The organism is Lysobacter sp. HA18 (assembly GCF_054057595.1).
In genome coordinates this window covers 1-407,500 of the sequence record NZ_JBSRZL010000001.1, presented here as the reverse complement: position 1 = coordinate 407,500, position 407,500 = coordinate 1, and the positions used below count along the sequence as shown (strand labels likewise).

The window sequence follows — 407,500 nt, the reverse complement described above, 5'->3', positions numbered from 1 at the left end:
CTGCCGCCGCTCCGCTTGGTGCAGCAGCAGGGCGACAGCTGGCAGATCGTGCAGGTCAAGCGCGGCCAGACGCTCGCGTCGATCATGAAGGACCTCGAGATTCCGCAGGCGCAGCGCGACCAGCTGCTCGCGCAGTCGTCGGTGAAGAGCCAGCTGCTGCGTTCGATGAAGCCGGGCACGCAGCTCGCGTTCGACCTGCCCGTCGGCGGCGGGCTGCGTGCGTTCCGTTTCGACCAGGACGAGAGCCATCGCGTCGAGCTGACGTTCGCCAACGGCGACGTCAAGCAGAACGTGCTGGTGAGCCCGACCGAGACGCGCACCGTGGTGCTCAGCGGCAAGGTCGGCAATTCGCTGTATGCGTCGGCGCGCAAGGTCGGACTGACCAGCGCGCACGTCAACACGCTGACCGACGACATGTTCAAGTACGACATCGACTTCAATGACGATGTCGGCGCCGACGACCGCTTCAGCGTGGTCGTCGAGCAGACCTGGCGCGACGGCCAGCTCGTGGCCACCGGCCCGGTGCTCGCCGCGACGTTCACCACCGGCGACACGCTGCACTCGGCGTTCCGCTTCGACCGCGACGGCAAGCCGGAGTACTTCACCGCCGATGGCCGTTCGCTCAAGCGCAGCTTCATCCGCATGCCGATTCCGTATGCGCGACTGAGCTCGGGCTTCGGCAACCGCTTCCACCCGGTGCTGGGCCGCTGGCGCATGCACAAGGGCGTCGACTACGCCGCGGGCACCGGCACGCCGATCATGGCGGCGGGCGATGCGCGCGTGGCGTTCGTCGGCTGGAAGGGCGGTTACGGCCGCGTCGTCGAACTCGACCACGGCCGCGGTTATTCGACGCTGTACGGCCATATGTCGGCATTCGGCAAGGAACACGTCGGCCAGCGCATTTCGCAGGGCACGGTGATCGGCTATGTCGGTGCGTCCGGCCTGGCGACCGGCCCGCACCTGCACTACGAATTCAAGGTCAACGGCGCGCAGCGCAATCCGCTGTCGATCACGATGCCGCCGCCGGAACCGCTGTCGGGTCCCGCCTACGCCGCGTTCCGCACGCAGACGCGCACCTCGCTGGCGCGCATCCGCGAGGTCGAGAACATCATCTACGCGGGCGACGACGAACCGCAGGTCGCCAAGGCCGCCGCCAAGCCGGACACCAAGTCGCGCCGCCGCTCCTGACATGACGACACCGATGCCGGCCGACGGGCTTTACGTTGGCCTCATCTCCGGAACGAGCGCCGACGGCATTGACGCGGCGCTCGTTCGTTTTGGGGCGGGCGTATCCGACACCGGATGCCGGCTCGAGCACGGCGTCGTGGTGCCGTGGGACGAGGCGCTGCGATCGCGACTGGTCGCGCTCGGACAGGGCGGCGATGCACGCGGGCTGGACGAGATCGGCACGCTGGACGTGCAGGTCGGCGAAGCGTTCGCGAATGCGGTGCACGAGTTGCTGACGATCGCGGGCGTCGATGCACGCGATGTGGTCGCGATCGGCTCGCACGGGCAGACGATTCGTCATCGCCCCGCAGGCGCCGCCTACGACGGCAAACATTCTTTCACGTGGCAGATCGGCGACGGCAACGTCATCGCCGAACGCTGCGGCATCGCGACCGTCACGGACTTTCGGCGTCGCGACGTGGCCGCCGGTGGGCAAGGCGCGCCGCTGGTGCCCGCGTTCCATGCGGCGATGCTGCATTCGGATGCGGAAGATCGCGCGGTGCTCAATCTCGGCGGCATCGCCAACTTCACGTTGCTTCCGCGCATGGGCGACGTACGTGGTTTCGACACCGGGCCGGCGAATGCATTGCTGGATGCGTGGTGCCTGCGTCATCGCGGCGAAGCGTTCGATCGCGACGGTGCATTTGCGGCGAGCGGTCGCGTCGACGATGCATTGCTCACGCGCCTGCTCGAGGAGCCGTGGTTCGCGTTGCCGCCGCCGAAGAGCAGCGGTCGCGAGCAGTTCCATCTCGACTGGGTCGACGCGAAGCTCTCTGGTACCGAATCAGCGGCGGATGTGCAGGCGACGCTGCTTGAACTCAGCGCGGCGACGGTTGCGAAGGCTCTGCTTGCGCATCAGTCGTCGACGCGTCGCGTGCTGGTCTGCGGTGGCGGCGTGCGCAATCCCGCACTGATCGCGCGCATCGCGGCGCATCTTCCGAACTGCACGATCGAAGCGACGGATGGGCATGGCCTCGACGCGGATTTCGTCGAGGCGATGGCGTTCGCGTGGCTCGCGCGGCAGACGTTGGCCGGGCTGCCGGGCAACGTCGCGGCGGTGACCGGCGCGAAAGGCCCGCGCGTGCTCGGGACGGTTTACCCGGCCTGAGCGCCCGGCGCCGTGCCGCTATCGGCAGGCGCAAAGCGCGGCCACAGATAGACGAAGAGCAGCGTGGCCGGCAGCACGGCGATGGTCGCGATGACGAAGTACTGCGAGTAGCTCGTCGCTTCGACGATCGTGCCGGCGAACACGCCGAGCACCTTGCCCGGCAGGTTCACCATCGAACTCAGCAGCGCGTACTGCGTCGCTGTGTGCTGTCGGTTGACCAGCGACGACAGGAACGCGACGGCCGCGGTGCCGAGGAAGCCCAGCGAGAAGTTCTCGGCGGAGATCACCAGCGTGAGCGCGCCGAGGTCGCCGTGGTGACGTGTCAGCCATACGTAGAGCAGGTTGCAGCTCGCACACACCACGATCGAAACGATCAGCGGCCAGCGCACGCCGAAGCGCGCAATCGCGACACCGGCGGCGAACACGCCCGCGATGCCGACCCAGATGCCGTAGAACTTGGTGATGGCGCCGATCTGCGTCTTCGCGAAGCCCATGTCCAGATAGAACGGGCTCATGATCCCGCCGACCAGCGCCTGTTCCGGGATCTTGAACAGCAGGATGAAGAGCAGCGTCAGCAGCGCCGTCTGCACGCCGTAGCGGCGGAAGAAATCGGTGAACGGCTCGACCACCGCGATCTGCATCGCCTCGCCCCATGAACTGGGCGACGGCCGATACGCCTCGGGTTCGCGCGACAGCAGGTTCGCTGCGATCGGCAGCAGCATGAGCCCGGCCATCGCGAGGTAGACCGTGCTCCACGGCACGTGGTCGGCCATCGCGAGTGCGAGCGCACCGGTGACAATGAGCGCGATGCGGTAACCGAGCGAATACGTCGCAACTAGCGCGCCCTGCGCGGCCATCGGCGCGATCTCGATGCGATAGGCGTCGACCGCGATGTCCTGCGTCGCGCCCGCGAAGGCGACGAACACGGTCGCGACGATGAAAGGCGCGAGCTGCGCCGGCGTCAGCATCGCCATCACCACCAACCCCGCGGTCACCGCGACCTGCGCCAGCAGCAGCCAGCCGCGTCGCAGGCCCAAGCGTGCGAAACCGGGCACGCGGCTGTGGTCGAGCAATGGTGCCCACAGGAACTTCAGCGCATAGGTCATGCCGGCGCTGGCGATGATCGTGATCTCCTTCAGCACGATCCCGTTTTCCTTCAGCCAGTACGCGAGCGTGCCGGCGACAAGAAGGAACGGCAGCCCGGAGCTGAAACCGAAGAAGAACATCGTCCACGCGGACGGCTGGGTAAACGCCTTCCAGACCGACATCTTCTTCGCGGGCGGTGGCGGCAGCCCCGCGGTCGCCGGGTCTTTCGGAAGGCGGACGTTGTCAGAGGTCATAGTCGACGATGTAGGGCGCGTGGTCGGAGAAACGCGGCTCGCGGTGCGTTTCGCAGTGGCGGATGGCGCCGCGCAGGTTCGGCGTCACCAGCTGGTAGTCGATGCGCCAGCCTACGTTGTTGGCGCGGGCCTGTCCGCGGTTGCTCCACCAGGTGTACTCGGCGGATTCATCGGGCTTGTGCACGCGGAAACTGTCGAGCCAGCCGAGGTCGCCGGCGCAGGGCGAGCCGTCGCCGTGCTGGTCGGCGATCAAAGCATTGAGCCATGCGCGTTCGTGCGGCAGGCAGCCGGTCTGCTTCTGGTTGCCGCGCCAGTTGGTGATGTCGCGTTGCGAACGCACGATGTTCCAGTCGCCGCAGACGATGTACTGGCGGCCGCTGTCCAGCCACTCGCGCAGGATCGGCGCGAACCAGTCCATCACCGAGACTTTGAAGCCCTGGCGCAGGTCGCCGGTGGTGCCCGACGGCACGTACAGCGACACCACCGACAGGTCGCCGAAGCGTGCTTCGATGTAGCGGCCTTCCTCGTCGAACGCGTCCCAGCCGAGGCCGGTTCGCACTTCGTCGGGCTCGCGCTTGCTGTAGATCGCGACGCCGCTGTAGCCCTTCTTCGTCGTCGCGTCGCGGAAGTTCGCGTGGTAACCCGGCGGGATCAGTTCGGGCAGCCGCAGCTGGTGTTCCTGCGCCTTGGTTTCCTGCACGCAGAGGATGTCGGCATCTTTCTGCTGCATCCAGTCGATGAAGCCCTTCTTCGTGGCCGACCGCCAGCCGTTGGCGTTGAAGCTGATGACGCGCATGCGTGATCCGGATGGGATACCGGCGCCAAGCGTAGCCGCTCGCTGCTTTACGATGCCGGTTCTTCATCGCGCGAATTCGCCATGGCCGACCACCGCACCCGCTTCCTCGAACTCGCCCTGCGCGTCGACGCGTTGCGCTTCGGCGAGTTCACGCTGAAATCCGGCCGCACCAGCCCGTATTTCTTCAACGCGGGCCGCTTCGATTCGGGCGCGGCGCTGGCGGAACTGGCCGGTTGCTATGCGGATGCGGTGGACGCCGCGGGCGTGCAGTTCGAAGTGCTGTTCGGCCCGGCGTACAAGGGCATCCCGCTCGCGACCGCGCTGGCCTGCGAGTTCGCGCGTCGCGGCCGCGACCTGCCCGTCGCGTTCAATCGCAAGGAGGCCAAGGATCACGGCGAAGGTGGCCTGCTGATCGGCGCGCCGCTCGAGAGCCGCCGCGTGCTGATCGTCGATGACGTGATCACCGCCGGCACCGCAATCCGCGAGGCGCTGGCGCAGATCCGCACCGCGGGCGGCGTGCCGGCCGGCATCGTGATCGCGCTCGATCGGCAGGAAGCCGTCGACCCGACCGTCTCCCGACGCTCCGCGGCACAAACGGTCGCGGACGAGCAGGGCCTGCCCGTGGTCGCCGTCGCCCGCCTGGCCGACCTGCTCGACTTCACCGCCGGCGATGCCGACCACGCCCGCCGCGAGCGGCTGTTGGCGTATCGCGCGGCCTACGGTTGCGACTGAGCGCCGGTGGCGCGAAAGTTGCTTGCAATCGTGTGACACGACCGCCCAACCGGCCCGCCATGACCCGCACTCCGCTGCTCGCCCTCGCCCTCCTTGCTGTCGTGCCCGCGCTGCACGCGCAGTCGGCGCCGGCCAAGAAGCTCTATTGCTGGAACGAGGGCGGCCGCAAGGTCTGCGGCGATGCACTGCCGTCCAGCGCTGTCGATGCCGCGCGCACAGAGTTCAACGCCAAGAGCGGCATGGCGACGACCACGCTCGATCGCGCGCTGACGCCGGACGAGCAGGCCGCTGCGGCCGCGCAGGCGAAGGCGCAGGCCGATGCCGCCGCTGCGGCCGAAGCCGAGCACCGCCGGCTGATGGCGATGATCGAAACCTTTCCGACCGAAGCCGACCTGCGCAAGGCGTTCGGCGAGCGCGTCTCGCTCAATGCCGACGCGATGAAGACCGCGCGCATGGGCATTGACGGCCTGCGCCAGGGCTTGGTGTCGCGACTGCAGCGCGCCGGCGAGCTGGAGCTCAACAAGAAGCCGGTGCCGAAGATGCTGCGCGACGAGATCCACACGCAGCACGGCCAGCTCATGGCGCAGCAGTCGGCACTGACGACGCTGCAGTCGCAGGCGACGACGCTGCAGGCGCAGCTCGACGAAGCCGTGGCGCGTTATCGCGAGCTCAAGCCGCAGCAGCAGGCCGGCGCGACGTCGACCGCGGCAACGCCCCCAGGCTGAGTCACCGCGACGCTGCCCGCGTCAGGGCAGCAGTTCGATCCCGAACGGCCGCACCAGCCAGGCCGTCAATGCGAAGCAGGCGATCGTGATCGCGGCCGATGCGGCCAGTGTCGGCCAGAAGCCGATGCGCGCGAGCATCGCGGGAAACAGCAGGAACATCGGCAGCGTCGGCAGCACGTACCAGAACGTGTAGTACGCGTGGTTGGTGAGCTTGGCCTGGGGTTGTTTCTCGACGTGCAGCCAGACCAGCGCGAGCACGGTCACCAGCGGCAACGCCGCGATGAAGCCGCCGAGACGGTCGCTGCGCTTGGCGGCCTCGGACACCGCGACGACGATCGCCGCGGTGACCAGGTATTTCACTGCGAGCCAGGCCATCGTCAGAACGGCAGGACGAGGTCCGGCTGGATCGCGGCGATCTGCTCACGGAACGCGTTCTGGATGCGCAGCAGCGCCTCCGACGAATCCGCGTCGAAACGCATGACCAGCACCGGCGTGGTGTTCGATGCACGCACCAGACCCCAGCCGTCGGCGTAGTCGACACGCAAGCCGTCGATGGTCGACAGGCGCGCGCCTTCGAACTTGGCCTCGCTCTGGAAGCGGTCCACGAACGCGTGCGGATTGCCGTTCGGTGCGTCGACCTTGATCTCCGGCGTCGACACGCCGTTGGGCAGCGCGTTGAGCGTTTCAGTTGGCGTGCGCGGGCTGGCCGCGAGGATTTCCATCAGGCGCGCGGCGGCGTAGACGCCGTCGTCGAAGCCGTACCAGCGCTCCTTGAAGAAGAAGTGGCCGCTCATTTCGCCGGCCAGTTCCGCGTCGGTCTCGCGCATCTTCGCCTTGATCAACGAATGCCCGGTCTTCCACATCAGCGGGCTGCCGCCGTGGCGCAGGATGTGGCCCGGCAGGCGACCCGTGCACTTCACGTCGAACAGGATCACCGCGCCCGGATTGCGTTCCAGCACGTCGGCCGCGAACAGCATCAGCAGGCGGTCCGGGAAGATGTTGTCGCCGGTGCGCGTGACCACGCCGAGGCGGTCGCCGTCGCCGTCGAAGGCGATGCCGAGGTCCGCGTCCAGACGCTCGACCATCTGGATCAGGTCGACGAGGTTGTGCGGTTCGCTCGGGTCCGGATGGTGGTTCGGGAACGTGCCGTCGATATCGCAATGCAGTGGGATGACTTCCGCGCCGATCGCCTCGAGCACGCGCGGGCCGATGTCGCCGGCCACGCCGTTGCCGGCATCGACCACCACCTTGAGCGGACGGTCGATCTGGATGTCGGCGGCGATGCGCTGGACGTAGTCCTCGGCGATGTCGCGCTCGTCGAGGTTGCCCGGCGTCGGCGCGGTATGCAGGCGGTCGTCGGCGATGCGCGAGTACAGATCCATGATCGCGTCGCCCGACAGCGTTTCGCCGCCGACCACGACCTTGAAGCCGTTGTAGTCCGGCGGGTTGTGCGAGCCGGTGACCGATACGCAGGAGCCCGCGCGCAGGTGGTAGGCGCCGAAGTAGACGACGGGCGTCGGCACCATGCCGACGTCGAGCACGTTGCGGCCCGCGCGGCGCAGGCCGGTGATCAGGCCTTCGACCATGGTCGGGCCGGACAGGCGGCCGTCGCGGCCGACCACGATGTCGCGCAGGCCCTGCTCCTGCATCACCGTGCCGATGGCCTGGCCGACGAGTTCGGCGATGCCGGCATCGAGACTCTGGCCGACGATGCCGCGGATGTCGTACGCGCGGAAGATGCCGCGATCCAGCGCGAGCGTCTGCTTCACCGCTTCGGGCTTTTCACCGGCCGGGAGCGGCGGCGGCGTGGTCGGGCGGACCACGTCGGCCAGCGTCGGCGCGTCGTCGGCGTCTTCGACCACCGCGGTGCCGCGGCGTGCGAGCAGCTTCGGCAGCGAGGCGATCACCGCGGCGAGCAGCAGGCACAGCAGCGTGGCGACGGCACAGCCGATCGAGCCCAATCCAAACGGGCCGCCGGCGACGTCGGGTACCGCGGCCGAGACGCGCAGGTCGGTGTTCGGCACCTTCGCCGCGAGCGCTTCGGCGCTGGTCGCGAGGCTGGCGTCGCCCTTCTCGGCGAGGCTGGCATTGCCCTGGCGCAGCGCGAGGTAGTTGGCGTCGCCGATGTCGGCGTTGTTGACCGCGTCGGCGAGCGTCGCCATCGGCAGGCGCACCATCGCAACGGCGGGCGTATTCCCTGCGGCGACCGGTGCAGCCAGCGCGATGTATGCGGTGCCGGCGTCGCGGATCGCGGATGCGACCGGCTTGCCGGCGGCGATCGCCGACTCCAGCACGGCGACATGGCCGTAGCCCGGACCCTTGTTGCCCGGCGCGCCGAGCGCGTCGTACACGCCGTCGAGTGCGGCCGGGCGCACTTCGCCGCCGGTCGCGCCCTTCCAGCCGGCCGTGAGCTGCTCGGCCGCGCGGTCCATCAGTCCGTTCTTCAGCGCGTCCTGCACGCCGGGGCTGGCGAGCTGCTCGGCGAAGCGCTTCTGCGCGGTGCCGATCATCGACTGCGCGGCCTGCACGACGGTGTCGCGCGCGGCTTGCACGTCGGTGCGCCGCACCTCGTCGCGCCACTGCGCCCAGGCATTCCATCCGAACCAGCCGGCAAGCAGCAGCGCGACGCCCGCACCGAGCGGGATCAGCGGCTTCAGACGGTCGACCTGGGCATTCGGCATCGCGATTACTCCCTGCAACTCACTGCAATGTTGTTCAACGCACGCCGGTGTGGCCGAAGCCACCTTCGCCGCGCGCACTGGTTTCGAATTCGTCGACCACCCGGAACGTCGCGCGCACGATCGGCAGCACGACCAGCTGGGCGATGCGATCCCCCGGCTCGATCGTAAAAGCCGCGTCGCCGCGGTTCCAGATGCTCACCATCAGCGGACCCTGGTAATCCGCGTCGATCAGGCCCGTGCCGTTGCCGAGCACGATGCCGTGTTTATGCCCCAGCCCCGATCTCGGCAGGATGACGGCGCACAGCGTGGGATCGGCGATGTGGATCGACAGCCCGGTCGGCACGAGGTGCGTTTCGCGCGGCGCGATCGTCAGCGGCACGTCGAGCGCGGCACGCAGGTCGACGCCGGCGCTCGCGGCGGTCGCGTACTCGGGCAGCGGCCACGCATCGCCGTAGCGCGCGTCGAGCAGGCGGACTTCGATGGTGCGTTCGGTCATGCGAGGCGCGCCTCGATCAGGTCGAGCAGGCCGCCGGCGATGTCGGACTTCGCGCCCGGGCCCAGCGTGGTCGATGCATCGGTGTCGTAAACCACGAGCGTGTTCTCGTCGCTCTCGAATCCGCTGCCTTCCACGCCGACGCGATTGGCGGCGATCAGGTCGACCTTCTTCGCGACGAGCTTGCCGCGTGCATAGGTTTCGACGTCGTGCGTTTCCGCGGCGAAGCCGACGACGAGCTGCGGACGTTTCGGATGCGCAGCGACCTCGGCAAGGATGTCGCGCGTGCGCACCAGCGTGAGCGTCAGGCCGTCCTGCCCGGGCTGCTTCTTGAGCTTGTTCGGCGAGATCGACACCGGCGTGTAGTCGGCGACAGCGGCGGCGCCGATATAGACGTCGCACGGCAGTGCGGCCATCACCGCGGCATGCATCTGCGCGGCGCTGCGCACGTCGATGCGCTTGATGTCGGGCGGCGTCGGCAGCGTGACCGGGCCGGCAATCAGCAGCACGTCCGCACCGCGCGCGGCGGCCGCGCTGGCGACGGCGAAACCCATTTTTCCACTGCTGCGATTGCCGAGGAACCGCACGGGATCGAGGTCCTCGAACGTCGGCCCGGCGGTGACTACGACGCGACGCCCGGACAGCGCGCTCATGCGGCTTCGCCTGACAGCACGCGCACAATCGCCATCGGCTCGACCATGCGGCCCTCGCCGATCTCGCCGCAGGCCTGGTCGCCGGCGGCGGGGCCGATCACCAGCACGCCGCGATCGCGCAGCGTCGCTACGTTCGCCTGCGTTGCCGCGTTCGCCCACATCACCCGGTTCATTGCCGGCGCGATGGCAATGGGCGCTTCGGTCGCCAAGCACAACGTGCTGACGAGATCGTCGGCGAATCCGTGCGCGATCTTGGCAATGGTGTTGGCCGTGGCAGGCGCGATCACCACCACGCTGGCCCAGCGCGCGAGTTCGATGTGGCCCATCGCGGCTTCGGCGTGCTCGTCCCACAGCGACGTGCGCACCGGCTGGCCGGACAGCGCCTGGAAGGTCGCGGCGCCGACGAAATGCTGCGCGTTCTCGGTCATGGCCACGCGCACCTCCGCGCCGGCGTCGCGCAGGCGACGCACCAAGTCGGCGGACTTGTAGGCGGCGATGCCGCCGGTCACGCAGAGCAGGATGCGATGGCCGGAAAGCGCGGTCACGGGGCGGAAAAGTCCGACGGAGAAAGCGGCCGACAGCTTACCCGAACGCCCGGAATCGCCCGATGCGCGACGTGCCGTGCATCACGTTGCAATGACCGCCCACGAATCACGTCCACGGAGGGACGCATGCGCATCCACGATTGGCCCGCCGCCGAGCGGCCGCGCGAGAAGCTGCTCGCGCGCGGCGCCGGCGCGTTGTCCGACGCCGAGCTCGTCGCGCTGTTCCTCGGCTCGGGCGTGCGCGGGCAGGACGCGGTGACGACCGCGCGCGGCCTGCTCGCCGAGCATGGCCCGTTGCGACGGTTGCTCGAACGCCCGCCGGTCGACCTCGCCAAGCTGCGCGGCGTCGGCCCGGCGCGCGCCTGCACGCTGGCCGCGGCGCTGGAGATCGGCCAGCGCGTGCTGGCGTCGGACCTTGAGCGTGGCGACGCGCTGACGGACCCGCCGTCGGCCGGCCGCCTGTTCGCGCAGCGGCTGCGACCGATGGACCACGAGGTGTTCGCGGTGATGTTCCTCGACACCCGCCACCGCATGCTCGCGTTCGAAGAGATGTTCCACGGCACGCTCGACGGCGCCGAGGTGCATCCGCGCGACGTCGCCCGCCGCGCGCTGGCGCACAACGCCGCGGCGCTGATCGTCGGCCACAACCACCCGAGCGGAAATCCGGAGCCGAGCGCGGCCGATCGCGCGGTCACCATGCGCCTGAAGCAGGCGCTGGCGCTGGTGGACGTGCGGCTGCTGGATCATTTCGTGGTCGGCGATGGGCCGCCGGTGTCGATGGCGTCGCGGGGTTGGGTGTAGCGCGGGTAAGCGCAGCGCACCCGGGACCGAGGTCGCGGCGAACCCCGGGTGCGCTGCGCTTACCCGGGCTACGCCGGTCCGCGGCAACACGGCTGCGCGTGGTTCGCCGCGGCGCAAGCCAGTAAACCCACGCGCATGGGCGCGTTCCAGGCCGGAACTCCCGACGTCGACCGCGGCGCAACCGTACAATGCCGCCCCGCCCCGCAGTCCCGGATCGTCCGTGAAATCGACCCTCCGCGCCCTCGTCGAGCAGGCCGTCGACGCCCTGCGCGGCGCCGGCACGCTCCCCGCCGATGCGCCCACGCCCGACTTCGTGATCGAGCGGCCGAAGAACCGCGCGCAGGGCGACTTCTCGACCAATGCCGCGATGCTGCTGGCCAAGCCGGCGAAGTCGAACCCGCGCGCGATCGCGCAGGCGCTGGTCGACGCGCTGCCGGCGAACGAGCAGATCGCATCGGTCGAGATCGCCGGCCCGGGCTTCATCAACTTCCGCATCGCCGAAGGCGCGTGGCGTTCGACGCTGCGCGACGTCGCGTCGCAGGGTGAAACCTTCGGCCGCAACAGCAGCGGTGACGGCCGCCGCGCCGGCGTTGAATACGTGTCGGCGAATCCGACCGGCCCGCTGCATGTCGGTCACGGCCGCGCAGCCGTGATCGGCGACTGCATCGCGCGCGTGCTCGAAGCCAACGGCTGGGCCGTGGCGCGCGAGTTCTACTACAACGACGCCGGCGCACAGATCAACAACCTCGCGATCTCGGTGCAGGCGCGCGCGCAGGGCCGCGGCCCCGACGACGCGGGCTGGCCGGAAGACGGCTACCGCGGCGACTACATCAAGGACGTCGCCGACGCCTACGTGCGCGGCGACACCGTCGAAGTCGACGGCCATACCGTGGTCGGCGCGAAGGATGCGAACGATCTCGACGCGATCCGCGCGTTCGCCGTCGCCTACCTGCGACGCGAGCAGAACCTCGACCTCGCGGCGTACGGCGTGTCGTTCGACGTCTATTTCCTCGAGTCGTCGCTGTACACCGATGGCAAGGTCGAGGAGACCGTGCGCGAACTGATCGCGCACGGGCATACGTACGAGGAAGGTGGCGCGCTGTGGCTGCGCACCACCGACTTCGGCGACGACAAGGACCGCGTGATGCGCAAGTCCGACGGCACGTACACCTACTTCGTGCCGGACGTCGCGTATCACCTGTCCAAGTGGCAGCGCGGCTACGTGCGCGCGATCACCGAACTCGGCGCCGATCACCACGGCTCGCTCGCGCGCGTCAAAGCCGGCCTACAGGCGCTCGATACGGGCATTCCGCAGGGTTGGCCGGAATACGTGCTGCACCAGATGGTCACAGTCATGCGCGGCGGCGAGGAAGTGAAGCTCTCCAAGCGCGCTGGCAGCTACCTCACGCTGCGCGACCTGATCGATGAAGTCGGCAGCGATGCGGTGCGCTGGTTCCTGATCGCGCGCAAGCCCGATTCGCAGCTCACGTTCGACATCGACCTTGCGCGCAGCCAGTCGCTCGACAACCCGGTGTACTACGTGCAGGTCAGCCATGCGCGCATGTGCGGGCTGATGCGCCAGCTGAAGGAACGCGGGCTGTCGTTCGACCACGACAACGGCGTCGCGCAACCGCTCGATCTCGACGACGCGACCACGCACGAACTCGTGACCACGCTGTCGCGCTATGCGGAAGTGGTCGAGACGGCCGGTCGCGACCTCGAGCCACATCAGGTCGCGGGCTACCTGCTCGAACTCGCGCAGGCGTTCCAGTCGTACTACAACGAACACCAGATCCTGGTCGACGACGCGAACGTGCGTGATGCGCGCCTCGCGCTCGCTTCAGCAACGCGTCAGGTGATTTCCAATGGACTTGCGCTGCTGGGCGTGTCCGCCCCCGAGGTGATGTGATGGCGCAGAAGCGCGGCAAGACCCAGGCGCGCCGCTCCGGTGGCGGTGGTGGTGGTGGCGGAATGCCGGGTTGGGCATGGCTGGTGATCGGCGTGGCGATCACGCTGCTGGTCGTGATGGCGGCGCCGAAACTCATGCATCGCGACAAGGACGGCTTCTTCCGTCCCACGCCGAACCCCGATGCGCTGCCGAAGGCGGCGAACGAGGAAACCGTCGTCGACGATGAAACCGCGGCAGACAAGGGCGCGACGCCGAAGCCGGCAGCCGCGACGACCGACGATGCGAAGAAGAAGCAGGCGTTCGATTTCTACACGCTGCTGCCGGGCAAGGAAGTGCCGATGAGCGACGCTGAACTCGCCGCGAGCGAAGAGGCGGAGAAGGCGCATCAGGCGGCGCAGGCGGCACACCCGAATGCGTCGGCGCAGACGCCTTCGACGACGACAGCTGCCATCACTCCGGCGGCGGGCGCCGATACGAAGCCGTTGCCCGCGCCGGTCGATCAATCGATGCCGAAGCCGGTGTCGACGGAAACGCATGCGTCGACCACGGCTGCGGCGTCGAACAGCGCTCCGAGCACTACGGCTGCAACGACAACCGCGACCGCGACTGCTGCCGCCGATACGCATTACATCCTGCAGGCCGGCGCGTTCCAGGCCTCCGGACAGGCCGAAGAGCTGAAGGCGAAGATCGCCCTGCTCGGCGTCGGCGCACGCGTGGAATCCGCGAAGATCAACGGCAAGACGGTCTATCGCGTGCGCATGGGGCCTTACGGCAGCGCGAGCGAACTCGCCGATGCGAAGCGCAAGCTGGCGAGCGGCGGGTTGTCGGCGATGGCGGTAAGGACGAACTGATCGGACGCATCGCGCATCGCCGAGGTCGCGGTGCGCGTTATCGAGTTGGTCGTTGCGTGACTGGGGTTGGTTATCGCCCTGTCGTGGTACGGCAGACCAGCAACGGACATGCGCACATGGAGTCGTCGTCTGCGCGGCCATCGTCCTCGTGCGTGCTCGACGCGTCGCGCTGTGCACCATCAGCGCACATCGCTGACCGCGAAAAACCGCCGCCCACGCCGTTGAATGCCCCGCCCGTGCGATACGTCTCGCATCGCGGGCGGCGCACTGCCTAGACTCAGCGCACCCCTGCCTTGAAGCCAACGCCGATGCCGACGCCTCCGTCCCGCCGACTCGTCGCCTGCGCGGTCGCGCTGCTGGTCATGCTCGCGCTGACCGGCCTGCTGTTCCTGACGCGACGTTCGTTCGCCGGATGGATGACGCCGATCGGGCTGGTCGCACCGCTCGATCTTCTTGCAGTCGCAGTCGCGATGGCAGCCGGCGGATTCATCGCGCGACGCGGCTTTGGTATCCCGGCGGTCGCGCTGGTGGTGCTGATCGGCATCGGCAGCGCGATCGCCGCGTTCGCCTACGCGCCGGCCGAGCAGACCGGCGCGGCACGATGGCTGATGCGCAACACCGCACTGCAACTCGTGCTGTCGGCGATCGTCGCGTGGGCAGCGGCAATGGTCGGCGAACGCGTCGCCGCGATTCGCCGCTAGACCTCAGCGCGCGCGCTTGAGCGCGATGAGCGCCGACGTGTCGGAATCGCCCATGCCGCGCTCGGTCACCAGCTCGGAGTAATCCGCGATCGCCTGGTCGATGACCGTGGTGCGGATGCCGGTGGACTGCGCCATGCCCTGCACGATGCGCAGGTCCTTGAGCATGTGCGCGCTCTTGAAACCGGGCGCGAACTCGTCGCGCAGCATCGTCGCGCCGCGCTTGTCGAGGAACCAGTTCGACGCCGCACCGGCCATCAGCGTCGGCAGCAGCCGTTCGGCGTCGAGGCCGAGCTTTTCGCCCAGCGCGAGGCCTTCGCACACCGCTTCGTTGATGCCAGCGACCAGCACCTGATTCACCGCTTTCGTTGCCTGGCCCGCGCCCGTTTCGCCCATGTGCGCGAGTCGCGCGGCGTAGCACTCGAGCATCGCGCGTGCCTTTTCGAGCACCGCTTCGTCGCCGCCCGCCATCACCGACAGCTTGCCGTTGCGTGCACCTTCGACACCGCCGGACACCGGCGCGTCAACGAAGCCGATGTCGTGCGTCGCCAGCATCGCGGCTGCGCGCTTAGCGGTATCGACCGACACCGTCGAATGGTCGATGACGACGGAGCCTGGACGCAGTACGTCAGCGAGGCCTGCAACGTTTTCCAGCACGTCCGCATCGAGCGGCACGCACAGCGCGACGACGTCGCAGTCGGCGAAGTTCTGCGCCGAACGCGCGGCACGAACGCCGAGTTCCGCGGCCAGCGCGTCGGCTTTGTCCTGCGTGCGCGTGCCGACCACGGTGAGCAGACCGCGTGCATGCACATGTCGCGCCATCGGTGCGCCCATCGCGCCGAGGCCGATGAATCCCGTCTTCATTTGTTGGTTCCCCGCGCGCCGTCAGTCGAACGGCGCGTCGTCCAGATAGGTGTAGCCGGTGAGGCCTGCTTCGAGTGCCTCGTTGAGCCGCAGTGTTTCGTCGGCGGCGAGCCCGGCGGCCGCGACCTTGTCGCGATACGTCTGCCGGAGCTGGGCGATATCGTACCCGACGTAGTCGAGCATCACGTCGATCGTGTCGCCGCGGCGCTGCTGGACGAACTCGAACCCGGACTCGCTAACCTGAACAGCCACGGCGTCGGTGTCACCGAACAGGTTGTGGATGTCGCCGAGGATTTCCTGGTACGCGCCGACCAGGAAGAAGCCGAGGCGGTACACCTCGCCCGAGCGCGGCGGATGCACCGGCATCGACGTCGACAGCGTTTCGTTCTCGACATAGGTATCGATGCGGCCGTCGGAATCGCAGGTGAGGTCGGCGATGACGCCGCGACGCATCGGCGCTTCGTCGAGGCGCTCGATCGGCACGATCGGGAACACCTGCTGGATTGCCCACACGTCAGGCATCGACTCGAACACGCTGAAGTTGACGAAGTACTTGTCGACCAGGCGTTCGTTGAGTTCGTCGAGCACCGTGCGCTGCGTCTTCTCGGCCGGGTTCAACCGGGTGCGCACGTCGTTGAGGATCGCGTAGTAGAGATCGTCGATGCGCGCGCGATGCACGAGGTCGATCTGGCCGACCGCATACGCGTCCAGACCTTCCGCGTGGTAGTGCGTGGCTTCGTGGAACAGCTCCACCGCGGGGCGCGTCGCAAGTTCGGCGTGGATGCTGCGAAGGTGACGGATCACCAGCGGTTCGTCGTCGTGCGCGTCCGGCACGCGACCTTCCGGCGCGCGTTCGACTTCGGAAACATTCGTAACGAGCACGGCGTGGTGCGCAGTCATCGCGCGGCCGCATTCGGTGACGATGCGCGGCGGCGTCAGGCCGTTCGCTTCGCAGGCGTCGGCCAGCGGCTGCACGATGTTGAGTGCGTACTGACGCACGCCGTAGTTGATCGAGTAGTAGCTGCGCGAGCGCGTGCCTTCGTAGTCGACGCCGAGTCCGCCGCCGACATCCATGAAGCGCACGTTCGCGCCGAGGCGCGACAGTTCGATGAAGTAACGCACCGCCTCGCGCATGCCGTTGGCGATGTCGCGCACGTTGCTGATCTGCGAGCCCATGTGGAAATGCAGCAGGCCGAGGCAGTCGCCCATGCCGGCGTCGCGCAGGCGCTTCCACAGATCCAGCACCTGACGCGGCGAGAGGCCGAACTTCGCCTTGTCGCCACCGCTGTTCTGCCACTTGCCCGCACCGAGCGATGCCAGGCGCATGCGCACGCCGAGGCCCGGCTTCACGCCGAGCGCTTCGGCTTCCTCGATCACGAGCTGCAGCTCGGACGGCTTCTCGACGACGATGTACGTCTCCAGCCCGAGCTTGCGACCGATCAGCGCGAGGCGGATGTATTCGCGGTCCTTGTAACCGTTGCAGACGATCAGCCCGCCCGGGCGCGACAGCGCCATCACCGCCATCAGTTCCGGCTTGCTGCCGGCCTCGAGGCCGAAGCCCTCGCCCACGTTCGACGCCAGCGTGCCGGCGACCGACTGGTGCTGGTTCACCTTGATCGGATACACCGCCGTGTAGCCGCCGCCGTAACCGGTCTCGTTGATCGCCCACGCGAACGCGTCCTGCAATTTGTGCAGGCGGTCGGACAGAATCTGCGGGAAGCGCACCAGCAGGGGCAGCTGCGCGCCGCCTTCGAGCGCGCGATCCACTGCTTCGGCGAGCGCGATCGTCGGCCCGCCCGCGCCCTGCGGATGCACGCTGACGCGGCCAGCGCCGTCGACGTCGTAATAGCCTTCCGACCAGTACGGAATCGAATAGGTCTTGCGGGCCAGGTCGGTCGACCAGTCGGACATCGGGCGCACCCCAGCGAGGAAGGCGCGCATTCTAGGGCCAGTGGCGTGACCGATCGCCGATTGCGGCAGGGCGTCCGTCCAGCGGCTGCGATCGCCGGCTCAAGAAGGCTGAAGGCCGGCCGATCTGGGTGAATCCCCCAGCGGCCGTGCGGCGCTGCCGTCCGTTACGCTCGCGACCTTGCCCGTGCTCCGACGCCTCCTCGTCACGCTGTCCGCCGCCGCGACGCTCGCCGTCGCGACGGCGCATGCCGCGCCGTCGTCCGAGACCTTCGATCGGCTGTTCCTGCAGATCGACGATGGCGAAGTCGCCGTCGATGACGACCGCCAGACCGCCGACGCGCTCGCCCGCCTGCGCGCCGCCCTGCCGCCCGGCGACCAGCGCCGCGAACGCCGCTACCGCACCGCGGTCTGCGACCTGACCTTCGTCAAAGACACCCGCGCCGGGCTGATCTACGCACGCCGCGAACTCGAGGCCGCCCGCCGTGCGGGCGACGTCGATGCGCAGGCGCGCTTCACCTACTGCCAGGGCTTCGCGCTCGAAACCAGCGACCCCAACGGTGCCTGGAACGCCTACGACGCCGGCCTGCAGCTCGCCCGTCGCGCCGAGGACGCGCGGCTGATCGGCGACGGCTACACCTATCGCGGCGGCATCGCCTCGCTGCAGGGCGACCACGCCCGCGCGCTGCAGGATTTCCTCGCCGCGCAGGCCGTGTTCGACCGGGCGCATCTCGCACGTCGATCCGAGACCAACCTGCTCAACATCGGCATGGCCTACCGGCGCATGGGCCTGTACGCCGAGGCGATGGGCTACCTGCGCGAGACCGAGGCCTACGCGCGCCGCATCGACAGCGTGCCGGACCTCTACGCCGCGCTGATGCAGCAGGGGTACGCGTTCGAGGAACAGCATCGTGGCGCCGCGGCCGTCGAGCGATTCCGCGCCGCGCTCGCGGTCGCGCAGCGCTCGGACCCGATCGATCGCGGCTACGCCCAGCTCGGCCTCGCTAACGCCTGGCTCGCCGCGGGCCAGCCGACCCGCGCGCTGGACGCGGTCGCGCAGGCGCGTCGCGAACTCGCATACGACCGCATCGCCGTCAGCGAACCGATGCTCGATCAGGCCGAAGGCCTCGCCGACGCCGCGCTCGGTCGCCATCGCGCCGCGATCGCGACCTTCAACCACGCCGAACCGCTGATGCGCGCCCAGCACAGCACGCGCTATCTCGCGCTGCTGCACCAGGCGCGGGCGCGCAGCGAAGAAGCCATCGGCAACCCGGCCGCCGCCCTGGCGGACCTGCGCCAGTACGTCGCGCTCAACGAACGCCTGCAGGCGTCGGCCGACGGTCGCGACGTCGCGCTGGCCCGCATGCAGTTCGACGCCGGCCGTCGCGCGCTCGAGCACGCCCGCCTCGATCTCGACCGCCGCGGCCGCGAACAGGAAATCCGCGCACTGGAACGCCGGCGCCCATGGCGGTGGACGGCGATCGGCCTGGGTGCCGCGCTGGCCGCCGCGCTCGCCGCACTCGGCCTGCTGCAGGCGCGCGAGTCGCGGCGCCTGCGCGTGCTCGCCCTCACCGACCCGCTCACCGGGCTGGCCAACCGTCGCGGCCTGCGTCGCCTGGCCGAGGACGCCTTCGCCAGCGCCCAGGCCGACGGCCGGCCGGTCAGCGTGGTCCTACTCGACCTCGACCACTTCAAGCGCGTGAACGACCAGCACGGCCATGCCACCGGCGACGTCGTGCTGGTCGAGGCGACCCGCGCGCTGGCCAAGGTGCTGCGCCCGCAGGACCGCATCGGCCGGACCGGGGGCGAGGAGTTCGTGGTGGTGCTGCCCGCCACGCGCCGCGAGGACGCCATCGTCATCGCTGAACGCCTGCGCCTGGCGGTGGCCGCACTCGACATCCAGCCGCAGGTGCCGGGGCTGGTGGTGAGCACCAGCGCGGGCGTGGCGACCTCCGCGCCCAGCGACGACCGCATCGACGACCTGCTCGGCCGCGCCGACGCCGCGCTCTACCGCGCCAAATCCGCGGGCCGCGACCGCGTGGTCACCGCCGACTGAGCATCGAGGCCCGGTCCGCTACACTCGGGTGTTTGCCGATATCCGGCCCGAGATGCAGAGCGACATGAGCGAACCCACCTGGCAGTACGAGAACTTCGAGCACACCGGCTCGGCGATTGGCTTCCGCATCAATCGCAAGCTCGATGAAGTGCAGTCGCCGTTCCAGAAGATCGAGATCTTCGAGACGACCGACTGGGGCAACCTCATGCTGATCGACGGCGCCGTGATGCTCACCACGCGCGACAACTTCCTCTATCACGAGATGATGTCGCACCCGGCGCTGTTCACCCATGCGAATCCGAAGCGCGTCGTGATCATCGGCGGCGGCGACTGCGGCACGCTGCGCGAAGTGCTCAAGCATCGCGGCGTCGAGAAGGCCGTGCAGTGCGATATCGACGAGCAGGTCACGCGCATGGCCGAGAAGTGGTTCCCGGAGCTGTGCGATTCCAACGGTGATTCGCGCGCCGAGCTGCTGTTCGACGACGGCGTCGCCTACATGAAGAACTGCGAAGCCGGCAGCGTCGACATCGTGATCGTGGATTCCACCGATCCGGTTGGCCCGGCGGAAGGCCTGTTCAACAAGGCCTTCTACGAATCCTGTTTCCGCGCGCTGAAGGACGACGGCATCCTCGTGCAGCAGTCGGAATCGCCGCTCGCGCTGCTCAACCTGATCCGCTCCATGCGCGCCGAGATGCGCAAGGCCGGGTTCACGTCGTTCAAGACGCTGCCATTCCCGCAGCCCTGCTACCCGACGGGCTGGTGGAGCTGCACGCTCGCGCGCAAGTCCGGCGGCTTCGACTTCCGCGAGCAGGACGCGCGCAGCTCCGGTCTCAAGACGAAGTACTACAGCGCCGATATCCATCGTGGGGCACTGGCAACGCCGCCCTTCGTCGCCGAAGCCCTGGACGACTGAGCCCGCGTCGCCCGGTCGTCGAAAGACGTACCGGGCGCGCACGACGGATCCCGATGCCTCGAACCCGCGCGTCGCTACTGGCTCTGACGCTCGCCGTCCTTACGGCGACGTCGGCGCACGCGCAAGTCGATCGCGCGGCCGCGTTCGACAAGCTGTTCGACCAGCTCGACAGCGAGCGCCTCAACCCCGCCACACCCGAAGCCGCGCAGGCCGAGATCGCACGCCTGCGCGCGCTGGTGCCGCCCGGCGATCGTCGCCGCGAACTGCTCTACGAATCCACCGAATGCTTCCAGCCGCCGGAAGACGTGCATGCCTCGCTCGCCTACGCGCAGCAGGGCACCGCGGCCGCGAAGGCGCTGGGTGATGTCGAGGTCGAAGCGCGCTTCCAGCTGTGCGAGGCGTCCGTCCAGGAAATGCTCGGTGCGGTGCAGACGTCGCTCGAGCTGTACACGCGCGGCATCGAACTCGCGCGGCGCTCCGAGCATCCCGCGCTGGTCGCCGACGGCATGGTGCTGCGCGGCAATACGTATTCCTACCTCGGTCGCCACGCCGAGGCGCTGATCGACTTCACCAACGCGCAGCACCTCTACGACAGCTCGCACCAGGCCGAACGTTCGGAAGGCAACCTGCAGAACATCGCGGTCGCCTACCGGCGCATGGGCGAAACCGAGAAGGCGCGCGAATACCTCGAACGCAGCCGCGAGATCGCCAAGCGCCACGACGACTGGGCGAGCATCGCGGTCGTCGAAGTGCAGATGGGCTTTCTTTACCAGGACACCGGTCGCCCCGATCTCGCGTTGCCGCGTTTCGAAGAAGGCCTGCGCATCGCGCGCCGGCGTCTCGATCCCTCGCTCGTCGCCGGCACGCAGCTCGCGCTGTCCGCCGCGCAGGTCGACCTCGGCCGCTATGCGCAGGCGCTCGCGTCGGTGCAGGCGTCGAAGGCCGGCTTCGCGAGCGTCGGCGACCAGGGCGATGCCGGCATGCTCGCGGTGATGGAAGCGCGCGCACGTGCCGGGCTCGGCCAGACCGACCAGGCGCTCGCGTTGTATGCGACGGCCGAGAAGATCCTGCAGGCCGACGAGAACGATCGCTACCTGGAAATGATGTATCCGCACCGCGCCGCGCTGTACGAGCGCACCGGCAATGCGACCGCTGCGCTCGCCGACTACAAGCGTTTCCTCGCGCTGCGCGAGAAACGCGTCGCCGCGCGCAGCGAGCAACGCACGCTGATGCTGCGCCAGCAGACGGACGCCGCGCAGCGCGACTTCGAGAACCAGCGCCTGCGCGCCGAGAAGTCGATGCGCGAGAAGGATGTCGAAGCATTGCTGAAGGCGCGACGCTGGCAGCGCATCGCAATTGGATTAGGCGTCGCGCTGATCGCGGTGCTCGGGCTGCTCGTCGGGCGACAGATCGTGCGCACGCGGCGCCTGCGCGTGCTCGCCGCCACCGACGAACTCACCGGCGTCGCGAATCGTCGTCGGATCGAATTGATCGGTGCCGACGCGGTCGCGCAGGCGCGCGCGGACGAACGCCCGCTGTGCGTGATCACCTTCGACATCGACGGCTTCAAGGCGATCAACGACGCGCACGGGCATCTGGTCGGCGACCAGGTGATCGCGCGCGTGGCCGAAACCAGCCAGCACACGCTGCGCCAGTTCGACGAGATCGGCCGCATGGGCGGCGAGGAATTCGTCGTGCTGCTGCCGGATACGGCGATCGACGCCGCGAGTCAGGTCGCCGAGCGCCTGCGCGCCAACGTCGAAGCACTCGACTTCCGCGACGCCGCGCCTGACCTGCGCGTCACGATCAGCGTCGGCGTCACCCCGCTGGCGCCGCGCGATGCCGGCCTGTCCGACCTGCTCGCACGCGCCGACCAGGCGCTCTACCAGGCCAAGGCGGCCGGCCGGAACTGCGTTCGCACGACCTAGGTCGCGTGGCTTCGACGCTTACAGCGCGTCGGCGTCCAGTTCACCCGTGCGGATGCGCACGACGCGCTCCAGGTCCCAGACGAAGATCTTGCCGTCGCCGATCTTGCCGGTGCCCGCAGCCTTCATGATCGCCTCGACCACCGCATCGAGCTGGTCGTCGGCCACCGCAACCTCGAGCTTGATCTTGGGCAGGAAGTCGACGACGTATTCGGCGCCGCGATAGAGCTCCGTATGGCCCTTCTGGCGCCCGAAACCCTTCACCTCGGTCGCGGTGATGCCGGCGACGCCCACTTCGGCCAGCGCCTCGCGCACGTCGTCGAGCTTGAACGGCTTGACCACCGCCATGACCATCTTCATCGGTATTCCTCCTGTGCCGCGCAGCATAGCGTCACGCGCCGACGCCGCGTTCGCGCATGCCGACGCAGGCTGGACATCCCGGCCCGAGGCGTCCGCATGATCCGCAAGCTCAAGTCCGGCGAGTACCGGCTGTACTCGCGCAAGGTCGATCCGAAAACCGGCAAGCGCCGCAACCTCGGCACGTTCGGCACTCGCGCCGCGGCCGAGAAGCACGAGCGCGACGTGCAGTACTTCAAGCGCCACTGACGACGCAGGCGTCGGGCGGTAAAGTGGCGTCCGTCGGATTTCCCCGACATGCCGCAGCGAGGCGCTCCGACGGCGCCGACCGGCCGTAGTGGGCACAGTGCGCGCAACGCCGGAGACACGACCATGATCGACCTCGACCAACTCGACGAACTCGCCCGCCGACTCAGCGCCCTGGTGCCGCCCGGACTCCGTGGCGAATCCGCGAGCGAGCTGCGCACCGAACTGCAGCAGAACTTCCGCGCCGTGTTGCAGGCGGGGTTGACGCGCCTCGACCTCGTGACCCGCGAGGAATTCGAAGTGCAGCGCGCGGTGCTGCTGCGAACGCGCGAAAAGCTCGAACACCTCGAGCGCGCCGTTGCCGGCATGGAAGCGCAGCAGTCCAGCGCGACCGCGTCCCAGCGCCACTGAGTCCCCACCATGAACCTCGCGATCGTGCACAGCCGTGCACGAACGGGCATCCGTGCGCCCGAAGTCCGTGTCGAAGTGCATCTCGGCGGTGGCCTGCCGGCGATGAACATCGTCGGCCTGCCCGAAGCCGCGGTGCGCGAAGCGAAGGATCGCGTGCGTGCGGCGATCGCCTGTGCGCAGTTCGAATTTCCTCAGCGGCGGATCACGGTGAATCTCGCACCGGCTGATTTGCCCAAGGACGGCGGGCGTTTCGATCTTCCTATCGCGCTCGGGATTCTCGCGGCTAGCGGACAGATTCCGCTGGATGCATTGCGTGACGTGGAGTTTCTCGGCGAGCTGGCACTGACGGGTGAACTGCGCGCAGTGGATGGCGTGCTGCCCGCAGCGTTGGCGGTCGGTGACGCGCAACGGCGACTTGTCGTGCCGGAAGCGAACGGGCCGGAAGCCGCGCTTGCCGCACGCGTCGAAACACGTACGGCACGCACGTTGTTGCAGGTCTGCGCGATGCTCGCAGGTCGCGAATCGTTGCCGGCCGCGGTGGCGTCGCCTGTCGTGCGTGTTGCGGGACCGGATCTCGCCGACGTGCGCGGGCAGTTGCATGCGCGGCGTGCGTTGGAGATCGCGGCCGCTGGCGGTCACCATCTCCTGCTGATTGGTCCGCCGGGTTGCGGTAAGACCTTGCTTGCATCACGGCTGCCGGGCTTGCTGCCGGAAGCGAGCGAAGCCGAAGCGCTGGAATCCGCGGCGATCGCATCCATCAGCGGGCGCGGACTCGATCCGTCGCGCTGGCTGGAACGCCCATTCCGTTCGCCACATCACACGGCAAGTGCTGTCGCGTTGATCGGTGGTGGAGCACAACCGCGGCCGGGCGAAGTTTCGCTCGCACACAACGGCGTGCTGTTTCTCGACGAATTTCCCGAGTGGGAACGACGTGCGCTCGAAGTACTGCGTGAGCCGTTGGAATCCGGAGTCGTCACTGTTTCGCGCGCCGCGCGCAGTTCCGAGTTTCCGGCACGGTTCCAGCTCGTCGCCGCGATGAATCCGTGTCCCTGCGGCTGGGCGGGCGACCCCAGCGGTCGTTGCCGCTGCAGTGGCGACATGGTTCAACGCTATCGGTCGAAGGTATCGGGGCCGCTGCTCGATCGCATCGACCTGCATGTGGGGTTGACGCGACTGCCAGCCAGCGAACTCCGTTCGGCGGGGCCGGCGGGTGAATCAAGCGCCAATGTCCGTCAGCGCGTCGAACGCGCGCGAGCTGTGCAGATCGCACGCTGCGGGCAACCGAACGCGCGCATGACGCCGGGCGAGACGCTGGCGATGTGCCGATTGCAGCCGCGCGATCAAGTCTTGCTCGAAAACGCGGTGGAACGCCTGCAACTGTCGGCGCGGTCGATGGTGCGAATCCTGCGCACCGCGCGAACGATCGCGGATCTTGCTGGCGAGAGCGACATCGGCACGTCGCATCTCGCGGAAGCGATTGGTTATCGAACGCTGGACCGTTCAACGATGCCTGCGGCTGCCTGATCCGGTCGGCGCGACGATGATTCGTCGCGCCGACCCTGATGGTCAGGCCGCCTTCTCGAACTGCTCCTCCTCCGTCGACCCCTTCAGCGCGACGGTGGACGACTGTGCGCCCTGGATCGTCTGCGTAACCGCGTCGAAGTAGCCCGTGCCGACTTCACGCTGGTGCTTGACCGCGGTGAAGCCGCGATCGGCCGCGGCGAACTCGCGCTCCTGCAGTTCGACGAACGCGCTCATCTGCCGGCGCGCGTAGCCGTAGGCGAGATCGAACATGCCGTAGTTCAGCGCGTGGAAGCCGGCCAGTGTGATGAACTGGAACTTGTAGCCGTAGGTCGCGATTTCCTTCTGGAACTTCGCGATGGTCGCGTCGTCGAGGTTCTTCTTCCAGTTGAAGCTCGGCGAGCAATTGTAGGCGAGCATCTTGCCCGGGTACTTCGCATGGATCGCTTCGGCGAACTTGCGCGCGAATTCGAGATCGGGCTTGCCGGTTTCGCACCAGACGAGGTCGGCGTACGGCGCATATGCGAGCCCGCGGCTGATCGCCTGGTCCAGGCCCTTGTTCGTCTTGTAGAAGCCTTCGACCGTGCGCTCGCCAGTGCAGAACGGCTTGTCGTTGTCGTCGACGTCGGAGGTGATGAGGTCGGCGGCTTCGGCATCGGTGCGCGCGACGATCAGCGTCGGCACGCCCATCACGTCGGCGGCGAGACGTGCGGCGACGAGCTTCTCGACTGCTTCGCGGGTCGGCACCAGTACCTTGCCGCCCATGTGGCCGCACTTCTTGACGCTGGCGAGCTGGTCTTCGAAATGCACGCCGGCGGCCCCGGCTTCGATCATCGCCTTCATCAACTCGAACGCGTTGAGCACGCCGCCGAAGCCGGCTTCGGCATCGGCCACGATCGGCTGCAGGAAGTCGATGTCACCCTGGCCTTCGGCGCACTGGATCTGGTCGGCGCGCAGCAGCGTGTTGTTGATGCGCTTGACCACCTGCGGCACCGAGTTCGCGGGATACAGCGACTGGTCGGGATACATCTCGCCGGCGATGTTCGCGTCCGCCGCGACCTGCCAACCGGACAGGTAGATCGCCTTCAAGCCCGCTTTCACCTGCTGCATCGCCTGGTTGCCGGTCATCGCGCCGAGCGCGTTGACGAAGTCCTCGGTCTGCAGGGAATTCCACAGCTTCTCCGCGCCCAGCTTCGCGATGGAATGTTCGACCGGAATGCGGCCGCGCAGTCGCACGACGTCCTCGGCGGAATACGGGCGCGTGATGCCGCTCCAGCGCGCATCGGTGGCCCATTGCTGGCGGAGCTGGTCGGCGTTCGGAAGCGTGGTCATGGCGGATCTCCTGTTCTCGTTCGTTGTCGTCGGGCAAAGCAGGGCCGTTCCGGCTGCGACGCAGACGGTTCGGGACATCGCGGTTGTTCGGAAAACTCAGTCGAGGCGCTTGTACGCAGGCAGCGTCAGGAAGTCCTCGAGTTCATCGCAGTGCGTGAGCCGGTCGAGCATGCCGATCGCCTCGTTGATGCGGCTGGCGCCGGGAATGTCAGTCGTCGCCAGGCTCGGCAGCTTCGTCAGCGCGCGCTCGAACAGCGTTTCGTCGAGCGGCGTGCCGTCGTCCAGATGCAGGTCGCCCGCGTGCAGCCACTGCCACAGCTGCGCACGCGCAATCTCCGCAGTGGCGGCGTCTTCCATCAGCCAGTGGATGGGCACGCAGCCATTGCCGTCGAGCCACGCAGCGAGATAGCGCACGCAGACTTCGACGTTGTTCTCGAAGCCGGCGCGGGTGATCGAACCGCGTGGCGGGGTGACGAGGTCATCGCGGGTGACCAGCACGTCCTCGCGCGCGAGATGCTTCTGGTGCGCGCCGGGCATGCGTTCGTCGAACACGGCCTGCGCGAGCGGGATCAGCGCCGGATGCGCGACCCAGGTGCCGTCATGGCCGGCGGTGACTTCGCGCAGCTTGTCGGCGCGCACCTTGGCGAGCGCGGCGTCGTTGGCCTCGCTATCGCCGGAGATCGGAATCTGCGCCGCCATGCCACCCATCGCATGCGCGCCGCGGCGGTGGCAGGTCTGTATCAGCAGTTCGGAGTAGGCGCGCAGGAACGGCTGCGTCATCGTCACCTGGCTGCGCTCGGGCAGCACCTTGTCGCGATGGCGGCGGAACGTCTTGATGTAGGAGAAGACGTAGTCCCAGCGGCCGCAGTTGAGGCCGGCGATGCGGTCGCGCAGCGCGTAGAGGATCTCGTCCATCTCGAACGCGGCCGGCAGCGTCTCAATGAGAACGGTGACGCGGATCTGGCCGCGCGGCAGCTTGAGCTCGCGTTCGATGTGCTCGAGCGCGTCGTTCCAGAGCTGCGCCTCCTCCATCGACTCGAGCTTGGGCAGGTAGAGGAAGGGGCCGCGGTCCTTCGCAGCCAAAGCGTGGGCGTTATGGAAGGCGAACAGCGCGGCGTCGAACAGGCCGCCGGAGATCGGCTGGCCGTCGACGACGACGTGCTTCTCGTCCAGGTGCCAGCCGCGCGGTCGGACCATCAGCACCGCCTGTTGCTCGAACGGCTTGAGCGCGTAGTGCTTGCCGTTCGGCGCGGTGAACTCGAGCGTGCCGGCGACGGCGTCGCGCAGCGCCAGCTGGCCGGTGATCAGATTGGCCCAGGTCGGCGAGGTGCTGTCCTCGAAGTCGGCCATGTAGACCTTCGCGCCCGAGTTCAGCGCGTTGATCACCATCTTTGGGTCGACCGGCCCGGTGATCTCGACCCGGCGGTCCTGCAGCGCAGCCGGCAACGGGGCGACGCGCCAGTCGGCGGCGCGGATCGCGGCGGTGTCGGGGCGGAAGTCGGGCAGCGCGCCTTTGTCGAAGGTCGACTGACGAACCCGGCGGGCGGCGAGGCGGCGCTGGCGCTCGGATTCGGAGCGGCGGTGCAGGCCCGCGAGCAGGGCCAGCGCGGCCGGCGTCAGCACGGTGTCCTGACCTTCGATGTGGCGCAGAACTTCGACGCCGCCTACCGCCTCGCCCGACTCCATCAGCACTGCCGACATCGCTCCACCTCGCCACGGTTCTGTCTGGAGGTCGACCATGCGCCGGCGTCTGGTATTTGACAAACAAGTTTTGGCAATGCGATGTATTTGTAAATCGAATACACGAGGCCTTCATGCCCAAGTCGACCCCGGCCCGCTTCGCCTACAAGGCCGACCGCCTCAAGCCGCTGCGTGCGTTCTGCCAGACCGCCCGGCTGGGTTCGGTGTCCCGCGCGGCGGAGGCGCTGTTCCTCAGCCAGCCGGCGGTGACCCTGCAGCTGCAGGCGCTGGAGCGCGACCTCGGCGTCGCCCTGCTCGAGCGCAACGGGCGGCGGCTCACGCTGACTCGTGAGGGCGAGGCGCTGTACGACCTCGCGCGTCCGCTCGTGGAGGGCCTGGACAACCTCGACGCCATGTTCCGCGACCGCATCCGTGGGCTCGACGCCGGCGAACTGCACGTCGCCGCCGGCAGCTCGACCATCGTCTACCTGCTGCCGAAGATCGTCGAAGCCTTCCGCGCGGCCTACCCGGACATCCGCCTGATCCTGCACAACGTCACCGGCGCGCGCGGGCTGAACCTGCTGCGCGACGACGGCGCGGACCTGGCGGTCGGCTCGATGCTCGACGTCCCCGGCGACCTCGCCTACCAGCCCGTCGTCTCGTACGAGCCGATGCTGATCACCCCGCGCGAGCATGCGCTGGCGACGAAGCCGGAAATCTCGCTGGCCGACCTCTCGCCCTACGGCCTGATCCTTCCGCCGCAACGGCAGACGACCTACCGCATGGTCGACATGGTCTTCCAGCGCGCGCACGTGCCGTACACCGTGGCCTTGGAGGTCGGCGGCTGGGAGGTGATCAAGCAGTACGTGGCGATGGGCCTGGGCATCAGCATCGTCACCTCGATCTGCCTGACCGAGGCCGACGCCACGCGGCTGGCCGCGCGTTCGCTGTCGGAGTTCTTTCCGTCGCGCAGCTACGGCGTGGTCACGCGGCGCGGACGGTCGCTGAGCCCGCAGGCACGCGCCTTCATCGAGCTGGTGAAGCAGGCCGGCTGAGGCGCCGTCAGACGCCGTGATTCTTGCCCTGCCACGGCGCGTACCAGGCGCGGATGCGCGCCATGTCGGCGGGGAAGTCGTCGCTCAGCGTCCATAGCGGGCCGACGCCGATCACCTTGTCGGGATAGTGGAAGTACACGGGCAGCACCGGCACGTCGGCGGCGCGCGCGATCTTCCAGAAGCCGGTCTTCCACTTCTCGACGCGCTTGCGTGTGCCTTCCGGCGCGAGCCCGTACCAGACCTTGTCGCCGGCGCGGATCACCGCCGCGGCCTGCTCGACCACGCCATGCGCGGCGCTGCGGTCGACCGGAATCACGCCGAGCCTTCGCAGCAGCGCGCCCACCAGCGGCACGCGGAACAGCGTGTCCTTGCCAAGGATGCGGATGTCCAGCCCCAGCGCGAGCTTCGCAGCAAAGCCCCAAACGCCGTCCCAGTTGGACGAATGCGGCGCGCCGATCAGCACCAGCTTGCGCACATCGGGAAACTCGCCGACGACGCGCCAGCCGCCGAGCTTCAACACCGTGCGACCGACCCATCGTCCGAACCCGGCCCGCGTCACGCGCGGCGCGTTCGGCGGCAGCTCGGGCACGCGGCCGGGCGCGCCGACGTGTGCGGGATAGCCTTCGCTCATCGATCAGTCCCAGTCGCGCGACGCGCGGCCCTTCTTGATCGTACTGCGGCCGCGCTTGGCATCCAGACGGCGTTCTTTCGACGCCCGTGTCGGTCGCGTCGCCACGCGCTTCTTCGGCACGTGCAGCCCGGCGTCGACGAACGCCTGCAGGCGTTCGCGTGCGTCCTGACGATTGCGGTCCTGCGTGCGGAAGCGTTGCGCGCTGATCACCAGCACGCCCTCCAAGGTGACGCGACGATCGCGCCTGGCGAGCAGTCGTGCGCGCACCTCGTCCGGCAACGACGGCGAGTTCGCGATGTCGAAGCGCAGCTCGACCGCCGTTGCCACCTTGTTGACGTTCTGCCCGCCCGGCCCGCTCGAACGCACGAAACGTTCGACGATCTCGTCGTCGGGAATCTCGATGGAGGCAGGCGTCGTCATCGCGCCTATCGTAACGGCCGCTGGTGCATCGCTCTTGAAGGTGCTGTCACACGCCGAACAACGCGAGCGCTTTCGCGAACTCGCCGCTGACCGGTGCCTCGACTCGCAGCATCTCGCCAGTCGCGGGATGCGGAAACGCCAACGCCTGCGCGTGCAGCAGCATGCGGTGGATGCCCATCATCCGGAACGCGCGGTTGTGGCGGCCGTCGCCGTGGCTGGTATCGCCGATCATGTGATGCGAGACGTGCTTGAGGTGACGCCGGATCTGCCGGAAGCGCCCGGTGCGCGGCCGCGCTTCGAGCCACGCATAGCGCGACGTCGGGTGGTTGGCCGATGGCACGTCGAGTTCCGCGGTCGCCAGCGTTCGGAACGCGGTCACCGCCGGCTTCTTCTCCGGCTTGCCGGGGCCGCCGTCCAGCGGATAGTCGATGACGAATTCCGCTTCCGGCCAGCCGCGGCAGATCAGCCAGTAGACTTTCTCGAACTCCTGCGACATCAGCGTGCGCCCGAGCGCGCCGGCGCTGTCGCGATCGAACGCGAGCAGCAGGCAGCCCGATGTCGCGCGGTCGAGCCGATGCACGAGGAACACCTGTCGCCCGAACTGCTCGCGCAGCCGGTCGGCGGCGAAGTCGGTTTCCCCGCGTGCCAGCGCGCTGTCGTGGACCATCAGGCCGGCGGGCTTGTCGACCACCGCGAGCCGGTCGTCGCGATACAGCACGGGCAGGGCGAGCTCGGTCATGTCGGTTCCGCGGCGGGCGACTATTGTCGCAGGCGCGCGCCCAGCGTTCCGGTAGCGCACGCTCAAACCGTTCGTCCGCGGTCATGATGTCTGCGCGTGCTGTGGATATGCCGAACGTCGCGTTGAATGTTGCGCGTCGATCGACGACGGTTGCGGGCGCGATGTGCTCCGTCGGCGCAACTCGCATTGCTGGACACCAACGGCACACACATGCGCAAAGGACCGCGATGAGCAGCGACGTATCGATCCGCCCCGCGCAACCCGGCGACGAGCACGCGCTCGCGCTGGTCGGCCAGGCGACCTTCCTCGAAACGTTCGCCGGCGTGCTCGACGGCACGGCGATCGTCGAACACTGCGCGCGGGCGCATTCGGCGACGCAGTACCGCAGCTGGCTCGACGACGGTGATGTCGCGATCTGGCTCGCCGAGGTCGCACCGGGCAATGCACCGGCCGGCTACGCGGTGGTCGCGAAGGCCGAACTGCCGGGTGCAGATGCCGCGCGCGATCTCGAGCTCAAGCGCATCTACCTGCTCGGCCGCTACCACGGCGGCGGCGTCGGACGTTCGCTGCTGCAGCACGCGATCATGCATGCACGCGAGGCCGGCGCGTCGCGACTCCTGCTCGGCGTGTACGCCGGAAACGCATCGGCGATTGCGTTCTATCGCCGCGCCGGTTTCGTGCATGTCGCCGATCGCCGCTTCAACGTCGGCGGCCGTGATTACGACGACCACGTGATGGCATTGCCGCTCGACGCATAGCGCACGCGTTCGTTTCCATCCGCAACGGAGATCGCCATGTCGCTCGCCACGCTCGGGTCGCTGTTTTCGTTCAAGGCATGGGCCGATGCCGAGTCGCTCGCGGCGCTCGCCGCGCTTCCGCCCATGCATGCCGAACAGCTGCACGCGAGCCTGCGCACGTTGAACCACGTCCACGTAGTCGATCGCCTGTTCCGCGCCCGGCTCAGCGGTGAAATGCCGCCATTCGACGCGACCAACACCACGAGCACGCCGTGGCTCGACGAACTGCGGCGCGACATCGAGGCGACCGACACCTGGTTCGTCGCGTACGTGTCACAGCTGTCCGATGAGGACGCTGCCGCCGTTCTGGCCTTCGAATTCACCGACGGCGACACGGGCCGGATGACGCGCGAGGAAATCCTGCTGCACCTCATCACCCACGGCGGCTACCACCGCGGCAACGTCGGGCAGATCCTCAAGTCCATTGGCGTTGCACCGCCGCGCGACGTCTACACGGGTTTCCTGCACGCGAGCGAGCCCGAACGCAGGACGCACGCAGGGTGATGCGCGGATGCACCAACCCTTCGCTTCCGGAACGCTAACGCCATGTCGCAAGTGAAGATCTACGCCCATCGCGATGCACTGACGCAGCGGCGCCGCGAGCTTTCGGATGCGATACACGCAGCCGTGGTCGATGCACTCGGCATGCCGCAGGACAAGCGGTTCCACCGGTTCATCGCGCTCGACGCCGACGACTTCATCCATCCGGCCGATCGCTCGCGGGACTACACCATCGTCGAGATCTCGATGTTCGAAGGGCGCTCGCCCGAGGCGAAACGTCAGCTCATCACCAAGCTGTTCGCCGGCATCGAGCAGCGCTGCGCGATCGCACCTCAGGACGTCGAGATCACACTGTTCGAAACGCCGAAGGCGAACTGGGGTATTCGCGGTGTGCCGGGCGACGAGCTGACGCTTGGGTACCGGGTGGACGTCTAGCGGAGGCAGGCCGCACCCTCGCCTGCGCGCCTAACGCCGCTGCAGCCGTCGCAACGCACGCAACTGAAGAACCACGAACGCGCGCGTCGATAGAATCGGCCGTATGACCACGCCCCTACCCGCCCTCGATACCGTCCGCGACTACCTCACCGGCCTGCAGGACCGCATCTGTGCGGCGATCGAGCAGGCGGACGGGAGCGCTCGGTTCTTCGAGGACCCGTGGACCAAGGATCCCGACACGTCGCTGATCCAGGGCGGCGGGCGCACGCGGATCCTGCGCGACGGCGCGGTATTCGAGCAGGCGGGTATCGGATTCTCCGACGTGTCGGGCACCAAGCTGCCGCCGTCGGCGACGGCGACGCGTCCGGAACTCGCCGGCGCATCGTGGCGCGCGGTCGGTGTGTCGCTCGTATTCCATCCGCGCAATCCGCACATGCCGACCACGCACGCGAACGTGCGCCACTTCCGCGCGGAGCGCGATGGCGAAACCGTGGCGTGGTGGTTCGGCGGAGGATTCGATCTGACGCCGTTCTATCCGGTCGACGAGGACGTGCTGCAGTGGCACCGCGTCGCGCGCAACCTGTGCGAACCGTTCGGCGGCGACGCGCGCTACGACGCACACAAGCGCTGGTGCGACGAGTACTTCTTCCTCAGGCATCGCGACGAGACCCGCGGCATCGGCGGGCTGTTCTTCGACGACCTGCACGGCGACTTCGACGCCGACTTCGCCTACATGCGTGCGGTCGGCGACGGCTTCCTCGATGCCTACCTGCCGATCGTCGAGCGTCGTCGCGACACGCCGTACGGCGAGCGCGAGCGCGCATTCCAGTTGTATCGCCGCGGGCGCTACGTCGAGTTCAACCTCGTGTTCGACCGCGGCACGCTGTTCGGCCTGCAATCGGGCGGCCGTACCGAATCGATCCTGATGAGCCTGCCGCCGCTGGTGCGCTGGGAATACGGCTACGTGCCCGAGGCGGGCTCGCCGGAGTCACGCCTGTCGGACTACCTGCGCCCGCGCGACTGGGTATCCGAACTCGGCTGACGCGTCGGCACCGCGCGCACGCGACTGGGCATCCGAACTCGGCTGACGCGTCGGCACCGCGCGCACGATGCACGCGGCCGCGAGCGCGGCAACCACATGCTTGAGCGCGTGACCGCTCATGTCGCCGAGCGTGGAATACACCTGCGCGTCGAACTGCTCGAGCGCCTTCGCGAGCGCATAGCCGACCAGCGCTGCGACGAGCCATCGCGTATCCAGCCAGCGCGACGGACGCAGCAGCAGGATCAGCGGGACGAGCAGCATCGGCAGGAACTGCACGAGCACGTAAGGGCGCAGGTCACCCGCGCCGAAGCGTTCGGTGACGTTCCAGTACGCGACCGATGCAACGCCGAGTACGAGCAATGCCGCGAGGCCGCGATGACGCACGTCGTCGACCACGCGTTCGTCGAGCAGCAACGCGAAGAACGCCATGAAGGCGATCGTCATCGGCAGGCGGTCGCCGACCAGCGTGGTGTTCGACGGCGCCCAGTGATACGCGCCGGAACCGAACGCGACCGCAGCGACGCCGATGCAAAGCGCGATGTAGCCGGCGCGTGTGCGATCGACCGCGAGACGCGGCACGCGCATCAGCCCGTATGCACCGACCAGCAGGAATGGCAGGTTGGACACCACGTTCCAGAAGTTCGGGACGCCCGCGATCGTGCGGGTGTCGGCGAAGTGGTGGTAGCCGGAGTCCTGCGGGATTGGGCCGTGCAGTGCGAGTGCGACGACGGCCGCGAGCGTGATCAGCAGCAGGAGCGCGCGGGTGACGTCGAGTCGGGACATGCGGTCGGGGCCATGGACGGTCCGGCATCCTAACGGCCGCTTGCGCATCACGCGGCGTCGCCGAATCGCGGGCAATAAAAAGCCCCGCAGGCAGGGGGGGCCGGCGGGGCTGGGGAACGGGGTCTGGGGAGGGACCTTACGTTCCGAGATCGCTCCAGGGGAGGGGAGGATCAGCGTCGGACGTTGCATCCGGCGCAGGTGTATGAAAACACCGGGAACATGCACGAAAAGTGAAGACTTCCGTTAGCTGCCCGTAAAAGTTCAGGGTCGATTCATTGCTTCGGCGCCGTTCGTCGGTAAAGCGTGACAGTCGCCGAAGAATGCATGTTGCAGCGTCCGCAGGCGACCTCTGCAGCGTCGCTTTCACGTTGCCACCGATGCGCCAGCTTGGTGCATTACCGGCGCATGGCAACGTGAAAAAGCGGCGGCTAGTGGGCCTGGTCCCAGTTGAGCCCGATGCCGGCATCGACCTCGAGCGGCACCTTCAGTTCGGCGGCCGCCGACATGCGGCGCTTCACCTCGTCGACCAGCGTCGGCACGAAGCCCTCGTCGACCTCGAACACGAGTTCGTCGTGCACCTGCAGCACCATCAACGCCTGCTCGGCATGGCCCGCCAACCAGCCGTGGATGTCGATCATCGCGCGCTTGATGATGTCGGCCGCGGTGCCCTGCATCGGCGCATTGATCGCGGCACGTTCGGCGCCGGCCCGCAGCGACTGGTTCCGCGCGGCGATGTTCTCCAGGTACAGGCGACGGCCGAACACGGTTTCGACGTAGCCCTGGTCGCGCGCCTGCTGCCGCGTGCGGTCCATGTACTCGCGCACGCCGGGATAGCGCGCGAAGTACAGCGCGATGTAGTCCTGCGCTTCGCCACGCGAGATGCCGAGCCGCGTCGCCAGCCCGAACGCGCTCATGCCGTACATCAGGCCGAAGTTGATCGCCTTGGCCGCGCGACGTTCGCCGGGCTCCACCGTGTCGACAGTCTTGCCAAACACTTCCGCGGCGGTCGCGGTGTGCACGTCGACGTTTGACGTGAACGCGCGCAGCAGCGCCGGATCTTCGGACAGGTGCGCCATGATGCGCAGCTCGATCTGCGAGTAATCGCAGGCGACGATGCGGCGGCCCTGTGGCGCAATGAACGCGGTGCGGATGCGACGCCCGTCCTCGGTGCGGATCGGGATGTTCTGCAGGTTGGGATCGCTCGATGCAAGCCGACCCGTCGCCGCGCCGGCCTGGTGATAACTCGTATGCAGACGATGCGTGCGCGGGTTGAGCATCTCCGGCAGCTTGTCGGTATACGTGCCGCGCAGTTTCGCGAGGCCGCGATAGTCGAGGATCAGCCGCGGCAGTTCGTGCTGGTCGGCGATCGCTTCGAGCGCGGCTTCGTTGACCGACGGCGCGCCGGTCGGCGTGCGCTCGGTCGCAGGCAAGCCGAGCTCGTCGAACAGCAACGCACCGATCTGCTTGGGCGAATCCATGTTGAACGTGCGACCGGCGACTTCCGTCGCACGCTGCTGGATTTCCAGCATGCGTCGGCCCATGTCGGCCGACTGGCGACGCAGTTCATCGGGATCGATCATCACGCCGTTGGCTTCGATGCGTTCGAGCACCGGGATCAGCGGAATCTCGATATCGCGATACACGCCGTCCAATGCAGGCACATCGCGCAACTTCGGCGCGAGCACGCGATGCAGGCGAAGCGTCACGTCGGCATCTTCAGCGGCATAACGCGTGGCGTCGTTGAGCGCGACCTGCGAGAACGGAATCTGCTTGGCGCCCTTGCCGGCGACATCGGCGTATTTCACCGTGTCGTAGCCGAGGTACTTCTTCGCCAGCGAATCCATGTCGTGGCGCGTGGCGGTCGCATTGAGCACGAAGCTCTCGAGCATGGTGTCGTCGTGATAGCCGCGCACGTCGACGCCATGACAGCGCAGCACGTGGATGTCGTACTTGCCGTGCTGGCCGAGCTTCTTCTTCGATGCGTCCGACAGGATCGGGCCGAGCGTGCGCAGCACCGTCGCCTTGTCGAGCTGCGCGGGCGCGCCGGGATAATCGTGGCCAACGGGGATGTAGCAGGCCTTGCCGGGCTCGACCGACAGACTCAAACCGACGAGGTTCGCGCACAACGCATCGAGCGAATCGGTTTCGGTGTCGAACGCGAATTCGTCGGCATCGCGCAGGCGCTGCGCCCAGACGTCGAGCTGTTCCTGCGTCATCACCGCTTCGTATTCGCCCTTCGCCGCGAGCGCGGGATCGAGCGCTTCGATCGGCGCGACCTGCGCGGCGACACCGCGACTGCCCGGCGACGACGGCGCGGCCGCCGCACCACCTTCGAGCTCACGCAGCGATTGGCGCATGCCGTAACGCGTGAACAGTTCGCGCAGCTTCTCGTGGTCGCGCTCGCGCAGCGCGAGCTCCTGCGGCGCGAGCGGAAGTTCGCAGTCGGTCTTGATCGTGGTGAGCGTGCGATTGAGCGGCAGTCGGTCGAGCACGCGCGCAAGGTTCTCGCCGATCTTGCCCTTGATCGCCGATGCGTTCGCGATGACGCCGTCGAGCGTGCCGTATTCGGCAAGCCATTTCGCAGCGGTTTTCGGGCCGCATTTCTCTACGCCCGGAATGTTGTCGACCGTGTCGCCCATCAGCGCTAGGTAGTCGATGATCTGGTCCGGCCGCACGCCGAACTTCTCGATCACGCGCTGCGTCGAGTCCATGCGGCTGCCGCTCATGGTGTTGACCAGCGCGATGCCGCGGCCGTCGACCGGGTCGCGCACCAGCTGCGCGAAATCCTTGTCGGACGTCGATACGGTGACGTCCAGGCCTTCGTCGAAACCGCGCAATGCGAGCGTGCCGATCACGTCGTCGGCCTCGACGCCGTCCTCGCGCAGGATGGTGATGCCCAGCGCCTGCACGATGTGGCACAGCGGCTCGACCTGCGCACGCAGGTCGTCGGGCATCGGCGGTCGCTGCGCCTTGTATTGCGGGTCCAGTGCGTCGCGGAAGGTCGGGCCCGAGGCATCGACCACGTAGGCAACGTAGTCGGGCTTCTCCGCCAGCACGGCCTTCAGCATGTTGACCACGCCGAACAGCGCGCCGGTGGGCTCGCCGTGCTCGTTGGTGAGCGGCGGCAATGCGTGGAATGCGCGGTAGAGGTAACTGGAACCGTCGATCAGCACGAGCTTCTTCATGCGGCGATTGTAGGCCGCGCCCGTCGCGTGCCCTGAGCCGCGCGTTCACGCGCAGGCGGCCGTATGCTGGGCGCCCGTCCGGAGGTCCGCCATGCGCCGTTTCGTCCCGCTCGTCCTGGGTTTTTCGATGCTCGCGGGCTGCGCGTCCATGTCGGCGCCGGCCGATGACCCGACCGCCGCACTGCACGATGCCGACGTCACCACGCACACGCTCGACAATGGCGACACGGTGTCGGAATACCGCGTGGCCGGCCTGCTGCGCGTGGTCAAGATCGTGCCGAAGACCGGCGTGACCTATTACCTGACGGACGACGACAACGACGGCCGGCTGGATCACCGCCGTGGCGATGGCCCGATCAATCCGGTGCAATACACGATCTTCAAATGGTGAACGCGGCGCCGGAGCGCGCCGCCTTGTCGAAAGGAGCATGCCGATGAATGCAGTTGCCGCACCCGCATCGAAGTCGCTGACCGTCGCCCCGTGGGCGCTTCTGGTGCTCGCCTGGATCGCCTTCTTCGTGCCGGTGCCACGGCTCGCGCTGTATGTCGGCGTGCCGCTGGCGGTGATCGCGGCAGTGCTCTCGTTAATGGCGATGCGCCGGCGCGGCCTGCGTGCGGGTATCGCGCCGCTGCTGGCGGCTGTCGTTGTGTCGCCGGCGCTTTACGTCGCCGCCGGTTCGATGCGCGCCAAAGCCGCCCCCGACGTCCCGCCGCGCCTGCCGTTCGTGCGCACCGCCGCAGCATTCCGCCCGACGTTCACCGCTGTCGAGATCGCCGGCGAATACACGGGCGACCACGCGCAGGCCGACTCGCAGTTCAAGGACCCGCTGCTGGTCACCGGCGTGCTGAGCGACGTTCGCATCGACGGCCCCGGCGCGCCGGTCGCGCACTTCGCGGCGGGCTCGTTCGCACCGGTCGAACTGCGCGGCATGCCGCGGGATTTCGCCGCGACGATGTCGCCCGGCCAGCAGGTCATCCTCGCCTGCGACCGCGTGCATATCGACGGCACGACCGTTGCCGCCGAACACTGCGCCAAGGCGCCGCAGTAAGTCGACTTAGATCTTCTGCAGGTTGGCGAAGGCGGCCACCAGCCACTTGCTGCCGACGTCGTCGAAGTTCACCTGCACGCGCGCATGCGCGCCGCTGCCCTCGACGTCGGTCACCGTGCCGGTGCCGAACGTGGGATGTCGCACCGAGGCGCCGAGCGGCATGGCCGGTGTCTCGGTGAGGCTGTTGTCGGTGCGCCGGTTGCCGGCGCCGTAGACGGGTCGCGACACCTGCACCTTCGGCCGCACTTCGTTGACCAGTGACGATGGGATCTCGCGCAGGAAGCGCGACGGCATGCCGTACATATCCATGCCGTGGATGCGGCGCGCTTCGGCATAGCTGAGCACGAGCTTCTCGCGCGCACGGGTGATGCCGACGTAGGCGAGGCGGCGTTCTTCTTCCATGCGCCCAGCCTCTTCGGCCGAACGGTTGTTCGGGAACAGGCCTTCTTCGAGGCCGACCAGGAACACCAGCGGGAACTCCAGGCCCTTCGCGCTGTGCAGCGTCATCAGCTGCACGCCGTCCTGGTCGGCACGTGCCTGGCCTTCGCCGGCTTCGAGCGACGCGTACGACAGGAACGCGACGAGCTCCGGCAGTTCCGGCTCCTCGTCGTCCTCCTCGCGATAGTTGAAGCGCGAGGCGACCGACACGAGTTCGTCGAGGTTGTCGACGCGCGAATCGAGCTGGCCCTTCTGCTCGCGCGCGTAGAACTCGCGCAGGCCGGAGCGCAGCAGTACGTGGTCGATCTTCTCGGGCAGCGTGCGTTCGGCGCATTCGACCTGCAGGTCGTCGATGAGCTTGAGGAACGTGGCCAGCGCATTGCGCGCGCGTGCCGCGAGCCCGGTGCCAGACGCGAGCTTCACCGCGGCGACCGCGAGCGGGAAGCCCTCGGTGCGCGCGACGCGACGCACTTCGTCCAGCGTGCGCTCGCCGATGCCGCGTGCAGGCGTGTTGACCGCACGCTCGAACGCGGCGTCGTCCGCGCGGTTCGCGATCAGGCGCAGGTAGGCGAGCGAATCCTTGATTTCCGCACGCTCGAAGAAGCGAAGGCCGCCATACACGCGGTACGGCACCTGTTCGCCGATCAGCACTTCTTCGAATGCACGCGACTGCGCATTGCTGCGATAGAGGATCGCGGTGTCGCGATAGCTGCCGCCCGACTGCACCCATTGCTTGGCGCGTTCGACGACGAAGCGTGCTTCGTCGATCTCGTTGTACGCCGCGTAGAGATCGATGGGATCGCCGCCACCAACATCGGTCCACAGCTTCTTGCCGAGGCGGCCGGGGTTGTGCGCGATGACCGCATTCGCGGCGTCGAGGATGGTCGAAGTCGAGCGGTAGTTCTGTTCGAGGCGGATCGTCTTGGCGTCGTTGAAGTCGCGCAGGAACTTCTGCACGTTCTCCACCTTCGCGCCGCGCCAGCCGTAGATGGCCTGGTCGTCGTCGCCGACCACGAACACCTGCCCGGTGTCGCCGGCGAGCACGCGGATGAAGGCGTACTGGATGTCGTTGGTGTCCTGGAACTCGTCCACCAGGATCTGCTTGAAGCGATTGCGGTAATGCGACAGCAGTTGCGGCGAGTCGCGCAGCAGTTCGTGCGCGCGCAGCAGGAGTTCGGCGAAGTCGACGAGCCCGGCGCGGTCGCAACGCTCCTGGTACGCGGCGTAGATGCGACGCATGGTGTCGGTCCATTCGTCTTCGCCGCCCTGGATGTTCTGCGGCCGGCGGCCTTCGTCCTTGCGCGCATTGATCCACCACGCGGCCTGGCGTGGCGGGAACTTGGTGTCGTCGAGCTCCAGCGCCTGCAGCACGCGCTTGACCAGCCGCAGCTGGTCGTCCGAATCCAGCACCTGGAAGCTTTCCGGCAGGTTCGCCTGCTGGAAGTGCAGGCGCAGCAGACGATGCGCGAGGCCATGGAACGTGCCGAGCCACATGCCGCGCACGCCGCCGGCAAGCTGCATGTCGACGCGGTGGCGCATCTCGGCCGCCGCCTTGTTGGTGAAGGTGACGGCGAGGATGCCGTGCACCGGCACGCGTTCGACCTCGTTGAGCCAGGCGATGCGATGGGTGAGCACGCGCGTCTTGCCGGAACCGGCACCGGCGAGGACGAGGTAGTGACCGAGAGGCGCGCAGACGGCCTCGCGCTGCGCGGGATTCAGCGCGTCGAGAAGGTGGGAGACATCCATGACGACAGTTTACGGGCCGCGCGTCGCACGGCCTGTTCGCGATCGAGGCTTCGAGGCGTGAAGGATTCCTCGTCGAAGCGGCCGTGGCGCGCCCTACACTCGCCCGACTCTCCGAACGCGCCCGCCATGAACCGACTCCGGCTTCGTGCTGTCCTCCCCGCCCTCCTCGTGACCTTCGCCTTGAGCCTGCCGACCGCTTCCGCCGAGACCCCGCCTTCGAAACTCACGCTCGAAGCGCTCGCCGGCGATGCACCGCTGTCCGGCCCGAGCCTGGTCAAGCCCAAGATCTCGCCGGACGGCACGCGCGTGACCTTCCTGCGCGGCAAGGATCGCGACCGCAACCGCCTCGACCTCTGGGCCTACGACATCGCCAGCGGCACCAACAAACGCCTGGTCGACGCCGACGACGTGCTGCCTGGCACCGAAGTGTTGAGCGACGAGGAAAAGGCGCGGCGCGAACGCCAGCGCATCTCGGCGTTGAGCGGCATCGTCGACTACCAGTGGTCGCCCGACGGCCGATCGCTGCTGTTCCCGCTCGGCGGCGACCTTTATCTGTACGACCTGTCGAAGTCCGGCAAGGGCGCCGTGCGCCAGCTCACCCACAAGGAAGGCTTCGCGACCGATCCGAAGATCTCGCCCGCCGGCAAGTTCGTCAGCTTCGTGCGCGTCCGCAACCTGTGGGTGATCGACCTCGCCTCGGGCCAGCAGCGCCAGCTCACGTTCGACGGCGGCGGCGCGATCGCCAATGGCGAAGCCGAGTTCGTCGCCGACGAGGAAATGGATCGCCACACCGGTTACTGGTGGGCGCCGGACGACAGCTCGATCGCGTTCGCACGCATCGACGAATCCAAGGTGCCGGTGCAAAAGCGCTACGAGGTCTATCCGGACCGCACCGAAGTCGTCGAACAGCGCTATCCGGCCGCCGGCGATACCAACGCATCGATCCAGCTCGGCGTGATCGACCCGACCGGTGCAAAGAAGGAACCGCGCTGGATCGACCTCGGCAACAACCCGGACATCTATCTCGCGCGCGTGAACTGGCGTGACCCGCAGCACCTCACCTTCCAGCGCCAGTCGCGTGACCAGCGCACGCTGGAGCTGATCGAAACCGACCTCGCCGCCGGCAAGCAGCGCACGCTCGCCACGGAGCATTCGAAAACGTGGGTGCCGCTGCACGACGCACTGCGTTTCCTCAAGGACGGCAGCTTCCTGTGGAGCAGCGAGCGCACCGGTTTCGAACACCTGTACGTCGTCGACAACGCCGGCAAGGCGCGCGCGCTGACCTCGGGCGACTGGCCGGTCGACGACGTGCTCGCGGTCGACCAGTCCAACGGCTGGGTGTACTTCAGCGCCGGCCGCGAATCGCCGACGCAGTCGCAGGTCTACCGCGTGCCGCTCAAGGGCGGCGCGATCGAGAAGCTGTCGAAGGAAGCCGGCTGGCATTCGGCGACGTTCGCCGCCAACGCCAGCGTCTACGTCGACAACTGGTCCAACCCGACCACGCCGCCGCAGCTGGTGTTGCATCGCGCCGACGGCAGCGAAGTCGCCACGCTGGTGAAGAACGATCTCGCCGACCCGTCGCATCCCTACGCGCCGTTCCGCGCCGCGCAGCGCCCGATGGAGTTCGGCACGCTCACCGCCGCCGACGGCAAGACGCCGCTGCACTACTTCGTCATCAAGCCCGAAGGTTTCGATGCGTCGAAGAAGTATCCGGTGGTGGTGAACGTGTACGGCGGCCCGGCGTCGCAAACGGTCAAGGAGACGTGGCAGCCCGACCTCAACCAGTACTTCGCGCAGCACGGCTATGTGGTGTTCTCGGTCGACAACCGCGGCACGCCGCGTCGTGGCGCCGCCTTCGGTGGCGCGCTGTACGGCAAGCAGGGCACGGTGGAAGTCGACGACCAGCGTAAGGCGCTGCACTGGCTGACGTCGCAGCCGGGCGTCGACAAGGATCGCGTCGGCGTCTACGGCTGGAGTAACGGCGGCTACATGACGCTGATGCTGCTGGCGCGCGGCGAAGGCGACTACACCTGCGGCGTCGCAGGTGCGCCGGTCACCGACTGGGGCCTGTACGACACGCACTACACCGAGCAGTACATGGACCTACCGAAGAACAACCCGGCTGGCTACAAGAACGCTCGTGTGCTGGAACACATCGACGGCCTGGTCGGCCCGAACGCGCCGAAGCTGCTGCTGATCCACGGCATGGCGGACGACAACGTCATGTTCACCAACTCCACCGCGCTGATGAGCGCGCTGCAGCAGCGTGGCCAACCGTTCGAGCTGATGACCTACCCGGGCGCCAAGCACGGCCTCAAGGGCAAGGACCTGCTGCATCGGCTGCGCATCACCGACGAATTCCTCGGCCGCTGCCTCAAGCCCTGACGTGACCTTCGGCGCATGGCCGCCTGCCGGCGGCGCGCCATGCTCGGCTGTCTTCCGGAGATCGACCATGCACAAGCCGCTCGTCCTCGCCCTCACCCTCGCGCTGTCGGCGCCGGGCCTCGCACTCGCCGCACCCGCGGCGCCCGCGCCCGCGGCGAAAGCCGCGCCGAAGCCGGCGCCCGCCTGGGTCGCGCGCAGCAATGAATACGCGCAGATCCTGCTCAAGGCGCAGGGCCCGTTCCAGCCCGAGCAGCTCTCGTTCTTCGGCGTGCCGGGCTTCGACGACAAGGTCTTCGACTACGGCCCGAACTTCCCGGCGCGCTATCGCGACGCGATCGCCAAGGCACGCGACGAGCTGAAGGCGAAGCTCGCGGTCGAGAAGGATCCGAACGTCCGCCAGGATCTCGAGATCCTGGTGCAGGCCGCCGACGATTCGATCGAAGCCAGCAGCATTGGCGAGAAGATGACGCGCCCGTGGCTCGACGTCGGCCAGACGGTGTTCGGCGGCCTGCAGGGGCTGCTGTCGGACCAGACCCCGGCCGCGCGCCGCGCGATGGCGGTCAAGCGCCTGCAGGCGTACGCCGGCATGACGCCCGGCAGCACGCCGCTGACCACGCTCGCGCGCCAGCGCTACGAGGAGCGCGCGCAGGCCGGGCTGGTGCAGCCGACGCAGGTCGAAGTGCAGCAGTCGCTCGACAACCTCGAGACCTACCGCAGCGGCATCAAGCAACTCTTCGACAAGTACAAGCTCGATGCGGGCCCCGCGCTTGCGCAGTTCGACAAGCAGCTCACCGATTACGCCGCGTGGACCAAGTCCACCGTGCTGCCGACCGCGCGCACCACGTATTCGCTGCCACCCGAGCTGTACGCGTTGTCGCTCAAGGGCGTGGGCATCGACATCGATCCGCGCACGCTGATCGAACGTGCGGAAATGGAATTCGCCGAGACCCGCAACGCGATGCAGCAGATCGCGCCGCTGGTGGCGAAGGCGCACGGCTGGACCGACACCGACTACATCGCGGTGATCCGCCAGCTCAAGAAGACGCCGATCGCCGACGACAAGATCGAATCGCATTACCGCACGGTGGTGATGCCGGAGCTGGATCGCCTGATCGCCGCGAACCGCGTCGTCACCCTGCCCGACCGCCCGATGCAGATGCGCGTCGGCACGCCGGCGGAAAACGCGTCGCAGCCCGCGCCGCACTTCCTGCCCGCGCCGCTGGTGGGCAACACCGGCCAGCAGGGCGTGTTCGTGCTGCCGCTGTCGAACCCGAATGCCGGCGCCGACGGCCCGTACGACGACTTCAACTACCCGGCCGGCGCGTGGACGCTGAGCGCGCACGAAGGTCGCCCGGGCCATGAGCTGCAGTTCACCGCGATGGTCGAGCGCGGCATCTCGCTCGCGCGCACGCTGTATGCGTTCAACTCGGTCAACGTCGAAGGCTGGGCGCTGTATGCCGAAGCCGAGATGGTTCCGTACGAGCCGCTCGACGGCCAGCTCATCGCGCAGCAGCTGCGCCTGCTGCGTGCGAGCCGCGCCATCCTCGACCCGATGATCAACCTCGGCCTGACCGATCGCGACACGGCCTTCGCGTGGCTGGTCAACAAGGTCGGCCTGTCGAAGGCGATGGCGCGCCAGGAGATCGATCGCTATTCGGTGAACTCGCCGGGCCAGGCCGGCAGCTACTTCTACGGCTACTCGCAGCTGATGCAGCTGCGCACGGAAACCGAGATCGCGCTGGGCGACAGGTTCGACCGCAAGAGCTTCAACGACTTCCTGCTCGACCAGGGCCTGCTGCCGCCGAAGCTGCTGGCCAAGGCCGTGCGCGAGCAGTTCGTGCCGCAGCAGAAGGCGAAGAAGTAAGACGGATCGCGTTACCCGTCGAAACGAAAACGCCCGCAGAAATGCGGGCGTTTTTTATTGCGTGTTCGATGTTGCAGCGTAGCGCTTAAGTCACCCGCGCCAGCATCCGCTCACTGCGGATGAAGCGCGCCCAGCGCGTGCCGATGTCGGCCCAGCAGACGTAGGCCGCTTCACCGGCGAGGCGCACCAGCATGCGCGGGCCGAGGCGCAGCCGCGGTTCGGCCGCGCAGAGTTCGGCGTCGAAGCCGAGCTGGCGCGCGAACAATGCGCAGCGTGCAAGGTGGTAACGGTTGGACAGCAGCGTCACCCGCTCGCGCACGGTGCCGCCGAGCATCTGCCGCGCGTTGCGCAGGTTCTGCAGCGTGTCGCGCGAGCTGGATTCGAGTTGCAGCGACGCATCCGGGGCAAGGCCGCGCGCGAACAGTTCGCGGCGCGCGATCTCCGCTTCGGTCGGCTCACCCTGCGCGCCACCGCCGAGCAGCACGAGCCGCATCGGATGCTCGCGCCACAGCAGCGCGGCGCGATCCAGGCGTGCCGCGAAATCGCCGTCCACCCGTCCATGCGGCGCGTGCTTGCCGAACAGCAGAAGTTGCGCGCCCTGCTGCGGCGAACACGGGGCACGGCGCGCGGTGCGAACGACGTACGCGAGGTAGGCGAGATACACGATGCCGGCGGACAACACGCACGCAGCCAACGCGACGATGCCGGTCTGCAGCACGTCGAGATCTTTGAAGAGCGTGAACTGGTGGCGGGTGCGCGAGGACATCGAAGCGGCTGTTCAGCCTGCAGGACGACGCGCGGAGAATACGCCATGAGGACGGCGTGAAAGCGGACGGCTGGCATACTTCCCGGCCTCGTTCATGGAAGCAGCCGTGTCGCCATCCGCTCCGCCCCCGATGCCGCCGCTGGCGATCCGTGCCTTCACCGCCACCAGCGCGCTCGGCCGTGGTCTCGACGCGCATCGCCGCGCGTTGCGTGAGCAGCGCAGCGGCCTGCGTCGCAACGACTTCGGCGAGCACCGGCTCGACTGCTGGATCGGCCGCGTCGACGGCGTTGAAGACTCGCCGCTGCCGCCGGAATGGGCGCAGTGGGAATGCCGCAACAACCGGCTGGCGTGGATCGCGTTGCAGCAGGACGGCGTGCTCGACGCGGTGCGCGATGCGATCGGGCGTTTCGGCGCCGAACGCGTCGCTGTCGTCATCGGTACGTCGACCTCCAGCATCGGCGCGACCGAAGAGGCCTACACGCGCCTGACCAACGACGCCGACGGCACGCCGAACTTCCCCGAAGACCTGCGTCGCCCGATCATCCACACCGTGCATTCGCCCGGCGACTTCGTGCAGCACGCCACCGGCGCGCGCGGCCCGGCGGTGACCGTCGCGACCGCGTGTTCGTCGAGCGCCAAGGTGTTCGCGCAGGCGGCTCGGCTGATCGAAGCGGGCGTTGCCGACGCCGCGATCGTCGGCGGTGTCGACACGCTGTGCGGTAGCGTGATCTACGGCTTCAACTCGCTGCAGCTCGTTTCCAAGAATCCGTGCAAGCCGTTCGACGCGACGCGCGACGGGCTCTCGCTCGGTGAAGCCGGCGGTTTCGCCGTCGTCGAACGCGCGGTCGAGGGCGACACTGGCCTGCAGCTGCGCGGCTACGGCGAGTCCTCCGACGCGCACCACATGTCGGCGCCGCATCCGGAAGGCCTCGGCGCGCAGAACGCGATGCGCGATGCGCTGGCGCGTGGTGGCGTCGATGCCGCGGACATCGGTTACCTCAACCTGCACGGCACGGCGACCCCCGCGAACGATCGCGCCGAATCGCTCGCGATCAAGGCGGTGTTTCCCGACACGCTGCACGCCAGCTCGACCAAGGCCTACACCGGCCACACGCTCGGCGCGGCGGGCATCGTCGAATCGGTGATCGCCCTGCTCGCGCTTGAAAGCGGCGAGCTGCCAGGCACGCTCGGTTCCTCCACGCCGGACGAGATCTGCGGCCCGCAGATCCGCTTCGACAGCGCGCATCGCGACATCCGCTACGCGATGAACAATTCCTTCGGTTTCGGTGGCAACAACTGTTCGCTGCTGTTCGGGCGCGTGGCATGACGCTCACCGCGACCATCGAAGGCATCGGCTTCTGGGCGCCGGGCGTGCCGGACTGGAACGCCGCGCTCGCACTCGTGCGCGACGGCACGCTCGCCGACAACGCCCCGTCGCGACCGTCGCCGCAATTGCTGCCACCGAACGAGCGCCGCCGCGCGCCGGACAGCGTCGCCGTCGCGCTGGACGTCGCGCTGGCCGCCTGCACAGCCGCGGGGCGCGATCCGAAGACGCTGCCCTCGGTGTTCGCCTCGATGCACGGCGACCTCGCGATCACCGACTACATGTGTGCGGCGCTGGTCGAGCAACCGGAATCGGTGTCGCCGATCCGCTTCCACAACTCGGTGCACAACGCCGCCGCCGGCTACTGGACGATCGGCGCCGGCGCGATGGCGCCCGCGACGTCCATCAGTTCCTACGACGCAACGTTCGCCCAGGCGCTGATCGAGTCCTGCGTGCAGCTCGCGACGGGCGCCGACGCCGTGCTGCTGGCCGCGTTCGACGCGGCCTCGGCCGGCCCGCTGGCGAAGGTGCAGCGCAGCGAAGGCCTGCTCGGCGGCGCGCTGGTGCTCTCACGCGGCGACGGCGGCCCGCGCCTTAACCTTTCCCTGCGCGACGGAACGGCGGACGAGCCCGACGGTGCGCTGGCCGGTCGCGCGCCGCACAATGCGATGCGGCCGATGCTGCCGTTGTTCGAAGCCCTCGCGGCCGCAAGGTCGCACTGCACGCTCCGGGCCGGCCCGGGACGCGTGCTCGACGTGGAGATCCTGCATGGCTGAGCCGATCAGCGCCCGCGACATCGCGATCGTCATTCCCGCACTCAACGAGGAGCTGCGGATCCGCGAGGTCGTGGAAGGCGCGCTCGCGCACTGCCCGAACGTGATCCTGATCGACGACGGTTCGGACGACGGCACCGTCGAACGCGTGTCCGACCTGCCGATCACCGTGATCCGCCACGCCACCCGCATGGGCAAGGGCGCGGGCCTGCGCGACGGTTTCGACGAAGCGATGCGTCACGGCATGCGCGGCGTCATCAGCATGGACGGCGACGGTCAGCACGCGGCGGACGACATCCCGCGCCTGCTAGCCGCGGCGAATGCGTATCCCGAGCACATCGTCATCGGCGCGCGCCTTCGCAAGCGCTCGCGCCAGCCGACGTATCGCCGGCTCGCGAACGAATTCGGCGACTGGGGCATCGCGATCGGTTGCGGCTTCCGCATCGCCGACACGCAGAGCGGCCAGCGTTTCTATCCGGCGTCGGTGTGTTCGCTGGGCGACATTCCGGGCGAGGATTTCGTCTACGAAGCGCAGCTGCTCATCTCCGCATCGCGCAAGCTCGGCGTGCGCTGCGTGTCGGTGCCGATCGAATCGCGCTACCAGGCCGCGACCGGCCCGGTGAAGTTCCGCAAGAGCCATTTCCGCCCGTTGCGCGACCTGTGGCGCATCACCTCGCACGTGGTGGGGCAGGTCCTCGCCTACGGCAACCTGGTGACCGAATACCGCCGCACGCGCGGCAACCCGGTGATCATCCACGACCCCAGCGGCGAGTTCGCGCCGAACGCCGTGGCCGCGCCCGCGCACAGCGGCTGAGTCATGACGACCGCCGCACCCGATACCGATGTCGTCATCCTGGGCGGCGGCCTCGCCGGCCTGACACTCGCGTTGCAATTGCGCCAGCGCGATCCCGACGTGCGCATCACCGTGCTGGAACGCCATCGCCACCCGGTGCGCGAAGGCGCGTTCAAGGTCGGCGAATCCACCGTCGAAATCGGTGCGCACTACTTCGGCACGGTGCTCGGGCTGCGTGAGCATCTCGATACCGCGCAGATCCGCAAGTTCGGCTTCCGCTTCTTCTTCAGCGATGGCCAAGACGAAATCGATCGCTGCACGGAGCTCGGCGTCAGTCGCCTGCTGCCGACCACGTCGTGGCAGATCGATCGTGGTCGGTTCGAGAACTTCCTGACCGAGCATGTGCGCGAGCACGGCGTCGAGCTGCTGGACGGCGCGGTGGTGCGCTCGCTCGATCTCGGCAGCAGCGGCGCGCTGCATCGCGTGCGCTTCGAGGCCGACGGCGATACGCGCGAGATCAGTGCGCGCTGGGTCGTCGATGCGTCGGGTCGCGCCGCGCTGATCAAGCGCAAGCTCGATCTCGCGCAGACGAACGAACACAACGCGCATTCGTCGTGGTGGCGCGTGTCGGGCCTGCTCGATCCGCGCGACTGGTCGACCGATGCCGAATGGCTGGCTCGCACGACGCCGCCTGATCGTTGGCGCTCGACCAACCACATGTGCGGTGAGGGCTACTGGTTCTGGCTGATCCCGCTGTCGTCGGGCCAGCACTCGCTGGGCATCGTCTGCGACGGCGACCTGCATCCGCTGGACACGATCAACACGCACGAGAAGGCGATGGCCTGGTTGCATCGCCACCAGCCGCGCGTGGCGTCGATGCTGGAGACCGGCGGGCATGAGCTGCAGGACTTCATGTTCATGCGCCACTTCTCGCATAGCGCGAAGCAGGTGTTCTCGGGCGATCGCTGGGCGCTGACCGGCGAGGCCGGGGTGTTCCTCGACCCGTTCTATTCGCCGGGCAGCGATTTCATCGCAATCTCGAACACGTACATCACCGAGATGATCGCGTCGGATCGCGCTGGCCGCCCGATCACTGCGATGGCGCAGCTCTACCAGCAGCTCTACTTCTCGTTCTACGAGAACACGCTGACGCTCTACCAGGACCAGTACCGCCTGTTCGGCGATGCGCAGGTCATGCCGCTGAAGGTGATCTGGGACTACACGTACTACTGGTCGCTGCTGGCGCCGCTGTTCTTCTCGGGCTACATGACCTCGCCGCAGGTGCTGGGCCAGCTGCGTTCGCTGTTCGGCGAAGCGCGCACGCTCAACCTCGGCGTGCAGTCGCTGCTGCGCAAGTGGGGCGAGCGCAATACCGCGCGCGGCGAAGCGTCGCTGCTCGACGATCGCCTGCTCGACCAATACCTGATCCCTTGGTTCCACGAGCTCAATCGGCAGCTCAACGATCAGCTCGATGCGGACGCGTTCGTCGCACGCATGCGCATTGACGTCGAACGCATGCGCGACCTCGCCGCCGAACTGCTGATGCACGCGCGGCGCGAACACGCGGGGCTGGGCGATGCAGGCCTTGAACTCATCCTCGACGGACATCGTCCGCCGAGCGAGCCGCTGTTGCCGGCGGTCTGGTACGCGGAAACCGCGACGGCCGACGCGCTGGCGTAATCGAGCGGGCGTCAGCCGCCCGGTGCGTCCGGGATGTAGATCGCGATCGCGTGGGCGAGCTCTTTCGGCGGGCTGATGCCGAAGCTCACGCCGCCGCTCGAGAAGCCGCCACCGCCGTGGTAGCTGCCACCGCCGACGCCGACACCCACGCCGCTGTTCGACGGGATCTGGCCGCGGTCCTGCAGCAGCACGCCATTCGCGCCGAGCTTCGCCGCTTCGGTGCGCAGCTTGAGCATCAGGCTGTCGCTGCGTGCCTGCGCCCCGTAGCTGAACTCGCCGCTGCTCGCATCGAGCAACGCGATTTCGACGTAGTGCGAGGCGGGCGGCTGAACGTAGACGCGCACCTGCTCCACCGCGATCGGCGGCCGCGGGTCGGAAATCATCACGTGCGAGGCGCTCGCGCAGGCGGTCAGCGCCAGGGCGAGCAGTGCGGGGATCAGCGGGCGCAGGGTCATGGCAGCCTCCGTCGGTTCAAGCCATCTTGCCCCGGATCGATGAACCGTACGTGCATCGTCAGTCCATCGCCGGCGCGGAGGTGGCGACCGCGCTGCCGACCGGCGCATCGAAGTTGGTCTTGATGTAGGACGCGACCATGTCGGCGAGCCGCGCCAGCATCAGCTTGTCGGCCGCGCCCAGGCTGTAGCCGGCGAAGATCGAATTGGCGTGCTGCAGGAACTGCGGCTCGGCGATGACTTCACCGGTGGTCTTGTCGATCAGGTGCAGCGTGACCAGCGCCCAGGACTTGCCGGCAAATCCGCCGAACAGCACGCGCTTGCCGCCGGTGATGAAGCGGATGTCGCTCACCTCGGGATGGATCACCAGCGTGCGCACGTCGGCGTCCGGCGGTAGCGCATTGCGTGCGTCGATCAGCTTGGGCACGCGCTCGCCGAGGTCGACCTGCAGGTACTGCGCCGCGATCACGTTGCCGCGGTGCGCTTCGAGTCCCGGTGCCAGCGTCACGGGCTGCAGCTCGAAGTGATCGAAGGTCGACAGCGCGACCGTCGGCGGCGGATTGCGCGCCGCGGGGTCGATCGCCGGCTCGCCGGCAACCACAGGGCCGGCAAGGCAGAGCGCGAGCAGCGCGGTGGACGCGAGTCGACGAAGCATCGGGAAGCTCCGGCCGTCGAGATGCGGCCCGGGCAGTCCATGTATCAGCGGCGGTGACACGGGCGCGTCGACGCAGGCGCGCGGCGCGGGCGATCGCTCAGCTTCGTCGTCGACGCGTGAGGCGTTACGCCATGCCGCCGTTGACGCCGATCACCTGCCCGGTCACGTAGCCCGCGTCCTCGCCACACAGAAACCCGACGACCGCCGCGACTTCCTCCGGGCGGCCCGCGCGCGCCGCCGGCACGATCTGCTTGATCGTCTCGACCGGGAACGCGTCCTTCGCCATCGAGCCTTCGATCACGCCCGGCGCGACCACGTTCACCGTGATGCCGCGGCTGGCCATCTCGCGCGCCAGCGATTTCGACGCGCCGTGCAGCGCCGCCTTCGCCGCGGCGTAGTTGGTCTGCCCGCGATTGCCGGTCACCGCGGCCACGGACGAGATGCTGACGATGCGACCCCAACGGCCGCGCGCCATCGGCAGCAGCAGAGGCTGCGTCACGTTGTAGAAGCCGTGCAGCGACACGTCGATGACGCGCGTCCACTGCTCGCGGCCCATGCCCGCCAGCGGCGCGTCGTCGTGAATGCCGGCGTTGTTGACGACGATCTGCACCGCGCCGGCTTCGAGGATGCGTGCGATCGCATCGCTGCTGGCGTCGCCATCGGCAACGTCGAACGCGATCGCCTCGGCCGAGCCACCGCTCGCATGGATCGCCTCGACCACCGACTGCGCGCGCTCCAACCCGCGGTTCGCATGCACGATCACGTGCGCGCCCTGCGACGCGAGCCGCATCGCGATTGCACCGCCGAGATCGCCGCTGCCGCCGGTGACGAGTGCGCGTCGAAGGGTCATCTGCGAAATCCCTGTGAATTCCGCGGCATTGTGGCGCAGGGCGTGGCGCCCGTCGCGGTTCGCGAATCCGGTGCGCCATCTGGGGGTTTTCGCCCATTGCGCCTGCACGCGGGTTTTCCACAATGGGCTACGCGCCGCGGAGACCTGCAATGCCCGAACGCCAGCGCCAGCGCGATCTCGACACCTACCGCATCGTCGACTCGTTGCCGGAAGCCGCGTACGACGACATCGTGCGCCTCGCCGCGCACCTGTGCGATGCGCCGGTGGCAACGATGTCGCTGATCGATCGCGACCGCCAGTGGTTCAAGTCGCGCATCGGCATCGAATCCAGCGAAACCTCGCGCGATGTCGCGTTCTGCGACCAGGCGATCCGTGAGCCGCAGGTGCTTCTCGAAGTCCCCGATGCGAGCACGGACCTGCGGTTCTCCGACCACCCCGACGTCACCGGCGGGCTTGGCATCCGCTTCTACGCAGGCATGCCGCTGGTGACGCCGAACGGCACCGCGGTCGGCACGGTGTGCGTGATCGACCACAAGCCGCGTCATCTCGATTCGTCGCAGCGCGAAGCGCTCGCCGCGCTGGCGCGTATCACCATGAACCTGCTGGAATCGCGCCGGCAGCTGCTCGATGCGCAGCGCGCGTCGGCGTTGGAGGCTGCGGTCGAAACGGCGCCGTCGAAGTCGGGTTATTCCGTCGCAATCGTCGAACTGCAGGGTTATGCACGCACGGTCGCACAGCGCGGGCATCGCGCGGTCGAGCAGGCGCTGCAGCAGTGCGGCGCGGCGCTAGAACGACTGTTGGAACCGGGCGAAGCGCTCAATCGCGTGAGCGGTGCGCCGGAGCTGGTGCTGACACTGAACGGCGAGATCGCACCCGAACGATTGCAGGCCATCGAGCGCGTCGGCAATTCATCGGCCGCGATCCTCGGCACCGAAGCGATCGCCGCCGCGGCGGCCAGTACATCGCCGACCGAAAATGCGTTGTCCGTGTTCCAGCGCGCGGACGAGGAACTGAGTCGCCGCAAGTCCCAGCGCGTCGACATGCAGAACGCCGCGTCGCGTCTTGCAGCGCGCATGTGGCACTGACCGCCGCAGGTCGTTTACATCGACGGGTGAATCACCGCCGCGCGACCTTCGGCGATGACGTCGCCGGCATTGCGGATCACGAACGCGTACTGCGCGCCGGTGTCGCTTTCCATCAGCACTTGGGCTTCGCCTTCGAGCGAACCGTCGAGATCGTCGATGCGGTCGCGATGCAGCACGACGCCGCGCAACGCGACGAGTAGCCCTGGGCGCGGAGCACCGCCCATCGCATGCACGCGCAGGCCGCCATGCACCGCCATCGCCTGCGCGCCGTACTCGCAGAGATGCACCGCGCCAAGGCGGCCGCGATGGCGCAGCGGATGCGCGGCGTCGACATGATCGAAGGCCTGCACGCGGATGCTGCGTTCGTCCGCGGCGACCACGCGCTGCCAGAGGCACATGCGGCCCTGATGCGGGACGAGTCGCGCGATCGCGTCGCGGCTGTCGGGCAATGCGGTCATGCGATGCGTTCGGTCGGCACGCTGTCGTGGCGCACGATCAATAGCGCGAACACGAAGTTCGCGGCGACACCAATCGCGACCGGCAGGCCGATCGCGCGCAACACGGGAATCGTCGACAGGCCGAGCAGCAGGAACACCAGCAGCGTCGTCAGCGAGCAGACGATGATCGCGTGCAGTGCGCGCACCTGTTCCTCGTAGTCGTCGCCGGCGTGATCGAAGAACAGTGCGTAGTCCAGGCCCAGACCTGCCGCGAGGATCAGCGCGACCAGATGAAACAGGTTGAGCTCGACGCCGGTGAGGCGCAGCACCGCGAGGATCAGCAGCGTGGTCAGCGCCATCGGTGCGAGCACGCGCAGCACGCGACGCGGCGAGCGCAGTGCGATGAAGACGGTGACGATCAGCAGCACGCCGGCCAGCGCGAGCGCCCACAGCACGCGGCCGCGATACGCGGCGACCAGCGATTCCGACGCGTCCTTGAGATCCATCAGCTGCGCGCCGGTGCCGCGCAGTGCGGTGGCGACGACGGCTGGATCGGTAAGCCCGGTGAGCGTGACCAATGCGGTCGCACGATCCGCGCGTTGCAGCAGCAGGCCTTCGACGCCACTCGCCAGCGGCGTGCCGGCGAGATCACGCGGCGTCAGCGGTGCCGCGGTGCGTGCGGTGTCGACGTCGGCGACGAAGCCTTCGAACGCGTCGGGCAGGAACGGCGTCGCCTGGACCGCGGTGCCGAGATCGCGACGCAATGTCGCGTCGTCCGGCAAACGCTGCTGGCGCTGGCGTTGCGTCGCCGCGCTGGGCATGTAGCGCGCCACGAGGTCGTAGCCGGCGATCGTGTGCTCGGCGCGCAGTCGATCGAGCACCGGCATCAGGCGCTCGCTCTGCTGCAGCACGGATTCGACGTCGCGACCCTGCAGCGTGACCAGGTAACGCACGTCGGGCGCGCCAAGTTCCTCGCGCAGTTGCTCGTCCTGCTTCAGCGACGCGGCCGGCACCGGCGTCAGGCGCGACAGGTCGTTTTCCCAGAACGGGCCGGGCGCGAATGCCATGCCGGCGAGCGCGAGCGCGGCGATCACCAGCCCCGACACGACACCGAGCCGCGGCCAGCGCGCGATGTGCGCCCACCACGAACGCAGGCGACGCGACTGCGCGACGTCGCGCGGCGCGGGATCGATGAGGCCCGGCAACAGGAAGCGCGCGGCGAGCGCGGCGCTGCCGAGGCCGACGACGGTGAACACCGCCAGCTGGCGCAGGCCGTCGACGCCTGACACCAGGAACGTCATGTACGCGATGCAGGTGGACGCGACGCCGGTGCCCAGCGTGGGCCACAACGCCTTCGCGCTCGCCCACGGCGACAGCCCGGGCCGCTGGTGGCTGAAGAGATGGATCGGATAGTCCTGCGCGACGCCGATCAGCGTGAACCCGAACGCGACCGTGATGCCGTGCACGCCGTCGAAGCAGAACGCGACTGCGGCCAGGCCGGTCAGGCCCGCCGTCGCAAGCGGCAACCCGCCAAGCAGCGGCGCCTTCCACGAGCGGTACGCGATCCAGAGGAGCAGCACGAAGCAGATCGAATCGACGGTGCCGATCAGGCTGGCCTCGCGTTGCGTGCGCCCGGCGACTTCCACCGCGAACGCGCCCGGCCCGGTGAGCACGAGTTGCGTCGGCGACTTCGCATGCACCGCATCGAACGCCGCACGGATGTCACCGACCGCGGCTTGCTGTCCCTTCGGATCGAAACCCGCGGCGGTGGTCTGCACGGCCAACAATGCGCGCGAGCCGTCGCGGCTCATCCACACGCCATCGACCTTCTGCGGCGATGCGGCGGGCTGCCAGCGTTCGGCAAGCTTGAGCATTTCCAGTGTCGGGTCGCGCTCGATGATCGGTTCGATCATGGACGCCATCGGCGAACCGAGATCGGCGACGCGCTGCTGCAGTTCGTCGGTGAGTGCCGCCGCGCCGAGCCCGCCGGTCGACGGCTCGTCCGACAGCAGGTATCGATATGGACGCAGGCGTTCGGGAATCGCCGAAAGATCGGCATCACCATTGGCGATGAGCGCGATGCCCTTGGTCGCGCGCAGCTTCGCGGCCAGTGCGCGCGACTGTGCGACGCGTTGTTCGGGCGTGCCACCGTCGATCGCGAGCAGCAGCAGTCGCGAGCCCGGGCCTTCGCCGAGCTCGTCGATCAAGAGGTGCTGCGCCGGCGTTTGCGGCGCCGGCATGAACTTGCGCAGGTCGCCGCCCAGATCGAGCGTGCGGCTTGCGGCCCAGCCCAGCAGGCCGAGCAGCGCGAGCCAGACGAAGGCGAGTACGAGACGAAGTGCGGGCGTGAGCGTGCGCGGTTCGTGGCTCATCGCACGGGCGTGCCGCGGCACAGCATCGCCAGCGATGCGGCATCGGCCACGTTCGATGCCGACTGCGCAGCGCCGGCCAGCAGCGTGCGCTGCAGGTCGCCCTTGCTCGGCTGCGTCTCGATGCAGCGCAGTTCGGAGCCGCGACCGTACAACGCGATGTCGCGCACGTAGGCGGCCATGCGCGCGTCCTTCGGCGACAGGTGCAGCGTCCACTGCTCGCGCGTGCCGTTGCTCGTGAGATTGAACGCGCGCTCGAGCTGCGCGCGGTCACCGCTGAGCAGCGCGCCGAAGCTCGACTGCAGGCCCGCGAGCTGCGGCGCGCGATCCAGCGAATAGGTATGCGAGGACGTGCCGCGCTTGATCGTCACGCTGCCGGCGCGAATGGTCGACGTCTCCGCATACGGCCTGCGCACGTCGCGCACCAGCGTGTCATCGGTCGGTCGTGCGTATTCGCCTTCGATGCGCAGCGGCGCCTTCAGAAGTCGCGAGCCGCGCAGTTCGAGGAACTGCGTGCGCATCGGCGCCGGTCGCGCCAGCTTCGACAGGATCCAGCCGGTATCGATCTCAGGCGAGGCGGCGTGGAGCGTCGGCGTCGCCAGGGCCAGCAGCAGGAGCGGAAGCAGGGAGCGTCGCGGCATGGTCGGTCTCGCGCCAGAAGTCGAAGAAGTTGAACCAGTTGTACGGCGACTGCTTGGCGGTCGCCTCGAGCGTGGTGGCATAGCGGCGCACGCAGTCGTCGATGACCGCGCGGCGGTTATGCCGGTCGGCGACCAGACCGTCGCTGAACATGGTGAAGTCGAGGTCGTAGCGGTTGCCGCCGCGGTACAGGCCGAAGGCGACGCAGACCGGTAGGCGCAGCATGGCCGCGATCATCCACGGTGCGGTCGGCATTGGCGCGATGCCGTCGAGGAAGGGCACGTCGACGGTGGCTTCGCCCGGGCGCGCACGGTCCACGAGCATCGCGACGATCGCACCCGCATCCGTGGCTTCCTTGATCGCGAGCACGATCGACGGGCCGTCCATGCCGGCGTCGATGATGTTGGCCGCGAGCTCCGGATTCAGCGCATCGAGCAGCGCCTGCATCGCGGCGTTGTGCTGCTTGTGCAGCACGACGCGGATCTTGGTCTGCGGGCGGCGCATGCCGAGCACGCGCATCGCATCGAAACTGCCGAGGTGCGAGCCGACCAGCAACACGCCCTGCCCGCGATCGAGAGGTGCATGCAGTTCGTCAAGACCGGTCGTGCGGATGTCGAAGCGATCGAGTTCGCCGCTGAGCAGGAACACGCGGTCGAGGATGGTTGCGGCGAAGGTATGGATGTGGCGCGCGCTGTCGATCAGTGTCGCCGGCCGGCCGAGTGCGCGCGTCAGGAAGCGCCTGGACTGTTCGCGCTCGTAGCCGCGACGCAACAGGAAGTACGCGGTGATCGGATACAGCATCGCGCGCGCCAGGCCGCGACCGCCGTAACGACCCACGTTGCGGATGAACCACAGGCCCAGCCAGTTGCCGCCGGGGGGACGTTTCGCCCAAGCGTCGTTCACGGTGCGTCTCCGTCGACGACGTCGCCGCTGGCGAGCAGCGTTGCATCGCGCATCACGCGGAACTTCCAGCGCGGCGCGGCACCGTCGAGTTCGACGCGCGCGTGTTCACCCGGACGCAGAGGCTCGAGGAACTTCACCTGCGGCAGGCGCAGTCGCGACAACGGGCCGTGCGCGGCTTCGATCGCTTCGACGACGTGATCGAGCAGAACCACGCCGGGCACGATCGGATTGCCCGGAAAATGCCCGGGCAGGCTCGGATGCGTGGCGTCGACGACGAAGTCCATCGCTCAATCCTGCGCCATCAGCGCGAGGATCGCCTGGCGCGCGCTGTCGGCGAGATGCTGGCGCGCGTCGCCGCCCTTGCCTTCGGGCAGCAGCGGCGTGCCGATGCGCAGGCGGATCGTGCCGGGCCGCACGCGAAAACCATTGGGCGGCAGGATCGCGCCGCTGCCGGTCATCGCGACCGGAATCACCGGTACGCCGGTCGCCAGCGCGACCTGGAACGCGCCCGCTTTGAACTCGCCGACGCGACCGTTCTTGGTGCGCGTGCCTTCCGGGAAGATGCACAGCACGTGGCCGGCCTTCACGATGTCGGACGCCGCGCGCAGGCTCTTGACCATGGACGCGCGGTTGCCGTCGCGTTCGATGAAGCACATGCCCATCGACTTCGCATAGCGGCCTACGAACGGCACGCGTGTCATTTCCTGCTTGAGCATGAAGCGCAGCGGCACCGGCACCGCTCGGAACAATGCACAGATGTCGATCACCGATTCGTGCGTCGCCACCAGCACGCAGGGTTTCGACCAGTCGACGTTCTCCACGCCGCGTACATCCACCCGCGCGCCCGCGCCGCGGATCAGCACCGGCGCCCACATCCATGCGGCCATGCGCAGCGGAATGCGCGTGCTGCGCGTGATCGCGCGCACGGTCAGCGCGACCGTGATGCCCGCCGCCGTCCACGCAAGCGTGAAAGCGAACTGCAATGCATTGAACGCGAGCCACGCCGCGCGCAGCGGCAGGGGTTCATTGAAAGAAATGGATTCGGTCGAGGCGGACATGAGTCGGTCAGCGCATCACGTCGCGCCAGAAGGCGGGACCGAGTGCAGTCAGGCGGCGGATGAATTCGGAAAGGGATTTGTACGGACGATCGGGAAACAGGCGCATGCGCACGACGTATTCCACGGCCATCAGCAGGCCGGCGACGCCGTAGTCGAGCAGGTTGGCGAACCACGACCACACGATCTGCGGCACCGTCACGATGGGCGCATAACCGAGCCGCACGAGCAGCCCATCGGGCACTGCGATGATGCCGAGCACGCAGTTCGCCAGACCAATGCACACCAGCACGATCGCCCACAGCCGCGTGAGGTTGCGGGTGTAGCGCTTGAGCGGCGGTGCGAGGTCGGCGGGCGTGCAGTCTTCCAGGCCAGCCACGATCCGGCTGATCAGCGGCGTGCGACCGGCGCGAAGCGTGCGCGCGAAGAACCAGGCCACCAGCCACGGGAACACCACGGGCGGCAGCAGCAGCGCGACCGGCAGCGGCACCGATTTCTGCGCGAACCACAGCAGCACTGCCGACACCGCGACCGTCGCCCACGCCCATGCGCGACGCTGGCCGAGCGGGACGACCAGAACGATCAGGACGATGTCGAGGAGCGCGAGGGCGGCGAGGCGCGGATCGTGCGCCGCGCTCGCGGCGTGCGCGAGCAGCGGGTACGCCGCGCTGAGCAGCAGGCGCGCGAGCGCCATGTTCATTGTCAGGCCGTGCGATTGGCCTGGACGTGCTCGCTGAGCGCGTGCAGCGAGCCGAAGATGCGGCGGTTCTCGTCGCTGTCGCTGCGCAGCTGGAAGCCGTAGCGCTTGCTGATCGCCAGCGCGAGTTCCAGCGCGTCGATCGAATCGAGGCCGAGGCCGTCGCCGAACAGCGGCGCTGCCGGATCGATGTCGGCGGCGTTCACGCCTTCGAGGTTGAGGCTCTGGACGAGAAGCTCGGCCAGTTCGGTTTCGGCGGCGGTCTGGGACATCGGGTCTTCCGTCAATTCAGGGATGCCACCATCCGCCGGCCGCTACGGGACCGCAAGCCGTGAACGGTTCAGGCCCGTCCGGCGCGGCGCGCCCGGTATCATCGGCAGGATGAGTGAAGTGCGAAATTCTGCCACCGATGCCCCGGAGGCGTGTGATGTGCTGGTAGTCGGCGGTGGTCCGGCGGGCAGCACGGTAGCCACGATGCTGGCGCGGGCCGGGTGGTCCGTGGTGATGCTGGAAAAGGCGGCGCATCCGCGTTTCCACATCGGCGAGTCGTTGCTGCCGATGAACATGCCCATCTTGGATCGCCTCGGCGTGCTGGAAAAAGTGCGCGAAATCGGTGTGCTCAAGCGCGGCGCCGACTTCCCCACCGACGGCGGCCGCTACAACGTCTTCCATTTCGACCACGCGCTTCGCGGCAGCAGCGATTTCGCCTTCCAGGTCAAGCGCGAGGAGTTCGACCACCTGCTGTTCGAGCATGCGCGCGACGCGGGCGTCGATGCGCGCGAGAACACCAAGGTCGGCAAGGTCGAGTTCGATGCCGACGGCCGCCCGTCGCGCGTGAATGCGATCGGCCCGGACGGCGCGTATGCGCTGCGTCCGCGCATGCTGATCGACGCGACCGGCCGCGACACGCTGATCGGCGGCGCGCTCAAGCTCAAGAAGCGCAACGACCGCCACCAGTCCGCCGCGGTGTTCAGCCACTACCGCGGCGTCGCGCGTCGCGAAGGCGAGGACGCCGGCAACATCACCGTCTACCGCCATGCGCACGGCTGGATGTGGTTCATCCCGCTGCGTGACGACGTCATGAGCATCGGCGCGGTGTGCTCGCCCGATTATCTGAAGGAACGAGGCGGCGACAGCGAGGCGTTCCTGATGCGCACCATCATGTCGGTGCCCGAAGCGGCCGAACGTATGGTCGGCGTCGAACGCTGCGCGCCGGTGCATGCCACCGGCAACTACGCCTACGAATGCACGCGCATGCACGGGCCCGGCTGGCTGATGGTCGGCGACGCGTATGCCTTCGTCGACCCGATGTTCTCGTCCGGCGTGTACCTCGCCATGCACAGCGCCGAACAGGGCGCGAAAGCCGTCGACGCCGCGCTGCGCGAGCCTGCGCGCGAAGCGTCGGTCCTGCGCGCGCTGCAGAAGGAATTCGACGGCGGCATCGACGAGTTCAAGTGGTTCATCTACCGCTTCACCTCGCCGACGATGAAGCACCTGTTCGCCAATCCGCGCGACGTCTGGGGCGTGGAGCGCGCAGTGGTGTCGATGCTCGCAGGCGACGTGTTCCAGGCGCGCGCCGTGATCTGGCGCCTGCGCGTGTTCCGCATCATCTATGCATTGAATGCGCTTGGCATGCTGCGCACCGCGGTACGCGACTGGTTCGCGCGCCGCCGGCATGCGCGCATCGGTTTCGACGGCGATACGCTGCAGGACGCGCCATGACCCTGCCGTTGTCGACCTGCGCGCCGGCGCTGTCGGTCGCGTATTCGAACGAATCGCTGGACGTTCTGCTCGCTTCGCCGGACGTGCTTGCGGTCGTTGCGTTCGGCGATGACGCGCCGAAATCCGACGACCCGCGCCTGATCCGCGTCGCACTGGAGCCGCGCGAAGCCGCGCCGTTCGAAGTCTGGCGCAGCGGCGGCCGCGTCGCGCACGGTCGCATCCACGACCTGGCGTACGCGCACGACGGCGCGCTGCTGGTTGCCGCGATGGACGTGCCGGAAGTCGACGGCGACATCCGCGCTGCGGCCGAGCATGCGTACGCCGCACTGCGCACGCATACCGCGGCGCTCGGTTATCCGCATCTACTGCGCATCTGGAACTACCTCGACGACATCACCGTCGGCGAAGGAGACGAGGAGCGCTACAAGCACTTCTGCGTCGGACGTGCCGAAGGTCTGGGCGAAGCGTTGTCGACCACCACATTGCCCGCCGCCACCGCCATCGGCCGGGTGAATCCGAACGGCCGACTGCAGGTGTACTGGCTCGCGTCTCGCGCGGCCGGCGTACCGCTGGAAAACCCGCGGCAGGTCAGCGCGTATCGCTACCCGCGCCAGTACGGCCCGCAGCCGCCGAGCTTCGCGCGCGCCATGCTGCCCCCCGCGCCGATGCCGTTGCTGCTGTCGGGCACCGCGTCGATCCGTGGACACGAATCGCTGCATCCGGACTGCCCGAACGCGCAGCTCGACGAGACGCTGGAAAACATCCGCGCGCTGATCGGCGTGGCGCGCACGCGTCGCCCGGATCTGGCTGCGCAGCTCGGTGCATCGACGGTGCTGAAGGCCTATGTGCGCGAAGCCGACGAGATCGATGCGGTCGACGCCGCGCTCGCCGCTAGTGCGCCTGATGCGCCGCGCGTGGTGCTGCATGCGCGCGTCTGCCGACGCGAACTGCGCCTTGAAATCGACGGTTGCCACGGTTGAGGTGAAACGATGGGCCTGATCAGCCTTCTGTGGGGCATCGGCATGCTGCTGTGGATGCTGCTCGCGCTCATTCCGCTGCTCGGCGCGATGAACTGGCTGGTGATTCCGTTCGCCGCGTTCGGCGCGATCCTGGGTGCGATCGCGTTCGCACTGACCCGGCGCGAGCATCGCGGGCGCGCGAAGGCCGGGCTGGTGATCAACCTCGTCGTGATCGTGGTGGCGGTGATCCGCCTGCACCTCGGTTGGGGCGTGCTCTGATCTAGTGCGCCGTCGCGGGGCGCGCGTCGAGCAGCGCCCGTGTGTGTGCATGTTGCGGCGACGCGAGTACATCGCGCGTCGCACCGATCTCGACGATGCGCCCGTTCTCCATCACCGCGATGCGTTCGGCCACGCGCGCGGCACCGGCGAGATCGTGGGTGATGAACAGCAACGACAGTCGACGCTCGCGCTTCAGGCGATCGAGCAGATTGAGGATGGACAGCCGGTGATGCGCATCAAGCGCGGACACCGCTTCATCGCAAAGCAGCAGCGCGGGATCGTTCGCAAGCGCGCGTGCGATCGCGATGCGCTGGCGCTGTCCGCCGGAGAACTGGTGCGGATGGCGGTCGAGCATCGAGACATCGAGCCCGACGTCGTGCAGCAGTGCCGCGGCGCGTTCGCGCAAGGTCGACGCATCGCGTTCCCCGAACAACCGCAACGGCTCGGTGACGAGATCGACCACGCGCATGCGCGGGTCCAGCGACGCATACGGATCCTGGAACACGACGCCGATCGCGCGGCGGACCTCGCGCAACTCGCGCGGCGACAGGCGCAACAGGTCGTGCGCGACGCCATCATGGTGCAGCCGAACCTCACCGTGCGCATTGCGCACCAGCCGCAGCAGCGCGCGACCCAATGAACTCTTGCCGCTGCCGCTCTCGCCGACCAGCGCCAGTGCTTCGCCTCGATGCAGGACGATATCGACACCATCCAGCGCATCGCGCGGCGCGCCGGGATAGCGCAGGCGCAGGTCGCGCGCCTCGAGCACGATGTCGGACGACATTGATTCGTTTATCGCATCGATATCACCCGCTGTCTCGCTCGCGACCAGCTCGCGCGTGTACGGATGCGTCGGCCGCTCGAGCACGTTGCGTGCGGCACCGCTTTCGACGAGCTCGCCGCGCTGCAGAACGAGAACGTGCTGCGCATGCGCGGCGACCAGTGGCAGGTCATGGCTGACCAGCAATACCGCAAGGCCATCGTCGCGACGCAGGCTGTCGAGCAACCGCAGCACATCGCGAGCGATGCGCGCATCGAGCGCCGACGTCGGTTCATCGGCGACCAGAACGCGCGGACGCGTGGCGAGCGCCAACGCGATCGCGATGCGCTGGCGCTGCCCGCCGGAGAACTCGTGCGGATAGCGACGCAATGCGGCGTCGGGCTCCGGCACCTGCACGCGATCGAGCAAGGCGCGGGCTTCGGTCGACGCATCGCGTGACGACAATCCGCGCACCGCACGCAACGTCTCGACCAGCTGCGCACCGACGCGCTTGAGCGGGTGCAGCGACGCCAATGGATCCTGCGGCACCCAGGCGAGGCCGTGCCCTGCGAGCGCGCGATGTACCGTGGAGTCGAGGGCGATGTCGCGACCATCGAACATCAACGCGCCGCGCGCCTGCAGCCCGTGCGGCAACAGCGCGAGCAGCGACTGCACGGTCAGGCTCTTGCCGCTACCGCTCTCGCCGACCAGCGCGGTGCATTCGCCGGCGCGCAACTCCAATTGCGGCAACGCAAGCAGGCGACGGTCGCCCGCACGCACATCGAGATCGCGCAAAGTGAGCAGCGCCCTCACGCCGCCGCCTGCGGACGCGTGCGCACGTCGAGCCAGTCGCGCAGGCCGTCGCCGAGCATCTGGAACGCGGCGAGCGTGGTGACGAGGAACGCGGCGGGAAACAGCAGCGTCCATGGTGCGCTGTCGAGTTCCTGCACGCCGTCGCTCAATAGCGAACCCCAGCTCGCGCCGGGTTCGTCGATCGACAGGCCGAGAAAGCCGAGGAAGCTTTCGACCAGGATCGCCTGCGGCAGGATCAGGCCGAGGTACACCATCGCCAACGGCAACAGGTTCGGCACCACGTGCAGGCGCAGGCGCTGGCCGAAGGTCGCGCCCATCGCTTCGGAGGCAAGCACGAACGGTGCGCTGCGAAGACGCGCGGCTTCGCTGCGCATCACGCGCGCGAAGTCGATCCAGACATAGCCGCCGATCGCGGCGAGCAGCAGCGTCAGCGAGCGGTCGAACAAGGTGAGCAGCAGGATCACGACGAGCAGGAACGGAATCGCGCTCAGCACGTCGAGCGCGCGCACCATCAGACGCTCGACGCGTCCGCCGGCAAGCCCCGCGACCGCGCCGTAGGTCAGGCCAATGAACAGCGCGAGCACGCTCGACAGCACGCCGATGCCGAGCGAGAGCCGGCCGCCCATCAAGGTGCGCGCGAGCACGTCGCGGCCGATCGCATCGGTGCCGAAGCCATGCCCGGCGACGCCCGGCGCGACCGATAGCGCGTTCCAGTCGGGCGACTGCCCGTCGAACGGCAGCAGCCACGGACCGACGGTGCAGACGAGGGCCAGCACGCCGAGGACGGCGAGGCTCGTCCGGGCGAGGGTCGGGAGCGGCGACTGCATGCGGTCATCGTAGCCGCGTGACGCCGACATGCCGACCCGGCATGAGGTGATGAGCAGGCGCCGTTTCCGCCTCGGGCGGCGCGCCGGCAGATTTCCCACATGGTGAATGGGAAATGCTGACGATGAAGGCCAAGTACGCACTGCGCGCCCTGAGCGCGCTGGCGCAGGCCGACGGTGCGCGGCTGCAGGCGCGCACGCTGGCCGAGCGCAGCGGCACGCCGGAGAAGTTCCTCGAGGCCATCCTCGTGGAGTTGCGCGACGCCGGCCTGGTCGACAGCCGTCGCGGACCCACTGGCGGCCATGCGCTCGCCAAGCCCGCCGCGCGAATCATGCTCGGCGACGTCATCCGCGTGATCGATGGCCCGCTCGCACCGGTGCGCTGCGCCAGCGTCACCGCCTACAAGGCCTGCCCCGAGTGCCCGGACCCGGACGCCTGCGGCCTGCGCGCGGTGATGCGCGAGGCCCGCGACGCGCTGTCGCAGGTGCTCGACGGCGTCAGCGTGCAGGCGCTCGCCAGCGGCGAACTGCTCGACGTGGAGACCCCCGCATGACCGCCACGCCCTTTCCGACGACGCCCCGCCGCGATCCACCGCGGCTCGCCATCCCCGTCACCGAAGCCGAGGAAGCCGTGCTCGCCGCGCTGCGCGAGCTGCATTACGGCTCGGTCGAGGTCGTCGTCCACAGCGACCGCATCGTCCAGATCACGCGCAGCCAGAAAGTGCGCGTCGACGGACGCTGACCCGATACGCGCCGACCCGACCACGGGACGCGCGACCACTCATTCCCTGGAGAACCCGATGTCGCCACGTCCCACCCTGCTCGCGCTCGCCTTGCTCGCCGCCACCGGCGCCGCGCATGCGCAGGCCGCACCGCCCACCGTCGAACAGTTGTCCGAACGCCTGCGCGTGCTCGAACAACGGCTCGGCGTGCCGGCCGACGCCGATGCGTCCGGCCCGTCGGTCGCCGATCTCGACCAGCGCCTGAAAGTCATCGAACGCCAGCTCGAGCTGCAGGCCGAGGACAGCGCGAACAAGGTGGCCACCGCGTCGACGCTGACGGTCAGCGCGGCCAAGGGCGTTTCGTTCAAGTCGCCCGCCAGCGAAGGCGTCGAAGCGAAACTGCGCGGGCTGGTGCAGGCCGACGGCCGCGCGTGGATCGACGACCGCGCGCTGCCGCAGAACGACACCTTCCTGCTGCGCCGCGTGCAGCCCATCCTCGAAGGCAGCTTCGGCAAGCTGGTCGGCTTCCGCCTGATGCCCGAGTTCGCCGGCGACAGCGCGACCATCGCCGATGCCTACATCGACCTGAAGTTCGACCCGCGCGCCACGGTGCGCGCGGGCAAGTTCAAGACGCCGCTCGGGCTGGAGCGCCTGCAGTCGTCGGGCGCGACGACGTTCATGGAGCTCGGCCTGCCGTCGGAACTGGCGCCCAACCGCGACTACGGCGTGCAGCTGCACGGCGAGTTCGGCAACGGGCTGACCTACGCAGCCGGTGCGTTCAACGGTGCGCCCGATGGCCGCGACGCGCCGACGTCGAGCAATCCGGACACGCACCTCGAATATGCCGCGCGCGTGTTCTGGGAACCGTTCCGCGACGACGCCAGCGCCGCATCGGGCCTGGGCTTCGGCGTCGCCGCGAGCACCGGTGACGTGACGGGCACCGGCGCGAATGCATTGCCGCGCTATCGCACGCCGGGTCAGGTGCAGTTCTTCGGCTATCGCGCCGCGGTTCTGGCCAACGGCGAGCGCCGTCGCTGGTCGCCGCAGGCGTACTGGTACGTCGGCCCGTTCGGCGTGCTCGGCGAGTACATCGAGTCGAAGCAGGACGTGCGCGTCGGCGCGGCCTCGGCATCGCTGGACAACCGCGCCTGGCAGCTCGCCGCGAGCTGGGTGCTGACCGGCGAGGACGCGTCCTATCGCGGCGTAACGCGCCCTAACCATCCTTTTAACGTCGGCGGCGCAGGCTTCGGTGCAGTGGAACTCGCGGCGCGCATCGGCGCCCTGGAGATCGACGACGACGCCTTCCCGCTGTTCGCCGACCCCGCCGCATCGGCACGCCGCACGCGCGCGTGGACGGTCGGCGTCAACTGGTACCTGACGCAGAACCTCAAGCTCGTCGCCAACTACTCGCAGGCCGACTTCGACGGCGGTGCGATCGCCGGTGCCGACCGCGAGAGCGAGAAGACCTTCTTCACCCGCGCCCAAGTCTCCTTCTGATCCCCCGAGGCCTTTCCCCATGAAGACCGTGATCCGCTCCCTCGTGCTCGCCGCGGCCGTGTTCGCCGGCCAGGCCGCGGCGAAGGACCTGCAACTGCTCAACGTCTCCTACGACCCGACGCGCGAGTTCTACGCCGACGTCAACACGCGCTTCGCCGCGCAGTGGAAACAACAGACCGGCGAGACGCTGGACATCCGCGCATCGCATGGCGGCTCCGGCAAGCAGGCGCGTTCCGTCATCGACGGCCTCGAAGCCGATGTGGTGACGCTGGCGCTCGCGGGCGACATCGATGCCATCGCGCAGAACGGCAAGTTACTGCCGGCGAACTGGCAGACGCGACTGCCGCACAACAGCGCGCCGTACACGTCGACGATTGTCCTGCTGGTACGCAAGGGCAACCCGAAAGGCATCAAGGACTGGGGCGACCTGGTGAAGCCCGGCGTCGCGGTGATCACGCCGAACCCGAAGACCTCGGGCGGCGCGCGCTGGAATTACCTCGCCGCATGGACGTATGCGTCGCAGCAGTTGCGCGACGGCGACAAGGTCGTCGACTGGATGGGCAAGCTGTTCAAGAACGTGCCGGTGCTCGATTCCGGGGCGCGTGGTGCGACGACGACTTTCGTCGAGCGCGGCATCGGCGACGTGCTGATCGCGTGGGAGAACGAAGCACTGCTGACGCTCGCGCAGCCGGGCAATGCGGGCAAGTACGAGATCGTGGTGCCGTCGGTGTCGATCCTCGCCGAGCCACCGGTGGCGTGGGTCGACAAGAACGTCGCCAAGCACGGCACGCGCAAGCAGGCCGAGGCGTATCTGCGCTTCCTGTATTCGCCGGAAGGCCAGCAGCTGGCGGCCAAGCACTTCTTCCGCCCGATCGACAACACAGGCGTTGCAGCCGCGGATCTCGCGCGCTTTCCGAAGGTGAAGCTCGTCACCATCGACGGCGCGTTCGGCGGATGGAAGAAGGCGCAGGCGCAGCACTTCGCCGACGGCGGCTTCTTCGATCGCATCTATCACCCGTGACCTCAGCGGCCGCCGCGATCGAAGGCCGAGCGCCGCGCACGCTTCGACGTGCGCGGCGCTCCCCGTTGCCCGGCTTCGGGCTGAGCCTGGGGCTCGGCATGGCGTGGCTGGGGGCGGTCGTGTTGCTGCCCTTGCTCGCGCTCGCCGTGCGCGCGGCCGGTCTCGGAGCGGATGGCTGGCTGCGTGCGATCCGCGACGAACGCGTGCAGCACGCGCTGACGCTCAGCTTCGGCGCGTCGTTCGTCGCCGCGGTGATCGCATCACTCGCCGGCGTGCTGATCGCGTGGGTGCTGGTGCGTTATCGCTTTCCCGCGCGACGCCTGCTCGATGCATTAGTCGATCTGCCGTTCGCATTGCCGACCGCCGTCGCCGGCATCGCGCTCACCGCGATCTATTCGCCGAAAGGCTGGGTCGGGCAATACGCCGAATCGCTGGGCTGGAAGATCGCGTACACGCCGATCGGCATCGTCATCGCGCTGGTCTTCATCGGTTTGCCGTTCGCGGTGCGCACGGTGCAGCCGGTACTCGAAACGTTGGGGCGCGAGCAGGAGGAAGCGGCGGCATCGCTGGGTGCATCGCGCTTCACGACATGGCGTCGCGTTGTACTGCCGGAAGTGTTGCCCGCCGCGCTCACCGGTTTCTCGCTCGCATTCGCGCGCGCGCTCGGCGAGTACGGCTCGGTGATCTTCATCGCCGGAAATCTTCCGTACAGGACCGAGATCGCGCCGTTGCTGATCACCATCCGCCTAGAGGAATACGACTACAACGGCGCCATCGCGATCGCCGCGCTGTTGCTGGTCGCGTCGTTCGTCTGCCTGCTGGCGATCAACGCGATCCCGTCGCTGTTCGCGCATTCGAAGGAGCGGCGTCGTGGCTGAGCGCCATCCGCTCGATGCGCCGGCATGGATGCGCTGGCCGCTGATCGTGCTCGCGTTCGTGCTGATGGCCGCGCTGGTGGTGTTGCCGCTGGCGATGGTGGTCGGCGCGGCGTTCGGCGAAGGTTTTCGTGCGTGGTGGGATGCGCTGGCTACGGACGACGCGATCGCCGCGCTGAAGCTCACGCTGTTCACCGCGGGCATCGCGGTGCCGCTCAATGCTTTTTTCGGCCTGCTGCTCGCCTGGGCGGTGACGCGCTTCGAGTTCCGCGGCAAACGCCTGCTGCTCGCATTGATCGACCTGCCGTTCGCGGTGTCGCCGGTGGTCGCCGGCCTGTGCCTGGTGCTGCTGTTCGGCTCGCACGGATGGTTCGCATCGTTTCTCGAAGCGCACGATCTGAAGATCCTGTTCGCGCGACCCGGCATCGTGCTGGCGACGACCTTCATCACCTTTCCCTTCGTCGCGCGCGAACTCATTCCGCTGATGCAGCAGCAAGGTGCCGACGAGGAACTCGCCGCGCGTTCCCTCGGTGCCGGTGCGTGGACGATGTTCCGTCGCGTGACGCTGCCCAACATCAAGTGGGGCCTGCTGTACGGCGTGCTGCTGTGCGCGGCGCGGGCGATGGGCGAGTTCGGCGCGGTGTCGGTGGTGTCCGGCCATATCCGCGGACTTACCAACACGCTGCCGCTGCACATCGAAATTCTCTACAACGAGTTCGACAGCACCGCCGCGTTCGCTGCGGCCTCGCTGCTCGCGGGCCTCGCCCTCGTCACGCTCATCCTGAAATTCTGGCTGGAGTCCCGCCATGGCGACGCCCTCGCTCGCCCTTCCATTCGCCACTGAGTTCGCGCCCGTCGTGACCACCGCCCGCGCCACCGGAACGCGCCTGACCGTGCGCGGCCTCACCAAGCACTACGAAGGGTTGGCTGCGCTCGATGCGGTGGACCTCGACGTCGGTGCGGGCGAACTCGTCGCATTGCTCGGGCCGTCGGGTTCCGGCAAGACGACGCTGCTTCGCGTGATCGCCGGTCTGCTCGCGCCGGACGCCGGCCGCGTGCAGTTCGACGACAGCGACGCCACGCAACTCTCGCTGCGCGAACGCGGCGTCGGCTTCGTGTTCCAGCACTACGCGCTGTTCCGCCACATGACCGTCGCCGAAAACATCGCTTTCGGCCTGCGCAGCCGGCCGCGTTCGCGTCGCCCTGCGAAAGCGGAGATCACGCGACGCGTGCAGGAACTGCTCGCACTGGTGCAGCTGCCCGAACACGGCGGCCGGTATCCGGAGCAACTCTCGGGTGGACAGAAGCAACGCATCGCACTGGCGCGTGCGCTCGCGATCGAACCGCGCGTGCTGCTGCTCGACGAGCCGTTCGGTGCGCTGGATGCGAAGGTGCGCATCGAACTGCGTCGCTGGCTGCGCCGCCTGCATGAGCAGACCGGGCAGACGACGCTGTTCGTCACCCACGACCAGGAAGAAGCGCTGGAACTCGCCGATCGCGTGGTGCTGCTGCGCGACGGCCGCATCGAGCAGATCGGTACGCCGGCGGAGATCTACGAATCGCCGGCGTCGGCATTCGCGTTCGACTTCATCGGCCGCGCGTCGTCGATCGACGGCGAGGTGCGCGACGGCCGCTTCGTCGGCGAGGACGGCTTCGCGGTCGCGACCGACAGCGTTTCCGGTCCATCACGGCTGTACATGCGGCCGCACGACATCGCGCTGGCGGATACCGGCCTTGCCGGTCGCGTCGTCGACGTGCGGCGTTTGGCCGGCACCACGACGCTGGAGATCGAAGTCGCGCGCGGCGGCCTCGTGGAAGTCGATGTGGATCGCACGGCCGCTACGCCTTCGCGCGGCGATGCCGTGCATCTGCAGCCGCGGCGCTATCGCGTGTTTCCGCGCGCTTAGCCGGATCCGTCGCGACGGCAGCACGGGCACTGCGTTCGTCCCGTGCAGTCGGCGTGCGCGCGGCGCTCATCCCGCGACCGCATCGCCCAACGACCACCGACTCGCCCCTGACCCGGCGGCCGTGGCGTCGAGGCGCCAGCGGCCGGCGGGAGTAAACTTTTCGCCATGAGCTATCCCTACGTGCGCCCGCGGCGGATGCGCCGCGACGAGTTCTCGCGTCGCCTGATGCGCGAGACGGTCCTCACCGCGAATGACCTGATCTATCCCGTCTTCGTGCACGAACTTGCCGGCCGCGCGCCGATCGCGTCGATGCCGGGCATCGAGCGGCTGTCGGTCGACGAGCTGCTACGCGTCGCCGAGCAAGCCGCCGAGCTGCGCGTTCCAGCGCTCGCGCTGTTCCCGGTGACCGCGCTGGAGGCGAAGTCTCTCGACGCCGCCGCCGCGTGGGACGACGAAGGCCTCGTGCAGCGCGCGGTGTTCGCGCTCAAGTCGCGCTTCCCCGAACTCGGCGTGATCACCGACGTCGCGCTCGATCCGTACACCTCGCACGGGCAGGACGGGCTGATCGACGAGAACGGCTACGTGCTCAACGACGAAACCGTTGACGCACTGGTCAAGCAGGCACTGAGCCACGCACGCGCCGGCGCCGACATCGTCGCACCCAGCGACATGATGGACGGCCGCATCGGCGAGATCCGCGCCGCGCTGGAGATGGACGACCACATCCACACGCGCATCCTCGCCTACAGCGCGAAGTATGCGAGCGCGTTCTACGGCCCGTTCCGCGATGCGGTGGGCAGCGCGACCGCGCTCGGCAAGGCCGACAAGAAGACGTACCAGATGGACCCGGGCAATTCCGACGAAGCGCTGCGCGAAGTGTCGCTGGACCTCGCCGAAGGCGCCGACATGATCATGATCAAGCCGGGCCTGCCCTATCTCGACATCGTGCGCCGGGTGAAGGACGAATTCGGCGCGCCGACGTTCGTCTACCAGGTCAGCGGCGAGTTCGCGATGCTCAAGGCCGCGTCGATCAATGGCTGGCTCGACGAGCGCAAGGTCGCGCTCGAAGCGTTGACGTCCATCAAGCGCGCGGGCGCCGACGGCGTGCTGACGTATTACGCCTTGGACGCCGCGCGCTGGTTGCGCGAAGAAGGCTGATCGCCGCAGGTGCCGTCGCCCTTCAGCGCCGGCACCAGGATGCGGTAGATGTCGAGTTTGCCGGCCTTGGGTGACGGCGCGGCGCCGCTCACCAGCATCTCGTTCGGCTTGTTCCAGTCGATGGACGGGCCGAGCGTCCACGCCGCTTCGGTATTGAACGCGAGCGCGAGCGGCGCGATGTCGCCGTAGCTCTTCGCGTGGCAGGTCGCGGTGTACAGGCGGATGGGTTTCGATTCCACGTCGTCCGACCGTGCGAACACCAGCGCATCGCCATCGCCGATCCACATCGCGTCGAACTCGTCGACGTCGGTATTGATGCCTGGCACGGGTTTGGCGTCGACGAATGCGGTGCCGTTCCAGGTCGCGACGAACAGGTCGTGGCGACGCGCGCCTTTGACGCCGTCGCTGGCGAACAACAGTCGCGTGCCGTCGCGGTTCGGTGTCGGCGCCCATTCATCGCCGCGCGTGTTCACGCCCGGGCCGAGGTTCTGCGCGGTACCGATCGTGCCGTCGGCGGCGACCGGCGCGCGATAGAGGTCATCGCCGCCCTGCCCACCGTCGCGATTCGAGAAGAAGTACAGCCAGCGGCCGTCGCCACTGAACATCGGGTCGAATTCTTTCGCGGGCGCATCGAGTTCAAGCGGCCGCGGCTGCTGCCAGCGGCCGTCGATTCGCGTCGCCCGCCAGAGATCCCAGCCGCCGGGTCCGCCCGCGCGGTCGGGGCTGCCCCAGACGATGGTGCTGCCGTCGGGGCTGATCGTCGCGCGGACCTCGCTGTCGCGCGTGGAGACCACGCCGACGCCTTCCATGCCCCACGGCGCGAACGCGGTGCACGGCATCGCGACGAGCAGCGCGGCGAAAACGGCGAGGACGCCGCGGGAACGGTGGTGTACGGTGCGCACGCGTGGAATCCGGCAGCGAGGACCGATGCACCGTAACCGATTCGCCGTGTTCGGCCACCCTGTCGCGCATTCGCGTTCGCCCTACATCCATGCGGCGTTCGCGGCGCAGTGCGGGATCGAACTCGACTACGTGCGCATCGATGCGGCGCCGGATGATTTCGTTTCCGCGTTGCAGCGATTTGCGGATGACGGCGGCCGCGGTGCGAACGTGACGCTGCCGCACAAGGTCGCGGCATTCGACGTGTGCGCGACGCGCAGCGATCGTGCGGAGCGCGCGGGTGCAGTGAATACGCTGGTTCGCATTGACGATGCCGACGGCGACGCGCGCTGGCATGGCGACAACACCGACGGCATCGGGCTGGTGCGTGATCTGCGCGATCGTCATGGTGTCGCGCTCGATGGCGCTCGCGTTCTGCTCATCGGCGCGGGTGGCGCGGCGGCGGGTGTTGCGCCGGCATTGCTGGATGCTGGGGTTGCTGCGCTCGTCGTGACGAACCGCTCGGCCGATCGACTTGCGGCATTCGGCACGCGGCTGGACGACCCGCGCGTGCAGCTGCGCTCATGGAACGATGTGCGCGACGAAGCCGGCGTCGACATCGTCATCAACACCACCTCGGCGGCACGCAGCGACGCATCGATCGACTGGCCGCTTCCGCACCACCCCGCAAACAACTGGACCGCCGTCGACCTCGGCTACGGCGAAGCGGCCCGCGCATTCCTCGACGCCGCCGCGCAACGGAACGCAACGACATGCATTGACGGCCTCGGAATGCTCGTCGAACAGGCCGCCGAAAGCTTCCGCCTGTGGCACGGCGTGCTGCCCGACACCGCGCCGGTCTACGCCACCCTGCGCGAAGGCCTCGACCTGAGATGAACGCGGTCGCGTGTCGCTCGGGTTGCGCGGCCTGCTGCATCGCGCCGTCGATCAGCTCGCCGATCCCCGGCATGCCGAACGGCAAGCCCGCCGGCGTGCCCTGCGTGCAACTCGACGATCAACTGCGATGCCGCCTGTTCGGCGATCCGCGACGCCCCGCCGTCTGCGCATCGCTGCGTCCGTCGCCCTCGATGTGCGGCGTCGACCGTGACGCCGCGCTGCATGCGCTGAGTCAGCTCGAAGCCGCGACCGCGCCTCAGTCGTAGGTGCGGCCGCGCCAGCGCAGCCAGCCGCCGGGATGCGTGCCGTGCGGATCGCGATGCGTCCAGTGCAGCGTGCCGCCCTTCGGGTTCCAGATGTATTCGCCGCGGAAGCTGATGTCGTCGCCCGCGGCGATGCCGTCCAGTCGCGGCGACAGGTCGATGTTGTGCGCGACCAGCACCGTGGTGCCGTCATCGAGCGCGATCAGGAAGCGCTGGTGCGGGCTGCCTTCGCGGTCGTCCGCCAGCACGCGGACCACGCGGCCATGGCCGTCGACCTCGGCCGCCTGCGACTGGGCACGCACTGCGGCCACGATGGATCCGTTCTCAGGATGTGCCGCGCCTGCATCGGGCGCGTTCGACGGCGTCGATGCTTCACGTGCCTCGGGCTCGCACCCGGCGAGCCCGGCGGTGACGCCAGCGAGCAGCAGCGTGACGACGGTCGCAGGTCGGCGCATCGTAATCTCCGCGGGGATGCTGGAATGCGCCGGACGAGCCCGGCATGCGACGCATCGTGCCATTGTCCGCGGCATACCGTTCACACAACGGGGGCGACAATGCGCGCCCGTCGCTCCATGCGGGCGACGCGCTCACAGGGGACCCGGCCTTCATCGGCCGCCATCGCCTTTGCCCCGAGGAAATGCATGTCCGTCCGACCCGATCATCTGCACGCCGTAAACCCGCTGGACCGCGTGATCGACATCGATCCGTCCTGGCTCGACTTCGGCTCGGACGATCCGCTCGAGGCGGCACGCTGGATCAACCCTTGTGCGGTCTGCAGCGAGGAGCCGCCGCTGGAGTTCAACGGCGAGCGCTGGCAGGTGCTGTGCAGCTGCGGCCAGTGCGGCACGCCGGGCCAGCTCGCCGCGATCGCCGCCGTGAACTGGAACAAGTCGCCGCTGTCGCGCCATCCCCATTACGAGACGCTGCCGTTCTTCGCGCTCGAGGGCCTGTCGGTGCCGCGTGCGCGCGAAAAACTCATCCGCATCCGCGAATACCTCGAAGAGCAGAAGCGCCGTTGCGAGCGTCGCGTTCGTGCGCGCGAGCCGTTCGGCCATCGCTACTTCCAGCGCATCCGCGCGTATCTCGCCTGGGCGATCTATGCACAGGGCCTGGTACGCGAAGCGGAGAACGCGCTGTTCGACGACGTTGCCGAGAACGCACCGCGCGTCGCCTGATCCGACGCTGCGTCGACATGCACGCCTGACCTTCGGCGTGTAACCGCGCGTTACAGCAAGCCGTCGCGTTTCACCGAAAGATATTTCTCGACCAGCGCCGCCGGCAGCTGCGCGCAGGTGACATCGAGCACGAGCACGCCATGACTGCGCAGCGCGTCATGCGCTTCGGCGCGGCGTGCGAGGTATTGCGCGGTCGCGCCGGCGGTGAGCGCGCCCTGCAGGTCGGTGACCTCGGCGTTCAGTGCGGTATCGAGCGCAGCCTCGCGCAGGCTTGCGATGCACACCAAATGGCGACGACGCAGCAGCTGCACTGCGGCGAGCACGTCATCCATGTCCTCATCGCGCAGGTTGGTGACCATCATCACCAGCGAGCGCCGACGCTGGCGCAGCGCGATCTCGGTCGCGGCGGCGAGGAAGTCGGTGGCGACGGGGCGCGGCTGCAACGCATAGGTGGCGCGCAACAGGCGATCGATCGCGGTCGCGCCGCGCTGCGGCGGCACCCACGCGGCATCGCCACCGCTGGCGAGCAGGCCGACCGCATCGCCCTGTCGCAATGCGAGCCAGGCGACCACCAGCGACGCATCCAGCACGTGGTCGAAATGGCTCATCGCATCGTCGCGCGCCATCAGGCGGCGACCGGTGTCGAGCATCAGCACGACCTGCTGGTTGCGTTCGTCCTGGTACTCGCGCGAGATTAGGCGGCGCGTGCGCGCAGTCGCCTTCCAGTCGATCTGCCGCATCGAGTCGCCGACGCGGTATTCGCGCATCTGGTGGAAGTCCGTGCCTTCGCCGCGACGTCGCTTGAGATGCGCGCCCACCAGCCGCGACGCCTGGTCCGCGCTGAACATCGCGAAGCGCGCGAGCGGCGCGAAGTTCGGGAACACGCGCACCTTCTGCGGCGCACCCGCGATGACATCGCGACGCAGCAGCCGCCACGGCGAATGCAGGCGCAGCTGCACGCCGTCGAACGCGAAGTCGCCGCGCACCTGCGGCGTCAGGTGATACGCGATTTCCGTTTCGACGCCGCGCTTGAGATCGACGCGGCGCGGCAGGTCGCGCACGTTCCAGTCGCCCGGATGCAGGTCGAACACGTCGGCGCGCAGATGGCGCGGCGCGACCTCGTCGAACTGCAAGGTCACCTGCGTTTCGCTACCGACCGGCCACGTCTCCGGCATCTGCCGGCGCGCGCGCGGCGCGCGCAGCAGCATCAGGCGCAGGCCATCGACCAGCACGAGCGCGAGGATCGCAGCGCCCGTCCACATCCACGCCGCGCGGTCGACGAACGACAGCACGAACGCGACGCCGACTGCCGCCCACATCGCGAGCAGCACGAGCAGCGGCGCGGCCGGACGCGGCCAGTGGGCGCGCGGTTCGCTCACTGGCGCGGCGCTTCCACGCGTGCGAGCAGGGCACGCAGCACGGTGTCGGTCGACTGGCCTTCCAGCTGCAGTTCGGGCGACAGGCCAATGCGATGGCGCAGCGCCGGCAGTGCGATCTCGCGCACGTCATCGGGCGTCACGAAGTCGCGTCCCGCGAGCACCGCATGCGCACGCGCGCAACGCACCAGCGCGATCGAACCGCGCGGGCCGGCGCCGAGCGCGATGCCCGCCCAGTCACGCGTGCTCGCGGCGATGCGCACCGCGTAGTCGATGATCGCGTCGTCGACGTGCAGCTGTGCGGTCGCGTTCTGCATGGCGACGATGTCGTCCGGCCCGAGCACGCGCGGCACGCTGGACAGATCGAACGTGCTCGCGGCGCCGCGGCTGACGTCGGCCACCATGCGCACTTCGTCCGCGCGCGACGGATAGCCGATCAACACCTTCAGCAGGAAGCGGTCTAGCTGCGCTTCGGGCAGCGGATACGTGCCTTCGTGTTCGAGCGGGTTCTGCGTCGCCAGCGCCATGAACGGCGGCGGCAATTCGAAGCTCTGGCCTTCGATGGTGACCTGGCGCTCGGCCATCGCTTCGAGCAGCGCGGCCTGCGTTTTCGCCGGTGCGCGGTTGATCTCGTCGGCCAGCAGAAGGTTGGTGAACACTGGGCCGCGGCGGATCGAGAACGTTTCCGTCTTCGGGTCCCACACCGCGTGGCCGCTGATGTCGCTGGGCATCAGGTCGGGGGTGAACTGCACGCGCGCGTGCTGGCAGTCGAGCGCCTGTGCGAGCGCGCGCACCAGCAGCGTCTTGCCGAGGCCGGGCACGCCCTCGATCAGCACGTGGCCGCCGGCGAGCAGCGCGACGAGGATCTGTTCGAGGACCTCGGGCTGGCCGATGAAGGCGCCGGACACCGCATCGCGCAGACGCGTGGCGGCCCCGGCGAGCGCGTCGCCGGTGAGCGGTGTGGAAGCGGTGTCGGTCATAGCCGGTTTCTCATGCGGACGAGGGTGGCGATGCGCGCGACGAGTGCTTTCGCATCGCGCGGATCGGGAGGTGTGAGTGCGTCGACGATCTGTGCTTCGGGCACGCCTGTGCGCTCGACGAGGCGGACGGCCTGCACGTGGCCCTGCAGCGCGGCGGCCTGCGGATCGCGACGTCGCAGGCGCGACTGGAAGGCGTCGAGCAACGCGGCGTACAGCACATCGGCCTTGCCATAGCGCCAGTGATGCTCGCCGCTTGCGGCCACGTGTTCGAGCAGCGAGCGACGCTCGAGCGCGGGCGACGGAATCAACGGGCCGAAGCGACGCATGCGCGCCCACAGCCAGCCTGCGAGCAGCAGCGTCAGCGGCAACCACACGGGCCAGCCGCGGCGCAGCAGCGTCATCCACAGCGACGGAATGTCGGTGCTGTGCACGAGATGCACGACGCCACGTGGATCGCCGCCGGCGATGAGCTGGTCGGCGAACGCGGCGTTGGCGCGAGACTTCAGGTGATCGGTAGTGAGGAATTCCAGCGACCCGATGACGTCGACGCTGCCCGCGCCGACGCGAACGCGCGCGAGCACGTCGCCGTCCGCATCGCCCAGATGCTGCGACGTGCCAGCGGGCGCATCGAAACGACGCGTGCGGCAGAGGTCGAACGGCACCGCCCCTTCGGTGTCGACGCAGCCGCCGACACCGCGACGAACGCGCACGCCGATGTCGTCGAGCAACGGAACGTCGACATGTTTCGCATCGCCACCGAGATGCGCGTCGCGGCGGGTGAATGCATCGAACGCAGCGTCAGGTTCGGGCAGCGCGACGATCAGATGGCCGCCACGACGAACCCAGTCGAGCACCGCGGTACGTGCCGGTGTCGACAGGCTGCGCACGTCCCCGTCGTACAGCACGGTGTCGTTCGCTGCGAGATGCATCGCGTCCGGCGCGAGGCGTCGCCATGCGTGTACGCGTCGCCCGTCTTTTTCCAGTGCGACACGCAGCCCGAACAGCGGGTTGCTCGAGGCTTCGCCGGTGCGCGGCATGTCGATCCATTCGTCGACGCGCTCGTAGGTGTGCAGCCACCACGCGACGACCGCGGCGATGAGCCCGGCGCCGAGCAGGATGAGCAGGATATGGAGGCGCTTCATGCGCGCCACCCGAACTGCAGCGCGGCCTCACCGAGCGCGGCGTCGAAGTCGTCCTGCGACGGCAGTCGCTCGGCCCATGCGGCGTACTGCCACAGGCGCACCACGCGCGCGAATGCGCGTCGCGGTGACTCCGGCAACGCCTGCGATGCGCGCAGGCATTGCGCTTCGGTCGCGCCCGGCGGCAGCACGCGGTCGGTTGACGCGAGCATCGCTTCGACCGCGGCGCGATACAGCAGCGCGAGTGCGTCGCGCGAATGGCCGTCATTCCACAGACGACGCACGCTGGTGACGATGTCGCTGGGCAAGGGCAGCGGTTCTGGCGCGGCGGCCTTCTCGACCGGCGCGGCCGTGACGCGCGGATCCGATGCGAGCGTCCTGAGCGTCGGCCACCAGCGATAGAGCAACCAGCCGATCACGAGCACCAGTGCAGCAGCCAGCGCCCACATCAGGCCTTCGCCCGCGGCGGCGATGAGCTTGCCGATACCGATCAGCCATTCCGGAAGACGGCGCGGGCGTTGGTCCGGTTTATCGGGATGCTTGGGCTTCCATGTCGAGATCTTGCGCTGCGGATGCAGGCGTGGATCCTTGAACGCGCGGTCGACGGCCGACTCGAAATGCGAGGGGTCGCGATACTGCGCACCGAATGCGCGCTTGAGCGCGCCGGTGTCGTGCACGGGCAGCGGGCACTTCGCCATGCCGCCTTCGGCGGCGAACGACGGGCGCGGTGCGAGCAGCGCGCACATCACGACCAGCATCGCGCTGCTCGCGGCGAGCAGGCGCGCACGCAGGCGACGGAAGGCGATCTCGATGTCCCAGCCTTCGATCTCGGTGCGACGGTTGAGGTATTGCCCGAAGCCGCTGCCGACGTAGAACGGCTCGATGACGCAGGTCGCCGCCCACACCAGCGCGTTCTCGATCAGCAGCAACCACGCCGGCGATTCGCGCAGGTGTTCCCAGACGTGCACGAATGCGGTCTGCACGTATTCGTTCGGCACGAACAGGAAGGCGAGCAGCGCGAAGCCGAACACCAGCGCGGCTTCGAAGTTCGCGAACACCAGCAGGCATAGCGACGCGACGCCGTACGCGGGCCCCGCCAGCACGCGACGCCGCGCACCCGCCTGCGATGCCGGCCCGCCTTCGAGCACGTCGACCGGCATCAGCAATGCACGCGCCGGGCTCAGGCGTCGCCACGTGAGGTAACCGAACATCGCGCGCGCACCGCCACGAAATGCGCCGCGCAACGTCGCACGAGTCGTCGGCACTTCGCCGAACACGGCGCGCGACAGCACGAACAATGGAATGCGGTCGAACAGCGGTTTGAGCCACCACATCACGAACATCGCCAGCGCCGGCCGCCCGATCGCCCATGCACCGGCATTGACGATTCCGAACGCGAGCAACGTGCAGAGCAGCCACGGACGCCAGATGGCGCGCGCATGGCGGCGTACCAGCGCTGTGCCGAGTTCGACGGCTTCCCATGACGAGCGCGGACGCAGCGCGACGGTGAGGTCGTCGATCCTCATGCCGACGGGCCTTCGAGTTCGCCCGGCAGGTAGCGTCGACCGCCGCGCCACAGCCACAGCCCGACCAGCGACCACAGCACCGCGGCGACCGAATACTTCACCGCCGCCGGCATCCAGCCGATCGACGACCAGAACGCTTCGAGGAACGCCGCGATCACCAGCATCGCGAGCACGCCCGCGCTGAGCAGCGCACCGCGCTTGCCGGCATCGACGAGTGCATCGATGCGACGCCGCTGCCCCGGCGCGAGAAGACGCAGGCCGATCTGCAGACCCGCGCCACCGGCGATCACCACCGCGGTGAGTTCGAACGCGGAATGGCCGCAGACGAAGCGCCAGAACGGATCGCCGCGACCGACCGCCTGCAGATGCCCGGCGACGCCGCCGATCAGCAGGCCGTTGGAGATCAGCACGAAGATCGAACCCACCGCCGCCAGCGCACCACTGGCGAACGTGCGGAACGCGATGGTGACGTTGTTGAAGATGTAGAAGCCGAACATCGCGACGTCGGTGCCGCTGTCGCGACCGAGCTTGCGTGCCGCGTCGGCCGGGTCGTACATGGCCTCGAACTGCGCGAGCTGCTCCGGGGAAAACAGCGCGGACGACAGATCGGGGTCGAGCTGGATCGCGGCGAATACCAGCACCATCGGCACGTACAGCAGCGCGGCGGCGGCGAGCATGCACGCGAGCTCCTCGCGCACCAGGCGCGGGAAACCGGCCAGGAAGAACGCGGCGACGCGGTGCCAGCGCGGCGGCGGCGTGCGGTAAAGCACCGCATGGCCGCGCTGCATCAACTGCTGCAGGCGACTGGTGACCTGCGCGCTGTAGCCACGTCGCGAGGCCAGCGCCAGCTGCTGGGTGATGCGCCGGTAGCGCGCGGGAATCTCGCTGTCGTCGATGGCGTTCGCATCGCGCGTAGAACGTGCGCGTCGCGCGTTCTCGCCGCGCGTGTCGAGCCAGTGCTCGAACGCGTCCCATTCGACGAAGTGGCGTGCGACGAAGGCGTCCTGCTTCATGCGCGACGTCCCAGCAGCCATGCCGCGATCGCATACAGCGCTTCCGCGGCGCGACCACCGCGCGCATTCACCAGCGGCGCAGCGATGTCGGCGAGTTCGTCGCGACGCGCGACGGTAAGCAACGGCGCGCGTTCGGCGAAGTCGACGATCGCCGCCTGCTCGACCGGCTGCAGCGACACACGCGGCGGATGCGGCGCGATCGCGGGTGCGGCATCGCCGCTGGCTTCGGGCAACAGGTGCACGACCAGCGTGCCGGCCACCATGTCACCCAGGCGACGCGCAGCGGGATCGGCCAAACACGTGACCAGACCGAACGCGTAGCCGAACGGCAGCATGTCGACCACGCGCAGCAGGTTGCGTGCGAAGGACGCACGCCAGCCGACCGGCGCACCGTCGGCGGCGATCACGCGCAGGCCGAGCGCACGTTTTCCCGGCGAGCGTCCGTCGAACAGCACCTCGCAAAACACCGGGTAGAACCAGTAGAGGATGAATGCGATCACCGCCATCACGCCGGCGCCCGCGCCGCCGAGCAGCCCGAGCACCATCGACAGCGCGAACAGCACCGCCATGCGGATCGCGACGTCGATCGCCCAGGCCAGGGCGCGCGGCACCGGGCCGGCGACCGGCAGGTGCAGCGCAACGCCTTCCGGCGTCACCACGTCGTGGTGGGTGTCGAGCAGCGCGTTCGCGCCGCGGGCCGGTGATGTCATTGCGCGGGGACGACGATCGTGTCGGCGAGCAGGTCGTGCAGGCAGCGATGCTCGTTGCCGAAGATCCACAACACGTCGATCAGCCCGAACGGGCCGAAGAAAAACGAGATCACGAACGGCACCACCGCGCGCAGCCCGAAGCTGCGGCCCAGCGTCGGATGCGAGCCGTCGCTGCGCAGGATGCGGATGCCGACGAGCCGCTTGCCGAGCGTCTGCCCGCTACGGTCGAGGCCGATCACGTTGGCGACCACGAGCCCGATGAGCAGCAGTGCCGTCGTTGCCAGGAACGCGACCATCAGGACGATGTGCTCGCTGCCCACGATCATTCCGATCACGAATGGCACGCACGCAAAGAACCCCATCAGCTGATCGAGCAGGCGCGCACCGAGCCGCGACCAGCGACTCGCCGGCACGTACGTCGACATCGTCCCGACCGGCGACGGCAGGGCGATGGCCGCATGCGGCGTCGCGTACGGATTGCGCGCGTCCCCGGCCGATCCCACGGCCCATGACTCGTCCATCGTCTGCATCCCCGAATCCCCGGGTGAACTCTACCGTCCGCGCGCGGGCTCAGCCAGCGCCGAGATATCGATCCTTGAGCCGCACGTAGTGCTGCGCCGAGTAGTACAGCGCCTCGACTTCCGCATCGCTGAGCACGCGCACCATCTTCGCGGGGTTGCCGAGCCACAACTCGCGCTCGCCGACCACCTTGCCCGGCGGCACCACCGCGCCGGCGCCGACGAAGCCGTGCTTTTTGATCACCGCACCGTCGAGCACGATCGCGCCCATGCCGATCAGCACCGCGTCCTCGATCGTGCAGGCATGCACGATCGCCTTGTGGCCGATGGTGACGTCGCTGCCGATGCGCGTGGCGAATCCGCCGAGCTTGGCGTGCGGGCCGTCGTGGCTGACGTGGATCACCGTGCCGTCCTGCACGTTGGTGCGGTCGCCGATGCGGATGAAGTTGACGTCGCCGCGGATGACCGTGCCAGGCCACACCGATACGTCGTCTCCCAGCACGACGTCGCCGATCACGGTGGCGGCCTCGTCGACGAACGCGCGCGCGCCGAGGGTCGGAAGATGGTCGAGATAGGGTCGGATCGCCATGCCGCAATTGTAGGCTGTCGACTTCCGATGCCGGACGGTGCGCATGAACACGCTGAATCCCGAACTCGCGGCCACGCATGCACGCCTGCTCGCGGCGTGGCGCGCGAACAAGCCGGGCATCACGCAGCGTCGCGACGACCTGCATCGCCTGCGTGCCGCGTTCCGTGCGCGGCAGTCGACGATGGATGCCGCGATCCAGGCCGACTTCGGCCATCGCTCGACGCACGAGAACCTGATCGCCGAAACGCTGGTCGTGCTCGCCGAGATCGACCACGCGCTCGCGCACCTGTCGCGCTGGACGCGGCCGCGTCGGGCGGCGGTCGGCTGGCGGCTGTGGCCGGCGCGCGCGAAGGTGCGGCCGATGGGCGTCGGCGTGGTCGGTGTCATCGCGCCATGGAACTACCCGGTGAACCTTGCGTTGGTGCCGCTGGTGAGCGCCATCGCCGCGGGCAACCACGTCTATCTGAAGCCGTCCGAACACACGCCGCGCACGAGCGAGTGGTTGCGCGATCTTCTGGCTGCGGTGTTTCCTGAAGATCGTGTTGCAGTCGCCCTCGGCGGTGCGGATGTCGGCGCCGCGTTCGCATCGCTGCCGTTCGACCATCTGCTGTTCACCGGTTCCACAGCGGTGGGTCGCAAGGTCATGGCGGCGGCCGCGCCGAACCTGACGCCGGTGACGCTCGAACTCGGCGGGAAGGCGCCGGCGATCGTCGCGCCCGATTTCGACGCGCAGCTTGCGGCATCGCGCATCGCAACGGGCAAATGGTTCAACGCCGGACAGACCTGCATCGGCGTGGACTACGCACTGATCGACCGCGCGCGTCGCGATGCGTTCGTCGAAGCCGTCGTCGCGCAGTTGAAAGCGCGCTACGGCGACATGGGCACGCCCGACTACACGCGCATCATCAGCGACGCGCAGTTCGCACGCTTGAGCGGCTACATCGACGAAGCGCGCGAGGCCGGCGCGACGGTGATCGCGCCATTCGGCGACGGCGATGCCTCGACGCGGCTTCTGCCACCGATGCTCGTGCTCGATCCGCCACCGTCGCTGCGCGTCATGCAGGACGAAATCTTCGGGCCGATACTTCCGGTGCTCGCTTACGACACGCTCGACGACGCCATCGCACGTGTCGCATCGCTGGAGCGACCGCTCGCGATGTATCCCTTCAGCCGATCGCGCGACACCGTGCAGCGCCTGGTCGACAGCACGCTCGCCGGTGGCGTCACCGCCAACGACACGCTGCTGCACTTCGGCGCGCAGGGCCTGCCGTTCGGTGGCATCGGCCCGAGCGGCATGGGCGCGATCCACGGCAAGGCCGGCTTCGACACCTTCAGCAAGCTGCTGCCGGTGTTCGAGCAGCGGCGTTTCGCGGTGACCGACCTGCTGCGGCCGCCTTATGCGCGGATCGATCGCGTGGTGCGGTGGCTTGCGCGCTGAGCCTTACTTGAAGCCGCGGAAGGCGTCGATGGTGCGCGCGATGCCGTCGTCATCGACATCGAGATGCATGACGAGGCGGATCGTCGGCAGATAGCCGGTCGAGATCACCACGCCGCGCTCGCCGAGGTGCGCCTTCAGCGCGGTCTGCCGGTCGACCGGGATGTCGACGAACACCATGTTGGTATGCGCCTGCACCGGCAGGCCGAGCGCGGCGAGTTCCTGCGCGAGCGTGGCCGCGCGACGGTGGTCGACGGCCAGGCGCGCGACGTGATGATCGAGCGCATGCAATGCACCGGCCGCGAGGATGCCGGCCTGGCGCATGCCGCCGCCGCAGACCTTGCGCCAGCGCTTGGCGCGCTCGATGAGCTCGTGCGTGCCGGCCAACACCGAACCGACTGGAGCACCGAGCCCCTTCGAGAGGCAGACCGACACACTGTCGAAGTGCCGCGTGATTTCACCGGGCGCGACATTCGACGCGACCGCTGCGTTGTACAGCCGCGCGCCGTCGAGGTGCAGCTTGAGCCCGCGCCGATCGCAGAGCGAGCGCGCGTCGGCGAGGTAGCCAAGTGGCATGACGCGCCCATGCCAGGTGTTCTCCAGCGCGAGGATCTTCGTGCGCGCGAAGTGCGGGTCGATCGGCTTGATCGCGCGCTCGACGGCATCCAGCGGCAGCGTGCCGTCGGCCGCATGCGGGATCGGCTGCGGCTGGATCGAACCGAGCACCGCCGCACCGCCGCCTTCGAACTTGTAGGTGTGCGCGTCCATGCCGACGATGTATTCGTCGCCGCGCTCGCAGTGCGACATCAGCGCGATGAGGTTGGCCTGGGTGCCGCTGGGCGTGAACAGTGCGGACTCGAAGCCGAGGTCGGCGGCGACGCGGTTCTGCAGCGCGTCCACGGTCGGATCCTCGCCGTAGACGTCGTCGCCCACCTCCGCGTTGAGCATTGCGCTGCGCATGGCAGGCGTGGGGCGGGTGACGGTGTCGCTGCGCAGATCGATGGGCGTCATGGTGGTCGGGCGAACGTGGCGAATGGCGATGATGCCAGCCTGCGTGGCGGCTGCGGCTAGACTCGCGTCATGAAGATCGCCAGCTGGAACGTCAATTCACTGAACGTGCGCCTGCCGCACCTCGGGCAGTGGCTCGCCGATGCGCGACCCGACGTGGTCGCGCTGCAGGAGACCAAGCTCGAGGACGTGCGCTTCCCCGACACCGAGATCGCCACGTTCGGCTACCGCAGCGTGTTCTCCGGGCAGAAGACCTACAACGGCGTTGCGATCGTCGCGCGCATGGACGCGCCGGGCGGCGGCGTCATCAGCGACGTGCAGATGGGCATTCCCGGTTTCGAGGACGAACAGAAGCGCGTGCTCGCGGCGACGGTCAACGGCGTGCGCATCGTCGACGTGTATGTGGTCAACGGTCAGTCCGTGGGCAGCGACAAGTACGCCTACAAGCTGCGCTGGCTCGATGCGTTGCATGCGTGGCTGCAGGACGAACTGCAACGTCATCCGCGACTGGTGCTTCTCGGTGACTTCAACATCGCGCCCGACGAACGCGACGTGCACGATCCCGTGCAATGGAACGAGGAGCACATCCTGACCTCGCGCGCGGAACGCGATGCACTGGATCGACTGCATGCACTCGGGCTGCACGATGCATTCCGCGCGTTGAATCCCGACGATCGCAGTTTCAGCTGGTGGGACTACCGCCAGTTCGCATTCCGACGCAACCTCGGCCTGCGCATCGACCTGACGCTGGTGTCGGACGCGCTGCGCAGCGAATGCGTCGCCGCGGGCATCGACAAGGAACCGCGCAAATGGGAACGCCCGAGCGATCACGCGCCGGCGTGGGTGGAGCTCGCGACGCGCGCGTAAGCAACCCGCGCATACGAAAAAAGGCCCGGAAATCCGGGCCTTTTTTCATTTCGAAGCGTTGTGCGTATTAGCGCACGCGGCCACGACGGAACAGGTTGACGATGGCGAGCAGGACGACCGCGCCCAGCAGCGACATCAGCAGGCCCGACAGCGAGAAGTCGCCGTTGTTGATGCTGCCTGCATTGCCCAGCAGCATGCCGCCGAGCCAGCCGCCGAGGAACGCACCGACGATGCCGACGATGATGTTCAGGAGCGCGCCCTGCTGGGCATCCGTCTTCATGATCATGCTCGCGACCCAACCGATGATGCCGCCAACGATCAGCCAAATGATGAAGCCCATGATTTATCTCCTTTCCAGTCAGAGGGTGAATTCAGCACCCCTTCGATTGGGGGCGCCGCCAGTCTGGGAAGGCGGCTGTGACGGCCGCGTATTAAATTCTCGCGCTAAACCGCTGTTTTTTGCGGTCGGCGTGGGCGTCGCGTGAAACTTAGAGCAATGTTCAGGTGTGCAGCAGTGCGAGCACCGTCGCACGCGGCAACTTGCCGGTTTCGTTGCGCGGCAATGACGCGATGCAACGAAGACGACGCGGCAGGAACACCGCATCCATCTGCTGACGCAATGCACGCAGGATGTCGTCGGAGCTAAGTGTCGGTGCGACTGCGAGTGCGGCGATGCGACATACGCCATGCGCATCGGCGTCGAGTTGCACGACGATGCCATCGACCACGCCGGGTACTGCGAGCAGCTTGCGCGTGAGGTCGCCGAGCGACGCGCGCTTGCCGGCGATCTCGAGAAGATCGGCATTGCGACCGCACAGGCGGAACCGCCCGTCGGCAAGCAGCTCGACGAGATCGGCGAGCGCGACCGGCGTTGCCAGGTGCGGCGCGGCCACGAGCGTGCCGTCGGGTTGTGGCGCGAGCGTGACACCGGGCAGCAGCGTCCATGCGTCGTCGCGTGCGGTACGGCGGCGCGCGAGGATGCAGGTCTCGGTCGAACCGAACATCTCGCGCACTTCGCAGCCGAACGCGTTTTCCGCGGCGAGCGCGAGATCCTGCGGCAGCGGCGCGGTGGCGGAAACAATCGCGGCGATCGGCGGCATCGCGAACGATGCATCGTCGTTGCAGGCCTGCACGAGTGCGCGCAGGTGCACCGGCGTGGTGACCAGCAGCGGCGCGCGCGGGCAGTCGGCGACGGCGCGCGCGACGTCCTGCGGGAAGAACGGGCGGTCGGCATGCACCGCGATCTCGCCGAGCAGCGGCAACATCACCGACGTCTCCATGCCGTACATGTGTTGCGGCGGCACGGTGGCAACGACCGGCGTGACGTCATCCGGCGCGAGCAGGTCGTCGAGCGCGGCGAAGTTCTGCGCGGTGCTGGTGACGAAGCTTGCGAGCGTCTTGGGGTTCGGTTTCGGCTGGCCGGTGCTGCCGGAGGTGAAGCCGATCAGCAGCGTCGCGTCCGGATCGATTTCGAGCGGCGCGCCGTCGAGTTCGTCGAACTCGTCCGGCAGGCGCCAGTAGCCCGGCGGCGCGGGATCGAGCGCTGAGTCGCCGATGCAGATGGAATCGGGATGGTCGGCGCGCACCGCATCGACGACGGCCGGCGCGCGCGAGGGCGGCAGCAGCGTCACCTGCCCGCGCAACGCGGCTGCGCACAGCGCGACGATGAAGCGGTAGCGGTCTTCGCAAAGGTTCACCGCATACGCGGCGGGCGGCAGCGTGGCAGCGACGGCACGGACATGGCGCTCCAGGCGCTCGCGGCTGACCGGCATGCCGCGATCGAACGCGACGATGCGCGACGGCGCGCCGGTGACCAGCGTCCGCAGGCGCCGCGCCTGCTCCGTACCTGTTTCGATGACCGCCGACATGTGCCCGACCTGACGCTTCCCCCGCCGTACTTTACGCTGCGGGGCCCGCCCGGTCAGCCGAGAAGCCGCTTGTACGACCTCCGCCGCTTCGGCCCGGTCCGCGTGGTCGCGCTGCCGCATCCCGCCGGCGTGCCCGCCGAGTCGCTGGTGCGCGGCTGGTTGGGCGACGAGCTCGGCATGGCGGAAGACGCCATCGGCTTCGATCGCGGCGAGCACGGCCGGCCGCTGCTGCGGCTGCCGGGTCTGGACTGCAACTGGAGCCATAGCGGGTCGACGCTGGCGGTCGCGCTGGGCGAGGGCGTGCGGGTCGGCATTGATATCGAGACGCCCAAGCCGCGGCCGCGGGCGCTCGAGCTGGCGCGGCGGTATTTCCATGCGGACGAGGCGGCGGCGCTGGAGGCGTTGGCCGGCGCGGACCGTGAGGCGGCCTTCCTGCGGCTGTGGTGCGCGAAGGAAGCGGTGCTCAAGGCGCAGGGGCGCGGGCTGGCGTTCGGTCTCGATCGGCTGCGGTTCGAAGGGCTTGAACGCGCGCCGCGGCTGGTCGTCGCAGACCCCGAACTCGGCCCGGTCTCGAGCTGGTCGATCGAGCCGTTGGAGATGCCCGGCCTTGTCGGGACGCTGGCGTGGCGGCCTTTGCTGGCGAGCGAGATGGTCGACAAATCTGCCTGATCGACGCCGACTGCACTGCAATCACCGCATTTAGCGCCGTGATCGTCGGAGATCCGGCCGACCTGGATTCCGTTTAGCTGCGCCCGACAACCACCAGATGCCGCTCCGCATCCAGCCCCGGCACGCGCAGTGGCTCGCTCGCCTTGAGCACCCAGCCCGCCCGCAGCTGCGCGAGCTCATCGGCCGGGTGCACGCCCTTCATGGCCAGCAGCACACCGTCCGGTGCGAGAAGGTCTCCACCGAGTTCGAGGATCAGCGGGATGGTCGCGAGAGCGCGAGCGGTGATCGCCGCATACGCACCGGGTTCGTCCACCGCTTCGATGCGGGCTTCGGCGACCCGGGCATCGGTAAGCCCCAGCTCGCGGATCGCCTGCCGCATGAAGCGCGCCTTCTTGCCGGCGCTTTCGACCAGCGTGACCTTCAGGCCCGGCTTCACGATCGCCAGCGGGATACCCGGCAGGCCGGCACCGGTGCCGAGGTCGGCCAGCGCGCCGTTCGAGGCGACCAGCGGATCGACGAACCGGTGCATCGCCAGCGAGTCGAGCAGGTGCTTGGTCACCATCTCGCGCGGGTCGCGAATGGCCGTGAGGTTGTAGGTGGCGTTCCAGCGCAGCAACAGCGCGAGGTAGGCCAGCAGCGGCGTGGCGTGGGCGCGATCGAGGCCGAGCGCGTCAAGCCCGGACTCGAGCATCGGACGAAGGTCGGAGGGCAGGTCGGCAGACATCGGAACAGTATGACGGGCGGCGCAGGACGGCGATCCGGAGCCCGTCGGCAGCGACCTTCACGGGCATACTATGCGGTTCCGGATTGGCCCCGACCCGGCGTTGCGCAAGCCGCGTCGATCCGCCGACTCCGTGTCTTTCAGCCCAGCAGGGGAACGAGCCGCATGGCCCGCATCATCGCGATCGCCAACCAGAAGGGCGGCGTCGGCAAGACGACGACGGCCGTCAACCTGGCCGCCGGCCTCGCCCGTGCGCCGCAGCGCGTGCTGCTCGTTGACCTCGACCCGCAGGGCAACGCGACGATGGGTTCGGGCGTCAACAAGCGCGAGATCGAAGCGTCGATCACCGAAGTGCTGCTCGGCGAATCCGATGCCAAGGGCGCGATCCTGCGCACCGCGGAAGACTTCGACCTGCTGCCCGGCAACATCGACCTCACCGCTGCCGAGATCCAGCTGATGGATCGCGGCGAGCGCGAGCAGCAACTCAAGCGCGTGCTCGAACCGCTGCGCGCCGACTACGACTTCATCCTCATCGATTGCCCGCCCGCGCTGTCGCTGCTCACGCTAAATGCGCTGACCGCGGCGGATTCGGTGATCGTTCCGATGCAGTGCGAGTACTACGCGCTCGAAGGCATCAGCGCGCTGGTCGACACGATTGAAGCGATCCGCCAGCGGCTCAATCCGAGCCTCGAGATCGAAGGCGTGCTGCGCACCATGTTCGACGTGCGCAACAACCTCGCGAACGCGGTGTCGGCCGAGCTCATCAATCATTTCGGCGACAAGGTGTTCCGCACCATCGTGCCGCGCAACGTGCGCCTGGCCGAAGCGCCGAGCCATGGCCAGTCGATCGTCGGCTACGACCGGGCCAGCCGCGGCGGCGTCGCCTACCTCGGCCTGGCGGGTGAAGTCGTGCGCCGCGCACGCGAGCGCGACCTTGCGGCGAAGAAGGCGTTGAAGGAGGCCGCGGCATGAGTTCGGCGAAGAAGCGCGGCCTCGGTCGCGGACTCGAAGCGCTGCTCGGCCCGAAGGCCGCCGCGGAAGCGCCGCAGATCGTTGAAGCGCAGCCGGGTGACACGCTGCGGCAGTTGCCGGTCGATGCATTGGTCGCGGGCAAGTACCAGCCGCGCCGGCATTGGGACGAAGGCAAGCTCAACGAACTGGCCGAGTCGATCCGCGCGCAGGGCGTGATCCAGCCGATCGTGGTGCGCGAGATCCGCGACCACGGCGGCAAGACGTTCGAGATCATCGCCGGCGAACGTCGCTGGCGCGCGTCGAAGATCGCCGGCCTCGCCGAAATTCCGGTGGTGGTGCGCGAGGTCGACGACCGCACCGTCGTCGCAATGGCGCTGATCGAGAACATCCAGCGCGAAGACCTCAATCCGCTGGAAGAGGCGCAGGCCTTGCAGCGCCTCATCGACGAATTCGATCTCACGCACGCGCAGGCCGCGGAAGCGGTCGGCCGTTCGCGCGCGGCGGTGTCGAACCTGCTGCGCCTGCTCGAGCTGCCGCCGGAAATCCGCGTGCTGGTCGAGACGCGCGCGATCGAGATGGGCCATGCGCGCGCACTGCTTCCGCTCGCGCCGCAGGCCGCGGTCGCGCTCGCGCGCCAAGCCGCCGAGGCGGGCTGGTCGGTGCGCGAGGTCGAGCATCGCGTGCAGCAGCTGATGGCCGGACAGGTGCCGGGCGGTTCGGCCAAGCCGCGCGCGGCCAAGGCCAAGCCGGCGGCCGACATCGTGTCGCTGGAACGCGAACTGGCCGAGACGCTGGGCACCAAGGTGTCGGTGCTCAACGGCCGCGGCAACAAGGGCCGGCTGGTCATCCACTACAGCGATCTCGAGTCGCTGGAAGGCGTGCTCGAGCGCCTGCGCGCGCGTCGCGCCGACTGAGCCGGCGCATCGCGCGACGCCATTCGCGTCGCGCTGCCGATCGTCGGAACGCTGCGTCCGCGGCGCGCATTGAACGATCGGCGACAATGCCGCTCCAACAGACGGCCGCCTTCCGCCCCGCCGACGTGGCTGTCCCGCTTCCATCGAGAGTTCCATGACCGCATCCCTGCCGCTGTCCGTCGTCGTGCCGGTCTTCAACGAGGAAGGCAACGTCGCGTCGCTGGTGCGCGAGATCGTCGCCGCGCTGCGTGGCGTCACCGAGTTCGAGATCGTCTATGTCGACGATTGCTCGAAGGACGGCACCGTCGCCGCGTTGCAGGCGCTGAAGGCGGAAGCGCCGGAACTACGCGTGGTGAGGCATATCAGGAACAGCGGGCAGAGCACGGCGACGCGCAACGGCGTGCGTGCCGCGCGCGGGGCGTGGATCGCGACGCTCGACGGCGACGGCCAGAACGATCCGGCCGACATCCCCAAGCTGCTTGAAAAGCGCGAAGCCTCACCGTCGAACGTAAAGCTATTCGCCGGCTGGCGCGTCAACCGCCAGGACACGGGCAGCAAGCGCTGGGCGTCGAAGGCGGCCAATGCGATCCGCTCGCGCATGCTGCGCGACTCCACGCCCGACACCGGCTGCGGCATCAAGCTGTTCGAGCGCGACGCCTTCCTCGACCTGCCCTACTTCGACCACATGCATCGCTACCTGCCTGCGCTGATGCAGCGCGCCGGCTGGCAGACGGTGAGCGTGCCGGTCAACCATCGCCATCGCGCGAGCGGCGTGTCCAAGTACAACAACCTCAATCGCGCGCTGGTCGGCATCAGCGACCTGCGCGGCGTGTCGTGGCTGATCAAGCGTTCGCGCGTCACCGGCGTCGAGGAGATCTGACATGGTCGGCGACGTGATGAACAGCCCGATCCCGTGGCTGGCCTGGACCGGCCTGCACGCCTCGCCGTGGAAGGTGATCGGCCTGGTCGGCGCGGCGATGTTCGGCGGACGCTGGCTGGTGCAGTTCGTCGCCAGCAAGCGCGCCGGCAAGCCGGTGATCCCGCGCGTGTTCTGGTACATGAGCGTGATCGGCAGCCTGATGACGCTCAGCTACTTCCTGTTCTCGCAGAAGCAGGATTCGGTCGGCGTCATCCAGAACCTGTTCCCGGCGTTCACCGCCGTCTACAGCCTGATGCTCGACATCCGCCATCGCGGCTGGAACCGGGATCGCGCATCGCACTGAGCGATCGCGCATCGGCGATCGTCCTCGCTGAGCTAGGCGAAGTGTTCGATGTCCGCCAGCGCCGGCATCGCGGTCCATGCGTGCTGGCGTCCGGTGTAGACCTCGACGATCGGCGGCGGAAGCGTCTGGTCCGCGAACGCGCCGGCGGCCACCACGACGAGGTCGGGATCGCGCTCCATGGTCCACCACACCGTGCTGCCACAGCGCGGGCAGAAGCGGAAGTCCGCGAAACGCCCGCTGTCGCCGGCGTGCCGGTAGCGCGTGGCTTCGCCTGTAGCGCTGACCGCATCGTGCGGATATCGCACCTGCCAGCCAAACGGCGCGCCGGTGCGGCGCTGGCAGGCATGGCAGTGGCAGATCGACACGCGCGGCAGGGGCTCGCCGCGGCAGGTCAGTACGAGCTGGCCGCAGCTGCAGCTGGCGCGGCGGGTGATTTCGGGGTCCATGACTGGCGTCCTCGGCGGGTCGGCCCAGCGTAGTCGTCAGCCGGGTGCATGAGGGCACTTGGACCGCGCTGGCTTTGGCAAGCGCCGGGTCGGACCAGCCCTCCGATCGCCGCCCGGTCATCGCGGCGGCGCACCGCGTTCCGTGATCGATTCACGCCTAAGTGCTTGCCCGCAAAGGGCTCGGCGGCCATAATGCGCGGCTCGCTGCGTCCGCCGGCCTCGCCGGAACCCGGACGTTCACCGGAAAGCGCGTTTTCCGGCACCTGCGAATCGCCCGCCCAGCGGGTCCCGCCCGTATCGCGCGATGCCCGGATCATCCGGCGCGTCGGGGCCGCCGCCTCCCTGGCCAAGGGAAGCCCAATACCTTTCGAGGTGCGTATGTCCAAGGTATGCCAGGTCACCGGCAAGCGTACGGTGTCGGGAAACAACGTTTCCCACGCCAACAACAAGACCAAGCGCCGCTTCATGCCGAATCTCCACGAGCGCCGCTTCTGGGTCGCTTCGGAGAATCGCTGGATCAAGCTGCGTATTTCCGCCAACGCCCTGCGCACCATCGACAAGAACGGCATCGACGCCGTGCTCGCCGATCTTCGCGCCCGCGGCGAAAAGATCTGAGGAGTAGACGACGATGGCTTCCAAGCGCGACAAGATCCGCCTGATCTCCTCCGCCGGCACCGGTCATTTCTACACGACCGACAAGAACAAGAAGAACACGCCCGGCAAGATGGAAATCAAGAAGTTCGACCCGGTAGTGCGCAAGCACGTGCCGTACAAGGAAGGCAAGATCAAGTGATGCGACGGTCGCTTCGGCGGCCCGCTCCACGATCGGACTTCACGAGAAACCCGCCGATTGGCGGGTTTTTTGTTGGATGGGCTGCGACGATTCGGTGCCGATACGTGTCGTCGCTACGTCTTTTGCTTCGCGCGCGTCTGGCGATTCGGCCGACTGTCAGTGCTTGCGCGGCCCCTTCCGGCGCTCGCTGTATTCCGGCAGCACGCGATCGGCCGGGCCCATCGGCGCGACGCCCAGGCGCAGCCCGGCCGCGCCCAGCGCGCTCTTCACCTCGTGGAAGGTCGCCCACTCCGGCATGTCACGCAACGCGCTCTCGACCAGCGTCATGTCGCCGGTCTGCTTGCAAGTGCGGAAGTACTCGGTCAGGTCGGCAGTCGAACGAAGGTAATCCGCGATGCGGCGGTTCTCGTCCATGGCGGGGTTCGCGGGTCGGCGGACGATCCACGCTACGCCGGCAATGTCGCGGCCGTGTCGAGGCCGCGCGCGAACCGTATGGACGCCCGACTCAGTACTGCTTCAGCATCGCCTCGGCGTTGCGACGATCGACCATCGGCGTCACGCCTGGCTGCGGAACGGCCGGCGGCTCGTACAGGGTCACCCGGTTGCGACCCCCGACCTTCGACCGGTACATCGCCGCATCGGCATGCGCGATCAGCGCCTCGTAGTCGTAGCCTGACACCGAGGTGCTGACCACGCCGATGCTGGCCGCGACTGGCAGGCCACATCCGGCCGCGGTCGAATCGATGGACGCGATCGCGCGACGGCAGGCCTCGGCCGTGCGCATCGCCGCCTCGACGTCGCAGTCGATCAGCGTCATCGCGAACTCTTCGCCACCGATGCGCCCGAACAGATCCTGCTCACGGCAATGCAGGCGCCCGACCCGCGCGACCTCACGCAACACCCAGTCGCCCGACGAATGCCCGCACTGATCGTTGATCTGCTTGAAGTGGTCGAGGTCGAACAACAGCACGCAGGCGGGGCGACGACGCTGGTCGCAGGCGGCGAGCGCTTCCTCGGAACGCGAACGGAAGTGGCGACGGTTCGACAACCCCGTCAAACCATCCGTGTCCGCGAGATGTCGCAAGGAGCCGTGCATGCGGCGTGCGCGCCAGCCCCAATAGCCGACCGATGCGACAAGGACCAGGAGCAGCGCGATCGCGAGCCGCGTGTTCCAGGCGGAAGCGCGTGTCGCCTTCTGCTGCAAAAGCAGAAGCTGGTTCTGGCTCTTCAGCAGTGCGATCGACTGGTTCTTCTGATTTAGTTCGTGCCGGCTCAACTGGAACGCGTATTCGCGTGCCTTGATGTCGTCGAGGCGCGCCTTGTCGGCTTCGGCGTACTTGCGGTACTCATCCAACGCTTTCGAGATGTTTCCGTTGCGGAGCGCAAGCTCGTACAAGACGTGATGTGCTGTCACGCTCGGCAGCCAGCGCGGATCTTCGCCTTCGATGGAGGTCACGTAGAGCGCATGGGACTCGGCGGATGCGGAATCGCCAAGCTTCCACCGGTATTCGGCGAGCAGGCTACGGATCTCGCCGATCAGGCGCGTATACCCAGTTGCCTTCACTTCCGGAAGGCTCGCTTGCAGGAGCGCCGCCGCTTCGCGCACACTGCCTGCGGCAGCCCAGCGCTGAGCCAACGTGCGACGGATGAGGTTGGCGAAAATAGCTTCCTTCTGACTCGTGCAGTCGTCGATGGCTGCTTGAATTTCGGAGTCGGAATCCGTCAGTCGGCCGAGCCCGAACAATGCTTCGATTCGGAACTGCTTGGCGGCGCACCGATTCCTACCGGTCGCGCGCTCCTCAAGCATCTTCTCGGCGTACTTTTCGCCAAGTTCGAACTGTCCGAACTGGTTGTACAGCGCGGCGGCAACGCCGTAACCATGCTGCCGCAACTGTGGCTCGACGATTCGAGGCTCGAGGGCCAAAGAACGTTCGAGGTAGCGCAAACCAAGCGTGAAGTCGCGAGTGACGGCGGCCACGTTTGCGACAAGAAGCCCGGAGCGGAACTTGAGTTCAATTTCCGGCGAATTCTCGTAGAGGCTCAACGCGGTCCTGATCGCGCCGTCGTAATCGCCTGCGAGCGAAGCCTTGTAAGCCCCCAGCAGCTGAAAGCGACGGCGCTCGGTGTCCGTCAGGTCAGGGCGCATCCTGTCGAGTTGACCGAGCAGGCGGTTGAAGGTCGCTGGGTCCGAGCTACGGACCTCGTCCGCGCGGCGCAACAGCTCCTCCGCGTCGGTCGCAGGCGCCATGCGAGGCACGACGGCAGCGATCGCGATGAGCGATGCGAGACAGAGCCTGAGAGCTTTCATGAGTGACACATGCCGGCGATACCGCTCGGATGTCCGGACCGATCCGGACACCCGAGGATAACCGCTTAGGCCGCCATGGAAATGCCGTCAGCCGGCAGGTCAGGTTCGTCCGGCTGATCATGCGGCTCGTAGGGCGCATCGGCCGGTTCTTCGTTGTCGGGCAGCATGATTGCGCAAGCCATCGTCATCCGGCCGCCAAGCAAGGCGGTCAAGCGCGAAGTATCCCGTTGCAGCACGGCACGGCGCACCGCGATGGGCAACGCGCGCAGCGCCTCGAAATCGGCCACGTCGGCACGCGGGTTACACGCAAGCGTTTCTAAGAACCTGATGGCTTCAGACATGGAGCTGGCCTCTTTTCTGGGTAGCGGTGGGAACATCTTTGCGTTTGCGCGCGGCAGGAGCTGACCGCTCGTCTGCGTCCAATGCCGCAATGCGGGCGAGCATGTCGCCGTCGGGCTCCATCGAACGAGCAGGGGGGACGACGAGCGTGGAATGCATATACAGATCGGCCCTCGGCAGCTCGTCCAGGGCAAGGCGCTCGCATCGCGCCGGCGCAAGCGGGGAAGTGGATGCCTCGTAGATGAGCACCTCGTGATCCGACGGATACCAAGCCAGCAGGCGATCCACCAGCAGCTGGCGGTGCGCCGGTGACGTGCCGAAGCGGCGATGACTGCGATCTCCGACCAGCCCGACCTGCCAGAGCACCAGATACGCGGACGGATCAACGGTGCGCCGGTAGAACAGCAACTGGCTGGCTTCGAAATGCTGGCACCCGACGCTACCGGGATCGATACCGAGATCCGAGTAAAGACAGTCGGCGGCGGAGATGCCCGGCTCCATGGACGCGTCGAAGCCTTCGGCTCGCGCTTGCGTGATTGCATCGTGCGGTACTTTCGCGAACACGCCCGGGTGGCCATAGAACGCGCCGCAGACCCGTCGCCCGGCGCGGACCTCGGTGAGCATCGCCTCGGTCATTTCGCGGTATGTGAGATGCCTGGGCTTACCTTCCGCATAGAACGGCTGAAGGCTGCGCACATCGGGTCGCATCTCCTGCAGCCACAATTCGACAAGTGCATCCGAGGCCGCGACGAAGACAACGTCGGCCTGCTCGATATGACTTCGTGCGCGTGGTCCGAGATGTGCCCCCAGCATCATCCCGAGCCCGACGCAGACCAGGCTGCCTGGTCGCGCGGCGGTGGACATCGGTCGCTCCCTCAAACGACCCAGCCACCCTAACCCGGCCAGCCCTCTACGCCAATCGCCGGCTATCTGCGGAGGCGCGCCAACGCTCGGAGTGCAACGCCCAACGTCGGAGCCCGGCCGCCGTCGGCGGGCTGTCAGAGAAACCGAACGGATGCAACAAACGGTCGATCAGTACGGCATGCGCGTCGTCGCGGCGTTCGGCGTCGACCACTGCGAGCTGCATCGCGGCGAAGGCGTACTCGAGCAGTGGGCCGAAGACTTCCTTGGCGACGCCCCGATTCCATGCATCGGGGCGAAGCATGATTCCGAGTTCCGCGCGTTCGCCGTCCCGACGCAAGGCCGTAATGCCGACGAAGGCGTCGCTGAGACGATCGCTAATCGTCCAGCAGCGATGCCCCGGAAGCCGCGCACGATTGTGGCGACAGACCAGGTCGAAGGCCCCCTGCAGGCGCGCCTCGTCCTGCACGTCACCGATATGCCGCATGACCTCGGGATCGCGATAGAGGTCGATGTAGTGCTGGCGGTCCGACGGGGCCGTCAAATGCAGTCGGTAGCGCGCGGTATCCGGGTCGGAAGCCATTTTCCGCATGCTAACGGCACGCGCCTCAGGCAGAGTCCACCAAAGTCTCCCCCTCCCGCGCCTCCACCACCAGCACCCGTGCTTCCCCACGCGGAATCGCGCGGTGCACCACGCCGTCGCGGCCGGACCAAACGTCGCCGGTGTGCAGTTCGGCTTCCTCGAGCGGGGCGCCGTCGCGGGCGCGCCATTGCATCAGCACCTCGCCGTCGAGGACGACGAACAGCTCGGCGCCGTCGTTGACGTGCCAAGGGTAGGCGGCGTCGGTCCAGTGGATGCGGGCGGCGAGGTCGCCGAAGTCGGCGGCGGGAACGGCGCCCCAGGGTCGGGACGCCATGACTTCGGCACCGCGCAGGACGCGGACGCTCACGGGCAGGCGGCCGGACGCAGGGCGGGACGCGCGGCTTCGGCGCAGACGACGGTCTTCCGCGGCGCGCGACGACGTTCGGCATCGGGCCAGCCGGCAGCGGAAACCGGGCCGGCGGTGTGGGCGCCGGCGAGCAGGGTGGCGAGGGTCTTGAGGAACGTGGGACGGCTCATGGCGGTACCTCCTCGGATGGGCGGCCAGTGTTGCGCGGGTTCCTGCGGTTGATAATCCGTCGGATCGTGGCTTCTTTGTTTCCACATGCACACCAATAGCGACCTTCGGCTGACCGAACGCCTCGCCGACATGGCGGTGTTCGCCGCGGTGCTCGACGCCGGTGGGTTCACGGCCGCGGGTGGCCGGCTCGGGCTGACCAAGGGCGCGGTGAGCAAGGCGGTCGGGCGGCTCGAGCGCCATCTCGGCACGCGACTGCTCAACCGCACGACGCGCCGGGTCGCCGCGACCGAGGCCGGCGACGCGCTGCTCGCGTATTGCCGCAGCGTGGTGCAGCAGGCCGACGCCGCCGAACAACACCTCGGCCGCCTGCGCGACATTCCGCGCGGGCTGCTGCGCATCACCGCGACGATCAGCTTCGGCGTCGCGCGCGTGGCGCCGGTGCTGGCGGGATTGGTCGAACGCTATCCGGACCTGCAGGTCGCATTGCGGCTGGACGACACCGTCGCGGACCTGGTCGGTGATCGCTACGACATCGCCATTCGCATCGGTCGACTGCCGGATTCCGGCCTTGTCGCGAGGCGCTTGGGTGCGATTCGCGGTTCCGTGGTCGCGTCGCCCGGCTACTTCGCACGGCGCGGCATTCCCACGTCCACCGCCGACCTGATGACGCACGACTGCCTGCGCTATGACGAACACGCGCGCACGTGGTCGGTGCCGGGGCTGGAGTTGCCGATCGGGCGCGGCATCGCAGTGGACAGCACGCTCGGCCAGTTGCAGGTCGCGCTCGCGGGCGGCGGCATCGCGTTGCTCGCCGATTACCTCGCCGATCCGCATGTGCAGAGCGGCGAGCTGGTGCGCGTGCTGGCCGACGAAGTGCGATCGAGCATCGACGTGCATGCGATCCATCCGTATGCACGCACGCCGCCGCCGAAGGTGACGGCGGCGATCGCGTATTTCAGCGAGCGCCTTGCGACGTAGCGACGCGCGTCCTGTGCGACGTCGAGATGTCGCGCTACTTCAATTCTTTCGCGCCATCGACCAGTTGCTCGACGACCGCGGGATCCGCCAGCGTCGACGTATCGCCAAGTTGCTCCGGCGCACCTTCCGCAATCTTGCGCAGGATGCGTCGCATGATCTTGCCCGAGCGCGTTTTCGGCAGGCCGGGCGCCCACTGGATGCGGTCGGGTGTCGCGATCGGGCCGATCTCGGTGCGCACGCTTTTCACGAGTTCGGCGCTCAATGCATCGGTCGCGTCGACGCCGGCTTTCAACGTCACGTAGGCATGGATGCCTTGGCCCTTGATGTCGTGCGGATAACCGACAACCGCGGCTTCGGCCACGTCGTGATGCGCGACGAGCGCACTTTCGACTTCCGCGGTGCCGATGCGATGGCCGCTGACGTTGATGACATCGTCGACGCGACCGGTGATCCAGTAGTACCCGTCTTCATCTCGACGACAGCCGTCGCCGGTGAAGTACATGCCGGGATACGCCTTGAAGTACGTCTCGATGAAACGCGCGTGGTCGCCGTAGACGCTGCGCATCTGGCCGGGCCAGGAATCCAGCAACACCAGATTGCCTTCGGCGGCGCCGTCGAGCATCGCGCCGTTCGCATCGACAAGCGCGGGACGGATGCCCGGCAACGGCCGCGTCGCCGAACCGGGCTTCAATGCGGTCGCACCGGGCAGCGGCGAGATGAGAATTCCGCCGGTTTCGGTCTGCCACCACGTATCGACAACGGGACACCGCGCGTCGCCAACCACCTCGTGATACCAGCGCCACGCTTCGGGATTGATCGGTTCGCCGACACTGCCGAGCAGACGCAACGACGCGCGCGACGTGCGCTTCACCGGCGCCTCGCCTTCGCGCATCAGCGCGCGGATCGCGGTCGGCGCGGTGTAGAAAATCGTGACCTTGTGGCGGTCGATCACTTCCCAGAAGCGCGACGTGGTCGGATAGTTCGGCACGCCTTCGAACACCACCGCGGTCGCGCCGTTGGCGAGCGGGCCGTAGACGATGTAGCTGTGACCCGTGATCCAGCCGACGTCGGCGGTGCACCAGTACACGTCGTCATCGCGAAGATCGAACACCGCTTCGTGCGTCCAGCTTGCCCACACGAGATAGCCGCCCGTGGTGTGCAGCACGCCCTTGGGTTTGCCGGTGCTGCCCGACGTGTAGAGGATGAACAGCGGATCCTCCGCGTTCATGCGTTCCGGTTCGCAGGTGTCGCTCTGACCTTCGACCACCGCATGCATCCAGCGGTCGCGCGGCATCTGCATGTCGATACCGGCGCCGGTGTGGCGTACCACCAGCACCGTCTCCACCGAGTTGGTGCCCTGCATCTTGAGCGCCGCATCGACATTCGCTTTCAGCGGAATGCGCTTGCCGCCGCGCAGGCCTTCGTCGGCGGTGATGACCAGCTTGCTGGCGCAGTCGGCGATGCGGTCGGCGATGGAGTGCGGCGCGAAGCCGCCGAACACCACCGAATGGATCGCGCCGATGCGCGCGCAGGCGAGCATCGCGACGATCGCGTCGACGGTCATCGGCATGTAGATGGTGACGACATCGCCCTTGCGCACGCCGAGGTTGCGCAGCGCATTGCCGAGCCGGCAGACGCGCGCGTGCAACTCGCGATAGCTGACGTGCTGCGGCGCGTGCGACGGATCGTCGGCTTCGAAGATCAACGCGGTGCGGTCGCCGCGCGTGGCGAGGTGGCGATCGAGGCAGTTGACGCTGGCGTTGAGCTCGCCGTCGTCGTACCAGCGGATGCGGAAGTCGTCGTGGTCGAAGCTGACGTCGCGGACGCGCGTAGGTGCACGAAACCAGTCGAGACGCTGCGACATGTGGCCCCAGTAGGCGTCCGGATCGCGCTCGGCTTCGTCGCGCATGCGTTGCGCGGCATTCGCGTCGATGCGGGCGCTGGCGGCGAACTCGGGCGGCACGGGGATCGTCTCGGACGACATGGGCGGCTCCTCGGAAGACCTGCGCAGTGTGCCGCAGCGACGTAACGGGTTACAGCGCGCGGCTACGCCGATACGCGCGCAGCAGTTCGAGCAGCGATGGCAGCAGGCCGAGCAGCACGGAGCTCGCGAGCATTACCGTCAGCAGCCCGGGCGACAGTGGCGGATCGCGCCATCGCCAGCTCCAGTCGGCCGCTGCACCCGGCGTCACCAGACCGTGCAATGTCGGCGCGTGCAGCAGCGCCACGAGTGCGAGGCCGATCCACGGCACGGCATCGAGCGCCACATGGATCTTCTGCTCGAGCGGGCCGATGTGCCGCACGCTGTCTGCAAAGCGCGAGTCGCGCCAGGACGTCCAGCCGTGCAGCACCACCGCGGCCGTCGCGACGAGAAACACCGGCGCGGTGAACTCGAGGAACAGCAGCATCAGCACCGGGATGCCCATCTGGATGCACATCGCCACGTGCATCAGCGATTCGCGCACACCGGTGCGGCGCTCGATGCGGTCGCGCCAGTGCACCAGCACGTCGGCGACGCCGGCGGCCAGCCATAGCGGGTAGATCACTGCGCCGAGCAGCATCCAGAGCCACGACGCGGGGACAGCGCCGATGACGGCGGGATCGGCGCTCATGCGGCGCGGCGCCGCGATGCGTACGTCGTCATACGGCGAACGGATAGGTGTCGGGCACGCCGGATGCGTGCGGGCCGTCGAGTGCGTCGATCGCGCGCGTTTCCTCGAACCAGACGTAGGCGTCGAACTGCCGCGCCAGCGACACTTCCGCGTAGTGGCTCCAACGTTCGGTTTCCGGCCGGTAGATCACGCCGATGAAACGCTCGAGGCGTTCGCTGTCGAGCTCGGTGCGCAACGGCTTTTCGACATCACGCAGATGCAGGACGCCGCGCGGCTCGCCCGCATCGACGAACTGCTTTTCGACACTTCCGGTCATCGCCGGCTTGACCTGCATGACGCGCATCGGCGAATCCCAATCGCTGGCCGCGGCGACGGTGCCGGTGCTGGTACCGAAGCCGATCAGCGCCGCATCCTGGCCGAACTGTTCGCGACACAACTGGCCGAGGTTGAGCTCGCCACGCTCGCGGCCCATCTCGGTGAAGCGCGCGTCGCCGATGTGCGAGTTATGCGCCCACACGACCGCGCGCGAGGTCTCGCCGCGTGCGCGCAGCACCTGCATCAGCGTCTCGGCCATATGGGCGTCGCGGACATTCCAGGATTCGGCGGCGCCGCGATACATCGCGCGGTAGTAGTTCTCGGCATTCGCGACAAGACGTGCGTTCTGTTCGGCCTCGAATGCGTCGGCGCCGTCCTGTCGCGCGAACTCCAGTCGCTTTTCGAGCATCTCCCGCAGCATGTCGAGCACCGCGTCCTCGCACCTCGCGTGCTCGTGCGTGAGCGCGGCGAGCCCGTAGTGCGCGGGTTCCTTCGCCCACGGCGTCAGGCAGGCGTAGCGCTCGCGGGCGACCGCGGCGGTGTCGGGGTCGACGTCGTCGAGGTAGTCGATCACGGCTCGCATCGACGTGTTGAGGCTGTACAGATCGAGGCCGTAGAAGCCCGCGCGATCGCGTGCGTCGCGCGGCTCGTTGAAGTGACGCATCCAGCGGAACAGCGCCGCGATCTCGGCGTTGCGCCACATCCACGTCGGGAATCGGGTGAAGGGTGGCGCTGCATCTTCATTCGGCGTGCGATGGCGCACGTGGCGATCGATGACCGCCGCATCCGGCCAGTCGGCCTCGACGGCGACGATGCGGAAGCCGTGGCGCTCGACCAGCCGCCGCGTGATCGCCGCACGCGCGCGATAGAACTCCGATGTTCCGTGGCTCGCTTCGCCCAGCAGCACGACGCGGCAGTCGGCATAGCGGTCGAACGCTTCGGCGAACGCGGGATCGTCGATATCGGGCAGTGGTTCGATGGCTCCGCGCAGGCGCGCCGGCAGGCCGGGCGCCGGGGGGCGTCGCTGAGGCGCGTGCGGCGGCGTGCGCGTAGCGGGCGTGCTGCGGTCGGTGTGTCGGTGCATGGCCGTCGCTCCGATGAAGGCCCCGACGCTAGCGCGCGGCTCGTCGCCGTCGGGTCAATCGGCCGGCGCAACGCTGCGTGCGCAGGGCGACGACATCGACGTAGCGCACGAGGCCTAGCATCGCCGCTTCCCCCGCATGGAGCCGGACATGATCGACCTGCATTACTGGGCCACGCCCAATGGCTACAAGATCCGCCTGTTCCTCGAGGAAACCGGCCTCGAACACCGCATCCTGCCGGTCGATATCCGCGCCGGCGAACAGTTCAAGCCCGAGTTCCTCGCGATCGCGCCGAACAATCGCATCCCCGCGATCGTCGACCATGCACCGGCCGATGGCGGCGGTCCACTGTCGCTATTCGAATCCGGCGCGATCCTTTTGTACCTCGCCGAAAAGACCGGCCGCTTCATTCCCGCCGACCTGCGCGGCCGCGCCGAAACGCTGCAGTGGCTGTTCTGGCAGATGGGCGGCCTCGGGCCGATGGCGGGCCAGAACGGACACTTCAACGTGTACGCGCCGGAGAAGGTGCCGTATGCGATCGATCGGTACACACGCGAGACGGCGCGGCTTTATGGCGTGCTGGACAAGCGGTTGGCGGATCGCGATTTCGTCGCTGGTGACGAGTACACCATTGCGGACATGGCGATCTATCCGTGGATCGTTCCGCATGAGGCACACAAGCAGAACCTTGATGACACGCCGAATCTGAAGCGGTGGTTTGCGCGGGTCGGAGAGCGTGAGGCGACGCAGCGGGTTTATGCGGATGCGCAGGCGTCGTATGTAAAGCCTATGACGGATGAGGAGCGGAAGGTTTTGTTTGGGGCGCCGGCTAAATAAGGCCCGTCGTGCGGCGCGTTGTGCGGCTGACAATAAAGGCGTTTCGTGCGCTGACGCGCCCGAGTCACTTTCTTTGCTGGTGCAAAGAAAGTAACCAAAGAAAGCACCTTTCCCGACGGATCTACAGCTTGCGATCGGGTTCGTATATCGCGATCGCCACACTCGGCATCCTGCCTCGGGTGGCGACGGCCGACGTCCTGTCGGCCGCCCCTTCGGGGTCTTCACGATTAGTGCGGCTGTTGAGGTGAAAGGGCAAAGCGTCGGATGGCCTCGGCGCTCCGCGCATTGGTGCGAGCTGTCGCTTAAGCGCATTTTTTTGCCGAGAGCAGCGAACTGATGACGTCACGCATTAAGCAGTCGGCCTTCGGCCAAGTCGCTTCCCGAGGCCGAGTGAAAATCGGGGCGGCACCGCGGCCCTAGCTACGACGGGCCGACGCTGCGGCCGCGGTCGCAACGCATCGCATCGCATCGAGCAAGCGAGCGCAAAAATGACTTCACCGCACTCCCAATCGTGGGACCCGAAGGGCGGCGCACATGGATGTGCGCCGTCCGCACCCGAGCCAGGATGGCGAGTGTGCGGATCGTGGTGGAGTCACACGATCGCGCGCTGTAGATCTGATCGGGGAAGGTGCTTTCTTTGGTTACTTTCTTTGCACCAGCAAAGAAAGTGACTCGGGCGCGTCAGCGGACGAAACGCTGTTGCTCCCAAGCGGTCGGACGCGAGCGGCGCGACGACACCGATCGACTACAAGCGAAACCCGCTCTCAAACCAGCGCCTTCTTCCGTCGACCGGATCATCAAACTCGATCGACCGCGCAAACAGCTTCAACGCCGCATCGCCAGCATCAGGCACGCCGATCGGTGCAGGCCCATAGATGGTATCCCCAACAATAGGTGCGCCCAACGCCGCCATATGCACCCGCAACTGATGCTTCCGCCCGGTCACCGGCTCGAGCGCATAGCGCCACATCACCTCGCCACGCTCGATCACATCGATACGACTGCAGCTGTTCGGTACACCCTCCACCTCGCGCATCGCAAAGAACGGTTCCCCCCGTTCGATCCGACTCTCGCGCACAAGCGGAAACACGAGCGACGGCAACGCAGGCGCGATCGCCTCGTAGCGCTTCCGAATCCGCCGCTCACGAAACAACGCCGAATACGGATCGCGCGTAGAGGCCCGCAGCGAAAACATCACCAACCCCGCGGTATCGCGATCGATCCGATGCAGCGGCACGACATCCGCGACGCCAAGCCTGCGCACCACCCGCGCCAGCAACGTATCGCTCGCGAACCGCCCCGCCGGCATCACCGCGAGCCCATGCGGCTTGTCGACCACCGCGATGTCGTCATCGACATGCAGCAGCGTTTCGACGCCGGCACACACCGGCTCGCCTGCCACTTCGCGGTAGTAATAGACGTCGCCACCAACCGTCAGTTCGCGCGACGCCTCGAGCACGCAACCCGCGGAATCCAGCACGCGCCCACGCGCGAACCGCGACATCCACGTCGCGCGATCGATCGAAGGAAACCGCGCGACCAGCGCATCGAGCACCGTCACACCATCACCCGGTCGCAGCTGCACACGACTCGGCCCGACGCCATCGATCGGCGGCGGCGCAGTACGCGCCATCAACGCTGCGGCGGTGCCGCGAGCTCGCGCGCGTCGAGGAAACCGTCGTGGTTGCGGTCCTGCTTGGCGAAGGTCGCGGCGAGCGCGTTGCGATGCTCGGCCAGCGAGATCGCCTTGCCGCGTCCGCCCGGCAGTTCGGCCGGCGACACGATGCCGTCGTGGTCGGCGTCCATGCGTTCGAACGCATAGCCCATCCACGACTGGAATTCGGCGAGCGATACGCGGCGGTCACCGTCGGTGTCCATGCGCGAGAGGTAGTCGCCGCTGGACGACACCGGCCCGGACGCGATCGCGAAGCCTGCAAACGACGAGGCCGCGCAGATCAGCGCGGCCCCGAGGTGGCGAATGCCGGTGTGCATGTCAGTGCGCGGACGCGAGCGCATAACCCTTCATGCGCGCGGAGAACTGCTGCAGCGACGCGATGCCGCTGGCCTCGGCTTCCTGGCACCAGGCGTGCAGGCGGGCGAGCGTGGCCTTGGCGTCGTGCGAGCGGTCGTCGAGCACCGCCGCGAGGCGCGCGCGGTATTCGGCGACGGTCGCGAGCTTCGGACGCTCGGCGAGAAACGCCTGCAGGCGCGCCTTCTTCTCGTCGTCGAGCCAGCGGCCGCCGTCGGCGAGGCCCTTGCGCAGCGGACGCGGCAGCATGCTGCGCGCCTTCGCGCCGGCGGCCGCCGCTTCCTCGCGCAGTGCGGGAAGCGTGACGCCGCGGTAGTAGTCGGTCATCGCCTGGAAGCGGATCGCGAGCAGCGCCTTCAGCGTTTCGCCGTCAGGCATCGCGACGTTCGGACGCACATCCAGCGACGGCGCGACGCGCAGCACCTTCGCCAGGCCGATCGCCTGCAGGCCGCGCAGCGTCACCCAGCCGATGTCGAACTCCCACTTGCGCAGCGAGAACTTCGCGCTCGACGGGAACGCGTGGTGGTTGTTGTGCAGCTCCTCGCCGCCGATCCACACCGCCCACGGGGTGAGGTTGGTCGCGGTGTCGGTGGTCTCGAAGTTGCGGTAGCCCCACCAGTGGCCGAGGCCATTGACGACGCCCGCGGCCCAAAACGGGATCCACGCCATCTGGATCGCCCACACGGCGACGCCCTTGAAACCGAACAGCGCAAAGCTCAGGAACAGCAGGATGGTCGGGCCCATCGTCGCGAACGGCGTGTAGAGCTTGCGCTCGATCCAGTCGTCCGGGCAGCCCTTGCCGTACTTCTCGATGTCCTCGCGCTGCGCACGCGCTTCGCGATAGAGCTCGACACCGCGCCAGAACACGGTCTTGATGCCCTTGATCTGCGGGCTGTGCGGATCCTCTTCGGTCTCGCACTTGGCGTGGTGCTTGCGATGGATCGCCGCCCACTCCTTGGTGATCATCGAGGTGGTGAGCCAGCACCAGAAACGGAAGAAATGCGCGAGCAGCGGGTGGAAATCCACCGCGCGGTGCGCCTGCGAACGGTGCAGGTAAAGGGTGACGGTGAAGATGGTGATCTGCGTGGCGACCAGCAGGTACACCAGCATCGATCCCCAGCCCAGCTGCAGTGCGCCGCCGACCAGGAAATCGCTGATAGAAGAGGACATCGAACACTCCAGGGGGAAGCGGCCGCAGGGCCGTGTCGCTCGGGCGACGCTCGAATGATGCCATCGCGCCGTGTACCCCGGCCCACCGGAAAGTGGGTCGATGTCGGCGGTTCACGCATACGGCCGCGCACCTTCACGTGAAAGCGGCCGCGGCCTTGCGCAATGCACGCCGCGCCGCCACGTTGCGGGTAGTCACCGACGGCCACCCGCATGCCCGAACTGCCCGAAGTTGAGACCACGCGACGCGGCCTTGCGCCGCACGTCGAAGGTCATCGCATCACCGGCGTGACGCTGCGTCGGCCGGACCTGCGCTGGCCGATTCCGCCGGAGGTGTCGAACCTCTTGCCGGGTCAGCGCGTCGATACGGTGCGTCGTCGCGCGAAGTACCTGCTGCTCGACACCGCGGCGGGCAGCGCGTTGCTGCATCTCGGCATGTCGGGTTCGCTGCGCGTGCTGCCGGCCGACACGCCGCTGCGCACGCACGACCATGTCGACATGACGCTCGACTCCGGCCGCGTGCTGCGCTTCAACGACCCGCGACGCTTCGGCTGCCTGCTGTGGCAGCCGCTCGGCGAAACACATGAGTTGCTTGCCAGCCTCGGCCCGGAGCCGCTGTCGGACGTGTTCGACGGCGACTACCTGTTCGCGCGTTCGCGCGGCCGCAGCGCGCCGGTCAAAACCTTCCTCATGGACCAGGCGGTGGTGGTCGGCGTCGGCAACATCTACGCCGCCGAGGCCTTGTTCCGCGCCGGCATCTCGCCGCTGCGCGAGGCGGGCAAGGTCTCGCGCGAACGCTATGCGCGGCTGGCCGACGCGGTGAAGGCGATCCTGACCTACGCGATCGGCCGCGGCGGCACCACGCTGCGCGATTTCATCAGCCCCGACGGCGCGCCGGGCTACTTCGAGCAGGAACTCGCGGTGTACGGCCGTGGTGGCGAACCCTGCCCGGCCTGCGGGCGCGCGCTGAAGCAGGCGTCGATCGGACAACGTGCAAGCGTCTGGTGTCCGGCCTGCCAACGCTGACCGCCGGTCCAACAAGACCCGCCTCCCATGCCTTCCGGCCCACAGTCGGCCCCATCGGCCGGCGTATAGTCCGGGCTGGAGGACGCGCCGATGACCGACGCAGCGGACATCACGAACTGGCTGGACGCCGCGCGCGATGGCAACCGCGAGGCGCTCGATCGCGTGCTCGGCACCCTCTACGACGAGCTGCACGCCATGGCGCGCCGCCAGCTCGCCGGCCAGCAGGAACAGACGCTCGACGCGACCGCGCTGGTCCACGAGGCCTACCTCAAGCTCATCGGCAGCCACGGCGCGCAGTTCGGCGACCGCGCGCATTTCTTCGCCTACGCCGCCACTGCGATGCGCAGCGTCGTGGTCGACCACGTGCGCCAGCGCCTCGCACAGAAGCGCGGCGGCGGCCTGGAGCGCGTCACTTCGATTCCGGAAGACGGCGAAGGCGCGATTCGCCTCGACGAAGACCTGCTCGCGCTCGATGGCGCGCTCGACAAGCTGGCCGCGGTCGACCCGCGCCTGGCGCAGGTGGTCGAGCTGCGCTATTTCGGTGGCCTGTCGGAACTCGAAATCGCCGCGCTGCAGGACCGCTCGGAGCGTTCGATCCGTCGCGACTGGCAGAAGGCGCGCCTGTTCCTGCTCGCGAGCCTGGAAGGCGACGAGCAGGCGGCCTGAGCGTCGCGTGCGCGGTCGTTGACTCATGGACGCCGCAACCTGGCTGCGCCTGTCGCCGCATCTCGATGAGCTGCTCGAGCTCGATCCGCCCGAGCGCGACATCCGTCTGACGCAGATCGCGGGCGACGACGCCGCGCTCGCCGCCGACCTCACCAAGATGCTTGCGCTGGAAGACGGGCGCGACGACTTCCTCGCCGAACCGATCATCGTGCCCAAGGCGCTGCTGCGCGAAGGCAGCGAGGTCGGCCCGTATCGCCTCGAAGAACTGCTCGGCGAAGGGGGCATGGGGCAGGTCTGGCGTGCGTCGCGCGCCGACGGTCTCTACCAGCGACGCGTCGCGCTCAAGCTCCTACGTCCCGGCCTCACCGACCAGAACCTGCGGCTGCGTTTCGCACGCGAACGGCAGATCCTCGCGCGCCTCGCGCATCCGCACATCGCCGGCTTGCTCGACGCCGGCGTCAGCACGGAAGGCATTCCCTACCTCGCGCTCGAATACGTCGAGGGCGAACCGATCACGCGGTACTGGCAGCGGCTCGACGTGCCGCTGGACGCGCGCCTGCGCATGTTCCGACAGGTGTGCGCGGCGGTCAGCCATGCCCACGCCAACCTCGTCGTGCATTGCGATCTCAAGCCGTCGAACATCCTGGTGACGCAGGACGGGCAGGTGCGCCTGCTGGATTTCGGCATCGCCAAGCTGCTCGACGGCGGCGCGCCGCGCGGCGAAAACACCCGCACCGGCGCACGCGCGTTCACCCTGCACTACGCCGCGCCCGAGCAGATCCGCGGTGCGCCGGTCACTACCATGACCGACGTGTATTCGCTCGGCGTCGTGCTGTACGAACTGCTCACCGGCACCAAGCCGTATCGCCTCAAGCGCCAGAGCGATGCCGAGTGGGAAGAGGCCATCCTGACCCTCGATCCCGTGCGCCCTTCGCAGATGCTGCAGCGGCTCGCGGAACCCAAGCAGGGCCTCGAACGCCAGCAGTTGCGACGTCGCGCGCGGCGCCTTGTCGGCGACCTCGACAACATCGTGATGCGCACGCTGTGCAAGCCGCCGGAGCAGCGTTATCCGTCGGTCGAAGCACTCAGCGAAGACCTCGCGCGCCATCTCGACGGCCGGCCGGTGCAGGCGCGACCGCAGGGCCTGCTCTACATCGCGCGCAAATACATGCGTCGCCACCGCTGGGCGCTGGCGGGCACGGTCGCGGCGGTCGTGTTCGTCGGCGTCGCGGTCGGCGTGACCTGGCGACAGAGCCGCGAAGCGGTCGACGAAGCGCAACGCGCGCAGGCCATGCGCGATTTCATCGCGGGCGTGTTCGAGAAGGCGGCGGAAACGCGCGACGCCGGCGCGGTCGACCTGCGCACGCTGCTCGACGCGGCTGTGGAACGCGGTGATCGCGAACTCGCGCGCGAGCCCGCATCGCAGGCCGAACTGTTCGGGCTCGTCGCGCGCCTGCGCATGGGCCTGGGCGACTACCCGCAGGCGCTCGCACTGCTCGAACGCCAGCGCGCGCTGATCGAGCACGACGCCGACATGCCCGAAAGCCTGCGCATCGAAGCGAGTGCTCTGCGCGGTGACGTGCTGCGACGCACGGGCGATCCGCGCGCGTGCGTGGCCGGCATGCGTCCGCTGGAAACGCTGGCGGAAAGCCGCCAGGCCGCATTGCCGACGCCTGCCGCCGAATTCTTCTCGCAGCTCGGCCGCTGCGAACGCGCGCTCGGCGACGTGCCGCGCGCACGCTCGCTGTTCACCCGTGCACTCACGCTGCGACAGTCGATCAATGCGCCGGGTTCGGCGGTCGCGGAAATCGAAAGCCGCCTCGACCTTGCGACGCTGCAGGTCGACCAGGGCGAGTTCGACGACGCGCTGCGCACGTATCGCGTCGCGCGCGATCGCCTCGATGCGGAAGTCGGCATGCGCCATCCGCTGCAGGTCGACATCGGCCGGCAGATCGCGACGGTGGAGCGTCGCCTCGGTCATCCGGGACGCGCCGAACGCGAACTCGTCGACACGCTGACCATCGCGCAGGACGTGCACGGCGCGCAGCATCCGATCACGCTCGCCGTGCGCCGCGAACTCGCCGACGTGCTGATCGACCAGTCGCGTTATCGCGACGCCGCGCTGCCGCTGCGCACGCGCCACGCCGAACTCAGCGCGCGCCTGCCGGCCAACAGCCCCGAACTGCGCGACAGCCACCTGATGCTGGCGCGCGTGGAATGGCAACTCGGGCGCCTGCCCGCCGCGATGTCCTCGCTGCAGGCCGCACTCGCGATCGACCGACATCGCGGCGACGTCGATGCGATCGCCGACAGCTTGGCGCTGCAGGCGCAGGTGCTGCACGAAGCCGGGCAGAACGACGAAGCGCGCGCCCTGCTCGACGAAGCGCGGACCATGCGCATCGAGCGCCATGGCGCGGCCGATGCATCGGTGGCGGACATCGACCGTCGGCTCGGCGATGTCGATGCGGCGACGGACGATCCACGTGCGATTCCCGAACTCACCCGCGCGCTGCACTTCCTGCGCCTCGGTTACGGCGGACGCGATCCGCGCACGCGCCTCGCGCAGTTGTCGCTCGCGCATGCGCAGGCCGTGCAGGGCGATGCGGTGGCATTGCAATTGCTCGACGTCATCGCCGCATCCGGTCGCGAATCGGTGCGTCCGCAGCCGCTCGCATGGCGCGCTGCGGGTTATGCGGATGCGGTGCGCTGTGCGGGTCGTCCGCGCTCGGCGGGTGCGCGACATCTCGATCGGCTGGTCGATGCAGTGCGCGTCGCCCAGCCCGACGGCAGCGTAGTGCTGCGCGAGCTGGAACAGCTGCGTCGCGAATGCCAGCGTCCGAGCGTGCAGGTCACCATGCGTGACGACATGGAATGACGCCTCGCGCGGTTACGTACGCTCGAACGGAAACGGCACCTGCATCGATTCGATCGCACCTTCGCCGCGCGTGATCGTCTTGAACTGCGCGCGCGACACCGACACGTAGCGCTCGTTGCCGCCGATCTCGACCTGCGGCCCGTCCTGCACGGCGCGGCCCTGATCGTCGACGCGCACGGTCATCGTCGCCTTCTTGCCGGTGTGGCAGATCGTCTTGATCTCGTCGATCTCGTCGGCCCATGCGAGCAGGTACTGCGAGCCTTCGAACAGTTCACCGCGGAAATCCGTGCGCAGGCCGTAGCACAGCACCGGGATGCGCAGTTCGTCGACGACCTCAGTGAGTTGCCAGACCTGCGCTTTCGTCAGGAACTGCGCCTCGTCGACCAGGATGCAGTGCAGCGGCCCATGCGCTTCGATGTCGCGCTGGATGCAGTGCTGCAGGTCGTCGTCGCGCGAGAACGCCACCGCCTGCGCCGACAGCCCGATGCGCGAGGCCACCACGCCGCGCCCGGCGCGATCGTCCAGCGCGGGCGTCAGGATGAACGTGCGCATCCCGCGCTCGGCGTAGTTGTGCGCGGACTGCAGCAGCGTGGTGGTCTTACCCGCGTTCATCGCGGAGTAGTAGAAATACAGCTTCGCCATGGCGTCAGTTTAGGCGGTCCGCGCGCCGCCCCGCACGCCTGACCGCGTTCAGGCCGCCGCCCGGCCGTCGGGCACAATACGCGGCCCGCAGGTGGACCCGATGCACGGCCTCAATCCCCAGCAACGCGCCGCCGTCGAGCACTGCGACGGCCCCCTTCTCGTGCTCGCCGGCGCAGGCTCGGGCAAGACGCGCGTCATCGTCGAGAAGATCGCGCACCTGATCGCGACCGGCCGCATGCCGGCCAAGCGCATCGCCGCGATCACGTTCACCAACAAGGCCGCGAAGGAAATGCGCGAGCGCGTCGCCAAGCGCATCAAGGGTGACGCGGCGGAAGGCCTGACGATCTGCACGTTCCACGCGCTCGGCCTGAAGTTCCTGCAGATCGAACACGCGAAGGCCGGCCTGCGACGCGGATTCTCGATCTTCGATTCCGACGACTCCACCGCGCAGATCAAGGATCTGCTGCCGACCGGCAGCAAGCCCGACGTGATCGACGCCGTGCGCAACCTCATCTCACGCGCGAAGAACGCGGGACTCTCGCCGGACGAGGCAATGCGCGAAGCGCGCAGCCCGCGGGAGGTCGAAGCCGCAACGGTGTACGAGCTCTACCAGGCGCGTCTGTCGAGCTTCAACGCGGTCGACTTCGACGACCTGATCCGCCTGCCCGTGCAACTGCTCGAGGCGGACGAGGAGATGTGCCTTGCCTGGCGCGAGCGCATCGGCTACCTGCTCGTCGACGAATGCCAGGACACCAACGACGCGCAGTACCGCCTGCTCAAATGCCTGGCGGGCCCGCGCGGCCTGTTCACCTGCGTGGGCGACGACGACCAGTCGATCTACGCCTGGCGCGGCGCGAATCCAGACAACCTTTTGCAGCTCGGCAAGGATTACCCGACGCTGCGCATCGTCAAGCTCGAACAGAACTACCGCTGCAGCAATCGCGTGCTGCGCACCGCGAACGCGCTGATCGCGAACAATCCGCACGAGCATCCGAAGACGCTGTGGTCGGATCAGGCCGACGGCGAGCGCATCCGCATCTGGGAATGCCGCGAAGCCGGACACGAAGCCGAGCGCATCGCCGCGGAAATCCAGTTCATCAATGCGTCGAAGCAGGCGCCGTGGAGCGACTTCTGCATCCTGTTCCGCGGCAACTTCCAGAGCCGCCCGCTGGAGAAGGCGCTGCAGCTGATGCGCGTGCCGTACCACGTGTCGGGCGGCACCGCGTTCCTCGACCGCGGCGAAGTGAAGGACGTGCTGAGCTGGCTGCGCCTGCTCGCCAATCCCGATGACGACGCTGCCTTCCTGCGCGCCGTGCAGGCGCCCAAGCGCGAAGTCGGCGCGGGCACGCTGGCCAAGCTCGCCGAACTCGCCGGGCATGCGCACATGCCGATGGCGCGCGCGATCGAGAACGTCGGCGCGTTGAAGCAGTTGCCGCCGCGTGCGGCGAACGCGCTCGACGCGTTCTCCAACCTCGTGCGCCAGCTGCGCGCGAAGTCGCAACATGCGACGCCGTCGGAGCTGGTCGGCGAGGTCGCCGAACGCAGCGGCCTGCTCGCCTCGGTGCGCGCGCAGTGCAAGGACGAGGCCTCGTTCCAGCGTCGCAAGGCCAACATCGACGAACTCGCCGGCTGGTTCCAGGGCGCGCGCAACGCCGGGCCGGGGGAACTCGCCGCGCAGCTCGCGCTGCTCTCGCACGCCGACAAGGGCGACGCCGGCAACCAGGTGCGCATGATGAGCCTGCACGCCGCGAAGGGACTGGAGTTCCGCTACGTCTTCATCGTCGGCATGGAGGACGGCACGCTGCCTCACGAGGCCAGCATCGACGAAGGCCGGCTCGACGAGGAGCGCCGCCTGCTCTACGTCGGCATTACCCGCGCAAAGGAACGGCTGTGGCTGTCGTATTCGAAGATGGCCCAGCGCTGGGGCGAGGTACTGCGCCTGAAACCCAGCCGCTTCCTCGAGGAACTGCCGGTGACGGAGCTGCAGCGTGACGGCGCGGACCCGGTTGCGGACGCCGAAAACAAGAAGGCGCGGGCCGATGCCGGCTTCGCCGCGATTCGTGCCCTGCTCGAAGGGTGACGAACAATCAATAGCTTATCGTCATTTCTGCAGGTATTGCATTCGGAATAACGCTTTATTAAGCTGGTCGCGTCCGGTTCGACCGGCACTGTCCAGAATCGTTGTTGTCCCGCCGGCTTCGGCCGGATTTGGGGGAGGCCTTAGGGCCTCCTTTTTTATTGGGCGTTTCCGGGCACTGCTTCACGAACCCGGCCGTTCGCCCACGCCTGCGACGCCGCCAGCCCGGGCACGTGAACGCGCTTCGGCATAATGCCGGCGATGGCCCAGCAGACGCCCCTTCCGTTTCCCGACGCACCCAAGCCGCCCGCCGGCGACGATCCGATCGTCGACACGGCATCGCTGCCGGAGGCGTCCGACCTGGACGGCGCGTCGGACCAGCCCGTCGATGTCACGCCCGTCGTGGATCCCGACCAGCGCGACCTGCCGATGCCGGGCGTCGCACCCGCCGATTCGCTGCTCGACCGGAAGCCCCCGCGTCCCTCGCGGCCGGACGGTCCGCGCTCGCGTCCGTTGTGGGCGCGCGTGCTCGAACGCGTCATGGCGCCGTGGGTCGGGCTGAAGATCGAACCGTCGTCGCCGGCCGAGCACGTGCCCGACTGGAACGGCGGCCCGGTCTGCTACGTGCTCGAGGACTACGGCCTGTCGAACGCGCTGATCCTCGACAGCGCCTGCCGCGAGGCTGGCCTGCCGTCGCCGCTGATGCCGCTGCCGGGCGATCCGACCGGTCGCGGTCGCGCGTATGTCGCGTTGTCGCGTCGCAACGTCGGCCCGCTCGCGCCGCTCCCGAACATCCCCGGCGTGCTCGAACGCCCGCAGATGCCGAACGGCAAGTCGCATTCGGAATCGCTGGCGCGGCTGATCGAAGCGCACCGCACCGATCCGTCGCTGGACGTGCAGCTGGTGCCCGTGTCGATCTTCGTCGGCCGCGCGCCGGAGAAGACGACCGGTTGGTTCTCGGTGCTGTTCTCCGAGAACTGGCAGCTGGTCGGCCGCTTCCGTCGCCTGCTGTCGATCGCCTTGAACGGCCGCGAGACGTACGTGCGCTTCGCGCCGCCGGTGTCGCTGCGCACCATCGTCGACGAAGGCCTGCCGCCGGAACGCACGGTGCGCAAACTTTCGCGCGTGCTGCGTGCTCACTTCCGCCGCATCCGCACCGCGGTGATCGGCCCGGATCTGTCGACGCGCCGTCTGCTTGTCGACCGCGTGCTCACCACGCCGAACGTGATGGAGGCGATCGCGGACCAGGCGCGTCGCGACAACACGGGCCTCGCCGACGCGTGGAAGAAGGCGCACGCGCTGGCGTATGAAATCGCCGCCGACTATTCGCATCCGGTCGTGCGCTCGGCGAGCTTCCTGCTGCAGCCGGTGTGGAACCGCATCTATCGCGGCGTGCTGGTGCATCACCTCGACCGGGTGAAGGAAGACGCGCCCGGCCACGAAGTCATCTATGTGCCCTGCCATCGCAGCCACATGGATTACCTGCTGATCAGCTACCTGCTGTATTCGCGCGGCATCGTGCCGCCGCACATCGCCGCGGGCGTCAACCTCAACCTGCCGGTGGTGGGCACGCTGCTGCGCAAGGGCGGCGCGTTCTTCCTGCGACGCTCGATCCGCGGCAGCGCACTGTATTCGGCGGTGTTCTCCGAATACCTCGCGCAACTCGTCGCCGGCGGTTACTCGATCGAATACTTCATCGAAGGCGGCCGTTCGCGCACCGGGCGTTTGCTGCAGCCCAAGGGCGGCATGATCGCGATGACGCTGCGCGCCTACCTGCGCGCACCGACGCGCCCCGTCATGTTCCAGCCGGTCTACATCGGCTACGAAAAGCTGATGGAAGGCCGCAGCTATCTCGACGAGCTGTCGGGCAAGCCGAAGGAAAAGGAATCGATCTGGTCGCTGATGATGGGCATCCCCAAGGTGCTCAGCAGCAACTACGGCCAGGTGGTGGTGAACTTCGGTGAGCCGATCCGCCTCAACGACGTGCTCGCCGAGCAGGCGCCGGACTGGGACGGCTCGCCGCTGCCGGAGGACGCGAAGCCCGCGTGGCTCGCGACCACCGTCGACGTGCTGGCCGAGCGCATCCAGGTCAACGTCAACCGCGCGGCCGACGTGAACCCGATCAACCTGCTCGCGCTCGCGCTGCTGTCGACGCCGAAGCACGCGATGAGCGAGGCCGACCTGCTCGAGCAGATCACGCTGAGCAAGAAGCTGCTCGCACAGCTGCCTTATTCCGACCGCGTCACGGTCACCCCGCATACGCCCGAGGAAATCATCGCGCACGGCGAGGAGATCAACGTGCTGGTGCGGGTCAAGCATCCGCTCGGCGACGTGCTCGAAGTCGACGAAGAAAAGGCGGTGCTGCTCAGCTATTTCCGCAACAACGTGCTGCACCTGTTCACCGCGGCGGCGTGGGTCGCGTGCTGCTTCCAGCACAACCGGCGCATGAACCTGTCGTCGGTGCTGCGCCTGGGTCGCAGCGTGTATCCCTTCCTGCAGGCCGAGCTGTTCCTGCCGTGGACGGAGGACGAATTCGTCGAGCGCCTGCGCGTCACCGTCGACCTGTTCGACGCGGAAGGCCTGCTGCGCAAGCGCGAAGGCGACGAGGATGGCGATCAACTCTCGCGCAATGCCAGCCAGTCCGACGAGGTGTTCCGTCTTCGCGCGATTGGTCACTCGCTGCAGCAGGCGTTCGAGCGTTATTACATCGCCATCAGCGTGCTGGTGAAGAACGGCCCGGGCACGCTCAGCGCCGGCGAGCTGGAAACGCTCTGCCATCTCGCCGCGCAGCGCCTGTCGCTGCTGTACGCACCGGCGGCGCCAGAGTTCTTCGACAAGTCGCTGTTCCGCGGCTTCATCGCCAAGCTGCGGGAACTGCGCATGGTGTGGGCCGACGAGAACGGCAAGCTCACCTTCGACGAGCGCCTGGACTCGTGGGCGAAGGATGCGAAGTTCATCCTGGGCCGCGAACTGCGGCATTCGATCGAGAAGGTCAGCCCCGAAGCGGTGGCGAAGCCGGCCTGACGCCGCTTCGCTAGGCCGGCTCGTCCGGGATCAGCGACGACTCGAGCCTGGCGATGCAGTCCTTGAGCTGCAGCTTGCGTTTCTTCAGCCGCGTGATCGCCAGCTCGTCGCGCACCGGCGCATGCCACAGGCCGTCGATCGCGAGGTCGAGGTCCCGATGCTGCTCGCGCAGGTCGGCGAGCTGGCGGGCGATATCGGCGGGACTGCGACCGTCATTCATACGTCCAGCTTAGCCTGCGGGCATGTGACCAGCGAGCACGGCCGACGCTGAATGCCGTCAGGTGCTGCGACGGTCGCCCCGTAGAATGAGGGCATGAGCACCGTCGCACCATCGCCCATCATCCCGCTGCCCGAACCGCTGCCGCCGCGCGCGCGGCGCGCGCAGCACGAGGCCAACAAACTCGCCAAGCGCCTGCGTCACCAGGTCGGCCGCGCGATCGCCGATTTCGGCATGATCGAGGACGGCGACAAGGTGATGGTCTGCCTGTCCGGCGGCAAGGACAGCTACACGATGCTGGACATTCTTCTGCAGCTGCAGAAGAAGGCGCCGGTGAAGTTCGAACTGGTCGCGGTGAACCTCGACCAGAAGCAGCCCGACTTCCCCGAACACGTGCTGCCCGCGTATCTCGAATCGGTCGGCGTGCCGTACAAGATCCTCGAGCAGGACACGTATTCGGTGGTGACGCGCGTCGTGCCGGAAGGCAAGACGATGTGCTCGCTGTGCTCGCGCCTGCGTCGCGGCGCGCTGTACACATATGCCGAGCAGCAGGGCTTCACCAAGATCGCGCTCGGCCATCATCGCGATGACCTGGTCGCGACCTTCTTCCTCAACCTGTTCTTCCACGCGAAGCTCTCGGGCATGCCGCCGAAGCTGCTGAGCGACGACGGCAAGCACGTCGTGATCCGCCCGCTCGCCTATGTCCGCGAAGACGACATCAGCGCGTATGCCGAAGCGAAACAGTTCCCCATCATTCCCTGCAACCTCTGCGGCTCGCAGGAAAACCTGCAGCGCAAACAGGTCAAGAAGATGATGGACGCCTGGGAGCGCGAATCGCCGGGCCGCATCGAAACCATTTCGCGTGCGCTGGGCGACATCCGTCCCTCGCAACTGAGCGACGCCAACCTCTTCGACTTCCTCTCACTCGGCGCGCGCGGCGATGCGCCGCTGCCCGACGCGCACGCATGGCTCGCCGGCACGCCCGAAGACGAAGACCAACCCGCCTAACGCGTCGGCTTTTTTTGTCGCAACAGCCGAACCAACCATAAGACCCGGAGGGCGGCGCGCAGGACGCGCGCCGTCGCCACCCGAGCCAGGATGGCGAGTGTGGCGATCGCGAAATAAGGCGCCGATCGCGAGCTGTAGACCTGATCGGGGAAGGCGCTTTCTTTTGGTTACTTTTCTTTGCGCCCGCAAAGAAAAGTGACTCGGTCGCGTAAGCGAACGAAACGCCTTTGCTTCACTAAGAATCGTCGTCGAAATACCCCGCGCGAAACCCCGCGCCGAACAAACAACAAGAAGCCCAACACCGAATGTTCTTCCGCAACCTCACCCTGTTCCGCTTCCCCACCTCCCTACAACTCGAAGCCTTCGACGCCGGCCTCGCGGAAGCCGCGCTTCGTCCCGTCGGCCCGATGGAACTGTCCACGCGCGGTTTCGTCTCCCCGTTCGGTCGCGACACCGAAGGCTTCAAGCACATGCTCGACGAGGCTTACTGGCTCGCCGTCGGCAGCGAAGACCGCCTGCTGCCGGGCTCGGTCGTCAACGACATGCTGCAGAAGAAGCTCGACGACATCGAGCAGAAGGAAGGCCGCCGCCCCGGCGGCCGCACGCGCAAGCGCCTCAAGGACGAGCTGATCACCGAACTGCTGCCGCGCGCATTCGTGCGGCCGTCGCGCACCGACGCGATTCTCGACATGAAGCAGGGCATCGTCGCGATCGACACGTCGAGCAAGAAGTCCGCCGAAAGCGTGGTCAGCGAGATCCGCCGCGCGCTCGGCAGTTTTCCCGCGCTGCCGCTCAACGCTGAAGTCGCGCCGCGTTCGGTGCTGACCGGCTGGGTCGCGGGCGAAGCGCTGCCGGACGGCCTCAGCCTTGGCGACGAATGCGAGCTGCGCGACGCGCTGGACCAGGGCGCCATCGTGAAGTGCCAGCGCATGGAGCTCGAGAAGAACCCGGAGATCGACAAGCACCTGCAGTCGGGCAAGCAGGTCACGCGGCTCGCGCTCAACCTCGACGACCATGTCACCTTCGTGCTCGGCGAGGATCTGGTCATCCGCAAGTTCAAGCTGCTCGATGGTGCGGTCGACACGCTGGAGAACACCGAGCGCGAGGACCTGCGCGCCGAGCTCGAAGCGCGGTTCGCGCTGATGAGCCACGAACTGCGCCGGCTGTTCACCGTGCTCGAGCCCGCCCTCAAGCTGTCGAAGGTGGAGTAACCGCGGCATGTTCTTCCGCGCCCGCCCGCCGCGCGTCGCGCCGCCGCCGGTGCGCGTGCCGCTGCAGGTGACATTGCCCGACGGCCGCGTCGTCGACGTCAAGCGTGTCGACAACCGCAGCGTGCGCGGCCTGCGGTTGACGGTGACCGAACGCGGCGTGCGACTGACCGTGCCGCCGCGCACCAGCGACCGTCGCGCGCTCGCCTTCGTGCAGGACAACGCGGCCTGGCTCGCCGGCCAGCTCGCGCATACGTTCGGCGACGTGCAGCCGCTGCGCATCGGCGAAAGCGCGACCTTGCCGCTGCGTGGCGCCGACGCGCCGCTGCACTGGCGCGAAGGCCGTTTCCTGCGCGTCGAGGTCGAGGACGCTGGCATCGTCGCGACGTTGCCGGCCGCGATTTCCGAAGTCGCGGTGCGCAAGGCGTTTTCGAATTTCTACCTGGCTCAAGCGCGCGCCGATGTCGGCCGCTGGATGCCGAAGTACCTGCCGACACTGCCGCGCGGTCCACGCACGATCACCATCCGGCCGCTGACCTCGCTATGGGGTTCGCTTGCACCGAACGACCGCATGCGCCTCGATCTCGCGCTCGTGCTCGCTCCCCCCGCCGCGTTCGAATACGTGCTGGTGCACGAGCTCTGCCACCTCATCCAGACGAATCATTCGCCCGCGTTCTGGAGCGAGGTCGAGCAGCGTTATCCGGACTGGCAACCGCAGCGCGATCTGTTGCGTTCGCGTGGACGTCCCATCAAAGCCGCGTTGCGCGCGGTCTGCGAAGCACGCGTACTTCCACACGATTGAGTGTCGTCGGCACGCTTTTGCATGCTCGCGTTCGGCTATATGCGCGCATCACGCAATCACGACCGATATCGATGCAAAACGTGCACTGCTCGCGAAACGGCCATCGTTTTTTCGTGGATATCCCGTTAAAGCGAGCCCGTCCGTAACGACGCGAGCCACGCAAAATTTTCCGGCGCGACGCAGGCTTTTCTGTGAAAACGTGCAAACCACATTAAGCGCGAAAGCCGCTTGCGTTGGGAAAGCATTCACGGTCGTGCTTTGTTTGCGAATACGTGACGTGCGTCACGAGTTGGCACGAGATGTGCGATGTGGGCGATGCGTCCGAAAGGGGCGCTTCCTCCCCTAGCAATTCGACATCTCCAGGAGACTCTCATGCGCAAGACACTCATCGCCGCTTCCGTCGCGCTGGCGTTCGGCCTCGTCGCCGCCCCCGCGTTCGCCCAGAGCATCACCGATGCCGCGAACGACAACTCCCGCAGCACGACCGGCCTGCTGGCCCTCGATAGCTCGACCAACGACTCCTTCAACGACAACTCGACGAACGATTCGAATAACGACAGCCGCTCGGGCTTCAACAACAACTCGACCAACGATTCCTACAACGACAACTCGACCGACCTGTCGATCGCCGACTCGGGCAACGACAACTCGACCAACGACTCGCACGACGACAACTCGACCGACAACTCGACCGACAACAGCGTCGCTCTGGCCGCGCTCGGTAGCGCCGCGGCGAATAACGGCGGCACGGCGAGCTCGAACATCTCCGACTCGTTCAACACCAACACGGCAGTCGCGGCGACCACGCTTCTCGGCTCGGTCAGCGGCAACGGCTTCGGCTCGGTCGGTAACGGTGCGACCAACTCCGGTGGCGCGCGTGGCGGCAGCGGCGGCGACGGCGGCGCGGGCCTCGGCCTGGGTCTCGGCCTCGGCGTGAGCGGCAGCGGTGACGGCGCAGACGGCCGCGGCGGCCGTTCGCGTAGCGGTCGCGGTGGCGACGGCGGCGGCGCGGGCGCGGCGGGCGGCACCAGCGCGCTCATCCCGATTCTGAGCAGCGTGGGCGGCGGCGACACGACAGACGCGACGGCCGGCGACGGCGGCGACAGCGCGGCGTCGACCGGCGGCGACGGCACGGGCGGCTCGATTGCGACCGGCGACGGCTCGGGCACGGGCACCGGCACCGGCACGGGCGGCGCGGGCGCGTCCGGCGGCGCGGGCGGCTCGGCGTATGCCGATGCAGGCGCGTTCGACATGTCGAACCAGGCGAACGGCTCGGCCAATGCGGCGGCCGGCATCATGATCATCGGCCAGAACAGCGGCGCGATGTCCATGGTCCAGCAGGCTGTGACGGTGCAGTCCAACCTCAACGTGGGCGGTCACTGAGTCCGGATCCGGTGCGCCGCTCCGGCGGCGCATCCCGGTACTTCGACGCCGGCGGGGTTCGCCCCGCCGGTTCCGTCCCAGGTCTGCGGACCTCCTGACAGGAGACTGCCCATGCGACTGCCTCTCTACGCGGCTCTCGTGATCGTCGGCGCCTCAGCGCTCGTGGCGCCCACCGCGCGTGCCACCGAAACGATCGATCCGCTGCTGGTTTCCGTCGTCGTCCACGCGGCGGCCGAACTGCCGGCCCTTCCGTCCGATGCGACGACCTCGCCCGAAACGCTGCTCGCTCCGCCCGTCGCCACCGACGCGCTCGACGATCTGCGCGGCGGTACCGACAACAAGACCATCATCACCAACACCTCCGACATCGACGGCAACGTCGACAGCAATACCGCGGTCAACACCGTCAGCGGCGCTAACCTGGTCGCGGGGGGTTCGTTCGGCAACGCCGCCGGCCTCAATACCGTCATCCAGAACAGCGGCAACAACGTGCTGATCCAGAACAGCACCATCGTCAGCATCCAGTTCTCGCCCACGCCATGAGGCAGGGCGCGACCTGGTCGCTGGTGGTCGGGCTTGCGCTCGCGACGGGCGCTGGCGCGACCACGCTCGACGTACGACCGCCCGGCCAGCGGTACTCGGTACCGGTCACCAGCCTGAAGGAAGCGCGCTTTCGCACGACCGTGCGCCAGCAGTACGACTTCAGCTGCGGCTCGGCGGCGGCGGCGACGCTGCTGACCTTCCAGTACGGCCATCCGGTCAGCGAGGCCGAGGTCTTCCAGCAGATGTTCTCCACCGGCGATCCGCGCCGGATCCGCAAGGAAGGCTTTTCGATGCTCGACATGCGGCGCTATCTCGCGTCGCAGGGCTTCGAGGCCGACGGGTTCCAGCTCCCGCTCGACAAGCTGGCCGAAGAAGGCCTGCCCGCGATCGTGCTGCTCAACGACCGCGGCTACCGGCATTTCGTCGTGGTGAAAGGCATTCGTGGCGAACGCGTGTTGCTGGGCGATCCGTCGCGTGGCACCCGCGCCATGCCGCGAAGCCAGTTCGAACGCTTATGGGACAACCGCGTGCTTTTCGTGGTGCATAACCGCCGCGAACTGGCCCAATTCAACCGACCGGCCGACTGGCGCATCGCGCCCGGCGCGCCGATCGACACCGTCATCCAACGCGAGGGCCTGCAGAACTTCGCAACGCCCAAGCACGGACCGGGAGACTTCTGATGCGCTTTCCTGCCCTGCTCGCTCCGTTCCTCTTCGCCGTGCTGACCTTCGCGACGCCCGCGCGCGCCGACGAGGTCGACCTCGGCCCGCCTGTCCCGCAAGACCGCCTCGACGAACTGCGTGGCGGCTTCGACATCAACCCCGGCCTGTCGGTCGCGTTCGGCTTCGAACGCCTGGTCACCGTCAACGGCCAGCTGCTGGTCACCCAGCAGATCGAGATCCCCGATATTTCCAAGATGACGCTCGACCAGGCCACGCAGCTCGCGTCGATCACCCAGGGCCAGACCGTGCAGGTCGGCGGCGGCACCTCGATTACGCCGGGCATGGGGACGCTGGTGATCCAGAACGCGCTCGACGGCCAGACGATCGAGTCGTTGACGTCTCTTCACGCCACCGTCAATACCCTGAGTCTGTTGCACGACATTCATTTCACCCAGTCGCTGGGCGATTCACTGCGCCTGGGCGGGCCGTAATGCCGCGATGCCACCTGTGAGAATGCCCATGTCAAGGATGCCGATCCGCCTGTCCCTCGCCGCCGCGATTTCCCTCGCCCTGGCCGCCAACGCGCAGGCGCAGGAGGCCGACCGCGTCACCCAGCTCGAGGCGCTCGTGCACGAGCAGGCCGCCGCGCTGGCCGCGATGAAACAGACCGTCGATGCGCAGTCGCACGACATCGCCGACCTGCGGCAACAGCTGCACGATCGCGATCTCGATGCCCTGCGCGGCGAAGGCGCACCCGCCGCGTCGCTCGCGGGCGCCGCTGCGGCGGCGACCAGCGTGGTGTCCGCGGCGGCGACATTGGATGCGATGTCGCCGCTTCCGCAGTCGACGAGTGGTGGCGGCGCACCGGTGGCGCCGCAGCAGGGCACGCCGCCGGGCCAGCAGCCGGTCGGCCGCGCGCCGACGGAAGAAGCCACGCGGCCGCAGGTCGCGCAGATCTTCGACCAGCCGGGCGTGCTCACGCCGCACGGCAAGTTCGTGGTCGAACCGTCGCTGCAGCTCGGTTACTCGGCGTCCGACCGCGTCGCGCTGATCGGCTACACGATCATCCCCGCGATCCTCATCGGCCTGATCGACGTGCGCCAGGTCAAGGCGACCGTCGCCACCGCGACGCTCACCGGCCGCTGGGGCGTGACCAACCGCTTCGAGCTGGAAGGCCGCGTTCCGTATCTCTACGCGAACACCGACACGATCAGCCGCGAGATCTTCACCGGCTCAGCCACCGATCGCGTGTTCAACACGCACGGCAGCGGCATCGGCGACGTCGAGATGACCGCGCGTTACCAGTTCAACCAGGGCGGCCCGGACAAGGCGTACTGGGTCGGCTGGCTGCGCTACAAGTCGCGCACCGGCAAGGACGTGTTCGAAGTCCCGACCGACTGCGTGACCCGCTGCGTCGACAACGCCACCGGCACCGGCCTGCCACTCGAACTGCCGACCGGCACGGGCTTCCAGTCGCTGCAGCCGGGCGTGACGTGGTTGTACGCGTCCGATCCCGTCGTGTTCTTCGGCGGTTTCAGCTATCTGCACAACTTCGAGCGCCACAACGTCTCGCGCACGGTCCTCACCGGCGCGCCGGACGGCTTCCCGCAGACCACCACCGACCCGATCGGCGACATCAAGGCCGGCGACGTGCTCGGCTTCAACGTAGGCCTGGGCCTCGCGCTCAACGAGAAGGCGGCGCTGTCGTTCGGCTATGACCATTCCTGGGTCGACAACATCAAGCAGAACGGCGAAACGCTTCCCGGCTCCGCGCGCCTGATGCTCGGCACGCTGCTGGTCGGCGCTTCGTACACGTTCAACCAGCACGCCAGCCTCAACATCTCGCTGGGCGTCGGCGTCACCCGCGATACGCCCGACACGACGTTCACCGTGCGCCTGCCGATCACGTTCTGAGTCCCCACGCACGAACGTGACGGCCCGCGACCCCGCGCTTCGGCGCGGGGTTTTTCATGCGCGATCGATCAGCCGCCGCGCAGGAACGGCGCGATCACTTCGGCGACCTGCCCGGGAATTTCCATGTGCAGGTGATGCCCGCCATCGATGCCGACCACGTCGACATCGCGCAGCCGCGCCGCGCGTTCGTCGCGCGCATCGGCCGGGAAGAAGCGGAACGCCGGCACCGCATGCACGAGCTTGACCGGGCATTCGATCGCCGCGATCACGTCGCGCATCTGGCCTTCGGTCATGCGCACCGCGGTGGGTTTCGTCAGCCGCGCATCACTGCGCCAGGTGAAACCGCCTTCACCCGCGGGCGCGAGGCCGCGTTCGACGATCAACCGCGCCGCGGGTTCCGTCAGACCACCGGCTTGGAGTCGCGCACGCACCGCGGTAGCGATGTCAGGGAAGACGCGGCGTCGCGAACCGGCGGCTTCGCCGTGCGACGCGAACGCATCGCGCAGTCGAACCGCGGTGCGGTCCTCGGCTTCGGTGAGGCCACCGAGTGCTTCGATCAATGCGAGCTTTTCGATGCGCTCGGGCGCGGCGGCAGCCACCAGCGTCGACGTCGCGCCGCCCATCGAATGCCCCAGCAACGAGAAGCGCGACCAGCCGAGTGCGTCCGCCGCCGACAGCACGGCGCGTGCAGCAGCGACCAGCGTGTACTCGCCCGACGAAGGCAAATGCGCACTCGCGCCGTGGCCCGGCAGATCGAGCGCAACGAGATCGAGGCCGTGCAGGTGCGCCGACATCGGCAGGAAGCTCGCCGCGTTGTCGAGCCAGCCGTGCAATGCGAGCACCGGCGCGCCGCCGTGACCGAAGCGCAGCGCGGCCAGGCGCCCGAACGGCGTATCGAGCGTGATCTCGCGCATCAGCCGGCGAACGCGCGACGCGAGATGTCGGCGAGCACGCGCGCATGCGACGGCGTGTCGTTGAGGCAGGGGATGTAGTTCATGCGGCCGCCCGCGGCCGCGAATTCGTGCGCGAGCATGTCCGAGATTTCCTCGAGCGTTTCCAGGCAGTCGACCGCGAAACCCGGGCAGGCGACATCGACATCCAGCACGCCGCGCGACGCGAAGTCCTGCAGCGTCGCCTGCGTCGACGGCCCGATCCATTTTTCCTTGCCGAACTGCGACTGGTACGACAGCGACCACTGCGAACGCTCGAGTCCGAGCGCCTGCGCGATCGCGGCCGACGACGCTTCGCACTGCGCCTGGTACGGGTCGCCGCGGCGGATGAAGCGCTCGGGCAGGCCGTGGAACGAGAACAGCAGATGGCGATCGCCGCTGGTGTTCGGACGTGCGCTGCGGATGCTGTCCGCAACGGCGGCGACCCAGCCGGCGTCGAGGTGGTACTCGTCGACGAAGCGCGTGGGCAGCGACGGAATGCGATCGACGACATCGGCGACCGATGCAGTCGTCGACGTCGAGTACTGCGGGTACAGCGGCAACACGACGACACGTTCGATGCTGTCGTCCTTCAATCGCGCCAGCGCCTCCTTCAGCGACGGCCGCCCGTAACGCATCGCGTCGACCACGCGCACGTCGGGCATTTCTACCTGCACCGCACGCGCAAGGCGCCGCGTGTACACCGCGAGCGGCGAGCCGCCGTCCTCGCCTTCGATCCAGATCGACGCGTACTTCTTCGCCACCGGCTTGCCACGCACCGGCAGGATCACAAAGTGCAGCAGCGGGCACCACAACCACCGCGTGAGGTCGACGACGCGGTGGTCGTGCAGGAATTCGGCAAGATACCTGCGCACATCGCGCGGCGTCGGCGCATCGGGTGTGCCGAGGTTGACGAGGACGAGCGCGGTGCGCGGAGCGGCGGAAGTCATCCCGATAGCATGACAGCGCGACCGGCCGCTTCGTCGCCGCAGAGTGCAACGACGCGTCGCCCGGACGGCCTCGCAAGCGACCGTCGCTCCGGTTGCTTGATATTCATCGCGACATCACTAGCCTGAACCACCCGTTTAGCCCGGTATCCGTCATGGCCCGTCGTCCCCGCCTGTCCGGCCTCGTCCTCGCCCTGAGCCTCGCCGTCGCCGCACCGACCGTGTTCGCCGGCCCCGCCGAAGACGCCCGCGCCCAGAACGCGTTGCGCGTGCTTCGCGAGATCCGCGAGATCCCCGAGTCGTCGATCCCCGACCGGCTGCTCGACGAGGCACGCGCAATCGTGGTGGTGCCCGACGCGCTGAAGATCGGCCTGGTGGTTGGCGGCCGTCGCGGGCATGGCGTCATGGCGGTGAAGAACCCGGACGGCACCTGGTCGCAGCCGGCGTTCGTCAAGCTCACCGGCGGCTCGATCGGCCTGCAGGCGGGCCTGCAGTCGGCGGACATCGTGCTGGTGTTCCGCGGCGAGCGCGGCATCGATTCCATCGTCAACGGCAAGGTGACGCTGGGTGCGGACGCGGCGGTCGCCGCCGGCCCGGTCGGTCGCAGCGCGGCCACCGCCACCGACGGCCAGCTCAAGGCCGAGATCTGGTCGTGGTCGCGCGCACGCGGGCTGTTCGCCGGCGTCGCACTGGACGGCGCAGTGCTGCAGGTCGACGACGTGGCCGACCAGCTCGCGTACGGCGAAGGCACCACGCCGCGCATGATCTTCGAGGGCCGCGCCAAGGGTGCGCCGTCGAACGCGCTGGTCGACTTCCGCGACGCGCTCGAGGAAGCCACCGCCGCCGCACGCGCCGAACGCAACGGCACGCCGCCTGCGACCGCAACCATCCCCGCATCCGCCAACGTCGTGCCGGTCACCACGGTGACGCCGACGAGCAGCAGCACGCCGGTCGCGGCGTCGGCGTCGGCGTCGGCGAGCGCCGATCCCAAGCCGCAGCCGTTCCAGAACGCGGATCCGTCGGTGAAAACCGAACCGCTGCCGTAAACGCGCGGATAGGCGCTGCGTTATCCTGATCGTCTCCATTTTTTCGCAGCGAGCAGCGCCATGGGCAGCCTGAGCATCACCCACTGGTTGATCGTGCTGGTCATCGTCGTGGTGATCTTCGGTACCAGCCGCCTGAAGAACGCCGGCAAGGACATCGGCGACGCGGTGCGCGAGTTCAAGAAGGGCGTTCGCGGCGACGACGAGCCTGATCGCCTGCGCGACGAGCGCCGCAAGGACGACGTCGACACGCGCACCCGCGACACCAGCGATACCGACCGCGACCGCCGCTGAGCGCCCGCGCGGCGCCATGTTCGACATCGGCTTCTCCGAGCTGCTGCTCACCGCGCTGGTCGCGCTGATCGTGCTCGGGCCGGAGAAGCTGCCCAAGGCCGCGCGCATGGCCGGCATGTGGATCCGCCGCGCCCGCACGCAGTGGCAGGCGGTCAAGAACGAACTCGAGAACGAACTCGCCGACGAGGACATGCGGCGCAGCATCCTGCGTGCGCGCGACGAACTGCGCGAGGCGCAGGAATCGCTGCGTGCGCAGCTGGCCGACGTCGAAGCGCGGATGACGCGTGCCGGCGATGCGCCTGAACTCGGCGCGCCATTGCCGTCGACCGATGCGACCCCGCTGCAGGCGCAACTCGCCGATGTCGAAGCCTCGATGACGCGACCCGCACCCGTCGACGATTCCATCCCGCCGTCGAACGCACCGCATGAGCGGCGCTGACGCGCAGCTTCCACCCGACGCCCCGCGCCTGCTCGATCACCTGATCGAACTGCGCGCGCGGCTGCTGCGTGGCGCCGTCGGCGTGATCCTCGCGTTCGTGGTGCTGATGCCGTTCGCCGGCAAGCTCTACACGCTGCTCGCGCAACCGCTGGTCAAGACGCTGACCGGCACGGGCCGCCTGATCGCGACGGAACCCGCCGGCGGCTTCTTCGTGCCGATGAAACTCGCCTTCATGACGGCGATCTTCATCACCGCGCCGTGGCTGCTCTACCAAGCGTGGGCGTTCGTCGCGCCAGGCCTGTACAAGCGCGAGAAGCGCATCGCGCTGCCGTTGCTGGTGTCGGCGGTGACGCTGTTCTACGCCGGCTGCTCGTTCGCGTATTTCGTGGTGCTGCCCGCCGCGTTCGCGTTCCTCGCGCGGTTCACGCCCGACGTCGTCGCGCAGACGCCCGACATCGGCAAGTACCTGGACTTCGTGTCGGTGATCTTCCTCGCGTTCGGCGTCAGCTTCGAGCTGCCCGTCGCGCTGGTGATCCTGTCGCTGCTGGGCTGGGTGACGCCGGCGCAGCTGCGCGAATGGCGCGGCTACGCGGTGGTCGGCATCTTCGTCGTGGCGGCGGTGATCACGCCGCCCGACGTCGTATCGCAGCTGATGCTCGCGATCCCGATGTGCCTGCTGTACGAGGCCGGCATCGTCGCCTCGGCGCTCGTCGCGAAACGCTGACTCAGGCTTCGATCTGCATGCGCGTGTCGACGCTGCCGGCGTCTGCCGGCGGGTCGAACATGTCGCGCCAGGCGTAGTAGCTCACCGCGACCAGCACGACCAGCACGCCGACCGCGAACGCCGCCCACACCGCGAGCGCGATCATCGCGCCGAGCACCGGGTGGATGACCGCGGCGATGCCGCCGACGACCGCGGTGATCAGCGTCACCACGATGGCGGCGATCACGAAGCCGACCAAGAACACCAGCGAGGCGAGCAGGTTCGCGCCGAGGTTCACCACCGACGCGCGGAAACCCAGCCGCAGGCTTTCCATGATGCCGACGTTCGACAGCGCGATCAGCGGCACGCACAGCAGCATCAGCGCCGCGCTGAAGTAGTTGAAGACGAACTGCAGGATCTGCACGAAGAACAGCAGCACCGGATGCTCGGGCTCCGGCGGCACGATGTAGTGGCCACTCAACGCGCCCTGCAGCGCCTTCATGCTGTCGGCCCAGTACTGCGGGCCGGTAAGCAGCACGATCAGCGCGACGCAGCCGAGGTTGAACACGATCTGCACCAGGCCCAGCGTCATCAGCGGACGCGCGCGTCCATGGCCGAAGGCCGCGAACAGGTCGCGCGCACGCGTCGGCCGGCCGTTCTCGGCCTCGTGCATCACGTGGATCAGGCCCGCGAGCAGCACCGGCATCACCAGCGTCAGCACGACGAACAGCGGGATCGCGACGGCGATCGATTCGCCGAACGACAGATCGTTGCGGCCCTGCAGTCGCGACGCCACCGGCAACACGGCGAGCACGGATGCGAAGTACAGCGTGCACAGGAACAGCACCGCCGCGCCGAACACCGCGCGCGGGTTGCGACGGCCGATATTGACCGCCTCCTTCATCCACTCCACGCCGCGCGCGACGGGCACCTTGCGCACGTTCATGCGCGGCCCTCCGCGCGGTCGAAGGCGAACTTCACGAACCGCTGCAGCACACGGCGCGCATGCGGCGTCGCGCTGACGCCGCGCTCGGTCGACTCCGCGCACAGGCCTTCGCCGTGCAACGCATCGCGGCGCGCGCGCACGTAACCGCGCATGTGCGTGGTGCTGAACTCCGGATGGAACTGCACGCCCCACACGGAATCGCGCCAGCGGTAGGCGTGCACGGGGTCGTGGTCGGACTTGGCGAGCAAGGTGGCGCCCTCGGGCAGCTTGAGCACGGACTGCAGGTGCGTGGCCTGCGCCGCGAAATGATGCGGAACGCGCGCGAACAACGGGTCGTCGTTCGACGGCGGCAGGCGTTCGATCTCCACCGTGCCCATCTCGCGGCCTTCCGGATGCCAGCCCACCTCGCCGCCGAGCGCATGCGCGATCAGCTGGTGGCCGTAGCAGATGCCGAACAGCGGCAGCCCGGCCTGGGCGGCATCGCCCAGCCACGCGGCGGTGCGTTCGCTCCAGTCAAGGCGCTCGGTGACCATCGCGCCCGAGCCGGTGATCACCACGGCGGCGAAGTCGTCGCGTGCGGGTAACGGCTCGCCATGCTCGACGTCGACCACCACCACCGCGTCGCGCGGCAGGCCGGCGGCGGTGCGGATCCAATGCGGAAAACCGCCGTAGCGGCGCATCGAGGCGACCGGCTGGCCGGTTTCGAGGATGAGGACGGGAGGCATCACGGCCGGGGGACCATGGAAACGGGTGGGAGCGGGCACGCGTGCGCGTCGCGATCGGGCCGCTGAAGGCCCGTAAAAAGGGGGCGAAAATGCCGTCGCTATACTAGCCCGCTTTCCGCGCAGCCACACGGAACGACGCATGCCGGCCCCTACGTTCCAGGAACTCATCCAGCGCCTCAACGCCTTCTGGGGCGACAAGGGCTGCACGCTCATCCAGCCGCTCGACCTCGAGGTCGGCGCCGGCACGTTCCATCCCGCGACGTTCCTTCGCGCGCTCGGCCCCGAGCCGTGGAACGCAGCCTACGTCCAGCCGTGTCGCCGCCCCACCGACGGCCGCTACGGCGAGAACCCGAACCGCCTGCAGCGTTACTACCAGTACCAGGTGGTGATGAAGCCGTCGCCGCCGAACATCGTCGAGTTGTACTTCGACTCGCTCAAGGCGCTCGGCGTCGACCCGCAGGTGCACGACCTGCGCCTGGTCGAAGACAACTGGGAATCTCCGACGCTCGGCGCCTGGGGCCTGGGCTGGGAGGTCTGGCTCAACGGCATGGAAGTCACGCAGTTCACCTACTTCCAGCAGGCCGGCGGCATCGAATGCCGCCCGGTGCTCGGCGAGATCACCTACGGTCTCGAGCGCCTGTGCATGTACCTGCAGAACGTCGACAACGTGTTCGACCTGGTGTGGACGATCGGCCCGGACGGCACGCCCGTCACCTATCGCGACGTCTATCACCAGAACGAAGTCGAGCAGAGCGCGTACAACTTCGAGCATGCGGACGTCGCCGAACTGTTCCATCGTTTCGACGCCTGCGAGGCCGAAGCCAACAAGCTGATCGAACTCGGCCTGCCGCTGCCGGCCTACGACCAGGTCTGCAAGGCGTCGCATTCGTTCAACCTGCTCGACGCGCGTCGCGCGATCAGCGTGACCGAGCGCCAGCGCTACATCCTGCGCGTGCGCAAGCTGGCGCAGGGCGTGGCGCAGGCCTACTTCGCGCAGCGCGAGAAGCTCGGCTTCCCGGGGCTGAAGAAGCCGGCGGTGACGGCATGATCCTGATCGGCATGTACGACTCGCCGTTCACGCGTCGCGTCGCGATCGCACTGGCGCTGCGCGGCATCGCGTTCGAGCATCGCCCGTGGTCGGTCGGTGCGGACTTCGACCGCATCCGCGAGTACAGCCCGCTCGGTCGCGTGCCGGTGCTGGTGCTCGACGACGGCGACGTGCTGATGGAGTCGTCGTCGATCCTCGACTGGATCGAACACGAAACGCCGGGCGCGCCGTTGCTGCCCGCGAGCGGCACGGAACGTCGCGAAGCCATGCGCCTGATCGGACTCGCCAGCGGTGCGGCCGATCGCGCCGTCGCCATCGTGCTCGAGCGCATTTTCCATTCGCCGGACAAGCGCTCGCAGCCGCTGCTCGATCGCAGCCTCGCGCAGATCGAAGGCACGTATGCCGCGCTCGATGCCGCCTGCGCCGCGCGTGCGGGCCAATGGCTCGTCGGCGACACCATGACGCTCGCCGACATCACCGTCGCCTGCTACGTCACGCACGGCAGCAACGCCGCGCCGGTCGAACTGTCGCGCTGGCCTGCGCTCGCCGCGCATGTCGAACGCTGCGAAGCACTCGATGTCTTCGCGTCGCACTACGTTCCATTCTTCGTTCCGCAGCCGAAGGGTCGCGCGGCATGACCAACCCTGTCGTCGTCTCCACGGGGTGGGGCGCGTTTATGGCCGGCGTGTTCTGCGCGTACTGGGCGCAGACGACGAACCGCAATCCTTGGGTGTGGTTCGCGTTCGGCTTTTTTCTCGCGCCGATTGCGGGCCTGGTACTGCTGTGGAAAAACGCGCAAGCCCACCCGATTCCTCCGAATCTCCATGAGCGTGGCCGCGACGATCTGATCGCGATGCGCAAGGACGTCATATGAGCGCGATGAAGCCGCTGCTGATCGAACTCGGCACCGAGGAACTGCCCGTCAAGGCATTGCCGGCGCTCGCGCAGGCGTTCTTCGACGGTATCGTCGCCGGGCTGGAAAAACGCGGCGTGGAAATCGACCGCACGGGTGCGAAGCCGCTGTACACGCCGCGTCGCCTCGCGGTCGCGCTCCCGAAGGTGGCGCTGCAGCAGCCGGAACAGAAGTCGGAAGTGCTGGGGCCGTATCTCAACGTCGCGCTCGACGCGAACGGTGCGCCGACGCGCGCGCTGGAAGGCTTCGCGCAGAAGGCCGGTGTCGACTGGACGCAGCTGGAGCGCGTCACCGACAACAAGGGCGAGCGCTTCGTGCATCGCGCGGTGAAGCCGGGTGCGTCGACCGCGTCGCTGCTGGGCGAGATCCTCGCCGAGGCCGTCGCCGGCATGCCGATTCCCAAGCCGATGCGCTGGGGCGCAAACGAGTTCGGTTTCGCGCGTCCGGTGCATTGGCTGGTGGTGCTGCTCGGTGGCGACATCGTCGACGTCGAACTGCTGGGCGTGAAAGGCGACCGCATGAGCCGCGGCCATCGCTTCATGCACGACAAGCCGGTGTGGTTCACCGATCCCACCGACTACGTGGAATCGCTGCGCATGGCCAAGGTGCTGGTCGATCCGGACGAGCGCCGCGGGCAGATCCGGGGCGAGGTGGAGCGCGCCGCGCGCTCGGTCGAAGGCGTCGCGCGCATCGAGCCCGGCATCCTCGAAGAGGTCAATGGCCTGGTCGAATGGCCGAAGGCCGTGCTGTGCAGCTTCGAGCGCGAGTTCCTCGCCGTGCCGCAGGAAGCGCTGATCGCCACCATGGAGGCGAACCAGAAGTTCTTCCCGGTGCTCGATTCCAGCGATCGCCTCTCCGAGCATTTCGTCGGCATCGCCAACATCGAGTCGAAGGACGAGTCAGAAGTGCGCAAGGGCTACGAGCGCGTGATCCGTCCGCGCTTCGCCGATGCGAAATTCTTCTTCGACGAAGACCTCAAGCAGGGCCTGGTCGCGATGGGCGACGGGCTGTCGACCGTCACCTACCAGGCCAAGCTCGGCACCGTCGCCGACAAGGCCGCGCGCGTCGCATCGCTCGCCGAGGGCATCGCGGCGGAGGTCGGTGTCGAGCCCTCGCTCGCGCGCCGCGCAGCGGAAGTGTCGAAAAACGACCTGCAGTCGCGCATGGTCGGCGAGTTCCCGGAACTGCAGGGCATAGCCGGTCGTTATTACGCGTTGCACGACGAAGCGCTGGCCGACGTCGGCGACACCGGTCGCTACGAACTCGCGCAGGCGCTGGACGAAGGCTACATGCCGCGTTTCGCCGGCGATGCGATCGCAGGCTCGACGTTGGGCCAGGTCGTCGCGATTGCCGAACGCCTCGACACGCTTGCCGGTGGTTTCGCCGCGGGTCTGCGCCCGACCGGCAACAAGGATCCGTTCGCGCTGCGCCGCAATGCATTGGGTCTTGCGCGTACGTTGCTCGAAGGCCGGCATGATCTGGTGCTACACGACCTCGTCGAACGTGCGGTCGCGCTGCAGCCGGTGCAGGCGAAGGACGCCAGCGCCTACGACGTCACCAACTTCATCTACGAGCGCCTGCGCGGCTACTACGCCGATCGCGGCATCACGCCGCAGCAGTTCGACGCCGTGTTCAACGTCGTGCACGAATCGCTGCCGGACTTCGATGCGCGCCTCGCCGCGATCCGCGAATTCGCGCAGCTGCCGGAAGCCGAAGCGCTGGCCGCGGCGAACAAGCGCATCCGCAACATCCTGCGCAAGGCTGACGGTGAAGTCGCGACGACGCTCGACCCGTCGCTTTATGCCGAGGATGCGGAACGCGAACTCGCGAGCGCGGTCGACAAGGCGATCGCCGACACCGATCCGCTGCTCGATGCGCGCGACTACGTCGGCACGCTTGCACGCTTGGCCGCGCTGCGCCCGGTGGTCGACACGTTCTTCGACAAGGTGATGGTCAACGTCGACGACGAGGCCGTGCGCCGCAATCGCCTCGCGCTCCTGCAGCGGCTGGCGGACCGCCTCGGCAGCGTCGCCGCGATCGAGTACCTGTCGACCTGACATCCGGCCGTCACGGCCGGTTTAACGCGGCCGTCGCTATCCTGAGCCGATGCCGACCCGTCCGCGCGGCCGACGCGCCGTAATCGTCCTACTCCTCGCGTTCGGCGCGTGTTTCCCGGCATGGGCGGCACGCGTCGCGCGCGTCGAAGTGCATGGGCTAGACGAGGTGATGACGACGAACGTCGTCGAGTCGCTCACCCTCAACGACGAAACCGGCACCGATCTCGGTGATCGCCGGCTCGCGTATCTCATCGAACAGGTCGAACCCGAGACGCGCGCCGCGCTGGAACCGTTCGGCTATTACTCGCCGACGGTGAAGGTGAGTCGCGACGGTGAGGTAGTGCGCGTCGACGTGACGCTGGGCTCGCCGGTCAAGATCGGCCGCGAGTCGGTGCGCGTGGAAGGCGAAGCATCGAAGGACGATGCCGTGCGCACGCAACTCGAAGCATTCCGCCCGGTCGTGGGCGAAGTGCTCGATCACACCGCGTACGAGGCGAGCAAGTCGCGCGTGTCGCGCACGCTGGCCGAGCGTGGTTATTTCGATGCCGACCTCACCACGCATCGCGTCGAAGTCGCGCGCGCGACCGGTGACGCGAACATCGACCTGCTGTGGGCGAGCGGCGAGCGCTACCGCATGGGCGCGGTGACGTTCACGCAGACGCCGAAGACCATCGTCAACGACTCGCTGCTGCACAAGATGGTGCGCTGGGAACCGGGCGCGCCCTATCAACAGGCGCGCATCGAGCGCCTGCGCGAATCGCTGCAGCGCCTCGACTATTTCTCCGGCATCGACGTCGCGGCGCGCCCGGAAAAAGCAGTCGATCGCGAAGTGCCGATCGACGTCACGCTGACGCCGGCCAAGCGCAGCGTGTACACGGTGGGCCTGAGCTATGGCTCCGACAGCGGCGCGGGCGTGCACCTGGGCATGGATCGTCGCTGGCTCAACAGTCGCGGGCACAAGGCGATGGTCGACCTCGACTACGCGCAGCGCCGCAAGACGGTGACGCTGCAGTACCGCATTCCCGCATTCGCCTGGGTCGACGGCTGGTACACCGTCGCGCTGCAGGGCGCGGACGAGCAGACCGACTTCATCGACGATCGCCGCCTGGAATTCATCGCGAGCCGCAGCGGGCGCATCAATCGTCATTTCGATGCGGTGGTCGGTGCGCATGTGTTGCGCGAGCGCTGGGCCTACGAGGCGGAAGACGATGGCGACCCGTCGACACCGCCGGACTATCGCTACGCCTCGTTCGTGTATCCGCAGATCGACGCGAGCTATGTCGATGTCGACGACCGCCTGATGCCGCGTCGCGGTTACGGCGCCAGCGCGTTCCTGCGCGGCGGCCGCGGCACGGCGGAAGGCGTGAGCGGCGTGCTGTTCGTGCAGGCGCATGCGGCGCTCAGCTTGTATCACGGCCTCGGCCCGCGCAATCGCCTGATCACACGCGGCGAACTCGGGCAGACGTGGAGCGACACGCCCACCGACCTGCTGCCGCCGAGCCTGCGTTTCCATGCGGGCGGCGAGCGCAGCATCCGCGGTTACGGCTGGCGCGAAGTCGGCCCGCGCATCGGTCCGCCCGGTCGGCGCTTCGCCGTCGGCGCTGAAAAAGTAGTGACGGCGAGCGCGGAGTTCGAGCACTACCTCAACGACAGCTGGGGCGTCGCCGGTTTCGTCGACACCGGTAGCGCGTTCAACGACAAGCCCGACCTGCACACCGGCGTCGGTGTCGGCGTGCGCTGGAAGTCGCCGGTTGGCCCGGTGCGCGTCGACATCGCGCACGGCCTCAACTCACCGGACTCGCCGATACAGATCTATCTCTCGCTGGGAGCGGAACTATGAGCCCGCTGCCCGACGCACCGCCGCGCGACCCGCGCGAACCGACGCCCGAGGAACGCGAGGCGCGCATCCGCGAGCTGCGTGCGAAGCGCCATGCGCGCCTGCGCAAGCTCGGCATCCGCAGCGCGATCTCCACCGGCGTGCTGCTGGTCGCGGTGGTCGCGTTCGCATACTGGTTGCTGACGACGATCGCCGGTCGCGACCTGTTGCTCGCGCAGATCAAGTCGCGGCTTCCCGCCGATGCATCGCTGGAATGGAAGGATGCGGAGGGCCCGGCATCCGGCCCGATGACCTTGCACGACGTGCGCTTTCGCTGGAAGAAGCTCGCGTTCGCCGCGCAGAGCGTCACCATCGATCCGGCGTTGCGTCCGCTACTCGGCCGACGCCTGCGCCTGGACGCGATGCGAATCGAAAGTGCGACGCTCGATCTTCCGCCCAGCGACAAACCGTTCGAACTGCCGCGCTGGCCCGATTCGCTGCCGCAGATCGCGCCGCCGTTGTCGTTGCAGGCGGACGACATCCGCATCGACGGGCTGCGCGTCACGCGCCAGGCCACGCCGCTGATCGACATCCGTCGCGTGCGGGGTGGGCTCGACGCAGCGACCGGCAAGCTCACCGTGTCGCACGTCGACATCGACAGCGATCGCGGGCACTTCGCGTTGAACGGCACGTATGCGCCGGTCGAGCGCTACCGCACCGACCTGATCGCGACCGCGCTGGTGCCGGTCAAGAATTCGCGCACGCCGTTGCGCCTGGGCTTCGTCGCACGTGGGGATCTCGACGCGATGGATGTCGCACTCGCCGGCGCGGCGCCGGGCCCGGTGCGCGCGACACTGACTTTGCGCGGCGCCGATCGTCCACGCTGGCTGCTGCGGGCGAACGCACATGGCATCGACACCGCCGCGCTGTCCGGAACGCCCGCCGATCCGCCGAAGACCACCGACATCGATTTCGACGCGCACGGCGTCGGTGGCGACGGCACGCTGCAGGGCGCCGTCGTCAGCGGCGACACGCGCATCGTCGTGCATCCGTCGACGCTGCATCTGGAACAGCAGGTGCTCGCATTCGCGCCACTGGATGTCGAGCTGCTCGGCGGACGTGTGGTGGTGCGCGGGCGTGGTGATTTCGGCGAGCGTCGCAATGCGCGTGTCGACTACACCGTCGCCGCACGCGGACTGCGTTGGGGCGAAGGCACGTCGCAGGTCGCCGCCGATGCGGATCTCGCGATCGTCGGCACGCAGTCCGCGTGGACGGTCAACGGACGCAGCACGCTGTCGCGCGACGGTCGCAATGCGCAGCTCACGCTCGCGGGAACAGGGCGCCAGACCGAACTTACGTTGCAGCGACTGCAGGCGCGCATGCCAACCGGCGTGCTCGATGCGAACGGCCGCATCACCGCACGGCCGCTGCTCGACTGGAACCTGCACGCGCAGCTGGCGGGTTTCGACCCCGGCTATTTCGCACCCGCGTGGAGCGGTGCGCTGCATGGCGCGATCGCAACGACAGGCCATCGCGACGACGCCGGCGCGCTGCACGCGGTGATCGATGTCCCGCAACTTGGCGGCACGCTGCGCGCGCGTCGCATGGGTGGCAGCGCGCATGTCGCACTCGACGACGGGCTGTATCGCGGCGTCGCGGCATTGAATGTCGGCGGCGGCCGCCTGCTCGCACAGGGCAGCGCAGGTTTCGCGCCGCTCGCGCGCTGGGACGCGAACGTGCAGCTGCAGCGCTTCGATCCGTCGTTCCTCGTCGCGGGGTGGCCGGGCGCCGTGGATGCATCGCTGCACACGCGCGGGTCGCGCTCGGCCGGAACACCGGGGCATGCCGGCGTTCTCGATGCGACCTTCGACGTGCCGCGCATCGGCGGCACGCTGCGCGGTCGCGCGCTGGCTGGTCACGGCAAGGCGCACCTGCGCGGCAGCGATGTCGACGGCGAGGTGCAGCTCACCGCCGGCACGAGTCGTCTCGATGCACGCGGCCGCATCGGCGATCGACTCGATATCGACGCCAGGCTTTCGCCGGTGCAACTCGCCGATCTGCTGCCCGACGCGCGCGGCGTGGTACGCGGCACCTTGCGCGTCACCGGCCCGCGCACTGCGCCCGACGTGGCGGCCGATCTCGACGGTCGCGACGTCGCGTTCGCGGGTTATCGCGCGACGACGCTCGTCGCGAAGGGCCGACTGCCCTGGCACGCGGGCGGTGCCCCGGGTGCGCTCACCGTGCACGGCAGCGGGCTGCAGCTCGGCATGCCGCTGGACGCGCTCGATGCCGATGCACGCGGCGCGGTCGAAGCGCTGCAGCTGCGCGCGAATGCGCATGGCGATTTCGGTGGCGCGACCGTCGCGGGCGCGCTGCGTCACGTCGGCGCGCAGTGGCAGGCGAACATCGCGACGCTGCAACTCTCGCCGACACGCGGTGCCGCATGGCAGTTGTCGCGTGCGACACAGGTGCGCTTCGGCAGCGGTGCGATCGCGGTGGATGCCACGTGCCTGAGGTCGTCCGCCGGCGGCGAGCTCTGCGGCAATGCGGACTGGCCGCGTCGCGGCGCCGACATCACCGCGCGCGGCCTGCCGCTGACGCTGATCACGGGCTACCTGCCGGCGCGCGCGGGCGGCACGCCGTGGCTGGTCAGTGGCAGCGTCGACGCGCAGGCGCAGGTGCGTCGTGCCGGTGCCTCATGGCGCGGCACTGCGCACGTGACGTCGCCGCAGGGCGGTTTCCGGCTCGATGCCACGCAAGCGTACGAAGTGCTGCGTTGGCGTGCACTGGATGCGCGCGTTGTGTTCGATCCGCAGCGGCTGCAGGTCGACCTCAACTCCGGCCTGTTCGATCGCGGCCGCATACAGGGCCACGTCAGCAGCGGCTGGGCGGCATACGCGCCGCTGTCGGGCGATGTCAGCGTCGACACCGACGAGCTCACCTGGATGGAGCTGTTCTCGCCCGACATCGTCGACCCGCGCGGACACGTGACAGGTCGCATCACGCTGGGCGGCACACGACTCGCGCCGGCACTGGGCGGGCATGCGCAACTCACCGGCTTCACCACCGAGATGCCGGCGCTTGGGCTCAACCTGACGCAGGGCGTGGCCACGCTCGACGCCGGGCCCGACGGCAATGCGCGCATCAATGGTCATGTGCGCTCCGGCGATGGCGTGCTGAACATCGACGGCCGCCTCGGCTGGCGCGACACCGGCGCGCCGCTGCAGCTCAACCTGCGCGGCACGAACGTGCAGGTCGCGAACACCCGCGAACTGCGCGCGGTCGCCAATCCCGACGTGCAGGTGCGCACGTCGGCGGGCCAGCCGATCACCGTCACCGGCACCGTGGTCGTGCCGTCCGCGCTGCTGATGCTCGAGCGTCTCGACGGCCCCGTGAGCGCGTCGCCCGATGTCGTCGTGCTCGATCCGGTCGATGCGAAGGCCGAGGTCAAGACGCCGCTCGCGCTCGATCTCGCACTGGTCGCCGGCAACGACGTTCGCCTGCAGGGCTTCGGCCTGGACGGCAAGCTGACCGGGCGCGTGCAGGTGCGGCAGTCGCCGGGCAGCGGCACGTCGGCACGCGGGCAGATGGATGTGAGCGGTCGCTACGTCGCGTACGGGCAGAAGCTCGACGTCACCCGCGGGCATCTGGTCTGGCAGGGCGGCGACATCGGCGATCCGATCCTCGACGTGCGCGCCGAGCGCGATGTCGGCGGCGTCACCGCAGGCATCGATGTCACCGGTCGTGCGTCGCGGCCGCGCGCGAACGTGTGGTCGAGCGACGGCGGTACGCAGTCCGAGGCGTTGTCGTATCTCGCGCTCGGCCGTGCGTTGCCGACGGTGGGCGGCGAACAGGGCGACCAGATCAGTGCGGCGAGCGCGGCGTTGTCGGCGGGTGGCAGCCTGCTCGCTTCGCAGCTTGGCGCGCGGCTCGGCCTCGACGATGCGGGCGTGAGCCAGAGCCGCACGCTCGGCGGCAGCGTGATCGGCATCGGCAAGTACCTGTCGCCGCGCCTGTATGTCGGCTACGGCGTATCGCTGTTCGGTTCCGGGCAGGTGCTGACGCTGAAGTACCTGATCCGTCGCGGCGTCGACTTCACCTTCGAATCGAGCACGGTGGAAAACCGCGCGTCGCTGAACTACCGCAAGGAAAAGTGATGCTCACGCGCCGGCAGCGGCAGGCGCGCTAGCGTCGCGCTGTCCTGTTCGCGGAGTACGGCGATGACCAAGTTGCATGGCGACGATCCGAACGACGAGGAAGTGCGCTTCGAGCGCGGCGAGCTGCGTAAACCTGATGATCGCCACGACCAGCCCGGCCAGGGCGCGGTGCTGACGCCGCCGAACGACGGCCACGAGCGCGACTTGCGCCGGGATCCGCTCGCCGAGCCACGCACCGAAACCGCACCCGAAGGCACGCCGCGCGCGGACGGCGGAAACGGCTAGACGTTTTTACGGCGACTGACGCGTATCGTCGGATGCGCGTCCGCTGTTGCGTCCACTTTCGACGTCGCGGTCGGCCGCGTCGTGCAGGCGCTCGCCGCGATCCTTCTCGTTCGATGTGCGTTCGTCGTCGCCGGCGTTCGATGCGGGCGACGCGTGATCGGATGATGGTGAACGCGTCATGGCGGAGTCCTCTGCGAGCCGTGTCAGCGTCGCCGGTGCGCCGTAAACCTGCGTGATGCCTGAGCGCATTCAGCAACGAAATTCATGTGACCTAACGAAAAAGACCCGCGCCGAAGCGCGGGTCCTGTTGATTGCCGTGCGATGGATCAGGCGCCGGCGGGCGTGGTCGAACCACCCTGCTTGGCCTGCAGGGCCTTGGCCTTGTCCAGATGCTGCTGCACGTGATCGCGCGTCATCTGCAGGTGCTTCTTGACGGCGTCGTCGGTGGCGGCCGGGATCAGCATCGTGTCGAGCTTGTTCAACGCGTCCTGGTGGTCGGTGACCATCGCGTCGATGTAGGCCTTCGCGTATGCATCGCCGTCGAGCGCGGCGAGCTGCTGCGTCTCGGCGTCACCCTTGCTCTTCATGTCGGTGATCGCCGGCGTGTCGGCAGGTGCGCCACCGTTCTTGTCGAGCAGCTTCTTGGTGTCCGACATGTTCTTGCCGTGCTCGGTCTGCATCTGGTTCGCATACGCGAGCACGTCGCCGGTGACCTTCTTGCTCTTCGCCTGCTCGGCCGTCTTGATCTCGTGATCGTTGACGACGTTGAGCAGGGCGAGCGCTTCGCCCTGGCTCGGCGGCGTGGCCGGCGGCGTAGCAGCGGTATCGGCGGGCGGCGTTGCGGTCGGCGTGCCGGCAGCGGTGGTGCCGCTGTTGGTGGCGTCGTTCGCTGCCGTGTCGGTCGTCGGCGCCGGCGTGTTGTTGGTGCCACCGGCGGTATCGGCGTTGCGATTGCACGCGGTGGTCGCGAGCATCACCAGCGCGGCGGCTGCGAGTGCGAGAGGGGTTTTGGCGTTCATGCGGACGTCTCCATTCGTGGGGATGCTGCGACGTAGCGGTTCGGAGCATGGACCCGTGTGTGGGCCGGACGGCGACGCTACCCCCGTTCAGGGCGACGGCTCGTGAAGGCATGGCCGCTGCGCACCACCGCACGAATTGCACGCCGACGGGCGGTCGCTTCGAAGGCGTTCGCACGACATGCATGCGATTCGCACGCTGGCACGCTCATTGCGATGGATGCGGCACCACCATCCATCAGGAGTGCGTTGCGATGGCATTGAGCCTCAACGACATCAAGGGCTGTCCGATCGACCGGCAGCGATTCACCTGGCGCGAGCTTGTGCAGACGCCGATCAGCAAACTCGACGACGACGCATTTACGCGCGTGCGCATCATCCTCATGAACGGGCTTGAGCTGGAAGCCAATCGCTTCTCGCACATGTGCGCGCGCATGAATCGCGATCTGCGACTGCCGCTCGCGAAGATCCGTCGCGTCGAGCAGCACCAGGCGACCATGATCAACTGGCTGATCGGTGCGGATCATTCGCCACTGGAAACCACCATCGCGTACGAGCAGGTAGCGATCGAAGTCACTGCGGCGGTCGCGCAGCGCGAGCCGGACGAGTATCTCGCGCAGACCTATCGCTTCGGTCTACTCGAAGACTTCGACCATATGTATCGCTACAGCGCGATGCTCGACCGGCTGGAAGGCAAGGACGCGAACAACATCCTGCAGTGCTACACCGACATCCTTCCCGGCCGCCCGACCATCGTCGAACACCGCGACCCGGAAGATGACCTGCGCACGCCGATAGATGCGAAGACCGCGCATCCGCTGTCGAAGCTGCATGCGCTGACGATCATGGCCAGCGAGCAGCAGACCCACAACTACTACATGAATGTCGGGCCGCTGTTCACCGACCCGGTCGCCCGCTTGCTCTACGCGGAGATCGCATCGATCGAGGAACAGCACGTCACCCAGTACGAATCGATCATCGACCCCGACCAGACGTGGATGGAGCAGTGGCTCATGCACGAGCTGATGGAGGTCTACAACTACTACGGCTGCGTACAGCAGGAAACCAACCCGCGCATCAAGGCGATCTGGGAACGCTTCCTCGACTACGAGATGGGCCAGCTGCAGGCGGTGATGGAACTGTTCAAGCAGGTGGCGCGTCGTGATCCGGCCGAATTGCTCGGCGAATCGCTGCCGGATCCGATTCCATTCGCCAGCCAGCGCGACTACGTGCGCGACGTGCTGACCCGCGAGGTCGACTACCGCGTCATCGGCGCCGAATACCAGCAGGACGGAACGGAGAGCGAAGCGTCCATCGCCTATCGCGAGCACATGAATTCGCAGGGCTCGCCGACCGAAGCCGTGGCCGAAGGCTACGTCTACCGCCCGGGCACCGAACTCGCCGCGCCGTTGTCGCGCGCCGCCTGACGATCGAGGACTCCACATGCAACCCGATATCACGCTTGGAAAGAACCGCACCGGCATCAAGGCTTCGCCCATCGACGCGGGCGAACTGCGCGAGATGCAGAACTATCAGCTGGACGTCGGCCGCCCGCCGATCAGCGCCGATGAACTTCGCGCCGAGTACGTGACCGACGGTGAAAGCGTCGGCTCGGTGCCGCCGCCGACGTCGGTGAAAGGTGTCGTCGGCGCTGCGGCGCAAGCGCTCACCGGCCATCGCATGCACGTGCTGCTCGACAAGCTCGGCGAGCGCGCTGCGTTCGAGCGCAGCGGCGTGCGCCTGTACGACGCGGCGCTGCGCAAGGCGGCACTGGTCGATCGCCTGCCGGGCGACATGAGCATCAACGCGCTACAGGAAATCCGCGACGACGAGGCCTCGCACTTCGCACTGCTCGCGCAGTCGATCGAGCGGCTCGGTGGCGACAGCACGGTGCAGACGCCGTGCGCCGATATCACCGGCGTACAGGGCATGGGCCTGCTGCAGGCGATCAACGATCCGCGCACGACATTCGCGCAGGCGCTCGAGGTGCTGCTGGCGGCCGAACTCATCGACAACGCATCGTGGGAACTGCTGATCGAACTGCTCGACGGCTTCGGCCAGGACGAACTCGTCACCGAGTTCCGCAATGCACTCGCCAACGAACAGCGGCATGAAGCGCGCGTGCGCAGCTGGCTTGCGGAGGAGCTCGAAGTCATTGCGCATGTGCGGCACTGACGCAGTATCCACATCGTTTAACGCTTCAGCACTGCTGCTCGTCGTGACGCGGCGACGACCTGAATTGCACGCGACGCTAACCGTGATTCCGGTCAACTGTACGCAACAAACGACGAACGCAACGACGCGAGGACGCCGAGGGCGGCGCCACTGAAATGCTAAAGGGCCGGCACCGACCGGCCCATCTAATCCCCCACAGGAGCAGACCAATGAGCCAGAACAACCAGAACAACGAACAGCGCCGCGAAGGCCAGAACAACCAGAACAACAACAACGAGCAGCGCCGCGAAGGCAGCTCGCAGCAGAACAACGAGCAGCGCCGCGAAGGTGGCTCGCAGCAGAACAACAACGAGCAGAACCGCGACCAGCGCCGCTAAGCATGACCACGACGGCCGCTTCCCGCGGCCGTCAGCGTCTACCCGCGCCCTGGCTATCGCCGGGGCGTTCTTTTTTATCCATCCCGAGATTTGCCACTGCGTATGCGACCCGTTACGCCCGACGACATCTATCGCCATCGCCATCTGCAGGACCTGAGCGGAACCCCGAACTCGACGCGCGCCGTCGTCGTCATGTCGCGTGCCAAACGCAGCGGCGGTTATCGATCGACGGCGTGGCTGCTCGATACCCAACACGATGGCGGCCGCAGTACGAAGCGGCTGACCGCGCCCGAGTTCGACGCGCGGTCCATTGTTGTGTCGCACGATGGCACGCGCGCGGCGTTCGTCAGCCAGCGCGATCCGAAGAAGGGTTCGCAGATCTACGTCATCGAATTTGAAGGCGGCGAAGCCAGCGCGCTTACCGATACCAAGGATTCGATATCGAGCGTTCTCGCGTGGTCTAAGGATCAGAAACGGCTGCTCGCACTGCAGAGCGTGCAGTGGAAAGAAGACGAGCGCGACGACCCGAAGGCGAAGGACCGTCCGATCGTCGTGCGCTACCTGCCCTACAAGCTTGATGGATCCGGCACCAAGGTTGGTTCGCGTACGCGGCTGGTGTCCGTCGATGCGGAAAGCGGCGAGATCACGCCGCTGGTCGAGGGTGACTTCGACGTGTCGGATGCCGCGTGGTCACCGGACGGCAAGCATCTCGCCTACTCGCGCAAGCGCGAGGGCATGCAGCGTCACCAGAGCGATCTGTGGCTGGCCGATGGCGAAGGAGCCGATGCGCATCGCATCGTCACCGATCTCTATTCGATCAGCGGCCTGAAGTTCTCCCCCGACGGCCGCCGCATCGCGTTCGGTGCCGGCCGCATCGAAGGCGAGTCGCTGGTGCAGCTCTACATCCACGACATCGAAAGCGGTCGTCGCGACTGTCCTAAGGGCGATGAGTTGCAGCTCGAAGGCGCGTCCATCGTCTGGCATCCCGATGGCGATCGCATCGCGACCATCGCATCGCGCCGCGGCATGTTCGAGATCGCGGTGCTGCATGTCGACAGCGGTGAGCTCACCTCCGTCGCGCGACGCCTGCGGCATGTCACCGCGCTGTCCGACAGCGGCGACGGTCTGGTGTTCGTGGCGGCGTCGATACGACAGCTCGACGAGACCTACCGCGTCGACTGGGACGGTGGCAACGAACGTCGCCTGACCTCGTTCAACCGCGGCTGGTTCTCCAAGCGGCTGCGTCCGCGCGTGCGCAAGCGCTGGTTCGACGTGCCGGATGCGAAGGGCGGCACCGAGCGTGTCGAAGCGTGGGTCATGCTGCCGCCGAAGGGCGACGGCCCGTTCCCTGCGTTGCTCGAGTTCCACGGCGGGCCGGAGAGCGTGACGCTGCTCGACTTCGCGAGCCACGTGTACTGGTACCCGCTGCTGGCGAAGGGTTACGCGGTGATCGCGCCGAACCCCGTGGGCTCGGGCAGTTACAGCCCGGAGTTCGCACGCAGGCTGTGCGGCCACTGGGGCGAGTACGACATGCCGCAGGTCGAAGCCATCATCGACACCTTGCGCAACGAAGGCACGATCAACGACGCGCTCGGCTGTTACGGCAAGTCGTACGGCGGTTACCTGAGTGCGTGGGCGGCAACGACGACGGAACGCTTCAAGGCCGCGGTCGTGAGTGCACCGGTTGCGAACCTGCAATCGCACGGCGGCAACTCGGACACCGGGTATTACGTCACGCCGTATGCGATGAACGCCAATCTCTTCGAAGCCCACGATCGTTATGCGCGGCTGTCGCCGATCGACCATGTCACCGATACGAGCGCGGCGATGCTGATGCTCAACGGGCAGGACGACCAGCGTTGTCCGGTCGGACAATCGGAGGAGATGTTCGCGAACCTGATACGCGCGGGACACGAGAACTGCATGATGGTCGTGTACCCCGGCGGCACGCATTCGCTGGCCGGCAGCGGCAAACCATCACACCGCGTCGACTATCACGAACGCGTGGTGGAGTGGATCGTCAAGCACGTCTGACGCTGGCCTCACAGGGCCGCTGGCATCGTCGCAGGCCTACCTCTCCTCCACCGACCGGGTGACCGCATGAATGCCATCGAACTCCTCAAGGCCGACCACGAGAAGGTGCGTGGCCTTCTGTCCCAGTTGACCGACACCACCAAGCGCGCCGAGAAGACCCGCACGCAGCTCCTGGAGCAGATCCGCCTCGAGCTGGACGTGCACACGCAGATCGAAGAAGAAATCTTCTACCCGGCGTTCAAGGAAGCGGTCGGCGAAGGCGACGACGAAGCCACCGTGTTCGAGGCGCTCGAGGAACATCGCGCCGCCGGTGAACTCGTGCTGCCCGACCTGCTCGCCACCGACGTCACCAGCGATCGTTTCAGCGGTCGCGCGAAGGTGCTGAAGGAGCTCATCGAGCACCACGCCAAGGAAGAAGAGACCGACATGTTCAAGACGGCGCGCCAGGTGCTGAGCCGCGAGCAGCTCGACGAACTCGGCACGCAGATGGCCGCGCGCAAGAAGGAACTGATGCAGATGGGCGCCGAGCAGATTGAACTGATCAAGAAGCAGCAGGGTCAGGTCGGTTCCGAGCAGTCGCCGCCGCGCGCTTCGCTGCAGTAACTGTTTCGCGATATCGATGTACAGCGCCCGCCTTATGGCGGGCGTTTTCGTTTGTGCCGATTGCGATCAGCCGCGCCCGAGAAAACGCAGGCCGACGCCGGGTTCGGTCGCGATCCAGCGCGGATGCGTGGCGTCGTCGCCGAGCTTCTGTCGCAGCTTGCCGACAAGAATGCGCAGGTAGTGCGTGTCGTCCTGATGCGTCGGGCCCCACACCTCGCGCAGCAATTGCGGCTGGGTCACCACGCGGCCGGCATGGCGCACCAGCAGTGAGAGCAGCACGTATTCCTTGCGGGTCAGTGCGAGCGCGCGGCCCTGCATGGTCACTTCGCGTCGCAGTGGATCGACGCGCAGTTCGCCGTCGTCGTACACCGCGGGCTCCCCATCGACCGTCGCCTGCGTGCGACGCAATGCACGCAGCCGCGCCATCAGTTCGCGAATGCCGAACGGCTTGGTGACGTAGTCATTGGCGCCGGCGTCGAGCACCGCGACTTTCTCGTCCTCGTCGCTGCGCGCGGTCAGCACCATCACCGGCACGCTCGACCACTGCCGCAGTTCGCGCAGTGCATCGATGCCATCGCGATCGGGCAGGCCGAGATCGAGGATGACGAGGTCGGCGCCTTCGGTGGCGAGTTGCGCGAGGCCTTCGTCCGCGGTCGCCGCCGCCATCACGACGTAACCCTGCGTGCGCAGCGAGATGTCGAGGAAGCGACGGATCTGCGGCTCGTCGTCGATCACGAGTACGCGCGCGGGCGGGGTGTCGATCATGCGGCGTCGCCCGCTGGCAGCGTGATGCGTACGCAGGCGCCGCCGTCCGCGGCGGGTTCGATCGCGATCGTGCCTTCGTGCGCGAGCACGATCGCGCGCGCGATCGCGAGGCCGAGCCCCGTGCCAGACGGCCCGCGATCGCCGCGTTCGATGCGATGGAACATCTCGAACACGCGCTCGCGTTCGGCTTCGGGAATGCCGGGGCCGTGGTCGCGGATGGCGATGTCGAATGAGTTGTCGTTGCGACGTAGGTCGACCTCGACGGTGTTGCGGTCGCCACCGAACTTCAGCGCATTGTCGATCACGTTGTAGAGCGCCTGCTCGATCAACACGCCCTGCACGAACACGGGCGGCAACGACGGCTCGGTGTCAACGTCCACGCGCGCATGCGGACGGTGCCGCTGCACGCGTGCGATCGCGGCGCCGATGAGTTCGTCGAGTCCGAACCAGTCGCGCACTGGCTCGACGCCGTGCCCGAGCCGCGTCATGTCGAGTAGGTTCTGGATGTAGCGATCCAGCCGCAGGCCTTCCTCGCGCACGGTGGCCAGCAGTGCGCCGCGGTCGTCGTCGGCCATGTCGTCGCCCCAGGCTTCGAGCGTTTCGGCGGCGCCGATGATGGACGCCAGCGGCGTGCGCAAGTCGTGCGATACGGACGCGAGCAGCCCGCTGCGCAGACGCTCGGTTTCCGCGGCGACACGTTGCGCTTCGAGTTCGGCGACGAGCCGGGTGCGCAGCAATGCCTGCGTGATGTCGTCGGCCATCGCGCGGGCGACGTCGCGTTCGCCCGGCTCCAGTCGCGGCAGGCCGTCGGGCAGTTTCAGGCCAAGCGTACCGAGCACGCGGTCGGGCGTGCGCAGCGGCAGCATCCACCAGCCCTGGTCTTCGACGGACTCGTGACGCGCATGACCATCGAGACGCAGCCATGCTTCGGCATCGAGCGCGTGCCGGAAACCATCATGCGCGGCGCGCACCACGTCCGATTCGTCGGCCGCGACGGCGAGCTGGTGTCCGAGTGCCTGTCGCGCCGCACCATGGCGTTGCGCTTCGGCCATCGCCTCGATCTGTTCCGATAGTCGCGTCGCCAGGCGTGCGGCGAGCAGCGCCGCGGCGAGGAACGCCAGCACCGTGGCCACGCTGTGCGAAGCGCCGATGTAGAGCGTGTAGCGCGGCTCGATGAAGAAGAAGTTGTAGGCGAGGAAACACAGCACCGCGGTGAGCGCCGCGGGACCGGTGCGCGTACGCGAGGCGACCACCAGAACCGCGAGCATGAAGACCAGCGAGAGATCGTTGACGCCGAGCCAGCGCTGCAGCAGCTGCGCAGTCAACACCGCGGCCACGCTGCCGGCCACCGCAAGCAGGTAGGCGGTGATGGGGCGTTGCGGGCGTGCGAGGGCGGGCGGGCTCACGTCGGTCGGTCTCGGGCTTGCGTCATTGTCGCTGCGCCGCCGCACTGCGCGCAGTGATACGGCCGAATTTATGCGGAATTTACGCGCCGGTGCGGGCATCGGCCTTTCGGCTTTACGCGGCCCGGGCAGACACTGCGCGCCCCGCTCATCGTGGAGCGCCTCGTGCGCATCGATACCCCGTCTGCTCCGGCCCATGCACCGCAGGGACGCTTCGGCACGCTCGCGCTCGGCGCGCTCGGCGTCGTGTTCGGCGACATCGGCACCAGCCCGCTGTACACGATCAAGGAAGCGTTCCTGCCGCACTACGGCCTGACGCCTGACGCGCCGACCATGCTCGGCCTGCTCTCGCTGGTGTTCTGGTCGCTGATGATCGTGATCACCGCGAAGTACGTCGGCGTGATCATGCGCGCCGACAACGACGGCGAGGGCGGCATCATGGCGCTGTCGGCGCTGGCCGAGCGCACGCTCACGGGCACGCGCGGCATCTACGTGGTCGGCCTGCTCGGCGTGTTCGGCGCGGCGCTGTTCTTCGGCGATGGCGTGCTGACGCCGGCGATCTCGGTGCTGTCGGCGATCGAAGGGCTGGAAGTCGCGGCGCCCGCGCTGTCGCACTGGGTGCTGCCGATCACCATCGCGGTGCTCGTCGTGCTGTTCGCGTCGCAGCGGTTCGGCACCGATGCGGTCGGCAAGGCATTCGGCCCGGTGATCCTCGTGTGGTTCGCCGCGCTCGGTGTCATCGGCATACGCGGCATCGCGCTGCATCCGCAGGTGCTGTCCGCGCTGAATCCGATATGGGCGGTGCGCTTTTTCGGGACGCACGGCGCGCACGGCTTCTTCATCCTCGGCGCGGTGGTGCTGGCCGTCACCGGTGGCGAGGCGTTGTATGCCGACATGGGCCACTTCGGCCGCCGGCCCATCCAGTGGGCATGGACGCTGGTGGTACTGCCGGCGTTGACGCTCAACTACCTCGGCCAGGGCGCGCTGGTGCTTGCGCATCCCAAGGCGATCGATAACCCGTTCTATCTCGGCGTGCCGTCTTGGGCGCTGTATCCGATGATCGCGCTGTCGACGCTCGCGACGGTGATCGCGTCGCAGGCGGTGATCAGTGGCGCGTACTCGGCGGCGCGACAGGCCGTGCAGCTCGGCTACCTTCCGCGACTCAGCATCCGCCATACCTCGCGCGACGCGTACGGCCAGATCTACGTGCCGGCAATCAACTGGATGCTGATGATCGGCACGATCGCGACCGTCATCGGCTTCGGCAGTTCGACCGCGCTCGCGACCGCATACGGCGTGTCGGTGACCGGCACGATGCTGATCACCAGCGTGCTGCTCATCGTCACCACACGCCATCGCACGCCGATATCGCCGCTGCTGTACTGGCCGATGGTGGCGGTATTCGTCGGCGTCGACCTCGCCTTCCTCGGCGCCAACCTCGCCAAGTTCTTCGACGGCGCATGGTTCCCGCTGCTGCTCGGTGTGCTGGTGTTCGCGGTGCTGCGTACGTGGCGTCGTGGTCGCAAGCTGCTGCAGGCCGAAGTGCTAAAGGACGGAATCGCGGTCGAGCAGTTCGTCGATGCGCTGATGCTCGCGCCGCCGTTGCGCGTGCCGGGCACCGCGGTGTTCCTGACGTCGCAGCCGGCGGTGGTGCCGAAGGCGCTGCTGCACAACCTCAAGCACAACCGCGTGCTGCACGAGCACAACGTGCTGCTCACCGTGGAAACCAAGCCGGTGCCGTTCGTTCCTGTGGCGCAACGGCTCGCGATCAAGCCGCTCGGCGACAGCTTCCATCGCGCGACGCTGCGCTTCGGTTTCATGGAAACGCCGGACGTGCCGCTCGCGCTGATGCGCGCAGTGGACTGCAGCACCATCTGCTTCGACCCGATGGACACGACCTACTTCGCCAGTCGCGAAACCGTGGTCGCGACGCCGCGTCGCGGCATGCCGATCTGGCGCGATGCACTGTTCGCCTTCATGCACCGCAACGCCGCGGCGGCGAGCAACTTCTTCCGCATCCCCGGCAATCGCCTGGTCGAGATGGGTGCGCCGGTCGAGATCTGATGCGTCAGGCGACGCGCTCGCGACGTGCGCGCACCAGGTGCACGAGCAGCAACGAAATCGCCGCCGGCGTCATGCCCGGAATGCGCTGCGCCTGCCCGATCGTCTGCGGTCGCACGCGTTCGAGCTTCTGCCGCACTTCGGCCGACAGGCCGCGCACCTGCGCGTAGTCGAAGTCCTGCGCGATCGCGGTGTCCTCATGACGACGCGCGCGTTCGATCTCCTCGCGTTGACGATCGAGGTAGCCCGAATACTTCGCGTCGATCTCCACCTGCTCGGCCACCGCGGCATCGCCCACCGACGGCGCGAGCGACGGCACGCGCATCAGCTTCGCGTAGTCGAGTTCGGGACGGCGCAGCAGGTCGATCGCGTTGGCTTCGCGGGTGATCTCGATGCCGAGCGCGTCGGCGATCTCGCGGCCGAGCGGATTGTTCGGCGCCGCCCAGGTCGAACGCAGGCGCGCGGTCTCGCGGTCAATCGCTTCACGCTTGGTATCGAAACGCTGCCAGCGGTCATCGTCGACCAGGCCGAGATCGCGACCCACCGGCGTGAGTCGCAGGTCCGCATTGTCTTCGCGCAGCTGCAGCCGGTATTCGGCGCGCGAGGTGAACATGCGGTACGGCTCACTGGTGCCGTGCGTGGTGAGGTCGTCGACGAGCACGCCGAGATAGGCCTCGTCGCGGCGCGGACTCCAGCCGTCGACACCGCGCACGAAGCGCGCCGCATTGACGCCCGCGAGCAGGCCCTGCGCCGCAGCTTCCTCGTAACCGGTGGTGCCGTTGATCTGGCCGGCGAAGAACAGGCCGGCGATGGCTTTCGTTTCAAGCGTCGTCTTCAGGCCACGCGGGTCGAAGAAGTCGTATTCGATCGCGTAACCTGCGCGGGTGATGTGCGCGTTCGCGAAGCCGCGGATGCTGCGCACGAGTTCCAGCTGCACGTCGAACGGCAGCGACGTGCTGATGCCATTCGGATAGATCTCGGCGACATCCAACCCTTCGGGCTCGACGAAGATCTGGTGGCTCGCCTTCTCGGCGAAGCGCACCACCTTGTCCTCGATCGACGGGCAGTAGCGCGGGCCGATGCCTTCGATCTGGCCGGTGTAGAGCGGGCTGCGATCCAACGCGCCGCGAATGATCTCGTGCGTGCGTTCGGACGTGTGCGTGATCCAGCACGAGACCTGCGCGGGGTGGTCGGCAGTCGACCCCATGAACGACATCACCGGGCGCGGATCGTCCCCGGGCTGTTCGTCCATTACCGAGTAGTCGAGCGTGCGGCCGTCGATGCGCGGCGGCGTGCCGGTCTTCAGGCGGTCGACCACGAACGGGCCTTCGCGCAGCTTGGCGGCGAGCGTGGTTGCCGGCGGATCACCGGCGCGGCCGGCGGCGTAGGTCGTCGCGCCGATGTGCACCTTGCCGGCGAGGAAGGTGCCGGCGGTTAGCACCACGGCGGGCGCAAAAAAGCGCAGGCCGGTCTGGGTGAGCACCGACTCGACGCGGCCGTCGGCAAAACCGATGTCATCGACCGCGGCCTGGAAGATCGTGAGGTTCGGCTGCGACTCGACGGCGCGACGGATGTAGGCGCGATAGAGCGAGCGATCGGCCTGGCAGCGCGTCGCGCGCACCGCGGGGCCCTTGCTCGCATTGAGGCGACGCCATTGGATGCCGGCGGCGTCGGCCGCACGGGCCATCACCCCACCGAGTGCATCGATCTCCTTGACGAGATGCCCCTTGCCGATGCCGCCGATCGCCGGGTTGCAGCTCATCGCGCCGACCGTCTCGATGGAATGCGTGAGCAGCAGCGTGCGCGCACCGGCGCGCGCGGACGCCAGCGCGGCCTCGGTACCGGCATGGCCACCGCCGACCACGATCACGTCGAACCGGTAGAAGGAGTCGCTCATCGTCTGCCTCGAAATGCCTGCGTATTGTCGCGCAGCCGCGAAGGCGGCGAGTTGCTGAACAGGGATGCGACGCGAACGTCAGCGCATGACCGGCCGGGCCGCGCTTGGCCGCACTGCGTCACATTCGGGCCGGGCCGCCTGAACCGATCGGGTCGCGGAACGTGACAGTTGTCCGATTCCGGACATGCGACCGCGTCTACACGTCGATGGCACGCTTCGTGCACGGATGGTCACTGCACCCAGCGGGGCAGGCGCATGCGTCGGCCGGTATTGGAACAGGGGCTGGCCAAGCGCCCGCGGGGAAGCACGAAGGGCCGGATGTCGGGGGACGTCCGGCCCTTCACCTTTTTCGGGGGATGCGTGCGCCGGTCGACGACCGGGTGCCGGCCCCCGGCGAGGGGCGGAACAGGGGGGATCCGAAGATCCTCGCCGGGGTCCGACATGGCGGAAACGGCGCGGCCGCCCGCGGGGGCGGACGGTGCCCGTTTAGCTTGAGGCCCGTGCGGCGGCATCGCAAGCCGCCGCGGTCACGTTTCAGGGCTCGTTTTCGCTGCCACGACGCGCGCGGCGGATCACGTCGCCGGTCGCCGTTCCATCGCCATCGCGACGGCCGCCCATGCGCGGCACGCCGCCGCCGACATCCGGACGGCTCACCGAGGGCATCTCGGGACGCGGCGCGATCGGCATGACGCCACCACCGCCGCCATCGACCTGTCGACGACGACGCACGATCTCGTCCGGATTGCGCCAGGGGCCGCCGTCGGGGCGATGGCCGTTGTTGTTGTTCGGGTAGTTCGGACGCGGATAGTTCGGATGACTGTTGTGGTACGGGTAGCCGTAGCGCGGATAGCCGTAGTACGGCGAACCGTAATAGGGCGAGCCGTAGTAGCCCGGGTAACCGCCACCGTAGTAGCCGCCCCAGATCGAGAAGCCCGACCGGTACGGCCCGTAGTAGCCCGGATAGCCGAAGCCCGAGTACGGCCAGCCACCTTCGTAGCGGTACTCGACCGACGGCGAGCCGTAGTAGTAGTCGCCGTGGCCGTCGGACCGGTAGTCGTAAGGCATGGCGACGCAGCCCGCGAGCAGCGCGGTGGCGGCGAGCGGAAGAATCAGTTTGCGGATCATGGCGATCACCCCTGTCACTTATTTGGCCAGCTTCGGCCGCTCGCGTTGAACTACCGCTTAACTTTTTCGCCTTGGGCGCGACGCGGCTGAGCGGTTCAGCCGAATGCAGCGGTCCATCCACGACGTTGCCCGCATGCATCGTGCCTGCGAGGATCGCACGCCGCCGTACCGGACACTTCCATGTCGACCCTGCATCGCGCGTCCGGACGAACCCGCCTCGGGCTGATGCTGAGCCTGGTCACCGCGCTGTGCTGGGCGACGTTGCCGGTCGCGCTGAAGGTGACGCTGCAGGTGCTCGATCCGCTCACGCTGACGTGGTTCCGCTTCCTGGTCGCGGCACTGCTCACGCTGGCCTGGCTCGGCGCGCGCGGTCGGCTGGTCGGGCTCGGCGCACTCGGCCGTCGTGGCTGGACGTTGCTCGGCATCGCCGCGGTGATGCTGGTCGGCAACTACGTCTTCTATCTGCTCGGCGTGGGACGCACCTCGCCCGGCAATGCGCAGTTGCTGATCCAGCTCGCGCCGCTGCTGATGGCGGTGGGCGGGATCGTCGTGTTCGGCGAGCGCTTCCGCGCCGCGCAGTGGCTCGGCATGGCGCTGCTCGTCGGTGGACTCGGACTGTTCTTCCGTGACCAACTCGTGCATGTCGACGCGACGCCCGGCCATGGCGACGCACACACCTATCTCGTCGGCTCGCTGCTGGTCATCCTCGGCGCGGTGGTGTGGGCGGTGTACGCACTCGCGCAGAAGCAGTTGCTGGTGAAGCTCGGCTCGATGCAGATCCTCGCTGTGATCTACGTCGCGGCGACGCTGCTGCTGTGGCCGTTCGCCCATCCGAGCCACCTCGCGAACCTCGACGGCGTGCAGTGGATGCTGCTCGCGTACTGCGCGCTCAATACGGTGGTTGCCTATGGCGCGTTCGCCGAAGCGCTCGCGCACTGGGAAGCCTCGCGCGTGTCCGCAGTGCTGGCGATGACGCCGCTGCTCTGCCTCGGCGTGGTCGCCGCGGTGCATTCGCTGTGGCCCGCGATGCTCGCCCCGGAGCCGATGTCGATGGTCGGCTGGATCGGCGCGTTGCTGGTCGTGGCGGGCTCGACGGCGGTGAGCCTGCTCGGCCGCCGCCGGACATGACGCCGCCGTAATGCGTGCGCCGTCGCGCGGCACTACCCTAAGTGCCCCGCTACCGCCGCACTCCGCATGACCGACCTGGTTTTCGACGACGTCCTCGCCGCCGCCGCGCGCATCGCGCCGCATGCGCACGTCACGCCGGTGCTGCGCTCGCGCACGATCGACGAGCTCGCCGGCTGCACGCTGCACTTCAAGGCCGAGCACCTGCAGCGCATCGGCGCCTTCAAGTTCCGCGGCGCGTGCAATGCGGTATGGGCACTGGACGAGGACGAAGCGCGACAGGGCGTCGTCACCCATTCGTCCGGCAACCACGGCGCGGCGCTGGCGCTGGCCGCCAAGAGCCGCGGCATCGCCTGCCATGTGGTCGTGCCGGAAGGTGCGGTGCCGGGCAAGCTCGCCGCCATCGCCGCGTATGGCGCGGTGCTGCATCGCTGCGCGCCGACCATCGCCGCACGCGAGGCGATGTGCGCCGACTTGCAGCAGTCGCTCGGCGCACGACTCGTGCATCCCTACACCGACCCGCTGGTGATCGCCGGCCAGGGCACCGCCGCGCTCGAGCTGCTCGCGACGCATCCGCTCGATGCGATCGTGGTGCCGGTCGGCGGCGGCGGGCTCGCATCGGGCACCGCGCTGGCGATCGCCGGCGCATCGCCGTCGACGAAGTTCTATGTCGCCGAACCCGCGGGCGCAGCGGAAACCGCGGCGTCGCTGCAGCGCGGCGAACGCGTCACTGAATTCACGCCCGACACGATCTGCGATGGCCTGCGCGGCACGCTGGGCGCGATCAACTTCGACCTGCTGCGAGCGCACGGTGCGAAAGCACTGGTGGTCGACGACACCGCGACGCTCGCGGCGATGCGACTGGTGTGGACGCGCATGAAGCAGCTCATCGAACCGTCATCGGCGGTCGCGCTCGCTGCCGTTCTGGCGAATCGGGAGATCTTCGAAGGCCGACGCGTCGGCGTCGTGCTGTCCGGCGGCAACGTCGACATTTCCGCGCTGGTGAACGCATGAACACGATGACCGCCCAGCGCCCGTGGTGGCGACATCCCGCGTTGTGGATCGCGCTGTTCGCGGTCGTCACCGCGTTCGCGTTCCTCGGCATGCGCGGCCTGTGGGATCCCGACGAAGGCCGCTACACGAACGTTGCGCTCAACATGCTCGACAGCGGCGACTGGCTGATCCCGCGCCGCAGCTACGAAGTCGAGCACTGGACCAAGCCGCCGCTCACCTACTGGGCGATCGCGTCGAGCGTCGCCACGTTCGGTAGCAACGCATTCGCCGCGCGCGTGCCGGCCGCGCTGTCGCATGTGCTGTGTGTGTTGCTGGTCGGGCTGATGGGGCGCCGCCTCGCCAAGGGCAACGGCGTTCGTGCGGCACTGGTGTACGCGACGATGATGTTCCCGTTCGGCGCGTCGCAGATGATCACCACCGATTACCTGCTCACGCTGACCGAAACCACGGCGCTGTGGGCCTTCGTCGAAGCGCGCTTCGGGGCGTCGCATCCGAAACGCTGGCTGGTGCTCATGTGGGGCGCGTTCGGATTCGCGTTCCTCACCAAGGGCCCGCCGGGCCTGCTGCCGCTGCTGCCGATCCTGCTGTTCGATCTGCTGACGCGCACCAAGGATCGCCCCGGCGTTTTCCGTCCGGTCGGGCTGTTGTTGTTCGTCGTCATCGCTGCGCCCTGGTACATCGCGGTCACGCAGAAGACCCCCGGACTGATGGGCTATTTCCTCGGTTCGGAAGTGGTCGGACGCGTCGCCACCGACGAGTTCAAGCGCCACGGCGAGTGGTACGGCTGGTTCGTCATCTACGCGCCGACGCTGCTGCTCGGCACATTGCCGTGGTCGCGGCCTCTGTGGCACTGGATGCGCGGTCTGCCCGCGCAGGTGCGCGCATGGCGACGTGACACGTCCACGCGCATCGCCGATGCGCCATGGCTGCTGCCGACGCTGTGGGCGTTGGTGCCGCTGACGATCTTCTGCATCGCGCGGTCGCGCCTGCCGCTCTACATCCTGCCGCTGTTCGCGCCACTCGCGCTGCTGGTGTCGCTGCAGTCGCTGCGCGAAGGTCGCACGCTGCCGCGTGTCGGCGCGATCGTGGTCTGGGGCCTGCTGATGTTCGGGCTGAAATACGCGTCCTGGCATTTCCCCACGCACAAGAACGCCGAGAACTGGGCGCATGAAATCGCGCTGCGCGCCGACGGCCCGATCGAGGAAGTCGTCTTCGTCGAGGACATGGTGCGTTACGGCGTGCACCTGCACCTGGGCCCGCACGTGCAAGTCGAGAAGCTGTCGTTGTATCCGGCCGACGACTCGAAGTTCAATCCGGAATACGACGGCAATGCGCGTCAGGAGCTCACCGAGGACGAAGGCCCGCGCCTGTGGATCTGCCGCGTCGAAGACTGGCCGCGCGTCGCCGCTTTCATGCAGGAACAGGGCGCGGTGGTGAAGCTGCTCGGCACGCCGTACCAAGGCCGCGTGTTCTTCCGCGCGGACAAGCCGGGCGTCGCTAAGAGCGTCGCGTTGCCAGCACGCTGAACAGCGCGATCGCGGCGATCACCACCATCGCGCCGATCGCCGCGATGCCGTGCGGCCAGGCTTCGCCCAGCCACATCGCACCCAGCGCTTCGGCGAACAGGATCTCCGCCGCCTGCATCGCTTCCGCGGCGCCGAGCGCAACGGGATCGCGACGCACCATGCCGGTTGCGCGGAAGAACAGCACGGTCGCGATGACGCCCGCTCCGAGCGCGACGCCGCCGGACAGCATCACCTGCCGCATCGGCGGCGCGCCCGCGTTCGCCGCCGCGTAGATCGCGACGGGAATCCAAAGTGGCAGGCTCGCCAGCGTCATGCCGAACACGCGCTGCGTGGCATCGAGTTCGATGCCTTCGCGCTCGAGGTGCAAGAGCAGCCCGCGATTGCCGAGCGGATACGCCACCGCCGCGAACGCGACGCACGCAATCGAGATCCACGCATCCGCATGCAGGCTGCCGTTCGCCTGCGACGACTGCATCAGCGCGACGCCGATCACCGCGAGCGCACCGCAGGCCAGCGCCGACATCGGCACGCGACGCCGTGCATCGCGATACAGCAGCGGCGCGCACAACATGCCGGCGATCACCGTGAGCTGGAACGTGCCGGCGATCAGCCACGCGGGCCCGCTCGACGCCGCGTACGTCAGGCCGATGTAGAACAGCACAAAGCCGATGCCGCTCCACAGGAACCACGGGGCGGGCTTCGCGCGCATCACGCGCCACAGCGCCGTCCAGCGCCCGCGCATCAGCGGCAGCATCAGCGGTGCCGTCCACGCATAGCGCAGCACCGCGGTCCACGCCCAATGGTCGCCGTCGACCGCGGCGGCGCGGTTCAACACATACGTCGAGGTGAAGAACAGCGCCGACAGCAGCGCAAGGCCGACCGCACTGATCGCGGTGCGTGCGTCGACCTTCACGGACGACGCCGGATCGGAATGCTCGACACCGGTACGCGCACTTCCTCGATACCGCCGTTGCGGATGGGTGCGCCGTGCGCCGGGCCCCAGGCCTGGGCGTAGACGACTTCCCACGTCACCGGCAGGCCATTCGGCTCGCGCATTGCTTCGTACGCCTGCGCCGCACGCGCAAAACGCGCACGTCCCGTGAGCGCGCGACGGCGATCGTGCATCGCATTCGTCGCGCCCAGCGTGCGCAGCTCGCGCATGATCGAGGGGAGGTCGGGTTGCGCGAGGCGGAATACGTCACGATCGAGTACCGGATCGCGGAATCCGGCGGCGATCAACGCATCGCCGAAACGCGCGATGTCGATAAAGGGGCTGACGTGCGGCGCATCGTCGGCATCGGCAAACGCTTCGCGCAGTTCGATCAGCGTCTGCTGCGCGAAGGTCGACACCAGCAGAAGGCCGTCGGGTTTCAGCACGCGACGGAAACCCGCGAACACCGCCGGCAGGTCTTCGACCCATTGCAGGCAGAGATTGGAGAACAGCACGTCGACACTGTTCTCGCGCAGCGGCAGCGCACTCGCATCGGCGCGCAGCACCTGCGGCTTGCCCGAGAAGTCGAGCAGGCCGCGCTTGGCGGACAGGCGACGCTGCGCTTCGTGCGCCATGCCCGGCGCGAGATCGAGCGCCAGCACTTGCGCCTTGGGCCACTTCGCCTGCAGCAACGCCGTGCCGTGCCCGGTGCCGCAGCCGACATCGACGACGAGCTGCGGCATGCGCCCGCCCAGCGCCTTGTCCTCGTAGTACGGCAGCGACTCGGCGAGGCGCGTGCCGACTTCGCGCTGCAATGCAGCGGCTTCGTCGTAATGAGTGGCGGCGCGCGAGAACGCGCGGCCGACCTGGCGGTGGTCGAAGAGATCGGTCATGACGCCGCCGATGCGTTGCCGTGCGCGACGCTCGTCTCCGCGAACAGTGGCGACGCGAACGCATCGATCGCCTGCGCGACTTCGTCGGCCGCGCCGAGGAATGGCGCATGACCGGCGTCGCGGATCACCAGGCTGGTCGCGTTTGGCGCGAGTTCCGCGGCGGCCGGCATCGCACCTGCAGGAACAAGCCGATCGCGACGTCCCGAAATCCACAGGCTGGGCACACGCAGGTTCGCAAGTTCGTCGCGTGCATCGAACGTATCGAGCAGTTCGAGACCGCGCAGCAATGCATCGGGCGCGGGCTCGCCGCGTTCGAATGTATGCGCACGCAGGTCGCGCAGCTCGGTCTGCGCGCTGGTGGAACCCAGCGCTTCGAGCGCGAGGAAGCCGTCGAGCGTGCCGCGGAAATCCTTTGACAGCGCGTCACCGAAATCACGGAACAGCGTCGGCTTGACACCATGCGGCCAGCTTTCGTCGATGACGAAACGCGGCGACGAAGCGAGCATCACCAGCCCACGCACGCGATCAGGATGGTCGAGTGCATTGCGCAGCGCGAACTGCCCACCCAGCGACCAGCCCAGCCACACCGCGTCGGGCACGGCGTCGACCAGCGCGTCCGACAACGCATGCGGATCGAGCGGCTGCGTGCTGTCGCGCGCATGGCCGTGGCCGGGCAGGTCGACGAGATGCAGCGTGTAGCGATCGCGCAGGCGTTCGACCAGCGGCGCAAAAAGGCCGCCGTGCATCGCCCAGCCGTGGATGAGCGCGATCGAGGGCCCGTGGCCCTGGGTTTCGACGTGCATGTCAGCGCGTCCGCAGGCTGCGGATCGCGGCGATCGCATCATCGCGTCGCGCCGTCGGCACCAGGATGTGGTCGTGATAGCGCGCCGCGATGATGTTGCAGGCGATGCCGCGCTCGGCGAGCACGCCCGACACCGCGGCGGTGAGTCCAACGCCATTCAATGCCGAGTGCACCTTCAGCGTCAGCCATGCGGCGACGAAATCCGGCGGCTCGCCCTGCGCACGGCCGAACGCCTCGGGCACTACATACGTGACACCTTCGGCTTCGTTGATGCGCGCTTCGGCGACGGCATCGAAAGCGGCATCGGGTGCGGGGCGCGAAAGCACGACGTACGTGCCCGGACGCACGTCGACGTCGAGCTTGGCGAGAAGGCTGGGGAGGTGGGCTTCGCCGGTCATGCGGATGCGGTGATGATGGTGTCCGCGGCGTCGCGCGCGCGGGCAAGGGCGTCGACGAGCGCGTCGACTTCGGATTCGGTCTGCAGCGCGGTGAGCGTGACGCGCAGTCGCGCGCGGCCTTCGGGCACGGTCGGCGGACGGATCGCGGACACCCAGAAGCCGACGTCCTCGAGCACATGCGACATCGCAAGCGCGATGCGGTCGTCGAACGCCATCACCGCCTGGATCGGCGTGCTCGATGGCAGCACGTCGAGCCCGTTGCGCGCGACGCCGTCGCGGAAGCGTGCGATCAGCGTGTTCAGATGTGCGCGACGGTCGTCGGCCGCACGTGCGATGCGCACCGCAGCCAGCGACGCTGCCGCAAGCGCGGGCGGCAACGCGGTGGAATAGATGTGCCCGCGTGCAGTTTCGGCGAGATGGCCGATGAGGTCCGCGTCACCCGAAACGATCGCGCCGTAGGTGCCGAGCGCCTTGCCGAGCGTGGCGAGTTGCAGCGGCACGTTGTACGTCGAAAGCCCGGCGTCGGCGACGCTGCCGCGGCCTTCCGGTCCGAGCACGCCAATGCCGTGTGCATCGTCGACGTAGAGCAACGCATTGCGGTCTTTCGCGAGCGACGCAAGGTCGCGCAGCGGGGCGACGTCGCCGTCCATGCTGAAAAGGCCATCGGTGGCAATCAGCGCGAGGCCATCGCCTTCGTGCGTGTCGAGCTGGCGCGCGGCGCCTTCGGCGTCGAGATGCGGATAGCGACGCAGCGTCGCGCCGCAAAGTTTCGCGGCGTCGATCAACGACGCATGGTTCAGGCGATCCTGCACGCAGGTGTCGCCGCTGTGCAGCAGCGCCTGCAGCACCGCGAGGTTGGCGACGAAACCGCTGCCGAACAGCAGCGCGGCCGGTTGCTGCAACCAGTCGGCGACTTCGCGCTCCAGCGCGTCGTGCAGCGCGTGGTGACCGCACACGAGTGCGGACGCGGTGCTGCCGACGCCGTCGACGCAGCCGTCGCGCAACGCAGCGATGACGTCGGGATGTTGCGACAGGCCCAGGTAGTCATTGCTGCAGAAGTTCAGCAGTTCGCGACCGTCGACCTCGCAGCGCATGCCGTCGCGACGCGTGACCGTGCGGCGCACGCGACGTCTTGCCGCGGCCTCACGAGCGGCCTTCGCGTCGGCGATGCGCTGCGGCCAGCGCACCTCAGGCGGCGCAACCGCATCCGGTGCCGCAACCCATCGATGCGGCGCCGAAGTCGGCAGGTTCGACGTCGACGATGTCGGCGTGCACGGTGTTGGGCGCTTCGACCACCTGCATCGGACGCAGGCCCAGGCGCGCGAACAGCGCCATGTCGCGTTCGGTGTCGGGGTTGCCGGTGGTCAGCAGTTTTTCGCCGTAGAAGATCGAGTTCGCGCCGGCGGCGAAGCACAGCGCCTGCAGTTCGTCGCTCATCGATTCGCGGCCGGCGGACAGGCGCACCATCGAGCGCGGCATCATGATCCGCGCCACCGCGATCATGCGGACGAACTCGAACGGATCGAGCTCGGCGCTGTCCGCGAGCGGCGTGCCTTCGACCTTCACCAGGCGATTGATCGGCACCGAGTCCGGATGCGCCGGCAGGTTCGCCAGCGCCTGCAGCAGGCCGGCACGCTGCGAGCGCGTCTCGCCCATGCCGACGATGCCGCCGCAGCAGGTCTTCATGCCGGCGTCGCGAACATGCGACAGCGTGTCCAGGCGATCCTGGTACTCGCGCGTGTGGATGATCTCGCCGTAGAACTCCGGCGCGGTGTCGAGGTTGTGGTTGTAGTAGTCGAGGCCGGCGTCGCGCAGCGCTTTCGCCTGCGTGTCGCTGAGCATGCCGAGCGTCGCGCAGGTCTCGAGGCCCAGCGACTTCACCTCGCGGATCATCGCCGCGACCTTCGGGATGTCGCGGTCGGCCGGCGAACGCCAGGCCGCGCCCATGCAGAAGCGCGAGGCGCCGGCGGCCTTGGCCTGCTTCGCCTTCTCGAGCACCGCGTCGGTCGACATCAGCTTCGTCGCCTCGACGCCCGTGTGGTAGCGCTGCGCCTGCGGGCAGTACGCGCAGTCCTCGGGGCAGCCGCCGGTCTTGACCGACAGCAGCGTCGACACCTGCACCTCGGCCGGGTCGAAGTGCTGGCGATGCACGCTGCCGGCGCGATGCAGCAGCTCGGTCAGCGGCAGATCGAACAGCGCGAGGATCTCGTCGCGGGACCAGTCGTGGCGCAGGCCAGTAGGCACGGCGCGCAGTTCACTGACAGCTTCCATAGGAGTTTTCCGACAGTCACGGCGAGGTAGGCCGGGCAGTCTGGAAACCATGGACACCACTGTCAACCTGATCGCCCCGCCGCCGGTTGACGGGCTCCGCGCCCGCCTCGGCTTCTGGCTGCGCAACGACGCCACCCGCCTGCTCTGGCCGACCCGCTGCCTCGCCTGCGAGGACCCGGGCCTGGACGGACTCGACCTCTGCCACGCCTGCGAGGCCGGGCTTCCGGTCAACGTCATCGCCTGCCTGGGCTGCGCATTGCCCATGCACGAGACCGGTGTTGTCTGCGGCGATTGCCTGAAGGCGCGGCCGGGCGCGCTCTCCGAGGTCCATGCGGCGTTCCTCTACGCCGCGCCGCTCGACCGTCTGATTCCGCGACTGAAGTTCGCGGGGGATCTGGCGGCGGGTCGGCTGGTCGCGCAGCTGATGGCGGAGCGGTTGCGCGACGTGTCGCGTCCGCAGGCGCTGGTGCCGGTCCCGTTACATCGCGCACGCCTGCGTCAGCGTGGGTTCGATCAGGCGCTGGAGATCGCTCGTCCGCTGGGTCGCGCGCTCGATCTGCCGGTACTCGACCATGCCCTCGTGCGGCATCGGCCGACGCAGGAGCAGTCGCGGCTGTCGGCGGTCGCGCGTCGCCGGAATTTGAAGGACGCGTTCCAGGCGTGGCCGAAGTTGCCGCTGCCGGAGCATGTGGCGTTGATCGACGACGTCATGACGACGGGGGCGACGTTGCGCGCGGCTGCGGCGGCGTTGAAGCGCGCCGGAGTTAAGCGGGTGGATGCTTGGGTGGCTGCGCGGGTGCCGTGAGGTTCGCTGCGTATTGCGCTGCTAGCGATATGCCCTGGTCGACACGCGTTCGACGCATCAAGAGTTACAAGGTCAAGCGCGTTTCGGGCGCTTCAGCGCACGAAACGCCTTTGCTTCTAACCACGTGTCTGCGGCGACGGGCCCGCCGCTAGGAGGCGACGTCAACCAATCACGCCACTTGGTCGCGAAACCCCATCTGCCGATCATGCACCCGCGAAAAAACAGCAAGCGAAACGATCGCGCCACACAAACAACAAAACATATCCCACTGCGTATCCCACACATCCCCCTGCGTCGCGAGAAACGCATCTGCATCCGCGCCGAGGGCCAGCGCGCTCCACCACTCGATCAGCTCGAAGAACGCCGAGAAGCTCAACGCCGCGGCAACACATAGATACGTCAGCCATCCACCTGGCCGCAGCGGCGTGCAACGCAGCAACACCTCGCGCGCAAGGATCGCGGGCACCACGCCCTGCATCACATGCCCCACGCGATCCCATGGATTGCGTTGCGTATGCAGCACATCACGCAGCCACTCGCCGACCGGCGCCTGCGCGTACGTGTACGCGCCGCCCTCGATCAGCACCAACGCATGCAACGCGAGTAGCCAGGCGAGCAACCGCGTCGGCGCCAGACGCCGATCGACCGCGAGCCACGGCAAGGCGAGCATCACCCACACCGTCTCCATCGCCCACGTCATGCGATCGCACGCGACGACGAACGACACCACCATCGCCAGCGCGACGCCACCGAGCAGCAGCACCCCTTCGATGCGCGACGGCGTATGTCGCGCGGATGCAGTTGCAGCAATCGACATGACGACCCTCCCCGTCCAATCCCCGCCGCCATCGTCGCATCGAAGCAGGCATGACGTCCGAGGGATGCCGCGCGGCGTCCGATCGCTACACTGCGCGCTTCCGTCGACAGGGAGTGCGCCGTGAGCCAGTGGTTCTTCGTCCATCCGCAGAGCAGCGAGCGCGTCGGCCCGCTCGATCCTGACGCCGCGCTCGATTTCGCGCGTCAGAACCCGAACCACATGTGCTGGCGCGAGGGCCTGTCCGGCTGGCAGCCGGTGCGTTCGATGCCGGAGTTCGCCGAGGTCGTCGGTGCGCAGCCGTCGCACATGCCGCCCACGCCGCCGCCGGGCTACGCCAGCCGCAGCACCGCCGACGACATCGACTACCGCATCGTCGGCAACGACATGCCGTTCGTGGAGATCGAACTCGATCCCGGCGAAAGCGCGATCGCCGAAGCGGGCGCGCTGATGTACAAGGACGCCGTCATCCAGATGGATACGGTGTTCGGCGACGGCAGCAAGGCCAGCGGCGCCAGCGGCATCGGCGACAAGCTGTTCGCGGCCGCGCGCCGCGTGGTCACGGGCGAGAGCCTGTTCACCACCGTGTTCACCCACCAGGGCCAGGGCAAGGCGCGCGTTGCGTTCGCGGCGCCGTATCCGGGCACCGTGCTGCCGATCCGCCTGTCCGACCACGGCGGCACGCTGATCTGCCAGAAGGACTCGTTCCTGGCGGGCGCGCGCGGCGTGCGGCTCGGCATCTTCTTCCAGAAGAAGATCCTCACCGGCCTGTTCGGCGGCGAAGGTTTCATCATGCAGCGCCTCGACGGCGACGGCTGGGTGTTCGTGCACGCGGGCGGCACGCTGGTGGAGCGCGATCTCGCCGCCGGCGAACGCCTCGACGTCGACACCGGCTGCGTCATGGCCTTCCACCCGACGGTGAACATGGACATCCGCCCGGTCGGCGGCATCAAGTCGATGCTGTTCGGCGGCGAAGGCGTGTTCCTCGCCACGCTCACCGGCCCCGGCAAGGTGTGGCTGCAGTCGCTGCCGTTCTCGCGCATGGCCGGCCGCATGCTGGCCGCGGCGCCGCAGGGCGGTGGCAAGAACATGGGCGAAGGCTCGGTGCTCGGCGGGCTCGGTCGTCTGCTGGATGGCGACAATGGGTTCTGATGCCGAGATGCCGAACGCATCGACCTCAAGCCGCCGGCGACAATACGTCGTGATCGCAGGGATCGCCGTGCTCGCGCTGCTGGCAGGTGGTTATCAGGTCGGCCGCGACATGGCCCACCGCGACAACGCACGGGCCGAAGCCGCCCGTTAAGCCCGCGCTGTCGACGCAGCGTTGATCCTTGCGGTTCGGTCCATCACTGATGCACCGGACCGTTTTCCTTCCTCGGATGCCCATGCCACGTCTTCGCATCCCCCTGCTCCTCGCGCTCGCCACTGCACTCACTGCCTGCGGCGGCGATGTACGTCCGTCCCCCGATGCGGTGAACCCGCACGTCGTCGCGCCGGCACCCAAGCCGATCCGTATCGGCCTCGCACTCGGCGGTGGCGCGGCGAAAGGCTTCGCGCATATCGGCGTCATCAAGATGCTGGAAGCGAACGGCATCAAGATCGACGTGGTCAGCGGCACCAGCGCGGGCAGCGTGGTCGGTGCGCTGTATGCGAGCGGCATGGATGCGTTCGCGCTGCAGAAGCAGGCGGTCGCGCTCGACGAGGACCGCATCAAGGATGTGCGCCTGTTCGGCGGCGGGCTGGTGCAGGGCCAGGCGCTGCAGGACTACGTCAATACCTCGGTCGGTAATCGTCCGATCGAGAAACTCGGCAAGCCGTTCGCGGCGGTGTCGACGCAACTCGAAACCGGGCAGCGCACCGTGTTCAACCGCGGCAATACCGGACAGGCGGTGCGCGCGTCGAGCAGCATTCCCGGCGTGTTCGAGCCGGTGCCGATCGGCAAGTTCCACTACATCGACGGCGGCATCGTGAGCCCGGTGCCCGTCGACGCCGCGCGCCAGCTCGGCGCCGATTTCGTCATCGCGGTCGACATCTCCAGCAAGGCGCCGGGCACCGCGCCGGGCAGCCTGCTCGGCACGGTCAACCAGTCCATCACGATCATGGGACAGAAGCTCGGCGAGCAGGAACTCGCGCGCGCCGACGTGGTGATCCGTCCGAACGTCAACACGGTGGGCCCTGCGGCGTTCGAGCAGAAGGCGGCGGTGATCCTCGAAGGCGAACGTGCGGCTGTCGCCGCGCTCCCGCAGATCCGCGCGAAGCTCGCGCAGTTGCAGAAGGCGCGGATGCCGAAAGTCGTTGCACCGGCGCGCCCGCCCTGCGAGCCCAGCCGGATGGATCGCGTCTTGAACCGCGAGCCCCGCTGCGACTGACCGGGGGGAAACCCGGCGTCGCGGCGGAGAAAACGCCGGAACGATGTCCGACGCGGTGCGCGTCAGCGCGGAGTCGTGGTGTTCGTATTGGTACGCACGGTGTCGTGATGCACGACGGTGCGCTGCTTGCGCGGAATCAGGCCGGCCAGACCGAGCAGACCCAACAGACCCCAGTCGAAACCATCGTCGTGATCGTCGCGCGTGTCGGCGACCGCGACGCGATTCGTATCGTCGTTCGTCGCGGTGTCACCGGTGCCGGTGTTCTGCGCCATCACGGGCGCGACGGTGGCACCGAACATCAGGGTGGCCGCTGCAGCGGCGAAAATGGTCTTCTTCATAGGCTTTTTCCAGCAGACGCGACCAATCGTCGCCGGTCGAACCTAGTTTCGGTTTTGCGACAGTCGAGTGACTGCGGCTGTATTTCGCGCGCGTCGTGTCAGCAACTGTTCGCGAAGGTGCGAACTGCGTCGATGCCGCATCAACGGCGTGTGCATGCGTGCGACGCGATCGCTTGGCACACTGGGGCCATGCTGACCGCCCTCGTCTACGAAAGCCGCGCCGATGCCGCGCTGACCGACGCCGAACTCGACGTCATCCTGATCGGCTCGCGCGTGCGCAATGCGCGCCGCGGCATCACCGGCGCACTGCTCAAGCGTGGCGCCTGCATCCTGCAAATGCTCGAAGGCCCACCGGACGAGGTCGAGCGCACGCTCGCGGCCATCGCCGCGTCGCCGCTGCATCACGACGTGCGCGTGTTGCAGCGTGCAACGCCGGTCGAGCGCGTGTTCGATCGCTGGCACATGGGCTTCCATGCGTTCCAGACACTGCACCACCGCAGCGCGAGCACGGATGAATGGCTGGACGTGCTGCCTGACGTGGAATCGCAGGCGCAGAGCAATCCGGTGCTGGCGACATTGCTGCAACGCTGGAGCGAAGTGTCGAACGACGCGGCCTGACGTCGCTCAACGCCCCGGCAGCGGCATGCCGCGGAACGCCTTGACCGTGCGCAGCACGAAGCTCGAATTGACGTCGGCGACGCCGGCCTGGTTGAGCAGGCGGTCGAGCAGGAAGCGCGAGAAGTGTTCGAGGTCGCGCACCGCGACCTGCAGCAGGTAGTCCATGTCGCCGGTGAGCGCGTGACAGGTCACGACCTCGTCCCACTGCTGCACGAAGCCGGTGAACGCGTCGATCGACGCTGCGTCGTGCTTCGCGAGTTGCACGCGCACGAACGCCTGCAGGCCGAGGCCCAACCGCTCCGGGTCGACCTGCGCCGAGTAGCCCGCGATTACCCCATCGCGCTCGAGCCGTTGCACCCGCCTCAGGCAGGCCGAGGGCGAGAGATGCACGCGCTCGGCGAGCTCGGCATTGGTCAGGCGGCCCTCGCCCTGCAGGGCGGCGAGCAGCAGCAGGTCGGTGCGATCCAGCTCGACGGCGGCCATTCGTTGCGCCTTTCCTCTATTTGACGCACGGATCGTGCGCCAAGCGCGGCTGCCGGCGCAACAACGCAATCCCGTTGCGTCCGCCAGCCTCTAGATTGGGATGTCCAGCGGAGTCACGTCATGAATGCCGAACCGCAACGCGTCGAACACCAGCTCACCGACAAGGGCTACGTCCCGGTCTATACGACCGCGGTGATCGAGCAGCCGTGGTCGACGTACACGCCGATCGACCACGACGTCTGGGCGCAGCTGTTCGAGCGCCAGCAGAAGATCCTGGTCGGCCGCGCCAGCGAGGCCTTCCTGGCCGCGCAGCGCGACATGCACATGAGCGCGCACGAGATCCCGAAGTTCGACGACCTCAACCGCACGCTGCGTGCAGCGACGGGCTGGGAGTTGATCGGCGTGCAGGGCCTGTTGCCGGAACTCGACTTCTTCGACCACCTCGCCAACCGCCGTTTCCCGGTGACGTGGTGGATCCGCAAGCCCGACCAGATGGATTACCTGTCGGAACCGGACCTGTTCCACGACCTGTTCGGCCACGTCCCGCTGCTGATGAACCCGGTGTTCGCCGACTACATGCAGGCCTATGGCCGCGGTGGGGTCAAGGCGCACGGGATCGGCCCGGATGCGCTCGCCTGCCTCACGCGCCTGTACTGGTACACCGCCGAGTTCGGCCTGATCCGCGACCCGGACGGCCTGCGCATCTACGGCAGCGGCATCCTGTCGTCGAAGGGCGAGTCGATCCATTGCCTCGAATCGAACGCGCCGAACCGCATCGGCTTCGACCTCGAACGCATCATGCGCACGCGCTACCGCATCGACACCTACCAGAAGACGTACTTCGTCATCGACAGCTTCGAGCAGCTGTTCGACGCGACCAAGCCCGACTTCACGCCGATCTATGCGCAGCTGGCGACGCAGGACACCATTCCCGCCGGCAACGTGCTCGACAGCGACCGCGTGTTCAATCGCGGCACCGGCGAGGGTTGGTTGATGGATGGGGATGTTTGATCGCGTGATGCGATGGGTCACGCTTGGGTCGCGACCTGATACGAACGAAGGGCGGGGTTTCCCCGCCCTTTTTGTTGCGCGTTACTTCTTGTCGGTGTCATTCGTCGTCGATGCCGGCGTATCGGTCGGCGACGTGGTGGACGATGCAGGCGTGCCCGCCGCTGTCGATGCGGCGGTCGTGTCTGTCGACATCGTGTCGCCAGTCGTCGTCGGCGAATTCGCCGCCTGCGCCGCGGCCGCATCAGCCGCCGCCGCAGCAGCCTGCGCCGCCGACTGCTGCTGCGCTGCCGAGTCCGTGGTCGTCGCGCTATTGCCCGCGGCCGCGGTATCCGCCGCCGGCGTCGCGGTGTCGGTCGTCGCGTCATTCTTGTGGCACGCCGTCAGCGCGAGCGCTGTCAGCGCGACGAACATCAATCGATTGCGGATCATGGCCCTGCTCCGGTGGAAAACCGCGACAGCATCGCTGGCCCGCGTCAACGCGAGGCGAAGCGTCAGCCGACGAGTTCGGTCGATCCGGTTTCGACGCGTGTCGCCCGATCGAACGGCAACGGCTTCGCGAAGAGATAGCCTTGCAACTCTCCCGCACCACGCGTGCGCAGCCAGTCGCGCTGAAACGGTGATTCGACACCTTCCGCAACGACGCCAAGCCGCAACGTTTTCGCCAGCGCGATCACCGCTTCGCAGATGGAGCGATCGCTTGCGTCCGATTCGAGATCGTTGACGAACGAGCGGTCGATCTTGAGGCGGTGGATGGGCAGGCGCTTGAGGTACGACAGGCTGGAATAGCCGACGCCGAAGTCGTCGATCGCAAGCGTCACGCCGAGTTCCGCTAGTGCGCTCATGACGTCGGCGGCGCGCTTGGGGTCGTCGACGATGACGCTTTCGGTGAGTTCGAGTTCGAGTGCGCCCGGCGGCAGATTGAATTCGTCGATCACGCGGCGCACGTCGTCGAGCAGGCCATGCGCGAACTGCATCGCCGACACGTTGACCGAGATGCGCACGTGGCCGAGACCCTGCGCGACGAGGAACGCGTGGTGGCGCGCGGCTTCGTGCAGCACGCGTCGGCCGAGTTCGACGATCAGGCCGCTTTCTTCGCAGATGGCGATGAAGTCCGACGGCGGCAACAGGCCGCGCATCGGGTGTTCCCAACGCACCAGCGCTTCGAGCGCGACGAGTTGCAGGTCGGCCGAGAACAGCGGCTGGAACAGCAGGCGGAATTCCTTGCGTTCCAGCGCTTCGCGAAGCTCCTGCAGCAGTTGCAGTTTGCCGCCGCCGGATGGCGTTGCACCCGCGCGATACGCAACGGTGCAATTGCGGCCCTGCTTCTTCGCCTGGTACATCGCGAGCTCGGCGCTCATCAGCAGGCTTTCGGCGCTGACGGCGTCTTCCGGGCAATGGCTGTAGCCGACGCAGGCGCTGACCTTGCATCGTCGCGCGGCGACTTCGAGTGGTTCCGACAATGCCGCATGCACGCGTGCGGCGAGGCGTTCGGTTTCGAGTTCGTCGTCGCCTTCAAGCACGATGACGAATTCATCGCCCACCGAACGACCGATCAACGCACGCGGCCCGGCGACGCGTTGCAGGCGCGTCGATATCTCGCACAACACGCGATCGCCTGTCGCATGGCCGAGTTCATCGTTGACCAGCTTGAATTCGTCGAGGTCGACGATCAGAACGCTGACGCGTCCGCCGTCGGCCTGCACGCGCGCCACGCTTTCGGCGACGCGCTCGAGCACGAGATGGCGATTCGGCAGGCCGGTCAACACGTCGTGCGTCGAACGCCAGTGCAACTGTTGCGCGTGGCGCTGGCGTTCGCTGGTGTCGGTGATCATTCCGAGCACGTGGGTGACGCGGCCATCGGCGTCGCGCATCGGCGTGAGTTGCAGCTCGTACCAGAACGGCGTGCCGTCGCGACGCGTGCCCTGCGACGCGACGTGCAGGTCGGTCACCGCATCGAGTGCATCGCGCACCAGCGCGCTGCCGGTGCGCTGCGGATCGAAGGCCTGCACGACGTCGAACGGCCGGCTTTCGATTTCCGTTTCGCGATAACCGGTGATCTGTTCGAACGCGGCGTTCGCGTAGACGATCGGATAACCGTCGCGCTGCGCGTCGGCGATCACGATGCCGCTGGCGGACGCCTGCACCGCGCGCTCGAGCAATCGCATTCGCGTCGACAGGAGATGCTGCGGACAGCGATCGATCATGCCGCCGACCATTCGCAGCGGCGTGCCGTGGCCGTCGCGCTGGATGTAGCCGCGATCGAGCACGTCGGTGTAGGTGCCATCGCCGCGCTGGAACGAATATTCCTCGGTCCATTGCGTGGCGCTGCCCTCGATTGCGATGGCGAGGCTCGCGCCGACGCGCGCACGATCGTCCGGATGCACGAGCGCGGCCCATGCGTCGATGTCGCGCGGCAGCGTGGTGTCGTCGAAACCGAAGTTGGTGGCGAAGCTGTCGCTGAACCAGACGGCGCCGTTGACGACGTCCCAGTCGTAGGCGGCGTCGCTCACGGCCTGTGCGATCAGGTGCACGCGTTCCTGCGCGCGTTCGACTTCGCTGACATCGCGCGCGACGACCAGGCGCGCCGGCGAGCCGCGCCAGTCCACGCGCGAGGTGCGGATCTGCACGTGCATCAGCGCGCCGTCGCGATGGCGATGCAGCCACACGGCTTCGGGCCGCGGTTCGCCTGCGCTCTCGCGGATGTACCGCGTGATGTGCGGGCGTTCGTTCTCGGGGCGCAGGTCGAGGATGCTCAACCCGCGCATGGTGTCGCGGTCGTAGCCGTACATCTCGGCCGCGACGGTGTTGGCATCGAGGATGTCCAACGTCGACTCGTCGAAGACCCACATCGGCACCGGGCTGGCGTCGAATGCATCGAAGTCTTGGGTCACGGCGTCCCCACGCGTCGTTCAGTCCTTCACCTTGCCACGCGTGAAGACGCCTGCGAACCCCCTGTTTACCAACTGCGTCGCGTTTCGCGCGCCGGGCTTGGGGTAACGGGCTACGACGCGGCTGCGTCGTCGAACAGATCGACCTGCGGGTCAAGGTCGCCGAGGTTCGCCAGGCCGACACCGATCAGGCGGTAGCGGGTGGATGCCGGCAGGGCTACGCGGGCACGCAATTCGAGCGCGGTGCGGACGAGTGCCTCGGCGCTGTCGGGCATGCGCGCGGGCGTGAGCGAACGGGTGAGGATGCGGAAGTCCGACGTCTTGAGCTTGAGCACCACCGTGCGCGGACGTCGCGGCGGGCGATCCTCGCGCAGGTCACGCTCGCGCTGACGCATCCATGCCGCCCACGTTTTCTCGGCCATGCGTGCGATGTGCGGTGCGAGCTCGTCGAGCACCAGGTCGGACTCCAGCGTGTCCTCGCTCGAGATCTGCGTATGCGGGCGTTCGGGTTCGACCGGATGGTCGTCGATGCCCCAGGCGAGGTCGTGCAGGCGACGGCCCCATCGACCAAAGCGTTCGACGAGCGCGTCGCGGCCGGCGTCGCGCAGGTCGGTGACGGTGGCCAGGCCCATCGCCTCGAGCTCGCCCTGCGTCACCTTACCGACGCCGGGCAGCCGCCCGACCGGCAACGGCGCGAGGAAGGCTTCCACCTTCGATGGCGGCACCACGAACAGGCCATCGGGCTTGTTCCAGTCGGACGCGATCTTCGCGACGAACTTGTTCGGCGCGACGCCGGCCGATGCGGTGAGCTGCGTCACCTCGCGGATCTCGGCGCGGATGGATTTCGCGATGTCGGTGGCGGTCGGCAGGTCGGTGAGCGGACAGGTGACGTCGAGGTAGGCCTCGTCCAGCGACAAGGGTTTCGACCAGCGGCGTGTGCCGGCCGAAGATCTCGCGGATCTGCTGCGAGACCAGCTTGTAGCGGACGAAATCCGGCGGCACGAACACCGCGTCGGGACACAGGCGTTCGGCGCGCACCGCGGGCATCGCCGAGCGGATGCCGAACACGCGCGCTTCGTAACTCGCGGCGCACACGACCGAACGCGCGCCGCGCCATGCGACGACGACCGGGCGACCGCGCAACGACGGCTCGTCGCGTTGTTCGACGCTCGCGTAGAACGCGTCCATGTCGACATGGATGACCTTGCGCGGGGTCATGGCGCAATCGCTCCGACGCATCGTCGACACATGCATGCAATGCGCGACGCGCAGCGTTCGCCGCCATCGAATGACGGAGGCGGGATCGCGATGGACGAGGCGACGGACACGATGCACGGATTGTCGCGCGATGCGGCCGCTGAATTGCCGGCAACAGCGGCCGCGACCGCGACCTGCCACTCACATCGGCGCGCCCACCCTTCCGCGGTCTCGCCGAAGCGCCAACCCGCCATGCTCGATGTCACCGCCGACCGGCTCCAGCAACAGCACGCCTACCTCGAGGACGGCGTCGCGCATGCGTTGCGTCGCGCGGGGGCCGGCCCGGACCTGGTGCTCGAGCGCCGGCTGATGGGCCAGGCCAAGCTGCTGCAGGCCATGCTGTCGGACCGCAGCGCCGCGCAGGCGGTGGCCGACGTGGCGGAAGCGGCGCGCCGGGTGATGGACGCCGCGGAACCCGAGGCGCCGGTTCGCATGCTGGCGCTGGCCCGCGAGAACCTCGCCCGCTTGGTGCGCCGGCACGCGCTGATGCTGCCGCGGGATCGCCGCGTCGCCTGATCGTCAAAACCACGTGTGACGCGGTTCGCAGGCGATCGGCGAGAATGGGCGCCCCGTCCGCCTGCCCGTCGCCGATGACCCCGACCGCCTCGCCCATCTCGCTTACCCGTTACCTGCTCGAGGAACAGCGCGAAGGCCGCATCGGCCCCAACGCGCGCCTGCTGATCGAGGTCGTCGCCCGCGCCTGCAAGTCGATCTCGATCGCGGTCGGCAAGGGCGCGCTGGGCGGCGTGCTCGGCGATGCCGGCGAGGGAGAAGCCAGCATCAACATCCAGGGCGAGGCGCAGAAGAAGCTCGACGTGCTGTCCAACGAGATCCTGCTCGAAGCCAACGCCTGGGGCGGCCACCTCGCGGCGCTGGCGTCGGAGGAGATGGACCACTGCGTCGTCATCCCCGACGAATACCCCCGCGGCAAGTACCTGCTGCTATTCGACCCGCTGGACGGCTCGTCGAACATCGACGTCAACATCTCGGTCGGCACGATCTTCTCCGTACTGCGCTGCCCGGAAGGCATCGAGACGGTCGGCGACGAGCACTTCCTGCAGCCGGGCACCGCGCAGGTCGCCGCCGGCTACTGCACCTATGGCCCCAGCACGATGCTGGTGCTGACCATCGGCAACGGCACCCACGCGTTCACCCTGGACCGCGAGATCGGCTCGTTCGTGATGACCACCCGCGGCATGACGATTCCCGAGGAGACGAAGGAATTCGCGGTCAACATGTCGAACCAGCGCTTCTGGGAGCCGCCGATGCAGGCCTACGTCGGCGACCTGCTGGCCGGCAAGGAGGGCCCGCGTGGCAAGGACTTCAACATGCGCTGGGTCGCCTCGATGGTGGCCGACGTGCACCGCATCCTGACCCGCGGCGGCATCTTCAGCTATCCGCTGGACGCCAAGTGCGCGGGGAAAGGCGGGAAATTGCGGCTGATGTACGAGGCCAACCCGATGGCGTTCCTGGTCGAACAGGCCGGCGGCGCGGCGAGCACGGGTCGCCAGCGGATGCTGGAGGTCAGCCCGACCGGTCTGCATCAGCGCGTGCCGGTGTTCCTCGGTTCCAGGCAGGAAGTCGAGGCAGCCGTCCGCTATCACCAGGACCACGACGGCCAGGCTGCGGCCGCCGCCTGACCGCCGTTCGACGGCCGCCGGGCGTGAAGTGCGTCACAGAAGCTTGACCTGTCACCGACAAGGACTACCTTTGTAGTCCGGTGCGTGGGGCGCCGACAGGGAGTCGGAGATGGCTGACGGAGGCGCAGGGCGCGACGTCGTGTACGTCGCGCGCGCGGGGCGAGGAACGCCCCCGGCGCGTTTGCAACAACTGGGTTGGAAGGTGCAGTCGGCATCGGATGCACGTGGCGCATTGCGGATCGTGCAACGACGCGCCACGCATCCCTTCGCCGCATTGCTGGACCTGCGCGACGGGTTCTCGGAAACCGACCTCGCCGAGTACGGCCCGGTGCTGGCCGCGAGCAACGTCGGCTGGGTCGCCGGCGTCGACACCGCGCAGCTCGACCAGCCGGCGGTGCGTCGGCTGATCCGTGACTACTGCTACGACTACGTCACCCTGCCGTGTCCCGATGGCGTGCTCGACACGGTGATCGGCCACGCGCACGGCATGGCGCGGCTCGCCTGCGACTCGGCAGTGCGCCTGGTGCACGACGGGCTTGAAGGCATCATCGGCGAAAGCGCTGGCATGAAGGCGCTGGCCCGCACGCTGTGCAAGGCCGCGATGACCGAGGCGCCGGTGTTCATCGCCGGCGAAACCGGCACCGGCAAGGAACTCGCCGCGCAGGCGCTGCACGCGAACTCGCGCCGCAAGCCGATGCCGTTCGTGGCGATCAACTGCGGTGCGATCCCGCATTCGCTGATCCAGTCCGAACTGTTCGGCTACGAGCGCGGCGCGTTCACCGGCGCCCAGAACCGCAAGCTCGGCCGTATCGAGATGGCCAACGGCGGCACGCTGTTCCTCGACGAAATCGGCGACCTGCCGATGGAGAGCCAAGCCTCGCTGCTGCGCTTCCTGCAGGAAGGCGCGTTCCAGCGCCTCGGCGGGCACGACACGGTTCGCGTCGACGTGCGCATCGTCTCGGCGACGCACCACGACCTCGAAACCGCGATCGCACAGGGGCGCTTCCGCGCCGACCTCTATCACCGCCTCTGCGTGCTGCGCCTGGCGCAGCCGCCACTGCGCGAACGCGGGCACGACATCGACCTGCTCGCGCAGCACGCGCTGTCGCGCTATTCGACCGAAGGCCAGCGCGTCATCAAGGGTTTCTCGCCCTGCGCGCGCCGCGCGATCCACGCCTACGACTGGCCGGGCAACGTGCGCGAGATGATCAACCGCGTGCGTCAGGCGGTGGTGATGGCGGAAGGTCGCCTGATCACCGCGATGGATCTCGGCCTGGGCGAAGTGGTCGCACCGACGCCGCCGACGCTCGAGGACGTGCGCAACGATGCGACGCGTCGTGCGATCGAGGCGGCGCTTCGACGCAGCCACGGTCGGCTCATCGATGCCGCGCGCGAGCTCGACGTCTCACGCGTGACGCTCTATCGCCTGATGCAGCGCTACGGGCTCGGCGCGGACGGCAGCCATGACGACGGCGCGGGCAACGATCTCGCGCCGCCGCAGATCAAGGCGGTGATGTCGGTGACCGGCGGGCGTCGCGAAACCGATCGCGGTGGACCGCCCGCGGCCGAACGTCGTCGGACGCGCGGGCTGTCGATCGCCTGATCAGAATGCGCGCGAACCGCGCAGCGAGAACACGAAGTTGGGCGCGTCGGGCGTAAGCCCGGCCGCCAGCTGCCCGTTGAACGTCCAGCCCGACGGCAGCACGTAGCTGGTGCCGAGGCTCAGCGCGGTCGCATTGCTGGAGCTGCCCGGAATGCGCTGCGACTTCGAACCCGGCGCACGCACGCGCGTGCCGGACTGCATCGCGCTGCCCACGCTCATGCTGATCGCCGCGCGATCGTTGAGCGCGATCGCGACGCCGCCGCTGAGGTTGAACATGTGGCCGAGGAATACTTCGGCCGGCGACACCGTGCCCACGGTCGGCGAGATGTCGTCGAACGACTGCGCGCGATTCCACGTGTAGCCGAAGTTGCCGAACAGGATCACCGGGTCGTAGGTGCGCAGCACCGACACGTTCGCGGTCGCGCTCCACACGCCGATGCCGGTCGGCAGCGTCTCGGGCACGTTGAGGTTGCTGTTGTTGCCGTCGGCCTGGATGACCTTCAGGCCGAACGGATCACGACCGGTCGGCGCGCGCACGCGCAGGCTGCCGACGATGTCCGGATGCGTCGCCGATTCCTTGACGAACTGGTAGTACGCCGCGGCGCTGACATCGCCGACGCCGCTGGAACGCACCTTCACTTCGCTCAGCGTGCTCGCCGCACCGCCAGCGCCACCGCTGACGAAACGCGTCTCGCGCGCGACCCACGGCAGGTCGGCTTCGAGGCTCAGGCGATCGGTGATGCCGTAACGACTGGTGACGTCGAACGTGGCGATCGACGACTTGCTCTGGTCGAGGTTGATCGTGCCGAGGAAGATCGCATCGAGCGCGAGGAAGCCGCTCAGCGACAACGCGCGGCGGTCGTAGTAGCTGTAGCTCATGCCGGTATCGAGCGTGAACTTGCGCTCGAACAACGGCGCGTGTTCGCGCACCACCAGCGTCTTTTCCTGCTGGCGGCGCTGCTCGTCGGCGTCGCGCTGCGTCTGCCCGACCTGTAGGTCGTCGGCTGGAGGCGGTGGCGTCGACTTCTCGCGTGCGATGCGTGCGGTATCGACCGGCGGCGGCGCGGCCGCCTGCTGCGGGCCGCCTTCGCCGGTGAGGCCGCGTCCACGCATCTGCTGCAGCTGCAGTTCTTCGACCTGCGCACGCAGGCGCGCGATTTCTTCCTGTTGCGCGTCGAGTTTGGCGGTGAGTGCGCCGAGCTTGGCGTCGACGTCGGACGTCGCGCTCATGGCGGACGGCGGGTCGGCGAAGGCGGCGGGGCTTGCGAGGGCGAGTGCGAGGGCGGTCGGGAGCAGGCGGGCAGTCAGACGCGACGAGTGCGACGGCATTCTTCTTCAATCCTTGAGGCGGCTGCGGTCAGTGGCGCAGTCCGGACATCGCCGAAAGCGCCTGTTGGATGCCCAGCTGCTGCACCGCGGACGTCGGCATGGCCGACGTCATCATCTGCAGATTCAGAGCATTGCTCGCGGTGAAGCCATCCCCGGCGATCTGCCCGATCTGCGTGATCCGGCCCGACGCGCCCGGCGTCACCTGCTGGCCGATGGTAGCGCCTGGCGCGACCAGCCCGAGCTGAATGCCGCCGCCGACGAAACTGATCTGCGCCTGCAGGCCGCCATCCTGGGCCTGCGCACTGGATGCACCGTTGAAGCCCGACGGCGCGGCCGGGTTGGTACCGAGTTGCACGACGGTGAGGTTGCCCATGCGATTGCCGTCGCCCGCGATCTGCGTGATCTGGCCGATGCCTTCGACATGGATCTGCTCACCGCCGGTCGCGACGTTCGCCGACGGCGGCGCATCGCCGCTGCCCGCGGCTGCATTCGCATGCGTGTCGACCTGCACGTTGTAGCCCGAATCGGTGCGCTGGATGTACAGCGAACCCACTGCGCTCGCGGTGCCGCCCTGCGCGGTGGCGAGCGTCGACACCAGGTCGATGCGCACGCCGACCAGCATGTCGGCGTTGTTGTACTTGCCGGTGAGCGTGCCCAGCGTGGCGTCGTCGACGAGCGCGACGCGCAGTGGTGCGACCGGTGCGGAAGAAGGGGGCAGGGCGAATGCCGGGCCGGCACTCGCCGCTGCCACGAAGGCCATGAGAACGGCGTGGGGGAGGAGGCGGTGGTTCATGGTCCCTCGATGCGAATCATTGCGTTGCTTTAGAACAGGTCGGCGCGGATGAGGCCGAGTTCGACGACCGGAATCGGCATCGAGGCTTCGACCACTGCATCGCCGCGGCGCGAAAGCGCGAGCGAGCGGCGACCGTGCACGAGATACGAGTCCTCGAGCGGCTTGTCGGCCACCACGGCGAGGACGATGCCGTTCCATCCTGCGACGAAATCCTTCTCGCTCATCACCCGATGACCGAGCGCGGGATCGGCGACGAAGACGCGCCCGGATTCGGCGCCCTTCACCACCACGAAATGCTTGTAACCCTTGAGATCGAGCAGCGCGATCACCGGCATCTGCAGGCGATACAACGCGGCGGTGTCGATGCGGAAACCATGCGCACGGAAGCCGTCGATGCTCTCGACGTAATGTTTCATGTCGAGCATCGAAAAGCCGTTGCGCACGATCTCTTTCGGATCGTTGCCCGTGAGCATGCTGCGAATCATGTGCGGCTCGTCGACCTGCACCCCGTAGCCGTAGCGCAGCACGCTGGCGAGCGCGGCGGATCCGCAGCTGAAGTCGTACTGCTGGCGCACCATGTCGCGATAGCGCAGGTCGCGGAACGTCGTGACCGGCTTGGCCACCGGCGCACCGTCGACGATGTTCGCCATCGACAGGCTCGACGCACGCGCAGGCAGCGCGAACGCGGCGAGCAGTGCGAGGGACATCAGCAGCGGGAAGCGCGACATGCAATCTCCAAAAGCGCGGTGGCCGGCGTGGGGTCCGGCCACCGCGGTTACGACTTGGAACCGATGGAGCGGATTACGGACCGTCGACCGCCGAAGCGATCGAGAGGCCGTTGTGCTGCGCGTTACCGACGCCAGCGGCGACGTTGACGCCGATGTTGCCCTGCGCACCCAGCAGCGCGTTGCCGCCGAGCGTGGCGTACACGTCGAGGTCGGAGAACGCCCAGGTGTCGGAGTTCAGCTCGTTGCCTTCGGTCAGCTGCGCGCTCGCCGAGGTGGCGATGGCATAGCGGCCCGAGGTGTTGACCGAACCGGTCATCGTGTTGCCCTGCGCATTGCCCACGCCAGCGGCGACGTTCACGCCGATGTTGCCGCGAGCGTTGCGAAGCGCGTTGCCGTCCATCGACGCCGTGTAGTTGGTGTCGATGTCGGAGCTTTCGGCGTAGTTGCCTTCGACCAGCTGCAGCGAGGTGCCCATCGCAGTGGCGAACACCTTGCCGGCGTCGACCGACGACAGCGCGGCGTCGTTGGCCTGCTCGTTGCCCACGCCCGCGGCAACGTTCACGCCGATGTTGCCCTGCGCGTTGGAGAGCGCGCTGCCACCGAAGTTGGCGATGTGGTCGCCGTCGCCGAACGACGAGTTGAGGACCGATTCCTGGGTCTGGTCGGCAACGGCCGCCGACTTGCTCGACACTTCGAACGCGCCGAACGCGAACACCAGCGCGTCGGTTTCGGCGAAGTCGACCGAGACGGTCAGGTTGTGGATTTCGGCGTCGCCGTAGGCGAAGGCCGGGGAGGCGACGGCGACGAGGCCGAGCGCGAGGAGCGAATGACGAAGCTTCATGACCAATTCCTTCTGTTAGATGGTTTCGTGATGTACGGAATTACGGGCCGTCGACCGCGGAAGCGATCGCGAGGCCGTTGTGCTGGACGTTGCCGACGCCGGCAGCGACGTTGACACCGATGTTGCCCTGCGCGCCGAACAGCGCGTTGCCACCGAGCACGGCGAACGTGTCGAGGTCGTAATACGCGACGAGTTCGTTGTAGCCGGCGCCCTGGTAGCTGGCCGACGACGCGATCGCATAGCGACCCGAGGTGTTGACCGAAGCGGCGAGCGAGTTGCTCTGCGCGTTGCCGACGCCGCCGGCGACGTTCACGCCGATGTTGCCGCGCGCCAGCGCGAGCGCCTGGCCGTTCATGACGCCGCTGTAGTAGCCGTCCGTGTACGACGCGGAACCGCCGCCGTTGAACTCGGTCAGCTGCTGCGAGGTCGACATCGCGGTCGCGAACACCTTGCCGGCGTCGACCGACGACAGCGCGGCGTCATTGGCCTGCTCGTTGCCCACGCCCGCGGCAACGTTCACGCCGATGTTGCCCTGCGCGCCGAACAGCGCGTTGCCGTTGAAGTCGGCAGCGTGCGAGCCGTCACCGATGGACAGGTTGCCGATCGTTTCCTGCGTCTGGTCGGTGACCGCAGCCGACTTGCTGGTCACGCTGACATCGCCGTAGACGTCGATGAAGCCGAACGTGACCGCGTAGTCGGTCGAATCGGTGTAGTTGAGGATCAGGGCGTCGCCCGACGCGAAGGCCGGGGCGATGAAGAATGCGCTGGCGGCCAGCGCGATGAGCGTGCGGTGCAGTTTCATGGGTTCTCTCTCCTGTTGACGTGGGTTCTGCTTGAAGCGGGATCTGCCTAGCTGCCGTGGTTACGGCGTGCCCCCCGGCAGTTGGAGCACGATCGCGTTCGTCGACGCATTGCCGACGCCCGCTGTCTGGTTGATCTGCATGACGCCGCTCGGCGCGGCGATCGCGCCGGCGTCGATGCGCGCTTCGCGCGTACCGCTCGACGTCGGTGTGGTGGTGCTGGTGGATGCGGGTGCGGCGGTGGCGGCGAGCGCGGACTCGTCGACCGACTGCACGAAGCCAGCACCCGCCGCGGTACCGATCGCAACGAGGTTGGCCTGCGCATTCGCGCTGCCGGCAGCCTGGTTGAGGCCGACGACGCCGGTGCTGTTGCCGAGCGCATTGCCGCTGATCGTCGCCTTCGCCGAACGCGTGAGATCGGCGCCGGTGGTGTCGACGGACTGCGCGCCGAAGGCGAGCGCGAGGCCGACATCGCCGATCGCGATCGCACGAAGATTGGCCTGCGCATTGCCGGTGCCGGCGGCGACGTTGAGGCTGGCCGCGCCGGACACGTTCGCAGCGGCGTTGCCGTCGATGCGGCTTTCGTCGTGCGACTGCGCGGCGGCGATCGGTGCGATCGCGAGCAGCAGGACGGCCACCGCCACACGCGTCACGGGCCGGCTCCGATCGCGCTGGCGCGCATGGTCGCGGTGGTAATCGTGTCGGCGATACCGAAGGTCGCGCTCATCACCGCGCCACCGATCGAACCCATCGCGCCGGATGAGCCCATCGGCGTGCTGCCGCCGCCCGCGCCGAGCGGCCGGCCGTCGCGCAGCTCGGGCATGTCGCTGGCGAACCGGGCCGGGTCGGGCTGGGCACCGATCGCCGTCGGCGCGGTGTCGCCGAGCGAGGCGTCACCCACCAGGCTCACCATCATTCCGTCCAGCGCGCGGTTGAACACGCGGGTCGGAAAGACGGTGGCGGTGACGCGCGCCGGGTTGTCGGTGGTGTCGGCAGGGCCCCGGTAGGCGATGCGCGGGTTGACGTCGCGCACGATGACCATCGTCTGGTCGACCGCGGCGTCCATCTGCGGGGGAACCAGCGTGTCCGGGGGAGCCACCACCGGGTCGCCCGCGCAGGCCGGTCCCGCCACGAACGCGGCGGTGACGGTCAGCAGCAGGGCGGTACGGCGGGGAAGGGACACGGTGCGCACTCCATCGGGGTATCGCCCTTAGAGCCAGTCGCGTGCCAAGTTTTTAAGTCGTTGTTCGGAAAGGTGTTTCTCCCGTGAAGGCTGCGGCCGCTTGGCCTTCGGGACCGGGAAACGTTGCGCGAATGCAACACGGGTCAGGAAGAATTCACCGACATCGCGACGCCGTGACAGCGGCCATTTCCACGCTCGCGCCCGCCGGACGACGCAGGGCAACGGTTTGCGCGGCCCAAGCGGCTGTCGGCGCGAGCGATCACGGCCGTGTTTCATCCACGCAACCGTGACCCGCGTGCGAGGATCAGCGCCCCGGCCGAACTCCCCGATCGCATGAGCCCCGACGCCCCCGCTCCGTCCGACGACTTCATCCACGTGGTGGACGGCGCGCTCGACGCGGCTTGGTGCGCGCGGGTGGTCGAGCGCCTCGCCCGCAGCGCCGAACTGCAGCCGGGCCGTATCGGCGGCGGCGTCTTCCCCGACATGAAGGACAGCCGCGACCTCGCCATCTCCGGGCGCGAGGACTGGCGCGACGTGGTCGAGCCACTCAACGAGGCGGTGATCGCCGGCCTGCGGTCGTATGTGCGCCGCTGGCCGCACACGCTGGTCGCGCCGCTGATGCTGGAGACGCAGGAAGACGGCAAGCGCCACCGCCTCACCGGCGAACGCCTGCAGGCGATGGACGATGCCGCGCTGACGCCGCTGCTCATGCAGATCTTCCGGCCCGGCATGATCAACCTGCAGCGTTACACCGCCGGCCGCGGCGGCTATCCGTACTGGCACTGCGAGCTGATGCCGCGCGACGCGAGCGCCGAGACGCTGCATCGCCACCTGCTGTGGACGGTCTACCTCAACGACGCGTTTACCGAAGGCGAGACCGAATTCCTCTACCAGCGACGCAAGGTCGCGCCCAAGACCGGCTCGCTGCTGATCGCGCCGGCGGCGTTCACGCATACGCATCGCGGCAATCGTCCGCAGGGCGGCGACAAGGTGATTGCGACCAGCTGGATCCTGTTCCAGCGCGCCGAAATGCTGTTCGGCGCGCGATGAGCGCGATGCATCTCTACGAGGTCATCCGCTGGGGCAACGAGTCGGACGACGTCGACAGCGGCGGGCCGGATGGCCCGGACACCTGCTTCCTCGTGCGTGCTGCGTCGGTCGAAGACGCCGCGTCACTGGTGGACCGCGAACTCGCGCGCATGCCGAGCGAATACGTGCTGCCGTTCGCCGGCGCGGTCTATCTGCTGGGCGATGACGCATCGACGCAGGCGAACGCGATGATCCTGCGCGGCCCGTACATCGCACGCGCCTATCGACATGGCTGGCGTCATTGGTATCGCGAAGCGCCGGATGCGGCGTGGGACGAACGCGTCGATCGCTGACAGCAGCGTTTCGATCAGCGGTTCTTCGCGAACGCGCTCAGCACGACGATCGCCAACACGGCTTCGACCGCGCCGAAGCACTACGCAGCCGCTCCCGAATGACCGATCGCTTCGATCCCGGCGTGCGCGTCGATGCATCGCCACAAAGGCGCAAGCGCGTCGCGACCAACGCGACGGGCAACGTAATGAACAGGGTGAGCGCGACACGCGTCGCGCGACGGCTCAAGGCCGCGAGTGGTTCAGCACGAGCCAGTACAGACCGACCTGCTTGACCGCCCACACGAACTGCTCGAAGTCGACCGGCTTCTGAATGTAGCTGTTCACGCCCAGCGCGTAGGTGGCTTCGACGTCGAACGGCTCGGTGCTGGTGGTCAGCACGACGACGGGCAGTGCGCGCGTCGCTTCGTTCGCACGGATCGCCTGCAGCACTTCGCGACCGTCGACCTTCGGCAGGTTGAGGTCGAGCAGCACGAGCGAGGGAAGATCGGCCGCATCGCGATCGGCGAACCGACCGCGTGCGAAGAGATAGTCGAGCGCTTCGGCGCCGTCGCCGACCACCGCGAGCTGGTTCGCGATCTTGGCTTCGTCGAACGCGAGCCGGGTCAGCTCGACGTCGTCCGGATTGTCCTCGACCAGCAGGATTTCTTTGTGCATCCGCGCCTCAGTCATCGACAGCGGGCAGGTCCACGGTGAACGTGCTCCCCTGACCCTCGGTGGACTCGGCTGTGACATGTCCGCCATGCCGATGCGCGATGCGTTGCGCGATGGCGAGACCGAGCCCGTGGCCTGCGCCCTGGTCCAACCCGTGCAGGCGCTGGAACGGCTGGAACAGCTTGTGAGCATACTGCATGTCGAAACCGCTGCCGGTGTCGCGGATCAGCAGACGCATGCGGTTGCCGACGCGTTCACCGTGTACTTCGACGCGTGCATCGGCCGCGTTGCGCGTGAACTTCCACGCGTTCTCCAGCAGCACCTTGAGCATCTGACGCAGCAGGCGTTCGTCGCCCACCGCCTGCAGGCCGGGCTGCACGTCGACGGCGACGGTGCGGCCGGGTTCGAGATCGTGCAGCTCGGCCAGCGCCCATTCGCAGAGGATCGACACGTCGACCTCCGCCGGATTCATCGGCGCGCTCGCCGCGCGCGACAGTTCGCCGAGTGCGAGCAGCAGGCCCGACATGCGCGTCGCCGCGGCGCGGATGCGCGAGAGATGCATGCGCTCGGATGCGTCGAGCTTGGACGACGCGCGATCCTCGAGCAGCTTGGCGAAGCTTTCGATCGACCGCAGCGGCGCACGCAGGTCGTGCGCGACGGTGTCGGCGAACATCTGCAGCTGGCGCTGTTCCGCATGGCCATCGGCCGGTGCGTCGAGCCATTGCGCAAGCCAGTGCGCGCCGTCGACCGGATGCACGTGCAGCTGGCCGCCGGGCAACGCGGCGAGCGTCACCGGTGCATCGAGCGAGGCAATGTCGGCCAGACGCGGATCAAGCTCAACCAGCCGCGCGTCGGCCGCGATGTGCAGGCGTCGGGTGAATGCGGCATTGGTCGCGATCACGCGCCCATCGGCCGCGACCAGTGCAGTCGGTGCCGCGCACGCCGAGAGCCACGCCGCGGGGGCGACGGCCGTCGGATCCATCCGGTCGGTCGGCATTGAGGTGGGCACGGGGAAGGCCGGCTCGCGGAAACCACCGAGTGTAGCCAGCAGGGGTGACGGGGTGGTCCACGGACGCTCGCGTCGCCTGCACCGGCCGCGATGGCAGCATCGGCTTCGACCGTCGCGGCGCGCCCATGGATTTCCACCAGATCACGTTCCTGCTGATCCTCGCCGGCTCGCTCTACCTGTTCGTGAGCGAGCGGCTGCGCGTGGACGTCACCGCGATGCTGACGCTGCTCGCGCTGGTGCTGACCGGCGTGCTCGATTCCAAGCAGGCGCTGTCCGGCTTCGCCAGCGAGCCGGCGATCATCGTCGCCGCGGTGTTCGTGATCTCGGGCGCACTCGCTGCAACCGGCCTGACCGAACGCCTCGGCCAGTGGATCGGGCGTGCCGCGGGCCAGGCCGAATGGCGCGCGGTGCTGGTGATCATGCCGGCGGTGGCCGCGCTGTCGTCGTTCACCCACCACGTGATGGTGACCGCGATGATGCTGCCGATCGTGACCCGTTTCGCGCGTGCGCGCGGGCTGTCGCCGTCGCGACTGCTGATGCCGATGTCGCTGGCGGCGTCGCTGGGCACCACGCTGACGCTGGTCAGCGCGCCCGCGTTCCTGCTCGCCGCCGACCTGCTCGAGCGTACGCATACCGGCCGCCTCGGCATCTTCTCGATCACGCCGATCGGCCTGGCGCTGGTCGCGATCAGCATTCCGTACATGCTGGTCGCGCGCTGGATCCTGCCGCGCGGCGCGGGCGCGGCCGACGACTCGGACTGGATGACGCTCGGTCAGTACCGCACTGAGCTGTGCATCGTCGAAGGCGAACGCTGGAGCACGCGTCCGCTCGCCGAGCTGAAGGAGATGCTCGGCGACACGTTCCAGTTGCACGGCTGGGTGCGCGATGGCCGCGTGCGCGACGACCTCGGCGACAACAGCCCGCTGATCGCCGGCGACCTGCTGCTGGTCGAAGCCTCCGCCGATGCGATCGCGTCGCTGCATGACGATCCCGGCCTCGACCTGCACGCCGTCCGGCGTTTCGGTCATGAAGTCGACGGTGCGGGTGACACGCAGCTCGTGCAGGCGCTGGTCGCGCCGGCGTCGGAATTCATCGGCCGCTCGCTGCGCGAACTCGACTTCGCACGACGCTTCCACACGGTCGTTGCCGGTTTATGGCGACGTAGCGGCTTGCAGTCCGCGCGCGTAGCGGATCAACGCCTGCGCGAGGGCGATCTGCTGGTGTTGTACGGCCGTGCATCGCGCTTCGCCGAACTCGCCGCGCACCACGGTTTCTTGATGCTGATGCCGTTCGCTGGCGAAGCACAGCGCCGCCTGCGTGCGCCGCTCGCGCTCATCATCCTAGGCGTGACCGTGCTGGTCGCCGCGACCGAATGGCTGCCCGCGCCGCTCGCCTTCCTGTTCGGCGCGGTCGCGATGGTGGCCACGCGCTGTGTCGACGTCGAACGCGCGTATCGCGAGATCGACGTGCGCATCTTCGTGATGATCGCCGGCGTGATCCCGCTCGGCATCGCGATGGAATCCACCGGCACCGCGCAGCTGCTGGCGAACGGGCTGCTGCACTTCATCGCGCACTGGCCGGCGCTCGGCGTGCTGCTGGTGATGTTCGGCGCCGCCGCGTTGCTCACGCAGATCCTGTCCGACGGCGCGACCACCGTGCTGCTCGCACCGATCGCGCTCAACATCGCCGAGTCGCTGCATCTGCCGGCCACGCCCTTCGTGGTGTGCACGGCGCTGGGCGCGGTGGTCGCGTTCCTGACGCCGATCGGCCACCACGGCAACCTGCTGATCCTCGGCCCCGGCCAGTACCGTTTCGCGGACTTCCTGAAAGTCGGCGCGCCACTCACCGCGACGGTCGCGATCGTCAGTGCGTGGATGGCGCAGTGGTTATGGCTGGGTGGTCCGTTATGGCCGACGTGAGCGACACCGCGACGGGTGCGCTTCGCGGCACGCGCAGTTCGAAGATGGTGCCGCGTTCGCTGTCGGAACTGACGCGAAGCGTGCCGCCATGCGCCATCGCGATTTCCCGCGCGATGTAGAGGCCGAGCCCGAGGCTGGTGGTGCGCGTGGTCGCGGCAGGCAGCTGCACCAGCGGCTTGAAGATGCGCTCGATGTCCTCGGCAGGCAGCGGTCGGCCCTGGTTGATGACGCGCACGACGAGATCGTCGGCGTGGCCTTCGGCTTCCAGTCGCACCGCGCAACCGCTTGCGCCATGCTGCGCGGCGTTGACCAGAAGGTTGGTCAGCAACTGCTGCAGACGCACGGGATCGGCATGGCTGCGAAGATCGCCGTCGAGCTGCATTTCGAACTGTGCGTTCGGATACGTCGCACCCGCATCGACCATGGCCGCACGCACGACGTCCGCGAGATCGCATTCGACCAGCGAGGTCGGAATGCCCGGCCCCATCTGCACGCGGGTGTAGCCGAGCAGGTCGTCGACCATGTGGTTCATGAAGCGTGCCGAGCGCGACGCACGTTGTCCGAGCTGGCGCGCCTGCTCGGGTGAGACGCCGGTGCCGGTCAGCAACTGGCCGATCATCGCGACGGTGGCGAGTGGCGAACGCAGGTCGTGGCCGAGCACCGCGAGGAACAGATCGCGCGCGACGTTGGCGCGTTCCGAGTACGCGACGATCGACTGCGCGAGCGCCTGGTCGATCGCCTCGTTGAACCGCACCATGTCGTCGAGCGTTTCCTCGTCGACTTCGCCGACCGTCGGCAGCCACTGGCGTAGCACGGTGGCGCGCAGCGCGCGGAATTCCGCGCTGAGCTGCAGTAGGGAAAAGTCACTGTCCTGTCGCAGTGCGCCGTGGATGGCCGCGGCGGTGCGCGGGCCGCGCGCGTCATCGGAATCACCCTGCGACTTCGCGAACTGTTCGTCCTGCGACTGCGGCGACTCGAGATCCAGCGCGACCGCATGCAGGATGTCGCGCGCGTGGTCGCGCAGCGCGAGGTCGGTCATGTGCGACTCGCCCGGCGCGTTGCGACGCGCGAAGTCCTCCCAGTCCGCGAGGATCGCGTCCATCTGCGTCTGGATGAATCGGGACAGCTGCATCGAAAGCTCCTTGCGACGACTCGGGCGTGCGTGCCGGACGCGAAACGTCCATGGCGACGTCGGGAGTGCGGAGTGCGATGCGGCGGTGGCATGCCACCGGTATCGATGCAGTGTAGGCGTTCGGTGAACTGCACGCGCCGCAGTCGGAACGGTAGCCCGCCACCACTTGCGAGCGGATTCGAGCTGCCTGCGTCGATGCCGCGCGTTCGGCGGTGACTGCCAGCGAGCGACGCCCGGGTTTCCACGCGTGCCGCTTAGCGCGCGATTTCGTCGTGAACCATCGGCCCGGCCCGGTATCGCGATGGCGTCGACCGTCACTGCGGGGTTGATGGCGTACCGACGCATCCGTGGCGCGTCGGTCCGTGTTCGCGCACCCCTGGCCCGCGGCACGATCAGTGCACCGTGGGAGCGAGCTCCGACCGTGACGACGACAGCGCGCGCACGATCACGCGGCGAATGGTCAGGCCCTGCACCAGCACCGAGAACACGACGACCGAATAGGTCAGCGCGAGGATGAGGTCGCGCGCCGCGCCGGCCGGCAACGACAGCGCGAGCGCCACCGAAATGCCGCCGCGCAGCCCGCCCCAGGTCAAAACTTTCCACGCACCGTGCGGCAGGCGGAACAGACGCGGCGCCACCTGCATGGGCAGGCCGACCGCGAGCCAGCGCGCGAGCAGCACGAGTGCGATCACCGCCGCGGCGGTCGCGAGCGTCGCGCTGTCGAACGGCACCAGGACGATCTCGAGACCGATCAGCACGAACAGCAGCGCGTTGAGCATCTCGTCGAGCAGTTCCCAGAACAGGTCGACGTGGTGGCGTGTGGTGTCGCTCATCGCCTGCGCGCGGCCGCGGTTGCCGGTGAGCAGGCCGACCACCACCAGCGCGAGCGGCCCTGACACATGCAATGCCGTCGCGAGCCGGTAACCGCCAAGCACCGCGGCCAGCGTCAGCAGCACTTCGACCTGGTAGTGGTTGATGCTCCGCAGCAGCAGGAACAGCGCGTATCCGACCAGCGCGCCGAGCAGCAGCCCGCCGCCGGCTTCATGCGCGAGCACGCCGAGGCTGTGCGACCACGTCGGCGCCTCGCCGCGTGTCGCCATCTCCAGCAACACCGCGAACAGCACCACGCCGACACCGTCGTTGAACAGCGATTCGCCCGCGACCACCAAGCCGACGTCGTCCGGTGCATTCGCCGTGCGCAGGATGCCCATTACCGCGATCGGGTCGGTTGGCGAGATCAGCGCGCCGAACACGAAGCACCACGCCGGCGCGAGCGGAAGCCCGAACAGCGGCAGCAGCCACCACAGCGCGACACCGACGATCAGCGTCGACAGCACGGTGCCGCCGACGGCGAGCACGCCGACCTGCCAGCGGAACCGTCGCAGCAGGCTGACGTCCACGTGCAGCGCGCCGGCGAACAGCAGCATCGACAGCAGCCCGTCCATCAGCAGCCGCGAGAAGTCGATCGACTCGACCAGCCGCGTCTCGAGGTCGTGCAGGCTCGGAAAGCCGAGACGATCGAGCAGCACGAACAGCACCGACATCGACAGCGCGATCGCCATGACGCCGATCGTCGACGGCAGGCCGACGAAGCGCGCGTTGAGATACGCCAGCAGCGCGGTGACGACGAGGCAGATGATCGCGATGTCGAACATGGCATGACCGATGGCGGGGTCGCCGCAGTCTAGCCATGCGCAGCGTGTTGCCGCGCGACGTTAGAACAGCTCGCCCTGCGGCGTGGCCTTGCGCGGCGGCGTGAACCGGCTGGTGTCGAGTTCCGGATAGCGCGTGTAGCCGAGGCGCGCACGCGCCTTGCGGAAACGCTGCTGCACGAGCTGCGCGAACACGCCGGTGCCGGTCATCCGCGTGCCGAAGTCGGCGTTGTAATCCTTGCCCCCTCGCATCTGCTGCACCAGGCTCATCACATGCGCCGCGCGTTCGGGGTAATGCAGCTCGAGCCACTCGCGCCACACATCCTTCAACTCGTGCGGCAGGCGCAGCAGCGTGTAGCCGGCTTCGCGCGCGCCGTGCTCATGCGCGGCTTCGAGGATGTGCTCCATCTCCATGTCGGTGATCATCGGGATCACCGGCGCGACCATCACGCCGACCGGCACGCCCGCATCCGTCAACGCCTTCATCGCGCGCAACTTCGCATGCGGCGCCGACGCGCGCGGTTCGAGTTTGGATGCGAGCCGGTTGTCCAGCGTGGTCACCGAGAAATGCACGCTGACGAGGTTGTCGCGCGCCATCTGCGCGAGCAGGTCGACGTCGCGTTCGATCAGCGCGCTCTTGGTGACGAAGCTCGCCGGATGCTTCGTTTCCGCGAACAGCTCGAGCACCTGCCGGGTGATGCCGTAGCGGCGTTCGATCGGCTGGTAGGCGTCGGTATTGATGCCGAGCGCGGTGGCCTGCGGCACGTAGCCGGGTTTCGCCAACTCTTCGCGCAGGCGTTCGAGCGCATTGGTCTTGGCGAACAGCTTCGTCTCGAAATCCAAGCCGGGCGACAGGTCAAGATATGCATGCGACGGCCGCGCGAAGCAGTACACGCAGCCGTGCTCGCATCCGCGATACGGATTCAGCGACTGCGAGAAGCCGACGTCGGGCGACTGGTTGCGCGTCAGGATGGTTCGCGCGCGCTCCTCGGTGACCGTGGTCGCGGGCTTCGGCGCGTCGATCAGGTCCTCGTAGATCGAACCCCAACCATCGTCGGCGCCCTCGATGGTGGTCACCTCGAAACGGCCGGCCACGCGCGATGCGGCGCCACGGCCCTTGATCGGCTTCTGCGGCTTGCGCGCGTCGGTCATCCACCGATTGTCGGTGGCGCGCGTCTCAACCTGTGCGACCGGCGCGTCACGGCCGCTTGGTTGGGGCGGCCGTATGATTGGGCGCCCGCTTTCCGATGTCGTTGATGCGCGCCGCCCTGCCCGTCCGGCACCCGCCCGCCAGGACCTCAGCGGCCCTGCCCTCCGTACGTTCTTCGAGCTCACCCGGACGTGGGGCCTGAGTCCCGACGAGGAGCGGGTCCTCCTCGGCTCCCCGGGCCGCTCGACGTTCTATCGCTGGAAGCGGGATCAGGAGGGTCAGCTGCCGTCTGACGTCCTTGAACGCATCAGCTACCTCCTTGGCATCCACGAGGCACTTCGGTTGCTCTTTCCGGCGCCAGAGCAGGGCTATAGCTGGGTCAAACGACCGAACAGCGCACCGCTATTCGGCGGCGACAGCGCCTTGAAACGCATGCTTGGCGGGCGGGTTGCGGATCTTTACGTCGTCCGGCAGTACCTGGATGCGCAGAGGGGCTGGAACTGATGCTGACGCGCTCAAGGATCGAGTGGCGCCCAACCTACCGAATCGTCTCCAGCCGCCTTTCACCAGTCGGCGTGTTTGACGACATCGCAGCGCCGGACGATCTCGAAGCGCTTTACGAGATCGAAGGGCTCACGAATTCCCGGCTTCGCGAGGAACTCGGCCAGATACGTCTCGTTCCGGCCGATCGCCGGCGCGTCGGGCCAGGTGCCGCGCCGATCATGGCGGCTTTTACGCACCTCAATCCCGACGGCTCGCGCTTCTCCAACGGCAGCTACGGGGTCTACGACGCCGCCTACGGTCGCGAGACCGCGATCTCGGAAACAGCGCATCACCGGGCGCGTTTTCTGGCTCGAACCAAGGAGCCGCCCACCATCGTCGAGATGCGGTGCTATCTCGCTGACGTCATCGCTAGCTCGATGACCTGCGCGGAGGTTTCCCCGACATCACGACCCCGACAGCTACGTAGGATCACAGCGCCTGGCGATGGAGCGAAGGGCAGCTGGAAGCGACGGCACTGTCTACGACAGCGTTCGCCACCCAGGCGGTCAATGCGTCGCGCTTTTCTATCCCGACCTCGTACAGCCTGTTCGCCAAGGCCCCCATCTTTATTACCACTGGGATGGAGACACGATCACGCATGCGGCGATCACCAGCGACATCATCCTCTCGCCGGTTGCCGGTTGCCCGGCTGACGCGCTGACGCCTACTCCCCACGTATGACGTACGGGCCTGATAGAAGAAATCGTGCGTTGCGAGTGCCGATCAGCCTGACCATCGTCCCCTCATGATCATGTCCGCTATCGGCCAGAAACGGACATAGTCAACCCGAGTAACACCTGAGTTAAGCCGCCGCCGCGAAGCGGCGTCGGCTTGGACGAATGGTTAGGGCGCTGGCTGCACGGCGAAGAGTTCCGCTTTGCCGCATCGCTGGCACACATAAAGGTCGAGAACCTCTCGATTGATGAAGAAGTCGCCGAGCACGAGTTCACGAGCATACGAGCCATCATGGAATTGCTTTCGGCCCGAGTAGACCATTTTGGAAGCGCACCGCGTGCAACTGAGTTCGCGCTCGACGGCCGGATCGGCGGTGGCGAGCTCGCTACGCCACCCTGCGGGCGGAGGCGATCCATCGCGCCCCGTGCCGCATTGCCAGCACAAGCCGAGTTCGTCGTCGACGTCAGATCCGCATTTTCCACAAGACCAAGTCATGTCTATTCCTGCGCCCTAACACCTGAGTTAAGCCGCGCCGCGAAGCGGCGTCGGCTTGGACGAATTGTTAGACCCCTACCAGCCTTGGGCCTGGGCGAACGCTTCTAGCTGTCGATCGATCTCAGCAGCAAGCGCGGGCGAGGTATAGAAATACAGGTCTGGCGCATCAAGGTCATCCTTGAAGGCCACAACGACCAACCGTTCCGGTTTGCCTTGGAACGTAACGGAGTACTCCCAGCCCGCCTTGCTTTCGACCGGTAAGTAATCGATCGCCCCGCTCAGCTGCTCAGCTTGTATAGAGCCGAAACCGGATGGCAAGGTTTTCGCCAAGCCAGACAGGAACGGTTCCACCCCTTCTTGGTCGAAGTTCATGGAAGCCTCGGCCAAGCCCGACACATCGGGTGGTGTCGGCGGCGCGGCGCAGGAAGTGCCGACGAACGTCAAAGCCATTGTCGCGAAAGCGATGAACCTGTTCATGGGGCCTAACACCTGAGTTAAGCCGCGCCGCGAAGCGGCGTCGGCTTGGACGAATTGTTAGGCGGCAACATACCAAGCTACGCCGAAGAGCTTTCAGGCTCGCCAGCGCGATGCAGGCGCTCGCAGCCGCCAACGAATAAGAGCGCACCAATCAACGACGCCGGGAGTGCGAAGAAGACAAACACCCCCGCAATAAAGAGGGAATAGCCTAGACCGGAGGAGCCGGCCATTACGGCAGCTCCAGCAGCCGACGCTAGCGCGGCCGCAGCCGCCATTGCGAAGGCCGGGCCCTTACTCACTGGAAGGCGTTGACCTGCCCATGGCGCCAAGAGAAAGCCACTTAAGAACAACGGGCCCAGCAGCCCGAGTAGCGTGCCAACCAACCCGGCAAGGCTGGCCGCGTTGCCTGGTCCGAAGCACAGGACGACTGTCAGAAGGAGCAGGAGAAAGAGGCCCGCTGGGACCGAAAATGCCCGGAACATCACGCCTCTGTACTGCGAGCGCAGGTCTTCTGCCATTGCCGCCTAACACCTGAGTTAAGCCGCGCCGCGAAGCGGCGTCGGCTTGGACGAATTGTTAGGCCTCACGTCTGTGACTGTGGCGGCCGCCGGACAACTACAAGCGACGAGACAAGCCGCAAGCTACCAGCTTGTTAGCCAGTCGGAGCGCAGCACGATACTCACTCCGATCGTTCTGCTTATAGTTGATGATGGACATCGTGTCGCTTGAGCGCTGCAGACCTGTGACTAGTAGGCTCTCTCGGCCATGTTCCGTCAGAAGCCTTATTCGTCGGCCCGGCGAAGCAGGAAGATCCACAAAAGTTGAGCCCGCCACGAAGGAGAACTTGCCGATCTCAATAGATAGCTCTCCCTCGTCAACTACGGTGGCCATGGTAGAGAAGTGACCCCGCATTCCATTTGAAATGTTGGCACGCAGCACGCCAGGGCCCAGCTTGCATACACCGAAATACGTGCTCAGGGGAAAAAGCTCGCCGGACAGCATGTCAGAATCGCCCGGCTAGCCCGTAGGCGAACGCCAGTTTTGTGCCCGCGCGCCCGGCGAGATTGCGAGCATCAGCAGACCACTTAGCAGCACGGACCTCGCAGCTGAGTCGAACACTAGATCCCCCGACAGTGAAGTTCGGTCCAGCGGGCGCGACAGGGCCGCCGAGTGAGGCCTAACACCTGAGCTAAGCCGCGCCGCGAAGCGGTCGGCTTCGACGAATTGTTAGGCCTCACTCGGGATCGGCTCGTTTTGAGTGGACGATAGATCTCGGCACTGCCTAGCGAAATCATTGCGCGACAGCTTGGCGATGTTCGCCTTCGCTTCCTCAAATGTGTGCCCATATTCGGGCAACTTGCGCACGGCTTCTACGAGACGGTCGTCTAGACCGAGCGAGCGTGCAACAGCGGTCTGATACGGGTTTCCGTTAGCCGGCTGCGATTCGTCGCACGCTTTTGCCAAGGCGTCGAGGCTTGCAAGTAGCACGGCGGACGCGGGATCGACGCAGGCGCTGCCGGAACAAGGCTCTGTAGCCCCCACGGGTGTTGCCGCCGCACCGGCTACGACGCTGAGCGATGCGAGAAGTAGACCGCTTTTCAAATGAGTCGCCTCGAGTTGGAGTGCAGGACCTAACACCTGAGTTAAGCCCCGCCGCGAAGCGGCGTCGGCTTGGACGAATTGTTAGGGCCCAGGGCCAGCGTAGGCGCCGCCCTCTGCCTTGCCGGTTGCCAGCTCTACCTGAAACGGGTGCCACGAGCCATCAAAGTGCCACGCCTCTCCAGTGGCGTGCGCCGACGTGACGCCAAAGTTCTGAAAGCCGTCCCACGCTAGACGGCGGCTGCGCCATTCGATGCCCGATGGGCCGAGTCGAGATAGCGCCAAGCCGCTGGACAAAAGCAGTGCATTGCCTTCTGGGATGGGCAGGCATCGTTCGACATGGCCACCGACACCCGAAGTGAACTCTTGCGTTTCTGGATCGACTACGTAGCACTCCCCGCCAGCGATCACCACGACCTCTCGGCCGTTCGGATGGGTGGCGACTAGAGTCAGGCTACCAAGTCCAAATTGGAAATTGCCACCCATTCGGAAGGCGTGCCGGCAAGGAACCGCACTACGAGTCCTTCTCGGTACACGGGGGAACCAGTGCCACTGATGAGCTTGGGCAAGGCGCCGTACGGCGGCAGCCCAGGCAACACTTCGAACGCCGACACGGTTGCCTCCCTGAGCCCTAACACCTGAGTTAAGCCGCGCCGCGAAGCGGCGTCGGCTTGGACGAATTGTTAGCTGGTAGCGATGCACTCCTAAGCCAAGGCAAGCGTGCACCGAGCGCGAATGCCACTGCCACGGGAACCCCGAGGGCAACCGAGGCGTCGAAGGACTCTAGCTCGCAGGCGGATGCATGTGACGAGCACCAGACGTTATAGGGCGCCAGAAGCGCCCACCCCGCCACGGCGGCGGAGAATGCGAGCGCTGACGCGACGAGACCGGCTAGCGAAGCGAACCCAATACGACGCAATGCGGCAAGGGCCGGGAGGCCGAAGACTGTAAGGCCCGCCACGACAAACGGCGTGGCGACTACAAACAAGTAGAGGCTCCAGCCTGCCCAGCGGGCTGTTGCCTCAGAAGCAGTGACGTGCCCCAAGGCCACCTTTGCTTGAGCTAGCTGCCAAGAATCAACGCCGGCGTACGCAAGCGTTACTCCAATTGCTGCCAGATAGCCCAGCGCTAAGCGTGTTCGACCGATCCCGAGGAACGATGATGGCCCGACTCCGCGCTTACGGCCGAAAAACGCAGTCGCCGCGAGCACCAGCACGCCCAATAAAACCGGTAGTTGGAAAATCACGACGACAAAGTCAGTTGCCATACCAGCTAACACCTGAGTTAAGCCGCGCCGCGAAGCGGCGTCGGCTTGGACGAATTGTTAGAGGGCTAGCTTGCGGCGCGCCGCGAACTGAATTAAATAAAGCGAGAGCCCCAGTATGCCAACTGCACCGCTTTGCGTGTGTGCTTCTACCCAGGCAAGGGCTTTCAATATACGCCCGATAGCCCATACGGCCGCCGAGTACGCGACGACGCCAACAATGAACGGTCCGCAGGTGGCTGCTAGAAGCGTGGCGCTCCAAGCCGCGACAGAGTGCGGGGGAGTCATTGGGTACTTGCTTGCCAGAGCCTGCAGGCTTAAGCCCGACAATGTGAGCCCGACTACGTAGATACCTAAAAAAGAAAACTCGAGCGCGTAGCGTTGCGAAAATGGTGTACTCGGCGGGAAGTCATCCACGTACTCAATTTGCGGGTTAATGCGAGTAAGCAGAGGCGCTAAGGCACGGTTTCGGAGCCAAGCTAGGTTCTGCAGTTTTATCGCTTCGACCGCAAGCAGGAATACCGATGCGATCTCTACGAGGTCGACTGCCGCGCTCGCTACGGTCACTGGATCTGCCCTCTAACACCTGAGTTAAGCCGCGCCGCGAAGCGGCGTCGGCTTGGACGAATTGTTAGGCCCGGAAGCGCCCCACCGCACGTGCTGCCCAACCTGCGATCACCGCAATGATGGCCCACCCGATAAGCCAACGCCACTCGTACGGCTGGCCTGAATCGTGACGACTGACGATCAGCCAAGCCGACATAAGTGCGGAAAGGATGCTGACTACGAACAGCGAGAAGATTGCCGAAAATGCGACTTCGCGGGGCGTTCCCGACTCGTCCCAGTCGTCTCGCGCGACATCGGCGAGTCGCAGAATTCGATCGGGCGCAATGAAGGGAAGCAGTAGCGCCAGTGCAGCCATCTGCCTTGCACGGCTCCAGCCGCGACGCGCCAGCTCAGCCTTTGCGTCCGATGGCGTGATACCGCTGCTGGGATACCACCGAACCAGCAGGAGTTGGATGACTGGAGTGTTCAACGATGGGCCTAACACCTGAGTTAAGCCGCGCCACGAAGCGGCGTCGGCTTGGACGAATTGTTAGGCCCCATGCTACGCATTGAAGAGCGCCGGGTCATACCAGACGTGCGTTTGACCGGGAGCTATTAGGACGCGCCAGCCTGGCGCCAATGCGAGATATGGCAGCAAAGCGGGCGCGTACTCCGCTACATGGTGCACGCATAGCGATTAAAAGAAGTCTGGATCAATGGAAAGTTCGCCGCCCCAAATGTACCAACCACACGTTCCGCCTTCGGCGGGATGCCGCACTGCATTGACTGGTGGCGATCCGAGAGAGCTGAGTGCAATACCGAGCCGCTCGTTTGGTGCGGGAGGATCGAACAGCGAACCCGCCGCAGTGCAAACGTCCAACTGCGACTCAATTTGCTTCATGGGGCCTAACACCTGAGTTAAGCCGCGCCGCGAAGCGGCGTCGGCTTGGACGAATTGTTAGCTGACAGCATGACGCGCTGAAGCCACAAGAGCGCACACCAGCAAAATGGCGGTGGGGTAGAACGTGAGCCCAAAGCCCATTGCACGCCCGGGTGCGCCACGACCGTAGCCCCAGAAGAACAACCCGCGGCCCAACAGGAAAAGCACCGACGCAACAGGAACTAGGGCGACGAGCCACGGCGAGCCCAGCAGGGTGCAGGCGGCATAGACCGGAAGGACTAGGGCGAGTTGTTCGAGCGTGTTCTGCAACAGCGCTTGCAGCAACTTTGCTCGGGCTGACCCAATGGTGAGCCCGCTGCCGTCGAGATCTTCCGGGCTATCGAACCGGTGGTTGGCAAGCCGGCCGATACAGACCAGGAGCGTTAGCGCAGGTGCCAAGACGCTTAACGCCAAAAGGTGCAAGCGGGCATCGAGCCCCAAGGCTTCGGTGTGCCGCATGGCAGCGACCAACAGCGTTACCGCGGTAACAGCGAGTGCGGACCCCGCTCCGAGAGCAACGCCGCGCTGTGGCTTGGACAAGCTCATCGTCGGTCTCCCATGTCAGCTAACACTTGAGTTAAGCCGCGCCGCGAAGCGGCGTCGGCTTGGACGAATTGTTAGCTGCCATGCGATTAAGAACGGCTAGCCACGCCTGCGGCACGAGGAGCGCGAATGCCGTGTCTAGTGCGAACTGCCCCGGGTGAATGGCGTGGAGGTATTCGCTCCAGCCAACGTGGCCGCCTGCTGGAATTGCGACAGCATTAAGGATGTAGCGCATCGCCCACATGGTGGCGACCAGCAGGATGGCGCTAGCGACCAGCAGGGAGGTGTGGCTCATGCGCCCAACGCGGCGACCGGCAAGCACGGCCACTGGAATCACTGCGCCGGCGTTGAGGACGTAGTACACAAGCCCGGATTTCATGTCTATCGCGTCCAGCGCCGCCGCGCTGCCGAGTCCCAGAACAATATCCAGAAGCGCGAAAATGAAGGTGCCGATGGCGAGACTCTTGTTCATGGCAGCCAACACCTGAGTTAAGCCGCGCCGCGAAGCGGCGTCGGCTTGGACGAATTGTTAGGCCTGTTGCCGCATCGGCCGGCGCCCATCACTGGCGGTCGCCTTTGAACCAGACGATCAGCACCAAAGCAAAGGTTGCGGCGAGTACCCCGGCGTAAAAAGGCACAGCGTCGGTTTCGGGTGGGAAGCGCACGTACACCATGGCGAGCGCCGCGACGTACAAGCCAACGACCACCCAGCCCTGCCATGCAATCGGCAAGCCGAAACCGACGCCGAACTTCTTGGAAGGAAACCAGTACCTCGGCGGTTCGTTCACCACGTCCTCCTTGATTTGTCCAAACGGGCCTAACACCTGAGTTAAGCGCCGCGAAGCGGCGTCGGCTTGGACGAATTGTTAGGGCGTGGCCGACTGGGCGATATAGCCACCGCGATAGCTAACACCAGCAACGTGGTAGCCACACCTGCCAACAGCTGCCACAACTCGATTCCGTAGCCGGCAATTCGTGCTGTGGCCGCAGCGTTTCCAGGTTCGTAAAGTACCTGGACGGACTGGCCTTCATGAAGATGTCGCGCGCTGCGGCCGGTTGTACAGCGAAAGAAATACTTCTGCCCAGACGCCGTGTAGAAGCCAACAACTGGGAATGACGAGCACTTAATTCGCTGGCTGCCGCGACCGCTAACGTTAGAACACTCTCGCTCGATGTGATCGACGCTTCCTTCCGTGGCCGCGAAGGCCGCCGCCGCGCCACGCTCAGCCGTGGCCGTTCGCCAAGCCAGAATGCTGGTGAGCGCAGCAACGAGAAGAAGGCTAGCGGCAGATCGCTTCATGTGACCCCAAGTTCCACGTTGCTCATCCCACGCCCTAACACCTGAGCTAAGCCGCGCCGCGAAGCGGCGTCGGCTTGGACGAATTGTTAGGCCCCGGGTGGAGCCGCAACGGTTACTGCAAGGATGATAAGTGCGAGCGATACCGCAGCAAGAGCAGCTAGCCAGAACCATTCGTGGGAGCCAAAGTGCCGAACGACGAACGTGCCGGGCCTGAAGGCGTGCCACCACGGCTTGCCAATTCGGCGGCAGCATGCGGCCGACAGCCAGTTGCCGCCAACCAGCCAAACGATCGCCGCGGCGCAGAGCAACATCAGCTGCGCAGCGGGCAACCCTGCGAGCACCGAGAACACCTCTGCCGGATTGCGCTGATCTGCCATTACGGGACCTAACACCTGAGTTAAGCCGCGCCGCGAAGCGGCGTCGGCTTGGACGAATTGTTAGGCCTCATGCTACCGCGCTCCGAGCCAGCTGTAGGCGCTACCAGATACGGCGAGTGCAACCAGCACGCCGACCACCACGTTTAGTTGCCGGCGCGCGATCTGCGCGATTCGTGTGAGTTCGGGATCTTGCAGCTCAACGTAGCGGCGCTGCGATATAAAACGTGCATACGGCGACGAGGCGGAAGGTTCCGTATCTGGTGCCGGCGCGATCGTTGCCCAAACGGTCGGATGCTTTAGCTGCAGGTGCTGGCTAACGCGCCAGAGTGCGTAGGCGGCCATCGCGAGCGCCGGTACGAGCGCGATTGCGAGAAATAATGAACACGCCGCAAAAATTACCGTCATGAGGCCTAACACCGGAGTTGACCCGCGCCGCGAAGCGGCGTCCGGTTGGACGAATTGTTAGAGATCACACGCCGCTGAACTGGCTTGCCGACCTCACCTGCCGAAGTGTGGCACGAGTGCCTGAAGCGGAGCGCGGCCGTCAGCCAGAGTGTGCGCGGCGCGCTACTACGAAAGCCGAGGCGCTTCCAAGCCGGGCGGAGGAAGTCTCGACGAGTTGCATAGGAGGGACGTGCCCGGCGGGGAGCCAGAGTATCCGTGATGCGGCCGACTTGGCGACGGCGAAACCTCAACGAGCTGCGGGAAGCAATTCAAGAGCGAAGACGTCGCCGGTGTGGGCGCTAACACCTGAGTTAAGCCGCGCCGCGAAGCGGCGTCGGCTTGGACGAATTGTTAGGCCCGCCTACCGGACCTTGCGCGTGACGCTTGGGTTTGCGTGCATCGGCGAAACCTTAGCCTTCGACCGCTGAAGCTTAACGATGGCGTCTTTGTATTTCATGTCTCGGATTGCTACCGCCACAGCTTGGAAGAAAAGGCGCTCAGCTTCTTGGGCAGTGGCGACCTTTGACTGCTGGGTCGAGGCAGTGAAGTGGGACGACGAAGCCAAGCCAATGGTCGGATCTTCGAGCAGCACGTTCGCCCAAGCAAAGGCACCGCCGCTCCCGACCCCGTAGTCGCCTGTAACGAGAAATGCAAAGCCCTCTTGCTGCACTTTCCTGCAGATGGGGGCGATTTCGGGGTTCTCGATGCCGCCGTGGCGGGCGATCAGAGCCGCCAACGCGGCAGACGAAACCGCAGGGCACTGCGCATATGCAGCGCTGGCGGTTCCGAAGTAGAGGGGCGGCGATGGCGAGCCTTCTCATGAGTCTTCCTTGACGTTTGGTGCGGGGCCTAACACCTGAGTTAAGCCGCGCCGCGAAGCGGCGTCGGCTTGGACGAATTGTTAGGCCGTACTCGCACGGAACCCACGGTAGATCCACCGCAGAGTCCAGCCCGCCAGATATATCGCCACGACAATCGCGCCCCACCAGCCAAATACTAACGCCCAATGGCCTACCTGGCTGAGGCGCAGATGGGCGAGTTCCGCTTGTGTTCGGAGTTGATGGCGCGGATTTCAACGCCGAAAGCTTGATGTTGTCGGTACGGCCTTCCGCTAGAACGCGAAGGAACTCTAAGTTCTCTTTCTCCGTTCCGCTGAAGAACGAGTCGTGAACTTCATACGACGAGATCGGCTGGCCATCTGGGCCGGGAATCCGTGCGGAGATCGCTTCTGTTGCGTCGCTGTACCAGTCGGATAAAACGCTTTGCCGCGACGGCATGGTTCCGTACGCAATTACGCCCGCACAGATGGCAAACAAGGCGCTCAGAACGATCCAGATGCGTGTCCAGCCTCCAAGTCGCATTCGGTCTCCTGTACGGCCTAACACCTGAGTTAAGCCGCGCCGCGAAGCGGCGTCGGCTTGGACGAATTGTTAGGTCGCGGCCTGTAGGCGATGAGCAGGAACAACAAAGCGGCTGCGGCGAGGTTGACGCCGACCCATTGTTCGTCGACAAGATCACTGACGGTGAGAAACGCCTGACTTCCGAGGCCGCCGTCGAATCCGACGTGCGACGAAAGGGCTTCCAACCCCGAATCGAGGAGCTTCAAGGGATTGAGGTAGATGCCGAGGTGCAGCGAACAAATGAACGGTGGCAGCGATACCACCGGGACCTGTACGGCCTGCACCACACGCGATAGCGCGAAACCGGTGTCCGTGCCCATGGCCAAGAACGCACCGGCAAGAATGGAGCTAAGCGACAGCACTAGCAGTTCGAACAGCGGAAACGCCCCGATTGCACCGTCCGCCGTGTAGTTGGGGATTGCGAGAAAGCCCATGACGAGCCCCAGCAGTCCGACGAGTATCTCGTAAGCACCAATGGCTTTCAGACGCCTTGGCATGGTGTGCGATCTCCCTTGTCCGCTACCTAACACCCGAGTTAAGCCGCGCCGCGAAGCGGCGTCGGCTTGGACGAATTGTTAGGCCCCGAGTTGCTCAATGCGAGCACTGAGGCCGGCGCGATCTACGAACGGTGCGATCGCCCGCCATTGCAGCATGCCCACGCGCTTGAGCAGCAAGACCGTAACGGCTAGACCGGCAAAGAACCCGACGGCGACCACCAGGACTGCACGCAGGACCGGCCCTCCAACGATGGTGATCCCAGCAGCTGCGGCGACGGCTAAGACGACCCAAGACAACAGCTCGTAGAGCCATAGAGGCCGTTCCTCGACTGCCTGCGTGAGCCGGACATCGGCACGCGACAGAAGCAGCTTTTCCTGTTTCAAGTTCATAGATTCCTTCCTATCGGGGGCCTAACACCTGAGTTAAGCCGCGCCGCGAAGCGGCGTCGGCTGGGACGAATTGTTAGGCCCCGGCTCCTCGACAGCCGCTGCCTCAGATATATCGAGTCGCAGCAGTTCGCCCTTTTGTGAGTGGAGCGCAATTAAGTGCGTCCCCTGCGAGGTGTACTGAGAGCAGAGACCTTGGCCCTCTAGCTCAAAGCGATCGTAAGCCGGGCCGAGAAAGCTATCCAGCGCCTCACCCGACGTATGGCGAAAGACAGTTAGAACGCTTCCCTCCAGGTCGACGATCAATTCGTTGCATGCCGCCGAAGGCCCGAGCACCAGGAATTTGCCCGGGACAAAGTTGAGTTCAAAACTCACGACGCCTTGCGCGTCCAGCTCAATACCGAGTCCGTATCCGTCCCATTGGAGGGTCGCGTATTCCTCTCTTGTACGGAATGCGCTGGCCGGGCCAAACGGCTGGAACTCCGACGCATTTGAGGTATAGCCAACGCCGTTTAGTTCGCCGTGCTTAATGTCGTAGCGCAACGTCGGTTTCGTCGAAGGCTTCGAAAACCTTGAGGTTGGGTTTCGCCTGAAGCGAGCGTACAGAGCTCTAAACACGCGACATACCTTTTTCCGGCGCCTAACACCTGAGTTAAGCCGCGCCGCGAAGCGGCGTCGGCTTGGACGAATTGTTAGGTGCCATGCTACGCCAGACGGCTGATAGATCTTCCACGACGCGAAGGCGGGTCTTGGGCGATTTGGCTGAGCCTGGCAGCCGGCTAAGCCAATGACCGTTCGGTCCGTGGCCGCCAGGGCGCTGGGCGGAGAGCCGACGAGTTGTCGGCAGCGGTACGAGCGCAAGAACGCGAATCGCTTCGGCCAGCTGCGCGGCAGACGAGAAGACGAATACAAAGCGCTGCGTTTCGATGCACAGCAAAGGAAAGCCCTTCGCACCGTCCGGTACTGGCGCAGCCGGTAAGTAGCTTGAGGCCGAGCGCCAATCCGTGCCTTCCGTTTCGATGTGCACCCAGTACGCCATCGGTGCATCGCGCCAGTCGGCTGTGTATTCAATCCGGTGCCGAAGCCCCAACCATCGTCGGGCCTTCGATCGTCGTGACTTCGAAACGGCCGGCCACGCGCGACGCGGCGCCACGGCCCTTGATCGGCTTCTGCGGCTTGCGCGCGTCGGTCATCCGCCGATTGTCGGCGGCGCGCGTCTCAACCTGTGCGACCGCCGCGTCACGGCCGCTTGGTCGGGCCGGCCGTATGATCGGGCGCCCGCTTTCCGATGCCATCGATGCGCGCCGCCCTGCCCGTCCGCCTGCAGTCCACGCCGCGCCGGTCCTGCCGATGCTGAGCCTGCTGCACGCGTTCGACGCGCTGGTCACCGCGCATCCCACGCTGGGCGCGTGGCTGTTCGCGGGCTGGCTTGCCTACCTGATCGGCCTCGGTCTGTGGATCGTGATGCAGAAGCGCGAGCCGGCGGCGACGCTCGCCTGGCTGATCAGCCTGGCCGTGCTGCCGTACATCGGCTTCCTCGTCTATTACGTGTTCGGCCCGCAGCGCATCCGGCGTCAGCGCCTGCGTCGTGGGCGCGCGCGTGCGCGCATGCCGGAGACTTCGGGCAGCGCGGATGCGGCGGAGTCACGGGAACTCGCAAGGCTTGGCTTGGCGACGACGCGTCTACCCGCATCGACCGCGACCGATGTGCAGATGTTGGTCGATGGCAATGCGACCTACGACGCGCTGTGCACCGCGATCGCGCAGGCGCAGGAGCACGTGCATCTCGAGTACTACATCTTCGAGCCCGACCGCACGGGCACGCGCGTGCGCGATGCACTCATCGAACGCGCGCGCGCAGGCGTCAAGGTGCGACTGCTGGTCGATGCCGTCGGCTCCGCGAAACTGAGTGCGCGCTTCCTCGCACCGCTGACCGACGCCGGTGGCGAAGTCGCATGGTTCCATCCCATGCTCGCGCGCTGGCGGCGTCCGTGGCTCAACCTTCGCTCGCATCGCAAGATCGTGATCATCGACGGCCGCATCGGCTTCACCGGCGGCATCAACGTCACCGACGAGGAAGACGAAGGCCTGCGCGCTGACGCCTATCGCGACCTGCACCTGCGCCTGGAAGGCGACGTGGTCGGCTCGCTGCAGCAGGTCTTTCTCGAAGACTGGATCTACGCGACCGGGCAGAAGCCGCCGAGCATTTCGCGACAGGACAGCGTGCAGGGCGAAGTCTCCACGCAGGTGCTGGTGTCGGGCCCCGACGGTCCATGGGAAGCGATCCATCGCATGCATGTCTCGGCGATCCACGGCGCGCGCCAGCGCGTCTGGCTGGCGACGCCGTACTTCGTGCCCGGCGAGGCCGCGATGATGGCGCTGACCTCCGCCGCACTCGCGGGTTTGGATGTGCGACTGCTGGTGCCGCGTCGTAGCGATTCGCGCCTGGTCACCTACGCCGCGCGCTCCTACTTCGACGACCTGCTCGCGGCCGGCGTGCGCATCCACGAATACGGCCCGCGCCTGCTGCACACCAAGGCGCTGCTCTGCGACGACGAGATCGCGATCATCGGCAGCGCGAACTTCGACCACCGCAGCTTCCGGCTGAACTTCGAAGTCTCGATGCTGTTCCGCGATGCCGGCATCGCCGCGACGCTGGCCGACCTACTGCAGCACGACATGTCACAGGCTCCGCGCGTACGGCCGGATCGGCGTCGCGCGTTCTTCCGTACCAAGTTGCCGGAAGCACTGGCTCGGTTGATGTCGCCGTTGTTGTAGTTGCGGTGCTGATCGGCAGCCATGCGTGTTTGGTAGACGAAGGGCTTGCCGCCGAGGTGTCGCGTGCAGCACGTGATGGGCCTTCAGGTGATGGCTTGAAGCACGGCGGGCGCACATCTAGAGATGACCTGTGAGCCTGAGCATCGACACCGTTGCGATCAAAGCGGCGCGCAACGTCATGCGGTCTCTCTATTACGTCGCGGCGTTTAGCTGCGACGCCATATGTGCGAGACGAGCGGTCACGATGCACGTAAGGCGCCCCGGTGTTGGCCCGCTCAGGCTGTAGTTAGGGGCCGATCGCCGATCGAGGGTCGCGTTCGTCGGCTTGACGGCCACCGAGCGGCCTGAGCGGCGCTACACTCCGATGGCTCGCACGAGGAACCGCGCATGTCCTGGCTCTATCTGCTGCTCGCGATCGCCGCGCTGGCCGTCGCCTTCAAGACCGCCTCGACCGCCCTGATGGTGGTCGCGCTGATCGTCGCCCTCGCCCTTCTGGTCGCGTGGCTGATGGGCATGCTGGCCTCGCGCATGGAAAGCCGCAGCGCCGACGCCTCGATGATCATCGACCCCGTGGAGCTGACACGACTTCGCGAACAAGCCGAAGCGCGCCGCGCGGCAGTCGATGGGGCGCCGTCGGCGACTGAGTAAGCGTCGTTCGACGCGTTGTTTGCGCGGTGGTATGTCCGACACAGCGCTTCAGCGTCGGACCTTCTCGCGGCAGGACACTGTGAGCATGTCGGGCTTCGGCGCCTGGGGTCTCGCTAGCACCTGATGCGCAGGAAGTCCGTGGTGGCGCGTTGTGCGTGCGCCCGGTTGTCGCTATCCAGTTGGCCTATGGGCTCTGACACTGTCGAAGCGATGCGCACGGCGCTTGGCATGTGCGTCGTCGTCCCCCGACCGTTGCCCGTTGCCCGTTGCCGGCCGCACGAGGAACATATTCCGACCGACTCGCTGCGAGATGGTGCCGGTGTCGGAACGGCGGGACCGGCAGTAGTCCACGTAGCTTCTTGTTCGCTGCCGCTTACGCCGTGGACGCAAGGTCACCCCCAGCAACCAGCGCACTGGCGCACCGGCGCAACTGCGACGCGCTAGGATCCGCGCATGACTCTACTCAGCGTCAACGTCAACAAGATCGCTGTCCTCCGCAACTCGCGCGGCGGCGCGGAACCCGACGTCGTGCGCGCGGCTGCGACCTGCCTCGACGCGGGCGCCGCCGGCATTACCGTGCACCCGCGTCCCGATTCGCGGCACATCACCGAGCGCGACGTGCACGCGCTGTCGGCACTGACGCGCGAGCGCGGCGTCGAGTTCAACCTCGAAGGCAACCCGTTTGCGCGGCCTCGCGCCGGCTACCCGGGGTTCCTCGCTCTGTGCGAGGCCGTCCGCCCGGCACAGGCGACGCTCGTTCCCGATAGCGATGCGCAGATCACGTCGGACCACGGTTTCGATTTCTCATCCGACCTCGGCGAACTGCGCGAACTGATCGCAGCGTTGAAGGCACTCGGTTGCCGCGTCTCCTTGTTCGTCGATGCGGACGATGCCGCTGCGTCGGCGCCCAAGGGCAGCGGTGTCGAACAGGCGGCCGCCGTCGGCGCCGATCGCGTCGAGCTCTACACCGGCCCGTTCGCGGCGGCCTTCGCGGCACACGATGCAGCGACTGCGCTTGCGTCGGCCCGAACCGTAGCAACGCGAGCGCAAGCCGTCGGTCTCGGCGTCAACGCGGGCCATGACCTCAGCGAAGCGAACCTCGACGTCTTCCTGCGCGAAGTTCCGCAGGTGCTCGAGGTATCCATCGGGCACGCCTTGATCAGCGAAGCGCTGTACGCCGGCCTGTCGCCAACCGTCGCGAATTACCTGCGCGTTATCCGTGGCGCGTAAGCGTTAGCTTTCGACGCACGGTGGTGCCGTCGCATTTTGTCGGAGCGTCGCGCCCTGCATGGGGGTGCGACCGTGCGATACGCGTCGTAACGTCAACATGGTCGGCTCCGCGGCGACACGTGATGGTCAACGAAATGCGTGATGGCGCTTGTGCATATCCGATATTGTATTTCGCCGTAGTCGACTCCAGCTGACGCGCAACCAGCCCGCGAGTTCGGAACTCGCTGGGCCGCGATTACGTGCGTGGCACCGGCGAGTCGCTCGGCTCGAGTGGTGCGAATAACGCGGTGCGCGGATCGGCGAAGCTCGAGCGTGCCCTCGCCGCAGGAGAGACGAATCAAGCCGGCGGACCTGCCCTGCGGTTCGCGGCAGGCAAACATTCGCACAGTGCACGCGCAGTAGGCATGGGCTCTCGGCCGCGGCCCCTACAAGCTCAGCACGCGCAAAAAAAAAACGCCACCCGAAGGTGGCGCTTTCAACAAGGTAAGCGTTGTTACGTGTTTTTCGATCGCGCCTTTGTTCGAATTCTGGCGCGTCGTAAAGCAATTACTCGTTCGGCTGGACGAACCCGATCTTGTCCATGTTCGCGTTCTTGGCGTCGGCCAGAACCTTGGCCAGCACTTCGTACTGCGCCTGACCGTTGACGTCGATTTCCAGACGCGGCTGGTTGGTCGGATCGCGCTGGACCGTCTGATTCATGACGTTCTGCAGCTGGTTCAGAGCAATCGGAGCGTTGTCCCAGAACACGGTGCCCGACGCGTCGATCTTCAGCGAGACCGGCGGCGGCGGTTCACGGTCCTGCGGCGGCGGGTTCAACGTCGGCTGCGGCAGGTTGATGTCGATCGGGTACGAAAGGGTCGGCGCCGTCACCATGAAGATGATCAGCAGCACCAGCATGACGTCGACGAGCGGCGTCACGTTGATGTCGGCCATGGGGCCACTACCGGAGCCTGTGCTGAAAGCCATGGCGATTCCTTACCTTTCTTTGGTGGCGACGAAGCCGACCTTGCGCATGCCCTGCTTCTGGGCCATCTGCACAAACTCGTTCAACGTTTGGTACTTCGTGGTCTTGTCGCCACGGATGTTGATCTGCGGCTGCGGCGTCTGCTGCGCGGTGACCGAGAACTGGCTTTCGAGTGCGTTCTTGCTGATCGCCTCGTCGTTCCAGAACACCGTCCCATCTTCCTTCACCGTGAGCGTGACGGGCGGCACTGGAGGCAACGTCTCGTCACGCTTGGTCAGGTTGGCCTGGGGCAGTTCCACCTTCACTTTGTGGGTCATGAGCGGTGCCGTGATCATGAAGATGATCAGCAGCACCAGCATCACGTCCACGAGCGGGGTGACGTTGATCTCGGCCATCGGGCCGCCGCTGTTGCCTGAACTGAAGGCCATTTCCGACTCCGGTTAGGACGTTCGACCGGGATCAGCGCTTGACCGGGACTTCGCCGACGCGTGCGCCGGTTGCGAAGAAGTCGTGCAGGTCGTGCGCGAACGTGTCGAACTTGTTGTTCGTGACGCGGTTGAGGCGGTTGAAGAAGTTGTACGCCAGCACCGCCGGGATTGCGACGAACAGACCGAGGGCGGTCATGATCAGCGCTTCACCGACCGGACCCGCGACCGCGTCGATCGACGCCTGGCCCGAAGCACCGATGCGGATCAGGGCGCCGTAGATGCCCCACACCGTACCGAGCAGACCGACGAACGGAGCGGTCGAACCGACGGTGGCGAGCACGGTCAGGCCGGCTTCCAGACGCGACGACTCACGGGTGACGGCCTGGCGCAGCGCGCGGTCGACGAACTCGGAGCGGTTCAGCGACTCGACGAGGCGCGAACCTTCGTGACGCTGGTGGTGCGCGGCGGCCTGGGCGGCGTCGAGCGCGATCTTGGAGAACGGCTCGAAGCGCGGCTGCTCTTCCATGTAACGGATCGCGTCCTGCGCGTTCGGGGTTTCCCAGAACGTGCTGATGACGCGGTCGCTGGTGGTGCGCAGACGGGTGTTCTTGATGAAGTTCATGACGATCCAGTAGATCGACATGGCCGACATCAGGGTCAGGGTCAGGAGGACGACCCACGAAATGATGTACTGACCCGGGCTACCGGTCATTTCCTGGAGCAGGTGCAGCGGCCCCATCTGCGTCAGGGCGTTTGCGGCGTTGCCTCCGGTGGCGGCGGCTTGGGCGAGGGTTTCCTGCAGCATGACGCTTACCTTTGTTGAGTAGTTGAAAGGTGGTGCAAAGGAATACTGGGATCAGGTCGTGGGCCGCTTACTGCAGCGACCACACCACCGGTACGACGGCCGTGCCCGGATCACCGGGGCAGACCTTCCAGCGGCGTACCGCACTGACCGCAGCACGGTCGAGGTCGCGGTTGCCGGCGCTCTTGCGAACACTGGCATCGGTGATGGTGCCGTCGCCCGTCCAGGTGACCTGGACAACCGTGGTGCCTTCAGCCTGCTCGCGCAGTGCCGTCGGCGGATAAGCGGGCTGCGTCTTGCTGCAGACGCTGGCCTGACCGTTGACCACATTCGCAGGCGGAGCCGGCGCGGCGGCCGGCGGCGACGGCGGAGCCGGCGGCGGTGCAGGCGGATCGACCGGGCTCGGATCGTTGTTCTCGATCGGCGGCTGGTCCGGCGGCGGCGGCGTAGGCGTCGGCTGCACGATCTGCTGCTTCGGCGGATTCAGAAGCAACTGCTTCGGAGGTTCCGGCGGGGCGCGGCGGCGGCGGGGGAGGCGGCGGCGGCGGCTTGATCAGGTTCACGACGGTGACCTGCTCTTCTTCCTTCTGCACCTTCGGCGCGGTCGCCGGGACGAGAAGGAGCAGCAGTGCCGCGACGTGCACGGCGATAGCGGTGGACACACCGGCAATACGAGGCCAGTTCAGTCCTTCGCTATCACGACGAGTGGCGTGGGAGAAGTCTTGCGTCATGCGCCATTGCTCAGGAGGGAATTCCGGACGCCATGGCGCCTCGGGCGTGGTTCAAACCCATGGGATCTTCACGCCCGTGGGAACTGGCAAGCATATACCAAACGGCGGCAGCGGTTCCAAGCGGTTTATGCATGCTTGTGACCGCTGCCGCGTTGTTTTACTTGCTCGGCAACGCGAGGATCTTCTTCGCGTCGTCAGGCTTCTTCAGTCCCTTGTCGAGTGCCTTCTGCGCGGCCGCTTTTGCTTCGGGAATCCGTTGCTCGTTTTTCAGGAGCAGCGCGAGATTCATGTAGGCCTGGCCGTCCTTGGAAAGCGGGCCGGCCTTGTTGTAATTCTCGATGGCCTTGTCGACGTTGTCGCTGAAGTAGTACGACTGCGCGAGCGAAAGGTACACGCCGTAGTCGGGCTTCAGGACGCCCTTCGAGACGCCTTCGTTGATGACGTCGATCGTCTGCTTTTCCTTGCCTTCCATATTGGCGTAGAGCGAGAACAGCTGACGATAGTCCGAGTCGTCAGTGAGCTGGCCCGATGCACGCATGTGCTCGAGCGTGGCGACCGCCTTGTCGTATTGCTTGGCCTGGATGTAGTTCTGCGCCAGGTTGAACTGCGCCTGCTTGTCACCCGGATTGCCGCTGGCCGACTGCTCGGCGAGATGGATGGCTTCGTCCGCCTTGCCGGTGCGACGAAGCGAGTCGGCGAGCAATTGCTTGAGATCGTCACGCTCGGGCTGCGCGGCGACGGCGGGGCGCAGCGCCTGCACCGCGTCGTCGTAACGGTTGAGGCGGTACAGCGCGTTGCCCTTGACCGCGAGCGCGGCCGGATCGTTCGACTTGGTTTCGGTGAGGAAGCGGTCCACCGAGGTCAGTGCCCCGGCGTAGTCCTTGGCCTGCACCTGCAACTGCGCGCGCTGCAGCAGCAGGGTGAAATGCTGATCGTTGTCGAGGATGTCGGCGTCGACGGCGGTGCTGATGTACTTCAGCGCGGCGTCGTAGTCCTGCGCACCGATGGCCACCTGCGCGGCGAGCTGCGATGCGAACGCCTTCTCGTACGGCGACGACGCGGCGTCGGCGATGATCTGGTCCGCGCTGGCGCGCGTCTCGGCATCCTTCTTGGCGTTGAAGAGTTCGACGAGGGCCTGCAGATGCTTCGCGCCCTTGGCGGATGCCTTGGCGCCCGGGTTCTGGCGCGTGGCGTTCGGATAGCGCGCGGCCGTCTGCGTGTCGGCGGGCTTACTGGTGTTCTGCTGCTGCGCGGCTTCCTTCGCGCGGCGCGCTTCACGGCGACCCGCGATGCTGGTCGAGGACGTGTCGGTCGCTTCCTGGGCGTGGGCCATCGGCACAAGGGTGGCGACGGTCGCGAGCGTTACGAACGCAGTCGCCATCACTTGGCGACGGGCGGGGCGGATCTTCATGGGGGAGACGTCCTCGATCGACCGCGGCCGGCGCGGCAAAAAGGCGGCGCGCACGGCCGCGGGGGCGGTCACGCTAGCAGAATCACGACCGGCGGTGGAACGCCGGCGTAGGGAGTCGCAGAGGCTGTTGCGTTGACGGTCAGCCGCAACGCGGCTTGCGGCCGGCGGCCTGTGCCTGCTGGTACGTCGGTACCAGACCGCCGGCACGCTGGCTGAGTTCCGCGAGGCGCGATTGCGGGTCCGGGTGGGTCGACAGGAAGGTCGGCGGACGGCTCGACTCGAGCGCGGCCATGTTCTGCCACAGATTCACCGCCTGACGCGGATCGAAGCCGGCCTTGGCCATGATCTGCTGGCCGACGACGTCCGCCTCGCTCTCCTGCACGCGCGAGTTCGGCAGCAGGAACAGCGCCTGCGCACCTGCCGCGCCGTACTGCGAAACCGCGCTCTGCGCATTTGCGCCGTACTTCGCGCCGATCACCGCGCCGGCAAGGCCGACCACGGTCTGCGCTTCCATCTGCCGGGTGATGCGCTCTTCGTGGTGACGCGAGATCACGTGGCCGATCTCGTGGCCGATGACCGCTGCGAGCTGGTCCTGATTCTGCGCGACCTTGAAGATTCCGGTGTACACGCCGACCTTGCCGCCGGGCAACGCGAATGCGTTCGGGTCGTCCTTCTGGAACAGCGCGACTTCCCAACCGCTCTGGTTCCATTCCGCCGGCAACTGGCTCGTGAGCGCACCGACGACACAACGCACGTAAGCGTTCTGCTGTGCATTCGAGCTCTGCGGCGTTTCTGCCTTGGCCTGCGCGAATGCCTCCGCACCGAGCTGGTTGAGTTGCTCCTGCGACACCCCGCCCACGGTCTGCTTGCGGCCCGTCGGTGACGTCGTGGTACTCACGCAGCCGGAAACTGCGAGAGAGATGGTCAGTGCGAGCAGAAGCGGCTTCATGGAGGCGTACCGGCTGAATGGGACTCCGGTTGTAGGCGGCGCTCGATCAACGCATCGTCAAGCGACTGCCACCAATCTGAATCGCGCCAATCGCGGCGCGTGTTCGGCGTCCGCATGTGATCGACGCGTGAGCTGCGAAATTTTTCGCGGGCAAAAAAGAGCCCGGCGAACCGGGCTCTCATCGATCGCACTGCGAACGTACGCATCACACGTCGAGGTTGGCGACCTTCAATGCGTTCTCTTCGATGAACTCGCGGCGCGGTTCGACCACGTCGCCCATCAGCGTCGAGAAGATCGCATCGGCGGCGACGGCATCTTCGATGCGCACCTGCAGCAGGCGACGCGTTTCCGGGTTCACCGTGGTCTCCCACAACTGCTCCGGATTCATTTCGCCCAAGCCCTTGAAGCGCTGGATCTGGCGACCCTTCTTCGCTTCGTCCATCAGCCATGCATACGCATCGGCGAAACGTTCGATCGGCTGCGCGCGATTCGCACGCACGATCTGCGCACCGTCGCGCACCAAGCCGTTGAGTTGCGTCGCCGCCTCGCGCAGCGTGCGCAGCTCGCCGCTCTCGAACGCGGTCATCGGCAGCACCTGGATCGAGTCCTCGCCCATGTGCATGCGATGCACGATGAGTGCGGCGGGACGCGCGTCGTTCGCCGCGTTCCATTCGAGGCGGTAGACGGGCTTGCCGAGGTAGCCGTCGTTGATGCGCGCTTCGATCACCGACAACGCGGCGGCATCGAGTTCCTGCGTCGCAGCATTGAACGGCGCGATATCGAGCAATGCTTCCAGCACCTGCGGATCGAATCGATGCGAATGACGACGGATCGCATCGCGCGCATTCGCATACGCGAGCAGCAACTTCTCAAGCGCTTCGCCGACGATCGGTGGTTCGCCGTCGGCCGGAATCAGCGATGCACCTTCGACCGCGTTGCCCGCGAGATACGCATCCAGCGCGGCATCGTCCTTCATGTACATCTCGGTCTTGCCCTGCTTGATCTTGTAGAGCGGCGGCAGGCCGATGTAGACGTGCCCGCGCTCGATCAGCTCGGGCATCTGGCGGTAGAAGAACGTCAGCAGCAGCGTGCGGATGTGCGAGCCGTCGACGTCCGCGTCCGTCATCAGAATGATTCGGTGGTAACGCAGCTTGTCCGGGTTGTACTCGTCCTTGCCGATGCCGGTGCCGAGCGCGGTGATCAGCGTGCCGACTTCGGCCGACGCGAGCATGCGGTCGAAGCGCGCGCGCTCGACGTTGAGGATCTTGCCCTTGAGCGGAAGGATGGCCTGCGTCTTGCGGTTGCGGCCCTGCTTGGCCGAGCCGCCCGCCGAGTCGCCCTCGACGATGAAGAGCTCCGACAGCGCCGGATCCTTTTCCTGGCAGTCGGCCAGCTTGCCCGGCAGGCCGGCGATGTCGAGCGCACCCTTGCGGCGCGTGAGGTCACGCGCCTTGCGGGCGGCCTCGCGGGCGCGGGCGGCGTCGACGATCTTGCCGGCGATGGCACGCGCCTCGTGGGGGTGTTCCTGCAGGAACTCCTCCAAACGTGCACCGAACGTGCTCTCAACGACCGGCCGAACCTCGGAACTGACCAGCTTTTCCTTGGTCTGCGACGAGAAGCTTGGGTCGGGCACCTTCACCGACAGCACGGCGATCAGGCCTTCGCGCATGTCGTCGCCCGAAAGCGCGACCTTTGCCTGCTTGGCGATGCCCGCCTGCTCAATGTAGTTCTGCAGCGTGCGCGTCAGCGCCGCGCGGAAACCGATCAGGTGCGTGCCGCCGTCCTTCTGCGGGATGTTGTTGGTGAAGCAGAACATCGTTTCCTGGTAGGCGTCGGTCCACTGCAGGGCGACGTCCACCGTGATGCCGTTCTGCTCGCCCGTCACCGAGATGACGTTGGGGTGCAGCGGGTTCTTGAGCTGCGCCAGATGCTCGACGAAGGAGCGGATGCCGCCCTCGTACTCGAACACGTCGCGCTTGCCCTCACCGCGCTCGTCGGTGAGGACGATGCGCACGCCGGAATTCAGGAACGACAGTTCGCGAAGACGCTTGGCGAGGATGTCGTAGTGGAAATCGACATCGGTGAAGATCTCGGCCGCGGGCAGGAAGCGCAGCAGCGTGCCCTTGCGGTCGGAGGCTTCGAGGCGCTCCAGCGGGTACACGGGCTCGCCCAGCGCGTATTCCTGGCGCCAGTGGTAACCATCGCGCCAGACCTCGAGCCAGAGGCGCGAGCTCAGCGCATTGACCACCGACACGCCGACGCCGTGCAGGCCGCCCGAGACCTTGTACGAGTTGTCGTCGAACTTGCCGCCGGCATGCAGCACGGTGAGGATCACCTCGGCCGCCGACACGCCTTCTTCCTTGTGGATGTCGACCGGGATACCGCGGCCGTTGTCGAACACCGAGCACGAGCCGTCGGCGTGCAGCGTCACGAGCACTTCGTTGGCGTGACCGGCGAGTGCTTCGTCGATGCCGTTGTCGACGACCTCGAACACCATGTGGTGCAGGCCGGTGCCGTCGTGCACGTCGCCGATGTACATACCGGGACGCTTGCGCACGGCCTCGAGGCCGCGCAGCACGGTGATCTTGGAGGAGTCGTAGGAATCGGACGGTGCCGCGGTGGGCATCGCGTCGTCGTGCATTTCAGACATCAGGCAGGCGCCTCGCGCGACACCGGCATCCGCGGGAGCGGGAGCATCGCGACACATTAGCTTTACGTGCGCGAAGTATAGCAGCGCGTCTCATCGGCTCGGCGGACGGCGGATGAACGGCGGAGTCAATTCGTTGCGATTTGACCGTGTTCCACGTGGAACATCTTCGGCGAGAGGCCGAGTTCGGCAACGGCGGCCGGGATGTCCGTGCCGCTAACGAAAACCTGGCTGCCGCGTTCGGCGAGGCGTTGCAGCACGCGGCGCTGGTGATGGCGGTCGAGCTCGGATGCGAGGTCGTCGAGGGCGAAAACGGGTTGCTGGCCAGTGGCTTCGGCATGGAAGTCAGCTTGGGCGAGCAATGCGGCGAGGGCGGCGAGCTTGGCTTGGCCGCGCGACAGCGCGTCGCGGCCCGGGATTGCGGAAAAGGCCGGGCGCCAGTCCGCGCGGTGTGGGCCGACGCTGGTATGCCCGGCAAGCAGGTCGCGGTCCCGAGCCATGAGCAGCGCATCGGCGAGCGGCAGCTCGTCGCGGCGCCACCCGGGCGCGTACGCGAGGGCTGCGTTACCCAGCATCGGCGCCATCTCGTCTGCGATGGCCGCGAAACCCGGTGCCAGTGCATCGACGTAGCGCTGGCGCTGCTCGGTCAGCTCCTCGCCGGTTTCGGCGAGTTCCGCGTCCCATGCGTCGAGCTGGGCGTCACGGACCCGCTGCTTGAGCAGGATGTTCCGCTGCTTCAACGCTCGGGCGTAGCGGCGCCAAGGTCGAAGGAAGCCGTGTTCCACGTGGAACAAACCCCAGTCCAGAAAGCGGCGGCGGACCTCACTGCTGCCATGGACGAGTTCGTGGCTGCCCGGTTCGAACGTGACCACCGCCAGCGCCGCGCACAGCTCGCCAATCTGCGCGACAGGCTGACCGTCGAGCCGACCGGTCCAGTCGCCGCCGCCGTGCCGGAGGCCGGCCCGACGCGTGCGGCCGCCGGCGACGCTCGGCTCGTCCCATTCGACAAACACCTCGAGCGCGTCAGCACCGGCCTGAACCAGCCCCTCGCGAACGCGCCCACGAAAGCTGCGCCCGTACGCCATCAGGTGCAGAGCCTCGATCACACTGGTCTTGCCCGCACCGTTGTCGCCGATCAGCAGGTTGAGGCCTGGAGCAGGCGCGAGGCTCACGTCCTCGAAACGGCGCAGCTGTCGGATGTCGAGACGGGTGACCTGCACGGGCGAGATAGACCGGAAAGGCAGAGGAGGGTAGCGAGGACCCCGGCCATGACCGGTGACTGCGCCTAACCATTGTCGTCCACCGGACCCGAAACGACGACGCCCGGCCGAAGCCGGGCGTCCGATGTTCCACGTGGAACCACCCGTCAGAGACGCAGCGGCATGATCACGTGGCGGCAGCGCTCGTTCGAGGCCTCGCGGATCAGCGCCGACGAGTTGGCGTCACGCAGCTGCACCACGACGACCTCGTCCTTCAGCGAGCTCAGCGCGTCCAGCACGTAGCCGACGTTGAAGCCGACCGCGAGGTCATCCACGCGCGTCTCAGCCTCGACCTCTTCCTGCGCTTCTTCTTGCTCGGGGTTGTGCGCCGAGATCTTGAGCTGGCCGGGCGACACTTCCATGCGCACGCCGCGGTACTTCTCGTTCGACAGGATGGCCGCACGCTGCAGGGCGGCACGCAGGACGTCTCGGTCGATGCGGATTTCCTTGTCGGCGCCGATCGGGATCACCGCCTCGTAGTCCGGGAAGCGGCCGTCGATGAGCTTGCTGGTAAAGGTCACGTCATCGCGCTTCACGCGCAGGTGGCCGCGGCCCATCTCCAGCTCGAGGATGCGGTCCCCGCCTTCCAGCAGGCGCTGCAGTTCGGTCACGCCCTTGCGCGGCACGATGATCTGGCGCTTGGTCTGCGCGCCGGTGCCTTCCAGGCCGGACTCGCAGAGCGCGAGGCGATGGCCGTCGGTGGCAACGCAGCGCAGCGAGCTTTCGCGCAGGTCGAACAGCAGGCCGTTGAGGTAGTAGCGCACGTCCTGCTGGGCCATCGCGAACGCGGTGCGTTCGATCAGCTCCTTGAGCGCCGCTTCCGGCACCTGCACGCGCTCGGTCGCGTCGACGTCGTCCAGTGACGGGAAGTCGGTCGACGGCAGGCTCGACAGCGTGAAGCGCGAGCGCCCCGCCTGGACGGTGATGCGCTCGCCTGTCTGGCTGATGGTGATGCGGCTGCCGTCCGGCAGGGCACGCACGATCTCGAACAGCTTGCGGGCCGGGATCGTCGTCTCGCCGTCCTGGGCATCGTCGACGGCGACCCGCGAGACCATCTCGACCTCGAGGTCGGTACCGGTCAGCGAGAGCAGGCCGCCCTGCACTTGCACCAGCAGATTGGCGAGCACGGGCAGCGTCTGGCGTCGCTCGACGACGTTGACGACCTGCGCGAGCGGCTTCAGGAACACTTCGCGTTGAAGGGAAAAGCGCATCTGGACCCCGATCCCCGTTCCGTTTCTAAGGAGTGGATTAAATCAAAAGCATGGTGGTGGTGGAGGGCGCCGAAATCCGGGAAAACCCTCTCAACCCCATGAATTACTTGGTATTTCTTGACCCCACGACCCTGTTGGAAACGCCCCTTCGGATCGTGGTCAACCTGTGGACAAACCGGCCGTCATCGCGACCGCCCCGAATTGTCCACAGCTTGCCCCCGGCGCCTACAGACGCCGTGCACACCTTACTCGCTCAGCTTGCGGATGAGCTTGTCCCAATCTTCCCGCAGCTTGCCGTCCGTCTCCATCAGGGTGCGGATCTGTCGGCAGGCGTGCAGGACGGTCGTGTGGTCGCGGCCGGCGAAGGCATCACCGATCTCCGGCAGCGAGTGCTCGGTGAGTTCCTTGGCCAGCGCCATCGCCATCTGACGCGGGCGCGCCAGTGAGCGGGTGCGACGCTTGCTCAGGAGGTCCTTCATCTGCAGGCCGTAGTAGTCGCCCACGACCTTCTGGATGTTGGGGATGCCGATCGCCTGCTGCTGGGCGCGCAGCAGGTCGCGAAGCGTCTCCTGCGCGAACTCGACGGTGATCGCACGGCCGGTGAAGTTCGCCCGCGCCGACAGCGTATTGAGCGCGCCCTCGAGGTCGCGCACGTTGCTGCGCATCTTCTTGGCGAGCAGGAACGCCACGTCCTCCGGAATCTCGACGCCGCGTTCGCGCGCCTTGCTGAGCACGATCTGTGCGCGCGTTTCGAAATCCGGCGGCTCGATCGCCACCGACAGGCCCCAGGCCAAGCGCGACTTCAGCCGCGGCTCCAGGCCTTCGACTTCGCGCGGGTAGCGATCGCAGGTCAGGATGATCTGCTGGCGGCCGTCGAACAGCTGGTTGAACGTGTGGAAGAACTCTTCCTGCGTTCGGTCCTTGCCGGCGAAGAACTGGATGTCGTCGATCAGCAGCGCATCGACCTGCTGGAACTGCCGCTTGAAGGCGTCCATGGTCTTGTCCTGCAGCGATTTCATCATCGCGCTGAAGAACTGCTCGCTGCGCAGGTACATCACCCGGAAGCCCGGGTTGTTGGTGCGCATGAGGTTGCCGGCAGCGAACATCAGGTGCGTCTTGCCGAGGCCGGTGCCGCCGTAGAGCAGCAGCGGGTTGTGCGCACGATCGCCGGGCTTGAGGGCGGCCTGCATCGCGGCGGCCCGGCCGAGCTGATTGCTGCGGCCTTCGACGAAGTTCTCGAACGTGTAGTGGTTGTCGAGGTTGCCGTGGAAGGACATCGGCACCGGCGCCTGCGAGGCGGCGGTCGGATACGCCGGCGTCGCGATCGGCGCGGTCGCGCTCCTCGGCTTGGGCAGCGCGCCCACTTCGAGGCGCACGTCGTCGGCCCCCGCGAAATAGCTCAGCAGCTCGCGGATGCGGGGCAGGTAGCGCTCGCGCACCTGGTCGACCACGAAAGCGTTCGGCGCGTACAGCACGGCGCGATCGCCCGAGAGGTCGGCCTGCAGCGGGCGCAGCCAGGTATGGACGTCCTCGGCCGGGAGTTCGGCTTCCAGGCGTTCGAGGCAGCGCGGCCAGGCATCCATCATCGACACGTACGAAAACCCGCGAATTGCAGCGAAAAGAGGGCGACGGACCGCCGGCGCGGATGCCTCGGGCGAGGCCGCGTCCAACGGTTCGGGGGTCGGGCAGACTATCATTTATCCACAGGGCCGGGACAGGCTTGTCCACACCGCCCGGCGGATGCGTCGTCACGCCGGCTTGACCCACGGATGCCTGCACCGCTAGACTTCCGGGTTCACTTTTGCCGTCTTACGCGAGTCGCCTCATGGCCACCAAGCGCACCTACCAGCCCAGCAACCTCAAGCGCAAGCGCGACCACGGCTTCCGTGCCCGCATGGCCACGGCCGACGGCCGCAAGATCCTCGCGCGTCGCCGCGCCAAGGGCCGCAAGCGCCTCACGGCCTGATCGGCTCCGGCCGGTCGCCTGGCGTGATCCGCCGGGCTGCGTCCGTGCCGCGATCGATCGTCGCGGACGCCTGCGTCAACGACGCACCATGAACTCCCAGCGCTTTCCCCGATCGGCGCGCGTGCGAACGCGTGCCGATTTCGATCGTGTGTTCAAGGACGGACGACGCACCGGCTTGCCCGTGCTCGCGCTGCACTGGAACCGCGACGACATGATCGCGCCGCGACTCGGCCTCGCCGTCTCGCGCAAGGTCGACCCGAACGCGGTCGGCCGCAACCGAATCAAGCGCCAGATTCGCGACGAATTCCGTCGGCTGCGATCCACGCTCGCGCCCGGTGATTACGTCATCGTCGCGCGACCGGGCGCCGCGCAACGCTCCGGCCTTGAATTGCGCGCTGCGTTCCTCGATCTCCTGCGTCGGGCCCGCGCGTTGCCGGCCCCGCCCCCCGCCGGCACAATGCCGCCGCCGTCCTCCGACCCTTCCGCCGGCGCGTAATCGACGCGTCCGGCACGAGCCTGCCTGCCCATGAACCAGACCCGCGCCTTCCTCCTCTTCGCCTGGCTTCTGGTGGCGTCGCTGCTCTGGATGGAATGGACGCGCGAGAAGTCCGCGCCGCCGGAGGTCGCCACGACCACCGCGACCGCGGGGGGAAACCCCGCCGCAGCAATTCCGACCGCCGCGGGCCCGGGCGCGGTCCCGACCGTGGCCGTGCCGAACGCGCAGCCCGTTGCGACGCCCGGCATCGTCACCGTCCACACCGACGTGCTCGACGTGAAGCTCGACGGCGGCCAGATGCTGCAGGCCGACCTGCCGGGCTACGCCGATCTCGATGACCCGAGCCGTCCGGTTCGCCTGTTCTCGGCCGACCCCGCGCATTACTTCGTCGCGCAGAGTGGCTGGGTCGCGACCGGCGCACCGGCGCCGACGCATCAGACCGGTTTCGTTCCGGCGGATGCGACGCGCAACTACACGCTGGCGCCGGATGCATCGACGGTCGACGTGCCCTTCATCTGGCAGGGCGCGAACGGCGTCACCATCCGCCGCACCTACACGTTCACTCGCGGTGGTTACACCGTTCGTGTGCGCGACGATGTGACCAATGCCGGCACGGTCGCATGGCCGGGCATGATCTACCGCCAGCTCAGCCGCACGATGCCGCCGGCGCCCAAGGGCGGCATCACCGCCGGCCGCGTGTTCGCGTTCCAGGGCGCCGCCTGGTACGGCCCGCAGGGCAAGTACGACAAGCTCGCGTTCGACAAGTACGGCAAGAACGACCCGCTCAACCAGACCGGCAAGGGCGGCTGGATCGCGTTCCTGCAGCACCACTTCTTTACCGCGTGGATCCCGCAGGGCACGGACAACGCGAAGCTCGAGACGTTGTCGGTCGAAGGCGTCGGCGGCACCAATTACCTGATCCGCGAAACCGGCCCGACATTCAATGTCGCGCCCGGCCAGCACGTCAGCACGCAGGCGCGCCTGTGGGTCGGCCCGAAGAGCGTCGAGCAGATCGCTGCGCAGAACGTGCCGGGTCTGGAGCGCGCGGTCGACTTCAGCAGCTACACGGTGATGGCAACGCTCGCCGGCTGGTTGTACGCGGTGCTCGCGTGGCTGCACGGCTACATCGGCAACTGGGGCTGGTCGATCATCAGCCTCGTCGTGCTGATCAAGCTCGCGCTGCTCCCGCTCGCGAACACGCAGTACCGCTCGATGGCGAAGATGCGCCGCCTGCAGCCCAAGCTTGCGCAGCTCAAGGAACGCCACGGCGAGGATCGCCAGCAGTTCCAGCAGTCGATGATGGAGCTGTACCGCAAGGAGAAGGTCAATCCGGCCGGCGGTTGCCTGCCGCTGTTCGTGCAGATGCCGATCTTCCTCGCGCTGTACTGGATGCTGTCCGAATCCGTCGAGCTGCGACACGCGCCGTGGATCGGCTGGATCCACGACCTCACCGCGCGCGATCCCTACTTCGTGCTCCCGGCGCTTAACGCCGCAGTGATGCTGGTGACGCAGAAGCTCACGCCGACCGCGGGCATGGATCCGGCGCAGGCGAAGATGATGCAGTTCATGCCACTGGTGTTCGGCGTCATGTTCGCGTTCTTCCCGTCGGGCCTGGTGCTGTACTGGGTCACCAACGGCCTGCTCACGCTCGCGCAGCAGTGGTACTTCCTGCGCAAGCACGGCGAGCCGCAGAAGAAGGCCTGATGCATCCCGGAGCCCGCCGCATGGCGGGCTTCGTCGTTCGAGGCGCACGATCCGCGCATGCATGACCGCGACACCATCGCCGCGATCGCGACCGCCGCCGGCAGTGCGGGCGTCGGCATTGTTCGGTTGTCCGGGCGCGACGCGCGCCGCATCGGCGAAGCGATCTCGCAACGCACGTTGGTGCCGCGCCATGCGCATCACGTGCGCTTTCATGCAGGCGACGTGCTGATCGACGACGGCCTCGCAATCCTGTTCGTCGCACCCGCGAGTTACACCGGCGAAGACGTTGTTGAACTGCAGGCGCACGGCAGCCCCGCGGTGCTCGCGCAATTGCTCGACGCGTGTCTCGCGTTGGGTTCGCGTCCGGCACGTCCCGGCGAATTCACCGAACGCGCCTTTCTAGAGGGCCGGCTCGACCTCGCGCAGGCCGAAGCCGTCGCCGATCTGATTGCCGCGGCCGATGTGCGCGCCGCGCGCGCCGCGCGTCGTGCGCTCGATGGCGAGTTCTCGCATCGCGTCGACGCCATCGCGGCGCAGCTGTTGCACGTGCGTGTGCATTGCGAAGCCGCGATCGATTTCGCCGACGAGCCGATCGACACGCTCGGTGGCGACGACCTGCGTCGTCGCCTCGATGCGATCGAACGCGATCTCGATGCATTGCTCGCCGCCGCCGAACAGGGACGTCGCCTGCGCGACGGTCTGCATGCGGTGATCGTCGGGCCGCCGAACGCGGGCAAGAGTTCGCTGCTCAATGCACTGGCCGGTGTCGACCGCGCCATCGTCACCGACATCGCCGGCACCACGCGCGACGTGCTGCACGAAACGGTGCGCATCGAAGGCGTCGAGCTCACGCTGGTGGACACCGCCGGCCTGCGCGACACTGGCGATGCGATCGAACGCGAAGGCATGCGTCGTGCGCATGCGGAACTGGAGCGCGCGGATCTTGCGATCGTGGTGGTCGACGCGCGCGCCGCGATCGCCGGCGAGGCTGCAGTGCGCGGTGCGATCGAAGGCGTGCCGCATGTGCTGCGCATCGCGAACAAGATCGATCTGCTCGATGGCGTTGCGCCTCACGGCTTCGTCGCCGCATCGGCACACACCGGCGACGGCCTCGACAAGGTGCGTCGTCATCTGCATGCACTCGCGCTTGGGCCGAATGCGGAAACCACGCAAGGCGCATTCACCGCGCGCACGCGTCACGTGCATGCATTGAACGAAGCGCGCGATGAACTCGCACTCGCGCGCGAGCAACTTGCGCACGAGCATCTCGACCTTGCCGCCGAACAACTTCGACGCGCCCACGATGCGCTCGGTGCGATCACCGGTCGCATTCACGCGGACGACCTGCTCGGCCACATCTTTTCGAGCTTCTGCATCGGCAAGTAGCGTTGATGGGATCGCGCCCGATCTCGTCTTCCTCTATCTCGCGATCGGCCGCCCAACGGACATGCGTCCGATGGGAACGGCGTGCGCACTTCGGCGACGGCGTCGCTCCACCGTCGGGCTCAGCGTCAGGACCGCGACTGCATCACCGCCGCCGGCTTCGACCTGCACTCGGTGAAGCCGGCCGATCCCGCCGAGATCGACGAACCACGCGCACCCGCACGCTCGCGCACATACGCCGCGGACGGCGCCTGAACACGCCAGCGGGCGCGCCGCCGCGGTTGCCGCATCGCGTCGGTCTATGACGCAGAACGGCGCCGCATGCAGGCCGGGTGCGACGGGCTTCACGATCCGCGTGTAACAGCGGCTGTCCAACGCTTGACAAAGCCCCGTACGGCAAGCGATCTAGGCGCGTGCGCGCGCCGCGCGCACCTCTGGGGAGTGAGACCGATGAATTCCGATACCCGCGTCCGGCTGATGCCGCGCGTCTCCGTCCTGCCGCGCGCCGCACTCGTGCTGGCGCTCGGTGGCCTGCTAGCCGCATGCGGCAAAAACGACACCGCGCCGACCGCGGGCACGCCGGCCGCGTCGACCGCCGCACCGGCGGCCACGCCGGCGACGGTGATTTCCGACAAGGTCAGCGCGATGACCGCCGACCAGCTGCGCGACTCCGCCAGCAAGGCGTACAACGAGAACCGCCTGTACGCGCCGGCCGGCGACAACGCGATCGAGTACTACCTCGCGTTGCGCGACAAGTCGCCGAATGATCCGGCGGTGTCGAGCGCACTGACCGATCTTCTGCCGATGGCGGTGATCGCCACCGAACAGAGCGTCGCGCGCGACGACTTCAGCGAAGCGCAGCGCCTGACCGCGCTGCTCGAGAAGGCCGACCCGAAGCATCCGGCGCTCAACCGTCTGAAGACCTCGATCACCGAGCAGCAGCAGGTCGCGCAGCAGCGCGCCACACAGCAGCAGCTCAGCGCCGAGGACCAGGCGAAGAAGCAGGCTGACCTCGAGAAGCAGCGCCTCGAAGACCAGAAGAAGCAGCAGGAACTGGCCGCCAAGCAGCTCGCCGACAAGACCTCGGCCGACCGGGTTGCCGCCGATCGCGCCGCCGCCGACAGGGCGGCTGCGGATCGCGCCGCTGCCGACAAGGCGGCTGCCGACAAGGCCGCTGCCGATCGCGAAGCCCAGCAGCGCGCCGCCGCACAGGCCGCCGCCGCACCGTCGCGTCCGGCTGCACCGGCATCCGGTGGCAACAGCGAACTGCGTCCGCTGTCGACGCCCGCCCCGGCGTTCCCGCCGGAAGCGCTGCGTTCGGCGCAGTCCGGCGAAGTGCAGGTCGAGTTCACCGTCGCCTCCGACGGCTCGGTCAGCGCCGCCCGCGTCGTGCGCGCGAACCCGCCGCGCGTGTTTGACCGTGCCGCCGTCAACGCGGTCAAGCGCTGGCGCTTCCAGCCGGTCGATGCGCCGGTCACCACGCGCCGCGTGATCACGTTCAACCCGGGCACCTGACCGGTTTGACGTGCAACGAAAAAGCCCGGCTTCGGCCGGGCTTTTTTTATGCGAGCGATGACGGCGCGCCTTGCATCAACCCGGCGATCCCGGCGCTCGGAACATCGAGGCGATGCCGGTCTTGATCTTCGCGTGCAGGGCCACGCCCTCGCCCATGCCCGACGCCTTCCATTCCTCGTACTGCTCGTCCATCTCGGCGAGTTCCTGCGCGGTGAACAGCTCGCGCATGACCGCGAAGATGTCGCGTTCTTCTTCCTTCGCATGATGGTCGAGCAATTCGCCCATCACCTTTGCGCTGCCGGCGAATTCGCGACTGGTCGGCTCGCAGGCCTTGAGGTCGGGCAGCACGCTCTGCTCGACCGCGCGATGCTCCTGCATCGCTGCCGCCCAGAGCAACTTCTGCTCGTGGCTCGCGCGCGACTTCAGCGCGGGATAGAAAACGAGTTCCTCCCACTTCGCATGCGGCACCAGCGCGGCTTCGATCTTCTGCAGAAGTTCGAGCCGCGTCTTCTCGGCGCGATCGGTAGTCGCATTGACCTGATCGAACAGCGCGCGGAGCTGGTCGTGTTCGGATTTGAGTGTCGAAAGAATGCTGCGCATGGGTCGGCCTCCGTGACAGGCCTCCAGCGTCGAACCGCTGCCGCCGCCGTCGAGTGAAAGCGGCCGTTATCCAGTCAAGCGCCGGTCACCGATGTGGATAGTGCGTCGAGCACGGCACGGATGTCGTCGGCGAACGCTTCATCGCGCGCGATGTCTTCCGGTTCGACGCGCGAGCCGATCACCGGAATGCGCGCGCAGGCCGCATCGACGAGTCGGGCCGACATCGTGTGCAGCACTTCGCGCAGTGCGGTGTCCGCGTGCTGCGAACCGTAAGCCGGATTCACCACGGCCACCGGCTTGTCGACGATCGACACCTGGCCGACCAGCCAGTCGAGCTGGTTCTTCATCACCGCGGTGATGCCGTGCGCGTACTCGGGGCTGACGACGATCAGCGCATCGGCGCTCGCGACTGCATTCCACAACGCGAGCATGGCCGGCGTCGGCGCGTGCTCGATGTCGGGATTGAACAGTGGCAACTCACCACGTTGATCGAACACATCGACGATGACATCGCCCGATGCGAGTGCCACAAACGCCTGCAGCAGCGCCGCCGAAAGCGAGCGCTGCCGCAGGGAACCGCAAAGACCCAAGACCCGCATCAAGCCGAGATCGCGAGCCGCTCCTGTTGATAGCGACGCACGGCGGCATACCACAGCAGCAATGCGAGGCCAAAGCTGCAGGCGAGGTAGACCGCCCACATCTGCGCGTCCACCGGTTCGCCGCGCACGATCTTCAGCAGCAACTGGTTCTGCGCGAGGAACGGCACCGCGAACTGCCAGAGCTGGGTCTTGATCGGGTTCGCCATCAGCACGATCGACGGCAGCATCGGCATCAGCATCAACCACGTCATGTGGCTCTGCGCTTCCTTCATGCTCTTCGCCGCCGCCGCGAGGAAGGTGAGCAGCGACGTACCGATCAGTAGCATCGGCAGCAGCGTGAACAGCATCTTCGCGATCGCGGGGAAGCTGACGTCGAGCATGCGCGCGGTGGTCGCCATCTGCGCACTGGCTTTGAACGACAGCAGCGTGAGCAGCATCGACAACAGGCCGAGCGCGCAAGCTGCGGCGATCTTGCCGGTGACGATCGCGCCGCGACGTGCGGGCGTCGCCAACAGCGGTTCCAGCGACTGCCGTTCGCGTTCGCCTGCGGTCGCGTCGAGGATCAGGTACGCGCCGCCGAGGAACGAGCTGAGGATCAGCAAGTACGGCAGCAGGATCGACAGCACCTGGCCCTTCTTCGCCTGTTCGCTGGCGACGTCGCGACTGCCGACGTTCACCGCGCGCGTCACCGACGGATCGACACCGCGTGCGAGCAGGCGCAGCGCACCCATCTGGTCGCGATAACCCTCCAGCGCCGCACGCACGCGCGCCATCGGGATCTCCGCATTGCGACGCGTGCTGTCGGCGACGATTTCGACCACTGCCGGCTTGCCCTCGCGCCAATCCTTTGCGTAGTCCTCGTCGATGCGCAGGCCGACGTCTTCCTCCTGGCGCGCGACCGCGCCGTCGAGATCCTTCGGTGCCGTCTTGGCCTGGATGCCCTGCGTGGCGAGGAAGGCGACGAGGTTCGGTGCACGCGCCATGCCTTCGACCGGCACGACGAGCGTGCGATCGAGTTCGGTCTTCGCGCGCTTCTCGGCGATCGAACCGGTGCCGATGATGATCAGCGGATACAGCAGCGGGCCGAGCAGAAGTGCGATGGCGAGCGTGCGTCGATCGCGCGAGATGTCGCGCAGCTCCTTGCGCATCACCGACCACACGGTAGAAAGAAGTCCGGTCTTCATGCGTGCAGTCCTTCGTCCGAGCCGATCGCCTTGACGAAGGCGTCCTCGAGGTTGGTTTCACCGAAGCGCGCGCGCAGCTCGTCCGGCGTGCCGCTGGCGACCACCTGCCCCTTCGCGATGATCACGATCCGATCGCAGAGGGCTGCGACCTCCTGCATGATGTGGCTGGAGAAGATCACGCAGCGCCCTTCGGCTTTGAGTTGCTGCAGGAAGGCGCGCATCGCGCGCGTGGTCATGACGTCGAGACCATTCGTGGGCTCGTCGAGGATGACGTTCTTCGGGTCGTGCACCAGTGCACGTGCGATCGCCGTCTTGGTGCGCTGACCCTGGCTGAACCCTTCGGTCTGCCGGTCGAGGATGTCCTCCATCTGCAGCGCACGTGCGAGCAGCTGCGTGCGCTCGGCGATCTGTGCCGACGACATGCCGTGCAGTTCACCGAAGTAGGCGATGTTCTCGCGCGCGGTCAGGCGCTTGTAGACGCCGCGTGCGTCGGGCAACACGCCCAATGCGCGACGCACCGTGAGCGGGTCCTTCGCCGCGTCGACGCCGTCGACCATCACTTCGCCGCTGTCGGGACGCATCAGCGTGTACAGCATGCGCAGCGTGGTGGTCTTGCCGGCGCCGTTGGGGCCGAGCAGGCCGGTGATCTGGCCGTCGCGGGCTTCGAACTCGACGCCGTCGACCGCCTTGACCACGCCGGTCTTGGTCTTGAATGACTTGTGCAGGTTGCGTGCGGTAATCATGGGGTCACGGCTCCCAGCCGTTGAAGCTGGTGAACGGCGGCACGGGCGCCACCGTCTCCAGGCATTTCGTGTCGAGCGCTTTCGCATTCGCGGTTTCGATGAACTTGCCGATCAGCTTCGGCATGCAGCCGGTGCCCATCTGGCCGTGGCCCTGGCCTTTCAGCACCACCGTCTTCGAGTTCGGCAACGTCTTGGCAACGCGATCCGCGTATTCCGGCGGCGTCACCGGATCGAGTTCGCCCGACATCAGCAGCACCGGCACGTTGCCGGTCAGCGGCTTGGTGAAATCAGCCGGGCGCGTGCCGTGCGGCCAGGTGCGGCACGCGGCGAAGAACGTCTTCGCCAGGTCGGTGCCGAGTGCGGTGTTCGCATCGTTCGGGTCTTCGACGTAGCGGTCCGCATCCTCCGCGCAGATCACCGACCACTGCATGCCGCGATTCATGCTGCCGGACATCGATTCGCCGCCGAGCGAGGCCAGCGCCATCAACGGGCCATAGCGGCCCTGCACCGCATCGTCGACGACCACCGGCAACAACGCGGCGGCCTGCGGGACGTACGAGAACAGTTGCGTCAGGCCGACCACCGTCTGCGCGGTGAGCTTGTCGTGCTTGGCTTCGCCCGTTGCCGGGTCGCGGTATTCGACATCGACCGGTGCGTTCGCGAGGCGCTGCTTCAGCGTCGCCAGCTGCGCGCGCAGATCCTGCGGATAGCGCTTGGCGCACACCGGATCCTTTGCGCACGCCGCACCACGCAGCGTCAGCGAACGCTCGAACGTGCGCGCGAATTCACCCCCGGCGACGACGTCGTTCGGCAGCACGCCGTCGAGCACCACCGCACGTGTCTGCGCCGGATGCCGCATCGCGTACTGCTGCGCCACGCGCGTGCCGTACGACACGCCGACCAGGTCGATCGTCGAAGCGCCGATCGCCTTGCGCACGGTGTCGAGATCTTCCACCGCGACCGTCGTGGTGAAGAAGCGCGGGTCGTTCTTCAGCGCGGCGGCGCACTTGCCGGCGTATTCGGCGATCGCGTCGTCGTCCTCGCGATCCTTGTACTGATCGCGCAGTTCCTTCGGGCAATCGAGCGGTGCCGACTGCCCGGTGCCGCGCTGGTCGACAAGGAACACGCTGCGGTTCTTCAGCACTTCATGCAGCGCAGCCGACACGGTCGCGGCGTATTCCGACGCCGCCTGGCCCGGGCCGCCGGCGAGGAAGAACACCGGGTCCGCGACCGGCTGGGCGTTGTCGCCGGGCCGCAGCCACGCGATTCGCAGGTCGACCTTGCGACCGTTCGGCTTGGCCGGGTCTTCCGGCACGGCGAGCGTGCCGCACATGCCGTCGACCGTCTGCGCGGCGAGTGCGCTCGACAATGCGCAGGGTTCGAATTCGATGCGGCCGACCAGGCGTTTCGCCGATTCGGCTTCCGGTTTCGCAGTGGGCCCGTGCGGGGCGCTGCAACCGGCGAGCGCGACGGTGAGTGCCGTCGCGAGGATGCGGGTGCGGGACATGGAGTGCTTCCGGTAAGGCGGATGGATGCGTCGATCAGACGGGCGACTGCGGGCAACGACGCGAGCGGCCCAGCATCGTGATCCAGATCGCGGGGAACAGCGTGGTGGCGAACATCGGGCGATCACCAAGGATCGCGGCCAGCGCGCAGGCGGTCGCGACAAAGAGAAGAACGAGCGCGGCGCGGCGGTTGTGCAGCGGATTCATGCGAGGTCTCCCGGAATGAAGATGGATTCGATCGGCTCGCGGAACAGCCGGGCGATGCGGAATGCGAGCGGCAGGCTGGGGTCGTACTTGCCGGTTTCGATCGCGTTGATGGTCTGTCGCGACACGGCCAGCCGTTCGGCGAGCTCGCCCTGCGACCAGCCCTGCGTTTCGCGGAGTTCGCGCACGCGGCTCTCCATGGCTTACGCGTACCGCCGCGCGATGACGAGCTTCGCCAGGCCGTACACCAGGCAGATCAGCGGGAACACCCAGATCATCGCCGCGCTCGACGGGATGTCGATCACCTTCGCCGACTGCAGCAGGCCCGCGGCGAAGTAGCCCAGGGATACCAGCGCCGTCGCCATGCTCACCGCTTCGACCTCGATGCGGCGCTGCAATTCGTCGGTGTCGCGGATGTAGCGAATCACCGCGCGCATCGTCAGCGCCACGAAAGGAACCGGCGCCAGCGCGACCACCGCGCGCAATGCCGGATCGCTGATCGTCTTCAGCAGCCACACCGACCCCATCAGGGTGACGACGTAGCCGACCATCGGCGGCGTGAACTCGCGCACGTAGCGCTTGCGAAGCGCTGGCGTGCTGGCGTCGCAAGGGTCGGGCATGCGCGACCGCAGCAGGCCGGCGAAGCACAGCGCCGCGCCGATACCGAACAGCAGCCCGCGGAAGAAATCCGGCACGCGGTCCGACAGCAGCAGCTCGACGGCCGTGGCCGCGGCAAGCAGCAGCACGCCGACGATGATCAGGTTGCGGGCGGAAAAACGGGTCATGGCGGCCTGTCAAACAAACTTGACAGCCACGTTAGGGCCGGCCCCGAGGGCGTGTCAAGCGTGCTTTACACGGCTGCCGACGAGCGGCGGGACGCCCGCAAAACGATTCAGGCGCGCGTCGCAGCGATCGCTTACTTCGAACTGACGTACTTCTCGCGACGGATCTGCGGCACCGGCAGTCCGAATTCCTTCAGCGCCTCGAAGCAGGCGTCGACCATGTTCGGATTGCCGCACAGATACGCGATGTCGCCTTCGGCATTCGGCGCGAACTCGCCAAGGAACTGCTGCACGTAGCCGTGGCGCACGTCGTCATGCGCCTGCGGTGAATCCGCGGCCGGCAACTCGCGCGAGAAGCACGGCACGAAACGGAAGTTCGACGCATGCTTCGTCGCGAATGCACGGAACTCGTCGCCGTACAGAAGTTCTTCCGGCGTGCGCGCGCCGAACAGCACCACGACTTCGATGCTGCGCTCGCCGATCAGCCGTTCCAGCTCGGGCAGCATCGCGCGGTACGGCGTGACGCCGGTGCCGGTGGCGATGAGCAGGTAGCGACGGTTCGCGTCGTTCGGCATCAGGCAGAAGCGCCCGAACGGGCCGCTCGCATTCACCGTGCCGCCGATCTCCAGGCTTTCGAACAATGCAGTCGCCGCGCCGCCGGGCACGTAGCTCACCGCGATGTCGACCGCTTCGCCGGGGCCGATCGCATGGTCATGGATCGTCGCCAGCGAATAGCTGCGCTTGGTCGCGGTGCCGTCGGCGTAGGTGAAGTGCACCTGGATGAACTGGCCGGGGATGAAATCGAGCGGCTGCCCGTCGCCCCGCACGAACGAGTAATGGCCGACGCTGGGCGCGAGCATGCGGCGCGAGACGAGCTGGAGCGGAAACTGGACGATGGCCAAGGCGTTCGAATCCTGACGGGCCACGCGCATCGAACGAGGGCGCGGCCGCTGGAACACTGCAGCGCGCGGGGCGCATGCACGGGCTGCCTATACTAGCGGGATCGCCGTTCGAAGCTCTGACATGGCCGCAGCCGTCACTACTCCCGCGTTGTCCGTGCGCGACCTGCGCAAGACCTACGACAACCGCGTCGAAGCGCTGAAAAGCGTGTCGCTCGACGTCATGCCCGGCGATTTCTTCGCGCTGCTCGGGCCCAACGGCGCCGGCAAGTCGACGCTGATCGGCATCGTCAGCTCGCTGGTGAACCTCACCTCCGGCGCGGTTGACGTGTTCGGCATCGACCTCACGCGCGATCGCGCGGCCGCGATGCGGCAGATCGGGCTGGTGCCGCAGGAAATCAACTTCAACATGTTCGAAAAGCCGATCGACATCCTCGTGAACTACGCCGGTTTCTACGGCGTGCCGCGCGAGGAAGCGCTCAGGCGCGCCGAGGTCGAACTGCGCCGCTCGCAGCTGTGGGAGAAGGCGAACGTCATGAGCCGCACGCTGTCGGGCGGCATGAAGCGCCGCCTGATGATTGCGCGGGCGATGATGACGCAGCCACGGCTTCTCATCCTCGATGAGCCCACCGCCGGCGTCGACATCGAGATCCGCCGCGGCATGTGGAAGACGCTGAAGGACATCAACGCGTCGGGCACCACCATCATCCTCACCACGCACTACCTCGAGGAAGCCGAGAGCCTGTGCCGCAACGTCGCGATCATCGATCGCGGCAACATCGTCGCGCAGGGTTCGATGAAGGCGTTGCTGTCCAAGCTCGACGTCGAAGGCTTCGTGCTCGACATCGACGGCGTGCTGCCGCCGGCGCTGCCGCAGGTCGAAGGCACCGAGATGACCGCCACCGACGACCACACGCTCGACATCGACATGCCGCGCGCGATGGATCTCAACCGCGTGTTCGCCGCGCTCGACGCGCACGGCATCCGCGTGCGCTCGATGCGCACCAAGTCCAACCGCCTCGAAGAGCTGTTCGTGCGACTGACCGGCGAGAACGCCGGCACCGCCGCGGTCTGACCGCCCCGAACGCCGACGCATTCACGGAACTCCGATGTCCACATCTCCCGCAATCGTCCAGACGCCGCGCGCCGGCCACCTCATCGCGCTCGGCACGATCGTGCGTCGCGAAGTGCACCGCATCCTGCGCATCTGGGGGCAGACGCTGGTGCCGCCGGCGATCACGATGACGCTGTACTTCCTGATCTTCGGCGGGCTGATCGGCTCGCGCGTCGGCCAGATGGATGGCATCAAGTACATGGACTTCATCGTGCCGGGCCTGGTGATGATGTCGATCATCCAGAACAGCTACGGCAACATCTCGTCGAGCTTCTTCGGCGCGAAGTTCGGCCGCCACGTCGAGGAACTGCTGGTCAGCCCGATGCCGAACTGGGTGATCCTCACCGGCTACGTCGCTGGCGCGGTGCTGCGCGGCCTGATGGTCGGCGCGATCGTGCTGCTGATCGCGATGCTGTTCACCCACGTGCGCGTGCCGCATCCGTTCGTGACGTTCACCACCGTGCTGCTGGGCGCGACCATCTTCGCGCTCGCCGGTTTCGTGAATGCGGTGTACGCCAAGAAGTTCGATGACATCGCGATCGTGCCGACCTTCATCCTCACCCCGCTCACCTATCTCGGCGGCGTTTTCTATTCGGTGAAGCTGCTGCCGACGTGGGCCGAAGCGGCCACGCACCTGAACCCGATCTTCTACATGGTGAACGCGTTCCGTTACGGCCTGCTCGACCGCAGCGACGTGCCGCTCGTCGTCGCCTACGGCCTGATGCTCGCCTTCGTCGCCGCGCTCACCGCGCTCGCCCTGTGGCTGCTCAAGCGCGGCGTCGGCCTGCGCAGCTAGGATGACTTCCGGCCCGTGCGATGGGGACCGCACGGGTCCACAGTCCGCGCCACTAGTCCGGGGAGGGACAGGGATGGCCAAGCTCGTTGATATTTTTCTTCAGCCGTCGAAGGTGTTCGCCGAAGAGCGCGAACGCCCGACGTTCGTGGTGCCGTACGTGGTGCTCGCGGTGCTCACCGTCGCGCTCACGCTGGCCTACTTCATGCGCGTGGACGGCAACTGGTTCGTCGACCACATGCTCGACGCCAAGCGCGCGACGATGACCGCCAAGGAAATCGCGCAGGCCCGAAAGATGATGCCGGGCGCGCACACGATGGCGATGTTCAGCGCCGTCGGCGGGCCGATCGGTCTGGCGGTCGCATTCGCGCTCATCGGTCTCTACTACTGGATCGCATCGAAGGTCACCGGCGCTGCGCTCAACTACAAGCACGGCGTCAGCCTTGCCGCGTGGTCGTCGATGCCGGGCGTGCTCGGCACGCTGGTCGCGCTGGTCGGCGCGTTCACCATGTCGCCGCAGACGCCAATCGAATCGCTCATGCTCACGCACATCGATCCGCTGATGGTCGACACCACCGGTTCCCACTGGCACCGCGTCGCGCAGGGCGCCGACCTGCTGTCGCTGTGGACGCTGTTCCTCGCCGCGCTCGGCTGGCGCACGTTCACGCGTGCATCGTGGACGCAGGCGCTGCTCGTCGCCGTGCTGCCGTACCTCGTGGTCTACGGCGTGATGGCGCTGATTCCCGGCTGAGAACGCAATGAGTCCGAATACGAAGAAGGGGCTGGCCGCCGGGCTGGTCGTGGCGGTCCTCGTGCTGCCGTTCGCGCTGCGACGCCTGCACGGCGATCACGGCACGCCCGTGCAGGTGCAACCGCTCGCGACGCACGCGGTGCGCCCGACGATCCTCGCTTCCGGCACGCTCGCCTATGGCACCGAGGTGAACCTCACCGCGGAAGTCGTGGCCAAGGTCGAGCGCATCCTCGTCGCCGAAGGTGACGTGGTGCAGAAGGGCCAGCTCTTGATGACGCTGGATCCCAAGACCTATCGCAACGCGATCGACCGCAGCTCGGCCGGTCGCCGCGAAGGGCAGATCGACATCGAGCGCCAGCGCGCGACGCTCAAGCTGCGCGAGGCGCAGTACGCGCGCAGCCAGAAGCTCGCCGCGCAGCAACTCATCGATCGCAACAAGCTCGAAGAAGATCGCCTTGCGGTCGACCAGGCGCGCGCGCAGCTCGCGACCAGCAGCGAAAGCCTGCGTCAGGCGCAGGCAGTGCTTGGCGATGCGTTCGACCAGCTCGCGAAGACGGAGATCCGCGCGCCCATGAGCGGCCGCATCGTCGAGCTGCCGATCAAGGTCGGCGAAACCGCGATCCCGTCGACCAACGCGCTCGCCGGCGCGAAGCTGATGAAGATCGCCGACGTCTCGGCACTCACCGCGGAGCTCAAGGTCGACGAGGCCGACATCGGCCAGGTGTCGATCGGCCAGGCCGTCGACGTCTATCCCGCCGCGTATCCCGACACCGCGCTGCACGGCCGCGTCGAGAAGATCGCGCTGGCGCCGACCATCGAAGGCCAGGCGCGCGCCTACAAGGTGACGGTGACGCTCGATCCGCCGAGTGGCCTCAACCTGCGTTCGGGCATGAGCGCGCGCGCCGACGTCTACCTCGGCAACGGCCGCCCGCAACTCGCGGTGCCAGTCGAAGCGGTGATGGACGATGGCGACGACACCGCCGCCGCGGCCGACACCGATGACGACAAGGCGCCGAAGCACGAAGCCGCGAAGGCGGTGGTCGCCAAGTCGTATCTGTGGGTGGCGCGCGACGGCCATGCACGCAAGCAGTCGGTGACGACCGGCGTGGCGGACGATCGCTGGCAGGTGGTGTCGGGCCTGAAGGCCGGCGACCGCGTGATCATCGGGCCGGCCAAGACGCTGCGCACGCTGCACGACGGCGATGCGGTGGTCGAGAAGAGCGCGAAGGAACTCGAAGACGCGAAGGACGGCGAGGCCGGCAAGTGATCGAGCTGGCCGGCATCGTGAAGCGCTACACGATGGGCGAGGAAACCGTGCACGCATTGCGCGGCGTCGACCTCTCCATCGGCCGCAACGAATACGTCGCGCTCACCGGGCCGTCGGGTTCGGGCAAGTCCACGCTGATGAACCTGCTCGGCTGCCTGGATTCGCCGAGCGAAGGGCATTACGTGCTCAACGGCCGCGATGTTGCCGGCATGGACGACGACGAACTCGCGCGCGTGCGCAATCGCGAGATCGGTTTCGTGTTCCAGAGCTTCCATCTGCTGCCGCGCCAGAGCGTGCTGCAGAACGTGATGCAGCCGCTGGTGTATCGCGGCATGCCGCGCGCCGAGCGCGTGCGTCGCGCCACCGAAGCGCTGACCAAAGTCGGCCTCGGTAATCGTCTCGATCATCGACCGAATCAGCTGTCGGGCGGCCAGCGCCAGCGTGTCGCCGTCGCACGTGCACTGGTCGGTGAGCCATCGCTGCTGCTGGCCGACGAACCCACCGGCAACCTCGACTCGCAGACGTCCGCGGAAATCATGGCGCTGTTCGATGCGCTACATGCGCAGGGGCAGACGGTGGTGGTGGTGACGCACGAACCCGACATCGCGGCGCACTGCCATCGTGTGCTGCGCGTGCACGACGGCCTCATCGTCGAGGACTCGCAGCAGGAACCGCGCACCGCGGGAGCGCACTGATGCAGGCCTATCTCGAAGCGTTCCGCGCCGCGCTGAGCAGCCTGTCCGCGCATCGCATGCGCAGCTTCCTGACCACGCTCGGCATCCTCATCGGCACCGCCAGCGTGATCGCGGTGGTGTCGCTGGTGCAGGGCCTGTCGGAATCGATCAAGGGCCAGTTCGCCGACATCGGCGGCACCACGCTCAGCGTCGACGCGATCAACGACAACGACAATTTCCGCAGCGGCAAGATCAACACACTCACCGCGCAGGACATCGACGCGCTGCGTCGCCGCGTGTCGGGCGTGGGCGAAGTCGCGCCGATCCTGGTCGTGCCCGCCGCGCAGGCGAGCTGGCACGGACGCACCAGCAATCCGCAGGTGCTCGGTACGAGCAGCGAATTCCAGCAGGTGCGCGCGCGCTATCCGCAGGTCGGTCGTTTTCTCGTTCCCGCGGACGACGCAGGGCGTCGCCATGTCGCGGTGATCGGCGCGAAGCTGCGCGAGGACCTGCACCTGCCGAAGGATCCGGTCGGCGAATACATCAAGCTCGGCGGCGACTGGTTCAAGGTCGTCGGCATGATGGAACCGAAGGGCGAAGTGTTCGGTTTCAGCCAGGACGATTACGTCGCGATTCCGTTCGACGTCGCGCGCGGCATGACCGGCAATTCCGCCGAGCCGATGATCAGCGCGTCGTTCACCGTGCAGCACATGGAAGAACTCGACGCCGTGCGCGAACGCGCGCGACGCGCATTGCGCGCCAGCCGCGGCCTGAAGCCCGGCGTCGATGACGACTTCAAGGTGCAGGCCGCCGATTCGTTCAAGCAGCAGTTCGAGAAGATCACCGGCACCGCGACCGCGGTGCTCGGCGGCATCGTCGGTATTTCGCTGCTCGTCGGCGGCATCGGCATCATGAACATCATGCTGGTGTCGGTGACCGAGCGGACGCGCGAGATCGGCATCCTCAAAGCGCTGGGTGCGACGCGGCGCGACATCCTCGTACAGTTCCTGCTCGAGGCCGCATTGCTCGCGTTGCTCGGCGGCGTGGTCGGCATCGTGCTCGGCTTCGGCGCGGGTGCGGGCATCGCCGCGCTGATTCCGAATTTCCCGCCGGCCAGCGTGCCGCTGTGGGTGGTGCTGGTCGCCGCGGGGTTCTCCGCGCTGGTCGGCGTGGTGTTCGGACTGATGCCGGCATCGAAGGCGGCGGGCCTGGATCCGATCGAGGCGCTGCGCTACGAGTGACGTGACGGCCGGTTCAGAATGCGTCGCTACACTGCGGCGCATTCCACTGCAGGACGCATCGCGATGCTCCGTACCTTCCTCGCCACTGCGCTTCTCGTCGCCGCCACCGCGGCCTCGGCCGCTCCGACGATGACCGCGTCGGACGTCATCCATGCCAGCGCCGCCGGCGCGATCGCCGCCGCCAACTGCGGCCCCGGTACCGCGGACGAACACCGCCGCAATGCACGCGAAGGCGCCAAGCAGATGCTCAACGCGCGCCACATGCTGCCCAAGACGTTCGACACGCAGTTCGCGTCCGCGTATTCGGCCGAGTCCGCGCGCGTCAAAGCGATGAGCGCCACCGAACGCAAGGCCATGTGCGCGCAGCTGGAAGCGCAGGGCGTGCACTTCGGCGCGAAGAAGCCCGCCAAGCACTGAGTGATCGCGCGCGGCTTGTGCCGGCGCGCCAGCATTCGCGAGAATTCCCGGTACGGGCGTGGGGACGCCCGCTCACCAGGGGAAAACCGATGTCGTTGAAATGGTTGCTGCCCGGCCTGCTGGCCGTGGCACCGCTTGCGCATGCACAGGATGCCGATGACGCGCAGGCCAAGCAGAAGGTCCAGACCTTCGTCAGCTCGCTGCACTTCGAGGACGGCAACGTCGCGCTCGGCGACGCGAAAGCGCACGTCGATCTCGGCTCCGACTTCCGCTATCTCGCCCACGACGACGCGCGTCGCGTGCTCGAAGACCTGTGGGGCAATCCGCCGGACGACGACATCGTCGGCCTCGTCGTGCCGCGTTCGCCCTCGCTCGCCGAGGATGGTTCTTGGGCGGTGGTGGTGACACAGGCCCACGACGGCCACGTCAGCGACGACGACGCGCAGAAGATCGACTACACCGACCTTCTCGCCGACATGAAGAAGGGCACCGACGAAGCCAATGACGAGCGCAAGAAGGGCGGCTTCGGCGCTCTGCACATCGTCGGTTGGGCGGTGCCGCCGCGCTACGACGCATCGAGCAAGAAGCTGTACTGGGCGAAGGAAGTCGACTTCGAAGGCGAGACCACGCACACGCTCAACTACGACATCCGCGTACTCGGCCGCGACGGCTACCTGAGCTTCAACGCCGTGTCCGCGATGGCCGACCTGCCGACCGTCAAGACCGGCATGGAACAACTGCTGCCACGCGTCAGCTTCGACAGCGGCGCCCGCTACGCCGACTTCGACAAGAGCACCGACAAGGTCGCCGCGTATGGCCTGGCGGCACTCGTCGCCGGCGGCATCGCCGCCAAGACCGGCCTCTTCGCCAAACTCGGCCTGCTCCTGCTCGGCCTGAAGAAGCTGCTCATCCCGCTCTTCCTCGCCATCACCGCCGGCTTCCGCAAGATCACCGGCATGTTCCGAAAGTCGAAAGGCGTGGTCTCGTAACCGCACGAACCGCAAAACAGAACGCCCACCAAAAGGTGGGCGTTTTCGTTTCCGAACTTCCAGCACCGAAGACGACATCGATAGTCCGAGACACGTGAAACAGGGGCCGCTGCACCAATCGTAAGACCCGAAGGGCGGCGCACATGGATGTGCGCCGTCCGCACCCGAGCCAGGATGGCGAGTGTGCGGATCGTGGCGAACCCACATGATCGCGCGCTGTAGACCTGATCGGGGAAGGTGCTTTCTTTGGTTACTTTCTTTGCAGCAGCAAAGAAAGTAACTCGGGCGCGCCAGCGCACGAAACGCCTTTGCCTTTAAGCACACGCCTCACGCAGAAGGCGACACCTCAGCCTTCTTCTCACGCCGCAACTTCCTCCGCATCCACCCACCCAAGTCATCCACAACCGTATAAGCCGCCGGAATAACCACCAGCGACAACAACGTCGAAGTAATCAGCCCCCCGATCACCGCCACCGCCATCGGCCGCCGGAAACTCGAATCCCCCGACAACCCCAGCGCGATCGGCAGCATGCCCGCACCCATCGCCAGCGTCGTCATCAACACCGGCCGCGCGCGCTTACGACACGCATCCACCAGCGCATCGTGCTGGCTGAGCCCGTGCTCGTCCTCGGCCATCACCGCGTAGTCCACCAGCAGGATCGAGTTCTTGGTCGCGATGCCGATCAGCATCAGCAAACCAATCAGCGCCGGCAGCGACAGCAGGTTGTGCGTCAGCAGCAACGCACCGAACGCACCACCTGCGCATAGCGGCACGGCGGTGAGAATCGTCAGCGGTTGCAGCGCGTGGTTGAACAGCAGCAACAGCACCATGTAGATGCAGGCGATGCCCGCGATCATCGCGACGACGAAGCCGGTGAACAGTTCCACGAAAACTTCCGCATCGCCGGTATTGATGAAGCTCAGGCCCGGCGGCGGCGCTTTCACCGTCGGCAGCTTCTGCACTTCCTTCATGACGTCGCCGAGCGGACGCCCGTTGAGCTCCGCGGTGAACGTGACGTTGCGCTGGCGCTGGTAGCGCGAGATCACCGACGGGCCGCTGCCCGGCGAGATGTCGGCGACCGCCGCGAGCGGCACCGGCCCGTACTTTCCCGGCACGCGCAGCTGGCCGATCAACGCGGGATCGCGCAGCGTGGTCTGCGAGAAGCCGACGCGGATCGGAATCTGCCGCTCGGGAAGATTGAGTTTCGCGAGGCGCTGCGTGTAATCGCCACTGGTCGCGATGCGCGCGGCTTCGGCGATGTCCGCGGTAGCCACTCCGAGATCCGCGGCGCGTTGCGGATCCGGGCGGATCTCGATTTCCGGTCGCAGCAGCGATGCGGATGAACTGATGCTGCCCAGTCCCTTGATCGTATGCAGCTCGCGCTCCAGTGTGATCGACGCGTCCTGCAGGCGCTGCGGATCATCGCCCGCCAGCACCAGCATCAGGTTCTCGCCCGGCTCGTTCGAGATGTACGACATGCGCACGCCCGGAAGATCGCCGAGCTGCGTACGCACTTCGCGCTCGAGCTGCTTCTGGTCGCGATCACGCTCGCGCGCGTTGCCCCAGTCGAGCACCAGCGTTGCCTTGCGCGGCTCGCCGACGCCCGTCTTGTTCGGGTCGCCGACGTCGAGCACGCTGCCCACCGTCGTATAGACCTGCTTGAGTTCCGGGATCGCGTGCAGCTTGGCGCGCGCGAGTTCGGAGACGCGCGTGGTGTCTTCCAGCCGCGTGCCCGGTGGCAGTTCGATCTGCAGGTTGCTGCGGCCGATGTCGGTGAACGGAATGAACGTGGTCGGGATCAGCGGCACCAGCGCGAGCGATGCGATGAAGAACACCGTCGATATCGCGAGCGTGATCCAGCGATGGCGCAGCGCCGCATCAACCAGGCCGAGGTAGCGCCGCATCAGCGGGCCTTCCTTTTCCTCCACGCCATGCGACTTCAGCTGGTACGCCGCGATCATCGGTGTCAGCAGGCGCGCAACCATCAGCGAGAACAGCACGGCCGTCGCGGCGGTCCAGCCGAATTCGCGGAAGAACTTGCCGGCGATGCCGGGCATGAACGCGACCGGCACGAACACCGCGGCCAGCGTCATCGATGTGGCGATCACTGCGATGCCGATTTCGTCCGCCGCTTCGCGCGCGGCTTCCAGCGGCGTCTTGCCCATGCGCAGGTGGCGCACGATGTTCTCGATCTCGACGATCGCATCGTCGACCAGGATGCCGACCACCACGCTCAGCGCGAGCAGCGTGATCATGTTGAGCGAGAAGCCGAACCAGTACATCACCGCGAACGTCGGCACGATTGACAGCGGCAGCGCGACGGCGGAGATCCACGTCGCGCGGAAATCGCGCAGGAACAGCCAGACCACCGCGAGCGCGAGCAGCGCGCCTTCGACCAGCATCTCCATCGACGAGTGGTAGGAACGCTCGGTTTCGCCGACGGTCGACGTGACCTGCTGGAAATGCATGCCGGGGTTCTTCTTTCGCCAGCGCGTCGAGCGCCGCCGTCACCCCTTCGGCCACCTTTAGCTCGCTCGATCCGCGCGTGCGCGACACCGAGAACGCGACCACCGGCTTGCCGTCGAGCAGCGCGACCTGCGTCGGGTCGGCGACCGAATCGCTGATGCGCGCCAGCGTGCCGAGCCGCACCGCGCGGCCGTCGGGCAAGGTGATCGCGAAGTTTTCGAGTTCCCGCGCGTCGCTGACGGTCGCGATCGTGCGCAGCACCTGCTGCCCGCCACCGACTTCCGACTTGCCGCTCGGCCGCTCCACCTGCGAACGCGCGAGCTGCGCATTCACGGCGCCCGCGGTGGTGCCGTAGGCCTGCAGCGCATCGGGGTCGAGGTCGATGCGCACCATGCGCTCGACGCCGCCCTGTCGCGACACCTGCGCGACGCCCGGCACGCCGAACAGCGTGCGGGTGATGTCGCGATCGACGAACCACGACAGCTCGTCGACGCCCATGCGGTCGGACTGCACCGCATACGTCATCAGCGCGCCGCCGATCGTGACCTTGGTGACCAGCGGTTCCTGGATGTCCTGCGGCAGGTCCGAACGAATACGACTCACCGCCGCGCGCGTGTCGTCGAGCGCGCCGGCGAGATCGGTTTCCAACTGGAACTCGATCGCGGTGGTGCTCACGCCTTCGGTCACCGTCGAGGTGACGCGCTTGACGCCGGTCAGCGTTGCGACCTGATCTTCGACCTTGCGCGTGACTTCGGTCTCCAGCTGGCTCGGCGACGCGCCGGGCTGGCTGATCGTCACCACCACCATCGGGAACGTGACGTCCGGAAAGCGCGCGACCGGCAGCTTCCAGAAACCCCAGAGCCCCGCCACGCACAGCACGAAGAAGATCATCAGCGCCGGCAGCGGTCGCCGGATCGCCCAGGCCGAAACGTTGATCATCGCGACGCGCCCGTCGTGGTCGTAGTCGTCGCGCTGGCGGGTGGGACCACGCGCACGCGGTCGCCGTCGCCCAGGAAGCCCGCGCCCTGGTCGACCACCTGCGCACCCGGCGCGAGACCGCCGAGGATTTCGACCACGCCGTTCGACGTCGTGCCGGTGTTCACCCGCACGCGATGCGCGATGCCCTTCGCGTCGACGGTGAACACGTAGGGATTGCCGTCGCGTTCGACCACCGTCGATGCGGGCACGACGAGCGCTTTCGCATTGCCGACGAGGATGCGGCCCGGCAGGTAGGCGCCGGTGCGCAGGCCGTCGGGATCGGGCAGGTCCGCGTACACGGTGCCGGTGCGCGTGGCGGGATCGACGCCGGGCGGCACCGCGCGCACTTCGCCTTCGACGTCGCGGCCGTCCGGTGCGTGCACGATCACCGCGTCACCGACGTTGACCGCGGCGAGTTCCACGTCCGCGAGCTCCGCGCGCCATTCGAGGCGACCATCGCGTATCAGGCCGATCAGTTCGGTACCCGCGGCGACGATCTGCCCGGGCTGCACGGCGCGCTTGCTGACGATGCCGTCGTCGGGCGCGCGCAGTTCGGCATAGCTGCGGCGGAGCTTGGCGGCGTCCAGCGATGCACGCACGGTGGCGACGCGCGCGTTCGCCTGGTCGCGCGCGGCGCGCAGCTCGTCGACCTGCCCGGCCGAGATGTACTTCTGCGCGAGCAGCGGTTCGGCGCGACGAAGGTTCGCCTGCGCGAGCGATGCGGCTGCCTGCGCCTCGCGGTAACTCGCCTGCGCCTGCTCGAGTTCGCTCTGCAGCGAACGCGCATCGAGATCGAGCAGCACCTGTCCGCGATGCACGAACTCGCCGACGTCGACGTAGAGACCGGTGACGCGAAGCCCGCTCAGCTCGACGCCCAGCTGCATTTCCTCGCGTGCCGCAACCGGGCCGGACACGCGGATCTCGCGCGGGATCTCCTGCTGCCGCGCGGGCACCACGGTGACGGCCATCGCCGGCGTTTCCGCGGGCGCCTTGGTGGCGTCGTCCTTCTTGCCGCAGCCGGCGAGCGCGAGCACCACGACGGCGAGCATGGGAATGAAGCGGAGCGTGCGATTGCGCATGGGGTCGGGGGATCGGGCCGATGGCCGAGGCCGCCAAGGATACGGGTGGGTATGTGGTGGGGGGAGTGCAGGCCGCGGCATCACTCCGCGTCGCGGTATTCGATCAGGTCCCACAACGTGCCGTAGAGGTCGCGGAATACCGCCACCGTGCCGTAGTCATGCACAGCGGGCGGGCGCACGAACTCGACGCCGGCGTCGACCAGGCGGCGGTAATCGCGCGCGAAGTCGTCGGTCTGCAGGAACAGCGCGACGCGGCCGCCGGTCGAATCGCCGATACGAGCCGTCTGCTCGTCGGTCGACGCACGCGCGAGCAACATCGACGTGCCGGTCGATCCCGGCGGCGCGATCAGGACCCAGCGTTTGTTCTGCTCCGGGCGGTAGGTGTCCTCGATCAGTTCGAAGCCCAGTCGGCCGACGTAGAACGCGATCGCCTCGTCGTAATCGCGAACAAGCAACGTGACGTGGACGATCGACTGGCGCATGCGCGTCAGGCCACCGGCAGGCCGAAGAAATCGCGCGCGTTGCGGGTGGTCGAGATCGCGACCGTCGCCACATCCTCGCTACGATCCCGCGCCAGCTCTTCCACGATATGCGCGAGGAACGCCGGCTCGTTGCGCCGATCCTTGGGCAGCGGCTTCAACGTGCGCGGCAGCAGGTAGGGCGCATCGGTTTCGATCATCAACCGGTTCGCCGGGATGTGCGGAACGATCTCGCGCAGGTGCTGGCCGCGGCGCTCGTCGCACAGCCAGCCGGTGATGCCGACGTGCCAGTCGCGGTCGAGATACGCGAAGGCTTCCTCGCGCGTGCCGGTGAAGCAATGCACCACCGCCGGCCCGAGGCGGCCTTCGAAGTTCTTCATGATCGCGATGAAGTCATCGTGCGCATCGCGTTGATGCAGGAACAACGGCTTGCCGGTATCGACCGCGGTCTGCAACTGCATCTCGAATGCGCGACGCTGCGCCGGACGCGGTGAGAAATCGCGGAAGTAATCGAGCCCGCATTCGCCGACGGCGACGACTTCGTCGTGCGCGAGCAGCGTGCGCATCTCGGCATCGCATTCGGCGGTGTACTCGACCGCATGATGCGGATGCACACCCGCTGTCGCGAACAGCACGCCGGGGTGCTTGCGGGCCAGCTCCAGCGCCATCGGCGAATGCTCGCGGCTGGCGCCGGTCACCACCATCCGGGCGACGCCCGCTTCGAGCGCGCGGGCGATCACCGCGTCGCGGTCGCGATCGAAGGAGTCGTGGGTCAGGTTGGCGCCGATGTCGATGAGCTGCACGGGGATGCGTCGCGGAAAGCAGGCCGCGATTCTAGCGACCCGGCGCGCACGGGCTGCGAGAATGGCCGATCCCGCCCGGCTCGCGCATTACGTGCCCTTCCCCATCGATTCCCTGCTGCCGCGTATCCGCGAGTCGCTCGCGGCGCACCCGCGCCTGGTGCTCGAAGCGCCGCCGGGTGCGGGCAAGACCACGCAGGTGCCGCCGGCGCTTCTCGATGCGCCGTGGCTCGGTGATCGCAAGATCCTGATGCTGGAGCCGCGCCGCGTCGCCGCGCGTGCCGCCGCGATGTTCATGGCGAAAAGTCGCGGCGAGGAAGTTGGTCGCACCGTTGGCTACCGCATCCGCTTCGACAACCGCGTCTCCGGCGAGACGCGCATCGAGGTCGTCACCGAAGGCATCCTGACGCGCATGATCCAGGACGATCCGATGCTCGACGGCATCGGCGCGATCCTGTTCGACGAATTCCACGAGCGGCACATGGCCGCCGACCTCGGCCTCGCACTCGCGCTGGATGTGCAGTCGCAGCTGCGCGACGACCTGCGCATCGTCGTCATGTCGGCGACGCTCGATGGCGAACGGCTCGCGAACTTCCTCGACGCGCCGCGGCTGTCCAGCGAAGGTCGCAGCTATCCGGTCGAGATCGCGCACCTTCCCGCGCGTCGCGACGAGAAAAGCGAACATCAGGTGCGACGCGCGATCGAACATGCGCTGGCCACGCATCCCGGCGACCTGCTGGTGTTCCTGCCCGGGCAACGGGAGATCTCCCGCGTGCAGTCGCTCGTCGAACATGTCGACGCCGACGTGCTCGCGCTGCACGGCGAACTGCCGGTCGAACAGCAGTCGCGTGTGTTGCAACCGTCAACGGACGGACGTCGACGCGTCGTGCTCGCCACTAACGTCGCCGAATCCAGCGTCACGCTGCCGGGTGTGCGCGTGGTCATCGACACCGGCGTCGCGCGCGAACCGCGATTCGATCCGGTCAGCGGTTTCTCGCGTCTCGACGTCGTGCCGATCGCGCAGGCGTCGGCGGATCAGCGTGCCGGTCGCGCGGGCCGGGTGTCGGAAGGCTGGGCGTATCGGCTGTGGCCGCAGTCGCAACGGCTGGAACCGCAGCGTCGCCCCGAAATCGCGCAGGTCGATCTTTCGTCGCTCGCGCTGGAGCTCGCGCTGTGGGGTGGCAGCGACCTGCGTTTTCCCGATGCACCACCGAATGGCGCGCTCAACGCGGCGCGCGACCTGCTGCAACGTCTCGGCGCACTCGACGGCACCGCCGTCACGCCGCTCGGCAAGCGCATGCTCGCGCTCGGCACACATCCCCGTCTAGCCGCCATGTTGCTTGCACCGACCGATACGCGCGAACAGGCGCTGGCCTGCGATCTCGCCGCGCTGATCGAAGCGCGCGACCCGCTACGCGCGATGCCGGGTCGCTTTCGCAGCGACGCGCTCGCCGATCGCTGGCAGGCGCTAGCAATGTTTCGCAGCGGCCGCGCACCCTCCGACGCGTCGCGCAGCGCGCTCGCGCAGATCGACCAGTCGGCCAAGCAATGGCGCCGCCGCCTGCGTCTCGATGCGAGTCCGCCCGCGCACGCACCGCCGCACGCGCTCGGCGATGTGTTGCTTCATGCATTCCCCGACCGCATCGCACGTCGCCACCCGGTCGATGCGCTGCGTTACCAGCTCGCCAGCGGCCGCACCGTGCGCCTGTTCGACGAGTCGCTGCTGCGTGGCGAGCCGTGGCTGGTGGTCAACGAACTTCGCGACGAGATGCGCGATGCACGCATCCTGCAGGCGGCGCCGCTCGATGAATCACGACTCGAACGCGACTTCCCGTCGCGTTTCGTCACCGAGGATCGCGTGGTCTGGGACGTCGACGCTCGCGCGATCAGTGCGGTGCGCGAGCGTCGCTTCGATCGCATCGTGCTCGACTCGCGACCGCTACCGAAACCCGATCCCTCGCGCTACGCCGATGCGCTGGTCGACGCCGTGCGACAGCTAGGGATCGACGCACTACCGTGGACCGAGTCGCTGCGGCAATGGCGAGATCGCGTGCGCGGGTTGCGTGCATGGATGCCGGAAATGACGGATGCATTGCCCGATCTGTCCGACGACGTGTTGCTCGCATCATTGGACACGTGGCTGAAGCCCGCACTAAGCGGAAAGACAAGACTGGACGCACTGAGCGAACAGGATCTCGGCGAAGCATTGAAAGCCGGTGTCGACTGGTCGTTGCGACAACGCATCGACGCGCTCGCACCGACGCGTATCGCGGTGCCATCGGGCATGGAGCGTGTGATCGCCTACGCGACGGACGTCGACGGCACACCGCAGTCACCCGTGCTCGCGGTGAAACTGCAGGAGCTGTTCGGCCTCGCCGACACGCCACGCATCGCCGACGGCCGCGTACCGCTGACACTGCACCTGCTTTCACCCGCGGGCCGACCCCTGCAGGTCACGCAGGACCTGCGCGGCTTCTGGGAACGCACGTACCCGGAAGTGAAAAAGGAAATGAAGGGCCGCTACCCGAAACATCCGTGGCCTGACGATCCCTGGACCGCGAAGGCGACGCATCGTGCGAAACCGCGCGGGACGTAATCCGTCGTCCTGGTGGCTCAAAGCTGCGCGACGTGGTGCGCTAACGCCTCTGCACACGTAGGCTTCTGCTTCGTATCGCCTGTTAAAAGGCCGTCTGAGCCAGCGGCTGTTCAGCGAACGCGCTCGGTTGTCACGCGGCTTCGACGAATTCACGCCAACACTGTCGGTCGATTCCCCGCAGGACACCGCACATGAGCACGCTGGATCGTCTCCCCGAACGCATGATGGACCTCGCAAGCACCGCCGGCGATCGCATCGGCCAGCTGGCGCCGCGCGCGAGCGAGTGGCTGGATGCCGGCGCGAAGCTCGGCGCACTCAAGGGCGCGTCGAAGGTCGGCATGAAGGTCGTCCGTCGCAACCCGGTCGTATTCGGCGCGGCATTGGCCGGCGCCGGCCTGCTCTGGTACGCCGCCCGTCGTCGCGCCAAGCGTGCCGAGAACGGCAATGGCGATGCCATCGAAGGGCGTTCGCGCCGCATCGAGGCACGCAGCGGCGACGCCGACACCACGGCAAGCACCACGCGTACGAAGCGTCGGACCGCGGGCGCCCGCCGCGCGTCGACGAGCCGTTCGCGTTCGCGCAGCGAGCCGCGCACCGAGCACTGAGTTTTAGCGGAGGTCGGCCCGGGCCGACCCGTCGATGCCGCCGGCTTCCGGCGGCATCTTCGTTTGTGCGATCGGTCAAAGGCGCGGTCGACGCAAAGTCGAGCGCAACGATGCGTCGTCGACAACGCGCGACTTACGCGCTCTGCGGCAGCTCGATCACGAAACGGGCGCCGCCATTCTTGCGGTCTTCGTACCAGAGCTGGCCGCCGGCCTTCTGGATGATCTGCTTCGCGAGCGACAGGCCGAGGCCCGACGAAATGCCGTCGTCGCCCTCGTGCAGGCGCACGAACGGCTTGAACAGCTCGCGCTGCTTGTGCGCGGGAATGCCCGGGCCGCGATCTTCGACCACCATCTGCCAGTATCCGGGCGCACCGGGACGCGCGGCGATGGTGAGCTCGCTTTCCGGCGCGTACTTCATCGCGTTGGTGACGAGGTTCTCGCTCACCTGGCGCAGCACGCGCTCGTCGATGCGCACATGCACGTCGTGCGACGGGCGCTGCGCGGTGACGCGGATGCCGCGCGCTTCCAACTGGTATTCGTAGCGCTGCACCAGCCAGTCGAGCGTCGCGGTGAGCGATGCGCTTGGCGCAACGGCGTCATCGTCGCGACGACCGGTGCTTTCCAGGTACTGACGGATGTAGCCGAGCGCATCGGTTGCGCTCTCGTGGATCATCGTCATGTAGCGCGGCACGCGCTCGGGCTTGGTCGCGCCGGTGATCAGCATCTCACTGGCGAACAGCACCGACGAGAGCGGATTCTTGAGGTCGTGCGCGACGAGGTTGACCAGTTCCTCGCGCTCGCGCGCCACGCGCTCGAGGCGGTCGCGCGTGAGCTTCAAACCGACGTGCGCGGACACGCGCGCGAGCAGTTCTTCCGGCAGGAAGGGTTTGGTGACGTAGTCGACCGCGCCCGCATCGAACGCGCGCAGCAGAAGGTCGCGATCCTGCGCGGCGGTGACGAACACCACGGGAAGACTCGGCCGGCGCAGCACCTGCGCGCATTTCTTCCATCACCTGGAAGCCGTCCATGCCGGGCATCATCATGTCGAGCAGTACGAGATCCGGCGGTTCGTTCTCGCAGATCTCCAGCGCCTTTGGGCCGCTGTCCGCGGTCACCACCTGATAGCCCTGCCGCGAAAGCAGCATGCCGACGACGCGCAGGTTCGCCGGTTGGTCGTCGACGACCAGGATTCTCGCGGCAGTACCGGTGGTGCTGACCATTCGCCCTCGCGACGTCTGCGCCCATCCGTGGCGCATTCAGGAGTCATCGACCTTAACAGACGACCCCGTTTTATGCCGTGGCGCCTATTCAGACTCGGTGAACGATTCACCGCGCGCCGTTGCGCGCACTCACGAAACGCGGCGCCACGTGCCCGGTTCGAGGTCGTCGACACGATGTTCGCCGACCGCGGCGCGCACCAGTCGCAGCGTCGGCAGCCCGACCGCCGCAGTCATGCGCCGCACCTGCCGGTTGCGGCCTTCGGTGATGACGAGCTCGAGCCACGCGTCCGGCACCGTCTTGCGAAAGCGCACCGGCGGATCGCGCGGCCACAGCGTCGGCGTTTCGATGCGACGCGCCTGCGCCGGCCGCGTGAGTCCATCGTTGAGCATTACGCCCCGGCACATCGCATCGATCTGCGCGGGCTGCGGATCGCCTTCGACCTGTACCCAGTACGTCTTGGGTTGCTTGTGGCGCGGATCGGTGAGCCGATGCGCGAGGCCGCCGTCGTCGGTGAGCAGCAGCAGGCCTTCGCTGTCGTGGTCGAGCCGGCCCGCGGCGTACACATCCGGCGGCAGGCCGAAGCCCGCGAGCGTCGGCCGCGGCGGCGTGCTGCGATCGGTGAACTGGCAGAGCACGCCGTAGGGCTTGTTGAACGCGATCAACATGACGATGCGGCGTCGACCTGTTCGCGACGGTTCTGGCGCCGTACTGCGATGCCCGTGGCGACGTACAGCACCGCCATCGACGCCGGAATCGCAACGTTCGCGTGCAGCGGCATCGCCCATTGCAGCGCCGCGCCGATCACCGCGCCCGCGACGCCGAGCGCGTAATACGCCGGCGCGCGATACAGCCATCCATAGGGAAGGAAATGCGCGCCGAGCATCGCCGACAGCGCGAACGCGACGAGCCGCGCGTCCACCAGCAGCAGCGCGACGATCAGCGGCCAGCCCAGGATCTGCGCGCCGGTGATCGCGCCGACCATGCCGCGGAACTCGCTGCCGCGCGCCGTGAGGTCGCCGCCGAACACCCGGTTGAGCAGGTAACCGCCGGGATATACCAGCACGCCACCGATCACGAAGAACAGGCCGATGCGCGCGGCATCCAATCCGGCGAAGGCGGCGACTACCGCCATCGCCAGCCAGAACACCGCACTTGCGAGCGTCATGCCGACGCCGCGACGCGTGATCCGCACGAGCCGCCAGCGCGCCGCACCGAGCGGCACGCGCGTGGCCCATGCGGGCGACGGATCAGGCATGCGGCTTGACGAAGCGCAGCGTCATGCGATCGCTCTCGCCGATCGCCTTGTACTTCGCGTCGTCCTTCGCATCGTGCGAATTGGTCGGCGGCAGCGTCCACACGCCGCCCGGATAGTCCTTGGTGTCGCGTGGATTGGCGTTGACCTCGCTGTTGCCGACGAAGTGGAAGCCCGCCGCCTCGGCCATCGCAATCAACTGCTTCTGGCCGACGTAGCCGGTCTTGTCGTCGTCGCCGACGTCGGCCTTGGCGCGATGTTCGACCACGCCCAGCGTGCCGCCCGGCTTCAGCACGTCGAAGAAGGCCTTGAACATCTGCGGCGCCGTGCCGGCCATGCGCCAGTTGTGCACGTTGCGGAAGGTCAGCACGACGTCCGCGGACGACGGCGCGCCGAACACCGGCGCCTTCGGATCGAAGCCGACGATCTTTGCGCGGTCGTAGTGCGGCTTGTCGGCGTCGAACTTCTGCTGCAGCTGGTCGCGGTTCTTCGCGTAGTACGTGCGGTTCTTTTCGTCGGGCTGCGATGCCGGGTCGACCACCGCGGCGATGTACTGGCCCTTGTCGCGCAGGTAGGGCGCGAGGATCTCGCTGTACCAGCCCGGCGGCGGCGTGATCTCGATGACGGTCTGGTCGTTGCGCACGCCGAAGAAGGTCAGCGTCTGCTTGGGATGGCGGTAGACGTCGCGCGCGGCGTTCTTCGGGTCGCGCCAGCTGCCGTGGATGGCGGTGTCGAGCGCGCTGGACATGGCCGCGTTCGGTTCGGGCGACTTCGTGGCGGCAGTGGCGCCGAGCGCGAGGACGGAGGTCGACAGGACGGCGGCGAGCAGGATCGTGCGCATGGGTCGCTCCAGCAGGGGATGTGCGCGGAGCTTACCGGCAGCGCGTGGCGGCCGCCGCCGAACTGCAACGCGCGCGGCATCGTCGTGTCATCTCGGCGCGCGAGGCTGCACGTGTCCCCCGACACCGAGACCGCCGCCATGGATCTTTTCCGCAGCCCCGGCATCCAGCCGACACCGGTCCCGCTTTTCAGCTCCGGCCTGGCGTGGACGCGCCGCTACGGCAACGTCCGCAATGTGCGCGACGACGCGAACCCCACCGCCGCCAACGATGCCGACGCGCTGCCCGCGCCCGGCGTCGACCAGGACTTCGAGGAGTACTTCTTCGAGTAAGGGCAGCTTCGAGTGAGGGCAGCGCCGGGCGGGGAAGGGAAGGCCCCGCCCGGCGAGCGGGTCAGCCGCGCAGGCCGTCGATCACCGCGTTGAGCGTCGCGCTCGGGCGCATCGCGGTGGCGAGCTTGCCCATGTCGGGCTTGTAGTAGCCGCCGATGTCGACGCCGTGGCCCTGCACGTCGACCAGTTCCCTGAGGATCTGCGCTTCGCCTTCGGTCAGCGCCTTCGCGACCGGCGCGAAGCGCGCGGCGAGCTCGGCGTCCTGCGTCTGCGAGGCCAGCGCCTGCGCCCAGTACTGCGCGAGGTAGAAGTGGCTGCCGCGGTTGTCGAGCTCGCCGACCTTGCGCGCCGGGCCGCGGTTGTTGTCGAGGATCTGCGCGTTCGCGCGGTCCAGCGCGTCGGCCAGCACCTGCGCGCGCGGGTTCTTGGCGAAGTTGGCGAGATGCTCGAACGACGCCGCCAGCGCGAGGAACTCGCCCAGCGAATCCCAGCGCAGGTAGTCCTCTTCGACGAACTGCTGCACGTGCTTGGGCGCGCTGCCGCCGGCGCCGGTTTCGAACAGGCCGCCGCCGGCCATGAGCGGCACGATCGACAGCATCTTCGCCGACGTGCCGAGTTCCATGATCGGGAACAGGTCGGTGAGGTAGTCGCGCAGCACATTGCCGGTGACGCTGATCGTGTCCTGGCCCTTTCGGATGCGCTCGAGCGAGAACTTCATCGCGTCGACGGGCGACAGGACGCGGATGTCCAAACCCTTCGTGTCGAGCTCGGCGAGATAACGCTCGACCTTCGCGATCAACTGCGCATCGTGCGCGCGGTTGGCGTCGAGCCAGAACACCGCCGGCGTGTTCGACAGGCGCGCGCGGTTGACGGCGAGCTGCACCCAGTCGCGGATCGGCGCGTCCTTGGTCTGGCACATGCGGAAGATGTCGCCGGCTTCGACGGTCTGCGACAGCAGCACGTTGTCGTCGGTATCGACCACGCGCACGGTGCCCGCAGCGTCGAGCTGAAAGGTCTTGTCGTGCGAGCCGTATTCCTCGGCCTTCTGCGCCATCAGGCCGACGTTCGGCACGCTGCCCATGGTCGACGGGTCGAACGCGCCGTTCGCCTTGCAGTCCTCGATCACCACCTGGTAGATGCCGGCGTACGAGCGATCCGGAATCACCGCCTTCGCGTCCTGCAGCTTGCCCTCTGCATTCCACATGCCGCCGCTGTCGCGGATCATCGCCGGCATCGAGGCGTCGACGATCACATCAGACGGCACGTGCAGGTTGGTGATGCCCTTGTCCGAGTTGACCATCGCGACCGCGGCGCGGTTCGCATACGCCGCCTGCAGATCGGCTTCGATCGCCGAGCGCGTCGCGTCGTCGAGCTGCGGCAGGCGCGCGTACAGGTCGCCGATGCCGTTGTTCGCGTCGAAGCCGATGCGGGAAAGCGCGTCGGCATGCTTCGCCAGCGCCTCGCGATAGAAGCGCTTCACCGCGACGCCGAACATGATCGGGTCGCTGACCTTCATCATCGTCGCCTTGAGGTGCAGCGAGAACAGCACGCCCTGCGCCTTGGCGTCGTCGATCTGCGCGTCGATGAACTGCGCGAGCTTCGCGGTGTTCATCGATGCGGTGTCGATGACTTCGCCGGCCTGCAGCGACGTCTTTTCCTTGAGCACGCGCGTGGTGCCGTCGGCGCCGACGAACTCGATGCGCACGTTGGTCGCGTTGGCGACCGTCGTCGACGTCTCGCTGCCGTAGAAATCACCGCCGTCCATGTGCGCAACGTGCGACTTCGACTCGCTCGACCACTTGCCCATGCGATGAGGATGCTTGCGCGCGTACGCCTTCACCGACGCCGGCGCCCGGCGGTCGGAATTGCCTTCGCGCAGCACCGGGTTCACCGCCGAACCCATCGCACGGCCGTAGCGCGCCTTGATGTCGCGCTCGGCATCGTTGGCCGGCTCTTCCGGGTAATCGGGCAGCGAATAACCCTTGGCCTGCAGTTCCTTGATCGCGGCCTTGAGCTGCGGCACCGAGGCCGAGATGTTCGGCAGCTTGATGATGTTCGCGTCCGGCGTGGTCGCGAGCTGGCCGAGTTCGGCGAGGTCGTCCTTCACCGCCTTGTCGCCGAGTTCCTTCGGGAACTGCGCGAGGATGCGCGCGGCCAGCGAGATGTCGCGCGTCTCCACCGCGATGCCGGCGCTGCGCGCGAAGCCTTCCACGATCGGCAGCAGCGAGGCCGTGGCCAGGAAGGGCGCTTCGTCGGTCAGCGTGTAGATGATCTTCGGGGTGTTCGACATGGAGGCACTCGCGGGATCGGGCACGCGCGGGTCGCGGCGTGCGGAGGCGATGCGGGCATCGCGGGACCGCGCATTGTCGCGTCTCGCCCGCCACCGCGGCAAAGACATCACGGCATGACTGCATTCCGCCGAAGCCGCCGTGCGACGGCGTACGGCCGCTCAGGCAGGCGCGGCCGTGCGGATCCAGTCTTCGGCACGAAGCGGCGCGAGGCCGTGCGCGGTGCGTGCTCGATCGCACTGCTCGACCGGCGCGCCGTGTTCCCAGCTGGCCTGAAGCTCGCGACACGGCGACGGCCGCTGCGCATAGATGCCGCAGGAGCTGGCCACGCCGACGACGCCGCGCAATGACGTGCACCGCATCGCAGCGCCGCCGTAGGTGCCGCGCATGACGACGCGGTGCGGGTCGAGGGGTTCGGTGAGCGCGGCAGGCGTCAGGCCACCGGGCGCGTCGTCGGTCTCGGACCAGTGGAAGGCGACGCGGAAGTGGGCGCAGCAGGCGCCGCAGGACAGGCAGGGATGGACCATGGCGCCGTGGTGCGGAAAGGCGCGGCCATTATCGCCGACGGCTCAACCCTTCACCGGCTCGCGGTGGCGGCGCGTGTGCCAGCGGCCGTGGGCGTCGAGGCGTTCCTCGGTGATCGTCATCGGGTCGCGCGTCGCGTCCTCGGTGCGGCGGTACACGGCGACCAACCCCTTCGCACCGTTGGTGTATTCGACGTACTCGTGCCAGCAGCAGCCGCTTTTCGCCCAGGTGCCGATGCGGTGGCGCTTGGCGTCGACCTCGAACATGCCGAGCGTCTCCTGCGTGAGCGAGCCCAGCGCGCCATCCTCGACGAAGCGCCCGCTGCGGGCGTCGAACACGAAGACGTCGTAGGTCGGACCGCCGTAGGAGCCGTCGTCGCCGGTGCGCAGGGCGAGGTCGTCGTGGCCGTCGAAGTTGAAATCACCGGCGATGAGCATGGACTGCTCGCCGTACATCGTCGCGTCGTTGGTGCGCGCGACGCCGCGGTCGTCGACGTCGAGCTTGAGCGTGTCGACGCGCAGCGCCGGGATTACGCGACCGCCGTGCGGCTTGAAGCTCAGCGTCGCCGGGCCGATGCAGGGCGATTCCACGTCACTCGCGTCCTTGCAGGCGAAGCGCGGGTGCACGGTCAGGTCGAACTGTTTCGACACGCCGCGCAGCACGTAGTCGCCGGCGTGCGCGAACAGCGGCAGCGTGGCCAGCAGGGCGATCAGCGGTGTGCGCAATGGGCCGGTCCGTCGAATGGGCCATCCATTGTCGCCGACGCATGCCTAGAATCGGCCCGGACGGCGCGCGGGCGCCACAGGCAGGGAGCGGCACATGGGCGTTCTGGATTTCATCAAGGGCCAGGCCCTCGAGATCATCGAGTGGACCGACGACTCGCGCGACACGCTGTCGTTCCGCTACCCGGACGACGACAAGGAAATCAAGAACGGCGCGCAGCTGATCGTGCGCGACAGCCAGCTGGTGCAGTTCGTCGCCGCCGGCCAGTTCGCCGACCTGTTCGGCCCGGGCAAGCACACGCTCAAGACCGAGAACATCCCGATCCTGTCGCGCATCCTCGGCTGGAAGTACGGTTTCGAATCGCCGTTCAAGTGCGACGTCTACTACCTCAACACCCGCGCGTTCACCGGCAACAAGTGGGGCACGGCGAACCCGGTGATGATGCGCGACGCCGACTTCGGCCTGGTGCGGCTGCGCGCGTTCGGCACGTACGACTTCCGCATCGTCGATGCGCCGAAGTTCCTGCGCGAAGTCGCCGGCACCGACCAGAATTTCCGCCTCGACGAGTTCGAAGGCACGATGCGTTCGCGCATCGTCAGCGTGTTCACCGAAGCGCTGGCCACCGCGAAGATTCCCGCGCTCGACATCGCCACGCGCTACAGCGAAGTCGGCGATGCGCTGCTGCCGGTGGTCAACCCGATCATGCAGGGCAAGTACGGCATCGAGATCAGCTCGTTCGTGGTCGAGAACGTGTCGGTGCCGCCGGAAGTCGAGCAGGCCATCGACAAGCGCTCGGGCATGGCGGCGGTCGGCAACCTCAACGACTACGTGAAGTTCCAGATGGGCACCGGCATGGGCCAGCCCGGCGCCGGCAGCGTCGCGGCGGCGCCCGCGGAAATGGCGATCGGTTTCGCGATGGCGCAGCAGATGGCGCAGGGCATGAACGCGCCGGCCGCGGCGGCTGCAGCGACGACCGCCGCGCCGACGCTCGACGTGCTCACCCCCGAGCAGGCCGCGCAGGCGCTGGGCGTGTCGGCCGAAGACGTGATCGCCGCGATCGACAAGGGCGAGCTCAAGGGTCGCAAGATCGGCAACGCGTACCGCATCGCGCGCGCGTCGCTGGACGAGTACCTGCGCGGCGCCTGATCGATGGCCGAGCCGCTCGCACCGGACGCGTCCGCCACGCTCGACAAGCGCGCCTGCCCGGAATGCGGCGGCGACCTCGAATGGAACGCGGCGAAGCAGGCGCTGGTCTGCCCGTTCTGCGGCACCGTCGCGCCGTGGAAGCCGGATACCGCCACGCCCGGCGCGATCGTCGAACTCGACCTCGCCAATGCGCTGGCGAAAGCGGATGACGGCGGACGCGGCTACGGCGATGCGCGTCGCGAAGTGCAGTGCCAGAGCTGCAAGGCCATCAGCGTGTTCGAGGCCGACAAGGTCGCGGCACGCTGCGCGTTCTGCGGCTCGCCGGCGATCGTGCCGTACACCGCGCTGAAGGATGCGATCACGCCGCAGAGCCTGCTGCCGTTCCGCATTCCGGAACCCGAAGTGCGCGACGCGATCCGCAAGTGGTACGGCACGCGCTGGTTCGCACCGAACCGGCTCAAGCGCGCCGCGCTCACCGACACGCTGCGCGGCATCTACCTGCCGTACTGGACGTTCGACGCGCACGTGCACGCCGCATGGACCGCGGAATCGGGCACGTACTACTACACGACCGAGCAGACGATGCGGAACGGTCGTATCGAAACGCGCCAGGTGCAGCACGTGCGCTGGGAACCGGCGTCGGGCGAGCTCGATCATTTCTTCGACGACGACCTCGTGCCCGGCAGCGAAGGCGCGCAGCGCGACCTGCTCGAAAAGATCCAGCCGTTTCCCACCACCACCGACCTCACGCCCTACGCGCCGGAATTCGTGCGCGGCTGGACGGTGGAGCGCTACCAGGTCGACCTGCGCCTGGCCGCCGACCTCAACATGACGAACATGGAGTTCGAGGTGCGGCGGCTCTGCGAGCAGGCGGTGCCGGGCGACACGCAGCGAAACCTGCAGGTGCAGTCCACGTATCACGGCCGCACGTTCAAGCACGTGCTGATGCCGGTGTGGCTGGTGAGCTACACGTATGGCGCGCGCAGTTTCCAGCTGCTCGCCAACGGCTACACCGGCACGATCGCCGGGCAGCGGCCTTACAGCTGGGTCAAGATCACATTCGCGGTGCTCGCCGCATTGATCGCGTTCTTCGTCTACATCTGGCTCAACGGCCAGCAGTGACGCGACACCGCGCGGCGACCATGCCGCGCGGCGCGAACCTCAGGCCGGGCTGCGCGATTCCATCGCGTGGGCGACGGCGTCCGCCAGTGCTTCGAGCATGATCGGCTTGCCGATGTGCGCATTGAAGCCGGCAGTCACCGACTCGCGCACATCGCTTTCGCGCGCGAAGCCGGTCAGAGCGACCAGCGGCAGCGTGGCGAAGCGCTCGTCGGCACGGATGCGACGCGCGAGTTCGTAGCCGTCCATCTCCGGCATGCCGAGGTCGGACAGCACGATGTCGACCTTCTCGCGGTCGAGCACCTCCAGGGCTTCGGCGCCGCTGTACGCGCGCAGCACCGTCGCGCCTTCCAGTTCGAGCAGGCGCGACAGGCCGTCGACCGTCGCCGCGGTGTCGTCGACCATCAAAAGCCGCAGGCCCTGCCACGGTTGCGCGGTCGGCACCGGCAGCGCGCGACGCGGGCGGCGGCGCGCCGGCATGACGCGCGGCATCCACACGTTGAACGTGGCGCCGTGGCCGATGCCCGCGGATTCGGCCTCGATGCGGCCGCCGTGCAGCACCACGATCTCGCGCACCACGGCCAGCCCGATGCCCAGCCCGCTCTTGCCGCTGAGCGCGCGGCCCGGCGCCTGGCCGAACATCTCGAAGATGCGCGGCAGGAAGTGCGGTTCGATGCCCAGCCCGGTATCGCGCACGGTCAGGCGGCAGAAGCGCGCCTCGGCCTGCACGCCGATGCAGATGCGCCCGCCGGCCGGCGTGAACTTGATCGCGTTGCCGAGCAGGTTCCAGATGATCTGCTCCAGGCGCGAGGCATCCGCATGCACCAGCGGCGGTTCGTCACCGATCTCGTAGTCGATGTCGAGGCCGGCACTCGATACGTCGGCACGCGCGACCTCGACGATGTTCTCCACCAGCGCGCCCATGTCGACCGCGCCCACGCTCAGCTGCAACTTGCCGGTGCGGATGCGCGACATGTCGAGCAGGTCGTCGATGATCTTGGTCTGCCCGCGGATGGCGCGGCGGATGCCTTCGATGGACTGCTGCACCAGCTCGGCTTCGCGCACTTCCGGCGCACGCGCGACCAGTTCGGTGTTCACGCTGATCAGGTTCAGCGGGTTCTTGAGTTCATGCGACATGACCGCGAGGAAGTCGTCCTTCAGCGCGCTCTCGGCCTCGGCCTTGGCGCGCTGCGTGCGCGCGGTGGTGAGTTCGGCCTGCGCACGCTCGGCATCGGCGAGGCCGCGCGCGGTGTCGAACACCACCTGCACGTAGCCGTTGAAATGCTCGGTGCGCACGCGCGTGAGCGAGGCGCGGCAGAGCAGGCGCGTGCCGTCGCTGCGCATGCACCAGTGCTCGTCCTCGATATGGCCTTCCGTATCGGCGCGACGCATGCGCTGCGCATGGTTGGTCGTCATGTCGTCGGGCACGCTCAGGCGCCCGACCGACTCGCCCACGATCTCCGCCGCCGCGTAACCGAACATGCGCTGCGCGCCGTCGTTCCAGGCGGTGATCACGCCGGTGGCGTCGAACACGATCATCGCGTGCTCCACGCCGTGGATCGCGACGTCGCGCAGGCGGTCCTCGGCCACGTCGACGCGTTCCTGCGCCATTCGCAAGCGCGTGACGTCGACGAAGGTGAGCACCGCGCCGTCGATGCGGTTTTCGGTGGTGCGATACGGCAGCGCGCGCGCGACGAACAGCTTGCCGTCCTGGCTGCGCACTTCGCGTTCCACCGGCATCAGCGCCTCGAACGCGGCGGTGGCGTCGGCGGCGAGGTCGGGGTAATTCAAGCGATGCGTGATGTCGAGCAGACAGCGGCCGACATCCGCGGGGATGATGTTGAAGATGTCTTCGGCGCGCGGCGTGTAGCGTCGGATGCGCAGGCCGGCGTCGACGAACACGGTGGCGATGTCGGTGGACGCGATGAAGTTGCGCAGGTCGTCGTTGACCTTCGCGGTCTCCTCGACCTTGGTCTTGAGCTCGTAGTTGACCGTGATGAGCTCTTCGTTGACCGACTGCAGTTCTTCCTTGCTGGTCTCGAGTTCTTCGGTCGCCGAGCGCAGTTCCTCGTTGATCGCCTGCAGTTCCTCGTTCGAGGCCTTGAGCTCCTCGCTCGAGGTTTCCGACTGCTCGATCGTCGCCTGCATGCGCTCCTTGGTGCGATGCAGTTCCTCTTCGAGGTGCAGCATCACCGCGTCGCGCTCGCTGCCGGTGATGCTCGGGTCGGCGCTCATGGTGTCTTCGACCTCGTCGAACAGCACGAGTACGAATTCACCGCCGGCATCCGGGTCCCGGAACGGACGCGCCACCATGTTGACGAAGAACGGCTTGCCGCCGCGATCGATCTTGACGCGCCGCGCTTCCACGCTCTTGCCGGTGTGCACGGCCTGGAACAGCGCGGTGCGCAGCTCCAGCCGCAGCTCCGGATGCACCACCTTCAGCAGGTTGTGCGACGGCTCGCCGCCGCCGAACTGCAGGAAACGCCCCGCGCGGTCGGACATGTGCACGATGATCGATTCGCGGTCGACGATCACGCTCGGCGGCGCGTAATGCTCCAGCACGCGCTGATGCACTTCGGCGAACGAGAAGCCGCGGCGTTCGGGCGTGGGCGTGGGCGAATCCAGCGGCGTGCGACGCCGCTCGGCGGCATGGATCGGAAACGCCGCGCTCGGCGTGCGCGTCAACGCGAGCGCGCGCGCCCGGTAGATGCGGTTCTTCTTGTCGACCACGTCGAAATACCGCGACGCCGCATCGGCCGATTCCGAACTGCCGAGGAACAGCAGGCCGCCGCGACGCAGCGCGAAATGGAACACCTCGAGCAGGCGCGCCTGGATCTCGCGGTCGAGATAGATCAGCAGGTTGCGGCAGGAAATCAGGTCGAGCTTGGAGAACGGCGGGTCGCGCAGCACGTTGTGCTGGGCGAACAGCACGCGGTCGCGGATCGACTTGGCGATGCGGTAGCGCTGCGGTTCCTTGGTGAAGTACTGGCGCAGGCGGCCGGGCGGCACGTCCGTGATGATCGATTCGGGATACGCGCCCGCGCGGCCGATCGCCAGCCCGCGTTCGTCGATGTCGCTGGCGAACACCTGGTACGCCGCGGGATTCGCGAGCGTCGCGGAATGATCCGCCAGCAGCATCGCGAGTGAATACGCTTCCTCGCCGGTCGCGCAGGCGGGCACCCAGACGCGCACCTGCTCGTCGGGACCGTGCTCGGCGAACAGCGACGGAATCACGTCGCGCTCAAGCGCCTCGAACGCTTCGCGGTCGCGGAAGAAGTTCGTCACGCTGATCAGCATGTCGTCGAGCAGGCGCGAGGTTTCGTCCGGCGTCGCGCGCAGGTAGTCGCGATAGGCCGGCAGGTCGGGCAGCATGTTGACCTGCAGGCGCCGCTCGATGCGGCGCAGCACCGTCGCCCGCTTGTAGTGGCGGAAATCGTGGCTGGTGCGCGCGGCCAGCAGGTCGAGGACCTCGCGCAGCGCCTGCTCGTTGTAGGCGCGCACGTCCGGGTCGTCCGGCAACGGCCGCGCCTCCATGTCCGGCACAGGCGGCAGCGCGATGCGTTGCGCGTTCTCCCACAGGTCGACCAGCTTCTGCGGGATCTCCGCCACCGGCAGCACGAAGTCGACGAAGTCCGTCGCGATCGCGTTGCGCGGCATGTCTTCGTATTCGGCGTCGTCGGGGCTCTGCGCGAAGGTGACGCCGCCGTGCTCCTTGACCCGGGTGATGCCCACCGAACCGTCGGCGCCGGTACCCGACAGCACGATCGCGATCGACCGGTCGGCATGGATCTCGCCGAGCGTGCGGAAGAACAGGTCGATGGCGACATGCTGGCCGCGCGCGCGGCGCGCCGGCGTCACGATCAGCTGGCCGTCGTCCATCCGCAGGTCGTTCTTCGGCGAGATGATGTAGACGTGGTTGGCCTTGATCGCCACCGGCTCGCGCACCTGCAGCACCGGCATGCGCGTGGAGCGCGCGAGGATCTGGTCGGCGCTGCTCTCGTGCGAGGGCGACAGGTGCAACACGATCACGAAGGCCATGCCGGTTTCCGCCGGCATGTTTTCGAAGAACTGTTTCAGCGCGACCAGCCCACCGGCCGATGCGCCGATTCCCACCACCGGGAAGTCCAGATGGCTGGGCCGCCCGCTTTCGGGCTTGGGCATTCCGGTGTCAGCGTTCATGCGTCGACAGTTTGGGCTGATCGTCCATCATGAACCGGCACCGCCTCATGCACCAGCGACGCCGGCATCGCGCGCCACCATGAATCCGTTCGGATTCGGGCACGCCAAGGCCGCTTGCAACGCGCTGCGTCGCGCGTTTGGATAGGCCGTGATCCACGACCGCGGGCAATTCATGGACGTTCGTCCCGTCGATAACTCGACCAGCCATTCGTGCACGCGCGATGTGTGGCTGCATGAGCTGCGCAATGCAGTCAATCGCATCGGCCTGCATTCCGCGCTCGCGCAGCGGCTGCTCGACCTCGGCCGCGATCACGAAGCCGCCGCCGAACTCGCCGAGTGCCGCAGCGCGTGGGACGATTCGTGCCGGCTGCTGGATGTCGCGCCACCCACCGACGCGCACGAGCCAGCCGCCCGCCCGCCGCACTGAACAGCGGGCGCACCTCCGGGGCTGCGCATGACCATCCGCTGGTACTTCGATTTCATCTCGCCGTTCGCCTACCTGCAGCGCCCGCGCGTGCGCGAACTCGCGCGGCAACACGCCATCGAATACCGGCCGATCCTGTTCGCCGGCCTGCTGCAGCGGCTCGATCACAAGGGCCCGGTGGAAATGCCGGACAAGCGTCGCTTCACGTATCGGCACGTGGTCTGGCGCGCGCGACGGATGGGCCGACCGCTGCGGTTTCCGCCGGCGCATCCATTCAATCCGCTCGCCGCATTGCGGCTGTGCATCGCCGCCGGCTGCACCGACGAGGCGATCGACGCGATCTTCGACCATCTCTGGCGTGATGGCCGGCGCGGTGACGATGCGGAATCATTGGCGCCGGTCGCGCAGCGTCTTGGGCTCGATGCCGCGACCGCGATTGCCGATGCGAAGGTGAAGGCACAGCTGCAGGCGAATTTCGATGCGGCCGTCGCCGATGGCGTGTTCGGCGTGCCGACGCTCGCCGCCGACGGCGAAGTGTTCTGGGGCGAGGACGCGACCGCGATGTTCGAGGACTGGCTGCGCGATCGCGATGCATTCGAATCGGGCGAGATGTCGCGCGTTGCGACGCTGCCGGTCGGCGTGTCGCGGCGTTAGCGCTGCCGGCGCGCGCGCATGTTCTTGTCGACGATGGCGACGATGATCAGCGCGAAGAACACCAGCCGGGCGATGAGATAGGGCGTGGTCGCCTCGTCGCGCGCGCCCTGCCAGGCGAACACGGCGCGGTTCACGGCTTCCCAAGCGAACGCAGCGGCGAACCACAGGAACAGGCGGTCGCGGCCGCTGCGCCAGAAGCGCAGGAAAAGGAGCGCGGCCACGGCCGAGCCCATCGAGATCATCCCGAGCATGAACGTCTGCACTCAGCGTTCCTCCATGATCAGGCCGTAGATCAGCGCGCCGAGCGCGAGCACCGACAGGCCCTGCCGCACCGGCCACAGCGCGATGCCCGGAAACACGAGGAAATCCAGCACGAGCACGACGTTCGCCGCGGTGAGCAGGCCGAAGCAGATCGCGCTCCACACCAGCATGCGCGAGCGCACGCGTCGCGCGGCCGACCCGAGCAGCACGGTGCACAGCAGCGCAGCGAGCGCGCACAACGTGTAGATGATCGCGTTCACTCGTCTCTCCGCAACACGAACGCATCGGCGAAGTCGCGCGCCTGCCGGCCCACGCCGGAATGGATCAGTTCCGTCACCGCGACCACGTGCCGGCTGTAAGTCGCGACCAATGTATCGACGAGTCGTTCGATGTCCTGCGTTGCAGGCGCATAGAACGCGCGGCCGTCGTCGATGCGCGCGAGCTGCTCGCGGCAGAGGTCGGCCACGAGTTGCGCGACCTTCGATTCCGGTAGGTACAGGCGTTCGGCGAGTTCGCCGGTCGCCCACCCGTCATCGCGGGAGCGCAGCAGAAGCAGCGCCTCGAGCATCGGAACCGAATGGATCTTGGCGGCGACGAACCGTCGGAGGTCCGGCGCCATCACTGCACTCGCCATGCAGCGATGCTCGCCCGCATGGCACCGCATCGCAACCCCTTGAAGCGAAACGGGTTCCGTGCAAGACGCGGTGTGTGTCGCGATTTCACACGGTGCGTCGACGTCGAACTTCTCAAAAAAAAAAGGCCGACGGCATGTCGCCGTCGGCCTTCGATGTCGTAACGAAGCAGGCTTACTCGATCGGCTGGTCGAGCATCATCTCGCGCACGAAACGCACCGGCGGCGCGCCGTAGCTCAGCACCTGGTCGTGGTAGGCCTTGAGGTTGAACGCCGCACCCTGCTTGGCTTCCACCGCCTTGCGCGTGTCGTACTGCTCCTGCACGCCGACGAAGTAGGTCGGCAGCTGCGCGCTGCTGAGCTGCGTGCGCACCCACTTGCCCGCCGCCTCGCGTTCCTGCTGGAACGCGTCGTGCGTCATCAGATGCATCGCCTGCTCGCGGCTCCAGCCGTCGACATGCACGCCCTGGTCGAGGATCGCGTTGGCAATGGTGCGCAGGTAGAACTTGAGCTGCACGAGGCGGAACAGCGGGTCGTCGCCCATGTAGCCGTTCGTGGCCATCAGGTTTTCGGTGTAGACCGCCCAGCCTTCGGCGAACAGGCCCGAGCGCAGCACGCCGCGCAGCGTCGACGGATAACGCGCGGAATACGCGCCTTCCAGGTAATGGCCCGGCATCGCTTCGTGGATGGTGAGCAGGTGGATCATCCGCGAGTTGTATTCGCGCAGGAACGACTCGGTCTGCTCCTTGGTCCAGTCGTCCGGGATCGGCGAGATCGCGAAATAGGTATCGAGACCCTTGTCGAGCGGGCCCGGCGAATCGCAGTACGCCACCGCGACGCCGCGCTGGAACTCCGGCATCAGGATGATCTTGACCGGATCGTTGGGCACGCTGACCAGGTTCTTGTCGCGCACGAACTGCGTGACCTGCGTGAGCGCGGACTTCGCGGCGTCGACCACGCCATCGCGCGAGGGATGGTCGCGATACGCGAGTTCCAGCGCGGCTTCGATCGCCTTCTGGCGCTGCTCGTCGGTCGGGTTCGCCGGTAGCGGCGGTGCGCCCTTCTTGCCGGCCAGCACCTTCTGCGCGATGCCGTACATCTCGCCACGCACACGCGTCAGTTCGGCCTTCGCGCGTTCGCCGATCTCCTGCCGCGACAGCGACGACATCAGCGCGAACTGCAGCTTCTGGTCGTAGAGCTTGCCGCCGATGCGGAAGTCGCCCTTCGCATTCGGCACCAGCGTCTTGTCGAGCCAGGTCTGCTGCTCGGCGACAGCCTTGCGCAGCTTGGCGACCGCGGCATCCAGGCGCGTGCGATCCGCACCGGTCAGCTGCCCCGCATTCGGGGTGATGAATTCATCGACCAGCTGCAACACGCCGGCGTTCTGCTTGGCGACGGTTTCGGCATGGATCGACGGCACGCGCGCCGGGTCGAGGTTGGCGCGCATCTGCGCGAACAGCGCCGGCAGCTGCTCCATGCGCGCGGTCGCCGACTTCAGGCGCTGCGGCATCGGCGCGAACTCGCGCGCCATCAGGTTGTAGATCGAACCGCCGGCGAGGCCGCTGTACACCTGCGGATCCCACGCCCAGCTCTGGAACGTCTGCATGTTCCAGATGTCGCCCTGCAGCTGGTTGCGCAGGATCAGCGCATCGACCTGGTTGTCGCGCGAGAGCTGCGTGCGGTCGATCGCGTCGAGCTTGGTCAGCAGCTGCTGGCTGAAATCGACGAGCTGCTGGCGACCGTTCGCCGACAGGTCGTCGATGCGATCGTCGAAACGATGATCACCGAGCTGCGTCGCCGCGATCGGGTTCAGCCGCATCCAGCCGTCGAGCCATTCGCTGGTGACCGCCTTGAAGCGGGCGTCGGCGTTCTGCGCGGGCGCGGTAGCCGGCGGCGTCGATGACGTGTTCATCGGTGCAGTCTGGCAACCCGCCAGGACGAGGACGGTGGCAAGGGCGAGGGTCGACGCACGCATGGCGGCTCCGGCTGGCGGGAAAGGCCAAGCATAAGCGGCGGATGAGCCGACGGGCCCGGCCGTGGCGTTCGGCGACCGTGCGCGTCGCTATTCATACGTCGGGAGATGCGCGGTGACACGCGGCTTCGGCATGATGGACCCGGCGCGACGACGTCAAGCTCGCGCGCCGCATGGCCGGCGACCGGTTCGCCGCCCGAGGAGAACGTCATGAAGAACAGACTTCTGTGCATCACCGCGGCCTGCATGCTCGCCGCCTGCGCGACCGGCCCGCACGAACCGCGCCCGTTGCACATCGCGACGCTGCACGCGGAGCACGTCACCGGTCGCTACGTCGTGGTCGGTGGTCGCCACCACATCATCGGCTGCGGCCAATGGGGCGACGTCTACGACGTCGAGAACCCCGCACCGCTCCAAGCCGTCGCCACGCCGGCGCGGCCCGAGCCTTACGTCGCGATCGATGGGATGGTCGAGGACCATGAATCGAGCTTCGATCACGACATGCGGCCGTCGATCGCCGTGGCATCCGCGGTGGCGCTGCCAAGTCGGCCCGTTGGATGCAAGGTCACAGCGACTCCGGTAACGATCAGCGGGTAACCCCGCGGCCCGTGAGCCTGCATTGAAGGGGCATTGCGATCCGGCGCCGATGCATCGGGCTACCGATATAAGACGACGACGGCGCGCTCTACGCGCTCGCCGCCCCGCAACACTTCTTGTACTTCTTCCCACTCCCGCACGGGCACGGTTCGTTGCGTTCCGGTGTCGCGTCGCGGCGGATGGGTTCGCGCGGGGTCAGTGCTTCGATGCGGTGGTGGTGCAGGTCGTTGAGCATGCCGGGCAGGCTGGCGATGATCTCGAGGCGTTCCTTGTACGAGATGGGCGTGCCGGGGTCGGTGGGTTCTTCGGCGGCGACTTCGCCACTGGCGAGGCGGTCGATCAGGTCGAAGATCTCTTCCATCCAGTCGTTGTCGTCGAGCCACTTTTCCCATGCGGCTTCGCGCAGGTCGACGGCGCGGAAGAAGCCGTGCGCCCAGTCGCGGCCGACGTCGAGTTCGTCGTCGTCATGTTCTTCGAGATTCTCCGGCAGCCACAGCAGCGGCGCGTAGCTGTCCGGCAGGTCGTCGTCGCCGTAGCGCACGCGCTGTTCGGCGGTGGCGGCATGCGTGGCGAGCAGCGCGCGCACGTCGCGTGCTTCGTCCTCGTCGGCCCATCGCGGCGTGCTGCCCCACACCGGCGCTTCCCATTCGTCGAACGCGATCACTTCGGGCGACAGCGCGAGCGCGGTGAGGTAGCCGTCGAGTGCTTCGAGGTTGAAGCCCTTGAACGGCACGGCGCGTTGGTCGAGCAGTTCGGACAGGCGTTCGATCTGCTCGTCGGACAGCGGCGGGGCGACTTTCATGGGCGGAACTCGGTACGGCGGGGGCGCCATGGTAGTGCGCGCCGTGGAGGAAACGAAAAAAGGCGCGGCCGAAGCCGCGCCTGGTATCGCGATGGATCAGCGGACGTCGAAGTCGCGCGACTGCACGACGCTGCCGTCGAGCGTGATGTCGACGTGGTACTTGCCGGCCGGCCAGCCGTCGGGCTTGCTGACGTGGAACTCGTGCGAGGTCGAGGCCGCGCCGCTCACGTCTTTCGTCTGCGAATCGACTTCGGTCGGCGCCGAGCTGCCGTCCGAACCCAGGTAGGTCCAGCGCGCGCCGAGCTTGCCGGTCGTGTTCGCGGCCGTGGTGACCGACGCGTACAGCGTGTCCTTGACACCGAATGCGGTGGCCGGGGTGCCGACGCGGTTATCCGCGCCCACTGCGGTGCCGAGCTGCAGGTCGCTGACGTTCGACGATGCGGCGGGCGTCGCGGTGGTCGGCATCGGTGCCGGTTCCGGCATGGTCGTCGGCGTGCTGGCCGCGGGCGTCGTGTCGGTGGTCGCTGCAGGCGTTTCGTCGTGCTTCTTGCAGCCCACGAGCGTGGCGGCGGTAATCATTGCGACGACGAGCGCGCGTCGGGTGATCGGTGTCATGGACATCTCCTGTCAGGCCTTGCTGTCGGATGCGGGAATCACGAGGACCTGCCCGGGACGGATCAGGTCGGGATCGTCGAGCTGGCCGCGATTGGCTTCGAAGATGGCGTGCCAGTGGCTGGCCTTGCCGTAGAAGTGCTTGGCGATGTGCGAAAGCGTGTCGCCTTTCTGCACGGTGTAGTGCTGCTCGCCGGTGCTACCGCCGCCCTGCACGGCGCTGGTGCCGCTCTGCACGTTGGAGAAGTCGGGCTGCGACGCGGGCACGGACGACGTGCCCGAACGCACGTTCGAAAAATCGGGATTCTGCGGAGTCATGACGATGGCCGGTGGAAGGGCGCGGCCACCGTCGCATCCGTGTTGTTAAGGCAGCGGCAGTTCGCCGTGAACTGTCGCTTGCTTACTGCCGCTCGTCTCGCGCGGCGGTCGGCGCCGGCGTACCCGGCGTTGCACGCCAGGGATTGATGTCGAGCCCGCCACGTCGCGTGTAGCGCGCTTCGACCGAGAGCATCGACGGCTTGGCGAGCGCGGCGATGTCCGTCCAGATGCGCTCGACGCACTGCTCGTGGAATTCGCAGTGGTCGCGGAACGAGATGACGTAGCGCAGCACGCTGGCCTGGTCGAGCGCCGGGCCGCGATAGGCAATGGTGACGCGCGCCCAGTCCGGCTGGCCCGTCACCGGGCAGTTCGACTTCAGCAGTTCGCTGGTCAGTGTTTCCTCGACCTCGCCACGCGATGCATCCAGCGCGAGCAGCGACGCGTCCGGGGGGCCGTAATGCGCGATGTCGGTTTCGATGTTATCGAGCAGCACCGCGGGGCCGGGACGATCGACGGGCGGCAAGCCGAACGAGACGGACACCACGCCACCCGCCGCGCGCGAAAGATCCTGCGTGATGCGCGAACGCACGTCGTCGTAACCGGTGAACGTGGTGCCGTTGAACGAGTTGAGATAGAGCTTGAGCGACTTCGATTCGATCAGGTGCGGCGTGCTCGCCGGCACGCAGATGGTGGCGGTGGCGACATGCGGCTTGCCGCGCGCATCCAGCCACGACAGCTCATACGCATGCCAGCGATCGTGGCCGGTGAACGGCAGCGGCTCGGCGACACCGATCTCATCGCGGCCCTGCGAACGCGCGATGGGAAACAGCAGCGACGCGTCGTACGTCGACGGATAGTCGACGTGGCGACCCAGCGGGATCGACGCGTCGCTCATGCGCCCTTCGTACCGTCGAGGTAGTCGAGCGTCGCCTGCAGCATCGCGCGCAGGCCGACGTCGAGCGACTGCTCGTCCAGCTTGAACTCCGGCGAGTGGTTGCCGGGCGCGGTCTGCGGGTCGATGCCTTCGCTGGTCGAGCCGACGAAGAAGAACAGCCCCGGCACTTCCTTCGCGAAGTACGAGAAATCCTCGGCGCCCATCTGCAGCGGCGGCTCGATGACGTTCGCATCGCCCACCGCGGCTTTCAGGCTCGGCAGCATCTTCTGCGTCAGCGACGGATCGTTGTAGGTCACCGGATTGCCCTGCGTGTCCGGCACGTTCGCTTCGACGGTCGCGCCGTTTGCCGCGGCGACATGCTCGGCGACGTTCTTCAGATCGGCGAACACCTTCTGGCGCATGCCTTCGTCGAAGGTGCGGATGGTGCCGATCATCTTCACTTCATCGGGAATGATGTTGTAGCGGATGCCGCCATTGATCGCGCCGAAGCTGACCACCACCGGCAGCTTCGCAACGTCGGTACGGCGCGCGACGATGCTCTGGCTGCTGGTCACGATCTCGCTCGCGGTCACGATCGGGTCGATGCCGCCCCACGGCCGCGAACCATGCGTCTGTCGGCCGTGCACGGTGATGTTGAAGCGATCGCTCGCCGCCATCTCCGGCCCGCTGCGCACCGCGATCTGCCCGACCTGCACGGTCGAGAACACGTGCATGCCGAACACGGCGTCGGGCTTGAAGTCCTTGAACAGGCCTTCCTTGAGCATCAGCGATGCGCCGCCTTCCTCGCCGACCGGCGCGCCTTCCTCGCTGGGCTGGAAGATCAGCATCACCTGGCCCGGCAACTGCGCGCGCATCTTCACCAGTGACTGCGCGATGCCGAGCAGCATCGCGGTGTGCGCGTCGTGGCCGCAGGCGTGCATCACGCCCGTCGTCTGGCCATTGAAGGTGGTGGTGACCTTCGAGGCGAACGGCAGGTCGACGCGTTCGGTGACCGGCAGTGCGTCCATGTCGGCACGCAACGCGAGCTTCGGCCCCGGCTTGCCGCCCTGGATGATCGCGACCACGCCGTGGTGCGCGATGCCCGTGCGCGGCGTCAGGCCCATCTTGCGCAGCGCGTCGGCGACGACCTTCGCCGTGCGCTCCTCGCGGTTGGACAGTTCGGGATGCTCGTGGAAGTCGCGACGCCAGCTCACCACCTGCGCCTGCACGGCCTTCGCGGCAGCGTCCACCTCGGGGCGCACCGCGGCGTGGGCGGTCGCGGTCGCGAGGGTCGCGGCGAGTGCAGTGGTCAGCAGGGCGAGGCGCATGCGCGGCATCCGGAAAACGGGCCGTCGATGCTACTCCAGAGTTCCAGCGCCCCGGCTGCAAAAAAGCGCTTGGCGTGCGACGCTCGGCACGGATTCCATTCATCGGACTGACCGTGTCCTCGACCCCGCCTTCCCCACGCCCGTTGCAGGGCGACGCCGCGCTCGTTCGCGCCATCGGCACGCTCGTGCTCGCGGCCGCGATCGTCAACTCCACGATCGGCGGTGGCATCTTCCGCATGCCCGGTGCGCTCGCGACCGACGTCGGAATCGCCGCGCCGTTGTCGCTGATCGTCGGCGCGTTCGCGATCATTCCCATCGCCTTGTGCTTCGCCGCGGCGGGCAGCCGCACGCACGCGACCGGCGGGCCGTACACCTACCTGTCCGTCGCGTTCGGCCCGTTCGTGGGCTTCGTCGCCGGCGCGTTGATGTGGATCAGTCACGTCGCGTCCAGCGCCGCGGTGGCCGCGTCGTTCTCGCAGCAGGTCGCGAATCTCGCACCGTCGATGAGCGAGCCGTTTGCGCGTAGTGCACTGATCATCGGCACTTACGTGTCGCTGTTCCTGCTCAATGCGTTCGGCGTGAAACTGGGCTCGCGTGCGGTGGCGACATTGGCGGGCATCAAGCTCGCACCGCTGGTGATGCTGGTGCTGATCGGCCTGCCGTTCGTGGACTGGAGCCAGATCAGCTTCAACCCCGGCGACGTGCCGTCGCTGGCCGCGCTTGGCGGTTCGCTGGTGCTGGTGATGTTCGCGTACTCGGGACTCGAAACCGCGCTGGTGCCGTCGGGCGAATTCGACGACCCGGCGAAGACAGTGCCGCGCGCGACCATCGTCGCCATCCTCATCGTCGTCGCGCTCTACCTCGGCCTGCAGATCGTCGGCCAGGGCGTACTCGGCAGCGGGTTGGCGACCAGCGCCGTGCCGATCGCCGACACCGCCGGAAAGATCTTCAGCACGGGCCGCACGCTGCTGCTCGCGACCGCCTGCGTATCTATGGCCGGCTTCCTGCTCGGCAACCTGTTGGGCTCGTCGCGACTGTTGTTCGCGCTGGGCCGCGACGGCTACCTGCCCGCGGTCTACGGCCGCGCCAGCCCGCGGTTCCGCGTGCCGCTGCTCGGCCTGATCACGCATGCCGGACTCGCCTGCTTCCTCGCCGTGCGCGGTTCGTTCGACGGCCTCGCCGCGGTGTCGGGTGGCGCGATCTGCCTGGTGTACGCGGCGGTCGCGCTGGGCGCGTGGCAGTTGCAGCGCCGCGGTGTCGCCGAACGCGGTGCGCCGTTCCGCATGCCGGGCGGCGCACTGATGCCGATCGTCGGTTTCGCGATCATGGCGGCGATCTGCACCACGCTGAAGCCCGAAGAATGGCGCGCGATCGCCGTGTCGCTGGGCGTGCTGGTGCTGGTCTACGGCGTGCTGCACCTGATGCGCCGGCGCGTGCACGTACCGGCACCGTAATCCGGATGTAGCGGTCGGGTTGCCGCGCGCGACCCGACCGCATTCGCGGCTACGCGTTCAACGCGGTCGAGTGGTGCGCGATGTGCTCGCCGATGTACGTCGCGATGAAGTAGTAGCTGTGGTCGTAGCCGGCGCGCATGCGCAGGTCGAGCGGATGGCCTGCCGCGTCGCAGGCCGCGCGCAAGAGTTCCGGACGCAGCTGCGTCGTGAGGAATTCGTCGGCCTCGCCCTGGTCGACCAGCAACGGCAGGCGCTCGCGTGCATCGGCGACGAGTTCGCACGCATCGCATGCGCGCCATGCGTCGCGATCGTCACCGAGGTAGGCGGTGAACGCCTTCTCGCCCCACGGCACCTGCGACGGCGCGACGATCGGCGAGAACGCCGACACGCTGCGGTAGCGGCCCGGATTCCGCAGCGCGATGACAAGCGCGCCATGCCCACCCATCGAATGCCCGCTGATCGCGCGTGCGTCGGTGGTCGGGAAGTTCGCTTCGATCAATGAGGGAAGCTCGCGAACCACGTAGTCGTGCATCCGGTAGTGCGAATCCCACGGCGCTTGAGTCGCGTCGAGATAGAAGCCCGCGCCGATGCCGAGGTCGTAGCCCTCCGCATCCGGAATGCCCGCCCCGCGCGGGCTGGTGTCCGGCGCGACGAGGATCAGGCCGTGCTCCGCCGCGTAACGCTGCGCGCCCGACTTGGTGATGAAGTTCTGTTCGGTGCAGGTCAGGCCCGACAGCCAATACAGCACCGGACATGCCTGACGCGACGCCTGCGGCGGCAGGTAGACCGCCAAGCGCATGTCGCAGTCCAGCGCATCGGAGCGATGCTGCCACACCGTCTGCACGCCACCGAAGCACGCATGCGATTCGATGCGCTGCATCAGAAATGCACCACGCTGCGAATCGACTCGCCCGCATGCATCAGGTCGAAGGCGCTGTTGATGTCGTCGAGCGGCATCGTATGCGTAACGAACGGCGCGAGTTCGATGTCGCCGCACATCGCCGCCTGCACCATGCCCGGCAACTGGCTGCGTCCTTTGACGCCACCGAACGCGGTGCCCATCCATTTGCGACCGGTCACCAGCTGGAACGGCCGCGTGCGGATTTCCTGGCCGGCGCCGGCCACGCCGATGATCACGCTCTGGCCCCAGCCGCGGTGCGCGCATTCGAGCGCCGCGCGCATCACCTCGACGTTGCCGATGCATTCGAACGAATGGTCGACGCCCCAGCCGGTCATCTCGACGATCACCTGCTGCACGGGTTTGTCGAAATCCTTCGGGTTGACGAAGTCCGTCGCGCCGAACTGCTTCGCCATCTCGAACTTCGACGGATTGGTGTCGATCGCGACGATGCGACCCGCCTTCGCCTGCCGCGCGCCCTGGATCACCGCGAGCCCGATACCGCCGAGGCCGAACACCGCGACCGAATCGCCGGGCTGCACCTTCGCCGTGTTGTGGACCGCGCCGATGCCGGTGGTGACGCCGCAACCGAGCAGGCAAACGTGTTCGGGGTTCGCGTTCGCGTCGACCTTCGCCAGCGACACCTCCGCCACCACCGTGTATTCGCTGAAGGTGCTGCAGCCCATGTAGTGATACAGCGGCTGGCCCTCGTACGAGAACCGCGACGTGCCGTCCGGCATGACGCCCTTGCCCTGCGTGGCGCGCACGGCGACGCACAGGTTGGTCTTGTTCGACTTGCAGAACAGGCACTCGCCGCATTCGGCGGTGTACAGCGGGATGACGTGGTCGCAGGGTTTTACCGAAGTCACGCCTTCGCCGACTTCCACCACGATGCCCGCGCCTTCATGGCCGAGCACGACGGGAAACAGGCCTTCCGGGTCTTCGCCCGACAGCGTGAACGCATCGGTGTGGCAGACGCCGGTGTGCGTGATGCGCACCAGCACCTCGCCGGCGCGCGGCGGTTCGACGTCGATCTCGACGATCTTCAGCGGTTCGCCCGCGGCGAACGCGACGGCGGCACGGGACTTCATCGGCGGGGCTCCGAACACGAGGACACGCATCGTAAAGCGGTCGCGCGCCAATGCCACGGCCGTGTCCGTTTAACGGTTCCGTCACCCCCGCGAGCGTGCAATACCGCGCTTCGCGAACCGGGCAAGCCCATGCACGTCACCGACCGTCACCATGTCACCGCCCACGGGGACGGCGAACCGACACTGGTGTTTGCGCACGGCTTCGGCTGCGACCAGAGCATGTGGCGGTTCGTTGCACCGCATTACGCCGAGCGCTACCGCGCGGTGACCTACGACCTGCTCGGCAGCGGCCGCTCGCACCTGCCGTCATACGACTACGACCGCCACGGCAGCCTGCACGGCCACGCCGATGATCTGGTCGACGTCATCCGTGCGAGCGCGCGCGGCCCGGTCGTGTTCGTCGGCCATTCGGTGAGCGGCATGATCGGCCTCTTGGCAGGCCTGAAGGCACCCGAGCTGTTCGCCGCGCAGATCTGGCTGGGCCCGTCGCCGTGCTACGTCAACGATGGCGACTACGTCGGCGGCTTCGAACGCGCGGACATCGACGGCCTGCTGGAAACGCTCGACAGCAATTACCTCGGCTGGGCCAGCACCATGGCGCCAGCGATCATGGGTGCGCCGGAGCAGCCGCAACTCGCCGAAGAACTGACCAACAGCTTCTGCCGCACCGATCCCGAGATCGCCAAGCACTTCGCGCGCGTCACCTTCCTGTCGGACAACCGCGCCGACCTGTCGAAACTGCAGGTGCCGACGCTGGTCCTGCAATGCAGCGACGACATCATCGCGCCGGTCGCCGTCGGCGAATATCTGGAACGCACGTTGCCTAAGGGCACGATGCGGATCATCCGCAACGTCGGCCATTGCCCGCACCTGAGCGCGCCGGCCGAAAGCATCGACGCGATGGACGAGTTCCTCGAATCGCTCCGGCTGGCCCGTGAAGCCTGCGTGACGAACCAGCCGCGGAATCGTTGTACGACGAGGCGCCCTGCGGACTGCTGCTGACCGACCACGACGGCCGCGTGCTGCGTGCGAATCGCACGTTCTGTCGCTGGGCCGGGCTCGAGCCCGACGCATTGTCCGGCATGCGCTTCCCCGACCTGCTCACCATCGGCGGGCGCATCTTCCACCAGACGCATTTCGCGCCGCTGCTGCAGATGCAGGGCTCGATCTCGGAAGTGAAGCTCGAACTGCGTCGCGCTGACGGCGAGCGCATCCCGATCGTGGTCAACGCGGTGCGTCGCGCACGAGGCGACACGTGGCAGGACGAGATCGCCGTGTTCATCGCGAAGGATCGCCACGCCTACGAACGCGAACTGATGCTCGCGCGCAAGCGTGCCGAAGACCTCGCCGCGCGCCAGCGTGAAGTCAAGGAAGAGCTCGAACGCGCCGACCGCCGCAAGGACGAGTTCCTCGCCATGCTCGCGCACGAGCTGCGCAATCCGCTCGCGCCGATCAGCACCGCCGCGCAGCTGATGCGCATGAGCGACGACCCCGAACGCCTGCACTCGCTCGGCGAGATGATCGCGCGGCAGGCCGCGCACCTCACGCATCTGGTCGACGACCTGCTCGACGTGTCGCGGGTTACGCGCGGGCTGATCGAGATCGAACGCGCACCGCACGAGGCCGCAGCCATCGTCGAAGCGGCGATCGAGCAGGCGCGCCCGTTGCTGGAGTCGCGCCAGCATCGGCTGGAATCGGTGTTGCGGCAGGACCTCGCGGTGGAAGGCGACCGCACGCGGCTCGTGCAGGTCATCGCCAATCTGCTCAACAACGCCGCGAAGTACACGCCGCAGTGCGGTGTCATCCGCCTCGAGGTCGCCGCCCTCGACGACATGGTGGAGATCGGCGTGACGGACAACGGCATCGGCATCGATGCATCGCTGCTGCCGCATGTGTTCGATCTGTTCGCGCAGGCCGAGCGCACGCCCGACCGCGCGCAAGGCGGGTTGGGCATCGGCCTGTCGCTGGTGCGCAGCCTCGTGCAGCTGCACGGCGGCACCGTCGAAGCCCGCAGCGATGGCCCGAATCAGGGCAGCCGGTTCACCGTGCGCCTGCCCTGCGCACGTATGCCGGAGCCGGCGGCGTTGGCTAACCCCGCGTCGGACGCGACGTCAGCGCGTGCACTGCGATTGCTGATCGTCGACGACAACGAAGACGCCGCGCGCACGCTTGCCGACGTGCTGCAAGTGCTCGGGCACGTGCCGTACGTCGCCCTCACTGCAGCCGACGCGCTGGTGCTCTGCGAACGCGGTTTCGATGCGTGCGTGCTCGACATCGGGCTGCCGGACATGACCGGCTACGAATTGGCGACGACGCTACGCGAACGCGGCCACGGCCAGGCTGTGTACATCGCATTGTCGGGCTACGGGCAGGCGCACGATCGCGCGTTGTCGCGCGCGGCGGGCTTCGGTCATCACCTGGTCAAGCCGGTGGAATTCGATCGCCTGATGGACGTGCTCGCCACCGTGCAGCCGGCGACTGCAACGTCCGGCTAATCGCCCCAGTTCCATTCGACGCCGAGCGTCAGCGCGCGGCCCGCGCCTGGTTCGAAGTAGCGCGCGTTCGCCTCGTTGACGATCACCGAGCCGATGTAGCGACGGTCGAGCAGGTTGGCGATGCCGGCGAACACGCGGCCGTGGTCGTGGTCGCGCTGCACGCGCCAGCCGATGCTCGCGTCCATCACCGTATAGCCGCCAGTGCGCACGTCGCCGGCGGTGGTCGCGGTGACGCCGCTGACGTGCTGCGTATCGAGCATCGCGGTGAAACCGGTGTCGCCGCCGTAACGCAGTGCGATCACACCTTCGGCATGAGGTACGCCCGGCAGTGGCGTTCCCGCCGGCACGATCGCGACCGGCGCGCGGCATGCCGTGCCCTCGCAAGCGGCGATGTCGGAGCGGAATTCGGCGTCGAGCCACGTGCCCGAAAGGTCGAGTTTCAGGCGCTCGGCCAGCGGCAATGACAGCGATGCTTCGATACCGCGACGTCGCGTCGGCCCCGCATTGCGGAACGTGGTGCGCCCACCGCTGCTGGTATTGACGACGAGTTCGTCGCGCGTGTCGCTGTCGAACAATGCGACTTCGCCACGCACGCCATGCGTATCGACGCGCGCGCCGACTTCCGCATTGCGCATGCGCATCGGCCGCAGCAGGAAGTTCAGGCCGCTGCCGCCGTCGCTGCGATAACCGAGTTCGTTGAAGGTCGGTGTTTCGAAGCCGCGCCCGGCAGATGCGTACATCGACCATGCGTGCGATGGCGTCCACGTCACGCCGATCACCGGCGACGTCGCCGAATACGTCACGCGGCCGCTGTCGTCGGGATTGGTCGCGGTGATGTAGGCATCGCGCGAATCGAACGTCACCCGGCTCGCGCGCACGCCGCCGCTGATGCTCCACGTCGGCGTGAGATCCCACGTCGCCTGCACGTAAGGATCCACGTTGCGCACGCGGTCGGCCTGCTGCTGGCGCAATGTGCCGCGCACGCCGAGCGTGCTGCCGACGAAGTTCTCGTAGCCGCGACGATCCTGGCGTTGCTGTTCGACGTCGAGGCCGAGCACCACGTCGAGCGGACGCGCGGCGAGGCCCCGATGCCAGGTCATGCGTGCATCGATGCCGGCGTACGGCGAATCGAGATCGATCCAGCCGCCCGCGCTCAGCGGACTGCGTTGTGCGGATGGCGGCGTCGACTGCACCTGTTCGACGCGACGATGCCCGCCGTAGCCGAGCAGGCGAAGTTCGCCCGCACCCAGCGAACGTTCGAACACCGCGCCGAGCTGCACCTGTCGCGCGCTCTTGCGCGTGTCGAAGGTGAGCGCGCTCGGGCTCGCCTGCCGCGGATCGACCTCGGCCTGTTCGCGCGTGAGGCCCTGCGGGTCCTCGGTGTCGGGCGAATCGAACGCGTTACCGACGAGGGTGAGATGACCGCCGGCGAGCGGCATGCCGAGCTTGGCGTCGATCGATTCGCGACGCGCGCGGCTGTGCTCGCGCCAGCCGCCGGTGCTGAAGTGCGACGCGCCCACTCCGTAGTCGAGATCGCCTGCCGCGCCGCGCGCATTCGCGCCAAGTCGCCACGTATCGAAGCTGCCGATCGATGCGTCCACGCCGACGCGATCGGGTTCGCCGCCGTCGGCGGTGGTGAGCTGCACCACGCCGCCCGCGCCATTGCCGTACAGCGCGGCGAACGGCCCGCGCAGCACTTCGATGCGCTGCGCGTCGCCGAGCGGGAAGTGCGAGACCTGGCCTTGTCCGTCCGGCATCGTCGCGGGGATGCCGTCGACATACAGACGCACGCTGCGGATGCCGAAACTCGCGCGCGTGCCGAAGCCGCGGATCGAGATCTGTTCGTCCTGCGCCCAGTTCTGTCGCGTGCGCGCCAGAACGCCGGGCACGCCGACGAGCTTCTCGGCCAGCGTCGCGCCGTGGCCGGAGGTATTGAGCGCATCGCCTTCGACCACGCTCACCGCGGCGGGCGTCTTGTCGATCGCACGCGGCGCGCGCGTGGCGATGACCTGCACGCGATCGAGCATCGCGGGGTCGGTGGAAGGGGCGGCGGTTTGGGCCTGCGCAGCGCCGACGAAGGCGAGCAGGCAAAGCGGGGCAGGTCGGATCACGGCGCGAAGAGTAATGAGCCGCGCGACGGTTTGCGTGACGGCGATCTACACGCGGCGCTTCGACGCTGAACGCCAGCTGCGCGACGCGCGACGTGCACGTCCGTCTTCACAAACGTTTGAAAACGCGCTGGCTAGCGTCGGCTCACCAACGAAGGGGAGTGCGCCATGAATGCGATGCTGAAGCCTGCCGATGTCGCCGAAACGTCCCGCACTGCTGCGCCGGTCCGCACCCGCGTGATCGCGCGGCTGGAGCTCGACGACTTCCGCCGTACCAACTACGCCGATGGCTGGGACGATGACGACGCCGCGCTGGGTTGGGTCGACGAGGACATCGTCACCCGCGGCAAGAAGCGCACCGCGCACTGACGCCGACGCGCCGGGCACCGCCTAGCCGCGGTGCTCGAGCGCGAGGTATTCCGCCGACTGCATCTCGATCAGGCGCGACGCCGTGCGCTCGAACGCGCCGGACAGCTTGTCGCCGCGATAGAGCTCGGTCGGTGCGCCATCGGCGGTGCAGACCAGGTTGACGTGGCGGTCGTAGAGCTCGTCGATCAGGTGCACGAAACGGCGCGCGGCGTCGGCACGGGTGTCGTCGAGTTTCGGAATGCCGCCGACGAAGATGCTGTGGTGCTCGGTCGCGATCTCGATGTAATCACTCGCCGCGCGCGGGCCTTCGCAGATCACCGCGAAGTCGAACCAGACGTGGCCGTCGAGGCAGGTGCGCACCGGGATCTCGCGGCCTTCGACATGCAGCGGCCCGTGCGCGACCGGCGCTTGCCCGCACAGTTCCTGCCAGCGCGTCGCGAGCCACGCATCGGATTCGCCATCGAGCGGAGCGCGGTAGACCGGCGACTTGGTCAGTGCGCGCAGGCGGTAGTCGGTAACGCTGTCGAGATACAGAACCTTCGTGTTCGCTTCGAGCAGGCGGATCGCCGGCAGGAAGCGGTCGCGCTGCAGGCCGTCCTTGTAGAGGTTGGCCGGTTCGGTGTTCGAGCTGGTGACCAGCGCGACGCCTTCGGCGAACAGGCGATCGAGCAGGCGGCCGAGCAGCATGGCGTCGCCGATGTCGTTGACGAAGAACTCGTCGAGCACCAGAACGCGCAGCGTCGCGCGCCATTCCTTCGCGATGATCGCGAGCGGATCGCTGGCGCCCGCATGCCGACGCAGCGCGTCGTGGATCTCGCGCATGAAGCGGTGGAAGTGCGTGCGCTGCTTTTCGGCGAACGGCAGCGATGCGTAGAACAGGTCGATCAGGAACGTCTTGCCGCGACCGACGCCGCCCCAGAGATACAGGCCCTGCGGCGCCGGCGGGCGCTTGCCCTGCAGGCGGTCGAACAGGCCGAGCTTCGGCGGATCGAGCAGCGCGGCGTGCAGGCGGTCGAGCTCGGCGAGCGCGGGCTGCTGCGCGACGTCGTATTGCCAGTCGCCCCGCGCCACGCCGTCGGCATACAGCTGCGAGGGCGTGCGGACCGGCTCAGCCATGGGCGTCGAAACCCGGCAGCGCGGCGGCCACGCCGTCCTTCATCGCCTGGCGCAGGTCCATGAGCTTGCCGTGGAAGAAATGGCTGGCGCCGGGCATGCGCAGCAGCGTCGGCGGCGTGCGCAGTTCGGACAGTCGCGCGACCCAGTCGTAGACGCGCTGCGGCTCGACGATCTCGTCGGCCTCGCCCTGGATGACGAACCACGGGCCGGTGTAGAGGCCCATGTTCTCGAAGTCCCAGCTGCGCCCGGCGGGCGGCGCGATCGAGAACAGCAGGTCGGGCTGCAGCTCGTCGGCCATGCGCAGCGACACGAAGCTGCCGAAGCTGAAACCGCCCAGCCACAGCGACGCGCCGGGTTTCTCGCGACGCACCCAGTCGACCACCGCACGCAGGTCGTCGGATTCGCCGATGCCGTCGTCGAACACGCCCGCACTCTTGCCGACGCTGCGGAAGTTGAAGCGCACGGTGGTGACGCCGAGCTCGCGCAGCGCGCGCGCGGCCATCGTCACCACCTTGTTGCTCAGGCTGCCGCCTTCGGTGGACAGCGGATGGCAGACGACGGCGACCACGTCGCGCACGGCGACGCCGGCCTCGGGCGTGTCGACCACGGCTTCGATCGGCCCGGCGGGGCCGTCGAGCATCACGGGGACGACGCCACCGGCGGGCGCGTCGGGAAATGCGGGATTCGGCATGCGCTGCAGCCTACGCGGCGGGGCGTGGAAACGACGACGCCGCCCGGAGGCGGCGTCGTGGCGGAAGGCGGAACGCCTTACTTGAGGTTGCCGAGCATCCAGTCGACGGTGGCCATGACCTGCTCGTCGGTCAGCGCCGGGTTGCCGCCCTTGGCCGGCATCACGCCTGCCGCGCCCTGGAAACCTTCGATCGCGTGCTTGTGCAGCGTGTCCTTGCCCTTGGCGAGACGCGCGTCCCAATGCGCGTGGTCCAGCGTCGGTGCGCCGCCGGCGCCCGATCCGTGGCAGCCCGAGCACAGGTTGCCGAAGATCACCGAGCCGTCCTTGGTGCCGCCGTAGGCGACCTGCGACGACGCGGCGGCAGCGGCGGCCGCAGCCGCGGCGGCCTGCTGCGCGGCACCGGTCTGGCCCGCGTAGACCGAGCCCATCGGCGCGATGCGGTCTTCGGTGATGCGCACGACCGACGGATCGCGGTCATGCGGCAGCGAGCTGTTGATGTACATGGCCGCGCCGATGAGGCTCAGCATGATCAGCAACAGGAAGCCGATCACCATCGAGAATTTCTTGAGGAACACCAGGTCGTAATTGCGCACGATCCACCTTGTGCGCGCGTGCGGGCGCGCGGGAGCCGAATTGGGTCGGGACGGTGGACGCACGCATAGCGGCGCCACCGGGCACGGGAGTTTATCACCGGCCCCGCGGCGACGGGCCCGCGATTCGGGCTCAGGACATGGGATTCGCCGGCGGCGGCGGGTCCGGCGGCAACGGGATGAACTCGCCGTCGTCGAGGTCGGGCAGCTTCATGCGGCCGGCGCGCCAATCGGCCTTGGCCTCTTCGATGCGCTCCTTGCGCGAGGACACGAAGTTCCATTCGATGAAGCGCGGGCCGACCGGCTCCCCGCCCAGCGCCATCACCGTGGCGGCTCCGCGGGCGACGACCTCGGACGAACGACCCGGCGTCAACACCGCCATCTGGCCGACACCGAAGCGCTGGCCGTCGATGTCGACCTCGCCACGCGCGACGTAGAACGCGCGCTCGGGGTGGTCGGCCGGCAGCGCGAAGCGCGCGCCGTCGTCGAGGTCGAGATGCAGATAGAAGAGTGGGGACGCGACCGCGACCGGCGCGATCAGCCCCAGCGCATTGCCCGCGATCAGCCGGCCGCGAACGCCGGTGTCGGCAAAAGCCGGCAGCGCCGCGGCGTCGAAGTGGGCGAAGCCGGGGTCGGATTCCTCCGCCGATTCGGGCAGCGCGACCCAGGCCTGCAGGCCGTCGAGCCGGTCGCCCTGCGCACGCGCTTTCTCGAAGCGCTCGGAATGGGTGATGCCGCGGCCCGCGGTCATCCAGTTGACCTCGCCCGGGCGGATCGCCTGCTCGGAGCCGACGCTGTCGCGATGCATGATCTCGCCGTCGAGCAGGTAGGTGACCGTCGACAGGCCGATGTGCGGATGCGGGCGCACGTCGACCGTGCGTGGCAGGCCGGGCGGGAAGTCGGCCGGGCCCATGTGGTCGAAAAAGATGAAGGGGCCGACCATGCGGTGCAGCGGCGCCGGAAGCACGCGGCCGACCTCGAAGCCGCCGAGGTCGCGGCGGCGGGCGGGAATCACGAGCTGGATCATGGCGGCGCTCCGTTGCGGTCGTCGACGTTATAGGCGCGCAACGTCGTCGTCGCGAGACCGATGGATGGAACGGGCTGGTGCGGCATTACGACCGGCGGTTGCGCGCACCCGGCGCGAGTCCACAATGCAGGCTCCGAAGGGGAGCGGGCATGATCGAAGTCGAGCGACTCACCAAGCGCTACGGTGATTTCACCGCCGTCGATACGTTGTCCTTCGCGGTGCGACCGGGCGAGGTCATGGGCCTGGTCGGGCCCAACGGCGCCGGCAAGACGACCACGCTGCGCTGCGTCGCCGGGATCATTCCCGCCACGCTCGGCAGCATCCGCCTCGGCGGCATCGATCTCGCGACCGACCCGGTCGGCGCCAAGCGCACGATGGCCTTCATTCCCGACGAGCCGCGGCTGTTCGAATACCTCACCGTCGCCCAGCATCTCGCCTTCATTGCGAGGCTCTACGGCATCGGTGACTACAAGGCGCGCGGCGACGCGCTGCTCGCCGATCTCGAGATGGCCGACAAGCAGGACCTGCTGCCGGCCGAACTCTCGCGCGGCATGAAGCAGAAGCTCGCGATCGCCTGCGGCCTGCTGCACGGGCCGAAGGCGGTGATCTTCGACGAACCGCTGACCGGCCTCGACCCCCGCGGTATGCGGCGCATGAAGGACATGATGCGCACGCTCGCGGCGCAGGGCGCGTCGATCATCCTCAGTTCGCACCTGCTCGGGCTGGTCGAAGAGGTCTGCACGACGTTGCTGATCCTGAAAGACGGCCGCGCGATGGCGGTCGGCCCGGTCGCCGACATCCGCGCGAAGTACGCGGGCGATGGCGCGACGCTGGAGGACGTGTTCTTCCTCGCCACCGAGGACGCGCCGGTCGCGCCGCGCGCATGAACGACGTCGTCCGCGCGCTGGCGTACATGCAGGGCGTGTCGCTGGCCAACCGCGTGCGCCAGCGCATCCGTCGCTTGAAGCAGCCGAAATACCTGATCGGCGCGATCGCGGGCGTCGCGTATTTCTACGGCGTGGTGTTCCGACACCTCGTTGGACCGACCGCCGGGCATGCGCGTTTCACGATGATGCCGGCCGGCTTCGGCGAAGTATTCGGTGCACTCGCGGCAGTGGGCACGCTGATCTTCATGCTGACGGCGTGGATCTTTGCCAGCGATCGCGCCGCGCTGCGCTTCAACGAGGCCGAAGCCGCGTTCCTGTTTCCCGCGCCGATCTCGCGCACCGGGCTGATCCATTTCAGCGTGATCCGCTCGCAGCTGATGCTGTTCGTCTCGGTGTTCCTGCTCTCGCTGCTGCTGCAGCGCGGGCGCGCGGTGGGCGTCAATCCGTTCCAGTACGCCGCCGCGCTGTGGCTGATCGTCGCGACCACGCGACTGCATTTTCTCGGCGCGTCGTTCACCCGTGAACGCCTGCTCGACCTTGGTGTGCGGCCGATCTGGCGTCGACTGATCGCGATCGCGTTGCTGGTTGCGTTCGTCGCCGTCTGCTTCGTCTGGGCACGCGCGCATGCACCGCTGCCGCAGAACCTCGCCGGGCCGCGGGAGGTCACCGCGTATGTGGGTTCGGTACTCGGCTACGGGCCCGCGTTCTGGATCCTCACGCCGTTCCGCGCGCTCACCGCGCCGATGGTGGCGACGTCGACGATGGCGTTCGTGCGCGCGCTGCCCGGCGCGCTGCTCATGCTCGCGCTGCACTACATCTGGGTGGTGCGCTCGCAGGTGTCGTTCGAGGAAGCGACGATGGTGTCGGCGCAGCGTCGCGCCGAAAAAGTGTCGGCCATGCGCGACGGCCGCTCGCGCCTGCGCGCCGCGCCCACGCGTGCACGCAAGCCGCCATTCGCGCTCGCGCCGCGCGGCTTCGCACCGACCGCGTTCCTGTGGAAAGGCCTGATCGCCGCCGGCCCGTTCTGGCGCCTGCGCACGCTGGTGATCGCCGCCGCCGTCATCCTGGCCGGCACGCAGTGGTTGTCGACGCACGAAGTCGGCGTCGCGTTCCTGAAGATCGTCGGCATCGTGAGCCTCGGTGTCGCTGCGTGGAGCACCGTGGTCGGGCCGATGTTCGTGCAGGGCAGCCTGCGCGGCATGCTCGACCATCTCGACGTGCTGCGCGCAACACCACTGCGCGGCTGGCAGATCGCGCTGGGCCAACTGCTCGCACCGATCGCGATGCTGGTGCCTGCGCAATGGTTGCTATTGCTGGCAGCAGCGCGTGCGTTCCACGGCATGGAATGGCTGACGCCGGGACTGCTCGCATCGCTCACCGTTGCGGCCTTGTTGCTCGCTCCGACGTTGTGCGCGGTGATGCTGTGCCTGCCGTTCGCCGGGATGCTGGTATTTCCCGGCTGGTCGCCCGGTGGACGCGGTGGCGGGTTCGACGTCATGGGCCAGCGCATGATCTTCGGCGGCGTGTATTTGCTGGTGCTCGTGCTGTCGCTGCTGCCCGCGGCGGCCGTCGCCGGTGCATTGATGTTCGTCGTCCATCTGCTGACGGGTTGGACGCTCGCGGTGCTGGGCGGCGCGATCGCCGCGGCTGCGGTGCTGGGCGCGGAAGCCGCCGTGTTGTTGCGCTGGCTCGGCCGCCGCATCGAACGCTTCGACCTGTCGACCGAACTGCGCTGACGCCGCAACGCTACAGTCCGCGCACCGCTCCCGGAGCTGCGTCATGACGATTTCCGACCACGATCCCGCCGCGCGACGCTGGTTCGGTCGCGCCTATGCCGAACTGCACGAGACCGAGCGACGCGTGATCGATCGTGCGGCGGAACGCAAGCTGGTCAGCACCGACACGAACCACGCGTTCGCCGACCGCATGACGCTGGGCGAACGCCTTGCCGATCGCGTCGCGCAGTTCGGCGGCTCATGGACCTTCATCATCCTGTTCGCGCTGGTGCTGGTCGCGTGGGTCGCGGTCAATACCGAACTGCTGCGGCATCCGTTCGATCCCTACCCTTTCATCTTCCTCAACCTGGTGCTGTCGATGCTCGCCGCGATACAGGCACCGGTGATCATGATGAGCCAGAACCGACAGGGCGCGAAGGATCGCCTAGACGCCGCGCACGACTACGAGGTCAATCTCAAGGCCGAGATGGAGATCATGGCGCTGCACGAGAAACTCGATGCGATGCGCGATGCACAACTCGCCGCGCTGCTGAAAACGCAGGACGAACAGCTCACGATGATCCGTACGATCGTGCAGCGACTGGAAGCGCGCGACAACGCGAACGAGTGATCGGCTAGAACAGCCAGCGCACGTTCGCCTGCACCTGCAGTTCGCGCTGGCGTGGGTCGAGCCCGTCGATGCGACGCTGGTTACGCACGCTGTCGATCTGCAGCACTTCACCGGTCACGCGCCAGCGGTCGTTCGGTCGCCAGTTCAAGGCGAGCGTGATCGCGCGGCCATGCTCGTCCATCGCATCCGGACCGCCGCCGGGCGTCTGCTTCGCCTGGAACAGGTCGAGTCGCGCGGCCGGGCGCCATGTTCCGACGTCGCGCGCGGCCATCAGGTAGCCGGCGGCGAAACGCGTGTCGAACTGCAGAGCCGGCACCGGCTCGATGATCGTGCTGCCGCGCATCGCCTGCGCGATGACGACGACATCGTTCCAGCGATGCTGCGCGCCGAAGCTCCAGAAGCGTGTGCGCCAGCCGTAGAGTTCGCGGGCGGCGTAGTCGACTTCCCGCGACGGGTCGGTGCGGTTGTCGTAGACGAGCGCGGTGACGCGGTCCTGCGCCGGCGTCTGCCAGTCGATGGATGCGTACGCGCCGAGGCGATGGTCGATCTCGAGATACGGGCGGAAGCGCACCGGAATGTCGGACGCATTCGCCGCGATGGAATCCGGCTCGCGCAGGCTGCCGTCGAGTCCGGAAAAGACGTCGTGCATCGCCCAGCCACGCGTCGCGAGTAGCTCACCCGCCGGGTCGTTCTTCTGGAACAATGCGACGTTCGTCGTCAGCGTGCCGCGCGCGCTGCGATGTTCCATGCGGCCTTCGACGCCGAACACGCGCAGTTCCTCGCCGACCCACGTATTCATCGCCGACGGCGTCAGCGTGTACGGGCTGGTCCAGCCGATCGCGTCGTTCTCCAGCGAGATCGGCGGAAAGAACATGCCGGCCTTGACCGAGCCGCGCCACGCGCTGGTCGACACCGGACGCCACCTAACCCACGCGTCGATCAGGTCAAACGGCTTGCGTGATTCCGGTGCGTAACGTGCCTCGGCAGAGGCAAGAACTGTTGGTGCGACCTGCCATGTTGCGAGCAGCGCGCCGTGCAGGTCGAACGCGTCGTCATGCGCACCGAGCCGTGCCTTGCCGAGGCCGCCGTCGAACGTGCTCGCGCTGTTCGTGTTCGTCGTACCGACACGTGCATCGATGACACCGTGCACCTGCAGCGACTGCGCGTTCGCGCTGACGCTCAGCGTGCTCGCCAGCAGCACTGCGACGGCGCGCTTCAAGCGGTCGCTCCACTCGCACGCGTGGCGAGGAACGCATCGAACGCCGACGCGTCCATCGGTCGCGCGATGAGAAAGCCCTGCGCGTGGTCGCAGCCGATGCCGGTGAGGTAGTCGAGCGCGGCGGGATCTTCCACGCCTTCCGCGGTCACGTGATAGCCGAGCGCATGCGCGAGTTCGACGATGGAACGCACGATCATCCGGTCCTCGCGCGAGTTCGCCAATGGCGCGACGAAGGCGCGGTCGATCTTGAGTTCGCGCACTGGCAGGCGTCGCAGATACGCGAAGGACGACTGGCCGACGCCGAAGTCGTCGATCGACAGTGCGATGCCCTGGTCCGCGAGGCGATGCAGCACCGGCAACGCGGCGTCCGCGTCGCGCATCAGCGCGCTCTCGGTGATTTCCAGCACCACGCGTTCGGGCGAGACTTCGTGCGTCGACAGCAAGGTAGCAACCCGACGCGGCAACTCCGCATCCTCGAGATCACGCGCCGACACGTTGAGCGCGACGCGCACCGGATGCCCGGCAACTTGCCAGCGGCTCGCTTGCGCGATGCCGGCATCGAGCACCCAGCGGGTGAGACGACGGATGTTGCCGGTTTCTTCCGCGAGCCCGACGAACGTGTCCGGCGCCAGCGGGCCGCGTTCGGGATGCGACCAGCGCACCAGGCCTTCCGCGCCGTCGATGCGGCCGCTCGCGAGATGCAGCTTCGGCTGGTAGTGCAATGCCAGCGCATCGCCGCCGAGCGCGCGTTGCAGATCGCCCATCAGCGACAGGCGTTCGGGTCGATGCGGATCGGTTGCGGCGTCGTACACCGCGACCGGCTCGTCCGCGCCGAGCGCAGCGATCAGCGCGACATCGGCGCGACGCAGCAACGTCGCCGCATCACGCCCGTGCACCGGCGACAGCGCGAGGCCGACCGCCGGCGCGAGGTCGAGCCGCAGTTCGGCTTCGCGATACGGATCGGACAGCACGTCGATCAGGCGCAGTGCGAGCGAATGCGCATCCTGTCGCGACGCACCGGGCACGAACACGGCGAACTGGCTGTCGGTGACACGCGCGACCAGGCCCGCGCCGACCGGCCCGCGCAGGCGTTGCGCGACTTCATGCATCAGTCGATCGCCGACGCCGTGGCCCAGCGTCTTCACGATCGCCGGCGCGCGCTCCAGCCCCACCATCAGCAATGCCGCGTCGCCGCGCGCATCATCGAGCGCACGCTGGATCGCACTTTCCGCTGCACTGCGATTCGCCAGACCGGTGACCGGGTCGTGCGTAGCCTGATGGACGATGTGCGCCTCGCGTTCGCGGATCGCCTGCGTCATCGAATCGAACGCGGCGGCGAGCGCGCCGATTTCGTCGTCGCGCGCAGGTGCGTCGACCGGCGCGTAATCACCCGCTTCGATGCGGCGCGCCGATGCGGCGAGGCGTTCGACCGGCCGCGACACGCCGCGTGCGATCAGCCATGCGCCGGCCAGGCCGATCGCCAGCCCGAACCCCAGCAGCCCCGCCCACGCGATCGCGACGGCGCGATACGGTTGCAATGCCGCGTCGACCGAATAACCGAGCACCGCCGCCACCGGTGCGCTATTGCGCGAGTGATCGAGCGCCACGGCCTGCACGACGTATTCGCGGCCCTCGAGCGTCGCGAGTTCCGGCGTGGTCGGCAGCGCGGCGCCGTAGGAATCGAGCGCCGGCGTCAGTGCACCCTTGCCGGTGCCGTGCGCGATCGTGTGCCAGCCCGCTGCATCACGCGTCGCGAGTTCCACTTCCTTCGGCAATGCCGACTGCGCTTGCAGGCGCGCGAGCAGTGCATCGTCGACGGGGATCGCGGCGGCGATGAAGCCGACCAGGTCCGGCGCGAACACCGGCACCACCACCATCCAGCTCGCGCGACCGTTCGACGCGACGACCGCCGATGCCGGTTGCTGTGGCGCACGTTCGACGAGGTCGGCATACGGGAACGGCGCGCCCTCGGGAAAGCGCCCCGCGGTGTCGGCTTCGACGCGGCCGTCGAGACCGACCAGCAGCATCTGCGTCGCACCCACACGACGTCCGTGATTGCGCAATGCCGACAGCACGGTGTCGCGATCGCGCTGCGCGATCGCCGAACGCAACGCGAAGTCCAGCGACAGCACCTGCACGCTGGACGCAACGCGTGCGGACAAGTCATCGAGCTGGCGCGCGAACGCACCGGCGGCGACGTCGAGTTGCCGGCGGCCTTCGTCGATCAACGCGTGTCGCGTCACGCCGTAGACGAGGCCGGCCGTGAGCGCCTGCACCACGATCAGGATCGCGACGAGGAACAGCGCCAGGCGCGTGCGGAAGGTCATCGCTCAGTACCGCGTGCGCTCGCGGTCGAACTGGTAGCGCAGGTCGGGCAGCAACGTCAGCGCGAACGGCACGCGTCGGCTGTCGGTCGCACCGAGCACCACGCCGTCCTGTACGAGGTCCGGCTTCGCGGGCGGCAGGCGCGGATGCCAGACGCGCACGTCGTACGCGCCGGCAGGCAGGTCATCGAACGCGACGTGGCCGCGTGCATCGGTGCGTGCGGTCCACGGTGCGTCGGTGACGTAGAGGTAGGCGATCATGCCGTCGTGGATGTTGCAGCCCACCGCGACCACGCCGGTGCGCGGCAGCTTCACCGGCGGCGCGGCATCGTGCGGCGCGATCACGTATTCGAACTGCTTCACCGGCGAGAACGAATAGACGTGGTGGCGTGTGGTGTCGCTGTTGCGGAACACCACCGAGTCGCCGGGCCGCGCGACTTCGACGTAAGGACGGAACATCAGGTCTTTCTGGTCGATCGCATGCATCGTCGCCGCGCCGGGCTTCGGCCCGGTGCCGTCGCGGCGCAGCAGCGTGACCACCGCATCGCCGACGGGCTTGCCCTGGCGATCGGTGATGTCGACCGTTAGTTGCGCGGCCATCGCCTGCCCGCAAGCGAGCAGCGCGAGCAGCGCACCGAATTCTCTGCGTATCCGCATGCCGTCCCCTTCGGCGTCACGTCGGGCCGTGGCCCGCATCCAGCCTACACCCGCGGCACTGGCGCCGAAGGTGCTCCATCGTTCGGTATCGACCGTGGCGCCGAAAGCTTGACCGCCGTCAGCCCAGCAGCGGAAGCCCCAGCGGACGCCGGTCCGCATCCAGCCCCAGCCCGTACATCAACGAACGCGCGATGCGCCGCGCGTGTTCGATGAACCGTTCGGCTTGCGCGGGCGTGAGCTCTTCGCGCGCGGTGGTTTCCCACAACGCGAGCCAGTCGGCGAAGTGCGCGCCTTGGATCGGATGCGGACGATGCATCGCCATCGGCCGCCCGCGATAGCGCCCGGTCTTCAGTTCGATCGACGACCAGAAGTCCACCAGCGTCGCCTTATGCGCCGCCCAGTCGTCGACCGCCGGCGCGAACACCGGCCCCAGCGTCGGATGCGTCTGCACGCGCTCGTAGAAACGATCGACGAGACGCGCGATGTCGGCTTCGGTAAGTGGGGTGTCGGTCATGGCGGGGCGGTTGCGGAATGCGTGCAGTGTCGCGCGTAACGGCTGCATCGCGCCTTGCGGCGCGTCAAAGCGGCAGTCGCAGCGATCGCTTACGACACCGAAAACGCCGACTCCCGCGTCGGCGCCGACACGCAACCCAGCGGAAACCGCATGACCACATCGGTACCGTGGCCAACGCCGCGGCTGTCGACGCGCACGTCGCCGCCGTGCAGCTGCAGGATGCTGGCGACCATGCTCAGGCCGAGGCCCAGGCCGGCGACGCTGCGCGCGGGTTCGTGCACGGGTTTGTAGAAGGGTTCGAACAGGTGCGGCAGGGTGTCGGCGGCGATGCCGATACCAGTGTCGCGCACGGTCAGCCATGCGCAGTCGTCGCGCATTTCGAGCATCACGTCGACGCGGCCTTCCGGCGGCGTGCAGCGGATGCTGTTGTCGAGCACGTGGCCGAGCGCCTGCTGGATGCGGCGCTCCTCGCCCCACACATCCACCGCCTCGGCCGGCATGTGCACGTGCATGTCGAGTTCGGCATGCGATGCACGCGGCGTGCGGTTGTGCACGACGTGGCTGACGATCTCGCGCAGGTCGAGCAAACGAGGATGCAGGCGCGCCTGGCCGGTGAGCAGCTGGCTGCCGTCGACCAGGTTTTCGATCAGTCGCGCCTGGCGCGCGAGTTGTTCGACGAAGACTTCGTTGAGGCGCGCCTGCACGGCCATGTCGCGTGCATCCTTGCGCAGGTGCAGCGAGGTGCGCATCGGCCCCAGCGTTTCGCCGAGTTCATGCGCAAGGCTCGACAGAAACGCGTCCTTGCGCTCGTTATCGCGTCGAAGCTGTTCGAGCAGGCGCACGTTCGAAAGCGCGAGCGCGGCGGAATCGGCCAACGCACGCAGCGCGGCCATTTCGAGTTCGGTGGCTTCGTGCTGCGTCGACCAGTACACGCCGAGCGCGCCCAGCGGCTTGTCGCGCGAGATCGGCGCCATCGCCATCGCCTGCACGAACGTGGCTTCGTACAAGGCGAGCGGGATGCGTGAATCCTGCCGAATGTCGGGAATGACCACCGATTCGCCGGTGGTGATGCACCAGCCGGAAATGCAGGAGTCCAGCGCGAAATCCTGGCCCTTCCAGAGCGCGCCGATCGCGTCTTCCTCGAGGTAGCGGCAGCGGCTGCCGTCGCGCATCACCACGGTGACGCCGTCCGAGCCGATCAGGTCGCGCGTGGAGCGCGCGAGGATCGACACGATGCTTTGGGCGTCGATGCAGCCCGCGAGTCGCTGGACGATCCCCACCAGCGGAAAATCGTAATTCATGCCGCCCTGCTCGTTTCCGCCGTTCTCATCGAACGGACGCTTCGATATACGAAGCGGCGCGTCGCGCATCCGTGAGGGCGATGCCATGCATTCAGTGCCGTCACTGCCAGGCGAAGCCGACGTCGGCCGCGGTCGACATCAATTGCAGGATGCGCTGCAGCTCGGCGAAATCCGCCGGCTTGGTCATGTGGAAATCGAAGCCGGCCTCGCGCGTGCGCGCCTTGTCCTGCTCCTGGCTCCAGCCGGTGAGCGCGACCAGCCCGACCTGCTCGCCGGCCGGATGTTCACGGATGCGGCGCGCGACTTCGTAGCCGTCCATGCCGGGCATGCCGATGTCGAGAAAGACCGCGGTTGGTCGGTAGGCATCGAAGGCTTCCAGCGCCTCGGGGCCGCTGAACACGACGCGGTTCTGGATATCCAGCGTCTGCAGCAGCATGCCCAGCGTGTCGGCCGAATCGCGGTTGTCGTCGACGACGAGTACGCGCAGGCCGCGCGAAAACGGTTCGTGTTGGGGCAGGGACATGGGCGTGGCCTCGGGTGTGGCGTCGTCGGCCGCCGCGGGGGCGAGCGGCAGGCGGATTTCGAAGGTGGAACCGCGGCCGGCGCCGTCGCTGCTCGCGGTCACGCGGCCGCCGTGCAGTTCGACCAGGCGCTTGACCAGCGCGAGGCCAATGCCGAGGCCATCGTTGGATTCGCTGGGATTGCGCTTGCCCTGCACGAAGGGATCGAACACGTAGGGCAGAACGTCGGGCTCGATGCCGATGCCGTGGTCGCCGATCGCGATCAGCGCTTCGTCGTCGTCGCGCGCGATGCGGATGTCGATGTGGCCGCGCGGGCCGGAATACTTCGCGGCGTTGTTGAGCAGGTTGCTGAACACCTGCGCCATGCGCACGGGGTCGGCGTCGACGATCAGATCATTCGCTTCGGTGTTGACGCGCACATCGTGGCCGGCGCGCTCGAATAGCGGGCGGCTCAGTGCCATCGCGGCGTCGATGAGTTCCTGCACCCGGACGCGCTCGCGGCGCAGCTCCATGGTGCCGCGCGTGAGGCGCGCCACGTCGATGAGGTCTTCGACCAGGCGGACCATGTGGTCGGTCTGGCGTTGCATGGTGTCGAGCAACTGGCGTTCGGTGGGGCCGCCCAGGCCGAGCTGGCGCAGCATGTGCACCGCGTTGCGGATCGGCGCGAGCGGGTTGCGCAGCTCGTGGCCGAGCATCGCGAGGAACTCGTCCTTGCGTTCGGCGGCGACGGCGAGCTCGGTGCTCGCGCGTTCGAGTGCATCGAGCTGCGAGCGGATCTGGTATTGGCGTTCGCGTGCACGCAATGCGGCGCGCGCGGCGCTGGTGAGCGCGGCGATGCGCAACGGGCGATCGAGCAGAGTGGCGTTGCCGAGCTGTTCGAGCAGCATGCCGATCTGGTCGGAATCGATGCTGGCGCGCGCCACCACGAGCACCGGGAGGTCCGACCATGATGGCTGCGTCTCGATCGCATGGCGCAGCGCGTGCATCGCGCCCATCGCCAGCCATTCCTCGCCGATCATGATCGCGCCGGAGCGCAGTAGCGACGGCGGATCGAGATCCTCGATGCCGCTGCAGCGCCGCGTTGCGATGCCGGCGCTGTTGAGGATGCGCGCGGTCAGCGCGGTGTCGCGCGGGGTGGGCAACAACAGGCTGATGTGCAGCCCGGGGAGCGGTCCACGTTCCATGCTCAGCTGGCCGTCCCGTCCCCGGCCGACGGCTTACGCTCCTGCGGCACGCCGGTGAGCACGCCGCGGAAATCGCGCAGCGGCTCGCCGATCACGAAACCGTTGGAGGTCAGTTCCATCGGGCGGATCGTGCGTTCGTGGCTGCCCGTGCGCTTCTTGAGCACCGAGATCGCCTGGTTCACTTCACCGGCGTTCTCGAAATAGCGCAGCAGCACCACGGTGTCGGCGAGATAGCTGACATCGACGTTGCTGGTCATCGTGCCGATCAGGCCGAGCTGCGCGCTCACCAGCACGGTCAGCACGTCCATCGACGCGAGGTAGGCCAGCAGCTCGTGCAGCTGCAACATCATGTGCTCTTCTTCCGGCATCGCATTGAGATACCCGTTGAGGCTGTCGATGACGATGACGCGCGAACCGCGGACTTCGACCGCTTCGCGAACGAGTTGGGCGAATTCGCCGGGCGAAAATTCGGCAGGGTCGACCGCCTGCACGTGCACGGTTCCGTCGGCGACGTAGGGCTCCAGCGCCATGCCGAGGCCGTCCGCTCGCGTGAGCAGCGATGCGAGACTTTCCTCGAACGCGAACACCGCCGAGCGCTCGCCGCGATCCGCAGCGGTTTCCGCGATCAGGATCGACAGCGACGATTTGCCGGTGCCCGATGCGCCGACCAGCAGCGTGCTGGTGCCGCGATCGATACCGCCGCCGAGCAGTGCGTCCAGCGGCGCCGAACCGGTCGACACGGTTTCCTTGACACGATCGCGGCGGAACTGCGAGGCGATCAGGCGCGGGAACACGCGGAGGCCGCCGGTGGTGATGCGGTAGTCGTGATAGCCGCCGACGATGCGTCGCCCGCGGTACTTGCTCACGCGCAGGCGATGGCGGTCGCCACCGAACTGCGATGCGGCCGACGCCAGGTGGACGACGCCGTGCACGATCGTGTGCACCTCCAGGCCCTGCTGGTCGGTGCCGGAGTGGTCGAGCAGCAGCGTCGTGCACTTTTGTCCCGCCAACGCCTGCTTCAGGGACAGCACATGGCGGCGGTAGCGCAGCGCGGAACCCGACAGCAGCCGCAGCTCGGCCAGCGAGTCGAACACCAGCCGCTGCGGCTGCGTCGCGCGCACCTTGTCGAGCACGCGCTGCGTGGTTTCGGCGAGTTCGATTTCCGACGGGTGGAACATCGTGTACGGCGCGTCGCCATCAAGATGTTCGTTGTTCTCGAGAAGCTCGAAGATCTCGATGCCGTCGAGTGACCACCCGTGCGAATCGGCCATCTCCCGCAGTTCGTCGAGCGTTTCCGACAAGGTGACGTAAAGCACCTTCTCGCCCCGCGCCACGCCTTCGCGCAGGAACTGCATCGCGAGCGTGGTCTTTCCGGCCCCGGGCACGCCCTCGACCAGATACAGGCGATTGCAGGTGAAACCGCCAGCCAGGATGGGATCCAGGCCCGGCACGCCGGAGCTGATGGTGGGTTGCAGCGGGGACGTCTTCGTCATTCGGTTAGGCCTTTGGTCATGGAGGACCAAGCAGCCGTGACCCCGTCTGCACAGTCGCTTGGGAAGATTCGGATCCATCGGCGGCGATCGGCGTTGCCGTGCACGCGGACTGGAGAGACGGGGCGGCCCAGTATGCGGAGCGCTTCCGTAACGGCTAAAGCCTGAAACCCGTGTTTTCCGTAAATTCGCCGTAACATTTTCTTCACGTATTGCGAGGATGCGAGGTGCCATGAAAAATCTCGCTTTCTTTCGTTTCCCCGGCGCCGTGCACATGCGCATGTCGAATGCGAGCGACGCCGCCGGTGGTCTGGCGCGTGCTCCGTTGCCCCTTCTCTGGCTCGCGACCATCGCCGCGCCGCTCACCGCGTATGCGCTCGCGTCGATGGCATCGGCGGACGGTTTGCTGCGTGACGCCGTGACCGCCTTGTTCCTCGTCGGCATCGCGTTGATCGGCACGTCGGGCTCCGCGGTGCACGCACTCGTCGCCGCGCTGCTGAGCTTCGTGATGTATCGCGTAAAGATGTCGCACGACCCGCTCGCGATGCCGCTGTTCTCCAGCAACGACGTCGTCGTGCTCGCGGCATTCGTCGGTTCGGCCGGCCTGGTCGCATGGATCGCTGCGGGCCAGAGACGCCTGGTGAAATCGCTGACCGTGCGCCAGGCGCATGGCTCGATCCGGCGCGAGCTCGCCGAGCGCCTGGCCGAGGCGCCGGACGAAAGCGGCGTGGTGCGCGCCGCGTTGTCGTTCGTCGAAACATCGCTGCGCCGTCGCGCCGTGCTGTGGCTCGGTGAGCGCGCGTTCTATTCCGGCGACGCCACCGACGTGCCGCGTCCGCCCGCTCTGGCCGATGGCCACGTGCAGCAGGGCGACTGGTTGTGGATTCCGCTCAACGGCGTGGATTCACGCCTGGGCGCCGTCGGCGTGCAGCGCGGCCCGCATCACACCGCCGCGGAAGAAGAACTCGCACTGTCGCTGAGCTCCGACATCGCGCATTCGGTGGTGCGCGCGCGCCTGACCGGCGAGTTGCAGCAGGAACGCGTCGCCAACGAATCCGAGCGCCTGTGCACCGCGCTGCTCGCGTCGGTCTCGCACGACCTGCGCACGCCGCTGACCACGATCATGGGCGCCGCCGAAAGCCTGCGTTCGTTCGGCGCATCGTTGGATTCGGACGACCGCAGCGAACTGCTGTCGACCATCGAAGTCGAAGGCCGACGCCTCGATCGCTACATCCAGAACCTGGTCGACGTCACCCGCATCGGCGACGGACAGCTGTCGATGGACGTGGAAGCTACGACCATGGACGAGCTGATCGCCTCAGCCGCCGCGCGCCTGCGTCGCTACGACCCGGACGTGAAGCTCGACGTGCGCATCGACGCGAACGTGCCGCCGATCCGCGTGCATGCGGCGCTGATCGAGCAGGCGATCTTCAACGTGCTGCACAACGCGTCGAAGTTCTCGCCCGATGGGGACGCGGTCGCGGTGCGTGCGTCGGTCGACGAATCCGAATCGGTGGTGATCGACGTGCTCGACGTCGGCCCCGGCATTCCGCATGCCGAGCGCGAACGCGTGTTCGACATGTTCTATTCCGCCGACCGCGGCGATCCCGCGCGCGCCGGCACCGGCCTCGGTCTCGCGATCAGCCAGAGCATCGTGCGTGCGCACGGTGGCGAAGTCAGCGCGCATGCGGGCCGCGACGGCGCCGGCACGCGCATGCGCCTCGTGCTTCCGGTCGCGCCGGTCGGATGCGAGCCCTGCACGTGAGCGCGTCGGCCGTCGCCGTCAGTGCACCCGCGCGGATCCTCGTGGTCGAGGACGAGCCGCAGATGCGCAAGTTCCTCGACATCAGCCTGCGTGCGCACGGCTACAACGTCGCGCTGGCCGATCGCGGGCGGCAGGGCCTGGAAAGCCTCGCGCTCGAAGGCGCGGACCTGGTGATGATCGACCTGCACCTGCCCGATTCGAACGGCCGCGACCTGATCGAGGAACTCAGGCAGTGGTCCGACGTTCCGGTCATCGTGCTCAGCGTCACCGACGATGAAGTCGCGAAGGTCGGTGCGCTCGATGCCGGCGCGAACGATTACGTCACCAAACCGTTCGGCGTGCAGGAACTGCTCGCGCGCATCCGTGCACTGCTTCGCACGCCGCGTCGCGAATCGCCGCAACCGCAGGTGTTCGACGACGGGCTATTGCGCGTCGACATCTCGCGCCGACTCGTCGCCGTCGGCGGCGTGCCGGTGCAACTGACGCGCAAGGAATACGCACTGCTGGCGATGCTGATCCAGCACGCCGGACGCGTGGTCACCCAGAAACAGCTGCTGCGCGAGCTGTGGGGGCCGACCTACGAGAACGACACGCACTACCTGCGCATCCTCGCCGGCCGCCTGCGCAACAAGCTGGGCGACGATGCGATGGCGCCGCGCTGGATCGCCACCGAACCGCGCGTCGGCCTGCGTTTCATTCCGCAGTAGCGTCACCCGCCCGCGCGACCGACGGAGCGTCGTCGATCACTGCGCGGCGTAGGCTTCCATGAACACGGACGTTGTACCCGGAGGTCGCCATGAGCCAGCCGTCGGACATCATTCCGCGCACCCGCGCCGCGCGATTGCGCCGCCATACCGTCGCATTGGTGCGCGCCGCGGCGGAAATCCTGCGGTCGGGCGACAGCACGCAATGGGCATTCGCGACGCTTGCACCCGCTGCGCTCGATGCGCTCGGCCTGTCGCGCGTGAGCCTGTGGGAACGCACCGACGGCGATCGGCTGGAGTGCAAATCGATCTGGCCGCCGGCGTCCACGCATGTCGGGCTCGGTCGCCGGGAAGCCACGCCGTCCGCCGCCGAACGCATGGCCGCGTACGAACAACTGAGCGGCGACGTGCCCGGTTGGGCCGGCGAACTCGCGCAGCTGGGCACGCTCGCTCTGCTCGATGTGCCGGTGATCGTCGGCGGCGTGTCGTGGGGCCGCATGGTGTTCGAATCGGATACGACGCGGTCCTGGCATGCGGACGAACGCGCCACCGCGCGTCACTTCGCCGACGTGCTCGGCGTGGCCATCGAACGCGAGCGTCGACGCGAAGCGGAAGCGCGACTCGAATACCTGCAGATGTACGACGACACCAGCGGCGTCGCAAACCGCGCTCTGTTCCTCGGCATGCTGCACCAGCGCCTGCGCCGGCTGCACGAGAGCGGCGACTGCAGCGGTGCTGCCTTGCTCTTCATCGACGTCGACCGTTTCCATTCGGTCAACGAATTCTTCGGCGAAGCCGGCGGCAATCGCGCGCTCGCAACACTTGCCGCGCGGCTCAACGCGAACACGCCGGACGACGCGACCATCGGCCGTCTCGAAAGCGACGTGTTCGGCGTGCTGCTGCCGCGGCCCGGTCCGGAATGGCACGTCACCTCGCGCGCCGATGCATTGCTGCAGGCGATCGCGGAACCGATCGTGCAGGACGGCCGCAGTTGGGAAGCGAGCGCGAGCATCGGCATCGCGTTCGCACGTGCGGCGCCGTCATTCAGTGTCGAGGAATGGGTGCGCGACGCCGACATGGCGAGCAAGGCCGCCAAACAGGCCGGTCGCAATCGTGTCGAGGTGTACGACCCGGAGCAGCACCAGAGCCTGATGCAGCGCCTGGCGATCGAGCGCGGCCTGCGCGAAGCACTGCGCGAAGACCGCATCGAAGTTGCGTACCAGGCCGAGTACGACCTAGAAACGGGCGAGGTCGTCGGTGCGGAAGCGCTCGCGCGCTGGCGTCATCCCGATGGTCGATTGATCGCGGCGGGCGAGTTCATCGAGGTCGCGGAATCGACCGGGCTGATCGAACCGATTGGCCGGCATGTGTTGCAGCACGCCTGTCGCGCGGCCGCGCAATGGCCGCGTCGTCCCGATGGCTCGACGCGCACCGTCCGCGTGAATCTGTCGGCGCGTCAGTTCTCCGGCGATGACCTGAGCCGGCAAGTGTCCAGCGCGCTTGCGGACGGCGGGCTCGATGCCGGCAGCCTGTGCCTGGAGATCACCGAAACCACGGTAATGGCGAAGGCCGAGGAAGCGCTCGATCACCTGCATCAGCTCAAGGCGCTCGGCGTCTGCCTCGCCATCGATGATTTCGGCACCGGTTATTCGTCGCTGTCGTATCTCAAGCGATTCCCGGTGGACGCGCTCAAGCTCGACAAGACCATGGTCGACGACGTCGAGTCGGACGAAACCGTGCGCGTGATCCTGCAGGCGATCCAGACGCTCGCGTGCAGCCTCGGTCTGGACGTCGTGGTCGAAGGCGTGGAATCCGACATCCAGAAGTCGACACTGCAGGGCATGGGCATCCGCCGCGTGCAGGGCTTCCTGCTCGCGAAACCCGAATCCGGCGTCGAGTTCATGCAGCGCATCGCGGCGTAGCGATGCGCCGTGGCAGTCAGGTGACTTCGAACACGTCGAGTCGCGCGATAGCCTTTTCGGTTTCCGCCTGCGCCTTCGCGACCGCGACGGCCTCGTCGACCATGTTCGGACACGCGCGCTTGTTCGGGCACACCGCCTGCACGTAGTCGGCGTCGAAGGTCAGGCGGTCGACCAGGAAGTCGACGAACGCACGCACCTTCGGCGACTGCACGCGGCCCTTCGGGAACACCGCATTGCAGTCGTGCTCCGGGCCGGTCCAGCCGGCGAGCACGTGGCGCACCAGGCCCTGCTCGACGAAGCTCTTGATGGTGACGTCGCTCGACAGCATCAGGCCTTCGCCACACAGCAGCGCGCCGGTGAGGAAGCCGGGGTCGTTCGCGACCAGCACCGGATCGACGCGGTATTCGACACTGCGCTCGCCATCCGACAACGGCCACACGTACGTGCCGTTGCGACGGAACTTGGAGAACGTCAGCGCGCGATGGTGCTGCAGATCATCGGGATGTAGCGGCTCGCCATGTCGTTCGATGTAACCGGGGCTCGCGTACACCTGCGAGCGGAACGACGCGAGCTTGCGTGCGATGAGGTTCGAATCGGGCAATGAGCCGACGCGCAGCGCGACGTCGATCTCCTTGTCGATCAGATCGAGCGATTCGTTGGTCAGGATCATCTCGACGCGCACTTCCGGATGCAGCGCATGGAACTCGCCGAGCAACGGCGCGATCCACGCGATGCCGATCGAATACGGCGCGGTGATGCGCAGCCAGCCGCGCGGCCCGCCCTGCAACTGGCTCACCGCGCTCTCGGCTTCGTCGAGCTCGCGCGAGATGCGCTGGCAATGTTCGAAGTAGACGTTGCCCGCTTCGGTCAGCCCGAGCTTGCGCGTGGTGCGATGGAGCAGCTGCGCGCCCAGGCGCGTCTCGAGGTCCTGCACCTTGCGACTGACGGTGGTCTTGGGCAGGCGCAGGGCGCGCGCGGCGGAGATGAAACTGCCGTGCTCGACCACCTTCACGAAGACCAGGGTGTCGTTGAGGTCGCGGGACATGGGCCGCCTCCTTGGGATCCGGGATCGCAGGATCGCACGGGTCCACCCGGCTGACTGTCCCGATGTCGGGATAATAATTCCCCAAAGTTGTGGCTAATCAAAACCCGGGGGCAGGTCTAGCCTGCGCAGCCTCTGCTACGAGGCGCCGCCATGACCGCCACCACTCCGCTCCGAATGCTGACCACCGCGCTGCTGCTCGCAGGCGCCGTGGCGGTGCTCACGCTTGCCGCGACGCTGGCCCGGCACGTGGTCGGCGGCTCGCATGCGGGGCTGTGGCTGTTCGCCTGGTCGGCCGGGTTCGCAGTGCTCCTGCCCGTCGCGGTGACCGCGGCCGCAGTGGTCGCCCCAGTGGTGCGCCGCCATGGTCCACGGGTCGTCATCCCGAATACGGGCTGGAAAATCCCGGGAACGGGACAATGACCGCGGCCATTCTGGTGCTCGGCGCGACCGGCACGGTGGGCCGCGCGGTGGTCGCCGCGGCGGTCGAGGCCGGGCGCGCGGTGATCGCGGTGGCCCGCGGCTGCAGCGCTTTGAAGACGCTGGAAGCCGCGCATCCCAATGCCGACCTCACCCTGCTGCGCGCGACGGTTTCCGGCGATCGCGGCGCGGCGAAGCTCGTCGCACAACTGCGCAAGCTCGGCCGACCGGTCGATTCGGTGATCGTGGCGATCAAGGGCAGCCTCGATCGCGGGCGCGTGCTCGATGTCGGCGCTGACGCCCTGCGCCATCGGCTCGACGAGGACCTCATCCCGCAAGCCATCGCCGCGCGCCACCTGCTGCCTTGGCTGGAATCCAACGGCGAGGCGACGCGCTACGTCGTCATCGGTGGGCCGGGCAGCACGCGTCCGTGGGCCGGCTACGGACACCGCTCGGTCACCGCCGCCGCGCTGCGCATGCTGGTGCGCGTGCTTCACGACGAAGCGCTGCCCGGCGGCGTGCGCGTGCAGATGCTGCATGTCGACGCGCCCGCGTGCACCGACAGCAATGCCGCGCACGCGTGTCCGCAATGGCCGCGTGTGCGTGCGATCGGCGCTCAGGCCGTCGCGCTCGCCACCGCGCCGCGCGGCGTCTGCATTTCGCCGGTCGTCGACTTCGACCACGCACCGCGTCCGCCGCCGCGACTACCGCCACCGCGCGATGCGGATATCGCCGACGCGCGCGCTCTTCTTGAATCACTTGCCGTTCCCCTTCCTCCCCAGGACGCCTCTTCATGAGCCGAATGCACATCCTCAGCCGCAGCGTCGTGCTCGCCCTCGCGACCGCCGCGCTGCTCGCCGCCGCCGGCTGCAATAGCCATGCGGAAACATCGGCGGCCATGCCGCCACCGCCCGAAGTCAGCGTCGCGAAAGTGCTGACCAAGCCCGTTGGCCAGTGGGACGAATTCACCGGTCGCGTTACCGCCATCGACACGGTCGAACTGCGGCCGCGCGTCAGCGGCTACGTCGATCGCGTCAGCTTCGCCGAAGGCCAGGACGTACGGCAGGGCGACCTGTTGTTCGTTATCGATCCGCGTCGCTACAAGGCGAATCTCGATCGCGCGCTCGCCGATCTCGACCGCGCACGCAGCGAAGAGCGCCTCGCGCAGGCGCAGGACCGTCGCGCCAAGGAACTCGTCGACGCACAGGCCATCTCGCGCGAAGAATTCGAGAGCCGTCGTGCATCCAGCGCGCAGGGCAGTGCGGCAGTGCGTGCCGCCGAAGCCGCGGTCGCCACCGCACGCCTCGAACTGCAGTACACGCAGGTGCGTGCGCCGGTGTCCGGTCGCGTCGGTCGCGCGATGGTGACGCGCGGCAATCTCGCGCAGGCCGACAGCACACTGCTCACCACCGTCGTCTCGGTGAACCCCGTGCACATCTACTTCGACGCCGACGAACAGGCCTTCCTGCGCTACAAGCAGCTCGAGCGCGATGGCCGCGGCGGTGCGCAGAGCACGGTGCGCGTCGGGCTTGCCGACGAGAGCGGTTACCCGCACGAAGGCCGGCTGGATTTCGTCGACAACCAGGTCGACCCGCAGACCGGCACGATCCGCGCACGCGCCGTGGTCGACAACGCCGATCGCCGCTTCACGCCGGGCCTGTTCGCACGCGTGCAGCTGCAGGGCGGCACCGCGCAGTCGGCGATGCTGGTCGACGACAAGGCCGTGCTCACCGACCAGGACCGCAAGTACGTCTACGTGCTCGGCGCGCACAACACGGCGGAGCGTCGCGACGTCGCGCTCGGTCGCGTGGTCGATGGCCTGCGCGTGGTGGCGTCGGGGCTGAAACCCGATGACCGCGTGATCGTGCAGGGCGTGCAGAAGGTCTTCATGCCCGGCATGCCGGTCGCGCCCAAGACCGTTGCGATGACCGCGTCACCGCCCTCGCAGACGCTCGCCGCGAAGTAAACGTTCCGCACCGCAGTTGATTCCCCCGCTTCCGCCATGCGCGGAGGCGTGGGGCCGTTCGGCCCGGATATCCGCAAGGACCCCGACATGGATTTTTCCCGCTTCTTCATCGACCGCCCGATCTTCGCGGCCGTGCTGTCGATCATCATCTTCGCCGCCGGCCTCATCGCCATTCCGCTGCTGCCGATCGGCGAATACCCGGAGGTCGTGCCGCCGTCGGTGGTCGTGCGCACCGTGTATCCGGGCGCGAACCCGAAAGTCATCGCCGAAACCGTCGCCACGCCGCTCGAAGAAGCGATCAACGGCGTCGAGGACATGATGTACGTCAAGTCCGTCGCCGGTTCCGATGGCGTGCTGCAGATGACGGTGACGTTCCGTCCCGGCACCAATCCCGACGACGCGGCGGTGAAAGTGCAGAACCGCGTGAGCCAGGCGCTCGCGCGTCTGCCCGAGGACGTGCGCCGGCAGGGCGTGACCACCCAGAAGCAGTCGCCCACGTTCCTGATGGTGGTGCACCTCGTCTCGCCCGATGCGAAGTACGACACGCTGTACCTGCGCAACTACGCGCGCCTGCACGTCAAGGACGAGCTCGCCAAGATTCGCGGCGTCGGCGATGCGCAGATCTTCGGCGGCGGCGACTACGCGATGCGCGTCTGGCTCGATCCCGACAAGCTCGCCGCGCGCGGCCTCACTGCCGGTGACGCCGTGCGTGCGATGCGCGAGCAGAACGTGCAGGTGTCCGCCGGCCAGCTCGGCGCCGAGCCCATGCCCAACAGCGAGTTCCTGACGCTGATCAACGCACGCGGTCGCCTGTCGAACACCGACGAATTCCGCGACATCGTGCTCAAGAACGGCGAGGACGGTGAAGTCGTGAAGCTCGCCGACGTCGCGCGCATCGAACTCGGTGCCGGCGATTACACGCTTCGTTCGCAGCTCGACGGCAAGAACGCGGTCGCCATCGGCATCTTCCAGGCGCCCGGCGCGAATGCACTGGACATCCGCGACCAGGTGATCGCGCGCATGGATACGTTGTCCAAAACCTTCCCCGCTGGCATCGAATACCGCTCCGTCTACGACACCACCGTGTTCGTGCGCGACTCGATCAAGGCGGTGGTGTCGACGCTGCTGGAAGCGATCGCGCTGGTCGTGCTGGTGGTCATCCTGTTCCTGCAGACCTGGCGCGCGTCGATCATTCCGCTGATCGCGGTGCCGGTGTCGGTGGTAGGCACGTTCGCCGCGCTGCACCTGCTCGGCTTCTCGATCAATACGTTGACCCTGTTCGGGCTGGTGCTCGCGATCGGCATCGTCGTCGACGACGCGATCGTGGTGGTGGAGAACGTCGAGCGGAATATCGAGGAAGGCCTGAGCCCGCTCGCCGCTGCGCACCAGGCAATGAAGGAAGTCTCTGGCCCGATCATCGCGATCGCGCTTGTGCTGTGTGCGGTGTTCGTGCCGATGGCGTTCCTGTCGGGCGTCACCGGGCAGTTCTACAAGCAGTTCGCGGTGACCATCGCGATTTCGACGGTGATCTCGGCGATCAACTCGCTGACGCTGTCGCCTGCGCTCGCGGCTCGCCTGCTGAAGCCGCATGGCGCCGCGAAAGACGCACCGACGCGCCTGATCGATCGCCTGTTCGGCTGGCTGTTCCGTCCGTTCAACCGCCTGTTCAACACCGGCTCGCATCGCTACCAGGGCGCGGTGTCCAAGGCACTCGGCCGTCGTGGCGCGGTGTTCGTGGTGTACGCGGTGCTGCTGGTCGCGACCGGCCTGATGTTCAAGACCGTGCCGCCGGGCTTCATCCCCACGCAGGACAAGGGCTACCTGATCGCCGGCGTGAAGCTGCCGGAAGGCGCGTCGATCGCACGCACCGATGCGCTGCTGCGCAAGGTCACCGACATCGCGATGCACACCGAAGGCGTCGAGCACACGATCAGCTTCCCCGGTCTCAACGCGCTGCAGTTCACCAATACGCCGAACACCGGTGTCGCGTTCCTGTCGCTGGAGCCGTTCGGCAAGCGCCATCGCAGTGCGGCGGAGATCAATGCCGAGATCAACCAGAAGATCGCCGGACTGCAGGAAGGCTTTACGTTCTCGATGATGCCGCCGCCGATCCTCGGCCTCGGTAACGGCAACGGCTACCAGTTGTTCATCGAGGACCGCTCGAGTGCCGGCTTCGGCGCGCTGCAGAACGCGGTGCAGGCGATGCAGGGCACGGTCGCGCAGACGCCGGGCATGAGCTTCCCGATCAGCAGCTACCAGGCGAACGTGCCACAGCTCGATGCCGACGTCGATCGCGTCAAGGCGAAAGCACAGGGCGTGCCGCTCACCGAACTGTTCGACACGCTGCAGACATATCTCGGCAGTGCCTACGTCAACGACTTCAACCAGTTCGGCCGCACGTGGCAGGTGATCGCGCAGGCCGACGCGCCGTTCCGCGACAGCGTCGAGGACATCGCCAAGCTGCGCACGCGAAACGTACGCGGCGAGATGGTGCCGATCGGTTCGATGGTGACCGTGCACCAGAGCTACGGCCCGGATCCGGTGCTGCGCTACAACGGTTATCCCGCGGCCGACCTCGCCGGTGAAGCCGATCCGCGCGTGATGTCGTCGGCGCAGGCGATGGACGCGATGGCCGGCATCGCGGCGAAGGTGCTGCCGCCGGGCATGGACATCGAATGGACTGACCTGAGCTATCAGCAGGCCAGCCAGGGGCGTGCCGCGCTCGTCGTGTTCCCGCTTGCGGTGCTGCTCGCCTTCCTCGTGCTCGCCGCGTTGTACGAAAGCTGGACGCTGCCGCTCGCGGTGATCCTGATCGTGCCGATGACGCTGCTGTCGGCGCTGGTCGGCGTGTGGCTCACGCATGGCGACAACAACGTGTTCGTGCAGGTCGGCCTCGTGGTGCTGATGGGCCTGGCATGCAAGAACGCGATCCTGATCGTGGAGTTCGCCCGCGAACTTGAAATGCAGGGCCGTTCGATCGTCGACGCCGCGCTCGAGGCCTCCCGCCTGCGGTTGCGCCCCATCGTCATGACGTCGATCGCCTTCATCGCCGGCACCGTGCCGCTGGTGCTCTCGCACGGCGCGGGTGCGGAAGTGCGCGGCGCCACCGGCATCACCGTGTTCGCCGGAATGCTCGGCGTCACCCTGTTCGGCCTGTTCCTCACCCCCGTGTTCTACGTCGCCCTGCGAACGCTGGTGACGCGTCGCGCCGCGCCCGCGGCCGACGTCGTCGACGGCGACACCGACTTCCTCCCCGCCTGATCAACCAAGGACAACGACATGACCACCGATACGCGCCGCATCGCCCTCGTCACTGGCGCCACCCGTGGCCTCGGCCTGGAAACCGTCCGCCAGCTCGCCAGCGAAGGCCTGCACGTGCTGCTCGCCGGCCGCGACCACACGCGCGCCGTCGCCGCCGCGCTGCCGTTCCAGGCCGAAGGCCTATCCGTCGAAGCAATCGCGCTCGATGTCACCAGCGCGGTCAGCATCGACAAGGCCGCACGCGATGTCGCCGAGAAGTTCGGCCGCCTCGACGTGCTGGTGAACAACGCCGGCGTGTTCATCGACGACTTCAGCCTGACGCCTTCGCAGCAGTCGCTGCGCACCTGGCGCGATACGTTCGACACCAACCTGTTCGGCGTCATCGCGACCACGCAGGCGTTCCTGCCGCTGCTGCGCGCCGCGCCCGCCGCGCGCGTCGTCAACGTGTCCAGCCTGCTCGGTTCGCTGACGTCGCACACCGATCCGTCGTCGCCGATCTTCGACTTCAAGATGCCGGCGTACAACGCGTCCAAGAGCGCGCTCAATGCGTGGACGGTGCACCTCGCGCACGAACTGCGCGGTACCGGCATCAAGGTCAACGCGGTGCATCCGGGTTCGGTGAAGACCGACATGAATGCCCAGGGCGATCTCGACGTGCAGACCGGTGCGCGCACCGCCGTCGAAATGGCGCTGCTCGGCGCCGACGGCCCGAATGGCGGCTTCCACCACTTGGGCGAGGTGCTGCCGTGGTGAGACGACTGCTTCCGCTCGCCGTCGCCAGTGCCCTGCTGGCGGCGTGCAGCGTCGGGCCGAACTACGTGCGGCCGGATTCGCCGATGCCCGATCACTTCGTGCGTGCGGCGGCGAACGACGCACCGGCGCCATCGAACGCAGGCGACGCGCGCGAGTTCTGGCATCGACTGAACGACCCGGTGCTCGATCGCATCGTCGACGACACACTCGCCGCCAATTACGACCTGCAGGCGGCGGGCGCGCGCTTCGATCGCGCCAATGCACTGCTGCGCGGCGCACGCCTCGACCTGCTGCCGACGGTGACCGCGCACGGCGAAGCCTCGCGCGATCACCTCAGCCGCGACCAGGGCGGCGACGGCACCGACCTGCGCAGCTATTCGGCGCAGGCGGTGGCGAGCTGGGAGATCGATCTCTCCGGCCGCATCCGTCGCGGCATCGAAGCGCAGCGTGCGGATGCATGGGCGACCGCTGCGGATCTCGACGCGCTGCAGGTCAGCCTGGTCGGCGATGCGGTGCGCACGTATGTCGAGCTGCGCGGCACGCAGGAACGGCTGCGCGTGGCGCGCGAGAACGCGGCGAACCAGCAGGAGTCACTGCGGCTGGTGCAGTCACGCGTCGATGCCGGACGCGACAACGATTTCGACCTCGTGCGTTCGCGCGCGTTGCTCGAGACCACGCAGTCGCGCGTTCCCGCGCTGGAAGCCGAGGAGGGCGCGGCCATGCATCGGCTCGCCGTGCTCACCGGTCGAACGCCGGAGGCATTGATCGCGACGTTGTCGCCGGTCGCGCCGATTCCGGTCGTCGATGCGACGCTTGATGGCGACACGCCGGCATCGGTGGTGCGTCGTCGACCCGACGTTGCGGCAGCTGAGCATCGCCTGCATGCAGCAACGGCACGCATCGGCGTCGCCACCGGCGACCTGTTCCCGAAGCTCACGCTCGGCGGGCTGTTCGGCACGCAGGCCATCGATTCGGGTGACCTGTTCGGCTCCGGCACGCGCACGCGTTTCGTCGCGCTTGGCATCGACTGGTCCTTCCTCGACATCGGCCACGTGCGCGCACGCATCCGTGCGGCGGACGCCGATGCGGATGTGGCGCTCGCGGACTACCAGCAGGCCGTGCTGCTCGCGCTCGAGGACACCGAGACCGCGCTGCTGCGCCACGACCGAGCGAATGCCGAAACCGAAGGCCTCGCACGCGCCGCGGCCGACAGCACGCGCGCCGCCGAACTCGCACGCCTGCGTTATCGCGCGGGTGCGTCGAGTCTGCTCGAAGTGCTCGACGCGGACCGCGTACGACTGCAGGCCGAGGATGCATTGGCCGATGCACGCGCGCGCTCGGCGGTGTCGGGCGTGGCGGTGTATCGCGCGCTCGCGTCCGGTTGGCCGAACCGGCAGGTGCACGTCGCCAACGCGGTCAACGCGTCGACCGCGCAGCGCTGACTCAGGGCGTCGGTGTCGTCGTCGGTGACGGCGGCGGCACCGGACAGCGATGCATGTCCGCCGGCATCGGCAGCATGCAGACGGTGCAGCACTTCGTCGGCGCGCTGTTTGGCATGCCCGACAGCGGCACGTTCGCCGACGGATTGAGCTTGAGCAGCGCGACCCAGTCCTGTCGATTGAAATTGCATGCGGTCGGCAGGCCGGGGTCGCATTCGGGCTCGCCGCCGCTGCGATGGGCGAGCGACCAGAACTTGCCCTGGCGATTGAGCGGCAGCACGCGCATGGTCACGCCCTGAAGCACGTTGCCGCCGACCAGGCGTGCGCGGTTGTTGGCGGTCGACACCACGATGTCGCAGTGCATCGGCAACGCACCGGACGACTGGCCGAGCCAGGTGCGAAAGCCCTGCACGCCGTACACCTGCGAGGTGCGGACGAAGCACACCAGGTCGCCCGTGGCCGGCGCTTCCGCATCGGGATCCGCGAGCCGATACGGCCCGGTGTCGCCACCGCGGAACGCGTCGCGCACGTAGTCGACGTGTCGCGCCGACGGCTGGAAACCCGGCACGCCCGCATGCGTCAGCACATACGAAACGAACACCGCCGACCATGGCGTGTCGATGAGAAACGTGCGGCACAGCGCCGCACCGACGCTGCTGCCGCTCGCGCTATTGCAATCCGCATCCCCCGCCAGCCCCGATGCCGGCCACGACACGCCGCTGCCCTGCCAGTACATCGCCACGCGCCGCCATGCCGGCGTCGCACCGTCGCGAAGCCGCGAACTCTCGGCTTCCGAGATGTGCATGTTGGCGAGACGCCCGTTCTCGTCGATGAAGGGCGCGTACCAGAGGTCGTGCTCGGCGCAGGCGATGCGCGCGATGCGCGACGCCGTGTCGTTCGCGCTGGCGGTCGATGGATCCGCGCAGACGTCGGCCTTCGCATCGACCGCGAAGCCGAACGCGAGCGCAGCAAACGCGAGGCAGGACAGGCGGGAAAGGGCCACGTGCATCCACCGGACGGAACAACAGCCGCCGACGCTCGCACAGTCGGTGTTGCGCGGGAGTTCACGTGTTCAGCGTGACGCCGAACCGAACTGGACCGTCGAAGGATTGGCGCGCCTGGAGGGATTCGAACCCCCGACCAATGGCTTCGGAAGCCACTACTCTATCCGGCTGAGCTACAGGCGCGTTGCGTGGAAACCGCACGCGGCAGGCCGCGCGGGACCGGCATTCTAGCCGCATTCGCCGGGTGTCGCCGCGGCCGCGGGTGAACGCCGCCGTTGCTCGCCGGTACCCTGTACGTGCCGCGCGTCGCGGTGTCGCAGACCCACGATGAGCGCTTCCGACCCATCTTCTCCCCCGTCCACCGGCTGGCAGCAACGGCTGCGCCTGTACTGGACGCTGGTGCGCGGCGACCGTCCGATCGGCTGGCTGCTGCTGCTGTGGCCGACCTGGTGGGGCGTGTGGCTCGCGGCGCGTGGGCTGCCGCCGCTGTGGACGCTGGTGGTGTTCTCGCTGGGCGTCTGGCTGACGCGATCGGCCGGCTGCGTGATCAACGACTACGCCGACCGCTGGCTCGATCCTCATGTCGAACGCACCAAGAATCGCCCGCTGGCGACGGGTGCCGTGCGCGGCCGCGAAGCTCTCGCGGTGTTCGTCGTGCTGATGCTCGTCGCGTTCGCGCTGGTGTGCACGTTGAACCGGCTGACGATCCTGATGAGTTTCGTCGGCATCGTGCTCGCCGCGAGTTATCCCTACCTCAAGCGCTACACCTACTTTCCGCAGGTGTATCTCGGCATGGCGTTCGGCTGGGGCATCCCGATGGCGTTCGCGGCGATCCGCGGCGAAGTGCCGGCGGTCGCGTGGGTGCTGTACATCGCGAACATCATCTGGTCGACGGCGTACGACACCTGGTACGCGATGGTCGATCGCGAGGACGACCTGCGCATGGGCAGCAAGTCGACCGCGATCCTGTTCGGTCGCCACGACCTCACCGCGCAGTCGATCCTGTACGCGCTGTTCTTCGTGCTGCTCGCAGCGGTGGGCGTGATGAGCCAGCTCGGCCCGGCGTACGTCATCGGGCTCGCGATCGGCGTGGCGCTGGTGGTGTGGGAATTCCACATCGCGCGGCATCGCGAACGCAGCGCGTGCTTCCGCGCGTTCCTGCACAACCATTGGGTCGGGCTCGCGGTGTTCGCGGGCCTCGCGCTGGATCTCGCGTCGCGCTGATCAGCCCCAGCTGATGCGCGAGACGTCGCGACGCACGGGTTCGACCGGCGCGTCGAGTACCTCGATGTCCGCAGCGTCTTCGTCCTCGTCTTCCCAGCTGTAGCGCACGCGCGGCGGCAGCGGGTCGGCATGACGCGCCCAGACGCCGCCGATGACGCCACCGATCGCACCGCCAAGATGCGACTGCCACGAGATGCCGGCCTCGTGCGGCAGCACCGAAAGCAGCATGCCGCCGAACAGCGTGAGCCCGAGCATCGCGGCAGCGACGGCGGGACGATCGCGCCGCATCAGTCCCAGCGTCAGCACCATGAACAGCATGCCGTTGATGACGCCGCTTGCGCCGAGATGCGCTGAGCCGACGCTGCCGAGCCACCATGCCGCGAGCCCGGAGCCGATCCACGCCAGCGGCACCGTGCGCAAAAGCGCGCGCGGGTACTGCGCGACCGTCAACGTACCGAGCGCGAGCAGGCCGAGTGCATTGCTGCCGACGTGCTCGATCGAGCCGTGCAGCAGCGGCGCGGTCGCGATGCCGCGCAGGCCGTCGACGTCGTGCGGCCGCACCGACCACGCGCCGAGGTCGAAGGTCGACTGCGCCGAATAGATGGCCAGCAGCGCGAGTACGCCGGCCAGCGACACGTTGAAGGCCCGCCGCCAGCGACGCCGATCGAGCTGGCGTTGCTGCGCGGGGTCGGTCGGCATCGCGGGCGTGTGCAGGTGCATGCGATCGACTTGGCGCCGTGGTCAGGCAATTGCAAGGCCGCTGGCCGGTGGCGGCCGTGGAACGCTGTGGCGATAAAACCGGACGCAGCGTGACGGCCGTGACGACCCATCAGCCGGGCGCGAACGCCGCGCCACCTACAATAGGCCGATGAACGAACTGCCCGTCGTACACCTCAAGAACGCGTGGAAGTCCACGCATCCGTGGATTTTCCAGCGCCTGGTCGAGAAGCCAGCGCAGCGGCCGAAGCCCGGCGCGCTCGTGGACGTGATCGGCGTCGACGGCGAATGGATCGGCCGCGGCTTCTACAACGGCCACTCGCGTATCGCCGTGCGCATCCTCGAGACCGACCGCAACGTCGTGGTCGACGAGCGCTGGTTTTCGCGCAAGATCGCCGAGGCCGTGTCGTTGCGTCGCGACCTGCTCAAGCTCGACGACGTCACCGATGCCTGGCGCGTGGTGCACAGCGAAGGCGACGGGCTGTCGGGTCTGGTCGTCGATCGCTACGCGGATCTTCTGGTCGTCGAGTTCTTCTCGGCCGGCATGTTCCGTTATCGCGAATGGGTCTACGCCGCGCTCGCCGAGCAGTTTCCGGGCTGCCGCTTTTTCAGCTTCGCCGACGAGCACGTGCAGAAGCAGGAGAGTTTCGACTTCCGCGTGCAGTCCGCGGTGCCCGCCGCGATCATCACCGAGAACGGCATCCGCTTCCGCGCCGATCCGTCGGGCGCGCACAAGACCGGCTTCTTCACCGACCAGCGCGATAACCGCGAGTGGCTGAGCCAGCGGGTTCATGGCAAGACCGTGCTGGATCTCTGCTGCAACACCGGCGGCTTCGGCGTGTATGCGGCCGTGCGCGGTGCGAGCGAAGTCACGGGCGTCGACATCGATGACGACGTGCTCTCGATCGCCAAGGCGAATGCGAAGCTCAACGACCAGCGCATCAAGTTCGTGCAGGCCGACATCTTTCCGTGGCTGCGCGATGCGGGGAATCGCGGCGATGCCTACGACGTGGTGATTCTCGACCCGGCGAAGATGACGCGCGATCGCGAACAGGTGATTCCGGCGCTGAAGAAGTATCTCGACATGAACAAGCTGGCGCTGGGCGTTACGAAGCCGGGCGGTTTGCTGGCGACGTTCTCGTGCACAGGACTGGTGAGCGAGGACCAGTTCCTCGACATGCTGCGGCGTGCGGCGTTCTACGCGAATCGGACGGTGCAGATCCTGCGGGTGTCGGGTGCGGGGGCGGATCATCCGGTGCTGGCGAGCGTGCAGGAGTCGCGGTATTTGAAGGCGGTGTTTTGTCGGGTTTTGGATTGAGTCGGGGTTTGGTCTTGGTGTGAAGCAAGAGCGTTTCGTGCGCTGAAGCGCCAGAGTTACTTTTCTTTGCTGGTGCAAAGAAAAGGTAACCAAAAGAAAGCACCTTCCCCGACGGATCTACAGCCCGCGTCGTGCCGCTCCGTACGATCCGCACACTCGCCATCCTGGCTCGGGTGCGGACGGCGCGCGTCCTGCGCGCCGCCCTTCGGGTCTCGGGTGAGTCGTTGGGTTAGCGCGTTTTTGCGGTGCGGAGCGGCGGTCGACTTTCGTTGCTCGATGTAATTGCAGCGCGAGCGATGTTTAGCGTTTTGTGCCGCGTGCGGTGCGCTACGACACAGGCACGAGACGGCATACGCGACACATCGCGACGCGTTCCTAATCTTTCTCGCGTCGCTCGTACCAGAGTCCTAAATGCTCGCGGGATCGCAGAACTCCGCGGCCGCGTAGCGCGACGCGCAGCATCAGTCGCAGATGCTCCACCGGCGTGAACGTCTGCAGCTTCCGCGACGACGTGATGACCGGTTCGCGCAGCAATACGAATCGGCCGACGCTCGCCAGCGCGCGGCTCATTGCGACGTCTTCGCCGGCGTACCAGCGTTCGTCGAAGCCGCCGGTCGCGTCGAAGGCTTCGCGGGTGCAGAAGACGAAGCAGCCGGCGGCGATGCGCAGCACGCGCACCAGTGCGATGCCGAGGGCGACGCCGATGCGCTGGTGCCAGGGCAGTACGCCGTCCATGCGGATGTCGGCGCCCCCGCCGACAGCTCCGTCGCGTAATGCAGTGAGCGCAGCGGCGAGCGTCGCGGCTGGCACCAGCGTGTCGGCGTCGACGAAGACGAGGATCGTGCCGACTGCCGCACGCGCGCCGGCGTTTCGCGTCGCGGCGATGTGCCGGTGTTCGACGCGGGTCACGCGCGCGCCGTTCGCTTTCGCGACGTCGCCGGTGCCGTCGGTCGACGCATCGTCGACCACCACGATTTCGTACTGGATACCGAAGTCGCGCGCCGCCGCATGCAGCGACGCCAGCGTCGCGGGCAGTCGCGGCGCTTCGTCGTGGGCGGGGATCACGAAGCTCAGCATGCCGCCATCGTCGCAGACACGGCGCCGGCGGCGCGCTTACTTCGGGATCGTTTCACCGCCGCCGGACTGCTGGGCGTGGCGCGTCTGTTCGTTGCCGCCGCCGTCGGACGTGCGCTTGCCGCGCAGGTCCTGCGCACCCGGCACGTCGGCGAGCGCGGAGCCGTCGCCCAAGCCGTCGTTCGGGATCACGCTGAAATTGCCGTCGGTTTCCAGCACCACGGCGGCCACGTCCTCGAGGCTTCCCAAGCCCTTGGCGCGCACCGCGGCCAGCACTTCCTCCTGGATGATGCGCTGCTCGCGCAACGTGTGCGCCAGCGGCCGGCCGCGCGCGAGCATCAGGGTCGGTTTCGACGCGAGCGTGGTCTGGAATCCGCGCACGCGCACGGCGATGCTGGTGACGAGGTACTGCAGCACGAGCAGCAGCAGGAAGCCGACGATGCCTTCGACCAGCGTGGTGTCCTTCGACATCACCACGCTCGCCATCGTCGAGCCCAGCGCCACGGTCAGCACCAGGTCGTAGGCGTTCCACTTCGACAGCGAGCGTTTGCCGAACACGCGAAGCAGCAGCAATAACGCGGCGTAGGCGAGCACGCCCACGATCACGATGCGCAGGGGGCCCCACCAGCCGTCGAAGAACATGCGTGCGTCTCTCGTGGAAGCTGGACAGCACAAATCCACCGCAGTCTCAGTGGTGTGACGCCGGCTGTCTCACGCATTGAGACGTAAATGACCCTACCCTGTGACGCTTTCCCGCCTTGGAGGCCGCATGGGCCCGACGTCCCCACTGATCGTCTACGGCCTGCTGCTGGCCGCGGTGGCCGCACTCGGCTATGTGGGCTACGCGCTGGTGCGGCTGCAGAAGCGCAGTGGCAACGATCCCGCGTTCGCCGCCGTCCTGGCCGATCGTGATCGTCTTGCGGCGGAGCTCGATGCCTCGCGTGATCGTGCACGGGTCGACGCCGAAGCACTGGGTGGCCTGCGTGCGGACGCCGAAGCGCATGCGCGACTGAAGGACGAGCACGCGCGCGTGCTCGCCACGGTGGACGGCCTGCGTATCGCGCTGGAGGACGAACGCATCGCGCGTTCGGCCGCGCTTGCGGAACTCGAAGACCGCAATCGCCAGCTCGAAGCCGCGCGCGCCCGCACCGTTGCGCTCGATGCGGACGTCACCCGGTGGCGCGAAGAACACGCGCAGGCGACCGCGCACCTCGAGCACGCGCGGCGTCAGCACGAGGAAATGCGCACGTTCGTCGATCAGGCGCAGGCCAAGTTGTCGGACGCGTTCGCGCAGATGGCGGGCAAGGTGTTCGCCGAGCGCGGCGAGCAGTTCGAGAAGAATGTGCGCCACGCGACGGTGCAGTCGAAGGCCGACATCGAAACGCTGCTGAAGCCCTTTGCCGAGCAGCTCAACCAGTTCCGCCAGCGCGTCGACACCGTCTACAGCGACGAGGCGCGTGAGCGCGCGACGCTGGTCGGCGCGGTCAACGAACTGCGCACTCTCAACCAGGATATGGCCGCGCAGGCGGCAGCGCTGACCAAGGCGCTGCGCGGCAATGCGAAGGTGCGCGGTGACTGGGGCGAGTTGATGCTCGAGAACGTGCTGCGCGGATCGGGTCTCGAAGAAGGCACGCACTACGACCGCCAGAAGCAGGGCAGCGACGAGGACGGCCGCGTGCTGCGTCCCGACGTCGTGGTGCGCCTGCCGGGCGATCGCTGCGTCGTCGTCGACAGCAAGGTCAACCTGGTCGCGTGGGAGGAGGCGATGAACGCCGAGACGCCCGACGCGCAAAACGACGCGATGCGTCGTCATGCGGTCGGCCTGCGCCAGCACGTGCGCGATCTCGCCGATCGCAACTATCCGCGCCTGATGGGCGAGACCGCGCTGGAAGTCACCATCGCCTTCGTGCCGATCGAGGGCGCGCTATCGGCCGCGCTCGGCTTCGACGGCGCGATCCAGACCGAAGCATTCGAGAAGGGCGTGGTGTTCGCGTCGCCCAACACGCTGATGGCCGTGCTGCGCGTGGTCGAACGCCTGTGGACGCGTGATCGCATCCAGAAGCAGGCGCGCGAGATCGGCGAGGCCGGCGGCCTGTTGCTCGACGCGCTGACCAGTTTCCTCGGCGAGTTCGACCGCGTCGGCAATCGTCTCGAAGACGCGAGCAAGGCGTATCTCGACGCACGCAATCGCCTGAGCGAATCGCGTCAGGCGGTCATTCCGCGCGCACGACGTCTCGTCGCGCTGGGCGCGCGCGGCAAGCGCAAGGTGTCGGAAGAGTTGCTGCCGGAACTCGACGAGATCGCGTTCGTCGCCGAAGGCGAAACGGCGCGGCTGATTCCGAGCGACGGCTGAGCGTCGCTCGCGCGGCGGTTACCGGCCGCCGCGCACCGGCATCGCGTTGACCGGAACGATCGGCGCGTCGCGCAGGTACTCGGGCAGGTCCTGCCCGGTCTCGCCGTTGATCTGGTACATGCGACGCTGCATCCACGCATCGCGCACGAGCGCGTAGTCGTCCTGCACGCCTTCGCGCAGCGCGTCGGTCGACATCAGCTGCGCGCGCAGGTCGACCAGCTGCAGGCCCTGCAGCGGAATGCGCACCTTGTCCTCTTCCATGCCGCGCATCGGCGACAGCGGCGCGTCGCCGACCATGCCGACGATGTCGCGCACGGTGCGCGGGCCGAAGAACGGAAGTTCGAAGTAACGCGAACGCTTCCAACCCCAGACACCGAGCGTCTGCCCGAAGTCCTCGTTGCCGTTCTCGAGCTTGGCGTCGGTCGCCGGATCGAACACACCGCCGATGCCGAGCGTCGAATTCATGACGAACCGGCCGAGCGCGTGCGCGGCGAGCTTGGGCTTGCCCTGCAGCAGCGCATTGACCGCGGTGATCGGCTGGCCGAGGTTGCTGAAGAAATTGCTGACGCCGCTGCGTAGCGGGCGCGGCACCACGGCGACGTAGGCTTTCGCGAGCGGATGCGCGGCGTACTTGTCGACCGCGTTGTTGAGCCGATGCATCTTCCGGTTGTAGGGCTCCCACGGGTCCCAGATCACGCCGGCAGACCCGCGGCCGACGTTGGTGCCGCCCGTGGGGCCGTACAGCGTGTCGAAGTCGCCTTCGGCAGCGGTGGCATCCGGCGTCGGGGACTGCGTTGCGTCGGTCGGCGGCGGCGTGCCCGCAGTGGTCGGCTCGTTGGTCGGCAGCGCTTCGGCGCTGTCGGCGGGAACGCTGGACGTCGCGGTGTCGGCGGGCGGCGGCGGCGTCGTCATGTCCTGCGCCGGTTCGGTCGGCGGCGTCGACGCATCGCTCGATGCATCGCGCGCCGTCGTCGACGCTTCCGCAGGTGGCGTATCCGCCACCGGCGCAGCGTTTTCAGCCGGTGTCGGCGTCGCGTCCTGCGCCCATGCGGGCGAGGTCGCGGCGATCAGTGCGAGGACGAGCAGCGACCGGGCCGGGACACCCGGGCGACGGGCGCGGCGTGGGGCGGCGGTAGGGGTCATGCGGGCATTTTAGCGGGGACGGCGGGACGGGCGATCCGTCAGGCGCCGAAACCCAGCGATCCATCGAGGCGATAGGCGGCGCGCAGCTCGGCGAGGCCGGCCGGTTCGCCGTTAACGGCAAGCCCGCCAGCGGCGAGTTCGGCCAGCATCGCGAGGCCCGCGCTGTCGACCGCATCGACGCCGGTGACGTCGATGCGCGTGGCGCCGGCACGCAGCGGCTGTACGGCGCGCCACGTCGAAGCGACGGCCGCCCGGTCGAGGCGGCCGTCCAGGTGCAGCACGTCGCCGTCGCGGCGGACGCGCGCGGTCGTCACTGCTTGGCCTTCGCCTGCAGCTTGCCCGCCTTGAGATCGGCGGCGACCTGCGCGATCGAGGCATGCGAGAGCGGGCCGTCGAACTGGCTGCGGAAGGTCTGCACGAAGCTCACGCCTTCGACCAGCACGTCGAACACCTTCCACTGGCCGTTGACCTGGTGCATCAGGTAGTCGACCGGAAATCGGCTCGCCGCCGGAGCGCAGCATCTGCGTCGACACGCGCGTGGCGAGGCCGTTGCCGATCGGTGTCTCCGACTTCACCTTCACCGTCAGGCGCGTGTTGAAGTCGAGCAGCGACGAGCCGTAGCGCTGCATCAGGTTCTCGCTGAGCGCGTCGGCGAACGTCGCGACGTCGGCATCCGACGCGCCACGGCCGTGCGCGCCCAGCACCAGGCGCGCCGCGTAGTTGCGGTCGAACATCTGGTTGAACTCGCTCGAAACGAACTGCTTGAGTGCGGTGCGGTTCTTGGCGAACTCGGCGCGGCGCGTTTCCAGCGTGTTGAGCATGCGCGTGCTGTTCTCGAGCACGAGGCGGGACGGCGTGCCGGCCTGCTGCGAGGCGGCGGGCGCTGCGGCCGAAGCCATGGCGACAGGCGCGACGAACGCGGCGGCGAGCAGGACGGACAATGCGGTGCGCTTCATGACTTACTCCTTGGGTGCGGCATCCGCGCCGCTATCGCTTGCGGCATCGGACTTGCCGGCGCCACTGAACATGTACTTGCCGACGAGCTGCATCAGGTCGACGGCAGGTTGCGTGAGGTAGAGCTCGTCGCCGGCTTTCAGCGGCGTGGGATCGCCGCCCGGCGTCAGGCCGATGTAGCTTTCGCCGAGCAGCCCGTTGGTAAAGATGCCGGCGGCGGTATCGGACGGCAGCTGCTTGTACTTCCCCTCGATCGCCAGCGTCACGATGGAGTCGTATTTAACCGGGTCGAGCTGAATATCGGCCACCTGCCCGACCATCACGCCGCCGATCTTTACCGGCGCGTTAGGCCGTAGCGCGCCGATGTTGGTGAAGCGCGCCTTGATCGCGTACGTATCGCCGCGGCCGCCCCAGTGGCCGTTGGTCGACGCGATCGCGAGCACCAGCAGCGTCGCGAGTGCGAGCAGCAGGAAGGCGCCGACGGCGAATTCGATTCGTGGACTGCGCATTGGACGGGTTCCCAGCGTTACTTGGCGCGCTTCGCGCCGGATTCAAGGGTAAGAGTCGCGATACCGCCACCCCGATGAAGAGTCCGCACATGGATGTGCGGGTTTTTGCGCGGGACGCGCATCACCGGAAAAGCAGCGCCGACAGCACGAAGTTGAACATCAGCACCAGCAGCGAGGCATTGACCACCGCACGCGTGGTCGCGAGCGACGTGCCTTCGATGGTCGGCTCGGCGTGGTAGCCGACGAACGCGGCCACCCAAGCCGACAGCGCGCCGAACACCGCGGCTTTTTCCAGCGCGACGAGGAAGTCGTCGTGGAAGTCGACCGCGTCGCGCATCACCTGCCAGAACGGGCCGGCCTCCAGGCCGATCACGTGCACGGCTTCGAGATAACTGGCGAGGATGCCGGCCGCGCAGAAGAAGCCGGTCAGCAGCGGCACGCTCAGCACCGCCGCCCAGAAGCGCGGCGCGACCGCCTTGCCGACCGGGTCGATGCCCATCAGGCCGAGCGCGGTGATCTGGTCGGTCGCGCGCATCAGGCCGAGTTCGGCGGCGATGGAGCTGCCGGCGCGGCCGATGAACAGCAGCGCGGTGAGCACCGGCGCCAGCTCGCGATACATGCCGAGGCCGAGCAGCGCGCTGACCTGGTTGGCGGCGCCGTAGGTGGTCAGCGCCTTGTAGCCGAGCAGCGTCAGCGACAGGCCGACGAAGGCGCCGCCGACCGAAATGATCGGCAGCGAGCGCGCGCCGATCTTGTAGATCTCGCGCACCAGTTCGCGCAGGAAGTCGCCGGTCGGGCGGCTCGCGCGCAGCACCGAGAGCGAGAACATGCCGGCCTGGCCGAGCGTGCGGATCGTCGTCGCGAACATCAGGCGGCGGCTCCCGCCGCGCGCGGCGCGGCATCGAAGGCGATCGGGCCGTCCGGCGCGCCGCGCAGGAACTGCTGCACGAAAGGGTCGTCGGACTGTTCGAGTTCGGACGGGGTGCCCGAGAACACGATGCGCCCGTTGGCGATGACCAGCGCGCGGTCCGCGACCGGCAGCGTCTCGTGCACGTGGTGGGTGACGACGATCGAGGTCAGCCCGAGCGTGTCGTTGAGGCGACGCACCAGCGACATGACGACGCCCGATGCGATCGGGTCGAGCCCGGTCAGCGGTTCGTCGTAGATCATCAGCGGCGGGTCGAGCGCGAGCGCGCGCGCCAGTGCGACGCGGCGCGCCATGCCGCCGGAGAGCTCGCGCGGGTAGGCATCGACCGCCGCACGCAGGCCGACCGCATGCAGCTTCATTTCGACCAGGCGACGGATCACCGCGTCCGGAAGATCGGTATGCGTGCGCAGCGGCAGCGCGACGTTCTCGGCGACGGTGAGGTCGGTCAGCAGGCCGTTGCCCTGCAGCATCACGCCGATGCCGCGTCGCAGTTCCAGCAGCGCGCGGCTGGCGCGCGGCATGGATTGGCCGAGGACTTCAACGGTACCGGCCGCCGGCGCGAGCTCGCCGGTCAGCGCCGACAGCAGCGTCGACTTGCCGCAGCCCGACGGGCCGAGCACGGCCACGACTTCGCCCGGCAGAACCTCAAGGTTCACGTCGTGCAGGATCGTGCGGTCGCCGCGCGCGAGGCGCAGCCCACGCAGGGCAACGATGGGCGAAGGTTGGGTCATGGGGTCGGTCACGTGCACGCGCACGAAGGCGGCGCGAAGGCTACGGGCGCGCGGCTGAACAGGCCGGGAGTGCGCGCATTGTCGCAGGGCAGCCGGCGGCGCACCAATCGCGGCTGCAACGGCGTGTGTCGCGAGGATCGACGCCGAATCTCCCGTACGTCGGAGATTCGCGACGCTCGCGCTCGTTCCGATACATCTCGCCGTGTCGTGAGCCGCGCATCTCACCGGCTGCGACGTCCTGCGGCAAGATGGCCGGATGGCTGCCGCCACCGATTTCCGCCTGTACCACTCGAATTCTCTGGAAATCCTGGCCGGTCTGATGGCCGAGGAGCTCCGGCGGCCGAGGGCCGGGCAGGCGTTGCTGGCGCCGGACATCGTGGTCATCCCGCAGCCGTCCATGCGCCGCTGGCTGCAGGCCACGCTGGCGCAGGCGCACGGCATCGCGGCGAACATCGTTTTCCTCACGCCCGGCGAGCTGGTCGCGCAGGTGCTCGACGCGAATGTCGACGGCCGCGCCGACGATCTCGACGCCGAGGCCATGCGCTGGCGCCTGCTCGCGCTGCTGCAGGACGAGCGCGCGATGCGCGACCCGGTGCTGCGTCCGCTGCGCACCTACCTGACACCCGACGCCGGCGACGCCGATCCGCTCAAGGCATGGTCGCTGGCCGGTGCGCTGGCCAATACCTTCGAGAAGTACCAGGCGTGGCGCCGCGACTGGCTGCTCGCCTGGGACGCGGGGCAGGCGCCGCGCGATCCGCAGGCCGTGCTGTGGCGACGCCTCGGCGCCGACCGCCCGCATCGCGCGCGTCGCATCCAGCGCTATCTCGAACGCTTCGGCGCCGACGCGACGGAAGCTCCCGCCGGCCTGCCGCCACGCCTGTTCGTGTTCGCCACGCTCAACGTCTCGCCCGACACGCTGCGCGTGATCGCGAGCGCAGCGCGCGTCGGCCCGCTGCACTTCTACCTGCCGTCGCCGGTCGCCGCGTACTGGGGCGACGTGCGCACGCTGCCGCATCGTCTGGAACTCGGCGACGAAGCCGCGTTCGGCGACGTACTCGACGTCGAGGACAACCCGCTGCTGCAGGCCTGGGGCGCGTCCGGCCGCGACTTCATGGCGGTGCTCGGCGGCTACGAGATCGTGCATCCGGATTTCGACCTCGTCGCATACGCCGACCCCGAATCCGATGCGCACCTCGACCTGTCGAACGAAACGCTGCTGCAACGATTGAAGCGCGACCTTCTGCATCGCCGCCCGCCGCCGGCGACACCGTGGCGCGACACCCTCGATCGCGACGACGCCAGCCTCCAGGTGCATGCCGCACCGACACGCCTCCGCGAAGTGCAGGTGCTGCACGATCAGTTGCGCGCGCTGCTCGAAGATCCGCGCTTCGATCCGCCGTTGCAGCCACGCGACATCGCGGTGCTCGCGCCCGACATCGATCCCTATCTGCCGTACGTCGAAGCGGTGTTCGGCGGCGTGCACGGGCGCACCGATTTCATTCCCTACACCGTTGCCGACGCGAGCCCGCTGGCGAGCGAACCGCTGGCCGAAGTCTTCTCGCGCCTGCTCGCGTTGCCGGTGTCGCGCCTCGGCCTCAACGAAGTGCTGGATCTGCTGGCGACGCCGGCAATCGCGCAGCACGCAGGGCTGGAACCCGCGTCGTTCGATCGCCTGCACGACTGGCTGCAGGCCGCGGGCGCGCGCTGGGGCCTCGACGGCGCGCATCGCGCACGCCACGGCGCACCGGACGATGCGATCTACACCTGGCAGTTCGCGCTCGATCGCCTGCTGATCGGTCACGCGACGGGATCCGACGCGATGCTCGGCGACGTCGCCGGCTGGCCGGAACTCGAAGGTGGCGACCTCGCCGCGCTCGACACGCTGATCGGCCTGATTCGCGTGCTGACACGCTACGAGCGCGTGCTGTCGAATGCGATGCCGCCCGAACAATGGCGCGAACGCTTGCTGGCGTTGCTCGCGGCCGTGTTCCCCGAACGCCCGCGCGATGTCGCGGACGAACGCGCGCTCGATCGCCTGCGCACGCTCATCGATGAATTCGCCGACGCCGGGCGCCGCGCCGCGTTCACCGCGCCGCTCGAACCCGACGTTGTGCGTGCGCACTTCGACGCGAAGCTCGCCGAGCCCGACACGCGTGCGCCGCTGATGAACGGCGGCGTCAGCTTCGGCCGCATGGTGCCGATGCGCCTGCTGCCGTTCCGCGCGATCTGCATCCTCGGCCTCAACGATGGCGAGTTTCCGCGCAGCGATCCCGGCGGCGGCCTCGACCAGCGCCTGCGCGAACTCGACGGCCCGAATCGCCGCCGCGGCGATCGTTCGGTGCGCGACGACGACCGTTTCATGTTCCTGCAACTGCTCGCGTCGGCGAACGACGTTTTCTACCTGAGCTATCTCGGCGCCGATCCACACGACGGCAGCGTGCGCGAGCCGTCGGTGCTGGTGAACGAGCTGCTCGACGTCGCCGCCGAATACCACGCCGACCCGGCCGACACCCGCAAGCGCTTCGTCGTGCGCCATCCGCTGCAGCCGTTCTGCGCGGAAGCGTTCGGCGTCGACGGCGACGCGATCGAACCGCGACGTTTCAGCTATCGTGGCGAATGGCAGCAGGCCGCGCGCACCGCGCCGCAGCGTCGACGTGAAGCGCCGCCATGGGTCACCGCGCCGCTGCCGCCGCCGGATCCGCCGACCCGCGAAGTCGCGCTCGGCGATCTCGCCGGCTTCCTGCGCAGCCCGCCCGATGCCTTCCTGCGCCAGCGTCTGCAACTGCGCCTGCCCGACGCCGGCGCACCGATCATCGACATCGAACCGCTGGTGCTCGAACACCGCAGCGCCGACCGCCTGCGCGATGCGGTGTTCGATGCGCATGTCACCGGACGCACGCAGCAACTTGCTCGACGACTGCGCGCGCAGGGTCTGCTGCCCGCCGGTGTGTTCGGCCAGCGCGTGCTCGACGACGTCGTCGATGAAGTGCGGCCGTTCGCGGAGCTGTTCACCGGCTGGCACGAATCGACCGTTGCCGATGAGTTCGGTTTCGATCTCGACGTCGACGCGGTGCGCCTGCACGGTCGCCTACGCAACGTGCATCCGCATGGGCTTGCGCGACTTCGCTTCGGCGAAGCGAACGGTCCCGCGCAGATCGCACACGGCCTCGACTGGCTGGTCGCCTGCGCGCTCGGTCGTGCAGTGCCGCTGGTGCAGTTCATCGTGCACGACGGCCGCGTCGATGCGATCGAACGCAAACCCGTCGATCCCGCGCAGGCGCGCAACATCCTCGCGATGCTGCTGAAGCTGCGTGCCGAAGGATTGACCGAACCGCTGCCGTTCGGCGCGTATGCCGGCTGGCTCTGGTACGACGGTCAGGACGATCGCGCATGGCGCGCCGCGCGCGACCGCTGGCTCGGCCTGCGCCAGTGGGCGGAAGGCGGCACCGCCGCGGCGCAGCTGACCTTGCGCGGCCGCGATCCGTTCGCGGGCGAAGACGGCGCCGCACGCTTCCAGGCGCTCGCGCGTCGCGTGTTCGACGCGGTGCTGCATGCGCGCGCGGAAATCGACGCATGAGCATCGTCGACCTGCCGCCACCGGACATCGACACGCACGACGACGTCGACGCCTTCCTCGACATGCCGCTCACCGGCATCCGCCTGATCGAAGCGAGCGCGGGCACGGGCAAGACGTTCACGCTGGCGACGATCGTGACGCGGCTCATCATCGAGCGCGGCATGCGCGTGAGCCAGATCCTCGCGGTGACGTTCACCGAAGCGGCGACGCAGGAACTGCGCGAGCGCCTGCGTCGACGCCTGCAGCTCGTCGCGCGGGTCGCGTCCGGTGCGGTGAGTCCTGGTGACGACCCGGAAGTCGCGCTGTGCCGTCAACTCGTCGCGCGCCAGCAGCTTGTTGAAGATCCGGTCGTGCTGCGTCGTCGCCTGCAACAGGCCGCGCGCGAGATCGATGCCGCCGCCGTGCACACCATCCACGGCTTCTGCACACGCGTGCTCGCCGACCATGCGCTGGAAACGGGCGAGTCGTTCCATGACGCCGGCGCACCCGGCGACGATCGCGAACTGCTCGCAACCGTCGCGCACGACCTGTGGCGCACCCTCGCAGCCGACAGCGACGCCGCGGACCTGCTCGACACCTGGTGGAGCACGCCGGATGCGCTCGCAGCGGATCTCGGCGAACTGCTGCGTGCGTCGTCGCTGCGTCCCGAGGCTCCGCAGATCGGCGAATCGCCGTTGCCGGCGCTGCACAGCGCCGCCGATGCGTTGCGAAGCGCATGGCGAACCCATGGCGACGATGCCCAGCGCGCAATCAACGCCGCGCTCGCCGGGAAGGCTATCAGCGCCGTCAGCTACAAGGCTCCGACGCTCGCCAACCTCTACGCGGCGCTCGATGCGTGGCGCGACGGCGACGCGACCGCGCACGACAGGATCGAACTGCTGACAACCGCCAAGCTCGTCGCCTGCACCAACAAGGGCAAGGACGCGCAGCGTCCGACGTCGCCGCTGTTCGACATCGCGCAAGCCTATGTCGATGCACGCCGGAACCACGATGACTGGATCGACGCGCGTCGCCTCGCGCTTCTGCACCGTGTGCGCGATGAGGCCGCGCGTCACCTCGCGAAGGCGAAGCGCCAAAACCATGTGCGCAGCTTCGACGATCTCATCGACGGCGTCGCCAACGCACTCGAAGGTCCACGCGGCCGCGCGCTGTGCACGCAACTGCGTCGCCAGTACCACGCCGCCTTGGTCGACGAATTCCAGGACACCGATGCGCGGCAATGGTCGATCTTCCGTCGCGTGTTCGCGGATGACGGTGTCGACGCGCCGCTGCTGCTCGACGACGAGGTGCGCAGCGCGCCGTTCCTCGCGCTGATCGGCGACCCCAAGCAGGCGATCTACCGCTTCCGCGGTGGCGACGTGCATACCTACCTGCGTGCGCGCGACGTCGCGCAGCCGGCACCCTCGCTGCTGCGCAACTTCCGTTCGCGACCCTGCGTCCTGCGTGCGGTGGAACGCATGTACGACAACGCGGGCGCGACGGCGTTCGTCGACCCTCGCATCCGCTTCCATTCCGTCGAAGCCGGCGGGCGTCGCGACGATCGCGCCTGCCTGCGCGATGGCGAACCCGCGGCCGCGCTGACGATCCGTCGCCTGCCGGCCACCGAGGACGGCAAGCCGCTCGACGCGGACACATCGCGCCAACTCGCCACCTACGCCTGCGCCGAGGCCGTGCACGAAACATTGGCGCTCGCCGCGGCCGGGCGCATGAGCATCGACGGTCGCGCCGTCGAGCCGGGCGATATCGCGGTGCTGGTGCGCAAGCACGATGAGGCCGCGCGGATGCAGCGCTCGCTGTCGATGCTCGGCATTCCCGCCGTCACCGCAGGACGCACCAGCCTGTTCGCGACCGTGCAGGCGATGGAACTGCTTGCGGTATTCGACGCGCTGCTCGCACCGGCGGATATCCCGCGACTCAATGCCGCGCTCGCCACCGTTCTGCTCGGTTTTGACGCCACGCGCATCGATGCGCTTTCCCGCGACGACGTCGCCCGTGCGCGCGAACTGCAGCGTGCGATCGGCTGGCGCGAGCGCTGGTTGCGCGCGGGGCCGCTGTCGCTGGTCAACGAACTCTGCGCGCAGAACGCGCCGCGCCTGCTGGAACTGATCGACGGCGAGCGCCGCCTGTCCGACTTCATGCAGCTGGGCGAAGCGCTGCAGGACGCCGCGCAGCGCGCGCTCGGGCCGCAGGGCCTGGTCGACTGGCTGCGCGCGCGCATTGCGAGCGCTGACGATCGCGATCCGGAACAGCAGTTGCGCCTGGAATCCGACGCGCGCCGCGTGCAGGTGATCACCGTGCACAAGAGCAAGGGCCTGGAGTTCCCGCTGGTGTTCCTGCCGTTCGCGGGCATCGGCGGCGCATCGAAGACGCCGCGCTGGTGCAGCGTGCATGACGGCGACACGCGCGTGCTCGACCTGCAGCCGGACGATGCCTGCAAGCAGCGCTGGCGCGAGGACGAGGCCGCCGAGGACGCACGCCTGCTCTACGTCGCGCTGACCCGCGCCGAGCATGGGCTGTGGCTGTGCACCGGCCCGCTGTATGCGCATGCATCGACGCCGCTCGCGCCGATGCTGGCCGATGTCGGTGCGCTCGCCGGTGGCGAGATCGTCATCGACGGTCGTGAGGTCGGATCGGTCGACGCGGCGCCGTTGCGAGCGATCGCGTCGACGCAGGTGCCGCGAGCACGCACCGCCAAACGCGCACTGACGCGCGACTGGTCGATCTATTCCTTCAGTGCGCTCGCACGGCTCGGCAGCGGCACCGTCGAGACACTGCTGCCGCGCGGCGAGCGCGAAGAAGCAACGGACGAACCGCTAGTCACCGCCGCACCGCTCGACGTCGCCGCCGAACTCGTCGCCGCGGCAGCGGATGATCCGCGCTTCGCCGGCACGCGCTTCGGCGACGCAGTACACGCCGCATTCGAGAACGTCGACTTCACCGCTTGGCGCGGCTGGCGCGACGGTCCGCCGCCGGACGGTCAGCAGGATGCGTTGGTCGACGCATTCCGCGCAGAGGGTTATTCGCAGTCGGAGATCGACGATGGCCTGCCGCTGCTCACCGCACTGGTCGGCAACACGTTGACCGTCGCGCTTCCGGAAGGTGCACGACTGTGCGACCTGCCAGACACGTCGCGTCGCGCGGAGATGGAGTTCCACTTCGCGCTCGACCACGTTGGCGTCGACACACTTCTTTCGACAGTGCAGTCGCACGGCCTGCTCAGCGCCCGCGAAGGTTTCGGCGCGCGTCGTGTGCTCGACGGCCTGATGACCGGCAAGATCGACCTCGTCTACGTGCACGACGGCCGCTACTTCGTCCTCGACTACAAGACCAACCGCCTGTCGGACTACATGCCGCCGACACTGGCGCGCGCGATGCACGAAGGCGAATACACGCTGCAGGCCGCGATCTACACGCTCGCACTGCATCGCTGGCTGCGCTTCCGACTCGGCGCTGCGTATGACTACGAGCGCGACATGGGCGGCGTGCGCTACGTGTTCTGTCGCGGTGTCGATGCGCATCGTTCGCCGTCTCCGGGCGTCCACGCCGATCGCCTGCCATCCGCACTGGTCGACGCACTCGACCGCCTGTTCGGAGGCGGCGCATGAGCCTGCTCGACGCCCTGCAGCGCAGCGGTGCGGTGCGCCCGATCGACCTGGCGCTCGCGCATGCCTTGCAACGCATCGACGGTGCGGCGACCGATCCAGTACTTGTTGCTGCGGCACTCGCGTCGTACGCCGTCGCTCAAGGCCATGCGGCGTTCGATCCATACACCGCGCCCGAACTCGTCGAAACGCCCATCGACTGGCCGGACGCGACCTCGTGGGGCAATGCGCTCGCCAGCTGCGCGTGGATCGCACGGCCCGATCGCGACATCGAGAGCGATGCCGCATCGCCGCTGGTGGTCGAGGACGGCCGCATCTACCTGCGCCGCTATCGCGAGTACGAACGTCGATTGGCGATAGCGCTGTCGCGCCTGTGCACCGGCGCGACGCCCGCGATGCATGCGGACGTCGATGCGTTGCATGCGCGTCTGTTCCCCGAACGCGACAGCGGTGACGCGCAGGCGCGCGCGGCATTGCGTGCACTGGAGTCGCCGGTGCTGCTCGTCACCGGCGGTCCCGGCACCGGCAAGACCACGACAATCGCGCGCGTGCTGCTGCTTCTCGCGGCGCAGGCGCGCGGTGACGGCCGCGCACCGCCACGCATCGCGCTCGCTGCACCCACCGGCCGCGCCGCCGACCGCATGGCCGGCAGCGTGCGTCGTATCGCGGACACCCTGCGCAACGAAGGCCTCGACAGCGATCTCTGCGACGCGTTGCCAACCAGCGCCAGCACGCTGCACCGGTTGCTCGGCCTGGTACCGGGACAGACGCGCGCGCGGTTCGACGTCAAGCATCCGTTGAAGGTCGATGTCCTCGTCGTCGACGAAGCGTCGATGGTCGACCTGCCGTTGATGTGTAAGCTCGTCGAAGCACTGCCGCAGGGCGCGCGACTGCTGCTGCTTGGCGATCGCGACCAGCTGCCGTCGGTGGAAGCGGGCGATGTGCTCGCTGCATTGGCGGATGCTGCCGATGCCTCGCCGTCAGCGAACGCGCCGCTTGCCGGACGACGCGCGCATCTCGATCGCGGCTACCGGCAGACCGACGCGCTCGTGCTCGAGCCCGTCGCCGATGCCGTACGTCGCGGCGACGTCGATGCGGCACTGATCGGGCTGCGTTCCGGTGCGCGCGGTGTGCGTTTCCATGAAGACGCGATCGATCCGCTCGCGTCGGATCTTCGCGACGCACTGCTGGCTCCGTGGCGCGAACTGCGCAGCTGCACCGATCCGGCCGATGCGCTCGCACGCGTCAATCGCGTACGCCTGCTCACCGCGCTGCGCGATGGCCCGCAGGGCGCGACGCAGCTCAATGCGCGCATCGAAACCGCGCTTGCGGGAACACAGCGCGATACCTATTTTCCCGGCCGGCTGTTGATGGTCACCGAGAACAGCGCGCGACATGACCTGTTCAATGGCGACGTTGGCGTCTGCCTGCGCGATGTCGACGGCGCGACGCTCGCCTGGTTCGAAGGCGCAGATGGCCTGCGCGCGTTTCCGCCGGGTGCTTTGCCTGCGCACACCGGTGCGTTCGCGATGACCGTGCACAAGGCGCAGGGCTCCGAGTTCGACACCGTCTGGCTGCAACTGCCGGCGGTCGATACGCGCGTGCTGTCGCGTGAGCTGCTCTATACGGGGATCACGCGTGCGCGCAGCGCATTGCACGTGCTTGGGCCGGCGGCGTCGATCGCAACTGCACTGTCGCGACATGCACGTCGCGTATCGGGACTCGCGCGTCGCCTGGGCGCGTAACGCACGCGTGACGTCGCGTTGCAGTGAAGTCGAATGCGCATCGCGTTAAGCGGCCATTCGCGAAATCACATCATTTCTTCACTCGCGTTGTACCGGCGGCCGCCCAGAGTCACTCGCACCGCTGCCGGCCGGTTGCCGGCTTCCCCACGTAGAACACGGAGTCCAACGATGAGCGACGTCAAGAAAGACCATAACCTCGGTTCCGGCACGGGTGCTGTCGCAGGTGCCCTCACCGGTGCAGCGGTCGGTTCGGCCGCGGGTCCGGTCGGCAGCCTCGTCGGCGCCGTCGCGGGCGGCATCGTCGGCTCGAAGGCGGGCGACTCGATCGCCGAAGCCGTGAACCCGACGGGTTACGAGAAGCACTTCCAGGACAACTACACCAAGACCGATTACTACAACAGCTCGCGCGACTGGAACGACTACCAGCCCGCGTACCGCTACGGCTACGAGACCTACGGCAGCTACCGCGGCAAGGATTTCGACTCGGTCGAGCCGGAGCTCGAGCGCAAGTGGGATGCCACCAAGGGCAATTCGCGCCTTGCGTGGGGCGAAGCCCGCGGCGCCGTGCGTGACGGCTGGCATCACATCGAGCGCGCGATGCCGGGTGATGCGGACGGCGACGGGCGTTAATCGGCTGCTCGCGCAGCCTCTCAACGCGCAAGCGCGGAAGGTGCGCGATACCGCAGCACGACCGTAGCCACACCGACCGTCGCACGCGCCACGCGCGACGGTCGGTATGTTCCCAACGCTGCGACTGCTACCCGCAGCACCGGAGGCCGGCATTGCCGGCCTCTTTCTTTTGCGCCACGGGACACCGCATCCCGCATGCAATGCCCGTGACATACAGCCGCTCGGTTACGATGCGCGCGATCACGAGCAGGATCCGCACGCATGGCCGACATCGAAAAGCCCTCCCGCGAAGAAGCCGAAGCGGCGGTGCGCACGCTGCTGCGCTGGGCCGGCGACGACCCGACCCGCGAAGGCCTGCTCGACACGCCGCGCCGCGTCGTCGATGCCTACGGCGACTGGTTCGTCGGCTACGGGATCTGCCCGAAGACGTATCTCGAACGCACGTTCGAGGAAGTGGCCGGCTACGACGAGATGGTCGTACTGCGCGATATCGAATTCGAAAGCCACTGCGAGCACCACATGGCGCCGATCATCGGCCGCGCGCACGTCGGTTACCTGCCGAGCGGCAAGGTCGTCGGTATCAGCAAGCTCGCGCGTGTGGTCGAAAGCTTCGCGCGCCGCTTCCAGGTGCAGGAAAAGATGACCGCGCAGATCGCCGAAGTGATCGACCGCGTGCTGCAGCCGAAGGGCGTGGCGGTGGTGGTCGAAGCGACGCACGAATGCATGACCACGCGCGGCGTGCACAAGCGCGGCGTGAGCATGGCGACGTCGACCATGCTCGGTGCATTCCGCGAAGACGCTCGCACGCGCGCCGAATTCCTGCAGTTCATCCGTACGCAGCAGCGCTGAGCCGCGACCCGATGGATGTCAGCGCGCGCCGATGATGACGTCGGCGACGTGATCGATGTCGCGCTCGTCGATATGCAGGTGGGGCGCGAGACGGAAGACGTTGTCGCGCTCGATGCAGATGACCGTGTTGTCGGCGAACGCAGTACGCACCGCGTCGATGCGATCCTGGTCCGGCGCGAGGCCGAGCAGGTGTGGTGACGACGGCTCGACGCACCAATGCGCGAGTCCCGCTGCTGCCAGCCGCCGTTTGAGCCGATCGAGCAGTTCCCCGAGACGTTCGGAGATCGCGCGCGGTGTCCACTCCAGCACGTCGTGCAGGCCGGCTTCCGCGATCGCGAGTCGCAGCGGATCCGAAATCTCTCCGCCGTCGAACCGACGTGCGCCGTCGCGGTATGGCGGAGCGCGTTCTGTATCGAACCGCCAAGCCTGCGTCGGCGATCGGCCCTGCCAATGCTGCTCCAGAGGGTGCAGTCGCTCGCGCCACTCCGGCGACACCCACAACGCGCACAGGCCCTTGTGCGCCAGCCACCACTTGTAGCCGACGCTCATCGCGAACGCCGGCTGCCAGCGTTCGACATCACACGGCAGCACGCCGAGGCTCTGGCTGAGGTCGAGCACGACAGGCACGCGGCGTGCGCGTGCAGTCATCGCAACGCGGTCCAGGTCGAGCAGGCGGCCGTCGCGCCAGTGCGCATGCGACAACACGATCACCGCAGGCTTGCGTCGTTCGATGAGGTCGACGAAACCGTCGCTGGCATCCTCGCGCGGCACCGACTGCAATGCGGCCCCCGTCGCTTCACAACGCACCTGCCACGGCAGCAGCGCGGATGGGAATTCGCCGTCCACGATGCCGACCACGTCGCCCGCCTGCAGCGGCCAGCCGGACGCGACCGTCGACATCGCATGCGCCACCGACGGCACCAGCGCGACCGCGTCGGGCTCGGGTTTCAGGTCGACATCGAACAGCCGCGACGCCTGCGTCCGCACGCGTTCGATGTGTGCCTCCCAGTCGGCGAATGACAGCCGCCACGGTGCCGCCTGCTCGCTCCAGGCCTCGCGCAACGCGGCATCGATGCGACGGGTGCGCGGTGCGTTGGAGGCGGTATCGAGGTAGATCGAGCCGTCCGGAATCAGGAAGGCGTCGCGCACGTTGGCGGGCAGGGGCATGGCCGCTACTTTACGGGCGGTCGTCGCGCGCCCGTCACCCGGCCGTCGCGGTCGCTTCGTAGGCTTGGAGGATGGGAATGTCGACCGATCTGTCGCCTGCCGTCGCGCGGGACGCCGGAGCTTGCTCCGTCGATCCGCTGGCGTCGCGTTTTCGCGCCGTGCGCGAGCGCAGCGTCGAACTGGCGGCACCGGTCTCGGCCGAGGACGCAATGGTGCAGTCCATGCCCGATGCGAGCCCGACGAAATGGCACCTCGCGCACACCACGTGGTTCTTCGAGACGTTCGTTCTCGCGACGTTGCCGGGCTATCGCATCGTCGATGAAACCTGGCAGGTGCTGTTCAACAGCTACTACCAGAGCGTCGGCCCGCAACACGCGCGGCCGATGCGCGGCGTGCTGTCGCGACCGTCGTTCGCGCAGGTGCTCGACTACCGCGCACGCATCGATACGCGTGTCGCTGACGCGTTCGCGCGCGATGAGTTCGACATCGCAACGCGCCAGCGCATCGAGCTCGGCCTGCAGCACGAACAGCAGCACCAGGAATTGCTGCTCACCGACATCCTGCATGCGCTGTCGTGCAATCCCTTGTGGCCTGCGTATCGAGATGATCTTCCGCGTTCGCACGCGGGCGCCGGATCGATGGAGTGGGTGCGCTTCGATGAAGCCATCGTCGAGATCGGTACCGACCGCTGGCCCGAAGCCAACGCATTCGCATTCGACCCCGAATCGCCGCGGCACCGCACGCTGGTTGGCGCCTATGCGCTGGCGACGCGACCCGTTACGTGCAACGACTACCGCGACTTCATCCGCGACGGCGGCTATCGCACCGCATCGTTGTGGCTGAGCGATGGATGGGCGCGCGTGCAGGGCGAGCAGTGGCAGCGTCCGCTGTACTGGCTCGACGACGAACGCGCGTTCGGCTTGGGTGGCGTGCAAGAGATCGATGCGTCCGCACCGGTGTCGCAGCTCAGCTATTACGAAGCCGATGCCTTCGCGCGCTGGGCCGGCGCGCGCCTGCCTACGGAAGCCGAATGGGAACGCGCCGCGCACGGCGTCGAAGTCGACGGCAACTTCGTCGAGTCCGGCAATCTGCAACCCGTTGGAAACGCGCGCGATGGCCTGCGCCAGATGTTCGGCGACGTCTGGGAGTGGACGTCGAGTGCGTTCCTGCCGTATCCGGGTTTCCGTCCGTGGGACGGCGCGCTGGGCGAATACAACGGCAAGTTCATGGTCGGCCAGCAGGTGCTGCGCGGCGGCAGCTGCGCGAGCCCGCGCGACCATCTGCGCGCCAGCTATCGCAACTTTTTTCCGCCGCATGCGCGCTGGCAATTTGCCGGGCTGCGGCTCGCGAAGGACATCGCATGAACCTGCTCGACGCCCGGCTGCACCACGCGGTGCAGGCGCCCGTATTGCTCGACCTACGGCCCACGCCCGACGACCTGCGCAGCGACGTGATCGCCGGGCTGTCGTCGACGCCGAAGCATCTGTCGTCGAAATACTTCTACGACGAGCGCGGGTCGCAGCTGTTCGAAGCGATCACGCAACAGCCCGAGTACGACCTCACGCGCATCGAGATCGCGCTGCTGCAGCACGTGATGCCGCAGGTGCGTGACGCCGTCGGTGCGGATGTGCACGTTGTCGAATACGGCAGCGGCAGCGGGCGCAAGACGCAGCTGCTCTTGGCGGGGCTCAACTCGCCCGTCGCGTACACGCCCGTCGAGATCTCGCGCGAAACGCTGCTCGATTCCACGCAGCGACTCGCCGACGCATTTCCCGACGTGCAGATGCTGCCGGTGTGCGCGGACTTCACCCGGCCGGTGCCGGTGCCGCCGGCTTTCATGCAGGCCGCGCGCTCGCTGGTGTTTTTCCCCGGCTCGACGCTCGGCAATTTCGACGACGCGCAGTCGCTCGACCTCATGCAGGCCATGCGCGAAACCATGGGCGACGACGGTGTCGCGCTGATCGGCCTCGATCTGGTCAAGGACGTCGCCGACATGGAAGCGGCGTACAACGATACGGCCGGCGTCACCGCGGCGTTTACGCTGAATCTTCTGACGCGGCTCAACCGCGAGCTCGGCGCCGATTTCAACGAAGCCGCATTCGCGCATCGCGCGGTGTGGTCGCCGGTGAACAGTCGCATCGAGACCAGCATCGTCAGCCGGCGCGCGCAGGTGGTGCACGTCGCAGGCCATGCCTTCGTATTCGATGCGGGCGAACCCATCGTGGTGGAGATCTCGCACAAGTACACCGATGCGTATTTCGACGATCTCGCGCGACGCGCCGGCATGCGCGTGACGCACCGCTGGAACGCACCCGGCGATCGCTTCGGCCTGCGTCTGCTCGAGGCCGCATGAGCGCGACGGACGACGTTCTCGACTGCCTGATCATCGGCGCCGGGCCCGGCGGGCTGACCGCCGCGACGTACCTCGTGCGCTATCACCGCCGCATCCTCGTGGTCGATGCGGGCAAGAGCCGCGCGCGATGGATTCCGACCAGCCATAACTGCCCGGGCTTTCCGCGTGGCGTCGCCGGCAGCACGCTGCTCCAGCAGCAGCGCGATCAGGCGACCGGTTACGGCGCGACCATCGAGGACGGTTGCATCGCGCGCCTGCATCGCGATGGCGATGTCTTCGAAGCCACGGCTGCCGACGGTCGACGCTGGCGCGCGCGCTTCGTCATCCTCGCGACCGGCATCGTCGACGTGATGCCGCCGCTGGACGATCTCGAAGACGCGATTGCTGCCGGTGCCGTGCGCCTGTGCCCGGTCTGCGACGGCTACGAAGCGAGCGACTGCCGCGTCGCGGTGTACGGGCCAGTCGACAGCACCGTCAGCCATGCACTGTTCCTGCGCACGTTCTCCGACGACGTCAGCGTGATCGCGAGCGAAGACAGGGAGGCGTCGGACGAGAGCATCGAGCAGGCCAAGCGCGCGGGCATCGACGTGCATCCGAAGCCCGCCAAGCTCGCGTTCGAGAACGGCAAGACCGTGGTGCGCGACCACGACGGCAACGCGCAGGTGTTCGACACGCTATACCCGACGCTGGGCAGCACGCCGAACGTCGACCTCGCGCGCGAACTCGGGTTGGAACTCGACGAATGCGACGAAATCGTGGTCGGCGAGGACCAGCAGACCAGCGTCGATGGCGTGTACGCAGTCGGCGACGTGGTGAGCGCGCTGAACCAGATCGCGGTCGCGGTCGGGCATGCGGCGATCGCCGCGACCAAGATCCACAACCGGCTGCCGCGCAACTGGCGCGAACGGCCCGAACTTCAGCCCGAAACGGCAACGGAGCTTCCGAGCCCGCCGGGCACGCGCGCCGCGGCGGTACCGAAGGCACAACGCGACTGACGGCAGGCGCGGCCGTGGGGCCGCGGCGCTAGACTGCGCGCCTGCTCCCAGACCCGGATTGCCGTGGACGCCCAACCGTCGCCCGCGCGCCGCGCCGCGCTCGCCTTCATCTTCGTCACCGTGCTGATCGACGTGCTGTCGTTCGGCCTGATCATTCCTGTGCTGCCGCACCTGGTGCAGAAGCTCAACGGCGGCGACATCGAGCACGCGGCCTATTGGGTCGGCCTGTTCAGCATGGTCTTCGCGGCGGTGCAGTTCCTGTCGTCGCCGATCCAGGGCGCGTTGTCGGACCGCTTCGGGCGTCGCCCGGTGATCCTGATTTCCTGCCTGGGCCTCGGGCTCGACTTCGTATTCATGGCGCTCGCGCCGACGCTGGCGTGGCTGATGGTCGGCCGCATCATTTCCGCGATCGCATCGGCGAGCTTCACTACCGCGAATGCGTACATTGCCGACGTCACGCCGCCGGACCAGCGCGGCAAGGCGTTCGGCATGATCGGCGCGGCGTTCGGGCTGGGCTTCATCATCGGCCCGGTGCTGGGCGGGCTGCTGAGCGATTACAGCCTGCGCGCGCCGTTCTGGGCCGCGGCCTGCCTGTCGCTTATCAACTTCTGCTACGGCGCGTTCGTACTGCCGGAATCGCTCGCACCGGAAAAGCGTGCGAAGCGCTTCGACTGGTCGCAGACGCGGCCGTTCGCATCGCTGGGCATGGTCCGTCGCTATCCGCAGATCACCGACCTGATCGTGATCGTGCTGCTCGCGGCATCGACGCACTACGTCTACCAGAGCACGTTCGTGCTCTACGGCGACGTGCGCTACGGCTGGGGCCCCAAGGGCGTGAGCTACGTGCTCGCGGTGGTCGGCGTGTTCAGCGTGATCGTCAATGCACTGCTGGTCGGCCGCATGATCAAGCGCTTCGGCGAACAACGCGCGATGGCGATCGGCCTCGCATGCGGCGTGATCGGTTTCGCGATCTACGGCCTCGCCGCCAAGCCGTGGATGTTCTGGCTCGGCCTGCCGATCAGTGCGCTGTGGGCGGTATCGCAACCGGCCGCGCAGGCGCTGATGACGCGCGAAGTCGGCGCCGACGTCCAGGGCCGTTTGCAGGGCGCGATCATGAGCCTCGTCAGCCTGATCGGCATCGTCGCGCCGATGACGTACGCGGCCACGTTCGGTTTCTTCATCGGCAAGAGCGCGCCGGTGTACCTGCCGGGTGCGGCGTTCTTCCTGGCAGCGACTGTGCTCGCCTGCGCATGGGTGATCGCGATGCGCCACGCGCGACGCCACGCCGCGAGCGTGGAACCCGCCACCGCCTGAACGCACGCGACCGGTTGGCGCGTCCTTGACGGGGACGTGCGGATGCTCGGTCGCCATGAGTGTTCCCGCATCCGCCGTCCCCGATGGCGCGCTCGCCGCGCGCCAGGCTGGGCTGGTCTACGTCAGCGATAACGAACCGGGCATCCGTCGCCAGAAGAAGGGCGAGGGCTTCGCCTATGTCGACGCCGACGGCGATGCAGTAACCGACGAGGACACGCTCGCGCGCATCCGGTCGCTGGCGATTCCGCCGGCCTATACCGACGTGTGGATCTGCCCGGATGCTGACGGCCATCTGCAGGCCACCGGCCGCGATGCGAAGGGCCGCAAGCAGTACCGCTACCACCCGGACTGGGCGTCGGTCCGCGGCGACGGCAAGTTCGAGCGCATCGTCGCGTTCGGCGAAGCGCTGCCCAGGCTGCGTCGCAAATTGTCGAAGGACCTCGCGCTGCCAGGGTTCCCTCGCGACAAGGTGCTGGCGATCGTGGTGTCGGTGATGGCGCGCACGCTGATCCGCGTCGGCAATGACTGCTACGCGCGCAGCAACAAATCGTTCGGACTGACCACGCTGCGCAACCGGCATGTCGGCTTCCTGCGCGGCGGCCGCGCGAAGTTCGCGTTCCGCGGCAAGTCCGGGCTCGACCACGAGATCGTGCTCGATGACGCGCAGCTGGTGAAACTGGTCAAGCGTTGCCAGCAGCTGCCGGGGCAGTCGCTGTTCCAGTACGTGGATGACGATGGCACCACGCAGCCGGTCGGTTCGTCGCAGGTCAACGACTACCTGCGCGAAGCACTCGGCGAAGCGTTTACGGCGAAAGACTTCCGCACCTGGGGCGGCACGCTCGCCGCGATCGAGAAGTTCGCCGCGATCGACGTGCCGGAGGATGCAAGCGAACGCGAACTCACGTCGATCGAGAAGCAGGTCATCTCCGAAGTCGCCGACGTGCTCGGCAATACGCCGGCTGTGTGTCGAAAGGCGTACGTCGACCCGGCGGTGCTCGAAGGCTGGCGCAGCGGGCGACTGCAGCAGATGACCGCGGGCGCACGCAATGGCCGCAGCTGGGAGCTCGCGGCGCTGCGCTTCCTGCGCGATGCGCGCAAGCGCGCCGCGTCGGCATCGCGTGCCGCGAAGAAGGCGCTGCGTACCACGCGTCGACGCACGCGCGCGACCGCGGAGAACCCGCCGCTGCGCAAGAGAACGCGTGTTCGTTCGCCGCAGACGGCCGTCACGCAGGCGAGTGCGCCGCCGGCGTAAGTGGTGTGGCAGCCGCGCGAACGCCGTCGCGCGACACCGATCACTCAGTCCCGGCGACGACCGCCGCGTCAGCTGCAGTCGCTCAGCCGCCGTGCCGTGGCAACAGGTGGAAGAGCTGCTTCGCGACGTCGTTCATGTCGGCGACCGACAGCAGCGTCGTCATTTCGCTGCGCAGGCAGTCGGCGAGGTCGCGGAAGGCATCGAGTTGCGCGGTGGACGGCGCACGCGGTTCGCGATCGATGACGCATAGCGTGCCGACCGCGAACTCGCCGGGCAGCACAATCGGGCAGCCGGCGTAGAAGCGGATGCGCGGCTCGCCGGTGACCAGCGGGTTGTCGGCGAAGCGCGCGTCCTCGCGTGCGTCGGGTACGACGAACAGCCCGTCCTGCAGGATCGTGTGGCCGCAGAACGACACCGCGCGCGGGGTGCTGCTCACCGCCAGGCCCTCGCAGCCGCGGAACCACTGCGCGTCCGGGCCGACGATGGTCACCATCGCGATCGGCGTGTCCATCACCACGCGCGCCAGCCGCGCATAACGCTGGCAGCGTTCGTCGCGCTCGGGACCGACGAAGTCCATGCGTTCGATCGCATGCACGCGGCCGGCTTCGTTGTCGGGGAAAGTGGGGGCAAGCATGGCGGCTCCGGGACGGCACGGCGGAGCACTTCACGGGCCCGCGGACAGGGCCGGTAACGGCCGCAGCGCCGGTATCTGCAGCGGCCGTGGGACGAAAGACGATCGGTCGCACGGATTGCCGATCCGCACCCTAAAGCTTTCGCTGAATGCGTCGATAGCGCGAGCGGCGACCTTCCGTACCTACGCGGATCGTCGCCTCCCTCCCCACTGGACGCCCGCCGATGTCGACTTCGCCGCAGCCCCGCAGCTTCCTCACCCACCTGCGCCTGCGTCGCCGCGACGCGCATCTGGAAGGGCGCATGGCCGCGATCGAACGCTCGCAGGCGGTGATCGAGTTCGATCTCGACGGCCACGTGCTCGATGCGAACGCCAACTTCCTCGATACGTTCGGCGTCCGCCTGGAGGACGTGCGCGGCAAGCACCACCGCATGTTCGTCGACCCGGCGATCGCCGCCGGCGACGAGTACCGCGCGTTCTGGCAGTCGCTCGCGCGCGGTGAGTTCGTGTCGGGCCAGTTCCGGCGCGTGCGCCCCGGCGGCGGCGAGGTCTGGTTGCAGGCCACGTACAACCCGCTGTTCGACGATGCCGGCCGCGCGGTGCGCGTGGTCAAGTTCGCCAGCGACATCACCGCGCAGAAGCAGCGCGACATCGACACCGGCGGCCAGATCGCCGCGATCGAGCGGTCGATGGCGGTGATCGAGTTCGAAGTGGACGGCCGCATCCTGCGCGCGAACGACAACTTCCTTGCGCTGCTGGGCTACGCCGCGGCCGACGTTACCGGCCAGCATCATTCGATGTTCGTCGACTCCGTCGAACGCACGAGCGCGGAGTACCGCGCGTTCTGGGCGTCGCTCGCGCAGGGCGACGTGCGCTCGGGCCAGTTCCGCCGGCGTACGCGTGACGGCCGCGAGGTGTGGATCGAAGCGAGCTACAACCCGATCCTCGACGCGGACGGTCGCGTCATCAAGGTGGTGAAGTTCGCCACCGACATCACTGCGCAGCGCAACCGGAACGCCGACTTCGAAAGCCAGCTGCAGGCCATCCACAAGGTGCAGGCGGTGATCGTGTTCGACCTGGGCGGCGCGGTGCTCGACGCCAACGACAATTTCCTGCGCACCATGGGCTACGCCCGCGAGGACATCGTCGGCCGCCACCATTCCATGTTCGTGCCGGCGGCCGACCGCGAAGGCAAGGCGTATCGCGAGTTCTGGGCGCGGCTCGGGCGCGGCGAAGCCGACAGCGGCCGCTATGAGCGCCGCACGCGCGACGGACGCGCGGTCTGGTTGCAGGCCAGCTACAACCCCATCCTCGACGGCGCCGGCCGCGCCTACAAGATCGTCAAGTACGCGACCGACGTGACCGAACAGGTGCAGTTCGCGAACGACCTGCAGATCCTGGTCAAGCGCGTCGAGACGTTCTCGCAGTCGATCACGGCGGGCGCGGGCGAGATTGCACTCGGCAACGACGACCTCGCGCGCCGTACCGAACAGCAGGCCGCCGCGCTCGAGGAGACCGCCGCCGCACTCGGTCGCATCGCTGCGTCGGTGGACGAGACGGCAAGCAACGCGCAGTCGGCCGACACGCTTGCTGTCGGCATGTCCAGCGCCGCGCGCGATGGCCATGCGGCGGTCGACCGCATGACCGCGACGATGCAGCGCATCCGCGAGTCGAGCAGCCGCGTGATGGACGTGCTTGCGGTCATCGATGGCATCGCATTCCAGACCAACATCCTGGCGCTGAACGCAGCGGTTGAAGCGGCGCGCGCGGGCGACCGCGGCCGCGGTTTTGCTGTCGTTGCATCGGAAGTGCGCGCGCTTGCGCAGCGCTGCGTCGCATCGGCCAAGGACATCAAGCGCATGCTCGGCGAGTCGGGCGAAGCGGTGGCCGAAGGCGGCGTGCGCGTGACCGAAGCCGATCGCGCGATGCGCGCCATCCTCGAAGCGGTGACGCGCAGCACGCAGCTCATCGCCTCGATCAGCGAAGCCACGCGCGCACAGGATCACGGCATGCGCGAGATCAACGCCGCGCTGCGCGGACTCGAGGAAACCACGCAGCAGAATGCGGCGCTGGTGGAGGAAGTCAGCGCGGCGTCGGCGTCGCTGGACAACGTCGCCGCCGAACTGCAGGGCGCGATGGTCGGCTTCGCTGCCGGCCGCGTGGCTATGTCGAACTGAAAATCAGCCGCAGGCGATGCGCGTGATTACGTTCGACGCGTCGACATACACGTTCAAGCGGCCTTCGATGTATTCCATCGTCACCGCCTGGTTCGGCTTGAGCACGCGCGCGGTCTGCGCGCCGGCACGCTGGCGCGCAGTCTCGACGTTCTGCGGCGTCGCCGGCTGGCCGACCAGCGACTGCGCGGCGTCACCATTGCATTGCGTGGCCGCGGGCGGCATCGGATCGGACATGGGCGGCGCCTCGGGCGTCGTGGTGCAGGCGGCGAGGGCGACGACGAGCGACAGCAGCGCGGTCGTGCGGACGGTGGCGGTCATGCGGACTCCAGCGGTCGAGCGGAACCGCAAGACTGCCGCCTCGAGCATAAGGCCGCGTCAACGCGGACCGATCAGCCGCAGGTGGTGCGGGTGATCAGCGCGCCGTCGTCGAGATAGAGATTGAGCCGATCGATGCGGGGATCGTCATCGCCCGCGGTCTGTTCCGGCATCACGAGGCGAACCTTGCGACTGCCGCTGGCCTGCCGCGCCTGGTCGACGATGCTCGCGCTCGCCGCGCGGCCGATCCATGCATCGGCATTGCCCGGCTGGCATGCGTGCACGATGCCGGCGTCGGCGGGGCCCATCGCGCTGCACGCGGCAACCGAACTCAGCAGCACGACGATCGGTACGAACAGGCGCGACCATTCACCACGAATCGAAGCTTGCAAAGGCATGCCGGCACTCCCGACACGATGAGGGATTTTCAGCCTCCGTTTCGCCGTGTCGTGATGACGTCAAGACTATTCAGTCGGTTCAGACGTGTCGTCGCACAGACGTAAGAGAAGCTGCGAAAGCGTGGCGACGTCCTGCCGGTTGTGCTCGGCGACGCGACGCAGGTTGGTCGACGCACCGCCGCGTAGATACGCGAGCCATGCGGCCGGTGCCTGCGAACCGGGAAGATCGTCCTCGCGCAGGATGCGCAGCGCTTCGCGTTCGATCGTCGCGAGCCTGCAGTTCTCCCAGCGCCCGCGCCAGCGACGTCGCGACGGATGCAGCAGGTCGAGATGATCGAGACCGTGCAGCGGATCCTTCAATCGTGCAAGTCGATATCGCGTGCGAAGTAGTGGTGCGTCATAGCTGCGCCCGTTGTAGCTCGCGAGCACGGTGGACGGTGACAGCCACGACGCGAACATACGCAGCATCGCGCGCTCGGCCGCCATGTTCGCGATGTAGAGCTGGCGCACGCGCAATGCGCCTTCGTGCCAGTCCGCCGCGCCGATCATGAAGGCGCGCGTGCCGGTGCCGCCTGCGAGCCCGGTGGTTTCGGTGTCGAAGAACAGAAGGTTGGTTGCATCGACGTGTCCGTCGCGACGTGCGAATGCGAGCGGAAGCGGCGCGGCGGGTGTCGGGTGCACGACCTGTGATTCGATCAGCCACAGGCCGTCGTCGATTTGTTCGCCGGGAAGTGTTCGATCGATTTCTCTCGCGCGCGGACGCGGCGATGGCGCGCGTTCGCGGAGACCGAGGAGCCGACGCAGTGCGTCGACGTCGACGCCTCGGGACGGTTTCGTGTCGGGCGTGACGTTTGATTCTGTCGCGGGCCCCGCAATCGCGTCGGCCGGGGACGACGACGGATCATTCGCCGCAGCACGCGTCGCCGCGTCGCCGTGCAACACGGTTTCCCACGGTGCGGCGCGGGCGTCGTCGCGCACCGGTTCGCGCAACGACGACGGCACCGACGAGGCGGGCGGCGCCGGCACATCGGTCGCACCCGCTTGGCGCTTGAGTGCGAGCAGCTTGTCGAGCGTCATGCTCATGCGTCGCGCTCCAGTGCACGGGGCGCATCGCTGCCGGTGATGGCGACAGTCGGGTTCGCGAGCAGGCCGAGCACCCGACGCGCGAGTGTCTTCGGTGACGAGGCGGACTCGCGCTCTTCATCGCTCGCGAGGATCGGTCCGACGCAGGCCGGGCAACCGGCGCGACAGTCGCAGCGTTCGACCAGTTCGACCGCGCGGTCGACCAGTTCCTTCTGCCGCGTCCACAACGGTTCGGACAGGCCGACGCCGCCGGGGAAGTTGTCGTACAGATAGATCGTCGGGACGAAGTGCTGCAGTTCGAACGGCGCGAGTTCCTGACCTTCGCCGCCGCGCACCTGGCCGCGACCGTTCGCATCGGCGGTTGCGAACCACGCACCGTCACCGTTGCCGACCGCCTTCTGCAGGTCGCGTGCATCGGCCATTACCGCCAGCGTCGCGACGACATGCAGCGCGTAACCCGCGCCGAGGAAGCCGTCGAGCGCGTCCTGCCGCGATGCGAACCACGCGAGCAGCTGCGGTTGCGGCAGCTGCCACCACGCGGCGGTGGTGTGCAGTTCCTGATCCGGAAGATTGACCGGCCCGTAGCCGATGTTCTCGTGCGTGTAATAGCGGATCTTCTTATAGCCCGCGACGCGCCGCACGACATGCACTTCGCCATGGTGCGCGCTGCCATCGCCGGCGCCCGTGCGGTCGAACTCGGCGAGCACCTTGAGCTTTGTGTAGTCGATCGAGTCGGTGTAGTAGTCGACGAACGTGCGCGTGACGTAGGCCTTGCGGCCTTCCCAGTCGAGGCGTTCGACCTGGTACGGCGTCGACTGCACCATGTGGATCGCGCCTTCGTACAACGTCAGCGCGGCGGCGGAATAGTCGACTTCCGCGATGATTTGCTGGCGGCCATCGGTGCGATCAACGACGACGAAGTTACCGTCGGCCACGCTGCGCAAGCTGACCGCATTCGCTGGATAACTGTCGGCGATCCACTCCCAGCGATCACCCTCGCGATGCACGACGTCGGTTTCGGCGAGCGCCTCCAGATACAACTCGGGTTCGATCGGGCCGAAGCGCTCATCGGCCACGAACGGTAGTTCGAACGCGGCGCAGCGGATGTGGTCGAACAGGATCAGCGGTTGATCCGGTGCGACGCGCGCGTGCTCCGGCGTCGCGTCGATGAAGAACTCCGGATGACGCACGACGTACTGATCCAGCGGTTGCGAGTTCGCGACCATCACGCCGAGCGACGGCTGGCGACGACGCCCCGCACGACCGAAACGCTGCCACGTGCCGGCGACGCTGCCCGGATAGCCGTTGAGGATGACGACGTCGAGCGAGCCGATGTCGACGCCGAGTTCCAGCGCCGACGTGCTGACGATGCCGTCGACATCGCCGGCGCGCATCGAGCGCTCGACTTCGCGACGTTCGGTCGGCAGGTAGCCGCCGCGATACGCACGGATGCGCGGCGGCTTGCGCGGGTCGTGGTCGAACACGTCTTTGAGGTACTTGGTCAGCACTTCGACCATCAGCCGCGTCTGGGCGAACACCAGCGTTTTCAAACCCGACTTGATCGCGATGCGCGCGATGCGGTTGCTCTGCGATCGCGCCGATGCACGCAGGCCGAGGTCGGGATTCACCACCGGCGGGTTCCACAGCAGCACGTGCTTGTCGCCGGTGGGCGCGCCGGATTCGGTGATCGCGGTGACGCCGTGCTCGATCAGCGCTTCTGCGTGCTGCTGCGGATTGCCGATGGTCGCAGAGCAAAGAATGAACTGCGGATTCGATCCGTAAAACGCGCAGATGCGCTTGAGCCGGCGCAATACATTGGTGACGTGCGAGCCGAACACGCCGCGATAGGTGTGGACCTCGTCGATCACCACGTACTGCAGGTTCTCGAAGAACTGCGCCCACTTGGTGTGATGCGGCAGGATGCCCTGATGCAGCATGTCGGGATTGCTGACCACGATGTCGCCGTGCAGGCGGATGGCCTGTCGCGCGTCCCCGGGCGTGTCGCCGTCGAAGGTGAAAGCTTTCAGGCCGAGATCGCCGGCGCGCGAGAGATCGAGCAGCTCGGCGACCTGATCCTGCGCGAGCGCCTTGGTCGGGAACAGGTACAGCGCCTTCGCGCCGCGCTCCATCGCCGCGGTGACCACGGGCAGCGTGTAGCAGAGCGACTTGCCCGACGCGGTCGGCGTGACCACGACCACGTGCTCGCCGCGTCGCGTGGCGTCCCAGGCCTGTGCCTGATGGCTGTAGAGCTGTTCGATCCCGCGCGACTTCAATGCGTTCGCGAGCGCGGCCGGCACGTCGGCGGGAATGTCGACGAACGCACCATCGCGGCCCGGAATCGTGAAGTGACCGGTGATGCGGTCGGCGTAGCGCGACGCGAGTGCCTGCGTCAGGCCGGCGCCGTCACCCTTGCGCAGCGCGCGCGGGCGACGCGTCATCGCGGTCGCCGCATCGTCCTCGAGGTCGATCCGACCGGTGTCCTGTCGCGCGAGTTCGCGCCCCGTCGTCGCCATCGTCCGCCCTCGTTAAGGTGAGGGCGGCATTGGGCCGCAGCCGCGTCGCAGCCTGTGAGTCCCGCGCGCGGCTGAGACGCGACGCGACGATCAGGCGGTGGCCGGCACCGCGCCGCGCGACCACGCACGCAGGCTGTGTACGGTCGGAATGCCAATGCCTTTCGCCTTGCGGTGCGTGTAAAGCGTGACGTGCGCGGGCGGCACCGGGAGCTGGCGGCCGAGCAGTTCACCGAGCCAGCGGTAGTACCAGTCGAGTGCGGGCAGTTCAACGAGTTCGATCACGCTCGCCACGGTGCTGCGCGCGCCGTCGTCGCCAGTGTCGGGGCGTTCGATCAGTCGACGCTGGCCCGTGCGCACGTACGACCAGTCCAGCGCTTCGAACGCGGGGCGCGTGGCGATGTCGAGCCGATCACCGAGTGCGCTGCGCAGCTCGCCACCGAGCTTGCGGCCGACCAATGTGACGTGCAGCTCTTTCTTCGCATCGAAGCGTCGTCCGTCGAATTCGAGCGCCTCGCCGGGCGGTGCGTCGTCGAGCGGAAGCACGAGGGTGTTGTCGTTCGACCAACCGGGCCACGTCGTCATCGCAATGCTCCGTCGAAGGGGTGAAGCGGAGTGGAGCATGCGTCCGTGTCGAAGCGATGGCAAAAGCGGACGCGAAAAAACCGTTCAGCCGACGTGCGGTGACATGCGCGCGGCATCAAGAGATTGTGCAATTCAGCCGCTAATTTGCACGCAATATTAAGCGTGCGGTGGGGATGATCAATTCGACGCTGATCGAGCGCTCGATAGCGTGGTTTCCATGAAGACCACTCCCCGCATCGCTGTCCGCCGCCGCGCCCCGGTCGCGTTGTTCGCGCTCGCTGCCGCCCTTATCACCGTGATCGATGTGCCGGCGTTCGCGACGGAAATCGTCACCGCGCCTGCACCTTCGCAGACCGCGACGATCACCATCGTCGAGCCCGCCATTGCGACGACCGCCGTGTCCGACGACACGCCGCTCGCGCCCGGCAAGTTCGAGTGGACGCCGAACGACGCCGCGACGGGTCCGGTCACGATCGTCGTGTCGCTGCCCGCGCAGATGGTGCACATCTATCGTGGCGACGTGCGCATCGGGCGTTCGACGATCAGCAGTGGTCGCGAAGGCCATGAAACGCCGCCGGGTGTGTACGAGATCCTCGAGAAGGATCGTATGCACCACTCGAACAAGTACGACAACGCACCGATGCCGTACATGCAGCGCCTGACTTGGGATGGCGTCGCGCTGCATGCCGGCAAGCTTCCGGGTTATCCGGCTTCGCATGGTTGCGTGCGCTTGCCGCTCGCGTTCGCCGAACAGCTCTTCCAGCTCACCGAGCGGGGCGGCCGCGTGATCGTCGCCGACGAAACCAACTTCAGCAGCGCGGTTCTTTATCCGGGCGCGCACGTTCCGGTGGACCCGTGGACGGGCCTGGAGCCGGGCATGAGCGCACCGGCGACGGCGGATACCGCATCGACGACGACGGGAACGACGGAAACTTCGGGCACGGCGGTCAGCGCGACTGCGGTGAGCACGCTCGCCGGCAACTGAGCCGACGAGTCATCTGATGCATCAGACGCCCGGCTTCGGCCGGGCGTTCGTCGTTGCGATGGTCGCGGCCGGTGCGTTCGCGCAATCGATCGGGTTCAGCGCGGCCGGTGCATCGGCGCGCAGCGGGAGTCGCGTGGTCGTCGCCGCGAGCAGTCGCACGTAGCGATCGGTGTACACGCGGGCGCAGCGCTGCGAGACGTGCGACCACTCCGGCAGCACCAGGCCCTGCAGCTCCGGGTGGTCCTCGAAATGGATGCCGTTGGAATGCGTGCGCGCGAGCAACGCGTCCCAGCCGAGGTGACGTGGAATGCGCCGCTCTTCGCGCAGCCGCAGCGGGCCGGCCGACGGCGGGCGGATGAATACGACGTCGCCACCGCGTGCGCGGATGCGCGCGACCGCGGCCTGCGACTTCGCCAGCGTCATCTCGATGGTCTTGGCGTCGATGGGCGGACGCGGCGGACGACCCGGCATGTCCAGCCAGGCGAGCCGCGCCTGCGTGCGCAACCACACGTCGGTTTCGATCTTCGACCACAGCGAACCCTGGCCACGTTCGTCGATCTGCAACAGCTTCCACGGCTGGAAATACCAGGACGCACCGCCGCGCCGCTGGCCGCGATCGGCGGTGTAGACCAGCGTGCTCAGCCTGTACGCCGGATCGATGAAGGCGAAGCGGCGTTCGAGCACGCGTGAGAGCAGGTAACCCGTGCGCTGCGACGGCATCTCGCTGTGGAAGCGTTCGAGCGCTGGTGCACCGTTGCCGGTGCTGTCGCGGAAGTACTGCATGTCGGCGAGGCCGACGATGAGCAGACCGTGGAAGTGCGGATCGTTGGCGACGTCCTCGAGGAACGGGCGCGGATTGGTGCCCGGCAACGCGAGCTGCAGCGGGCGCACGCCGGTGAGCTGCTGGAAGCGATCGAGGTCGGTGTCGAACAGGATGCGCGAGTCGCCGACGATCGCCACCGGCACGTTCGCGACGTCGATCTGCCGTCGCGCCGCGGCCCAGCCCGACGGCTCGAGCCCGTAATCACCTGCCTGCAGGCCGACGCGGCGCATCTGCCACTCCCAACCGGCCAGCGCAATGACCACGAGCATGAGCGCGACGACCGAGACGCCGCGCCACGGCTGCGACGGAATCGGACGTACCGGAACCGGTTGCGCCTCGCCCGGGCGATCGGCCGCGGTGGCGCGCACCGCTTCGGGCAGCGCCTCAAAACTGGAAATAGATGAAGGCATTGCCTTCTCCCTGTTCGATCACGATCGCGAACGCCATCGCCGCCCAGCCGAGCGCGACCGCGGGTGCGGGAATCTTCGTCACCACCGCTTCGAGCGTGGTGTTGCGCATGCGCCAGTGCACGCCGACGATGAGCGTGGTGATCAACGCGACCGCGCCGAGCTCGAACGCCGACAGCAGCGGCATCGGATGCGGCGTCGCGCCGGCCATGCCGCGCAGCATGGTGAACGCGCCGCCGAACGTCTTGGAACGGAAGAACACCCAGGTGATGTTGATCAGCGCGTAGGTCAGCAGCCCGAGCGCGAAGAATGCGAACGGCCCCGGTCGCCAGTGGCGGAAGCGCGAGCGCAGCACGCGTTCGCTGGCGAGGTAGAGCCCGTGCAGTCCGCCCCAGGCGACGAACGTCCAGTTCGCGCCATGCCAGAGGCCGCCGAGCAGCATCGTCAGCATCAATGCGATGTAGGTGCGCGCCGGACCGTGGCGATTGCCGCCGAGCGGGATGTAGAGGTAGTCGCGCAGCCACGACGAAAGCGTGATGTGCCAGCGTCGCCAGAAATCCGAGAAGCCGACCGCCGCGTACGGGAAGCGGAAGTTGTCGGGCATCGCGAAGCCCAGGCACATCGCCGCGCCGATCGCGGTGGTCGAATAGCCGGCGAAGTCGCAGAAGATCTGGCCGCTGAAGGCCAGCGTGCCGATCCATGCATCCAGCGCGCCCGGCGCGGTGCGTGCGTCGAACACGCCTTCAGCCGGCGGTGCGAGGAAGCCGTCGGCCAGCACCACTTTCATGAAGAGGCCGAGCGTCATCAGCGCAAGGCCGAAGCGGATCGCATCGCCGCTCGCGCGTCGTGGTTGTTCGAACTGCGGCACCAGTTCGGTCGGCCGCATGATCGGCCCGGCGACGAGGTGCGGGAAGAACGTCACGAACAGTGCGTAATCGAGGAAGTTGCGCGCGGGCATGGCGCGACGCAGGTACACGTCGAGCGTGTAGGACAGCGTGGCGAACGTATAGAACGAGATGCCGACCGGAAGCACGATGTCGGACTTCGGCGGTTGATACGCGACACCCAGCGAATGCATGAGCGCGGCGAAGTTCTCCAGCATGAAGCCGCCGTACTTGAACCAGACGAGCATGCCGAGGTTGACCACCACCGACAGCAGCATCCATGCCTTGCGTGCGACGGGCTTCTGCGCGCGCACGAGGCCTTGCGCGGCGTACCAGTCGACCACCGTGGAAATCCACAGCAGCAGGATGAAGGGTGGATTCCACGCCGCGTAGAACAGGTAGCTCGCGAGGAGCAGGTTGACCTTCTTCGTGGTCCACCCGAGTGGCAGCGAATGCATCGCCAGCACGAGCGCGAAGAAGACGGCAAAGGTGAGCGAGTTGAAGACCATGCGCGGGCTCCGGCGCGCAGCGCGCCGGAGCCGTTATAGGTCACGCTTGCGGCCGGTCGTGGGCCGCCCGTCGGCGCTGGGCCGTTACCGAACTGTTACGGACGTGCGCGGCGCGAAGTCCACGCGTCGACGCTCGCCGATCGCATCGCCATCGACATGGCCTTCGACGAGTTCGTAGCCCAGCAGTGCAAAAACGCGATCTCCGAGGAAGATCGGCCGCGCATTGCCGTACCAGTCCACGCAGCTCGCGCGGCAGGCATCGTCGACGCTGGTCGGATGCGAATCGAGCGTGCCCAGCGGCGACAGCGCGAGCGAGCGGTTGCGCAGGTACAGCACCGACGCGCCGGCATGCTCGCCGCCATGCAGGATCGGCAGGCCGAGCGTGCCGCTGTCGGCATCCTGCGGGCGATAGAAGAAGCCGTGCGTGCGCTGGTCGCCCTGCTGCGCGTCCGGTCGGCGGTAGTCGCCAGCGAGCGACGCCTTGTCGCCGCGCAGGCGGAGGCCGCTGAAGACCAGGTCGCTGCCGTCATTGCCGACCAGCACGCCGTCGTTGCCGAGTGCGTCGATGCGTTCCAGGCGATGCGCGAGCGTCAGCGTCTGCACGGGTGACGTGGCGGCATAACGCAACATGTGGACGGTCTGCGTCTTGTCGCCCCAGACGCCGTCGCCGTAGACCAGCCAGTCGCCGATGTAACGCTGGTGCACGTCGTAGGCCGACGTGCCGGGCAGCAGGCGGAACTGCTCGCGCTTGGCATGCGCATGCAGGTTGCCGAAGGCCGATAGCGGCACGCGCATCAGCGCCATGTCGCCGCCGCCGTCGGTCGCGCTCCACATGCGGTCGCCGTCGCCCTTGCGCGCGACCAGCACGTTGAGCCAGCCGTCCTTCTGCAGGAACGCCATCTGGTCGATCGGCCCGCCCCAGGCACCGAGCATCGACGGCGCGCCGCCATCGAGCGGCATGCGCACCACGCCCGCCGCGGCGGTGCCGTAGTCGTTGCGCTTGCCGGTGGTCCAGATGTAGACGGCGTCGTCGGACACGTAGAACGTGCTGCCCGGGCCGCCGAGCACCGCGGTCGCCTCGCAGTCCATCTCGGGGCGATCGAGGTCGCAGACCGACACCGTGTGCAGGGTGATGTCGTCATCGAGATCATCAAGGCCGCGATAGATGCGCGTCGCCGGCAGCATGCGATGGAACGACGCGGGCGTGGCGTCGTGTGTCCAGCGCCGGTACGCAGGCAGCGCGGTGCGCCAGTCGCTCCACGGATTCAAGTCCGACGGCGAATAGAACACGAGCTTGTGTCCGACCAGCCGGCTCGCGTAGTTGCGCGAGGAGTAGTAGTCGTTGCTGCGCAACTGATACGTGGCGCGGTACTGCAGGCCGCCGTCGCGCGCAAGGTCGAACAGGCCGACTTCCGTGCCGCCGCGTGCGTAGCTGTAGCCAATCACCGCGACGGTGTCGCCGCTGACCAGCATCTCGTCGTACCAGGTGCCGGAGGGATCGACGTCGGGGCCGAACGCATCCGCGCTGGCGACGGGTTGCAGCGCATCGTCGCCGACACGCACGGTGAACAGTCGGCCGCGACGCAGCACCACCAGCACGTCGCCGGCGCGCTTGACGATGTCGCCTTCGTCGACCCCCTGGACCTGGTTGTTGGTGATGGATTCGGCGCCGGCGGCGTCGGCGACCTGCATCGGCGCGGCGTTGTCGGACGATTTGCTCTCCGCGGCCATTGCGGGCGCCGGCGGAGGTGGCGGCACCGCCATCGCCATCGGGACCGCCATCGTCCTCGACTGGCGCGCGGCGTGCGCCTTCCACGCATTGAGCGCGCGCGTCAGCTGGGCCTCGCTGCGGAAGGGTTTCAACGTCGCGGCCGTCGCAGCCGGAGGGGCGAGCAGGCACGCGACGCACAGCATCGCGGCGGCACGGATCACACAGTTCGACATCGGAGCGCCCTCGAATGGAGTCGGCATGGCAAACGCGCGGACGCCCCGGACGGGGTCGACCGCCCTGCATCTTCGGGCTTCGCGGCCGTTACCGAAGGAGCAACCGACCAACGGACGAACCGCCGTGCCCGCCCTCAAGCTCGCCGAACTGATCGGCGCCCTCAGCTACGCGCTGGACCTCACCGAGGGCCAGCCGGGCGGGCATTGCCTACGCGTGTGCTGGATCGGCATGCACATCGGCGAGGCGATCGGGCTCGATGCGCAGTCGCGGTGGTCGCTCTATTACACGTTGCTGCTGAAGGACCTGGGCTGCAGCAGCAACGCCGCGCGCATCTGCGAGCTGTATCTCGCCGACGACCGCACGTTCAAGCACGACTTCAAGCTCGTCGGCGCCGGTTCGCTCGATCTTCTCGGCTTCATTACGTCGCATACCGGCGCGCACGTGGGATGGCGCCAGCGCATCGCCTCGCTGGTCAATATCGCGCGCAATGGCGATGCGATCGCACAGGAACTGATCCAGACGCGATGCAGCCGCGGCGCGGCGATCGCACGCCAGCTGCGTTTTCCCGAAGACGTGGCGCGCGGCGTGCATTCACTGGACGAGCATTGCGACGGCAGCGGTCGACCCGATGGCCTGTCGGGTGACGCGATTCCGATCGCATCACGCATCGCCTTGCTCGCGCAGGTGATCGACGTGTTCCAGTTCGCGCAGGGTGCCGAGGCAGCGCTGGCCGAAGCGCGGCGTCGCGCCGGCACGTGGTTCGATCCGCAACTGGTCGATGCGTTCGAAGCGGTGACGCGCGATCCCATGTTCTGGGCGACGCTGCAGGGCGATGCGCTCGAAGCCGCGGTCAACGCATTGGAGCCCCCGGGCCAGTCGATGCCGCTGGACGATGACTACCTCGACGACATCGCTGCCGCGTTTGGTGCGGTGGTCGATGCCAAGAGTCCGTTCACCGCCGGCCACAGTGCGCGCGTCGGCCATTACACCGATGTGCTCGCGCACGAACTCGGTGTCGATGACGGGCGTCGTCGCTGGTTGCGGCGCGCGGCGATGCTGCACGACGTCGGCAAGCTCGGCGTCAGCAACAGCATCCTGGACAAGCCGGGCAAGCTCGATGCGGACGAATGGATCGCGGTGCAGCGGCACGCCGAATTCACCGGCCAGATCCTCGGCCGCATCTCCGCGTTCGAAGAACTGGCACGCATCGCCGCCGCGCATCACGAGAAACTCGATGGCACCGGCTACCCGCTGGGCCTGACGTCGAACGAGATTGCGCTGGAGACGCGGATCATCACCACCGCCGACATCTTCGATGCGATCACCGCCGAGCGGCCGTATCGTGGCGCGACGCCGATCGATGAAGCATTGAAGATGATGCGCATGCACGTCGGCACCGCGCTGGATGCCGCGTGTTTCGAAGCGCTGGAAGCCGTGGTCGCGCGGGAACCGGCCTGACGGTCAGTGCGGCTGCGTGTCGGTCGCCGTCAAGCGATCGGATGTTCGATGCCAGTGCGGCTCGTGCGTCGCCAGCCATTCGTCGAAACCGATGATGCCGAGTTCGGCGGATGCCGCGATGTCGGCCAGCCGCGCCAGCACCCAGCCGCGATGCGCGCGACGCGTGCGCTTGAGTACACGCAAGGATGCGGCGAGGAAGGCGTCGACCGTGGCCGCGAGCAGCGGCTCGGCACCGTTCGGCCGGCGGCGACGCTCAGTCGCGCTGCGCGAAACCGCGAGTGCGAGCGATGCGAGTTCCATCTCGAGTTGACCACGCGACAGCACGCCGTCGTCGTGCCGTCCGTCCTGCTGCCCCGCCATGCCTTCAACCGCTTCCGAACCGGGCCGCAAGTTTGCGAACCCCGGCGTCACGATCATGTCGTGACGCCGCATTCACGTTCCTATATGCGGTCCTCGATCAGGCGACCTGCAGGATGCGAAGCGGGTTGTCCCAGTCGCGCAGCAGTTCGGCCTCGCGCGCCTTGGCCTTCTCGAGGTGCGCTTCCTTGACGTGACCGTAGCCGCGGATGTGTTCCGGGATGGACGCGATCTGTGCGGCGAGGTCGACGTTGCCGGCGTCGAGCTTGCCCAGCAGGCCTTCGACGGTGCGGAAGTAATCGGCGATCAGCTGGCGCTCCATGCGGCGCTCGTGCGTGCGGCCGAACACGTCGAGCGCGCCACCACGCAGGCCGCGCATCTTCGCGAGCAGCTTGAACGCGGTGAACACCCACGGCCCGTAGGCCTTCTTGACCCCGCGACCCTGCGCGTCCTTCTTCGACAGCATCGGCGGCGCGAGGTGGAAGCGCAGCTTGAAGTCGCCTTCGAACTGCTGCTCCAGGCGACGACGGAACTCGCCGCTGGTGTACAGGCGCGCGACTTCGTACTCGTCCTTGTAGGCCATCAGCTTGAACGCGTAGCGCGCGACGGCTTCGGTGAGATCCGTGCTGCCCGGCGCCTTCGCTTCTTCCGCTGCGCGCACCTTCCCGACGAAATCCGAATAGCGCTTGGCGTACGACGCATTCTGGTAGTCGGTCAGGAAGTTCACGCGACGCGCGATCACTTCGTCCAGCGAACGCGACAGGCGCGCATCGTCGAGCGGAAGGAACGCGACGTTGTCGTCGCCGTGCGACGGCATGTGGCGCAGGTCGTCGTGGTCACGCAGCGCGCGCGGCGCCGACGGGCTGCCGAACTCGTGGCCTTCCCACTGCGCCGGCGCGAGCATCGGCAACGCATGCGGCGTGGCTTCCGCAGTGGTGCGACGGTTGGTGGTCAGACCCGCGGATTCGGCGACGGTGAGCGGATCGATCGCGGCGAGGCGGCCCCATGCGAACGCGGTCTTGTTCATCTCGATCGCCGCGCCGTTGAGTTCGACCGCGCGCATCAGCGCATCGAACGAGATCGGCACCAGGCCCTGCTGCCACGCGTAGCCGAGCATGAAGAGGTTGGTCGCGATCGCGTCGCCGAGCAGCGCGGTGGCGAGTTGCGTCGCGTCGACCAGCAGCGGATCACCGCCATCGAGCGCACGACGCACCGCATCGACGATGTCGGCCGCCGGGAAGTCCATGTCCGGGCGCGTGGTGAACGTGCCCGGCATCGCTTCGTAGCTGTTGAGCACGACCTGCGTGCGACCGGCGCGCACCTTCGACAGCGCCCAGTAGTCGTTGACGACGACCATGTCGCAGCCGAGCACCAGATCCGCTTCGCCCGCGGCGATGCGCACGGCGTGGATGTCGGCCGGCTTGTTCGCGATGCGGATGTGCGTGGTGACGGCGCCGCCCTTCTGCGCGAGGCCGGTCTGGTCGAGCACGCTCGCGCCCTTGCCTTCGAGGTGCCCGGCCATGCCGAGCAGCGCGCCGATGGTGACCACACCTGTACCGCCGACGCCGGTGATCAGGATGTTCCATGGCTTGTCGAGCGCGGGCAGCTGCGGCATCGGCAGATCGACGAGGCGATCCTTCGCGTTTGATGCCTTCTGCTTGCGCAGGTTGCCGCCTTCAACGGTGACGAAGCTCGGGCAAAAGCCTTCGACGCAGCTGAAATCCTTGTTGCAATTGCTCTGGTCGATCTCGCGCTTGCGCCCGAACTCGGTTTCCTTCGGCAGCACCGACACGCAGAACGACTTCTTGCCGCAGTCGCCGCAGCCTTCGCAGACCAGCGAGTTCACGACCACGCGCTTGGCCGGGTCGACCATCTTTCCGCGCTTGCGGCGACGACGCTTCTCGGTCGCGCAGGTCTGGTCGAAGATGAGCACGCTGGTGCCCTTCACTTCGCGCAGTCGACGCTGCACGGCGTCGAGCTCGCGACGGTCGAGGAATTCGACGCCGCTCGGGAAGATCGACGCATCGCTCCACTTCGCGATGTCGTCGCTCAATAGAACGATTGTCTGCACGCCCTCGCTGCGCACCTGATGCGCGATCTGCGGAACGCTCAGCGTGCCGTCGACCGGCTGGCCGCCGGTCATCGCGACCGCGTCGTTGTAGAGGATCTTGTAGGTGATGTTGACGCCGGCGGCGATCGCCTGGCGGATCGCCAGCGAACCGCTGTGGAAGTACGTGCCGTCGCCGAGGTTCTGGAACACGTGCTCGGTGTCGGTGAACGCGGCCTGGCCCGCCCACGTCACGCCTTCGCCGCCCATGTGCGTGAATGTGTCGGTGTTCCGATCCATCCACGTGACCATGTAATGGCAGCCGATGCCCGCCATCGCGCGCGAGCCGTCGGGCACCACGGTCGACGTGTTGTGCGGGCAGCCCGAGCAGTAGTGCGGCACGCGCGGGAACGCGGCGCGCGGCAGGGCGAGTTCGCATTCCTTCTGCTCCATCCACGCGAGCACGTCGCGGATGTGCTGCGAATCGTGGAAGCGCTGGATGCGCTGCGCGATCACGCGCGCGATGCGTGCAGGTGTCAGCTCCGACGTCGACGGCAGGATCCACTCGCCGCTCTCGTCGTACTTGCCGACCACCGACGGACGCTCGGCCCAGTTGTACATCTGCTCCTTCATCTGGCTTTCGATGAAGGACAGCTTCTCTTCGACGACGAGGATGTCGGACAGGCCGCGCGCGAATGCACGCAGGCCGACCGGCTCCAGCGGCCACGTCATGCCGACCTTGTAGACGCGCACGCCGAGATCGCTGCACGCACGCTCGTCGAGGCCGAGGTATTCGAGTGCCTGCAGTACGTCGAGGTACGACTTGCCGGTGGTGATGATGCCCAGGCGCGCATCGGGCGAATCGATCACGATGCGATCGAGGCGGTTCGCACGCGCGAACGCCTGCGCGGCCTTGACCGCGTACTGGTGCAGGCGCATTTCCTGCTCGAGCGGCGGATCCGGCCAGCGGATGTTCAAGCCGTGCGGCGGCATCTCGAAGTCGGTGGGGATGACGATGTCGAGCGCCAGCGGATTGGCGTCCACCGAGGCCGACGATTCGACCGTCTCGGCGATGGTCTTGAAGCCAACCCAGCGGCCGGTGAACCGGCTCATCGCCCAGCCGACCAGGCCCATGTCGAGGATGTCCTGCACGCCGGCCGGGTTCAGCACCGGCATCAGCGCACTGACGAATTCGTGCTCGGAACCGTGCGGCAGGGTCGAAGAGCGACACGCATGGTCATCTGCTGCCAATGCAAGGACGCCGCCGTGCTTCGCGGTGCCCGCCGCGTTGGCGTGCTTGAACACGTCGCCGCAGCGGTCCACGCCCGGACCCTTGCCGTACCACATGCCGAACACGCCATCGACCTTCGAACCCGGGAACAGGCCGGTCTGCTGGGTGCCCCAGACCATGGTCGCGCCCAGGTCCTCGTTGAGGCCAGGGGTGAACTTCACGCCCGCGGCCTCGAGGTGCTTCTTGGCCTTCCACAGCTCCAGGTCGAACCCGCCGAGCGGGCTGCCGCGGTAGCCGGAGACGAAGCCGCCGGTGTTCAGGCCCAGAGCCTGGTCGCGCAGGCGCTGCATCAGCGGCAGCCGCACCAGCGCCTGCACGCCGGACAGATAGATGCGCCCGTCCACGCGGCTGTACTTGTGGTCCAGCGTGTAGTCGGGGTCGACGACCGAGCGCGTAAGGCCCGTGTCGGCCGAGGCGGGCGACGAAAGTTCGGCGGTACTGGTCATGCAGGCGGCTCCGACGCGGCCAATGGGCCGCGAGGTGGCGTCGGGAAGGGAGGCCGGCGGAGAGAGTCGACGCGCCGGCGAGCGGGAGAATTCTAGCAGCGGGGCGCGGATCTCCCCGTTCGGCGGCGTACGGGGCGCGGCTGTGGCACCGGATTTGCTTCTCCGCCGCGCGCGGCCGCGAGCCGCTCCCCCGTTCGTCAACGAAAGGTCGTACCCGCAATGATCGCCCGCACCCTTCTCGCCGCCGCGCTGCTCGCTCTGGCCGGCACCGTTTCCGCCCAGGCGCTGCCGCGCCAGGTCGAGTTCTACTTCGACGCTGACGCGCTCTCGCAGCGTCCCGTCCTCGAGATCAAGGATCGCAGCCAGACCGCCATCGATCGCCTCATGCGTTCGGTCGAGCGCAACGCCGAGCACACCCTGGAAGCCGCGCAGCTCGCGCACTTCGCCATGCAGACCGGTCGCAACGAGCTCGGCCTGAGCCTTTATGGACGCGCGATGTCGGGCATGGACAGCAACAACGGCCTGTGGCGCCCGGTGAAGTGGAACTACGGCTGGGACCTCTACCGCTCCGGTGATGCCGCTGGCGCACTGCGCGAGTGGTCGGACCTCGGCAACCGCGGCATCGCCTCGAGCTGGATGCCCCAGACCCTGGCAATCGCCCTCTGGAAGCTCGGCCGTAAGGACGACGCGATCCGCTGGTACGCCGCCGCCGTGCGCACCGAGCCGACCCAGTGGTCGACCGCCGCGCAGTACGCGCAGCTGCTGCCGCAGTGGAAGGACGACGAGCGCGCGACGCTGGCCGAAGTGCGGGCCGCATGGGCCGCGAATCCGCCGAAGTGGCCGTAAGCGGTTCCTTGTTCTGATGCATGACCGTCACCGCGGCATCCTGCCGCGGTGACGAGGCCCGTGTGGCACCAACGCCGCTTACACGGTCGCGCTTGCTAGATTGCCGCGTCTCCCGGCAACGCAGGCCGCGCTTGAACCTTCGACGCATCGCATCGCTGCTGGCCTTCGCGAGCCTTCCCGCGCTCGCCCAGCAGGCGCCCCCGCGCGATGCCGCGCCGTTGCCCGACATCGAATTCGCCGCCGACGTCCACATGGACAGCGTGCGGTTCGCCAGCGATCCGCAGACGCACGTGACCTTCGAAGGCGGCCCGCGCCTGGAGCATCGCCACGACGTCGAGCGCGATGGCCTGCCGACACCCGTTCGCGCTGGCACCTATAACAACGTCACCGTGGGCACCACGATCAGCGCGACGCTGCTCGATCCGACCGTCGACGCCACGACTTCCGCTTCTTCCCCGCCTCCCGAGGACCGCCCATGACCCGTCCGTTCCCGCGCGCGCTCGCCTGCGCGTTGCTGCTCGCCTCCGCGCCGCTCGCCTTCGCTCAGCAGTCCACGTCGACCGCGTCGGGCACCACGACGACGCCAGTCGATCGCAACGTCACGCCGGTCAGCCGCGTCGGCACGACAACGGGCACGACGGGTTACCGCGCGTCCTCGAGCAGCGACGAGCCTGACGTGCTGCTCGACATCCCGAACCTGTCGGTCGACGAGATCAAGCTCGACGTGCAGAACCTGCAGGCGCACATCGCGCTCAACGCGCAGCTCGCCAACCTGCTCAAGCTCAATGCCGGTGCCGATGTCGGCATCGAGCGCGTCAACATCCAGATCAAGGGCGTCAAGGCGCAGGTGCTGCTGAAGGTGCGGCTCGACAACGTCGCCGGCATCATCGACCGCACGCTCACCACCATCGATCGCAATCCGCAGATCCTCACCAAGCTGCTCGACTCGGTCGACAAGACGGTCGGCACGGTCGGCGGCGTGGCGAACACGGCGATTCGTCCGGGCGGCGTCGTGGACCGCACCGTCGGCACCGTGGGCGGCGTCGCGAACAATGCGATCCAGCCGGGCGGCGTGGTCGATCGCACGGTCGGCACGGTGGGCAACGTGGCCTCGGATGCGTTGAAGCCCGGCAGCGTGCTGTCGTCGACGGTGAATTCGCTGGGCCAGACGGTGCAGCGCGTGGTCGACGCGTCGGGCAACGTCGTCGAGCGCACGCTCGATGCCAGCGGCAAGGTGTTGAGTTCGCGCGTGGTGCAGCAGGCCACGGGCACGCGCTGATCGCATGACGGTGTCAGCCGCACGCCGGCTGAACACCGGTCTCGGCCCTGACGGCCGCTGCACGGCCGCTCCCGGATGCTCCGGTCTCCTTCTGGAGACCGCCGTGAGCGAATCCCTGCACGTCATCGCCAATGCGCATTCGCACAGCGGCGAGAACGCCGAAGACGAACTGCGGAAGGCACTCAAGGCTGCGGGCGTGGAGGCGACGCTGCACATGGTCGACGACCCGGCCAAGCTCGACGACGTCATCGCCCGCGCGATCGCGGCCAAGCCGCGTTGCATCGTGGCTGCGGGTGGCGACGGCACGGTCAATGCGGTGGCGAAGCATGCGATCGAAGCCGGCGTGACCCTGGGCGTGCTGCCGGCCGGCACGCTCAATCATTTCGCGCGCGACCTGGGCCTGCCCGATGATCTCGAAGCCGCCGCGCGCGTGCTCACCGAAGGCGAGATGCGCGAGGTCGACGTCGGCGAGGTCAACGGGAACCTCTTCCTCAACAACTCCAGCCTGGGCCTGTACGCGCAGATGGTCGCGCATCGCGACCAGATCCAGTCGCGACGTCACCTCGGCAAATGGTCGGCGCTGGTGCAGGCCTCGTGGCATGCGTTGCGCAGGCCGCAGGCGTTCTCCGTGGTGCTGCATGCCGATGGCGAGGAATTGCGTCGATACACGCCGTTCGTGTTCGTCGGCAACAACGATTACGTGGTGCAGGGCCCGCATGCCGGCGAGCGCGCCTGTCTCGACGACGGCGTGCTGTCGGTCTACGTGCTGCGCCCGCATACGACATGGGGCCTGATCAGTCTCGCGCTGCGTGCGCTGATCGGGCGCGTCTCGGACCGACGCGACCTCGACGCGATCGCGACCACCAGCCTCGTCGTCGAAAGCGGCAAGCACAGCGTTCGCCTTGCGCGCGACGGCGAAGTCGAGATGACCGACTCGCCGGTGCGCTTCCGCGTGATGCCGCGCGCGCTGAAGGTGCTCGCACCGCGCCCGGAGCCCGCCTGATGCGTACCGTCGTCCAGATTTCCGACCTGCATTTCGGACGCGTCGATCCCGCGCTGCTCGAACCGTTGCGCCGCGCGATCGTCGACATCAAACCCGACGTGCTGGTGGTGTCCGGCGACCTCACCCAGCGCGCGCGCAATGCGCAGTTCGAAGAGGCACGCGACTATCTCGCGACCTTGCCCGGACCGCAGATCGTCGTGCCCGGCAACCACGACATTCCGTATTACGACGTCGCGCGCCGCTTCCTGTCGCCGCTGACGCGATTCCATCGCTACATCACCGATGTCGAGATGCCGACCTTCGTCGATGACGAGATCGCGGTCGTTGGCGTCAACACCGCGCGCTCGCTCACGTTCAAGGGTGGGCGCATCAACGTCGACCAGGTGCGCGAGATCGAGCAGCGTTTCCACGGCCTGCCGGAGAACGTCACGCGAATCGTGGTGACGCACCATCCGTTCGACGTGCCTGCGGGTGGCGACGAGGAGGACGTGCTCGGTCGCGCGCCGATGGCGATGTCCGAGTTCGCCAAGGCCGAAGTCGACGTCTTCATGTCCGGCCACCTGCACCACAGCAACGTCGGCACTACCGCGCATCGCTATCGCATCGCCGGCTTCCAGGCGCTCGTGGTGCAGGCCGGCACGGCGACATCGACGCGCGAACGCGACGAGGCGAACGCGTTCAACGTGCTGCGCATCGGCGAGACCGAGCTGGCGGTGCAGACCTGGCGCTGGACGGCGGACGCGCGTGCCTTCGTGCAACAGGCCGAAGTGATCTATCGCTACGTGCACGGTACCGGCTGGCAGCCGGCCTGAGTCAACCGAAGCGCGCGAACTCGACGAAGCCGTCGTCGTTCGCCACCACCGCATAGGTCGGACGTCCGGAACGCGCATGGAATTCATGCGCGACGCTTTCGGCGGCGCGTTCGGCCCAGTCGCGCGTATTGATCCATTCGGCGTGGCCACAAGGGCGGCGCAACAGCCAGCCGTCTTCAATCGGTTCGATGACGATGCGTTGCATGGCGGCGTTCCCGTGGAATGCCGCGCAGTGTGGAGATCGCGATTACACCGCGCCGTCGGTGACCGACGCAGCGCGGCGTCGGACAAATCCGAAACGCTGGCTCAGTCCGCCGGCACCGTGCGGCCCTGCGCCCAGTCGCGCAGCGCGGCCACGCGTTCGCCCATCACCACCGACAGCGGGCGCGTATTGCGCAGTTCGCCGCGCAGAGTGAAGTCCGACAACGCAACGCCGGCGGCATGCGCGGAATAGAGCCCCGACACAATCGCCTGCTCGATTTCCGCGCCGGAGAACCCGTCGCTGGCGCCCGCCAATGCGCCAATGTCGAACGTCGACGGATCCAGCCCGCGCTGTTTCATGTGCACGTTGAAGAGCTGTTCGCGCGCCTCGCGGGTGGGCAGGTCCACGAAGAAGATCTCGTCGAAACGCCCCTTGCGCAGCAGTTCCGGCGGCAGCGCGTCGATCTGGTTCGCGGTGGCGACGAGGAACACGCGCGACTTTCGCTCGGCCATCCACGTCAGCAGGAAGCCGAGCACGCGACGCGAGACGCCGCCATCGCCATTGCCTTCGTCGGTCGACACGCCCTTCTCGATCTCGTCGATCCAGAGTACGCAGGGTTCGAGCTGCTCGACGGATTCCAGCGCCTGCCGCAGGTTCTTCTCGGTCTCGCCGTGGAACTTGTCATACAGCGTGCCGAAGTCCAGCCGCACCAGCGGCACGCCGAAACCCGCGGCGACGGCCTTGGCCAGCATCGACTTGCCGCAGCCCTGCACGCCGAGCAGCAGCATGCCCTTGGGCGGATCGAGCCCCGGCGGTGGCTCGGCGGCGAGGAACACGTTCTTGCGCTGCGCGATCCAGTTCTTCAGGCGACGCGCACCGGCGACGTCGTCCATGTGCGCGCCGTCGTACTCGTAGGACAGATGGCCGCTGCGGTTGAGCAGTTCGAACTTGAGCTTGGCGAGTTCGGGCAGGTCGTCCTGGCCGAGCGCGCCGTCGCGGAAGATCAGGTGGCGTGCGATGCGGCGCACGTCCACCGGATCGAGCCCGCGCAGGTTGCGCACGATCTGCTGCACGGCTTCGGCGTCGACCTGTACGCGTCGCCCGCCGTTCTCGCGCGCGAAGTTGTCGGCTTCCTCGCGAACGATCTTCAACCGCGCGTTCGCGTCGGGCAGCTGCGGACGGAAGCGCACCGCGAGCGATTCGAGATCCGGCGGCAGCTCGACGTTCTGGCCGACCAGCACGATCACGTGCGGCTGGCAGTCGCGACGCTGCACCAGGTCGCGCAGCATGCGCTGGCTGCCGGCGTAGCCGAGGTAGGGATGCATGTCGAACAGCACGTAGACGCCGCGCTGCTCGGCGTCGCGCATCGCCTGGAAGGTATTCGTCGCATCCGGCGCGATGTGCGGCGGATCCTCGCGGTCGAAGTCGAGCCGGCGCAGGCCTTCGGTGATCGACCACCGGTACAGCTCGCGCCACACCTGCATCAGCGCCTGGCGGAAGAGTTCGACCACGCGTGCCTCGTCGCGGGTCTCGATCACGATCAGCGGGGTGTTCGCGCGGATCAACGCGACGAGGTCGTGCAGTTCACTCATTCGAAGCCGTCCCGGCCGGGCGTCCGGCGCCGGCGAGCGCGAATGATACGGGCAGCGCGACGCACGCCGCCGATGCCGCGCGCGGTGTAGCCTCGATGGCGACCGTTCACTTCGCGGCGACCGCGAAGCCCCAAGCTGATGCCACCCAGGAGTCCGCCGACCATGCGCCATCTGATCCTGCTGCGACACGCCCACGCCGAAGCCCCGCAGTCGGGACAGGCCGACGCCGATCGACCGCTCTCGGCGGAAGGGCAGGCCGCGTCGGAGGCGGTCGGGCGTTGGCTGGTCGAGCACGGCGAAGTGCCGGACGTTGTGCTGATCTCGCCCTCGCGCCGCACCCGCGACACGCTGGAAGGCGTGATGCGCGCGACCGGCTATATCGACCAGCGCGTCGAGCCCGGCATCTACGAAGCCACGCCCGGCGAGCTCATCGAGATCGCCGACCGCTACCGCGACACGCGCCGGGTGATGCTGGTCGGCCACAACCCCGGCGTCGAGCAGCTCGTCGCGCTGATGGCGAGCGGTCAGTCGGGCGACTACCGCGGCGTGCCGCCTGCGGGCGTGGTCGTGCTGTCGATGCCGGCCGACGCCGCGCTCGAGCCCGGCGTCGCCGAGCTCACCCAGTTCTGGTGGCCGTGACGCCGCGCATCGTCGTTGCCCTGTTGCTCGGCATGGCCTGCGGGCGCAGCCCCGCGCAGGCACTGGACGTCGCCCGTTCGCGCATCGCGTTCGACATTCACACGCGCATCGGTTCGCCGGTGCGCGGAAGTTTTCCGGCATTCGATGGCCGCGTCGACACGCTGGCCGACGGGCGCCGCCGGGTGCACCTTCGGCTGGATGCGCGCGAACTGCGCGTCGGTGCATCGGACTACTACACGAAGCTCGCGCGCGGGCCGCAGTTGTTCGACGTCACCCATTACCCGGATATCGAATTCACTTCCGACCCGTTTCCGGCGACGTTCGCGCATGACGGCGGGCGGATGGAAGGCGTGTTGCGCATGCACGGCGTCGAGCATCGCGAACGCTTCGATCTCGCCGCCACGAGTTGCGCGCGACCGGGTTACGACTGCCCGATCCTCGCGTCGGGCCGCGTGAGCCGCGATGATTACGGTCTCGACGGTTGGCGCTGGGCGCTGGCCGACCGCGTTCGTTTCCAACTGAATGTCCTGTTTGTCGACTGACCGGTCCCCATTGCCGCGCCTGTTCGTGCTGCTCCTGCTGGCGGCGATGCTCGCCGGCTGCGCGGGCATGTCCGCGCGCGAGATGCGTCGCGTCGATACGGTGGTCGATGCCGCGCGTCCAACCACCGTCGACTGCGATCAACCCAATGCCTGCGCGCGGCCATCGCCGCTGCATGAACTGGCCGGTCGCGCCTTCAGCGAGTCCACGCCCGAGCAGCCGCATCACTACACGATGCTGCTCGATCGCGGCGCCGATGCATTGCTCGCGCGCGTCGACCTGATCCGCAGCGCCACCACCAGCATCGACCTTCAGACCTACATCTTCGACGAGGACGACGCGTCACGTTTCGTGCTCGACGAGCTCGTTGTGGCGGCGAAGCGCGGCGTGCACGTGCGCATCCTGATGGACCAGTTGTCCGCATTGAAGCGCGTCGAAACACTGGCCGCGCTCGCCGGCGTGCACGCGAACCTGCAGGCGCGCATCTACAACCCGGTGCTCGGTCGCGCGCGCATCAGCTATCCCGGTTATGCGCTCGCTGCTGCGTGCTGCTGGCACGAACTCAATCGCCGCATGCACACCAAACTGTTGCTGGTCGACGGCGCGGTGGGCATCACCGGCGGGCGCAATTATCAGGACGACTATTACGACTGGAGCGAGGAGTACAACTTCCGCGACCGCGACGTGGTGATCGCCGGCCCCGCCGCGCGCGTCATGCACGACAGCTTCGAGGCGTACTGGCAGGACCGCCGCGCGGTGCCGATCGAGCATCTGTCCGACGTGGGCAAGTCGCTGGTGCACGACGGCATCCCCGCGTTGCCCAACGGTTACGAACATCCCGAACGCCTGCGCGCGGCAAAGGCGCTCGTCGACGATCCGTCATTCGTGACGCGTCGCCTGATGGGCAACGTGATTCCGGTGTCGGATGTCGAATACGTTGCCGATCCGCCGGGGAAGGTCGAAGCCAGCGGGCTGTCGCCGGCCAGCGTCACCCTGCGCGACCTCATCCTCGGCGCGAAGGCTCGCGTCATGCTGCAGACGCCGTATCTCGTGCTGTCGAAACCGGCGCGCGAGATGTTCAGCACGCTGCACCAGCGCACGGATCCGCCGCGCGTGATCATCTCGACCAATAGCCTGGCCGCGACCGACGCGTTCATCGCGTACGCGCTGTCGTACAAGTACAAGCGCCGTTACCTGCGTGAGTACGGTTTCAACATCTACGAGATGAAGCCGTTCCCGCAGGACGTGCCGATCGACGTCGCCACCACCGGCGCGGTGCCGGTCGACGTCGTTCGCAACAACGCATTGTCGACCGCGGCCGCTCCGCCGAACAGCGCAACACCCGCGACCAGCGACGTGCCGAGCGCGACACCCGCGCACGTCAACTGCGATCGCCGCAGCGTCGTCGACTGCGACATCGCGCGGCAGAACGCGCGTCGCGCCACGCCGCGCCCGCTCGAGCGCGAATTCGCGGCGCTCGCCTACGGCAGCCGACGCAGCAATTCGCCGGTGCCGCTGGAACGCGCCGGCGTGCGCATGGGCCTGCACGCGAAGTCGGTGGTGATCGACGAGACCGTCGGCATCGTCGGCACGCACAACTTCGATCCGCGCGGTGATCACTACAACACCGAGTCGATGGTGGTGGTGCGCGATCCGACGTTCGCACGCGCGCTCGCCGCGAGCATCGGTCGCGATATCTCGCCGGCGAATTCGTGGGTGATCGCGCCGCGCGACAAGGCGCCGGTGCTGTCGGGCGTCGACTACACGGTGACCAAGGCGTCCGAGCAGTTGCCGATCTTCGACCTGTGGCCGCGACGCTACGGCACCAGCTACGAATTCCGGCCGTCGACGAAATGCCCGTTGCCATTGCCGCCGGATGATCCGCGTTTTCGCGACTGCTACGAACCCGTCGGCGATTTCCCCGAAGTCGCGATCGGCTTCAAGACGGTGATGACGCGCATCTTCACCGCGTTCGGCGCGGGGCTCGCACCGATTCTGTAAGTCATCCGCCACGACACGGAGGTCGACATGTCGCATCGTCCCGCAGGCCATCCCGCGGTTGCGCCGTATCTCGTCGTCGAAGATGCCGCCGCGCAAATCGCATTCCTCGTCGATGTATTCGCCGCGGTCGAACGCGTGCGTCATGCCACGCCGGACGGCGGCATCCGCCATGCGGAAGTCGCGATCGAGGAGTCGATCGTGATGATCGGCGAGCGTCCCGGCGCCGCGATGAGCGCGTCCGTGCATGTCTACGTGCCCGATGTCGATGCCTGCCATGCGCGGGCACTCGCGGCCGGGGCGACCAGCGTGGTCGAACCGCGCGACCTTCCTTATGGCGACCGCAGCGCCGGCGTCCGCGACCCGCAGGGCAACCTCTGGTGGCTCGGAACCTATCGCGCGGCGGCCGCTGGAGCGGGCTCGGCCGGCTAGTCCATCGGTGGGGTGACTTCTGGCCCATGGCGAATCGTCTAGGTGTTGTACTCTACCAACACACCGATTCACCAACTCACCGAGGAAGCCGCCATGACCACCACCGAACGCACCGCCCCGACCGCGAACCCGACCCCGGCCGAAACCGCCCGCGTTGTCCCCTTCACCCTCTCGAACCCGCGCGAACGCGACTTCGGCGTCGGCTACGGCAAGAGCAGCGGCTACGCGACCACCCGCCGTTACACCACCGAATGGGCCGGCCCGCGCTTCCGCGTCGCCTGATCTGTCGACCGTAACGACCATGTTCCGACCGACCGCCCTTCGCGCCGCCACCGCCGCCGGCCTCGCCTTCGCGATGGCCATGAGCCCTGCGAGCGCCGCGAAGGGCCGTCTTGGATTCGCCGTCGACATCGAGACCTCCGGCTTCTTCCTGACGCCGACCCTCGAACGCGTCACCGTGAAGACGGTGACCGCCGGCTCGCCGGCCTCCGCGGCTGACCTGCGCCCGGGTGACCAGGTGCTGGAGATCGACGGCGCCGCCGTCCACGGGCTGCCCGCACGACCGCTCGGCGCGAAGTTGCACGACCTGCAGCGCGGCCAGCACCTGCGTATGACCGTGCGCCATGCAGACGGCCGCGTCGCCACGCTGGACCTCATTGCCGGCTGATCCGCGCGACCGCGCACGGTATCGTGGCGCGATGACTTCGACCGCCTCGCCGTTCCGCGGCACGACCACACTCGACGACCTCAACGCGCTGTCCGGGCACACCGCGATGGTGCCGCTGGGCATCCGATTCTCCGAACTCGGCGCCGATTTCCTGTGCGCGACGATGCCGGTCGACGACCGCACCCGCCAACCCTATGGCCTGCTGCACGGCGGCGCCTCGGTGCTGCTCGCCGAAACGCTGGGCTCGACCGCCGGCAATATGTGCGTGCCCGAAGACCGCATCTGCGTCGGCATCGAAATCAACGCCAACCATGTGCGCGGCGTACGCGAGGGCGTCGTTACTGGCACGGCGCGGCCGTTGCACATCGGCGCGAGCACCCATGTCTGGGAAATCCGAATTGAGGACGAGCGCGGCAAGCTGGTCTGCATCTCGCGGCTGACGCTGGCCGTGGTCGCGCGGACGCCCGCTTGATCGACGATCGCGTTCCCGGGGGCCGCATGCGTCCGGTATCGTGCCGCCGATGAACGCGCCCACGTCCCCCGCAGGCGCCGCACCGGGCGCTGCCGTCCTGCGCGCGCTCCGTTACCTGATCCGCGTGCCGATGCTGCTCTGGCATGCGCTGATCCACCTGCCGCTGCTCCTGCTCGTGCTGACGCCGTTGGCCCGGAGCTGGCGGTGGGGCGACGAGCCCTTCCAGCACCGCGCGATCCGCGCCTGGCAGGGCGGGCTGATGTGGATCTTCGGCTTCCGCCTGCGTCGCGCGGGCACGCCACTCGAAGGCGCGACCATGTTCGTCGCCAACCATGTCGGCTGGGTCGACATCTCGATGCTGCACAGCCAGCGGATGATGGGTTTCGTCGCCAAGGACGAGATCGCGGCCTGGCCGCTGGTGGGCTGGCTGGCCGCGCGCGGGCAGACCATCTTCCACCGCCGCGGCAGCACCGAATCACTGGGTGGCGTGCTGGGCGAGATGGTCCGACGCCTGCAGCGCGGCGATTCGGTGGGCGTGTTCCCCGAAGGCGGCACTCGCGGCGGCACCGAGATCGGCCCGTTCCACGCGCGCATCTTCACCGCGGCGGTCGACGCCAACGTACCGGTGCAGCCGGTCGCGCTGATCTACGGCGAGAACGGCGCGGCGCAGACCACGGTCGCCTTCGGCCGGCGCGAGAGCTTCGGCGCGAACCTGATCCGTCTGCTCGGTGAGCCCGCGCGCACCGCGACCGTGCATTTCCTCGAGCCGATCGCGGCCGGGCAGGAAGACGGTCGACGCCGCATCGCCGACCTCGCGCGTGCCCGCATCATCGCCGCGATGGGCGGCTGAGCCGGGATGTCGACGGTCGACTTCGCGCCACCGCGCGGCCTGCGGAACGCCCACCTGCAGACCGTCCTCGGCACCAGTCCGCTGCGCGGTTACCTCGGCAAGCGACGACTCGCCGCGCAGGCCGCGCGCACCACGACGCACTTGGTCGACGCCGGCGACGGTGTGCGCCTCGCCGGCGTGCACGACGAACCCGGGAACGGCGCGAGCAAAGGCCTGGCCCTGCTGCTGCACGGCTGGGAAGGCAGCGTCGACTCCAGCTACATGCGTCTTACCGCCGCCGAGCTGCTCCGACGCGGCTGGTCGACATTCCGCCTCAACTTCCGCGACCACGGCGACACGCACCACCTCAACGAAGAGATCTTCCACTCCGGTCGCATCGACGAGGTCGTGCGCGCGGCGGTCGACGTATCGCGACGTTTTCCCGCATCGCGCACGGTCGCCGCGGGGTACTCGCTGGGCGGCAACTTCGCATTGCGACTCGCTCTTCGTGCGACCGCCGCCGGCCTGCGCCTGGAGCGCGTCGCGGCGGTCTGCCCGGTGATCGATCCCGCGCACACCATGGACGCGATGGATCACGGTGTCGGCGTCTATCGACGCTATTTCGAGCGCAAGTGGCGCGGTTCGCTGCTGCGCAAGCGCGAGCTGTATCCGCACCTCACGCACCTCGACGACCGCACGCTCGGCCAGCGCCTGCGCGAGATCACCCGCGCGTTGGTCGAAGGCCATACCGACTACGGCACGCTCGACGGCTACTTCGACCGCTACACGATCGGTGGCGACCGCTTGGCCAAGCTCGACGTGCCGGCCGAAATCCTCACCGCGGCCGACGATCCGGTGATCCCGGTCCACGACTTCGAGACGCTGACGCTCGCGCCGTCGACCAACCTCGTCGTCACCCCGCACGGCGGCCACTGCGGCTTCCTGCAGAACGCGCGGCTGGACGGCTTCGCCGAACGTTGGGTCGCCGACGTGCTCGACCGTCCGGCCGGCGCTTAGCCCCCGCTACAATCCGGGGTCGCCTCGCTCGATCTCCGGAATTTCCATGTACGACACCGTCCTCGACGCGCTCCGCCGCGGCGCCGCCGACGAAGCCCTGTCCGCCGCGCAGTCGCTCGTCGAGCAGCAGCCCGACGACCTGCGCGCCCAGCGCCTGCTCGCCGCCGCGCAGCGTCTTTCGGGTGATACCGATGCGGCGTTCGCCACGCTCGACCGCGCGCTCGAACACCATCCCGAAGATGCCGACCTGCACCTCGAACGCGCAGGCCTGCTGCTGCAGTCGCGCGACCTCGACGCGGCGGAAATCGCGCTGGCACGCAGTGTCGGCCTCGATCCCAACCAGTTCCCGGCGTACATCATCCAGGCGCAACTCGCGCTGGCACGCGGTGAGCTGGACGAAGCCGATCGCCTCGTCCGCACGGCCGCGCGCATCGCGCCGCAGCATCCGCAGCTGAGCGCGGTCGAAGGCCTGCTCGCACTGCGTCGCGGTCGCCCGGATGAGGCGCTGGCCCTCGTCGCGACTGCGAGCAAGCACGCACCCGACGAGCCGTTGCTGCGCTACGCGCTGGGCGCGGCGTATCTCGCCAAGGACCATCTCGCGTTCGCCGAACAGGCGTTCCGCGGCGTACTGGAGACGTCGCCCGACAACCACGCGCTGCGTGCGCTGGTCGCCGACATCGTGCGCCGGCAGGGCCGCGCCGAGCAGGCCGCCGAGGAACTCGCACCGCTGCTCGACGATCCGCGTACCGGCCCGGGGCTTCATCGCCTCGCCGGTGAGCTCGAACTCGCGGCCGGCCGCGTCGATGCCGCACTGCCGCGCCTCAAGCATGCGTTGGCGATGATGCCGGGCGACCGCCGCACGCTCGCCGCGCTGATGGCCGCATGGCAGCAGCCCGAGTCTGCAGGCGATGCGCGCGGCACGCTCGACGCCGCGCTCGCGACGCACCCGCACATCGAAGACCTGTGGCTTGCGCGACTCGGCGTCGAAACGTTCGCCGGCCCGGAAGCGCGCGCGGTCATCGATCGCTGGATGGCGGCCATGCCCGACCATCCGCCCGCGCTGATGGCGCGCCTGACCGTGCTCGACGCGGGTGGCGACGCCGAAGGCGCGGAAGCGATCGCCTACCGCATCGTCGACATCCAGCCGGGCCACACGCTGGCCGAAATGCGTCTGCTCAACGGCCTGATGGATCGCGACCCGGAAGGCGCCGTCACCCGACTGCATGGTCTGCTCGAACGCGTTGCCGATCCCGACATCGCGCGCGCACTGCGGCAGCTGCTCGGCTTCGCGCACGACCGCGCCGGCCAGCCACGCGAAGCAGTCGCCACGTGGCTCGCGTTGCATGCCGAAGCCGCGTCGATCCGCATGGAACCGCCGCCGGCGACGGGCTATGCGGGTCCGTGGCCGGAGCGCGCGCCGCGTCCGGACACCGCGCCGATCACCGTCTTCCTGTGGGGCGCACCGGGCTCGATGATCGAGCGCCTGTCGCGCACGCTGGAAGTGGCGGGCGGCCCGCTGCTGCAGGACCGCATCGGCCCGAACCCGCCGGTCGATCCGTTCCAGCGCGTCGACACCGGCCGCGCACTGGTCGACGGCAGTCTCGATAGCGCCTACCTCGCTGCACAGTGGCGCGCGGCGCTGCCCGGCCGCGGTGCGCGCGAACGCGTCGTGTTCGACTGGCTGCCGTTCTGGGACAACGCGTATGCGCTTGCGCTTCGTCCGAACATCCCCGAGGCCGGGCTGCTGATCGCCCTTCGCGACCCGCGCGACATGCTGCTCGACTGGCTCGCCTTCGGCGCCCCGGCGCCGCTGCGTCTTGAGTCGGCGGTCGAGGCCGCGCGCTGGCTCGCCGGCCAGCTCGAACAGGTTGCCGACATCGAGGCGGGCGACATCGTCCCGTTCCGCATCATCCGCATGGACGACATCGCGCACGATCCGCGGGCGATCGCGCAGGCCATGGCCGACGCGCTCGACCTGCGCGTGCCGATCGCGCCGCCGCAGGCCTACGGCCCAACGCGCATGCCGCGCGACCACTGGCAGCGCTTCGCCAACGTCCTCGACGAGGCGTTCGCGATCCTCGGCCCGGTCGCCGCGCGCCTGGGCTACACCGCCTGATCGAATCGACCGTCCCCACCGGAGATCGCCATGCACCTGACCAGTGACAGCTTCCAGCATCGCCAGCGCCTGCCCGACGAGTTCGCGGCCGGTGTGCGCAATGGCGACGACGTCGGCTTCGGCAGGAACCGCAATCCGCACCTGCGCTGGGACGACGTGCCGGCCGGCACAAAGTCGTTCACCCTGCTGGTGATGGACCCCGACGTGCCGACCGTGCCGGAAATGGTCGGCAAGCCCGGCGTCGAAATTCCGGTCGACCAGCCGCGTTGCGATTTCACCCATTGGGCGATGGCCGACATCCCGGCCGACGTGCGCGAGATCGCGGCCGGTGCGTACAGCGACGGCATGGTGCCGCACGGCAAGCAGGAGCCTGCGGGTCCGGCCGGCAGCCGCCAGGGCCTCAACGACTACACCGGCTGGTTCGCGGGTGACGAATCGATGCGTGGCGACTGGCGCGGTTACGACGGCCCGTTCCCGCCGCCGAACGACCTGCGGCTGCATCGCTACTTCTTCCGGCTGTTCGCGCTCGATGTCGCGACGCTCGAGCTGCCGGAGCGCTTTGCGTCGGCCGATGTGTTCCGCGCGATGCACGGCCACGTGCTCGCCGAAGCGACGCTGCAGGCCAGCTATTCACTGCATCCGGACGTCAAGGGCTGAAGCATTCCGCCGTTAGACTCGGTATGGCGGCCCAGCCTTGGTTCAGAGGCGGGCCCCCAGGATGCAGTGACGGTGTGGATACGGGAGGTCGGGCGGTGCGGCAGTCGGGACGGGTGATGCGACGGAGCCTTGCGGTCGCGCTTGCGTTGTTGCTCGCCGGCTGTGGCGCGGCACCCGCACCGGTTACGCATGCCCCGGTCACGCTCGGCGACAAAGCGGTCGCGCCGATACCGGCGAACGACGAACCGCAGCCGCAACCCGCGGACGATCTGTCCGGCACGCACTGGCCTTCCGCACGCGTCGAGCACGGCCTCGCGCAGGTCAGCTGCGAGCGCGACGACGCCGACGATGCGCCGCGCGCACTCGACTCGCTCGAGTTCTTCCCGCTGTACGACGCGATGGCGACCTGCGCGTCCACCGGCCTGGTTCGCCTGCATTACAGCGGTCGCATCGATGGCGGTTTCACCGAACTGATGCGCCGCGTCTCCGCGATGGCGCAGCGCATGGATCTTCCCGAGCGCCTGCTCGACATCGATTCGCCGGGCGGGCATGTCGAGGAAGCGATCCGCGCAGGCGACGCACTCGCCGATGCGAAGTGGACGGTGCGTGTGCAGAACGACGCGAATTGCCTGTCCGCCTGCGTGCTGGTGCTCGCCGCCGCGGACGATCGCATCGTGCACGGCAACGTCGGCGTGCATCGCCTGATGCGCGACCGTTCGAACGCGACCTCGCGCGCCGAGCTCAATGACGAGCTGCGCAACGTCAACGGGATGGTGCGCGAATACCTCGAACGCCACGGCGTCGCGCTCGCGGTCGCCGACCTGATGATGACGGTGCCGAACCGTCGCCTGCGCCTGCTCACCGCCGACGAGCTCGACCAGTACGGCTTGGTCGGCCGCAATGCCGCGCAGGACGACCTCGATCGCATCGTCGTGCGCCGCAAGTGCGGCGAGGATTTCATGCGTCGTCGCGATGCATTCCAGCGCCAGTTCGAAGCGCGCTGCGGCATCGACGATAAGCCCTGGGATGAAGTGACGCGTTGCGGTCTCGAACTGCGCCCCGCGTACGGCTTCCCGGATGCGAAGTGCCAGGACGAAACGCCACTCGCCGATGCGCAGCGCCGACTCGAACTCGAGACCACGCGTCAGGCGGCGCTGGTCGCCGAAGCGGATTCGGCGAAGACCGTGGATGCTGCGAAGGATGACGCGCCCGCTGACAAGACGGTGGCATCCGCCGATGCGCCGGCGTCGCATGGCGCATCCGCGCGCGACGCACGCTGACCGTTACGACATAACGTCGCGCACCGAGCGCGACGTCCGAAACGAAAAAGGCCGCGATCGTTAAACGTCGCGGCCTTTCTTATTGCGATGTGCGTGCGTTGATCAGCTGCCGTGCGGAAGTAACGTCAGAAGCGCGATGCCGAGCACGATGCGATACACCGCGAACGCGGTGAAGCGGTGCGTCTGGATGTAGCGCAGCAGCCACTTCACTGCGACGAACGCGGTGATGGTCGACACCACAAACGCGATCGCGAGCGCGGTCCAGTCTTCGCCCGCGGCGCCGCCGTCCTTCAAGACGTGCAGCAGCTCGTAACCGGTCGCCGCGAACATGGTCGGGATGCCGACGAGGAACGCGAATTCGGTCGCCGCTGCACGCGAGGTGGTGCCTGCAAGCAGCGCGACGAAGATCGTCGCTGCCGAACGTGAGGTGCCGGGAAACACGCCGGCCACGACCTGCGCCACGCCCACCAGCAGCGCGACCGTCCAGGTGATCGTGCGTCGTTCGCCGATCATGTTCGCGCGCCGTGCCGCGAAGATCTCCGCGACGATCATCCACACCGCGCCGATGATCAGCGCCCATGCGATCGGCGTGACGTCGTCGGGTAGTTCGAAGCCCAGCTTCTTGACGATGAGCCCGAGCACCGCGGTGATCGCGAACGCGACGCCGAGCTTGATCGCGTACTCGCGCGCCGGCTGGCCGTGCACGTCGCCATTGCCGCGGCCGAGGAACGACATCGCCAGCTGCCACAAACGCTCGCGATAGATCGCGACCACGGCGAGGATCGCGCCCGCCTGGATCGCGATGTTGAACAGGTCGGAGCGGTGCCCGAGCCAGCGTTCGGCGATCAGCAGGTGGCCGGTGCTGGAGATCGGCAGGAACTCGGTGACGCCTTCGATCAGGCCGAGCAGGAGGGCTTGCAGGAAGTCGGGCATCGCGTGCGGCCGCCGGAGGGGAGCGGGGATGGTACGGGGCAGTCCGTCGCGACGTCAGCCGCTCGCGGTCGCCCTCGAACATGAACCGGCCGTGGTCGACGCCGCCGCTGTGCACCAGTTCGTGTTGCGACGGCCGATACCGTTCGATGGATGCAGACCGCTGCCGCCACCGTGAACGACACCGACCGCCCGCGCGCTGCGCCGGTATGGAGTCGCCTGCTCGACGTCGTCGCCAGCCGTGAGCGGCGTCGCCGGTTGCGGCTCGTGCAGTGGCTGATCGCGACGCTCGTATACGGCGGAAGCGCGCTAGTGCTGGCAGCGGGCATCGGCCAGGGTTGGATGCAGGCGTCGGCGCTGCGCGCATGGCTCGGGTTCGTGATGGCGGTGCAGCTCGCGAGCTACGTCGCGCTTCGCAGCGGCTGGAGCGAACGCTCGCGCGATCCCTCGTTGTCGGTGTGGCAGCTGGCGATGGGCGTGGTCGCTGTGAACTGGGGCTACGTGATCTGCGGGCCGATGCGCACCTCGGCGCTGTTTCCGCTGATGGTGATCTTCGCGTTCGGGGCCTTCGCGCTGCGTTGGCGGCAAATCGCCGTGCTCACCGTGCTCGCGGTAGCCAGCCTCGTGGCGGCGGTCGCACTGCGTGCTGCGTATCCGCAATGGTCGACGGCTGAAGGCGTGGTCGAGCCGTTCCGCGTCGACATCAACAACGTGCTGATGATCCTCGTCGTGCTGCCCGCGCTCTCCGTGATCGCCGCGCGGCTGTCGGGCCTGCGGCAGAAGCTGCGTGACCAGCGCTCGGCGCTGGCCTCGGCGTTGGAGCAGGTCGAGCGGCTCGCGGTCAGCGACGAACTGACCGGCCTGCCGAATCGTCGATCGATGCAGGCGCTGCTCGAGCGCAGCATCGCGTTGTCCAATCGCGACGTCGCGCCGTTCTGCGTCGCCATCCTCGACATCGACCACTTCAAAGCGGTGAACGACGAGCTCGGCCACGCGGCCGGCGACGAGGTGCTGCGCAACGTCGGCCGGCTCGGCCGTGACCAATTGCGCGCCACCGACGTGCTCGGGCGCTGGGGCGGCGAGGAGTTCCTGCTGGTGATGCCCGGCGCACCCGACGTCGGCACCACTGCGCTCGAACGCATCCGCGAGGCCGTCGCCTGTGGTGCGTGTCCGGGACGACGCGTCACGCTGTCGGCGGGCGTCGCCACGCACCGGCCGGGCGAGGACGCCGACGCGCTGCTCGCACGTGCCGATCGCGCGCTGTACCGGGCCAAGCACGACGGCCGCGACCGGGTCGCCCTCGACGTCGGCTGAGCGCAATCGCAGCGCACCAGCAAGGTGCGCCCGTCGCCATCCGTGCACCGGCATGAAGCGGCCGCGACCATGGCGCCGCATCGTCGCCCTTACGCATCAACGAGTTGCATCACGCCGACGCTTGGCATCGTCCTTGCTGTGAAGGCGGGGTCAGCGCAATCCTGCGCCGCGCCCTTGCCCTCCCTTGGAGCCGCCATGTCCCTCGAGAGCGTCGAAAAGCTCATCCGCGACCACAAGGTCGAATTCGTCGACCTGCGTTTCACCGACATGCGCGGTGTGCAGCACCACGTGACGTTCCCGGCGTCGATCGTCGAAGCCTCGCTGTTCGAGGACGGCAAGATGTTCGACGGCTCGTCGATCATCGGCTGGCGCGGCATCCAGCAGTCCGACATGGTGCTGCTGCCCGACCCGTCCACCGCGTTCCTCGACCCGTTCACCGCGGATCCGACGCTGGTGCTGATCTGCGACATCCTCGATCCGACCACGATGCAGGGCTACTCGCGCGATCCGCGTGGCATCGCCAAGCGCGCCGAGGCCTTCCTGAAGTCGAGCGGCGTTGCCGACACCGCGTTCTTCGGCCCGGAACCCGAGTTCTTCATCTTCGATTCGGTGCGCTTCGCCAACGAGATGGGCCACACCTTCTTCCACGTCGATTCGGAAGAAGCGCACTGGAACTCCGGCACCGACTACGCCGGCGGCAACACCGGCTACCGGCCGATGGTGAAGGGCGGCTACTTCCCGGTCGGCCCGCTCGATTCGCTGCATGACCTGCGCGCCGAGATGTGCAAGACGCTCGCCGCGGTCGGCCAGGAAGTCGAAGTCCACCACCACGAGGTGGCGAACGCGGGCCAGTGCGAGATCGGCGTCAAGTTCAACACGCTGGTGCGCAAGGCCGACGAGCTCACGACGATGAAGTACGTCGTCAAGAACGTCGCGCACCGCAACGGCAAGACCGCGACGTTCATGCCGAAGCCGCTCGTGGGCGACAACGGTTCGGGCATGCACGTGCACCAGTCGCTCGCCAAGAGCGGCACCAACCTGTTCAGCGGCGACGGCTACGGCGGCCTGTCGCAGATGGCGCTGTGGTACATCGGCGGCATCTTCAAACACGCGCGTGCGATCAACGCGTTCGCCAACTCGACGACCAACTCGTACAAGCGCCTGGTGCCGGGCTACGAAGCCCCGGTGATGCTTGCGTACTCGGCGAGCAACCGTTCCGCGTCGTGCCGCATTCCGTACGTCGCCAATCCGAAGGCGCGCCGCATCGAGATCCGCTTCCCCGATCCGATGAACTCCGGCTACCTCACCTTCGCCGCGCTGATGATGGCTGGCCTCGACGGCATCAAGAACCAGATCGATCCGGGTGCGCCGTCTGATAAGGATCTGTACGACCTGCCGCCGGAAGAAGAGAAGAACATCCCGACCGTCTGCCACTCGCTCGACCAGGCGCTGGAATCGCTCGACAAGGATCGCGACTTCCTCAAGGCCGGCGGCGTGTTCACCGACGACTTCATCGATGCGTATATCGGCATGAAGATGAAGGAGGTCACCGCGTTCCGCGCGGCGACGCATCCGCTGGAATATCAGATGTATTACACGATCTGATGATCGTCGCGGCCCGGGGTGATGAGCCTCGGGCCGCGTTGTTTGTGAGGTTGTTGTTTTGGGGAAAGCAAAAGCGTTTCGTGCGCTAGCGCGCCCGAGTTACTTTCTTTGCTGGTGCAAAGAAAGTAACCAAAGAAAGCACCTTCCCCGAGGTGGAGCACAGCTCGCGCGGGTGGGCGCAAGGGCGGCGGTCAGACTCGGCATCCTGCCTCGGCTGACCGCGGCGCACAGCCATGTGCGCCGCCCTCCGGGCCGGGGGAGTGGCGCGTGGTTCCGTTTGAATTGCTGATGCACCGCAAGCCAAGGTCGATGCAAGCGCACCAAAAGCTGTAGTGCGTCGCCACTGCAATCGTGAGGCCCGAAGTGCGCTTGGCCCTGCGGTGTTGAATCACCGGGTGCACTGCAATCCTGAGTCGATGCAAGCGCACCAAAAGATGTAGCGCATTGCGACTGCAATCGTGAGACCCGAAGGGCGGCGCGCAGGACGCGCGCCGTCGCCACGCGAGGCAGGATGCCGAGTGTGGCGATCGCGACACACCGACCGATCGCGAGCTGTAGATCCGTCGGGGAAGGTGCTTTCTTTGGTTACTTTCTTTGCACCAGCAAAGAAAGTAACTCGGGCGCGTAAGCGCACGAAACGCTTTTGCTTTCAAAGACTTCAATCGAGCAAACGAACCGCGCCGAGATGGAAATCCACCCCAACCACCTCGACCACCCCGCCGTCATCGCGCTACTGCGTGCCCACCTCGACGCACTCGCACAACTCAGCCCCGCCGAATCGATGCACGCACTCGATCTCGACGCGCTGGAATCCCCCGACATCACCTTCTGGACCGCATGGGACGGCGACAACCTCATGGGCTGCGCCGCACTGAAAGCCCTCGACGCCACCCATGTCGAACTCAAGTCCATGCGCACCGCGCCCGCCTATCTGCGACGCGGCGTAGCCAAGGCGTTGCTCAACATCGCGCTGGACGAAGCTCGTCGCCGCGGCCACACGTGCATCAGCCTCGAAACCGGCACCGCACCCGAATTCGCCGCCGCGCATGCGCTCTACCGCAACGCCGGTTTTGTCGACTGCGGACCGTTTGCGAGTTACGTCGACGACCCGCACAGCACCTTCATGACGCTCGATCTCGTTCCCGCCTGACGGAGCCCGCATGCACATCGCACGTCGCGTTCGATCGTTCGCCGCAATCGCGATGTCCATTCCGACGCTCGCGAACGCGGCGACCCCGACGGTCGACAAGGGCGACACCGCGTGGATGCTCGTGTCGACGTTGCTGGTCGTGCTGATGATCGCGCCGGGCCTCGCGTTGTTCTATGGCGGGCTCGTGCGTGCGAAGAACATCCTGTCGATGCTCGTGCAGGTGCTCGTCGTCGCGGCGATGGCGCTGGTGTTGTGGGTCGCGTACGGTTATTCGCTGGCATTCGATGGCGGCGGCGCGCTGATCGGTGGCCTCGGTAACGTGATGTTGCGACACGTGACGCCGCTATCGACCGTGCCGACATTCACGGCCAGCGTCGCGATACCGGAGTTCGTCTACGTTGCGTTCCAAGGCGCGTTCGCAGCGATCAGTTGCGCGCTGGTTGTCGGTGCGATCGCGGAACGTGCGCGGCTGCGTGCGGTGCTCTTGTTCACCGCGCTGTGGTTCACCTTTGCCTACCTGCCACTCGCACACATGGTGTGGGCGTCGAACGGCTGGTTGTTCGCGAAGGGCGCGCTCGATTTCGCGGGCGGCACGGTCGTGCACATCAATGCAGGCATTGCCGGCCTCGTCGTTGCACGCAAGGTCGGTCCGCGCATCGGATTCGGACGCGAGCGCCTGTCGCCGCATTCGCTTCCGCTGACGCTCGCCGGCGCATCGCTGCTATGGGTGGGCTGGTTCGGTTTCAACGCAGGCTCTGCGCTGGAAGCCAACGGCGTCGCCGCGCTCGCATTCATCAACACATTGGTCGCTGCCGCGGCGGGCGTGCTCGCGTGGAGTGCGATCGAAGCGCTGCGTCGCGGCTATGCATCGATGCTCGGTGCCGCGTCGGGTCTGGTGGCGGGACTGGTTGCGGTCACACCGGCCTGTGGCACGGTCGGCGTCGGCGGTGCCCTCGTGATCGGTGCCTGCGGCGGGCTGGCGGGGTTCTGGGGCGTCGGTGCGCTGAAGCATCGGCTGCGCGTCGACGACACGCTCGACGTGTTCGGAATCCACGGCGTCTGCGGCATCGTTGGTGCGCTGCTCACCGGTGTATTCAGCCTGCCGATGTTCGGCGGCACATTGGGCGCTGACGCCGGCCTGCTGCATCAACTGGGCGTGCAGGCATTGGGTGTCGTCGTGACGTTGCTGCTGTCGGGCGGCGTCGCGATGGTCGCGATCGAAGTCGTCTCGCGCATCGTCGCGCTACGCGTCGAGGCGGACGCCGAACGCGAGGGCCTGGACATCACCTCGCACGGCGAGTCGGCCTACGCGCCTTGAGCGGATTCGCTACGGCCGCTTGAGTCGACCGGCATCACAGGCCTAGGATCGAAGCGAACCCGACCTGGTGAGGGATGTCATGGATGATCGCGCCGCCCGGATGCAACGTGTGCACGATGCACGCGTGCAGTGGCTCCACGAACTGCGTAATGCGATGAATGCGCTTGGTGTCACCGTGTCGCTCGGGCGCCGATTGCTCGAGCGCGGCGACAGCGATTCGGCGATGGACATGCTCGAACGCACTGAAGACGCCTGGGCGGACTGCCGCGCGTTGCTGGCCGCGGGGCCGGACGTGATCGGTGTCGGAGCGTCAGGCGGGCTGGACGCCGATGTTCAGTGGCGCAGCAGCGACAGCACCGCGCCGACTTCCAGCGGGTCGACCGGCTTCGCGCAGACGTCCACGCTGCGATAGCGCTCGGGCAGCGCTTCGCGCTCGTAGCCCGAGGCGAATACGAACGGTACGTCGCGCGCGGCGAGCGCGTCGGCGATCGGATACACCGCTTCACCGCCGAGGTTGACGTCGAGGATCGCGGCGTCAATCTCCGGCGCGTCGGCGATGAGCTTGAGTGCGGCTTCGACCGAGCCGACCGGCCCGACGATTTCCGCGCCCAGGTCCTGCAGCGATTGCGACAGGTAGAGCGCTTGCAGGTATTCGTCCTCGACGACCAGCAGGCGCAGGCCACCCACGTTCGACTCCGTCATATCGCAGTCCTCCGAATGGGCGCCGCACCACGCGGCTGAAGGGTTCACTGCGCGAACGGTACTCCATCGCACAGCCGCCGCCATTCAAACCATGTGAACGGCTCAGGCCGGTACCGCGGCCAGATCCGTGGTGACGGGACGCAAGCGCGCGGCGCTCGCGCTTGGCTGCGTACATGGCCTCGTCCGCCTCGCGCATGAGCCGCGCGCCATCGCAGCCATCGCGTTGCACGGCGACGCCGATGCTGCCGGAGATCGACAGCTGCAGAGCGCCGATCGCGAACGACGGCTGCATCGCGCTGGTGATCGCCCGCGCGCGACGTTCGGCGGACGTCGCGATGTCGCCCCTCGATTGAAGCAATACGACGAACTCGTCACCCGATAGACGCGCGGCGACATCATCGCCGCCCACGCATGCGCGCAAGCGTTCGGCGAATTCGCAGAGCACCGCATCGCCGACATCGTGACCATGCGTGTCGTTGACCTGCTTGAAGCCATCGAGGTCGATGAAGACGACGGCAGTCTCGACGTTTTCGTGCGTTGCACGCTGCGCCGCGACTTCGAGCGCCGCCGCCCACGCGGCGCGGTTCGGCAACCCGGTGAGCTCATCACTCATCGCGCGATGCTCAAGCACCTGCGCCAAGACGCTTGTGCGCGGTGACGTCATGCGCGGCGACGAAGAAGCCGCGCTCGCCGTCGACGGCCGAGGTCACGTCGGGGATGTAGGTCACGGTCGCATGCAGCTGCTCACCGGACGCGTCGATACGCACGCGCTCGAAGCTCACCTGCTCGCCGGCGCGCACGCGATCGAGATAGGGCAGGGCTTGCCGCATGTCGTCCGAATCGAGCACGTCGTCCATGTGCAGCCCCCCGGCGTCGATGTCGCTGCGGCCGAACCACTCGCAGTAGGCGCCGTTGGCGAAGTGATAGCGAAGATCGGCGCCGACGTAGGCAATCATCGCCGGCACGTGATCGGTGATCGTGCGCAGGCGCGCTTCGCTTTCGCGCAGTTGGCGTTCGGCGGCGGTGCGCTCCGAGATGTCCTGCAGAAAGGCGGTGAACAGGCGACGCCGCCCCAGCCGCACCAGCGAGATGGTGAATTCGATCGGGAATTCGTGGCCGCTGCGATGACGCGCCGGCATCTGCAGGCGCTGATCGAGCACGCGCGATTCGCCGCTGGCGAGGAAGCGCGCCATGCCGCTCTCGTGTGCACGGCGATGCTGCTGCGGCACGATCAAATCGCTCAGCGAACGGCCGATGGCCTCGCTGCGACGCCAGCCGAAGATCGCTTCGGCCGCGCGGTTCCATTCGGAGACGCGACCGTCTTCCTCGCAGGCGACGAAGGCATCGTGCGAGTTTTCGAGAATGGTGCGGATGCGCAGTTCGCTTTCGCGCAGCGCGCGTTCCACGACACGACGTTGCTCGACTTCCACCGCCAGCGTGCGGTTCGCGCTTTCCAGTTCGCGCGTGCGTTCGACGACGCGGGTTTCGAGATCGTCGCGCGCGGCGCGGATCTCGCGCTCGGCTTCGATCGTCGAGCTGATGTCTTCGATGATCGAAATGAAGTGCAGCGGCGCGCCGGCCTCGTTCCGACGCAGCGATACGGTGAGATGCGCCCACAGCGAATGCCCGTCGCGATGCAGGTAGCGCTTGCGCATCTCGTAGCGTTCGATGCGGCCGTCGAGCAATTGCTGCAGCAGCGCGAGATCGCCATCGAGGTCGGCGGGATGCGTGATGTCCTGGAACGACAGCGTGAGCAGCTGATCGACCGGATGGCCGAGGAAATCGCACAGCGTGCGGTTCACCCGCAACCAGCGGCCATCGAGCCCGACGTGCGCGATGCCGACGGGCGCCTGTTCGAACGTGGCACGGAACAGTGCTTCGCGCTCGGTGGCTTCGGCTTCGGCTTGTACGCGCGCGGTCACGTCCTGCGCGAATGCCAGCATCGACACGAGGTGACCCGCGTCGTCGAACACCGCCGACATGAACCATTCGCAATGCACCACGCGGCCGTCTTGCGTGTAGTTGCGGTAGTGGATGATCTGGCTCGGCGTTTCGCCCGTCACCAGCGACAGCATCGCGGTCGCCACGCTGTCGGCATCGTCTTCGTGGATGAAGCGCCACTGGTCCGGGCGGTCGCCGATGACTTCTTCCTCGGCCCAGCCGAACAGCGCTTCGGCGCGCGACGACCAGCGCCGCACGCGCAGGCGCGCATCGAACTCGACCACCGCGAGCGGCGTGTTGTTGACGTGCACGTCGAGGCGTTGCTCGGCTTCGTCGAGACGCTGCCGGCGGCGCTGCATCTCCGCCTCGAAGATGATCATCGCCTGCTGCTGTTCGGTGACGTCGCGCGCGATGGCGTAGGTGCGGCCGTCGTCGCCCACGCGCGAATGCCATTCCAGCCAGCGATGCCCGCCCGACTTCACGCGATAGCGGTTGCGAAAGCGCGGGGTCGGGTTGCCGGTGTACGTGCGCACCGCTTCGGCCAGCGTGCGTTCGCGATCGTCCGGATGCACGAAGTCGATGAAGGGCTGCGCGTGCATGTCGGCGGTCGTCCAGCCCAGCGCGGTTTCCCATGCGCGGTTGACTCGCACGATGGCGCCGGCCTGATTGGCGATGGCCAGCGGATCGGGGCAGAGATCGAAGAAGGCGTCGCGCTCGGCGCGTGCGCGATGCGGTTCGGTGACGTCGTGCACCAGCGCCGCGAGGTAGGACGGCGCGCCGTCGTCATCGGGAATGACGGACGCATCGACACGCAGCCAGCTGTGGCTGCCGTCGAGCCGGGGCACGCGCAGTTCGAGGTCGAAGGCGCGCACGCCCTCGTCGACGACCGAGGTGATGTGGCGCATCAGGGCGACGGCGTCTTCCAGCTCGCAGGCGCCGATGGCCGCGCGGCCTTCGAGGCGTTCGCGCGGGCGGCCGAGCAGGTCGCAGGCGGCGTCGTTGATCGCCAGCCAGCGGCCGTCCAGACCGATCAGCGCGAGCCCGCCCGCGGCGTCGCGGAAGGCGCCTTCATAGGACCAGCGGGGCTCGACGGGGATGGCGGATTCGGGGTTTCGCATGAACCGGTTCATGCAATTGCCATGCCCGTTTAGCCGGCATATACGAGCGCTCGATCACGCCGCCGACTTGACCGCACTCGCGCAACGATCAAGCGGATGCCGCGTCGATTAACGCTGCCGATACGGCGAATCGTGTGAACGGTGCGTCGACACGGCCGCCACTATTCTCGCGCGATCCCGCCCATGGGGATGGGCGCTTTCTCGAGATTTCACGTGACCGAAGCCACTGCGCGGCGCTCCCGTTCCGCCGCCAAGACCGCGCCTTCCAAGCCCGCCTACGACGATCCGCTGCAGGCGCTGCTTGCCGCGATGTCGCAGGTGAGCGAGGGCAACTTCGACGTTCGCCTGCCCGGCCACTGGGAGGGCATCGAAGGCCGCCTGGCGGCCGCGTTCAACGAGATCGTCGGCGAGAACCGGCTGCTCGCGGACGAGCTGGCTCGCGTCGGCCAGGCGGTCGGCCGCAGCGGCCAGACCCGCCAGCGCGTCGCCCCGGCTTCGCGTCGTGGCCAGTGGGCGCACATGGAGCGCTCGGTCAATGAACTGATCGACGACCTGGTGCGCCCGGTCGAGACCATTACCGAGGCGATCGCCGGCGTGTCGAAGGGCGACCTGACGCGCTTCGTGCCGCTCGAGGCGGGCGGCCGGCCGCTCGAGGGCGAGTTCCTGCGCTCGGCGACGATCGTCAATCGAATGATCGAGCAGATGGGCGAGTTCTCGTCCGAGGTCACGCGCGTGGCGCTGGAGGTCGGCACCGCCGGCCTGCTCGGCGGCCAGGCGCAGGTCAAGGGCGTGTCGGGCGTCTGGAAGGACCTGACCGACTCAGTCAACCAGATGGCGTCCAACCTTACCGCGCAGGTGCGAAACATCGCCGAGGTGACCATTGCGGTCGCGAACGGCGACCTGTCGCGAAAGATCACCGTCGACGTGCGCGGCGAAATCCTGCAACTCAAGGAAGCCATCAACACGATGGTGGACCAGCTGCGCGGCTTCGCATCGGAAGTGACGCGCGTGGCGCGCGAGGTCGGTACCGAAGGCAAGCTCGGCGGCCAGGCGATCGTGCCCGGCGTCGCAGGTACGTGGAAGGACCTGACCGACTCCGTCAACGCGATGGCGTCGAACCTGACGAGTCAGGTGCGAAACATCGCGGAAGTGACGACGGCGGTCGCGAAGGGCGATCTCTCGCGAAAGATCACGGTCGACGTGCGCGGCGAAATCCGTGAGCTGAAGGACACCATCAACACGATGGTCGACCAGCTCAACGGCTTCGCGGCGGAAGTGACGCGCGTTGCGCGCGAAGTCGGTACCGAAGGCAAGCTCGGCGGCCAGGCCGACGTGCCGGGCGTCGCGGGTACGTGGAAGGACCTGACCGACAACGTGAACCTGATGGCGTCGAACCTGACGCTGCAGGTGCGAAACATCGCCGACGTCACCACCGCGGTGGCGAAGGGCGACCTCTCGCGCAAGATCACCGTGGACGTGCGCGGCGAAATCCTGCAGCTGAAGGAAACCATCAACACGATGGTCGACCAGCTCAACGGCTTCGCAGCGGAAGTGACGCGCGTGGCGCGCGAGGTCGGTACCGAAGGACGCCTCGGCGGCCAGGCGGTCGTGCCGGGCGTCGCGGGTACCTGGGGCGATCTCACCGAATCGGTGAACGCGATGGCGTCGAACCTGACGTCGCAGGTGCGAAACATCGCGGAGGTGACCACCGCCGTGGCGCGAGGCGACCTGTCGCGCAAGATCACGGTGGACGTGCGCGGCGAAATCCGGGAGCTCAAGGACACCATCAACACGATGGTCGACCAGCTCAACGGCTTCGCAGCGGAAGTGACGCGCGTGGCGCGCGAGGTCGGTACCGAAGGACGACTCGGCGGCCAGGCGCAGGTGCCGGGCGTCGCGGGTACGTGGAAGGACCTCACCGACTCGGTGAACTCCATGGCGTCCAACCTCACCGCGCAGGTGCGAAACATCGCCGAGGTGACCACCGCGGTGGCGCGAGGCGATCTGTCGCGCAAGATCGCGGTGGACGTGAAGGGCGAGATCCTGGAGCTCAAGGTCACCATCAACACGATGGTGGACCAGCTCAACGGCTTCGCGGCGGAAGTGACGCGCGTCGCGCGCGAGGTCGGCGCGGAAGGCAAGCTCGGCGGCCAGGCGCAGGTGCCGGGCGTCGCGGGTACGTGGAAGGACCTCACCGACAACGTCAACTCGATGGCGTCCAACCTCACCACGCAGGTGCGAAACATCGCCGAAGTGGCGACGGCGGTGGCGCGAGGCGACCTGTCGAAGAAGATCGCGGTCGATGCGCAGGGCGAAATCCTGCAGCTGAAGAACACGCTCAACGTGATGGTGGACCAGCTCAACGGCTTCGCCGCGGAAGTGACGCGCGTGGCGCGTGAAGTCGGTACCGAAGGCAAGCTCGGCGGCCAGGCATCGGTGCCGGGCGTCGCCGGTACGTGGAAGGACCTCACCGACAACGTCAACTGGATGGCGGCGAACCTCACCACGCAGGTGCGCGGCATCGCGAAGGTGGTGACCGCGGTCGCGAACGGCGACCTGCGCCAGAAGCTGACGGTGGAAGCGAAGGGCGAAATCGCCGAGCTCGCCGACACCATCAACTCGATGACCGACACGCTCGCGATCTTCGCCGACCAGGTGTCGACGGTGGCGCGCGAGGTCGGTATCGAAGGTCGACTCGGTGGCCAGGCGAACGTGCCGGGCACCGCGGGCGTGTGGAAGGACCTCACCGCCAACGTCAACCAGCTCGCCGACAACCTCACTACGCAGGTCCGCGCGATCGCGGAAGTCGCGACGGCGGTGACGCAGAACGACCTGACGCGTACCGTCACCGTCGACGCGAGCGGCGAAGTCGCGGACCTTCGCGACAACATCAACGTGATGATCTCGACGTTGCGTGCAACGACCGAGTCGAACCGCGAGCAGGACTGGCTGAAGACCAACCTCGCGCAGTTCCACGCGATGATGCAGGGCCAGCGCGACCTCGCGACGCTCGGCAGCCAGCTGCTCGGCGAACTCGCGCCGCTGGTCGATGCACAGCAGGGCCTGATCTACATCGTCGAGAGCGACGAGGCGGGCAACGAGAACGGACAGCTGCGCCAGCTCGCGGGTTACGCCGACGCGCCGGTCGACGCCGTGCATCACCTGATGAAGATCGGCGATGGTCTGATCGGGCAGTGCGCCGCAGAAGGCCGCATGATCCTGCTGCGCGACATTCCGAACGATCTCGTGCAGATCCGCTCCGGCCTGCTGAGCATGTCGCCGCGCAACGTGATCGTGCTGCCGGTGCTGTTCGAAGACGAGGTCAAGGCGGTCGTCGAACTCGCCTCCGTGCATGACTTCAACGACGTGCACCTGACGTTCCTCGAGCAGCTCTCGCGCTCGATCGGCATCACGCTCAACACGATCGAAGCCGGCATGCGTACCGAGGGCCTGCTGCAGCAGTCGCAGCAGCTCGCCGCGGAACTCCAGGCCCAGCAGCGCGAACTGCAGCAGACCAACGAGGAGATCGCGCTCAAGGCCGCGCTGCTCGCCGAGCAGAAGGCGGAGGTCGAAACCAAGAACAACCAGATCGAGCACGCACGCCGCGAACTGGAAGCCAAGGCCGCCGAGCTCGCGCTCACCTCGCGCTACAAGTCCGAGTTCCTCGCGAACATGTCGCACGAGCTGCGCACGCCGCTCAACTCGATCCTGATCCTTGGCCAACAGCTCGCCGAGAATCCGGAAACGAACCTGTCGCCGCGCCAGGTCGAATTCGCGAAGACGATCCATGCCGCGGGTACCGACCTGCTGCATCTCATCTCCGACATCCTCGACCTGTCGAAGATCGAGTCGGGCACGGTCACCATCGAAACCGAGGTGATGACGTTCGGGCACCTGCGCGAGAACATGGAGCGCAGCTTCCGTCACGACGCCGAACGTCGCGGCCTCGACTTCTCGGTGGACTTCGCACCGGAACTCGGCCCGTCGCTCACCACCGACCCCAAGCGCCTGCAGCAAATCCTCAAGAACCTGCTGTCGAACGCGATGAAGTTCACCGAGGAAGGCAGCGTGCGCATGGCTGCGCGCGTGGCGACCAGCGGCTGGTCGCGCGGTCATGCGGTGCTCGACAACACCAAGACCGTCATCGCCTTCGACGTCACCGACACCGGCATCGGCATCTCCGCCGACAAGCAGCGCATCGTGTTCGAGGCGTTCCAGCAGGCCGACGCCGGCACGTCCCGCAAGTACGGCGGCACGGGCCTCGGCCTCGCGATTTCGCGCGAGATCGCGGGCCTGCTCGGCGGCGAACTCACGCTGTCGAGCCAGCCGGGCAAGGGTTCGACGTTCACCCTCTACCTGCCGCTGCGTTACGCCGACCCCAATGCCGACGACGGCAACGGTTTCGCCAATGCCATGTCGCGCGCGATGCAGAACCGTCCGACGCCGCGTGCGATCGCAGCGATCGCCGAGGCCGATAACGCGCATCCGGCGCCCGCCGCGCCCAAGAACATCGACGACGACCGTGAGCATCTCAACGCGGAATGGCCGACGCTGCTCGTGGTCGAGGACGATCCGCGCTACGCCGCGGTGATGCGCGACCTCGCGCGCTCGCGCGGCTTCAACGTGCTGGTCACCAATCGCGGCGCGGAAGCCTTGCGGATGGTGCGCGACTTCAAGCCGAGCGCGATCAGCCTCGACATCTTCCTGCCCGACATGCTCGGCTGGACGGTGCTCGCGCGCCTCAAGCAGGACGCCTCGACGCGCCACATCCCGGTGCAGATCGTCACCGTCGAGGAAGACCGCCACCACTCGCTGGAGCGCGGCGCGTACAGCTACGTCGCCAAGCCGTCGAGCCCCGACCTCATCGGCGCGGCGCTGGAGCGCATGCGCGACTTCACCAAGACGCGCGTCAAGAAGCTGCTCGTGGTCGAGGACGATGCCGGCGAGCGCATGTCGATCGAGGAGCTGATCCGCCACGACGACATCGAGATCGTCAGCGTCGGCACCGGCGGGGACGCGCTGGAGGCCATGCGCGGCGGCGACATCGAATGCGTCGTGCTCGACCTGCGCCTGCCCGACATGAGCGGTTTCGACCTGCTCGATCGCCTGCAGGACGACGACATGCTGCGCGAGGTTCCGGTGGTCGTGTTCACCGGCAAGGAGCTGAGCCAGGCCGAGGACGCGCGCCTCAAGCGCATGGCCAAGAGCGTGGTGATCAAGGGCGTGGAGTCCCCCGAGCGCCTGCTCGACGAGACTTCGCTGCTGCTGCACCGGGTCATCGCCGACCTGCCCGAGCACAAGCAGAAGATGGTGCGCCGCCTCACCGAATCCGACGAGGTGCTGCAGAACAAGCGCGTGCTGGTCGTCGACGACGACATGCGCAACATCTTCGCGCTGTCCATCGTGCTCGAACGCCACGGTATGGAGGTGCTGACCGCCAACAACGGTCAGGAAGCCGTGGACAAGGTCACATCCGACCGTGACATCGATATCGTCCTGATGGACATCATGATGCCGGGCATGGATGGTTATGACACGATGCGCGCCATCCGCAGCGACCCCGAAGCGCGTGCGATCCCGATCGTCGCGCTCACCGCGAAGGCGATGAAGGGTGACCGCGAGAAGTGCCTCGAGGCCGGTGCGTCCGACTACCTCGCCAAACCGGTCGTGACCGATCAGCTACTTGGAGTACTGCGTCAGTGGCTGCACCGTTGACCACAACGGGTAACGACCTGCAGGCGCCGGAGTCGGCGCCTGCCACGATCCTGCTGGTCGACGACCAGCCGGGTCGCCTGCTGTCGTACCGCGCGATCCTCGAACCGCTGGGCGAAAACCTCATCGAGGCACGCTCGGGCGAGGAAGCACTCAAGCGCCTCATGGAGCACGAGTGCGCGCTGATCCTGCTCGACGTCAACATGCCCGGCATGGACGGCTTCGAGACCGCGAGCCTGATCCACCAGCATCCGCGGTACGAGAAGACACCGATCATCTTCGTCACCGCGGTCAACGTCTCCGACCTCGATCGCCTGCGCGGCTACAAGCTCGGCGCGGTCGACTACGTCATGGTGCCGGTCATTCCGGAAATCATGCGCAGCAAGGTCAGCGTGCTGGTCGAGCTGTATCGCAAGCGGCGCGAGCTGCAGAGCGCGAACGAAAATCTTGCGCGCGCCAACGAAGACCTGCGCGTCGAGAAGGCGCGCGAGCTCGAAGCGCTTAACGAATCGCTGCGCACCGCCAACGTCGCGCTCGCGCAGCGCAACATCGAACTGCAGGCGCAGATCGCCGAACGCGAACGCGCGCAGGCAAGGCTGCTCGAGCACGACCGTCGCAAGGACCAGTTCCTCGCCACGCTCGCGCACGAACTGCGCAATCCGCTGGCGTCGCTCGCCAATGCGGTGAACATCATGAAGCTGGGCGGCCGCTCCGGCGCCGAGCTGCACGACGCGATGGATCGTCAGCTGCGCCTGCTGGTGCGCCTGATCGACGACCTGCTCGACGTCGCGCGCATCAGCCAGGACAAGCTGGTCCTGCGCAACGTCACCACCACCATCGACACCGTGCTGCGCGCGGCGGTGGAAAGCATCTCGCCGGTATTGCAGGCCACGGGCCACAACCTCGAGCTGCACGTGCCGGCCATCGAAGTGCCGCTGGACGCCGACCCCGAGCGCCTGTCGCAGGTGTTCGCGAACCTGATCAGTAACGCCGCGAAGTATTCCGACCCGACGCAGCCCATTCGCGTCGACTGCGAACGCGATGGCGACGACGTGCTGGTGCACGTCACCGATCGCGGCATCGGCCTCGCGCCCGAACAGGTCGACGCGATCTTCGAACCGTTCGCGCAGGTCGACACCTCGATCGAGCGCGCACGTGGCGGCCTCGGCATCGGCCTCACGCTGGTGCGTCGCCTGGTCGAAATGCACGGCGGCGAAGTCGCCGCGACCAGCAGCGGCCTCGGCCTCGGCAGCCGGTTCACCGTGCGCCTGCCGATCGGGCACGACGGCGAGATCGTGGAGCCCGGCCTCGACGCGATTCCGAACGCGTCGCCACGCCGCATCCTCGTCATCGACGACAACTGCGATTCGGCCGACACGCTGGCGATGATGCTGGAGATGCTCGGTCACGAAACGCAGCGCATCTACGACCCGCATGCCGCCGAGCAGGCGGTGTCGTCATTCGCGCCGGATGTCGTGTTCCTCGACATCGGCATGCCCGGCATCAGCGGTTACGACGTCGCGCGCAAGCTGCGCGCTTCGGCGCTGGGCGAGACGGTGACGCTGGTGGCGGTGACGGGCTGGGGCCAGCCCGAGGACCGACAGCGCACCGCCGAAGCCGGCTTCAACCACCACCTGGTGAAGCCGCCGGAGATCGACGCGATCTGCCGGATCCTGGGCGCGTTGCCGGTTTACGAAGCGAAGGTTCCATGAGCGACCGCCCGCTGTTCGAGCGTCTGGTCCACGACCTGAAGGGCCCGCTGTCGCCGTTGCAGACTGCCGCGTACCTGTTGCGTCGCCCGGAGCTTCCGCAGGAACGCCGCGTCGAACTCGCCGAGACCATCGAGCGCCAGTCGCGTCGCATGGCCAGCATGATCGAGGAGCTGGGCGACTGGGTGCGCTCGCAGGAAAATCGCCTGGTGCAGCGCATGCGCCCGGTCGACGTGCAGATGCTGCTCGACCTCGCAGTCGGCGGCGTCGCCGGTTGCACCGTCACGGGTGATGCCGCGCCGGAACTCGCCGGCCATCATGTGCTCGGCGACGAGTCGCGCCTGCAGCAGGCGCTGAGCAGCCTGATCGCGTTCTCGCAATGGCATTCGAAGGCCTCGCCCGGCCTGCACGCCTGGCGCGAAGGCGATCAAGCGCTGATCGAAGTCAGCGATTCCGGCGAAACACCGGACGACGCGGCGTCGCTGCTCACCGACCCGCTGCCCGAGCCGCCGGACCTCGGCCTCGGCCTGCGCCTGATCATCGCCGAGGCGATCGTGCGCTCGCACGGCGGCACGCTGACCGCGAGCGCGCTGTCGCCGGGTCTCGCGTTCCGCATCACGCTTCCGCTGGTCGAGTAACGCCGCGCGGCTCGCAACGGTCGCGACGACGCAGCCGCGCTCACGCCACACGCGACGCCCCGACCGCCTCCGACTAGACGTCTCGCCGCCTGCATCGTCGCTACCAGCGCGCAGCGAACGCCGGACGCGACCCGGGAATGCGCGACGCCGTCGCGATCATGGCGCGACCTTGCTGCGAGGCGGAAAGCGCGCGGCCGACACGGTGGGCGCGATCGACTCCGCATCCGGGCGATCGAGCACGGGATCGTCCGGCGTCCAACCGACGATGCGACCACCGCCGATCTGGAACCGACGCACCGCAGCAGTGAGTTCGCTCGCGGTCCAAGGCGTTTCGGAGCTCCACCACACCCCTGCGCGACGCGAGGTCACCACGTCGAGCGAGGGCGGTCGGCCGCGACCGTTCGCCGGGTCGAACGGCACCAAAGTCATCTCCGCCACCGCGGCGAGGGCCGTCAGCGGATGGTCGCGCGGCGCGAGCCACACGAGTTCGAGTTCGGGATGCGCATCCTCGACTTCTTCGAAGGCACGCAAGGCGAGCAGGTCGTCGGCCGGTAATTGCTGACGGTCGATCGTGTGACGTCGCGCACGCACGGTCCACGGCGGTTCGTTGGCCGCGACGCGCGCGATGGTCAGCGATGGCACGTCTTCAACCATCAACGAACCGCAGGTCACGTGTTCGCCCAGCTCGTGGAACAGGCGCAGCACGCGGTCGGTATCGTTCAACGTGCGCAGCGCCGCCAGGTGCGGCAGGCGCACGATCACGTTGACGCCGGCGCGCGTGCGCATCTGCGTGGCGATGCGTGAGAGCAGGTCTTCGCGCATCGGCAGTTCCCGAGTCGGAAACCACGCGGCCTCAAGGCGACCGTCGGCGGACTCCACTGCCGCATCGAGCACGATGTCGGTCGCACCGAGCACCAGCAGTCGATTGATCGCCTTGCCGAGCCTGTCGTTCGTCGTCGTCGCATCCGGGCCGGAAAGCGTCGCCGGGTCGACCTGCACGATGCGGCGCGCGGTCCTCCATGGATCGTTGAAGCGGAGATTGGCGACCCAGCCATCGAGTTCGATGTCGCGCGACGGAATGAAGCGCGCAAGCGACATCGGCATGGCGGCATCGGCCGGTTCCGGCGTGAGCGTCAGCGCGAATTGGAAGCCGGCCGCGACCGCGGCTTCGCGTGCAGTGCGCGTATTCGCGCCATACGGCCAAGCCAACGCGCGCGGCACGCGACCGAGTTCTGCACGCATGCGCTCGCGTGCGTGCAGCAGATCGGCGGTGATGCGTGCGCGGTACGCGTCATCGTTTTCATAGCCCGCGGTGGGCGACCAGATCAGCGCCGCGGCGGCGGGACGCCGGTTGCCCTGCGGATTGGCCTGCACGTCGTGATGCAGGTCGTAGCTGTGCGATGCGAACTCGACAAGGCCCGAGGCCTGCATCTCACGCGCCTCGGCCCAGGTTATGAAGTGCGAGCGCGGCACCTGCTGAGTGCCGTAGCGCACGGTGCCGTCGGCGGGCGCGTCGAGCCAACTGCCGACGACCGCAGCGACGATGGGCATGCGATAGGCGAGCGCCAGCGGAAACACGCGCGTGTAGAGGCTGCGATAACCGTCGTCGACGGTGATCAGCACGGCACGGTCGGGAAGGCGCGTCTCGCCGCGTCCCGCGCGTTCGATGTCGTCCAGTGACACGGCCGTCCAACCATTCGCGGTGAGCCATTCGAACAGCGCCACCAGGCGCTCGCTGAGCACGCCATCGTCAGGCAACTGCTGCATGCCGTCGTCGACCTCGTGCAACGCGACGATGACGACGCGTCGCCCATCCGGCGGACCGACGTCACCGATCGGCTGCGCACTGGCGTTGCTCGCGACCAGCAACACGATCGCTGCAATCAGCGATTGCATTCCACGTAGCACGAGGGTCGTCGCATTCATCGTCAGAACCTCGTGTCGACACCGACGAACAGCGTGAGCGCGCGCTCGGCATCGCCGTCATACACGCGATGCGACCAGCCGAGCCCGTAGTGCCACGCCGTGCGCGCGCTCGGTTCGTACGTCTGCCGGTAGGTGACATCGCCGATGCCCGCCGTGCCGAAACCGTCCTGCCAGTAGCCGCCCGCGTTGAGTTGCAGCGACTGCACAAGCCGGCGTTCGTAGCGCTGCCAGAGCGCGTGGTTGACGCTGGCGCCGACTGTCAACGCGGCATCGCGGCGCGGGTTGAAGTAGGGCGCATCGGTTCGCGTGTTGCGGGACGCGTACAGCGAGGGACGCAGGACTACATCGAGGCGCGGCCGATCGACCACGGCGAACGCGAGGTCGGCCGTCGCCTGCAACCTGTGGTTGCCGTCGCTGAAGTCGAGTGTCGTGATGCCGGCGCTGGCTACGGCCGACTCGTTCCATGCGTAGGTGGTCGACAGGCCGAGCTCGTTAGCGTGTATGCCGGCTTCGAGCGCGCGCAGCGGCGTCGATGCGGAGAACGGTCGCAGCCCGACTTCAACGCCCCAATGATCGTCCGGCGTCCAGCGCACACGCGCGTCGGCACTGAAGTGATCGAGTTCGCCCGTGTTCTGCCAGCCGAGCAGTTCGAGCGTGACATCGGGCCATCGCGCTTCGACACCGACGCCGTAGCGGTCGCGCGTCAGCACCGTGCCTGTCGGATTGCCGGTCTGCCGCTCGGCCGCCGCGAGCAGACGCCAACGCTCGCCCAGCGGCGGCGAATAGAAACGCATCGCGGCGTCGAGACCGTCGCCGCTGCCATCCGGCCCGCCACCGTCGGCCGCACGTGGACGGATTTCGAAGTGCAGCTCGGCGCGACGCTGCGTCGCGAGATCGTCGAGCAGTCGTTGCAGTCGATCGCCGCCGGCGTCGATCCTTTGCAGGTGCTGCGCGATCGCCGCAGCGTCGTTCCAGTGGCGACGCCGCAGCAGCGATTCGGCGAGCGTCAGCTGGATCGACACGTCGTTGGGCGCGAGGCTGTGCGCGATCAGGATGTCCTCGTGCGCGCGCCGCACCCAGCCACGCGCGGCGGCCACTTCGCCGGCTTCGAGACGCACGTACGGTGCGGCCGGCGCATGTGCGGCCAGTGGCTCGATCGTGCGCCACGCCGCGGCCGGCATGTCGGCGAATCGATCGGCCTGCGACGCCAGCAGGCGCGTGTCGAGCCAGGCGTCGTTCGGACTCGGCTGCGAATCGCCGCCGACGTGACGCCAAGGCTTCTGGCCGGCCGCGAGCTCGTCAAGCGTCGCGCGCGCCGCGGCGACGTCGCCCGAATCGAACTCCGCATAGAAGCGCCCCGTGCGCGCGGTGCGGCTGTTCGGCACCGCGTCGATGACGTCCTGATAGGCGCGACGTGCGTCTTCCGGTCGTCGCAGCGCGAGCAGTGCATCGGCTTCGGCCTTGCGCACGTACGGCGGCAGCGTGTCGCCGTCCGCTCGCAGCGCATCGGCGGTCGACACCGCATCGGACCAGCGCTCGCGATCGTGGAAGGCGACGACGAGATCGCGCCGTAAGCGAATCCGCAGCCCCGTGTCGTCGGGATGCGTGCGCGCCGCTTCGTGGAGCAGCGCCTGCAATTCGGCAATCGCCCCGTCGGTGCCGGCGAAGCGCTGCGTTTCATCGATCGGCGGCACCTGCTCGCCCCACCGCACCCGCGCCGCCGCCTGCCGGCTGCGCAGGCCGATGTCCGGCTTGCCACCGAGCGCGGCCGCCGCACCATCCGGCGCGTTGAGTTCGACCAGCACGTCGGCGATGGCGCGCGCGATGTGCAGGTCGTCCGGTCGCAACAGTCGCGCCTGCCCGAACAGACGCAGCGCGGTATAGCGATCGCCCGCCGAATTGGCGGCGCGGCCGGCGGCCAGGAGCACTTCGGGGTCGGGCGATGCCGGCTGTGCGTGCAGCGGCGATGCGCACAACGCGGCGAGCAGCGGCAGTGCGCGTTGGACGATCGCCCAACGCACGACTCGCCCGGCCGGCGGCGCAGTGGGCGGTTCCCGAGTGCGATCTCGTTCCATCGATCGTAGGCCCGCCTCGACACTGACGCGCGGTCGCGGACCGGCTTTGCCGGAATCGCGAAACCAACCGGCAGGCGCGCGCAATGGGTTACGACGCAGCCGGCGGTTGGTATCGATCGTACGCAGGCCGATCCGGTCGCTTGGTACCGGCCGGCGGCGGGGCCGGGTTGGGCGCAAACGCGCGGCACATGTCGCGAATCCTGTCGCCGGCGCGATCTGTGGTCGGGGACGCTGGTGTGCGGTTGCCGATGTCGCGTCGTGGGTCAGCGCTCGCGCAGGAGTCGGCAGGTTTCAGTGGTGAAGTCGCACCGGTCTAGACTTCCTGCAACGACAAGCGATGCTTCGCACTCGACATCGGGGCGATACCTGCGTTGCACCTAAGTCGACATGTGTCGACGTGCGCCCCGTAGTCCGCGCTCCGCGACACCACCATCCCCGAACGACGTCACGTTAAACCGAACCGCATGAAATACGTCCTTCCGCTGATGGCCGCGCTGCTTGGAGGTTGTTCGATGACGTCGCCCAAACCGACTAGCGCCGATGACCCGGTCGCCGTCGTCCGACGCCAGCTCGACGCCTACAACCGCCACGACCTCGACGCGTTCATGGCGACCTACGCGGCCGACGCCAAGGTCTGGCGCATGCCGGGTGCTGCGCCCGCGCTCGACGGCGCCGACGCGATCCGCGCGTTCTATCGCGACTCGCGCTTCAACGTGCCTACGCTGCACGCCGAGCTGGTGGCGCGCACGTCGCTGGGCCACAAGGTGGTCGACCACGAGCGCGTGACCGGCCTCGGCGCGACGCCGACCGAGGCGCTCGCCGTGTACGAGGTTGTCGACGGCCGCATCGCGACGGTCTGGTTGTTCAAGCCCTAGCGCGACGCCCGATCCGCCGCCGCGTCTGCACTACCATGGTGCAATGACGGCCGCGCCCGACCTCGACCAGCTGACCACGCCGCTCGCGTGGACCACGCTCGACGCGCGCATCGCCGGCTGCAACATCGCGTTCGCGCGCTGGCTCGGGGTCGGTTCGCGACGCCTGATCGGCCTGCGCCTGGCCGCGCTGGCCGAGGACGGCGGCCTCGATGCCGTGCTCGATCGCGCCGCCGAAGCCACCGACGCGCCGCTGCGCCTGCGTCGCCTCGGCCTGCGTTTCGCCGACGGCGCCGAACGCTTCTGCGATGCGTGGCTGAGCCGTCGTGACGACGGCTGGCTGCTGGAAGCGCATCCGGTCGACGAATTCCCCGACGACGATCCCGCGCGGCTGCCGTCCGCATTGAGCGCCGCGTTGCGCGGCCTCGCGCACGAGCTGCGCAATCCGCTCGCCGGTCTGAAAGGCGCGGCGCAACTGCTCGCGCGCCGGCTCGACGCGAATGATGCCGACGGTCATGCGCTGACGTCATTGATCGACGCCGAGACCGCGCGCCTCACCGGCCTGCTCGATCGACTGCTCTCCCCGGCGCCACCGCAGCCGCACGCACCGCTCAACGTGCACGGCGTGCTGGAACGCGTGCTGCGTCTCGCCGAATCCGACGCCGGCTGGGCGGTGCGACTGGTGCGCGACTACGACCCCAGCCTGCCCGACGTGGACGGCGATGCCGACCGGCTCACGCAGGCGACGTGGAACCTCGTGCGCAACGCGATCGAGGCCGGCGCATCGCAGGTCACGCTGCGCACGCGCGCCGAACACGCGGCGCGCATCGGCGAGGTCGTACATCCGATCGCATTGCGCCTCGACATTGCCGACGACGGCCGCGGTGTGCCGGCGGAACTCGCCGAGCGACTTTTCCTTCCGCTGGTGAGCGGTCGCGCCGACGGCACCGGCCTCGGCCTCGCACTCGCGCAGCAGGTTGTGCGCGAGCACCGCGGCGCGCTCAGCTATCGCTCGCGTCCGGGGCATACCGTATTCACCCTGCTGCTGCCGTTGCCGGAGCCCGTCGATGCCTGAGTCACTGATCTGGATCGTCGACGACGAAGCCGCGATCCGTTTCGTGTTGTCGACGGCATTGCGCGACGCGGGCTGGCGCGTCGAGGCATTTCCGGATGCCACCTCTGCGCTGCACGCGTTCGACGATGCGGCGTCACCACCCGACATGCTGTTCACCGACGTGCGCATGCCCGGCGATGACGGCCTGGTACTGCTGGAAAAACTCAAGACGCGCCATCCGGACCTCCCCGTCGTTGTGATGAGCGCCTATACCGACATCGCGAGCACCGCGGGTGCGTTCCGCGCGGGTGCGTACGAGTTCCTGTCCAAGCCGTTCGATCTCGACGACGCGGTCGCGCTCGCCGCACGCGTGCTCGGTCCGTCGACACCTGCAATCAGCACGCCCGACGAATTGCCAGCGACCAGCGAAGCATTGCTGGGCGCGGCGCCGGCGATGCGCGAACTGTTCCGCGCGATCGGCCGCCTTGCGCAGGCGCCGTTGTCGGTGCTGGTCACCGGCGAAACCGGCACCGGCAAGGAGCTGGTCGCGCGTGCGCTGCATCGCGAATCGCCGCGTGCTCACAAGCCCTTCGTCGCACTCAATACCGCCGCAATTCCGTCCGAGCTGCTCGAATCCGAACTGTTCGGCCACGAAGCCGGCGCCTTCACCGGCGCCGCGCGTCGTCATGTCGGGCGCTTCGAGCAGGCGCACGGCGGCACGCTGTTCCTCGACGAGATCGGCGACATGCCCGCCGCATTGCAGACACGGCTCCTGCGCGTGCTCCAACAGGGCGAGTTCTTCCGCGTCGGCGGCCGCGAACTCATTCGCGTCGACGTGCGTGTCATCGCGGCAACGCATCAGGATCTCGTGGCGCGCGTCGCCAGCGGCCAGTTCCGCGCAGACCTGCTGCATCGCCTCGACGTCGTGCGCCTGCGCCTGCCGCCATTGCGCGAGCGTCGCGACGACATTCCACTGCTCGCCGCGCATTTCCTCGCGCAGGCGGCATCGCGACTCGGTTCGCGCGCCAAGCGTCTCGACAGCGATGCGCTCGAGCGCCTGCAGGCGCATGCGTGGACGGGCAACGTGCGGGAACTCGAGAACGTGTGCTGGCGACTCGCTGCGCTCGCACCGGCCGAACGCATCACGCGTGCCGATGTCGACTCCGCACTCGGCACCACGACGTCGCAATCCGTCCCCGTCAACTGGGACGCCGCGCTCGCCGACTGGGCACGCGATGCGCTCGAGCGCGGCGACGCGAACCTGCACGACGTGGCGCGCGAGCGCATGGAGCGCGTGCTGCTCGACGTTGCGCTGCAACGCACCGGCGGGCGACGCGCGCAGGCCGCGACGCTGCTCGGCCTGGGCCGCAATACCGTGACGCGCAAGCTCGGGTCCGGCCGTCGACGCACGCCGCCCGAAGCGGGCTAGCTTCACCGCATGCGAATGCATGCATCGCAGACTGTCGATCCTTCGCAGGAGACCGCCATGAAGACGTGCCTTTCCGTGCTGATTCCCGCCGTGCTGCTCGCCGGTTGCGCGACCGCTTCCACGCAGGCGCCGACGGCCTCGACGCCCGCGTACAGCGCGACGGTCGGCGTCGCGGCGCCACCGGTTGCGAACGCGACGATCGCGATGGCGCCCGCATCCGGCTCGCTCGTCAGCGGTCGCCTGCGCGCGATGGCGATGAGCGACGGCGTGCACATCACCGGCGACATCGGTGGCCTCACGCCCAACAGCACGCACGGCCTGCACGTGCACGAGGTCGGCGACTGCAGCGCGGCGGATGCGACGAGCGCCGGCCCGCACTTCAATCCCAACGGTCGTCCGCATGGCAATCCCATGGGCAGCGCGCATCACGCGGGCGACCTGCCGAACATCAGCGCGGGCAGTGATGGCGTTGCGCATGTCGACCTGCACGTCGCCGGTGTTTCGCTCGGTGGTGCGGCGGCGACCAACGTGATCGGTCGTGCGCTGGTCGTGCATGCCGGCGTCGACGATTACGCATCGCAGCCTGCGGGCAATTCCGGTGCGCGCATCGCCTGCGGCGTGATCCGCGCGGGGGGCTGACGATGCTCGGACATCTGCGCGTTCGCGATGCAGTGCCCACCGATGCCGAACTGCTCGCGCGCTGGGCAAGCACGATGGCGCACGAGACCGAACATCTCGAACTCGATCCGAAAATCGTGCTCGCCGGCGTGACGCAGGGCATCGCCGATCGCGCGAAGGCGCACTACATCGTCGCAGTGCGCGAAGTGCCGCTGGCCGGTGCAGAAACCATCGCGGAGCCGGTGGGCATGCTGATGACGACGACCGAATGGAGCGACTGGCGCTGCGGCCACTGGTGGTGGATCCAGAGCGTGTACGTGACGCCCGAGCACCGCCGCGCCGGCGTGTTCCGTGCGCTGTTCTCGCACGTGCGTGCGCTCGCCGCGTCGCGTCGCGACGTGCTCGGCCTGCGCCTGTATGTCGAACGCGAGAACGACGACGCCAAAGCAACGTACACCGCACTCGGCATGCAGGATGCCGGCTACCGCATCTTCGAAACGAGTACGCGCGACACGCGCTGACGCATCACACGGCCGCTTGCGCGCACGCAACGGCCGGCTTCACGCGCCGGCCTGCGACAGCCGTCACGCGACACGGCCGCTGCATCGCCCATTCATGTGAAAGCGAAGTGACGTGATTACCCTGTAGAACCCGCGCGCCGCGCCGTTACAGCGGTTGAAGGCCGCGTCGACGGGGCCATCCGAATCCACCTCGAACCGCGCCGCGAGCGCGACGATCATCAGGAGTCCCGTGTCATGCAGGTTATGGGCGCGACGCTGCGCAAGATCACTTTCAAGGACGGCATGACCGCCATGCTGTTCAGTCTGGCGCTCACCGCCGGCCTCGCACTGGCGCTCAAGTCGAGCGGCCGCGACATGTGGCAGGCCACCGATGCATTGATGCCGGTATTCGTCGGCGGCCTCGCGCAGGCTGCCGGCATCAACCCGGTGCGCAGCCCGTTGCTGCTCGCGATCGTCGCCGCCGGCGCCGCGGTGGTGATGATGCTGACCAAGCTGGCCCTCGGCCTGGTTTGATCCGCGAACAACGATGCATTCGACGGCCACCTCCGGGTGGCCGTTTTCGTATGCGCGCATCGCGAAAGAACTGAACGATCGCAACGTCGATTCACCGTGCTTTGGCGCGCCTGCACGCAGCGTGGCCCGGTCTATCCACCGGAGCCCGCCATGGCCCGCAAGCCCACCAGTGCCGAGCAGCTCGCCACGCTGATCGAAGGCATCGATATCGCGATGTTCACCACCGTCGGGCCGGACGGATGGCTCGTCAGTCGACCGCTGTCGACGCAGCAGGCGAGTTTCGATGGCCAACGCCTATGGTTCTTCACCGAAGCCGACAGCCCGAAGATCGGCGAGATCCGCCGCAAGAAGAAGGTCAACGTCGCCTACGCGTCGAAGGATTCGAACGTCTACGTGTCGGTCGCGGGCGAGGCGCGCATCAATCGCAACCGCAGCAAGATCGAATCGCTGTGGAGCGATGCGATGAAGGCGTTCTTCCCGAAGGGCGTGAACGATCCGAACCTCGTGCTGCTGGAAGTCGAAGTGCGCAGCGCCGAGTACTGGACCGGCCCGCGCACCGGCATCGGCAAGCTGCTCGCGTTCGTCGCGGCGCGCGTCACCAAAAAGGAAGAGCTGATGGGTGAGAACCGCATCCTCGACCTGCGCGACGGTACGCGTAAGTCGGTGCGGCCGCCGTCCGATAAGTCCAAGGGCGGCCGTTCGAAATCAGCGACGAAGAAGGCCGCCGCCGGCGTGCTCACGCGCAAGCGGGCGACCACGCGCCGCACGTCGACGTTGCACTGAGCGGCTGCATCCGGAATGGGATCGAACGCGTACCGCTGTGGACGGCCCGTTCGCGCTTCGGCGCGAGTGGTCGTCGTCCGCCCCAAGGCGCCGGGCGTTCCTTCCCTCAACGGAGACATGTCGTGAAAGCACTCAACCTGATCACGCTGGTACTGGTCATCGTCGGCGGCATCAACTGGGGCCTGGTCGGCCTCTTCCAGTTCGATCTCGTCGCCACGCTGTTCGGCGGGCAGGACGCACCGCTCGCGCGGGTCGTCTATGTGCTCGTCGGTCTTTCGGCCCTGTGGCAGCTGATTCCGCTGTTCCGCGGTGGCCGGGTCGGAGAAGCGCGCGCACAAGCCGCGCGTTGATGTCAGAGGGATTGCCGGCCGCATCACGCGGCCGGCCTTTTTGACGCTAGGCCAGCGAGTGCACCGCGTCGTCGTCGCGGTCGCAGTGCACGAAGTTCACCACCACGCCATGCGCCTGCAGCACCGCGGCGAGCTGGCGCTGGCGCGATTCGAAATGACGATGCTGGCGCAACGCCTGCTGGCGGCAATCGTCCGTCGTGCAATCAAGACCGACCGCATAACGCTTCTGCCACGCCTGCGGCGAGAACAGCGCGATGCGTGCTTCGCCGTCGGCGTAATGGATCAGGGGTTCCGGCGGCTCGTCGAGCCAGGCTTCGTCCAGCGGCGCGAGTAGCGCGGTTTCGATCAGCGGCCACAGCGGCGCGAGGCCCGCGTGCTCGTACTGCAGCGACGTCATCGCCGCGAGGTCGTGCACGGTGAGATAGCGCGCGTGTTCGACCTGCAGGCCGAACATCGACTGCGCGGCGAGCGCGGTGGCCGCGCCAGCCATGCCGCGTTCGAGCAGCTCGTGCTCGAACAGGTCGCCGACCGCCGATACCTGGTCGATGTCCCCGGTGAGCACGAACGGCACCAACCGCAGCGGGCCGCCGCCGAAGTCGTCGCGCGGGCTCAATGCGCCCGGCAGGCCGCCGTCATGCGCGCCGAACGCGACGATGCGCGCGCGGTTGCGGCCCGGCGCACGCGCGGCGAGGTCGTCGAGTTCGCGGTGCAGCGGCCAGCCCGGCCGCAGCAGTTCCACCGGGTCGTAATGCGCGCCGACCACGACCAGTTCGAGCTCCGCCGCACCCGGCGCGAACGTCGCGAGGTCGGCGGCGATCAGCGCCGCGAGTTCGCCGGCCTGGGCCTGGTCGAGGCGGTCGTGGCGCGCCGGCGTGTCGCCCGGCACCTCGAGCGCGAGCGCGCCGAGCACGTGGAGGGCACCGGCGGGATTGGTCGCGTTCGTGGATTCGGTCATCAGTACGCTGGCGTGTGGTAGCGCTACACTCGCCGCATTATGCCCACGGCGCGCTGCGCGCCGCGTCGTCGCCATCTTCGAGGTCGCCATGCGCCAGTTCCGTCCCGTCGCCGTGCTCGGCGGCGTCCGCATTCCCTTCTGCCGCCAGAACACCGCGTATGCCGACGTCGGCAACCTCGGGCTGTCGGTGCGCACGCTCGGCGCGCTGGTCGAGAAGTACGGCCTGCAGGGCGCGCAGCTGGGCGAAGTGGCGATGGGCGCGGTGATCAAGCATTCGTCGGACTGGAACCTCGGCCGCGAAGCCGCGCTGTCGTCCGGCCTGTCGCCGCTGACGCCGGGCATCACCCTGCAGCGCGCCTGCGGTACGTCGCTCGACACCGTGGTGCACATCGCCAACAAGATCGCGCTGGGCCAGATCGACTCGGGCATCGGCGGCGGTTCGGACACCACGTCCGACGTGCCGATCGTCTATGGCGCCAAGCTGCGTCGTCGACTGCTCAAGGCCGCGGCGGCGAAGACGACGGGCGACAAGCTGCGCGCGTTCGCGGGTTTTTCGCCGCGCGAATTGAAGCCCGATTTCCCCGGCGTCGCCGAGCCGCGCACCGGCAAGTCGATGGGCCAGCACTGCGAGGACATGGCTAAGGAGTGGGCGATCCCGCGCGAGGCGCAGGACGAACTCGCCGTGGCGTCGCATCACAAGCTCGCCGCAGCGTACGACCGAGGCTTCTTCGACGATCTGGTCGTGCCGTTTCGCGGCGTGTCGCGCGACAACATCCTGCGGCCCGACTCCACGCTCGCGAAGCTGGCGTCGCTCAAGCCGGCGTTCGATCGCACCAGCGGCCGCGGCACGCTCACCGCAGGCAATTCGACGCCGCTCACCGATGGTGCGTCGGCCTGCCTGCTCGCGAGCAACGACTGGGCGCAGGCGCGCGGTATCGAGCCGCTGTGCTGGATCCGCGATGCGCATGTTGCGGCGGTCGATTTCGTCGCCGGCGAAGGCCTGCTGATGGCGCCGACGGTAGCGGTTGCCGAGATGCTGGTGCGCAACAAGCTCACGCTGCAGGACTTCGACTTCTACGAGATCCACGAAGCGTTCGCCGCGCAGGTGCTGTGCACGCTGCGCGCGTGGGAGAGCGAGGCGTACTGCCGCGAGCGCCTGGGCCTCGACCGCGCGCTGGGTTCGATCGACCCCGCCAAGATGAATCCGAACGGCTCGTCGCTCGCGACGGGCCACCCGTTCGCCGCGACCGGCGCGCGCATCGTCGCCACCGCCGCGAAGGAACTCGCGATGCGCGGTGGCGGGCGCTGCCTGATCTCGATCTGCACCGCGGGCGGCATGGGCGTGGTCGCCATCCTCGAGCGTTGATCGATTGACCGCGACGGCGGTCGCGCGTGCGGCCGCTTCGCAACCCCGCTAAGGTCGGCCGGCCGTTGGTAACGGCACACCACCTTTCGGAGTCGCCGATGCGCCGTCGCCTCGTACTACCCGTCGCGCTGTTGTTGTTGACCGTCGCCTGCAGCAAGCACGACTCGGCGGCGGATGCGTCGATGGCGGCCGATGCCGGCGCCGCACGCGAATCCGCATCGGCGCCAGCCGCGGACGTGGAGCCCGCTCCGCCGGCGCAAGCCGTCGCCGCGGATGCCGCCGAAGCGGCGAAGCCAAGCGTCACCGGCCCCGGCGTCGACCCCGATGCCATGGGCTCGGCCGCGATGACCCAGCAGGTCGGCAGCCGGCGCTTCATCCGCACCGCGCAGGTCGAGGCGCAGGTGCGCGACGTGCAGCACGCCGCGATCCGCATCGCCGACCTCGCCGCAACGCAGGGCGGCTTCGTGACGCGCGACGACGTCAGCACTAGCATCGATCGCGTCGAACATCGCCCGCTCGGCAACGGCCGCCTCGTCGAACTGTCGACCTACACCGTGCGCGGCCAGCTGCAGGTGCGCGTGCCCAGCGATCGCGCGCAGATGTTCCTGCGTTCGGTCGCCAGCGAGTTCGAGTTCCTCGACCGCCGTCATTACGAAGCGATGGATGCGCAATTCGAACTGCTGCGTCGCCAGCTCGCACGCGCGCGGCACGACCAGGCACAGGCCGCGATCGGCGATGCGACCGCGCAGGGCGGCAAGCTCGCCGACAAGACCGCTGCGATCGAGGGCCGTGTCGAGCAGCAGACCCAGCGCGACGAAGCACTCATCGAACAACGCACGTTCGAAGACCGCGTCGAGTTCGCGACGCTGGACTTCGCATTGACGCAGCCGCAGCAGGTTCGGCGCGCGGAACGTCCCGACGTCGACTCGATCCTGCGCAATGAACGTCCGGGCTTCTTCTCGCGGCTGGGCACTGCGCTCGCCGACGGTGGACGCGGGCTGCTCGACGTGCTGATCGCACTGATCGCGATCTGGCCGCTGTGGCTGGTCGTCGCGACCGTCGTCATCGCGCTGCGCGCATGGAAGCGTTCGCGCCGCGCATGATCGAACGCCTGCGCCGCCGGTGCATCGGCGACGCAGGCGCTCTCCCGCTAAGCGGTTACTGCAGTCGGGTGCTGCCGCGTGGATCGAGAGCCGGATCGACTGGACGCGCGATGCGCGAATCCGGCGTGAGTTCGATCAAGCCATCGCCGCGGGTGCTCCGCAGCGCGTTCGCATAGGCGAGGCGCGCGCGCGAGTCGTCGCTGTTCGCCGTGTAGCCGTGGCCCAGCAATTCCCAGGCTTCCGGGCCTGCGCCGCGTTCGATCGCGGTGTGCAACGTGGTTTCCGCACCCGGCCAGTCGCCGTGCGCGTACTGCAGGCGTGCGCGGCTCAACAGCAGGCCGGGGCTGCCCGGATGCTGCGCGAGCCAGCGTTCCACGCGCGACGCACGTTCGTCGAGTCGACCGATCGACAGCCGCCCGTACAGCGCCGCGAGTGAATCGTCCCAATGCGCGTCGAGCGCCTGTTCGATCGCACGCGCGGCGGCGTCGTCCCAATGCAGCGCGGCCGCGCGTTCGGCGTACGCCGAGACGATCGCAGGATCGTGGCGCAGCGACGACGGAATCGAATCCCAGCGCGATGCGAGCGCATTGCCATCGACCGCATTCGCCAGCGCACCGCGCGCGAGTCGTGCTTCCAGGCGCGGCAGGTCGGCCTGCGGCACGGCATCGGCCTTGCGCAGCGCACCGAGCATCCCGTAAGCCTCGTCGTAATGACCGGCGTCGGCGAGCGCCTGCGCACGCAATGCAAGGCCACGCGGCGGCAACGGCTGCGCGTTCGGTGCATCGAGTGCGGCGAGTGCATCGGTGGCGCGTCCGTGTGCGAGCGCGAGTTCGGCGAGCGCGACCGCACGCAACGCAGGATGCGAAGACGCGAGTCCATCGACATGCTGCTGCGCGATCGCGGGTTCGCCGCGTGCAGCGGCGGCGCGTGCTGCGTGCACCCGGGCGATGGCGAGCGTGTCCGGATCATCAATGTTCGCGAGCGAACGCTCCGCGCGATCCCAACGGCCCAGGTGCAGGTCCTCGAGCGCACCGCTCAGGCGCACGCGTTCCGCGCGTTCGCTGCGGCGACGCAGCGCGACACCCGGGGCGGCGATGAGGCGCGTAAGCAGCCACAGGCCGGCGAAGATCGCGAGGCCGATGGCGATCGCGCGCGGAATGGTGGTCGTGTAGTCATTGCCGCCGTAGCGCATGAGCACGAGGCCGGGTTCGGGCAACAGAACCTGCGCGGCGAGAGCGACGGCGAGGACGACGACCGTCCAGAGCAGCAGACTGCGGATGAACGACATGACGGACCCCGACGGGACGGCGATGACGTGCAGTCTCGACAGCGGCGGTGTGAGGCCCCGTGAAAAGCCGCTTCAGCGGCCGCTTCGGTTCAGCGCCGCGACAAGTTGCGCAGGGCGCGGGCCGTCTGCGATGGCGACGTCGTCGAAGCCGAGTCGCTTGGCATGCGCGGCAAGCCGTTCGCTTGCCGCGACCACGCGCGCACGTCGCAATCGCGCGAGATCGCCCGGTTCGAGTTGTTCGACAGCGAGGTCGAGCGCTTCGCCGCTGGACAGCGCGATCGCGAGATAACCGTCGACGCCGCGCAACGCACGCAGCCCGGTGCGCGGCAGTCCGCAAGGCTCACGCGCATACACATCGGCCCGCAGCACGCGCGCGCCGCGCGACTGCAACGCCGGCGCGAGCAGGTCGCGGCCGCCCGGTGCGGTGACGATGCCGACGCTGCGGCCGGCGATCGCGTCGAACACCGGCAGCGCGAGCACGCCGTCGCTGTCCATGCGCGAGGGTTTCGCAACGTCGCGAATTCCCGCGCGTCGCAAGGCGTGCGCGGTGCCGTCACCGAGCGCGACCACGCTCGCCTTCGTATCGAGCGGCTGCAATGCCTTCGCAGCGGCAACTGCATTCGGGCTGGTAAACACGACGACGTCGCATGCGAGCGCATCGCGCAATGCAGCGCGCGTCGCCGCGTCGTCATGCATCGCAATACGCACGGGCGACAATGCGATCACCGCATGTCCGAAACGACGCGCGACGTCGCGCAGCCGCTGGTGTTGCCCGCGCGGCCGCAGCGAGATCACGTACCATCGCGGGCCCGTCGACAGGGAGTCGTGCATGACGCGCAGCTTCGCATACCGGCCGGTGTCGTCATGAGCACCGACGCGCTCGCGCACCTCGATGCGCACTACCAGGGCATGCCGCCCGTGCGTGCATTGCAGGTGGCCATCGATGCGTTCGACGGCGAACGCCTGCGGCTGTCCGCGCCGCTTGCGGCCAACGTCAACGACAAGGGTTGCGCGTTCGGTGGTTCGCTCGCGTCGTTGATGACGCTCGCCTGCTGGGGTCGCGTCTGGCTCGCATTGAACGACGCCGACCTCGACTGCGACATCTACGTCGCCGACAGCCGCATCCGTTATCTCGCACCGCTGTACGACGATCTCGTCGCCGAAGC

383 protein-coding genes, 1 tRNA gene and 8 pseudogenes (1 of these 392 cut by a window edge) are annotated in these 407,500 nt (G+C 67.7%); 191 read left to right on the top strand and 201 right to left on the bottom strand.

The annotated features are described in order from the left end of the window. Positions 1–1,188: the 3' portion of a M23 family metallopeptidase gene (locus ACVWWW_RS01960; protein ID WP_027082248.1), read on the top strand. It extends 243 nt beyond the left edge of the window; only the last 1,188 of its 1,431 coding nucleotides appear in the window; its start codon lies beyond the left edge, outside the window; the stop codon is at positions 1,186–1,188. A 1-nt stretch (position 1,189) separates the two neighbouring features. After that, the gene (locus ACVWWW_RS01955) at positions 1,190–2,335 is read left to right on the top strand and encodes an anhydro-N-acetylmuramic acid kinase (RefSeq protein WP_027082249.1); all 1,146 of its coding nucleotides are present in this window, start codon (positions 1,190–1,192) and stop codon (positions 2,333–2,335) included. Here ACVWWW_RS01955 and ACVWWW_RS01950 read toward each other — a convergent pair. Both ACVWWW_RS01950 and ACVWWW_RS01945 read right to left on the bottom strand, forming a co-directional pair. Then, the gene (locus ACVWWW_RS01950; RefSeq protein ID WP_456998622.1) at positions 2,323–3,675 is read right to left on the bottom strand and encodes an AmpG family muropeptide MFS transporter; all 1,353 of its coding nucleotides are present in this window, start codon (positions 3,673–3,675) and stop codon (positions 2,323–2,325) included. The genes ACVWWW_RS01955 and ACVWWW_RS01950 overlap by 13 nt on opposite strands. Continuing rightward, on the bottom strand, positions 3,665–4,471 hold the full coding sequence (locus ACVWWW_RS01945) for an exodeoxyribonuclease III (RefSeq protein ID WP_027082251.1): 807 nt from the start codon (positions 4,469–4,471) through the stop codon (positions 3,665–3,667). The genes ACVWWW_RS01950 and ACVWWW_RS01945 overlap by 11 nt, the downstream gene beginning before the upstream one ends. A gap of 81 nt (positions 4,472–4,552) precedes the next feature. Here ACVWWW_RS01945 and pyrE point away from each other — a divergent pair, with 81 nt between their 5' ends. Then, positions 4,553–5,203, top strand: coding sequence for an orotate phosphoribosyltransferase (gene pyrE / locus ACVWWW_RS01940; protein WP_027082252.1), 651 nt, complete (start codon positions 4,553–4,555; stop codon positions 5,201–5,203). Between the two features lie 59 nt (positions 5,204–5,262). Further along, the gene (locus ACVWWW_RS01935; RefSeq protein ID WP_036141556.1) at positions 5,263–5,928 is read left to right on the top strand and encodes a hypothetical protein; all 666 of its coding nucleotides are present in this window, start codon (positions 5,263–5,265) and stop codon (positions 5,926–5,928) included. A gap of 21 nt (positions 5,929–5,949) precedes the next feature. On the opposite strand, the gene ACVWWW_RS01930 is transcribed toward ACVWWW_RS01935, so the two are convergent. From ACVWWW_RS01930 to coaBC, 4 genes and pseudogenes are all read right to left on the bottom strand, one after another. Further along, positions 5,950–6,303 carry a DUF3147 family protein gene (locus ACVWWW_RS01930; RefSeq protein WP_027082254.1) on the bottom strand — a complete coding sequence of 118 codons (354 nt, stop codon included), beginning with the start codon at positions 6,301–6,303 and terminating at the stop codon, positions 5,950–5,952. A gap of 2 nt (positions 6,304–6,305) precedes the next feature. Next, positions 6,306–8,609 carry a phosphomannomutase/phosphoglucomutase gene (locus tag ACVWWW_RS01925; RefSeq protein WP_036141559.1) on the bottom strand — a complete coding sequence of 768 codons (2,304 nt, stop codon included), beginning with the start codon at positions 8,607–8,609 and terminating at the stop codon, positions 6,306–6,308. A gap of 34 nt (positions 8,610–8,643) precedes the next feature. Next, positions 8,644–9,105, bottom strand: coding sequence for a dUTP diphosphatase (dut, locus tag ACVWWW_RS01920; RefSeq protein WP_027082256.1), 462 nt, complete (start codon positions 9,103–9,105; stop codon positions 8,644–8,646). Continuing rightward, a pseudogene (gene coaBC / locus ACVWWW_RS01915) lies at positions 9,102–10,300 on the bottom strand (bifunctional phosphopantothenoylcysteine decarboxylase/phosphopantothenate--cysteine ligase CoaBC). The gene dut and the pseudogene coaBC overlap by 4 nt, the downstream one beginning before the upstream one ends. A 126-nt stretch (positions 10,301–10,426) precedes the next feature. Here coaBC and radC point away from each other — a divergent pair. From radC to ACVWWW_RS01895, 4 genes are all read left to right on the top strand, one after another. Further along, the gene (gene radC, locus ACVWWW_RS01910; protein ID WP_036141561.1) at positions 10,427–11,101 is read left to right on the top strand and encodes a RadC family protein; all 675 of its coding nucleotides are present in this window, start codon (positions 10,427–10,429) and stop codon (positions 11,099–11,101) included. A 220-nt stretch (positions 11,102–11,321) separates the two neighbouring features. Continuing rightward, entirely contained in the window at positions 11,322–13,010 is a 1,689-nt protein-coding gene (argS, locus tag ACVWWW_RS01905) for an arginine--tRNA ligase (protein WP_027082258.1), read from the top strand. Next, a complete protein-coding gene (locus ACVWWW_RS01900; RefSeq protein WP_027082259.1) occupies positions 13,010–13,861 on the top strand; it encodes an SPOR domain-containing protein in 852 nt (283 codons plus the stop codon). Before argS ends, ACVWWW_RS01900 begins: the two co-directional genes overlap by 1 nt. Positions 13,862–14,169: 308 nt before the next feature. Further along, on the top strand, positions 14,170–14,562 hold the full coding sequence (locus ACVWWW_RS01895) for a hypothetical protein (protein ID WP_027082260.1): 393 nt from the start codon (positions 14,170–14,172) through the stop codon (positions 14,560–14,562). A 3-nt stretch (positions 14,563–14,565) separates the two neighbouring features. On the opposite strand, the gene ACVWWW_RS01890 is transcribed toward ACVWWW_RS01895, so the two are convergent. Both ACVWWW_RS01890 and speA read right to left on the bottom strand, forming a co-directional pair. Further along, entirely contained in the window at positions 14,566–15,423 is an 858-nt protein-coding gene (locus tag ACVWWW_RS01890; protein WP_027082261.1) for an NAD(P)-dependent oxidoreductase, read from the bottom strand. A gap of 21 nt (positions 15,424–15,444) precedes the next feature. Next, entirely contained in the window at positions 15,445–17,334 is a 1,890-nt protein-coding gene (gene speA / locus ACVWWW_RS01885; protein WP_027082262.1) for an arginine decarboxylase, read from the bottom strand. 184 nt (positions 17,335–17,518) lie between these two features. Between speA and ACVWWW_RS01880 the strand changes: the two genes are divergently transcribed. The 3 genes from ACVWWW_RS01880 to ACVWWW_RS01870 all read left to right on the top strand — a co-directional run bounded on the left by ACVWWW_RS01880 (position 17,519) and on the right by ACVWWW_RS01870 (position 22,228). Further along, positions 17,519–19,387, top strand: a complete 1,869-nt coding sequence (locus tag ACVWWW_RS01880) for a diguanylate cyclase (RefSeq protein ID WP_036141564.1) — start codon at positions 17,519–17,521, stop codon at positions 19,385–19,387. A 64-nt stretch (positions 19,388–19,451) separates the two neighbouring features. After that, on the top strand, positions 19,452–20,300 hold the full coding sequence (speE, locus tag ACVWWW_RS01875) for a polyamine aminopropyltransferase (RefSeq protein ID WP_027082264.1): 849 nt from the start codon (positions 19,452–19,454) through the stop codon (positions 20,298–20,300). A 53-nt stretch (positions 20,301–20,353) separates the two neighbouring features. Next, on the top strand, positions 20,354–22,228 hold the full coding sequence (locus ACVWWW_RS01870; RefSeq protein ID WP_051234859.1) for a tetratricopeptide repeat-containing diguanylate cyclase: 1,875 nt from the start codon (positions 20,354–20,356) through the stop codon (positions 22,226–22,228). 18 nt (positions 22,229–22,246) lie between these two features. On the opposite strand, the gene ACVWWW_RS01865 is transcribed toward ACVWWW_RS01870, so the two are convergent. Next, positions 22,247–22,585 (bottom strand): P-II family nitrogen regulator, encoded by a 339-nt coding sequence (locus ACVWWW_RS01865; RefSeq protein ID WP_036141567.1) that lies wholly within the window; start codon positions 22,583–22,585, stop codon positions 22,247–22,249. 96 nt (positions 22,586–22,681) lie between these two features. Here ACVWWW_RS01865 and ACVWWW_RS01860 point away from each other — a divergent pair, with 96 nt between their 5' ends. The 3 genes from ACVWWW_RS01860 (at position 22,682) to ACVWWW_RS01850 (ending at position 24,763) form a co-directional block, all read left to right on the top strand. Continuing rightward, complete coding sequence (locus ACVWWW_RS01860) at positions 22,682–22,831, top strand: hypothetical protein (protein ID WP_155914180.1); 150 nt, start codon at positions 22,682–22,684, stop codon at positions 22,829–22,831. A 123-nt stretch (positions 22,832–22,954) separates the two neighbouring features. Beyond that, on the top strand, positions 22,955–23,239 hold the full coding sequence (gene ubiK / locus ACVWWW_RS01855; protein ID WP_027082266.1) for a ubiquinone biosynthesis accessory factor UbiK: 285 nt from the start codon (positions 22,955–22,957) through the stop codon (positions 23,237–23,239). A gap of 9 nt (positions 23,240–23,248) precedes the next feature. Further along, a complete protein-coding gene (locus ACVWWW_RS01850) occupies positions 23,249–24,763 on the top strand; it encodes a YifB family Mg chelatase-like AAA ATPase (RefSeq protein WP_027082267.1) in 1,515 nt (504 codons plus the stop codon). Positions 24,764–24,805: 42 nt separating this feature from the next. Here ACVWWW_RS01850 and aceA read toward each other — a convergent pair whose 3' ends face one another. Next, positions 24,806–26,092: an isocitrate lyase gene (gene aceA / locus ACVWWW_RS01845; RefSeq protein ID WP_027082268.1), complete on the bottom strand. Its 1,287-nt coding sequence runs from the start codon at positions 26,090–26,092 to the stop codon at positions 24,806–24,808. A 96-nt stretch (positions 26,093–26,188) separates the two neighbouring features. After that, complete coding sequence (aceB, locus tag ACVWWW_RS01840) at positions 26,189–27,778, bottom strand: malate synthase A (protein ID WP_456998736.1); 1,590 nt, start codon at positions 27,776–27,778, stop codon at positions 26,189–26,191. A 128-nt stretch (positions 27,779–27,906) separates the two neighbouring features. Between aceB and ACVWWW_RS01835 the strand changes: the two genes are divergently transcribed. After that, positions 27,907–28,827 carry a LysR family transcriptional regulator gene (locus ACVWWW_RS01835; protein ID WP_051234861.1) on the top strand — a complete coding sequence of 307 codons (921 nt, stop codon included), beginning with the start codon at positions 27,907–27,909 and terminating at the stop codon, positions 28,825–28,827. 7 nt (positions 28,828–28,834) lie between these two features. Here the strand turns inward: ACVWWW_RS01835 and ACVWWW_RS01830 are convergent, their stop codons facing one another. From ACVWWW_RS01830 to ACVWWW_RS01820, 3 genes are read right to left on the bottom strand one after another with little or no spacing between them, the layout of a single operon-like run. Continuing rightward, positions 28,835–29,458 (bottom strand): lysophospholipid acyltransferase family protein, encoded by a 624-nt coding sequence (locus ACVWWW_RS01830; protein ID WP_081671976.1) that lies wholly within the window; start codon positions 29,456–29,458, stop codon positions 28,835–28,837. Between the two features lie 3 nt (positions 29,459–29,461). Next, positions 29,462–29,878, bottom strand: a complete 417-nt coding sequence (gene arfB, locus ACVWWW_RS01825; protein ID WP_036141571.1) for an alternative ribosome rescue aminoacyl-tRNA hydrolase ArfB — start codon at positions 29,876–29,878, stop codon at positions 29,462–29,464. 46 nt (positions 29,879–29,924) lie between these two features. Then, positions 29,925–30,617: a pseudouridine synthase gene (locus tag ACVWWW_RS01820; RefSeq protein WP_027082272.1), complete on the bottom strand. Its 693-nt coding sequence runs from the start codon at positions 30,615–30,617 to the stop codon at positions 29,925–29,927. Positions 30,618–30,844: 227 nt separating this feature from the next. Between ACVWWW_RS01820 and ACVWWW_RS01815 the strand changes: the two genes are divergently transcribed. The 4 genes from ACVWWW_RS01815 (at position 30,845) to hemF (ending at position 33,392) form a co-directional block, all read left to right on the top strand. Next, positions 30,845–31,375, top strand: a complete 531-nt coding sequence (locus ACVWWW_RS01815; protein WP_027082273.1) for a GNAT family N-acetyltransferase — start codon at positions 30,845–30,847, stop codon at positions 31,373–31,375. Positions 31,376–31,411: 36 nt separating this feature from the next. Further along, positions 31,412–31,918 carry a DinB family protein gene (locus tag ACVWWW_RS01810; protein WP_027082274.1) on the top strand — a complete coding sequence of 169 codons (507 nt, stop codon included), beginning with the start codon at positions 31,412–31,414 and terminating at the stop codon, positions 31,916–31,918. A gap of 42 nt (positions 31,919–31,960) precedes the next feature. Beyond that, a complete protein-coding gene (locus tag ACVWWW_RS01805; RefSeq protein ID WP_027082275.1) occupies positions 31,961–32,350 on the top strand; it encodes a tautomerase family protein in 390 nt (129 codons plus the stop codon). A gap of 103 nt (positions 32,351–32,453) precedes the next feature. Next, on the top strand, positions 32,454–33,392 hold the full coding sequence (gene hemF / locus ACVWWW_RS01800; RefSeq protein ID WP_036141574.1) for an oxygen-dependent coproporphyrinogen oxidase: 939 nt from the start codon (positions 32,454–32,456) through the stop codon (positions 33,390–33,392). Here the strand turns inward: hemF and ACVWWW_RS01795 are convergent. Both ACVWWW_RS01795 and polA read right to left on the bottom strand, forming a co-directional pair. Continuing rightward, complete coding sequence (locus ACVWWW_RS01795) at positions 33,339–34,175, bottom strand: ceramidase domain-containing protein (RefSeq protein ID WP_081671977.1); 837 nt, start codon at positions 34,173–34,175, stop codon at positions 33,339–33,341. The two genes, hemF and ACVWWW_RS01795, sit on opposite strands and share 54 nt — an antisense overlap. Positions 34,176–34,603: 428 nt before the next feature. Then, on the bottom strand, positions 34,604–37,360 hold the full coding sequence (polA, locus tag ACVWWW_RS01790; protein ID WP_027082277.1) for a DNA polymerase I: 2,757 nt from the start codon (positions 37,358–37,360) through the stop codon (positions 34,604–34,606). A gap of 91 nt (positions 37,361–37,451) precedes the next feature. On the opposite strand from polA, the gene ACVWWW_RS01785 reads away from it, so the two are divergent. After that, positions 37,452–37,751, top strand: a complete 300-nt coding sequence (locus tag ACVWWW_RS01785) for a DUF2782 domain-containing protein (protein WP_027082278.1) — start codon at positions 37,452–37,454, stop codon at positions 37,749–37,751. A 43-nt stretch (positions 37,752–37,794) separates the two neighbouring features. Next, on the top strand, positions 37,795–38,409 hold the full coding sequence (locus tag ACVWWW_RS01780; protein WP_027082279.1) for a hypothetical protein: 615 nt from the start codon (positions 37,795–37,797) through the stop codon (positions 38,407–38,409). Positions 38,410–38,415: 6 nt separating this feature from the next. Here the strand turns inward: ACVWWW_RS01780 and uvrD are convergent, their stop codons facing one another. After that, positions 38,416–40,593, bottom strand: a complete 2,178-nt coding sequence (gene uvrD, locus ACVWWW_RS01775; RefSeq protein ID WP_027082280.1) for a DNA helicase II — start codon at positions 40,591–40,593, stop codon at positions 38,416–38,418. Positions 40,594–40,719: 126 nt separating this feature from the next. On the opposite strand from uvrD, the gene ACVWWW_RS01770 reads away from it, so the two are divergent. Together ACVWWW_RS01770 and ACVWWW_RS01765 are read left to right on the top strand one after the other, a co-directional pair. Further along, positions 40,720–42,978 carry a S9 family peptidase gene (locus ACVWWW_RS01770; protein ID WP_051234862.1) on the top strand — a complete coding sequence of 753 codons (2,259 nt, stop codon included), beginning with the start codon at positions 40,720–40,722 and terminating at the stop codon, positions 42,976–42,978. Positions 42,979–43,045: 67 nt separating this feature from the next. Beyond that, positions 43,046–44,842, top strand: coding sequence for a DUF885 domain-containing protein (locus ACVWWW_RS01765; protein WP_027082282.1), 1,797 nt, complete (start codon positions 43,046–43,048; stop codon positions 44,840–44,842). Positions 44,843–44,927: 85 nt separating this feature from the next. On the opposite strand, the gene ACVWWW_RS01760 is transcribed toward ACVWWW_RS01765, so the two are convergent. Next, entirely contained in the window at positions 44,928–45,608 is a 681-nt protein-coding gene (locus ACVWWW_RS01760) for a YdcF family protein (RefSeq protein WP_036141577.1), read from the bottom strand. A 130-nt stretch (positions 45,609–45,738) separates the two neighbouring features. On the opposite strand from ACVWWW_RS01760, the gene ACVWWW_RS01755 reads away from it, so the two are divergent. The 4 genes from ACVWWW_RS01755 to ACVWWW_RS01740 are packed head-to-tail and all read left to right on the top strand — an operon-like array spanning position 45,739 to position 50,178. After that, entirely contained in the window at positions 45,739–46,935 is a 1,197-nt protein-coding gene (locus ACVWWW_RS01755; RefSeq protein ID WP_027082283.1) for a beta-ketoacyl-[acyl-carrier-protein] synthase family protein, read from the top strand. After that, on the top strand, positions 46,932–47,708 hold the full coding sequence (locus ACVWWW_RS01750) for a beta-ketoacyl synthase chain length factor (RefSeq protein ID WP_036141580.1): 777 nt from the start codon (positions 46,932–46,934) through the stop codon (positions 47,706–47,708). Before ACVWWW_RS01755 ends, ACVWWW_RS01750 begins: the two co-directional genes overlap by 4 nt. After that, positions 47,701–48,519, top strand: a complete 819-nt coding sequence (locus ACVWWW_RS01745) for a glycosyltransferase family 2 protein (protein ID WP_027082285.1) — start codon at positions 47,701–47,703, stop codon at positions 48,517–48,519. Before ACVWWW_RS01750 ends, ACVWWW_RS01745 begins: the two co-directional genes overlap by 8 nt. A 3-nt stretch (positions 48,520–48,522) precedes the next feature. Beyond that, positions 48,523–50,178, top strand: coding sequence for a tryptophan 7-halogenase (locus ACVWWW_RS01740; protein WP_027082286.1), 1,656 nt, complete (start codon positions 48,523–48,525; stop codon positions 50,176–50,178). Between the two features lie 11 nt (positions 50,179–50,189). On the opposite strand, the gene ACVWWW_RS01735 is transcribed toward ACVWWW_RS01740, so the two are convergent. The 3 genes from ACVWWW_RS01735 to fabG form a co-directional block, all read right to left on the bottom strand. Next, positions 50,190–50,633 (bottom strand): hypothetical protein, encoded by a 444-nt coding sequence (locus tag ACVWWW_RS01735; protein ID WP_027082287.1) that lies wholly within the window; start codon positions 50,631–50,633, stop codon positions 50,190–50,192. 58 nt (positions 50,634–50,691) lie between these two features. Further along, the gene (locus ACVWWW_RS01730) at positions 50,692–51,285 is read right to left on the bottom strand and encodes a hypothetical protein (RefSeq protein ID WP_027082288.1); all 594 of its coding nucleotides are present in this window, start codon (positions 51,283–51,285) and stop codon (positions 50,692–50,694) included. Positions 51,286–51,409: 124 nt separating this feature from the next. Then, on the bottom strand, positions 51,410–52,135 hold the full coding sequence (gene fabG / locus ACVWWW_RS01725) for a 3-oxoacyl-ACP reductase FabG (RefSeq protein ID WP_036141584.1): 726 nt from the start codon (positions 52,133–52,135) through the stop codon (positions 51,410–51,412). A 149-nt stretch (positions 52,136–52,284) separates the two neighbouring features. Here fabG and ACVWWW_RS01720 point away from each other — a divergent pair, with 149 nt between their 5' ends. Further along, a complete protein-coding gene (locus tag ACVWWW_RS01720; protein WP_036141587.1) occupies positions 52,285–53,220 on the top strand; it encodes a GAF domain-containing protein in 936 nt (311 codons plus the stop codon). A 14-nt stretch (positions 53,221–53,234) separates the two neighbouring features. On the opposite strand, the gene ACVWWW_RS01715 is transcribed toward ACVWWW_RS01720, so the two are convergent. From ACVWWW_RS01715 to ACVWWW_RS01680, 8 genes are read right to left on the bottom strand one after another with little or no spacing between them, the layout of a single operon-like run. Next, positions 53,235–53,678, bottom strand: coding sequence for a phosphotransferase (locus tag ACVWWW_RS01715; protein WP_027082290.1), 444 nt, complete (start codon positions 53,676–53,678; stop codon positions 53,235–53,237). Beyond that, a complete protein-coding gene (locus tag ACVWWW_RS01710; protein ID WP_027082291.1) occupies positions 53,675–56,029 on the bottom strand; it encodes an MMPL family transporter in 2,355 nt (784 codons plus the stop codon). The genes ACVWWW_RS01715 and ACVWWW_RS01710 overlap by 4 nt, the downstream gene beginning before the upstream one ends. Beyond that, on the bottom strand, positions 56,026–56,667 hold the full coding sequence (locus tag ACVWWW_RS01705) for a LolA-related protein (RefSeq protein WP_027082292.1): 642 nt from the start codon (positions 56,665–56,667) through the stop codon (positions 56,026–56,028). The genes ACVWWW_RS01710 and ACVWWW_RS01705 overlap by 4 nt, the downstream gene beginning before the upstream one ends. Next, positions 56,594–57,568 (bottom strand): LpxL/LpxP family acyltransferase, encoded by a 975-nt coding sequence (locus tag ACVWWW_RS01700; protein ID WP_027082293.1) that lies wholly within the window; start codon positions 57,566–57,568, stop codon positions 56,594–56,596. Before ACVWWW_RS01700 ends, ACVWWW_RS01705 begins: the two co-directional genes overlap by 74 nt. After that, entirely contained in the window at positions 57,565–57,852 is a 288-nt protein-coding gene (locus tag ACVWWW_RS01695; protein ID WP_027082294.1) for a dehydratase, read from the bottom strand. The genes ACVWWW_RS01700 and ACVWWW_RS01695 overlap by 4 nt, the downstream gene beginning before the upstream one ends. Positions 57,853–57,855: 3 nt before the next feature. Next, positions 57,856–58,626: a lysophospholipid acyltransferase family protein gene (locus ACVWWW_RS01690; RefSeq protein WP_051234864.1), complete on the bottom strand. Its 771-nt coding sequence runs from the start codon at positions 58,624–58,626 to the stop codon at positions 57,856–57,858. 7 nt (positions 58,627–58,633) lie between these two features. Beyond that, the gene (locus tag ACVWWW_RS01685) at positions 58,634–59,317 is read right to left on the bottom strand and encodes a hypothetical protein (protein WP_027082296.1); all 684 of its coding nucleotides are present in this window, start codon (positions 59,315–59,317) and stop codon (positions 58,634–58,636) included. A gap of 8 nt (positions 59,318–59,325) precedes the next feature. Then, positions 59,326–59,592, bottom strand: coding sequence for a phosphopantetheine-binding protein (locus ACVWWW_RS01680; RefSeq protein ID WP_027082297.1), 267 nt, complete (start codon positions 59,590–59,592; stop codon positions 59,326–59,328). Positions 59,593–59,710: 118 nt separating this feature from the next. Here ACVWWW_RS01680 and ACVWWW_RS01675 point away from each other — a divergent pair, with 118 nt between their 5' ends. The 3 genes from ACVWWW_RS01675 to ACVWWW_RS01665 are packed head-to-tail and all read left to right on the top strand — an operon-like array spanning position 59,711 to position 62,280. Then, positions 59,711–61,042 carry an NAD(P)/FAD-dependent oxidoreductase gene (locus ACVWWW_RS01675; RefSeq protein ID WP_456998621.1) on the top strand — a complete coding sequence of 444 codons (1,332 nt, stop codon included), beginning with the start codon at positions 59,711–59,713 and terminating at the stop codon, positions 61,040–61,042. Then, complete coding sequence (locus tag ACVWWW_RS01670) at positions 61,039–62,022, top strand: chorismate transformation enzyme, FkbO/Hyg5 family (protein ID WP_027082299.1); 984 nt, start codon at positions 61,039–61,041, stop codon at positions 62,020–62,022. The genes ACVWWW_RS01675 and ACVWWW_RS01670 overlap by 4 nt, the downstream gene beginning before the upstream one ends. A 9-nt stretch (positions 62,023–62,031) precedes the next feature. Further along, the gene (locus tag ACVWWW_RS01665) at positions 62,032–62,280 is read left to right on the top strand and encodes a hypothetical protein (RefSeq protein ID WP_036141589.1); all 249 of its coding nucleotides are present in this window, start codon (positions 62,032–62,034) and stop codon (positions 62,278–62,280) included. Position 62,281: 1 nt separating this feature from the next. Here ACVWWW_RS01665 and ACVWWW_RS01660 read toward each other — a convergent pair whose 3' ends face one another. Both ACVWWW_RS01660 and ACVWWW_RS01655 read right to left on the bottom strand, forming a co-directional pair. Further along, entirely contained in the window at positions 62,282–63,853 is a 1,572-nt protein-coding gene (locus ACVWWW_RS01660) for an ABC transporter ATP-binding protein (RefSeq protein ID WP_036141594.1), read from the bottom strand. Beyond that, positions 63,850–64,680, bottom strand: a complete 831-nt coding sequence (locus tag ACVWWW_RS01655; protein WP_036141628.1) for an ABC transporter permease — start codon at positions 64,678–64,680, stop codon at positions 63,850–63,852. The genes ACVWWW_RS01660 and ACVWWW_RS01655 overlap by 4 nt, the downstream gene beginning before the upstream one ends. 113 nt (positions 64,681–64,793) lie before the next feature. Between ACVWWW_RS01655 and ACVWWW_RS01650 the strand changes: the two genes are divergently transcribed. The 8 genes from ACVWWW_RS01650 (at position 64,794) to hemB (ending at position 71,857) form a co-directional block, all read left to right on the top strand. Then, a complete protein-coding gene (locus ACVWWW_RS01650; RefSeq protein ID WP_027082337.1) occupies positions 64,794–65,231 on the top strand; it encodes an RrF2 family transcriptional regulator in 438 nt (145 codons plus the stop codon). Then, entirely contained in the window at positions 65,228–65,419 is a 192-nt protein-coding gene (locus ACVWWW_RS01645) for a YezD family protein (protein WP_036141596.1), read from the top strand. Before ACVWWW_RS01650 ends, ACVWWW_RS01645 begins: the two co-directional genes overlap by 4 nt. Before the next feature lie 58 nt (positions 65,420–65,477). Beyond that, positions 65,478–66,896 carry a porin gene (locus tag ACVWWW_RS01640; protein WP_036141599.1) on the top strand — a complete coding sequence of 473 codons (1,419 nt, stop codon included), beginning with the start codon at positions 65,478–65,480 and terminating at the stop codon, positions 66,894–66,896. A 19-nt stretch (positions 66,897–66,915) separates the two neighbouring features. Beyond that, a complete protein-coding gene (locus ACVWWW_RS01635) occupies positions 66,916–67,917 on the top strand; it encodes a sulfate ABC transporter substrate-binding protein (RefSeq protein ID WP_027082303.1) in 1,002 nt (333 codons plus the stop codon). Continuing rightward, positions 67,914–68,795 carry a sulfate ABC transporter permease subunit CysT gene (gene cysT / locus ACVWWW_RS01630; RefSeq protein ID WP_456998620.1) on the top strand — a complete coding sequence of 294 codons (882 nt, stop codon included), beginning with the start codon at positions 67,914–67,916 and terminating at the stop codon, positions 68,793–68,795. Before ACVWWW_RS01635 ends, cysT begins: the two co-directional genes overlap by 4 nt. 28 nt (positions 68,796–68,823) lie before the next feature. Continuing rightward, positions 68,824–69,636: a sulfate ABC transporter permease subunit CysW gene (gene cysW, locus ACVWWW_RS01625; RefSeq protein WP_081671985.1), complete on the top strand. Its 813-nt coding sequence runs from the start codon at positions 68,824–68,826 to the stop codon at positions 69,634–69,636. Beyond that, on the top strand, positions 69,599–70,699 hold the full coding sequence (locus ACVWWW_RS01620; RefSeq protein ID WP_081671980.1) for a sulfate/molybdate ABC transporter ATP-binding protein: 1,101 nt from the start codon (positions 69,599–69,601) through the stop codon (positions 70,697–70,699). The genes cysW and ACVWWW_RS01620 overlap by 38 nt, the downstream gene beginning before the upstream one ends. A gap of 165 nt (positions 70,700–70,864) precedes the next feature. After that, positions 70,865–71,857, top strand: coding sequence for a porphobilinogen synthase (hemB, locus tag ACVWWW_RS01615; protein WP_027082306.1), 993 nt, complete (start codon positions 70,865–70,867; stop codon positions 71,855–71,857). On the opposite strand, the gene ACVWWW_RS01610 is transcribed toward hemB, so the two are convergent. Then, positions 71,815–72,696: a PD40 domain-containing protein gene (locus ACVWWW_RS01610; protein ID WP_051234893.1), complete on the bottom strand. Its 882-nt coding sequence runs from the start codon at positions 72,694–72,696 to the stop codon at positions 71,815–71,817. The genes hemB and ACVWWW_RS01610 overlap by 43 nt on opposite strands. 88 nt (positions 72,697–72,784) lie before the next feature. On the opposite strand from ACVWWW_RS01610, the gene aroE reads away from it, so the two are divergent. Next, positions 72,785–73,633, top strand: a complete 849-nt coding sequence (aroE, locus tag ACVWWW_RS01605; protein ID WP_027082307.1) for a shikimate dehydrogenase — start codon at positions 72,785–72,787, stop codon at positions 73,631–73,633. Next, entirely contained in the window at positions 73,630–73,899 is a 270-nt protein-coding gene (locus ACVWWW_RS01600) for a YkgJ family cysteine cluster protein (RefSeq protein ID WP_027082308.1), read from the top strand. Before aroE ends, ACVWWW_RS01600 begins: the two co-directional genes overlap by 4 nt. On the opposite strand, the gene ACVWWW_RS01595 is transcribed toward ACVWWW_RS01600, so the two are convergent. Further along, positions 73,890–74,351 (bottom strand): DUF3465 domain-containing protein, encoded by a 462-nt coding sequence (locus tag ACVWWW_RS01595; RefSeq protein ID WP_081671981.1) that lies wholly within the window; start codon positions 74,349–74,351, stop codon positions 73,890–73,892. The two genes, ACVWWW_RS01600 and ACVWWW_RS01595, sit on opposite strands and share 10 nt — an antisense overlap. A 186-nt stretch (positions 74,352–74,537) precedes the next feature. Here ACVWWW_RS01595 and ACVWWW_RS01590 point away from each other — a divergent pair, with 186 nt between their 5' ends. Continuing rightward, positions 74,538–75,071: a hypothetical protein gene (locus ACVWWW_RS01590; RefSeq protein WP_027082309.1), complete on the top strand. Its 534-nt coding sequence runs from the start codon at positions 74,538–74,540 to the stop codon at positions 75,069–75,071. A gap of 50 nt (positions 75,072–75,121) precedes the next feature. Here the strand turns inward: ACVWWW_RS01590 and ACVWWW_RS01585 are convergent, their stop codons facing one another. The 8 genes from ACVWWW_RS01585 to ACVWWW_RS01550 are packed head-to-tail and all read right to left on the bottom strand — an operon-like array spanning position 75,122 to position 82,922. Then, positions 75,122–76,390: a DUF58 domain-containing protein gene (locus ACVWWW_RS01585; protein WP_051234895.1), complete on the bottom strand. Its 1,269-nt coding sequence runs from the start codon at positions 76,388–76,390 to the stop codon at positions 75,122–75,124. A gap of 56 nt (positions 76,391–76,446) precedes the next feature. Continuing rightward, positions 76,447–77,427, bottom strand: coding sequence for an AAA family ATPase (locus ACVWWW_RS01580; RefSeq protein ID WP_027082311.1), 981 nt, complete (start codon positions 77,425–77,427; stop codon positions 76,447–76,449). Next, entirely contained in the window at positions 77,424–78,569 is a 1,146-nt protein-coding gene (locus ACVWWW_RS01575) for a DUF4350 domain-containing protein (RefSeq protein WP_036141644.1), read from the bottom strand. The genes ACVWWW_RS01580 and ACVWWW_RS01575 overlap by 4 nt, the downstream gene beginning before the upstream one ends. Then, a complete protein-coding gene (locus ACVWWW_RS01570) occupies positions 78,566–80,092 on the bottom strand; it encodes a DUF4129 domain-containing protein (RefSeq protein WP_027082313.1) in 1,527 nt (508 codons plus the stop codon). Before ACVWWW_RS01570 ends, ACVWWW_RS01575 begins: the two co-directional genes overlap by 4 nt. Then, positions 80,089–81,105: a stage II sporulation protein M gene (locus ACVWWW_RS01565; protein ID WP_051234873.1), complete on the bottom strand. Its 1,017-nt coding sequence runs from the start codon at positions 81,103–81,105 to the stop codon at positions 80,089–80,091. The genes ACVWWW_RS01570 and ACVWWW_RS01565 overlap by 4 nt, the downstream gene beginning before the upstream one ends. Next, positions 81,102–81,815 carry an RDD family protein gene (locus ACVWWW_RS01560; protein ID WP_036141605.1) on the bottom strand — a complete coding sequence of 238 codons (714 nt, stop codon included), beginning with the start codon at positions 81,813–81,815 and terminating at the stop codon, positions 81,102–81,104. Before ACVWWW_RS01560 ends, ACVWWW_RS01565 begins: the two co-directional genes overlap by 4 nt. Beyond that, the gene (locus ACVWWW_RS01555; protein ID WP_051234875.1) at positions 81,812–82,345 is read right to left on the bottom strand and encodes an RDD family protein; all 534 of its coding nucleotides are present in this window, start codon (positions 82,343–82,345) and stop codon (positions 81,812–81,814) included. The genes ACVWWW_RS01560 and ACVWWW_RS01555 overlap by 4 nt, the downstream gene beginning before the upstream one ends. Before the next feature lie 40 nt (positions 82,346–82,385). Continuing rightward, positions 82,386–82,922 (bottom strand): gamma carbonic anhydrase family protein, encoded by a 537-nt coding sequence (locus tag ACVWWW_RS01550; RefSeq protein WP_027082315.1) that lies wholly within the window; start codon positions 82,920–82,922, stop codon positions 82,386–82,388. Positions 82,923–82,965: 43 nt separating this feature from the next. Here ACVWWW_RS01550 and ACVWWW_RS01545 point away from each other — a divergent pair, with 43 nt between their 5' ends. Continuing rightward, on the top strand, positions 82,966–84,360 hold the full coding sequence (locus tag ACVWWW_RS01545; protein WP_027082316.1) for a coniferyl aldehyde dehydrogenase: 1,395 nt from the start codon (positions 82,966–82,968) through the stop codon (positions 84,358–84,360). Positions 84,361–84,363: 3 nt separating this feature from the next. On the opposite strand, the gene ltaE is transcribed toward ACVWWW_RS01545, so the two are convergent. Beyond that, positions 84,364–85,368, bottom strand: coding sequence for a low-specificity L-threonine aldolase (gene ltaE, locus ACVWWW_RS01540; RefSeq protein WP_027082317.1), 1,005 nt, complete (start codon positions 85,366–85,368; stop codon positions 84,364–84,366). 69 nt (positions 85,369–85,437) lie between these two features. On the opposite strand from ltaE, the gene xth reads away from it, so the two are divergent. Then, positions 85,438–86,232, top strand: a complete 795-nt coding sequence (gene xth, locus ACVWWW_RS01535; RefSeq protein WP_027082318.1) for an exodeoxyribonuclease III — start codon at positions 85,438–85,440, stop codon at positions 86,230–86,232. Between the two features lie 67 nt (positions 86,233–86,299). Here the strand turns inward: xth and ACVWWW_RS01530 are convergent, their stop codons facing one another. Beyond that, positions 86,300–86,572 (bottom strand): GlsB/YeaQ/YmgE family stress response membrane protein, encoded by a 273-nt coding sequence (locus tag ACVWWW_RS01530; protein ID WP_027082319.1) that lies wholly within the window; start codon positions 86,570–86,572, stop codon positions 86,300–86,302. Between the two features lie 160 nt (positions 86,573–86,732). Continuing rightward, entirely contained in the window at positions 86,733–88,100 is a 1,368-nt protein-coding gene (locus ACVWWW_RS01525) for an acyl-CoA synthetase (protein WP_051234877.1), read from the bottom strand. A 69-nt stretch (positions 88,101–88,169) separates the two neighbouring features. Here ACVWWW_RS01525 and ACVWWW_RS01520 point away from each other — a divergent pair, with 69 nt between their 5' ends. Further along, positions 88,170–88,769 carry a 4'-phosphopantetheinyl transferase family protein gene (locus ACVWWW_RS01520; protein ID WP_456998619.1) on the top strand — a complete coding sequence of 200 codons (600 nt, stop codon included), beginning with the start codon at positions 88,170–88,172 and terminating at the stop codon, positions 88,767–88,769. Positions 88,770–88,842: 73 nt separating this feature from the next. On the opposite strand, the gene rsmG is transcribed toward ACVWWW_RS01520, so the two are convergent. Continuing rightward, a complete protein-coding gene (rsmG, locus tag ACVWWW_RS01515; RefSeq protein ID WP_027082321.1) occupies positions 88,843–89,493 on the bottom strand; it encodes a 16S rRNA (guanine(527)-N(7))-methyltransferase RsmG in 651 nt (216 codons plus the stop codon). A 162-nt stretch (positions 89,494–89,655) separates the two neighbouring features. Here rsmG and ACVWWW_RS01510 point away from each other — a divergent pair, with 162 nt between their 5' ends. The 4 genes from ACVWWW_RS01510 (at position 89,656) to ACVWWW_RS01495 (ending at position 92,599) form a co-directional block, all read left to right on the top strand. Continuing rightward, positions 89,656–90,462 carry an AAA family ATPase gene (locus tag ACVWWW_RS01510; protein WP_027082322.1) on the top strand — a complete coding sequence of 269 codons (807 nt, stop codon included), beginning with the start codon at positions 89,656–89,658 and terminating at the stop codon, positions 90,460–90,462. Further along, entirely contained in the window at positions 90,459–91,376 is a 918-nt protein-coding gene (locus ACVWWW_RS01505) for a ParB/RepB/Spo0J family partition protein (protein ID WP_027082323.1), read from the top strand. Before ACVWWW_RS01510 ends, ACVWWW_RS01505 begins: the two co-directional genes overlap by 4 nt. A gap of 154 nt (positions 91,377–91,530) precedes the next feature. Beyond that, positions 91,531–92,256 carry a glycosyltransferase family 2 protein gene (locus ACVWWW_RS01500; RefSeq protein WP_036141608.1) on the top strand — a complete coding sequence of 242 codons (726 nt, stop codon included), beginning with the start codon at positions 91,531–91,533 and terminating at the stop codon, positions 92,254–92,256. Between the two features lies 1 nt (position 92,257). Further along, the gene (locus ACVWWW_RS01495) at positions 92,258–92,599 is read left to right on the top strand and encodes a lipid-A-disaccharide synthase N-terminal domain-containing protein (protein ID WP_027082325.1); all 342 of its coding nucleotides are present in this window, start codon (positions 92,258–92,260) and stop codon (positions 92,597–92,599) included. Between the two features lie 32 nt (positions 92,600–92,631). On the opposite strand, the gene ACVWWW_RS01490 is transcribed toward ACVWWW_RS01495, so the two are convergent. After that, positions 92,632–93,045 carry a GFA family protein gene (locus tag ACVWWW_RS01490; protein WP_036141611.1) on the bottom strand — a complete coding sequence of 138 codons (414 nt, stop codon included), beginning with the start codon at positions 93,043–93,045 and terminating at the stop codon, positions 92,632–92,634. Between the two features lie 378 nt (positions 93,046–93,423). On the opposite strand from ACVWWW_RS01490, the gene rpmB reads away from it, so the two are divergent. Together rpmB and rpmG are read left to right on the top strand one after the other, a co-directional pair. After that, entirely contained in the window at positions 93,424–93,660 is a 237-nt protein-coding gene (gene rpmB / locus ACVWWW_RS01485) for a 50S ribosomal protein L28 (protein ID WP_027082327.1), read from the top strand. Between the two features lie 13 nt (positions 93,661–93,673). Further along, on the top strand, positions 93,674–93,838 hold the full coding sequence (gene rpmG / locus ACVWWW_RS01480; protein ID WP_027082328.1) for a 50S ribosomal protein L33: 165 nt from the start codon (positions 93,674–93,676) through the stop codon (positions 93,836–93,838). Between the two features lie 156 nt (positions 93,839–93,994). Here the strand turns inward: rpmG and ACVWWW_RS01475 are convergent, their stop codons facing one another. From ACVWWW_RS01475 to ACVWWW_RS01445, 7 genes are all read right to left on the bottom strand, one after another. Then, positions 93,995–94,252 (bottom strand): hypothetical protein, encoded by a 258-nt coding sequence (locus ACVWWW_RS01475; protein ID WP_027082329.1) that lies wholly within the window; start codon positions 94,250–94,252, stop codon positions 93,995–93,997. Between the two features lie 91 nt (positions 94,253–94,343). Then, positions 94,344–96,086: a tetratricopeptide repeat-containing diguanylate cyclase gene (locus ACVWWW_RS01470; protein WP_456998618.1), complete on the bottom strand. Its 1,743-nt coding sequence runs from the start codon at positions 96,084–96,086 to the stop codon at positions 94,344–94,346. A 125-nt stretch (positions 96,087–96,211) separates the two neighbouring features. Next, entirely contained in the window at positions 96,212–96,487 is a 276-nt protein-coding gene (locus ACVWWW_RS01465) for a hypothetical protein (RefSeq protein ID WP_155914184.1), read from the bottom strand. After that, positions 96,480–97,349 (bottom strand): SAM-dependent methyltransferase, encoded by an 870-nt coding sequence (locus tag ACVWWW_RS01460; protein ID WP_051234881.1) that lies wholly within the window; start codon positions 97,347–97,349, stop codon positions 96,480–96,482. Before ACVWWW_RS01460 ends, ACVWWW_RS01465 begins: the two co-directional genes overlap by 8 nt. Before the next feature lie 46 nt (positions 97,350–97,395). Beyond that, positions 97,396–97,929 (bottom strand): GNAT family N-acetyltransferase, encoded by a 534-nt coding sequence (locus ACVWWW_RS01455; RefSeq protein WP_027082332.1) that lies wholly within the window; start codon positions 97,927–97,929, stop codon positions 97,396–97,398. 25 nt (positions 97,930–97,954) lie between these two features. Further along, positions 97,955–98,296 (bottom strand): cupin domain-containing protein, encoded by a 342-nt coding sequence (locus ACVWWW_RS01450; RefSeq protein ID WP_027082333.1) that lies wholly within the window; start codon positions 98,294–98,296, stop codon positions 97,955–97,957. Continuing rightward, positions 98,293–98,466, bottom strand: a complete 174-nt coding sequence (locus ACVWWW_RS01445) for a hypothetical protein (protein WP_155914186.1) — start codon at positions 98,464–98,466, stop codon at positions 98,293–98,295. Before ACVWWW_RS01445 ends, ACVWWW_RS01450 begins: the two co-directional genes overlap by 4 nt. A gap of 85 nt (positions 98,467–98,551) precedes the next feature. Here ACVWWW_RS01445 and ACVWWW_RS01440 point away from each other — a divergent pair, with 85 nt between their 5' ends. Next, the gene (locus ACVWWW_RS01440; protein ID WP_051234883.1) at positions 98,552–99,445 is read left to right on the top strand and encodes a LysR family transcriptional regulator; all 894 of its coding nucleotides are present in this window, start codon (positions 98,552–98,554) and stop codon (positions 99,443–99,445) included. Between the two features lie 34 nt (positions 99,446–99,479). Here the strand turns inward: ACVWWW_RS01440 and acs are convergent, their stop codons facing one another. From acs to ACVWWW_RS01425, 3 genes are read right to left on the bottom strand one after another with little or no spacing between them, the layout of a single operon-like run. Further along, positions 99,480–101,429 (bottom strand): acetate--CoA ligase, encoded by a 1,950-nt coding sequence (gene acs / locus ACVWWW_RS01435; RefSeq protein WP_036141614.1) that lies wholly within the window; start codon positions 101,427–101,429, stop codon positions 99,480–99,482. 49 nt (positions 101,430–101,478) lie between these two features. After that, positions 101,479–102,057, bottom strand: coding sequence for a hypothetical protein (locus ACVWWW_RS01430; protein WP_051234885.1), 579 nt, complete (start codon positions 102,055–102,057; stop codon positions 101,479–101,481). A 28-nt stretch (positions 102,058–102,085) separates the two neighbouring features. Next, positions 102,086–103,456: an erythromycin esterase family protein gene (locus tag ACVWWW_RS01425; protein ID WP_051234887.1), complete on the bottom strand. Its 1,371-nt coding sequence runs from the start codon at positions 103,454–103,456 to the stop codon at positions 102,086–102,088. Positions 103,457–103,604: 148 nt separating this feature from the next. Between ACVWWW_RS01425 and ACVWWW_RS01420 the strand changes: the two genes are divergently transcribed. Continuing rightward, positions 103,605–104,291 (top strand): glutathione binding-like protein, encoded by a 687-nt coding sequence (locus tag ACVWWW_RS01420; protein WP_027082336.1) that lies wholly within the window; start codon positions 103,605–103,607, stop codon positions 104,289–104,291. A gap of 745 nt (positions 104,292–105,036) precedes the next feature. On the opposite strand, the gene ACVWWW_RS01415 is transcribed toward ACVWWW_RS01420, so the two are convergent. The 3 genes from ACVWWW_RS01415 to ACVWWW_RS01405 are packed head-to-tail and all read right to left on the bottom strand — an operon-like array spanning position 105,037 to position 107,490. After that, positions 105,037–105,924, bottom strand: a complete 888-nt coding sequence (locus ACVWWW_RS01415) for a pseudouridine synthase (RefSeq protein WP_051235330.1) — start codon at positions 105,922–105,924, stop codon at positions 105,037–105,039. Beyond that, entirely contained in the window at positions 105,924–106,283 is a 360-nt protein-coding gene (locus ACVWWW_RS01410) for a hypothetical protein (RefSeq protein ID WP_027083572.1), read from the bottom strand. Before ACVWWW_RS01410 ends, ACVWWW_RS01415 begins: the two co-directional genes overlap by 1 nt. A gap of 1 nt (position 106,284) precedes the next feature. Further along, positions 106,285–107,490 carry a DesA family fatty acid desaturase gene (locus tag ACVWWW_RS01405; protein WP_036142140.1) on the bottom strand — a complete coding sequence of 402 codons (1,206 nt, stop codon included), beginning with the start codon at positions 107,488–107,490 and terminating at the stop codon, positions 106,285–106,287. A 210-nt stretch (positions 107,491–107,700) separates the two neighbouring features. Here ACVWWW_RS01405 and mutM point away from each other — a divergent pair, with 210 nt between their 5' ends. From mutM to ACVWWW_RS01390, 3 genes are all read left to right on the top strand, one after another. After that, the gene (mutM, locus tag ACVWWW_RS01400; RefSeq protein WP_027083574.1) at positions 107,701–108,513 is read left to right on the top strand and encodes a bifunctional DNA-formamidopyrimidine glycosylase/DNA-(apurinic or apyrimidinic site) lyase; all 813 of its coding nucleotides are present in this window, start codon (positions 107,701–107,703) and stop codon (positions 108,511–108,513) included. Between the two features lie 90 nt (positions 108,514–108,603). Then, complete coding sequence (locus ACVWWW_RS01395) at positions 108,604–109,179, top strand: ECF-type sigma factor (protein WP_027083575.1); 576 nt, start codon at positions 108,604–108,606, stop codon at positions 109,177–109,179. Positions 109,180–109,204: 25 nt separating this feature from the next. Next, positions 109,205–112,054 (top strand): serine/threonine-protein kinase, encoded by a 2,850-nt coding sequence (locus ACVWWW_RS01390; RefSeq protein WP_027083576.1) that lies wholly within the window; start codon positions 109,205–109,207, stop codon positions 112,052–112,054. Between the two features lie 12 nt (positions 112,055–112,066). Here the strand turns inward: ACVWWW_RS01390 and ACVWWW_RS01385 are convergent, their stop codons facing one another. Beyond that, a complete protein-coding gene (locus tag ACVWWW_RS01385) occupies positions 112,067–112,696 on the bottom strand; it encodes a thymidine kinase (protein WP_027083577.1) in 630 nt (209 codons plus the stop codon). A 100-nt stretch (positions 112,697–112,796) separates the two neighbouring features. Here ACVWWW_RS01385 and ACVWWW_RS01380 point away from each other — a divergent pair, with 100 nt between their 5' ends. Together ACVWWW_RS01380 and plsB are read left to right on the top strand one after the other, a co-directional pair. After that, positions 112,797–114,776, top strand: coding sequence for a UvrD-helicase domain-containing protein (locus ACVWWW_RS01380; RefSeq protein ID WP_027083578.1), 1,980 nt, complete (start codon positions 112,797–112,799; stop codon positions 114,774–114,776). 249 nt (positions 114,777–115,025) lie between these two features. After that, positions 115,026–117,797 (top strand): glycerol-3-phosphate 1-O-acyltransferase PlsB, encoded by a 2,772-nt coding sequence (gene plsB / locus ACVWWW_RS01375; RefSeq protein WP_036142150.1) that lies wholly within the window; start codon positions 115,026–115,028, stop codon positions 117,795–117,797. 10 nt (positions 117,798–117,807) lie between these two features. On the opposite strand, the gene ACVWWW_RS01370 is transcribed toward plsB, so the two are convergent. Continuing rightward, a complete protein-coding gene (locus ACVWWW_RS01370) occupies positions 117,808–118,017 on the bottom strand; it encodes a YdcH family protein (protein WP_027083580.1) in 210 nt (69 codons plus the stop codon). Positions 118,018–118,110: 93 nt separating this feature from the next. Here ACVWWW_RS01370 and ttcA point away from each other — a divergent pair, with 93 nt between their 5' ends. The 8 genes from ttcA (at position 118,111) to ACVWWW_RS01330 (ending at position 125,534) form a co-directional block, all read left to right on the top strand. Continuing rightward, positions 118,111–119,022, top strand: a complete 912-nt coding sequence (ttcA, locus tag ACVWWW_RS01365) for a tRNA 2-thiocytidine(32) synthetase TtcA (RefSeq protein WP_051235332.1) — start codon at positions 118,111–118,113, stop codon at positions 119,020–119,022. Between the two features lie 305 nt (positions 119,023–119,327). Next, the gene (locus tag ACVWWW_RS01360; protein ID WP_027083582.1) at positions 119,328–120,233 is read left to right on the top strand and encodes a recombination-associated protein RdgC; all 906 of its coding nucleotides are present in this window, start codon (positions 119,328–119,330) and stop codon (positions 120,231–120,233) included. A 7-nt stretch (positions 120,234–120,240) separates the two neighbouring features. After that, positions 120,241–121,032 carry a YgjP family zinc-dependent metalloprotease gene (locus tag ACVWWW_RS01355; protein WP_036142152.1) on the top strand — a complete coding sequence of 264 codons (792 nt, stop codon included), beginning with the start codon at positions 120,241–120,243 and terminating at the stop codon, positions 121,030–121,032. A 372-nt stretch (positions 121,033–121,404) separates the two neighbouring features. Continuing rightward, a complete protein-coding gene (locus tag ACVWWW_RS01350) occupies positions 121,405–122,415 on the top strand; it encodes a hypothetical protein (protein WP_051235334.1) in 1,011 nt (336 codons plus the stop codon). Positions 122,416–122,526: 111 nt separating this feature from the next. Then, positions 122,527–122,958: a hypothetical protein gene (locus ACVWWW_RS01345; RefSeq protein ID WP_051235336.1), complete on the top strand. Its 432-nt coding sequence runs from the start codon at positions 122,527–122,529 to the stop codon at positions 122,956–122,958. Further along, a complete protein-coding gene (locus tag ACVWWW_RS01340) occupies positions 122,955–123,638 on the top strand; it encodes a C39 family peptidase (RefSeq protein ID WP_051235338.1) in 684 nt (227 codons plus the stop codon). Before ACVWWW_RS01345 ends, ACVWWW_RS01340 begins: the two co-directional genes overlap by 4 nt. Further along, positions 123,638–124,111, top strand: coding sequence for a hypothetical protein (locus ACVWWW_RS01335; protein ID WP_051235340.1), 474 nt, complete (start codon positions 123,638–123,640; stop codon positions 124,109–124,111). The genes ACVWWW_RS01340 and ACVWWW_RS01335 overlap by 1 nt, the downstream gene beginning before the upstream one ends. Before the next feature lie 28 nt (positions 124,112–124,139). Continuing rightward, a complete protein-coding gene (locus ACVWWW_RS01330) occupies positions 124,140–125,534 on the top strand; it encodes a hypothetical protein (protein WP_027083585.1) in 1,395 nt (464 codons plus the stop codon). 68 nt (positions 125,535–125,602) lie between these two features. Here ACVWWW_RS01330 and ACVWWW_RS01325 read toward each other — a convergent pair whose 3' ends face one another. Next, a complete protein-coding gene (locus ACVWWW_RS01325) occupies positions 125,603–126,448 on the bottom strand; it encodes an alpha/beta fold hydrolase (protein ID WP_036142154.1) in 846 nt (281 codons plus the stop codon). After that, complete coding sequence (gene hemH / locus ACVWWW_RS01320; RefSeq protein ID WP_027083587.1) at positions 126,448–127,413, bottom strand: ferrochelatase; 966 nt, start codon at positions 127,411–127,413, stop codon at positions 126,448–126,450. The genes ACVWWW_RS01325 and hemH overlap by 1 nt, the downstream gene beginning before the upstream one ends. Positions 127,414–127,565: 152 nt before the next feature. Between hemH and ACVWWW_RS01315 the strand changes: the two genes are divergently transcribed. The 4 genes from ACVWWW_RS01315 to tatC are packed head-to-tail and all read left to right on the top strand — an operon-like array spanning position 127,566 to position 129,910. Continuing rightward, a complete protein-coding gene (locus ACVWWW_RS01315; RefSeq protein ID WP_036142157.1) occupies positions 127,566–128,456 on the top strand; it encodes a lipid-binding SYLF domain-containing protein in 891 nt (296 codons plus the stop codon). A 60-nt stretch (positions 128,457–128,516) separates the two neighbouring features. Then, entirely contained in the window at positions 128,517–128,747 is a 231-nt protein-coding gene (gene tatA / locus ACVWWW_RS01310; protein WP_027083589.1) for a Sec-independent protein translocase subunit TatA, read from the top strand. Positions 128,748–128,763: 16 nt separating this feature from the next. Further along, positions 128,764–129,186: a Sec-independent protein translocase protein TatB gene (gene tatB / locus ACVWWW_RS01305; protein ID WP_027083590.1), complete on the top strand. Its 423-nt coding sequence runs from the start codon at positions 128,764–128,766 to the stop codon at positions 129,184–129,186. Then, a complete protein-coding gene (gene tatC, locus ACVWWW_RS01300; RefSeq protein ID WP_036142159.1) occupies positions 129,173–129,910 on the top strand; it encodes a twin-arginine translocase subunit TatC in 738 nt (245 codons plus the stop codon). The genes tatB and tatC overlap by 14 nt, the downstream gene beginning before the upstream one ends. Before the next feature lies 1 nt (position 129,911). Here the strand turns inward: tatC and ACVWWW_RS01295 are convergent, their stop codons facing one another. Continuing rightward, positions 129,912–130,835 (bottom strand): hypothetical protein, encoded by a 924-nt coding sequence (locus ACVWWW_RS01295; RefSeq protein WP_027083592.1) that lies wholly within the window; start codon positions 130,833–130,835, stop codon positions 129,912–129,914. Continuing rightward, positions 130,832–131,560, bottom strand: a complete 729-nt coding sequence (locus ACVWWW_RS01290; RefSeq protein WP_036142161.1) for a glutamine amidotransferase — start codon at positions 131,558–131,560, stop codon at positions 130,832–130,834. Before ACVWWW_RS01290 ends, ACVWWW_RS01295 begins: the two co-directional genes overlap by 4 nt. A 139-nt stretch (positions 131,561–131,699) precedes the next feature. On the opposite strand from ACVWWW_RS01290, the gene glyQ reads away from it, so the two are divergent. The 7 genes from glyQ to ACVWWW_RS01255 all read left to right on the top strand — a co-directional run bounded on the left by glyQ (position 131,700) and on the right by ACVWWW_RS01255 (position 141,836). Further along, positions 131,700–132,608 carry a glycine--tRNA ligase subunit alpha gene (glyQ, locus tag ACVWWW_RS01285; protein ID WP_027083594.1) on the top strand — a complete coding sequence of 303 codons (909 nt, stop codon included), beginning with the start codon at positions 131,700–131,702 and terminating at the stop codon, positions 132,606–132,608. Next, entirely contained in the window at positions 132,605–133,246 is a 642-nt protein-coding gene (locus ACVWWW_RS01280) for a glutathione S-transferase family protein (RefSeq protein ID WP_027083595.1), read from the top strand. Before glyQ ends, ACVWWW_RS01280 begins: the two co-directional genes overlap by 4 nt. Beyond that, positions 133,243–133,482, top strand: a complete 240-nt coding sequence (locus ACVWWW_RS01275) for a hypothetical protein (RefSeq protein ID WP_027083596.1) — start codon at positions 133,243–133,245, stop codon at positions 133,480–133,482. Before ACVWWW_RS01280 ends, ACVWWW_RS01275 begins: the two co-directional genes overlap by 4 nt. Then, positions 133,479–135,578, top strand: a complete 2,100-nt coding sequence (gene glyS / locus ACVWWW_RS01270) for a glycine--tRNA ligase subunit beta (RefSeq protein WP_027083597.1) — start codon at positions 133,479–133,481, stop codon at positions 135,576–135,578. Before ACVWWW_RS01275 ends, glyS begins: the two co-directional genes overlap by 4 nt. A gap of 169 nt (positions 135,579–135,747) precedes the next feature. Beyond that, a complete protein-coding gene (locus ACVWWW_RS01265) occupies positions 135,748–137,418 on the top strand; it encodes an autotransporter assembly complex protein TamA (RefSeq protein WP_456998617.1) in 1,671 nt (556 codons plus the stop codon). After that, on the top strand, positions 137,415–141,551 hold the full coding sequence (locus ACVWWW_RS01260; RefSeq protein WP_051235342.1) for a translocation/assembly module TamB domain-containing protein: 4,137 nt from the start codon (positions 137,415–137,417) through the stop codon (positions 141,549–141,551). Before ACVWWW_RS01265 ends, ACVWWW_RS01260 begins: the two co-directional genes overlap by 4 nt. Positions 141,552–141,614: 63 nt before the next feature. Further along, a complete protein-coding gene (locus ACVWWW_RS01255; RefSeq protein ID WP_027083600.1) occupies positions 141,615–141,836 on the top strand; it encodes a hypothetical protein in 222 nt (73 codons plus the stop codon). A gap of 6 nt (positions 141,837–141,842) precedes the next feature. On the opposite strand, the gene ACVWWW_RS01250 is transcribed toward ACVWWW_RS01255, so the two are convergent. Together ACVWWW_RS01250 and ACVWWW_RS01245 are read right to left on the bottom strand one after the other, a co-directional pair. Beyond that, positions 141,843–142,016, bottom strand: a complete 174-nt coding sequence (locus ACVWWW_RS01250; RefSeq protein ID WP_155914374.1) for a hypothetical protein — start codon at positions 142,014–142,016, stop codon at positions 141,843–141,845. A 146-nt stretch (positions 142,017–142,162) separates the two neighbouring features. Continuing rightward, positions 142,163–142,855: a DUF4142 domain-containing protein gene (locus ACVWWW_RS01245; RefSeq protein WP_051235344.1), complete on the bottom strand. Its 693-nt coding sequence runs from the start codon at positions 142,853–142,855 to the stop codon at positions 142,163–142,165. A gap of 251 nt (positions 142,856–143,106) precedes the next feature. Between ACVWWW_RS01245 and ACVWWW_RS01240 the strand changes: the two genes are divergently transcribed. From ACVWWW_RS01240 to ACVWWW_RS01220, 5 genes are all read left to right on the top strand, one after another. Continuing rightward, positions 143,107–144,279 carry a hypothetical protein gene (locus tag ACVWWW_RS01240; protein ID WP_027083602.1) on the top strand — a complete coding sequence of 391 codons (1,173 nt, stop codon included), beginning with the start codon at positions 143,107–143,109 and terminating at the stop codon, positions 144,277–144,279. A 16-nt stretch (positions 144,280–144,295) separates the two neighbouring features. Continuing rightward, on the top strand, positions 144,296–145,027 hold the full coding sequence (locus ACVWWW_RS01235; protein ID WP_027083603.1) for a ferritin-like domain-containing protein: 732 nt from the start codon (positions 144,296–144,298) through the stop codon (positions 145,025–145,027). 209 nt (positions 145,028–145,236) lie between these two features. Continuing rightward, positions 145,237–145,404 (top strand): hypothetical protein, encoded by a 168-nt coding sequence (locus ACVWWW_RS01230; RefSeq protein ID WP_155914376.1) that lies wholly within the window; start codon positions 145,237–145,239, stop codon positions 145,402–145,404. Between the two features lie 102 nt (positions 145,405–145,506). Next, positions 145,507–147,438 carry an alpha/beta hydrolase family protein gene (locus ACVWWW_RS01225; RefSeq protein WP_051235347.1) on the top strand — a complete coding sequence of 644 codons (1,932 nt, stop codon included), beginning with the start codon at positions 145,507–145,509 and terminating at the stop codon, positions 147,436–147,438. A 66-nt stretch (positions 147,439–147,504) separates the two neighbouring features. Next, the gene (locus ACVWWW_RS01220) at positions 147,505–148,041 is read left to right on the top strand and encodes a hemerythrin domain-containing protein (protein WP_081672186.1); all 537 of its coding nucleotides are present in this window, start codon (positions 147,505–147,507) and stop codon (positions 148,039–148,041) included. A 66-nt stretch (positions 148,042–148,107) separates the two neighbouring features. On the opposite strand, the gene ACVWWW_RS01215 is transcribed toward ACVWWW_RS01220, so the two are convergent. Both ACVWWW_RS01215 and ACVWWW_RS01210 read right to left on the bottom strand, forming a co-directional pair. Then, the gene (locus ACVWWW_RS01215) at positions 148,108–148,806 is read right to left on the bottom strand and encodes a response regulator (RefSeq protein ID WP_027083604.1); all 699 of its coding nucleotides are present in this window, start codon (positions 148,804–148,806) and stop codon (positions 148,108–148,110) included. Further along, positions 148,803–150,212, bottom strand: coding sequence for an ATP-binding protein (locus tag ACVWWW_RS01210; protein ID WP_196804387.1), 1,410 nt, complete (start codon positions 150,210–150,212; stop codon positions 148,803–148,805). Before ACVWWW_RS01210 ends, ACVWWW_RS01215 begins: the two co-directional genes overlap by 4 nt. A gap of 162 nt (positions 150,213–150,374) precedes the next feature. Here ACVWWW_RS01210 and ACVWWW_RS01205 point away from each other — a divergent pair, with 162 nt between their 5' ends. Then, positions 150,375–152,273, top strand: a complete 1,899-nt coding sequence (locus ACVWWW_RS01205; RefSeq protein ID WP_027083606.1) for a potassium transporter Kup — start codon at positions 150,375–150,377, stop codon at positions 152,271–152,273. Between the two features lie 4 nt (positions 152,274–152,277). Here the strand turns inward: ACVWWW_RS01205 and mnmG are convergent, their stop codons facing one another. Further along, positions 152,278–154,167 (bottom strand): tRNA uridine-5-carboxymethylaminomethyl(34) synthesis enzyme MnmG, encoded by a 1,890-nt coding sequence (mnmG, locus tag ACVWWW_RS01200; protein ID WP_027083607.1) that lies wholly within the window; start codon positions 154,165–154,167, stop codon positions 152,278–152,280. A gap of 534 nt (positions 154,168–154,701) precedes the next feature. Further along, positions 154,702–155,292 carry a hypothetical protein gene (locus ACVWWW_RS01195; RefSeq protein ID WP_051235351.1) on the bottom strand — a complete coding sequence of 197 codons (591 nt, stop codon included), beginning with the start codon at positions 155,290–155,292 and terminating at the stop codon, positions 154,702–154,704. Positions 155,293–155,472: 180 nt separating this feature from the next. Between ACVWWW_RS01195 and ACVWWW_RS01190 the strand changes: the two genes are divergently transcribed. From ACVWWW_RS01190 to ACVWWW_RS01180, 3 genes are all read left to right on the top strand, one after another. After that, complete coding sequence (locus ACVWWW_RS01190; RefSeq protein ID WP_036142164.1) at positions 155,473–156,420, top strand: DMT family transporter; 948 nt, start codon at positions 155,473–155,475, stop codon at positions 156,418–156,420. Positions 156,421–156,486: 66 nt separating this feature from the next. Further along, entirely contained in the window at positions 156,487–157,431 is a 945-nt protein-coding gene (locus ACVWWW_RS01185) for a pyridoxal-phosphate dependent enzyme (RefSeq protein ID WP_027083609.1), read from the top strand. After that, positions 157,428–158,957 carry an ArnT family glycosyltransferase gene (locus tag ACVWWW_RS01180; protein ID WP_456998616.1) on the top strand — a complete coding sequence of 510 codons (1,530 nt, stop codon included), beginning with the start codon at positions 157,428–157,430 and terminating at the stop codon, positions 158,955–158,957. The genes ACVWWW_RS01185 and ACVWWW_RS01180 overlap by 4 nt, the downstream gene beginning before the upstream one ends. Here the strand turns inward: ACVWWW_RS01180 and ACVWWW_RS01175 are convergent. The 6 genes from ACVWWW_RS01175 to bioB are packed head-to-tail and all read right to left on the bottom strand — an operon-like array spanning position 158,929 to position 164,252. Next, complete coding sequence (locus ACVWWW_RS01175) at positions 158,929–159,870, bottom strand: multidrug resistance efflux transporter family protein (protein ID WP_081672189.1); 942 nt, start codon at positions 159,868–159,870, stop codon at positions 158,929–158,931. The genes ACVWWW_RS01180 and ACVWWW_RS01175 overlap by 29 nt on opposite strands. Further along, entirely contained in the window at positions 159,867–160,781 is a 915-nt protein-coding gene (gene bioC / locus ACVWWW_RS01170; protein WP_027083611.1) for a malonyl-ACP O-methyltransferase BioC, read from the bottom strand. The genes ACVWWW_RS01175 and bioC overlap by 4 nt, the downstream gene beginning before the upstream one ends. Beyond that, the gene (bioH, locus tag ACVWWW_RS01165) at positions 160,778–161,584 is read right to left on the bottom strand and encodes a pimeloyl-ACP methyl ester esterase BioH (protein WP_051235353.1); all 807 of its coding nucleotides are present in this window, start codon (positions 161,582–161,584) and stop codon (positions 160,778–160,780) included. The genes bioC and bioH overlap by 4 nt, the downstream gene beginning before the upstream one ends. A 1-nt stretch (position 161,585) precedes the next feature. After that, on the bottom strand, positions 161,586–161,981 hold the full coding sequence (locus ACVWWW_RS01160; protein WP_027083612.1) for an ACT domain-containing protein: 396 nt from the start codon (positions 161,979–161,981) through the stop codon (positions 161,586–161,588). Next, positions 161,978–163,168 (bottom strand): 8-amino-7-oxononanoate synthase, encoded by a 1,191-nt coding sequence (gene bioF, locus ACVWWW_RS01155; protein ID WP_027083613.1) that lies wholly within the window; start codon positions 163,166–163,168, stop codon positions 161,978–161,980. Before bioF ends, ACVWWW_RS01160 begins: the two co-directional genes overlap by 4 nt. Position 163,169: 1 nt before the next feature. Next, entirely contained in the window at positions 163,170–164,252 is a 1,083-nt protein-coding gene (gene bioB, locus ACVWWW_RS01150; protein WP_051235358.1) for a biotin synthase BioB, read from the bottom strand. Between the two features lie 49 nt (positions 164,253–164,301). On the opposite strand from bioB, the gene ACVWWW_RS01145 reads away from it, so the two are divergent. Then, a complete protein-coding gene (locus ACVWWW_RS01145) occupies positions 164,302–165,057 on the top strand; it encodes a ComF family protein (RefSeq protein WP_081672191.1) in 756 nt (251 codons plus the stop codon). 169 nt (positions 165,058–165,226) lie between these two features. Here ACVWWW_RS01145 and ACVWWW_RS01140 read toward each other — a convergent pair whose 3' ends face one another. After that, positions 165,227–165,874, bottom strand: a complete 648-nt coding sequence (locus ACVWWW_RS01140; protein ID WP_027083616.1) for a DUF2238 domain-containing protein — start codon at positions 165,872–165,874, stop codon at positions 165,227–165,229. Positions 165,875–165,994: 120 nt separating this feature from the next. On the opposite strand from ACVWWW_RS01140, the gene ACVWWW_RS01135 reads away from it, so the two are divergent. The 3 genes from ACVWWW_RS01135 to ACVWWW_RS01125 all read left to right on the top strand — a co-directional run bounded on the left by ACVWWW_RS01135 (position 165,995) and on the right by ACVWWW_RS01125 (position 168,240). Further along, the gene (locus tag ACVWWW_RS01135) at positions 165,995–167,023 is read left to right on the top strand and encodes a TIGR00266 family protein (RefSeq protein ID WP_027083617.1); all 1,029 of its coding nucleotides are present in this window, start codon (positions 165,995–165,997) and stop codon (positions 167,021–167,023) included. Then, a complete protein-coding gene (locus tag ACVWWW_RS01130; RefSeq protein ID WP_155914378.1) occupies positions 167,013–167,174 on the top strand; it encodes a hypothetical protein in 162 nt (53 codons plus the stop codon). The genes ACVWWW_RS01135 and ACVWWW_RS01130 overlap by 11 nt, the downstream gene beginning before the upstream one ends. A 76-nt stretch (positions 167,175–167,250) precedes the next feature. Next, the gene (locus tag ACVWWW_RS01125) at positions 167,251–168,240 is read left to right on the top strand and encodes a patatin-like phospholipase family protein (protein WP_027083618.1); all 990 of its coding nucleotides are present in this window, start codon (positions 167,251–167,253) and stop codon (positions 168,238–168,240) included. A gap of 62 nt (positions 168,241–168,302) precedes the next feature. Here the strand turns inward: ACVWWW_RS01125 and ACVWWW_RS01120 are convergent, their stop codons facing one another. Continuing rightward, on the bottom strand, positions 168,303–168,578 hold the full coding sequence (locus ACVWWW_RS01120; RefSeq protein ID WP_036142167.1) for a WGxxGxxG family protein: 276 nt from the start codon (positions 168,576–168,578) through the stop codon (positions 168,303–168,305). Between the two features lie 189 nt (positions 168,579–168,767). Between ACVWWW_RS01120 and ACVWWW_RS01115 the strand changes: the two genes are divergently transcribed. Beyond that, positions 168,768–169,196: a BLUF domain-containing protein gene (locus ACVWWW_RS01115; RefSeq protein WP_036142169.1), complete on the top strand. Its 429-nt coding sequence runs from the start codon at positions 168,768–168,770 to the stop codon at positions 169,194–169,196. A gap of 6 nt (positions 169,197–169,202) precedes the next feature. On the opposite strand, the gene ACVWWW_RS01110 is transcribed toward ACVWWW_RS01115, so the two are convergent. Further along, positions 169,203–169,679 carry an Lrp/AsnC family transcriptional regulator gene (locus tag ACVWWW_RS01110; RefSeq protein WP_027083619.1) on the bottom strand — a complete coding sequence of 159 codons (477 nt, stop codon included), beginning with the start codon at positions 169,677–169,679 and terminating at the stop codon, positions 169,203–169,205. 120 nt (positions 169,680–169,799) lie between these two features. Between ACVWWW_RS01110 and phhA the strand changes: the two genes are divergently transcribed. Continuing rightward, a complete protein-coding gene (phhA, locus tag ACVWWW_RS01105) occupies positions 169,800–170,690 on the top strand; it encodes a phenylalanine 4-monooxygenase (protein WP_027083620.1) in 891 nt (296 codons plus the stop codon). Between the two features lie 81 nt (positions 170,691–170,771). Here phhA and ACVWWW_RS01100 read toward each other — a convergent pair whose 3' ends face one another. From ACVWWW_RS01100 to dinB, 3 genes and pseudogenes are all read right to left on the bottom strand, one after another. After that, positions 170,772–171,119 (bottom strand): hypothetical protein, encoded by a 348-nt coding sequence (locus ACVWWW_RS01100; RefSeq protein WP_027083621.1) that lies wholly within the window; start codon positions 171,117–171,119, stop codon positions 170,772–170,774. Between the two features lie 62 nt (positions 171,120–171,181). Beyond that, the gene (locus ACVWWW_RS01095) at positions 171,182–173,581 is read right to left on the bottom strand and encodes a GGDEF domain-containing phosphodiesterase (protein ID WP_155914381.1); all 2,400 of its coding nucleotides are present in this window, start codon (positions 173,579–173,581) and stop codon (positions 171,182–171,184) included. A 110-nt stretch (positions 173,582–173,691) separates the two neighbouring features. Next, a pseudogene (gene dinB, locus ACVWWW_RS01090) lies at positions 173,692–174,796 on the bottom strand (DNA polymerase IV). Positions 174,797–174,835: 39 nt separating this feature from the next. Between dinB and ACVWWW_RS01085 the strand changes: the two are divergent. From ACVWWW_RS01085 to ACVWWW_RS01075, 3 genes are all read left to right on the top strand, one after another. After that, on the top strand, positions 174,836–175,351 hold the full coding sequence (locus tag ACVWWW_RS01085; RefSeq protein WP_155914383.1) for a hypothetical protein: 516 nt from the start codon (positions 174,836–174,838) through the stop codon (positions 175,349–175,351). 44 nt (positions 175,352–175,395) lie between these two features. Beyond that, the gene (locus ACVWWW_RS01080) at positions 175,396–176,475 is read left to right on the top strand and encodes a class 1 fructose-bisphosphatase (protein ID WP_081672194.1); all 1,080 of its coding nucleotides are present in this window, start codon (positions 175,396–175,398) and stop codon (positions 176,473–176,475) included. Positions 176,476–176,584: 109 nt separating this feature from the next. Then, on the top strand, positions 176,585–178,078 hold the full coding sequence (locus ACVWWW_RS01075) for a sigma-54-dependent transcriptional regulator (protein WP_081672195.1): 1,494 nt from the start codon (positions 176,585–176,587) through the stop codon (positions 178,076–178,078). Here the strand turns inward: ACVWWW_RS01075 and ACVWWW_RS01070 are convergent, their stop codons facing one another. The 7 genes from ACVWWW_RS01070 to ACVWWW_RS01040 all read right to left on the bottom strand — a co-directional run bounded on the left by ACVWWW_RS01070 (position 178,079) and on the right by ACVWWW_RS01040 (position 183,752). Next, positions 178,079–179,407, bottom strand: a complete 1,329-nt coding sequence (locus tag ACVWWW_RS01070; protein WP_036142171.1) for a hypothetical protein — start codon at positions 179,405–179,407, stop codon at positions 178,079–178,081. 28 nt (positions 179,408–179,435) lie between these two features. Continuing rightward, positions 179,436–180,200: a hypothetical protein gene (locus ACVWWW_RS01065; RefSeq protein WP_027083627.1), complete on the bottom strand. Its 765-nt coding sequence runs from the start codon at positions 180,198–180,200 to the stop codon at positions 179,436–179,438. A 29-nt stretch (positions 180,201–180,229) separates the two neighbouring features. After that, complete coding sequence (locus ACVWWW_RS01060; protein WP_027083628.1) at positions 180,230–180,928, bottom strand: C39 family peptidase; 699 nt, start codon at positions 180,926–180,928, stop codon at positions 180,230–180,232. A 73-nt stretch (positions 180,929–181,001) separates the two neighbouring features. Further along, positions 181,002–181,769 (bottom strand): hypothetical protein, encoded by a 768-nt coding sequence (locus tag ACVWWW_RS01055; RefSeq protein WP_036142177.1) that lies wholly within the window; start codon positions 181,767–181,769, stop codon positions 181,002–181,004. Positions 181,770–181,809: 40 nt separating this feature from the next. Next, on the bottom strand, positions 181,810–182,571 hold the full coding sequence (locus ACVWWW_RS01050) for a hypothetical protein (RefSeq protein ID WP_027083630.1): 762 nt from the start codon (positions 182,569–182,571) through the stop codon (positions 181,810–181,812). A gap of 60 nt (positions 182,572–182,631) precedes the next feature. After that, positions 182,632–183,222: a hypothetical protein gene (locus ACVWWW_RS01045; RefSeq protein WP_027083631.1), complete on the bottom strand. Its 591-nt coding sequence runs from the start codon at positions 183,220–183,222 to the stop codon at positions 182,632–182,634. After that, positions 183,219–183,752 carry a hypothetical protein gene (locus ACVWWW_RS01040; protein WP_155914385.1) on the bottom strand — a complete coding sequence of 178 codons (534 nt, stop codon included), beginning with the start codon at positions 183,750–183,752 and terminating at the stop codon, positions 183,219–183,221. The genes ACVWWW_RS01045 and ACVWWW_RS01040 overlap by 4 nt, the downstream gene beginning before the upstream one ends. Positions 183,753–184,085: 333 nt before the next feature. Between ACVWWW_RS01040 and ACVWWW_RS01035 the strand changes: the two genes are divergently transcribed. Both ACVWWW_RS01035 and ACVWWW_RS01030 read left to right on the top strand, forming a co-directional pair. Beyond that, a complete protein-coding gene (locus tag ACVWWW_RS01035) occupies positions 184,086–184,802 on the top strand; it encodes a 2OG-Fe(II) oxygenase (RefSeq protein ID WP_027083633.1) in 717 nt (238 codons plus the stop codon). Next, positions 184,799–185,134, top strand: a complete 336-nt coding sequence (locus ACVWWW_RS01030) for a hypothetical protein (RefSeq protein ID WP_027083634.1) — start codon at positions 184,799–184,801, stop codon at positions 185,132–185,134. Before ACVWWW_RS01035 ends, ACVWWW_RS01030 begins: the two co-directional genes overlap by 4 nt. A gap of 222 nt (positions 185,135–185,356) precedes the next feature. Here the strand turns inward: ACVWWW_RS01030 and ACVWWW_RS01025 are convergent, their stop codons facing one another. Together ACVWWW_RS01025 and ACVWWW_RS01020 are read right to left on the bottom strand one after the other, a co-directional pair. Then, positions 185,357–185,788 (bottom strand): response regulator, encoded by a 432-nt coding sequence (locus tag ACVWWW_RS01025; RefSeq protein WP_027083635.1) that lies wholly within the window; start codon positions 185,786–185,788, stop codon positions 185,357–185,359. 7 nt (positions 185,789–185,795) lie between these two features. Further along, entirely contained in the window at positions 185,796–186,767 is a 972-nt protein-coding gene (locus ACVWWW_RS01020) for an ATP-binding protein (protein WP_196804390.1), read from the bottom strand. A gap of 71 nt (positions 186,768–186,838) precedes the next feature. On the opposite strand from ACVWWW_RS01020, the gene ACVWWW_RS01015 reads away from it, so the two are divergent. After that, positions 186,839–188,713, top strand: a complete 1,875-nt coding sequence (locus ACVWWW_RS01015) for an SLC13 family permease (RefSeq protein WP_456998615.1) — start codon at positions 186,839–186,841, stop codon at positions 188,711–188,713. Here the strand turns inward: ACVWWW_RS01015 and ACVWWW_RS01010 are convergent. From ACVWWW_RS01010 to ACVWWW_RS01000, 3 genes are all read right to left on the bottom strand, one after another. After that, a complete protein-coding gene (locus ACVWWW_RS01010; RefSeq protein ID WP_081672197.1) occupies positions 188,658–189,845 on the bottom strand; it encodes a sensor histidine kinase in 1,188 nt (395 codons plus the stop codon). The two genes, ACVWWW_RS01015 and ACVWWW_RS01010, sit on opposite strands and share 56 nt — an antisense overlap. A gap of 392 nt (positions 189,846–190,237) precedes the next feature. Continuing rightward, positions 190,238–191,500, bottom strand: coding sequence for a cation:proton antiporter (locus ACVWWW_RS01005; RefSeq protein ID WP_027083637.1), 1,263 nt, complete (start codon positions 191,498–191,500; stop codon positions 190,238–190,240). A gap of 60 nt (positions 191,501–191,560) precedes the next feature. Continuing rightward, a complete protein-coding gene (locus tag ACVWWW_RS01000) occupies positions 191,561–192,649 on the bottom strand; it encodes a PA0069 family radical SAM protein (protein ID WP_027083638.1) in 1,089 nt (362 codons plus the stop codon). A gap of 73 nt (positions 192,650–192,722) precedes the next feature. Here ACVWWW_RS01000 and ACVWWW_RS00995 point away from each other — a divergent pair, with 73 nt between their 5' ends. Further along, positions 192,723–193,151 carry an MbcA/ParS/Xre antitoxin family protein gene (locus tag ACVWWW_RS00995; RefSeq protein WP_027083639.1) on the top strand — a complete coding sequence of 143 codons (429 nt, stop codon included), beginning with the start codon at positions 192,723–192,725 and terminating at the stop codon, positions 193,149–193,151. 59 nt (positions 193,152–193,210) lie between these two features. Here the strand turns inward: ACVWWW_RS00995 and ACVWWW_RS00990 are convergent, their stop codons facing one another. Continuing rightward, on the bottom strand, positions 193,211–193,387 hold the full coding sequence (locus ACVWWW_RS00990; RefSeq protein WP_456998760.1) for a hypothetical protein: 177 nt from the start codon (positions 193,385–193,387) through the stop codon (positions 193,211–193,213). On the opposite strand from ACVWWW_RS00990, the pseudogene ACVWWW_RS00985 reads away from it, so the two are divergent. Then, a pseudogene (locus ACVWWW_RS00985) lies at positions 193,370–193,871 on the top strand (RES family NAD+ phosphorylase). The gene ACVWWW_RS00990 and the pseudogene ACVWWW_RS00985 overlap by 18 nt on opposite strands. 564 nt (positions 193,872–194,435) lie before the next feature. Here ACVWWW_RS00985 and ACVWWW_RS00980 read toward each other — a convergent pair. The 13 genes and pseudogenes from ACVWWW_RS00980 to ACVWWW_RS00920 form a co-directional block, all read right to left on the bottom strand. Continuing rightward, positions 194,436–194,837 carry a hypothetical protein gene (locus tag ACVWWW_RS00980; RefSeq protein ID WP_155914387.1) on the bottom strand — a complete coding sequence of 134 codons (402 nt, stop codon included), beginning with the start codon at positions 194,835–194,837 and terminating at the stop codon, positions 194,436–194,438. Positions 194,838–198,331: 3,494 nt separating this feature from the next. After that, complete coding sequence (locus ACVWWW_RS00975; RefSeq protein WP_155914389.1) at positions 198,332–198,736, bottom strand: hypothetical protein; 405 nt, start codon at positions 198,734–198,736, stop codon at positions 198,332–198,334. A 72-nt stretch (positions 198,737–198,808) separates the two neighbouring features. After that, a pseudogene (locus ACVWWW_RS00970) lies at positions 198,809–199,147 on the bottom strand (immunity protein Imm33 domain-containing protein). Between the two features lie 57 nt (positions 199,148–199,204). Next, the gene (locus ACVWWW_RS00965) at positions 199,205–199,732 is read right to left on the bottom strand and encodes an MAPEG family protein (RefSeq protein ID WP_027083643.1); all 528 of its coding nucleotides are present in this window, start codon (positions 199,730–199,732) and stop codon (positions 199,205–199,207) included. Between the two features lie 31 nt (positions 199,733–199,763). Next, positions 199,764–200,201 (bottom strand): hypothetical protein, encoded by a 438-nt coding sequence (locus tag ACVWWW_RS00960; RefSeq protein ID WP_027083644.1) that lies wholly within the window; start codon positions 200,199–200,201, stop codon positions 199,764–199,766. Between the two features lie 88 nt (positions 200,202–200,289). Beyond that, positions 200,290–200,517 (bottom strand): hypothetical protein, encoded by a 228-nt coding sequence (locus ACVWWW_RS00955; RefSeq protein ID WP_027083245.1) that lies wholly within the window; start codon positions 200,515–200,517, stop codon positions 200,290–200,292. Between the two features lie 598 nt (positions 200,518–201,115). Further along, positions 201,116–201,406 carry a hypothetical protein gene (locus tag ACVWWW_RS00950; RefSeq protein WP_027083645.1) on the bottom strand — a complete coding sequence of 97 codons (291 nt, stop codon included), beginning with the start codon at positions 201,404–201,406 and terminating at the stop codon, positions 201,116–201,118. A 72-nt stretch (positions 201,407–201,478) separates the two neighbouring features. Continuing rightward, complete coding sequence (locus ACVWWW_RS00945) at positions 201,479–201,811, bottom strand: hypothetical protein (protein ID WP_155914392.1); 333 nt, start codon at positions 201,809–201,811, stop codon at positions 201,479–201,481. Positions 201,812–202,211: 400 nt separating this feature from the next. Continuing rightward, positions 202,212–202,586 carry a hypothetical protein gene (locus ACVWWW_RS00940; protein WP_027083646.1) on the bottom strand — a complete coding sequence of 125 codons (375 nt, stop codon included), beginning with the start codon at positions 202,584–202,586 and terminating at the stop codon, positions 202,212–202,214. Between the two features lie 654 nt (positions 202,587–203,240). Then, complete coding sequence (locus ACVWWW_RS00935) at positions 203,241–203,747, bottom strand: hypothetical protein (protein WP_155914394.1); 507 nt, start codon at positions 203,745–203,747, stop codon at positions 203,241–203,243. A gap of 78 nt (positions 203,748–203,825) precedes the next feature. Continuing rightward, the gene (locus ACVWWW_RS00930; RefSeq protein ID WP_027083648.1) at positions 203,826–204,137 is read right to left on the bottom strand and encodes a hypothetical protein; all 312 of its coding nucleotides are present in this window, start codon (positions 204,135–204,137) and stop codon (positions 203,826–203,828) included. 33 nt (positions 204,138–204,170) lie between these two features. Beyond that, the gene (locus ACVWWW_RS00925; RefSeq protein WP_027083649.1) at positions 204,171–204,677 is read right to left on the bottom strand and encodes a hypothetical protein; all 507 of its coding nucleotides are present in this window, start codon (positions 204,675–204,677) and stop codon (positions 204,171–204,173) included. Positions 204,678–205,201: 524 nt separating this feature from the next. Then, the gene (locus ACVWWW_RS00920; RefSeq protein ID WP_456998614.1) at positions 205,202–205,327 is read right to left on the bottom strand and encodes a hypothetical protein; all 126 of its coding nucleotides are present in this window, start codon (positions 205,325–205,327) and stop codon (positions 205,202–205,204) included. A 157-nt stretch (positions 205,328–205,484) separates the two neighbouring features. Here ACVWWW_RS00920 and cls point away from each other — a divergent pair, with 157 nt between their 5' ends. The 3 genes from cls to ACVWWW_RS00905 all read left to right on the top strand — a co-directional run bounded on the left by cls (position 205,485) and on the right by ACVWWW_RS00905 (position 208,790). After that, the gene (gene cls / locus ACVWWW_RS00915) at positions 205,485–206,912 is read left to right on the top strand and encodes a cardiolipin synthase (RefSeq protein WP_036142975.1); all 1,428 of its coding nucleotides are present in this window, start codon (positions 205,485–205,487) and stop codon (positions 206,910–206,912) included. 387 nt (positions 206,913–207,299) lie between these two features. Then, the gene (locus ACVWWW_RS00910; RefSeq protein WP_027083651.1) at positions 207,300–207,560 is read left to right on the top strand and encodes a hypothetical protein; all 261 of its coding nucleotides are present in this window, start codon (positions 207,300–207,302) and stop codon (positions 207,558–207,560) included. Between the two features lie 453 nt (positions 207,561–208,013). Next, positions 208,014–208,790 carry a pyridoxine 5'-phosphate synthase gene (locus tag ACVWWW_RS00905; RefSeq protein ID WP_027083652.1) on the top strand — a complete coding sequence of 259 codons (777 nt, stop codon included), beginning with the start codon at positions 208,014–208,016 and terminating at the stop codon, positions 208,788–208,790. A gap of 546 nt (positions 208,791–209,336) precedes the next feature. Here ACVWWW_RS00905 and ACVWWW_RS00900 read toward each other — a convergent pair. The 10 genes from ACVWWW_RS00900 to dnaA all read right to left on the bottom strand — a co-directional run bounded on the left by ACVWWW_RS00900 (position 209,337) and on the right by dnaA (position 220,775). Beyond that, complete coding sequence (locus ACVWWW_RS00900) at positions 209,337–209,756, bottom strand: ExbD/TolR family protein (protein WP_027083653.1); 420 nt, start codon at positions 209,754–209,756, stop codon at positions 209,337–209,339. Positions 209,757–209,765: 9 nt separating this feature from the next. Beyond that, entirely contained in the window at positions 209,766–210,182 is a 417-nt protein-coding gene (locus tag ACVWWW_RS00895) for an ExbD/TolR family protein (RefSeq protein WP_027083654.1), read from the bottom strand. Between the two features lie 31 nt (positions 210,183–210,213). Beyond that, complete coding sequence (locus tag ACVWWW_RS00890; RefSeq protein WP_027083655.1) at positions 210,214–210,987, bottom strand: MotA/TolQ/ExbB proton channel family protein; 774 nt, start codon at positions 210,985–210,987, stop codon at positions 210,214–210,216. Positions 210,988–211,054: 67 nt separating this feature from the next. After that, complete coding sequence (locus ACVWWW_RS00885; RefSeq protein WP_456998613.1) at positions 211,055–211,477, bottom strand: energy transducer TonB; 423 nt, start codon at positions 211,475–211,477, stop codon at positions 211,055–211,057. A 395-nt stretch (positions 211,478–211,872) separates the two neighbouring features. Then, on the bottom strand, positions 211,873–213,126 hold the full coding sequence (locus tag ACVWWW_RS00880; RefSeq protein ID WP_027083657.1) for a tetratricopeptide repeat protein: 1,254 nt from the start codon (positions 213,124–213,126) through the stop codon (positions 211,873–211,875). A gap of 139 nt (positions 213,127–213,265) precedes the next feature. Then, positions 213,266–214,075, bottom strand: a complete 810-nt coding sequence (locus tag ACVWWW_RS00875; RefSeq protein WP_027083658.1) for a M48 family metallopeptidase — start codon at positions 214,073–214,075, stop codon at positions 213,266–213,268. A gap of 205 nt (positions 214,076–214,280) precedes the next feature. Further along, positions 214,281–216,716, bottom strand: coding sequence for a DNA topoisomerase (ATP-hydrolyzing) subunit B (gyrB, locus tag ACVWWW_RS00870; protein ID WP_027083659.1), 2,436 nt, complete (start codon positions 216,714–216,716; stop codon positions 214,281–214,283). A 134-nt stretch (positions 216,717–216,850) separates the two neighbouring features. Beyond that, positions 216,851–217,942 (bottom strand): DNA replication/repair protein RecF, encoded by a 1,092-nt coding sequence (gene recF, locus ACVWWW_RS00865; protein WP_027083660.1) that lies wholly within the window; start codon positions 217,940–217,942, stop codon positions 216,851–216,853. Positions 217,943–218,088: 146 nt separating this feature from the next. Further along, a complete protein-coding gene (gene dnaN, locus ACVWWW_RS00860) occupies positions 218,089–219,192 on the bottom strand; it encodes a DNA polymerase III subunit beta (RefSeq protein WP_027083661.1) in 1,104 nt (367 codons plus the stop codon). A 245-nt stretch (positions 219,193–219,437) separates the two neighbouring features. Next, a complete protein-coding gene (dnaA, locus tag ACVWWW_RS00855; protein ID WP_027083662.1) occupies positions 219,438–220,775 on the bottom strand; it encodes a chromosomal replication initiator protein DnaA in 1,338 nt (445 codons plus the stop codon). A 242-nt stretch (positions 220,776–221,017) separates the two neighbouring features. Here dnaA and rpmH point away from each other — a divergent pair, with 242 nt between their 5' ends. The 5 genes from rpmH to ACVWWW_RS00830 all read left to right on the top strand — a co-directional run bounded on the left by rpmH (position 221,018) and on the right by ACVWWW_RS00830 (position 226,256). Beyond that, the gene (gene rpmH, locus ACVWWW_RS00850; protein WP_027083663.1) at positions 221,018–221,158 is read left to right on the top strand and encodes a 50S ribosomal protein L34; all 141 of its coding nucleotides are present in this window, start codon (positions 221,018–221,020) and stop codon (positions 221,156–221,158) included. A gap of 88 nt (positions 221,159–221,246) precedes the next feature. Then, the gene (rnpA, locus tag ACVWWW_RS00845) at positions 221,247–221,654 is read left to right on the top strand and encodes a ribonuclease P protein component (RefSeq protein WP_027083664.1); all 408 of its coding nucleotides are present in this window, start codon (positions 221,247–221,249) and stop codon (positions 221,652–221,654) included. 30 nt (positions 221,655–221,684) lie between these two features. Next, positions 221,685–223,358: a membrane protein insertase YidC gene (yidC, locus tag ACVWWW_RS00840; protein ID WP_027083665.1), complete on the top strand. Its 1,674-nt coding sequence runs from the start codon at positions 221,685–221,687 to the stop codon at positions 223,356–223,358. A gap of 57 nt (positions 223,359–223,415) precedes the next feature. Further along, positions 223,416–224,744: a tRNA uridine-5-carboxymethylaminomethyl(34) synthesis GTPase MnmE gene (gene mnmE / locus ACVWWW_RS00835; protein WP_027083666.1), complete on the top strand. Its 1,329-nt coding sequence runs from the start codon at positions 223,416–223,418 to the stop codon at positions 224,742–224,744. Positions 224,745–225,191: 447 nt separating this feature from the next. Next, complete coding sequence (locus ACVWWW_RS00830; protein ID WP_027083667.1) at positions 225,192–226,256, top strand: TonB family protein; 1,065 nt, start codon at positions 225,192–225,194, stop codon at positions 226,254–226,256. A 75-nt stretch (positions 226,257–226,331) separates the two neighbouring features. Here ACVWWW_RS00830 and ACVWWW_RS00825 read toward each other — a convergent pair whose 3' ends face one another. From ACVWWW_RS00825 to ACVWWW_RS00785, 9 genes are all read right to left on the bottom strand, one after another. Further along, positions 226,332–226,856: a hemerythrin domain-containing protein gene (locus ACVWWW_RS00825; protein WP_027083668.1), complete on the bottom strand. Its 525-nt coding sequence runs from the start codon at positions 226,854–226,856 to the stop codon at positions 226,332–226,334. A 74-nt stretch (positions 226,857–226,930) separates the two neighbouring features. Next, a complete protein-coding gene (locus ACVWWW_RS00820) occupies positions 226,931–227,455 on the bottom strand; it encodes an NADPH-dependent FMN reductase (protein WP_036142184.1) in 525 nt (174 codons plus the stop codon). Then, positions 227,455–228,639, bottom strand: a complete 1,185-nt coding sequence (locus ACVWWW_RS00815) for an ABC transporter permease (protein WP_027083670.1) — start codon at positions 228,637–228,639, stop codon at positions 227,455–227,457. Before ACVWWW_RS00815 ends, ACVWWW_RS00820 begins: the two co-directional genes overlap by 1 nt. Further along, positions 228,636–229,382 (bottom strand): ATP-binding cassette domain-containing protein, encoded by a 747-nt coding sequence (locus tag ACVWWW_RS00810; RefSeq protein WP_027083671.1) that lies wholly within the window; start codon positions 229,380–229,382, stop codon positions 228,636–228,638. Before ACVWWW_RS00810 ends, ACVWWW_RS00815 begins: the two co-directional genes overlap by 4 nt. A gap of 4 nt (positions 229,383–229,386) precedes the next feature. Further along, positions 229,387–230,889, bottom strand: a complete 1,503-nt coding sequence (locus ACVWWW_RS00805) for an alpha/beta hydrolase (protein ID WP_027083672.1) — start codon at positions 230,887–230,889, stop codon at positions 229,387–229,389. A 34-nt stretch (positions 230,890–230,923) separates the two neighbouring features. Beyond that, complete coding sequence (locus ACVWWW_RS00800) at positions 230,924–231,094, bottom strand: hypothetical protein (RefSeq protein WP_155914398.1); 171 nt, start codon at positions 231,092–231,094, stop codon at positions 230,924–230,926. Beyond that, positions 231,091–231,291 (bottom strand): helix-turn-helix transcriptional regulator, encoded by a 201-nt coding sequence (locus ACVWWW_RS00795; protein WP_027083673.1) that lies wholly within the window; start codon positions 231,289–231,291, stop codon positions 231,091–231,093. Before ACVWWW_RS00795 ends, ACVWWW_RS00800 begins: the two co-directional genes overlap by 4 nt. Before the next feature lie 3 nt (positions 231,292–231,294). Next, the gene (locus tag ACVWWW_RS00790) at positions 231,295–231,876 is read right to left on the bottom strand and encodes a hypothetical protein (protein WP_027083674.1); all 582 of its coding nucleotides are present in this window, start codon (positions 231,874–231,876) and stop codon (positions 231,295–231,297) included. A 131-nt stretch (positions 231,877–232,007) separates the two neighbouring features. Next, entirely contained in the window at positions 232,008–232,805 is a 798-nt protein-coding gene (locus ACVWWW_RS00785; protein ID WP_051235370.1) for a ferredoxin--NADP reductase, read from the bottom strand. Positions 232,806–232,896: 91 nt separating this feature from the next. Here ACVWWW_RS00785 and ACVWWW_RS00780 point away from each other — a divergent pair, with 91 nt between their 5' ends. From ACVWWW_RS00780 to ACVWWW_RS00745, 8 genes are all read left to right on the top strand, one after another. Continuing rightward, entirely contained in the window at positions 232,897–233,847 is a 951-nt protein-coding gene (locus ACVWWW_RS00780) for an ABC transporter ATP-binding protein (protein WP_027083676.1), read from the top strand. 34 nt (positions 233,848–233,881) lie between these two features. Next, positions 233,882–234,682 (top strand): ABC transporter permease, encoded by an 801-nt coding sequence (locus ACVWWW_RS00775; RefSeq protein WP_027083677.1) that lies wholly within the window; start codon positions 233,882–233,884, stop codon positions 234,680–234,682. A gap of 73 nt (positions 234,683–234,755) precedes the next feature. Continuing rightward, positions 234,756–235,430, top strand: a complete 675-nt coding sequence (locus tag ACVWWW_RS00770) for a YIP1 family protein (protein WP_027083678.1) — start codon at positions 234,756–234,758, stop codon at positions 235,428–235,430. 7 nt (positions 235,431–235,437) lie between these two features. Further along, positions 235,438–236,697: an efflux RND transporter periplasmic adaptor subunit gene (locus ACVWWW_RS00765; protein WP_027083679.1), complete on the top strand. Its 1,260-nt coding sequence runs from the start codon at positions 235,438–235,440 to the stop codon at positions 236,695–236,697. Beyond that, on the top strand, positions 236,694–237,392 hold the full coding sequence (locus ACVWWW_RS00760; RefSeq protein WP_027083680.1) for an ABC transporter ATP-binding protein: 699 nt from the start codon (positions 236,694–236,696) through the stop codon (positions 237,390–237,392). Before ACVWWW_RS00765 ends, ACVWWW_RS00760 begins: the two co-directional genes overlap by 4 nt. Beyond that, entirely contained in the window at positions 237,392–238,612 is a 1,221-nt protein-coding gene (locus ACVWWW_RS00755) for an ABC transporter permease (RefSeq protein WP_027083681.1), read from the top strand. Before ACVWWW_RS00760 ends, ACVWWW_RS00755 begins: the two co-directional genes overlap by 1 nt. A 63-nt stretch (positions 238,613–238,675) precedes the next feature. After that, positions 238,676–239,029 carry a hypothetical protein gene (locus ACVWWW_RS00750; RefSeq protein WP_196804391.1) on the top strand — a complete coding sequence of 118 codons (354 nt, stop codon included), beginning with the start codon at positions 238,676–238,678 and terminating at the stop codon, positions 239,027–239,029. An 89-nt stretch (positions 239,030–239,118) separates the two neighbouring features. Continuing rightward, positions 239,119–240,018 (top strand): DUF2167 domain-containing protein, encoded by a 900-nt coding sequence (locus ACVWWW_RS00745; protein ID WP_036142187.1) that lies wholly within the window; start codon positions 239,119–239,121, stop codon positions 240,016–240,018. A 327-nt stretch (positions 240,019–240,345) separates the two neighbouring features. Here ACVWWW_RS00745 and ACVWWW_RS00740 read toward each other — a convergent pair whose 3' ends face one another. The 5 genes and pseudogenes from ACVWWW_RS00740 to ACVWWW_RS00720 form a co-directional block, all read right to left on the bottom strand. After that, positions 240,346–242,487 (bottom strand): efflux RND transporter permease subunit, encoded by a 2,142-nt coding sequence (locus ACVWWW_RS00740; protein WP_456998612.1) that lies wholly within the window; start codon positions 242,485–242,487, stop codon positions 240,346–240,348. Between the two features lie 64 nt (positions 242,488–242,551). Then, positions 242,552–243,376 (bottom strand): annotated as a pseudogene (locus tag ACVWWW_RS00735) (efflux RND transporter permease subunit); the annotation flags it as partial. 44 nt (positions 243,377–243,420) lie between these two features. After that, the gene (locus ACVWWW_RS00730; RefSeq protein WP_036142189.1) at positions 243,421–244,542 is read right to left on the bottom strand and encodes an efflux RND transporter periplasmic adaptor subunit; all 1,122 of its coding nucleotides are present in this window, start codon (positions 244,540–244,542) and stop codon (positions 243,421–243,423) included. Positions 244,543–244,622: 80 nt separating this feature from the next. After that, on the bottom strand, positions 244,623–245,024 hold the full coding sequence (locus ACVWWW_RS00725; protein ID WP_027083684.1) for a VOC family protein: 402 nt from the start codon (positions 245,022–245,024) through the stop codon (positions 244,623–244,625). 5 nt (positions 245,025–245,029) lie between these two features. Next, positions 245,030–245,824 (bottom strand): TatD family hydrolase, encoded by a 795-nt coding sequence (locus ACVWWW_RS00720; RefSeq protein ID WP_027083685.1) that lies wholly within the window; start codon positions 245,822–245,824, stop codon positions 245,030–245,032. A 61-nt stretch (positions 245,825–245,885) separates the two neighbouring features. Between ACVWWW_RS00720 and hrpB the strand changes: the two genes are divergently transcribed. Both hrpB and ACVWWW_RS00710 read left to right on the top strand, forming a co-directional pair. Further along, positions 245,886–248,417, top strand: coding sequence for an ATP-dependent helicase HrpB (gene hrpB, locus ACVWWW_RS00715; protein ID WP_027083686.1), 2,532 nt, complete (start codon positions 245,886–245,888; stop codon positions 248,415–248,417). Between the two features lie 191 nt (positions 248,418–248,608). Next, a complete protein-coding gene (locus ACVWWW_RS00710) occupies positions 248,609–249,022 on the top strand; it encodes a hypothetical protein (RefSeq protein WP_051235374.1) in 414 nt (137 codons plus the stop codon). A gap of 133 nt (positions 249,023–249,155) precedes the next feature. On the opposite strand, the gene ACVWWW_RS00705 is transcribed toward ACVWWW_RS00710, so the two are convergent. The 5 genes and pseudogenes from ACVWWW_RS00705 to ACVWWW_RS00685 all read right to left on the bottom strand — a co-directional run bounded on the left by ACVWWW_RS00705 (position 249,156) and on the right by ACVWWW_RS00685 (position 252,336). Beyond that, the gene (locus tag ACVWWW_RS00705; RefSeq protein ID WP_456998611.1) at positions 249,156–250,013 is read right to left on the bottom strand and encodes a hybrid sensor histidine kinase/response regulator; all 858 of its coding nucleotides are present in this window, start codon (positions 250,011–250,013) and stop codon (positions 249,156–249,158) included. Positions 250,014–250,026: 13 nt separating this feature from the next. Then, positions 250,027–250,242, bottom strand: a pseudogene (locus ACVWWW_RS00700) (response regulator); the annotation flags it as partial. A 129-nt stretch (positions 250,243–250,371) separates the two neighbouring features. Beyond that, the gene (locus tag ACVWWW_RS00695) at positions 250,372–250,908 is read right to left on the bottom strand and encodes a pseudouridine synthase (protein ID WP_027083688.1); all 537 of its coding nucleotides are present in this window, start codon (positions 250,906–250,908) and stop codon (positions 250,372–250,374) included. Beyond that, positions 250,902–251,498, bottom strand: coding sequence for a DUF7010 family protein (locus ACVWWW_RS00690; RefSeq protein ID WP_027083689.1), 597 nt, complete (start codon positions 251,496–251,498; stop codon positions 250,902–250,904). Before ACVWWW_RS00690 ends, ACVWWW_RS00695 begins: the two co-directional genes overlap by 7 nt. Beyond that, on the bottom strand, positions 251,491–252,336 hold the full coding sequence (locus tag ACVWWW_RS00685; RefSeq protein WP_036142191.1) for a class I SAM-dependent methyltransferase: 846 nt from the start codon (positions 252,334–252,336) through the stop codon (positions 251,491–251,493). Before ACVWWW_RS00685 ends, ACVWWW_RS00690 begins: the two co-directional genes overlap by 8 nt. A gap of 111 nt (positions 252,337–252,447) precedes the next feature. Between ACVWWW_RS00685 and ACVWWW_RS00680 the strand changes: the two genes are divergently transcribed. Then, on the top strand, positions 252,448–252,666 hold the full coding sequence (locus ACVWWW_RS00680; protein WP_155914399.1) for a hypothetical protein: 219 nt from the start codon (positions 252,448–252,450) through the stop codon (positions 252,664–252,666). A 61-nt stretch (positions 252,667–252,727) separates the two neighbouring features. Here ACVWWW_RS00680 and ACVWWW_RS00675 read toward each other — a convergent pair whose 3' ends face one another. The 3 genes from ACVWWW_RS00675 to ACVWWW_RS00665 all read right to left on the bottom strand — a co-directional run bounded on the left by ACVWWW_RS00675 (position 252,728) and on the right by ACVWWW_RS00665 (position 256,204). Further along, positions 252,728–254,956, bottom strand: a complete 2,229-nt coding sequence (locus ACVWWW_RS00675) for an NADP-dependent isocitrate dehydrogenase (RefSeq protein WP_027083692.1) — start codon at positions 254,954–254,956, stop codon at positions 252,728–252,730. A 159-nt stretch (positions 254,957–255,115) separates the two neighbouring features. Beyond that, complete coding sequence (locus tag ACVWWW_RS00670; RefSeq protein WP_027083693.1) at positions 255,116–255,481, bottom strand: YkgJ family cysteine cluster protein; 366 nt, start codon at positions 255,479–255,481, stop codon at positions 255,116–255,118. Between the two features lie 42 nt (positions 255,482–255,523). Further along, on the bottom strand, positions 255,524–256,204 hold the full coding sequence (locus ACVWWW_RS00665) for an XAC2610-related protein (protein ID WP_051235376.1): 681 nt from the start codon (positions 256,202–256,204) through the stop codon (positions 255,524–255,526). A gap of 94 nt (positions 256,205–256,298) precedes the next feature. On the opposite strand from ACVWWW_RS00665, the gene ACVWWW_RS00660 reads away from it, so the two are divergent. Both ACVWWW_RS00660 and ACVWWW_RS00655 read left to right on the top strand, forming a co-directional pair. Next, positions 256,299–257,348 (top strand): SPFH and helix-turn-helix domain-containing protein, encoded by a 1,050-nt coding sequence (locus ACVWWW_RS00660; RefSeq protein ID WP_027083694.1) that lies wholly within the window; start codon positions 256,299–256,301, stop codon positions 257,346–257,348. Positions 257,349–257,351: 3 nt separating this feature from the next. After that, positions 257,352–258,470 (top strand): Trm112 family protein, encoded by a 1,119-nt coding sequence (locus ACVWWW_RS00655; RefSeq protein ID WP_051235378.1) that lies wholly within the window; start codon positions 257,352–257,354, stop codon positions 258,468–258,470. 39 nt (positions 258,471–258,509) lie between these two features. Here ACVWWW_RS00655 and ACVWWW_RS00650 read toward each other — a convergent pair whose 3' ends face one another. After that, positions 258,510–262,646: a CheR family methyltransferase gene (locus ACVWWW_RS00650; RefSeq protein ID WP_027083695.1), complete on the bottom strand. Its 4,137-nt coding sequence runs from the start codon at positions 262,644–262,646 to the stop codon at positions 258,510–258,512. A 148-nt stretch (positions 262,647–262,794) separates the two neighbouring features. Here ACVWWW_RS00650 and ACVWWW_RS00645 point away from each other — a divergent pair, with 148 nt between their 5' ends. Both ACVWWW_RS00645 and ACVWWW_RS00640 read left to right on the top strand, forming a co-directional pair. Then, positions 262,795–263,073, top strand: coding sequence for a hypothetical protein (locus tag ACVWWW_RS00645; protein WP_155914401.1), 279 nt, complete (start codon positions 262,795–262,797; stop codon positions 263,071–263,073). 27 nt (positions 263,074–263,100) lie between these two features. Next, positions 263,101–263,724 carry a 2-hydroxychromene-2-carboxylate isomerase gene (locus tag ACVWWW_RS00640; RefSeq protein WP_027083697.1) on the top strand — a complete coding sequence of 208 codons (624 nt, stop codon included), beginning with the start codon at positions 263,101–263,103 and terminating at the stop codon, positions 263,722–263,724. On the opposite strand, the gene ACVWWW_RS00635 is transcribed toward ACVWWW_RS00640, so the two are convergent. The 4 genes from ACVWWW_RS00635 to ACVWWW_RS00620 all read right to left on the bottom strand — a co-directional run bounded on the left by ACVWWW_RS00635 (position 263,721) and on the right by ACVWWW_RS00620 (position 266,591). Further along, the gene (locus ACVWWW_RS00635; RefSeq protein ID WP_027083698.1) at positions 263,721–263,987 is read right to left on the bottom strand and encodes a DUF5985 family protein; all 267 of its coding nucleotides are present in this window, start codon (positions 263,985–263,987) and stop codon (positions 263,721–263,723) included. The genes ACVWWW_RS00640 and ACVWWW_RS00635 overlap by 4 nt on opposite strands. Further along, positions 263,988–264,245: a DUF5985 family protein gene (locus tag ACVWWW_RS00630; RefSeq protein WP_027083699.1), complete on the bottom strand. Its 258-nt coding sequence runs from the start codon at positions 264,243–264,245 to the stop codon at positions 263,988–263,990. After that, positions 264,242–264,604, bottom strand: coding sequence for a hypothetical protein (locus ACVWWW_RS00625; RefSeq protein ID WP_051235380.1), 363 nt, complete (start codon positions 264,602–264,604; stop codon positions 264,242–264,244). The genes ACVWWW_RS00630 and ACVWWW_RS00625 overlap by 4 nt, the downstream gene beginning before the upstream one ends. Positions 264,605–264,791: 187 nt before the next feature. Next, a complete protein-coding gene (locus ACVWWW_RS00620) occupies positions 264,792–266,591 on the bottom strand; it encodes a DUF885 domain-containing protein (RefSeq protein ID WP_027083701.1) in 1,800 nt (599 codons plus the stop codon). A gap of 207 nt (positions 266,592–266,798) precedes the next feature. On the opposite strand from ACVWWW_RS00620, the gene ACVWWW_RS00615 reads away from it, so the two are divergent. Continuing rightward, positions 266,799–267,185, top strand: a complete 387-nt coding sequence (locus ACVWWW_RS00615) for a hypothetical protein (RefSeq protein ID WP_155914403.1) — start codon at positions 266,799–266,801, stop codon at positions 267,183–267,185. Positions 267,186–267,273: 88 nt separating this feature from the next. Here ACVWWW_RS00615 and ACVWWW_RS00610 read toward each other — a convergent pair whose 3' ends face one another. The 5 genes from ACVWWW_RS00610 to ACVWWW_RS00590 all read right to left on the bottom strand — a co-directional run bounded on the left by ACVWWW_RS00610 (position 267,274) and on the right by ACVWWW_RS00590 (position 271,119). Then, a complete protein-coding gene (locus tag ACVWWW_RS00610) occupies positions 267,274–267,987 on the bottom strand; it encodes a UPF0149 family protein (protein WP_155914405.1) in 714 nt (237 codons plus the stop codon). Between the two features lie 96 nt (positions 267,988–268,083). Beyond that, positions 268,084–268,602, bottom strand: a complete 519-nt coding sequence (locus ACVWWW_RS00605; RefSeq protein WP_036142193.1) for a hypothetical protein — start codon at positions 268,600–268,602, stop codon at positions 268,084–268,086. Between the two features lie 12 nt (positions 268,603–268,614). After that, positions 268,615–268,917, bottom strand: a complete 303-nt coding sequence (locus tag ACVWWW_RS00600; RefSeq protein WP_027083705.1) for a LysM peptidoglycan-binding domain-containing protein — start codon at positions 268,915–268,917, stop codon at positions 268,615–268,617. 82 nt (positions 268,918–268,999) lie between these two features. Next, entirely contained in the window at positions 269,000–269,812 is an 813-nt protein-coding gene (queF, locus tag ACVWWW_RS00595) for an NADPH-dependent 7-cyano-7-deazaguanine reductase QueF (protein WP_027083706.1), read from the bottom strand. Continuing rightward, positions 269,809–271,119 (bottom strand): amidohydrolase, encoded by a 1,311-nt coding sequence (locus ACVWWW_RS00590; protein ID WP_027083707.1) that lies wholly within the window; start codon positions 271,117–271,119, stop codon positions 269,809–269,811. Before ACVWWW_RS00590 ends, queF begins: the two co-directional genes overlap by 4 nt. A gap of 113 nt (positions 271,120–271,232) precedes the next feature. Here ACVWWW_RS00590 and ACVWWW_RS00585 point away from each other — a divergent pair, with 113 nt between their 5' ends. Further along, on the top strand, positions 271,233–272,573 hold the full coding sequence (locus ACVWWW_RS00585) for an APC family permease (protein ID WP_196804392.1): 1,341 nt from the start codon (positions 271,233–271,235) through the stop codon (positions 272,571–272,573). Positions 272,574–272,622: 49 nt separating this feature from the next. Here ACVWWW_RS00585 and fghA read toward each other — a convergent pair whose 3' ends face one another. Both fghA and ACVWWW_RS00575 read right to left on the bottom strand, forming a co-directional pair. Continuing rightward, complete coding sequence (fghA, locus tag ACVWWW_RS00580; RefSeq protein ID WP_027083709.1) at positions 272,623–273,453, bottom strand: S-formylglutathione hydrolase; 831 nt, start codon at positions 273,451–273,453, stop codon at positions 272,623–272,625. Beyond that, complete coding sequence (locus ACVWWW_RS00575; protein WP_027083710.1) at positions 273,453–274,562, bottom strand: S-(hydroxymethyl)glutathione dehydrogenase/class III alcohol dehydrogenase; 1,110 nt, start codon at positions 274,560–274,562, stop codon at positions 273,453–273,455. The genes fghA and ACVWWW_RS00575 overlap by 1 nt, the downstream gene beginning before the upstream one ends. Before the next feature lie 129 nt (positions 274,563–274,691). On the opposite strand from ACVWWW_RS00575, the gene ACVWWW_RS00570 reads away from it, so the two are divergent. Both ACVWWW_RS00570 and ACVWWW_RS00565 read left to right on the top strand, forming a co-directional pair. After that, positions 274,692–275,564, top strand: a complete 873-nt coding sequence (locus ACVWWW_RS00570) for an alpha/beta fold hydrolase (protein WP_456998610.1) — start codon at positions 274,692–274,694, stop codon at positions 275,562–275,564. Next, positions 275,531–277,057, top strand: coding sequence for a hybrid sensor histidine kinase/response regulator (locus ACVWWW_RS00565; protein ID WP_456998609.1), 1,527 nt, complete (start codon positions 275,531–275,533; stop codon positions 277,055–277,057). Before ACVWWW_RS00570 ends, ACVWWW_RS00565 begins: the two co-directional genes overlap by 34 nt. On the opposite strand, the gene ACVWWW_RS00560 is transcribed toward ACVWWW_RS00565, so the two are convergent. Further along, positions 277,054–279,084: a TonB-dependent receptor gene (locus tag ACVWWW_RS00560; protein ID WP_051235382.1), complete on the bottom strand. Its 2,031-nt coding sequence runs from the start codon at positions 279,082–279,084 to the stop codon at positions 277,054–277,056. The genes ACVWWW_RS00565 and ACVWWW_RS00560 overlap by 4 nt on opposite strands. A gap of 249 nt (positions 279,085–279,333) precedes the next feature. On the opposite strand from ACVWWW_RS00560, the gene ACVWWW_RS00555 reads away from it, so the two are divergent. Beyond that, on the top strand, positions 279,334–279,534 hold the full coding sequence (locus tag ACVWWW_RS00555) for a hypothetical protein (protein WP_027083714.1): 201 nt from the start codon (positions 279,334–279,336) through the stop codon (positions 279,532–279,534). 21 nt (positions 279,535–279,555) lie between these two features. Here the strand turns inward: ACVWWW_RS00555 and zapE are convergent, their stop codons facing one another. The 4 genes from zapE to ACVWWW_RS00535 all read right to left on the bottom strand — a co-directional run bounded on the left by zapE (position 279,556) and on the right by ACVWWW_RS00535 (position 282,958). After that, a complete protein-coding gene (zapE, locus tag ACVWWW_RS00550) occupies positions 279,556–280,650 on the bottom strand; it encodes a cell division protein ZapE (protein ID WP_027083715.1) in 1,095 nt (364 codons plus the stop codon). Further along, positions 280,643–281,341 carry an alpha/beta hydrolase gene (locus ACVWWW_RS00545; protein WP_027083716.1) on the bottom strand — a complete coding sequence of 233 codons (699 nt, stop codon included), beginning with the start codon at positions 281,339–281,341 and terminating at the stop codon, positions 280,643–280,645. Before ACVWWW_RS00545 ends, zapE begins: the two co-directional genes overlap by 8 nt. 77 nt (positions 281,342–281,418) lie before the next feature. Then, a complete protein-coding gene (locus ACVWWW_RS00540; protein WP_027083717.1) occupies positions 281,419–281,934 on the bottom strand; it encodes a c-type cytochrome in 516 nt (171 codons plus the stop codon). A gap of 130 nt (positions 281,935–282,064) precedes the next feature. After that, on the bottom strand, positions 282,065–282,958 hold the full coding sequence (locus tag ACVWWW_RS00535) for a pirin family protein (protein WP_027083718.1): 894 nt from the start codon (positions 282,956–282,958) through the stop codon (positions 282,065–282,067). A 149-nt stretch (positions 282,959–283,107) separates the two neighbouring features. Between ACVWWW_RS00535 and ACVWWW_RS00530 the strand changes: the two genes are divergently transcribed. The 3 genes from ACVWWW_RS00530 to ACVWWW_RS00520 are packed head-to-tail and all read left to right on the top strand — an operon-like array spanning position 283,108 to position 286,191. Further along, positions 283,108–283,845: an ABC transporter ATP-binding protein gene (locus tag ACVWWW_RS00530; protein ID WP_036142205.1), complete on the top strand. Its 738-nt coding sequence runs from the start codon at positions 283,108–283,110 to the stop codon at positions 283,843–283,845. Further along, positions 283,842–285,581, top strand: a complete 1,740-nt coding sequence (locus ACVWWW_RS00525; protein ID WP_027083719.1) for a putative ABC exporter domain-containing protein — start codon at positions 283,842–283,844, stop codon at positions 285,579–285,581. The genes ACVWWW_RS00530 and ACVWWW_RS00525 overlap by 4 nt, the downstream gene beginning before the upstream one ends. A gap of 43 nt (positions 285,582–285,624) precedes the next feature. Continuing rightward, complete coding sequence (locus ACVWWW_RS00520; RefSeq protein ID WP_027083720.1) at positions 285,625–286,191, top strand: DUF1003 domain-containing protein; 567 nt, start codon at positions 285,625–285,627, stop codon at positions 286,189–286,191. Positions 286,192–286,195: 4 nt separating this feature from the next. Here ACVWWW_RS00520 and ACVWWW_RS00515 read toward each other — a convergent pair whose 3' ends face one another. The 7 genes from ACVWWW_RS00515 to ACVWWW_RS00485 form a co-directional block, all read right to left on the bottom strand. Then, the gene (locus tag ACVWWW_RS00515; RefSeq protein WP_027083721.1) at positions 286,196–287,410 is read right to left on the bottom strand and encodes a hypothetical protein; all 1,215 of its coding nucleotides are present in this window, start codon (positions 287,408–287,410) and stop codon (positions 286,196–286,198) included. Next, on the bottom strand, positions 287,407–289,737 hold the full coding sequence (locus ACVWWW_RS00510; RefSeq protein WP_027083722.1) for an EAL domain-containing protein: 2,331 nt from the start codon (positions 289,735–289,737) through the stop codon (positions 287,407–287,409). Before ACVWWW_RS00510 ends, ACVWWW_RS00515 begins: the two co-directional genes overlap by 4 nt. A 3-nt stretch (positions 289,738–289,740) precedes the next feature. Beyond that, on the bottom strand, positions 289,741–290,391 hold the full coding sequence (locus ACVWWW_RS00505; protein WP_036143002.1) for a carboxypeptidase regulatory-like domain-containing protein: 651 nt from the start codon (positions 290,389–290,391) through the stop codon (positions 289,741–289,743). A gap of 118 nt (positions 290,392–290,509) precedes the next feature. Continuing rightward, positions 290,510–290,905 carry a group III truncated hemoglobin gene (locus ACVWWW_RS00500; RefSeq protein WP_027083723.1) on the bottom strand — a complete coding sequence of 132 codons (396 nt, stop codon included), beginning with the start codon at positions 290,903–290,905 and terminating at the stop codon, positions 290,510–290,512. Between the two features lie 89 nt (positions 290,906–290,994). After that, entirely contained in the window at positions 290,995–292,206 is a 1,212-nt protein-coding gene (locus ACVWWW_RS00495; RefSeq protein WP_196804393.1) for a GAF domain-containing sensor histidine kinase, read from the bottom strand. 100 nt (positions 292,207–292,306) lie between these two features. Next, positions 292,307–293,911 carry an ATP-binding response regulator gene (locus ACVWWW_RS00490; RefSeq protein WP_051235386.1) on the bottom strand — a complete coding sequence of 535 codons (1,605 nt, stop codon included), beginning with the start codon at positions 293,909–293,911 and terminating at the stop codon, positions 292,307–292,309. 2 nt (positions 293,912–293,913) lie between these two features. Further along, on the bottom strand, positions 293,914–295,404 hold the full coding sequence (locus ACVWWW_RS00485) for an ATPase domain-containing protein (protein ID WP_027083725.1): 1,491 nt from the start codon (positions 295,402–295,404) through the stop codon (positions 293,914–293,916). Between the two features lie 229 nt (positions 295,405–295,633). Here ACVWWW_RS00485 and ACVWWW_RS00480 point away from each other — a divergent pair, with 229 nt between their 5' ends. From ACVWWW_RS00480 to ACVWWW_RS00470, 3 genes are all read left to right on the top strand, one after another. Then, complete coding sequence (locus ACVWWW_RS00480) at positions 295,634–297,166, top strand: ATP-binding protein (RefSeq protein ID WP_051235388.1); 1,533 nt, start codon at positions 295,634–295,636, stop codon at positions 297,164–297,166. Next, positions 297,163–297,873: a response regulator gene (locus ACVWWW_RS00475; protein ID WP_027083726.1), complete on the top strand. Its 711-nt coding sequence runs from the start codon at positions 297,163–297,165 to the stop codon at positions 297,871–297,873. The genes ACVWWW_RS00480 and ACVWWW_RS00475 overlap by 4 nt, the downstream gene beginning before the upstream one ends. An 89-nt stretch (positions 297,874–297,962) precedes the next feature. Further along, on the top strand, positions 297,963–299,792 hold the full coding sequence (locus ACVWWW_RS00470) for a sensor domain-containing phosphodiesterase (protein WP_051235392.1): 1,830 nt from the start codon (positions 297,963–297,965) through the stop codon (positions 299,790–299,792). 16 nt (positions 299,793–299,808) lie between these two features. Here the strand turns inward: ACVWWW_RS00470 and ACVWWW_RS00465 are convergent, their stop codons facing one another. Then, positions 299,809–300,837, bottom strand: coding sequence for a LysR family transcriptional regulator (locus tag ACVWWW_RS00465; RefSeq protein WP_027083727.1), 1,029 nt, complete (start codon positions 300,835–300,837; stop codon positions 299,809–299,811). Positions 300,838–300,987: 150 nt separating this feature from the next. On the opposite strand from ACVWWW_RS00465, the gene ACVWWW_RS00460 reads away from it, so the two are divergent. From ACVWWW_RS00460 to ACVWWW_RS00435, 6 genes are all read left to right on the top strand, one after another. Continuing rightward, entirely contained in the window at positions 300,988–301,257 is a 270-nt protein-coding gene (locus tag ACVWWW_RS00460; protein WP_155914409.1) for a hypothetical protein, read from the top strand. Further along, positions 301,254–302,051 (top strand): SDR family NAD(P)-dependent oxidoreductase, encoded by a 798-nt coding sequence (locus tag ACVWWW_RS00455; RefSeq protein WP_051235394.1) that lies wholly within the window; start codon positions 301,254–301,256, stop codon positions 302,049–302,051. The genes ACVWWW_RS00460 and ACVWWW_RS00455 overlap by 4 nt, the downstream gene beginning before the upstream one ends. Further along, on the top strand, positions 302,048–303,220 hold the full coding sequence (locus ACVWWW_RS00450; protein ID WP_036142211.1) for an efflux RND transporter periplasmic adaptor subunit: 1,173 nt from the start codon (positions 302,048–302,050) through the stop codon (positions 303,218–303,220). Before ACVWWW_RS00455 ends, ACVWWW_RS00450 begins: the two co-directional genes overlap by 4 nt. An 87-nt stretch (positions 303,221–303,307) precedes the next feature. Beyond that, positions 303,308–306,481, top strand: a complete 3,174-nt coding sequence (locus tag ACVWWW_RS00445) for a multidrug efflux RND transporter permease subunit (RefSeq protein WP_051235494.1) — start codon at positions 303,308–303,310, stop codon at positions 306,479–306,481. A gap of 18 nt (positions 306,482–306,499) precedes the next feature. Next, complete coding sequence (locus ACVWWW_RS00440; protein ID WP_027083729.1) at positions 306,500–307,234, top strand: SDR family oxidoreductase; 735 nt, start codon at positions 306,500–306,502, stop codon at positions 307,232–307,234. Further along, positions 307,231–308,676 (top strand): efflux transporter outer membrane subunit, encoded by a 1,446-nt coding sequence (locus ACVWWW_RS00435; protein ID WP_196804394.1) that lies wholly within the window; start codon positions 307,231–307,233, stop codon positions 308,674–308,676. The genes ACVWWW_RS00440 and ACVWWW_RS00435 overlap by 4 nt, the downstream gene beginning before the upstream one ends. A gap of 1 nt (position 308,677) precedes the next feature. On the opposite strand, the gene ACVWWW_RS00430 is transcribed toward ACVWWW_RS00435, so the two are convergent. Then, complete coding sequence (locus tag ACVWWW_RS00430) at positions 308,678–309,676, bottom strand: DUF2272 domain-containing protein (RefSeq protein ID WP_196804395.1); 999 nt, start codon at positions 309,674–309,676, stop codon at positions 308,678–308,680. Between the two features lie 107 nt (positions 309,677–309,783). Then, positions 309,784–309,860: transfer RNA gene (locus tag ACVWWW_RS00425), tRNA-Arg, on the bottom strand. A 144-nt stretch (positions 309,861–310,004) separates the two neighbouring features. Between ACVWWW_RS00425 and ubiA the strand changes: the two genes are divergently transcribed. Next, positions 310,005–310,901: a 4-hydroxybenzoate octaprenyltransferase gene (ubiA, locus tag ACVWWW_RS00420; RefSeq protein ID WP_456998608.1), complete on the top strand. Its 897-nt coding sequence runs from the start codon at positions 310,005–310,007 to the stop codon at positions 310,899–310,901. Here ubiA and ACVWWW_RS00415 read toward each other — a convergent pair whose 3' ends face one another. Further along, positions 310,902–311,621 carry a rhomboid family intramembrane serine protease gene (locus ACVWWW_RS00415; protein ID WP_051235637.1) on the bottom strand — a complete coding sequence of 240 codons (720 nt, stop codon included), beginning with the start codon at positions 311,619–311,621 and terminating at the stop codon, positions 310,902–310,904. 148 nt (positions 311,622–311,769) lie between these two features. Here ACVWWW_RS00415 and ACVWWW_RS00410 point away from each other — a divergent pair, with 148 nt between their 5' ends. Beyond that, complete coding sequence (locus ACVWWW_RS00410) at positions 311,770–312,936, top strand: class I SAM-dependent rRNA methyltransferase (RefSeq protein ID WP_027084101.1); 1,167 nt, start codon at positions 311,770–311,772, stop codon at positions 312,934–312,936. A gap of 375 nt (positions 312,937–313,311) precedes the next feature. Here ACVWWW_RS00410 and ACVWWW_RS00405 read toward each other — a convergent pair whose 3' ends face one another. Then, the gene (locus ACVWWW_RS00405) at positions 313,312–314,013 is read right to left on the bottom strand and encodes a glycosyltransferase (protein ID WP_027081553.1); all 702 of its coding nucleotides are present in this window, start codon (positions 314,011–314,013) and stop codon (positions 313,312–313,314) included. 36 nt (positions 314,014–314,049) lie between these two features. After that, positions 314,050–314,652 carry a YetF domain-containing protein gene (locus ACVWWW_RS00400; protein WP_081671884.1) on the bottom strand — a complete coding sequence of 201 codons (603 nt, stop codon included), beginning with the start codon at positions 314,650–314,652 and terminating at the stop codon, positions 314,050–314,052. Between the two features lie 127 nt (positions 314,653–314,779). Here ACVWWW_RS00400 and rmuC point away from each other — a divergent pair, with 127 nt between their 5' ends. After that, the gene (gene rmuC / locus ACVWWW_RS00395; RefSeq protein WP_081671885.1) at positions 314,780–316,363 is read left to right on the top strand and encodes a DNA recombination protein RmuC; all 1,584 of its coding nucleotides are present in this window, start codon (positions 314,780–314,782) and stop codon (positions 316,361–316,363) included. Positions 316,364–316,381: 18 nt separating this feature from the next. Here the strand turns inward: rmuC and ACVWWW_RS00390 are convergent, their stop codons facing one another. The 6 genes and pseudogenes from ACVWWW_RS00390 to ACVWWW_RS00365 form a co-directional block, all read right to left on the bottom strand. Further along, a complete protein-coding gene (locus ACVWWW_RS00390; protein ID WP_051234536.1) occupies positions 316,382–317,506 on the bottom strand; it encodes an MlaA family lipoprotein in 1,125 nt (374 codons plus the stop codon). Positions 317,507–317,544: 38 nt separating this feature from the next. Beyond that, a complete protein-coding gene (locus ACVWWW_RS00385) occupies positions 317,545–317,820 on the bottom strand; it encodes an STAS domain-containing protein (protein ID WP_027081555.1) in 276 nt (91 codons plus the stop codon). Further along, a pseudogene (locus ACVWWW_RS00380) lies at positions 317,817–318,462 on the bottom strand (MlaC/ttg2D family ABC transporter substrate-binding protein). Before ACVWWW_RS00380 ends, ACVWWW_RS00385 begins: the two are co-directional and overlap by 4 nt. 3 nt (positions 318,463–318,465) lie before the next feature. After that, positions 318,466–318,969, bottom strand: a complete 504-nt coding sequence (gene mlaD / locus ACVWWW_RS00375) for an outer membrane lipid asymmetry maintenance protein MlaD (protein ID WP_027081557.1) — start codon at positions 318,967–318,969, stop codon at positions 318,466–318,468. 121 nt (positions 318,970–319,090) lie between these two features. Continuing rightward, positions 319,091–319,840 carry an MlaE family lipid ABC transporter permease subunit gene (locus ACVWWW_RS00370; RefSeq protein ID WP_027081558.1) on the bottom strand — a complete coding sequence of 250 codons (750 nt, stop codon included), beginning with the start codon at positions 319,838–319,840 and terminating at the stop codon, positions 319,091–319,093. Further along, the gene (locus ACVWWW_RS00365; RefSeq protein ID WP_027081559.1) at positions 319,837–320,628 is read right to left on the bottom strand and encodes an ATP-binding cassette domain-containing protein; all 792 of its coding nucleotides are present in this window, start codon (positions 320,626–320,628) and stop codon (positions 319,837–319,839) included. Before ACVWWW_RS00365 ends, ACVWWW_RS00370 begins: the two co-directional genes overlap by 4 nt. 256 nt (positions 320,629–320,884) lie before the next feature. Here ACVWWW_RS00365 and recC point away from each other — a divergent pair, with 256 nt between their 5' ends. The 5 genes from recC (at position 320,885) to folE (ending at position 331,031) form a co-directional block, all read left to right on the top strand. Further along, positions 320,885–324,205: an exodeoxyribonuclease V subunit gamma gene (gene recC / locus ACVWWW_RS00360; protein WP_036140918.1), complete on the top strand. Its 3,321-nt coding sequence runs from the start codon at positions 320,885–320,887 to the stop codon at positions 324,203–324,205. Beyond that, a complete protein-coding gene (locus ACVWWW_RS00355; RefSeq protein ID WP_051234538.1) occupies positions 324,202–327,810 on the top strand; it encodes a UvrD-helicase domain-containing protein in 3,609 nt (1,202 codons plus the stop codon). The genes recC and ACVWWW_RS00355 overlap by 4 nt, the downstream gene beginning before the upstream one ends. After that, positions 327,807–329,552: an exodeoxyribonuclease V subunit alpha gene (recD, locus tag ACVWWW_RS00350; RefSeq protein WP_036140920.1), complete on the top strand. Its 1,746-nt coding sequence runs from the start codon at positions 327,807–327,809 to the stop codon at positions 329,550–329,552. Before ACVWWW_RS00355 ends, recD begins: the two co-directional genes overlap by 4 nt. A 168-nt stretch (positions 329,553–329,720) precedes the next feature. Then, positions 329,721–330,182, top strand: coding sequence for a glycine zipper domain-containing protein (locus ACVWWW_RS00345; protein WP_051234539.1), 462 nt, complete (start codon positions 329,721–329,723; stop codon positions 330,180–330,182). A gap of 261 nt (positions 330,183–330,443) precedes the next feature. Next, positions 330,444–331,031, top strand: coding sequence for a GTP cyclohydrolase I FolE (gene folE, locus ACVWWW_RS00340; RefSeq protein ID WP_027081562.1), 588 nt, complete (start codon positions 330,444–330,446; stop codon positions 331,029–331,031). A gap of 18 nt (positions 331,032–331,049) precedes the next feature. Here folE and ACVWWW_RS00335 read toward each other — a convergent pair whose 3' ends face one another. After that, positions 331,050–332,198 carry an aminotransferase class V-fold PLP-dependent enzyme gene (locus ACVWWW_RS00335; RefSeq protein ID WP_051234540.1) on the bottom strand — a complete coding sequence of 383 codons (1,149 nt, stop codon included), beginning with the start codon at positions 332,196–332,198 and terminating at the stop codon, positions 331,050–331,052. Positions 332,199–332,275: 77 nt separating this feature from the next. On the opposite strand from ACVWWW_RS00335, the gene egtB reads away from it, so the two are divergent. Genes egtB through ACVWWW_RS00310 form a run of 5 tightly spaced genes read left to right on the top strand, consistent with a single transcriptional unit; the run spans position 332,276 to position 338,112 of the window. Then, positions 332,276–333,562, top strand: coding sequence for an ergothioneine biosynthesis protein EgtB (egtB, locus tag ACVWWW_RS00330; RefSeq protein WP_036140922.1), 1,287 nt, complete (start codon positions 332,276–332,278; stop codon positions 333,560–333,562). Then, the gene (gene egtD / locus ACVWWW_RS00325; RefSeq protein ID WP_027081564.1) at positions 333,559–334,551 is read left to right on the top strand and encodes an L-histidine N(alpha)-methyltransferase; all 993 of its coding nucleotides are present in this window, start codon (positions 333,559–333,561) and stop codon (positions 334,549–334,551) included. The genes egtB and egtD overlap by 4 nt, the downstream gene beginning before the upstream one ends. After that, complete coding sequence (locus ACVWWW_RS00320) at positions 334,548–335,546, top strand: NAD(P)/FAD-dependent oxidoreductase (RefSeq protein WP_081671886.1); 999 nt, start codon at positions 334,548–334,550, stop codon at positions 335,544–335,546. Before egtD ends, ACVWWW_RS00320 begins: the two co-directional genes overlap by 4 nt. Before the next feature lie 57 nt (positions 335,547–335,603). Further along, on the top strand, positions 335,604–336,860 hold the full coding sequence (locus ACVWWW_RS00315; RefSeq protein WP_155914056.1) for a TCR/Tet family MFS transporter: 1,257 nt from the start codon (positions 335,604–335,606) through the stop codon (positions 336,858–336,860). Between the two features lie 55 nt (positions 336,861–336,915). Beyond that, a complete protein-coding gene (locus ACVWWW_RS00310) occupies positions 336,916–338,112 on the top strand; it encodes a DNA topoisomerase IB (protein ID WP_081671887.1) in 1,197 nt (398 codons plus the stop codon). 82 nt (positions 338,113–338,194) lie between these two features. Here ACVWWW_RS00310 and ACVWWW_RS00305 read toward each other — a convergent pair whose 3' ends face one another. After that, on the bottom strand, positions 338,195–338,746 hold the full coding sequence (locus tag ACVWWW_RS00305; RefSeq protein ID WP_051234541.1) for a GAF domain-containing protein: 552 nt from the start codon (positions 338,744–338,746) through the stop codon (positions 338,195–338,197). 221 nt (positions 338,747–338,967) lie between these two features. Here ACVWWW_RS00305 and ACVWWW_RS00300 point away from each other — a divergent pair, with 221 nt between their 5' ends. Next, on the top strand, positions 338,968–340,920 hold the full coding sequence (locus ACVWWW_RS00300; RefSeq protein WP_051234543.1) for a methyl-accepting chemotaxis protein: 1,953 nt from the start codon (positions 338,968–338,970) through the stop codon (positions 340,918–340,920). A gap of 3 nt (positions 340,921–340,923) precedes the next feature. Here the strand turns inward: ACVWWW_RS00300 and ACVWWW_RS00295 are convergent, their stop codons facing one another. The 5 genes from ACVWWW_RS00295 to ACVWWW_RS00275 all read right to left on the bottom strand — a co-directional run bounded on the left by ACVWWW_RS00295 (position 340,924) and on the right by ACVWWW_RS00275 (position 345,811). Then, complete coding sequence (locus tag ACVWWW_RS00295) at positions 340,924–341,238, bottom strand: I78 family peptidase inhibitor (RefSeq protein WP_027081566.1); 315 nt, start codon at positions 341,236–341,238, stop codon at positions 340,924–340,926. A gap of 71 nt (positions 341,239–341,309) precedes the next feature. Then, a complete protein-coding gene (locus ACVWWW_RS00290) occupies positions 341,310–341,633 on the bottom strand; it encodes a hypothetical protein (RefSeq protein ID WP_027081567.1) in 324 nt (107 codons plus the stop codon). Positions 341,634–341,699: 66 nt separating this feature from the next. Then, positions 341,700–342,716, bottom strand: a complete 1,017-nt coding sequence (locus ACVWWW_RS00285; protein WP_027081568.1) for a ribonuclease H-like domain-containing protein — start codon at positions 342,714–342,716, stop codon at positions 341,700–341,702. Continuing rightward, positions 342,713–345,154 carry a DEAD/DEAH box helicase gene (locus tag ACVWWW_RS00280; RefSeq protein ID WP_051234731.1) on the bottom strand — a complete coding sequence of 814 codons (2,442 nt, stop codon included), beginning with the start codon at positions 345,152–345,154 and terminating at the stop codon, positions 342,713–342,715. Before ACVWWW_RS00280 ends, ACVWWW_RS00285 begins: the two co-directional genes overlap by 4 nt. A 165-nt stretch (positions 345,155–345,319) precedes the next feature. Then, a complete protein-coding gene (locus ACVWWW_RS00275) occupies positions 345,320–345,811 on the bottom strand; it encodes a hypothetical protein (protein ID WP_027081569.1) in 492 nt (163 codons plus the stop codon). Between the two features lie 217 nt (positions 345,812–346,028). On the opposite strand from ACVWWW_RS00275, the gene ACVWWW_RS00270 reads away from it, so the two are divergent. Next, entirely contained in the window at positions 346,029–346,796 is a 768-nt protein-coding gene (locus ACVWWW_RS00270) for a L,D-transpeptidase family protein (RefSeq protein ID WP_051234545.1), read from the top strand. 21 nt (positions 346,797–346,817) lie between these two features. Here the strand turns inward: ACVWWW_RS00270 and ACVWWW_RS00265 are convergent, their stop codons facing one another. The 3 genes from ACVWWW_RS00265 to ACVWWW_RS00255 form a co-directional block, all read right to left on the bottom strand. Beyond that, a complete protein-coding gene (locus tag ACVWWW_RS00265) occupies positions 346,818–348,029 on the bottom strand; it encodes a hypothetical protein (protein WP_155914061.1) in 1,212 nt (403 codons plus the stop codon). Next, complete coding sequence (locus tag ACVWWW_RS00260) at positions 348,004–349,419, bottom strand: MBOAT family O-acyltransferase (protein ID WP_027081570.1); 1,416 nt, start codon at positions 349,417–349,419, stop codon at positions 348,004–348,006. The genes ACVWWW_RS00265 and ACVWWW_RS00260 overlap by 26 nt, the downstream gene beginning before the upstream one ends. Positions 349,420–349,503: 84 nt before the next feature. Beyond that, positions 349,504–351,390 (bottom strand): beta-propeller domain-containing protein, encoded by a 1,887-nt coding sequence (locus ACVWWW_RS00255; protein WP_027081571.1) that lies wholly within the window; start codon positions 351,388–351,390, stop codon positions 349,504–349,506. A gap of 97 nt (positions 351,391–351,487) precedes the next feature. On the opposite strand from ACVWWW_RS00255, the gene ACVWWW_RS00250 reads away from it, so the two are divergent. Then, entirely contained in the window at positions 351,488–352,822 is a 1,335-nt protein-coding gene (locus tag ACVWWW_RS00250) for an HD domain-containing phosphohydrolase (protein WP_027081572.1), read from the top strand. Positions 352,823–352,825: 3 nt separating this feature from the next. On the opposite strand, the gene ACVWWW_RS00245 is transcribed toward ACVWWW_RS00250, so the two are convergent. Both ACVWWW_RS00245 and ACVWWW_RS00240 read right to left on the bottom strand, forming a co-directional pair. Beyond that, the gene (locus ACVWWW_RS00245) at positions 352,826–353,254 is read right to left on the bottom strand and encodes a hypothetical protein (protein WP_027081573.1); all 429 of its coding nucleotides are present in this window, start codon (positions 353,252–353,254) and stop codon (positions 352,826–352,828) included. 25 nt (positions 353,255–353,279) lie between these two features. After that, complete coding sequence (locus ACVWWW_RS00240) at positions 353,280–356,963, bottom strand: indolepyruvate ferredoxin oxidoreductase family protein (protein ID WP_036140926.1); 3,684 nt, start codon at positions 356,961–356,963, stop codon at positions 353,280–353,282. Positions 356,964–357,182: 219 nt separating this feature from the next. Between ACVWWW_RS00240 and ACVWWW_RS00235 the strand changes: the two genes are divergently transcribed. The 5 genes from ACVWWW_RS00235 to ACVWWW_RS00215 all read left to right on the top strand — a co-directional run bounded on the left by ACVWWW_RS00235 (position 357,183) and on the right by ACVWWW_RS00215 (position 360,903). After that, positions 357,183–357,809 carry a tetratricopeptide repeat protein gene (locus ACVWWW_RS00235; protein WP_027081575.1) on the top strand — a complete coding sequence of 209 codons (627 nt, stop codon included), beginning with the start codon at positions 357,183–357,185 and terminating at the stop codon, positions 357,807–357,809. Positions 357,810–357,940: 131 nt separating this feature from the next. After that, a complete protein-coding gene (locus ACVWWW_RS00230) occupies positions 357,941–358,288 on the top strand; it encodes a hypothetical protein (RefSeq protein ID WP_051234549.1) in 348 nt (115 codons plus the stop codon). Beyond that, entirely contained in the window at positions 358,285–359,088 is an 804-nt protein-coding gene (locus ACVWWW_RS00225; RefSeq protein ID WP_051234551.1) for a hypothetical protein, read from the top strand. Before ACVWWW_RS00230 ends, ACVWWW_RS00225 begins: the two co-directional genes overlap by 4 nt. Positions 359,089–359,191: 103 nt before the next feature. Then, positions 359,192–360,091, top strand: a complete 900-nt coding sequence (locus ACVWWW_RS00220) for a diacylglycerol kinase family protein (protein WP_196804291.1) — start codon at positions 359,192–359,194, stop codon at positions 360,089–360,091. Then, on the top strand, positions 360,091–360,903 hold the full coding sequence (locus ACVWWW_RS00215) for a metallophosphoesterase family protein (RefSeq protein ID WP_051234553.1): 813 nt from the start codon (positions 360,091–360,093) through the stop codon (positions 360,901–360,903). The genes ACVWWW_RS00220 and ACVWWW_RS00215 overlap by 1 nt, the downstream gene beginning before the upstream one ends. 1 nt (position 360,904) lies before the next feature. Here the strand turns inward: ACVWWW_RS00215 and ACVWWW_RS00210 are convergent, their stop codons facing one another. Together ACVWWW_RS00210 and ACVWWW_RS00205 are read right to left on the bottom strand one after the other, a co-directional pair. Then, entirely contained in the window at positions 360,905–361,108 is a 204-nt protein-coding gene (locus tag ACVWWW_RS00210; RefSeq protein WP_027081576.1) for a hypothetical protein, read from the bottom strand. Positions 361,109–361,209: 101 nt separating this feature from the next. Beyond that, the gene (locus ACVWWW_RS00205) at positions 361,210–362,697 is read right to left on the bottom strand and encodes an AAA family ATPase (RefSeq protein ID WP_027081577.1); all 1,488 of its coding nucleotides are present in this window, start codon (positions 362,695–362,697) and stop codon (positions 361,210–361,212) included. Positions 362,698–362,859: 162 nt separating this feature from the next. Between ACVWWW_RS00205 and ACVWWW_RS00200 the strand changes: the two genes are divergently transcribed. The 12 genes from ACVWWW_RS00200 to ACVWWW_RS00145 all read left to right on the top strand — a co-directional run bounded on the left by ACVWWW_RS00200 (position 362,860) and on the right by ACVWWW_RS00145 (position 373,344). Then, complete coding sequence (locus ACVWWW_RS00200; RefSeq protein WP_027081578.1) at positions 362,860–363,336, top strand: SixA phosphatase family protein; 477 nt, start codon at positions 362,860–362,862, stop codon at positions 363,334–363,336. Further along, complete coding sequence (locus ACVWWW_RS00195; RefSeq protein ID WP_051234555.1) at positions 363,327–363,878, top strand: YceI family protein; 552 nt, start codon at positions 363,327–363,329, stop codon at positions 363,876–363,878. Before ACVWWW_RS00200 ends, ACVWWW_RS00195 begins: the two co-directional genes overlap by 10 nt. A gap of 10 nt (positions 363,879–363,888) precedes the next feature. Beyond that, positions 363,889–365,877 (top strand): phospholipase D-like domain-containing protein, encoded by a 1,989-nt coding sequence (locus ACVWWW_RS00190; protein ID WP_027081580.1) that lies wholly within the window; start codon positions 363,889–363,891, stop codon positions 365,875–365,877. 27 nt (positions 365,878–365,904) lie between these two features. Next, positions 365,905–366,306, top strand: coding sequence for a VOC family protein (locus ACVWWW_RS00185; protein ID WP_027081581.1), 402 nt, complete (start codon positions 365,905–365,907; stop codon positions 366,304–366,306). A 93-nt stretch (positions 366,307–366,399) separates the two neighbouring features. Then, positions 366,400–366,588: a hypothetical protein gene (locus ACVWWW_RS00180; protein WP_027081582.1), complete on the top strand. Its 189-nt coding sequence runs from the start codon at positions 366,400–366,402 to the stop codon at positions 366,586–366,588. Positions 366,589–366,607: 19 nt separating this feature from the next. Further along, positions 366,608–366,973, top strand: coding sequence for a PDZ domain-containing protein (locus tag ACVWWW_RS00175; protein ID WP_036140931.1), 366 nt, complete (start codon positions 366,608–366,610; stop codon positions 366,971–366,973). Between the two features lie 31 nt (positions 366,974–367,004). Next, positions 367,005–367,445: a hotdog fold thioesterase gene (locus ACVWWW_RS00170; RefSeq protein WP_027081583.1), complete on the top strand. Its 441-nt coding sequence runs from the start codon at positions 367,005–367,007 to the stop codon at positions 367,443–367,445. Positions 367,446–367,494: 49 nt separating this feature from the next. Then, a complete protein-coding gene (locus tag ACVWWW_RS00165) occupies positions 367,495–368,295 on the top strand; it encodes a lysophospholipid acyltransferase family protein (protein WP_027081584.1) in 801 nt (266 codons plus the stop codon). A gap of 6 nt (positions 368,296–368,301) precedes the next feature. After that, positions 368,302–369,291: an alpha/beta fold hydrolase gene (locus ACVWWW_RS00160; RefSeq protein ID WP_027081585.1), complete on the top strand. Its 990-nt coding sequence runs from the start codon at positions 368,302–368,304 to the stop codon at positions 369,289–369,291. A gap of 46 nt (positions 369,292–369,337) precedes the next feature. Beyond that, the gene (locus tag ACVWWW_RS00155; protein WP_027081586.1) at positions 369,338–371,407 is read left to right on the top strand and encodes a tetratricopeptide repeat protein; all 2,070 of its coding nucleotides are present in this window, start codon (positions 369,338–369,340) and stop codon (positions 371,405–371,407) included. Positions 371,408–371,437: 30 nt separating this feature from the next. After that, positions 371,438–372,064, top strand: coding sequence for a YbhB/YbcL family Raf kinase inhibitor-like protein (locus ACVWWW_RS00150; RefSeq protein ID WP_027081587.1), 627 nt, complete (start codon positions 371,438–371,440; stop codon positions 372,062–372,064). Positions 372,065–372,180: 116 nt separating this feature from the next. Further along, a complete protein-coding gene (locus ACVWWW_RS00145) occupies positions 372,181–373,344 on the top strand; it encodes a hypothetical protein (RefSeq protein WP_051234559.1) in 1,164 nt (387 codons plus the stop codon). Positions 373,345–373,446: 102 nt separating this feature from the next. Here the strand turns inward: ACVWWW_RS00145 and ACVWWW_RS00140 are convergent, their stop codons facing one another. Continuing rightward, positions 373,447–374,277: an undecaprenyl-diphosphate phosphatase gene (locus ACVWWW_RS00140; RefSeq protein WP_027081588.1), complete on the bottom strand. Its 831-nt coding sequence runs from the start codon at positions 374,275–374,277 to the stop codon at positions 373,447–373,449. Between the two features lie 150 nt (positions 374,278–374,427). On the opposite strand from ACVWWW_RS00140, the gene ACVWWW_RS00135 reads away from it, so the two are divergent. The 4 genes from ACVWWW_RS00135 (at position 374,428) to ACVWWW_RS00120 (ending at position 379,661) form a co-directional block, all read left to right on the top strand. Beyond that, positions 374,428–375,588: a GGDEF domain-containing protein gene (locus ACVWWW_RS00135; RefSeq protein WP_051234562.1), complete on the top strand. Its 1,161-nt coding sequence runs from the start codon at positions 374,428–374,430 to the stop codon at positions 375,586–375,588. Positions 375,589–375,783: 195 nt separating this feature from the next. After that, positions 375,784–377,193 carry a type I glutamate--ammonia ligase gene (gene glnA / locus ACVWWW_RS00130; protein WP_027081589.1) on the top strand — a complete coding sequence of 470 codons (1,410 nt, stop codon included), beginning with the start codon at positions 375,784–375,786 and terminating at the stop codon, positions 377,191–377,193. A gap of 685 nt (positions 377,194–377,878) precedes the next feature. Continuing rightward, on the top strand, positions 377,879–378,343 hold the full coding sequence (locus tag ACVWWW_RS00125; protein WP_027081590.1) for a GNAT family N-acetyltransferase: 465 nt from the start codon (positions 377,879–377,881) through the stop codon (positions 378,341–378,343). A gap of 10 nt (positions 378,344–378,353) precedes the next feature. After that, positions 378,354–379,661: an ammonium transporter gene (locus ACVWWW_RS00120; RefSeq protein WP_051234564.1), complete on the top strand. Its 1,308-nt coding sequence runs from the start codon at positions 378,354–378,356 to the stop codon at positions 379,659–379,661. 333 nt (positions 379,662–379,994) lie between these two features. Here ACVWWW_RS00120 and ACVWWW_RS00115 read toward each other — a convergent pair whose 3' ends face one another. The 3 genes from ACVWWW_RS00115 to ACVWWW_RS00105 are packed head-to-tail and all read right to left on the bottom strand — an operon-like array spanning position 379,995 to position 383,422. Further along, a complete protein-coding gene (locus ACVWWW_RS00115) occupies positions 379,995–380,309 on the bottom strand; it encodes a response regulator (RefSeq protein WP_456998735.1) in 315 nt (104 codons plus the stop codon). After that, the gene (locus ACVWWW_RS00110; protein ID WP_456998607.1) at positions 380,197–380,976 is read right to left on the bottom strand and encodes a diguanylate cyclase; all 780 of its coding nucleotides are present in this window, start codon (positions 380,974–380,976) and stop codon (positions 380,197–380,199) included. The genes ACVWWW_RS00115 and ACVWWW_RS00110 overlap by 113 nt, the downstream gene beginning before the upstream one ends. Positions 380,977–380,986: 10 nt before the next feature. Next, positions 380,987–383,422: a PAS domain-containing protein gene (locus tag ACVWWW_RS00105; RefSeq protein ID WP_456998606.1), complete on the bottom strand. Its 2,436-nt coding sequence runs from the start codon at positions 383,420–383,422 to the stop codon at positions 380,987–380,989. 213 nt (positions 383,423–383,635) lie between these two features. Between ACVWWW_RS00105 and ACVWWW_RS00100 the strand changes: the two genes are divergently transcribed. Genes ACVWWW_RS00100 through ACVWWW_RS00090 form a run of 3 tightly spaced genes read left to right on the top strand, consistent with a single transcriptional unit; the run spans position 383,636 to position 391,481 of the window. Beyond that, the gene (locus ACVWWW_RS00100; protein WP_456998605.1) at positions 383,636–389,137 is read left to right on the top strand and encodes a HAMP domain-containing protein; all 5,502 of its coding nucleotides are present in this window, start codon (positions 383,636–383,638) and stop codon (positions 389,135–389,137) included. Next, complete coding sequence (locus ACVWWW_RS00095) at positions 389,122–390,846, top strand: response regulator (RefSeq protein WP_051234566.1); 1,725 nt, start codon at positions 389,122–389,124, stop codon at positions 390,844–390,846. Before ACVWWW_RS00100 ends, ACVWWW_RS00095 begins: the two co-directional genes overlap by 16 nt. Then, complete coding sequence (locus tag ACVWWW_RS00090) at positions 390,843–391,481, top strand: two-component sensor histidine kinase (RefSeq protein ID WP_027081595.1); 639 nt, start codon at positions 390,843–390,845, stop codon at positions 391,479–391,481. Before ACVWWW_RS00095 ends, ACVWWW_RS00090 begins: the two co-directional genes overlap by 4 nt. Before the next feature lie 156 nt (positions 391,482–391,637). Here the strand turns inward: ACVWWW_RS00090 and pgaB are convergent, their stop codons facing one another. Together pgaB and pgaA are read right to left on the bottom strand one after the other, a co-directional pair. Next, the gene (pgaB, locus tag ACVWWW_RS00085; protein ID WP_027081596.1) at positions 391,638–393,407 is read right to left on the bottom strand and encodes a poly-beta-1,6-N-acetyl-D-glucosamine N-deacetylase PgaB; all 1,770 of its coding nucleotides are present in this window, start codon (positions 393,405–393,407) and stop codon (positions 391,638–391,640) included. 2 nt (positions 393,408–393,409) lie between these two features. Next, entirely contained in the window at positions 393,410–395,428 is a 2,019-nt protein-coding gene (pgaA, locus tag ACVWWW_RS00080; protein WP_027081597.1) for a poly-beta-1,6 N-acetyl-D-glucosamine export porin PgaA, read from the bottom strand. A 518-nt stretch (positions 395,429–395,946) separates the two neighbouring features. Between pgaA and ACVWWW_RS00075 the strand changes: the two genes are divergently transcribed. From ACVWWW_RS00075 to ACVWWW_RS00055, 5 genes are read left to right on the top strand one after another with little or no spacing between them, the layout of a single operon-like run. Then, positions 395,947–396,357, top strand: a complete 411-nt coding sequence (locus ACVWWW_RS00075; RefSeq protein WP_196804294.1) for a nuclear transport factor 2 family protein — start codon at positions 395,947–395,949, stop codon at positions 396,355–396,357. Between the two features lie 43 nt (positions 396,358–396,400). After that, positions 396,401–397,429 carry an ATP-binding protein gene (locus ACVWWW_RS00070; protein WP_027081599.1) on the top strand — a complete coding sequence of 343 codons (1,029 nt, stop codon included), beginning with the start codon at positions 396,401–396,403 and terminating at the stop codon, positions 397,427–397,429. Beyond that, complete coding sequence (gene ntrC / locus ACVWWW_RS00065; RefSeq protein WP_027081600.1) at positions 397,422–398,837, top strand: nitrogen regulation protein NR(I); 1,416 nt, start codon at positions 397,422–397,424, stop codon at positions 398,835–398,837. The genes ACVWWW_RS00070 and ntrC overlap by 8 nt, the downstream gene beginning before the upstream one ends. Before the next feature lie 57 nt (positions 398,838–398,894). After that, positions 398,895–399,476, top strand: coding sequence for a superoxide dismutase family protein (locus tag ACVWWW_RS00060; RefSeq protein WP_027081601.1), 582 nt, complete (start codon positions 398,895–398,897; stop codon positions 399,474–399,476). 2 nt (positions 399,477–399,478) lie between these two features. Continuing rightward, positions 399,479–399,976, top strand: coding sequence for a GNAT family N-acetyltransferase (locus tag ACVWWW_RS00055; RefSeq protein ID WP_027081602.1), 498 nt, complete (start codon positions 399,479–399,481; stop codon positions 399,974–399,976). 63 nt (positions 399,977–400,039) lie between these two features. Here the strand turns inward: ACVWWW_RS00055 and ACVWWW_RS00050 are convergent, their stop codons facing one another. Next, positions 400,040–400,195 carry a hypothetical protein gene (locus ACVWWW_RS00050; protein WP_155914065.1) on the bottom strand — a complete coding sequence of 52 codons (156 nt, stop codon included), beginning with the start codon at positions 400,193–400,195 and terminating at the stop codon, positions 400,040–400,042. Between the two features lie 15 nt (positions 400,196–400,210). Here ACVWWW_RS00050 and ACVWWW_RS00045 point away from each other — a divergent pair, with 15 nt between their 5' ends. The 3 genes and pseudogenes from ACVWWW_RS00045 (at position 400,211) to ACVWWW_RS00035 (ending at position 401,622) form a co-directional block, all read left to right on the top strand. Beyond that, on the top strand, positions 400,211–400,489 hold the full coding sequence (locus ACVWWW_RS00045; protein WP_155914067.1) for a hypothetical protein: 279 nt from the start codon (positions 400,211–400,213) through the stop codon (positions 400,487–400,489). 150 nt (positions 400,490–400,639) lie between these two features. After that, a pseudogene (locus ACVWWW_RS00040) lies at positions 400,640–401,134 on the top strand (pyridoxamine 5'-phosphate oxidase family protein); the annotation flags it as partial. A 260-nt stretch (positions 401,135–401,394) separates the two neighbouring features. Beyond that, on the top strand, positions 401,395–401,622 hold the full coding sequence (locus ACVWWW_RS00035; protein ID WP_027081604.1) for a DUF378 domain-containing protein: 228 nt from the start codon (positions 401,395–401,397) through the stop codon (positions 401,620–401,622). Positions 401,623–401,668: 46 nt separating this feature from the next. Here the strand turns inward: ACVWWW_RS00035 and ACVWWW_RS00030 are convergent, their stop codons facing one another. Further along, entirely contained in the window at positions 401,669–402,577 is a 909-nt protein-coding gene (locus ACVWWW_RS00030; protein ID WP_036140934.1) for a hypothetical protein, read from the bottom strand. Between the two features lie 88 nt (positions 402,578–402,665). Between ACVWWW_RS00030 and ACVWWW_RS00025 the strand changes: the two genes are divergently transcribed. Then, entirely contained in the window at positions 402,666–403,943 is a 1,278-nt protein-coding gene (locus ACVWWW_RS00025; RefSeq protein ID WP_027081606.1) for an acetyl-CoA C-acetyltransferase, read from the top strand. Positions 403,944–404,041: 98 nt separating this feature from the next. Continuing rightward, a complete protein-coding gene (locus ACVWWW_RS00020; RefSeq protein WP_027081607.1) occupies positions 404,042–405,046 on the top strand; it encodes a DUF4349 domain-containing protein in 1,005 nt (334 codons plus the stop codon). Between the two features lie 55 nt (positions 405,047–405,101). Here ACVWWW_RS00020 and ACVWWW_RS00015 read toward each other — a convergent pair whose 3' ends face one another. Together ACVWWW_RS00015 and ACVWWW_RS00010 are read right to left on the bottom strand one after the other, a co-directional pair. After that, on the bottom strand, positions 405,102–406,334 hold the full coding sequence (locus ACVWWW_RS00015; RefSeq protein WP_036140939.1) for a heme biosynthesis HemY N-terminal domain-containing protein: 1,233 nt from the start codon (positions 406,332–406,334) through the stop codon (positions 405,102–405,104). A gap of 72 nt (positions 406,335–406,406) precedes the next feature. Beyond that, entirely contained in the window at positions 406,407–407,165 is a 759-nt protein-coding gene (locus ACVWWW_RS00010; RefSeq protein WP_027081608.1) for a uroporphyrinogen-III synthase, read from the bottom strand. 33 nt (positions 407,166–407,198) lie between these two features. Here ACVWWW_RS00010 and ACVWWW_RS00005 point away from each other — a divergent pair. Further along, on the top strand, positions 407,199–407,500 hold a 302-nt coding region (locus tag ACVWWW_RS00005), incomplete at its 3' end, for a YiiD C-terminal domain-containing protein (RefSeq protein WP_456998604.1).

Excerpts from the sequence above, each read along its gene's own strand:
- ACVWWW_RS01955 (WP_027082249.1), top strand. The coding sequence starts at position 1,190 with ATGACGACACCGATGCCGGCCGACGGGCTTTACGTTGGCCTCATCTCC.
- ACVWWW_RS01950 (WP_456998622.1), bottom strand. The coding sequence starts at position 3,675 with ATGACCTCTGACAACGTCCGCCTTCCGAAAGACCCGGCGACCGCGGGG.
- ACVWWW_RS01945 (WP_027082251.1), bottom strand. The coding sequence starts at position 4,471 with ATGCGCGTCATCAGCTTCAACGCCAACGGCTGGCGGTCGGCCACGAAG.
- pyrE (WP_027082252.1), top strand. The coding sequence starts at position 4,553 with ATGGCCGACCACCGCACCCGCTTCCTCGAACTCGCCCTGCGCGTCGAC.
- ACVWWW_RS01935 (WP_036141556.1), top strand. The coding sequence starts at position 5,263 with ATGACCCGCACTCCGCTGCTCGCCCTCGCCCTCCTTGCTGTCGTGCCC.
- ACVWWW_RS01930 (WP_027082254.1), bottom strand. The coding sequence starts at position 6,303 with ATGGCCTGGCTCGCAGTGAAATACCTGGTCACCGCGGCGATCGTCGTC.
- ACVWWW_RS01925 (WP_036141559.1), bottom strand. The coding sequence starts at position 8,609 with ATGCCGAATGCCCAGGTCGACCGTCTGAAGCCGCTGATCCCGCTCGGT.
- dut (WP_027082256.1), bottom strand. The coding sequence starts at position 9,105 with ATGACCGAACGCACCATCGAAGTCCGCCTGCTCGACGCGCGCTACGGC.
- radC (WP_036141561.1), top strand. The coding sequence starts at position 10,427 with ATGCGCATCCACGATTGGCCCGCCGCCGAGCGGCCGCGCGAGAAGCTG.
- ACVWWW_RS01900 (WP_027082259.1), top strand. The coding sequence starts at position 13,010 with ATGGCGCAGAAGCGCGGCAAGACCCAGGCGCGCCGCTCCGGTGGCGGT.
- ACVWWW_RS01895 (WP_027082260.1), top strand. The coding sequence starts at position 14,170 with ATGCCGACGCCTCCGTCCCGCCGACTCGTCGCCTGCGCGGTCGCGCTG.
- ACVWWW_RS01890 (WP_027082261.1), bottom strand. The coding sequence starts at position 15,423 with ATGAAGACGGGATTCATCGGCCTCGGCGCGATGGGCGCACCGATGGCG.
- speA (WP_027082262.1), bottom strand. The coding sequence starts at position 17,334 with ATGTCCGACTGGTCGACCGACCTGGCCCGCAAGACCTATTCGATTCCG.
- speE (WP_027082264.1), top strand. The coding sequence starts at position 19,452 with ATGAGCGAACCCACCTGGCAGTACGAGAACTTCGAGCACACCGGCTCG.
- ACVWWW_RS01870 (WP_051234859.1), top strand. The coding sequence starts at position 20,354 with ATGCCTCGAACCCGCGCGTCGCTACTGGCTCTGACGCTCGCCGTCCTT.
- ACVWWW_RS01865 (WP_036141567.1), bottom strand. The coding sequence starts at position 22,585 with ATGAAGATGGTCATGGCGGTGGTCAAGCCGTTCAAGCTCGACGACGTG.
- ACVWWW_RS01860 (WP_155914180.1), top strand. The coding sequence starts at position 22,682 with ATGATCCGCAAGCTCAAGTCCGGCGAGTACCGGCTGTACTCGCGCAAG.
- ubiK (WP_027082266.1), top strand. The coding sequence starts at position 22,955 with ATGATCGACCTCGACCAACTCGACGAACTCGCCCGCCGACTCAGCGCC.
- ACVWWW_RS01850 (WP_027082267.1), top strand. The coding sequence starts at position 23,249 with ATGAACCTCGCGATCGTGCACAGCCGTGCACGAACGGGCATCCGTGCG.
- aceA (WP_027082268.1), bottom strand. The coding sequence starts at position 26,092 with ATGACCACGCTTCCGAACGCCGACCAGCTCCGCCAGCAATGGGCCACC.
- aceB (WP_456998736.1), bottom strand. The coding sequence starts at position 27,778 with ATGGAGTCGGGCGAGGCGGTAGGCGGCGTCGAAGTTCTGCGCCACATC.
- ACVWWW_RS01835 (WP_051234861.1), top strand. The coding sequence starts at position 27,907 with ATGCCCAAGTCGACCCCGGCCCGCTTCGCCTACAAGGCCGACCGCCTC.
- ACVWWW_RS01830 (WP_081671976.1), bottom strand. The coding sequence starts at position 29,458 with ATGAGCGAAGGCTATCCCGCACACGTCGGCGCGCCCGGCCGCGTGCCC.
- arfB (WP_036141571.1), bottom strand. The coding sequence starts at position 29,878 with ATGACGACGCCTGCCTCCATCGAGATTCCCGACGACGAGATCGTCGAA.
- ACVWWW_RS01820 (WP_027082272.1), bottom strand. The coding sequence starts at position 30,617 with ATGACCGAGCTCGCCCTGCCCGTGCTGTATCGCGACGACCGGCTCGCG.
- ACVWWW_RS01815 (WP_027082273.1), top strand. The coding sequence starts at position 30,845 with ATGAGCAGCGACGTATCGATCCGCCCCGCGCAACCCGGCGACGAGCAC.
- ACVWWW_RS01810 (WP_027082274.1), top strand. The coding sequence starts at position 31,412 with ATGTCGCTCGCCACGCTCGGGTCGCTGTTTTCGTTCAAGGCATGGGCC.
- ACVWWW_RS01805 (WP_027082275.1), top strand. The coding sequence starts at position 31,961 with ATGTCGCAAGTGAAGATCTACGCCCATCGCGATGCACTGACGCAGCGG.
- hemF (WP_036141574.1), top strand. The coding sequence starts at position 32,454 with ATGACCACGCCCCTACCCGCCCTCGATACCGTCCGCGACTACCTCACC.
- ACVWWW_RS01795 (WP_081671977.1), bottom strand. The coding sequence starts at position 34,175 with ATGTCCCGACTCGACGTCACCCGCGCGCTCCTGCTGCTGATCACGCTC.
- polA (WP_027082277.1), bottom strand. The coding sequence starts at position 37,360 with ATGAAGAAGCTCGTGCTGATCGACGGTTCCAGTTACCTCTACCGCGCA.
- ACVWWW_RS01785 (WP_027082278.1), top strand. The coding sequence starts at position 37,452 with ATGCGCCGTTTCGTCCCGCTCGTCCTGGGTTTTTCGATGCTCGCGGGC.
- ACVWWW_RS01780 (WP_027082279.1), top strand. The coding sequence starts at position 37,795 with ATGAATGCAGTTGCCGCACCCGCATCGAAGTCGCTGACCGTCGCCCCG.
- uvrD (WP_027082280.1), bottom strand. The coding sequence starts at position 40,593 with ATGGATGTCTCCCACCTTCTCGACGCGCTGAATCCCGCGCAGCGCGAG.
- ACVWWW_RS01770 (WP_051234862.1), top strand. The coding sequence starts at position 40,720 with ATGAACCGACTCCGGCTTCGTGCTGTCCTCCCCGCCCTCCTCGTGACC.
- ACVWWW_RS01765 (WP_027082282.1), top strand. The coding sequence starts at position 43,046 with ATGCACAAGCCGCTCGTCCTCGCCCTCACCCTCGCGCTGTCGGCGCCG.
- ACVWWW_RS01760 (WP_036141577.1), bottom strand. The coding sequence starts at position 45,608 with ATGTCCTCGCGCACCCGCCACCAGTTCACGCTCTTCAAAGATCTCGAC.
- ACVWWW_RS01755 (WP_027082283.1), top strand. The coding sequence starts at position 45,739 with ATGCCGCCGCTGGCGATCCGTGCCTTCACCGCCACCAGCGCGCTCGGC.
- ACVWWW_RS01750 (WP_036141580.1), top strand. The coding sequence starts at position 46,932 with ATGACGCTCACCGCGACCATCGAAGGCATCGGCTTCTGGGCGCCGGGC.
- ACVWWW_RS01745 (WP_027082285.1), top strand. The coding sequence starts at position 47,701 with ATGGCTGAGCCGATCAGCGCCCGCGACATCGCGATCGTCATTCCCGCA.
- ACVWWW_RS01740 (WP_027082286.1), top strand. The coding sequence starts at position 48,523 with ATGACGACCGCCGCACCCGATACCGATGTCGTCATCCTGGGCGGCGGC.
- ACVWWW_RS01735 (WP_027082287.1), bottom strand. The coding sequence starts at position 50,633 with ATGACCCTGCGCCCGCTGATCCCCGCACTGCTCGCCCTGGCGCTGACC.
- ACVWWW_RS01730 (WP_027082288.1), bottom strand. The coding sequence starts at position 51,285 with ATGCTTCGTCGACTCGCGTCCACCGCGCTGCTCGCGCTCTGCCTTGCC.
- fabG (WP_036141584.1), bottom strand. The coding sequence starts at position 52,135 with ATGACCCTTCGACGCGCACTCGTCACCGGCGGCAGCGGCGATCTCGGC.
- ACVWWW_RS01720 (WP_036141587.1), top strand. The coding sequence starts at position 52,285 with ATGCCCGAACGCCAGCGCCAGCGCGATCTCGACACCTACCGCATCGTC.
- ACVWWW_RS01715 (WP_027082290.1), bottom strand. The coding sequence starts at position 53,678 with ATGACCGCATTGCCCGACAGCCGCGACGCGATCGCGCGACTCGTCCCG.
- ACVWWW_RS01710 (WP_027082291.1), bottom strand. The coding sequence starts at position 56,029 with ATGAGCCACGAACCGCGCACGCTCACGCCCGCACTTCGTCTCGTACTC.
- ACVWWW_RS01705 (WP_027082292.1), bottom strand. The coding sequence starts at position 56,667 with ATGCCGCGACGCTCCCTGCTTCCGCTCCTGCTGCTGGCCCTGGCGACG.
- ACVWWW_RS01695 (WP_027082294.1), bottom strand. The coding sequence starts at position 57,852 with ATGGACTTCGTCGTCGACGCCACGCATCCGAGCCTGCCCGGGCATTTT.
- ACVWWW_RS01690 (WP_051234864.1), bottom strand. The coding sequence starts at position 58,626 with ATGTCCGCCTCGACCGAATCCATTTCTTTCAATGAACCCCTGCCGCTG.
- ACVWWW_RS01685 (WP_027082296.1), bottom strand. The coding sequence starts at position 59,317 with ATGGCGCTCGCGCGCCTGCTGCTCAGCGCGGCGTACCCGCTGCTCGCG.
- ACVWWW_RS01680 (WP_027082297.1), bottom strand. The coding sequence starts at position 59,592 with ATGTCCCAGACCGCCGCCGAAACCGAACTGGCCGAGCTTCTCGTCCAG.
- ACVWWW_RS01670 (WP_027082299.1), top strand. The coding sequence starts at position 61,039 with ATGACCCTGCCGTTGTCGACCTGCGCGCCGGCGCTGTCGGTCGCGTAT.
- ACVWWW_RS01665 (WP_036141589.1), top strand. The coding sequence starts at position 62,032 with ATGGGCCTGATCAGCCTTCTGTGGGGCATCGGCATGCTGCTGTGGATG.
- ACVWWW_RS01655 (WP_036141628.1), bottom strand. The coding sequence starts at position 64,680 with ATGCAGTCGCCGCTCCCGACCCTCGCCCGGACGAGCCTCGCCGTCCTC.
- ACVWWW_RS01650 (WP_027082337.1), top strand. The coding sequence starts at position 64,794 with ATGCTGACGATGAAGGCCAAGTACGCACTGCGCGCCCTGAGCGCGCTG.
- ACVWWW_RS01645 (WP_036141596.1), top strand. The coding sequence starts at position 65,228 with ATGACCGCCACGCCCTTTCCGACGACGCCCCGCCGCGATCCACCGCGG.
- ACVWWW_RS01640 (WP_036141599.1), top strand. The coding sequence starts at position 65,478 with ATGTCGCCACGTCCCACCCTGCTCGCGCTCGCCTTGCTCGCCGCCACC.
- ACVWWW_RS01635 (WP_027082303.1), top strand. The coding sequence starts at position 66,916 with ATGAAGACCGTGATCCGCTCCCTCGTGCTCGCCGCGGCCGTGTTCGCC.
- cysW (WP_081671985.1), top strand. The coding sequence starts at position 68,824 with ATGCGCTGGCCGCTGATCGTGCTCGCGTTCGTGCTGATGGCCGCGCTG.
- ACVWWW_RS01620 (WP_081671980.1), top strand. The coding sequence starts at position 69,599 with ATGGCGACGCCCTCGCTCGCCCTTCCATTCGCCACTGAGTTCGCGCCC.
- hemB (WP_027082306.1), top strand. The coding sequence starts at position 70,865 with ATGAGCTATCCCTACGTGCGCCCGCGGCGGATGCGCCGCGACGAGTTC.
- ACVWWW_RS01610 (WP_051234893.1), bottom strand. The coding sequence starts at position 72,696 with ATGCCGTGCACCGCGTTCGCGCCGTGGGGCATGGAAGGCGTCGGCGTG.
- aroE (WP_027082307.1), top strand. The coding sequence starts at position 72,785 with ATGCACCGTAACCGATTCGCCGTGTTCGGCCACCCTGTCGCGCATTCG.
- ACVWWW_RS01600 (WP_027082308.1), top strand. The coding sequence starts at position 73,630 with ATGAACGCGGTCGCGTGTCGCTCGGGTTGCGCGGCCTGCTGCATCGCG.
- ACVWWW_RS01595 (WP_081671981.1), bottom strand. The coding sequence starts at position 74,351 with ATGCGCCGACCTGCGACCGTCGTCACGCTGCTGCTCGCTGGCGTCACC.
- ACVWWW_RS01590 (WP_027082309.1), top strand. The coding sequence starts at position 74,538 with ATGTCCGTCCGACCCGATCATCTGCACGCCGTAAACCCGCTGGACCGC.
- ACVWWW_RS01585 (WP_051234895.1), bottom strand. The coding sequence starts at position 76,390 with ATGTGGGCGGCAGTCGGCGTCGCGTTCGTGCTGTCGTTCGTCGACCGC.
- ACVWWW_RS01580 (WP_027082311.1), bottom strand. The coding sequence starts at position 77,427 with ATGACCGACACCGCTTCCACACCGCTCACCGGCGACGCGCTCGCCGGG.
- ACVWWW_RS01575 (WP_036141644.1), bottom strand. The coding sequence starts at position 78,569 with ATGAAGCGCCTCCATATCCTGCTCATCCTGCTCGGCGCCGGGCTCATC.
- ACVWWW_RS01570 (WP_027082313.1), bottom strand. The coding sequence starts at position 80,092 with ATGAGGATCGACGACCTCACCGTCGCGCTGCGTCCGCGCTCGTCATGG.
- ACVWWW_RS01565 (WP_051234873.1), bottom strand. The coding sequence starts at position 81,105 with ATGAAGCAGGACGCCTTCGTCGCACGCCACTTCGTCGAATGGGACGCG.
- ACVWWW_RS01560 (WP_036141605.1), bottom strand. The coding sequence starts at position 81,815 with ATGACATCACCGGCCCGCGGCGCGAACGCGCTGCTCGACACCCACCAC.
- ACVWWW_RS01555 (WP_051234875.1), bottom strand. The coding sequence starts at position 82,345 with ATGCAGACGATGGACGAGTCATGGGCCGTGGGATCGGCCGGGGACGCG.
- ACVWWW_RS01550 (WP_027082315.1), bottom strand. The coding sequence starts at position 82,922 with ATGGCGATCCGACCCTATCTCGACCATCTTCCGACCCTCGGCGCGCGC.
- ACVWWW_RS01545 (WP_027082316.1), top strand. The coding sequence starts at position 82,966 with ATGAACACGCTGAATCCCGAACTCGCGGCCACGCATGCACGCCTGCTC.
- ltaE (WP_027082317.1), bottom strand. The coding sequence starts at position 85,368 with ATGACGCCCATCGATCTGCGCAGCGACACCGTCACCCGCCCCACGCCT.
- xth (WP_027082318.1), top strand. The coding sequence starts at position 85,438 with ATGAAGATCGCCAGCTGGAACGTCAATTCACTGAACGTGCGCCTGCCG.
- ACVWWW_RS01530 (WP_027082319.1), bottom strand. The coding sequence starts at position 86,572 with ATGGGCTTCATCATTTGGCTGATCGTTGGCGGCATCATCGGTTGGGTC.
- ACVWWW_RS01525 (WP_051234877.1), bottom strand. The coding sequence starts at position 88,100 with ATGTCGGCGGTCATCGAAACAGGTACGGAGCAGGCGCGGCGCCTGCGG.
- rsmG (WP_027082321.1), bottom strand. The coding sequence starts at position 89,493 with ATGTCTGCCGACCTGCCCTCCGACCTTCGTCCGATGCTCGAGTCCGGG.
- ACVWWW_RS01510 (WP_027082322.1), top strand. The coding sequence starts at position 89,656 with ATGGCCCGCATCATCGCGATCGCCAACCAGAAGGGCGGCGTCGGCAAG.
- ACVWWW_RS01505 (WP_027082323.1), top strand. The coding sequence starts at position 90,459 with ATGAGTTCGGCGAAGAAGCGCGGCCTCGGTCGCGGACTCGAAGCGCTG.
- ACVWWW_RS01500 (WP_036141608.1), top strand. The coding sequence starts at position 91,531 with ATGACCGCATCCCTGCCGCTGTCCGTCGTCGTGCCGGTCTTCAACGAG.
- ACVWWW_RS01495 (WP_027082325.1), top strand. The coding sequence starts at position 92,258 with ATGGTCGGCGACGTGATGAACAGCCCGATCCCGTGGCTGGCCTGGACC.
- ACVWWW_RS01490 (WP_036141611.1), bottom strand. The coding sequence starts at position 93,045 with ATGGACCCCGAAATCACCCGCCGCGCCAGCTGCAGCTGCGGCCAGCTC.
- rpmB (WP_027082327.1), top strand. The coding sequence starts at position 93,424 with ATGTCCAAGGTATGCCAGGTCACCGGCAAGCGTACGGTGTCGGGAAAC.
- rpmG (WP_027082328.1), top strand. The coding sequence starts at position 93,674 with ATGGCTTCCAAGCGCGACAAGATCCGCCTGATCTCCTCCGCCGGCACC.
- ACVWWW_RS01475 (WP_027082329.1), bottom strand. The coding sequence starts at position 94,252 with ATGGACGAGAACCGCCGCATCGCGGATTACCTTCGTTCGACTGCCGAC.
- ACVWWW_RS01470 (WP_456998618.1), bottom strand. The coding sequence starts at position 96,086 with ATGGCGCCTGCGACCGACGCGGAGGAGCTGTTGCGCCGCGCGGACGAG.
- ACVWWW_RS01465 (WP_155914184.1), bottom strand. The coding sequence starts at position 96,487 with ATGTCTGAAGCCATCAGGTTCTTAGAAACGCTTGCGTGTAACCCGCGT.
- ACVWWW_RS01460 (WP_051234881.1), bottom strand. The coding sequence starts at position 97,349 with ATGTCCACCGCCGCGCGACCAGGCAGCCTGGTCTGCGTCGGGCTCGGG.
- ACVWWW_RS01455 (WP_027082332.1), bottom strand. The coding sequence starts at position 97,929 with ATGGCTTCCGACCCGGATACCGCGCGCTACCGACTGCATTTGACGGCC.
- ACVWWW_RS01445 (WP_155914186.1), bottom strand. The coding sequence starts at position 98,466 with ATGAGCCGTCCCACGTTCCTCAAGACCCTCGCCACCCTGCTCGCCGGC.
- ACVWWW_RS01440 (WP_051234883.1), top strand. The coding sequence starts at position 98,552 with ATGCACACCAATAGCGACCTTCGGCTGACCGAACGCCTCGCCGACATG.
- acs (WP_036141614.1), bottom strand. The coding sequence starts at position 101,429 with ATGTCGTCCGAGACGATCCCCGTGCCGCCCGAGTTCGCCGCCAGCGCC.
- ACVWWW_RS01430 (WP_051234885.1), bottom strand. The coding sequence starts at position 102,057 with ATGAGCGCCGATCCCGCCGTCATCGGCGCTGTCCCCGCGTCGTGGCTC.
- ACVWWW_RS01425 (WP_051234887.1), bottom strand. The coding sequence starts at position 103,456 with ATGCACCGACACACCGACCGCAGCACGCCCGCTACGCGCACGCCGCCG.
- ACVWWW_RS01420 (WP_027082336.1), top strand. The coding sequence starts at position 103,605 with ATGATCGACCTGCATTACTGGGCCACGCCCAATGGCTACAAGATCCGC.
- ACVWWW_RS01415 (WP_051235330.1), bottom strand. The coding sequence starts at position 105,924 with ATGGCGCGTACTGCGCCGCCGCCGATCGATGGCGTCGGGCCGAGTCGT.
- ACVWWW_RS01410 (WP_027083572.1), bottom strand. The coding sequence starts at position 106,283 with ATGCACACCGGCATTCGCCACCTCGGGGCCGCGCTGATCTGCGCGGCC.
- ACVWWW_RS01405 (WP_036142140.1), bottom strand. The coding sequence starts at position 107,490 with ATGTCCTCTTCTATCAGCGATTTCCTGGTCGGCGGCGCACTGCAGCTG.
- mutM (WP_027083574.1), top strand. The coding sequence starts at position 107,701 with ATGCCCGAACTGCCCGAAGTTGAGACCACGCGACGCGGCCTTGCGCCG.
- ACVWWW_RS01395 (WP_027083575.1), top strand. The coding sequence starts at position 108,604 with ATGACCGACGCAGCGGACATCACGAACTGGCTGGACGCCGCGCGCGAT.
- ACVWWW_RS01390 (WP_027083576.1), top strand. The coding sequence starts at position 109,205 with ATGGACGCCGCAACCTGGCTGCGCCTGTCGCCGCATCTCGATGAGCTG.
- ACVWWW_RS01385 (WP_027083577.1), bottom strand. The coding sequence starts at position 112,696 with ATGGCGAAGCTGTATTTCTACTACTCCGCGATGAACGCGGGTAAGACC.
- ACVWWW_RS01380 (WP_027083578.1), top strand. The coding sequence starts at position 112,797 with ATGCACGGCCTCAATCCCCAGCAACGCGCCGCCGTCGAGCACTGCGAC.
- plsB (WP_036142150.1), top strand. The coding sequence starts at position 115,026 with ATGCCGGCGATGGCCCAGCAGACGCCCCTTCCGTTTCCCGACGCACCC.
- ACVWWW_RS01370 (WP_027083580.1), bottom strand. The coding sequence starts at position 118,017 with ATGAATGACGGTCGCAGTCCCGCCGATATCGCCCGCCAGCTCGCCGAC.
- ttcA (WP_051235332.1), top strand. The coding sequence starts at position 118,111 with ATGAGCACCGTCGCACCATCGCCCATCATCCCGCTGCCCGAACCGCTG.
- ACVWWW_RS01360 (WP_027083582.1), top strand. The coding sequence starts at position 119,328 with ATGTTCTTCCGCAACCTCACCCTGTTCCGCTTCCCCACCTCCCTACAA.
- ACVWWW_RS01355 (WP_036142152.1), top strand. The coding sequence starts at position 120,241 with ATGTTCTTCCGCGCCCGCCCGCCGCGCGTCGCGCCGCCGCCGGTGCGC.
- ACVWWW_RS01350 (WP_051235334.1), top strand. The coding sequence starts at position 121,405 with ATGCGCAAGACACTCATCGCCGCTTCCGTCGCGCTGGCGTTCGGCCTC.
- ACVWWW_RS01345 (WP_051235336.1), top strand. The coding sequence starts at position 122,527 with ATGCGACTGCCTCTCTACGCGGCTCTCGTGATCGTCGGCGCCTCAGCG.
- ACVWWW_RS01340 (WP_051235338.1), top strand. The coding sequence starts at position 122,955 with ATGAGGCAGGGCGCGACCTGGTCGCTGGTGGTCGGGCTTGCGCTCGCG.
- ACVWWW_RS01335 (WP_051235340.1), top strand. The coding sequence starts at position 123,638 with ATGCGCTTTCCTGCCCTGCTCGCTCCGTTCCTCTTCGCCGTGCTGACC.
- ACVWWW_RS01330 (WP_027083585.1), top strand. The coding sequence starts at position 124,140 with ATGTCAAGGATGCCGATCCGCCTGTCCCTCGCCGCCGCGATTTCCCTC.
- ACVWWW_RS01325 (WP_036142154.1), bottom strand. The coding sequence starts at position 126,448 with ATGCGCGAGATCACGCTCGATACGCCGTTCGGGCGCCTGGCCGCGCTG.
- hemH (WP_027083587.1), bottom strand. The coding sequence starts at position 127,413 with ATGACTTCCGCCGCTCCGCGCACCGCGCTCGTCCTCGTCAACCTCGGC.
- ACVWWW_RS01315 (WP_036142157.1), top strand. The coding sequence starts at position 127,566 with ATGGCCCGTCGTCCCCGCCTGTCCGGCCTCGTCCTCGCCCTGAGCCTC.
- tatA (WP_027083589.1), top strand. The coding sequence starts at position 128,517 with ATGGGCAGCCTGAGCATCACCCACTGGTTGATCGTGCTGGTCATCGTC.
- tatB (WP_027083590.1), top strand. The coding sequence starts at position 128,764 with ATGTTCGACATCGGCTTCTCCGAGCTGCTGCTCACCGCGCTGGTCGCG.
- tatC (WP_036142159.1), top strand. The coding sequence starts at position 129,173 with ATGAGCGGCGCTGACGCGCAGCTTCCACCCGACGCCCCGCGCCTGCTC.
- ACVWWW_RS01295 (WP_027083592.1), bottom strand. The coding sequence starts at position 130,835 with ATGAACGTGCGCAAGGTGCCCGTCGCGCGCGGCGTGGAGTGGATGAAG.
- ACVWWW_RS01290 (WP_036142161.1), bottom strand. The coding sequence starts at position 131,560 with ATGCCTCCCGTCCTCATCCTCGAAACCGGCCAGCCGGTCGCCTCGATG.
- glyQ (WP_027083594.1), top strand. The coding sequence starts at position 131,700 with ATGCCGGCCCCTACGTTCCAGGAACTCATCCAGCGCCTCAACGCCTTC.
- ACVWWW_RS01280 (WP_027083595.1), top strand. The coding sequence starts at position 132,605 with ATGATCCTGATCGGCATGTACGACTCGCCGTTCACGCGTCGCGTCGCG.
- ACVWWW_RS01275 (WP_027083596.1), top strand. The coding sequence starts at position 133,243 with ATGACCAACCCTGTCGTCGTCTCCACGGGGTGGGGCGCGTTTATGGCC.
- glyS (WP_027083597.1), top strand. The coding sequence starts at position 133,479 with ATGAGCGCGATGAAGCCGCTGCTGATCGAACTCGGCACCGAGGAACTG.
- ACVWWW_RS01265 (WP_456998617.1), top strand. The coding sequence starts at position 135,748 with ATGACGACGAACGTCGTCGAGTCGCTCACCCTCAACGACGAAACCGGC.
- ACVWWW_RS01260 (WP_051235342.1), top strand. The coding sequence starts at position 137,415 with ATGAGCCCGCTGCCCGACGCACCGCCGCGCGACCCGCGCGAACCGACG.
- ACVWWW_RS01255 (WP_027083600.1), top strand. The coding sequence starts at position 141,615 with ATGACCAAGTTGCATGGCGACGATCCGAACGACGAGGAAGTGCGCTTC.
- ACVWWW_RS01250 (WP_155914374.1), bottom strand. The coding sequence starts at position 142,016 with ATGACGCGTTCACCATCATCCGATCACGCGTCGCCCGCATCGAACGCC.
- ACVWWW_RS01245 (WP_051235344.1), bottom strand. The coding sequence starts at position 142,855 with ATGAACGCCAAAACCCCTCTCGCACTCGCAGCCGCCGCGCTGGTGATG.
- ACVWWW_RS01240 (WP_027083602.1), top strand. The coding sequence starts at position 143,107 with ATGGCATTGAGCCTCAACGACATCAAGGGCTGTCCGATCGACCGGCAG.
- ACVWWW_RS01235 (WP_027083603.1), top strand. The coding sequence starts at position 144,296 with ATGCAACCCGATATCACGCTTGGAAAGAACCGCACCGGCATCAAGGCT.
- ACVWWW_RS01230 (WP_155914376.1), top strand. The coding sequence starts at position 145,237 with ATGAGCCAGAACAACCAGAACAACGAACAGCGCCGCGAAGGCCAGAAC.
- ACVWWW_RS01225 (WP_051235347.1), top strand. The coding sequence starts at position 145,507 with ATGCGACCCGTTACGCCCGACGACATCTATCGCCATCGCCATCTGCAG.
- ACVWWW_RS01220 (WP_081672186.1), top strand. The coding sequence starts at position 147,505 with ATGAATGCCATCGAACTCCTCAAGGCCGACCACGAGAAGGTGCGTGGC.
- ACVWWW_RS01215 (WP_027083604.1), bottom strand. The coding sequence starts at position 148,806 with ATGATCGACACCCCGCCCGCGCGCGTACTCGTGATCGACGACGAGCCG.
- mnmG (WP_027083607.1), bottom strand. The coding sequence starts at position 154,167 with ATGAGCGACTCCTTCTACCGGTTCGACGTGATCGTGGTCGGCGGTGGC.
- ACVWWW_RS01195 (WP_051235351.1), bottom strand. The coding sequence starts at position 155,292 with ATGATCCGCAAACTGATTCTTCCGCTCGCCGCCACCGCGCTGCTCGCG.
- ACVWWW_RS01190 (WP_036142164.1), top strand. The coding sequence starts at position 155,473 with ATGTCGACCCTGCATCGCGCGTCCGGACGAACCCGCCTCGGGCTGATG.
- ACVWWW_RS01185 (WP_027083609.1), top strand. The coding sequence starts at position 156,487 with ATGACCGACCTGGTTTTCGACGACGTCCTCGCCGCCGCCGCGCGCATC.
- ACVWWW_RS01180 (WP_456998616.1), top strand. The coding sequence starts at position 157,428 with ATGAACACGATGACCGCCCAGCGCCCGTGGTGGCGACATCCCGCGTTG.
- bioC (WP_027083611.1), bottom strand. The coding sequence starts at position 160,781 with ATGACCGATCTCTTCGACCACCGCCAGGTCGGCCGCGCGTTCTCGCGC.
- bioH (WP_051235353.1), bottom strand. The coding sequence starts at position 161,584 with ATGCACGTCGAAACCCAGGGCCACGGGCCCTCGATCGCGCTCATCCAC.
- ACVWWW_RS01160 (WP_027083612.1), bottom strand. The coding sequence starts at position 161,981 with ATGACCGGCGAAGCCCACCTCCCCAGCCTTCTCGCCAAGCTCGACGTC.
- bioB (WP_051235358.1), bottom strand. The coding sequence starts at position 164,252 with ATGGAAGCTGTCAGTGAACTGCGCGCCGTGCCTACTGGCCTGCGCCAC.
- ACVWWW_RS01145 (WP_081672191.1), top strand. The coding sequence starts at position 164,302 with ATGGACACCACTGTCAACCTGATCGCCCCGCCGCCGGTTGACGGGCTC.
- ACVWWW_RS01140 (WP_027083616.1), bottom strand. The coding sequence starts at position 165,874 with ATGTCGATTGCTGCAACTGCATCCGCGCGACATACGCCGTCGCGCATC.
- ACVWWW_RS01130 (WP_155914378.1), top strand. The coding sequence starts at position 167,013 with ATGGGTTCTGATGCCGAGATGCCGAACGCATCGACCTCAAGCCGCCGG.
- ACVWWW_RS01125 (WP_027083618.1), top strand. The coding sequence starts at position 167,251 with ATGCCCATGCCACGTCTTCGCATCCCCCTGCTCCTCGCGCTCGCCACT.
- ACVWWW_RS01120 (WP_036142167.1), bottom strand. The coding sequence starts at position 168,578 with ATGAAGAAGACCATTTTCGCCGCTGCAGCGGCCACCCTGATGTTCGGT.
- ACVWWW_RS01115 (WP_036142169.1), top strand. The coding sequence starts at position 168,768 with ATGCTGACCGCCCTCGTCTACGAAAGCCGCGCCGATGCCGCGCTGACC.
- ACVWWW_RS01110 (WP_027083619.1), bottom strand. The coding sequence starts at position 169,679 with ATGGCCGCCGTCGAGCTGGATCGCACCGACCTGCTGCTGCTCGCCGCC.
- phhA (WP_027083620.1), top strand. The coding sequence starts at position 169,800 with ATGAATGCCGAACCGCAACGCGTCGAACACCAGCTCACCGACAAGGGC.
- ACVWWW_RS01100 (WP_027083621.1), bottom strand. The coding sequence starts at position 171,119 with ATGATCCGCAATCGATTGATGTTCGTCGCGCTGACAGCGCTCGCGCTG.
- ACVWWW_RS01085 (WP_155914383.1), top strand. The coding sequence starts at position 174,836 with ATGCGCGACGCGCAGCGTTCGCCGCCATCGAATGACGGAGGCGGGATC.
- ACVWWW_RS01080 (WP_081672194.1), top strand. The coding sequence starts at position 175,396 with ATGGGCGCCCCGTCCGCCTGCCCGTCGCCGATGACCCCGACCGCCTCG.
- ACVWWW_RS01075 (WP_081672195.1), top strand. The coding sequence starts at position 176,585 with ATGGCTGACGGAGGCGCAGGGCGCGACGTCGTGTACGTCGCGCGCGCG.
- ACVWWW_RS01070 (WP_036142171.1), bottom strand. The coding sequence starts at position 179,407 with ATGCCGTCGCACTCGTCGCGTCTGACTGCCCGCCTGCTCCCGACCGCC.
- ACVWWW_RS01065 (WP_027083627.1), bottom strand. The coding sequence starts at position 180,200 with ATGAACCACCGCCTCCTCCCCCACGCCGTTCTCATGGCCTTCGTGGCA.
- ACVWWW_RS01060 (WP_027083628.1), bottom strand. The coding sequence starts at position 180,928 with ATGTCGCGCTTCCCGCTGCTGATGTCCCTCGCACTGCTCGCCGCGTTC.
- ACVWWW_RS01055 (WP_036142177.1), bottom strand. The coding sequence starts at position 181,769 with ATGAAGCTTCGTCATTCGCTCCTCGCGCTCGGCCTCGTCGCCGTCGCC.
- ACVWWW_RS01050 (WP_027083630.1), bottom strand. The coding sequence starts at position 182,571 with ATGAAACTGCACCGCACGCTCATCGCGCTGGCCGCCAGCGCATTCTTC.
- ACVWWW_RS01035 (WP_027083633.1), top strand. The coding sequence starts at position 184,086 with ATGAGCCCCGACGCCCCCGCTCCGTCCGACGACTTCATCCACGTGGTG.
- ACVWWW_RS01030 (WP_027083634.1), top strand. The coding sequence starts at position 184,799 with ATGAGCGCGATGCATCTCTACGAGGTCATCCGCTGGGGCAACGAGTCG.
- ACVWWW_RS01025 (WP_027083635.1), bottom strand. The coding sequence starts at position 185,788 with ATGCACAAAGAAATCCTGCTGGTCGAGGACAATCCGGACGACGTCGAG.
- ACVWWW_RS01020 (WP_196804390.1), bottom strand. The coding sequence starts at position 186,767 with ATGGATCCGACGGCCGTCGCCCCCGCGGCGTGGCTCTCGGCGTGCGCG.
- ACVWWW_RS01010 (WP_081672197.1), bottom strand. The coding sequence starts at position 189,845 with ATGCAGCTGTCCCGATTCATCCAGACGCAGATGGACGCGATCCTCGCG.
- ACVWWW_RS01005 (WP_027083637.1), bottom strand. The coding sequence starts at position 191,500 with ATGTTCGACATCGCGATCATCTGCCTCGTCGTCACCGCGCTGCTGGCG.
- ACVWWW_RS01000 (WP_027083638.1), bottom strand. The coding sequence starts at position 192,649 with ATGACCGACGCGCGCAAGCCGCAGAAGCCGATCAAGGGCCGTGGCGCC.
- ACVWWW_RS00995 (WP_027083639.1), top strand. The coding sequence starts at position 192,723 with ATGATTGGGCGCCCGCTTTCCGATGTCGTTGATGCGCGCCGCCCTGCC.
- ACVWWW_RS00980 (WP_155914387.1), bottom strand. The coding sequence starts at position 194,837 with ATGAACAGGTTCATCGCTTTCGCGACAATGGCTTTGACGTTCGTCGGC.
- ACVWWW_RS00965 (WP_027083643.1), bottom strand. The coding sequence starts at position 199,732 with ATGAGCTTGTCCAAGCCACAGCGCGGCGTTGCTCTCGGAGCGGGGTCC.
- ACVWWW_RS00960 (WP_027083644.1), bottom strand. The coding sequence starts at position 200,201 with ATGAACAAGAGTCTCGCCATCGGCACCTTCATTTTCGCGCTTCTGGAT.
- ACVWWW_RS00950 (WP_027083645.1), bottom strand. The coding sequence starts at position 201,406 with ATGGCAGATCAGCGCAATCCGGCAGAGGTGTTCTCGGTGCTCGCAGGG.
- ACVWWW_RS00945 (WP_155914392.1), bottom strand. The coding sequence starts at position 201,811 with ATGACGGTAATTTTTGCGGCGTGTTCATTATTTCTCGCAATCGCGCTC.
- ACVWWW_RS00935 (WP_155914394.1), bottom strand. The coding sequence starts at position 203,747 with ATGCCAAGGCGTCTGAAAGCCATTGGTGCTTACGAGATACTCGTCGGA.
- ACVWWW_RS00930 (WP_027083648.1), bottom strand. The coding sequence starts at position 204,137 with ATGAACTTGAAACAGGAAAAGCTGCTTCTGTCGCGTGCCGATGTCCGG.
- ACVWWW_RS00920 (WP_456998614.1), bottom strand. The coding sequence starts at position 205,327 with ATGACCGACGCGCGCAAGCCGCAGAAGCCGATCAAGGGCCGTGGCGCC.
- cls (WP_036142975.1), top strand. The coding sequence starts at position 205,485 with ATGCTGAGCCTGCTGCACGCGTTCGACGCGCTGGTCACCGCGCATCCC.
- ACVWWW_RS00910 (WP_027083651.1), top strand. The coding sequence starts at position 207,300 with ATGTCCTGGCTCTATCTGCTGCTCGCGATCGCCGCGCTGGCCGTCGCC.
- ACVWWW_RS00905 (WP_027083652.1), top strand. The coding sequence starts at position 208,014 with ATGACTCTACTCAGCGTCAACGTCAACAAGATCGCTGTCCTCCGCAAC.
- ACVWWW_RS00900 (WP_027083653.1), bottom strand. The coding sequence starts at position 209,756 with ATGGCTTTCAGCACAGGCTCCGGTAGTGGCCCCATGGCCGACATCAAC.
- ACVWWW_RS00895 (WP_027083654.1), bottom strand. The coding sequence starts at position 210,182 with ATGGCCTTCAGTTCAGGCAACAGCGGCGGCCCGATGGCCGAGATCAAC.
- ACVWWW_RS00890 (WP_027083655.1), bottom strand. The coding sequence starts at position 210,987 with ATGCTGCAGGAAACCCTCGCCCAAGCCGCCGCCACCGGAGGCAACGCC.
- ACVWWW_RS00880 (WP_027083657.1), bottom strand. The coding sequence starts at position 213,126 with ATGAAGATCCGCCCCGCCCGTCGCCAAGTGATGGCGACTGCGTTCGTA.
- ACVWWW_RS00875 (WP_027083658.1), bottom strand. The coding sequence starts at position 214,075 with ATGAAGCCGCTTCTGCTCGCACTGACCATCTCTCTCGCAGTTTCCGGC.
- gyrB (WP_027083659.1), bottom strand. The coding sequence starts at position 216,716 with ATGCACGACGACGCGATGCCCACCGCGGCACCGTCCGATTCCTACGAC.
- dnaN (WP_027083661.1), bottom strand. The coding sequence starts at position 219,192 with ATGCGCTTTTCCCTTCAACGCGAAGTGTTCCTGAAGCCGCTCGCGCAG.
- dnaA (WP_027083662.1), bottom strand. The coding sequence starts at position 220,775 with ATGGATGCCTGGCCGCGCTGCCTCGAACGCCTGGAAGCCGAACTCCCG.
- rpmH (WP_027083663.1), top strand. The coding sequence starts at position 221,018 with ATGGCCACCAAGCGCACCTACCAGCCCAGCAACCTCAAGCGCAAGCGC.
- rnpA (WP_027083664.1), top strand. The coding sequence starts at position 221,247 with ATGAACTCCCAGCGCTTTCCCCGATCGGCGCGCGTGCGAACGCGTGCC.
- yidC (WP_027083665.1), top strand. The coding sequence starts at position 221,685 with ATGAACCAGACCCGCGCCTTCCTCCTCTTCGCCTGGCTTCTGGTGGCG.
- mnmE (WP_027083666.1), top strand. The coding sequence starts at position 223,416 with ATGCATGACCGCGACACCATCGCCGCGATCGCGACCGCCGCCGGCAGT.
- ACVWWW_RS00830 (WP_027083667.1), top strand. The coding sequence starts at position 225,192 with ATGAATTCCGATACCCGCGTCCGGCTGATGCCGCGCGTCTCCGTCCTG.
- ACVWWW_RS00825 (WP_027083668.1), bottom strand. The coding sequence starts at position 226,856 with ATGCGCAGCATTCTTTCGACACTCAAATCCGAACACGACCAGCTCCGC.
- ACVWWW_RS00820 (WP_036142184.1), bottom strand. The coding sequence starts at position 227,455 with ATGCGGGTCTTGGGTCTTTGCGGTTCCCTGCGGCAGCGCTCGCTTTCG.
- ACVWWW_RS00815 (WP_027083670.1), bottom strand. The coding sequence starts at position 228,639 with ATGAAGACCGGACTTCTTTCTACCGTGTGGTCGGTGATGCGCAAGGAG.
- ACVWWW_RS00810 (WP_027083671.1), bottom strand. The coding sequence starts at position 229,382 with ATGATTACCGCACGCAACCTGCACAAGTCATTCAAGACCAAGACCGGC.
- ACVWWW_RS00805 (WP_027083672.1), bottom strand. The coding sequence starts at position 230,889 with ATGTCCCGCACCCGCATCCTCGCGACGGCACTCACCGTCGCGCTCGCC.
- ACVWWW_RS00800 (WP_155914398.1), bottom strand. The coding sequence starts at position 231,094 with ATGAATCCGCTGCACAACCGCCGCGCCGCGCTCGTTCTTCTCTTTGTC.
- ACVWWW_RS00795 (WP_027083673.1), bottom strand. The coding sequence starts at position 231,291 with ATGGAGAGCCGCGTGCGCGAACTCCGCGAAACGCAGGGCTGGTCGCAG.
- ACVWWW_RS00790 (WP_027083674.1), bottom strand. The coding sequence starts at position 231,876 with ATGACCCGTTTTTCCGCCCGCAACCTGATCATCGTCGGCGTGCTGCTG.
- ACVWWW_RS00785 (WP_051235370.1), bottom strand. The coding sequence starts at position 232,805 with ATGCGCGTGGCCCGTCAGGATTCGAACGCCTTGGCCATCGTCCAGTTT.
- ACVWWW_RS00780 (WP_027083676.1), top strand. The coding sequence starts at position 232,897 with ATGGCCGCAGCCGTCACTACTCCCGCGTTGTCCGTGCGCGACCTGCGC.
- ACVWWW_RS00775 (WP_027083677.1), top strand. The coding sequence starts at position 233,882 with ATGTCCACATCTCCCGCAATCGTCCAGACGCCGCGCGCCGGCCACCTC.
- ACVWWW_RS00770 (WP_027083678.1), top strand. The coding sequence starts at position 234,756 with ATGGCCAAGCTCGTTGATATTTTTCTTCAGCCGTCGAAGGTGTTCGCC.
- ACVWWW_RS00765 (WP_027083679.1), top strand. The coding sequence starts at position 235,438 with ATGAGTCCGAATACGAAGAAGGGGCTGGCCGCCGGGCTGGTCGTGGCG.
- ACVWWW_RS00755 (WP_027083681.1), top strand. The coding sequence starts at position 237,392 with ATGCAGGCCTATCTCGAAGCGTTCCGCGCCGCGCTGAGCAGCCTGTCC.
- ACVWWW_RS00750 (WP_196804391.1), top strand. The coding sequence starts at position 238,676 with ATGCTCCGTACCTTCCTCGCCACTGCGCTTCTCGTCGCCGCCACCGCG.
- ACVWWW_RS00745 (WP_036142187.1), top strand. The coding sequence starts at position 239,119 with ATGTCGTTGAAATGGTTGCTGCCCGGCCTGCTGGCCGTGGCACCGCTT.
- ACVWWW_RS00740 (WP_456998612.1), bottom strand. The coding sequence starts at position 242,487 with ATGCATTTCCAGCAGGTCACGTCGACCGTCGGCGAAACCGAGCGTTCC.
- ACVWWW_RS00730 (WP_036142189.1), bottom strand. The coding sequence starts at position 244,542 with ATGCGCAATCGCACGCTCCGCTTCATTCCCATGCTCGCCGTCGTGGTG.
- ACVWWW_RS00725 (WP_027083684.1), bottom strand. The coding sequence starts at position 245,024 with ATGCGCCAGTCGATCGTCCACGTCACGTTGCTTGTTCGCGATTACGAC.
- hrpB (WP_027083686.1), top strand. The coding sequence starts at position 245,886 with ATGGCCGATCCCGCCCGGCTCGCGCATTACGTGCCCTTCCCCATCGAT.
- ACVWWW_RS00710 (WP_051235374.1), top strand. The coding sequence starts at position 248,609 with ATGAGCACGCTGGATCGTCTCCCCGAACGCATGATGGACCTCGCAAGC.
- ACVWWW_RS00695 (WP_027083688.1), bottom strand. The coding sequence starts at position 250,908 with ATGTTGATCGCGTTCAACAAGCCCTACGGCGTGCTCTGCCAGTTCACC.
- ACVWWW_RS00690 (WP_027083689.1), bottom strand. The coding sequence starts at position 251,498 with ATGCCTGATCCGTCGCCCGCATGGGCCACGCGCGTGCCGCTCGGTGCG.
- ACVWWW_RS00685 (WP_036142191.1), bottom strand. The coding sequence starts at position 252,336 with ATGCGCACGATCCTGCTCGCCGCCGTCCTGTCGACCTCCGTCCTCGCG.
- ACVWWW_RS00675 (WP_027083692.1), bottom strand. The coding sequence starts at position 254,956 with ATGTCGAACACCCCGAAGATCATCTACACGCTGACCGACGAAGCGCCC.
- ACVWWW_RS00670 (WP_027083693.1), bottom strand. The coding sequence starts at position 255,481 with ATGGTCCATCCCTGCCTGTCCTGCGGCGCCTGCTGCGCCCACTTCCGC.
- ACVWWW_RS00660 (WP_027083694.1), top strand. The coding sequence starts at position 256,299 with ATGGGCGTTCTGGATTTCATCAAGGGCCAGGCCCTCGAGATCATCGAG.
- ACVWWW_RS00655 (WP_051235378.1), top strand. The coding sequence starts at position 257,352 with ATGGCCGAGCCGCTCGCACCGGACGCGTCCGCCACGCTCGACAAGCGC.
- ACVWWW_RS00650 (WP_027083695.1), bottom strand. The coding sequence starts at position 262,646 with ATGAACGCTGACACCGGAATGCCCAAGCCCGAAAGCGGGCGGCCCAGC.
- ACVWWW_RS00640 (WP_027083697.1), top strand. The coding sequence starts at position 263,101 with ATGACCATCCGCTGGTACTTCGATTTCATCTCGCCGTTCGCCTACCTG.
- ACVWWW_RS00625 (WP_051235380.1), bottom strand. The coding sequence starts at position 264,604 with ATGGCGCCGGACCTCCGACGGTTCGTCGCCGCCAAGATCCATTCGGTT.
- ACVWWW_RS00620 (WP_027083701.1), bottom strand. The coding sequence starts at position 266,591 with ATGCGTGCGTCGACCCTCGCCCTTGCCACCGTCCTCGTCCTGGCGGGT.
- ACVWWW_RS00615 (WP_155914403.1), top strand. The coding sequence starts at position 266,799 with ATGAAGAACAGACTTCTGTGCATCACCGCGGCCTGCATGCTCGCCGCC.
- ACVWWW_RS00610 (WP_155914405.1), bottom strand. The coding sequence starts at position 267,987 with ATGAAAGTCGCCCCGCCGCTGTCCGACGAGCAGATCGAACGCCTGTCC.
- ACVWWW_RS00605 (WP_036142193.1), bottom strand. The coding sequence starts at position 268,602 with ATGACACCGATCACCCGACGCGCGCTCGTCGTCGCAATGATTACCGCC.
- ACVWWW_RS00600 (WP_027083705.1), bottom strand. The coding sequence starts at position 268,917 with ATGACTCCGCAGAATCCCGATTTTTCGAACGTGCGTTCGGGCACGTCG.
- queF (WP_027083706.1), bottom strand. The coding sequence starts at position 269,812 with ATGAGCGACGCGTCGATCCCGCTGGGTCGCCACGTCGACTATCCGTCG.
- ACVWWW_RS00590 (WP_027083707.1), bottom strand. The coding sequence starts at position 271,119 with ATGCGCCTCGCCCTGCTGACCACTGCACTCGCCGCGACCCTCGCGACC.
- fghA (WP_027083709.1), bottom strand. The coding sequence starts at position 273,453 with ATGCAGCGCATCGAATCGCATGCGTGCTTCGGTGGCGTGCAGACGGTG.
- ACVWWW_RS00575 (WP_027083710.1), bottom strand. The coding sequence starts at position 274,562 with ATGAAGTCCCGTGCCGCCGTCGCGTTCGCCGCGGGCGAACCGCTGAAG.
- ACVWWW_RS00570 (WP_456998610.1), top strand. The coding sequence starts at position 274,692 with ATGCACGTCACCGACCGTCACCATGTCACCGCCCACGGGGACGGCGAA.
- ACVWWW_RS00560 (WP_051235382.1), bottom strand. The coding sequence starts at position 279,084 with ATGCTCGATCGCGTGCAGGTCATCGCCACGCGCGCGCCGCGTGCGATC.
- ACVWWW_RS00555 (WP_027083714.1), top strand. The coding sequence starts at position 279,334 with ATGAATGCGATGCTGAAGCCTGCCGATGTCGCCGAAACGTCCCGCACT.
- zapE (WP_027083715.1), bottom strand. The coding sequence starts at position 280,650 with ATGGCTGAGCCGGTCCGCACGCCCTCGCAGCTGTATGCCGACGGCGTG.
- ACVWWW_RS00545 (WP_027083716.1), bottom strand. The coding sequence starts at position 281,341 with ATGCCGAATCCCGCATTTCCCGACGCGCCCGCCGGTGGCGTCGTCCCC.
- ACVWWW_RS00535 (WP_027083718.1), bottom strand. The coding sequence starts at position 282,958 with ATGATCCAGCTCGTGATTCCCGCCCGCCGCCGCGACCTCGGCGGCTTC.
- ACVWWW_RS00530 (WP_036142205.1), top strand. The coding sequence starts at position 283,108 with ATGATCGAAGTCGAGCGACTCACCAAGCGCTACGGTGATTTCACCGCC.
- ACVWWW_RS00525 (WP_027083719.1), top strand. The coding sequence starts at position 283,842 with ATGAACGACGTCGTCCGCGCGCTGGCGTACATGCAGGGCGTGTCGCTG.
- ACVWWW_RS00520 (WP_027083720.1), top strand. The coding sequence starts at position 285,625 with ATGACGATTTCCGACCACGATCCCGCCGCGCGACGCTGGTTCGGTCGC.
- ACVWWW_RS00510 (WP_027083722.1), bottom strand. The coding sequence starts at position 289,737 with ATGACCTTCCGCACGCGCCTGGCGCTGTTCCTCGTCGCGATCCTGATC.
- ACVWWW_RS00505 (WP_036143002.1), bottom strand. The coding sequence starts at position 290,391 with ATGCGGATACGCAGAGAATTCGGTGCGCTGCTCGCGCTGCTCGCTTGC.
- ACVWWW_RS00500 (WP_027083723.1), bottom strand. The coding sequence starts at position 290,905 with ATGACCGACACCCCACTTACCGAAGCCGACATCGCGCGTCTCGTCGAT.
- ACVWWW_RS00495 (WP_196804393.1), bottom strand. The coding sequence starts at position 292,206 with ATGAATTACGATTTTCCGCTGGTGGGGATCGTCCAGCGACTCGCGGGC.
- ACVWWW_RS00490 (WP_051235386.1), bottom strand. The coding sequence starts at position 293,911 with ATGGAACGTGGACCGCTCCCCGGGCTGCACATCAGCCTGTTGTTGCCC.
- ACVWWW_RS00485 (WP_027083725.1), bottom strand. The coding sequence starts at position 295,404 with ATGACGAAGACGTCCCCGCTGCAACCCACCATCAGCTCCGGCGTGCCG.
- ACVWWW_RS00480 (WP_051235388.1), top strand. The coding sequence starts at position 295,634 with ATGAAAAATCTCGCTTTCTTTCGTTTCCCCGGCGCCGTGCACATGCGC.
- ACVWWW_RS00470 (WP_051235392.1), top strand. The coding sequence starts at position 297,963 with ATGAGCCAGCCGTCGGACATCATTCCGCGCACCCGCGCCGCGCGATTG.
- ACVWWW_RS00465 (WP_027083727.1), bottom strand. The coding sequence starts at position 300,837 with ATGTCCCGCGACCTCAACGACACCCTGGTCTTCGTGAAGGTGGTCGAG.
- ACVWWW_RS00460 (WP_155914409.1), top strand. The coding sequence starts at position 300,988 with ATGACCGCCACCACTCCGCTCCGAATGCTGACCACCGCGCTGCTGCTC.
- ACVWWW_RS00455 (WP_051235394.1), top strand. The coding sequence starts at position 301,254 with ATGACCGCGGCCATTCTGGTGCTCGGCGCGACCGGCACGGTGGGCCGC.
- ACVWWW_RS00450 (WP_036142211.1), top strand. The coding sequence starts at position 302,048 with ATGAGCCGAATGCACATCCTCAGCCGCAGCGTCGTGCTCGCCCTCGCG.
- ACVWWW_RS00445 (WP_051235494.1), top strand. The coding sequence starts at position 303,308 with ATGGATTTTTCCCGCTTCTTCATCGACCGCCCGATCTTCGCGGCCGTG.
- ACVWWW_RS00440 (WP_027083729.1), top strand. The coding sequence starts at position 306,500 with ATGACCACCGATACGCGCCGCATCGCCCTCGTCACTGGCGCCACCCGT.
- ubiA (WP_456998608.1), top strand. The coding sequence starts at position 310,005 with ATGAGCGCTTCCGACCCATCTTCTCCCCCGTCCACCGGCTGGCAGCAA.
- ACVWWW_RS00415 (WP_051235637.1), bottom strand. The coding sequence starts at position 311,621 with ATGCACCTGCACACGCCCGCGATGCCGACCGACCCCGCGCAGCAACGC.
- ACVWWW_RS00410 (WP_027084101.1), top strand. The coding sequence starts at position 311,770 with ATGAACGAACTGCCCGTCGTACACCTCAAGAACGCGTGGAAGTCCACG.
- ACVWWW_RS00405 (WP_027081553.1), bottom strand. The coding sequence starts at position 314,013 with ATGCTGAGCTTCGTGATCCCCGCCCACGACGAAGCGCCGCGACTGCCC.
- ACVWWW_RS00400 (WP_081671884.1), bottom strand. The coding sequence starts at position 314,652 with ATGTTCTTCGACGGCTGGTGGGGCCCCCTGCGCATCGTGATCGTGGGC.
- rmuC (WP_081671885.1), top strand. The coding sequence starts at position 314,780 with ATGGGCCCGACGTCCCCACTGATCGTCTACGGCCTGCTGCTGGCCGCG.
- ACVWWW_RS00390 (WP_051234536.1), bottom strand. The coding sequence starts at position 317,506 with ATGACCCCTACCGCCGCCCCACGCCGCGCCCGTCGCCCGGGTGTCCCG.
- mlaD (WP_027081557.1), bottom strand. The coding sequence starts at position 318,969 with ATGCGCAGTCCACGAATCGAATTCGCCGTCGGCGCCTTCCTGCTGCTC.
- ACVWWW_RS00365 (WP_027081559.1), bottom strand. The coding sequence starts at position 320,628 with ATGACCCAACCTTCGCCCATCGTTGCCCTGCGTGGGCTGCGCCTCGCG.
- recC (WP_036140918.1), top strand. The coding sequence starts at position 320,885 with ATGGCTGCCGCCACCGATTTCCGCCTGTACCACTCGAATTCTCTGGAA.
- ACVWWW_RS00355 (WP_051234538.1), top strand. The coding sequence starts at position 324,202 with ATGAGCATCGTCGACCTGCCGCCACCGGACATCGACACGCACGACGAC.
- recD (WP_036140920.1), top strand. The coding sequence starts at position 327,807 with ATGAGCCTGCTCGACGCCCTGCAGCGCAGCGGTGCGGTGCGCCCGATC.
- ACVWWW_RS00345 (WP_051234539.1), top strand. The coding sequence starts at position 329,721 with ATGAGCGACGTCAAGAAAGACCATAACCTCGGTTCCGGCACGGGTGCT.
- folE (WP_027081562.1), top strand. The coding sequence starts at position 330,444 with ATGGCCGACATCGAAAAGCCCTCCCGCGAAGAAGCCGAAGCGGCGGTG.
- ACVWWW_RS00335 (WP_051234540.1), bottom strand. The coding sequence starts at position 332,198 with ATGCCCCTGCCCGCCAACGTGCGCGACGCCTTCCTGATTCCGGACGGC.
- egtB (WP_036140922.1), top strand. The coding sequence starts at position 332,276 with ATGTCGACCGATCTGTCGCCTGCCGTCGCGCGGGACGCCGGAGCTTGC.
- egtD (WP_027081564.1), top strand. The coding sequence starts at position 333,559 with ATGAACCTGCTCGACGCCCGGCTGCACCACGCGGTGCAGGCGCCCGTA.
- ACVWWW_RS00320 (WP_081671886.1), top strand. The coding sequence starts at position 334,548 with ATGAGCGCGACGGACGACGTTCTCGACTGCCTGATCATCGGCGCCGGG.
- ACVWWW_RS00310 (WP_081671887.1), top strand. The coding sequence starts at position 336,916 with ATGAGTGTTCCCGCATCCGCCGTCCCCGATGGCGCGCTCGCCGCGCGC.
- ACVWWW_RS00305 (WP_051234541.1), bottom strand. The coding sequence starts at position 338,746 with ATGCTTGCCCCCACTTTCCCCGACAACGAAGCCGGCCGCGTGCATGCG.
- ACVWWW_RS00300 (WP_051234543.1), top strand. The coding sequence starts at position 338,968 with ATGTCGACTTCGCCGCAGCCCCGCAGCTTCCTCACCCACCTGCGCCTG.
- ACVWWW_RS00295 (WP_027081566.1), bottom strand. The coding sequence starts at position 341,238 with ATGACCGCCACCGTCCGCACGACCGCGCTGCTGTCGCTCGTCGTCGCC.
- ACVWWW_RS00290 (WP_027081567.1), bottom strand. The coding sequence starts at position 341,633 with ATGCCTTTGCAAGCTTCGATTCGTGGTGAATGGTCGCGCCTGTTCGTA.
- ACVWWW_RS00285 (WP_027081568.1), bottom strand. The coding sequence starts at position 342,716 with ATGAGCATGACGCTCGACAAGCTGCTCGCACTCAAGCGCCAAGCGGGT.
- ACVWWW_RS00280 (WP_051234731.1), bottom strand. The coding sequence starts at position 345,154 with ATGACGCGTCGCCCGCGCGCGCTGCGCAAGGGTGACGGCGCCGGCCTG.
- ACVWWW_RS00275 (WP_027081569.1), bottom strand. The coding sequence starts at position 345,811 with ATGACGACGTGGCCCGGTTGGTCGAACGACAACACCCTCGTGCTTCCG.
- ACVWWW_RS00270 (WP_051234545.1), top strand. The coding sequence starts at position 346,029 with ATGAAGACCACTCCCCGCATCGCTGTCCGCCGCCGCGCCCCGGTCGCG.
- ACVWWW_RS00265 (WP_155914061.1), bottom strand. The coding sequence starts at position 348,029 with ATGCCTTCATCTATTTCCAGTTTTGAGGCGCTGCCCGAAGCGGTGCGC.
- ACVWWW_RS00260 (WP_027081570.1), bottom strand. The coding sequence starts at position 349,419 with ATGGTCTTCAACTCGCTCACCTTTGCCGTCTTCTTCGCGCTCGTGCTG.
- ACVWWW_RS00255 (WP_027081571.1), bottom strand. The coding sequence starts at position 351,390 with ATGCCGACTCCATTCGAGGGCGCTCCGATGTCGAACTGTGTGATCCGT.
- ACVWWW_RS00245 (WP_027081573.1), bottom strand. The coding sequence starts at position 353,254 with ATGCGGCGTCACGACATGATCGTGACGCCGGGGTTCGCAAACTTGCGG.
- ACVWWW_RS00240 (WP_036140926.1), bottom strand. The coding sequence starts at position 356,963 with ATGACCAGTACCGCCGAACTTTCGTCGCCCGCCTCGGCCGACACGGGC.
- ACVWWW_RS00235 (WP_027081575.1), top strand. The coding sequence starts at position 357,183 with ATGATCGCCCGCACCCTTCTCGCCGCCGCGCTGCTCGCTCTGGCCGGC.
- ACVWWW_RS00225 (WP_051234551.1), top strand. The coding sequence starts at position 358,285 with ATGACCCGTCCGTTCCCGCGCGCGCTCGCCTGCGCGTTGCTGCTCGCC.
- ACVWWW_RS00215 (WP_051234553.1), top strand. The coding sequence starts at position 360,091 with ATGCGTACCGTCGTCCAGATTTCCGACCTGCATTTCGGACGCGTCGAT.
- ACVWWW_RS00210 (WP_027081576.1), bottom strand. The coding sequence starts at position 361,108 with ATGCAACGCATCGTCATCGAACCGATTGAAGACGGCTGGCTGTTGCGC.
- ACVWWW_RS00205 (WP_027081577.1), bottom strand. The coding sequence starts at position 362,697 with ATGAGTGAACTGCACGACCTCGTCGCGTTGATCCGCGCGAACACCCCG.
- ACVWWW_RS00200 (WP_027081578.1), top strand. The coding sequence starts at position 362,860 with ATGCGCCATCTGATCCTGCTGCGACACGCCCACGCCGAAGCCCCGCAG.
- ACVWWW_RS00185 (WP_027081581.1), top strand. The coding sequence starts at position 365,905 with ATGTCGCATCGTCCCGCAGGCCATCCCGCGGTTGCGCCGTATCTCGTC.
- ACVWWW_RS00180 (WP_027081582.1), top strand. The coding sequence starts at position 366,400 with ATGACCACCACCGAACGCACCGCCCCGACCGCGAACCCGACCCCGGCC.
- ACVWWW_RS00175 (WP_036140931.1), top strand. The coding sequence starts at position 366,608 with ATGTTCCGACCGACCGCCCTTCGCGCCGCCACCGCCGCCGGCCTCGCC.
- ACVWWW_RS00170 (WP_027081583.1), top strand. The coding sequence starts at position 367,005 with ATGACTTCGACCGCCTCGCCGTTCCGCGGCACGACCACACTCGACGAC.
- ACVWWW_RS00165 (WP_027081584.1), top strand. The coding sequence starts at position 367,495 with ATGAACGCGCCCACGTCCCCCGCAGGCGCCGCACCGGGCGCTGCCGTC.
- ACVWWW_RS00160 (WP_027081585.1), top strand. The coding sequence starts at position 368,302 with ATGTCGACGGTCGACTTCGCGCCACCGCGCGGCCTGCGGAACGCCCAC.
- ACVWWW_RS00155 (WP_027081586.1), top strand. The coding sequence starts at position 369,338 with ATGTACGACACCGTCCTCGACGCGCTCCGCCGCGGCGCCGCCGACGAA.
- ACVWWW_RS00150 (WP_027081587.1), top strand. The coding sequence starts at position 371,438 with ATGCACCTGACCAGTGACAGCTTCCAGCATCGCCAGCGCCTGCCCGAC.
- ACVWWW_RS00145 (WP_051234559.1), top strand. The coding sequence starts at position 372,181 with ATGCGACGGAGCCTTGCGGTCGCGCTTGCGTTGTTGCTCGCCGGCTGT.
- ACVWWW_RS00140 (WP_027081588.1), bottom strand. The coding sequence starts at position 374,277 with ATGCCCGACTTCCTGCAAGCCCTCCTGCTCGGCCTGATCGAAGGCGTC.
- ACVWWW_RS00135 (WP_051234562.1), top strand. The coding sequence starts at position 374,428 with ATGCAGACCGCTGCCGCCACCGTGAACGACACCGACCGCCCGCGCGCT.
- glnA (WP_027081589.1), top strand. The coding sequence starts at position 375,784 with ATGTCCCTCGAGAGCGTCGAAAAGCTCATCCGCGACCACAAGGTCGAA.
- ACVWWW_RS00125 (WP_027081590.1), top strand. The coding sequence starts at position 377,879 with ATGGAAATCCACCCCAACCACCTCGACCACCCCGCCGTCATCGCGCTA.
- ACVWWW_RS00120 (WP_051234564.1), top strand. The coding sequence starts at position 378,354 with ATGCACATCGCACGTCGCGTTCGATCGTTCGCCGCAATCGCGATGTCC.
- ACVWWW_RS00110 (WP_456998607.1), bottom strand. The coding sequence starts at position 380,976 with ATGAGTGATGAGCTCACCGGGTTGCCGAACCGCGCCGCGTGGGCGGCG.
- ACVWWW_RS00105 (WP_456998606.1), bottom strand. The coding sequence starts at position 383,422 with ATGCGAAACCCCGAATCCGCCATCCCCGTCGAGCCCCGCTGGTCCTAT.
- ACVWWW_RS00090 (WP_027081595.1), top strand. The coding sequence starts at position 390,843 with ATGAGCGACCGCCCGCTGTTCGAGCGTCTGGTCCACGACCTGAAGGGC.
- pgaB (WP_027081596.1), bottom strand. The coding sequence starts at position 393,407 with ATGAATGCGACGACCCTCGTGCTACGTGGAATGCAATCGCTGATTGCA.
- ACVWWW_RS00075 (WP_196804294.1), top strand. The coding sequence starts at position 395,947 with ATGAAATACGTCCTTCCGCTGATGGCCGCGCTGCTTGGAGGTTGTTCG.
- ACVWWW_RS00070 (WP_027081599.1), top strand. The coding sequence starts at position 396,401 with ATGACGGCCGCGCCCGACCTCGACCAGCTGACCACGCCGCTCGCGTGG.
- ntrC (WP_027081600.1), top strand. The coding sequence starts at position 397,422 with ATGCCTGAGTCACTGATCTGGATCGTCGACGACGAAGCCGCGATCCGT.
- ACVWWW_RS00060 (WP_027081601.1), top strand. The coding sequence starts at position 398,895 with ATGAAGACGTGCCTTTCCGTGCTGATTCCCGCCGTGCTGCTCGCCGGT.
- ACVWWW_RS00055 (WP_027081602.1), top strand. The coding sequence starts at position 399,479 with ATGCTCGGACATCTGCGCGTTCGCGATGCAGTGCCCACCGATGCCGAA.
- ACVWWW_RS00050 (WP_155914065.1), bottom strand. The coding sequence starts at position 400,195 with ATGATCGTCGCGCTCGCGGCGCGGTTCGAGGTGGATTCGGATGGCCCC.
- ACVWWW_RS00045 (WP_155914067.1), top strand. The coding sequence starts at position 400,211 with ATGCAGGTTATGGGCGCGACGCTGCGCAAGATCACTTTCAAGGACGGC.
- ACVWWW_RS00030 (WP_036140934.1), bottom strand. The coding sequence starts at position 402,577 with ATGACCGAATCCACGAACGCGACCAATCCCGCCGGTGCCCTCCACGTG.
- ACVWWW_RS00025 (WP_027081606.1), top strand. The coding sequence starts at position 402,666 with ATGCGCCAGTTCCGTCCCGTCGCCGTGCTCGGCGGCGTCCGCATTCCC.
- ACVWWW_RS00020 (WP_027081607.1), top strand. The coding sequence starts at position 404,042 with ATGCGCCGTCGCCTCGTACTACCCGTCGCGCTGTTGTTGTTGACCGTC.
- ACVWWW_RS00015 (WP_036140939.1), bottom strand. The coding sequence starts at position 406,334 with ATGTCGTTCATCCGCAGTCTGCTGCTCTGGACGGTCGTCGTCCTCGCC.
- ACVWWW_RS00010 (WP_027081608.1), bottom strand. The coding sequence starts at position 407,165 with ATGCACGACTCCCTGTCGACGGGCCCGCGATGGTACGTGATCTCGCTG.